This is a genomic window from Bacillus sp. z33 (assembly GCF_058313615.1).
This window is the reverse complement of sequence record NZ_JBZFQN010000001.1, coordinates 576,713-1,038,085: the sequence shown is the minus strand read 5'-3', so window position 1 is coordinate 1,038,085 and position 461,373 is coordinate 576,713. Positions and strand designations below refer to the sequence as shown.

At 37.4% G+C, this 461,373-nt stretch carries 441 protein-coding genes, 1 other RNA gene, 7 pseudogenes and 5 riboswitches (2 of these 454 only partly in view); of the genes and pseudogenes, 355 read left to right on the top strand and 94 right to left on the bottom strand.

Features of this window, described 5'->3' with window-relative positions:
- Positions 1 to 144 carry the final stretch of a hypothetical protein gene (locus AC4G3L_RS04885; RefSeq protein ID WP_491075845.1) on the top strand. 249 nt of this gene lie to the left of the window's left edge, so 144 of the gene's 393 nt are visible here — the last part of the coding sequence; its start codon lies off the left edge, out of view; it ends in the stop codon at positions 142 to 144.
- 20 nt (positions 145 to 164) lie between these two features.
- On the opposite strand, the gene AC4G3L_RS04880 is transcribed toward AC4G3L_RS04885, so the two are convergent.
- Together AC4G3L_RS04880 and AC4G3L_RS04875 are read right to left on the bottom strand one after the other, a co-directional pair.
- Entirely contained in the window at positions 165 to 626 is a 462-nt protein-coding gene (locus tag AC4G3L_RS04880; protein ID WP_491075844.1) for an endolytic transglycosylase MltG, read from the bottom strand.
- Positions 623 to 985: a hypothetical protein gene (locus AC4G3L_RS04875; RefSeq protein WP_491075843.1), complete on the bottom strand. Its 363-nt coding sequence runs from the start codon at positions 983 to 985 to the stop codon at positions 623 to 625. The genes AC4G3L_RS04880 and AC4G3L_RS04875 overlap by 4 nt, the downstream gene beginning before the upstream one ends.
- Positions 986 to 1,208: 223 nt before the next feature.
- Here AC4G3L_RS04875 and AC4G3L_RS04870 point away from each other — a divergent pair, with 223 nt between their 5' ends.
- From AC4G3L_RS04870 to AC4G3L_RS04840, 7 genes are all read left to right on the top strand, one after another.
- Entirely contained in the window at positions 1,209 to 1,781 is a 573-nt protein-coding gene (locus tag AC4G3L_RS04870) for a hypothetical protein (protein WP_491075842.1), read from the top strand.
- Positions 1,782 to 1,841: 60 nt separating this feature from the next.
- Positions 1,842 to 1,991 (top strand): 50S ribosomal protein L33, encoded by a 150-nt coding sequence (gene rpmG, locus AC4G3L_RS04865; protein ID WP_066105110.1) that lies wholly within the window; start codon positions 1,842 to 1,844, stop codon positions 1,989 to 1,991.
- Positions 1,992 to 2,063: 72 nt separating this feature from the next.
- Entirely contained in the window at positions 2,064 to 2,627 is a 564-nt protein-coding gene (locus AC4G3L_RS04860) for a 5-formyltetrahydrofolate cyclo-ligase (protein ID WP_491075841.1), read from the top strand.
- Positions 2,620 to 3,408: a DUF92 domain-containing protein gene (locus AC4G3L_RS04855; protein ID WP_491075840.1), complete on the top strand. Its 789-nt coding sequence runs from the start codon at positions 2,620 to 2,622 to the stop codon at positions 3,406 to 3,408. The genes AC4G3L_RS04860 and AC4G3L_RS04855 overlap by 8 nt, the downstream gene beginning before the upstream one ends.
- A 47-nt stretch (positions 3,409 to 3,455) precedes the next feature.
- Complete coding sequence (locus tag AC4G3L_RS04850; protein WP_491075839.1) at positions 3,456 to 4,412, top strand: L-lactate dehydrogenase; 957 nt, start codon at positions 3,456 to 3,458, stop codon at positions 4,410 to 4,412.
- A 60-nt stretch (positions 4,413 to 4,472) separates the two neighbouring features.
- Positions 4,473 to 4,637 carry a hypothetical protein gene (locus AC4G3L_RS04845; RefSeq protein WP_491075838.1) on the top strand — a complete coding sequence of 55 codons (165 nt, stop codon included), beginning with the start codon at positions 4,473 to 4,475 and terminating at the stop codon, positions 4,635 to 4,637.
- Between the two features lie 83 nt (positions 4,638 to 4,720).
- On the top strand, positions 4,721 to 6,256 hold the full coding sequence (locus AC4G3L_RS04840; protein ID WP_491075837.1) for a rhomboid family intramembrane serine protease: 1,536 nt from the start codon (positions 4,721 to 4,723) through the stop codon (positions 6,254 to 6,256).
- Positions 6,257 to 6,265: 9 nt separating this feature from the next.
- Here the strand turns inward: AC4G3L_RS04840 and AC4G3L_RS04835 are convergent, their stop codons facing one another.
- Positions 6,266 to 7,141 (bottom strand): hypothetical protein, encoded by an 876-nt coding sequence (locus tag AC4G3L_RS04835; RefSeq protein ID WP_491075836.1) that lies wholly within the window; start codon positions 7,139 to 7,141, stop codon positions 6,266 to 6,268.
- A gap of 221 nt (positions 7,142 to 7,362) precedes the next feature.
- Between AC4G3L_RS04835 and AC4G3L_RS04830 the strand changes: the two genes are divergently transcribed.
- From AC4G3L_RS04830 to AC4G3L_RS04815, 4 genes are all read left to right on the top strand, one after another.
- Entirely contained in the window at positions 7,363 to 7,584 is a 222-nt protein-coding gene (locus AC4G3L_RS04830; RefSeq protein ID WP_491075835.1) for a YqgQ family protein, read from the top strand.
- Between the two features lie 5 nt (positions 7,585 to 7,589).
- Entirely contained in the window at positions 7,590 to 8,564 is a 975-nt protein-coding gene (locus tag AC4G3L_RS04825; RefSeq protein WP_491075834.1) for an ROK family glucokinase, read from the top strand.
- A gap of 336 nt (positions 8,565 to 8,900) precedes the next feature.
- Entirely contained in the window at positions 8,901 to 9,128 is a 228-nt protein-coding gene (locus AC4G3L_RS04820) for a hypothetical protein (protein ID WP_491075833.1), read from the top strand.
- Positions 9,129 to 9,192: 64 nt separating this feature from the next.
- Entirely contained in the window at positions 9,193 to 10,359 is a 1,167-nt protein-coding gene (locus AC4G3L_RS04815) for a M14 family metallopeptidase (protein ID WP_491075832.1), read from the top strand.
- 93 nt (positions 10,360 to 10,452) lie between these two features.
- Here AC4G3L_RS04815 and AC4G3L_RS04810 read toward each other — a convergent pair whose 3' ends face one another.
- Positions 10,453 to 10,626 carry a DUF2759 domain-containing protein gene (locus AC4G3L_RS04810; protein WP_491075831.1) on the bottom strand — a complete coding sequence of 58 codons (174 nt, stop codon included), beginning with the start codon at positions 10,624 to 10,626 and terminating at the stop codon, positions 10,453 to 10,455.
- A 220-nt stretch (positions 10,627 to 10,846) separates the two neighbouring features.
- Between AC4G3L_RS04810 and AC4G3L_RS04805 the strand changes: the two genes are divergently transcribed.
- Positions 10,847 to 11,479 carry an MBL fold metallo-hydrolase gene (locus tag AC4G3L_RS04805; protein WP_491075830.1) on the top strand — a complete coding sequence of 211 codons (633 nt, stop codon included), beginning with the start codon at positions 10,847 to 10,849 and terminating at the stop codon, positions 11,477 to 11,479.
- A 161-nt stretch (positions 11,480 to 11,640) separates the two neighbouring features.
- Positions 11,641 to 12,717: a class I SAM-dependent methyltransferase gene (locus tag AC4G3L_RS04800; RefSeq protein ID WP_491075829.1), complete on the top strand. Its 1,077-nt coding sequence runs from the start codon at positions 11,641 to 11,643 to the stop codon at positions 12,715 to 12,717.
- A 31-nt stretch (positions 12,718 to 12,748) separates the two neighbouring features.
- On the opposite strand, the gene AC4G3L_RS04795 is transcribed toward AC4G3L_RS04800, so the two are convergent.
- Positions 12,749 to 12,991: a DUF2626 domain-containing protein gene (locus AC4G3L_RS04795; RefSeq protein WP_491075828.1), complete on the bottom strand. Its 243-nt coding sequence runs from the start codon at positions 12,989 to 12,991 to the stop codon at positions 12,749 to 12,751.
- 101 nt (positions 12,992 to 13,092) lie between these two features.
- Positions 13,093 to 13,800, bottom strand: coding sequence for a helix-turn-helix transcriptional regulator (locus tag AC4G3L_RS04790; protein WP_491075827.1), 708 nt, complete (start codon positions 13,798 to 13,800; stop codon positions 13,093 to 13,095).
- 296 nt (positions 13,801 to 14,096) lie between these two features.
- Between AC4G3L_RS04790 and comGA the strand changes: the two genes are divergently transcribed.
- The 9 genes from comGA (at position 14,097) to AC4G3L_RS04745 (ending at position 18,875) form a co-directional block, all read left to right on the top strand.
- Positions 14,097 to 15,206, top strand: a complete 1,110-nt coding sequence (gene comGA / locus AC4G3L_RS04785; protein WP_491075826.1) for a competence type IV pilus ATPase ComGA — start codon at positions 14,097 to 14,099, stop codon at positions 15,204 to 15,206.
- On the top strand, positions 15,196 to 16,236 hold the full coding sequence (comGB, locus tag AC4G3L_RS04780) for a competence type IV pilus assembly protein ComGB (protein WP_491075825.1): 1,041 nt from the start codon (positions 15,196 to 15,198) through the stop codon (positions 16,234 to 16,236). The genes comGA and comGB overlap by 11 nt, the downstream gene beginning before the upstream one ends.
- A 13-nt stretch (positions 16,237 to 16,249) precedes the next feature.
- Positions 16,250 to 16,558, top strand: a complete 309-nt coding sequence (gene comGC / locus AC4G3L_RS04775) for a competence type IV pilus major pilin ComGC (protein ID WP_491075824.1) — start codon at positions 16,250 to 16,252, stop codon at positions 16,556 to 16,558.
- Positions 16,559 to 16,563: 5 nt separating this feature from the next.
- Complete coding sequence (comGD, locus tag AC4G3L_RS04770) at positions 16,564 to 17,004, top strand: competence type IV pilus minor pilin ComGD (protein ID WP_491075823.1); 441 nt, start codon at positions 16,564 to 16,566, stop codon at positions 17,002 to 17,004.
- Positions 17,005 to 17,020: 16 nt separating this feature from the next.
- Positions 17,021 to 17,317 carry a hypothetical protein gene (locus tag AC4G3L_RS04765; protein WP_491075822.1) on the top strand — a complete coding sequence of 99 codons (297 nt, stop codon included), beginning with the start codon at positions 17,021 to 17,023 and terminating at the stop codon, positions 17,315 to 17,317.
- On the top strand, positions 17,250 to 17,741 hold the full coding sequence (gene comGF, locus AC4G3L_RS04760; RefSeq protein ID WP_491075821.1) for a competence type IV pilus minor pilin ComGF: 492 nt from the start codon (positions 17,250 to 17,252) through the stop codon (positions 17,739 to 17,741). The genes AC4G3L_RS04765 and comGF overlap by 68 nt, the downstream gene beginning before the upstream one ends.
- Positions 17,698 to 18,111, top strand: a complete 414-nt coding sequence (gene comGG, locus AC4G3L_RS04755; protein WP_491075820.1) for a competence type IV pilus minor pilin ComGG — start codon at positions 17,698 to 17,700, stop codon at positions 18,109 to 18,111. Before comGF ends, comGG begins: the two co-directional genes overlap by 44 nt.
- Positions 18,112 to 18,121: 10 nt before the next feature.
- Positions 18,122 to 18,625, top strand: a complete 504-nt coding sequence (locus AC4G3L_RS04750; RefSeq protein ID WP_491075819.1) for a shikimate kinase — start codon at positions 18,122 to 18,124, stop codon at positions 18,623 to 18,625.
- A 67-nt stretch (positions 18,626 to 18,692) separates the two neighbouring features.
- Positions 18,693 to 18,875 carry a YqzE family protein gene (locus AC4G3L_RS04745; protein WP_491075818.1) on the top strand — a complete coding sequence of 61 codons (183 nt, stop codon included), beginning with the start codon at positions 18,693 to 18,695 and terminating at the stop codon, positions 18,873 to 18,875.
- A 311-nt stretch (positions 18,876 to 19,186) separates the two neighbouring features.
- Here AC4G3L_RS04745 and AC4G3L_RS04740 read toward each other — a convergent pair whose 3' ends face one another.
- Together AC4G3L_RS04740 and AC4G3L_RS04735 are read right to left on the bottom strand one after the other, a co-directional pair.
- Entirely contained in the window at positions 19,187 to 19,981 is a 795-nt protein-coding gene (locus AC4G3L_RS04740) for a YqhG family protein (RefSeq protein WP_491075817.1), read from the bottom strand.
- Entirely contained in the window at positions 19,959 to 21,653 is a 1,695-nt protein-coding gene (locus tag AC4G3L_RS04735; protein WP_491075816.1) for a DEAD/DEAH box helicase, read from the bottom strand. Before AC4G3L_RS04735 ends, AC4G3L_RS04740 begins: the two co-directional genes overlap by 23 nt.
- A 206-nt stretch (positions 21,654 to 21,859) precedes the next feature.
- Positions 21,860 to 21,951: riboswitch (glycine riboswitch) on the top strand.
- A gap of 2 nt (positions 21,952 to 21,953) precedes the next feature.
- A riboswitch (glycine riboswitch) is annotated at positions 21,954 to 22,051 on the top strand.
- Positions 22,052 to 22,226: 175 nt separating this feature from the next.
- On the opposite strand from AC4G3L_RS04735, the gene gcvT reads away from it, so the two are divergent.
- The 12 genes from gcvT (at position 22,227) to AC4G3L_RS04675 (ending at position 38,811) form a co-directional block, all read left to right on the top strand.
- On the top strand, positions 22,227 to 23,345 hold the full coding sequence (gene gcvT / locus AC4G3L_RS04730; RefSeq protein ID WP_491075815.1) for a glycine cleavage system aminomethyltransferase GcvT: 1,119 nt from the start codon (positions 22,227 to 22,229) through the stop codon (positions 23,343 to 23,345).
- Positions 23,342 to 24,688 carry an aminomethyl-transferring glycine dehydrogenase subunit GcvPA gene (gene gcvPA, locus AC4G3L_RS04725; protein WP_491075814.1) on the top strand — a complete coding sequence of 449 codons (1,347 nt, stop codon included), beginning with the start codon at positions 23,342 to 23,344 and terminating at the stop codon, positions 24,686 to 24,688. Before gcvT ends, gcvPA begins: the two co-directional genes overlap by 4 nt.
- Positions 24,681 to 26,138, top strand: a complete 1,458-nt coding sequence (gcvPB, locus tag AC4G3L_RS04720) for an aminomethyl-transferring glycine dehydrogenase subunit GcvPB (RefSeq protein WP_491075813.1) — start codon at positions 24,681 to 24,683, stop codon at positions 26,136 to 26,138. Before gcvPA ends, gcvPB begins: the two co-directional genes overlap by 8 nt.
- Before the next feature lie 129 nt (positions 26,139 to 26,267).
- Positions 26,268 to 26,768, top strand: coding sequence for a GNAT family N-acetyltransferase (locus AC4G3L_RS04715; RefSeq protein WP_491076239.1), 501 nt, complete (start codon positions 26,268 to 26,270; stop codon positions 26,766 to 26,768).
- Positions 26,769 to 26,995: 227 nt separating this feature from the next.
- Entirely contained in the window at positions 26,996 to 28,684 is a 1,689-nt protein-coding gene (locus AC4G3L_RS04710) for a methyl-accepting chemotaxis protein (protein WP_491075812.1), read from the top strand.
- 45 nt (positions 28,685 to 28,729) lie between these two features.
- Positions 28,730 to 30,496, top strand: a complete 1,767-nt coding sequence (locus tag AC4G3L_RS04705; protein ID WP_491075811.1) for a sensor histidine kinase — start codon at positions 28,730 to 28,732, stop codon at positions 30,494 to 30,496.
- The gene (locus tag AC4G3L_RS04700; protein ID WP_491075810.1) at positions 30,471 to 32,012 is read left to right on the top strand and encodes a response regulator transcription factor; all 1,542 of its coding nucleotides are present in this window, start codon (positions 30,471 to 30,473) and stop codon (positions 32,010 to 32,012) included. The genes AC4G3L_RS04705 and AC4G3L_RS04700 overlap by 26 nt, the downstream gene beginning before the upstream one ends.
- A 316-nt stretch (positions 32,013 to 32,328) precedes the next feature.
- Positions 32,329 to 33,333 carry an ABC transporter substrate-binding protein gene (locus tag AC4G3L_RS04695; RefSeq protein ID WP_491075809.1) on the top strand — a complete coding sequence of 335 codons (1,005 nt, stop codon included), beginning with the start codon at positions 32,329 to 32,331 and terminating at the stop codon, positions 33,331 to 33,333.
- 128 nt (positions 33,334 to 33,461) lie between these two features.
- Positions 33,462 to 34,973: a sugar ABC transporter ATP-binding protein gene (locus AC4G3L_RS04690; protein WP_491075808.1), complete on the top strand. Its 1,512-nt coding sequence runs from the start codon at positions 33,462 to 33,464 to the stop codon at positions 34,971 to 34,973.
- A gap of 1 nt (position 34,974) precedes the next feature.
- Positions 34,975 to 36,021, top strand: coding sequence for an ABC transporter permease (locus AC4G3L_RS04685; protein ID WP_491075807.1), 1,047 nt, complete (start codon positions 34,975 to 34,977; stop codon positions 36,019 to 36,021).
- Entirely contained in the window at positions 36,018 to 37,004 is a 987-nt protein-coding gene (gene yjfF / locus AC4G3L_RS04680) for a galactofuranose ABC transporter, permease protein YjfF (protein ID WP_491075806.1), read from the top strand. The genes AC4G3L_RS04685 and yjfF overlap by 4 nt, the downstream gene beginning before the upstream one ends.
- 364 nt (positions 37,005 to 37,368) lie before the next feature.
- Positions 37,369 to 38,811: a DEAD/DEAH box helicase gene (locus AC4G3L_RS04675; protein WP_491075805.1), complete on the top strand. Its 1,443-nt coding sequence runs from the start codon at positions 37,369 to 37,371 to the stop codon at positions 38,809 to 38,811.
- 153 nt (positions 38,812 to 38,964) lie between these two features.
- Here AC4G3L_RS04675 and AC4G3L_RS04670 read toward each other — a convergent pair whose 3' ends face one another.
- The gene (locus AC4G3L_RS04670) at positions 38,965 to 39,567 is read right to left on the bottom strand and encodes a kinase (RefSeq protein ID WP_491075804.1); all 603 of its coding nucleotides are present in this window, start codon (positions 39,565 to 39,567) and stop codon (positions 38,965 to 38,967) included.
- A 434-nt stretch (positions 39,568 to 40,001) separates the two neighbouring features.
- On the opposite strand from AC4G3L_RS04670, the gene AC4G3L_RS04665 reads away from it, so the two are divergent.
- Both AC4G3L_RS04665 and AC4G3L_RS04660 read left to right on the top strand, forming a co-directional pair.
- Positions 40,002 to 42,038 (top strand): Na+/H+ antiporter, encoded by a 2,037-nt coding sequence (locus tag AC4G3L_RS04665; protein WP_491075803.1) that lies wholly within the window; start codon positions 40,002 to 40,004, stop codon positions 42,036 to 42,038.
- A 158-nt stretch (positions 42,039 to 42,196) separates the two neighbouring features.
- Complete coding sequence (locus AC4G3L_RS04660; RefSeq protein ID WP_491075802.1) at positions 42,197 to 43,207, top strand: NAD-dependent epimerase/dehydratase family protein; 1,011 nt, start codon at positions 42,197 to 42,199, stop codon at positions 43,205 to 43,207.
- Positions 43,208 to 43,319: 112 nt separating this feature from the next.
- On the opposite strand, the gene AC4G3L_RS04655 is transcribed toward AC4G3L_RS04660, so the two are convergent.
- Entirely contained in the window at positions 43,320 to 43,799 is a 480-nt protein-coding gene (locus tag AC4G3L_RS04655) for a GNAT family N-acetyltransferase (RefSeq protein ID WP_491075801.1), read from the bottom strand.
- 225 nt (positions 43,800 to 44,024) lie between these two features.
- The gene (locus tag AC4G3L_RS04650) at positions 44,025 to 44,150 is read right to left on the bottom strand and encodes a DUF4023 domain-containing protein (RefSeq protein WP_491075800.1); all 126 of its coding nucleotides are present in this window, start codon (positions 44,148 to 44,150) and stop codon (positions 44,025 to 44,027) included.
- A 115-nt stretch (positions 44,151 to 44,265) separates the two neighbouring features.
- Between AC4G3L_RS04650 and AC4G3L_RS04645 the strand changes: the two genes are divergently transcribed.
- Both AC4G3L_RS04645 and AC4G3L_RS04640 read left to right on the top strand, forming a co-directional pair.
- Positions 44,266 to 44,943 carry an NAD(P)H-binding protein gene (locus AC4G3L_RS04645; RefSeq protein ID WP_491075799.1) on the top strand — a complete coding sequence of 226 codons (678 nt, stop codon included), beginning with the start codon at positions 44,266 to 44,268 and terminating at the stop codon, positions 44,941 to 44,943.
- 82 nt (positions 44,944 to 45,025) lie between these two features.
- Entirely contained in the window at positions 45,026 to 45,628 is a 603-nt protein-coding gene (locus AC4G3L_RS04640; protein WP_491075798.1) for a DUF1836 domain-containing protein, read from the top strand.
- A gap of 50 nt (positions 45,629 to 45,678) precedes the next feature.
- Here the strand turns inward: AC4G3L_RS04640 and AC4G3L_RS04635 are convergent, their stop codons facing one another.
- Positions 45,679 to 46,062, bottom strand: coding sequence for a rhodanese-like domain-containing protein (locus AC4G3L_RS04635; RefSeq protein ID WP_491075797.1), 384 nt, complete (start codon positions 46,060 to 46,062; stop codon positions 45,679 to 45,681).
- Positions 46,063 to 46,663: 601 nt separating this feature from the next.
- Between AC4G3L_RS04635 and AC4G3L_RS04630 the strand changes: the two genes are divergently transcribed.
- The 9 genes from AC4G3L_RS04630 to AC4G3L_RS04590 all read left to right on the top strand — a co-directional run bounded on the left by AC4G3L_RS04630 (position 46,664) and on the right by AC4G3L_RS04590 (position 58,183).
- Entirely contained in the window at positions 46,664 to 49,219 is a 2,556-nt protein-coding gene (locus tag AC4G3L_RS04630; protein WP_491075796.1) for a vitamin B12-dependent ribonucleotide reductase, read from the top strand.
- Between the two features lie 98 nt (positions 49,220 to 49,317).
- The gene (gene splB / locus AC4G3L_RS04625) at positions 49,318 to 50,346 is read left to right on the top strand and encodes a spore photoproduct lyase (RefSeq protein ID WP_491075795.1); all 1,029 of its coding nucleotides are present in this window, start codon (positions 49,318 to 49,320) and stop codon (positions 50,344 to 50,346) included.
- A 69-nt stretch (positions 50,347 to 50,415) separates the two neighbouring features.
- The gene (locus tag AC4G3L_RS04620) at positions 50,416 to 51,312 is read left to right on the top strand and encodes a patatin-like phospholipase family protein (RefSeq protein WP_491075794.1); all 897 of its coding nucleotides are present in this window, start codon (positions 50,416 to 50,418) and stop codon (positions 51,310 to 51,312) included.
- 435 nt (positions 51,313 to 51,747) lie between these two features.
- Positions 51,748 to 53,331 carry an ABC transporter substrate-binding protein gene (locus AC4G3L_RS04615; protein ID WP_491075793.1) on the top strand — a complete coding sequence of 528 codons (1,584 nt, stop codon included), beginning with the start codon at positions 51,748 to 51,750 and terminating at the stop codon, positions 53,329 to 53,331.
- 91 nt (positions 53,332 to 53,422) lie between these two features.
- Positions 53,423 to 54,310 carry an ABC transporter permease gene (locus tag AC4G3L_RS04610; RefSeq protein WP_491075792.1) on the top strand — a complete coding sequence of 296 codons (888 nt, stop codon included), beginning with the start codon at positions 53,423 to 53,425 and terminating at the stop codon, positions 54,308 to 54,310.
- Complete coding sequence (locus AC4G3L_RS04605) at positions 54,294 to 55,784, top strand: ATP-binding cassette domain-containing protein (protein ID WP_491075791.1); 1,491 nt, start codon at positions 54,294 to 54,296, stop codon at positions 55,782 to 55,784. Before AC4G3L_RS04610 ends, AC4G3L_RS04605 begins: the two co-directional genes overlap by 17 nt.
- On the top strand, positions 55,785 to 56,519 hold the full coding sequence (locus AC4G3L_RS04600; RefSeq protein ID WP_491075790.1) for an ABC transporter ATP-binding protein: 735 nt from the start codon (positions 55,785 to 55,787) through the stop codon (positions 56,517 to 56,519).
- A 432-nt stretch (positions 56,520 to 56,951) separates the two neighbouring features.
- Positions 56,952 to 57,572 (top strand): phosphate starvation-inducible protein PhoH, encoded by a 621-nt coding sequence (locus AC4G3L_RS04595; protein ID WP_491075789.1) that lies wholly within the window; start codon positions 56,952 to 56,954, stop codon positions 57,570 to 57,572.
- Positions 57,569 to 58,183: a hypothetical protein gene (locus AC4G3L_RS04590; RefSeq protein ID WP_491075788.1), complete on the top strand. Its 615-nt coding sequence runs from the start codon at positions 57,569 to 57,571 to the stop codon at positions 58,181 to 58,183. The genes AC4G3L_RS04595 and AC4G3L_RS04590 overlap by 4 nt, the downstream gene beginning before the upstream one ends.
- 125 nt (positions 58,184 to 58,308) lie before the next feature.
- Here AC4G3L_RS04590 and AC4G3L_RS04585 read toward each other — a convergent pair whose 3' ends face one another.
- A complete protein-coding gene (locus AC4G3L_RS04585) occupies positions 58,309 to 58,701 on the bottom strand; it encodes an SA1362 family protein (protein WP_491075787.1) in 393 nt (130 codons plus the stop codon).
- An 87-nt stretch (positions 58,702 to 58,788) separates the two neighbouring features.
- Positions 58,789 to 59,736, bottom strand: a complete 948-nt coding sequence (locus AC4G3L_RS04580; protein WP_491075786.1) for a DUF1385 domain-containing protein — start codon at positions 59,734 to 59,736, stop codon at positions 58,789 to 58,791.
- 133 nt (positions 59,737 to 59,869) lie between these two features.
- Between AC4G3L_RS04580 and AC4G3L_RS04575 the strand changes: the two genes are divergently transcribed.
- The 29 genes from AC4G3L_RS04575 (at position 59,870) to AC4G3L_RS04435 (ending at position 85,980) form a co-directional block, all read left to right on the top strand.
- Positions 59,870 to 60,382, top strand: a complete 513-nt coding sequence (locus AC4G3L_RS04575) for a YqhR family membrane protein (protein WP_491075785.1) — start codon at positions 59,870 to 59,872, stop codon at positions 60,380 to 60,382.
- A gap of 69 nt (positions 60,383 to 60,451) precedes the next feature.
- Entirely contained in the window at positions 60,452 to 60,904 is a 453-nt protein-coding gene (aroQ, locus tag AC4G3L_RS04570) for a type II 3-dehydroquinate dehydratase (protein ID WP_491075784.1), read from the top strand.
- Between the two features lie 3 nt (positions 60,905 to 60,907).
- Positions 60,908 to 61,969 carry a M24 family metallopeptidase gene (locus AC4G3L_RS04565; RefSeq protein ID WP_491075783.1) on the top strand — a complete coding sequence of 354 codons (1,062 nt, stop codon included), beginning with the start codon at positions 60,908 to 60,910 and terminating at the stop codon, positions 61,967 to 61,969.
- A 21-nt stretch (positions 61,970 to 61,990) separates the two neighbouring features.
- On the top strand, positions 61,991 to 62,548 hold the full coding sequence (gene efp, locus AC4G3L_RS04560) for an elongation factor P (RefSeq protein ID WP_491075782.1): 558 nt from the start codon (positions 61,991 to 61,993) through the stop codon (positions 62,546 to 62,548).
- A gap of 292 nt (positions 62,549 to 62,840) precedes the next feature.
- Entirely contained in the window at positions 62,841 to 63,764 is a 924-nt protein-coding gene (gene spoIIIAA / locus AC4G3L_RS04555; protein WP_491075781.1) for a stage III sporulation protein AA, read from the top strand.
- Positions 63,761 to 64,276 carry a stage III sporulation protein SpoIIIAB gene (spoIIIAB, locus tag AC4G3L_RS04550; protein ID WP_491075780.1) on the top strand — a complete coding sequence of 172 codons (516 nt, stop codon included), beginning with the start codon at positions 63,761 to 63,763 and terminating at the stop codon, positions 64,274 to 64,276. The genes spoIIIAA and spoIIIAB overlap by 4 nt, the downstream gene beginning before the upstream one ends.
- Positions 64,277 to 64,296: 20 nt before the next feature.
- A complete protein-coding gene (gene spoIIIAC / locus AC4G3L_RS04545) occupies positions 64,297 to 64,500 on the top strand; it encodes a stage III sporulation protein AC (RefSeq protein ID WP_491075779.1) in 204 nt (67 codons plus the stop codon).
- A gap of 26 nt (positions 64,501 to 64,526) precedes the next feature.
- Entirely contained in the window at positions 64,527 to 64,910 is a 384-nt protein-coding gene (gene spoIIIAD, locus AC4G3L_RS04540) for a stage III sporulation protein AD (RefSeq protein WP_491075778.1), read from the top strand.
- A 37-nt stretch (positions 64,911 to 64,947) separates the two neighbouring features.
- The gene (gene spoIIIAE / locus AC4G3L_RS04535) at positions 64,948 to 66,144 is read left to right on the top strand and encodes a stage III sporulation protein AE (RefSeq protein ID WP_491075777.1); all 1,197 of its coding nucleotides are present in this window, start codon (positions 64,948 to 64,950) and stop codon (positions 66,142 to 66,144) included.
- A 14-nt stretch (positions 66,145 to 66,158) separates the two neighbouring features.
- The gene (gene spoIIIAF, locus AC4G3L_RS04530) at positions 66,159 to 66,785 is read left to right on the top strand and encodes a stage III sporulation protein AF (RefSeq protein ID WP_491075776.1); all 627 of its coding nucleotides are present in this window, start codon (positions 66,159 to 66,161) and stop codon (positions 66,783 to 66,785) included.
- On the top strand, positions 66,785 to 67,444 hold the full coding sequence (gene spoIIIAG, locus AC4G3L_RS04525; protein WP_491075775.1) for a stage III sporulation protein AG: 660 nt from the start codon (positions 66,785 to 66,787) through the stop codon (positions 67,442 to 67,444). Before spoIIIAF ends, spoIIIAG begins: the two co-directional genes overlap by 1 nt.
- Before the next feature lie 21 nt (positions 67,445 to 67,465).
- Entirely contained in the window at positions 67,466 to 68,011 is a 546-nt protein-coding gene (locus AC4G3L_RS04520) for a SpoIIIAH-like family protein (protein WP_491075774.1), read from the top strand.
- A gap of 478 nt (positions 68,012 to 68,489) precedes the next feature.
- Positions 68,490 to 68,984: an acetyl-CoA carboxylase biotin carboxyl carrier protein gene (gene accB, locus AC4G3L_RS04515; protein ID WP_491076238.1), complete on the top strand. Its 495-nt coding sequence runs from the start codon at positions 68,490 to 68,492 to the stop codon at positions 68,982 to 68,984.
- A 13-nt stretch (positions 68,985 to 68,997) separates the two neighbouring features.
- Entirely contained in the window at positions 68,998 to 70,350 is a 1,353-nt protein-coding gene (accC, locus tag AC4G3L_RS04510; RefSeq protein ID WP_491075773.1) for an acetyl-CoA carboxylase biotin carboxylase subunit, read from the top strand.
- A 29-nt stretch (positions 70,351 to 70,379) separates the two neighbouring features.
- Entirely contained in the window at positions 70,380 to 70,784 is a 405-nt protein-coding gene (locus tag AC4G3L_RS04505; RefSeq protein ID WP_491075772.1) for an Asp23/Gls24 family envelope stress response protein, read from the top strand.
- Between the two features lie 401 nt (positions 70,785 to 71,185).
- Positions 71,186 to 71,572: a transcription antitermination factor NusB gene (gene nusB, locus AC4G3L_RS04500; protein WP_491075771.1), complete on the top strand. Its 387-nt coding sequence runs from the start codon at positions 71,186 to 71,188 to the stop codon at positions 71,570 to 71,572.
- 42 nt (positions 71,573 to 71,614) lie between these two features.
- Positions 71,615 to 72,481 (top strand): bifunctional methylenetetrahydrofolate dehydrogenase/methenyltetrahydrofolate cyclohydrolase FolD, encoded by an 867-nt coding sequence (gene folD / locus AC4G3L_RS04495; RefSeq protein ID WP_491075770.1) that lies wholly within the window; start codon positions 71,615 to 71,617, stop codon positions 72,479 to 72,481.
- A gap of 91 nt (positions 72,482 to 72,572) precedes the next feature.
- Positions 72,573 to 73,916 carry an exodeoxyribonuclease VII large subunit gene (xseA, locus tag AC4G3L_RS04490; RefSeq protein WP_491075769.1) on the top strand — a complete coding sequence of 448 codons (1,344 nt, stop codon included), beginning with the start codon at positions 72,573 to 72,575 and terminating at the stop codon, positions 73,914 to 73,916.
- A gap of 1 nt (position 73,917) precedes the next feature.
- Positions 73,918 to 74,154, top strand: coding sequence for an exodeoxyribonuclease VII small subunit (gene xseB, locus AC4G3L_RS04485; RefSeq protein ID WP_491075768.1), 237 nt, complete (start codon positions 73,918 to 73,920; stop codon positions 74,152 to 74,154).
- 1 nt (position 74,155) lies between these two features.
- Positions 74,156 to 75,043, top strand: a complete 888-nt coding sequence (locus AC4G3L_RS04480) for a polyprenyl synthetase family protein (protein WP_491075767.1) — start codon at positions 74,156 to 74,158, stop codon at positions 75,041 to 75,043.
- A 711-nt stretch (positions 75,044 to 75,754) separates the two neighbouring features.
- A complete protein-coding gene (locus tag AC4G3L_RS04475; protein WP_491075766.1) occupies positions 75,755 to 76,378 on the top strand; it encodes a hypothetical protein in 624 nt (207 codons plus the stop codon).
- A gap of 5 nt (positions 76,379 to 76,383) precedes the next feature.
- Positions 76,384 to 78,279 carry a 1-deoxy-D-xylulose-5-phosphate synthase gene (gene dxs / locus AC4G3L_RS04470; protein ID WP_491075765.1) on the top strand — a complete coding sequence of 632 codons (1,896 nt, stop codon included), beginning with the start codon at positions 76,384 to 76,386 and terminating at the stop codon, positions 78,277 to 78,279.
- A 2-nt stretch (positions 78,280 to 78,281) separates the two neighbouring features.
- Positions 78,282 to 79,118, top strand: coding sequence for a TlyA family RNA methyltransferase (locus AC4G3L_RS04465; protein ID WP_491075764.1), 837 nt, complete (start codon positions 78,282 to 78,284; stop codon positions 79,116 to 79,118).
- A 135-nt stretch (positions 79,119 to 79,253) separates the two neighbouring features.
- Entirely contained in the window at positions 79,254 to 79,703 is a 450-nt protein-coding gene (gene ahrC / locus AC4G3L_RS04460; protein ID WP_491075763.1) for a transcriptional regulator AhrC/ArgR, read from the top strand.
- Between the two features lie 18 nt (positions 79,704 to 79,721).
- Positions 79,722 to 81,434: a DNA repair protein RecN gene (gene recN / locus AC4G3L_RS04455; protein ID WP_491075762.1), complete on the top strand. Its 1,713-nt coding sequence runs from the start codon at positions 79,722 to 79,724 to the stop codon at positions 81,432 to 81,434.
- Positions 81,435 to 81,614: 180 nt separating this feature from the next.
- A complete protein-coding gene (gene spoIVB / locus AC4G3L_RS04450; RefSeq protein WP_491075761.1) occupies positions 81,615 to 82,901 on the top strand; it encodes a SpoIVB peptidase in 1,287 nt (428 codons plus the stop codon).
- A gap of 253 nt (positions 82,902 to 83,154) precedes the next feature.
- Positions 83,155 to 83,946: a sporulation transcription factor Spo0A gene (gene spo0A / locus AC4G3L_RS04445; protein ID WP_491075760.1), complete on the top strand. Its 792-nt coding sequence runs from the start codon at positions 83,155 to 83,157 to the stop codon at positions 83,944 to 83,946.
- Positions 83,947 to 84,389: 443 nt separating this feature from the next.
- The gene (locus tag AC4G3L_RS04440) at positions 84,390 to 85,115 is read left to right on the top strand and encodes a glycerophosphodiester phosphodiesterase (protein WP_491075759.1); all 726 of its coding nucleotides are present in this window, start codon (positions 84,390 to 84,392) and stop codon (positions 85,113 to 85,115) included.
- A 502-nt stretch (positions 85,116 to 85,617) separates the two neighbouring features.
- Entirely contained in the window at positions 85,618 to 85,980 is a 363-nt protein-coding gene (locus AC4G3L_RS04435) for a DUF4181 domain-containing protein (RefSeq protein ID WP_491075758.1), read from the top strand.
- Between the two features lie 338 nt (positions 85,981 to 86,318).
- Here AC4G3L_RS04435 and AC4G3L_RS04430 read toward each other — a convergent pair whose 3' ends face one another.
- Positions 86,319 to 86,567 carry a DUF2627 family protein gene (locus tag AC4G3L_RS04430; RefSeq protein WP_491075757.1) on the bottom strand — a complete coding sequence of 83 codons (249 nt, stop codon included), beginning with the start codon at positions 86,565 to 86,567 and terminating at the stop codon, positions 86,319 to 86,321.
- 147 nt (positions 86,568 to 86,714) lie between these two features.
- On the opposite strand from AC4G3L_RS04430, the pseudogene AC4G3L_RS04425 reads away from it, so the two are divergent.
- The 15 genes and pseudogenes from AC4G3L_RS04425 to AC4G3L_RS04355 all read left to right on the top strand — a co-directional run bounded on the left by AC4G3L_RS04425 (position 86,715) and on the right by AC4G3L_RS04355 (position 105,582).
- Positions 86,715 to 88,778: pseudogene (locus tag AC4G3L_RS04425) on the top strand (sigma-54 interaction domain-containing protein).
- A gap of 438 nt (positions 88,779 to 89,216) precedes the next feature.
- A complete protein-coding gene (bcd, locus tag AC4G3L_RS04420; RefSeq protein WP_491075756.1) occupies positions 89,217 to 90,314 on the top strand; it encodes a branched-chain amino acid dehydrogenase in 1,098 nt (365 codons plus the stop codon).
- A gap of 241 nt (positions 90,315 to 90,555) precedes the next feature.
- Positions 90,556 to 91,977: a dihydrolipoyl dehydrogenase gene (gene lpdA / locus AC4G3L_RS04415; protein ID WP_491075755.1), complete on the top strand. Its 1,422-nt coding sequence runs from the start codon at positions 90,556 to 90,558 to the stop codon at positions 91,975 to 91,977.
- Between the two features lie 34 nt (positions 91,978 to 92,011).
- Positions 92,012 to 93,016, top strand: coding sequence for a thiamine pyrophosphate-dependent dehydrogenase E1 component subunit alpha (locus AC4G3L_RS04410; RefSeq protein ID WP_491075754.1), 1,005 nt, complete (start codon positions 92,012 to 92,014; stop codon positions 93,014 to 93,016).
- A 3-nt stretch (positions 93,017 to 93,019) separates the two neighbouring features.
- Positions 93,020 to 94,003 (top strand): alpha-ketoacid dehydrogenase subunit beta, encoded by a 984-nt coding sequence (locus AC4G3L_RS04405; RefSeq protein ID WP_491075753.1) that lies wholly within the window; start codon positions 93,020 to 93,022, stop codon positions 94,001 to 94,003.
- Positions 94,004 to 94,031: 28 nt separating this feature from the next.
- Positions 94,032 to 95,330 (top strand): dihydrolipoamide acetyltransferase family protein, encoded by a 1,299-nt coding sequence (locus tag AC4G3L_RS04400; protein ID WP_491075752.1) that lies wholly within the window; start codon positions 94,032 to 94,034, stop codon positions 95,328 to 95,330.
- A 398-nt stretch (positions 95,331 to 95,728) separates the two neighbouring features.
- On the top strand, positions 95,729 to 97,546 hold the full coding sequence (locus tag AC4G3L_RS04395; RefSeq protein WP_491075751.1) for a methylmalonyl-CoA mutase family protein: 1,818 nt from the start codon (positions 95,729 to 95,731) through the stop codon (positions 97,544 to 97,546).
- On the top strand, positions 97,543 to 99,720 hold the full coding sequence (gene scpA, locus AC4G3L_RS04390; protein ID WP_491075750.1) for a methylmalonyl-CoA mutase: 2,178 nt from the start codon (positions 97,543 to 97,545) through the stop codon (positions 99,718 to 99,720). Before AC4G3L_RS04395 ends, scpA begins: the two co-directional genes overlap by 4 nt.
- The gene (meaB, locus tag AC4G3L_RS04385) at positions 99,707 to 100,747 is read left to right on the top strand and encodes a methylmalonyl Co-A mutase-associated GTPase MeaB (protein ID WP_491075749.1); all 1,041 of its coding nucleotides are present in this window, start codon (positions 99,707 to 99,709) and stop codon (positions 100,745 to 100,747) included. Before scpA ends, meaB begins: the two co-directional genes overlap by 14 nt.
- Before the next feature lie 189 nt (positions 100,748 to 100,936).
- A complete protein-coding gene (locus tag AC4G3L_RS04380; RefSeq protein WP_491075748.1) occupies positions 100,937 to 101,374 on the top strand; it encodes a BrxA/BrxB family bacilliredoxin in 438 nt (145 codons plus the stop codon).
- 336 nt (positions 101,375 to 101,710) lie between these two features.
- The gene (locus AC4G3L_RS04375; protein WP_491075747.1) at positions 101,711 to 102,496 is read left to right on the top strand and encodes a transporter substrate-binding domain-containing protein; all 786 of its coding nucleotides are present in this window, start codon (positions 101,711 to 101,713) and stop codon (positions 102,494 to 102,496) included.
- A gap of 69 nt (positions 102,497 to 102,565) precedes the next feature.
- A complete protein-coding gene (locus tag AC4G3L_RS04370; protein WP_491075746.1) occupies positions 102,566 to 103,219 on the top strand; it encodes an amino acid ABC transporter permease in 654 nt (217 codons plus the stop codon).
- Positions 103,219 to 103,941, top strand: a complete 723-nt coding sequence (locus AC4G3L_RS04365) for an amino acid ABC transporter ATP-binding protein (protein ID WP_491076237.1) — start codon at positions 103,219 to 103,221, stop codon at positions 103,939 to 103,941. Before AC4G3L_RS04370 ends, AC4G3L_RS04365 begins: the two co-directional genes overlap by 1 nt.
- Positions 103,942 to 104,024: 83 nt before the next feature.
- Positions 104,025 to 104,996: an aromatic acid exporter family protein gene (locus AC4G3L_RS04360; protein ID WP_491075745.1), complete on the top strand. Its 972-nt coding sequence runs from the start codon at positions 104,025 to 104,027 to the stop codon at positions 104,994 to 104,996.
- A gap of 52 nt (positions 104,997 to 105,048) precedes the next feature.
- Complete coding sequence (locus AC4G3L_RS04355) at positions 105,049 to 105,582, top strand: L,D-transpeptidase (protein WP_491075744.1); 534 nt, start codon at positions 105,049 to 105,051, stop codon at positions 105,580 to 105,582.
- Between the two features lie 27 nt (positions 105,583 to 105,609).
- Here AC4G3L_RS04355 and prli42 read toward each other — a convergent pair whose 3' ends face one another.
- Positions 105,610 to 105,705, bottom strand: coding sequence for a stressosome-associated protein Prli42 (gene prli42, locus AC4G3L_RS04350; RefSeq protein WP_139063836.1), 96 nt, complete (start codon positions 105,703 to 105,705; stop codon positions 105,610 to 105,612).
- A 154-nt stretch (positions 105,706 to 105,859) separates the two neighbouring features.
- Between prli42 and mce the strand changes: the two genes are divergently transcribed.
- The 7 genes from mce to AC4G3L_RS04315 all read left to right on the top strand — a co-directional run bounded on the left by mce (position 105,860) and on the right by AC4G3L_RS04315 (position 115,734).
- Positions 105,860 to 106,276 (top strand): methylmalonyl-CoA epimerase, encoded by a 417-nt coding sequence (gene mce / locus AC4G3L_RS04345; protein WP_491075743.1) that lies wholly within the window; start codon positions 105,860 to 105,862, stop codon positions 106,274 to 106,276.
- Positions 106,277 to 106,282: 6 nt separating this feature from the next.
- Positions 106,283 to 107,824: an acyl-CoA carboxylase subunit beta gene (locus AC4G3L_RS04340; protein WP_491076236.1), complete on the top strand. Its 1,542-nt coding sequence runs from the start codon at positions 106,283 to 106,285 to the stop codon at positions 107,822 to 107,824.
- A gap of 287 nt (positions 107,825 to 108,111) precedes the next feature.
- Positions 108,112 to 109,239: a tripeptidase T gene (locus AC4G3L_RS04335; protein WP_491075742.1), complete on the top strand. Its 1,128-nt coding sequence runs from the start codon at positions 108,112 to 108,114 to the stop codon at positions 109,237 to 109,239.
- A gap of 107 nt (positions 109,240 to 109,346) precedes the next feature.
- On the top strand, positions 109,347 to 110,618 hold the full coding sequence (locus AC4G3L_RS04330; RefSeq protein WP_491075741.1) for a DNA polymerase IV: 1,272 nt from the start codon (positions 109,347 to 109,349) through the stop codon (positions 110,616 to 110,618).
- Positions 110,619 to 110,704: 86 nt separating this feature from the next.
- Complete coding sequence (gnd, locus tag AC4G3L_RS04325; protein WP_491075740.1) at positions 110,705 to 112,117, top strand: NADP-dependent phosphogluconate dehydrogenase; 1,413 nt, start codon at positions 110,705 to 110,707, stop codon at positions 112,115 to 112,117.
- 405 nt (positions 112,118 to 112,522) lie between these two features.
- Entirely contained in the window at positions 112,523 to 114,250 is a 1,728-nt protein-coding gene (abc-f, locus tag AC4G3L_RS04320) for a ribosomal protection-like ABC-F family protein (protein ID WP_491075739.1), read from the top strand.
- A 722-nt stretch (positions 114,251 to 114,972) separates the two neighbouring features.
- A complete protein-coding gene (locus tag AC4G3L_RS04315; RefSeq protein ID WP_491075738.1) occupies positions 114,973 to 115,734 on the top strand; it encodes a glucose 1-dehydrogenase in 762 nt (253 codons plus the stop codon).
- 398 nt (positions 115,735 to 116,132) lie between these two features.
- Here the strand turns inward: AC4G3L_RS04315 and AC4G3L_RS04310 are convergent, their stop codons facing one another.
- Complete coding sequence (locus tag AC4G3L_RS04310) at positions 116,133 to 116,786, bottom strand: potassium channel family protein (RefSeq protein ID WP_491075737.1); 654 nt, start codon at positions 116,784 to 116,786, stop codon at positions 116,133 to 116,135.
- A gap of 16 nt (positions 116,787 to 116,802) precedes the next feature.
- Positions 116,803 to 117,993 carry a potassium transporter TrkG gene (locus AC4G3L_RS04305; RefSeq protein WP_491075736.1) on the bottom strand — a complete coding sequence of 397 codons (1,191 nt, stop codon included), beginning with the start codon at positions 117,991 to 117,993 and terminating at the stop codon, positions 116,803 to 116,805.
- Between the two features lie 434 nt (positions 117,994 to 118,427).
- On the opposite strand from AC4G3L_RS04305, the gene AC4G3L_RS04300 reads away from it, so the two are divergent.
- Positions 118,428 to 118,616, top strand: coding sequence for a hypothetical protein (locus tag AC4G3L_RS04300; RefSeq protein WP_491075735.1), 189 nt, complete (start codon positions 118,428 to 118,430; stop codon positions 118,614 to 118,616).
- Between the two features lie 81 nt (positions 118,617 to 118,697).
- Here the strand turns inward: AC4G3L_RS04300 and AC4G3L_RS04295 are convergent, their stop codons facing one another.
- Together AC4G3L_RS04295 and AC4G3L_RS04290 are read right to left on the bottom strand one after the other, a co-directional pair.
- Complete coding sequence (locus AC4G3L_RS04295; protein ID WP_491075734.1) at positions 118,698 to 119,567, bottom strand: hypothetical protein; 870 nt, start codon at positions 119,565 to 119,567, stop codon at positions 118,698 to 118,700.
- A 97-nt stretch (positions 119,568 to 119,664) separates the two neighbouring features.
- Complete coding sequence (locus tag AC4G3L_RS04290) at positions 119,665 to 121,320, bottom strand: glycosyl hydrolase family 28-related protein (protein WP_491075733.1); 1,656 nt, start codon at positions 121,318 to 121,320, stop codon at positions 119,665 to 119,667.
- A gap of 187 nt (positions 121,321 to 121,507) precedes the next feature.
- Here AC4G3L_RS04290 and lepB point away from each other — a divergent pair, with 187 nt between their 5' ends.
- Positions 121,508 to 122,056 (top strand): signal peptidase I, encoded by a 549-nt coding sequence (gene lepB, locus AC4G3L_RS04285; RefSeq protein WP_491075732.1) that lies wholly within the window; start codon positions 121,508 to 121,510, stop codon positions 122,054 to 122,056.
- A 73-nt stretch (positions 122,057 to 122,129) separates the two neighbouring features.
- Here lepB and AC4G3L_RS04280 read toward each other — a convergent pair whose 3' ends face one another.
- The 5 genes from AC4G3L_RS04280 to AC4G3L_RS04260 all read right to left on the bottom strand — a co-directional run bounded on the left by AC4G3L_RS04280 (position 122,130) and on the right by AC4G3L_RS04260 (position 125,553).
- Positions 122,130 to 122,333 (bottom strand): hypothetical protein, encoded by a 204-nt coding sequence (locus AC4G3L_RS04280; RefSeq protein WP_491075731.1) that lies wholly within the window; start codon positions 122,331 to 122,333, stop codon positions 122,130 to 122,132.
- Positions 122,334 to 122,417: 84 nt separating this feature from the next.
- Positions 122,418 to 123,647 carry a hypothetical protein gene (locus AC4G3L_RS04275; RefSeq protein WP_491075730.1) on the bottom strand — a complete coding sequence of 410 codons (1,230 nt, stop codon included), beginning with the start codon at positions 123,645 to 123,647 and terminating at the stop codon, positions 122,418 to 122,420.
- Positions 123,648 to 123,659: 12 nt separating this feature from the next.
- Positions 123,660 to 124,484, bottom strand: a complete 825-nt coding sequence (locus AC4G3L_RS04270) for a hypothetical protein (RefSeq protein WP_491075729.1) — start codon at positions 124,482 to 124,484, stop codon at positions 123,660 to 123,662.
- Complete coding sequence (locus AC4G3L_RS04265) at positions 124,481 to 125,170, bottom strand: ABC transporter ATP-binding protein (protein WP_491075728.1); 690 nt, start codon at positions 125,168 to 125,170, stop codon at positions 124,481 to 124,483. The genes AC4G3L_RS04270 and AC4G3L_RS04265 overlap by 4 nt, the downstream gene beginning before the upstream one ends.
- Before the next feature lie 11 nt (positions 125,171 to 125,181).
- The gene (locus AC4G3L_RS04260; RefSeq protein WP_491075727.1) at positions 125,182 to 125,553 is read right to left on the bottom strand and encodes a GntR family transcriptional regulator; all 372 of its coding nucleotides are present in this window, start codon (positions 125,551 to 125,553) and stop codon (positions 125,182 to 125,184) included.
- A gap of 203 nt (positions 125,554 to 125,756) precedes the next feature.
- On the opposite strand from AC4G3L_RS04260, the gene AC4G3L_RS04255 reads away from it, so the two are divergent.
- On the top strand, positions 125,757 to 126,599 hold the full coding sequence (locus AC4G3L_RS04255) for a patatin-like phospholipase family protein (protein ID WP_491075726.1): 843 nt from the start codon (positions 125,757 to 125,759) through the stop codon (positions 126,597 to 126,599).
- A gap of 42 nt (positions 126,600 to 126,641) precedes the next feature.
- Here AC4G3L_RS04255 and AC4G3L_RS04250 read toward each other — a convergent pair whose 3' ends face one another.
- Entirely contained in the window at positions 126,642 to 127,691 is a 1,050-nt protein-coding gene (locus tag AC4G3L_RS04250) for a M42 family metallopeptidase (RefSeq protein ID WP_491075725.1), read from the bottom strand.
- A gap of 131 nt (positions 127,692 to 127,822) precedes the next feature.
- Positions 127,823 to 127,931, top strand: a riboswitch (SAM riboswitch).
- A 218-nt stretch (positions 127,932 to 128,149) separates the two neighbouring features.
- Between AC4G3L_RS04250 and AC4G3L_RS04245 the strand changes: the two genes are divergently transcribed.
- The 13 genes from AC4G3L_RS04245 to AC4G3L_RS04185 all read left to right on the top strand — a co-directional run bounded on the left by AC4G3L_RS04245 (position 128,150) and on the right by AC4G3L_RS04185 (position 143,238).
- Entirely contained in the window at positions 128,150 to 129,250 is a 1,101-nt protein-coding gene (locus AC4G3L_RS04245; RefSeq protein ID WP_491076235.1) for a methionine biosynthesis PLP-dependent protein, read from the top strand.
- A 188-nt stretch (positions 129,251 to 129,438) separates the two neighbouring features.
- Positions 129,439 to 130,227 carry an ABC transporter ATP-binding protein gene (locus tag AC4G3L_RS04240; protein WP_491075724.1) on the top strand — a complete coding sequence of 263 codons (789 nt, stop codon included), beginning with the start codon at positions 129,439 to 129,441 and terminating at the stop codon, positions 130,225 to 130,227.
- Positions 130,228 to 131,865 (top strand): ABC-2 family transporter permease, encoded by a 1,638-nt coding sequence (locus tag AC4G3L_RS04235; protein ID WP_491075723.1) that lies wholly within the window; start codon positions 130,228 to 130,230, stop codon positions 131,863 to 131,865.
- Between the two features lie 159 nt (positions 131,866 to 132,024).
- Positions 132,025 to 132,570 carry a cysteine hydrolase family protein gene (locus AC4G3L_RS04230; protein ID WP_491075722.1) on the top strand — a complete coding sequence of 182 codons (546 nt, stop codon included), beginning with the start codon at positions 132,025 to 132,027 and terminating at the stop codon, positions 132,568 to 132,570.
- Between the two features lie 17 nt (positions 132,571 to 132,587).
- Positions 132,588 to 134,069, top strand: coding sequence for a nicotinate phosphoribosyltransferase (locus AC4G3L_RS04225; RefSeq protein WP_491075721.1), 1,482 nt, complete (start codon positions 132,588 to 132,590; stop codon positions 134,067 to 134,069).
- Between the two features lie 332 nt (positions 134,070 to 134,401).
- Entirely contained in the window at positions 134,402 to 135,628 is a 1,227-nt protein-coding gene (locus tag AC4G3L_RS04220; RefSeq protein ID WP_491075720.1) for a helix-turn-helix domain-containing protein, read from the top strand.
- A 470-nt stretch (positions 135,629 to 136,098) separates the two neighbouring features.
- On the top strand, positions 136,099 to 137,346 hold the full coding sequence (locus AC4G3L_RS04215) for a S8 family peptidase (protein ID WP_491075719.1): 1,248 nt from the start codon (positions 136,099 to 136,101) through the stop codon (positions 137,344 to 137,346).
- Positions 137,347 to 137,610: 264 nt separating this feature from the next.
- The gene (locus AC4G3L_RS04210; RefSeq protein ID WP_491075718.1) at positions 137,611 to 138,531 is read left to right on the top strand and encodes a hypothetical protein; all 921 of its coding nucleotides are present in this window, start codon (positions 137,611 to 137,613) and stop codon (positions 138,529 to 138,531) included.
- An 8-nt stretch (positions 138,532 to 138,539) separates the two neighbouring features.
- Positions 138,540 to 138,695, top strand: a complete 156-nt coding sequence (locus tag AC4G3L_RS04205; protein ID WP_491075717.1) for a hypothetical protein — start codon at positions 138,540 to 138,542, stop codon at positions 138,693 to 138,695.
- 421 nt (positions 138,696 to 139,116) lie between these two features.
- Entirely contained in the window at positions 139,117 to 140,406 is a 1,290-nt protein-coding gene (locus tag AC4G3L_RS04200) for an ABC transporter substrate-binding protein (protein ID WP_491075716.1), read from the top strand.
- Positions 140,407 to 140,517: 111 nt separating this feature from the next.
- Positions 140,518 to 141,378: a carbohydrate ABC transporter permease gene (locus AC4G3L_RS04195; protein WP_491075715.1), complete on the top strand. Its 861-nt coding sequence runs from the start codon at positions 140,518 to 140,520 to the stop codon at positions 141,376 to 141,378.
- Positions 141,378 to 142,193 (top strand): carbohydrate ABC transporter permease, encoded by an 816-nt coding sequence (locus tag AC4G3L_RS04190; RefSeq protein ID WP_491075714.1) that lies wholly within the window; start codon positions 141,378 to 141,380, stop codon positions 142,191 to 142,193. The genes AC4G3L_RS04195 and AC4G3L_RS04190 overlap by 1 nt, the downstream gene beginning before the upstream one ends.
- Before the next feature lie 25 nt (positions 142,194 to 142,218).
- Positions 142,219 to 143,238, top strand: coding sequence for a LacI family DNA-binding transcriptional regulator (locus AC4G3L_RS04185; RefSeq protein WP_491075713.1), 1,020 nt, complete (start codon positions 142,219 to 142,221; stop codon positions 143,236 to 143,238).
- 540 nt (positions 143,239 to 143,778) lie between these two features.
- On the opposite strand, the gene AC4G3L_RS04180 is transcribed toward AC4G3L_RS04185, so the two are convergent.
- Together AC4G3L_RS04180 and AC4G3L_RS04175 are read right to left on the bottom strand one after the other, a co-directional pair.
- Entirely contained in the window at positions 143,779 to 144,969 is a 1,191-nt protein-coding gene (locus AC4G3L_RS04180) for an MFS transporter (RefSeq protein ID WP_491075712.1), read from the bottom strand.
- A gap of 15 nt (positions 144,970 to 144,984) precedes the next feature.
- Positions 144,985 to 145,413, bottom strand: coding sequence for a MarR family winged helix-turn-helix transcriptional regulator (locus tag AC4G3L_RS04175; protein WP_491075711.1), 429 nt, complete (start codon positions 145,411 to 145,413; stop codon positions 144,985 to 144,987).
- Positions 145,414 to 145,808: 395 nt separating this feature from the next.
- Between AC4G3L_RS04175 and AC4G3L_RS04170 the strand changes: the two genes are divergently transcribed.
- On the top strand, positions 145,809 to 146,783 hold the full coding sequence (locus AC4G3L_RS04170; RefSeq protein WP_491075710.1) for a cation diffusion facilitator family transporter: 975 nt from the start codon (positions 145,809 to 145,811) through the stop codon (positions 146,781 to 146,783).
- A gap of 43 nt (positions 146,784 to 146,826) precedes the next feature.
- Here AC4G3L_RS04170 and cydC read toward each other — a convergent pair whose 3' ends face one another.
- From cydC to AC4G3L_RS04145, 5 genes are all read right to left on the bottom strand, one after another.
- Positions 146,827 to 148,572: a thiol reductant ABC exporter subunit CydC gene (gene cydC, locus AC4G3L_RS04165; protein ID WP_491076234.1), complete on the bottom strand. Its 1,746-nt coding sequence runs from the start codon at positions 148,570 to 148,572 to the stop codon at positions 146,827 to 146,829.
- Between the two features lie 19 nt (positions 148,573 to 148,591).
- Positions 148,592 to 150,331 (bottom strand): thiol reductant ABC exporter subunit CydD, encoded by a 1,740-nt coding sequence (cydD, locus tag AC4G3L_RS04160; protein WP_491076233.1) that lies wholly within the window; start codon positions 150,329 to 150,331, stop codon positions 148,592 to 148,594.
- Positions 150,332 to 150,333: 2 nt separating this feature from the next.
- Positions 150,334 to 151,344, bottom strand: a complete 1,011-nt coding sequence (gene cydB, locus AC4G3L_RS04155) for a cytochrome d ubiquinol oxidase subunit II (protein ID WP_491075709.1) — start codon at positions 151,342 to 151,344, stop codon at positions 150,334 to 150,336.
- Positions 151,341 to 152,732 carry a cytochrome ubiquinol oxidase subunit I gene (locus AC4G3L_RS04150; RefSeq protein WP_491075708.1) on the bottom strand — a complete coding sequence of 464 codons (1,392 nt, stop codon included), beginning with the start codon at positions 152,730 to 152,732 and terminating at the stop codon, positions 151,341 to 151,343. Before AC4G3L_RS04150 ends, cydB begins: the two co-directional genes overlap by 4 nt.
- A gap of 391 nt (positions 152,733 to 153,123) precedes the next feature.
- Entirely contained in the window at positions 153,124 to 153,900 is a 777-nt protein-coding gene (locus AC4G3L_RS04145; protein ID WP_491075707.1) for an STAS domain-containing protein, read from the bottom strand.
- A 227-nt stretch (positions 153,901 to 154,127) separates the two neighbouring features.
- On the opposite strand from AC4G3L_RS04145, the gene AC4G3L_RS04140 reads away from it, so the two are divergent.
- The 4 genes from AC4G3L_RS04140 to AC4G3L_RS04125 all read left to right on the top strand — a co-directional run bounded on the left by AC4G3L_RS04140 (position 154,128) and on the right by AC4G3L_RS04125 (position 160,184).
- The gene (locus AC4G3L_RS04140; RefSeq protein ID WP_491075706.1) at positions 154,128 to 155,921 is read left to right on the top strand and encodes a M3 family oligoendopeptidase; all 1,794 of its coding nucleotides are present in this window, start codon (positions 154,128 to 154,130) and stop codon (positions 155,919 to 155,921) included.
- A 126-nt stretch (positions 155,922 to 156,047) separates the two neighbouring features.
- On the top strand, positions 156,048 to 156,527 hold the full coding sequence (locus AC4G3L_RS04135) for a GNAT family N-acetyltransferase (protein ID WP_491075705.1): 480 nt from the start codon (positions 156,048 to 156,050) through the stop codon (positions 156,525 to 156,527).
- 568 nt (positions 156,528 to 157,095) lie between these two features.
- Positions 157,096 to 159,816 carry an ATP-binding protein gene (locus AC4G3L_RS04130; protein ID WP_491075704.1) on the top strand — a complete coding sequence of 907 codons (2,721 nt, stop codon included), beginning with the start codon at positions 157,096 to 157,098 and terminating at the stop codon, positions 159,814 to 159,816.
- A 98-nt stretch (positions 159,817 to 159,914) separates the two neighbouring features.
- Positions 159,915 to 160,184, top strand: coding sequence for a hypothetical protein (locus AC4G3L_RS04125; RefSeq protein ID WP_491075703.1), 270 nt, complete (start codon positions 159,915 to 159,917; stop codon positions 160,182 to 160,184).
- A 26-nt stretch (positions 160,185 to 160,210) separates the two neighbouring features.
- Here AC4G3L_RS04125 and AC4G3L_RS04120 read toward each other — a convergent pair whose 3' ends face one another.
- From AC4G3L_RS04120 to AC4G3L_RS04095, 6 genes are all read right to left on the bottom strand, one after another.
- Positions 160,211 to 160,840, bottom strand: coding sequence for a nitroreductase family protein (locus AC4G3L_RS04120; RefSeq protein WP_491075702.1), 630 nt, complete (start codon positions 160,838 to 160,840; stop codon positions 160,211 to 160,213).
- Positions 160,841 to 161,045: 205 nt separating this feature from the next.
- A complete protein-coding gene (locus AC4G3L_RS04115; RefSeq protein WP_491075701.1) occupies positions 161,046 to 162,068 on the bottom strand; it encodes a DUF2804 domain-containing protein in 1,023 nt (340 codons plus the stop codon).
- Positions 162,069 to 162,202: 134 nt separating this feature from the next.
- Positions 162,203 to 163,426 (bottom strand): C40 family peptidase, encoded by a 1,224-nt coding sequence (locus AC4G3L_RS04110; protein WP_491075700.1) that lies wholly within the window; start codon positions 163,424 to 163,426, stop codon positions 162,203 to 162,205.
- A gap of 791 nt (positions 163,427 to 164,217) precedes the next feature.
- A complete protein-coding gene (locus AC4G3L_RS04105; RefSeq protein ID WP_491075699.1) occupies positions 164,218 to 166,137 on the bottom strand; it encodes a PTS fructose transporter subunit IIABC in 1,920 nt (639 codons plus the stop codon).
- A gap of 12 nt (positions 166,138 to 166,149) precedes the next feature.
- On the bottom strand, positions 166,150 to 167,061 hold the full coding sequence (gene pfkB / locus AC4G3L_RS04100) for a 1-phosphofructokinase (protein ID WP_491075698.1): 912 nt from the start codon (positions 167,059 to 167,061) through the stop codon (positions 166,150 to 166,152).
- A complete protein-coding gene (locus AC4G3L_RS04095) occupies positions 167,058 to 167,810 on the bottom strand; it encodes a DeoR/GlpR family DNA-binding transcription regulator (protein ID WP_491075697.1) in 753 nt (250 codons plus the stop codon). The genes pfkB and AC4G3L_RS04095 overlap by 4 nt, the downstream gene beginning before the upstream one ends.
- A gap of 338 nt (positions 167,811 to 168,148) precedes the next feature.
- Here AC4G3L_RS04095 and AC4G3L_RS04090 point away from each other — a divergent pair, with 338 nt between their 5' ends.
- Positions 168,149 to 168,544 carry a thiol-disulfide oxidoreductase DCC family protein gene (locus AC4G3L_RS04090; RefSeq protein WP_491075696.1) on the top strand — a complete coding sequence of 132 codons (396 nt, stop codon included), beginning with the start codon at positions 168,149 to 168,151 and terminating at the stop codon, positions 168,542 to 168,544.
- 65 nt (positions 168,545 to 168,609) lie between these two features.
- Here the strand turns inward: AC4G3L_RS04090 and AC4G3L_RS04085 are convergent, their stop codons facing one another.
- Both AC4G3L_RS04085 and zwf read right to left on the bottom strand, forming a co-directional pair.
- Positions 168,610 to 169,227 carry a cyclase family protein gene (locus tag AC4G3L_RS04085; protein WP_491075695.1) on the bottom strand — a complete coding sequence of 206 codons (618 nt, stop codon included), beginning with the start codon at positions 169,225 to 169,227 and terminating at the stop codon, positions 168,610 to 168,612.
- A 33-nt stretch (positions 169,228 to 169,260) separates the two neighbouring features.
- Complete coding sequence (gene zwf / locus AC4G3L_RS04080) at positions 169,261 to 170,742, bottom strand: glucose-6-phosphate dehydrogenase (RefSeq protein WP_491075694.1); 1,482 nt, start codon at positions 170,740 to 170,742, stop codon at positions 169,261 to 169,263.
- 240 nt (positions 170,743 to 170,982) lie between these two features.
- Between zwf and rnz the strand changes: the two genes are divergently transcribed.
- Positions 170,983 to 171,900, top strand: a complete 918-nt coding sequence (gene rnz, locus AC4G3L_RS04075; RefSeq protein ID WP_491075693.1) for a ribonuclease Z — start codon at positions 170,983 to 170,985, stop codon at positions 171,898 to 171,900.
- Positions 171,901 to 171,969: 69 nt separating this feature from the next.
- On the opposite strand, the gene AC4G3L_RS04070 is transcribed toward rnz, so the two are convergent.
- Positions 171,970 to 172,539 (bottom strand): hypothetical protein, encoded by a 570-nt coding sequence (locus tag AC4G3L_RS04070; RefSeq protein ID WP_491075692.1) that lies wholly within the window; start codon positions 172,537 to 172,539, stop codon positions 171,970 to 171,972.
- Positions 172,540 to 172,804: 265 nt separating this feature from the next.
- Between AC4G3L_RS04070 and AC4G3L_RS04065 the strand changes: the two genes are divergently transcribed.
- Complete coding sequence (locus tag AC4G3L_RS04065; RefSeq protein ID WP_491075691.1) at positions 172,805 to 173,269, top strand: GTP pyrophosphokinase; 465 nt, start codon at positions 172,805 to 172,807, stop codon at positions 173,267 to 173,269.
- Between the two features lie 270 nt (positions 173,270 to 173,539).
- Here the strand turns inward: AC4G3L_RS04065 and AC4G3L_RS04060 are convergent, their stop codons facing one another.
- The gene (locus AC4G3L_RS04060) at positions 173,540 to 175,255 is read right to left on the bottom strand and encodes a methyl-accepting chemotaxis protein (RefSeq protein ID WP_491075690.1); all 1,716 of its coding nucleotides are present in this window, start codon (positions 175,253 to 175,255) and stop codon (positions 173,540 to 173,542) included.
- A 592-nt stretch (positions 175,256 to 175,847) separates the two neighbouring features.
- Positions 175,848 to 176,867 carry an NADPH dehydrogenase NamA gene (gene namA / locus AC4G3L_RS04055; protein WP_491075689.1) on the bottom strand — a complete coding sequence of 340 codons (1,020 nt, stop codon included), beginning with the start codon at positions 176,865 to 176,867 and terminating at the stop codon, positions 175,848 to 175,850.
- Between the two features lie 276 nt (positions 176,868 to 177,143).
- On the opposite strand from namA, the gene AC4G3L_RS04050 reads away from it, so the two are divergent.
- A complete protein-coding gene (locus tag AC4G3L_RS04050; protein ID WP_491075688.1) occupies positions 177,144 to 177,599 on the top strand; it encodes a hypothetical protein in 456 nt (151 codons plus the stop codon).
- Between the two features lie 146 nt (positions 177,600 to 177,745).
- On the opposite strand, the gene AC4G3L_RS04045 is transcribed toward AC4G3L_RS04050, so the two are convergent.
- Entirely contained in the window at positions 177,746 to 177,853 is a 108-nt protein-coding gene (locus AC4G3L_RS04045) for a YjcZ family sporulation protein (protein ID WP_491075687.1), read from the bottom strand.
- A gap of 329 nt (positions 177,854 to 178,182) precedes the next feature.
- Between AC4G3L_RS04045 and AC4G3L_RS04040 the strand changes: the two genes are divergently transcribed.
- Entirely contained in the window at positions 178,183 to 178,587 is a 405-nt protein-coding gene (locus AC4G3L_RS04040) for an NUDIX hydrolase (protein ID WP_491075686.1), read from the top strand.
- 84 nt (positions 178,588 to 178,671) lie between these two features.
- On the opposite strand, the gene proC is transcribed toward AC4G3L_RS04040, so the two are convergent.
- The gene (proC, locus tag AC4G3L_RS04035) at positions 178,672 to 179,520 is read right to left on the bottom strand and encodes a pyrroline-5-carboxylate reductase (protein ID WP_491075685.1); all 849 of its coding nucleotides are present in this window, start codon (positions 179,518 to 179,520) and stop codon (positions 178,672 to 178,674) included.
- A gap of 395 nt (positions 179,521 to 179,915) precedes the next feature.
- Here proC and AC4G3L_RS04030 point away from each other — a divergent pair, with 395 nt between their 5' ends.
- The 5 genes from AC4G3L_RS04030 to AC4G3L_RS04010 all read left to right on the top strand — a co-directional run bounded on the left by AC4G3L_RS04030 (position 179,916) and on the right by AC4G3L_RS04010 (position 186,723).
- A complete protein-coding gene (locus tag AC4G3L_RS04030) occupies positions 179,916 to 180,881 on the top strand; it encodes an MBL fold metallo-hydrolase (protein ID WP_491075684.1) in 966 nt (321 codons plus the stop codon).
- 16 nt (positions 180,882 to 180,897) lie between these two features.
- Positions 180,898 to 181,692, top strand: coding sequence for an SDR family NAD(P)-dependent oxidoreductase (locus tag AC4G3L_RS04025; RefSeq protein ID WP_491075683.1), 795 nt, complete (start codon positions 180,898 to 180,900; stop codon positions 181,690 to 181,692).
- 340 nt (positions 181,693 to 182,032) lie between these two features.
- The gene (locus AC4G3L_RS04020) at positions 182,033 to 182,344 is read left to right on the top strand and encodes a hypothetical protein (RefSeq protein ID WP_491075682.1); all 312 of its coding nucleotides are present in this window, start codon (positions 182,033 to 182,035) and stop codon (positions 182,342 to 182,344) included.
- 585 nt (positions 182,345 to 182,929) lie between these two features.
- Positions 182,930 to 184,681 (top strand): ABC transporter ATP-binding protein, encoded by a 1,752-nt coding sequence (locus tag AC4G3L_RS04015; RefSeq protein WP_491075681.1) that lies wholly within the window; start codon positions 182,930 to 182,932, stop codon positions 184,679 to 184,681.
- On the top strand, positions 184,681 to 186,723 hold the full coding sequence (locus AC4G3L_RS04010; RefSeq protein ID WP_491075680.1) for an ABC transporter ATP-binding protein: 2,043 nt from the start codon (positions 184,681 to 184,683) through the stop codon (positions 186,721 to 186,723). The genes AC4G3L_RS04015 and AC4G3L_RS04010 overlap by 1 nt, the downstream gene beginning before the upstream one ends.
- 186 nt (positions 186,724 to 186,909) lie before the next feature.
- Here the strand turns inward: AC4G3L_RS04010 and AC4G3L_RS04005 are convergent, their stop codons facing one another.
- Positions 186,910 to 188,064 carry an endo-1,4-beta-xylanase gene (locus AC4G3L_RS04005; protein WP_491075679.1) on the bottom strand — a complete coding sequence of 385 codons (1,155 nt, stop codon included), beginning with the start codon at positions 188,062 to 188,064 and terminating at the stop codon, positions 186,910 to 186,912.
- 730 nt (positions 188,065 to 188,794) lie between these two features.
- Between AC4G3L_RS04005 and AC4G3L_RS04000 the strand changes: the two genes are divergently transcribed.
- The 21 genes and pseudogenes from AC4G3L_RS04000 to yiaA all read left to right on the top strand — a co-directional run bounded on the left by AC4G3L_RS04000 (position 188,795) and on the right by yiaA (position 208,040).
- The gene (locus AC4G3L_RS04000) at positions 188,795 to 189,091 is read left to right on the top strand and encodes a WXG100 family type VII secretion target (RefSeq protein WP_491075678.1); all 297 of its coding nucleotides are present in this window, start codon (positions 188,795 to 188,797) and stop codon (positions 189,089 to 189,091) included.
- A 142-nt stretch (positions 189,092 to 189,233) separates the two neighbouring features.
- The gene (gene esaA / locus AC4G3L_RS03995; RefSeq protein WP_491075677.1) at positions 189,234 to 192,779 is read left to right on the top strand and encodes a type VII secretion protein EsaA; all 3,546 of its coding nucleotides are present in this window, start codon (positions 189,234 to 189,236) and stop codon (positions 192,777 to 192,779) included.
- Positions 192,748 to 193,257 (top strand): type VII secretion protein EssA, encoded by a 510-nt coding sequence (essA, locus tag AC4G3L_RS03990; RefSeq protein WP_491075676.1) that lies wholly within the window; start codon positions 192,748 to 192,750, stop codon positions 193,255 to 193,257. Before esaA ends, essA begins: the two co-directional genes overlap by 32 nt.
- 15 nt (positions 193,258 to 193,272) lie before the next feature.
- Positions 193,273 to 193,524 (top strand): EsaB/YukD family protein, encoded by a 252-nt coding sequence (locus AC4G3L_RS03985; RefSeq protein WP_491075675.1) that lies wholly within the window; start codon positions 193,273 to 193,275, stop codon positions 193,522 to 193,524.
- A gap of 29 nt (positions 193,525 to 193,553) precedes the next feature.
- On the top strand, positions 193,554 to 194,939 hold the full coding sequence (essB, locus tag AC4G3L_RS03980) for a type VII secretion protein EssB (protein ID WP_491075674.1): 1,386 nt from the start codon (positions 193,554 to 193,556) through the stop codon (positions 194,937 to 194,939).
- Between the two features lie 74 nt (positions 194,940 to 195,013).
- The gene (essC, locus tag AC4G3L_RS03975; protein WP_491075673.1) at positions 195,014 to 199,552 is read left to right on the top strand and encodes a type VII secretion protein EssC; all 4,539 of its coding nucleotides are present in this window, start codon (positions 195,014 to 195,016) and stop codon (positions 199,550 to 199,552) included.
- On the top strand, positions 199,545 to 199,931 hold the full coding sequence (locus AC4G3L_RS03970) for a hypothetical protein (RefSeq protein ID WP_491075672.1): 387 nt from the start codon (positions 199,545 to 199,547) through the stop codon (positions 199,929 to 199,931). The genes essC and AC4G3L_RS03970 overlap by 8 nt, the downstream gene beginning before the upstream one ends.
- On the top strand, positions 199,919 to 200,218 hold the full coding sequence (locus tag AC4G3L_RS03965) for a WXG100 family type VII secretion target (protein WP_491075671.1): 300 nt from the start codon (positions 199,919 to 199,921) through the stop codon (positions 200,216 to 200,218). The genes AC4G3L_RS03970 and AC4G3L_RS03965 overlap by 13 nt, the downstream gene beginning before the upstream one ends.
- On the top strand, positions 200,215 to 200,925 hold the full coding sequence (locus AC4G3L_RS03960; RefSeq protein ID WP_491075670.1) for a DUF5081 family protein: 711 nt from the start codon (positions 200,215 to 200,217) through the stop codon (positions 200,923 to 200,925). The genes AC4G3L_RS03965 and AC4G3L_RS03960 overlap by 4 nt, the downstream gene beginning before the upstream one ends.
- Positions 200,918 to 201,256 carry a hypothetical protein gene (locus tag AC4G3L_RS03955; RefSeq protein WP_491075669.1) on the top strand — a complete coding sequence of 113 codons (339 nt, stop codon included), beginning with the start codon at positions 200,918 to 200,920 and terminating at the stop codon, positions 201,254 to 201,256. Before AC4G3L_RS03960 ends, AC4G3L_RS03955 begins: the two co-directional genes overlap by 8 nt.
- 3 nt (positions 201,257 to 201,259) lie before the next feature.
- Positions 201,260 to 201,598 carry a hypothetical protein gene (locus tag AC4G3L_RS03950; protein WP_491075668.1) on the top strand — a complete coding sequence of 113 codons (339 nt, stop codon included), beginning with the start codon at positions 201,260 to 201,262 and terminating at the stop codon, positions 201,596 to 201,598.
- Complete coding sequence (locus AC4G3L_RS03945; protein ID WP_491075667.1) at positions 201,564 to 201,989, top strand: hypothetical protein; 426 nt, start codon at positions 201,564 to 201,566, stop codon at positions 201,987 to 201,989. The genes AC4G3L_RS03950 and AC4G3L_RS03945 overlap by 35 nt, the downstream gene beginning before the upstream one ends.
- Positions 201,986 to 202,216 carry a hypothetical protein gene (locus tag AC4G3L_RS03940; protein ID WP_491075666.1) on the top strand — a complete coding sequence of 77 codons (231 nt, stop codon included), beginning with the start codon at positions 201,986 to 201,988 and terminating at the stop codon, positions 202,214 to 202,216. Before AC4G3L_RS03945 ends, AC4G3L_RS03940 begins: the two co-directional genes overlap by 4 nt.
- A 235-nt stretch (positions 202,217 to 202,451) precedes the next feature.
- Complete coding sequence (locus AC4G3L_RS03935; RefSeq protein ID WP_491075665.1) at positions 202,452 to 203,081, top strand: hypothetical protein; 630 nt, start codon at positions 202,452 to 202,454, stop codon at positions 203,079 to 203,081.
- Positions 203,082 to 203,215: 134 nt separating this feature from the next.
- Positions 203,216 to 203,689 (top strand): hypothetical protein, encoded by a 474-nt coding sequence (locus AC4G3L_RS03930; protein ID WP_491075664.1) that lies wholly within the window; start codon positions 203,216 to 203,218, stop codon positions 203,687 to 203,689.
- A gap of 149 nt (positions 203,690 to 203,838) precedes the next feature.
- Entirely contained in the window at positions 203,839 to 204,444 is a 606-nt protein-coding gene (locus AC4G3L_RS03925; protein ID WP_491075663.1) for a hypothetical protein, read from the top strand.
- A 156-nt stretch (positions 204,445 to 204,600) separates the two neighbouring features.
- Positions 204,601 to 204,771 (top strand): hypothetical protein, encoded by a 171-nt coding sequence (locus tag AC4G3L_RS03920; protein WP_491075662.1) that lies wholly within the window; start codon positions 204,601 to 204,603, stop codon positions 204,769 to 204,771.
- 14 nt (positions 204,772 to 204,785) lie between these two features.
- Entirely contained in the window at positions 204,786 to 205,160 is a 375-nt protein-coding gene (locus AC4G3L_RS03915; protein ID WP_491075661.1) for a DUF4234 domain-containing protein, read from the top strand.
- A gap of 493 nt (positions 205,161 to 205,653) precedes the next feature.
- Complete coding sequence (locus AC4G3L_RS03910; RefSeq protein WP_491075660.1) at positions 205,654 to 206,628, top strand: proline dehydrogenase family protein; 975 nt, start codon at positions 205,654 to 205,656, stop codon at positions 206,626 to 206,628.
- A 172-nt stretch (positions 206,629 to 206,800) separates the two neighbouring features.
- A pseudogene (locus AC4G3L_RS03905) lies at positions 206,801 to 207,391 on the top strand (polysaccharide deacetylase family protein); the annotation flags it as partial.
- A 181-nt stretch (positions 207,392 to 207,572) separates the two neighbouring features.
- Positions 207,573 to 208,040 carry an inner membrane protein YiaA gene (gene yiaA, locus AC4G3L_RS03900; RefSeq protein ID WP_491075659.1) on the top strand — a complete coding sequence of 156 codons (468 nt, stop codon included), beginning with the start codon at positions 207,573 to 207,575 and terminating at the stop codon, positions 208,038 to 208,040.
- Between the two features lie 158 nt (positions 208,041 to 208,198).
- Here yiaA and AC4G3L_RS03895 read toward each other — a convergent pair whose 3' ends face one another.
- The 5 genes from AC4G3L_RS03895 to AC4G3L_RS03875 all read right to left on the bottom strand — a co-directional run bounded on the left by AC4G3L_RS03895 (position 208,199) and on the right by AC4G3L_RS03875 (position 212,310).
- Complete coding sequence (locus AC4G3L_RS03895; protein ID WP_491075658.1) at positions 208,199 to 208,639, bottom strand: YybH family protein; 441 nt, start codon at positions 208,637 to 208,639, stop codon at positions 208,199 to 208,201.
- A 236-nt stretch (positions 208,640 to 208,875) separates the two neighbouring features.
- Positions 208,876 to 209,559: an amino acid ABC transporter permease gene (locus tag AC4G3L_RS03890; RefSeq protein ID WP_491075657.1), complete on the bottom strand. Its 684-nt coding sequence runs from the start codon at positions 209,557 to 209,559 to the stop codon at positions 208,876 to 208,878.
- Between the two features lie 20 nt (positions 209,560 to 209,579).
- Positions 209,580 to 210,440 carry a transporter substrate-binding domain-containing protein gene (locus AC4G3L_RS03885; protein WP_491075656.1) on the bottom strand — a complete coding sequence of 287 codons (861 nt, stop codon included), beginning with the start codon at positions 210,438 to 210,440 and terminating at the stop codon, positions 209,580 to 209,582.
- 199 nt (positions 210,441 to 210,639) lie between these two features.
- On the bottom strand, positions 210,640 to 211,065 hold the full coding sequence (locus tag AC4G3L_RS03880; RefSeq protein ID WP_491075655.1) for an HIT family protein: 426 nt from the start codon (positions 211,063 to 211,065) through the stop codon (positions 210,640 to 210,642).
- A gap of 147 nt (positions 211,066 to 211,212) precedes the next feature.
- Entirely contained in the window at positions 211,213 to 212,310 is a 1,098-nt protein-coding gene (locus tag AC4G3L_RS03875) for a YkvI family membrane protein (RefSeq protein WP_491075654.1), read from the bottom strand.
- A gap of 193 nt (positions 212,311 to 212,503) precedes the next feature.
- Here AC4G3L_RS03875 and AC4G3L_RS03870 point away from each other — a divergent pair, with 193 nt between their 5' ends.
- From AC4G3L_RS03870 to AC4G3L_RS03855, 4 genes are all read left to right on the top strand, one after another.
- Entirely contained in the window at positions 212,504 to 213,478 is a 975-nt protein-coding gene (locus AC4G3L_RS03870) for an ADP-ribosylglycohydrolase family protein (protein WP_491075653.1), read from the top strand.
- 265 nt (positions 213,479 to 213,743) lie between these two features.
- On the top strand, positions 213,744 to 215,501 hold the full coding sequence (locus tag AC4G3L_RS03865) for a DNA/RNA non-specific endonuclease (protein WP_491075652.1): 1,758 nt from the start codon (positions 213,744 to 213,746) through the stop codon (positions 215,499 to 215,501).
- A 4-nt stretch (positions 215,502 to 215,505) separates the two neighbouring features.
- A complete protein-coding gene (locus AC4G3L_RS03860; RefSeq protein ID WP_491075651.1) occupies positions 215,506 to 215,988 on the top strand; it encodes an immunity protein YezG family protein in 483 nt (160 codons plus the stop codon).
- A 461-nt stretch (positions 215,989 to 216,449) separates the two neighbouring features.
- Positions 216,450 to 216,959, top strand: coding sequence for an ankyrin repeat domain-containing protein (locus tag AC4G3L_RS03855; RefSeq protein WP_491075650.1), 510 nt, complete (start codon positions 216,450 to 216,452; stop codon positions 216,957 to 216,959).
- A 164-nt stretch (positions 216,960 to 217,123) separates the two neighbouring features.
- On the opposite strand, the pseudogene AC4G3L_RS03850 reads toward AC4G3L_RS03855, so the two are convergent.
- Positions 217,124 to 217,219: pseudogene (locus AC4G3L_RS03850) on the bottom strand (polymorphic toxin type 15 domain-containing protein); the annotation flags it as partial.
- Positions 217,220 to 217,240: 21 nt separating this feature from the next.
- On the opposite strand from AC4G3L_RS03850, the gene AC4G3L_RS03845 reads away from it, so the two are divergent.
- From AC4G3L_RS03845 to AC4G3L_RS03815, 7 genes and pseudogenes are all read left to right on the top strand, one after another.
- On the top strand, positions 217,241 to 217,387 hold the full coding sequence (locus AC4G3L_RS03845) for a polymorphic toxin type 15 domain-containing protein (protein ID WP_491075649.1): 147 nt from the start codon (positions 217,241 to 217,243) through the stop codon (positions 217,385 to 217,387).
- Between the two features lie 12 nt (positions 217,388 to 217,399).
- Positions 217,400 to 217,942 (top strand): T6SS immunity protein Tdi1 domain-containing protein, encoded by a 543-nt coding sequence (locus AC4G3L_RS03840; RefSeq protein WP_491075648.1) that lies wholly within the window; start codon positions 217,400 to 217,402, stop codon positions 217,940 to 217,942.
- A 111-nt stretch (positions 217,943 to 218,053) separates the two neighbouring features.
- Positions 218,054 to 218,317, top strand: a pseudogene (locus AC4G3L_RS03835) (DNA/RNA non-specific endonuclease); the annotation flags it as partial.
- A 17-nt stretch (positions 218,318 to 218,334) separates the two neighbouring features.
- Positions 218,335 to 218,790, top strand: coding sequence for a DUF600 domain-containing protein (locus AC4G3L_RS03830; protein ID WP_491075647.1), 456 nt, complete (start codon positions 218,335 to 218,337; stop codon positions 218,788 to 218,790).
- A gap of 271 nt (positions 218,791 to 219,061) precedes the next feature.
- Positions 219,062 to 219,202, top strand: coding sequence for a DUF6985 domain-containing protein (locus tag AC4G3L_RS03825; RefSeq protein WP_491076232.1), 141 nt, complete (start codon positions 219,062 to 219,064; stop codon positions 219,200 to 219,202).
- 421 nt (positions 219,203 to 219,623) lie between these two features.
- Positions 219,624 to 220,091, top strand: a complete 468-nt coding sequence (locus AC4G3L_RS03820; protein WP_491076231.1) for a DUF600 domain-containing protein — start codon at positions 219,624 to 219,626, stop codon at positions 220,089 to 220,091.
- 400 nt (positions 220,092 to 220,491) lie between these two features.
- Complete coding sequence (locus AC4G3L_RS03815; RefSeq protein WP_491075646.1) at positions 220,492 to 221,751, top strand: cytochrome P450 family protein; 1,260 nt, start codon at positions 220,492 to 220,494, stop codon at positions 221,749 to 221,751.
- Between the two features lie 71 nt (positions 221,752 to 221,822).
- On the opposite strand, the gene AC4G3L_RS03810 is transcribed toward AC4G3L_RS03815, so the two are convergent.
- The 3 genes from AC4G3L_RS03810 to AC4G3L_RS03800 form a co-directional block, all read right to left on the bottom strand.
- A complete protein-coding gene (locus tag AC4G3L_RS03810) occupies positions 221,823 to 222,557 on the bottom strand; it encodes a glucose 1-dehydrogenase (protein WP_491075645.1) in 735 nt (244 codons plus the stop codon).
- Between the two features lie 288 nt (positions 222,558 to 222,845).
- Positions 222,846 to 223,241 carry a SpoIIAA family protein gene (locus tag AC4G3L_RS03805; protein WP_491075644.1) on the bottom strand — a complete coding sequence of 132 codons (396 nt, stop codon included), beginning with the start codon at positions 223,239 to 223,241 and terminating at the stop codon, positions 222,846 to 222,848.
- 355 nt (positions 223,242 to 223,596) lie between these two features.
- Positions 223,597 to 224,178 (bottom strand): TetR/AcrR family transcriptional regulator, encoded by a 582-nt coding sequence (locus tag AC4G3L_RS03800; protein WP_491075643.1) that lies wholly within the window; start codon positions 224,176 to 224,178, stop codon positions 223,597 to 223,599.
- Between the two features lie 350 nt (positions 224,179 to 224,528).
- Between AC4G3L_RS03800 and AC4G3L_RS03795 the strand changes: the two genes are divergently transcribed.
- Together AC4G3L_RS03795 and AC4G3L_RS03790 are read left to right on the top strand one after the other, a co-directional pair.
- Positions 224,529 to 225,116, top strand: a complete 588-nt coding sequence (locus tag AC4G3L_RS03795; protein ID WP_491075642.1) for an NAD(P)H-binding protein — start codon at positions 224,529 to 224,531, stop codon at positions 225,114 to 225,116.
- Positions 225,091 to 225,420: a hypothetical protein gene (locus AC4G3L_RS03790; RefSeq protein WP_491075641.1), complete on the top strand. Its 330-nt coding sequence runs from the start codon at positions 225,091 to 225,093 to the stop codon at positions 225,418 to 225,420. Before AC4G3L_RS03795 ends, AC4G3L_RS03790 begins: the two co-directional genes overlap by 26 nt.
- 319 nt (positions 225,421 to 225,739) lie before the next feature.
- Here the strand turns inward: AC4G3L_RS03790 and AC4G3L_RS03785 are convergent, their stop codons facing one another.
- The 4 genes from AC4G3L_RS03785 to AC4G3L_RS03770 all read right to left on the bottom strand — a co-directional run bounded on the left by AC4G3L_RS03785 (position 225,740) and on the right by AC4G3L_RS03770 (position 229,859).
- A complete protein-coding gene (locus AC4G3L_RS03785) occupies positions 225,740 to 226,189 on the bottom strand; it encodes a DUF3021 domain-containing protein (RefSeq protein WP_491075640.1) in 450 nt (149 codons plus the stop codon).
- A gap of 10 nt (positions 226,190 to 226,199) precedes the next feature.
- The gene (locus AC4G3L_RS03780; protein WP_491075639.1) at positions 226,200 to 226,640 is read right to left on the bottom strand and encodes a LytTR family DNA-binding domain-containing protein; all 441 of its coding nucleotides are present in this window, start codon (positions 226,638 to 226,640) and stop codon (positions 226,200 to 226,202) included.
- Positions 226,641 to 226,963: 323 nt separating this feature from the next.
- Complete coding sequence (locus AC4G3L_RS03775) at positions 226,964 to 228,025, bottom strand: YkvI family membrane protein (RefSeq protein WP_491075638.1); 1,062 nt, start codon at positions 228,023 to 228,025, stop codon at positions 226,964 to 226,966.
- Positions 228,026 to 228,530: 505 nt separating this feature from the next.
- Positions 228,531 to 229,859: a trypsin-like peptidase domain-containing protein gene (locus AC4G3L_RS03770; protein ID WP_491075637.1), complete on the bottom strand. Its 1,329-nt coding sequence runs from the start codon at positions 229,857 to 229,859 to the stop codon at positions 228,531 to 228,533.
- A gap of 261 nt (positions 229,860 to 230,120) precedes the next feature.
- Here AC4G3L_RS03770 and AC4G3L_RS03765 point away from each other — a divergent pair, with 261 nt between their 5' ends.
- The 13 genes and pseudogenes from AC4G3L_RS03765 (at position 230,121) to AC4G3L_RS03705 (ending at position 238,000) form a co-directional block, all read left to right on the top strand.
- Positions 230,121 to 232,055 (top strand): 3'-5' exonuclease, encoded by a 1,935-nt coding sequence (locus tag AC4G3L_RS03765; protein ID WP_491075636.1) that lies wholly within the window; start codon positions 230,121 to 230,123, stop codon positions 232,053 to 232,055.
- A 66-nt stretch (positions 232,056 to 232,121) separates the two neighbouring features.
- Positions 232,122 to 232,601, top strand: coding sequence for a hypothetical protein (locus AC4G3L_RS03760; RefSeq protein ID WP_491075635.1), 480 nt, complete (start codon positions 232,122 to 232,124; stop codon positions 232,599 to 232,601).
- Entirely contained in the window at positions 232,573 to 232,794 is a 222-nt protein-coding gene (locus tag AC4G3L_RS03755) for a hypothetical protein (RefSeq protein ID WP_491075634.1), read from the top strand. The genes AC4G3L_RS03760 and AC4G3L_RS03755 overlap by 29 nt, the downstream gene beginning before the upstream one ends.
- A 328-nt stretch (positions 232,795 to 233,122) precedes the next feature.
- A complete protein-coding gene (locus tag AC4G3L_RS03750; RefSeq protein ID WP_491075633.1) occupies positions 233,123 to 233,359 on the top strand; it encodes a hypothetical protein in 237 nt (78 codons plus the stop codon).
- Positions 233,360 to 233,374: 15 nt separating this feature from the next.
- Complete coding sequence (locus AC4G3L_RS03745; RefSeq protein ID WP_491075632.1) at positions 233,375 to 233,809, top strand: SMI1/KNR4 family protein; 435 nt, start codon at positions 233,375 to 233,377, stop codon at positions 233,807 to 233,809.
- A gap of 480 nt (positions 233,810 to 234,289) precedes the next feature.
- Positions 234,290 to 234,730, top strand: a pseudogene (locus tag AC4G3L_RS03740) (SMI1/KNR4 family protein).
- A 182-nt stretch (positions 234,731 to 234,912) separates the two neighbouring features.
- A pseudogene (locus AC4G3L_RS03735) lies at positions 234,913 to 234,993 on the top strand (HNH/ENDO VII family nuclease); the annotation flags it as partial.
- A 29-nt stretch (positions 234,994 to 235,022) separates the two neighbouring features.
- Positions 235,023 to 235,598: a suppressor of fused domain protein gene (locus AC4G3L_RS03730; protein ID WP_491075631.1), complete on the top strand. Its 576-nt coding sequence runs from the start codon at positions 235,023 to 235,025 to the stop codon at positions 235,596 to 235,598.
- A 333-nt stretch (positions 235,599 to 235,931) separates the two neighbouring features.
- Positions 235,932 to 236,288: a hypothetical protein gene (locus tag AC4G3L_RS03725; RefSeq protein ID WP_491075630.1), complete on the top strand. Its 357-nt coding sequence runs from the start codon at positions 235,932 to 235,934 to the stop codon at positions 236,286 to 236,288.
- 289 nt (positions 236,289 to 236,577) lie between these two features.
- The gene (locus tag AC4G3L_RS03720; RefSeq protein WP_491075629.1) at positions 236,578 to 236,883 is read left to right on the top strand and encodes a sugar-binding protein; all 306 of its coding nucleotides are present in this window, start codon (positions 236,578 to 236,580) and stop codon (positions 236,881 to 236,883) included.
- A 5-nt stretch (positions 236,884 to 236,888) separates the two neighbouring features.
- Positions 236,889 to 237,386: an SMI1/KNR4 family protein gene (locus AC4G3L_RS03715; RefSeq protein ID WP_491075628.1), complete on the top strand. Its 498-nt coding sequence runs from the start codon at positions 236,889 to 236,891 to the stop codon at positions 237,384 to 237,386.
- 131 nt (positions 237,387 to 237,517) lie between these two features.
- A complete protein-coding gene (locus AC4G3L_RS03710; RefSeq protein WP_491075627.1) occupies positions 237,518 to 237,805 on the top strand; it encodes a hypothetical protein in 288 nt (95 codons plus the stop codon).
- 51 nt (positions 237,806 to 237,856) lie between these two features.
- Positions 237,857 to 238,000: a hypothetical protein gene (locus AC4G3L_RS03705; protein WP_491075626.1), complete on the top strand. Its 144-nt coding sequence runs from the start codon at positions 237,857 to 237,859 to the stop codon at positions 237,998 to 238,000.
- Between the two features lie 237 nt (positions 238,001 to 238,237).
- Here AC4G3L_RS03705 and AC4G3L_RS03700 read toward each other — a convergent pair whose 3' ends face one another.
- Positions 238,238 to 238,927 carry an N-acetylmuramoyl-L-alanine amidase gene (locus tag AC4G3L_RS03700; RefSeq protein WP_491075625.1) on the bottom strand — a complete coding sequence of 230 codons (690 nt, stop codon included), beginning with the start codon at positions 238,925 to 238,927 and terminating at the stop codon, positions 238,238 to 238,240.
- Positions 238,928 to 239,337: 410 nt separating this feature from the next.
- Here AC4G3L_RS03700 and AC4G3L_RS03695 point away from each other — a divergent pair, with 410 nt between their 5' ends.
- Positions 239,338 to 240,369: an ADP-ribosylglycohydrolase family protein gene (locus tag AC4G3L_RS03695; RefSeq protein ID WP_491075624.1), complete on the top strand. Its 1,032-nt coding sequence runs from the start codon at positions 239,338 to 239,340 to the stop codon at positions 240,367 to 240,369.
- 276 nt (positions 240,370 to 240,645) lie between these two features.
- Positions 240,646 to 241,170 carry a hypothetical protein gene (locus AC4G3L_RS03690; RefSeq protein ID WP_491075623.1) on the top strand — a complete coding sequence of 175 codons (525 nt, stop codon included), beginning with the start codon at positions 240,646 to 240,648 and terminating at the stop codon, positions 241,168 to 241,170.
- A gap of 194 nt (positions 241,171 to 241,364) precedes the next feature.
- Here the strand turns inward: AC4G3L_RS03690 and glpT are convergent, their stop codons facing one another.
- Positions 241,365 to 242,723 (bottom strand): glycerol-3-phosphate transporter, encoded by a 1,359-nt coding sequence (gene glpT, locus AC4G3L_RS03685; protein ID WP_491075622.1) that lies wholly within the window; start codon positions 242,721 to 242,723, stop codon positions 241,365 to 241,367.
- 314 nt (positions 242,724 to 243,037) lie between these two features.
- Here glpT and AC4G3L_RS03680 point away from each other — a divergent pair, with 314 nt between their 5' ends.
- From AC4G3L_RS03680 to AC4G3L_RS03600, 17 genes are all read left to right on the top strand, one after another.
- Positions 243,038 to 243,214, top strand: coding sequence for a hypothetical protein (locus tag AC4G3L_RS03680; protein WP_491075621.1), 177 nt, complete (start codon positions 243,038 to 243,040; stop codon positions 243,212 to 243,214).
- Between the two features lie 58 nt (positions 243,215 to 243,272).
- Positions 243,273 to 243,881: an immunity protein Imm33 domain-containing protein gene (locus AC4G3L_RS03675; protein ID WP_491075620.1), complete on the top strand. Its 609-nt coding sequence runs from the start codon at positions 243,273 to 243,275 to the stop codon at positions 243,879 to 243,881.
- Between the two features lie 311 nt (positions 243,882 to 244,192).
- The gene (locus AC4G3L_RS03670) at positions 244,193 to 244,651 is read left to right on the top strand and encodes a toxin-antitoxin system YwqK family antitoxin (protein ID WP_491075619.1); all 459 of its coding nucleotides are present in this window, start codon (positions 244,193 to 244,195) and stop codon (positions 244,649 to 244,651) included.
- A gap of 751 nt (positions 244,652 to 245,402) precedes the next feature.
- The gene (locus tag AC4G3L_RS03665) at positions 245,403 to 245,945 is read left to right on the top strand and encodes a hypothetical protein (RefSeq protein WP_491075618.1); all 543 of its coding nucleotides are present in this window, start codon (positions 245,403 to 245,405) and stop codon (positions 245,943 to 245,945) included.
- 345 nt (positions 245,946 to 246,290) lie between these two features.
- Positions 246,291 to 246,989: a YbjQ family protein gene (locus AC4G3L_RS03660; RefSeq protein ID WP_491075617.1), complete on the top strand. Its 699-nt coding sequence runs from the start codon at positions 246,291 to 246,293 to the stop codon at positions 246,987 to 246,989.
- 329 nt (positions 246,990 to 247,318) lie between these two features.
- Positions 247,319 to 247,510 carry a hypothetical protein gene (locus AC4G3L_RS03655; protein ID WP_491075616.1) on the top strand — a complete coding sequence of 64 codons (192 nt, stop codon included), beginning with the start codon at positions 247,319 to 247,321 and terminating at the stop codon, positions 247,508 to 247,510.
- 31 nt (positions 247,511 to 247,541) lie between these two features.
- Positions 247,542 to 248,129: a hypothetical protein gene (locus tag AC4G3L_RS03650; RefSeq protein ID WP_491075615.1), complete on the top strand. Its 588-nt coding sequence runs from the start codon at positions 247,542 to 247,544 to the stop codon at positions 248,127 to 248,129.
- 483 nt (positions 248,130 to 248,612) lie between these two features.
- Positions 248,613 to 251,330, top strand: coding sequence for an AAA family ATPase (locus tag AC4G3L_RS03645; RefSeq protein WP_491075614.1), 2,718 nt, complete (start codon positions 248,613 to 248,615; stop codon positions 251,328 to 251,330).
- 2 nt (positions 251,331 to 251,332) lie between these two features.
- Complete coding sequence (locus tag AC4G3L_RS03640) at positions 251,333 to 252,631, top strand: hypothetical protein (RefSeq protein WP_491075613.1); 1,299 nt, start codon at positions 251,333 to 251,335, stop codon at positions 252,629 to 252,631.
- A gap of 976 nt (positions 252,632 to 253,607) precedes the next feature.
- Positions 253,608 to 254,210 (top strand): DUF1819 family protein, encoded by a 603-nt coding sequence (locus AC4G3L_RS03635; RefSeq protein ID WP_491075612.1) that lies wholly within the window; start codon positions 253,608 to 253,610, stop codon positions 254,208 to 254,210.
- A 2-nt stretch (positions 254,211 to 254,212) separates the two neighbouring features.
- The gene (locus AC4G3L_RS03630) at positions 254,213 to 254,800 is read left to right on the top strand and encodes a DUF1788 domain-containing protein (RefSeq protein ID WP_491075611.1); all 588 of its coding nucleotides are present in this window, start codon (positions 254,213 to 254,215) and stop codon (positions 254,798 to 254,800) included.
- An 18-nt stretch (positions 254,801 to 254,818) separates the two neighbouring features.
- Complete coding sequence (brxC, locus tag AC4G3L_RS03625) at positions 254,819 to 258,403, top strand: BREX system P-loop protein BrxC (RefSeq protein WP_491075610.1); 3,585 nt, start codon at positions 254,819 to 254,821, stop codon at positions 258,401 to 258,403.
- Positions 258,404 to 258,455: 52 nt separating this feature from the next.
- Positions 258,456 to 261,959, top strand: a complete 3,504-nt coding sequence (gene pglX / locus AC4G3L_RS03620) for a BREX-1 system adenine-specific DNA-methyltransferase PglX (RefSeq protein WP_491075609.1) — start codon at positions 258,456 to 258,458, stop codon at positions 261,957 to 261,959.
- A gap of 75 nt (positions 261,960 to 262,034) precedes the next feature.
- Positions 262,035 to 264,596, top strand: coding sequence for a BREX-1 system phosphatase PglZ type A (gene pglZ, locus AC4G3L_RS03615; RefSeq protein ID WP_491075608.1), 2,562 nt, complete (start codon positions 262,035 to 262,037; stop codon positions 264,594 to 264,596).
- Positions 264,597 to 264,617: 21 nt separating this feature from the next.
- On the top strand, positions 264,618 to 266,648 hold the full coding sequence (gene brxL / locus AC4G3L_RS03610) for a protease Lon-related BREX system protein BrxL (protein WP_491075607.1): 2,031 nt from the start codon (positions 264,618 to 264,620) through the stop codon (positions 266,646 to 266,648).
- Between the two features lie 103 nt (positions 266,649 to 266,751).
- Positions 266,752 to 268,836: an McrB family protein gene (locus AC4G3L_RS03605; protein ID WP_491075606.1), complete on the top strand. Its 2,085-nt coding sequence runs from the start codon at positions 266,752 to 266,754 to the stop codon at positions 268,834 to 268,836.
- Positions 268,811 to 271,288, top strand: coding sequence for a DUF2357 domain-containing protein (locus tag AC4G3L_RS03600; RefSeq protein ID WP_491076230.1), 2,478 nt, complete (start codon positions 268,811 to 268,813; stop codon positions 271,286 to 271,288). Before AC4G3L_RS03605 ends, AC4G3L_RS03600 begins: the two co-directional genes overlap by 26 nt.
- A gap of 631 nt (positions 271,289 to 271,919) precedes the next feature.
- On the opposite strand, the gene AC4G3L_RS03595 is transcribed toward AC4G3L_RS03600, so the two are convergent.
- Positions 271,920 to 272,078 carry a hypothetical protein gene (locus tag AC4G3L_RS03595; protein WP_491075605.1) on the bottom strand — a complete coding sequence of 53 codons (159 nt, stop codon included), beginning with the start codon at positions 272,076 to 272,078 and terminating at the stop codon, positions 271,920 to 271,922.
- Positions 272,079 to 272,228: 150 nt separating this feature from the next.
- Between AC4G3L_RS03595 and AC4G3L_RS03590 the strand changes: the two genes are divergently transcribed.
- The 5 genes from AC4G3L_RS03590 to AC4G3L_RS03570 all read left to right on the top strand — a co-directional run bounded on the left by AC4G3L_RS03590 (position 272,229) and on the right by AC4G3L_RS03570 (position 276,437).
- Positions 272,229 to 272,807, top strand: a complete 579-nt coding sequence (locus tag AC4G3L_RS03590; RefSeq protein WP_491075604.1) for a DsbA family oxidoreductase — start codon at positions 272,229 to 272,231, stop codon at positions 272,805 to 272,807.
- 87 nt (positions 272,808 to 272,894) lie between these two features.
- Positions 272,895 to 273,728 (top strand): transporter substrate-binding domain-containing protein, encoded by an 834-nt coding sequence (locus tag AC4G3L_RS03585; protein ID WP_491075603.1) that lies wholly within the window; start codon positions 272,895 to 272,897, stop codon positions 273,726 to 273,728.
- 77 nt (positions 273,729 to 273,805) lie between these two features.
- Entirely contained in the window at positions 273,806 to 274,486 is a 681-nt protein-coding gene (locus AC4G3L_RS03580) for an amino acid ABC transporter permease (protein ID WP_491075602.1), read from the top strand.
- A gap of 10 nt (positions 274,487 to 274,496) precedes the next feature.
- The gene (locus AC4G3L_RS03575) at positions 274,497 to 275,237 is read left to right on the top strand and encodes an amino acid ABC transporter ATP-binding protein (RefSeq protein ID WP_491075601.1); all 741 of its coding nucleotides are present in this window, start codon (positions 274,497 to 274,499) and stop codon (positions 275,235 to 275,237) included.
- Between the two features lie 57 nt (positions 275,238 to 275,294).
- Positions 275,295 to 276,437, top strand: a complete 1,143-nt coding sequence (locus AC4G3L_RS03570; RefSeq protein ID WP_491075600.1) for an amidohydrolase — start codon at positions 275,295 to 275,297, stop codon at positions 276,435 to 276,437.
- A gap of 121 nt (positions 276,438 to 276,558) precedes the next feature.
- Here the strand turns inward: AC4G3L_RS03570 and AC4G3L_RS03565 are convergent, their stop codons facing one another.
- Both AC4G3L_RS03565 and AC4G3L_RS03560 read right to left on the bottom strand, forming a co-directional pair.
- A complete protein-coding gene (locus AC4G3L_RS03565) occupies positions 276,559 to 277,098 on the bottom strand; it encodes a hypothetical protein (protein ID WP_491075599.1) in 540 nt (179 codons plus the stop codon).
- 220 nt (positions 277,099 to 277,318) lie between these two features.
- Complete coding sequence (locus tag AC4G3L_RS03560) at positions 277,319 to 277,765, bottom strand: NUDIX hydrolase (protein WP_491075598.1); 447 nt, start codon at positions 277,763 to 277,765, stop codon at positions 277,319 to 277,321.
- Between the two features lie 667 nt (positions 277,766 to 278,432).
- On the opposite strand from AC4G3L_RS03560, the gene AC4G3L_RS03555 reads away from it, so the two are divergent.
- Positions 278,433 to 279,188 (top strand): aminoglycoside adenylyltransferase domain-containing protein, encoded by a 756-nt coding sequence (locus AC4G3L_RS03555; protein WP_491075597.1) that lies wholly within the window; start codon positions 278,433 to 278,435, stop codon positions 279,186 to 279,188.
- 632 nt (positions 279,189 to 279,820) lie between these two features.
- Positions 279,821 to 283,735 (top strand): isopeptide-forming domain-containing fimbrial protein, encoded by a 3,915-nt coding sequence (locus AC4G3L_RS03550; protein ID WP_491075596.1) that lies wholly within the window; start codon positions 279,821 to 279,823, stop codon positions 283,733 to 283,735.
- 246 nt (positions 283,736 to 283,981) lie between these two features.
- Here the strand turns inward: AC4G3L_RS03550 and AC4G3L_RS03545 are convergent, their stop codons facing one another.
- Complete coding sequence (locus AC4G3L_RS03545) at positions 283,982 to 284,272, bottom strand: hypothetical protein (protein ID WP_491075595.1); 291 nt, start codon at positions 284,270 to 284,272, stop codon at positions 283,982 to 283,984.
- 258 nt (positions 284,273 to 284,530) lie between these two features.
- Between AC4G3L_RS03545 and ypfJ the strand changes: the two genes are divergently transcribed.
- Entirely contained in the window at positions 284,531 to 285,358 is an 828-nt protein-coding gene (gene ypfJ / locus AC4G3L_RS03540) for a KPN_02809 family neutral zinc metallopeptidase (RefSeq protein ID WP_491075594.1), read from the top strand.
- A gap of 228 nt (positions 285,359 to 285,586) precedes the next feature.
- Here the strand turns inward: ypfJ and AC4G3L_RS03535 are convergent, their stop codons facing one another.
- Positions 285,587 to 286,762 (bottom strand): ROK family protein, encoded by a 1,176-nt coding sequence (locus AC4G3L_RS03535; RefSeq protein ID WP_491075593.1) that lies wholly within the window; start codon positions 286,760 to 286,762, stop codon positions 285,587 to 285,589.
- A gap of 191 nt (positions 286,763 to 286,953) precedes the next feature.
- Here AC4G3L_RS03535 and xylB point away from each other — a divergent pair, with 191 nt between their 5' ends.
- Together xylB and AC4G3L_RS03525 are read left to right on the top strand one after the other, a co-directional pair.
- Positions 286,954 to 288,453: a xylulokinase gene (gene xylB, locus AC4G3L_RS03530; RefSeq protein ID WP_491075592.1), complete on the top strand. Its 1,500-nt coding sequence runs from the start codon at positions 286,954 to 286,956 to the stop codon at positions 288,451 to 288,453.
- Positions 288,454 to 288,651: 198 nt separating this feature from the next.
- Complete coding sequence (locus AC4G3L_RS03525) at positions 288,652 to 290,292, top strand: hypothetical protein (RefSeq protein WP_491075591.1); 1,641 nt, start codon at positions 288,652 to 288,654, stop codon at positions 290,290 to 290,292.
- A 53-nt stretch (positions 290,293 to 290,345) separates the two neighbouring features.
- On the opposite strand, the gene rarD is transcribed toward AC4G3L_RS03525, so the two are convergent.
- A complete protein-coding gene (gene rarD / locus AC4G3L_RS03520; RefSeq protein WP_491076229.1) occupies positions 290,346 to 291,254 on the bottom strand; it encodes an EamA family transporter RarD in 909 nt (302 codons plus the stop codon).
- Between the two features lie 610 nt (positions 291,255 to 291,864).
- On the opposite strand from rarD, the gene AC4G3L_RS03515 reads away from it, so the two are divergent.
- Positions 291,865 to 292,584, top strand: coding sequence for an SGNH/GDSL hydrolase family protein (locus tag AC4G3L_RS03515; RefSeq protein WP_491075590.1), 720 nt, complete (start codon positions 291,865 to 291,867; stop codon positions 292,582 to 292,584).
- Positions 292,585 to 292,716: 132 nt separating this feature from the next.
- Here the strand turns inward: AC4G3L_RS03515 and trhO are convergent, their stop codons facing one another.
- Together trhO and AC4G3L_RS03505 are read right to left on the bottom strand one after the other, a co-directional pair.
- On the bottom strand, positions 292,717 to 293,682 hold the full coding sequence (gene trhO / locus AC4G3L_RS03510; protein ID WP_491075589.1) for an oxygen-dependent tRNA uridine(34) hydroxylase TrhO: 966 nt from the start codon (positions 293,680 to 293,682) through the stop codon (positions 292,717 to 292,719).
- A gap of 252 nt (positions 293,683 to 293,934) precedes the next feature.
- On the bottom strand, positions 293,935 to 294,933 hold the full coding sequence (locus tag AC4G3L_RS03505) for an acrylyl-CoA reductase family protein (protein ID WP_491075588.1): 999 nt from the start codon (positions 294,931 to 294,933) through the stop codon (positions 293,935 to 293,937).
- A gap of 327 nt (positions 294,934 to 295,260) precedes the next feature.
- On the opposite strand from AC4G3L_RS03505, the gene AC4G3L_RS03500 reads away from it, so the two are divergent.
- The 3 genes from AC4G3L_RS03500 to AC4G3L_RS03490 all read left to right on the top strand — a co-directional run bounded on the left by AC4G3L_RS03500 (position 295,261) and on the right by AC4G3L_RS03490 (position 299,093).
- A complete protein-coding gene (locus tag AC4G3L_RS03500; protein ID WP_049670461.1) occupies positions 295,261 to 295,461 on the top strand; it encodes a cold-shock protein in 201 nt (66 codons plus the stop codon).
- 329 nt (positions 295,462 to 295,790) lie between these two features.
- Positions 295,791 to 296,342 carry a 2'-5' RNA ligase family protein gene (locus AC4G3L_RS03495; RefSeq protein WP_491075587.1) on the top strand — a complete coding sequence of 184 codons (552 nt, stop codon included), beginning with the start codon at positions 295,791 to 295,793 and terminating at the stop codon, positions 296,340 to 296,342.
- 948 nt (positions 296,343 to 297,290) lie between these two features.
- Positions 297,291 to 299,093: a S9 family peptidase gene (locus AC4G3L_RS03490; RefSeq protein ID WP_491075586.1), complete on the top strand. Its 1,803-nt coding sequence runs from the start codon at positions 297,291 to 297,293 to the stop codon at positions 299,091 to 299,093.
- Between the two features lie 82 nt (positions 299,094 to 299,175).
- On the opposite strand, the gene AC4G3L_RS03485 is transcribed toward AC4G3L_RS03490, so the two are convergent.
- Complete coding sequence (locus AC4G3L_RS03485) at positions 299,176 to 299,514, bottom strand: heme oxygenase (RefSeq protein WP_491075585.1); 339 nt, start codon at positions 299,512 to 299,514, stop codon at positions 299,176 to 299,178.
- Positions 299,515 to 299,800: 286 nt separating this feature from the next.
- On the opposite strand from AC4G3L_RS03485, the gene AC4G3L_RS03480 reads away from it, so the two are divergent.
- From AC4G3L_RS03480 to AC4G3L_RS03460, 5 genes are all read left to right on the top strand, one after another.
- Positions 299,801 to 300,154, top strand: a complete 354-nt coding sequence (locus tag AC4G3L_RS03480) for a YrdB family protein (RefSeq protein WP_491075584.1) — start codon at positions 299,801 to 299,803, stop codon at positions 300,152 to 300,154.
- A 246-nt stretch (positions 300,155 to 300,400) separates the two neighbouring features.
- Positions 300,401 to 301,660 (top strand): Y-family DNA polymerase, encoded by a 1,260-nt coding sequence (locus AC4G3L_RS03475; protein WP_491075583.1) that lies wholly within the window; start codon positions 300,401 to 300,403, stop codon positions 301,658 to 301,660.
- Positions 301,661 to 301,689: 29 nt separating this feature from the next.
- The gene (locus AC4G3L_RS03470) at positions 301,690 to 302,028 is read left to right on the top strand and encodes a YolD-like family protein (RefSeq protein WP_491075582.1); all 339 of its coding nucleotides are present in this window, start codon (positions 301,690 to 301,692) and stop codon (positions 302,026 to 302,028) included.
- A 245-nt stretch (positions 302,029 to 302,273) separates the two neighbouring features.
- Positions 302,274 to 302,486, top strand: a complete 213-nt coding sequence (locus AC4G3L_RS03465; protein ID WP_491075581.1) for a hypothetical protein — start codon at positions 302,274 to 302,276, stop codon at positions 302,484 to 302,486.
- Between the two features lie 126 nt (positions 302,487 to 302,612).
- A complete protein-coding gene (locus tag AC4G3L_RS03460; RefSeq protein WP_491075580.1) occupies positions 302,613 to 302,930 on the top strand; it encodes an iron-sulfur cluster biosynthesis family protein in 318 nt (105 codons plus the stop codon).
- Positions 302,931 to 303,012: 82 nt separating this feature from the next.
- Here the strand turns inward: AC4G3L_RS03460 and AC4G3L_RS03455 are convergent, their stop codons facing one another.
- Positions 303,013 to 304,659 carry a DUF2339 domain-containing protein gene (locus tag AC4G3L_RS03455; protein ID WP_491075579.1) on the bottom strand — a complete coding sequence of 549 codons (1,647 nt, stop codon included), beginning with the start codon at positions 304,657 to 304,659 and terminating at the stop codon, positions 303,013 to 303,015.
- A gap of 287 nt (positions 304,660 to 304,946) precedes the next feature.
- Here AC4G3L_RS03455 and AC4G3L_RS03450 point away from each other — a divergent pair, with 287 nt between their 5' ends.
- Both AC4G3L_RS03450 and AC4G3L_RS03445 read left to right on the top strand, forming a co-directional pair.
- Entirely contained in the window at positions 304,947 to 305,216 is a 270-nt protein-coding gene (locus AC4G3L_RS03450) for a YesK family protein (protein ID WP_491075578.1), read from the top strand.
- A gap of 514 nt (positions 305,217 to 305,730) precedes the next feature.
- On the top strand, positions 305,731 to 306,519 hold the full coding sequence (locus AC4G3L_RS03445) for a hypothetical protein (protein ID WP_491075577.1): 789 nt from the start codon (positions 305,731 to 305,733) through the stop codon (positions 306,517 to 306,519).
- A gap of 181 nt (positions 306,520 to 306,700) precedes the next feature.
- Here the strand turns inward: AC4G3L_RS03445 and AC4G3L_RS03440 are convergent, their stop codons facing one another.
- Complete coding sequence (locus AC4G3L_RS03440) at positions 306,701 to 307,624, bottom strand: alpha/beta hydrolase (protein ID WP_491075576.1); 924 nt, start codon at positions 307,622 to 307,624, stop codon at positions 306,701 to 306,703.
- A gap of 131 nt (positions 307,625 to 307,755) precedes the next feature.
- Positions 307,756 to 308,394 carry a class I SAM-dependent DNA methyltransferase gene (locus AC4G3L_RS03435; protein WP_491075575.1) on the bottom strand — a complete coding sequence of 213 codons (639 nt, stop codon included), beginning with the start codon at positions 308,392 to 308,394 and terminating at the stop codon, positions 307,756 to 307,758.
- A gap of 184 nt (positions 308,395 to 308,578) precedes the next feature.
- On the opposite strand from AC4G3L_RS03435, the gene AC4G3L_RS03430 reads away from it, so the two are divergent.
- From AC4G3L_RS03430 to AC4G3L_RS03420, 3 genes are all read left to right on the top strand, one after another.
- Positions 308,579 to 308,821 (top strand): YqkE family protein, encoded by a 243-nt coding sequence (locus tag AC4G3L_RS03430; RefSeq protein WP_491075574.1) that lies wholly within the window; start codon positions 308,579 to 308,581, stop codon positions 308,819 to 308,821.
- 225 nt (positions 308,822 to 309,046) lie between these two features.
- Positions 309,047 to 310,774: a methyl-accepting chemotaxis protein gene (locus AC4G3L_RS03425; protein ID WP_491075573.1), complete on the top strand. Its 1,728-nt coding sequence runs from the start codon at positions 309,047 to 309,049 to the stop codon at positions 310,772 to 310,774.
- A 156-nt stretch (positions 310,775 to 310,930) separates the two neighbouring features.
- A complete protein-coding gene (locus AC4G3L_RS03420) occupies positions 310,931 to 312,430 on the top strand; it encodes an aminotransferase class V-fold PLP-dependent enzyme (protein ID WP_491075572.1) in 1,500 nt (499 codons plus the stop codon).
- A 72-nt stretch (positions 312,431 to 312,502) separates the two neighbouring features.
- Here the strand turns inward: AC4G3L_RS03420 and AC4G3L_RS03415 are convergent, their stop codons facing one another.
- Positions 312,503 to 313,420 (bottom strand): aldo/keto reductase, encoded by a 918-nt coding sequence (locus AC4G3L_RS03415; RefSeq protein WP_491075571.1) that lies wholly within the window; start codon positions 313,418 to 313,420, stop codon positions 312,503 to 312,505.
- Between the two features lie 65 nt (positions 313,421 to 313,485).
- Entirely contained in the window at positions 313,486 to 313,620 is a 135-nt protein-coding gene (gene mciZ, locus AC4G3L_RS03410) for a Z-ring formation inhibitor MciZ (RefSeq protein WP_491075570.1), read from the bottom strand.
- An 80-nt stretch (positions 313,621 to 313,700) separates the two neighbouring features.
- On the opposite strand from mciZ, the gene AC4G3L_RS03405 reads away from it, so the two are divergent.
- Positions 313,701 to 314,252: an NUDIX domain-containing protein gene (locus AC4G3L_RS03405; protein ID WP_491075569.1), complete on the top strand. Its 552-nt coding sequence runs from the start codon at positions 313,701 to 313,703 to the stop codon at positions 314,250 to 314,252.
- Positions 314,252 to 315,427, top strand: coding sequence for an endonuclease Q family protein (locus AC4G3L_RS03400; protein ID WP_491075568.1), 1,176 nt, complete (start codon positions 314,252 to 314,254; stop codon positions 315,425 to 315,427). The genes AC4G3L_RS03405 and AC4G3L_RS03400 overlap by 1 nt, the downstream gene beginning before the upstream one ends.
- Before the next feature lie 44 nt (positions 315,428 to 315,471).
- Here AC4G3L_RS03400 and AC4G3L_RS03395 read toward each other — a convergent pair whose 3' ends face one another.
- Entirely contained in the window at positions 315,472 to 316,041 is a 570-nt protein-coding gene (locus tag AC4G3L_RS03395) for a GNAT family N-acetyltransferase (protein WP_491075567.1), read from the bottom strand.
- Positions 316,042 to 316,179: 138 nt separating this feature from the next.
- Between AC4G3L_RS03395 and spoIIM the strand changes: the two genes are divergently transcribed.
- The 15 genes from spoIIM to lysA all read left to right on the top strand — a co-directional run bounded on the left by spoIIM (position 316,180) and on the right by lysA (position 328,963).
- The gene (spoIIM, locus tag AC4G3L_RS03390) at positions 316,180 to 316,821 is read left to right on the top strand and encodes a stage II sporulation protein M (RefSeq protein ID WP_491075566.1); all 642 of its coding nucleotides are present in this window, start codon (positions 316,180 to 316,182) and stop codon (positions 316,819 to 316,821) included.
- Positions 316,822 to 317,002: 181 nt separating this feature from the next.
- Complete coding sequence (gene fur, locus AC4G3L_RS03385; protein WP_491075565.1) at positions 317,003 to 317,488, top strand: ferric iron uptake transcriptional regulator; 486 nt, start codon at positions 317,003 to 317,005, stop codon at positions 317,486 to 317,488.
- A 113-nt stretch (positions 317,489 to 317,601) separates the two neighbouring features.
- The gene (locus AC4G3L_RS03380) at positions 317,602 to 317,832 is read left to right on the top strand and encodes a YqzK family protein (protein ID WP_491075564.1); all 231 of its coding nucleotides are present in this window, start codon (positions 317,602 to 317,604) and stop codon (positions 317,830 to 317,832) included.
- A 6-nt stretch (positions 317,833 to 317,838) separates the two neighbouring features.
- The gene (gene xerD / locus AC4G3L_RS03375; RefSeq protein WP_491075563.1) at positions 317,839 to 318,732 is read left to right on the top strand and encodes a site-specific tyrosine recombinase XerD; all 894 of its coding nucleotides are present in this window, start codon (positions 317,839 to 317,841) and stop codon (positions 318,730 to 318,732) included.
- 303 nt (positions 318,733 to 319,035) lie between these two features.
- The gene (gene deoB / locus AC4G3L_RS03370; RefSeq protein WP_491075562.1) at positions 319,036 to 320,211 is read left to right on the top strand and encodes a phosphopentomutase; all 1,176 of its coding nucleotides are present in this window, start codon (positions 319,036 to 319,038) and stop codon (positions 320,209 to 320,211) included.
- Between the two features lie 14 nt (positions 320,212 to 320,225).
- Positions 320,226 to 321,050, top strand: coding sequence for a purine-nucleoside phosphorylase (locus AC4G3L_RS03365; RefSeq protein ID WP_491075561.1), 825 nt, complete (start codon positions 320,226 to 320,228; stop codon positions 321,048 to 321,050).
- 411 nt (positions 321,051 to 321,461) lie between these two features.
- The gene (locus tag AC4G3L_RS03360; RefSeq protein ID WP_491075560.1) at positions 321,462 to 322,640 is read left to right on the top strand and encodes a D-alanyl-D-alanine carboxypeptidase family protein; all 1,179 of its coding nucleotides are present in this window, start codon (positions 321,462 to 321,464) and stop codon (positions 322,638 to 322,640) included.
- Positions 322,641 to 322,761: 121 nt separating this feature from the next.
- Positions 322,762 to 323,112, top strand: a complete 351-nt coding sequence (spoIIAA, locus tag AC4G3L_RS03355; RefSeq protein ID WP_491075559.1) for an anti-sigma F factor antagonist — start codon at positions 322,762 to 322,764, stop codon at positions 323,110 to 323,112.
- A 1-nt stretch (position 323,113) separates the two neighbouring features.
- Positions 323,114 to 323,560 carry an anti-sigma F factor gene (gene spoIIAB, locus AC4G3L_RS03350; RefSeq protein WP_491075558.1) on the top strand — a complete coding sequence of 149 codons (447 nt, stop codon included), beginning with the start codon at positions 323,114 to 323,116 and terminating at the stop codon, positions 323,558 to 323,560.
- A 13-nt stretch (positions 323,561 to 323,573) separates the two neighbouring features.
- Entirely contained in the window at positions 323,574 to 324,329 is a 756-nt protein-coding gene (gene sigF, locus AC4G3L_RS03345) for an RNA polymerase sporulation sigma factor SigF (RefSeq protein ID WP_491075557.1), read from the top strand.
- A 150-nt stretch (positions 324,330 to 324,479) separates the two neighbouring features.
- Positions 324,480 to 325,085 carry a stage V sporulation protein AA gene (locus AC4G3L_RS03340; protein WP_491075556.1) on the top strand — a complete coding sequence of 202 codons (606 nt, stop codon included), beginning with the start codon at positions 324,480 to 324,482 and terminating at the stop codon, positions 325,083 to 325,085.
- The gene (locus AC4G3L_RS03335) at positions 325,078 to 325,491 is read left to right on the top strand and encodes a stage V sporulation protein AB (RefSeq protein WP_491075555.1); all 414 of its coding nucleotides are present in this window, start codon (positions 325,078 to 325,080) and stop codon (positions 325,489 to 325,491) included. The genes AC4G3L_RS03340 and AC4G3L_RS03335 overlap by 8 nt, the downstream gene beginning before the upstream one ends.
- Before the next feature lie 21 nt (positions 325,492 to 325,512).
- Positions 325,513 to 326,085: a stage V sporulation protein SpoVABEA gene (gene spoVAEA / locus AC4G3L_RS03330; RefSeq protein ID WP_491075554.1), complete on the top strand. Its 573-nt coding sequence runs from the start codon at positions 325,513 to 325,515 to the stop codon at positions 326,083 to 326,085.
- Complete coding sequence (locus AC4G3L_RS03325; protein ID WP_491075553.1) at positions 326,075 to 327,550, top strand: spore germination protein; 1,476 nt, start codon at positions 326,075 to 326,077, stop codon at positions 327,548 to 327,550. Before spoVAEA ends, AC4G3L_RS03325 begins: the two co-directional genes overlap by 11 nt.
- Positions 327,551 to 327,655: 105 nt before the next feature.
- The gene (lysA, locus tag AC4G3L_RS03320; RefSeq protein ID WP_491075552.1) at positions 327,656 to 328,963 is read left to right on the top strand and encodes a diaminopimelate decarboxylase; all 1,308 of its coding nucleotides are present in this window, start codon (positions 327,656 to 327,658) and stop codon (positions 328,961 to 328,963) included.
- A 39-nt stretch (positions 328,964 to 329,002) separates the two neighbouring features.
- Here lysA and AC4G3L_RS03315 read toward each other — a convergent pair whose 3' ends face one another.
- Positions 329,003 to 329,875 carry a DUF1002 domain-containing protein gene (locus tag AC4G3L_RS03315; RefSeq protein ID WP_491075551.1) on the bottom strand — a complete coding sequence of 291 codons (873 nt, stop codon included), beginning with the start codon at positions 329,873 to 329,875 and terminating at the stop codon, positions 329,003 to 329,005.
- 383 nt (positions 329,876 to 330,258) lie between these two features.
- Between AC4G3L_RS03315 and AC4G3L_RS03310 the strand changes: the two genes are divergently transcribed.
- Positions 330,259 to 330,624, top strand: coding sequence for a GNAT family N-acetyltransferase (locus AC4G3L_RS03310; RefSeq protein ID WP_491075550.1), 366 nt, complete (start codon positions 330,259 to 330,261; stop codon positions 330,622 to 330,624).
- A 34-nt stretch (positions 330,625 to 330,658) separates the two neighbouring features.
- Here AC4G3L_RS03310 and AC4G3L_RS03305 read toward each other — a convergent pair whose 3' ends face one another.
- Both AC4G3L_RS03305 and AC4G3L_RS03300 read right to left on the bottom strand, forming a co-directional pair.
- The gene (locus AC4G3L_RS03305) at positions 330,659 to 331,183 is read right to left on the bottom strand and encodes a DUF309 domain-containing protein (RefSeq protein WP_491075549.1); all 525 of its coding nucleotides are present in this window, start codon (positions 331,181 to 331,183) and stop codon (positions 330,659 to 330,661) included.
- A gap of 178 nt (positions 331,184 to 331,361) precedes the next feature.
- Entirely contained in the window at positions 331,362 to 331,457 is a 96-nt protein-coding gene (locus AC4G3L_RS03300) for a YjcZ family sporulation protein (RefSeq protein WP_066107625.1), read from the bottom strand.
- A gap of 174 nt (positions 331,458 to 331,631) precedes the next feature.
- On the opposite strand from AC4G3L_RS03300, the gene AC4G3L_RS03295 reads away from it, so the two are divergent.
- The 5 genes from AC4G3L_RS03295 to AC4G3L_RS03275 all read left to right on the top strand — a co-directional run bounded on the left by AC4G3L_RS03295 (position 331,632) and on the right by AC4G3L_RS03275 (position 335,122).
- Positions 331,632 to 332,399 (top strand): segregation/condensation protein A, encoded by a 768-nt coding sequence (locus tag AC4G3L_RS03295; protein WP_491075548.1) that lies wholly within the window; start codon positions 331,632 to 331,634, stop codon positions 332,397 to 332,399.
- Positions 332,386 to 332,964: an SMC-Scp complex subunit ScpB gene (gene scpB / locus AC4G3L_RS03290; RefSeq protein ID WP_491075547.1), complete on the top strand. Its 579-nt coding sequence runs from the start codon at positions 332,386 to 332,388 to the stop codon at positions 332,962 to 332,964. The genes AC4G3L_RS03295 and scpB overlap by 14 nt, the downstream gene beginning before the upstream one ends.
- A gap of 13 nt (positions 332,965 to 332,977) precedes the next feature.
- The gene (locus AC4G3L_RS03285; protein WP_491075546.1) at positions 332,978 to 333,349 is read left to right on the top strand and encodes a hypothetical protein; all 372 of its coding nucleotides are present in this window, start codon (positions 332,978 to 332,980) and stop codon (positions 333,347 to 333,349) included.
- Between the two features lie 238 nt (positions 333,350 to 333,587).
- Entirely contained in the window at positions 333,588 to 334,076 is a 489-nt protein-coding gene (locus AC4G3L_RS03280) for a DUF3907 family protein (protein WP_491075545.1), read from the top strand.
- 176 nt (positions 334,077 to 334,252) lie between these two features.
- Positions 334,253 to 335,122 carry a superoxide dismutase gene (locus tag AC4G3L_RS03275; RefSeq protein ID WP_491075544.1) on the top strand — a complete coding sequence of 290 codons (870 nt, stop codon included), beginning with the start codon at positions 334,253 to 334,255 and terminating at the stop codon, positions 335,120 to 335,122.
- A gap of 347 nt (positions 335,123 to 335,469) precedes the next feature.
- Here AC4G3L_RS03275 and AC4G3L_RS03270 read toward each other — a convergent pair whose 3' ends face one another.
- Complete coding sequence (locus AC4G3L_RS03270) at positions 335,470 to 335,886, bottom strand: GNAT family N-acetyltransferase (protein WP_491076228.1); 417 nt, start codon at positions 335,884 to 335,886, stop codon at positions 335,470 to 335,472.
- 501 nt (positions 335,887 to 336,387) lie between these two features.
- On the opposite strand from AC4G3L_RS03270, the gene AC4G3L_RS03265 reads away from it, so the two are divergent.
- The 11 genes from AC4G3L_RS03265 to xylE all read left to right on the top strand — a co-directional run bounded on the left by AC4G3L_RS03265 (position 336,388) and on the right by xylE (position 349,468).
- Complete coding sequence (locus AC4G3L_RS03265; RefSeq protein WP_491076227.1) at positions 336,388 to 337,515, top strand: D-alanyl-D-alanine carboxypeptidase family protein; 1,128 nt, start codon at positions 336,388 to 336,390, stop codon at positions 337,513 to 337,515.
- Complete coding sequence (locus AC4G3L_RS03260) at positions 337,508 to 338,101, top strand: nucleoside recognition domain-containing protein (RefSeq protein ID WP_491075543.1); 594 nt, start codon at positions 337,508 to 337,510, stop codon at positions 338,099 to 338,101. Before AC4G3L_RS03265 ends, AC4G3L_RS03260 begins: the two co-directional genes overlap by 8 nt.
- Positions 338,101 to 338,631 carry a spore maturation protein gene (locus AC4G3L_RS03255; RefSeq protein WP_491075542.1) on the top strand — a complete coding sequence of 177 codons (531 nt, stop codon included), beginning with the start codon at positions 338,101 to 338,103 and terminating at the stop codon, positions 338,629 to 338,631. Before AC4G3L_RS03260 ends, AC4G3L_RS03255 begins: the two co-directional genes overlap by 1 nt.
- Before the next feature lie 225 nt (positions 338,632 to 338,856).
- Entirely contained in the window at positions 338,857 to 339,582 is a 726-nt protein-coding gene (gene rluB / locus AC4G3L_RS03250; protein WP_491075541.1) for a 23S rRNA pseudouridine(2605) synthase RluB, read from the top strand.
- A 90-nt stretch (positions 339,583 to 339,672) separates the two neighbouring features.
- Positions 339,673 to 340,200 (top strand): thiol-disulfide oxidoreductase ResA, encoded by a 528-nt coding sequence (resA, locus tag AC4G3L_RS03245; protein ID WP_491075540.1) that lies wholly within the window; start codon positions 339,673 to 339,675, stop codon positions 340,198 to 340,200.
- A gap of 16 nt (positions 340,201 to 340,216) precedes the next feature.
- Positions 340,217 to 341,851: a cytochrome c biogenesis protein ResB gene (resB, locus tag AC4G3L_RS03240; RefSeq protein WP_491075539.1), complete on the top strand. Its 1,635-nt coding sequence runs from the start codon at positions 340,217 to 340,219 to the stop codon at positions 341,849 to 341,851.
- A gap of 3 nt (positions 341,852 to 341,854) precedes the next feature.
- Positions 341,855 to 343,033: a c-type cytochrome biogenesis protein CcsB gene (ccsB, locus tag AC4G3L_RS03235; protein WP_491075538.1), complete on the top strand. Its 1,179-nt coding sequence runs from the start codon at positions 341,855 to 341,857 to the stop codon at positions 343,031 to 343,033.
- Positions 343,034 to 343,432: 399 nt separating this feature from the next.
- Positions 343,433 to 344,152, top strand: a complete 720-nt coding sequence (locus tag AC4G3L_RS03230; protein WP_491075537.1) for a response regulator transcription factor — start codon at positions 343,433 to 343,435, stop codon at positions 344,150 to 344,152.
- Complete coding sequence (locus AC4G3L_RS03225; RefSeq protein WP_491075536.1) at positions 344,152 to 345,930, top strand: ATP-binding protein; 1,779 nt, start codon at positions 344,152 to 344,154, stop codon at positions 345,928 to 345,930. Before AC4G3L_RS03230 ends, AC4G3L_RS03225 begins: the two co-directional genes overlap by 1 nt.
- 636 nt (positions 345,931 to 346,566) lie before the next feature.
- Entirely contained in the window at positions 346,567 to 347,889 is a 1,323-nt protein-coding gene (gene xylA, locus AC4G3L_RS03220; RefSeq protein ID WP_491075535.1) for a xylose isomerase, read from the top strand.
- A gap of 133 nt (positions 347,890 to 348,022) precedes the next feature.
- Positions 348,023 to 349,468, top strand: coding sequence for a D-xylose transporter XylE (gene xylE / locus AC4G3L_RS03215; RefSeq protein WP_491075534.1), 1,446 nt, complete (start codon positions 348,023 to 348,025; stop codon positions 349,466 to 349,468).
- 112 nt (positions 349,469 to 349,580) lie between these two features.
- Here the strand turns inward: xylE and serA are convergent, their stop codons facing one another.
- Positions 349,581 to 351,164 carry a phosphoglycerate dehydrogenase gene (serA, locus tag AC4G3L_RS03210; protein ID WP_491075533.1) on the bottom strand — a complete coding sequence of 528 codons (1,584 nt, stop codon included), beginning with the start codon at positions 351,162 to 351,164 and terminating at the stop codon, positions 349,581 to 349,583.
- Between the two features lie 355 nt (positions 351,165 to 351,519).
- Positions 351,520 to 351,650, top strand: a riboswitch (FMN riboswitch).
- On the opposite strand from serA, the gene AC4G3L_RS03205 reads away from it, so the two are divergent.
- Positions 351,645 to 351,794, top strand: coding sequence for a hypothetical protein (locus AC4G3L_RS03205; protein WP_491075532.1), 150 nt, complete (start codon positions 351,645 to 351,647; stop codon positions 351,792 to 351,794). (Overlaps the previous riboswitch by 6 nt.)
- Before the next feature lie 35 nt (positions 351,795 to 351,829).
- Positions 351,830 to 352,414 carry an ECF transporter S component gene (locus tag AC4G3L_RS03200; RefSeq protein ID WP_491075531.1) on the top strand — a complete coding sequence of 195 codons (585 nt, stop codon included), beginning with the start codon at positions 351,830 to 351,832 and terminating at the stop codon, positions 352,412 to 352,414.
- A 49-nt stretch (positions 352,415 to 352,463) separates the two neighbouring features.
- Here the strand turns inward: AC4G3L_RS03200 and AC4G3L_RS03195 are convergent, their stop codons facing one another.
- On the bottom strand, positions 352,464 to 352,712 hold the full coding sequence (locus AC4G3L_RS03195; RefSeq protein ID WP_491075530.1) for a ferredoxin: 249 nt from the start codon (positions 352,710 to 352,712) through the stop codon (positions 352,464 to 352,466).
- A 217-nt stretch (positions 352,713 to 352,929) separates the two neighbouring features.
- Here AC4G3L_RS03195 and AC4G3L_RS03190 point away from each other — a divergent pair, with 217 nt between their 5' ends.
- The 48 genes and pseudogenes from AC4G3L_RS03190 to AC4G3L_RS02955 all read left to right on the top strand — a co-directional run bounded on the left by AC4G3L_RS03190 (position 352,930) and on the right by AC4G3L_RS02955 (position 397,753).
- Positions 352,930 to 353,985 carry a YpbB family protein gene (locus AC4G3L_RS03190; protein ID WP_491075529.1) on the top strand — a complete coding sequence of 352 codons (1,056 nt, stop codon included), beginning with the start codon at positions 352,930 to 352,932 and terminating at the stop codon, positions 353,983 to 353,985.
- 2 nt (positions 353,986 to 353,987) lie between these two features.
- Complete coding sequence (locus AC4G3L_RS03185) at positions 353,988 to 355,475, top strand: RecQ family ATP-dependent DNA helicase (protein ID WP_491075528.1); 1,488 nt, start codon at positions 353,988 to 353,990, stop codon at positions 355,473 to 355,475.
- Positions 355,472 to 356,065 (top strand): CPBP family intramembrane glutamic endopeptidase, encoded by a 594-nt coding sequence (locus AC4G3L_RS03180; RefSeq protein WP_491075527.1) that lies wholly within the window; start codon positions 355,472 to 355,474, stop codon positions 356,063 to 356,065. The genes AC4G3L_RS03185 and AC4G3L_RS03180 overlap by 4 nt, the downstream gene beginning before the upstream one ends.
- 108 nt (positions 356,066 to 356,173) lie before the next feature.
- A complete protein-coding gene (locus AC4G3L_RS03175) occupies positions 356,174 to 356,632 on the top strand; it encodes a DUF2663 family protein (RefSeq protein ID WP_491075526.1) in 459 nt (152 codons plus the stop codon).
- 91 nt (positions 356,633 to 356,723) lie between these two features.
- A complete protein-coding gene (locus AC4G3L_RS03170; RefSeq protein ID WP_491075525.1) occupies positions 356,724 to 357,350 on the top strand; it encodes a CBS domain-containing protein in 627 nt (208 codons plus the stop codon).
- 87 nt (positions 357,351 to 357,437) lie between these two features.
- Positions 357,438 to 358,226 carry a metallophosphoesterase gene (locus tag AC4G3L_RS03165; protein WP_491075524.1) on the top strand — a complete coding sequence of 263 codons (789 nt, stop codon included), beginning with the start codon at positions 357,438 to 357,440 and terminating at the stop codon, positions 358,224 to 358,226.
- Positions 358,227 to 358,299: 73 nt separating this feature from the next.
- A complete protein-coding gene (locus tag AC4G3L_RS03160; protein ID WP_491075523.1) occupies positions 358,300 to 358,881 on the top strand; it encodes an adaptor protein MecA in 582 nt (193 codons plus the stop codon).
- A gap of 270 nt (positions 358,882 to 359,151) precedes the next feature.
- Entirely contained in the window at positions 359,152 to 360,417 is a 1,266-nt protein-coding gene (locus tag AC4G3L_RS03155) for a Glu/Leu/Phe/Val family dehydrogenase (protein ID WP_491075522.1), read from the top strand.
- A 196-nt stretch (positions 360,418 to 360,613) separates the two neighbouring features.
- Positions 360,614 to 361,588: a YpdA family putative bacillithiol disulfide reductase gene (locus AC4G3L_RS03150; protein WP_491075521.1), complete on the top strand. Its 975-nt coding sequence runs from the start codon at positions 360,614 to 360,616 to the stop codon at positions 361,586 to 361,588.
- Between the two features lie 36 nt (positions 361,589 to 361,624).
- Positions 361,625 to 362,590 (top strand): asparaginase, encoded by a 966-nt coding sequence (locus AC4G3L_RS03145; RefSeq protein ID WP_491075520.1) that lies wholly within the window; start codon positions 361,625 to 361,627, stop codon positions 362,588 to 362,590.
- A 115-nt stretch (positions 362,591 to 362,705) separates the two neighbouring features.
- On the top strand, positions 362,706 to 363,386 hold the full coding sequence (gene prsW / locus AC4G3L_RS03140; protein WP_491075519.1) for a glutamic-type intramembrane protease PrsW: 681 nt from the start codon (positions 362,706 to 362,708) through the stop codon (positions 363,384 to 363,386).
- A gap of 447 nt (positions 363,387 to 363,833) precedes the next feature.
- A complete protein-coding gene (gene sleB, locus AC4G3L_RS03135; protein WP_491075518.1) occupies positions 363,834 to 364,679 on the top strand; it encodes a spore cortex-lytic enzyme in 846 nt (281 codons plus the stop codon).
- Positions 364,680 to 364,689: 10 nt separating this feature from the next.
- A complete protein-coding gene (gene ypeB / locus AC4G3L_RS03130; RefSeq protein WP_491075517.1) occupies positions 364,690 to 366,051 on the top strand; it encodes a germination protein YpeB in 1,362 nt (453 codons plus the stop codon).
- A gap of 121 nt (positions 366,052 to 366,172) precedes the next feature.
- Entirely contained in the window at positions 366,173 to 366,832 is a 660-nt protein-coding gene (locus AC4G3L_RS03125) for a flagellar brake protein (RefSeq protein WP_491075516.1), read from the top strand.
- 47 nt (positions 366,833 to 366,879) lie between these two features.
- Complete coding sequence (locus tag AC4G3L_RS03120) at positions 366,880 to 367,059, top strand: DUF5359 family protein (RefSeq protein WP_491075515.1); 180 nt, start codon at positions 366,880 to 366,882, stop codon at positions 367,057 to 367,059.
- Between the two features lie 130 nt (positions 367,060 to 367,189).
- A complete protein-coding gene (gene cmk / locus AC4G3L_RS03115; protein WP_491075514.1) occupies positions 367,190 to 367,870 on the top strand; it encodes a (d)CMP kinase in 681 nt (226 codons plus the stop codon).
- Positions 367,867 to 368,448: a lysophospholipid acyltransferase family protein gene (locus AC4G3L_RS03110; RefSeq protein ID WP_491075513.1), complete on the top strand. Its 582-nt coding sequence runs from the start codon at positions 367,867 to 367,869 to the stop codon at positions 368,446 to 368,448. The genes cmk and AC4G3L_RS03110 overlap by 4 nt, the downstream gene beginning before the upstream one ends.
- A gap of 141 nt (positions 368,449 to 368,589) precedes the next feature.
- The gene (gene rpsA / locus AC4G3L_RS03105; RefSeq protein ID WP_491075512.1) at positions 368,590 to 369,729 is read left to right on the top strand and encodes a 30S ribosomal protein S1; all 1,140 of its coding nucleotides are present in this window, start codon (positions 368,590 to 368,592) and stop codon (positions 369,727 to 369,729) included.
- Positions 369,730 to 370,064: 335 nt separating this feature from the next.
- Positions 370,065 to 370,821: pseudogene (locus AC4G3L_RS03100) on the top strand (transposase).
- Positions 370,822 to 371,627: 806 nt separating this feature from the next.
- Positions 371,628 to 372,254: a YphA family membrane protein gene (locus AC4G3L_RS03095; protein WP_491075511.1), complete on the top strand. Its 627-nt coding sequence runs from the start codon at positions 371,628 to 371,630 to the stop codon at positions 372,252 to 372,254.
- 314 nt (positions 372,255 to 372,568) lie between these two features.
- Entirely contained in the window at positions 372,569 to 373,879 is a 1,311-nt protein-coding gene (gene der / locus AC4G3L_RS03090) for a ribosome biogenesis GTPase Der (protein ID WP_491075510.1), read from the top strand.
- 21 nt (positions 373,880 to 373,900) lie between these two features.
- Positions 373,901 to 374,935, top strand: coding sequence for an NAD(P)H-dependent glycerol-3-phosphate dehydrogenase (locus tag AC4G3L_RS03085; protein WP_491075509.1), 1,035 nt, complete (start codon positions 373,901 to 373,903; stop codon positions 374,933 to 374,935).
- A 261-nt stretch (positions 374,936 to 375,196) separates the two neighbouring features.
- Positions 375,197 to 375,397, top strand: coding sequence for a DUF2768 domain-containing protein (locus AC4G3L_RS03080; protein ID WP_491075508.1), 201 nt, complete (start codon positions 375,197 to 375,199; stop codon positions 375,395 to 375,397).
- Positions 375,398 to 375,401: 4 nt separating this feature from the next.
- Positions 375,402 to 376,133, top strand: a complete 732-nt coding sequence (locus AC4G3L_RS03075) for a YphF family lipoprotein (protein ID WP_491075507.1) — start codon at positions 375,402 to 375,404, stop codon at positions 376,131 to 376,133.
- A 269-nt stretch (positions 376,134 to 376,402) separates the two neighbouring features.
- Positions 376,403 to 377,881, top strand: a complete 1,479-nt coding sequence (spoIVA, locus tag AC4G3L_RS03070; protein WP_491075506.1) for a stage IV sporulation protein A — start codon at positions 376,403 to 376,405, stop codon at positions 377,879 to 377,881.
- Positions 377,882 to 378,290: 409 nt separating this feature from the next.
- Positions 378,291 to 378,563: an HU family DNA-binding protein gene (locus AC4G3L_RS03065; protein WP_491076226.1), complete on the top strand. Its 273-nt coding sequence runs from the start codon at positions 378,291 to 378,293 to the stop codon at positions 378,561 to 378,563.
- Positions 378,564 to 378,738: 175 nt separating this feature from the next.
- Positions 378,739 to 379,305 carry a GTP cyclohydrolase I FolE gene (folE, locus tag AC4G3L_RS03060; protein WP_491075505.1) on the top strand — a complete coding sequence of 189 codons (567 nt, stop codon included), beginning with the start codon at positions 378,739 to 378,741 and terminating at the stop codon, positions 379,303 to 379,305.
- 31 nt (positions 379,306 to 379,336) lie between these two features.
- Positions 379,337 to 379,564 carry a trp RNA-binding attenuation protein MtrB gene (gene mtrB, locus AC4G3L_RS03055; protein ID WP_491075504.1) on the top strand — a complete coding sequence of 76 codons (228 nt, stop codon included), beginning with the start codon at positions 379,337 to 379,339 and terminating at the stop codon, positions 379,562 to 379,564.
- Between the two features lie 128 nt (positions 379,565 to 379,692).
- Positions 379,693 to 380,451 (top strand): heptaprenyl diphosphate synthase component 1, encoded by a 759-nt coding sequence (locus tag AC4G3L_RS03050; protein ID WP_491075503.1) that lies wholly within the window; start codon positions 379,693 to 379,695, stop codon positions 380,449 to 380,451.
- A gap of 42 nt (positions 380,452 to 380,493) precedes the next feature.
- Positions 380,494 to 381,207: a demethylmenaquinone methyltransferase gene (locus AC4G3L_RS03045; RefSeq protein ID WP_491075502.1), complete on the top strand. Its 714-nt coding sequence runs from the start codon at positions 380,494 to 380,496 to the stop codon at positions 381,205 to 381,207.
- A 35-nt stretch (positions 381,208 to 381,242) separates the two neighbouring features.
- Positions 381,243 to 382,205, top strand: a complete 963-nt coding sequence (hepT, locus tag AC4G3L_RS03040; RefSeq protein ID WP_491075501.1) for a heptaprenyl diphosphate synthase component II — start codon at positions 381,243 to 381,245, stop codon at positions 382,203 to 382,205.
- Positions 382,206 to 382,293: 88 nt separating this feature from the next.
- Positions 382,294 to 382,740: a nucleoside-diphosphate kinase gene (ndk, locus tag AC4G3L_RS03035; RefSeq protein ID WP_491075500.1), complete on the top strand. Its 447-nt coding sequence runs from the start codon at positions 382,294 to 382,296 to the stop codon at positions 382,738 to 382,740.
- Between the two features lie 203 nt (positions 382,741 to 382,943).
- A complete protein-coding gene (locus AC4G3L_RS03030) occupies positions 382,944 to 383,744 on the top strand; it encodes a CheR family methyltransferase (protein WP_491075499.1) in 801 nt (266 codons plus the stop codon).
- Between the two features lie 162 nt (positions 383,745 to 383,906).
- Positions 383,907 to 385,079, top strand: a complete 1,173-nt coding sequence (aroC, locus tag AC4G3L_RS03025) for a chorismate synthase (protein ID WP_491075498.1) — start codon at positions 383,907 to 383,909, stop codon at positions 385,077 to 385,079.
- Positions 385,080 to 386,171: a 3-dehydroquinate synthase gene (aroB, locus tag AC4G3L_RS03020; RefSeq protein WP_491075497.1), complete on the top strand. Its 1,092-nt coding sequence runs from the start codon at positions 385,080 to 385,082 to the stop codon at positions 386,169 to 386,171.
- A gap of 20 nt (positions 386,172 to 386,191) precedes the next feature.
- Positions 386,192 to 386,557 (top strand): chorismate mutase, encoded by a 366-nt coding sequence (gene aroH / locus AC4G3L_RS03015; RefSeq protein WP_491076225.1) that lies wholly within the window; start codon positions 386,192 to 386,194, stop codon positions 386,555 to 386,557.
- Positions 386,558 to 386,578: 21 nt separating this feature from the next.
- Positions 386,579 to 387,685: a histidinol-phosphate transaminase gene (gene hisC / locus AC4G3L_RS03010; RefSeq protein ID WP_491075496.1), complete on the top strand. Its 1,107-nt coding sequence runs from the start codon at positions 386,579 to 386,581 to the stop codon at positions 387,683 to 387,685.
- A gap of 20 nt (positions 387,686 to 387,705) precedes the next feature.
- Entirely contained in the window at positions 387,706 to 388,809 is a 1,104-nt protein-coding gene (locus tag AC4G3L_RS03005; RefSeq protein ID WP_491075495.1) for a prephenate dehydrogenase, read from the top strand.
- Positions 388,810 to 388,829: 20 nt separating this feature from the next.
- Complete coding sequence (gene aroA / locus AC4G3L_RS03000) at positions 388,830 to 390,128, top strand: 3-phosphoshikimate 1-carboxyvinyltransferase (RefSeq protein WP_491075494.1); 1,299 nt, start codon at positions 388,830 to 388,832, stop codon at positions 390,126 to 390,128.
- Between the two features lie 397 nt (positions 390,129 to 390,525).
- Positions 390,526 to 391,821: a tetratricopeptide repeat protein gene (locus AC4G3L_RS02995; protein WP_491075493.1), complete on the top strand. Its 1,296-nt coding sequence runs from the start codon at positions 390,526 to 390,528 to the stop codon at positions 391,819 to 391,821.
- Between the two features lie 27 nt (positions 391,822 to 391,848).
- Positions 391,849 to 392,406 (top strand): ReoY family proteolytic degradation factor, encoded by a 558-nt coding sequence (locus AC4G3L_RS02990; protein ID WP_491075492.1) that lies wholly within the window; start codon positions 391,849 to 391,851, stop codon positions 392,404 to 392,406.
- Positions 392,407 to 392,601: 195 nt separating this feature from the next.
- A complete protein-coding gene (locus AC4G3L_RS02985) occupies positions 392,602 to 393,054 on the top strand; it encodes a DUF2487 family protein (RefSeq protein ID WP_491075491.1) in 453 nt (150 codons plus the stop codon).
- Between the two features lie 184 nt (positions 393,055 to 393,238).
- On the top strand, positions 393,239 to 393,742 hold the full coding sequence (locus AC4G3L_RS02980; RefSeq protein ID WP_491075490.1) for a QcrA and Rieske domain-containing protein: 504 nt from the start codon (positions 393,239 to 393,241) through the stop codon (positions 393,740 to 393,742).
- Between the two features lie 13 nt (positions 393,743 to 393,755).
- Positions 393,756 to 394,430: a menaquinol-cytochrome c reductase cytochrome b subunit gene (qcrB, locus tag AC4G3L_RS02975; RefSeq protein ID WP_066107427.1), complete on the top strand. Its 675-nt coding sequence runs from the start codon at positions 393,756 to 393,758 to the stop codon at positions 394,428 to 394,430.
- A gap of 44 nt (positions 394,431 to 394,474) precedes the next feature.
- The gene (locus AC4G3L_RS02970) at positions 394,475 to 395,260 is read left to right on the top strand and encodes a c-type cytochrome (protein WP_491075489.1); all 786 of its coding nucleotides are present in this window, start codon (positions 394,475 to 394,477) and stop codon (positions 395,258 to 395,260) included.
- Positions 395,261 to 395,529: 269 nt separating this feature from the next.
- Entirely contained in the window at positions 395,530 to 396,135 is a 606-nt protein-coding gene (gene lhaT / locus AC4G3L_RS02965) for a lipoprotein heptaprenylglyceryl N-acetyltransferase LhaT (protein ID WP_491075488.1), read from the top strand.
- A 59-nt stretch (positions 396,136 to 396,194) separates the two neighbouring features.
- Entirely contained in the window at positions 396,195 to 396,989 is a 795-nt protein-coding gene (locus tag AC4G3L_RS02960) for a sporulation protein YpjB (RefSeq protein WP_491075487.1), read from the top strand.
- Positions 396,990 to 397,075: 86 nt separating this feature from the next.
- The gene (locus AC4G3L_RS02955; protein WP_491075486.1) at positions 397,076 to 397,753 is read left to right on the top strand and encodes a zinc metallopeptidase; all 678 of its coding nucleotides are present in this window, start codon (positions 397,076 to 397,078) and stop codon (positions 397,751 to 397,753) included.
- 44 nt (positions 397,754 to 397,797) lie between these two features.
- Here the strand turns inward: AC4G3L_RS02955 and AC4G3L_RS02950 are convergent, their stop codons facing one another.
- Positions 397,798 to 398,670: a YitT family protein gene (locus AC4G3L_RS02950; protein ID WP_491075485.1), complete on the bottom strand. Its 873-nt coding sequence runs from the start codon at positions 398,668 to 398,670 to the stop codon at positions 397,798 to 397,800.
- Between the two features lie 154 nt (positions 398,671 to 398,824).
- On the opposite strand from AC4G3L_RS02950, the gene AC4G3L_RS02945 reads away from it, so the two are divergent.
- The 18 genes from AC4G3L_RS02945 to AC4G3L_RS02860 all read left to right on the top strand — a co-directional run bounded on the left by AC4G3L_RS02945 (position 398,825) and on the right by AC4G3L_RS02860 (position 415,347).
- Complete coding sequence (locus AC4G3L_RS02945; protein ID WP_491076224.1) at positions 398,825 to 399,151, top strand: nucleotide pyrophosphohydrolase; 327 nt, start codon at positions 398,825 to 398,827, stop codon at positions 399,149 to 399,151.
- Positions 399,152 to 399,154: 3 nt separating this feature from the next.
- Positions 399,155 to 399,949, top strand: coding sequence for a 4-hydroxy-tetrahydrodipicolinate reductase (dapB, locus tag AC4G3L_RS02940; RefSeq protein WP_491075484.1), 795 nt, complete (start codon positions 399,155 to 399,157; stop codon positions 399,947 to 399,949).
- Positions 399,950 to 399,964: 15 nt separating this feature from the next.
- Complete coding sequence (gene mgsA / locus AC4G3L_RS02935; RefSeq protein ID WP_491075483.1) at positions 399,965 to 400,369, top strand: methylglyoxal synthase; 405 nt, start codon at positions 399,965 to 399,967, stop codon at positions 400,367 to 400,369.
- 10 nt (positions 400,370 to 400,379) lie between these two features.
- Positions 400,380 to 401,087 carry a bacillithiol biosynthesis deacetylase BshB1 gene (bshB1, locus tag AC4G3L_RS02930; protein WP_491075482.1) on the top strand — a complete coding sequence of 236 codons (708 nt, stop codon included), beginning with the start codon at positions 400,380 to 400,382 and terminating at the stop codon, positions 401,085 to 401,087.
- On the top strand, positions 401,084 to 402,235 hold the full coding sequence (gene bshA, locus AC4G3L_RS02925; protein ID WP_491075481.1) for an N-acetyl-alpha-D-glucosaminyl L-malate synthase BshA: 1,152 nt from the start codon (positions 401,084 to 401,086) through the stop codon (positions 402,233 to 402,235). Before bshB1 ends, bshA begins: the two co-directional genes overlap by 4 nt.
- The gene (locus AC4G3L_RS02920) at positions 402,232 to 403,416 is read left to right on the top strand and encodes a CCA tRNA nucleotidyltransferase (RefSeq protein WP_491075480.1); all 1,185 of its coding nucleotides are present in this window, start codon (positions 402,232 to 402,234) and stop codon (positions 403,414 to 403,416) included. The genes bshA and AC4G3L_RS02920 overlap by 4 nt, the downstream gene beginning before the upstream one ends.
- Positions 403,389 to 404,381 (top strand): biotin--[acetyl-CoA-carboxylase] ligase, encoded by a 993-nt coding sequence (locus AC4G3L_RS02915; protein WP_491075479.1) that lies wholly within the window; start codon positions 403,389 to 403,391, stop codon positions 404,379 to 404,381. Before AC4G3L_RS02920 ends, AC4G3L_RS02915 begins: the two co-directional genes overlap by 28 nt.
- 310 nt (positions 404,382 to 404,691) lie before the next feature.
- A complete protein-coding gene (gene panB / locus AC4G3L_RS02910; RefSeq protein ID WP_491075478.1) occupies positions 404,692 to 405,528 on the top strand; it encodes a 3-methyl-2-oxobutanoate hydroxymethyltransferase in 837 nt (278 codons plus the stop codon).
- Entirely contained in the window at positions 405,525 to 406,367 is an 843-nt protein-coding gene (gene panC, locus AC4G3L_RS02905; protein WP_491075477.1) for a pantoate--beta-alanine ligase, read from the top strand. Before panB ends, panC begins: the two co-directional genes overlap by 4 nt.
- 20 nt (positions 406,368 to 406,387) lie before the next feature.
- The gene (panD, locus tag AC4G3L_RS02900; RefSeq protein ID WP_491075476.1) at positions 406,388 to 406,771 is read left to right on the top strand and encodes an aspartate 1-decarboxylase; all 384 of its coding nucleotides are present in this window, start codon (positions 406,388 to 406,390) and stop codon (positions 406,769 to 406,771) included.
- Between the two features lie 293 nt (positions 406,772 to 407,064).
- Positions 407,065 to 409,665, top strand: a complete 2,601-nt coding sequence (locus AC4G3L_RS02895; protein WP_491075475.1) for an exonuclease domain-containing protein — start codon at positions 407,065 to 407,067, stop codon at positions 409,663 to 409,665.
- 115 nt (positions 409,666 to 409,780) lie between these two features.
- A complete protein-coding gene (locus AC4G3L_RS02890) occupies positions 409,781 to 409,951 on the top strand; it encodes a YpmA family protein (protein WP_491075474.1) in 171 nt (56 codons plus the stop codon).
- 17 nt (positions 409,952 to 409,968) lie between these two features.
- Positions 409,969 to 410,445: a cell wall elongation regulator TseB-like domain-containing protein gene (locus AC4G3L_RS02885; protein ID WP_491075473.1), complete on the top strand. Its 477-nt coding sequence runs from the start codon at positions 409,969 to 409,971 to the stop codon at positions 410,443 to 410,445.
- A gap of 18 nt (positions 410,446 to 410,463) precedes the next feature.
- Positions 410,464 to 411,660, top strand: a complete 1,197-nt coding sequence (locus AC4G3L_RS02880; protein WP_491075472.1) for a pyridoxal phosphate-dependent aminotransferase — start codon at positions 410,464 to 410,466, stop codon at positions 411,658 to 411,660.
- Positions 411,661 to 412,020: 360 nt separating this feature from the next.
- Entirely contained in the window at positions 412,021 to 413,313 is a 1,293-nt protein-coding gene (gene asnS / locus AC4G3L_RS02875) for an asparagine--tRNA ligase (RefSeq protein WP_491075471.1), read from the top strand.
- A 100-nt stretch (positions 413,314 to 413,413) separates the two neighbouring features.
- Positions 413,414 to 414,100: a DnaD domain protein gene (locus AC4G3L_RS02870; RefSeq protein WP_491075470.1), complete on the top strand. Its 687-nt coding sequence runs from the start codon at positions 413,414 to 413,416 to the stop codon at positions 414,098 to 414,100.
- 84 nt (positions 414,101 to 414,184) lie between these two features.
- Complete coding sequence (gene nth / locus AC4G3L_RS02865) at positions 414,185 to 414,844, top strand: endonuclease III (protein WP_491075469.1); 660 nt, start codon at positions 414,185 to 414,187, stop codon at positions 414,842 to 414,844.
- Positions 414,841 to 415,347, top strand: a complete 507-nt coding sequence (locus AC4G3L_RS02860; RefSeq protein ID WP_491075468.1) for a YpoC family protein — start codon at positions 414,841 to 414,843, stop codon at positions 415,345 to 415,347. The genes nth and AC4G3L_RS02860 overlap by 4 nt, the downstream gene beginning before the upstream one ends.
- Positions 415,348 to 415,394: 47 nt before the next feature.
- Here the strand turns inward: AC4G3L_RS02860 and AC4G3L_RS02855 are convergent, their stop codons facing one another.
- Together AC4G3L_RS02855 and recU are read right to left on the bottom strand one after the other, a co-directional pair.
- Positions 415,395 to 418,193: a transglycosylase domain-containing protein gene (locus AC4G3L_RS02855; protein WP_491075467.1), complete on the bottom strand. Its 2,799-nt coding sequence runs from the start codon at positions 418,191 to 418,193 to the stop codon at positions 415,395 to 415,397.
- Between the two features lie 36 nt (positions 418,194 to 418,229).
- The gene (gene recU / locus AC4G3L_RS02850) at positions 418,230 to 418,847 is read right to left on the bottom strand and encodes a Holliday junction resolvase RecU (RefSeq protein ID WP_491075466.1); all 618 of its coding nucleotides are present in this window, start codon (positions 418,845 to 418,847) and stop codon (positions 418,230 to 418,232) included.
- Between the two features lie 671 nt (positions 418,848 to 419,518).
- Between recU and AC4G3L_RS02845 the strand changes: the two genes are divergently transcribed.
- The 3 genes from AC4G3L_RS02845 to AC4G3L_RS02835 all read left to right on the top strand — a co-directional run bounded on the left by AC4G3L_RS02845 (position 419,519) and on the right by AC4G3L_RS02835 (position 420,929).
- On the top strand, positions 419,519 to 419,773 hold the full coding sequence (locus AC4G3L_RS02845) for a hypothetical protein (RefSeq protein ID WP_491075465.1): 255 nt from the start codon (positions 419,519 to 419,521) through the stop codon (positions 419,771 to 419,773).
- Positions 419,774 to 419,845: 72 nt separating this feature from the next.
- Complete coding sequence (locus tag AC4G3L_RS02840; protein ID WP_491075464.1) at positions 419,846 to 420,208, top strand: YppE family protein; 363 nt, start codon at positions 419,846 to 419,848, stop codon at positions 420,206 to 420,208.
- Positions 420,209 to 420,272: 64 nt separating this feature from the next.
- Positions 420,273 to 420,929 carry a YppG family protein gene (locus AC4G3L_RS02835; RefSeq protein ID WP_491075463.1) on the top strand — a complete coding sequence of 219 codons (657 nt, stop codon included), beginning with the start codon at positions 420,273 to 420,275 and terminating at the stop codon, positions 420,927 to 420,929.
- Positions 420,930 to 420,961: 32 nt separating this feature from the next.
- Here AC4G3L_RS02835 and AC4G3L_RS02830 read toward each other — a convergent pair whose 3' ends face one another.
- The gene (locus tag AC4G3L_RS02830) at positions 420,962 to 421,402 is read right to left on the bottom strand and encodes an Hsp20/alpha crystallin family protein (protein ID WP_491075462.1); all 441 of its coding nucleotides are present in this window, start codon (positions 421,400 to 421,402) and stop codon (positions 420,962 to 420,964) included.
- Between the two features lie 264 nt (positions 421,403 to 421,666).
- On the opposite strand from AC4G3L_RS02830, the gene AC4G3L_RS02825 reads away from it, so the two are divergent.
- The 7 genes from AC4G3L_RS02825 to rnpB all read left to right on the top strand — a co-directional run bounded on the left by AC4G3L_RS02825 (position 421,667) and on the right by rnpB (position 428,186).
- Positions 421,667 to 422,449: an alpha/beta fold hydrolase gene (locus tag AC4G3L_RS02825; protein ID WP_491075461.1), complete on the top strand. Its 783-nt coding sequence runs from the start codon at positions 421,667 to 421,669 to the stop codon at positions 422,447 to 422,449.
- Between the two features lie 91 nt (positions 422,450 to 422,540).
- Complete coding sequence (locus AC4G3L_RS02820) at positions 422,541 to 424,835, top strand: DEAD/DEAH box helicase (protein WP_491075460.1); 2,295 nt, start codon at positions 422,541 to 422,543, stop codon at positions 424,833 to 424,835.
- Positions 424,813 to 426,117: a ribonuclease H-like domain-containing protein gene (locus tag AC4G3L_RS02815; protein WP_491075459.1), complete on the top strand. Its 1,305-nt coding sequence runs from the start codon at positions 424,813 to 424,815 to the stop codon at positions 426,115 to 426,117. The genes AC4G3L_RS02820 and AC4G3L_RS02815 overlap by 23 nt, the downstream gene beginning before the upstream one ends.
- Before the next feature lie 271 nt (positions 426,118 to 426,388).
- A complete protein-coding gene (locus AC4G3L_RS02810; protein ID WP_491075458.1) occupies positions 426,389 to 426,715 on the top strand; it encodes a CotD family spore coat protein in 327 nt (108 codons plus the stop codon).
- A gap of 77 nt (positions 426,716 to 426,792) precedes the next feature.
- Positions 426,793 to 427,341: an SLOG family protein gene (locus AC4G3L_RS02805; protein ID WP_491075457.1), complete on the top strand. Its 549-nt coding sequence runs from the start codon at positions 426,793 to 426,795 to the stop codon at positions 427,339 to 427,341.
- A 77-nt stretch (positions 427,342 to 427,418) separates the two neighbouring features.
- Positions 427,419 to 427,736, top strand: a complete 318-nt coding sequence (gene gpsB / locus AC4G3L_RS02800) for a cell division regulator GpsB (protein WP_491075456.1) — start codon at positions 427,419 to 427,421, stop codon at positions 427,734 to 427,736.
- A gap of 67 nt (positions 427,737 to 427,803) precedes the next feature.
- Positions 427,804 to 428,186, top strand: an RNA gene (gene rnpB / locus AC4G3L_RS02795) — RNase P RNA component class B.
- A 166-nt stretch (positions 428,187 to 428,352) separates the two neighbouring features.
- On the opposite strand, the gene AC4G3L_RS02790 is transcribed toward rnpB, so the two are convergent.
- Entirely contained in the window at positions 428,353 to 429,603 is a 1,251-nt protein-coding gene (locus AC4G3L_RS02790) for an MDR family MFS transporter (RefSeq protein WP_491075455.1), read from the bottom strand.
- A 104-nt stretch (positions 429,604 to 429,707) separates the two neighbouring features.
- Between AC4G3L_RS02790 and AC4G3L_RS02785 the strand changes: the two genes are divergently transcribed.
- The 8 genes from AC4G3L_RS02785 to AC4G3L_RS02750 all read left to right on the top strand — a co-directional run bounded on the left by AC4G3L_RS02785 (position 429,708) and on the right by AC4G3L_RS02750 (position 442,780).
- On the top strand, positions 429,708 to 431,357 hold the full coding sequence (locus AC4G3L_RS02785; protein ID WP_491075454.1) for an ABC transporter substrate-binding protein: 1,650 nt from the start codon (positions 429,708 to 429,710) through the stop codon (positions 431,355 to 431,357).
- 120 nt (positions 431,358 to 431,477) lie between these two features.
- Positions 431,478 to 432,617 carry a THUMP domain-containing class I SAM-dependent RNA methyltransferase gene (locus AC4G3L_RS02780; RefSeq protein ID WP_491075453.1) on the top strand — a complete coding sequence of 380 codons (1,140 nt, stop codon included), beginning with the start codon at positions 431,478 to 431,480 and terminating at the stop codon, positions 432,615 to 432,617.
- Positions 432,618 to 433,549: 932 nt separating this feature from the next.
- Positions 433,550 to 435,058: a carboxypeptidase M32 gene (locus AC4G3L_RS02775; protein ID WP_491075452.1), complete on the top strand. Its 1,509-nt coding sequence runs from the start codon at positions 433,550 to 433,552 to the stop codon at positions 435,056 to 435,058.
- An 897-nt stretch (positions 435,059 to 435,955) separates the two neighbouring features.
- Positions 435,956 to 436,957 (top strand): LacI family DNA-binding transcriptional regulator, encoded by a 1,002-nt coding sequence (locus AC4G3L_RS02770; RefSeq protein ID WP_491075451.1) that lies wholly within the window; start codon positions 435,956 to 435,958, stop codon positions 436,955 to 436,957.
- A gap of 234 nt (positions 436,958 to 437,191) precedes the next feature.
- Positions 437,192 to 438,466 (top strand): galactooligosaccharide ABC transporter substrate-binding protein GanS, encoded by a 1,275-nt coding sequence (gene ganS, locus AC4G3L_RS02765; RefSeq protein ID WP_491075450.1) that lies wholly within the window; start codon positions 437,192 to 437,194, stop codon positions 438,464 to 438,466.
- Positions 438,467 to 438,576: 110 nt separating this feature from the next.
- Positions 438,577 to 439,833 (top strand): carbohydrate ABC transporter permease, encoded by a 1,257-nt coding sequence (locus AC4G3L_RS02760; RefSeq protein ID WP_491075449.1) that lies wholly within the window; start codon positions 438,577 to 438,579, stop codon positions 439,831 to 439,833.
- Positions 439,834 to 439,836: 3 nt separating this feature from the next.
- Positions 439,837 to 440,688: a galactooligosaccharide ABC transporter permease GanQ gene (gene ganQ / locus AC4G3L_RS02755; RefSeq protein ID WP_491075448.1), complete on the top strand. Its 852-nt coding sequence runs from the start codon at positions 439,837 to 439,839 to the stop codon at positions 440,686 to 440,688.
- 28 nt (positions 440,689 to 440,716) lie between these two features.
- Positions 440,717 to 442,780 (top strand): beta-galactosidase, encoded by a 2,064-nt coding sequence (locus AC4G3L_RS02750; protein ID WP_491075447.1) that lies wholly within the window; start codon positions 440,717 to 440,719, stop codon positions 442,778 to 442,780.
- 27 nt (positions 442,781 to 442,807) lie between these two features.
- Positions 442,808 to 442,922, top strand: a riboswitch (purine riboswitch).
- Positions 442,923 to 443,433: 511 nt separating this feature from the next.
- On the opposite strand, the gene AC4G3L_RS02745 is transcribed toward AC4G3L_RS02750, so the two are convergent.
- The 3 genes from AC4G3L_RS02745 to AC4G3L_RS02735 all read right to left on the bottom strand — a co-directional run bounded on the left by AC4G3L_RS02745 (position 443,434) and on the right by AC4G3L_RS02735 (position 444,679).
- Complete coding sequence (locus AC4G3L_RS02745; protein WP_491075446.1) at positions 443,434 to 443,856, bottom strand: spore coat protein; 423 nt, start codon at positions 443,854 to 443,856, stop codon at positions 443,434 to 443,436.
- A gap of 35 nt (positions 443,857 to 443,891) precedes the next feature.
- On the bottom strand, positions 443,892 to 444,266 hold the full coding sequence (locus AC4G3L_RS02740) for a spore coat protein (RefSeq protein ID WP_491075445.1): 375 nt from the start codon (positions 444,264 to 444,266) through the stop codon (positions 443,892 to 443,894).
- Between the two features lie 194 nt (positions 444,267 to 444,460).
- A complete protein-coding gene (locus AC4G3L_RS02735; protein WP_491075444.1) occupies positions 444,461 to 444,679 on the bottom strand; it encodes a spore coat protein in 219 nt (72 codons plus the stop codon).
- Positions 444,680 to 445,486: 807 nt separating this feature from the next.
- Here AC4G3L_RS02735 and AC4G3L_RS02730 point away from each other — a divergent pair.
- From AC4G3L_RS02730 to AC4G3L_RS02705, 6 genes are all read left to right on the top strand, one after another.
- Positions 445,487 to 445,609, top strand: a complete 123-nt coding sequence (locus AC4G3L_RS02730; protein WP_491075443.1) for a hypothetical protein — start codon at positions 445,487 to 445,489, stop codon at positions 445,607 to 445,609.
- 109 nt (positions 445,610 to 445,718) lie between these two features.
- Complete coding sequence (locus AC4G3L_RS02725; protein ID WP_491075442.1) at positions 445,719 to 449,366, top strand: dynamin family protein; 3,648 nt, start codon at positions 445,719 to 445,721, stop codon at positions 449,364 to 449,366.
- A complete protein-coding gene (locus tag AC4G3L_RS02720; protein WP_491075441.1) occupies positions 449,344 to 450,177 on the top strand; it encodes a sulfurtransferase in 834 nt (277 codons plus the stop codon). Before AC4G3L_RS02725 ends, AC4G3L_RS02720 begins: the two co-directional genes overlap by 23 nt.
- A gap of 89 nt (positions 450,178 to 450,266) precedes the next feature.
- A complete protein-coding gene (locus tag AC4G3L_RS02715; RefSeq protein WP_491075440.1) occupies positions 450,267 to 451,157 on the top strand; it encodes a 5'-3' exonuclease in 891 nt (296 codons plus the stop codon).
- A 158-nt stretch (positions 451,158 to 451,315) separates the two neighbouring features.
- Positions 451,316 to 451,780 (top strand): NUDIX hydrolase, encoded by a 465-nt coding sequence (locus AC4G3L_RS02710; RefSeq protein WP_491075439.1) that lies wholly within the window; start codon positions 451,316 to 451,318, stop codon positions 451,778 to 451,780.
- 139 nt (positions 451,781 to 451,919) lie between these two features.
- Positions 451,920 to 452,189 carry a DUF6123 family protein gene (locus AC4G3L_RS02705; RefSeq protein ID WP_491075438.1) on the top strand — a complete coding sequence of 90 codons (270 nt, stop codon included), beginning with the start codon at positions 451,920 to 451,922 and terminating at the stop codon, positions 452,187 to 452,189.
- 438 nt (positions 452,190 to 452,627) lie between these two features.
- Here the strand turns inward: AC4G3L_RS02705 and AC4G3L_RS02700 are convergent, their stop codons facing one another.
- Positions 452,628 to 453,023, bottom strand: coding sequence for a reverse transcriptase-like protein (locus AC4G3L_RS02700; protein WP_491075437.1), 396 nt, complete (start codon positions 453,021 to 453,023; stop codon positions 452,628 to 452,630).
- Between the two features lie 131 nt (positions 453,024 to 453,154).
- Between AC4G3L_RS02700 and AC4G3L_RS02695 the strand changes: the two genes are divergently transcribed.
- Positions 453,155 to 453,820 (top strand): reverse transcriptase-like protein, encoded by a 666-nt coding sequence (locus AC4G3L_RS02695; protein ID WP_491075436.1) that lies wholly within the window; start codon positions 453,155 to 453,157, stop codon positions 453,818 to 453,820.
- A gap of 7 nt (positions 453,821 to 453,827) precedes the next feature.
- The gene (locus AC4G3L_RS02690) at positions 453,828 to 454,043 is read left to right on the top strand and encodes a zinc-finger domain-containing protein (RefSeq protein WP_491075435.1); all 216 of its coding nucleotides are present in this window, start codon (positions 453,828 to 453,830) and stop codon (positions 454,041 to 454,043) included.
- A 21-nt stretch (positions 454,044 to 454,064) separates the two neighbouring features.
- On the opposite strand, the gene cspD is transcribed toward AC4G3L_RS02690, so the two are convergent.
- Positions 454,065 to 454,268, bottom strand: coding sequence for a cold-shock protein CspD (gene cspD, locus AC4G3L_RS02685; RefSeq protein ID WP_491075434.1), 204 nt, complete (start codon positions 454,266 to 454,268; stop codon positions 454,065 to 454,067).
- A gap of 216 nt (positions 454,269 to 454,484) precedes the next feature.
- Here cspD and AC4G3L_RS02680 point away from each other — a divergent pair, with 216 nt between their 5' ends.
- The gene (locus AC4G3L_RS02680; RefSeq protein ID WP_491075433.1) at positions 454,485 to 455,471 is read left to right on the top strand and encodes an HD-GYP domain-containing protein; all 987 of its coding nucleotides are present in this window, start codon (positions 454,485 to 454,487) and stop codon (positions 455,469 to 455,471) included.
- Between the two features lie 122 nt (positions 455,472 to 455,593).
- Here the strand turns inward: AC4G3L_RS02680 and metA are convergent, their stop codons facing one another.
- Complete coding sequence (gene metA / locus AC4G3L_RS02675) at positions 455,594 to 456,499, bottom strand: homoserine O-acetyltransferase MetA (RefSeq protein WP_491075432.1); 906 nt, start codon at positions 456,497 to 456,499, stop codon at positions 455,594 to 455,596.
- Between the two features lie 157 nt (positions 456,500 to 456,656).
- Here metA and AC4G3L_RS02670 point away from each other — a divergent pair, with 157 nt between their 5' ends.
- From AC4G3L_RS02670 to AC4G3L_RS02645, 6 genes are all read left to right on the top strand, one after another.
- Entirely contained in the window at positions 456,657 to 458,345 is a 1,689-nt protein-coding gene (locus tag AC4G3L_RS02670) for a formate--tetrahydrofolate ligase (protein ID WP_491075431.1), read from the top strand.
- Between the two features lie 35 nt (positions 458,346 to 458,380).
- On the top strand, positions 458,381 to 458,887 hold the full coding sequence (locus AC4G3L_RS02665; RefSeq protein ID WP_491075430.1) for a hypothetical protein: 507 nt from the start codon (positions 458,381 to 458,383) through the stop codon (positions 458,885 to 458,887).
- Between the two features lie 59 nt (positions 458,888 to 458,946).
- Positions 458,947 to 459,423 carry a glutathione peroxidase gene (locus AC4G3L_RS02660; RefSeq protein WP_491076223.1) on the top strand — a complete coding sequence of 159 codons (477 nt, stop codon included), beginning with the start codon at positions 458,947 to 458,949 and terminating at the stop codon, positions 459,421 to 459,423.
- A 122-nt stretch (positions 459,424 to 459,545) separates the two neighbouring features.
- Entirely contained in the window at positions 459,546 to 460,385 is an 840-nt protein-coding gene (locus AC4G3L_RS02655) for a DegV family protein (RefSeq protein WP_491075429.1), read from the top strand.
- Positions 460,370 to 460,996: an HD domain-containing protein gene (locus tag AC4G3L_RS02650; RefSeq protein WP_491075428.1), complete on the top strand. Its 627-nt coding sequence runs from the start codon at positions 460,370 to 460,372 to the stop codon at positions 460,994 to 460,996. The genes AC4G3L_RS02655 and AC4G3L_RS02650 overlap by 16 nt, the downstream gene beginning before the upstream one ends.
- Positions 460,993 to 461,373, top strand: the start of a protein-coding gene (locus AC4G3L_RS02645) for an ABC-F family ATP-binding cassette domain-containing protein (protein ID WP_491075427.1). The gene runs 1,512 nt beyond the window's last position; 381 of the gene's 1,893 nt are visible here — the first part of the coding sequence; it begins with the start codon at positions 460,993 to 460,995; its stop codon lies off the right edge, out of view. Before AC4G3L_RS02650 ends, AC4G3L_RS02645 begins: the two co-directional genes overlap by 4 nt.

Genomic DNA, 461,373 nt, shown 5'->3' with positions numbered 1-461,373 from the left:
ATTAAAACATTACCTTTACCTGACTTTATTGATAAAGCAATGGATGATTTGATTAGTAAAACAGATATCATAGATTCGGGGGAAGAGAGTATCGATCAAAACAGAAAAATCTGGGATGCCATTGCAAAAGTCATCCCAGTCTAAAGACAAGCGCCGCTGAAGTACTATTTTCCTTTGGTTAAAACGGCAGCTAAGGCAGCATAGTCCATATTTTTATAAACCGTATAGGTACCGGTTTGAATCTTTTTTGTAAGGTCCCGATTCTTGAGATAGGTGGAAAATTTATCGGCATCTCCAATTATTTTCTTCTTTTTTAATAGACTGATAATCTCGTTGGAAGACATACCAGGCTGTATAGACAAACTGACTGAAGAGGTTTCCTCTTTGTTGCTATGTTGATTTTCTTCCTCAAACTTATTAAGTGTTTGAAGATCCATTTGATAGTTTTCCCATTCACTTTTGGATAGTATATGATACCCATCCTCTATTAGAATCTTTTGGGCGCCCTCTTTTGTAAGAGGCGTCCTTTTATCTTCTGATTTATCTCCGAAAAAATAATAGGCCGAAAATATGCTTGTTGCTAAAAAAATACCTGCAGCGGTTCCTGATATGTATAAACGATTCAATGAAAATCTCCTCCCCGGCTCTCTAGGATTTGAATGACCTCGTTTATCGGTAAAGCAGATTGCTTGGCGATCTGGTCGATCGATAATCCCTGCCTGGACAAATGGATAACCTGATTTTGTATGACCTCATGTACGGGTAAGGAAGTACTCAGAAAAGATGATTCCGTTAACGTATCTTCGTGCATGATTTCTTCCTCTAAGACACGAAGACGTTTTTTTATTTGATACATTTCCTGTATATAGTCCAGTGAAAGTTGTTCAATCTCTTTTTCAACTTTAACATCTTGCCCTTTATAAAAAAGTGAAATGACAAACAGTAAAGCGGAAAGAAAAAATAAACTAATGATAATGATTAACATGATGTCCCTCCTAATTCAAACTCATCCCCTTATTTTACAACAAATCTCTGGCTGATTTGGTAAAAATTTATGAAAAAGGAAGGAATGCTCACAATTTGGAAGTTGATTGTTGTTCTTCGACAATATGCGTTCATTGTCTTTCGGTCGAGAGGGTGGTAGGATTTAATGGAAGATATTAGTGGTTTAGATGGACGAGTAAGAAGAATGAAAGAGGTGGGACCGCTTGGATCAAATAAACTATTTATTTCAAAATAATCAAAAGACTATGTGTACAAGACTTGCTGAAGATGTCTCGGGATCAATTGTCCCCTATCTGTGGCGTAAGGATCCTGCAGAGCAAAATGAGATTTCTGCTGCAGTTCAATTCAACAATAATGATTATTTTGAAAGAGTAGATGTAATTTGTAAAAATGATAGTGAACGGGAACAAGAAATAAAGATGTTTTTTGTCCATGAAGCCTTCCGGGAAGTTTCAGCAAGTTTTTATAGTCCTGCAGATTCATTAATCTACTTGTACGGTAAACATACGATTAGTTTATTAAATGGAAGTAGCAATGCTTCTATTTCGATTATGGAAAGGAAACACAAAAAAGCGGTATATCAATCAATGGAAAACGGCCAAATTATCCATTCCCCTTTAGCTAGAGGGCTAGTTATTTGCACAACAATGTACAAATTTTCTTTGGAACCAGGAATGAAAATGGGAGTGTCAAATTGGATGATTACGAGCGGCAATAAAGAGGAAGCGATGCTGCTTGATTACTTGGTTAAAAATCAGACTAGCATTTATGATTGAAAGGTGATATTATAGATGAGTCGTATAAAATGAAGTTTTGAATGAACTGGAGGGACTCACATGCGTGTAAACATTACTTTAGCTTGCACAGAGTGCGGTGAGCGTAATTATATCAGCACAAAAAATAAACGTAATAATCCGGATCGTCTTGAGCTTAAAAAATATTGCCCAAGAGAGAAACGTACAACTGCGCACCGCGAAACAAAATAAGACAACAGGAGGTCCTCTCCTGTTGTTTTTTTTGTTTGTGGAATAATTTAGAACTTAAGGGGATTTAATGCAATGTTAAAGGGAGAAATGAGAACAACTTATCGACGTTTATTAATGGAATATCCAGCCTGCGAGCGTAATACATATACAAAAAAAATTGTTGAAACTTTATATCAGCATGACTTATGGAAGAATGCAGATACAATTGGAATTACGATTTCCGGATTTCCCGAACTCGAAACGAAAGGAATTATTGAAAGAGGGTGGAAAGAGAAAAAACATATCGTAATACCAAAATGCAAACCGCACATAAAACAGATGGATTTCTATACATATAATCCAAGTACGGTATTGGAATCAGTTTATTATGGTTTAAAAGAGCCCAGGGAGGATAAAGAACAAAAGGTAGAGCCTGGAAAAATCGATGTCATGGTTGTTCCAGGACTCATTTTTTCAAAAGCAGGATATCGCGTTGGATTTGGAGGGGGCTATTATGACCGTTATTTAGCCTCATTTCATGGAATAAAAATCTCGCTTGCCTTTACGATGCAAGTAAGGGGTGATATCCCAACGGAAGAGTTTGACATTCCTGTTGATTATATATTCACGGAACAAGGGGTATTAAATTGTGGGTAACCTAATCATCTATGTGGTTGTTGCTTTATGTTCATACGGAGCTTATCGACTTAATGCACTGAATAAATCAGGTGCTTTTGCAGCTTTCGTATTGGGTGTCTCTATTGTGGTAGGTTTTAAATGGGAAGGGTTGCTTCTCATTGGCTTGTTTTTTTCCTCATCGAGTTTTTTTTCAAGCTATAAAAAGAGAAGGAAACAGGTGCTTGATAAAAAATTAGCAAATGGAAGCAGGCGTAATTGGGCTCAGGTGGCCGCTAATGGTGGTCCTGCTGGAGTATATTCTCTTCTTTATTTTATATCTGACGGGTCTGAAATTTGGTTAATTGCCTTTATAGCATCAATTGCTGCAGCTACATCTGATACATGGTCATCTGAATTGGGAGTGCTTAGTAAATCAAACCCCATATATTTGATCAGTTTGAAAAGATGTGAGCCCGGTACTTCTGGTGCAGTCTCAGTGCGCGGATCGCTCGCTGGGCTTGTGGGGTCTATATTCATTGCATTAGTAGCCATTATTTTGTTCAATCTGTCACTGTCCACGTTTATCTTTCTGAGTGCATTCGGATTTCTGGGAAGCCTCCTTGATACTGTTTTAGGCGCTTTCTTGCAAGTTGAATATAGATGCCCGGTATGTTCGGTCCATACAGAGAGAACAAACCACTGCAATCATCAAACTGCTAAAATAAAAGGAATTAACTGGATTGATAATGAAAGTGTTAATTTTAGTTCCATAGTGATAAGTAGTATTCTTTGTATAATTACTTGGCATATTACCACATAATACTACTGTGTACAGAGCATATTTGTAGCTGAAAAGGTGGGTTTTATATGAAAAATAATGTAAATCGCGTTGTCTTGGTTGGTACAGGATTTGTTGGAAGCAGCTATGCCTTTGCTATGTTAAACCAAGGAATTACTGAAGAATTTGTATTAATTGATGTTAATAAAGATAAAGCGGAAGGCGATGCTATGGATTTGAATCACGGAACGCCTTTTGCGCCAAACAGAACGAAAATATGGTTTGGAGATTATACTGATTGTAAAGATGCTGATATTGTAGTTCTTACCGCAGGAGCTAATCAAAAGCCTGGGGAAACACGTTTGGATTTAGTTGAAAAAAATATGAAAATCTTTAAATCCATTATAGGAGAAATTATGGCAAACGGATTCAACGGAATCTTTCTTGTTGCTGCGAACCCGGTTGATATTCTTACCTATGCAACATGGAAATTTTCAGGTCTTCCTAAGCACCGTGTTCTAGGTTCCGGTACAATACTGGATACAGCCAGATTTCGATTTATGTTAAGTGATTATTTTGAAGTGGACCCTCGAAATGTTCATGCCTATATCATTGGAGAACATGGCGATACAGAATTGCCTGTATGGAGCCATGCAAATGTAGGCGGAAAGAATATGAGTGAGCTGATAAAAACTAAACCGGATCACTCCATGGATGATTTAGATAATATTTTTATTAATGTGCGTGATGCTGCATATGAGATTATTAATAGAAAAGGTGCAACATTCTATGGGATTGCCATGGGTCTGGTTCGAATTACGAAAGCCATCCTTCAGAATGAAAACAGCATCTTAACAGTGTCTACTTTCCTTGATGGGGAGTATGGAGAAGAAGATGTATACGTTGGTGTTCCTGCAATTGTAAATCGGGAAGGAATTGGAGATATACTGGAGTTGAAGTTATCAACTGATGAACAAGAGAAGTTCTCGCATTCTGTTAAAGTATTGAAAGAAACAATGAATCCGATTCTTAATGAATTATTATAAGCAGAATAAAAATCCCTCCTGACTACCAAACTATATGGTAATACAGGAGGGATTTTTTATATGAAAAAATTATTAATTGTTTTTGCCTCTGGCATAATAGGGTATATGATGTTTCAAAACAGGTCTTCCATTATGAGAAATCAAGTCCTGCGTAATATGATTTTAGCTGTTTTAATGGAACTGCCGATTTTTAAAATGGAGCAAAATCAATCAAATCAATCATAATATGTGGAAATATTTCCGTTCATATGGCGTAATGATAAAATAGACATAGAGAGCTTATAAGAGGAGAGAAAGTAGGGGAATATGTGAGCTTTAAAGATGAATTTATCTATTGGTCATTTATTAATCAATTGATTACGGAGAAAGGCTATCGATTGATATCTGCTTCCACTGACCATCATGAAATATGGCTTGAAAATCAATCCAATCGGACAGACCCGGTTATCCGTATAAAAAGAGAGGATCTGGGTTGGTCCAATAATATGAAAAGGGATCGTAATCTTGTCTTGCATAATGCTGAAAAGATTCGTAAGTTTCTATCCAGAAAGGAACTGACCGTTAAATCTATTTATATTAGTCAATATGCTCCGGTAGATGATTATTCGGATATCGTTGGAAGTCATTCAGATGAAAAACATACAAAAGTTTCGGTTGATACCATGATTTTTCAGACAGATTCTATGGATGAGCATTTAGTGGATATAGAAAGATTTCTGGGGTTTTCACTGGTATTAGCTAATAAGGATTACAGTGCTATTGAAGAGGAAGAGATAGAATACCTCAAACAGGATGCCTTGGCTGCTTCTTATGAAAAGGCGAAGCAGGATGAACAAATTTTCACCTATGGAAAACCCATCTTCACATATATTTTAATGGCCGTTCAAGTCCTCGTATTTATTTTACTGGAAATGCGGGGTGGAAGTACTAATCCTCAAACACTCATTGAGTTTGGTGCAAAATACAATCCACTGATTATGGAAGGAGAATGGTGGAGATTTTTCAGCCCTATTTTTCTTCATATCGGATTTACACACCTGTTGCTGAACACATTGAGCTTGTATTTTGTCGGGATTATTGTGGAACGGATTTTTGGGAGCTATAGATTTTTAATCATTTACTTTTTCGCTGGCTTTATAGGTTCAGTAGCCAGCTTTATCTTGGTGCCCAATCTGTCTGCGGGTGCCAGCGGGGCGATATTTGGGTTGCTCGGTGCCTTATTATTGTTTGGCGTCCTCCATCCCAATCTCTTTTTCAGAACAATGGGATGGAATGTTATCGTTATTCTGATCATCAACCTGATTATCACATTTTCCGCAGATGCCATTGATAGTGCTGGTCATATAGGAGGATTGATTGGTGGTTTTCTTGCGGCGGCTATTGTCAGATTGCCGCGAAACCATAAGTTTTCCTTCCAACTGGGTGCATTGGTGTTAACCGTATTATTAACAATTGGACTTGTGAGATATGGTTATGCCGAAAATTCATTTGGACAAAATTATCAAAATGATGTCACACGTGCCCAGGAATATGTAAATTCAAAGGAATATGACAAAGCCTACAAACTGCTTGATAACTATCTTGGTGAAGAAAATGCTCCAGAAGCCTATTTTTTGGCGGGATATATTAAATATCAGGATCAAGATTTAGAAACGGCTGAGAAGCATTTTCTTAGAGCAATTGACCAAAGAGAAATATTCCCTGAAGCATATTATGATGTTGGACTGATCTATTGGCAGGAGGGACAAATGGATAAAGCGAAAGAGTATATCCAAAAAGCAGTGGATCAGGAACCGGATAATGAAGATTATAAAGCTATGCTGAATACGCTCAAGTCCTTATAAATGTCTTTTTTAAGGAAGAAGCTGATAAAGTTCATGTATATTACCGGATCTGTCCTGAATAAGAATGATTAGTTTATTACTGCCTTGTTTGCGTAAAATCAACGGGATGGTACTGTCGATTGGATTAATGATAGTGCCATCTTGTTTTTTAATTCCTGAAACATAAAGAGAATAGAAGGCTTCCCAAAGCTTTTCCGTAATTTCCAGGCGCTTCTGATCTGAATATCCGGCTAATAGTTTTTTTTCTTCAGTCAGCAGCTTTGTTAGAGGGACAACTTGATACTTTGTTATATCGAACTCTTGGTTACCCGTATAGCGATCGAGTACTTTAGCGAGCCTGGAATTGCTTACTGAAGATAAGGTAAAAGCCCACTCCTTTTGTTGATCGGTTTCCGGGGTCTGAAATGATTTAATTGGTCCATATCGTGAAGCAATGACAAAGAGGTTGCTATCTGTTAATTTAAATGAACTAGATGGAGTATCGTTGTCTGTATGAATTTCCGCATAATGAATGGTAATCGACTGAAATAATGAAGATTCGTGAGCTTTAACCGTCGTTTTTTTAGAAATCCGATCTGTATTCTGCTTCCAATCGTTTGCAAATTCCTTTAAGCGTCCATTCTGAAATAGAAGAGAAAAATCCTGTCTGAGATAACTTTTTTGATTCAGAATCGATTCTGTAGATAGTAAAACATTAAATTGTTCATTCTCTTGACCCTGTTTTTGCAAGGTAAGGGAAGAAGCTGTCTGGTTAAACACAGCCTCTTGATTTAGCGGGAAATATTTTATGACAGCTAAGTCCCTTTGTTCATAAAGATGTTTCCACCACATAAAGGTGAACACCAGCAATAAACCCACAGCTAGATAACCACTATATTTTTTCAAAGGATTCTCTCCTCACTTTATAAAATAGACTCACGTATATATCCTAAAAAGGTAGGCAAAATGATAAATAAGCTGATGCTTTGTCCTAGCAATATATGTACAAGACCAAAAACATATGCTTTCTTTATAAATGTCTAAATAGATAGAATGACACAAAGTATCTTGAGGAGGACAGTCAAATTCAGATATACTTAGAGAGAATCAGGAAGGAATGAGACATAATGAAATCCGTGTATGAAATACAACAATATTTCAAGAGGTTCGGAACTATCATATACATGGGTGATCGTTTAGCTGATCTTGAAATGATGGAAGCTGAATTAAGAGAGCTATTTCACTCTCAATTAATTGAAATCAGAGATTATCAAACGGCCATTTTAATTTTGAAACAAGAAATAGAATATGAAAAGGAAAAACAAAAACTAAAACAATCGAAAAGGTGAAACAAATGTTGGGGAAACAAGATTGGTTACTGGGGATTGATATTGGCGGTACGACGATTAAACTTGCTTTCATAGATAAGGAAGGAGTTATTGTACATAAGTGGGAGATCATGACCAGAACGGAGGAAAGTGGTCATTATATTATTTCTGATATTGGCAAGTCTGTCAGGTCGAAACTGGAAGAATGGCAAGATGGTAATTTAATAGGTGTTGGAATGGGAGCACCAGGACCTGTTAACTTTGAAACGGGTTCAATCTATGTGGCTGTGAATATCGGCTGGAAGGATTATCCTTTAAAAGAGTTGCTTGAAAAGGAATTAGAAATACCTGCCATCGTCGATAACGATGCAAACGTAGCCTCTTTCGGTGAGTTTTGGAAGGGAGCGGGAAAAGGGACAAATGATTTTGTTTGTATCACCCTTGGAACAGGTGTCGGCGGCGGCGTAATTACTAATAAACATTTAATTCATGGGATAAGCGGGGCAGCGGGTGAACTAGGTCACATTACTGTTAAACCAGACGGAGGAGCACCTTGTAATTGTGGAAAAACAGGCTGTGTTGAAACGATTGCCTCAGCTACCGGTATTGTAAGGCTCGCTTTGGAGGAGATAAAGAAAAATCCAGATTCGGCCATTTCGGCTGTATTTAAAGATAAAGGCCGGATCACGTCTAAAGATGTGGTACAGTGTGCCGTAAGTGGAGATCAGGCAAGTCAAGATGTTCTAGATGAGGTTGCTAAATACCTTGGACTTGCGGCAGCCAATGTCGGCAATATAATTAACCCGGACATCATCGTATTCGGCGGAGGTGTTTCAAAGGCGGGTGACATTATATTAAAACCAATTGAAAAATATTTTAAGCAATTTGCCTTTCCTCGTGTAGCGGAATCGACTCAACTTAAAGTAGCTTCTCTTGGAAACGATGCGGGCGTTATCGGCGCAGCCGGATTAATGATGCAGCAATTAGGTGAAGAGATCTAAGTAGAACAACCCTTTTATGGAGTGGGTTAACCCTGATGATTGAATGTTCACATACCATATACGTTTGCAAAGCACTTTACTATTTTGGTGAAGTGCTTTTTTTATTCGGCTCGGATGAATTGATTCTTTGATTAAGAAGGATATTGTGTGGGCAGCTGGCCTTTAAACACGGCAATTGTGATAGACCATATACAGGGCATTGATTCGTAGCGGATTAGGGTCTTCTTTTTTGGGAATCATCCTCTAGCCTTTTATACTAGGCCATATCTATCTATACCATGGCAAAGGTGTGTCAAGGGTGAGTGATAGGTGTATTAAAGGCGGGGGAGTCTGAGTGTGCCTATACTCCACCTATGGAGAGTCTATGGGATGGCTATACCGGGGGAAAGGTGTGTCAAAGGCCGGAGAAGCCTGCGAGAAAGCGCCTATGTCCCAGCAATGGAGCGTCTGCGCAACACCTATGCAGTACCTATACCGAGTTTAATGATACCAAAATGCACCATTCAGTTCGGTAATGGTGACTACGAAAGAAATGAAGCGTGCTATCAACTAATCTATACATAATCTGTATCCGTCTGTATTTTTTGATGGAAGTATTCATAAAATGAGTATAAAAGGGTGTGATTCAATGGAAGTCATCATAAAAAATCCTGACTTATTATCCAGATTGGCTGTTTTATTTAAAGTCCCGATTTCTGTTTTACGAGAATGCAATTTGCATATCAGTGGAAATGAATTGCTTCCGGAAGACAGGGTTCATATACCTGGATATTGGACAAGGGAAGAGAGGGTTTCATCATTGGATTTAACGAATCCCTTTGAAAATCAACGAATTCAGTTGGCCAATCCTATGAGGAGTGAAGGAGAAAATGCAACACAATCTATTCGCCTGCCTGTTCAAATTCAACACAGTATTATTGATCACACATGTCCTTATCCATCAAGTAAATGTATAAATGATATGGAAGTTCTCGGAACGATTTATCCGTTTTTGAGTAGGAAATCAATCGGAAAATCTGAATTGGGCCAGGATATTTGGGAATTGCGTATTGGGATTGGAGCTAAAAAAGTCCATATGAATGCATCTTTGCATGCTAATGAATGGATTACCAGTTTGGTTTTAATGAAATGGCTGAATGAATATTTATTATCTTTGTCGATGGGAAAAAACTTTGGGGAATGTTCGGCACTGGAGCTCTTTCATGAGTGTGATTTGTCTCTTGTGATAATGGCCAATCCTGATGGTGTGGATCTAGTGGTAAACGGGCCACCGGGAAACATGAAAAAAGATTTGAAGATGATGAATGATGGAAAAGAAGAATTTTTAGGATGGAAAGCTAATATAAGAGGCGTAGATTTAAATAATCAATTTCCAGCAAATTGGGAGATAGAAAAAAGACGAAAAAGGCCAACAGGACCGGCAGCAAGGGATTTTCCCGGCCAAGAACCATTGACGGAAAGTGAAGTGAAATCATTGGTTGCCCTTGTACAGGAGGAGCAGTTTGATCGTGTGATTTCTTTGCATACTCAAGGCGAAGAGTTTTACTGGGGATACGAGGGACAGGAACCGGAGATTGCATCTATTATGGCAAGGGAGTTTGTCAATCGATCAGGCTACAAGGCTGTTCGCTATATTGATAGCCATGCAGGTTTTAAAGATTGGTTTATTGATCAGTTCAAGAAGCCTGGTTTTACGTTAGAACTGGGGAAAGGAATCAATCCTCTTCCGTTATCACAATTTGATCAAATCTATCATGATACGAAGCCTATTTTAAATGCATGTCTTTATTTATAGTTCGCAGTGATTATTGGAAAGTTTGCGCTATTAGTTACAAAAGAGGAATCCGGTTAACCGGATTCCTCTTTTGTAACATCTGTGGCGCATTCATTAATGGCCTGCTGGATAGCCATCTTTAAGGAAGGTCATAATGGAGAACCAGCCAAAGACAACGGCAGTACCTAAGGCGAATACTATTCCAAGAAAGTTTTTGTTTTTAAAGGCGCTGATTAATGCGAAGATAGCCAGAATGGCAGCTAAACCAAAAATGATTACCAAGCCCATTTTACTTACCTCCTCTGGAGATACCAGGTAATTAAACCCAATAAATCTTTAAATTGTAAAATAAATGCATTCAGTAATAGTTTAATTCTTTTCAGACAATTTGTCGAGATATTATAAGCTAACTGAAAAGATGAAGACAAAAACAGTGTAAGACCCTTTAAACGAAGGCATCAGTTGTGTAAAATAAAAGAAACTGATTGATGCTAACAGGGGGAAAGACATGAAAAAAACGTGGAAAAGGGTTCCTTTGGGACCGTTGCAAACAAATTGTTATCTATACGCTCAACCGAACGGTGAATGTTTAATCATTGATCCAGGGGAGGAAGCAGAAAAGCTAATTCAAATCATTCGCGAAAAGAAATGGAAACCAATTGCGGTTCTGCTAACACATGCTCATTTTGATCATATCGGGGCAATTGACAGAATAAGAGAAGTCTTTGACATTCCGGCATATGTGCATAAAAAAGAAGCTGAGTGGTTAACAAATCCGGCATTGAACGGCTCTCAATTTTTCCAAATGGGTGAAATTAAAGCTGCTCCGGCAGAGAAGTTCATTTCAGAGGAAGGTATCCTAAAGATTGGTGATTTCAAATTTAATATATTGTTTACACCAGGACATTCACCCGGCAGCATTTCTTATTATGACGAAGATGAAGCACTTGTGTTTTCGGGAGATGCGCTCTTTCAAATGAGTATAGGCCGAACTGATTTACCTGGAGGGAACCATCAACAACTAATGGATAGTATTCGTACTAAATTATGTACGCTCCCAAAAGAAACACTCTGTTTATCTGGTCATGGACCGGAAACAATTATTGAAGATGAACTAAATCACAATCCGTTTTTAAGATAGGGATTTTATAAAAGTGGTAAGGTCCTCCTGAAGCTTGGTAAGGAGGACCAAGGGGTGTTTCCTGTTAAATGGAGATGCCCCTTCAATCTATACCTTATATTCATAAGAGAATAATACAATGATGGAATGATTATTTTAATATTTATAAAATAAGGAGAATTATGAAAGAAATAATCCATACATGTATTCAGGAAACGGAAGATTTATTTTTGCCTTATGACAAATATATAGAGTTGGCATTGTATCATCCCCAAAAAGGTTATTACCAACGCAGAAAAGATAAACTTGGAAGTAAAGGGGATTTTTATACTTCTGTCAGTATGTCACCAATCTTTGGTGAATTCTTAGGTAAGTGGGCGGGTCGGAAATTAAGTGAATTTAATTTACCACCTGTTATATGTGAACTTGGCGGTGGCACTGGGAAAATGGCATGTGATTTTTTGAGAGGTTTGGAACTGGTGAACCCGAAGCTCGCATTAGATACAACTTATTATATTATTGAATCAAGTCCGTATCACCAAGATTTTATTGCGGAGGTTGCTGCAAACGATCAGAGAATAAGATTAGTAGATTCCATTAAAAATATGCCGATGATAGATGGTCTTATTTTCTCAAATGAATTTTTTGATGCTTTCCCTGTTCATATTTTAGTAAGAGAGGAGAATCAGTGGAAAGAAGCGGGCGTTACTGTGATGCAGGGAGAACTGATTGAGACAACCAGAGAGCTCAACCATCAGCTTCTTTCATCCTATATAGAGAAGTGGAATATACCCGATTTTATCAATCGAATAGAAGTACCATACCCGATGGTGACTGCTTATCAGGAAATCATCAAAAAAATGGGAGGGGGATTTCTTATGACGATTGATTATGGAATGGATATCGAGGATCTCTATATACCTGCTCGTAAAAATGGAACATTAAGAGGGTTTAAAAGCCACCAATTAGTAAACTCCATTCTTGAAAATCCGGGAGATGTTGATATAACCAGTACGGTCAACTTTTCTTTGCTTAAAGATGAAGGAAGAAGAGAGGGGCTTAATTTGGAGTACTGGGGAGGGCAACAATCATTTTTACTGGAGGAAGGGATATTAAAAGAACTTGTCCCACATGTGGATACCGATCCATTTTCATCAATCAGCAGACGCAACAGACAAATCAAACAATTAGTGTTGGGAGATTGGATTAGTGAGAGCTTCAGTATTTTAGTTCAATCGAGGAATATAAAAAAACCTTGATTGTTTAGCTCAATCAAGGTTTTACTATGAGTTAATGTCCCGCTCCAGGAGTCATCATGAATGTTGTCCAATAGGTAAACCCGGCAAAGAAAACGGTTAAATACGCACCAAAGACATATAAGTACATTCTCTCAGATAGTTTTAAGTAGCTTAAAATGACAAAGAAACCAGTTTGACCGAAAAAGATGAGTGATGTTGTATGCATATCACCTATAAAGAACATGACTGCCATAATACCAGTCCAGAAACCACAAACTCTGAACATTCTGTCCATTCCCAAACCTCCCTTATCCCCTTATAATTCCATCATTACTATTATAAGGATATTGATGGGGAATGTAAACTATCTCAAAATAGAATAACCGAATTTTATGATTAATTACCAGCCAGGAGCCTATACGAACAAGCATGGCAGTCTGCATAATCAAACATATTTTCTTCTTCAATTAGTTCGATTGAATCAAAAAGTACATCAAACATACCCTGCAAGAATTCTAGATGCATTCCGCACACTGTTTCTTTTTGCTCGAAGGCTATTTCTTTGAAAGGGCAATTATGAATTTTAAAGAAAATAGCTGATTGATCTTCACTAGTTATAAATTCGGGATTGAATCCCGCAGTTATTGATGCTTCTTTTATAATAGCTAGTTTATGATCAAAAGAAAGGCTTTCCTGTTTTCCGCCATGTCCTTTCATATGCTGTTCTGCAAGCTCTTTACCGAATAGTTTTCCTGTATTAAATAATGCTGTTTTCCCAGCCTCTCCCAAAGAGAACATCGTTTCAATGGCTATTTTAGAAAGAAGCTGATAATCACGATATGGGAAGTTAAGTTGTATAACATCTTCTGATAATCTATATAATCTGCTTGGTCGTCCGCCTTTTCCTGTTTTCTTTGTTTCGGAAACAAGCATATTTACATCCTCAAGCTTTGTTAAATGCAAACGAGCAACATTGGGATGAATCTCAAAAATATCCGCGATTTCCTGTACTGTGACCTCGCTATGCCTTTTAGCTATATGCTGATAAATATAGTATCTGGTCGGATCTGATAATACGTTGGTAATTTTTAATGTTTGGTCCACTATGTCCACCTCACGCTCTTAATAATTCCATTATAATACAGTTATATATGCTTTGATATGTCATTTGTGATTAATATCACAATATGGAAGGATATGTTGTAATTTAGCCACAATTTGTTAACTAAATATTCAATCTTTTGTTATTAAGTAATATCTTAATTTTAAAATTAATCTGTAAATATTTAAATAAGCCTAAATAGATGAAATTTTTCATATTTATGAATCGTTTTCCAAAAAAGCTACTAAATGTGACAAATTTTGAAACTTTCAAGATGTATGCAGGGATTAGAAGATTGATGTCTAATACCATAATGCATAAACATATAAAGGAGGTGAAACAGGAATTGCTCACCATCGATAAACTAGCCGATAAAGTTGTAACAGAAGCAGTAAAATTTAAAGCCTCAGACATCCATATTATCCCCCAGCGAAAGCAAACCCAATTACATTACCGTGTTCACAATCGGTTATTCCCTGGAGGCAGTTATCAGAGAGACAGAGCAGAAAGGCTCATTTCCCATTTTAAATTTATGGCCGGGATGGATATAGGAGAAAAGAGACGTCCACAGTCAGGTGCTTTAACGATGTTTATTTCAAATAAATGGATTGGCCTTCGTTTATCAACCTTACCAACTCCATACTCAGAATCACTCGTCATCCGCATTATTCCTAATTTGCAAACTCTCCCAATTGAAGAAATCTCCCTATTTCCAAAAATGTCAACGACTTTAATTTCCATGCTGAAGCATTCTCATGGTTTGTTATTGTTCTGCGGTCCGACTGGAAGTGGAAAGACCACTACTTTATATTCCATGCTTCATCATGCAAAACATACTATTAATCGAAATATCATTACTTTAGAAGATCCCGTTGAACATCAGTCCGATGATGCCATTCAAGTCCAAATTAATGAGAAAGCCGGAATTAGTTATTCCATCGGTTTGAAGGCAGCTTTGCGACATGACCCAGATATTATTATGATTGGAGAAATTAGGGATGCCGAAACAGCAAGGATAGCAGTTCGTGCCGCTTTAACAGGCCATTTAATATTAAGCACAATGCATGCAAGTGATGTATTAGGGGCAGTAAGAAGGCTCATGGAATTTGGTATAGACAGAGAGGAAGCTAAACAGACTCTTTTAGGAGTAACATCCCAAAGATTATTAGAATTGCATTGCCCTTTTTGTGTGGATGAATGCTCACCATATTGCCTCATGGAAAAGCATAGGGGAAGGGTAAGCGTGCATGAAATGATTTATGGCAATGAATTGGCGAAAGTATGGGCGGAGATGGAAGGAGATAAAGTAGACTATCAATATCCGGATTTATCACACCTCATAAGCAAGGCTGTGGCTTATGGGTTTGTAGATCAAAAAGAATATGAGAGGTGGGTGCATGACGACTAATCAAAAGTCCCGATGGTCTGGTAAGGATCAGGCGAGGTTTTTGCAGGAATTGGGCGATTTATTGGAAAACGGCTTTACCTTGTATGAAGGGATTGAATTTTCAATTATTCATGGGAAAAAGAAATACCGTGATGGAATCAGAGAGGCGCTTGATTTATTAAAAGACGGCCATACATTTAGAGATTTTTTAGAGTGGCTGAATTTTGAACAAGAGTTGGTTGGTTTGGTATCCTATGGAGAAAAACATGGACAGCTATCAAAATCTTTAAAGGATGGGGGAAAGATCTGGTTAAAGAAAAGTGAAGATCGTACAAAATTAAAAAATCTATTATATTATCCAATTTTCTTGCTTGTATTTACATTTGCTTTGCTGCAAGCGTTCACCAATTATTTATTGCCCAAATTCTCAGAAATGTATCAGGGAGCAGGACAAGAAACCAATATATTTTTAAAACTATCGGTTTTACTCGCTACCTTGATTAATAATCTTCCTCTTATTATCATTCTGCTATTAACCTTCCTAATGCTCATTTACCACTACTATTTAAAAAAAATATCTAAAATAAAACAGGAATTACTGATGAATAAAGTTCCTTTATTACGTACATTTAGAAGACTGTCGAGCACGTATTATTTCTCTATGCAGCTTGGTTCTTTATTGAAGGGCGGCGTTTCTATAATAGATGCTTTAACTATCATGAGCGCACAGGATCCCAAAAAACTGGTAAGGGAAATTGCCCATCAAATGATGAACCGCCTTCAAGAGGGCGATACACTTGATAGTATTTGCGGTACTATAAAAATCTTTATGACAGACTTTGAAAGAGTAATCAGCCACGGGCAAAAAAATGGTTTACTGGGCGAGGAGCTGCTTTACTACAGTAAAATGCTATTAAGTGAAATGGAAATGAGGACAGAAAGATATATAAAGGTGGTTCAACCGTTAATGTTTGGCATTGTAGCCATACTTGTAATTCTGCTCTATCTGGCCATCTTAATGCCAATGATTTCATTAATGAATACGATCTAGGATGGTGTATGTGATGAAATATATTAAAAATGAACAAGGATTTACATTGATTGAAATGTTGATTGTGATGTTGGTTATATCTGTTTTGTTAATTATTACAGTACCAAATGTAATGAAAAATCAGGAAGCAGTTAATGGCAAGGGATGCGATGCATATGTCAAGATGGTTGAGGGACAAGTGCAAGCGTATAAATTAAAGGAAGGCAGTATGCCGTCCTTGGAAAACCTTACTTCAGAAGGGTTTTTAAAAGAGGATGTTAAATGTCCGGAGGGGAAAACCGCCGTCATCGCGGCTGATGGAACTGTCAGTCTTCAGGATTAACAAGGATGGAAAGGAATGAAGATGGTTTTACTTTAGTAGAGGTGTTAATGGTACTTGGATGTCTAACTTTAATGCTGACTGTCGTAAGTACCATTACATTTAAGATGTTTGAAACATATGAGCAAAAGGTGTTCTTGAATCAACTTCAGAAGGATATTTACTATGCACAAGCCTATGCTTTTGAAAATAAAACATATGTCACACTTAGATTTGCCACCGAACAAAATGAATATTCAGCTTATACGTACACGAACCATAAGATTTTATCGATACAAAAGGCTGAATCAATAAAGTTTAAAAAAGTTGGTAATGTGACGGTCACCTACACTTCATCAGGCAATATCGAAGGGCCGACAACAATCAATCTGACAGATAAAAATGGGAAAACGATTTACAAGCTTGTTTTTCAATTAGGGAGGGGGAGATTTTATATATCAGAGATATAAAGAGAATGGGTATGTTATGTTGGATCTCCTGATTTCATTTGGAATACTGATGGTAAGCTGCTGCTTATTACTGCCTGCATATATGGTCAGCATGGCACAAAAGAATGACTATAGAATGGAGGAAGTTGCATTAAATAGGTTATTTGAACAATTGAATGATCATGAAATAAACGGCCGTCCGTTATATAGCGGACAAGCAGATATTGAAGGGAAGACCTATACTTTTTATCTTGAAGGGGACGTTTATGTTGCGGAGTATAGCAACTCAAAGAATAAGTTACAAAAAGTATATGAAATTCTGCCTAAAAAATGATGGATTTACAATGGTTGAGATGCTGTTTGCGCTAGGGTTATTCTCTTTATTAGCCGTGTTTATGACAGGTGCGCTTGCAAGCGTCACGGACTGGCATAATGAAGATGTGAATACCAACTCCAGAATGGAATGGAATATCTTCATCCGCCAATTGGAGAGGGAAATACAAAAGTCAAGAAACTTGGAAGTCCCAAAAAGCAATGTCCTTTTACTGGATAAAGAAGGAGAAGAGGTAACGTATGAGATTTACTACAATATGGTGAGAAGGAGAGTAAATGGGTCAGGTCATGAAATGGTTCTCCAAAATATTAAAAGCTTCCATTTAAAAAAAGAGGAGAAGTTACTGACGATAACAGTAATGTTTATAAATGGTGATAAATATGAAAAACGGCTATTTAAACGATATAAATATGAACCTTCTTAAAAATGAGCGTGGGATATTTATGCCTGTAGCACTATTATTCTTTTCAGTTATATTTGTTGTGTGTTTTTATTCGATTGGAAAAATGACTCAGGAAGTAACGTACCATAAATTCCAAATGGAATGGCTAAAAACTACCTATCTAGGTGATGTGGGTACAAATGCTGCGATCTCAATGCTTGACGATGGACATATCCCAGAGACAAAAGGGGAATGGGTTTATTATAATGGAAGAATAACCTATCATATAAAGCCACTTGAGAATGGTTTCTATCAAATCTCACTTGTTATTCAGACGGACCACACTGTGAGACGGGAAACCATCACTTATTCAACAGCGGCAGGAAAAGTTGTAAACTGGACAGGTAGTTAGGAGGAATGGTATGACTGTCATTTATTTAATTGGATTTATGGGATCGGGGAAAACGACTACGGGTATGGCACTTGCTGAAAAACTGGACTGCTCCTTTTATGACAGTGATCAGAGGGTGGTTGAATGTACTGGAAAGTCTATCCCGCAACTCTTTGATGAAGTAGGAGAAGAGGGGTTTAGAGAAATAGAACAGCAGGCATTACAATCCTTGCCCACTGAAAATAGTATCATCGCAACAGGCGGTGGAATCATCCTAAGGGAGAGCAACCGAAAATATATGAACGAAAATGGTACAGTCATTTGGCTGGATGCCAGTCCTGCTGAAATTATGAAAAGGCTGGAAACTGATGCATCAAGGCCCTTATTGAACAACAATAAAAATGAGCAGATTGAACGTCTGTATCAAAAGAGGATGAATCTGTATAAGCAAGCTTCTGAATTTCATTTGTTAACAGATGGAAAAACAACATTAGATATAATCGATGAGATTTTAATGAAAATCACTGTAAACTAGCATTTCTTTGGGAAGTCCATGAATAGAGTATAGGAAATGTGGAGATACTGCTGATGGGTGAATAGTGATGAAAACAAATGATTATGTAAAATTTTTAACCATTCAATGGTTAGTGTATATGAAACAGCCAAAGGAACAACGTAAAGAGCAACGCCGCCATCATAAGGATGACAGGCAGCCATTCATGAGCCATTGGTTTGGAATCATTCCGGTATCCATTCGAATGCTCTTTAAACGGAAGACTTTTTAAGTAAAACAGTGGGTTCGAATTCGAATCCACTGTTTTTTATGTACTCCTTTTTCCTAACTATGTTTTATATCGATACAATGAGTTCGCGTTAACAAGCAAAAAACAGGTACACCCTTTAAATATGGCTTTTGGATAATTGAGTTTACTTGCATTCTATAAAACAAGTGTATTCCTATTATTTGGTTCGTTCAGGTATATGAAATTCTTCTAGACCCTATTTTCAACCTGAGATATATAGTTACAAGAATGGTTTTCGTAGAATTAACTATAGCTGGTCTTATTATAGCCGCTTTTTTATACACTTTTCTCCCTTATATAGCTTTACCAGTAAGATAAAAGAGTCCCCCATTTATGATGTTGACACGGATCCGGGGTTCATATTGCATGCGCAATGCCTCTTTTTCGAGTTCATACGTTTTACTTTCCTCTTCTTTTTGATCCTCATAAAAATGGTTCAGCAAATTTAGATCTTTATTCCAACGTACACAGGCATCATCAGCCCACGCGTGGTCATCCTGATTGATTTTATTTTGAATATACGTCTTTAGTCGATTCAACCCGCTTTGATAACGAATGATGGGTGTTAGTGTAAATGTATAGTCAGATATTTTAGGTGTAAGCGTGAGTTTGTCAACCGAATCGATAAAATTTTCTGCAAAAATACCATTAATTAAATTTAATCCGATTGAACAAAATAAGTCCCTTTTTCGATCACATTCATAGGAAATATTTACATTTACAACCAGCCACGGAAACAAGGGCATTTGGCCACTTGTCACTTTAATTTCCTCAAACAAACGAATATGCTTAGATAATTTTTGGGCAGAAGAAAATATTTGATGAAGGCGTGGTGATCCAAAATGAATGAATTCTCCCTTTAAACCAGGAGGGGCAGCCTCCTTATCGAGGATAAGAGTTAAACTCATCGGATTGGGTACCCCACCTATCTTTTCGAGATAATGCCAGTAAAAAGGACGATTCATTAATTCTTTATCCATATCAATCGTCAATTGCACAGTGAGGTGGGCTGGTCCCTGATTGATGATTTCACAATGATTGGTTGTGAAAAATTGAACGAGAAACTCATGAATTTCCTGTTGCTGCATGTGTAGGCATCTCCTTTTTAATATCTTGGGCAAGTTGAATTAAGGAAGTGAGATTATCCATTTTAATTTTCATCTCACCTTCTGTTTTTGATTTGCTGACGATGTCAGTTAGATGTTCATCAAGATTCTTAACCTCCAGTCTGGTTAGAATATCATCAAGTTCTCCAACAACTCGTTCAAATAAATGGATTTTTTCATATAGGATTTTCATAATATGTTCTTCAATGGTATTCTTGGTAGAAAAATTATAAATGCGGACATCTTCTGTTTGTCCAAGCCTGTGTATTCGGCCAATTCTTTGTTCCAGGCGCATCGGATTCCAAGGTAAATCAAAGTTAATAATATGATGGCAAAATTGCAGGTTAATTCCTTCTCCACCTGCTTCTGTAGCAATTAAGACTTGTGCTTGTTTTTCAAATAGTTCTTTCATCCAGTCTTTCTTACTGCGTTTAAACCCACCACGGAATGGAACAGAAGTGATTCCATTTTGCTTAAGAAACCACTGTAAATATAATTGAGTGGCTCTATACTCGGTGAAAATAATGACCTTATCTTTAATGGAATGAATCAATTCAAGTGCTTTTTTTGCTTTTGAATTGCAATCAACCAATTCAACCTGGTTAATCAGGTTATGTATCGCTTGCTTATAACTTGGTCCGGCATCTGGATTTCGATCCAGCATATTTTTCAGCGTAAAATAGACTGCTTCTCTGCTGCTGCATGCTTCTCGTTGCAGGGTTAAGGTAGAAAATGTACTTCCTATTCCATCAGGTAATTCTTTTCTAAATGAAGAAACACCGTCATAAAGAGCTTGTTCTTTTTCAGTGAACTCAATAAATATCGTCTCCACTTTTCTGCTGGTCCATTCAATTCCGGTGTCCTGGCGTTTATTTCGAATCATGACCATATTCACTAATTCTTTTAAATAGGCATCATCTTTTAATGAACGCTTTTTAGCAGAAAAACGTTCGTTAAATTTGGCATAGCTCCCCAGATGACCCGGTTTAAGCAATGAAATAAGATAAAAAATTTCTTCAAGCTTGTTTTGAATAGGAGTCGCCGTTAACAGTAAGCAGAATTTTTTCTGGATTTTTTGTACAAATTCATAGTTTTTGGTTTTATTGTTTTTTAATTTATGAGCTTCATCAATGATGACAATATCATAGGTTTGTTCCAAAATGGCTGAACGATGCGGTTCCCGTTTCGCGGTATCAATTGATGTAATGATACATTCTGAATCCCATCCATATCCTTTTCTATATATGACTGCCGGAATATGGAACTTCTGATTCAGCTCTTTTGCCCATTGGGAAACAAGGGAAGCTGGAACAAGAATCAGGATTTTGCTTACTAACCCGCGAATCATATATTCCTTTAATATAAGTCCAGCCTCGATCGTTTTACCAAGCCCAACTTCATCAGCCAGTATGGCTTTGCCATTCATCCTTTCAATGACTTCTGTAGCTGCTTCTGTTTGATGGGATAGAGGCGTAAATCCAGATAAATGCTTTGGGCTGAGGAGACCATTGAATTCTGGAATTAGATTATGCTTTTCAGCTTCCAATCCGAGTTTGAAAAGAGAATAGTTGCACCATGGACCGTCCCCGTTAATTTTTTCTTCAAGCTCCTTTTCCCACTCTTCATCGAAATAGATCTTTGGTGTTAAACTCAATGCAACCCCCAACTTTCTTGATTTAAGCTTTTTGATAAAATGTATGGTCAAATAAAAAATCTAGTTTCCTATCATTCGTTCCTGTAAGGAAATGGTTGCCACCTGATTATTGAAGATGGTAGGATATAAATGTATAGATTATTTTGAAAATGGTTTACCTCTTGCTTTTTGTTTAGTATGACCAAATTACATAAGAATATGAGCGAATGAAGGCAAGGGGAGAGACCGTGTAATAGCGGCACCGAAGGAGCAAATGGAATTCCATGAATCTCTCAGGTAAACAGACGCTTGCTGGACGCATCTCTGGAGAGCGCTTTCTTATTTGCAAAGCCACCCAAGAGGAAACGCCAACGCACACACAAATGCCGGCGGTAAACTTTCAGGTATCAGGACAGAGACTTCCCATATAAGGGAGGTTTCTGTCCTTTTTCATATGTTTGTCTACTAGTTATCAATACATTCAAATCTGAGTAGCTGAGAGAAGTTGTGCTCTAAAGTAAGAACATATAAACAGTATCATTAAATAAAGATGCAAGAGGATCTATATAATACAAACTTTTTAGGAGGATAAGGATGGGAGAATTAAAGCAGACTCCGCTTATCAGTGTGTACAAAGAATATGGTGGAAAAACAATTGATTTTGGCGGCTGGGAATTGCCTGTTCAATTTTCGGGCATTAAACAGGAGCATGAAGCAGTGCGTACAAAAGCAGGCCTCTTTGACGTATCACATATGGGGGAATTCACTGTTAGGGGAACTGGTTCTTTACCATTTCTGCAGCAGATGATGACAAATGATGTAAGTAAGCTAAAACCAGGGCGTGCGCAGTATACGGCTATGTGTTATGAAGATGGCGGAACAGTGGATGACTTAATTATTTATAAAAAAGATGAAGACGATTATTTATTAGTAGTGAATGCTTCTAATATAGATAAGGATTTTGAATGGCTGCAAAAATATGCTGGTGAAGATGTGGACCTGAGAAATATATCTGAAGAAATGGGGCAATTGGCCTTGCAAGGGCCGCTTGCTGCAGATATTTTACAGGGGCTTACAAAGGATGTTGACCTGGACAGTATCGGATTCTTTTCTTTTCGCGAAGATGTCATGATTAATGATATCCGTGTACTTGTTTCCAGAACAGGCTACACAGGTGAGGATGGTTTTGAATTATATTGTAAGAGCGATGATGTGGTCAATTTATGGAAAAACCTTTTAGCTTTTGGCACGGATAGGGGTCTAATTCCCTGTGGTCTCGGGGCAAGAGATACGCTTCGCTTTGAAGCGAAATTGCCTTTATATGGCCAAGAACTTTCTCCGTCAATTACACCAATTGAAGCAGGGATAGGTTTCGCTGTCAAAACGGATAAAGAACATTTTATTGGGTTGGAAGTATTAAAAGAACAGAAGGAAAATGGCGCGTCTCGGAAGCTTGTTGGCATTGAAATGATTAATCGCGGCATTCCCAGACATGGATATCCGGTTTTTGATAAAGATGAACTAATAGGTGAAGTGACTACGGGAACGCAATCTCCTACATTAAAGAAAAATATTGGCCTTATTTTGATCAAAGCTGAATTTGCAGTCCTTGATGAGGAAGTAGAGATAGAAATCAGAGGAAAAAGAGTGAAGGCGCAAATCGTCAATACCCCATTTTATAAACGTACTCAGGCAGGAGGAGTAAAAAAATGAAGCATCGTTACTTACCAATGACAGCCCAGGATGAGAATGAGATGTTAGACGCGATTGGTGTAGAATCAATTGATGATTTATTTTCTGATATCCCTGAAAAAGTAAGATTTAAAGGTGAATATAAGATAAAAAAGGCAAAGTCCGAAACATCTTTACTGAAGGAATTAACAGAGCTTGCTGAGAAAAATGCCAATCTTAAAACGAACAGTTCTTTTCTTGGTGCTGGAGTATATGACCATTACACGCCTATCATCGTTGATCATGTCATATCAAGATCAGAATTTTATACCGCTTATACACCGTATCAACCAGAGATTTCCCAGGGGGAATTGCAGGCTATTTTTGAATTTCAAACAATGATTTGTGAACTGACTGGAATGGATGTGGCGAACTCTTCCATGTATGATGGCGGTACTGCGTTGGCTGAAGCGGCTATGCTGTCAGCAGGCCATACACGCCGAAAGAAATTGCTCGTTTCAGAAGCGGTACATCCGGAATCACGAGCAGTGTTATCCACTTATGCAAAGGGCCAATATCTTGAACTTGAAGTTGTCCCTTGTAAAGATGGAATTACGGATACAGAACAGTTGGCGAGAATGATGACGGATGATACCGCTGGTTTTATCACACAATATCCAAATTTTTTCGGCCGAATTGAAAATTTATCTGAAATCGAAAATATTGTTCATGAGCACAAGGGAATGTTCATCGTTTCTAGTAATCCACTATCCCTTGGTGTCCTGAAACCACCCGGTGAATTCGGTGCAGATATTGTCGTAGGAGATGCTCAGCCATTCGGAATACCTGCTGCATTTGGCGGCCCGCATTGTGGATATTTTGCCGTCACGACCAAGCTAATGAGAAAGGTACCAGGACGTTTGGTAGGTCAAACACTCGATGAGGAAGGCAAGAGAGGGTTTGTACTAACCTTGCAGGCAAGGGAACAACATATTCGTCGAGACAAAGCAACCTCAAATATTTGCTCTAACCAAGCGTTAAATGCACTTGCGGCTTCTGTTGCAATGACAGCCTTAGGGAAGAGAGGTGTTCAGGAAATGGCGCTTCAAAATCTTCAAAAAGCACATTATGCAAAGGAACAATTGAAAGCAAAGGGACTTGATATAGCCTTTGAAGGACCATCATTTAATGAATTTGTCGTTATATTAAATGGTTCCGTGGCTTTAGCTAATAAAAAGCTCCTTGAGCAAGGGATTATTGGCGGGTATGACCTGGCCAGGGATTATCCTGCACTAACCAATCATATGCTTGTGGCTGTCACAGAAATGCGTACGAAAGAAGAGATTGATAGATTTGTTAGGGAATTGGGGGATTTTCATGAATAAGCACGATCAACCATTAATATTTGAACAGACAAAACAGGGTCGCATCGGCTATTCTTTACCTGAAATGGATGTTCCGAATGTAGCATTGACAGACCTTTTGCCTGGGGACTTTATTCGCACAGAGGAACCAAAGCTTCCAGAAGTATCGGAGTTGGATATTATGCGCCATTATACCGCACTTTCGAGAAGAAACCATGGTGTCGATTCCGGTTTTTATCCGCTTGGTTCCTGTACAATGAAGTACAATCCGAAAATAAATGAAAATGTTGCCAGGCTAAATGGATTTGCTCATGTTCATCCGCTCCAAGAAGAGGAAACAGTGCAGGGATCCTTAGAGTTAATGTTCGATTTGCAGCAAAGTTTGAAGGAAATTACAGGTATGGATGAAGTCACTCTGCAACCGGCAGCTGGTGCGCATGGAGAGTGGACGGGATTAATGCTCATTCGTGCTTACCATGAAGCCAAGGGGGATTTCAATCGTGTAAAAGTAATTGTTCCCGATTCTGCACATGGCACAAATCCTGCATCGGCAACAGTAGCAGGATTACAAACCATTACGGTGAAATCCGGTCCGGATGGATTGGTGGATCTGGAAGATTTGAAGAGGGTAGTAGGTCAGGATACAGCAGCCTTAATGCTTACAAATCCGAACACATTGGGACTTTTTGAAGAGCAAATAGTTGAAATGGCTGAAATTATTCATGGTGCCGGTGGTAAACTATATTATGATGGTGCCAATTTGAATGCTGTATTGTCAAAAGCTCGGCCGGGTGATATGGGCTTTGACGTTGTTCATCTTAATTTGCATAAGACATTTACTGGACCGCATGGCGGTGGCGGACCGGGGTCAGGACCAGTTGGAGTGAAAAAAGAGTTGATTCCGTTTTTACCTAAACCACTTATCGTAAAAGAAGAGAATGGTTACCGACTTGATTATAATCGCCCGCAATCAATCGGCAGGGTAAAACCGTACTATGGTAACTTTGGAATCAATGTCCGTGCCTATACGTATATTCGTTCAATGGGACCAGACGGATTAAAGGCTGTAACAGAGTATGCCGTTTTAAATGCCAACTATATGATGCGAAGATTGGCAGAGTACTATGATCTTCCATATGATAAGCACTGTAAGCATGAATTTGTAATCAGTGGTAAACGTCAGAAGAAGCTGGGTGTTCGAGCCCTTGATATTGCAAAGAGATTATTGGATTTTGGCTACCATCCACCTACCATCTATTTTCCTCTGAATGTGGAAGAATGCATGATGATCGAACCGACTGAAACAGAATCAAAAGAGACATTGGATGGCTTTATTGATGCCATGATCCAAATTGCCAAGGAAGCAGAGGAAAATCCAGAAATTGTCCAGGAAGCACCACATACTACTGTAATCAGTCGCTTAGACGAAGCATTGGCTGCACGTAAGCCTGTATTGAAATATCAAAATTGATAGAACATATTATGGAAGCAGCTATCATGAGATTGGGTAGCTGCTTTTTTGAAAAGAAGGAAAATTTGGTCAGGAATTGGAGGGTTTATAATCGAAAATATAAATTTGAGCCTTTCAACTGAAAGGCTAATGCTAAGAGAACTGATGATCAGTGATTGGGAAGATGTACATAAATACGCTTCGCATGATATCGTTTGCAGATACCAGCCCTGGGGACCGAATACGGAAGAGGAATCAAGAGATTTCGTGAGCCAAGTTATTGAAGATTCAATAAAGGTACCAAGAACAAGATTTGTTTTTGCGATTATATATAAAGAAAAGATGATTGGAGCCGGAGAGTTTAATAGTAGAGATTTTACTAATAAAGCGGGCGAAATCGGCTATATTGTTCATCCGGATTATTGGAGAAAAGGAATTGCTACCGAAGTCGCTACTCTGCTAATTAACTTTGGATTCACAGAACTGAAAATGCATCGAATATTTGCAACCTGCGACCCAAGAAACATAGCTTCATCAAAAGTGTTGGAGAAAGTTGGAATGAGCAGGGAAGGGCAAATTCGCGATGATTTGTTATTGAGAGATGGCTGGCGCGATTCACTGCTTTATAGTGTGTTGGAGCACGAGCGGTAAAAGTTTAAAGAAAAAGAGGCTTCTGGCTTCTGTTAAAACTAAAGACCATCTAAAAGAGTTAGAAGCATTTATCATACTCATTCTTTATCGATGATATATAAGGAACATAGCATTCTATAGGTATATAAGTGTATACTAATCATATATAATAAAATTTCAGAATATTTGTATAATTTCGATCCAGTCAATTTGCTGTGTATATAAAAGGATGCTGAAGGAGGGATAAAATGAAGGTGCTAACAAAATTAGTGCCCGAATCTCTTAGGGCGAAACTTGTTTTGTTTTTTATGACCATCCTTCTTTGGCTTGCTTTCTCTAATAGTATACTAATCTATTTATTTGTTAGCTATGTTCAGGAATACAATATGACTATGGAGACGATTACTTTAACAAATTCAATCAATGGTGGACTCATCCAAGAGCTGGACGGTGAAATTATTGATATCCTTTATGGAAAAGTTAGTTTTAATTCAGGTTCACAATACGAGCTTCTTGCCGATATGAACAAAAACCTGGATCAAATTGAAACAGCGGACAAGGAAGGGATATTTAGTGAAAAAATATTGGATGTTCGTGAGACTCTGACTACTACAAAAGAATATGTCGATAAACTGGGCGAAGATATTAAATATAATCAACCAGCTGAGGCGCGATATATAACCTACGAATATATTACAATTGCATCTGGTCTTGTTGCCGATCAAGTACGGATGTTGTTACAAGAGACACTGAACTACAGCGAGCAATCAAAAAAAGAAATTAAGGAACATATAAAGAGGGATGTTACCATTTTTGGAGTTGTTTTTATCTTTGTAATCTTTTTTTCTTATTTATTTGCCTGGTACATATCTGGAAATATAGTGAAACCTATTCATCTTTTACGAAATACTACCAATGAAATTGCAAAAGGAAACTTTCAAATTGGGAATATAGAAATCAATGCCAAGGGTGAAATAGGTGATATATATCGTTTTTCTAATCAAATCATTCATAATTTAAAAGAAATCATCTTCAATGTTAGAGAAACAGTTGATTCTGTTTCACTGTCCTCACAGGATCTTCTAAAAAGGATTCACCTAAATCGGGCTGCTGCCAAAAAGGTGGCAAATGAAATTCAGTCAGTATCGGGTGCCCTTCATAAACAAAAAAATATGGTTAAACAAACTGCTTTTTATCTAAAGGATATTGTAGCTCAGATTCATTCCATTGTTTATGAGGGTGAAATTGTGCATTCCCTTGCCAATGAATCATTGGATTTTATCAACAAAGGAACCCTTGAAATTTCTATGATTAAAGATTTAATGAATAAAACATTTTCATTAGTGGAAGAAGCAGTAAACGAAGTCCAATCATTATCAAATGCATGTGCCAAAATGGACAGCAATAATAGGACCATACATCAGCTCATCAATCAAACAGATGAAATTATACATCAATTTACTTCAAGTCGAGAATACGATACAGGAACTGATTTAAGTAAGCTAACCCACCACATGAACTCCCTCCTGCAAACCATGCATTTATTTTATAAACAAACAGAAGAAGAATATATATTTGTAAACTATAAAATGAAAACCATTTCAAATCAAATGATGACAATTAAAAATAAAATGGACGATGACTATCAGATCCTGAAGGTTCAAAAATTACTTAATTCCATAAATGCCAATGCATTTGATGTTCAAGTAAAATATTCATCTTTGGTTGAAAATATGCGGGATCTAGCCAGCCGAATGGACACCTCTAAAAAAAGCCTTAATGAAATCGAGCTTTTCTCCGAAAGAATTAATTCGAATATCATGAACGTTGCAACAATGGAACAGTTAATTTCATTGGAGGATGTATCGGAATCGAGTATAAAGCTAGTAGAACAGTTTAAAACACTGGAAAAAATGATTGAAAAGTTTAAAGTGTAACCAGCTATCAAAACTAAATGAAACCCGAAAATGGGTGGTGTCCGTATGAAAGCAAGAAAAAGATTTAATTCAAGTTTTCAGTTTAAATTGCTAGTAGTTTACCTTGTCTTTACAGTAGTAACATTGTTATTTGCAGCTAGCATTATCTATATCGCAACATATAACATGGCTTATAAGAAATCACAAGCTATAGCTTCGCTCCAAGCAAAACAAATCACTGACGATATTGACCGCTTGATTAATGATTTAGACAAGTTTTCTGATCTAAGAGATATGCCCAGTGTCATGACGTTTTTACAAAGTGAGGATGGCTATGAAAAAGAGGCAAACGACATTCTTAATAGATATACATTTTTTCGCGAAACACATCCTTTAGGAACGAGTATTCTAGACTTCAGTATTTACGGTATGGATGGTAAAGTCTTAAATGAATTTAGGGGAATTTATAAATTAAAATCTCCTCCTATTGAAAATTGGTCATTTACGTCAAAAAACAATCATTTCATTTCACCTGTTGTTGAAAATGGGTTCCCAGCTATTTTATTCATTGAGCCCATTCATGATCCGATATCAAACACCGTAAGAGGCTATTTGAAAATAGTTATGGATGCATCTCCCATTCTGACCATTCTTTCAAGAGAGGTGGCCGAGGGGTATGGATCCTTTCATATCGAATCAAGTAAAAGCAATGAAATGCTATTGCCACTTAAATTATTAGCGGAAAAGCCGACAACAATAGATTGGAATAATCATGGAAACGAGAATTCAGGCACTATTCTAAAGAAGGATTCTTTCATCGTCTATGAAACTTCAAAATACAATAACGATTGGAAAGTCGTAGGTGTGGCCCCCGCAAATAAAATTCTTGAAGATGCATATTACAGTAGGAATTTCACTATTGCAGGCTTAATTTTGGTTCATATTTTATCATTCATCCTTTACTTCTTCTACATAAATAAGAGAATTACACCTATTCGTATATTAAAGGAAAAGATGCAACAAGCTTCAGAAGGTAATGTGAATGTTCATATATCGGATACCAAAGGTAACCCGGATGAAATCTCGCAACTCATCGAAGATTCCAATAAATTGATTGGCCGAATCAAAATACTTTCGAATGAAAGGAATCTGGAGAATAGGCTCCTTCGCATGGCAGAATTCCGGACAATGCAGGAACAAATCAATCCGCATTTTTTATACAACACGCTTGAAACAATCATCTGGATGTCTGAAGCAAAGAAACATGAACAGGTCATTGATGTAACCAAGGCAATGGCACAGTTCTTTCGTATTTCGTTAAGCAAAGGAAAAGATTTGATTACGATCCATGAAGAAATGGAACATATTAAAAACTATTTGTTTATTCAAAAGGTCAGATATGAGGATATACTTGATTTTACTTTTCACATCAATAAAGAAATCCTCGATTGTAAAATATTAAAGCTATCTTTGCAGCCACTGGTGGAAAATGCGATCTATCATGGGATAAAAAATAAACGTGGTAAAGGGTTTCTGTTGATAAAAGGAGACATCAATGCGGAAGGCAATATCATTATAGAAATTATTGATAATGGAATTGGAATGAGTGGAGACAGACTTGAAGAGCTTCGGCTGCAAATGGCTAAAGATAAACCAATAAACGGTGCAAATGGGATTGGCTTATTAAATGTTCATCAAAGGATCCGTACTTTCTATGGAGAAGCTTTCGGATTAAGTATGACAAGCTGGCAAGGTTCAGGTACACGTGTTTGTTTAACAATCCCGCAAATGAGAGGAGATTCTGCACATGAAGAAAGTGTTTCTGGTAGATGACGAAAAGATGATCCGGGAAGGGGTTTGTAATAGTATTGATTGGGAGGGAAATGGGTTTTCCTATTCTGGAGATGCCTGTGATGGGGAAATGGCGCTTCCTTTGATTGAAAGAGAAAAACCCGATATTGTCATTACAGACATTCAAATGCCTTTTATGAATGGTCTTGAACTAAGTGGTATCATTAGGAAAAAAATGCCGTGGATTAAGATTATTATTTTAAGCGGATATGATGAATTTGAATACGCAAGACAGGCATTAAGCCTCCAAATTTCTGAATACTGTTTGAAACCAGTTGGGTCGCGAGATCTGCTGGAAATTCTGAAAAAAGTATCTGATCAAATTGATAAGGAAAAAAGCCAAATAAATTCCAAGCAGTATCAATTCATAGACAAGCCAAAATTAAAAGAAGTATTTATGTTTAAGTTATGCAAAGGGGTATACTCTAAAGCTGAGGCAATGGAAAAAGCTGAAGAACTTGGGATCGATATCATTTCAAACTATTACCAAATTCTTGTTGTGGATTCAGACAAGGCAGAAGATTTACAGTTCATTGGTATGGATGGAAAGATTGATTGTTTTGTTATCAAAAAGGATGCAAAAGAAAAAATCTTTTTCTTAAAGGGAGATTCGAGGGAAGAGCTGGAGAAAGAATCAGTCGAGATAAGCTATATACTAAAAAAAGAACCAGATTCTCTTACATTTGGGTTTGGCCTGATAAAAGATCGAATTGAAGATATTTATGACTCATTGAGGGAAGCGTCTAAAGAAAAAGATTTATTAATAAGAATCGGACAAAAATATCAGGTTGAAAACTCGGAGTTGGATTTAAACGGAAATAAAGAAGTCCATCATTTTAATCGTAAAGAATTAATCGATTTTATCAAAAATGGGGAAGAGGAAAAAATGACCGAGTTTTGTGAATGTTACTCTGGTTACCTTAAAAGAGAAGAATATCAGCGTAGGCCATTCTATACCTACTATTTTCTGATGGACTTTACCATCACGATTACACATTATATGAAAGAACTCGAAGGTGACACATTGAGTACACTTCAGGAAATGAGACAATTAGAGTTAAAAACAAGTTTGATCACTGATCACTATGAAATCCTGGCATACATGGTCGATATGCTGAACATTGTGTTCCAGTTCCGCAACGAGTCAAAAAATAATTCCAGTCAATTAATCCATAATGTAAAGAACTATATCAATCAGAACTATCATAATACCGATTTATCATTAACATCAATTGCCCGTGCAGTAAGCATAAGCCCGGCCTATCTAAGCCATTTGTTTAGTAAAGCAAATGGGCATACAATCATTGAATATATAACAACCACCCGTATTGAGCGGGCGAAAGAATTACTCAGGACAACAATTCAAAAGACATACGAAATTGCTTACTTGGTAGGATACAATGATTCTCAATATTTCTGCCATACTTTTAAAAAGGCAACAGGTATGACGACCAGAGAATATAGGCAGAGAAATAAACGACAGAAACAAGCTTTATGATTACTAGGCTACTAAATAAAGAACATTTAATACTAGGCTTATAAACCAGTACTAAATGTCCTTTTTTTGTTGGTTGTAGGCTGTATTTTATTTTGTGTTGAAGGAGTGGGTTCGACAAGGGTTAGCCTCTTCATGCGTAAATCATGTTCTAATAGTGAAGCAATCATGAAAGATTAATAGAAATGATGCAGGATTAGAAATATTCTAAAAAATCTCCAATGTTTTCGAAAGATTCTCCATTTTCATATTTGTGAAAGCGCTTTATAATTTGATTGAATCAATAATTATATGAATTACAGAAGGGGGTTTATAGGGAATGTCCAATTCTTACAAGTCTAAGCTGGTATTGGTTATGATGCTGATATTCACGCTTGTATTGTCAGCATGTGGGGGAAAAGAAGAAGGTGCAGGTGGAGGAGCTTCTGGAGGAAAAGATGATAAGCTGGTTATCGGTTTTTCACAAGTTGGTGCAGAAAGTGAATGGAGGACCGCAAATACAGAGTCGATGAAAACAGCGATCACGGATGCCGGCCATCAGCTGAAATTCTCTGACGCTCAGCAAAAACAAGAAAACCAAATTAAAGCAATCCGTTCCTTCATTACCCAGAAAGTGGATGCAATCGTATTCTCTCCGGTTGTGGAAACAGGTTTTGAAACTGTTTTAAAAGAGGCAAAAGAAGCAGGAATTCCAGTATTCCTTGCTGACCGTTCCGTTGATATTGAAGATGATTCACTTTGGGCAACTTTCCTTGGTTCAGACTTTATAGAGGAAGGAAGGAAAGCAGGTAACTGGTTAGTTGAAGAATATACTGACGAAAAAGGGCCGGTCAATATCGTTGAGTTACAGGGTACTGTAGGGTCAGCGCCAGCAAATGACCGTAAAAAAGGATTTGAAGAAGTAATATCCAAGCATCCGGATAAATTTAAAATCATTAAATCACAAACAGGTGACTTTACCAGGGCTAAAGGTAAAGAGGTCATGGAAGCATTTTTGAAGTCAGATGGAAAGAATATCGACCTTCTATACTCCCATAACGATGACATGGCAATTGGTGCCATTCAGGCAATTGAAGAGTATGGACTAAAGCCGGGAGAAGATATCAAGATTATTGGTGTCGACGCAGTTAAAGGTGCTTTTGAAGCGATGTCTGATGGGAAAATGAACGTTACAATCGAATGTAACCCACTATTTGGACCGCAAATGGTTGAACTTATTGAAAAACACCTTGCTGGTGAAGAAATACCGAAACGAGTAGCAGTTGAAGAAAGCATGTACACAATGGATCAAGCAGAAGAGCTTCTGCCATCTCGGAAATATTAAATGGATATTTGAAAATGAGCCACTCTAAGTTGACCACTGTAAAGCCGAGCAGGAGCAAGCTTTGTAACAGAAAGTACGAAACTAGAGTGGCTTTACCACTATTAGGAAGAGTTGAGGGAGGGAACATTATGGCCAGTCAAACTCCAAGACTCATTATGGAAGGGATAGATAAAGAGTTTCCTGGTGTAAAAGCCTTATCCAATGTTCATTTGCGGCTTTTCCCTGGAGAAGTACATGCGCTTATGGGAGAAAATGGTGCGGGAAAGTCTACCCTGATTAAGGTTTTAACAGGAGTTTATTCTATCGATCGTGGAACAGTCACATATGAAGGTAAGAAAATCCATATTACGAGCACAATCGAAGCACAGGAAAAAGGTATCAGTACGGTTTATCAGGAAGTGAATCTTTGTACCAACCTGTCAGTGACAGAGAATATTTTTATTGGCAGGGAATTGAAAAAAAGAGGCATGATTGACTGGAAGGATATGCATAACCGTGCAAAAGATTTGCTATCGGGTTTTGGTATCAACATTGATGTAAAGAGACTATTAGGTTCGTACTCAATCGCCATTCAGCAAATGGTTGCGATTGCCCGTGCAATTAATGTATCTGCGAAGATTTTAATTCTTGATGAACCAACATCCAGTCTGGATAGGGATGAAGTAAAGCAATTATTTGCAGTCATACGTAAGTTGAAGTCTGAAGGAATGTCCATCGTTTTTGTAAGCCACTTCTTGGATCAAATCTATGAAATTACCGACAGGCTGACTGTTCTTAGAAATGGTAGGTGGATTGGTGAGTACATGACCAAGGAACTTCCCCGATTTGAGCTTGTCTCCAAAATGCTGGGTAAAGAAATAAATGAAATGGAATTGATTGAAAAAGACAAAGACAAGAACCAGGAAAAAGGAGAACTATTACTCAAGGCGGAAGATGTATACAAAAAGGGGAGTATTGAACCATTCAACCTTGATATCCATAAAGGAGAAATCGTTGGACTTGCAGGGCTTCTCGGTTCTGGAAGAACTGAGATGGCCAGACTTCTTTTTGGGGCGGATAAGGCAGACAAAGGAACAATCAATATACGGGGTAAAAAAGTATCACTTAACAGCCCTAAGCATGCCATCTTGCAAAAAATTGCATTCTGTTCGGAAAATCGAAAAGCGGAAGGCGTCATTCCTGAGCTGACAATCCGGGAGAACATGATTTTGGCCATCCAAGGTGTTTACGGCTGGTTCAAGTTTATATCCAAAAAGAAACAAGTTGAGATTGCCGATGAGTATATTAAGTTGTTAAATATTAATCCGGCTAACCCTGAGCAATTAATCAAATATTTAAGCGGTGGCAACCAGCAAAAAGTTATGCTTGCAAGGTGGCTGATTACCCAGCCCGACTTGTTGATTTTGGATGAACCAACCCGTGGAATCGATATCGGGGCAAAGGCGGAAATCATGAAATTGATGAACAACCTAAGCAAAGATGGCATGTCCATACTCTTTGTCTCTACAGAACTTGAAGAAATCTTGCGAACTTGTAATAGAATCGCTGTTTTGAGAGACCGGCAAAAGGTGAATGAATTGGATAATAGCAGTGATATTACCCAACAAGACATCATGAGACAAATGGCCGGGGGGGTATAACATGTTACAAACAATGATGAAATCCAAACTTTTCTGGCCATTTTTTATGTTGTTGGTCATTTTATTGATAAACTTGTTTTTTGATCAGAGTTTTTTTCAAATTGAGATGAAAAATGGAAAGCTGACTGGCAGTTTGGTCGATATCCTAAATCGTGGTGCACCACTCATTCTTGTATCAATAGGAATGACGCTCGTCATTGCAACGAAAGGCATCGATCTTGGTGTCGGTTCTGTTATCGCAATGGCTGGAGCTATTGGAGCGATGACTGTTGCAGATGCTGATAGCGGAAATCTTACTCCACTATTTTCGGCTATTATTCTAGCAATTTTTGTAGGCATGCTGGCTGGTGTTTGGAATGGAATATTGGTTTCCAGAATTGGTGTGCAGCCTATAGTTGCAACACTCATCCTGATGGTTGCGGGGCGAGGGGTTGCTCAAATGATTACAGAAGGGCAGATTACGACCGTATACTATGATCCATATAAATTTATCGGCGGAGGATACGTTTTTGCCATTCCATTTTCAATTATCATTGTTGCAGTGATTCTCTTTATTGCTATCTTCCTTACTAGAAAAACGGCCATTGGGTTGTTTATTGAATCGGTGGGTTCAAATCCCAATGCCAGTCGTCTTGCAGGAATCAATTCAAAGAATATTATTTTGATGGTTTATATGTTCTCCGGGCTATGTGCTGGGATCGGCGGCCTTATCCTCAGTTCCAACGTGGCGAGTGCTGATGGAAACAATGCTGGGTTGTGGTTAGAGTTAGATGCGATTCTGGCCGTTGTCATTGGAGGTACCTCATTGATGGGCGGCAGATTTTATTTTATTGGTACAATCATTGGAGCATTGATTATCCAAAGTTTAACAACAACGATTTATTCAATTGGAATTCCGCCAGAAACCAACTTGATTGTAAAAGCTATCGTTGTACTCATTGTCTGCTTGCTTCAATCACCTGAGTTCAGGCAAAAGGTATTTGGTAGAGCAAAGAGAAAGAAAATTGATGTAAGCGACAAACAAAGTAAGGGAGTGACCATTCAATGAAGATGTTATCGATGGATTATAAACAGCTCCCACTCGTAGCAACGATAGCACTGTTCATTGGCATGCTAGCATTTGGAGCAATGAGATATACAGGTTTTCTTTCTCTCCAAGTATTTTACAATTTATTAATTGACAATTCTTTTTTAATAATCGTCGCAGTGGGTATGACCTTCGTCATACTGTCGGGTGGTATTGACCTTTCCATAGGATCTGTCATTGCCTTGACCAGTATGGTAGCAGCAAGCTTAACAATGAATGCCAATATATCCCCTTGGTTGGTTGTTCTGGTCAGTTTACTAATAGGGACAGTCTTTGGTTTTGTCCAAGGTTGTTTAATTCATTACTACAACTTGCAGCCATTTATTGTAACGCTCGCAGGGATGTTCATAGCAAGGGGGGCCAGCTATTTAATCAGTGTTGAGTCGATTTCAGTTAGTAGCCCGTTCTTTAATTATATGGCCACAACCCAAATTCCTATGGGGGGAGGCAATTTCATTTCCCTCAGTGTAGTCATTGCCTTCGTTGTTGTACTGGCAGCAATTTATATCAGTCTATTTACAAAGTTCGGCCGGAATATATACGCATTGGGAGGCAGTGAACAATCGGCGTTGCTAATGGGGCTTCCTGTGGCAAAAACAAAAATTCTGATTTATACATTGAGCGGCTTTTGCGCCTCCTTATCGGGTTTAGTATTTACCTTTTATATGCTTTCTGGTTATGCACTCCATGCAAATGGTTTAGAGTTGGATGCGATTGCAGCTGTTGTGATTGGAGGTACCTTATTAACGGGTGGAGTAGGATATGTAGCGGGGAGTGTCGTCGGTGTGTTGATTTTAGGAACAATCCAAACGCTGATTGTTTTTGAAGGAACATTAAGCTCTTGGTGGACAAGGATTGCGATAGGTGTATTGCTATTCTTTTTCATTGTATTGCAGCGTTTAATCGTTATACGCAGTAAAACAAATCAGCAATCAATTTCTTGACCCTTGCTGAAAAGAGGTGGTGTGCCCCCCTGGTAACCCTCCAACACAGGGCAGGGACATGCTAGATAGATCCCCGAAAACGACAAGAAAAATCATAGATGCACCGTTCTTGATGTTCGAAGCTTCAATGATAACTAAGATAAAGAAAGTTAGCGATATACAAAATATCTTCTTTATATTTAAAGGAGAAGATGAAGAGGTGAAAATAAAGGCCCTTTTAAACTAATCGGGGGGCCTCTTTTTGCTGACATCGAAAAATGAATACCAATCAAATTTCAATTATTTCATGCCAATCAGGTATAATGGATAATAGAATCTCTCAAAGATAGAGAATGAACTAAGTAACCGAAAAAGAGGAACATACATGACTGAACAAAGCTTCAAGAATTTTAACATAAGTCCCGAGATTGTACGGGCATTAACTGGAATGAATTATCAACAACCGACAGAGGTACAGCAGAAAGTAATTCCAAGTGCGCTGGAAAATCGGGATCTTATCGTTAAGGCACAAACAGGCAGTGGAAAAACAGCTGCGTATGGAATACCAATTTGCCATCATGTAGAGTGGATTGAAAATAAACCCCAGGCACTTATATTAACACCGACCAGAGAATTAGCTGCACAGGTGAAGGAAGACTTGACGAATATTGGCCGGTTTAAGCGTATAAAAGCAACTGCTGTTTATGGAAAGCAACCATTTTCCAAGCAGAAGCTGGAACTTAAGCAAAAAAACCATATTGTCGTAGGAACGCCTGGAAGAGTGTTGGACCATATCCAAAAAGGCACGTTAAAGATAGATGAGCTACGTTATTTGGTGATTGATGAAGCAGATGAGATGTTAAATATGGGTTTTATTGATCAGGTTGAAGCGATAATAAATGAATTGCCAAAAAAACGCACCAGCATGCTTTTTTCGGCAACATTACCAGAGGATATTCAAAATCTATCCCATAAATATATGAATGAACCATCTATTATTGAAATTAATAAAAAAGAATTAACAACGGATTTAATTGATCACTTTTATTATAAGGTGAATCATGAAAATAAAATGCAACTGCTGAAGAAAGTGACAACTATAGCAAATGCGGATAGCTGTATCATCTTTTGCCGTACCCACGAGCAGGTGGATCAACTGTTTGATCAATTGGTTAAATGGGATTATTCTTGCGGTAAGATTCATGGCGGAATGGATCAGGATGACCGTTTCGATGTAATGAACGATTTTAAAAGAGGCGAGTTCCGCTATTTGATAGCAACCGACGTGGCTGCCCGTGGAATTGATATTGACAATATTACGCATGTGATTAATTATGATTTTCCAGTAGAAAAGGAAGCCTATGTCCATAGGACGGGAAGAACGGGCCGTGCCGGTCATAAAGGGGTGGCCATTTCTTTAGTAAGCTCAAGAGATGAAGAGTTGCTGAGGGAGACAGAAGAGTATATTGGTTTTCCTTTACAGCCAAAAGAGACACCAACGGATGCAGATGCAGACAAGTGTAAGCGGGCTTTCGAATTAAAAATGTTTGCAACAGCGATTAAAAAAGATAAAACGGCCGCATTAAATAATGAAATTATGAAGCTGTTCTTTAATGGGGGCAAGAAAAAGAAATTGAGAGCAGTAGATTTTGTTGGAACGATCGCTAAAATTGATGATGTTTCAGCTGCAGACATTGGGATTATCACGATTCAAGACCAGGCTACATTTGTTGAAATTCTGAATGGAAAAGGGCCCGTGGTGTTACAGGCCATGAAGGATAAAACGATTAAAGGGAAGAAATTAAAAGTATATGAGGCATTTGAATAATAACTGATATGACTCGACTATATAGATAATGTAATCGTTTGAAATCCTTCTATATTAAAAGAACTATAAAATCACTTATACAGGTGCATATAGATCTGCCCTTCCGAAGCTTTCGGAAGGGCTTCTTACATTCATTAACTAACACTTTCTGGGTTATTCTTTGCTATCTATAACTAAATCCGCATAGGCCAAGGGGTTAACTGTCTTCATATAATACTCTTCGGCTTTCCAGTATCGATTTTGGAATTTATCGATATTCTTCTGTGTCGTCACGGTTTCACGGCTGAATCTCTTTTCTCTCGAACAATCGAGGTAAATCAGGTAATCATAGAATGTTCTCCATTCTTTTCTTTGGAGGAATACTCCTTCAATGAAAATCAGGCAAGTAGGAGGGATTTTGGTCAACTGCCATTTTTTTGTGTCTGTGACAGCATCATAAGTAGGAAGGATTAACTCGTCAAACTCCTTAATCTTTGCAAAAAAATGGTCCCTTAACCATTTTGCATCCCATTGTAAATAGTAATATTCATACCACTCTTCATGACCTGTGTTATAACGTTCTTCTTTTTCTGCAATAAAATCATCTATATGAAAAAGACAAAATGAAACACTCGTTTTTTGTAAGTACTGTTCAACTTGTTTCATAAAAGTAGTTTTCCCAGAACGACTTAACCCGTCAATCCCAAGAATATATATTTGACCCTGTTTTAGTTCAGGTATTTGGTTAAATAGACTCTGTAAAAGATCTCTTACCATAATTTCACATCCTGTGAATCATTCTTTAGATTTTCCAATTCATTAAGTTATATAGGTATTCTTTAAGAGATGATTAAACTCCTTTTATCCTCCAATTTAAAATGGAGATTGATACGAAGGCTTGCCTTTGTCAGAGATGCATAAATTCTTGGGATAATTCAAAGTTATAAAGCGGTGAGGGAATTATATTGACTGAGTTAAGGAAGCGTGGATTCAATATGGAAGCAAATCGATTAGAGTGCAGTAATAAAAATGATTCACCTTCATATGTTTTATTAAGCAGTACTCATACAGTTACCTTTCATAAATTTGACTAAACACGATTGGAGTCATCAGAAAAGTTTTCTACTTGGCCAATAGGGTATGGTAATATGTAGCGTCTGTTTGTGGCAGACTATAAAAATTATTATTTCTACGGTGTTAGAGGGAGAAAAATGGATTTACTTTTATCAATATTATTACTTTTAGTCATGCTTTTAATATCCAATATTATTAGTCACTATATTCCTTCCATCCCCACCGCTTTAACTCAGATATCTATGGGGATTTTATTTGCCTTATTTGTAAAGGATTTATCATTTGAATTAAAAACAGAATGGTTTTTACTTTTATTCATAGCCCCTCTTTTGTACAATGATGGCCGCCGATTTCCAAGAGAGGATTTATGGAAAATGCGCTGGCCTATATTAGCAAATGCATTTATCCTTGTATTTTTAACGACTATCATTGGCGGTTATTTTATTCACTGGTTAATTCCCAGTATTCCATTGGCAGCTGCATTTGCTTTGGCAGCTATCCTTTCTCCAACGGATCCAGTAGCTGTTAATGGAATTGCAGAGAGAATTTATTTACCAACCATTATTTTACGCCTCGTTCGGGGAGAATCTTTAATTAATGATGCGTCTGGATTAATTGCTTTTAATTATGCGGTAGCTGCGGTTGTAACAGGCTATTTTTCACTCAGGGAGGCAACAGCAGATTTTATTTATGTGGTCATTGTTGGCGCTATTGCTGGGATTATACTTGGATTATTAGCCATCCTTATTCGGTACGCGCTAAGAAGACAAGGAATCCAGGATGTCACATTTTATTCTTTGCTTCAGTTTGTAACACCATTTATTGTTTATATAGTTTCAGAAGAAGTCCTGCACGCTTCAGGTGTGATTGCAGTAGTAGCTGCAGGTATTATTCATTCCAGTTTAAGTGAGAGGACAGGGATGAAAAGTGCTGAGGAACAGGTAGTTACCGAAAATATGTGGTCCATTATCTTATTTGTACTTAATGGTGTGGTTTTCTTATTATTGGGTTTAAGTTTACCATCCTCCATGAGGGCAACGGTAGAAAATCCTTTAATCAGCAATTGGCTAGTCCTTGGTTATGTACTGGCAATAGGATTGTTCATCATGGTCATCAGAATTGTATGGTCATATTGCTTTTTAAGTATAGGTTATTACATAACTAAGCGAAAAGATCAAGCTAAGCCCAGTTGGAAAGTAGCTCTTCTAACTGGTTTAACCGGCGTACGCGGTGCCATTACGATGGCAGGGGTTTTGTCTATGCCATACTTTGTAGCATCGGGAGACTTATTTCCTGAGCGTTCTTTGATGGTATTTATAGCAGGAGGGGTTATCTTATTTACCCTGTTGGCAGCAACTTTTGTACTGCCGCTGATTAGTAAAAAATCAATTGAGCCAGAAAATGATGAGGAAAAAGAATTTTTAGATGCACAAATGAAATTGAAAATATTGCGGACTGCGATAAAGCGTATTGAAGAAGAAATGGAGCCGGAGAATCAATCGGCTGGGTATGAATTAATTGGTGAATATAAAAAAATGATTGAACAAATTCGGTATGAAAATAAAGACCTCGAATTTATTAAAGAATCGCAAAAACAGAGGATTGAAGCTCGTTTGGTTGGTTTAAGAGCTGAGAGACGATACATTCAAGAGGCTGCGCTAGATGGACCTGGCAGTGTAGAGATCGTAAAAAGACTAGAAAAATCTTTGGATATAAGAGAAAATTTGCTCACTGAGAATTTACTGTCTAAAATAACAACTCTATTTGGCCAATTATTCAGGAAGTATAAACAATATAAGCGCAGATTATCGAAGGATAGCGAAAAGGCTACTATACTGTTAAATGATATGCGTGATATACAAATTGAGGCAACGAAAGCGGCGATTCAGAAACTGGAAATATATGCGGAGGAAACAAATAATCCTCATGTTTCATCTATCATTTATGAGTACCACAGAATAATTGAAAAATTAAAGCAACCGGTTGTTGCTCGGTTTAATAATGTAATGAGGGATCAACAAAAAGAGGAACTGCGTTTTAAAGCAATCGAAGCAGAAAGAGCTGACATCCAGCGTATGTATGAAGAGGGACAAATTAATCGGGAGCTGGCTCAGGATTTACGCCGTTTTGTAAATTATGTAGAGAGTGTTATGCTTCAGGAAATCGAGGAATAAGCTTGCAGGTGTCCTACCTGTGAGCTTTTTTGTTTACCTGTGTAGGCATAAGGGAAAATAATATTGTATATATTTCACATAAAATACAACTTCAGGTAAATTGTTCGCTCTCTGGGAATGATATGATTTAAGAGAGTGAAACGGAGGAGATAAGCAGTATGAAAGTATTTATGATTGGCGGCACAGGTTTATTGGGAGCAGAAGGAGCAAGGGAGTTAATTGAACGAGGGCATGAAGTGACAACTTTGTCATTACCTCCTATTCCCGCAGGAAGTAATCTGCCTGAAAAAATGGATATAACATTAGGGAATTATTTAACGTTAACGGACGAAGAAATTCGTGACCATTTAATAGGTTGTGAAGGATTTGTATTTGCAGCAGGAGTGGACGAACGAGTAGAGGCTCCATCCCCAATCTATTCTTTTTTTGAAAAATATAATATTACGCCATTAGAACGACTGTTGAGAATAGCAAAGGAATGTGGTGTTAAACATTCTGTTATATTAGGATCCTATTTCGCTTATTTTAATAGGGAATTGCCTGATTATGAACTAACAAAGCATCATCCATATATTAGAAGCCGTGTAGATCAGGCCAATATGGCTCTCTCCTTCGCCGATGATAATATGAGTGTGGCAGTATTGGAAGTACCTTATGTCTTTGGAAGCCAGCAGGGACGTAAACCGGTTTGGGTATTCCTCGTTGAACAAATCCGAAACATGAAAGAAGTAACCATATATCCTGAAGGCGGAACAACTATGGTAACAGCAAAGCAAATCGGGGAGTGTATAGCAGGTGCCCTATTAAATAGGAAGACCGGTAATTACCCGGTTGGCTATTATAATATGGAATGGAAAGAAATGCTGACTATCTTTCATAAATACATGGGGGATCCGGACAAAAAAATCATGACAATTACTGCCTCCGATTATATTGAAGCGATGCAGAAGAAAGCAGAAAATCAAAAGAGTGCTGGAATAGAGCTGGGTTTGGATACGGCTGAATTTGCTAAAATCTTTACTAAGGATCTCTTCATTGATAAAAAGACAATTGTTGATCATTTTGATGTACAGCCGGATGATATTGACAAAGCCATCGGTGAGTCGGTTCAATTGAGTCTGGATATCCTGGAAGGAAAAACACATGCAGTTGATATGAAGGCGGAATAGAGTGAGCTTTTGCTACTTTAGAGAAAAAAGAGACAGGTGAATAGAGGGGGGGCGATATTAATTTTCTCCCTCTTTTTTTGTAATTATATTAATTAATCATTGTTCTAGGTGTTTATAGTAATTTTTTTATATACCAAGAATCCATTGCACTATGATCGGAGCCATCTAGCGGTTTTTCAAGCTGCCGGAAACCTAATTTGGTGTAAAGGAGATTAGCAGTCTTAAGTTTCTTTACTGTTTCTAAGTAACAGTATGTATAATTTTCCTTAGCGAATATAAGTGCTTTTTCCATCAGTTTTTTTGAGAGACCCAAACCTTGAGCTTCGGGTTTAATATAGAGTTTTTGCAACTCGCAAATATCCGAATTTAGCCCAAAGGGTGCAATACCGACACCGCCTACTACCTCATCTTGTTCATTTACCACTACCCAATACTTTGCATTGGATTGTTGCTTGTAAAATTGGGCTAGATTTCCCAGTTGGGGATCAAAATAGGCTGTTCCTGGGATATTTAATTCAAAGGATTCCAATGAGCGCTTGATTATTTGTTCCATTGTTCTATTGTCTGTTTCTTTAATTTCACGAATTTGCATATTGAATCCCCCAATTTCCAATCATATATGTATTAGGTTCAAATCATTACCGCTAAAATGATCCTATTATAAACATTCTACTAATCAAATACTTATACTCTGATTCTAGTAAATTCTTATGACAGTTGTAAATTAAAAAAATCTCTGACTAAATAAAACGGGATAGAAATAACGACGCTCTAGTAAAAGCCATGAGAAAACAACTCATGGCTTCGGTTCATGGACTTAATGCTGTTTATTTGGAAGCTTCTTGCTTGGACGTCCATAACCTTGCTTAGCTTGATTCTTTTTTGCTTTTTGTTGTTTTTCATGCAGATGTTCTACATATTCATGGGTTGTTTCTTCTTTCATATATATCCTCCTCTTTTATAGTTCTATCGTTATTTTCTCAACCTTAATGGAATTCATGCATGCCAAAATAGATTATACTAGTGGAAATGGAAATAAGGTTATGGAGGAATATAAATTGGCTGATAAAGTAGGTTTAGTAATCGGAGCAACTGGATTAGTAGGGAAGGAGCTAGTTACTACGCTTTTAAATTCTCCTGAATATACAAAGGTGATCGTGTGGGTAAGGACAAGTATGGGAATCCAACATTCAAAGCTAACGGAGAGTTTTCCAGACTTTGAACAGTTAGATCATGAGCCTATACCAGACGGAGTTGATTGTATCTTTTGTTGCTTGGGAACAACCATAAAGAAAGCGAAGACAAAAGAGGCATTTAGGAAAGTTGATTATATATACCCGTTAAAGCTTGCGGAGAATGCGAAACAGCATCAGGTTCGTCAATTCCTGATTGTTTCTGCCATGGGAGCAGATGATTCATCCCATATACTTTACAGCAAAACAAAAGGACAATTGGAGACTGCACTAAAACAGCTTCACTTAAACAGTCTAACCATTTTTAGGCCATCCCTTTTATTGGGAAAAAGACAGGAATTTAGGCTGGGGGAGGAAATGGCGGCCTTCGCAAGCAAAGCATTTCCGCTTTTATTTAAAGGGCCTCTCAAGAAATATAAGCCTATAAAAGGAAAAACAGTAGCAGAAGCAATGTATATGTACGCGATTCAGGAAAAAGAAGGGATAACTATCGTTGATTCCCATGAAATGGAAGATATTGTAAAGGGCTCCCATAAGTTTTAAAATGGCTAAAAACTCACTTTCCTTACAGATTTTGATTAGGTGAGGTATAATAGAATAACTATTAGTAAACAGAGGTTACAAAATGAAAAATAATGAAGAACTTATCAATCAACTGGGATTGCAAGATAAAATCACATTAGAGGACATACCAAACATTGATTTATATATGGATCAAGTGATTCAATTATTTGAGAGTAAATTCAAAATGTCTAAGCGAAATGATGATGAGAAAGTTTTAACGAAAACGATGATAAATAATTATGCTAAGGGTAAAGTGTTTTTCCCTATTAAAAATAAAAAATATTCCAAGCGGCATTTAATAGTAATCAGCTTAATTTATCAATTGAAAGGGACTTTGTCTATAAGTGACATCAAAACGGTTCTTGGACCTCTGAACACTAAGATTGTAGAAGAAGACTTACAGCTTGATGAGTTGTATTCCAGCTTTCTGCGATTGACTGATCACAATGCTTATAAATTTAAAGAAGACATACTGAAGAGTATTGCTGAGGCAAAAGAAGAAGGTGTCCATTTAGGCGGCAATCTGGTTGAGTCCGACGCTGATGTTGAGTATTTTGAAAAATTTCTAATGATTGCTTCGCTTTCTCATATGAGCCAGCTGTACAAAAAGGCAGCAGAGAATTTGGTGGATGAATTTATTGAAGGTAATAAAAAGAAGTCATAAATACCCCGAGTAATAAAGAGCCAATGCACACCTGCATTGGCTCTTAGGTTTTATTTGGTTTTAATTTTACCCTTCCATTGTTTAAAGCCGCCATCGAGTTGATAAAGTTCACGGTAGCCCTTTTTATACAGCATCTGAGCAGCTCGTGTGCTTCTCATGCCACTTTGGCAATACAAATAGACCGGCTTGTCTTTACGAAGTTCCTTCATTCGCATTTTCAATTGTGTAGAAGGTATATTGCGGGCTCCCAGAATGTGTCCGCCTTCAAATTCTTTTTGCTCACGAACATCTATTAACTGTGCTTTTCGATAGCCAGCTTTAAATTCCTCTTGGGACAATGTCGTAACCATTTTTTTACTGGAGAACCAACTGTATACAGAATATCCGATGATTAATACAGCCAGAACAATTAAAACGATTAATGATGTTGGCAAAAAAATCCCCACTTTCTCTTTCAATTCACTTTTCTATTATACAGTTCGTATATTTTTCTGGCAAAATTTTTTTCTGGTAAAAGATAACGGAAAAGTAAATGATCATTTTATTTTGTATCATGGAAGACATCTGAAACGCTCTTGGGCTGAGAGCAGGTCAGGGGTAGTGGAATGACGTTACATTGTCATGCTTCCTTTAGCTAGGGAGAGATTGTCCATTTACAAAGGGGACTTAAATATTTTAATGTCCTCTTTGGATAAAAAAATCTTAATGTCGAAAATATAAAAACGCTGTTATATGAGGCGTAATTAACCTTTATAATATGCAAGCTGAGATTTTGTTTAATTATGTTCAAAAATAGGTAAAAAGAAGATTTTATCGTATGTTTTCTTTGATTTTTATAAGATCTTATTGATTGACATTTTAAAAATAAAATGCTCAAACACCATATGTGGTATGTTTTATAAAATTAGAAACACTATATGTTGAATTAAAATGTTGCCTATGATAACGTAGAGATATTCATTCAAGAACTTAACAAGAACGTAATAAGAACGCTAGAAATACTAGATTAAATTATTGGTTGAAGGAGAGATCGAATTGTCAATAGTTACAAATCGCAAGTTGTCTATAAATGTCGAAAGATTAAATAAAGATATAGCCCAATTTCCACAAGTTTTTCCAATTACTCCAGACATGAATAAGACGTATAAGGGTGTTTCAAGGCTTGTGATGATAGATCGTTATTCCTTCAAAGACACTGAAAAGATTACACTTACTGATGGAGATTTTGTTGTACTAACGATTAAAGAAGACCCTAAATTTCCTGCACGTGGACTTGGATACATCCAACATATTGATTGGGAAGCGAAGAAAGCTCACGTTCTGATCGAAGAAGAATTTCGCTCCTCTTTAGATAAGCATGATGAAATTAAAACCGGCTTAATTTGTAAATCTCTGGACGTAATAGAGAAGCCGCTTGAAATTTATTATGAGCAAATTGCTAAACGTAATGCACGCGGGTTGGCGCAAGTTGAGAAAACAGAAGAAAAACGCAAGGAATGGTTTGACAAATTCTATAATGAACTGGTTCAAACAAATTTCATTCCGGCAGGCCGGGTTCTTTATGGTGCTGGCTCTGAAACAGAAGTAACCTACTTTAACTGCTATGTTATGCCATTTATTAATGATAGCCGAGAAGGGATTTCTGAGCATCGTAAACAAGTGATGGAAATCATGAGTCGCGGAGGCGGTGTTGGAACAAATGGATCTACTCTGCGTCCTAGAAATACGCTGGCACGCGGTGTAAATGGCAAATCCTCCGGTGCAGTTTCGTGGCTGGATGATATCGCGAAATTAACTCACTTGGTAGAACAAGGCGGATCCCGTCGTGGAGCTCAAATGATTATGCTGTCTGATTGGCATCCGGACATCGTTGAATTTATTATTTCGAAAATGCAAAATCCAAAAATTTTGCGTTTCTTAATGCAGGTCAGCGAGGATGAAGAAATCCGTAAGCATGCATCTGATAAATTGAAGTTTACACCATTAACGAAGCAAGAAGAAGCCATGTACCAAGGCATTTTAAATTATAAAACCATCCAGGGATACGGTGGTTTCAATGAGGCAATAATCAAGGAAGCAGAAGAAAAACTTGCAGCTGGCGGAATAGACAACGTTCATAATCCCGACTTTTTAACAGGTGCGAATATTTCAGTGTGTTTAACAAAAGAATTTATGGAAGCCGTTGAAAATGATACGGAATATGAACTTCGTTTCCCGGATGTTGAATCTTATAATAAAGAAGCAATGAAAGACTATAACGAAAAATGGGCAGATTGCGGCGATGTGCGCGAATGGGAAAGACTCGGGTATGCTGTTCGTGTATATCGTAAAATTAAAGCGCGTGAGTTATGGAATTTAATCAATATATGTGCGACTTATTCTGCTGAGCCGGGCATTTTCTTTATCGATAATGCAAATGATATGACAAATGCCAAAGCATACGGACAAAAAGTGGTTGCAACCAACCCATGTGGAGAACAGCCGTTAGCACCATATTCTGTATGTAACTTAGCTGCTGTTAATCTGGCTGAAATGACAGATAAAAATCGCAAACAAGTGGATATGGAGAAACTGAAACAAACGGTTAAAGTCGGCGTGCGCATGCAGGATAATGTAATTAATGCGACTCCATACTTCCTTGAAGACAATAAAAAGCAGGCATTGGGAGAAAGACGTGTAGGTCTTGGCGTAATGGGTCTTCATGATATGCTTATTTATTGTGAAAAAGAATATGGATCTGAAGAAGGAAATAAGCTGGTAGATTCTGTATTTGAAGCAATAGCGACAGCTGCATATGAGGAATCCATTGAGATTGCGAAAGAAAAGGGCAGCTTCCCATTCTTAATTGGCAGCTCTGAAGAAGAAACAAAAGAATTACGCACTCGATTTATTCATACTGGTTATATGAAGAAAATGCCTGAACATATTCGTGATGGTATTATGAAATATGGTATCCGCAACTCACACTTATTAACCGTTGCTCCTACTGGAAGTACCGGTACAATGGTTGGCGTTTCTACAGGACTGGAGCCATACTTCTCATTCACTTATTTCAGAAGCGGACGTCTTGGTAAATTTATCGAAGTGAAAGCAGATATCGTAGAAGAATATCTACATCGCAATCCTGATGCAGACAGCGAGAATCTACCGTCATGGTTTATTTCTGCGATGGATTTAACACCTGAGAAACATGCTGATGTACAATGCATCATCCAACGCTGGATTGATAGTTCTATCAGTAAGACAGTAAATGCTCCTAAAGGATATACTGTTGAGCAGGTAGAAAGAGTCTATGAACGTCTCTATAAAGGTGGAGCCAAAGGCGGTACGGTATATGTCGATGGAAGCCGTGATACGCAAGTGTTAACATTGAAAGGTGCTGAATCTGATACGGATCATTCAGCACAGCCACATCATACGAAGCAGCATGTTGTACTTGTTGATACAATCGATGCCCTGGAATCAACAAGCGTAACAATTGGAAGTGAAGTAGGAAATACATGTCCGGTTTGCCGTCAAGGGAAAGTGGAGGAGCTCGGTGGATGCAACACTTGTACAAGCTGTGGAGCTCAGCTTAAATGCGGTTTATAATATAACTTTATAGAAAATTATAGGAAAAAGGATGGCAATGATTGACGCCATCCTTTTTTGTGTTTCTGTACATACTATCTTTAAAGTAGGTGAAAAAAATGAAACCATTTATTCCTCAATTAGTTTATTTTGAACCAAAAGCCCTGGAGTATCCTTTGGGAAAGGCACTATATGAAAAATTTCAGAGCCTGCCTGTTGAGATTAGGCAAACGACTTCCCATAATCAGATTCGAGATCTACCGGGTGATAATGAGTTGCAAAAATATCGAGTCGCCAAATCTACTATGGTGGTTGGAATACGAAAAACATTAAAGTTTGATACGTCAAAGCCATCTGCTGAGTATGCAATTCCCCTTGCTACAGGATGTATGGGGCACTGTCATTACTGTTATTTACAAACGACTCTCGGCAGTAAGCCTTATATTAGAGTCTATGTGAATCTTGAAGAAATATTTGACCAGGCGAGTAAATATATGGAACAAAGAGCGCCTGAAATCACCCGGTTTGAAGCAGCATGTACATCGGATATTGTAGGGATTGACCATCTCACACATTCCTTAAAAGAAACAATTAATTTCATTGGCAGTACAGAATACGGAAGACTACGTTTTGTGACGAAATTTCATCATGTCGACCATTTACTTGATGCTAGGCATAATGGAAAAACAAGTTTTCGGTTTTCCATCAACTCGCGTTATGTGATAAAGAATTTTGAACCTGGAACTTCCTCGTTTGATGAGCGTCTGGAGGCTGCGCGAAAAGTCGCAGCTGCCGGGTACCAGCTGGGGTTTATTGTGGCTCCGATTTATATGCATGAAGGCTGGGAAGATGGATATTACGAATTATTTGAACGATTAAAGCATTCATTGGGTGCAGAGTTGTCAATGATGAATATCAGTTTTGAACTCATCCAACATCGCTTTACGAAACCGGCAAAAAAAGTCATACAGGCTAGATATCCTAAGACTAAGCTTGAAATGGATGAAACAAAGCGGAAATATAAGTGGGGGAAATATGGCATAGGAAAGTATGTATATCCTGATGATGAAGCAAATGCTTTAAAAACCCACATCCAAAATTCAATCCATGAATTTTTCCCAAATGCAGAAATTCAGTACTTTACCTGATGTGTTCTAAAATCCTCTCCCTCTGCTTAGTAATGTGTAAAGACGATAAATCCAGAGGGAGGGGTTTATTTGTTTATAGATGGAGTGTTTTCTGGGGGAGGTATTAAGGGGTTTGCGCTAATAGGTGCAGTGATGGAATTGGAAGAACGGGGATACAAGTTTAAAAGGATGGCGGGAACAAGCGCAGGAGCCATCATTGCAGGATTTATTGCCGCAGGGTATTCTGGACGGGAAGTATACGAACTTATGCAAACAGTTAAATTAACGAAGTTGTTGGAATCAAAGAAAAGAATCCGATTTCCGCTTGCCAGATGGCTTAAATTATATTGGAGTATGGGGATCTATAAAGGAGATGCACTCGAATTGTGGATTGAGGAAGTGTTAGCGAAAAAGAACATCAGGACATTCGCAGATCTTCCAGATAAGCAATTGAGAATAATTGCCTCCGACCTTACAAATGCAAGCTTGATGGTCTTGCCGGATGATTTGATTAAATACAATATAGACCCCCTACAGTTTTCAGTGGCAAGAGCAATCCGTATGAGCTGCTCTGTTCCTTTTTTCTTTCAACCGATTATATTACGTACGGTTGGACAGAAAAAAATTGTAGTAGATGGAGGCGTTTTAAGTAATTTTCCGATGTGGTTGTTCGATCGGGAAAATGTCATTCCGGAAAGGCCTGTATTAGGATTAAGGATTGTTCCTGAAAACCAGCAAACATTAGTTCAGGAACGCAAGATTGATAATGCGATTGAACTTTTTACATCCTTATTTGAAACGATGAGAAATGCGCATGATTCCAGATATATATCAAGAAAATTTGTCAGTAATATTTTGTTTATTCCAGTAAAGGAGACTGGATTTTTAGAATTTTCCATGTCGGATGAACGCAGAATCAGATTAATCGAACAAGGGAGTGAAGCAGCAATTCAGTTCTTAAAGGGCTGGGTTTATCGAATTAAATGATATTAATAAAATTATTTACAGCACATGCGAAATGGCAGGGTGCTTTTTTTTTTGCTTTGTTCTTCGCTTCCCGCGGGCAGGTGGTCCGGGAGCCTCCTCGGCATTTACGCCTGTGAGTCTGCCATGGTCTCATTTTTCTAAGCAAGGAGTCTCAGACAATCACAATTATCAACCAGCTTATAGATCAACAATTAACAAAGCCTTTTCTTAAAAGTGTGATAGGTAAACAATATAGTAATGCATTGATAGTTTATAAGATTACCCCTCTCATTTGTTAAACTTTACCATTTTTTAGGGAGAAATAGGGCGGTTTGTTTAGTAGGACGTTTTTCGCATTTTTAATAATAGTATAATTTTTCACAATAATGATATTGATAATCATTATCAACTAATATATGATAATAATCAACTAATAGTTGAAAGGAAGTTGCATGAATGAATAGGATTTCATTTTTACTGGCATCAGTAATCATCCTGCTTGCTGGATGTTCTAGTGGTAACATTTCATCAAATGAAAATGCAGATTCAAAGGCGGAAGATAATAATAAAGTCGTAAAGATTGCGTGGGGAGATAGCGGGTTTCCTTCTCCGTTTACGTTTACTTCAAATGGGCCTGGAGGTTATTTGCGTAGTAGCTTTACTTTTGACTCTCTTACATGGAAAAATGAGGCAGGAGTGATTCCTTGGTTGGCTTCTTCATGGGAAGTATCTGAGGACAAGCTAACCTATACTTTCAATTTGGAAAAAAATGTGCATTTTCACGATGGTGAAACATTAACCGCGGATGATGTTGTTTTTTCATATAACTACTTTAAAAAGCACGCTTTCCAATGGAACGCTGATATGTCAAAAGTAGCTTCGCTAAGGAAAATCTCAGACTATAAAGTTGCGATTACATTAACAGAGGAATATTCTCCGTTTATCACTGAAATCGCTGGTATTCTGCCAATTATTCCGGAACACATCTGGAAGGAAATCGACAATCCGCTCGAATATACGGAAAAAGATGCATTAATTGGGACAGGTCCATATATTCTCGACAATTATAATAATTCCACTGGCAATTATCGTTACTTGGCTTATGAGGATTATTTTAAAGGTGATGTGACAGTTGAAGAAGTTCAATACCTAAATGTAGAGAATAATATGCTTTCTCTGCAAAAGGGTGAAATATCCGGTGGCATGACCTATAACTATACAGAAGTGAAGCAGATGGAAGATCAAGGGTATAAGGCACTTCAAAGTAATCCGACAGGAAGTGCTGTACGTATTGTGTTTAATTTAGAGGATGAACAATTACGCGATAAAAGACTCCGTCAAGCTCTTGCCTATGCACTGAATCGTGGGGAGATAGCTGAAAAAGTATTGGGGAATTCTAATACCTTGATTGGCAGTGGAGGGGTGATTCCTCCGGATTCCGAATGGTTTAATGAAGAGGTAAAACAATATGGCTATGATGTGGATCAAGCAAATGAGATGTTAGATTCTCTTGGCTACGAAAAAAATAAAAAAGGAATACGGGAAGATTTAGGTTTAAGAGTTTTAGTTTCCTCTACTTCACAGGAAGCGGAATTAATGAAATCGATGCTCGCGGATGTTGGGGTTAGTTTGGAAATCAAAACGGTGGACACAGCTACCTTTACAACTGCTTTAAGTGAGGGCAAATATGATATGGCTCTTACAGGTCATATTGGATTAAGCGGAGACCCTGACTTCCTCCGTTTATGGTTCTCAGGTCAGGCAAGTAATGCTTATGCCGGCAATGCAGTATTTAATCATAAAGAATTTAGCAATCTTGCCACCTTGCAATTATCTCAAAATGGAAAAGTACGCAAAGAAACCATTGATTCTATACAGGATATTTTATCCGAAGAGTTGCCAACATTAGTCCTTTACCATCGCCCATTCTATTTTGTATATGATGCCAAAGTATTTGATGGCTGGTTTAACACCTACGGAGGTATCGCAGATGGCATTCCATTGACAGATAACAAGGCAGCGTTTATTGACTATGAGTAAAGTTTTTAAGCTGTACGGTTCAATTCTGCTTATCTTGATCCTATTAAATTTTTGTCTCCCCAGACTTATGCCAGGGGGACCTCTCGAATATTTGGAGGGGCAGGAAAGTGGAGCGACCTTAACAGAGCAGCAAAAAAATTCCATGATTGACTATTATGGGCTAAATGACTCAATGGCTGAACAGTTTCTTGATTATTTAATCGGCCTTGTTCAGCTTGATTTTGGGTTTTCTTATACATATAAATTACCTGTTACAGATATCATAATGGGCCACATCTCGTATACGCTGTGGATTGTTGGGATTTCTTCTATTCTATCAATCGTGATCGGAATTGTTCTAGGATTGTTATCCGGGTGGGTGAATCATCGGAAAGGTGATAAAACATTAATGTCGACAATGCTGGCTATTGGTGCTTTACCTGAATTTTTATTCGGAATGCTATTGCTGATCGTATTTGCTGTAATGCTTAATATTCTTCCAATGAGCGGAGCCCATACGCCATTTATGGACGGTGAATCGGGGTGGGCAAAGGTTAAAGATACTGCAAAGCATGCCATTTTACCGATAGTTACACTTACCACTGTGAACCTGACAAGAATCTACTTGCTTGTTCGAAATGAAACGATTCAGGTAGCTTCCTCGCCTTTTATAGAATTTGCCAAGATGAAAGGCGTAAGGGAATTTCGTTTAATTTACCGACATACCTTTAAAAATGTTTTAATACCTATTTTTACACTGATCATGATAAGAATTGGCTTCACCTTTACAGGTGCAATCTTTGTAGAAACATTATTCTCTTATCCGGGAATTGGGCAATTATTAAAAGAGTCTATTCTTTCCCGTGATTATCCATTGATGCATGGACTGTTTTTATTATTTTCGGTTATGATTTTGAACTGCAATGCACTGGCCGATTCTTTATACCCGAGGTTAGATCCGCGAGTTAAAGGGGGCGAGTATATTGAAAAAGCTTTATAAGCTCCCTTTATTATGTATAGTTTTTGTGGGTTTGCTTGCATTCTTGGGTCCAATATTATCACCTTATTCCGCAATGGATTATAGCGGTGGTTTGTTTGAAACTCCATCATCTCAGCACTTGCTGGGAACAAATCGATTGGGACAGGATATATTCAGCCAATTATTATACGGCACGCGAACGAGTGTCTTAATCGGGCTCTGTATAGCTTTGTGCTCAACAGTTTTGAGTGTATTACTGGGCCTGGCAGCGGGTTATTTGCCGAGATTCGATAAGTTTATTAATGGATTGGCCAATATTTTATTAGTCCTTCCCAACCTGCTCTTAATTTTATTGGTTGTTGCGTTTACAGGAGCCGGCGTTGTTCAGCTTGTTGTCATTTTAAGTCTGTTATCGTGGCCGGGATATATGAGAATTATTCGATCCTCTGTTTTAGCGTTAAAAGAAAGAGAGTTTGTAAAGGCTTCCGCCCTATTTGGAGGCAGTTCTTTTTATGTATTGAAATCTCATATTCTACCGCAATTACGGCCTATTATAAAAACAAAATTTGTAATGACCTTTCAATCTGCTGTTTTGACAGAAGCAGGTTTAGCGTTCTTGGGTTTAGGTGATCCAAATGTAATATCGTGGGGAAGCATGTTGAATTCAGCTTTCTCCCAGACATCTATTTTTCTAACCGGTCAATGGATTTGGATTGTTTTACCGCCAGTGGTTATGCTGCTCATCACAACGATTTCACTAGCCTTTTTATTGGAGAAGAAGCAGGAAAAGCCACAAAAGGCGAAAAAACAACTAATACCCTTAGCTACTGTTGAGAAGTCTCAAGGTTTATGCTGTCATTTGGAATCTGTCTCATACGATGAGAAAACAATTGTTGAGAATATCGACTTTACCATTAAAAGAGGAGAGATTGTCAGTTTAATCGGTCCATCCGGCAGTGGAAAAACAACGATAGCCCGGGCCCTATATGGCTTATTGCCGGTGCAGAACTGGATAGGTGATGTTACGTATGACGGTGAGTCAGTTAGGAGTGAATCCTTTAAGAAAAAGCACTATTGGAAAACATGTTCATTTATCTACCAGGATGCCCGAGTGGCATTTAATCCCGTACTAAATTTGAGAGAACAGTTTTTAGAAACAGGTATAAGCCTTGAACAAGCTGAAAAAAGTGTAGAAGAAGTCGCTTTAAGTAAGGATATTCTGAATAAATATCCGCATGAATGTTCTGGAGGCATGTTAAGCCGGGCGCTAATCGCACTATCTTTGGTACATAAACCCGCGTTTGTGATAGCGGATGAATGTACAAGTGCATTGGATCCGATCTTGAAAAAAGAAATAGTGGAACTCCTTGAAAATAGAGTTCGATCACATGGTATCAGTCTCTTATTTATCACGCATGATTTGGATGTGGCCTATGCAATCTCAGACCGGATTTTTAGTTTAGCTGATAAAAAACTCATGAAGGAAGTGCAATAAATGTTAAGGGTTCATGATGTAAATAAAAGCTACCATAATCAAACAGTACTTAAGGAAATCAATTTTGAGATTTTGTGCAATGAGTTTGTTTGTTTAATTGGAGAATCAGGATCCGGCAAATCCACAACCGCCGAAATCATTATGGGGATTCAATCACCGACAAGTGGAATTATCGAAACAGAACCTTGTTGTACAATACAATATATTTATCAAAATCCTGAGCGTTCTTTTAATCCGTTTTGGACGATGGAAAAAAGTTTGATGGAACCGCTTGTACTTAAAAAAGAAAAGTTAGAATCTATTAAGAAGAAAATTAAAGAATTAATGGATATAGCAGATTTACCAATGGATTTATTGGGAAAAAAACCAAGCCAATGTTCCGGCGGGCAAAAACAACGATTGGCTATTATCAGAGCTTTATTAATGAATCCTAAACTATTAATAGCCGATGAAATCACTTCTGCTCTGGATCCGCAAACAGAAAAATTAATTATAAATCTTTTAAAGAAATTTCAGGTTGAATTTCATATGTCTGTTTTATACATTACTCACCGAATTCAGTCGATCAGTAATGTAGCGGATCGAATGATGGTACTTGAGGAAGGAACCATTGTCGAAAGCGGGCCTCCCTCTCAAATTCTTTACCATTGCACACATCCATATACAAAAAAATTGGTAGACGCATGCTTTTACTTTGAAAATAGATCACAGAAAAAGCGGAGACGACTGAATTAAGGAACAAAGACTAAATACGCCACGTCGTGTGGCAACGTCTTTGTGACCAACATCCTGTTGGCCTCCGACAAGCATAAGAGGAGGCACGTAGGGAGGCGTTCTATCCTCCTGCAGAGGCTATGCTTATGACTCGAGGGACTAGGAGTTGAAGCTAGATTAAACAAAAAGCTAAAGGGCCTTGGTCAGCCGCGACAAGCATAAGAGGAGATGCGTAGAGAGTGTGTTTTTCTCTCTCGCAGCATCTACATTTATGACTCGAGCGGTTAGGCCCTGAAGCTAGATTAACTAAAAAGCTAAAGGGCCTTGTTCAGCCGCGACAAGCATAAGAGGAGGTGCGTAGGGAGAGCACTTTTTCTCTCCCGCAGCAGCTCCCTTATGACTCGAGCGGTTAGGTCCTGAAGCTAGATTACAAAACACAAGGAGGAGAAAACAATGGAACTTAATATACTGGAACTGTGTCCTAATCATGCGTTTAATTATAAAACAGACTTATCTTCCGGCTCACATACTAAGATAGAAGAGTACGAGTTGGCTACTATTAAATTAGACTCATACGATGTCTTGGTTGTTACGGATTTTGCAGATCAGGAATATCTGTATTCACATAAAGAAAAAATTGAACAATTTCTAAATAAAGGAAAGATTGTTGTCTTTTGTGGGCACTTATTTAGAGCGTGGCTGCCGGGGTGTATGCCAATGATGCCTAAAAAGATTCGCGGCTATCAGGATTACCTAGTAGAAGTACCTGAAAATTCATCCATCTTTAGAGGTGTGGAAGTAGAGGATATGGTTTATACGAAGGGAGTTGCAGGTTTCTTTGCAAGAGGTTATTACCTTCCACCAAAAAATGCAGAAGTTTGCCTAACATTTACAGATGGAAAGGTAATTACATATATTGATCGTGAAACAACGAAAGGGACAGTTATTGTCCATGCTGGACGAAATCTATTTGGGTATGAAAATCGAAAAAATACATCAAACCGAATCACTCCTCAATTCATCGAGGTTCTTAAAAAGGAAGCAGACCGTACAAAAGGAGTTCAGGTATCATGAGAAAAATAGCAGTGATTTACGGCGGACATGCCCCACATTATAGAACATTTCATGAACCAAAATATGCACAGTTTATAGATTCTCTTATTTATCAGCTTGAATTGAAAGATTTCGATTTAACAGGGTTCGATGTGTTGATAATCCCTTCTCAATTAAATGGCCAAATACTGCTTGATAATAAAGATAAATTTTATAAATTTGCCAATCAAGGTGGTATTATTGTGGCTATGGGTCCACAACCATGGGAATGGCTTCCTAATCAAAAGTGGGAAGAACGCCCAACCAATTTCTGGTGGTGGCTTGAGGAAAATGCAAGCAGTGGCTTAGTTGCTAAAAATGATCAACATGAATTTTTCAATTATATTTCGTTGGAGGATTCAACATGGCATCAACATGGAGTATTTTGGCCACCTGAGCATGCAACCACTCTTATTGCAACAGAAGATGGTGGTTCCGTGCTGTACATTGATGAAGAATCAACGAAAGGTACCTGGATTATCACAACACTAGATCCAGACTATCATTATGGGTCCTATTTTATGCCGGCAACCGAACGATTTTTAGATGGTCTTTTTCCATGGTTATACTGTGGAGATTTTAAAAGAGCGTAATATCCTTTTGGGATGATTTGTGAGCTGGGTCGTCTTATTATGGTAAATTCGAGCTATGCAAGAGTTGAATCTTCATAATGTGGGACGTCTTTTGCGGATATAGCAAAAATAAAAAACCGTGCTCTTTAAAAAAGGGCGCGGTTTTTTTTTCTTGCTTTCTTTCCTTCTATGACAGTCAGTTTGACGTCTGACTTTTTCTTAGGTCTGTTAATCCTTTGTTCTTTAGAAATAACAGTTAATCCATGTGAATTATTTCTGCTTCTTTTTGTTTTCATTATTTGATATTTACGTTTCTTCTTAGTTGTTTTTCGGGCCGCCTTGCTGTATGCCTGATACTCTTTACCCGAGTTACCTTTCCTGAATCGTGTAAAAATAAAATACATTAAACCAACAACGACGACTCCAACGAGCACATTTTTAATCAGTTGGAACGGATCATTTCTTAAGGTGGATATAAGTCCCAAAGCTGCGAAACCAAGAAGGATATAAACAAAAATCATCGAATTCTTACGATTCACAGAAAGCACCTCCTTTAAGAGTATCATTGGCATATTTAGGAAAAGATAAACAGTCGGCAAGGAATTTATTTTTTCTTTTAATATTCTTTACACTATTTTTTCTTCCATTAAACCTTGTTTATAGCTATTTTCTGTTTCGAGCATTTTGTTAAAGGAAACGATTGCTACCTCAATTTGTTCATCATTGGGTTCTTTGGTTGTTAATAATTGCAGCCACAGACCCGGATATCCTAAAAACCGTAAAACAGGAAGATCACGAACTTTATTCGTTAACTGCAAAACTTCAAACGATAGACCCAGTACGACTGGAATTAAAGCAATTCGGTTTAAAATACGGATATAAAGTACATCTGAAGGAACAAACATATATATACATACACCAACAATCACGGTGAACAATATAAAGCTGCTTCCGCATCGATAATGCAGTCTCGAGGCGTTACGAACATTTTCCACCGTTAACTCTTTATTGCTTTCAAATGCATTGATAACTTTATGTTCAGCTCCATGATATTGAAAAACTCTCTTTACGAGCGGTGTCAACGATACAATATAGATATATAGGAGCAATAATATGAGTTTAAAAAACCCCTCCAATAATACTTGTACTGTTTCTCCAGGGGCAATGCCTTTAAAGATAACAGCCAAAAAGATGGGTACCACAGTAAAAAGTAATTTACTCAGTATAAAGGATAAAATTCCCACGCCTGCTACACCCAGAATCATACCCAGTTTGGATGTTTCTTCTTCTTGAATTTTATGATCATCCGCAGGGTCAACATCATATCGATCTGTTGAAAATGATAAGTGTTTGGAGCCGATAGCACTGGATTCCAATAAGGCCACAATCCCACGCAGAAACGGGATTTTTTTTAATTTGATCAGCAGGGGATGGCTGGTTTTTGGTAGTGCATAGGATTCAAATGAACCATCTTTTCGTTTAATAGTAGTTACGGTGCAATGTTTGCCGCCAAACATAACACCTTCCACTACAGCCTGTCCGCCGTAGATTGGCTTATTATCCAATTTTTTCATCACTCCATAATAGTTAAGTTATATATACTATCTATTCTACAGAATTTTTCTCATTTTCACTAGTGATTGTTTCCATTTTTCTTATGAACTTTGCCTATTTCGCACATACTAGCAGTTGTGAGGTGATTGGAAAATGGAAACAGCGAAAGAAAAGCTGAAAAAGCCGATGGGCTATTATGCTGTGGTTAATTCTGTTGGATTTTTTGGAGGACTGCTTTGGGGAGGGATATTTCAAATCTGTAACTATTTTCATTTTACAGAAATAGGTCCAACATTCCTGCTTCGTACATGGGTGAAAGCAGATTTTGTGAAAGGATGGATGGGAGTGGCGCTCTCAATAGTATGCCTGTGCATTATTTCTATCATTTTTGCCTATATCTACTCTTATATCTTTCGTAAACTAACATCTTATTGGGTGGGTATCGGCTATGGGGTTGTAATTTGGGGAATAGCTTTCCTGGTTTTAAGACCTTTATTTCCAGGAATGAAAACGGTGTGGGAATTATCCAAAGATACAATTGTGACGACATTATGTATTTTTATTTTATATGGACTATTTGTGGGATACTCCATCAGTTATGAATACCATGAAAGGGAATTGGAAGCGAAGGAAGGAAAGAAAGAAAAAGTCGAACCTGTTCAGTAATTCTATAGAGGTATTTTTCACTCTTGTGTTAAAATTGTTAATATCACTTTAAAACACGGGAGCCTGGTTATGGATAAAAAAATTTATTTAATCAACGGACCAAATTTAAATTATCTTGGCAAGCGAGAGCCCGATATTTATGGAAGTACGACTCTTGCAGATCTTGAAGAGTGGTTAACGAATCATTCAGTAAAACTCGGCGCTCAATTGGTGTGTTTTCAATCTAATTACGAAGGGGCAATTATTGATACGCTATATGAAGCGGATGCACACTCGGCTGCGGGGATTATTTTAAATCCGGGAGCATACACCCATTATAGTTATGCAATAAGAGATGCAATTGCCTCTATTTCAGTTCCAGTAATCGAAGTACATATTTCAAATGTCCATGCCAGAGAACCTTTTCGTCATCAATCAGTTACCGCTCCTGTAACAAAGGGTCAAATTGTAGGCCTGGGGCTGAATGGCTATGAATTGGCGCTGCGTGCTTTATTGACTACTAAAGAAAAGGGAGAGGTCTAATCAATGGAAAAAATTCAGAGATTACGTGAAAGATTAAATCAGGAAAATATTGATGCCATCATCATTACAAACCCATATAACCGCAGATATATCTCTAATTTCACTGGTACTGCAGGGGTAGTTATTATCTCCCAAAAGACAGCAAAATTTATTACTGATTTTAGATACGTGGAGCAAGCAGGCAAACAGGCAGTAGGATTTGAGATTATCAAACACAGCGGACCGATTCAAAATGAAGTGGCGTCCCAGTTAAAGGAAATAGGTGTCAAAAGAATCGGGTTTGAACAGGATGATCTTACTTTCTCTACCTATAAATCTTATGAATCAGTTGTAGAAGGTGAACTCATCCCTCTCTCCAATATTGTTGAAAAATTGCGCTTGATTAAGACACCGCAAGAGATTAAGATATTAAAGGAAGCAGCAGACATAGCAGATGCTGCATTTAAACACATTATTGAGTATATTCGTCCAGGTTTAACTGAAATAGAAGTATCAAATGAATTGGAGTTCTTTATGCGCAAGGCAGGGGCAACTTCCTCCTCATTTGATATCATTGTCGCTTCTGGTGCCCGTTCTGCTTTGCCGCACGGTGTTGCCACAGAAAAAGTAATAGAAAATGGCGATTTTGTCACAATGGATTATGGTGCCCTTTATAATGGGTATATATCTGATATTACACGTACAGTAGCGGTCGGTGAACCTTCTAGTGAATTAAAGAAAATATATGACGTTACCCTGGAAGCTCAGTTATATGCAATGGAGCATATTAAACCGGGTATGACAGGTCGACAAGCTGATGCTCTTGCAAGAGATATCATAGCTGCCAAAGGATATGGCGAATATTTCGGTCATTCTCTTGGACATGGGATTGGACTTGAAGTGCACGAGGGTCCTGGACTTTCTGCTAAATCAGATGTTATTTTGGAACAAGGCATGACTGTCACTTGTGAACCTGGTATTTATTTACCTGGAGTTGGAGGAGTAAGAATCGAGGATGATCTCCTCATAACGGAGGATTCCAACGAAACCTTCACTCATTCAACAAAAGATTTACTTATTTTATAAGGCTGTAGGAGGCTATATTGTATGATTTCTGTTAATGATTTTAAAACTGGACTAACGATTGAAGTAGATGGCGGTATCTGGCAAGTAATCGAATTCCAACACGTAAAACCCGGTAAAGGAGCTGCGTTCGTACGTTCTAAATTACGTAACCTTCGTACGGGTGCGATCCAGGAGAAAACTTTCCGTGCTGGTGAAAAAGTTGCAAAAGCACATATTGAAAACCGTAAAATGCAATACTTATATGCAAGCGGCGATAATCATGTGTTTATGGATAACGAAACATATGATCAAATCGAATTGCCATCCAAGCAAATTGAATATGAATTGAAATTCTTGAAAGAAAACATGGAAGTATCTATCATGATGTTCCAAGCCGAAACACTTGGTGTGCAACTTCCGACAACTGTTACTTTAGAGGTAACTGAAACAGAACCGGGTATCAAAGGAGATACAGCATCAGGTGGAACGAAGCCAGCTACTGTTGAAACCGGTCTTACTGTTCAAGTTCCTTTCTTTGTAAATGAAGGTGACAAATTAATCATCAATACTTCTGATGCGTCTTATGTATCAAGAGGTTAATAAGTAGATTTCAAACTCCCGGAGAATTATCCGGGAGTTTTTTCATTTCATTTGGGTCCTTTAAAACTGCCTTCCTAATTCAACCTCTTATCCATCACTCCTTCTTTCACTCCTATTTTAAAATACCGGTTATTTATCTCTCTTCTCTCGATTCAATTCTTTATTATTCATCTATTTTAAGAGATTCACTTGCTCTTTATTTATAAATGCCCCTCTTTTTGTTTGGAAGAAGTCATAAACGGCCTGTCCATGAATACATTTTAAATAATGACAGACCAGGCGAGGGAGAGAAATGGATTCTATTATTGAATTGTTACCTCCGGCTATAGGTGCTCAGTTAAAAAATTTAACCAATAAGCTGGAGGATATAGAAGAAATTAGAATAAGAGTTGGTAGACCGCTTGAAGTGATGTCAGGTAAAGATATCATGTATGGACACAAGCCAGTATTAAGGGAAGATGCAGATTTATTTCTTAATAAAGTCAGTCAGTATTCCTTTTATATGTTAGAGGAAGAACTGAAACGCGGCTATATTACAGTTGAGGGGGGACATCGGGTTGGTTTGGCCGGGAGAGTCATCCTCGAAAATGGGAGAGTCAAGGGGTTGCGGGATATTACGTTTTTCAATATTCGGATTGCCAGACAAAAGAAGGGGATGGTTAATGATTGGGTTCAATATTTATATCATAATCGCTGGCTATCGACTTTGATCATTGGACCGCCGCAGACAGGGAAAACAACATTCTTGAGAGATTTAGCCCGCTATGCCACTTTTGGAAATCCATCTAGCCGTATTCCTGCAATGAAAGTTGGAATTGTTGATGAACGATCTGAAATTGCCGGATGTGTTCAAGGAGTTCCACAAATGGAGTTCGGTATCAGAGTAGATGTTCTCGATGGCTGCCCAAAGGCTGAAGGAATGATGATGATGATCCGCTCCATGAGCCCTGAAATTATTGTAGCTGATGAAATTGGAAGAATAGAAGACTCGGAAGCCATGATGGAAGCGGTTAATGCCGGCATAACCCTATTTATAACGGCACACGGACATTCGCTTAATGATATATTAGCCAGGCCAATTATGAAAAACATCGTAAAGGAAGCTAATTTTGAAAGAATCGTGGAACTAAGGCGAACAGATAAGCCAGGGAGTATATCTAAAATAAAAGATCGTACAGGCAGGGTTTTATATGATGGGGAAAGAGTGAGAGTATGATTAAAATTTTGGGTGCAGTATTGATCATTTTGGCTACGTCCCTTATTGGGTTTGAGGTTTCTAAAAAATTAATCGCCCGACCTAAACATATCCGTGATTTACGCTCAGCACTTCAAATTTTGGAAGCAGAAATCATGTATGGACATTCTCCTCTAAAGGAAGCTGTTTTAACACTGGCAAAACAAATTCCTGCCCCCATTTCGATTCTTTTTACAGACTTTGCAAGTAGGTTGGGTTCAGCTAATCAGTCGGTATCGTCAGCTTGGAAGGAAAGTCTAGAAGTTGTAAGAAAGCAGTCAGAATTGCAGCAAAAAGAAATAGATATCCTTCTTCAATTTGGAGAAACTTTGGGAAAACATGATCGAGAGAGCCAGCAAAAGCAAATTCAACTGGCATTGGTTCATCTTGAGAGGGAAGAAGCAGATGCGGCTGATAAACAGTTGAAATACGACAAGATGGCGAGAAGTCTGGGTTTCTTTGCAGGCCTGCTAATAGCCATTTTATTGATGTAGCAGGAGGGAGATAGCCGGTAATGGGGATTGATATCGATATTATTTTTAAAATTGCAGGTGTTGGGCTGATTGTCGCGTTTATTATTACGATTCTCGATCAGGTGGGAAAGAAAGAATATTCCCAGTGGGTCATATTGGTAAGCTTTATCTATATTTTATTTAATGTGGCACAGGTGGTAGGTCAATTAATTGATCGAATTAAATCCGTGTTTTTATTTCAATAGAAATTTTGGGGTGATGAGCCATTGAAATGTTGCAGATAACGGGTGTTGCGCTGGTTGGAGCATTTCTGGCAATGATCATCAAGGAACAAAAGCCAAATCTAGCTTTCTTACTTGTTGTATTTGTCGGAAGCTCTATATTCCTATTCCTGATAGAAAAAATCTACGAAATAATTCAAATGATTCAGCAATTGGCCGTTAATGCAAATGTGAATATGGTCTACTTATCAACTGTTTTGAAAATTATTGGAATTGCCTATATAGCTGAATTCACCTCGCAAATTACGAAAGATGCCGGGCAGGGAGCGATTGCTTCAAAAATTGAATTGGCAGGAAAAATTATGATTCTTACAATGGCTATTCCAATCTTAACGGTCATTATTGAGAGTGTTATTCAGATGATTCCTAATTAATCATTGTGGTGAAAGGTTTAAAGGGGCTGAAGGATAAATGAAGCAATTTAAGTGGACAAGTATCATCGTTCTGTATCTGATTCTTAGCTTAAGCAATGGTCAAACAAGTCAAGCCTCCCCTAACTCTACTGAATTGCCGGAAGAAACACAGGCTGTTGAAACGTTTAATGTGGATGATATTCCACTTAACGATCTTAAACATTTTTGGGATTCCGTTTACGAGCAATATGGTGGGTTTTTACCTGAGTCCCAAAAAGGAAGTTTTGTAGATTTCGTAAGCGGTGAAAAAAAATTCTCCATAAAAGAATGGCTTAGCGGAATCCTCCAATTCATTTTCCATGAAATCATTGCGAATGGAAAATTATTAGGTACGCTCATTTTATTGACGGTTTTCAGTGTATTTCTTCAAACTTTGCAAAGCACATTTGAAAAAACATCTGTCAGTAAAGTAGCGAACGCCATTGTGTTTATGGTTCTGATGATAATAGCATTAAATAGCTTCCATGTAGCAGTTGATTATGTAAAAGATACAATTTCTACTATCACTGATTTTATGATAGCCTTAATACCTTTACTGCTGGCTCTTATTGCTAGCTCAGGCGGTGTACTGTCATCTGCTTTCTTTCATCCGATGCTCTTGTTTCTAATGAATACAAGTGGAGCATTAATTGAGTATATTGTTTTACCTCTGTTATTTTTATCAACCATGCTCAGTATAGTAAGCATGCTGTCAGAACAATACAAGGTCACTCAGCTTGCTGGTTTATTAAGAACTTGGAGTGTAGGGTTGCTTGGTATTTTCATGACGGTATTTCTTGGAGTGATCTCCGTACAGGGGGTTTCCACTGCTGTAGCAGACGGAATTGGGATACGAACAGCAAAATTTGTGACAGGGAATTTCATTCCTGTAGTTGGAAGGATGTTTACAGATGCAGCGGACACGGTGATAGGAGCTTCACTTATATTAAAAAATACTGTTGGGATTGCAGGTGTGGTGATTTTGCTGATTATGACTGCCTTTCCAGCCATGAAAATATTATTAATCGCATTGGTCTATAAGGTGGCTGCGGCAATTCTGCAACCGCTAGGAGCTGGTCCGATGATTAAGTGTCTCGATATTATCAGTAAGAATATTATATATGTTTTTGCGGCATTAGCGATTGTCAGCCTTATGTTTTTTCTGACCATTACCGTGATCGTGGCAGCAGGAAATATCACGATGATGGTTCGATAGGGGGGAGAAATTCGATGAGTATATTAACAGAGTGGGTTACCAATATAATCGTTTTTATTTTATTCGCAGTCATATTGGATATGCTCCTCCCTAGCTCAACCATGCAAAAATATACGAAACTGGTTGTGGGTTTGCTCTTAATTGCTGTTTTTATCACTCCCATTCTATCGATATTTAATAAAAACTTTACTAGTGAGATTCAGGAGAAAATTGTGCAGAGCAGTACATGGAGTAATCCAAAAGTAGAAAATTCACTTGAAAGTAAGAAAAGAGAAATAGAAGAGACCCAACAGACATATATATTGGAACATATGGCTGTCCAACTAAAAAACGAAGCAGAAAAGGAGCTGATGGACCAGAGTAATTATGCCATTCAAGATATTAAAATCACACTTATGGATAAGAATGGAGAAATGAATGCAGAAAACATTGATACCATACAGGTATTTGTGGCAGAAAGCCAGGAGTCCAGCTCAGAGGATGTGCAGCCAGTAGAAACAATAGACATTACCATTGATGAGAAGCAAGCGGAAATAGAGAATATACCGTCATCCGAACTAACAACAATACTATCCACTATATGGGGAATCGATCCAAGCAAAATTGTAATCGGATTAATTGAAGGGGGTGATGGACTTTGATGAAAAAGGATTGGATCCAAAGGATGAAGGACTTGTTCTTTAAAGGAGAGGATGGAAGCAAAGAAAATAAAAAGTACCGGTATATCGCAATCATCTTGTTAGCCGGTATATTATTGATGGCAGCCAGCATGTTTACGAATAAACCAACTTCAACTACAGATCAAACAAATACCGTTTTTCAAACTAGTTCAGCTCAAGATAAACAAAACGAGGAAACAGTCACTACATGGAAATCGACTTCTTCAAAAAAGTCTGGATCTATTGGAGATATTGAAAAAATGTACGAAAGTGAATTGAAGGATACTTTGGAAACGATGCAAGGGGTCTCTAATGTATCTGTAATCGTTAATATTGATGCAACTGAAAGTAAAGTATATGAAAAAAATTCAGTTGCACAGCGCCAAACGACAGAAGAAACAGACCGTGATGGGGGGGAGAGAAAGGTTGAAGACTTTTCTACGGATGAAAAGATCGTCATTATCCGTGATGGTGATAAAGAAGTACCGCTTGTGAAAGAAACGAAAAAACCGGCAATCCGTGGAGTGTTGATCGTAGCAAAAGGAGCCGATGATGTTCGAATTAAAAAAGAAATCATTGAAGCAGTGACAAGAGTACTGGATGTACCGAGTCATCGTGTAGCTGTATCGGCGAAAAAATAAGATTTTTAAGGAGGAAAAAAAGTGTTATTAAGAAAACAAACGGTTTGGTTATTAACGATGTTAAGTTTGGTGGCGGTGCTAAGTGTATATTATATTACAACTCCTCAGGATACAGCAGTAAATCAGGAAACTCCGAAAGAAAAAACGAATACAAATTCTTCTAAAGAGTCAACCGAAAGTGAAGAATCTTCCACGATTGTGACAAATGAATCAAGTGATTCTGTTTTTGAAGCCATGCGCATTGACTTGAACGATGAAAGAAGCAGGCAGAAAGAGGAACTGACTAATAAGGTAGCTTCAAGTGATTTATCAGAAGAAGAAAGAGTGGAAGCACATGAGCAGATAGAAGCATTGGCTGAAATGTCAACCAAAGAGGATATGTTAGAGACTATGATTATTGCTCTTGGTTATAAAGATGCATTGGTACGGGCAGAGGGAGATCAAATCCAGATTACCGTAAAGGCCGATAAAAAGGATGCAGGTGCAGCGAACGAAATTATTCAGATGGTCACAAAAGAAATTGGTAAAACAAATGCAGTTGCGGTTGAATTCCAGCCGGAAAAATAAGTTCCACCACCCAAGGCAATATCGGTGAGCAGCCGATATTGTTTTTATATGCTGAAAAATATGTAAACCGTTTGTTTATGCTTACTTAATAAATCATCCAGTAGTTTTTAAGGCGGTTCCTTCTGTATAATTTTTTTACTTTCATTAGGGCTGTTTTTTGATAGGATATGAACTCCTGCCAAGCAGGTATGCTCGGTTTTGTTAACGAAGTATAATTTTATATACATAAAAAAAAGGAAAGTAAGGTTCTTTTATCGAATTTATAAATAATCCATTAGTGTATATAGACAAATATAAATGTTTTAAATCCTGGTACAAAACGAGTTGGAGGAATGTCTGAAGTGAAATTTTTTGATAGTACCTGTTCCACTGACAAACTAGAAATATACGTAAGGTGATAGGTAATTATGAAAATTGTATTTCTACCTGATATTATAGTATCATATTAGTATCTGGTCATAAATAGGAGGGGTGGTTCCTGATGAAAGTACAGGAAATTAGAGAAATTATAAAATTAATTAACCAAACAGGTATAAAAGAGTTTGAGTTTGAACAAGAGGGTACTAAAATAAAAATAATTAAAGGTACTGGATCAGAAAGTACTATACATACGACTGAGGTACCGGTACTTGCTGAGCCAGCAGTACACTCAATACCACAACAGGAAAGTCAACCATTGTTAAAAGAAGAGAAACGGCCAGTAGTGGAACAAAATGCAGAACAAACATCAAATCTTCATAAAATCACTTCACCGATGGTTGGTACATTTTATGTGTCCTCATCTCCTGAGGACGACGCTTATATAAAATTGGGTGATAAAGTTAAGAAAGATACAATTGTTTGCATAGTGGAAGCAATGAAATTATTTAATGAAATTGAAGCGGAAGTTACCGGAGAGATTGTAGAAATATTAGTAGAAAATGGTCAATTGGTTGAATACGGTCAACCTCTGTTTTTAGTAAAAGGCGAATAGGAGGAACCGGATTATGATAAAGAAAGTGTTGATTGCAAACCGTGGTGAAATTGCTGTACGGATTATCAGGGCTTGCAAGGAATTAGATATTGAAACAGTTGCTGTCTATTCAGAGGCCGATAAAACGGCTCTGCATGTACAAATTGCGGATGAAGCCTATTGTATAGGGCCTAAAGCTTCCAAGGACAGTTATTTGAATATAGCCAATATCATTAGCTTAGCAAAATTAACTGGTTGTGATGCGATTCATCCGGGTTATGGTTTTTTAGCCGAAAATGCTGATTTTGCTGAGATGTGTAAAGAGTGTCATTTAATTTTTATCGGTCCATCAGCAGAAGCTATTTCAAAAATGGGTACAAAGGATGTTGCCAGGGAGACGATGCGTGCTGCCGGTGTGCCGGTAGTGCCGGGCTCGAGGGGTATTGTGGATGATGAAGAGGCAGCCATTCAAGTTGCTACTGAGATCGGATATCCAGTCATAATTAAAGCAACAGCCGGTGGTGGCGGAAAAGGGATTCGAATAGCCAGCGATGAAACTGAGCTGCTAAAAGGTCTCCGAATAACCCGTCAAGAAGCCCTGACGGCTTTTGGAAATCCGGGAGTATATATCGAGAAATTTATTGAAGATTTCCGTCATGTAGAAATTCAGGTTTTGGGTGATAGCCATGGCCATGTTATTCACCTGGGTGAAAGAGATTGTTCCATTCAAAGAAGGCTCCAAAAACTTGTGGAAGAAACACCATCGCCTGCGATTGATAGTGAAATGAGAAAAGAAATGGGTGAAGCGGCAGTCACTGCAGCAAAGGCTGTCGATTATACCGGAGCAGGAACGGTTGAGTTTATATACGATCACCGCAATCGTAAGTTTTATTTCATGGAGATGAATACAAGAATTCAGGTTGAACATCCTGTGACTGAAATGGTAACTGGAATTGATCTAATTAAAGAACAAATTAGGGTAGCTTCCGGTGAAAAATTATTGGTTGAACAAAGAGATGTTCAATTCAATGGCTGGGCGATTGAATGCCGAATCAATGCTGAAAATCCGAATAAAAACTTTATGCCATCAGCGGGTAAGGTAGAAATGTATCTTCCGCCTGGTGGGTTTGGCGTAAGGATTGACTCGGCAGCCTATACAGGCTATTTTATCCCGCCTTATTATGATTCTATGGTAGCGAAATTGATTGTCCATGCTCCAACACGGGATGAAGCTGTACGAAAAATGAAACGTGCACTTTCAGAATTTGTAATCGAAGGTATTGAAACTACCATACCCTTTCATTTAAAGTTAATGAACCATGATGTTTTTGTTTCTGGAGATTTTAACACAAAATTTCTTGAAACTTATGACGTTATGAATCCATAATAGAGATAGAAGATTTGGAGGTGTATGACATGGAAGAAAATCAAACAGTAGATTTAGAAAACTATGATGGTTTAGGGAAAGTAGAAATTGCCCCTGAAGTCATTGAGGTGATTACTGGTATAGCAGCAAGTGAAGTAGAAGGAATTGCCCAAATGAGAGGGAATTTCGCCTCAGGTGTTGTAGAAAAGCTTGGTAAAAAAAATCATGGTAAAGGCGTAAAAGTTGAACTTAATGAAGACAGCATTAAGATTGATGTATACTGTCTCGTGAAATTCGGTGTATCTATTCCAAAGGTTGCGCAGGAAGCACAAGAAAATATTCGCCAAACATTATTGAACATGACTGCTCTTGAAGCAACTGAAGTAAATGTTCATATTGTTGGTATACAATTTGAAACGGCTAAAATCGAATCAGATTACCTGGATACACTGTAATATGGTTAAATAACAGTGCCTAAGTATTATTTAATTTTTGGGCACTGGCAATAAAAGCACTCAGCTCATAAATGAACGTCCCCTGCAAAGTTAGTCACAATCTAACAGGGGGGACGTTTCAACTGCTGAGTGCTTTTGTTATCTGTCTGTTAAAAGGAATTTAAGCAGGAACACTAAAAGACAGTCGGTTTTTTTGTATATAGCTCATTAACAGGGAGATAATGGGTGATTGAGATGTTATGCACACCTTTGGGTAGTTGACAGTAGAATCAGTAATTGAACAATCTTTAAATGATGCTACTATACTACCTTTACTTGTAAGGATGTGTTATGATTTCATATATGATACGAAGGGCACAATGTTTAGTGCACTTTTCGAAGTAAAGGAGTAAGAATTATTCATGAAACGCAGAGAGGCAAGAGAAAAAGCTCTTCAAGCTCTTTTTCAAATAGATGTTGGGAAAGTGGAAAGAGAAATAGCAATAGAGCATGTGGTGGATGAAACTGAAGCAGATCCATATTTAATTAAACTGGTATATGGAACGACAGATCAATTGGAAAAAATTGATGCGCTTATTGAATCTAATTTAGAGAATTGGAAATTGAGCCGTCTTTCAAATATTGATCGTAATATTATAAGACTGACTTCGTACGAATTATTATTCAACGAAGAGGTTCCGCAGAACGCAGCCATTAATGAAGCAATTGAATTGGCTAAGCTGTTCGGAGATGACCAATCACCAAAATTTGTTAATGCGGTGTTATCTAAAATTAAAGAATCATTATAAAAAATAGAGATAAAGAAAAGATTTTAAGGAGGAGCTACTCTCATGCCGGCACAGATACTTAACGGAAAATTGATATCAGCAACTATCCGCGAAGAGATTGCCAGGGACGTTGCATTATTAAAGGAAGAAGGCATTACACCAGGTCTTGCCGTTATCCTGGTTGGAGATGACCAAGCATCTCAAACCTATGTGCGAAATAAAGAAAAAGCATGTGAACAGTTGGCGATGAAATCGGAGATAAACGTCTATCCGGCATCTATTTCCGAGAGTAAACTCCTTAATAAGCTTGTAGAACTGAATCATCGTCCGGATATACATGGGATTTTAGTTCAGTTACCCCTGCCCGATCACATTGACGAAAAACGTGTGATTGAAACGATTGACCCGGCCAAGGATGTAGATGGCTTCCATCCAATCAATATTGGCAGAATGATGACAAAGCAGGAGGCATTGTTGCCGTGCACACCGTTTGGGATATTAAAAATGGTTCAAAAAACAGGGATTGATATTTCCGGTAAACATGTGGTAGTTGTCGGACGAAGCAATATTGTCGGCAAACCTGTTGGACAACTGTTTTTAAACGAAAATGCAACGGTAACTTATTGTCATTCTAAAACAGTGAATCTGAGACACTTTACAAAACAAGCGGATATCCTGATTGCGGCGGTTGGAATCGCTAAAATGATTAAGGCTGATGATGTGAAAGAAGGCGCCATAGTAATTGACGTTGGCATGAACAGAGATGAATCGTATAAATTATGCGGTGATGTTGATTTTGATGATGTCATGCATAAAACTTCTTATATCACACCTGTTCCCGGTGGCGTTGGCCCTATGACGATCACTATGCTCATGCATAATACTCTCCAAGCCGCAAAAAAATCTTTGTTAAAAGGTAAAGAAGGATAATTATATTAAGCTGCCGAAAATTGCTATAATAACATTTACGGCAGTTTTTTTATGTGTAAAAAAATAATGTGAAGAGGGAGGCCATATCTGAATGGAGAAAAATCAATATTTAACTGTGGCCGCCTTAACCAAGTATATAAAACGCAAATTTGATGCAGACCCTAATCTGGCAGATATTTATGTGAAGGGTGAAATATCTAATTTCAAAAAGCATTCCAGCGGTCATATGTACTTGACGTTAAAGGATGATAAAACAAGAATTAATGCAGTCATGTTTGCTAAATCAGCCCAATCGCTCGCGTTTGCTCCTGAAAATGGAATGAAGGTTCTGTTGCGGGGCGAAATACGTGTCTATGAACCAACCGGCGGGTATCAAATGTACATAAGAGAGATGATGCCTGATGGAATCGGAGAATTGTTTATTGCATTTGAACAGCTAAAGAAAAAGCTTGAGCGTGAAGGTCTATTCGAGAGAATGCATAAACAGCCAATTCCTCTGTTTCCAGCTAAAATTGGTGTCATTACGTCTCCTACGGGAGCGGCAATTCGTGATATTATTACAACTTTAAAAAGGCGATATCCAATCGGTGAAATTTTAATTTTTCCGGCTTTGGTTCAAGGGAAACAGGCAGCACCCTCTATTGTAAAAGCAATTGAAGAAGCCAATGAGCATCCCATTGATGTCTTGATTGTCGGCAGAGGCGGTGGATCGATAGAGGAGCTATGGGCGTTTAATGAAGAAATCGTCGCAAGGGCGATATTTGCTTCCAAGATACCGATCATTTCAGCGGTTGGACATGAAACAGATACAACCATCAGTGATTTTGTTGCTGACTTAAGAGCGCCTACACCTACTGGGGCAGCTGAAATGGCAGCGCCAAAAGTAAGCGATATAGCAGAACGGATTTCCATAATGGAAACAAAGTTAATTCGCTATTCCCATCAGCGCATTGAGTCGGAAAAAAATCGGTTGTTATCTATTCATAAATCGTATGCTTTTAAATATCCACACTTGTTATATCAGCAGAAATTAGAGCAGCTTGATCGAGTGGCTGAGCGTATTTCACGGAACAGTAAACTTTATTTTCAGCGTAAACAAGATCAAGTGCTGGCACTTTCTAAATCGGTAGAGCGTAATATTCCGTTAAACACAATCGTAAGAAAAATGCGCGAAATCGAACAAATAGAGACTCGCATGAATCGAGCAACTGCCAATACAGTAAAAAGTAAGCAGCGCGAATACCTTAATATGGTGACACTTCTCGAGGCGGTCAGTCCTTTAAAGATCATGGAAAAAGGATTTGGACTTGTTTATAATGACGAAGAAAATCTGATAAAATCAACTAAATCTGTAAAAGTAGGCGATCAATTGAAAGTAGTCGTGCAAGATGGTGAAATCGATTGTACGGTTAATGATATTAGGGAGAGTGATTGATATGAGCAAAAAGGAAGAGATTGCTGTTACGTTTGAAGAAGCAATGACTAAACTGGAAGGAATTGTGGAACGCCTGGAAGATGGTGAAGTACCTTTGGAAGAGTCCATAAATCTATACAAAGAAGGAATGGAACTTTCAAAATGGTGCCATGATAAGCTTAAAACAGCTGAAGAGCAATTAACACTTATCATGAAAGAAGATGCTTTTAAACCGTTTGCCATTGATGAGGAGGAGTAATATGACAGAGTTTACTTCCTTCTTAAACGAAAATAAACATAAAATTGAGTCGAGAATGGAAGAGATTGTATCCAATTTAAACACACCGGCAACTCTTCAAAAGGCGATGGCGTATTCCTTGGATGCAGGGGGAAAAAGGCTTAGACCTTTATTGGTGATGGCCGTTTTGCAGGCTTTTGGCAAAAAAGCAGAGATTGGGCTTAATACGGCATGCGCCATTGAAATGATTCATACGTATTCTTTAATCCATGATGATCTGCCATGTATGGATGATGATGACTTAAGAAGAGGGAAGCCAACGAACCATAAAATATTTGGTGAAGGGATGGCAGTCCTTGCAGGGGATGCGCTTCTAACCCTCGCCTTTGAAGTCATTGCCAATCAATCCAAAGCTGATATAGAACCTTCCGTCCTTTTAGAACTGGTCTTGGAATTGGCAAAGGCAGCTGGGGCTGAAGGGATGGTTGGTGGCCAAGTGGCAGATATAGAAGGAGAAAAAAATGGCGTAGACTTACAAGGTCTTGAGTATATTCATGAAAATAAGACCGGTAAATTGCTGGGTTACAGTATTTTGGCTGGTGCTATACTTGCAGGGGCAAGCTCAGTACAGAAAGAAAAATTAAGGGAATTTTCCCGTCATCTTGGTTTAGCTTTCCAAATTCGCGATGATATCCTGGATGTCGAAGGATCAGAAAGTGTGATAGGAAAACCGGTTGGGAGCGATGTTTCCAACCATAAGAGTACATACCCATCCCTTTTAACGATGGAGAAAGCTAAATTAATGCTGGTCCAACATATTGATTCAGCAAGAACATTACTCTCCGAAATTGAGTGTGATGAGTCCTTGTTAGTAAAATTTGTTGAATTGGTAGGGAAGCGTGACCATTGATCTGGTTGTTTTTCCATCCAAATCCACTTACTTAAGATAGATGATGTATGCTATACTTTCTGATATCCAAGAGTGGTGCAGTATTCTAGTCGGTCTACCGTTCTGGAGAGTGAGCCTAAAAATTCACTAAAGGGCACATCGATGATGGTTCTTGGATTGGCCCGGGGCGCCCAGCCTTGGGTCGATTCAGGAAGTAAGGAATTAGGGCGATCCACAATGGCATGTGGGCGTTGACCCTGGTTCCGCGGAGGCTTTATTCTAATTTAGATTAGAATATTGGAAAACCTGCATAAACAGGAAACTGTGTGCAGCGTAGCCTGCCTTGAGTGAAATTTGAGGGGATTGTGATAAGGGCGTCTATACATCAGTTGGCCATTGATATATCTACTGCCATCGCATGAAATCGGTTTTGCAAAAGAGGCTAAGGAATCGGTTAAGGGCTGTCGGGGAAATCCCCTAGACTGTTCAATGACATATAGGAAGGATTAAGGTACGGACTAAGTGGCAATCCAGTCCAATTGACGGAAACGCAATTGAGTCAGGTTTAAAGGGAAACCGCCGATATGGCGACATTCGGTAACTGGCTGGGAAATCCTACTGGACCTAAGCCGTAAAATTAACTTCATATATGACCACTCATATACAATTCTTTGAAAAAGCTTGCTGCTGGCAGGCTTTATTTTGCATATAGGATGGGTTGACATACATTATATGAAAAAAATATTGAAACAATCAGCGAGATGGACGATGATCATAACTGTTATTACGTTTCTCCTTGCGGCTATTTTTACTGTCATTTCTACTATTGCTTTAAATGGAGTTGGATGGGTAAGTGGCATAGCGATTGTTCTTAGCATTGTACTTATTGGTATCTTCTTTGATATGATTGGTATTGCAGCTACTGCTGCTGATGAAGTCCCATTTCATGCAATGGCTTCCAATCGAATTCAAGGTGCGAAACATTCCATAAGCATTATTCGAAATGCCGATCGATTTGCAAGCTTCTGTAATGATGTCATTGGGGATATTTCGGGAATCGTGAGTGGGACAGCGACTGCGATCGTGATTGTGCAATTATCAATTAGCTTTAACTGGGAAGAAGCCTCCTTAACTGAAAACGTTGGCTCGATTATTCTTACTAGTTTAATCGCTGCTTTAACAGTAGGCGGTAAAGCAATGGGGAAAACCCTTGCAATCCGCTATTCAAAGGATATTATATTTGCAGTGGGCAAATTATTGTACTTCCTTGAGAAACATTTCCAAATTGTTATAATAAAAGAAAATAAGGGAAAGCGACCCAAGCGTCCCAAAAGAAAACGAAATGAAAGTGAGTGATCCTGATGGATTTATTATCCATAAAAGACCCCTCTTTTCTTAAAAAGATGTCCAATACGGAATTGGAGTCTTTGTCACAGGATATAAGAGAATTCTTAATAAAAAAACTATCTGTTACTGGCGGACACATTGGCCCCAACTTGGGTGTAGTGGAATTAACACTCGCTTTACATAAGGAGTTTAATAGTCCCCAGGATAAATTTTTATGGGATGTAGGACATCAGTCTTATGTTCATAAAATATTGACGGGTCGAGCATGCCAGTTTGAAACTCTCCGTCAATATAAAGGACTTTGCGGGTTTCCAAAGATGAATGAAAGTGAGCATGATGTTTGGGAAACCGGGCACAGTTCAACATCATTATCAGCTGCAATGGGCATGGCAATCGCCCGTGATCTCAAAAAAGAAAAAAGCTTTATCGTCCCTATTATAGGTGATGGTGCTTTAACAGGTGGTATGGCCCTAGAAGCATTAAACCATATAGGACATGAGAAAAAGGATATGATTGTTGTCCTTAACGATAACGAAATGTCCATTGCTCCCAACGTAGGTGCCCTTCATTCTATTCTAGGAAGAATGAGAACAGGAGGAAAATACAACTACGTTAAAGACGAGCTTGAACAACTGCTTAAAAAAATTCCGGCTGTGGGTGGCAAACTTGCCAATACAGCTGAACGTATAAAAGACAGTTTGAAGTATCTGGTTGTTTCCGGGATGTTTTTTGAGGAACTGGGCTTTACATATTTAGGTCCGGTTGATGGACACGACTTTGAAGAACTGTCTGAAAATCTTAAATATGCTAAAAAAACAAAAGGTCCTGTTCTTTTGCACGTGATAACGAAAAAAGGAAAAGGCTATAATCCTGCTGAAACAGATGCGGTTGGTACGTGGCATGGTACGGGTCCGTATAAAATCGAGACAGGTGATTTAATCAAGGAATTGAATGCACCACCAGCATGGAGTGCACTTGTCAGTGAAACAGTTAGGAGATTAGCCCGTGAGGACGAGCGTATTGTAGCGATTACTCCAGCAATGCCTGTCGGTTCGAAGTTGCTCGGTTTTGCTTCTGAATTCCCTGATCGAATGTTTGATGTGGGAATTGCGGAACAGCATGCAACTACTGTTGCTGCAGGACTTGCAACACAGGGAATGAAACCATTCTTAGCGATTTATTCTACATTCTTGCAACGTGCATATGACCAAGTACTTCATGATATATGCCGACAAAAATTAAATGTCTTTATTGGAATTGATCGGGCAGGATTGGTGGGGGCTGATGGAGAAACACATCAAGGTGTGTTTGATATCACCTTCCTGCGTCCAATGCCCAATATGGTTATCATGATGCCTAAGGATGAAAATGAAGGGCAGCATATGGTCAATACAGCTATTCAATATAATGATGGTCCAATTGCCATGCGTTTTCCAAGAGGCAATGGATTGGGAGTACCAATGGATGAAGAACTGAAAACGATCCCGATTGGTTCATGGGAAGTTTTACGCGAGGGAAATGATGCTGTTATATTAACATTTGGTACAACTATTCCAATGGCAATGGAGGCGGCTGAAAGACTTCATAAGGATAATATTCATGTGAAGGTTGTGAATGCCCGTTTTATAAAGCCTTTAGATGAAGTGATGCTTTCCGAATTAATGTCTTCTAATTTGCCAATTCTAACAGTAGAAGAAGCTGTTCTGCAGGGAGGATTCGGCAGCGCAGTACTCGAGTTTGCAGAGGAAAATGGTTTCCATAAAGCATATATCGAAAGAATTGGAATCCCAGATGAATTTATAGAACACGGAAGTGTCGGTAAATTGCTTGATGATATTGATCTAACTGCAGATGGTATTGTAGAAAAACTATCTAAGATGACCTATAAAGTAACGAAAAAGGCGTATTAAATATGAAAAAAGAACGTGTTGATGTATTGTTGGTTGAACGTGGATTAGCAGAAACAAGAGAAAAGGCAAAACGGGCTGTGATGGCTGGAATTGTTTATTCAAATGATTTGCGGATGGACAAAGCTGGGGAAAAAATTGCAATAGACGCACCGCTGATGATAAAAGGTGAGATAATGCCATATGTATCAAGAGGCGGGTATAAGCTAGAAAAGGCAATGGAGACATTTAATATTTCCGTTAAGGACAAACTGATGATTGATATTGGATCATCTACAGGGGGCTTTACAGATTGTGCCCTTCAAAATGGTGCAAGAAAATCGTATGCTGTAGATGTCGGATATAATCAATTAGCTTGGAAACTGCGACAGGATCCTCGGGTAGTCGTAATGGAAAGAACAAATTTCCGCCACTCCGTACCTGAAGATTTTACAGAGGGGTTACCTGAATTCGCCACTATTGATGTTTCCTTCATATCTTTGAAGCTGATCTTACCGGCTTTAAAACGCATACTGGTAGCTGGCAGTGATGTTGTCAGTCTTGTTAAACCGCAATTTGAAGCTGGACGCGATCAGGTCGGTAAAAAAGGGATCATACGCGATAAAAAGGTCCATCTTCAAGTGGTCGAAAAAATTAGGGATTTTGCTGTTCAGGAAGGCTTTATTCTGAAGGAAGCCACTTTTAGCCCCATAACAGGCGGGGATGGCAATATTGAGTTTTTATTCCATTTATACTGGCCCGGAGAAAATTCCAGTGCAAAACAGGATGTTGATGTGAATCTTGAACAAGTTGTGGAAGAGGCACATAAAGCATTAAAAACCAATAAAGGTGAAGAGAATTAAAATAATTAATCCCTCGGTAGCTTTTGCTTCGGGGGATTATTTCTTATGCAATCTTTGCATAAAAATACATGTACATTTACGACAAAATCCGCTAACATTAGGAATGGAAGGCATTATATTGAGGAGTGTCAGTCAATGAATAAAGGACAAAGACATATAAAAATACGTGAAATAATTACAAATAATAATATTGAAACACAAGATGACTTAGTGGACATTTTAAGAGCGGAAGGGGTAAATGTTACGCAGGCCACTGTGTCAAGAGACATAAAAGAACTGCACCTGGCAAAAGTTCCAATGCAGGATGGCCGCTATAAATACAGTTTGCCGGCAGATCAGCGTTTCAACCCTTTGCAAAAACTTAAACGAGCTTTAGTTGATGCGTTTGTGCGCATTGACTCAGCCAATAACTTATTAGTCATGAAAACTTTACCTGGTAATGCCCAGGCAATTGGTGTTTTAATGGACAATCTCGATTGGGAAGAGATACTTGGAACGATTTGTGGAGATGATACTTGCTTAATTATTTGCAAAGATGCAAAAGATGCTGAAATCATATCAAAACGTTTTCTGGATATGCTTTAAGAAAGTTGGGATGAACAGATGTTATTGGAACTCTCCATACGTAATTTCGCCATCATAGAATCACAGGTACTTTCATTGGATAAAGGACTGACTGTACTTACCGGTGAAACAGGTGCCGGTAAGTCCATTATTATCGATGCAGTGCAACTATTGGCCGGAGGTCGCGGATCGTCTGAATTTATTAGACATGGTGAAGAGAAAGCAGAACTGGAAGGCTTGTTTCAACTCCCGAACGACTTGCATCCAGCCATACAGAAAGCGAAGGAATTTGGCATCGAGACGGAAGAAAATACAATCATTATAAGAAGGGATATGTATACTTCAGGGAAAAGTGTATGCCGGATTAATGGGAAAATGGTCACAATCTCCACCTTAAGAGAGGTAGGGAGAAAATTAATTGATATCCATGGACAGCATGAACATCAAGAGTTAATGGATCCAGATTTTCATCTTCCGTTATTAGATCAATTTGGCGAAAGAGATATTAAACAATCCCTGACAGAATATCGTAAGCTTTATAAACAATATAATGAGACAAGGCAACAAATGAAGAAATTAAGTGAAAATGAGCAGCAAATGGCTCATAGACTTGATTTAATCCAATTTCAATTTGAGGAAATTCAAAAGGCTGAACTCGAGTTGGATGAGGAAGAGAGATTAGTTGAAGAAAAGCAAAAACTCAGTAACTTTGAAAAGGTTCATCAAAGTTTACATAATTCTTATATGTCCTTAAATAATGAAAATGGGGGACTGGATTGGGTTGGAAATGCGATGACTGACCTGGAAGGAATCGAAAATCTTGATGAACAATATAAAGAGTTATCTGAATCCGTTAAAAATGCATTCTATATTCTCGAGGATGCAAAAACTTTAATCCGCTCACAACTGGATTTGCTGGAATTTGATCCAGAAAGACTTCATGATATTGATGCCAGGCTTAATGAAATACATCATTTAAAACGTAAATATGGTAAGTCGATACGGGATATACTAGAGTACAGTGCCGCAATTGAAGAGGAAATTGACACGATTTTAAATCGGGAGACTCATCTCGAAAAATTAAAGAGCCAGCTTTCCGCTTTAGAGAAAGAAGTTATTCTGGAAGGTGAAAATCTTTCAGAGTTGAGACATAAGTATGCATGTCTTTTAACAGATGCAATCCATCGTGAACTGAAAGAACTTTATATGGATAAAGCTGTATTTGAAGTGTATTTTCATCACTCCGGGCAAAATCATTCCGAAACAATAGGAGAGAATGGGTTGGATCAAGTGGAATTTTATATTTCTGCCAATCCTGGTGAGCCTGTTAAGCCGCTTTCCAAAACTGCCTCAGGTGGAGAATTGTCACGGATTATGCTGGCAATCAAGAATATTTTCTCTCAACATCAGGGAATCACTTCCATTATTTTCGATGAAGTAGATACAGGAGTCAGCGGCCGTGTTGCACAGTCGATAGCTGAAAAGATTTATCGAGTTTCGGAAGGTTCACAGGTTTTATGTATCAGTCATTTGCCACAAGTGGCAGCAATGGCAGACATCCATTTGTTTATTTCTAAGGAGATTGCAGGAGGACGAACAAAAACAAATGTAAAACCGCTCAAAAAAGAGGAACGTGTAAAAGAAATAGGTCGTATGATTTCGGGTAAAGAATTAACAGCTTTAACAGAAGAACATGTTAAAGAAATGCTGGATTCGGCTGATCAAATTAAATACACTATTGGAGCAAACTGAGGATTAATCTCCTCAGTTTTTTCATTTTATTGTAGCCTTATTAAAGTTATCTTAGGTAAATATTTTACCATTGTTATTACTATCCATTATGGGTAGCTTTTTATTTTGTTCTTTTGTTATAAAGTCAATCGCTCTCGGCAAAATTATAAGGGTAGCCATAGAAACGAGGAGAGTGAATGGATGAAATCGATCTCAACAAGAAAATATTTCGGTGTATTTCTCCTTGTTTCGCTGTTAGCCATTATTTTTAGCCACCCAATGCAAAAATATTTTGAAATTCCCACCAAACTAACCTTATTTGAAGGTCAAAATAAATCATTTGAAAAAAGTCAGTTTTTAAAAGCAGAAGTGGTCTCTGCAAACTCTGGGGTTTTAATTGAAAATCGTTCCACAGCTCTAAGGATTAAGGGCTCCAAAAGTGGTAATAATCAAGTTGTTTTTAATATTGCGGGGATCCCTGTTAAAAAAGTTGATATTGAAGTATTACAGGATTTTAAAGTGATACCGGGAGGACAATCAATTGGTGTTAAATTAAATACTTTAGGTGTCCTTGTAGTTGGCCATCATCAAATAGCAACGGAGAAAGGTAATCTTTCACCTGGTGAAATTTCCGGTGTGCAAGTTGGTGATATTATTACAGCCATCAATGGGAAATCGATTACTAAGATGCAGGATGTTTCCCCTTTTGTTCAAGAATTTGAGAAGAATAATAAACCATTAATTGTGGATATATTTCGCGATAATGTGAAGCTGACTAAACAATTATCTCCCTTAAAGGATAGGAATGAGAAGGTTTTTAAATTGGGTCTTTATATTCGGGACTCAGCAGCAGGTATTGGTACGATGACCTTTTACCATCCTCAAACAAGAAAATATGGAGCTTTAGGTCATGTTATTTCAGATATGGATACAAAAAAGCCAATTGTAGTGAAGGATGGTCAGATTGTAAAATCAACTGTTACTTCAATTGAAAAAGGCAGCAATGGGAATCCTGGTGAAAAGTTAGCTCGTTTTGCAGCTGACCGGGAAATTATCGGGAACATTAACCGAAACTCTCCATTTGGCATATTTGGACGGCTAAATCGGCAAGTGGACAATGGAATAAATAATTCACCAATGCCAATTGCTTTATCAAATGAAGTGGAGGAAGGGCCAGCCGAAATCTATACAGTAGTGGATGGAAATAAGGTAGAGAAATTTGATATTGAAATAATCAGTACGATACCACAAAAGTTTCCAGCTACTAAAGGCATGGTCCTTAAAGTCACGGATAAAGAATTATTAAGCAAGACTGGCGGCATTGTCCAAGGAATGAGCGGAAGCCCGATTATTCAAAATGGAAAGGTTATTGGTGCTGTTACACACGTTTTTGTCAATGATCCAACAAGCGGGTATGGTGTTCATATTGAATGGATGCTTAATGAAGCTGGAATTGATATCTATCAACAGGAACAAGAAGCAGGTTAATTCAGCCTGCTTTTCCTTATTTAGTGTAATAAAAATAAAATACAGAAGTCTCGACAATTTGCGGGAAAAACCCGCAGCATAAGATGAAAACAGTCGAAAAAAAGAGGAATCAGGAGCAAAACTTGTAATAATAAATAATTTTAAGCATTTTTTAATTTTTCACTGCTTTTTATATTGCAATGTCGAATTTCTCAGTTAGAATTAATAATAGTAATGTTAGAAAATAAAGGAAATGTCTGAGGAGGATATCTGGTTGAAAAAAATAAAAGTATGTATCGTTGATGACAATCGTGAACTTGTCGCTTTATTGGAAGAGTATATATCAGAACAGCCGGATATGGAAATTATAGGAGTTGCACATAATGGACAGGATTGTTTAAGTATGCTGGAACAACAAACTCCAGATGTTCTAGTACTTGATATCATTATGCCGCATTTGGATGGTCTGGCCGTTTTGGAGCGAATTAAGGATTCTCAAAAAGGAACGAGTGTTCCAAATGTCATCATGTTAACTGCTTTTGGCCAGGAAGATGTTACAAAAAAAGCGGTTGAACTGGGAGCATCCTATTTTATTCTTAAACCATTTGATATGGATCATCTTGTCAATCATATCAGACAAACAGGTGAAAAGGGTGCGGGTATAGCAAGATCAAGCACATATACACCACGTCAGCCTTCTGAATCAAAGCCTATTAACCTGGATGCAAGTATCACCAGTATCATTCACGAGATTGGTGTACCAGCGCATATTAAAGGTTATATGTATTTACGTGAAGCTATTTCTATGGTTTATAACGACATTGAACTGCTTGGTTCGATTACAAAAGTCCTTTATCCGGATATCGCCAAAAAATTTAACACAACTGCTAGCCGTGTGGAACGTGCCATCCGCCATGCGATTGAGGTGGCTTGGAGCAGAGGCAATATTGAATCCATATCCTCATTATTCGGTTATACAGTCAGCATGACAAAAGCGAAACCTACAAATAGTGAGTTCATCGCAATGGTCGCAGATAAACTTCGCCTTGAGCATAAAGCTTCTTAATGGCTTTCATGCCTCTATATTTTTAATATGAGAGAGGCAGGATTTTGTAAGGTATGATTATTTTATAATATAATATACGATTATCCAGTTCATAATAATGAAAGAGGTATCTGTGAAATGACATCCTCATGGATACTTCTTATCTTCCTATCATCAGCCCCGAATTACTGAATTATTACTTGCATATGTCAACCGCAAAGTTTTTGCCTTAGTCTCTTAGCCGAATGCCCCCCTAATTATATTGTGCCATCAAACAGTGTTATTGGTCTGATACAAATATTAATTAATACAGCCGATTAACTTCATAACTAATGAACAACAACCTTCCCTATTTCTTAATATTTGGAACGTAAGCTTGCCGAATATTGTCTTAGAAGATGAATGCTTTAAATAGACTATTATAGGGAATAGGTATCTATATGTATGAAGCGGAGGTATGAATCTTGACATTAATTTTTGGACACAGAGGGTATGCTGCCGTATATCCTGAAAACACCATGATTTCTTTTATAGAAGCCTACAATACAGGCGCAGATGGAATTGAATTAGATGTACAATTAACAGCCGATGGAGAGCTTGTTGTGATCCATGATGCAACGGTTGACCGTACGACGGACTCAAAAGGATATGTCCGTGATTTTCCTCTTCAAGAGATTAAAAAGTTCAATGCAGCCAACAACTCCAAAACAGTGGAATTTGCGAGTATACCAACCCTTCGTGAAGTAATGGATTGGTTAGCTACGAATGAATTGCTATTGAACATAGAATTAAAAAATGGGGTAATTCCTTATCAGGGAATGGAAGAGAAAGTAATCGAAATGATTCGGGAATATGGTATGGAAAAAAGAACGATTTTATCTTCGTTTGATCATTACAGTATGGTGTATTGCCATCGTTTAGCTCCTGAGATTGAAACAGCACCATTATACTCGGATGGGCTATTTATGCCCTGGATTTATGCAAGTTCGATAAAAGCAAAAGGAATTCATCCTAAATATAGGGCCGCTCCGAATGAAATCATTGAGGAATCCATGAAAGCAGGAATAGCTGTCAGGCCTTATACAGTCAATCGCAAGGGCGATATGAAGCGATTGTTTAAGGTGGGCTGCACTGCATTTATTACGGATGATCCGGACACGGCCATTCAGATTAGAAAACAATATCAATAATTTCATCTACCTCATTTTAAAAGTTGGGATAATTATCCAATATTAATAAAAAGAGATGATGAAATTGAAATGATACAGCACCGACTGGGGTTATACCCAGTCTTTTTTTATTTTATTCCAAAACAAGGAAAGACGGCTATTACTCATTGTTCTAATAAGTTTAGATAATACGCGGACTCGGACTCCCCTTTTTCACGTATTAGATTTAAAGAAATATGCCCTCTTTAAGAATCTTTTATTTTATTAAAAGATTGCAGATCGTAAATGTTAATGAGGAATAGGCCAAGGAATACAGAAAGTGTATAGGAATAGTATTATTTTTAATACCATTTATTGAATGGTAATTTTTTATTAAAAAGGACAAAGATTTAGTAGATAAGAATGCCATTTCTTACATTCGTAAAATCTCAAAAAGTTGTGGGAAGATTGTGAAGGATTAGTGGTTGTACACACCGAATAAAAGATTAAAGTACTTATAATCTGATGAATGAGAGGGATAATTGTGAAGTGGTTGGGAATTTTAGTTGTTCTCATTGTAATAATATTTTTAGTAGAAAAAAGCGCCCAAAAATTCCTCGGTATAAAGAAACAAGACATTTCTGAAACGCCTGGTAAAAACATTGATAATTGGGGAAGAACGATCCTACTTATTCTTTTTTTTGTCGCCTATCTCATTGCGCTTGCAGTGGAGTCAGAATCATTACTGAAATGGCTTTGGTTTGTATTTATGATAGTGTTAACATGGTTTCAGGCTATACTGGAATGGAAGTATTTAAAAGAATCAAACCAGTACATTTTGACACTTATAAGTTCGACGATAATAGCTATTATTATTTTTTTCTATATTATTATTTTTTATAGTTAAAAGGAGATTTGGCTTTGTCAAGCACGTTATATCAGTCGATTCAGCAGTTTTAATAACTATAAGCAATTTTTTGGTTTACATATGGGGGCATAATTGCAATTGTTAGTTAAGTGAAATGTTTGGTTAGAGGGTTATATCTTATAAGCAGGATACAGAATCACCTATCTACACTTATGCTTAAAAGGTAAAGTTGCAGAGGCTTACAGAAGGTACGTAGAAGAGGGCCAATAAAAAGACAGCACTTCATGGGTAGTGACCCCTAAAAGTTAGTTTTTTTTACTCTAACTCTTGGGGTACGGCACCCATTATGTGCTGTCTTTTTTACGTATCTCCATTCTTCACTTACGTACAGATTTTTCATTAAATCGTTTCTGGACTTTATTGCGTTTTCGATCACGGTAAAAAACGAATCCGGCAATAAAAGAAAGTCCGCCAATAAATAATAGCAATCCCAGTAAAAATTGAAGCCAGAGGGCAGGAAGCATAGGAGAGAGTCTGCCAAAAATCATATCTCTCATCCATTTGATTCCAAGTGCTGTAAGAAGACCTGGTATTAACAATAGCGCAAAGGCGAATATCCGTTGCAATTCATCACGTCCTGATTAGGTATTTTCTACCTTCAACTTTATAAAATATAGAAAATTTGTCAAGTTTATTCAAATCACTTATGATAATAGAAACCGTGAAAACATTTTCATGATTCTGAACTCTCTCTTCGGAAGGAGGAAATCGCCTTGCAAACAGTCGTGATCATTGGTGCTGGTATGGGTGGGTTATCTATATTAAAAATTTTGCTGGATTCAAAAGATTATCAGGTAATTGGGGTCGTTGACCGTTATCAGGATGCCGCTGGCCTACAATTGGCTAAGAAAAGACAAATAAAAACAGGCAGTGACTGGATCGGTTTTTTAGATAGTAACCCTGATATTGTTATTGAAGTGACAGGGAATGAGCAGGTTTATCAAGAAATAGCCCGATACAAAAGGAATAATACTCTTTTGGTTCACGGACAAATTGCCTTCCTGTTAGCTAACCTTATTCAGGAAAAAGAAATTCTGATTAAGAAATCGAAAGAAGAGGCTTATTTGCATGAATTAGTTTTGAATGCAACTGATAATGGCATGGTACTTATTAATCCGGAAGAGAGAGTTATTTTTTATAATCAGGCTGCTGCAACAATCACTGGTGTAGCTAGGGAAAGAGCAATTGGGCAGCACATACATAAAGTGATCCCTGCTTCTGGTCTTCCTAATATCCTCATATCAGGAAAAACAGAAAGCAATCAACGGGCTCACCTGGAGAAAGATTTAGATATCATTACAACAAGAATGCCTATATTTAATGAAAAAGGCGATTTACTTGGTGCTCTGGCTGTATTTAAAGGTATTACTGAATTTACAAGTTTGGCAGAGGAAATTACAAATTTAAAACATATTCAAAACATGCTTGAGGCGATTATTCACTCGAGTGAGGATGCGATAACTGTAGTAGATGAGGATGGAAAAGGAATCTTAATTAATCCTGCCTATACCCGAATCACTGGATTAACAAAAGAAGATGTCCTCGGTAAACCTGCAACGGCAGACATTGCAGAGGGGAAAAGTATGCATATGCAGGTATTAAGGACGAAAAAACCAGTTCGTGGCGTACGAATGAAGGTTGGGTCTTCAAATCGGGATGTTGTGGTCAATGTGGCACCAATCATGGTAAATGGGGATTTAAGGGGGAGTGTTGGTGTCATCCACGACCTTTCTGAAATACAAAGCTTAACACAGGAATTGAAAAGAGCAAGACAAATCATAAGAAATCTGGAAGCAAAATATACGTTTGATGATATTATTGGCCAATCAAAAGAAATGAGATGGGCTATGGAACAGGCGCGCTTATGCGCCCGTACGCCTGTTACTGTATTGCTGAGAGGTGAATCGGGTACTGGGAAGGAACTGTTTGCTCATGCAATCCATAACGCAAGTGATCGAAAATATAATACATTCATTCGTGTAAATTGTGCTGCAATATCGGAATCTCTTTTGGAAAGTGAGTTATTTGGTTATGAAGAAGGAGCCTTTTCAGGTGCTAAGAGAGGCGGAAAACGCGGGTTATTTGAGGAAGCGAATAATGGCAGCATATTTCTTGATGAGATTGGCGAGCTATCTCAAAATATGCAGGCAAAACTGCTTCGTGTATTATAGGAGAATGAAATAGTCCGTGTAGGAGGGACAAAGCCTGTATCAATAAATGTCCGTGTCATAACAGCGACCAATGTGAATCTTGAGAAGGCAATTGCGAACGGAACTTTTAGGGAGGATTTATATTACCGCATTAACAGAATGCCTATTTTTATTGAACCATTAAAGGAACGGAAGGAAGACATTCCGCCATTATGCGCTCACTTAATCAAAAAATTAAATTTGGAGTATGGTCGTAATATTGAGGACATAAGTGGTGAAGCACTGATTATGCTACAGGAATATGATTGGACCGGTAATGTAAGGGAATTGGAAAATATATTGGGCCGGGCTATTATTTTTATGGAAGTTCATGAGAAAATTATACAAAAGAGACATTTTCCAGAAAAATCATTGAAAACGAATGAAGTATCCTCAACCAATATAATGGAAAATAGAGTACCCCTGAATGAGAAACAAAGTTTGGCAGAACAATTGCAGGAAGTGGAAAAAAGGATTATTAGGAGCACATTAGAAAAGCATAATGGAAATAAAACAGCCGCCAGCCGTGATCTGGGTTTATCGATTCGTAATTTTTATTATAAATTACAAAAGTTTGATCTTGTATAAATTTGCATGCTGAACTTTGCGTATATGCAATTTTTTGCATGGATTTATTGCGATAAATAATTTGAATGATTAGATAATCAAGAAAAGTTAGTTTGGCACGATTCTTGCATTAATAGTTAATGGACAGACCAGCCACTGGATAGAGGAGAAAATATCTCGAATGGGTTTAAATGAATCCTAGTTGTTTGTAGCAATTAAACATCATGATCTGTAAAAGCCAATAAAAGTGGATAGATATCTTTACATATTTTACGATGATGTAAGGAGTCGTCCATATAATTCCTTGGTGTGCAGTAAATCTTTAATCGGTCTGGTCCCTCTAGTTGAACCTGTGTGTTTAATCAGTCCAGCTAATCAGCTTCATTCTTTTTCCATAATAGGTTAAAGAAACTAGTGAAATATAACTTTGGATAGATAATAGAGAGGGGAAAAGAAAAAATGGAAATTTTTAAATATATGGAGCAGTATGATTATGAACAATTGCTTTTTGTACAGGATAAACAATCTGGATTGAAAGCTATTATTGCCATACATGATACCACCCTTGGCCCTGCACTTGGCGGTACAAGAATGTGGACTTACGACACGGAGGAAGCTGCGATAGAAGATGCTCTTCGATTGGCGAAGGGGATGACGTACAAAAATGCCGCTGCAGGCCTGAACCTTGGCGGAGGTAAAACAGTCATTATCGGGGATCCGCGTAAAGATAAGAATGAAGAAATGTTCAGGGCTTTTGGACGTTATATTCAGGGATTGAATGGAAGATACATTACGGCAGAAGATGTTGGGACAACAGTAGCTGATATGGATATTATTCATGAGGAAACAGATTATGTAACGGGAATCTCCCCTGCGTTTGGTTCATCAGGGAACCCGTCTCCTGTAACCGCTTACGGTGTATACAGGGGGATGAAGGCAGCGGCGAAAGAGGCTTTTGGATCCGATTCACTGGAAGGAAAAGTGATAGCTATTCAAGGTGTGGGAAATGTAGCCTACAATCTTTGCAAGCATCTTCATGAAGAGGGTGCACAATTGATAGTGACAGATATTAATAGAGAATCAGTGAATCGAGCCGTGGAGGATTTTGGTGCAAAAGCAGTGGACCCTGCTGATATTTACAGTGTTGATTGTGATATTTATGCCCCATGTGCGCTCGGTGCGACAATTAATGATGAAACCATTTCGCAAATTAAGGCACGAGTAATTGCTGGTGCAGCCAATAATCAATTAAAAGAAACGCGTCACGGAGATGCTATTCATGAGATGGGTATTGTCTATGCTCCTGATTACGTCATTAATGCAGGTGGTGTTATTAATGTCGCGGATGAATTATATGGGTATAACCAGGAACGGGCAATGAAAAAGGTAGAAGGCATCTACAACAATATTGAAAAAGTGATTGAGATTGCTAAGAGAGACGGGATTCCAACTTATGTTGCTGCTGACCGTATGGCTGAGGAAAGAATAGAAAAAATGAAACAATCCAGAAGCCAATTTTTATTAAACGGCCGTCATATTTTAAATCGTCGCCGTTAAGCAAACAAGGAAGGAGAGTCCGTATTTTTATATATTTACGGACTCTTGTTTTCTTTTGGGGAAATTCATGAGATAGATTTGGTTCCAGCCGGGTCTTCTATGTAATTTTTCTTAGGTAATTCTACCTATGTGGTAGGACAAGCAGTAGATACGTATAAGAGTTTAAAAGAAAGCGCTTCTCTTTTAGAGAAAATAAAAGATAAACGTATTGAATATAAAAAGTTAGGATGTGGATTTAAAAGTGGCAACGGAATATGATTTAGTCATTTTGGGCGGCGGAACCGGCGGCTATGTAGCGGCTATTCGAGCTTCACAGCTCGGTTTAAAAACAGCGATTGTCGAAAAAGGGAAATTAGGCGGAACATGTCTGCATGCCGGATGCATTCCATCAAAAGCACTATTACGCAGTGCTGAGGTCTATCAAACGGTTAAACATGCAGCTGAGTTTGGAGTGGAGGCATCAGAGCCCCGCTTAAATTTCCTTAAAGCACAGGAGAGAAAAGAAAGAATCGTGGCACAACTGCATAAAGGCGTGCACCATCTAATTAAACAAGGAAAAATCGATATATATGAAGGGTATGGGCGTATTTTAGGACCCTCTATTTTTTCACCGATGCCGGGGACCATTTCTGTAGAGATGAATAATGGAACGGAAAATGAAATGTTAATACCGAAAAATGTCATAATTGCTACAGGATCAAGGCCGAAATCCTTGCCAGGTTTAAAAGTTGACGGTGACTTTGTTATGTCTTCAGATGAAGCTTTACAGTTAACCGAACTACCGTCTTCCTTACTTGTTATTGGAGGTGGGGTCATAGGCGTCGAGTGGGCATCTATGATGGCGGATTTTGGAGTGGATGTAACAATTCTTGAGTATGCTGAGCGCATTATACCAACAGAAGATAGAGATATTTCAAAAGAGATGCAACGGCTCTTGAAGAAAAAAGGGATTAAGATTCTAACCCATGCAAAAGTGAAGCCTGAAACACTGCGAACTGAACAGGGGGTATCCATCTCTGCCGAACGGAATGGGAAAATGGAAGAATATCAGGCAGAAAAAATCCTTGTTTCTGTAGGCAGACAGGCAAATGTAGAGGGTATTGGCTTACAAAATACAGATATTAAGGTCGAAAAGGGTGTAATAGCGGTTAATGAGTTTTATCAAACAGAGGAATCGCATATTTATGCCATTGGTGATGTTATTGGAGGTTTGCAATTGGCACATGTGGCAAGCCACGAGGGAATCACGGCGGTAGAGCATATCGCAAATGAAAATCCGCACCCCCTCCAATATGATTTAATCACAAGATGTATATACAGCAGTCCCGAAGCAGCAAGTGTGGGGATTACAGAAGAAGAGGCTATTCAGCGCGGCCATAAGGTAAAGGTGGGGAAATTCCCATTCAAGGCGATTGGCAAGGCATTGGTCTTCGGAGAATCGGACGGCTTTGTGAAAATGATATCCGATAAAGAAACGGATGATCTGCTTGGTGTACATATGATTGGTCCACATGTTACAGATATGATTTCTGAGGCCGGCTTGGCCTTGGTTTTAAATGCAACGGCTTGGGAGGTAGCAGAAGCTATTCATCCACATCCTTCATTAACAGAAGCGATTGGGGAAGCAGCTTTGGCTGTTGATGGTAAAGCACTTCATTCTTGAAAAATATAGAACGAACAAAGAGGAGGTTTAATTAATGACAAAAAGTAAGCATGAGGCCCTTGGTTTAACAGATGAAACGGTAGTGAAAATATATGAAACAATGCTGTTGGCACGGCGCATAGATGAAAGAATGTGGCTATTAAACCGTTCAGGTAACATTCCGTTTGTTATTTCATGCCAGGGTCAGGAAGCAGCTCAGGTGGGAGCGGCGTTTGCCCTGGACAAGAATAAGGATTATGTGCTGCCATATTACCGCGATATGGGGGTCGTTCTAACTTTTGGAATGACACCTACTGAACTGATGCTGTCAGGGTTTGCTAAGCAAGAAGATCCAAATTCAGGGGGCAGGCAGATGCCTGGCCATTTTGGACAGAAGAAAAATCGGATCGTAACCGGATCATCACCGGTAACCACTCAAGTTCCGCATGCAGTCGGAATTGCATTGGCTGGAAAGATGGAAAAGAAAGATTTAGTGACATTTGTAACCTTTGGTGAGGGGTCATCAAATCAGGGAGATTTTCACGAAGGAGCCAATTTTGCCGGTGTACATAAACTTCCGGTTATTTTCATGGTTGAAAATAATAAATATGCCATATCAGTTCCGATTGAAAAACAATTAGCTTGTGAAAAGGTTTCTGATCGAGCAATTGGATATGGAATGCCGGGTGTTACCGTAGACGGAAATGATCCGCTTGAAGTATATAAAGTCGTCAAAGAAGCTGCAGACCGTGCTCGGCGCGGGGAAGGCCCTACTTTAATTGAGGCCATCTCCTACCGTCTTACTCCACATTCAAGTGATGATGATGATCGCAGCTACCGTGCTCCAGATGAAGTGGCTAAAGCAAAAACGAACGATCCAATTATCACATTTGGGGCTTATTTAAAGGAAATCGGCCTTATGGATGATGGGAAAGAAACGGAAATCAATGATCGAATCATGAAGATAGTGAATGAAGCAACAGATTACGCTGAAAATGCTCCATATGCAAAAGCGGAAGACGCTTTGAAATTTGTGTATGCTGAGTCGAAAGGAGAGTAAACGATGCCTGTCATTTCATATATCGATGCGATAACTATGGCGATGAGAGAAGAAATGGAACGTGATGAAAAAGTTTTTATTCTTGGTGAGGATGTAGGAAGAAAAGGAGGAGTTTTTAAGGCGACAAACGGGCTGTACGAACAATTTGGAGAAGAGCGTGTGATTGACACTCCTTTGGCAGAATCGGCTATCGCAGGTGTGGGAATCGGAGCAGCCATGTATGGTATGAGGCCGATTGCAGAAATGCAATTTGCGGATTTTATTATGCCGGCAGTAAACCAAATCATTTCTGAGGCAGCAAAAATCAGATATCGTTCCAATAATGACTGGCATTGTCCAATTGTCATTCGTGCTCCATACGGCGGCGGAGTACATGGCGCCTTGTATCATTCTCAATCAGTAGAGGCTATCTTTGCCAATCAGCCTGGATTAAAAATTGTTATGCCATCCACCCCCTATGATGCAAAAGGACTTTTAAAAGCAGCGATTCGTGATGAAGATCCTGTTCTTTTCTTTGAACATAAACGAGCCTACCGTCTGATTAAAGGACAGGTTCCAAATGATGACTATGTATTGCCGATTGGCAAAGCAGATGTGAAAAGAGAAGGCGATGACATTACAGTTATTACCTATGGATTATGTATTCACTTTGCCCTTCAGGCAGCCGAAAAATTGGCTAAGGATGGAATCTCCGTTCATGTTCTTGATTTAAGAACGGTCTATCCACTCGATAAGGATGCGGTTATTGAGGCTGCTTCTAAAACTGGTAAAGTTCTTTTAATTACAGAAGATACGAAGGAAGGGAGCATTATCAGCGAGGTTGCAGCCATTATTGCAGAGAACTGCCTTTTTGATTTAGACGCCCCTATTAAACGTTTGGCTGCGCCTGATGTACCGGCCATGCCTTATGCACCGACTATGGAAAAATATTTTATGGTCAATCCTGAAAAGGTAGAAAAAGCAATGAGAGAATTAGCAGAATTTTAAACTAAAACGGGGAAGGAGACACACACGAATGCCAATCGAACAGATGAAAATGCCTCAACTTGGGGAAAGCGTAACAGAAGGGACAATCTCTACTTGGCTCGTAAAACCAGGTGATCGGGTAAATAAATATGATCCGATTGCTGAAGTAATGACGGATAAAGTGAATGCTGAAGTTCCGTCTTCCTTTACAGGATTGATTGAAGAACTGATTGCAGCAGAGGGGCAAACAATTCCAGTTGGAGAAGTGATGTGCAGTATTCAAATCGAAGGATCGGGAAGTGGAGCAAAAGAGACAGCCAGGGAAGCGAAGACAGACTTTGTGGAGAAAGACAAAACATCCATCCAGACTGATCAATCCAATAAAGGACGATATTCACCGGCAGTATTAAAATTATCCCAGGAACATGGGATTGACCTTGGAAACGTGATCGGAAGCGGTACTGGCGGTCGGATCACCCGTAAAGATATTTTAAACGTGGTTGAGGCTGGTACGGATGTTCAAAATGCAAGTACAACAGAAAAAGACGAACCGGAGACCCGTGCTGAGCAGTCATTGAAATCTAAAATCTCCTCTGAAACAGTCGGAAAGCAGGAAGCAAGCATAAATGATTCGGTGGTAGAGAAAGGGGATTTGGCTATTCCGGTAACAGGGATCAGGAAAGCAATCGCACAAAACATGCTGCGTTCCAAGCAGGAGATTCCACATGCGTGGACAATGGTCGAAACAGATGTAACCAATATGGTTCAATACCGGGATTCTTTAAAGAATGAATTCAAGAAAAGAGAAGGTTATAACCTCACTTATTTTGCCTTTTTTATAAAGGCAGTTGCCCAAGCATTAAAGGAATTTCCTGAAATCAATTCCATGTGGGCCGGGGATAAAATTATCCGTAAAAAAGATATTAATATTTCAATAGCCGTGGCGACAGACGAGGCCTTGTTTGTCCCAGTTATTAAGAATGCGGATGAAAAAACGATAAAAGGAATAGCGCGTGAAATTAATGAATTGGCAGAAAAGGTCCGTACCGGTAAATTGAGATCTGAGGATATGAAGGGTGGTACCTTTACTGTTAACAATACCGGCTCATTCGGTTCCATTCAATCAATGGGGATTATCAATCACCCACAGGCTGCAATTCTTCAAGTAGAATCGATTGTAAAAAAACCAGTTGTCATGGAGGGAAACATGATTGCCATCCGTGATCGAGTAAATCTATGTCTTTCATTAGATCACCGTGTTCTTGATGGATGGGTTTGCGGAAGATTCTTAGCCAGAGTGAAAGAAATTCTTGAAAACATTACAAGTGATCATACACCGATATATTAATTGGAAGAAAGAAGGCCCACAGTTATGTGGCTCTTCTTTTTTCATTGAATCATTTCCCGAGAAATAAATGACTGAATGAATCGGAACTGCCGAAAAAAGCCTCATTAATTGGAAAGGATGCAGACTGGGAATTGATCTATCTCTATTATTTACAGGAAATAAACTAATAGATGAACAAATGATTGTTTAAGAGGAGAGAGCTTGGACAAATTCATTAATGGAAAAGGATTAGTAAATGGTCTTATTTAGAGTGGGGATAAATGGAAGTGTGGCACTTGTTAATAGATTAATTCTTCCTTTTATTGGATAAATCTTCCGTTCTCGTGCTAAGATGAATTTACATACTATTTCGTTAATTGGTGAAGGGAGGGAGCTTTCTTTTTTTTAGAAAGCAAGCTATGAATATAAAGGATGCAAGAATTAATAGATTTAAACAAGGAACAGAAGAAGAGTGGGTAAAAGCAGTTTCAACATCTTTAAAGGGGAAAGGAGTAGATACGTTACATACCCCAACATTTGAAAATATTATTTTGAAACCGCTTTATAATAAAGGCCCTGATAAAGATGAAGAACCCGGAAAACCACCTTATACGAGGGGAATCTATAAATATGGCTATCTTCACCAACCGTTAAAAATTTGCCAAGTAGCACGAGGAGAAAATCTCAAAGAAACAATAATCAAGTCTCTAGCAAATGGACAAAATACAATCTCTTTTGATGTTAATAGCATGCCTGATGAAGACCTAATTAATCTATTGGATAGTCTGCCGATTCAGAACTATCCTTTATTTCTATTGTCCGGTGATCGGCAAGAAATCCTTATGGAAAAACTAGTCCAAGTTCCGGGCCTATTTGGTCAACAGGTAACAGTGGCGCGAGATCCTATTACGGAATGGGCTGAAAAGGGGTCTATCCCAACTAAAGAAAACAATGTCTTATCTAGTTGGTTTCACCAGATAAAACTTTGGAATCAATCATCCCCAACTATTAAAACTATCCTAATTAATAGTAAGCCTTATCATGAATCAGGTGCAGACGCCGCCAAAGAGATTGCGTATGCATTATCTCTCGGTGCGCACTATGTATATGAAGGTATACAGGCAGGACTATCTCCAAAAGAAACGGCAGAAAAAATGGTTTTTTCATTTTCGATTGATTCTGTATTTTTTATGCAAATTTCCAAACTCCGTGCGGCACGAAAGCTCTGGTATGCGATCGGTAAAGCTTATGGGCAGGAAAATTCCTTTAAAATGGACATTCATGCACAGACCTCACAAAGAAACAAAACGAGTTTTGACCGTTATGTAAATCTCCTGCGTGCAACAAACGAAGCAATGGCAGCAGTGATTGGCAATTGTCAGTATCTTACAATAACTGCGTTTGATGAGATGTTAACCAAACATAGCTCGCTTGGGGAACGCCTGGCAAGGAATATTCCCCATATAATCAAGGAGGAGTCTATGTTAATGAAAACGGCTGATCCAGGCGGAGGCTCTTATTATTTAGAATCGTTGACAGATGATTTATGTCAGCAGGCATGGGATCAATTTCTTAAACTTGAGAAAAAGGGTGGTATTCTCTCGGAGTTAAAGAGAGAGCGTGTGCAGAGAGATCTGGCGGAGCAGGCTAAAAGCAGATTAACAGCTCTCGCCATCAAGAAAGAAAAAATAGTTGGTGTAAATATATACGCAAATCCAAAAGAAGAGCGCCCGGATATAGTACAGAATTTTAAAACGGTACCCATTATTCAAAAAGGAGAAAAAGAGATATATCCTCTTGAGCAAATCCGTTTAGCTTCTGAATTTGAAGCCATCCGTTCGATGAACCTTGCATGGGGTAGTAAAAGCCAGCAAGCGCCAAGAATTATGATAATTGGGCTGGGCAGTGTTTCTCAAGCTAAGCCGTATATGGATTTTTCAAAAGAACTATTGGCAGCCGGGGGGCTGAGCTACACAGAAAAGACTGAAATCATGGATAAAGAAATGTTGGAAGAAGCAATAAAAAACAGCCAGGCTCATTATATCATTATTTGTGGGGATGAAAATCATTTAGATGGTCCATTAATGCCTCTCAAAGAAGTCAACGGTATGCATATTTATGCAGCTGGGAATTTTAATTCAGTAAGTACAGGATTAAACTGGAAAATTATTGACCGCCATACAAATATGATCGACTTATTAACGATTCTTTCATCGATGCGGGAGGTAAAAGCATGAAGAAACCAGATTTTTCACAAATAGATTGGCAGGCCGCTCATGAATCTACGCCGAAAGTTACAAAAGAAAATTCGGACAGTCCTGTATTTGAAACAAATGAACAAATATCCTTAAAACCACTCTATAGCAGGGATGACATCAATCAGGTGGAACATGTTCCATCTTTCCCAGGAATTGCTCCCTTTACCCGTGGACCGTATGCAGCGATGTATGTAAACCGTCCATGGACTGTTCGTCAATATGCAGGTTTTTCTACGGCTGAAGAATCGAATGCTTTTTACAGAAGAAATCTGGAAATGGGTCAAAAAGGGTTGTCTGTTGCATTTGATTTAGCGACTCATCGAGGATATGATTCGGACCACCCGCGTGTGGTTGGGGATGTAGGAAAAGCAGGCGTCGCGATTGATTCAATTGAAGATATGAAAATCCTGTTTTCCGGTATTCCGCTGGAGAAGATGTCCGTTTCCATGACAATGAACGGAGCTGTATTACCTGTGATGGCGTTTTACATTGCTGCGGCAATTGAACAGGGTGTAAAACAAGCTCAGCTCACAGGAACCATCCAAAATGATATTTTAAAAGAATACATGGTACGGAATACGTATATTTATCCACCGGACATGTCGATGAAGATTATTGCGGATATTTTTGAATACACTTCCGCACATATGCCGAAATTCAACAGTATTTCCATCTCCGGTTATCATATGCAGGAGGCGGGAGCACCTGCAGACTTGGAGCTTGCCTACACATTGGCTGATGGATTGGAGTACGTGAAAACAGGTTTGAAAGCGGGCATTGCAATTGATACATTTGCCCCTCGCTTATCGTTTTTCTGGGGAATCGGCATGAACTATTTTATGGAAGTGGCCAAGCTTAGAGCAGCTCGGTTTTTATGGGCAAAACTTATGAAGCAGTTTGATCCGCAAAATGAGAAATCATTGGCACTTAGAACACATTCTCAAACATCAGGTTGGAGCCTTGCGGAGCAGGATCCTTTTAATAATATCGCCAGAACCTTGATAGAGGCGCATGCGGCTGCTCTTGGGCATACCCAGTCTTTACATACGAATGCATTTGATGAAGCAATTGCGTTGCCTACAGAGTTCTCAGCAAGTATCGCTAGAAATACCCAATTGTTTTTGCAAGAGGAACCTGGAATTACCAATGTCATAGATCCGTGGGGCGGATCTTATTATGTAGAATCTCTAACGAACAGTTTAATTGAGAAAGCATGGGCTCATTTAGAAGAGATCGAACAACTTGGCGGTATGGCAAAGGCAATAGAATCAGGCATCCCAAAAATGAGGATTGAGGAAGCCGCCGCACGTCGACAAGCAAAAATTGACTCGGGAGAAGAAGTGATTATCGGAATCAATCAATACACGACAGAAGAGAAAGAACAATTTGATATTCTTGAAATTGATAATTCAAAGGTCCGGGAACAGCAAATTAAGAGGCTCGAGATGATCAAAGGTAAGCGTAATCAGGATCAAGTAACAAAAACGCTGGTTGCAATAACTGAAGCAGCCCATACTGGAGAAGGAAATCTGTTGGAATTAGCTATAGAGGCAGCCATTGCGAGGGCGACTCTAGGTGAAATATCCGATGCGATTGAAGCTGTTTCTGGGCGTCATCGAGCTACGATTCGAACAATCAGTGGAGTCTATCGGTCCCATTATCGGGGGTCGGATAAAATAAATGAAGTCAGAGAATTAACGGAAGAATTTTTACTTAATGAGGGGCGCCGTCCTCGGATTCTAATCGCGAAGATGGGTCAGGATGGCCACGACCGTGGTGCAAAGATAGTTGCCTCGGCTTATGCAGACCTTGGATTTGATGTGGATATGGGTCCATTGTTCCAAACGCCGGAGGAATCTGCTAAACAGGCTGTCGAAAATGATGTGCATGTCATAGGGATGAGCTCCTTAGCGGGAGGACATAAAACACTCCTGCCTCAGTTGGCCAGTGAATTAAAAAAACTTGGCCGGGACGATATCGTAATCATTGCCGGAGGTGTCATTCCGGAACAGGATTATGAATATTTATTCGAAAATGGCGCTTCAGCCATATTCGGACCGGGGACCATCATACCGGAAGCGGCTATTAGGATTGTAAAAGAGATTTATAAAAGGCTAGGGTATGAGGAAGTGTCTGAAAATGACAGATTATAATCAACATATGAAAAGAGTATATAAGCGAGTCCATGATAAGCCGATTGATACTGATGCGCTTGTCCGGAACTTAAAAAGCGGTCAGTTACAAGCGTTATCAAAAGCTATTACATTAGTTGAAAGCAAAGGAGACGCTTATCGTACACAGGCTGAAGATGTTTTGCAGGCCCTTCTGCCCTGTACAGGAGATTCAATCAGAATAGGTATCAGCGGGGTGCCGGGAGCAGGGAAAAGCACCTTTATTGAGAATATGGGATTATACTTATGTGAGCTTGGATATAAAGTAGCTGTACTAGCCATTGACCCCAGCTCTTCTATTAGTGGAGGCAGTATCCTTGGAGATAAAACACGCATGGAAGAACTTTCAAAGCATCCCAATGCCTTTATTCGACCAACTCCATCAGGAGGAAAATTAGGCGGTGTCCATCGTAAAACACGGGAGAGTATGATGATGTGCGAAGCTGCCGGATATTCAGTTATCCTTGTGGAGACAGTTGGAGTAGGCCAAAGTGAGGCTGAAGTCAGGGATATGGTGGATTTTTTCTTGCTGCTGACTCTAACGGGTGCCGGAGATGAACTGCAAGGAATGAAAAAAGGGATTTTGGAGTTAGTAGACGGGGTTGCTGTGAATAAAGCAGACGGGGATAATGAAAGATTGGCTAGTCGGGCTAAAGAAGAGTACCGTCAGATCCTCCATGACCATATACCAGCCACAAAGGATTGGACAGTAAAAACATTTACTTGCTCCGCTTTACATAAAAAAGGACTAAATGAAATATGGGAATCGATCCTTGAATTTTGCGGATTTACAAAGGAAACGGGTGAATTCACGAATAGGAGAAAGCGGCAGGTAACAAAGTGGTTTGAGAAAGAATTGGAACACCAAATCATGGAGCACTTTTATGCAAATAAAGCGGTGCAGGAACTCTTGCCAATCGTAGGAGAGAAGGTTAGGAATGGAGATGAAATCGTTTCAAAGGCAGCCACGGAATTATTTCAACTGTATTTTCTCTCTAAAGATAAGTAAAATGAATAGTGATATATAAAAATTGGATAGCCGGTTGGCTATCCTCAAATTTAGGAGTATAGGGGGGTCTTCTTAATTAAAGATACTATTCCCCTGTACAAGGATACTAAACTTGCAAATGGAATATTTTATAAAATACAGCTGCTCTGATACTATATAGATAGCTCTGTTAGAAAGGAAGATGTAAAAGTGAGCATGAATTTTAATTTATTCATGAATGATGTGGTTCGCCAGGCGCGTGAGGAAATACAAAATGCAGGTTATACACAATTAACAACAATAGAAGAAGTAGATGAGGCATTAAATAATAAGGGAACGACGTTGGTAATGGTTAACTCTGTTTGTGGGTGTGCTGGAGGTATTGCTCGTCCTGCTGCTTATCATGCAGTGAATTATGATAAAAGGCCGGATCATTTGGTAACCGTCTTTGCTGGTCAGGATAAAGAAGCTACTGCCAGAGCGAGAGAATATTTTACGGGTTATCCGCCTTCCTCTCCGTCATTCGCTTTATTGAAGGATGGTAAAATCCTTAAGATGGTCGAGCGTCACGAGATTGAGGGGCATGAACCAGTAGAAGTAATTGAAAACCTGCAAAAAGCTTTTGATGAATATTGTGAAGAAGTTTAAAAGTAAACGATATAAACTAAGTCGATGTAGGGAACTATATTTAAAATAAGTGAATAAAAATAATTTTTATAAATAATTTAAATATAACTTTTATTAAAGAAGTGTCTATTCATGGCACTTCTTTTTTATGGATTATTTAAGAATTATACTCTTTATAGTAAATAAATAGATTATTCTAATATAATATTAAATATTTTGCAAAACAGTATTTATGTGTTAAAATACAATTTGTTGTATATATAATCAGTAAAAATCTTAAAAATAGTTTGGTAGTTTATTCGTGTACAGCCATAATACTATCAGCATGAAAACATAATATAGTGGGGGTAAAGGATAATGAAAAAGTGGTTACTTAGTTTATTGACAGTAGTATTGAGTGTTTCAGTATTAACGGCCTGTGGCAGTAAGGAAGAATCAAATAGTGGTTCTGGGAATGAAAAAGTTTTAAAAATGGCGACATCAGCTGATTATAAGCCATTCGAATATATCGATACAGCGAAAAGTGACGAAATTATTGGTTTTGACGTAGATTTGGCAAAAGCGATTGCTGGTAAACTTGGTTATGAAGTGCAGGTTGTCGATATGGATTTTGGCGGTTTGGTAACGGCCGTAAAAAATGGACAAGCTGATTTTGTTATGGCGGGGATGACTCCAACTGAGGAGCGTGAAAAGAATGTGGATTTCTCTGATATTTATTACACAGCGAACCATATGATTGTCACTTCAAAAGCTAACAAGATCGAATCTGTTAAAGACCTGGAAAATAAAACTGTCGGGGTACAAATGGGTTCTATTCAAGAAGAAAAAGCTCAGGAATTATCTAAAACAACAAAAATGACAGTTGAAAACCGTGACAAAATTCCTGAATTGGTACAGGAAATAAAATCTGAACGTTTTGATGCTGCCATTATTGAAGATTTGGTGGCACAAGGATATCTTGAAAAGAATGAGGATTTAACTGGTTTCCTTCTTGAAGGAGATGCAGAAGAAGTTGGATCTGCTATTGCTTTCAAAAAAGGCAGTGAATTGCGCGATCAATTTAATGCAGAGCTGAAAAAGATGAAAGAAAATGGAGAACTGGAAGAGTTAGTTCTAAAATGGTTTGGCGGAAATGCTGAATAAGAAAATTTCAGAAAGGGAGAGATCCCTTTCTGGAATTTTTCTTTTTATTAAATAGATAGGAGAAAATTTATGAATCTTGATTTTACAGATATTATTCCTTCCATGCCTTATATACTGGAAGGTGTTTATACGACCTTACAAATAGCAGCGCTGGCTGCTCTGTTTGGCTTCTTATTTGGAACGATTATAGCTTTGTGCAAAATAACGACTATTAAACCTCTTATTTGGATATCTGATTTTTATACATCCATATTCAGAGGTACTCCGTTAGTTCTACAATTGATGATCATTTATTTTGCTTCACCGCAATTATTTGGTTTTCAGATTGAAGGGTATTGGGCAGCAGTTCTGGCATTCTCTTTAAACTCAGCTGCATATATTTCCGAAATTATTCGTGGGGGAGTTCTTGCAGTCGATAAGGGCCAAAGGGAAGCGGCAATGGCGCTTGGTGTTCCATATAGCAGCATGATGGCCAATATCATCCTGCCGCAGGCATATAAAAATATTTTACCTGCCTTAATGAATGAATTCATTACGCTTACAAAGGAATCAGCGATTGTTACAACTATTGGCGTAATGGATATCATGAGACGTGCCTATCAAGTTGGGGGTCAAACCTTCCAATATTTAGAGCCGCTTCTTTTTGCAGGTTTAATTTACTACGTACTGGTTATGATTTTAACGCTGATCGGAAAAATGCTTGAAAAGAGGTTGCAGCATTGATGATAAAAGTAAATGAGCTATATAAAAGATATGGAAAGCTGGAAGTCCTTAAAGGAATTTCAACAGAGATAAAAGAGGGGGAAGTAATTGCTATTATTGGGCCATCCGGTTCCGGTAAATCAACCTTTCTCCGTTGTTTGAACTTAATGGAAAAACCAACTTCCGGCCAAGTTTGGATAAAGGATCAGGAGATTACGGCACCAAAAACAGATGTTTTGGCCATGCGCCAGAATGTAGGGATGGTTTTCCAGCACTTTTATCTATTTCCTCACAAAACGGTCTTGGAAAATATTATTTATGCTCCAATAAAGGTTCGCAAAGTAAAAAAAGAGCAAGCGAAAAAGGAAGCAATGGAATTACTCGCGAAAGTCGGAATGCAAGATAAGGCGGATGTGTATCCTGAGCGTCTCTCCGGCGGTCAAAAACAAAGGGTAGCTATTGCAAGAGCACTGGCCATGAAGCCTGAAATTATGCTGTTCGATGAACCGACTTCAGCACTTGATCCTGAAATGGTAAAAGAAGTTCTTGAAGTTATGAAGTCGCTGGTGACTTCTGGTATGACGATGGCAATTGTGACGCATGAAATGGGATTTGCCAAGGAAGTGGCCGATCGAGTATTGTTTTTGGATGGGGGCGTAATAGTCGAGGATGCTCCTCCAGCAGAGTTTTTCTCTCAACCCAAATCCGTCCGTGCCAAAGACTTCTTGCAAAAGGTACTTTAAAAAGTTTATGCTATGTTTAAAAAGATGGTCTGATGTCAGGGCGTCTTTTTTGCATTCAAATTGCCGGAAAGGTTGCTTCTATTATGTTTAAAATCGGTTATCGAACCATTAAAACGGCGATAGGAACGCCCATTGCTATTTATGTAGCCCAACTTATAGGGCTCCAAAGCTTCGCCTCCGCTGGAATTATAACAATTTTATGTATCCAGAGAACAAAGAAACGATCATTTAGGGCTGCTGGTGAACGTTTCTTTGCTTGTTCATTAGCGATGGTTTATTCCTATGCATTTTTTGAACTTCTCGGTTATACACCTCCTGCCATCGGATTAATGCTGTTGTTTTTTATTCCAACTACAGTTGCTTTAAACATATCTGGCGGTATTGTAACGAGCAGTGTTATTATTTTACATTTATACGCTTCAAAGTCGATCACATTAGCAAGTCTGCTTAATGAATTTTTACTTGTAGTAATCGGGATTACAGTTGCTTTTTTGGTTAACTTTTATATGCCAAACATGGAGCGGGAACTGGAAAAATACCGAGAAGAAATTGAAAAGCTCTATAGCATTATACTGAAGGAACTAAGTGAATACTTGGATACTGGGAAGAGTGTCTGGAGCGGCAAAGAAATCATAGAAGCAGAAGATTTAGTTCGGAAAGCTGTCTATTATGCGGCACTGGAAGAAGAAAATCATAAAATAGTAGATGATGCCTCGTATTATCACTATTTTAAACTCCGTGAAAAACAGTTAAGTATCCTAAAGAGAATACTTCCTTTAGCGGCTAAGATGGACCTATCAGGGGATGAAGTCAGTCATGATTTAGGAGAATACATTGGTTTTTTAAGTGATAATGTCCATCATCATAATACAGCTCATGAATACATAGATATGCTTGAGGAATTAGTGGGAAAATTGAAGAAAAAAGAAATCCCGACCTCCTTCGAGAATTTCGAGAAACGGGCAGCCCTTTTTCAGCTCATTAAAGAATTAAAGGACTATCTAATTATCAAAAGCACAGTAAAGCCGCTGCCAAATTCCAAATCAAAGAGATGAATGAAAAATAGGCTTAGAACCCATCCTAAACAATAAAAGGATGGGTTTTATTATGAGATGGATGTCGCTTTGGTTATTGATGCATATAATGTCGCCGATATGGCCTTTAGGTCCCAATCCCATACCCGGGGATCCATTTATTGTGATTAATAAAAAGACTAATCAGCTTGTGTTTTTTGTTGAAAATCAGGAAAAATATCAATTTTCAATCGCAACTGGCAAGAACAATGAGGACACACCCGAGGGATTATTTACGATTATCACAAAATTTAAAGATCCGGAATATTCCAGGAAGAGGATCCCGGGAAAGGATTCGAGAAATCCACTGGGCTCAAGATGGATGGGGATGGACGCTCATGAAACGAATGGAAGAATTTACGGGATTCATGGAACGAACCGAGAGGAATCGATTGGAAAAAATGTATCTGCAGGCTGTATCAGAATGAAAAATAAAGAGGTCGAATCTCTTTTTGAATCAGTCCCGCTTGGAACGAAGGTGTATATCTATAACAATTCTGAATCACCTTCATTCTATGCCAAATTATTTCATGCCATGTACGAAAAAACCTCATCTGACTCTCCGTAAAGAGAATTAGATGAGGTTTATTTAATTTTATAAGAAGGCTGAAAGACCAGATAATAAAGTGACTGCTACCATCGTAAAGATCATAATATATACAATAATTTTTTGTGTACGCTTCTTGGACATAGAGTTACACTCCCTTTATATTCTTCTATTTGATACTACTATGTTTAGCAAAACTCCTCAAGTATAAAAATTTCATTTACTATTTAGGTAAAATTTCTTTAAAGAATATTAAGAATGTTCTATTATTTAAATAGGAAGATAAAGGGGGATTTGTATGCAAAAGGGAATTGATCATATTGGGATTGCTGTTCACTCTATTTCGAAAGCGCTTCCTTTGTATGAAGGAATTTTTGGTATGGTGAAGGAAGGAGAGGAGATTATTGAAAGCCAAGGAGTGAAGGTCGCATTTCTATCCACTGGCAATACGCGGGTAGAATTATTGGAACCTTTGAATGAAACATGTAATGTTGCAAAATTTATCACAAAAAGAGGGGAAGGCATTCATCATATTGCACTTGAAGTAAATGATATCAAAGAAAGAATAAAAGAACTTAAAAATAACGGCCTGCAAATGATTGATGAAGAACCCAGACTCGGTGCACATCATACTCAAATAGCTTTTATACATCCTAAGTCGGTACAAGGGGTTTTAGTAGAATTACTAGAGAGCCCGAATGGGAGGAATAAATAAGTGGATATGTATGAAAAAATAACCGAACTGTATGACAGAAAAACTGACATCGAGCTTGGCGGTGGATTTGATAAAATTGAAAAGCAACATGAAAAAGGGAAGCTGACAGCCAGAGAAAGAATTGAAATTTTGGTAGATGAAAATAGCTTTGTCGAATTGTATACATTTGTAGAACATCGAAATAAAGACTTTGGTTTGGATCAGATAAAGGGACCGGGCGATGGAGTTGTAACTGGTTATGGCAAAATCGATGGCAGACCGGTCTATATTTTCTCACAGGATTTTACTGTATTTGGGGGTGCGCTAGGTGAGATGCATGCCAAAAAAATATCGTCCATTATGGATTTGGCGGCTAAGAATGGAGCACCTATCATTGGACTGAATGATTCAGGCGGAGCAAGGATTCAGGAAGGTGTCACTTCACTGGATGGGTATGGGCAGGTATTTTATCGTAATGTTATATACTCTGGAGTTGTCCCGCAAATATCTGTTATTATGGGGCCGTGTGCAGGAGGGGCAGTTTATTCTCCGGCCATTACTGATTTTGTCTTTATGGTCGATCAAACGAGCCAGATGTTCATTACAGGTCCAAAGGTCATTGAAACAGTAACAGGGGAAAAAATCAGTTCTGAAGATTTGGGCGGTGCGAAAGTCCATAATTCCATTAGTGGTAATGCACATTTTGAAGGAAAAACAGAGGAAGAAACATTACATATGGTGAGGAAAATTCTCTCTTATCTGCCTTTAAATAATAAAGAACTTCCCCCTGTCAGTGAATGGAATGATGAAAATGATTATTGTCCTGATATTGCTGATTTGGTACCCTATGATGGAATTCGCCCTTATGATGTAAGGAAGGTAGTAAAGGAAGTAGTAGATTCAGATTCATTCTTTGAAATACAAGAGAGTTTTGCGCGGAATCTGGTGATTGGTTTAGCGAGAATAAAAGGTGAGACCGTCGGACTGGTATGTAATCAGCCGAAATATATGGCGGGCGGGCTCGATATCAACTCATCCGATAAAGCGGCAAGATTTATTCGGTTCTGTGATTCGTTTAATATTCCGCTCATTACATTTGAGGATGTAACGGGATTTTTTCCGGGTATTAAACAGGAGCACGGAGGAATTATTCGACATGGCGCCAAAATTTTATATGCATACTCGGAAGCTACTGTCCCCAAATTAACAGTGATTCTCAGAAAAGCATATGGGGGTGCTTATGTTGCCTTAAATAGCAAATCAATTGGAGCGGATTTGGTCTATGCCTGGCCGAATGCTGAAATCGCGGTGATGGGACCTCAGGGAGCAGCCAATATCATTTTCGCTAAAGAAATTAATAATAGTGATAATCCTGAAGCCGTACGCCAACAAAAAATTGATGAATATCGCCAAAAGTTTGCCAATCCTTATGTCGCGGCCAGTCAAGGGATGGTGGATGATGTCATCGATCCAAGGGAAACCCGAATCAAACTGGCGCAGGCTTTGGAGATGCTTCGGACAAAGAAAGAGTCAAGGCCGCAAAAAAAACATGGAAATATTCCGCTTTGATCCATTTGAGAGTCCAGTTCTGGGCTCTTTTTTTTTGGAAGAGAGGAAATTAGCTTTCAGGGCACATGCTTATCACCATATCTAATAGGTTAAGCTGAATAAAGAGTCTTAAAGACTCAAAAAATGTAACGAATAGATCGGTTCTGAAAAATAGAAAGAATAAATTCGAATTATTCATTCATAAAGGGAAAAACTGTCTACCCCATGTCGGGGCGCCAACTCTTTTCTTATGGAAGAAACATCGGTATACTTATAAAGTAACTTATTCCTGGTTAGGAGGAAGACAATTGATTAATGAAGAGAGATTATTACAAGAATTTTTAGAATTGGTGCAAATTGATTCTGAGACAAAAAATGAAGGTCAAATAGCTAAAATCTTAAAAGATAAGTTCAGCCTTCTTGGACTCGATGTATATGAAGACAATGCAAAGGAACTTACAGGTTTTGGAGCAGGCAATTTAATTTGTACGTTACCAGGCACCAAAGAAGGTGTTGACACGATTTATTTTACCTCCCATATGGATACTGTGGTTCCTGGCAAGGGCGTCACACCTTCCATTAAAGATGGTTATATAGTATCTGATGGTACGACTATTCTTGGAGCGGATGACAAAACTGGCCTAGCCGTTATGCTTGAAGTCATTCGTGTATTAAAAGAAAATAACATTGAACATGGACCAATCCAATTCATCATCACGGTAGGAGAAGAATCCGGTTTAGTTGGTGCAAAGGTATTGGATCGTTCTCTTATTAAAGCTACATATGGTTTTGCATTAGACAGTGATGAAGCGGTTGGTAACATTATTGTTGCTGCCCCTACACAAGCAAAAGTTCAAGCTATTATTAAAGGAAAAACTGCTCATGCAGGCGTTGCGCCGGAAAAAGGTGTTTCTGCGATTACGATGGCGGCGAAAGCAATTGCCAAAATGCCGCTTGGACGAATTGATGAAGAAACAACTGCAAATATCGGCCGCTTTGCAGGCGGTACACAAACAAATATCGTTTGTGATCATGTAGAGATTCTTGCGGAAGCACGCTCTTTGATTCCTGAAAAAATGGAAGCTCAAGTTGCTAAAATGAAGGATGCTTTTGAATCCGTTGCTGCTGAAATGGGCGGTTCTGCTGAAGTGGAAGTCACAGTTATGTACCCTGGATTCAAATATGACCATGGTGATCATGTGGTTGAAGTCGCTAAAAAAGCAGCTGAGAAAATTGGCCGTGAACCAAGACTTCTTCACAGCGGTGGAGGCAGTGATGCAAACGTAATCGCTGGACATGGCATTCCTACAGTAAACCTTGCAGTCGGTTATGAAGATATCCATACAACAAGTGAGAAAATGCCAATTTCTGAGCTGAATAAACTTGGCGAAATGGTATTGGCGATTATCGAAGAAGTAACAAATCCATCTAAATAATGCTAGTATGCATGATGCCACTGGATTGTACCGGTGGCAATTTTACATAAACAATGTGTTTAGCTCCAGTTAAACAGTGAATATAAGGGATAAGAGGGTTTAAAGAGATGGAACAACGTCAAGTTAAAAAAGGCGGAAGAGTCATTTTACATGTGGATATGAATAGCTTCTATGCTTCTGTGGAAATGGCCCATAATCCTGAATTAAAAGGAAAACCTTTGGCAATAGCCGGGAATGCTAAGGAAAGAAGAGGGATTATTGTCACATGCAGTTATGAAGCTCGTAAATTTGGTGTCAAGACAACTATGCCTATTTGGCAGGCACAGAAGCTCTGTCCCGGCCTTATCCTGATGGAACCTAATTTTGACCGTTATCGCACGGCATCACAGGCGATTTTTGATCTGTTGCGAATGTATACACCGCTTGTGGAACCAGTGTCCATTGACGAAGGCTATCTTGATATTACTGATTATTGTGAGAACCAATCACCCGTAGAAGTAGCTCATACGATTCAAAAAAGGATTTTGGAAACGATGGATTTGCCATGCAGTATAGGGATAGCTCCAAATAAGTTTCTGGCCAAAACCGCTTCTGATATGAAAAAACCAATGGGAATTACGATTCTGAGAAAGCGTGAAGTACAGGCTAAACTTTGGCAGCTGCCAGTTGGTGAGATGCATGGTGTTGGTCAAAAAACGTCCGAAAAGCTGGCTACATTAAATATTCATACGATTGGTGATTTGGCTATTGCCTATGAAGTCTCTCTAAAAAAGCTGCTTGGTATAAATGGCATACGCTTAAAAGAAAGAGCAAATGGAATTGATAGACGCGAAGTAGACCCTGAATCGATTTATGATTTTAAAAGTGTAGGCAATTCTACGACTCTGCCAAGAGATGTAACAAATCAGCAGGAATTATTCACTGTTTTGGAGCGTTTAAGTGAAAAAGTTTCCGCCCGATTAAAGAAGAAGGAACTGCTGACCATGAAAGTCCAAATTATGATTCGCTATAAGGACCGAAGAACCATAACGCGAGGCAAAACCTTGCAAAATCCAATTAATAAAGCCGAAGATTTATATGGTCATGCAAGAGATCTTTTTACAAAGCATTGGAATGGAAATCCTGTAAGGCTATTGGGCGTAACAGCAAATGAAGTTGTGGAGCAACAAGAAGCAATCAAACAATTGGACATTTTTTCGTTTGTTCAGGACGAAAAAGAAGTCAAATTGGATACGGCTATGGAAAAGTTGACTAAGAAGTTTGGGGATAAAATTATTCAAAAAGGGATAGAAATAAATAGCAATCAAGTAGACGCCAACACAAGTTTTAGCAAGGATTTCTTAAAACGCCCCAAACCCCGGAATGACAAGGAAAACTAATTCATCGTACTTGCGCAAATAGTGTAAAATTGCTAAAGTTAATACGGTTTAGTATAGCGAAAAAACAATGAAAGGAATGTTTACAGATGGAAAAACAACAAATCGGTGTAATCGGTCTTGCCGTAATGGGCAAGAATTTAGCTTTTAATATTGAAAGCCGTGGATATTCCGTTTCAGTATATAATCGTTCATCTGAAAAAACAGATGCTATGATGAAAGAGGCGGAAGGCAGAAATGTCCATCCTACCTACTCAATTGAAGAATTTGTAAATTCTTTGGAAACACCGCGTAAAATCTTGATTATGGTGAAAGCCGGCGCAGCTACTGATGCAACCATTGCGCAATTAACTCCTTATCTTGATAAAGGTGATATTCTAATTGACGGCGGGAACACATTCTTCAAAGATACACAGCGCCGTAATGAAGAACTAAGCAAGCAAGGTTTCCATTTTATTGGAACAGGTGTATCCGGCGGTGAAGAGGGTGCATTAAAAGGACCTTCTATTATGCCTGGAGGCCAAAAGGAAGCGTACGAGCTTGTAGCTCCGATTTTAAAAGCAATCTCCGCTAAAGTAGGCGATGATGCTTGCTGTACATATATTGGACCGGATGGAGCGGGCCATTATGTAAAAATGGTCCATAATGGAATTGAGTACGGAGATATGCAATTGATTTCTGAATCTTATTCATTATTACGCCATATTCTTGGATTGAACGCTGAAGAACTTCATGAAGTGTTCTCTGAATGGAACAAAGGCGAACTGGACAGCTATCTAATCGAGATTACCGCTGATATCTTTACGAAAAAAGATGAAGAAACAGGCAAACCTATGGTTGATGTAATCCTTGATAAAGCAGGCCAAAAAGGAACGGGAAAATGGACAAGCCAAAGTGCTCTTGACCTTGGTGTACCGCTTCCTATCATTACTGAATCGGTATTTGCACGTTTCTTATCTGCGTTAAAAGAAGAACGTGTGGAGGCCTCTAAAATATTAACAGGTCCTGAAGTGAAGGCATTTACTGGGGATAAAGCAGCCTTTATCGAATCGATTCGAAAAGCATTATACTTAAGTAAAATATGTTCATATGCACAAGGATTTGCCCAAATGAAAGCTGCGTCTGACGAATTTAACTGGGATCTTCAATATGGTGATATCGCGATGATCTTCCGCGGCGGATGTATCATTCGTGCACAATTCTTACAGAAGATTAAAGATGCGTATGACCGCAACCCTAGCCTTAATAATCTACTTCTTGACGACTATTTCAAAGAAATCGCAATCAGCTATCAGGAAGCATTGCGTGAAGTCATTGTAGCGGCTGTTCAAGCTGGTATTCCTGTTCCATGCTTTACTGCTGCATTATCTTATTATGACAGCTACCGTGCTGAAACATTGCCTGCGAATCTTTTACAGGCGCAACGTGACTACTTCGGCGCTCATACATACGAGCGTGTAGATAAAGAAGGTATCTTCCATACTGAATGGATGGAATCTTAAGTAACAACAAAAGAAGCAGTTTAAAGATCAGAGAATCTTTAGGCTGCTTTTTTTTTGGTATAACGAAAGACTTTTGTCATTCATCATCAGATTGATAAAGACCCATTTGACATAACTTAATCAACTGACATATACTGTAAATAATAAATGGTGAAGGACTGATATTGGGACGATGAAATTCTAATTTGATTTTCCGCGATGTTTTTTGAATAAAAAACAGAAGCCTGAAAATTGGATTAGTGTGCCCATACCACGTTCTTTCATTGAAAAGAGTATAAAAGAATTCGACTGCCCCTCGTGCAGGCCTATTTATTATACCTCTGACGATAAACAACGTTGTTCATACACCCTCCAGCAGGCTTCTGTTGGAGGGTTTTTTATTGCCAAATTTAAGAGGTGGTTGGAATGAATATACTCAGTCTGAAAGAAATAAAGAAAATCTATGGTGAAAGAACTATTTTAAAGAATATAAATATGAAGATAAAATCTGCAGATAGAATCGGGTTGATTGGTTATAACGGCACGGGGAAAACAACGCTGGCTAATATCATGACAGGATTGATCCAAGCGGACAAAGGCAATATAAAGTTTGGCAAAGAGACTGTCAGTATAGGGTATTTACGGCAATCGATTGAGTATACTGCCGATATCTTTCAATCCATGATGGAGTCCGGTGCTGAGGCAGGGATGTTTGAGCTGACGAGTCAGCTTGGATTGGGAGGGGCGCAAGACTGGGATCCAGAACGTTTGGATCATTTAAGCGGGGGTGAACGTTTAAAGCTTGCGCTCGCATCTATTTGGTCAACCGAACCAGATTTATTGATTCTTGATGAACCAACGAATCATTTGGACCTGGAAGGGATTAATTGGTTGGTAGACGAATTAGCATTGTACAACGGTGCCGTCATTATGATCTCTCATGACCGTTATTTTCTGGACCAGGCAGTCAGCCGTATAGTTGAAATTGAGGAAGGAATTGTGCACGAGTACACAGGGAATTACAGTGCCTATAAAAAACAAAAAGAAGAAAATAGAAGAATTCAACAGCATCAATATGTTCATCAACAAAAAGAAGTCAAACGGATAGAAAAGCAAATGAATCAATTAAAAAATTGGTCAGAAAAAGCTCATCGTGACTCCACAAAGCAAGGCACTGCTTCTGAAAGAAAGCTGATGGGCAAAAAGGAATATTATCGTGTTAAGGTTAAAAAAATGGATATACAGGTTAAATCCAAGCAAAAAAGGCTGGAAGCAGAGCTTGCAAAACATAGAATAGAAAAGCCAACTGATGATGTGAAGATTGAATTTGAATTTCAGGTGGTTGACAAGCGTGGCAAACGAATCTTGGAAGCAAAAAATTTAAAAAAGAAATATAAAGATCATACCATTTTCCATAGTAGTCATTTTTACATGAAGCATGGAGAATCTATTGGAATGATTGGTCCAAATGGAGCGGGGAAAACTACATTAATACGGATGATTTTAGATGAAGAGCCAGTTAGCGGGGGAGAGTTATGGAAAAGTCCTACTTTAAAAATCGGTTACTTAAGTCAGGATGTGGGAGATCTTCCTGTCCATAAGAAACCACTCGAAGCGCTTGGTCTATATGACAGGGATTCTATTTACAAGGCAAAAACTCTGTTTGCGAACCTGGGGTTTACAGCAAGGCAAATAGAAGATCCCATCTCCTCCTTATCGATGGGGCAGCGTACGAAAATTAAGCTAATTCAATTGCTGTTGGAGGGGTACAATTTACTGATTCTCGATGAACCGACCAATCATCTCGATTTGCCTAGCAGAGAGCAATTAGAGGAGACCCTTTCTACATTTGCCGGCACCTTATTAATTGTTTCGCATGATCAATATTTGATTGAACGTCTCTGTAATAAGCTATTGGTTATTGATGAAAAGATCATTCGGCGTGTTGAGACCAGCAAACCGAAAACGAACGAACAGATACCTGCATCAAATAAGCAGATTGAAGAAGAACTTATGATCGTTGAAACGAATTTAGCTGCGGTCTTAAGTACATTGAGTATGTTAATACCAGGTGATTCCCAATTTGAAGCATTGGATAAAGAATTTAAACGATTGGTTGATCAGAAGGCTCTGTTGAATAGAAGCAGAAATTAGGCATTTAACCAGAATTTTAAGAAGTGGGCGGCTTTATCTGTATAGTCACTTAGGATAGAGGTACAATGAGATCGATTGTTAAGTTATTAGTTGGTATGCCTTCTAGGTAGGTGTAACAATCTATATTGGGGTGAGTGCGTGATATGATTGTATTTAAATTTGCACATAATAAAATTTTACCTTATTGTATCCTTTTCGCAATAAGGTCTTTTCTATGAAATATAACAGTTCAAAAGGATGTGTTTGTTACTAGTCAATGGGCAGCATTCTGTCCTGCTTTAAAAACGATTAGTGACATACTATATACAAGGTTTATAAAACAATTAGTATATTATCTATCCAAAATGTATTAAATTCTATTGCAACTGTTCATTTCATTAGGCAAAAATAATTATTATAAAATAACATGAATGTTTTGAAATTTAAAAATCTATCATGTATAGTTTAATTGTAATAGAGAAATACATAATTCAAAAGAAAAGCAGATCAGTGATCTTTAGTAAGCCCGATTTGTGGTTTGGATTTGAGCGATGAATCTCTAAAATGAATCCTGAAATTTAATATATGAGGATACTAATACTACATGTATCTAATGTTTATTAAAGTTACCAAATGAATAAATCATCCATAGAAGGAAACTGTAGAATACATCGCTCGGATTAGTAGTTTAACATGCAAACAGCTAATTAAAAAATTATTAAAAATGCTTAGGAGGATGAACAATGGGAAGATTACAAAATCAAGTAGCTATTATTACAGGCGGGGCAAACGGTATCGGAAAGTCAATTGCATCGCGTTATGCAGAGGAAGGAGCAAAGCTGGTAATTGCTGACTTCAATGGAGAAGCATTGCAGGCGACTGTCAATGAATTTAAATCGCAAGGTGTCGAGATAATAGGTGTAAAAGTTAATGTTGCAGTTGAAGAAGATGTTCAAAAAATGGTAGAAGAAACAGTAGCTGCATTTGATCGCGTTGATATTTTAGTCAACTGTGCCGGTGTATTAGATAGAATGCAGGCTGCTCATAATGTAGAAGATGCAGTTTGGAGCAGGGTTATGGACATCAATGTTGGCGGTGTCATGCGCAGTACCCGTAAAGTGTTACCTTACTTCCAGGCACAGGGAAGCGGCGTGATTGTGAATCTTTCCTCTATTACAGGTTTAACAGGCGGACGTGGAGGATTTACTTATACTGCGGCTAAACATGCTGTCACAGGCATGACAAAGAATATCGCTTCACATTATGGGCCACAAGGTATTCGTTGCAATGGAATCGCACCGGCTCAAGTTGAAACTGGGTTAACTAGCTCAACGGATGGCATGGATATGGAAGGATTGCAATATGCTACACGTGGTGTAAATTTAATGCCGCGTGCCGCTAAACCAGAAGAAATTGCAGACATTGCTCTGTTCCTGGCAAGTAAAGAATCTTCCTATATTAATGGTGTCGTAATCGCTGCTGATGCAGGTTGGTCTGCTTACTAATCATTTCCTATTACAGTAATGAAAGTTAAATAAATATTTATGTGAAATGCTCCCCTTAGGCAAACAGACAAATAACTGTTTATCTAAGGGGAGCTTTTTTATTTTGCTAATTTCATAGGTTGTATTTTTAAAAGTGATTAAACTAGTACGTTCATTTGGAGGATGTATGGAATTAAAAGTAAGTAAATGGTGAATGAGATAGGGGATCAGATAGAAGCATGAAATAAAAAGAATGGAATCCATCGAATCATTATAGAATTCAATGTGATTCCGGTCATATGGTGCTTGTTTAACATGTTACAGAAAACTATTCTATTTTCACCGGTAGAACGTGTACTATCTAGGGGATAACAGGGAACATAATCTGTTTCACATGCGTGATTAACAGGCAAACTGTCTTATTTATATTTCTTTTTAAATTTTTCAATACTGGCATTGGAACCGATTAGTAAGAAGTCATCTCCCTCTTGCAATTTGAGATCAGCAAAATGAGATAATATAGGCAAGCCATTACGAAGGACCAAGGATACGGTTATGTCGAATTTCCGTGAAAAATTAAGCTCGTTCAAGGACTTTCCATGCATCATTTCAGGTACTTCCATTTCAATTGCAGAAATATCTTTAGTGATTTCAATATATTCTATAACACCTGTTAATAATTCCTGGCGTGCGACTTTTCGTCCTGCTTCTTCCTCTGGCAAGATAATGCGATCCGCACCAAGGCTTTTTAGAATCTCCCCAATTTCTCGGTTATTGGCTTTAGCGATAATCTTTTTTGCTTTTCTTTCTTTCAATTTCTTCGTAATTAAAATAGCTGAAAAGGCATCAGAACCTATCGCGACAAAAACTGCATTGAACTGATCGATTTTTAATTCATCGAGCACGAGTGGATCACGGAAGTCGCCGACGATTGCATGAGTCGAATATTCATCTAAGCTTTCTAGATTTTTTTCATCCCGATCAGAAACAATGACTTCACAATGTTGACTGTATAACTCTTTTACGATGCCTGTACCAAATCTTCCTGCTCCAATGACTAGGTATGATTTCATAAATAATGTCCCCTTTTTAGCCTACAGCTAAGTCTTCTTTTAAGTATCTTGATTTAACTTTATCCACTTTAAAAATGGTATAGATAAAACTGAACACACCTATGCGTCCGATAATCATCAATGTGATTAAAACCGTTTTTGAAACAGGTGTCAATTCTGTAGTAATACCGAAGGATAATCCTGTATTTGTCAGTGCAGATAATACTTCAAACATTAATGGCTCCAATGGCTGTGGTTGCAGCATGGTTAATAAAATGGTAGAACCAAAAAACAATGCAATAAAAGTGAAGAATACCATAAAGGATTTATCGACTGCTTCCTGAGCAATCGTTTTTTTATAGATGACAACCTCTTTTTGGGATTTGGCTACCGCCAATACCTTAGAGAGCAATACAGCAAAGGTAGTTAATCGTATACCGCCTCCTGTACTCGAGGATGCTCCCCCTATAAACATAAATAAGGTAAGCAATAAAAAGGTAGTGATCGTTACCTGTGACACATCAATAGTTGTAAGCCCGCCATTTCTGGCTGTTGCTGAAAAAAACAATGAATTTGATAGTTTTTCCAAAATTGATAGTCCTTCAAATGTATTATTTGATTCCAATATAAAGAATATAGTCATACCGATGAAAAGGAGGAGCGAGTGAAGACGAATGTTTATTTTTGTAAACAAACTTTTCTTCCGTCTAAAGGATAAAAAGTATTCCACCAATGTTGGGTAGCCAAGACTTCCTAAAAAGATCGTTATAGAAGTCGTAAACAGGAAAAGATGATTTTGTTTAAATGAGATCAGGCTATCACCGAACAAATCAAACCCGGAATTTGTAAAGCTGGCTACTGCATGAAAAGCAGAAACAAACACTGCATCCCAAAAATTATCATATCGGGGTCGTATTTCCCCTAATAAAATAAGGAAACAGACTGTTTCTACTAATAACGCAATGATTAAAACCGAAACTCCAAGCGATGTAATGGAACTGAGTTTTGATTGGTTTTGATCCTTAGATAAAAGAAGCATACTTGATACCGTAATCTTCTTATCCATCACGACAAATAGGTAACTGATTAATACAACAATCCCAATACCGCCAAGCTGCATTTCCACCATTAAGATGGACTGCCCGACCCTGTTTAATTCTGTTCCTACATCTATTGGAGTCAGCCCCGTTACGCTTAATGCGCTGGTTGACAGAAATAAAGAATCCATTATCGATAATCCGCCGAAATTGGACTGTGGTATCCATAATAAAAATGCAAATAACATGATACAACCTATGTATAGGAAGAATATTTGCCGGAATGAGTGGATTGAAGATTTGCTTTGCTGCATTTTTATTTAATCTCCATTTCTTCTTTGTTAAATTGGTTTATTTAACTATAATATAACCTTTAGTAACAGTTACATCGTACTATATCTCATAATAAAACACCAAATAACATTTTTTTAAAGGGTTTACTAAACAATTTTTTACTCTATCACAATTTATCGAAATTTAAAACAGAAATATAAATTTTTATTTATGTTCATCTTGGCAGATTATTACTAATTAAAAAAATACTAGTTAACTAGTCAAATAGATGGCGATTTTTCTAGAGAACTGAATATAAATAAGTGAGGACTATGATGGGAGGGGAACCATTATGGACAATATTCAAAATTTATATGAGCGGTATAAAAAGGGAGAGAAGTTTGCTAAACCCTTTAGTCAAAAGCAAATGAGGCAACTAAGTGCAAAAGATCCAACCGAACTCGCATCCAACAACAAGGTGGTTCAAGACATGTTAAAGAAATATTCTCAGCAATTTCAAAAAAACAGGCATTATATTTAAGTCATTCGTCAATGAATAGGAGGAATTATGACCTTATTACATGTGAATAAGGGTCTTTTTGAGTAAACAAATTAAAACCCCTTAGGTAGGGGTTTTAACAAAGGGCCATTCTTCTTTTTCAATCATGAGAGCATATTCAATATTTTCTGCTTGATACATAAGGGCATAATGTAAAAATAAGATATTTTGTTTATCTATCACATCAAATTGAGAGGAGTAGCTGGACAATATGGTTACTTTTTCACTTCCCCGATAGTTGAAATGGAAAACAAGCCTGTTTTTCTTCAATTTAGCAAGAGGAGCATCCCAGTTTAACACTTCTGGATCGCCTGTTTCTTTTGAGAGTTCGGCATAATTTAGCTCCGTTCCAGTAAGGCGATTAAAGTCTTTGGTTACACATTCAAAGGTAATATTATATCTTTGCTTATAGCTGATTTTAAAGTCCTCCAAAAAGTAAGCAAGAGCCGAAACATAATTGACTTTCATCGTTTCTTCATCGAGAAATGTAAACAATTTTCCGATACTGGCATCTGAATACATCCTTGACAGGAGGGTTGCTTTTGAGCTTTGCAGTTCAATAAAGGCCACAGCTGCTGTTTCTTTATCTTCCACTTCAAATTCCATTTGAAATAGCTTAAAGCGTTTGAGCTGTCTTGTTGTGCTGGGGATAATTAAAAATAAAATAACCCAGACTGATAACAAGAAAATCCCCTTCATGATCGTGAGCAGAAAGGTGGAGGATATCAAAGGTTTTATCACATACTCTGTCCACCATGTGGCGGGTACAGCCGTTGATAAAGGAATAGGCTTCACATCTCCCCATATCAATTGATAAAGGGTCCAACCCATGATGAAAATCAGTCCACCATAATAGATAAATGTCAGTACGTCGTTTATTACTTCTTTAATCGATAAAAGGAATTGTTTGAGGAAACTTAGAATCCGATTCACAAATAGTCACCTCTTTGCATTTTGCAGACAAGAGTTAAATTAATCATAAATATATATGCAAAGAGGGGGAGGATTATTCTTGAAAATTAGATTTTAATTATTTTTTATTGGCAACGGCAATGGGAGTGTGATATCCACTCGTTTGAATACCGTCCAGGTCAGCTGTATGATTGGCTGTTTTAATCGCAATTCCCCCAATTTTTGTTTCTGCCCAAACTTTAGAGATTGCTGCTTGCGTCACACCTTTCCCAATATCTATGGCAATCGGGGCGGAATTTTTAATAGTGATATTGTTTAAACGGATGTGATCGGTATGCTGGTTGCCGCCAACTACTTTTATATCTGTACCGGCAGTTTGAAAATTTTCGATGGTCAGATTTTTAAGCGTAATATGGCGGGACTTATATTGAATAGCAACCATAGGATTCTGTTGATAGTCATAATTTGGGTCACCAAGCAGAGTGAAGTGATTAATAACTACATTCTGATAGGCTGATATAACAAGGCAACGTGGTGTAGATCCTACATACAGATCAGTGAAAATAGGTGAGATCGCCACTATATTCGTTGCTGTTATATTATAGGCTGATTTTGATTGTGGTTCTGACTTAAGATGATGTCCGATATGCCTAAAGTTATAAGAACGATTATCATGGATTGAAATATGCCCGATAATATGGACATTGGAAGCAGCTGATGCTGTTTCATGTGCTTTGATTTCAACTCCTCCAAAGCATCTGGTTGAAGAATTATTAATCAGCCAAACGTCATCAGAACCGTCATCTACTTCAAACCCATTGGAATTGGAAAATCCCTTTTTATGGGCTCTCCCGCTAGGATCGCACATATGACTGTTCGTAATTAAGATATGGCTGCTGTGATGTGTAGTTATCCCATCATCTCCAAAACCATATCCATTAAGATGATCCAGCCATATATATTTACTCGACCATCGTGAGCGAGTACCGTCTCCAAAATACGTATAGTAGGCAGCTGAAACATCAAAACAATGCAAGCCGGCATTTCGAGCTGTAACATCCTTCACCCAGCCATAGGTAACATGAGCATACGTTAAACAGCTGGAATTGTTGTTGCCAGCACTTGTATGAGTATCCTCTGGAAATCTTTCCACATTCCAGTCAAGTGTCATTCCCTGCACGAGAATATGATGATTGCCGCGAATCGGGTTTGCGTTCGTAATAAGAATAGCTTTTTTAGGAGATTCATTGGCTAATTTAAGAATCGTTTTATCTTTGCCCTCACCGACCAGACATGTATAGGAGGGGAGTTTAAGGCCCTTTGTGATAAAAACACCTTCCGGGATATAAACCATTCTGTTCCCGCTGCCAAGAGCGCTTTCAAATGCTTTCGTATTGTCTGTTATCCCGTCCCCAACAGCACCATAATCAGTAATGTTAACTTGCTCCTTAATTCTTTGATTTAGATGCTGATATTCTTTATCCAATTTCTTTTTCCACTCAGGAAAAGGATGGCCATCCATAATGGTACAGCCAGGAGGCTTTTTAAGGTGGGATTGTTTTCTCGTTGTCAGTAAGAGGCGAGGCAAAACATATTTAACATTTCTTTCAGGCTTTATGCGGCCTTCAGAAAGGGGGGTAAACGTAGTTAATGTTTCTTCTAGTAATTTATGGGTCTCTTTAGCCAGACTTGCTGCGGTATGATTTAACGGGATCCATTTGGATAAGAGAATGGCATTTTTATTGGGATCATGATTTTTTGATAAATACAGCATAATGAGTTTTACACCTCACGATAAGTATAAAGAATAGATATTAGTGTATTCCCTTTGCCCAAGTATATTAATCGTAATCAAAATGTAATGTCATTTGTAGGTATCTTACCATATTATATGGGTATAAATTATAATGTTTATATGTACTGCAACAACCGGGAAATTTGCTGAAAGAAGGAGACTCCAATTGCGAAAGATATTTAAGACTGAAATAGGAAGTTGGATCATCTCTATCACATTTGCCATTGCGTTGGCTTATGTTGTCAAAACATTTTTCGTCTCTTTTTTTATTGTAGAAGGAGCCTCCATGGAACCAACGCTTTATAACAACGAAAAAGTATTAGTCAATAAGTTCGCGGCATATAACGGTTCAGTTGACCATCAGGATATCGTGGTGATTCAAGATGATAAGAAGGATAAATATTATGTGAAGCGGATTATCGGGTTACCTGGTGAAAAGGTTGAACTAGAGAATGATACGCTCTATATCAATGGGAAGAAAAAAGAAGAACCGTATCTGCCGGAGGAACAAGAGGAAATCGATCTACTGAAGATTAATAGGACAGGTGACTTTGATGCAGTGAATGTCCCGGAGGATCATTATTTTGTGATGGGGGATAATCGCTGGGATAGCAGAGACAGTCGCAATGGGCTTGGCTACATAGATAAGGATGATATCGTCGGTACATGTGAATATGTAATCGTACCGCTTAAATATGCGCGAAAAACAGATTAATAAGGTAGGGGGAAGAACATCCCCATAAAGCTGAAAAAGATGAATCGCTCAAGGTCGATTCACCTTTTCTAGCTTAAATATTCCGTTTATAGGTTTCTTTTGTCAGCACTGGGAATTGATCCACCGGGGCATCCAGTTTTTTTACATTGAAGACCTCGCCGTATTTTTCGAGATCACTGGCAATCTCGTCCTGCAGCTCTCTGGTCGGAACCTCCACGTTGTACTTAGTACCTTCATGCAGAAGTCTTGGCTCCGTTTCAAAATAAACATAATACATGGAAAATACCTCCAAATTATCGTTTGGTTGTTGTATTCCCTTTTTAAGATACTCAAAACAAATGAATGATAAAATTTAGTTGATTCATAGACCGTTTACTTGATAAATATGGATATCCTTGTAGTTCACTTTTGAATCTTTGTTTTTCATCTCAATCTTGCCATCGAATATGGATTTATCGTCTTCGAAATTATATATTTTTATAGATGGCTGCTTTAGTTCGCCTCTATAAGTAATAATCATCTTGTTTTGATATAATTCCATATTGTGTTCATAAGTGTTTGGTTCCAATGGAAAAGTATATTTATTCGTGATTTTTTGATTCTCCAAATCATACTTAAGCATGTTAACTGCTTTGTTCTCATTCTCTTCTTTAATAGTGGAAGTATATAAAGAACGAAAGTCATAAGCTAGATAATGGGCGTCATCTTGTAAAAGTTGTTTCGCCAAATCTTCCGGAAGTTTTACTTGTTCTGATCTTCCAGTTTTGTAGTTGTAAGCATATAATTCACGATTGACCATTTGAACGTTCTCCCCATCCTCATCAAGAATCGTTTTTTCTAATTGGTATAAAAAATAAGGATTAGATTGAGTTGGATTAATGTCTGTTAATCCAGTTATATAAAAGATTTTTTGAGGTGTTTGTTTTTCTGTAATTAAGATCGAATTGTCGTCGACTAACTTCTGCTTTTTGAGGTCAATCGTATATTCATGAAGCTGGATTCTTCCGTCTTCATCCATACTGTCACTAAGAGTCATTACACGTAATTCATTCATGATGATTTGGATATCAAGGATTTCAATATAGTTTGAACTTCCTTGATTTGGTATTTTCACTTCGAAAGTACTTGTATCCTCTGTTTTCTCGTTTAGCTGATCAATTTTGAATCTGAAATTATACATTCCTTGATCGGAGGAAAATTCATAGTTGGAGTCGACATAAATCATTTGTTTCGTATCATTATAGAGCTGAGTATTAGTAGTTTTCCCCCTCATAAAAGAAGAATATCGATCAGTTAAATCTCTCATCTCAGATGTATCTTTTCTCTTTTCCCAATAATCTAATTGCTCAAAAAAGGATAAATCAGACCGATAATGAGAACCTTCTTTAGTAACCTCAACATCTTCTGTAAATGTAAGATCTTCATAACTGGCTTCTAGGGTTATTGTATCCAATAGTTTGGCGTCTCCATTAGTTTGTTTAATGTAAAGATCAGGAAGGTCAGAAGAGGAAAAAGCCTGATTTACATAAAAAACAGAAAGAGATAGCACGGCAACAAGCAGAATCACGATTGAATTACGATATTTTTTCATTGTTTCCTCTCCTTATACAGTGATTTTCTTATTTAATAAATAACGGCTGAGTAAGATGGAGAACACTCCAATAATAATGCCAACTGCACTTTCAATCATAACAACTTCTGAATTATAGAAATAATTCGTTTTACCTAACATTAGACTAATAGGTAATATAAATGCACCCACAACGACAACGCCGTACACAATGGCTAGAAGAATGCCTTTCCATTTAAAGCTGCGTTCAAGCAGTATAGCAGAAAAGAGGATGGTTAAAGTGATAAAACCTGCACCGTAGTACAAGATAAATTGTGTTAAAGTCTGCGGAAGAAGAATTCTTAAGAAAGATTTATTTACTAAACTAACAATTGAAATTTCATTCAAATAATCAGCGGATATAAACCATTCCAGAATTTTTGACTCGATTGGAAGGAAAATTAACTGAACGGATACTAATAAGAGAACGAGTAGCATTAAAGCTGTTAATTTTGAAAAATAGATGGTCATTCTGGAAGTAGGAATCATCAATAAACGATAGATAAATGAACCTTTACCGGCCCAGTCACGGTACCAAATCAGAAAAATATATAAGAAAATGGCGCCGGCACATAAAGCGATTGGGGCATTAAATAGCATAGAACCTACATAGTTAGCCATTCCAAATAGTCCATTTTCTTCGATAAAGGTTTCTTTAGGGATTCCAGTCATTAAGGAATCATTTGCCCTGTCCATGTAGCCTTTAGCCTGAATGATTAAACCAGCAATCTGTATAATAAAGACACCCATAATCATCCCATATAATATTTTGGAGAACCGATTTAATTCCATATTCACAAGCTTAAAAAAGCGACTCATCGTATATACACCTCTCTCATCACATCTACGACAGACTTACCTTCGTTCATGCGAACCTCTTCTGCATTAAATTCTTTATAAACCACGCCATCATTTAACAAAACAACTTTATCAATGAGGTGCTCAATATCGTTGATTTCATGTGTCGTAATAATAACACCGCGATCTTCAATCAGGTGGCTTGTAAAAACATCTGCGATTTGTTCACGGCTGAAAATATCAATCCCGGAAAAGGGTTCATCCATTAGGACATAATCTACGTCCTGTGCTAATCCCAACAAAAGATTCACCTTTGCGGTATTTCCTTTTGATAAAGTTGAAATCCGTACATTTTCATCCAGTTTAAAAAAGATCAGTAATTCGTCAGCGCGTTCCTGGTTCCAGCTTTCATAAAAATCGTTCATAAAATCCATCGCCTCTACAATGGTGAAATGTGAAAGCATCGTTAATGAATCAGGAATGAATGTAATCTTCTCGTATGATTCCTTCGTTCGTTTGGCTCCATTTATTAGAATTTCTCCTCCATTAATGGGGGTAAGACCCATGATCGATTTCATAACCGTGGTTTTACCAACACCGTTTATACCAATCAAACAAGTAATCTCCCCTTTGTTTGCTGTAAAACTAACGTCATCCAATACTTTTTTCCTGCCGAATTTTTTTATTAAATTTTTTACCTCTAACATGGTGTCCCTCCTCAGTCTTGTTCCGATTTGTATTTTTCTTTGACAATACTCAATAGTTCATCTACGGGTAGTTGAATCGGTTTAATTGCCTGGACAAAGGTGTCAACTGCTTCATGAATCAGCTCTTGGCGGACGCTACTCAATATGTCCTTATCTGTTGTAATCCGGCTTGGGAAATTTCTTTCAGTGTAAATCAATCCCTGTTCCTCCATTTCCTTATACGCTTTTTGAGCGGTATTAGGGTTTATTTTTAGAAGACCCGCAAGCTCACGTCGAGAAGGAATCTCTTCTCCGCTTGCAAGCCGGCCGGTCGCTATTTGTTCTTTGAAGTAACGGACAACTTGTAAATAAACGGGATCCCGGTTATTAAAGATGATGTTCATCGTTTCATCTCCTATGTCTGGTTAACCAATATTTGGTGTGTGTACTATGTGGTTCATACACCTGATATGTGTACTATACATGTAATACACCAGAACCGTCAATGAAAAGTAAAAAAATTCCTTAAAAGGTTTTGAAATTTGTAATTATTTATAAAGGTAAAGGCAAAATAAGAAGGATTCTCTAGGGAAGGAGGTTACTTGTCATGCAGAATACAGGCCTGGTTTTAGAGGGCGGCGGAATGAGAGGATTATATACAGCCGGAGTTTTGAGGTATTTGATGGAACAGGATATTTATTTGCCATATACAATCGGTGTTTCAGCCGGTGCATGCAATGGTTCTTCTTATATTGCCCGGCAAATAGACCGTAATTATACGGCAAATATCGACTATGTCTCACATCCGGAATATCTTTCCTATAAACGTTTTCTGAAGAAACGCGAATTATTTGGAATGGATTTTATTTTTGATAAAATTCCAAATGAACTGGTTCCATTTGATTTGAAGGCTTTTTGTGAAGCCAAGGAACAGTTTGTCGTCGGTGTTACAGATTGCGTTACAGGCGAACCCGTATACTATAGCAAAGAGCACTTAAAAAAAGATATTACAACGATTCTGCGCGCATCCAGTTCCATTCCATTTTTTGCGCCGGTAATCTCTTATGATGGCAGAATGCTGCTTGACGGGGGAGTTGCCGATCCGATACCGATTCAAAAATCTCAAGCAGACGGGAATACGAAAAATATTGTCGTGCTTACCGGAAACAAGGGATATATGAAAGGCTCATCGTTTGATTGGTTTGGAAAAAGATTATATAAGAATTATCAAGGACTATTAAAGGCCCTTCGCAATCGGCATATCCTATACAATGACACGATACGTTATCTGGAGGAACAGGAAGAAAAGGGACATGTCGTCATTATTCGTCCAATAGAGAAATCAGATGTCAGCCGAATTGAGCGTAATCCTAAAAAGCTGAAAAAGCTGTACAATCAAGGATATGCAGAAGCCAAGGCTGCTCATGGAAAAATAAAAAAGCTATTATAACAACAACCCACCACTATTTTTCGTGATGGGTTGTTGATTCTTTTATTGCTGTCTTAATTCTGATTGTAAATAATGCCAAATTAAATTCGCAGTATGTTCGATGGAACTAATATGGGTGCGTTCAAAAGCATGGGAAGCATCGATGCCGGGGCCAATCAATCCATGAATAATATCATAGCCGGCACGAATGGCAGCAGAGGCATCAGAACCATAAAAAGGGTAAATATCCACGCGATAATCCACCTGATGCTGCTTTGATAACTCGACGAGATGCTGGCGCAGACCATAATGATAAGGTCCGCTTGAGTCTTTGGCGCAAATGGATACACTGTATTCATCCGTTGCCTGTCCTTCTCCGATTGCTCCCATATCAACAGCCAAATATTCAACTGTTTCGGACGGTATATTGGAATTGCCGCCATAGCCGATTTCTTCATTGTTAGAGATTAAGAAATGGGTCGTATAAGGAAGAATGATACCTTCTTTATTTATCTGTTTAATAATATACATCAGAATACCGACACTTGCTTTATCGTCCAAATGACGGGATTTAATAAATCCGTTGTCTGTCAGTTCAACACGCGGTTCGAAGGAAACAAAATCGCCGACTGAAATGCCAAGCTTTTCTGTATCTGCCTTGCTTTTTGTGACAGCATCAATTCGTACTTCCATTGTCGCATCCTCGCGTTTGACATCGCCCATTTTCTGATAAACATGAACGGAGGTTTGATTTAGAAGAATGGTTCCTGTATAGATCCTTCCATCAGCTGTATGGATTTTACAGTATTCACCCTCAACAGAATTCCAGCGAAATCCACCTACCATCGATAATTTTAAACGCCCGCCTGGTTTGATTTCTTTAACCATGGCACCTAACGTATCAACATGGGCGGTAAGAAAACGATGTTTAGAATCATCTTGCCCCTTGATTGTTGCCAATAATGCTCCTTTATTTGTTTTTACTGCTGTAATACCTTCAGATTGTAAAAATCGTGCCACATGTTCAATCACTTCTGTGGTATAGCCGCTCGGACTTGGGATGGATACCAGTTCTTTTATATATTGAAAAATTTCCTGACCATTGGCTTTCATCGCTACGAATCACTCCTTTTATGTATAGATTTATTATATACCTTTGTTAAAAAGTTGAACAATGAAGGTAAAAACAACTTGCTTTTCTTTCCATGAGGATGTAAATTTATTTTAAGTGAATATTCTGACAAAACTTATCAAGAGAGATGGAGGGACTGGCCCAGTGAAATCTCAGCAACCGCCAATGATGGAAAGGTGCTAAATCCTGCAAGACATACTAGCTGTCTTGAATGATAAGAAGGGGCCCATTTCTGATGAAAAGTCTTCTTCTGGAGACTTTTTTGTTTTTTTATAACTGTTAATAACTGGGGAAATGAATGTTATTTGACAAAAGTAAAAGAAATACAGCCGTATCATATATGCGGAAAATAGTAGCACATGGATATAGTGCAAGTATGGTGGACCGTGATGGTGAAGAGCAATGTGTAGGGATAAATGAAGAGAGAGGAGTCATACACATGACAAAAGTTAAAATCGAAACACTCTTAGCTCAAATAGGCAATCGAAGTGAAACACAAACAGGTACTGTTAATCCGCCAGTCTATTTTTCAACAGCCTATCGCCATGATGGTATAGGAGAATCCACCGGGTTTGATTACATAAGGACGGGTAACCCAACCAGAAAATTACTCGAGGAGGGCATCGCAGAGCTTGAGGGAGGAAAACAGGGCTTTGCTTATAGTTCAGGTATGGCTGCCATTCACTCATTGCTTTGTTTATTTGCTCCTGGAGATGAGATTGCCGTCACCGCTGACCTTTATGGAGGGACATACCGGTTATTCGAACAAATATGGAAGACATATGGCATCAAATTTAAACCATGTCATAACGATTCGGATTTTAAGGAATCCATTAGCGATAGAACCAAGGCATTCTTTATCGAAACTCCGACTAATCCGCTTATGCAGGAATTGGATATAAAGGAGATCTCCAAATTCACGCGTGAAAATGATTTGTTGCTGATTGTAGATAATACCTTTTATACACCTATTCTGCAGCGGCCGCTTGAACAGGGAGCAGATATTGTTGTCCATAGTGCCACTAAATACTTGGCTGGACATAATGATGTGTTAGCTGGATTAATTGTAGCAAAAAATGCTGATATTGGTGCAAGACTTGAGGAATATCAAAATGCTACAGGAGCTGTGCTTTCACCTTTTGATTCCTGGCTTGTCATGAGGGGAATGAAAACATTGAGCTTGCGGATGAAACAACATGAGGAAAACGCCCAGAAAATCAGTCGGTTTTTAAGAGAAAGAGAAGAAGTGACGGATGTCCTTTATCCTGGTAAAGGAGGGATGATATCATTCCGGCTGAAATCAGCTGAATGGATCAATCCTTTCTTACAAAGTCTTCATATCATATCTTTTGCGGAAAGTTTGGGTGGAGTAGAGAGCTTAATGACGTATCCCGCTACACAAACACACGCAGATATCCCAGAGGAGGTGCGCATACAGATTGGGGTTTGTAATTGCTTGCTGCGTTATTCTGTCGGGATTGAACATGCTGATGATTTGATTGAAGATCTTACACAGGCATTTGATTCGTTACTGGTTTAAAGGTAGAACTCGTTTGAAATTAGTGATACATCTTGGGGAGGAGCGAGTATTACTGGAATTTTTATGAACGAACTAAATATGCGAAGGTATTAGAAATTTAATAAAATCATATACGGTAAAATAGAAATATATGTAAAATATTTAACGATTTTGATATACTGTAAAAAAATTAGTCTCAATTAGGGAGAATGAAGATGGCTGATCCGGTTATTTCTATTAACAATCTTCAGGTGAGTTATGGCTCGAAAGAAGTGCTTCGTGGCATTAATCTTGATGTAGACAAAGGGCAAGTTATTGGCTATATAGGTCCTAATGGTGCTGGGAAAACAACCACTGTAAAGATATTGCTTGGTCTTCTAACAGATTATACAGGTTCAGTTAAGATATTTGGAACAGAGCTTTCCGATGATAGGATTGACTATAAAAACAGAATTGGTTATGTGCCTGAATTAGCAGATCTATATGATGTATTGACTGCACGTGAATACTTAACCTTTATTGGGGAGCTTTATGGCTTACCTTATGATCAAGTTGACCAAAAGGCTTTTAAACTAATGAAGCTATTAAACATTGAAGCAATGTATGATTCACGAATAAATAGTTATTCAAAAGGAATGAAGCAAAAGGTTCTGTTAATATCAAGTCTTCTTCATAACCCGGATATATTATTTTTAGATGAGCCTTTAAGCGGTCTCGACGCGAATAGCGTTATGATCGTCAAAGAATTGCTGGGAATGCTGGCAAGTGAGGGAAAAACGATTTTTTATTCTTCACACATTATGGATGTTGTTGAGAAAATCAGTAATCGGATTATTTTACTGCATGAAGGCAGGATTATCGCAGATGGAAGTTTTGAAGAATTACAGAATACGGGTAAGGAAGGAACACTAGAAGAAATTTTTAATCAATTAACCGGTTTTACGGAACATCGAACGATTGCCGAAGATATTGTCTCTGTTGTCCAAGGGGATAAATAGATGAGAGAATTTATGAGTTTGCGTGTATTGGATAAAGGAAAAAAGCTATTTCAATGGATGGGAATTGACTACCCGGCTATGAGAAGAATTCTTCAGGTTAAGCTTACGATGGATTCCAGAAGAGTTCCCGCTCTAATGAATAATGGGGCGAGAAAGAATGATACGGATAAAGATTCAAATGAATTTTTGAAATCCCTATGGGTGTATGCACTTATGGGCTTGATATTGATCCCTTTTATTATTATGGGTGAAAATTATTTGTTCCAAATGAGTTTGCTGTTTGCTGTTTTTATGTTTTTTATAATGACATCTTTAATTTCTGATTTTTCTCATGTGATGCTGGATATTCGTGACCAATCTATTTTATTATCAAGACCGGTAGATGAACGAACGATCTCGACGGCAAAGCTGATTCATATTGTCATTTATCTAGGGGCATTAACGCTCCTATTTATAGCTCCCGCGCTCATTGCTTCTATTGTTACTAAAGGATTAGGCTTTAGTCTGTTATTTGTGCTGATCATCATCCTGGTTGATATATGGATCGTCTTGCTTACTGCCTTAATTTATCTGGTGATTTTAAAGTATTTCGATGGTGAGAAATTAAAGGATTTTATTAGCTATGTCCAAATTGCCTTATCTATTTTAATGATTGTGGGGTACCAACTGACTGGTAGATTATTTGACATCATCGATAGCCAAGTAGAATTTAGCCCAACCTGGTGGAGCTATTTTATTGCACCAATCTGGTATGCTGCTCCCTTTGAAGCAATCATAAAAGGGGATTTTACGTTAGAGTACATGGCTTTAAGCAGTCTGGCTATCATCGTACCAATTATTTCTTTAATTATTTATATAAAAAATGTTCATAACTTTGAGAAGTACTTGCAAAAAATGAATAATCATACAGGTTCTATATTGAAAAGGAAACGAAGAAACATCCCGCTGTTTTTATTTGGTAATAAAGAAGAACGAGTTTTTTTTCACTTTGCAACGAATATCATGAAAAATGAACAGGCCTTTAAATTGAAAGTATATCCTTCTATTGGATTGATCATCATTTTTCCGTTTATTACCCTGTTAAATCTTTTCGAGGAAAGCGGATTAAAAGGTATGCAGTCTGGCAGCGGCTATTATTCTATCTATTTTTGTGCCTTTATTATTCCGGTAGTTGCAACTGCTTTACGATATACAAATTCATATAAAGGAGCCTGGATATATAGAGTTTCTACTTTGCAGAAAACAGAGCCTATCTTTAAAGGGACATGGAAAGCAGTCATGGCTAGGTATGTGCTGCCCATTTATTTGGCCTATAGTGTTCTCTTTTTTCTTATATATGGCAGTTCAATAGTATGGGATCTGTTGATTGGTTTATTTACGCTATTTATTATGGTTGTCCTATCATTTAGGAGCTTTAAAATCATATTGCCCTTTTCTAAACCTGCTTCTGTAGCCCAGGATCATGAGGGTGTTAAGGCATTTTTCCTGCTTGCTATCCTTGCTATATTCGCTGGTATTCATTTTCTCATAAGCAAGCTTGAGTATGGTTTATACGGATATAGTGGACTCTTGCTGATAGTAGTCATTTTTTTGTGGCGTTATGGATTTAAGATTGATTTTACGTATTTAGAGGATTGATTCAGGTGTAGCAGCACCTAAGATTCACTTTGCTAAGTGCAGTCTTGTTTTCCTATTTTTAGATTTGGCCGAATATTCATGTAGGCAATATAGAGTACAATTTGATATTCTATACGTATAATGTGCGGAATTCATTAAAAAGGATAGGGGAATGGTGAAATGAAGGCTTTAATAAATATTGATTATACAAATGACTTTGTAGCGGATGCTGGCAAATTGACTTGCGGTAAACCCGGACAGGAAATCGAAGAATACATTGTTTCGTTAACCGAAAAATTTATGAACGATAGAGAGTTTGTCGTATTTGCTATTGATGTACATGATGAAAATGATCCCTATCATCCTGAAAGCAAATTATTCCCTCCGCATAATATAAGAGGTACCGAAGGACGTTTATTATTTGGAAATCTTCAAAATGTGTATAATACTTATAATGGCCAAGAAAATCTGTTATGGATTGATAAAACAAGATACTCTGCTTTTGCCGGAACTGATTTAGAAATCAAATTGCGTGAACGGGGCATTACAGAGTTGCATTTAGTTGGAGTTTGTACAGATATTTGCGTTTTACATACAGCGGTGGATGCCTATAATAAAGGGTTTAAAATCGTTATACATAAAGATGGAGTGGCGAGCTTCAATGAAGCCGGCCATAAGTGGGCATTGTCCCATTTTGAACAGACACTGGGAGCCATGGTTTTGTAATTGAAGGAGGAAGTTTGATGACACATTATCCCGATGACAGTTTTGCTTTACATACAGACTTATACCAAATTAATATGATGGAAACATATTTTAAGGATGGAATCCATAATAAAAAGGCGGTTTTCGATGTGTATTTCAGGCGTAATCCATTTAATAATGGATACGCCATATTTGCAGGTCTTGAACGAGTAATTACATATATTAAAGAATTAAAATTCACAGAAAGCGATATTCAATATTTAAGGGATGAGTTAAAGTACGATGAAGTTTTCCTTAATTATTTAAAAGAACTTCGTTTTACAGGAAAAATCAAGAGCATGAAAGAAGGGGAGCTTGTATTCGAAAATGAACCATTAATGCGAATTGAGGCACCGCTTGCCGAAGCTCAACTAGTTGAAACAGCTATTCTTAATATCATTAATTATCAAACGCTTATTGCCACAAAGGCGTCCCGTCTGAGTGTCGTAACAGAAGGTGAATTACTGTTTGAATTCGGCACTAGGAGAGCCCAGGAAACAGAGGCTGCCATTTGGGGGACAAGAGCGGCATATATTGGTGGATTTCAGGCAACCAGTAACGTTAGAGCCGGTAAGAAATTTGGCATTCCGGTAGTGGGAACCCATGCGCATGCACTTGTTCAGGCTTACCGGGATGAGTACACAGCTTTCCGTAAATATGCTGAATCACATTATGATTGCACCTTCCTTGTTGATACATTTGATACGTTAAAGTCAGGTGTACCGACAGCCATACAAGTTGCGAAGGAAATGGGCGATAAAATTAATTTTAAAGCTATACGTTTGGATAGCGGTGACTTGGCTTACTTATCCAAGAAGGCTCGAATTATGCTGGATGAAGCCGGTTTTACTGATACGTTAATTACAGCCTCCAATGATCTGGATGAAGCTACCATCCTGAACCTGAAGGCTCAAGGGGCTAAAATTGATATGTGGGGAGTCGGAACTAAGCTGATAACTGCCTATGATCAGCCTGCATTAGGAGCCGTATATAAAATGGTCAGCATTGAAGAAGAGAATGGCACAATGGCAGATACAATCAAAATTAGTGCAAACCCTGAAAAAGTGACGACTCCTGGCATGAAGAATGTATATCGAATTATTAATAGAGAAACAAAGAAATCAGAAGGAGATTATATTACTCTTGAACATGAAAATCCTGCTGATGAGAAAACATTAACGATGTTCCATCCAGTTCATACATTCATCTGCAAAGAAGTAACAAATTTTGATGCAGTGCCATTGCATGAAAATATCTTTGTGAACGGACAATTAGTATATGAAACGCCAGCCTTAAAGGATATTCAGCAATTTGCGAAGGATAACCTCGACTTGTTATGGGATGAATATAAACGATTCCTTAATCCGGAAAAGTATCCAGTTGATTTAAGTCCAAAATGTTGGGAAAATAAAAGGGTTCGTATACAGGAAGTTATGGAACAAGTGAGAAACACAGAAAAGAAAGTGAAAACCTGGAAATAATGATCAATCCACCTTGCTGAGACAAGGTGGATTTTTTATTTAGCCATGGATTTCTTATGCCAGCATATTCATAAAAGGTCATCTTCTTAAATGTATTTTATAAATCACTCACACAGATTTCTTAACGCAGGATACAATTAGCCCTGGTATTAGCAGGGCTTTTATTCTTGCTCATTTAGACATAAATTGGTTTTATAATGGATCTCTTAGCGAATAAGTGTCGTAAAATGATGAAAAAACAAGAACGAAAATATTAGAAATAGGTTATAGGTATATGTTAGAATTGCACAATATTTTGTATAATATTGGAAAAGAATAAAAGAGGTGGGTACATGAAAGTAGGTTCGTTGATTAAATATTATCGAACTAAGCAGGGATTGACTCAGAGTGAGCTGGTCGAAGGCATATGTTCTGTACCTCATCTAAGTAAAATTGAACATAATGAAAAGGAAGCAAATGATCAAACTATAAATTTGTTGTTACAGCGTTTAGGAGCAGACTTAACGAATGTATATGAACAAAATAATACAGTAAAAAGATTATTGGATGAATGGATTGAATGTATAAATTATTTTCAAACAGAAGAGGCAAAAGAAATTGAACAGCAGCTAAATGAATTCGTAGATTTTATTGTTTATACACCTCATCTCTTTTTATTTGAACTGTATAAATTAAGATACTTATTATTTATTCATGAAACAGAAAAAGCCATCCATCAATATAAATGGCTTGATAAGAATAAGAAGAATTTAAACTATCAAGAAATGTATTTATTGCATTATTATCATGCAATCTGCTTACTTATACAAAATAAATATAAGCAGGCTAATGAAATATTAGAAGAGTTAGTATCCATAAGCAGAGATGGTATGAGTGTTTCAGCGGATGTCTATTATCATCTGGCACTTGCTAAATGTTATATGGAACAGCACGGGCATGCGATCTTCTATGCTAAAGAAGCCTTGAATGCATTTACTGTTCAATATAATTTGAAACGAATTATGCATACACTCGTCATTCTTGGGATCAGTTATACAGATACAGGTATTTATGAGGTAGCGGCAGAATGTTATAAACATTTGAAAAGAACTGCTGAAATCCTCAATGAATCTACCACTTTATCCATTGCCTATCATAATATTGGGTATTTAAAGCAAAAGATAGGTGATATGCGTGAAGCCAGGGATTACTATTATAAAGCTGTAAACTGTGATGCAGGTAATCCACATTCTTATATGGTTAGCCTTTGTGCTTTGGCAGAGACCTCTTATTATTTGGAGGAATGGGAAGAAGCTAAAGAGTATTTACTTATTTTAAAGAAAAAAGCTCATGAAACGGGATCCAAAATATATCAAATGCTACCCAACTATTATTTATATATGATTCAGGGGGAAGAAGAGAGAGCTATCAACTATTTAGAAGAATATACCCTGCCCTACTTATATAATGGGGAATCACATTATAATGACATACGCAGTGTCAGTAAAATTTTGGCTGATTATTATAAGAAATTAGGAAAGTTCCAGAAAGCTTTGCAATATATTTATACAGACTACTAGTCAAGGAGGGAGAAGTTATGAAAAAAAAAGCCCCTATATTGCCGCCAATCGTGTAAAGAGTATTGCCTATAGTGGACTAAGAGAACTGATTGTCTAATCAATCGGTTCTTTTTAATTACTTTTAAGATAAAAAATTTAATAGGATTAATAAAATATCATTTTTGTGCAAAAATTTTTGTTGGGAAAATATAATAGTGATGAGTCCAAACACCTGTTTGTACTAGGAGGCATATAGGTCTCTATAATTATAAATAAATCCTATTTTATAATAAATAGGACGGAAAATGTAACAAAATGTCATTAATATTGACCAAATAACTTGGGAAAGTTTTTAAATCCGACAAAACAAAGAATGAAAATTCAGAATTTATAGTTAATTTGTTCCATATTCAAAGAAAAAAAAAGCTTCTATAATAACGATACACCAAGAAATGTTCACAAAAATTTAAAAAATGAGAGGAGACTGAAGGATGAAAAAAAGAAAGATTGTTGCTGGAGTTGTTTTAAGTGTATCAATGGCTTTATCATTTAGCACCGGAACAAACGCTGATGCTAGATTGAGTGCCAAGGATGTCAGCTCAGACAAAACCTATCGTGTTTTGATTCAAGGATCTCAAGCGGAAAAAACGAAAGTGAAGAAAAGTATGGGAGCACACCGAGACTTTAGCAGCCAAGGTTTTACAACAGATGTCTCCGAAAAAGAATATCAGAAACTACTGGAAAATAAAAATATTAAAGTTGAAAAAGTACCGGAATTTAAAATAGCTGCTACAAGTATGGAGAAAGCTACATCTGCACCATCAACACGTGTGCCATGGGGAATCAAAGCAATTTATAATAATAGTTCTCTTACATCTACTAGTGGTGGCAGCGGGATAAAAGTGGCGGTGTTAGATACGGGAGTTTTAAAAACACATGCTAGTCTCTCCGCCAATATTGAACAATGTAAAGATTTTACCCAAACAAGCAGCACTGTTATCAATGGATCTTGTACTGATGGGAATGGCCATGGTACACATGTAGCCGGTACAGTAGCTGGTAATGGATCTGGCGTATATGGTGTTGCACCTCAATCTAAAGTATGGGCATACAAAGTATTGGATGCCAGCGGATCCGGTTACTCAGATGATATTGCGGCAGCTATCAGACATGCAGCAGACCAAGCTTCCTCAACAGGTTCAAAAGTAATCATATCTATGTCACTGGGATCAAGTTCTAATAACTCTCTTATAAGCAGTGCTGTAACGTACGCTTATGGAAAAGGTGTATTGATTATTGCAGCAGCTGGTAATAGCGGTTCATCTGCTAATACAATCGGGTATCCGGGTGCGTTGGCAAATGTAGTAGCTGTAGCAGCCCTTGAAAATGTTCAGGAAAATGGAACCTATCGTGTGGCTAATTATTCATCCAGAGGAAACCCATCCACTGATGGCGATTATGTCATTGGCTTAAAAGATGTGGAAATATCAGCTCCAGGTTCTGCTGTAGAATCAACTTGGCATACAGGCGGATATAATACAATCAGTGGAACTTCAATGGCTACTCCTCATGTGTCCGGACTTGCGGCGAAGATATGGGCTTCCAATACGGGATACTCTCATACACAGCTGCGTGCAGAATTACAAAGACGTGCAAAACTATATGACATTAAAGGTGGAATTGGATCTGCTGCAGGTGATGATTACGCCTCCGGATTTGGTTTTGCAAGAGTACAATAATAGTAGAAATGAACTGGCCTCCCGAATTTAAGGGAGGCTGATTTATAAAAAAGAACTGGAGAATTTTAATCGGGATTGAGCTAGAATTATCAAACTCCTACCTTTGAGTATGGGTTTAAGCCAAAGTAGAGGAGAATCCAGCCGATACAGGAGAAAAACCAGCTAAAGTTGAGGGGAATTAAGCGGAATGTGCAATACAACACAGCGAATCAGATCACATTTATTAAGCTCATTAATAAAATCCTTATAAAGGAATGGGTGAATATGAAAAAATGGTTTCGAATGGAAGAATGCGGACAGTTATTTCGCTCGATAGCCAAGAAAGGAATGTTGTATTTTTATCAATTTGGGCTAGTTAGTATTGCAGGTTGGACATTGGCAAGTTTAATAATGGCATATCGGGAGGTCTTAATGAATCCTATACAGATTTTAACAGTTACTGAATTGTCCAATCTTGATAAAGGTTGGTTTGTAGCCCTAATGACCAATATGGTGACATCGGATGCAAATCGGATTGTGGGGAGAGGGCTTTTTCTGCTAATTATATGGATTTTAGTGTTCTTGCTAGTGCCTTTGGCAACAAGGAGTTTAAAGAGGTTTAGGTTATTTCAATTTGAGATAGAGATGGATAATGAAGAACCGTCAGAGGAACAGATTCCTGTAGAAATCTTCCAGTATGCACGATTAAAGATAATATCTAATATATATACCAAAAACAATAAAATGAGCCTATATCGTTTTTATGATCAACATAGTGGTTTAGCAGATTACAAAGAGGCACTGGCCTTCTATTTGGAAAGAATGACGGAAGAATATTGGGAGCAAGTGAAGATTGGAATCAATTGGGGATTATATGAATGGCAGTCACTACCGGAAGAATGGAGGCATCAGGCATATATTTCAGCAGATAAAACCAAGCCTTGTATAAAAAACAACAAGATAAATTCAGGGCATGGAGCGATTAAAAACTCTATGATTTATACGTATCAACATTTAGATGTTGTCCTCGTAACGGTACTGTGGAGCTATACTCATGAGTTTGATGCCATCGACCAGCAATGTATGTATATCCTCCACCATGCCTTATCAGATCGTTTAGAAAATATTGAATATGCCGTATGGGTTGAAAAAAATGCAACCTATGAAAATTTTCATGAAACTGCATGTGAAATAATGGAGAGGTGAATACTGGGTTGAATGATTATATTATGAACAGAGCCAAGTATCGTGCTGAAAAATATAAACAATCGTTAAAAATGTGGAGTGCCTCCAAGGAGGGTAATATGATTAAAATAAAACCAACTACCATGTATGGCTTTACACTGGAGAAAAAAGAGTATAAAGAATAGCCCGATCTGATCAATGAACCTGTTGACTGGACGGTCTATTTTTTTGAATTAAATGGTGGAATATCTGGTCTATTAGAACAGATGAACTAAATAACTAAAATATAGCGAGCATTTATTGGCTTTTAAAGAAGATAGCGGACTTTTCATGACTTCAAGAAAGTATGATAAGGAACCGTTTGCATAAGAATGGATATTTTTTTTGACTATCAAACTAAATTTCATGGTTAAAAATTGGGATATATATAAAATAATGTTTGAGATACATATATTTGTATGTTAAATTGAAAACATAAGGTTTGTGAAAACGTTTTCGTAAAATGAACGTGGATTAATAGTTTGTAAGAATAAAAGTAGCAGCCTATACATATTTTAGAAAACGTTTACTTAAACCAAACACAAAGAGAGAAGAGAGGGTAAAAGTATGAAACGTAAAAAATGGTATGCAGGTGCTTTATCAGCTTCACTTTTAGCAGCGGCTGTTTTAACGGGATGCTCATCAGAGAGCTCTTCATCTGATAATAAAGACAAAGTGACAATTGATGTATTTCAGTTCAAAGTGGAATTCAAGGATCAGTTTGAAGATGTTGCCGAACAATATGAAAAAGAAAATCCAGATGTAGAAATTAATATTACTACAGTTGGCGGCGGAGAAGATTATGGTGCAGCTTTGAAATCTAAATTTGCTTCAGGCAATGAACCAGCTATTTATAATGTCGGCGGACCGCAGGATGTTGAAGATTGGAAAGATAAATTAGCTGATTTATCCGATACAAAAGCATCTAAAGAAGCGCTAGATGGAACTCTTGATGGAGTAACTACAGATGGTACAGTCCTTGGTCTTCCATATAACCAAGAAGGATACGGCTTGCTTTATAACAAAGAAATCTTTGAAAAAGCTGGTATTAAAGCAGAAGAAATCAAAACAATGAAAGCGCTTGAAGAAGCGGTTGAAACAATTGATAGCAAAAAAGACGATCTTGGTATTAAAGCAGTATTTGCTTTACCAGGAAAAGAAAAATGGGTTACCGGGTTGCATGCTTCCAATGTCTTTATCTCTCCAGAATTTGATGAAAATATTATGAATGCTTATAAATCTGACAAAATTGATTTTAAATATGGCGATCAATTTAAAACATACATTGATCTATCCAATAAATATTCTATTCAGCCAACTGTTAGCCTTGACTACTCACAGCAAGTTGAAGAGAACTTCTCTCTTGGTAAAGTAGCAATGATTCAACAAGGGAACTGGGTATATGGTTCCATCGCAGGTATTGATGAAGAATTTGCACAAGAAAAAGTTGGAATTCTACCAATTCCTGTAGAAAGTTATAAAGAAGATTCCCTGCCAGTTGGCATTCCAATGTATTGGGGAGTAAACGGCAATAATGATGAGAAAGTTATTAAGGCTTCCAAAGAATTCCTGGATTGGTTATATACATCTGAAGAGGGCAAAAAGACAGTTCTTGAAGATTTCAGCTTTATTCCTGCATACAAAGGATTTGATTCCAGTAAAATTGCAGACCCAATCTCTAAAGAAGTATATGAATATGCGACTGAAGGAAAAACAATTGGATGGGTATTCATGGGTTATCCAACTGGTTGGGGCGAAGATAAATTAGGTGTAAACATCCAAAAATATTTAAGTGATAAAATGTCTTGGGATGAGCTGATCAAAGAATCTCAAAAATCTTGGACAGAATCACGATAATATTCTTTTAGCGTAATAGAACGCAAAACAAAGTAGTGTTGGGCTACTTTGTTTTGCTATATAGAAAATGGATAAGGTCATAAATTTTGTCACAATATTGGAGGGGTAATAATGCGTACTCGCAGTTTTTCCTATTGGTTATTCCTTACACCGGTTCTAATATCGCTATTTCTTGTAGTCCTTGTGCCACTGGGACTCGGTATATTTTACTCATTTACGGACTGGAATGGCATTCAAACAACCGCTTTTGTTGGCTTTCAAAACTATACTGGTATATTCCAGGAAAAAGAATTTATGGACGCTTTGTGGTTCACAGTTAAATTTTCTATAGTATCCATTATTTTAATTAATGTGATTGGTTTAGTATTAGCTTTAATTGTAACTTCAAAAATTAAATCAAATAATATCTTACGTACGATCTTCTTTATGCCAAACTTGATTGGTGGACTGATTTTAGGGTTCATTTGGCAGTTTATTTTCACGAAAGCATTTGACGCAGTTGGTGTGGCCCTTGGCTATGAAGGTTTACAAGGCTGGCTGTCTACCACATCCACTGGATTCTGGGGATTAGTCATCCTAATGAGCTGGCAAATGGCAGGTTATATCATGATTATCTATATTTCGTATCTTGAGGGTGTTCCAGAAGAATTAACTGAAGCTGCCGAGATTGATGGAGCGAGCTACTTCCAAAAACTGCGTACAATCATATTACCGCTCGTAGCACCGGCATTTACAGTTAGTATGTTCTTGACGCTGTCCAGCGCGTTTAAATTATATGATCAGAACTTAAGCTTAACGGCGGGAGGCCCTTATAATTCTACACAAATGGTGGCTATGGAAATATTCCAGACAGCGTTTAAGGAAAGTGAAATGGCCTATGCCTCTGCAAAAGCAGTTATCTTTTTCTTGATTGTCGCGTCAATCAGCTTGACACAAGTATATATCAACAAGAAAAGGGAGGTTGAATTATAATGCGCAGAAAGCATAACTGGCCCTTAGAAATAATCGGGATTGTTTTGGCCTTAATTTGGCTATCCCCTTTTTATATCATGATTGTTAATTCGCTTAAAACGAAAAAGGAAATGTTTACTGATGTATTGAGCCTACCGGATGCATTTAACTTAGACAACTATGTGGAAGCGTTCGAACAACTGGACTTCCTGAGGACTTTATTTAATTCTGTTTTAATAACAGTCGTAAGTGTGGGTCTGATTATTATTTTTTCTTCAATGGCAGCGTATGCCCTGTCACGAAATAAAAGTAAAACCAGTACGTTTCTATTCTTTATTTTCGTAGCAGCTATGCTGATTCCTTTCCAATCCGTCATGATTCCATTAATTACGGTTTTTGGGAAATTTGAAATGCTGAATCGTACTGGATTAATCTTTATGTATATTGGGTTTGGATGCAGCTTGTCGATCTTCCTGTACCATGGAACATTAAACAGTATATCCAAAACGCTTGATGAAGCAGCAACCCTGGACGGTGCCAACAAATGGCAAATCTTCTGGTATATCATCTTTCCAATGTTAAAACCTATTTCTGTTACAGTCGGTATTTTAAATACAATCTGGATTTGGAATGACTATCTGTTGCCATCTCTTGTAATCAATCAGGATGGAATGCAGACACTTCCTTTGAAAATGTTCTTCTTCTTCGGGGAATATACAAAACAATGGCATCTTGCACTTGCCGGATTAACTTTAGCCATTATTCCAGTCATCATTGGTTATTTCATTGCACAAAAACAAATTATTAAAGGAGTAGCTGAGGGTGCCGTGAAATAACGGTTTACGAACGGGGGTGGCTGAGTTGGATGTAACGATAAAAGATGTGGCACGAGAGGCGAATGTAGCACCATCAACTGTATCAAGGGTACTTAAGGATAGCCCTCAAATCAGTGTTCAAACAAAACGAAAAGTTCGAAAAATTATGGATCGGATGGGATATACACCAAATTTCCAAGCTCAAAGTTTAGCGGCGAAAAGTACACAAGCCATTGGTGTGATTATACCGGAGACTGCCTATCAAGCATTTAAAAATCCTTTCCTCTCAGTTGTTCTGCGAGGTATTAGCCGAAGAGCCAATCAGCAAAAATATGGGTTATATTTATCTACAAGTTATACTCAAGAGGGAATTTATGAAGAAGTTGTTTCCATGGTTCAAGGAAAAAGGGTAGACGGTTTAATACTGTTATATTCTCGCAAAAGTGATGAAGTGATTGAATTTTTGCAGCAGGTTCATTTTCCATTTACTGTAATCGGGAGACCATTAATGCATGAAAAAAGTATAACTTATGTAGATAATGATAATGTATCCGTCGCAAAAGAAATTACCAATTATCTGATAAGAATGGGGCATAAAAACATTGCCTTTCTTGGTGGGAATGAGAATTTTGCTGTTACAATCGATCGCTTGAAAGGATACATGGAAGCGCTGGAAGAGAGTGGACTTCCGTTCCGCAGGGAATATCTTATTGATGAACACCAATTTAATGATAAGGGATTCGAATCACTTAAGAATCTGATTAACTACAATCCTATGCCGACAGCCATTATTGCCCAGGATGATTTAATCGGATATGAAATATTAAGTTATTTGGAAAAACTCAATATCCATGTTCCAAGAGACCTTTCCATTATCGGTTTTAATAACCAGCTACTATCTCAGCATTCAAGACCGCCACTGACATCTGTAGAAATACATATTTCACGCCTTGGTGCTGAAGCAACTGATTGTTTAATTGAACAAATTAAAGAACCAAATACTTTTCCAAAAAGAGTTACCATCCCAACAAAGTTTATAAAACGGGAATCGGTCAGAAAAATTTAATTAGCAACATCTTACCACTTTTCAAGAAAAGTGGTTTTTCCGTGAGCTTTCATTTTGCTATCATAATGAATCGAGGAAGAAAACATATTCTAAATGGGATGATCCATAGCCCACCTGCTATTCAAATGAAAAAGTAAATCTGATATTTTTATATAACGATACTCTAGATTTTAAGAGCGGGCTAGTATGTAAAAATATCCGAATGGCCGATTTCAAAAGTGACTTAGTGAATGAAGTATGAATGAAGTAAGAAGGTAGAGAAAAGAAATCGTATGGAAAAGAAGGAAGAATAAGTGCTTAAATCAAAAAGGTTTAAAGGAATAGAAAATAAAAGCTAGTTGGTTTTGGAGTATGTTTGAAAGTAAGATTCCAGCTTGTCTCTTTTTATCGATTAACCCTCGCATTGCAGTGAGAGGGTTATAGCTAATATGTAAATCAAGTAGAAGTCTTCATTTAATATATATATATATATATGAATAAATGAAATGAAGGATAGATCAGCAGTAAGTCTGTCAGCTGAATCTATCCTTTTCATTACTATTATTGAGCAACTCTGGAGTGATGGATGGCTTTTTTACCATGGGCTGCATAATAAAGGCCTATGCATATAAAAGCGATGACTGCCATCGTTATATAAAGTCCTCTATAACCGGATACAGGAAGGTAGAATCCCTGAACAAACGGTCCAATCCCAATACCGATGTCATACATGACAAAGAAAGTAGAGGTGGCGAGCCCAATCCGGTGAGGAGAAGCCATTTTAATTGCAATGGTCTGTGCACTTGATTGGAAAGTACCCAACCCAATCCCGATAAAAGCACCTGCCAAAAGCAGAGTAATAGAGTGGCTGGTCTGACTAAGAGTTACTAAACCGATTGTGTATAAAATAAGAGATGGATAGATAATGGAATTTTCCCCGTATAGATCGAACCATTTACCTGTAAAAGGACGAGTCAATAATAAACAAATAGAATACATGACAAAAAAGAAGCCTGCTGTAGAGACTAAATTAAGTTCCTGAGAATAGGAAGTTAAATACGAAAGAATACTGGAATAGGTGAATCCAATGACTCCAGCTGTAATAGAAATAGGCAAAGCAGCCAACTCGAAGTAGTCGCCTATTTTACGACCCTTCAATGATTCCAGTTGTTCAGCTGAAAGTTCTATCTTCGGAACCTTTAAAAACAGGGTAGCGAGGAAGCTAAAAGCAGCAAAAACAACAGCTGCTGAAAAAACAATAGAATAAGAAAAAGAATTACTGATCATTAAACCTAAAAATGGTCCAATCGCCATGGCTAAGTTGGTGCTCATGGCGAAATACCCCATCCCTTCTCCTCTCCTCGAAGCAGGTAAAGTTTCGGCGACGATTGTTCCTGTAGCGGTAGATGCAAAACCAAAAGAAACACCATGGATGAATCGAATGATTAACAATAGCGTAAGGCTGCTTGCTGTGAAATAGAGAATCGTTGCTACCAAAAAGACAGCAAGACTTATTGTTAGCATTTTTTTAGCTCCGATCATTCCAATCCTTTTACCGGCAATCGGTCTTACCAGCAGAGCCCCTATAACAAATATGCTTGATGCAAGCCCGGCAATACTTTGGCTTGTACCGAAAGTGGTGATTGTATAAAGTGTCAATGTAACCATTAAGCTATAAAACGTTAGAAATATAAATAAATTCGTTGAAGATATTAAAAGGAAATCTTTTGTCCAAAGTTTTGGTTTTTCCATATGTAAGCCACATCCCTATTCCTGTTGTAATTGATTCTGCATGCTGCCAAGTACCCTCATCATCATTTCCATTTCAGCTTCTGATACACTAGACATTACTTTATCTTCAAATTCACTGACCTTTTGTATGCAAAGGGTATAGATCTCTTCTCCTGCTTCTGTTAATTGGATTCTTTTTTCGCGTTTATTTACACTCGGAATTTGCACTATTAATCCGCGCTCCTGCAATCGAGTGACCGTTCTGGTTATAGTGGGCTTTTCTACATTCAAATAATTACTTATATCCACAAGTGTGGAGGAACCATAATTTTTTAAATAATAAATAATGGCCCATTGTGAATGGTAAAGATTATACTGTGCCAAATGATCATTCAATCGTTTTGTAAACAATCTCGCTGTCTGTAAATATTGGTGAAAAAAATATTGGTGACCTGAAAGCGACAACTATAACACCACCCCGAAAATAGTTACCTAGGTAACTATACGCTCCTTTTTTATAGAAATCCAATAAAATGCTTTCATAAATTCAAACAGATTATTCTTTAATAGGTTAGTGTAAAAACAAACTAAATGGGGAATAGATGTAGAGATTTAAAAGGTGCTTGCTGAAAAATAGACAAGGAAGCAAGTAAAAACTGGGTATAAGGAGCATAAAAATGTAGAATGATAATATAATGTTGATTTATAGCAAAGCTTTAGCAATCATATTCACTAGATTCAGATAATGATAGAAAGTAGTTCAGAATGTATGAACAGCTATTCCTTTGATAAAATGAAGGTATAACAATCTACATAACCAGTTTTCACTTGGTACAATTTAAAATGGAGGAGTATGGTCAATGGGAGAATTATTTCAGTTATTAAAGAAAGGAAACACAAGTGCAATTACTGCAGCTATTGTAAACCTGGTAATATCAATCCTTAAAGGTTCTGCGTATTTGTTTACGGGAAATGTGGCTTTATTTGCGGAGACGCTTCATAGTTTAGGAGATGCCGCAAACCAATTCTTCGTATTTATCGGGTCAGCGCTAAGTAAGAAGGCACCGACCAATCGCTTTCCAAATGGATTTGGCCGCTTGGTAAATCTAGTACTTTTAGGAGCGGTTTTAATTGTTGGAATAATGTCTTATGAAACGATAAAAGAAGGATACATGCATATAATGCATCCTGGTGAATCCAGTTATTTTTGGGTGAGTATCGGTGTTTTAGTTATCAGTGTTATTCTTGAAACATTTGTTTTAGTGAAAGCAATGAAGGAAATTATGCATGAAGTCGGAGTGGAAGCAAAAGGCTTATCTTTCATATATAAAAGCTTTTCCTATTTTGGCAAAGCAAAGCCTGCAACACGGTTAGTGTTTATGGAAGATTTAGTGGCAACTGGCGGTGGAGTTTTAGCCATTATGGCAATCGTCATCTCCCATTTAACGGACTTCCACGCTGCTGAAGGGATTGCATCCATTCTTATCGGAATTATGATGTTGTTTGTAGTCGGTAAAGTATTCCTGGACAATGCCGCTGGAGCACTTGGGGAAGCGGATGAATTAATGGAGCAATATATTGGTGATCTCGTCATTCTTGATAAAGATGTAAAAGATGTACAGAATGTTATCGTAATTAAAGAAGGGGAAGATTTCCATGTGGAAGTCTGTGTAGAGATAGATTCAACCTTAACTGTTGCGAACATGGATGATATTAAAGATCGTCTAAAAAAACAAATTTTGGCAGAAAAAGGCGTTGTAGATGTCATGATTGAATTTGACGAAGACGATGGTATAGAAAAGTGGAACCAAAAAGAGAATGCAGCGATAGAATAAAAATAAGCGCTTGATGACAAGTATATGTCTCAAGCGCTTTGTTTTAGTTAAGTAGTCGTGGCATATCCAATTTATATAGTTTAGAATAGTGAGGCTCTGTTTGAAGAAGTTCTTCATGTGAGCCGTCCATACTGATCTCTCCGTCTTGAAGGAAGAGTACTCTATTCGTTTTCTCTACACCCATTAAATGATGGGTAATCCAAATAATTGTTTTCCCGTTTAATGTATCAAAAATGGTTTTCAGAAGACTGCGTTCTGTTTGAGAATCCAGACCTACAGTAGGCTCATCCAAAATAACAATAGGAGTTTTTTGCAAAAGAATCCGGGCAAGCGCGATACGCTGACGTTCGCCGCCTGAAAAACGTCCCCCTAACTCCTGCATGCGAGTTTGGTATCCATTCGGCAGTGATTCAATATAATCATGCATCTTAACTAATTTAGCTGCCTCGTATACTTCCTCATCACTAGCCTTTGGATTGCCAAGACGTATATTATTCATAACAGTTGTATCAAATAAATGAGGTTTCTGATGCAGTACAGAAACGAAACTTGTAATTTGGGAATCCAAATGAGCAATATCTTCACTTGCTATACGGATAGTGCCCTGGTTAGGTTTATAGGCACCTAATATAAGTTTTACAATCGTACTTTTTCCTGCCCCGCTTTTGCCAAGAATCGCGATTTTTTCACCAGGATGGATGGTAAAGGCTAAATCTTTCAGAACATTAGTCTCCGTGGAAGGGTAAGAAAAATAAACCTGATTAAAGCTAATGGGCAAGGCTTCCTGCGACTTCAAATTATCTAGATTTCTTGCAGATTCAGGGTGGGTTGATCCCTTTACTTCCTGCAATCCATTCATTCGATCCAATGAACTCTTGTAGCTTGAGATTTGGCTTACTGCATCCGATAGGGGTGCAAATGCGTCAATTAACGGGAAAACAACCAAGATAAAAGCTGCAATCCAAATAGGAGAAAATTGTCCGGACTCTACCTGTAAAGTGACCCAGCATGCAAGTGCCAAGATAATGGCCAATATAACCATTTGAAAGAGAAAATTACGCTTACGTTGAAATTGATTAATCCCTGCTTCGAGTTGATCAACATTTTTTTCATCTTTTTCATAGCGTTCGATGAAATCGGCTTGCCTGCCACTGATCATCCAGTCACCAATTCCCATGATTGCGTCTGTCAGAGATTGATACAGTCCATTTCTAGCATTTTTCATCCGTGTATTTCTTGCCCTTGTTACTAATAAAGAAACAAGGGGGAACAAGACAATCAGGACGAATAACAATAAAAACATGATTAAGGCAAAGGGGATTGAAAAGAATCCTAGAGCTAAGACAATGATCATATACAAAATAATACTGATGATAGATGGAAAAATCGTTTTAATATAGAGATCCTGAAGATGTTCAATATCATCAGCAAGTACACCAAGCAAATCGCCTGTTTTATAACGGGATTTGAAATCCAAAGCATTTGGTTCCAGGGCCTGATACAAACGGACGCGCATACCTGAAAGTATTTTTAAAACCAGGCTGTGGCCACTTAAGCGTTCTGCGTAACGGAATACAGGCCTTGAAACTCCAAACAGTCTTACCAAAACAATAGGTACATAGACAAGAAGTATATTTTCAGGTAAAGTGGCTGACTTGGATATTAAAAAGCCAGATGTAAACATCAAAGCACCGGCACTGAAGAACGTGCCGACACCAAGCACAATCACAATGGTTAAGAGCCATTTGTTTTGGGATAAATAAGGGCCGATCCAAGAATTTTTAAGAATAGATTCAGAGCCTTTTTTCTTAATCATGCTGCACCTCATTTCTCCCTAAATGTTCTTGTATTAAATGATAATAATGCTCTTCTTTTTTCAAAAGCTCCTCATGACTTCCAACTTCAACGATTTGTCCCTGATCCAAAACGATAATCTGGTCCATATCTGTCATCCAGTGAAGTCGATGGGTTGCAAAAAATACTAGATGATCTTCAAATAACGGAACAATATTGTTCTTTAATTCATATTCCGTTTCAATATCTAGATGTGCGGTTGGCTCGTCAAATAAGAGGATTTTTCGATTTTTGTCTAGAAATGCCCTCGCTAAAGCAACCCGCTGTTCCTGACCGCCGCTCAGCATACGTCCGCTTTCCCCAATACGTTCATCCAACCCATTGGGAAGGGCATTCAAAACATCTCTTAAACCGGCTTTATCAATAGCTAATTGAATGTCTTCTTCACTAGCATCAGGAGTATAAAACATAATATTATTTCGAACAGTATCATTAAATAGATAAGGATGCTGTGGAATATAAAGCAATTGATCCTGCCAACCCATTTCTTTAAAAGAGGAATAGGTCTGATTATTAATGGTAACAGAGCAAGCGGTCGGATTCAAAAAACCGCCAAGTACGTCAATTAAGGTTGATTTCCCGGCTCCACTTGCACCAATAATGCCAATTTTACCGTATCCCTTCCATGAAAATGATAGGTCATTCAGTGCCGATTGATTGGATTCCGCGTGTTGCACTGTTAGATTTCGAATCGTTAAGGAATCTTCATTGGTCCAGGTAAACGCTGATTCATTCCGTTTCCGTTTTAATGAAACGGGCCAATTAATAATCCGTTTGATAGCAGTCATGCTGTTTTTTCCATCTAAAGTAGCATGGTAATCCGTTCCGAAATCACGAATTGGTAAGAAGTATTCCGGGGCGAGGATTAAAACAGTCAGTGCAGGTCCCAATAAGATCGTACCTTCCATAAGTCCAAGACCGAGGAATAAGGCGACAATGGCGACTGAGAGTGAAGTGAAGAAATCCAATGCAAATGTGGAAAGAAAAGCAATGCGAAGTGTTCCCATCGTTGCTTTTCGGTATCGTTCACTCACACTTTGGATATTCCGATCATACTTTTTACTTAATCCCAGTAATCGCAGTGTTTCCAAACCTCGTAATGAATCAACGAAATGATTGGAAAGGACCTGATAAGATTCATACTGTTTATCAGCCTTTCTTTTTGCTGCAATCCCAAGCATGGCCATAAAGAATAATAGGATAGGGAGTACAATGACCACAATTACAGCAGATTGAAAATCAAGTGTCAGTATATAAAGGAAAATTAAAAGGGGGATCAAGAACATATTTATCATCTTCGGTAAGAATAATTTTAAATAGGTTTCAACCTGTGATACTCCCTCCAAAGCCATTGTGACTAAGCTGCCTGTTCCTTCAGATTGGGTGAATCTCGGCCCCAGTTCAAATAATTTCTCCAGTAATTCTTTTCGTAAGGCTGTACCTGATTCGGAGGCGAATCGGTCCATCCATTTATCGCGAATAAAAGTCAAGAAGTGTCGTCCCATAAAAGCTAGTACAAATAAAAGGAAGGGGATAAGCTGTTCAGACAGCCTCTCCCCATTAAATAAATTCGTGACTCCATCCGCAAGATAAATGGCTTGCATGATAATCGCTATTCCTTGTAATAAGGAAATCACGAGTAGGAAGATCATGGTACCCTTTATTCCTTTTATAGTTAAAATCTCTTTATTTATCATTAATGACTCACCGGTTCCTTATCAGAAATACGCTTTCTGAATACGTAATAACTCCATATTTGATAGCCAAGAACAAAGGGAAGTAATATGCATGCTACGATGGTCATCACTTTAAGTGTGTATGGACCACTGGAAGCGTTCATAATAGTTAAGTTGTATTCGGAACTAATTGAACTGACCATGACTCTTGGGAAGAGACCGACAAATAACATCGTAACTGTGAATAGCATAGTCAAAGCCGTCATTACAAAGGCAAGAGTTTCCTTTTTCTTTGCAGAAAATAAATATCCTAACCCACTTGTTACTACTGCACCAAGCAGGAATAATGGTGTTGCGACTGGCCTTACTGTAAACAAGTCCGTCATCATATAGGTCATTACTGCGAATACAATCAGCCCTACCAAAAGAATCAAATACATTTTGGCTACCAGGGATTGTGCTCGTTCCCGGATGGGGCCTTCTGTCCGAATACCGATGAATGTTAAGCCATGCACAAGGCATAAGACAATCATAGCGATTCCGCCAACAAGCGAGTAGGGATCAAAATAATCGCCAAAGCTTGCATACATATTTTTAGAAGCATCTATTGGCATACCGCGTACAAGACTGGAAAATAGAACTCCCAGTACAAATGCAGGAATTATACTCCCAACAAATATCATCCAGTCCCAAAAGCTAATCCACTTTTCATGAACTTTATGTCTGAATTCAAAGGCAACTCCGCGTACAATTAAAGCCAACAGGAATAAAACAAAAGGTAGATAATACCCACTGAACATTGTTGCGTACCATTCTGGGAATGCAGCGAAGATTGCACCGCCGGCTGTTATAAGCCAAACTTCGTTCGCATCCCAGAAAGGACCGATGGTAGAAACCAGCTGATCACGCTCTTTTTGGTTGCGTGCGAGAAAACGGGTTGACATTCCAACACCAAAGTCAAATCCTTCTAATATAAAGAAGCCGATAAATAAAACAGCTACAAGGATAAACCATAACTCATTTAAACTCATTGTTCGAAGGCCTCCTTGTCAAATAAATCTATATCTGGTTTTGTATCGTTTGTATGATATGGTCCTTTTTTGACTTCTTTCACAATCAAAGTGATTAATACGAAAGCAAGAACAGTATAGGCTCCTAAAAATACAATGATTGATGTTAATAGCTCGCCTGCTGTTACATTTGGAGAAACGGATTGTGCTGTCGTATATAAACCAAAGACTGTCCAAGGTTGACGTCCAATTTCAGTCATTATCCAGCCTGCTGTATTAGCCATGAATGGAAGGGCAATCGCTCCAACCATTGCTTTTAAATAGAGTGATTGATTTACTAGATTATTTTTCTTGATAAACAACAGACCCAATGCAGCTAATCCCATTATCATAACACCAGCAATTACCATGATGCGGAAACTCCAATATACAGCATTAACAGGAGGGATATAATTTCCTTCTCCATAAAGCTCAGTATATTTCTCTTGGAGTGTATTCATTCCTTCTACTGATCCCTCAAAGCTGTTATAAGCAAGGATACTTAAAGCATAAGGGATTTCAAGAGACCACTTGTTTTCACGGTTCTCTGTATCAATATTGGCAATCGCTGACCAGCTTGCTGGGTCAGCGCTGTCTTCCCACAGTGCTTCACTTGCTGCCATTTTCATAGGCTGCGATGACATCAAGTGCTGTGCCTGCCAGTGACCAGTAAAGGCGATTCCAAGGCCAGAGATCATCGCCACAATCATAGCAATCGTAAAGGATTTCTTAAATATCTCTAAATTTTGTTTTTTCAGTATTTTAAAAGCGCTGATACCGCCGACTACGAATGCCCCGGTTGCAAAAGCCCCAAGTACGGTATGAGGAAATTCAACAAGCAGCTGAGGGTTTGTGATAAAAGCCCCGAAATCATTTAGTACAGCTTTTCCATTTTCCACCGTAATCCCAACAGGTTCCTGCATAAACGAATTTGCAGCAAGAATAAACAATGCAGATAGAATTGTACCTATAGATACAAGCCATATGGATAATAAGTGAACCCATCTTGGCAAGCGGTCACGTCCAAACATCCATACACCAATAAATGTGGACTCCAAAAAGAAAGCCAATAAGGCTTCAATCGCTAACGGAACACCAAATACATCTCCGACAAAGCGGGAGTATTCGGACCAGTTCATCCCGAATTGAAACTCTTGAATAATACCTGTGACTACGCCAACAGCAAATGAGATGAGAAAAATATGTCCCCAAAACTTTGCCATTTTCAAATACATTTCCTTCTTCTTGAAAAAGTATAATGTTTCCATTATTGCAACTAAAAATACCAATCCGATAGAGAGCGGTACAAAGAAGAAGTGGTAGATTGTGGTTGCTGCATACTGAAACCGAGCGAGATCCAATACCTCCATTAAACTGTTCACACCTTTCAATTAACTACATATTGTTCACCCATTCACAAACTTAACGAAAAAAAACATTTATAAAATGCTGTCATCTTTATTATACAAGCAACTAATTATTTCTGTGTGAATGAAGTGATGGTTATAATAACTTTAATTGCATAGTAAGGTTTATCCTATGTATGTGTTATTAATTAGTTGTTTTTATAATGACTATTTATAATAGTTATATTAGTACTATGGTTCGTAAATATCTATAACTAAACTAAAATTATTATAATTAATTCAAATTTATGAAACAATATTGTCACAAAAGCTAGGTAGTTAGATGGGTATCATTTAGCATATAGATTGACAAAGATAAAAGCTTGATTTATGAAAATCAAGCTCGTAAGTAGGATTAAGATTTTATTAATTGGTAGCCTTTTAATTTACAGATATGACGCATAGCCTGATTAAACGTAGCAAATGTTTCATTTTTTATTTTGGTTCCTTGGCTTACGATTTGGCGGACAAGAGTAGTCGAGAGACCCGTATAAATAACTTCTGTACCTAATAGAGCAAGGGATTGAGAGATGGTTTCCAAATCTCTTACAATATATCCTTCATCCAGCGAGGTCATACCAGTGAAATCTATAACCATATATGAAGCTTGTTTGTCCGAACTTTCATATAGGGCTTTTTCTTTGATTTTTTGAAGACGGTCCTCAGATAAAGATCCTGTAATGGTCATTAAAAGCACATCTTCGAGGATTGTTTTGATGATTGGTGCATACATCTCTTCCATCATCGATTGCCCTTTGTTTAATTCTTCCTCATAATCCGTTACATCTTTCCAAGTGAGCATATATCCTGTTGCACCGTCGCTGAAGAGAAAGGTATTTATAACGATACTGGCAGTATATGTATGAAATAATATAATTCTGCTTGTATAAGGGAAAGGGCCATTTTCGAGTATTTTGCGTTGGCGGCTTCCATTTGATCTATGAAATTCGGAAATGTTTCTTCCGATAAAGTCTTCTTTACTTAATAGGCCGGTAAAAGGGCTCAGGCGTCGTATTAAATGTTCAGCATATTGGTTAATAAATATTATTGTAAACGTATTGTCACAGATAAATATATTTTCTCCAACTGCATTTAATAAGTGGCCAGTTTCCTCCGATTGGAAATATTCCATATTTATGCTCCTAACTTTAATCAATGATGTCTTTATTATTATACGAGACATTTAATCTTTTATAAAATGATTACCTTTAATATTTAGAGGAAATGCCAAATGATGATAGAATTGTAATAGCGAGAAATAAAGACCTATTCAAATAGATGTATGAATCATCAAAAAATATATCCATCTGGTTATAAAAGTTGTATACTGAAATTTGTGAAAATATAGGAGGTTTTTGAATGAATTATTCTTTAACGTGGAATTTAGATAGCATATTTCCCAATGGCTCAGAATCACCTGAACTGGTTTCAAAATTAATCGAAATCAAAGAGTTGTTAATTACATACAAAGAGGCAGTAAAAAGTTGGCAGGCTCCTGCAGATGTTAGCGGAACAGAAGAAATGGTGAATATTTTAAAGAAAACAGAAGTACTTCAAAAAGCAATCTATCAGGTATCAGCTTTCCTTGAGTGTGCAACTGCACAAAATGTCCACGATACGAAAGCGGATCAATTAAATGGTGAATTGTACACATTAATCAGTGAATTTGAAACAGTCTTTACAGGTTTTACAATTAGGCTTGTCCAAATCGATGAATCCGTTTGGCAGGAAATCATTAATCAGCCGCAAATTAGTGAAATCGCTTTCTATATTAATGAACAAAGAGAACGAGGCAAAGAACAATTATCCGAAGCCGAAGAAGCGCTCATTAATGCATTGCGCGTAGATGGATATGTCGGTTGGAGCACTCATTATGATTCACTTGTAAAAACGGTTGAAATACCCTTTATAAAAGAAAATGGCGAGACTGTACTTTTATCAGCAGGCCAAGCTTTCAATAAGATGCATGACGATCCAGATCCTGAAGTCCGTGCTGATTTATTTGAGAAATGGGAAAAGATATGGGGAGAAAAAGCACCATTATTTGCTGATACGATTAACCATTTAGGCGGCTTCCGTTTGGCAGAATATAAGGCACATGGTGTTGAAGATTTTATGAAAGAACCCTTGCAGTACAACCGTATGAGGAAAGAAACATTGGATGTGATGTGGGATGTCATAGCTAAAAATAAACAACCATTCGTAGATTTTCTTAATCGTAAAGCAAAACTATTAGGGAAAGAAAAATTAAGCTGGGTAGATGTTGATGCACCGATTGTAACAACGGAGCCGATGAATTATACATTTGATGAAGGAGCGAAATTTATCATCGAGAATTTCGCGAAATTCGGTGATGAGCTTCCTAAATTCGCCCAGGATGCATTTGAAAATTCATGGATTGAAGCGGAGGACCGTCCTGGTAAGCGTCCGGGGGGATTCTGCACAAGCTTTCCTGAAACTAATGAATCACGTATATTTATGACCTATTCAGGGTCACCAAGCGGTGTAGCCACGCTTGCGCATGAACTTGGACATGCTTTCCACAGTCATGTTTTAAATGAAAAACCATTCTTTAATACCGACTATGCGATGAATGTAGCTGAAACAGCGTCTACGTTTGCAGAACAAATTTGTTCGGATGCGAGCGTGCGGGCTGCGGAGTCAGATGAAGAAAAAATTACATTGCTTGATAACAAAATTTTAAATGCGATTGCCATGTTTATGAATATTCATGCCCGGTTTATTTTTGAAACCAATTTCTATACAGAACGCAAAAATGGATTAGTTTCTGCTGAACGTTTAAATGAACTGATGGAGGCTGCTCAAAAAGAAGCATATCAGGATTCACTAAATGAATATCATCCGACTTTCTGGGCAAGTAAACTGCATTTTTACATTGCGGAAGTGCCATTTTATAATTTCCCGTACACGTTTGGCTATTTGTTTAGCTTAGGGATTTATCACTTATCTTTAAAAGAAGGTAAGTCATTTGAGAAAAAATACATTGCCTTATTGCAAGATACTGCTGCAATGACAACAGAGGAGTTGGCAATGAAACATTTGGGTGTAGACCTGACGAAACCGGATTTCTGGCAGGCTGGCGTAGATCTTGCAATAGCTGATGTGAATGAGTTCCTTGAGTTAACGAAATAAGAAAACCTGTTTCATCGCATTGCCATCTATAGAGAGATGGCAATGTTTTTTTGATATTTATTTATCAATTAAACAGATAAAGAGTAATATATGGTATAGATTGTTAAAAAGGGGATTGAACAACAGATGGTTATACGTGCATCTAGAATAGAGGATTACGAACAATTAATAGAACTGGAAAACTTAATTTGGGACTATACAAACACGCCGATGCCGATGGTTTGGGATTCAGTCGCCGATTATGCTGGACATTTTCCACCGGGAAGCCAATTTGTTTTGATTGAAAATGGAAAGCTGGCAGGCAATATGTCTGTTAAATATCCTACACCACTGGATTGTAATCGCCATGTCTGGGAAATTGCGATTGGTGTTCATCCTGACTTTCAGGGAAAAGGAATTGGGAGCAAATTACTGCAGTTTTTGGATGGTGAGGGTAGGAAGCATGGAATCCGAAAAATTTGTTTAAGAGTATTGTCCACGAATACCCCGGCTATTTCTTTTTATAAAAAGAATGGATATATAGAGCAAGGTGTATTAAAGGGAGAATTTTATCTGAATGGTCAGTATGTGGATGATATCTTAATGTATAAAAAATTGGTTGATTAAGAAGGGGAAGAGTGAGGTACTCTTTATCATAGATACATTCGAGCTTTCAAGCACCAGATTTCTATATTAAAAATGGGTTCTCCATTTTTGGTATGATTTTGAAATTTACCCTACTGGACATTATTAATATTTTCTAAAAAAGAGAATTGGAAATGCCCAGATTCAATAGGTATCAAAGTGATGGAATAATCGTATATTTATTAACTTACAGTGGATACAGTCAAATCCGCTGTTTTTATATGGGCTATATCAGAAAGGGGTCAATCAGCAGAATACTTCGAATAGAAATATGAATCATAATAACCCGTATAATATGCCACGATTTTATCACCTTCCTCAAACGTATTATCCATAACCCATGAGCGATTAACAATAGAGGTACAAATTCAAGATAACCATTTACTTTTCACCTAGGTTGGTGAGTTCTTTTCCTTTATATATGGCTTGATGATTGGCATTCAATCAGTCATACACGTTTCGGATGAACTGGGAAATAATACCGGTATGAATGGAAAACCGAGGGTATTAAAATAGTTAGGTTGAATATTAAGGGTAGAGGGTGAGGTTGTTGATTAGCAGTAAATTGGGTTTTGGAAGAAAATTCCAAATTGGAATAGTCCTAATTATGGTGATCATCATACTCGTTTCGGTACTTACCGTTCAGAGTTTAAATAGCTCGCGCGAGGAATTATTAGAAATTGTAGAAAATCGATATAAAAAAGTGAATTATACTTATGAAATAGAAAAGAACGTTATTTCATCAAAAATGTTAGTTGGAATGGTTATGAATGATTTATCAGGAGTAACATCAGCTACCATACAAGATAAACTTGCTGAAAATCATGTCAAGATTGAAGAACATTTTGCAAAAATCCATGGTATGACATTGAATAAGGAAGCTAGGGAAATATTAATGGATTGCGCAGCTCTATATCGAATATACAAAGAAAACGAACGAATAATCATAATGGAACTAATACAAGACACTGAGTATGTCAGTGACAATTGGATAAAAATGGAGGAATCAAGTTCTAAGCTTAGAGAGTCAATAGAAGAATTTATTAGCTATCAAGAGGAAAGGATGGAAGATGCATTTAACAGGGCAAATGAAAAGTACGATCAAATGTATCGAGTTGTTATCCTCTTAACGACGACTTCCTGTGGATCTATTGCGTTAATTGGCTACTGGGTTATTCGTTCAACGACAAAGGATTTAAAACAAATAACGAATGTATTGGAAGAGATTGATTTAAACGATCCTTCGACCATACACAGGCTTGAAGTAAAAACAAATGATGAAATAGGTTTGATTGCTGAAGCCTTTAACAATATGTCCATGTCTTTAGAAACCTACAGTAAAAATGAGAAAGCGTATTTGAACGATATCAAGATACAGAACTGGGTACTATCAAAAATTAATGAAGTAGCCAGCTTGACGCAAAGTACCTTAAATATAAATGAATTTGCAGAACGTCTTCAAAGTAAGTTGTCTCCATTAGTAGGTGCTTCCGTTGGAGCTTTCTATTTAAGACATCAGGATGATGATACTATTTTTTATCGTGCAGCATCCTATGGTGGCGGTGGAAAAGATCAATTTAAAGTAGGTGAGGGGATTATTGGGCAGGCGGTTGTTGATCAACAAATAGTCCTGTTAGAAGATATTCCAGAAAATTACCAACTACTTTCGACAGGTTTGGGTGACGTAACACCAAAATCGATTTTGATTGCCCCGATTATTTATGAAAATAACACGATTGGTGTCTTTGAATTCGCAAGTATAACAGGTTTTACAGATGTACAGTATCAAGCCATTAAGCAGGTAAATGAATCACTTGGGCTGGCCGTACACAGCGTTTTATCTAGAATGGAAATTGAATGCTTGCTAAATGAGTCAAAAGCAATGACAGAAGAATTGCAGGTTCAGACGGAAGAGCTGCATTCACAATCTGAAGAATTAATGACGATTAATGAACTTTTGAAAGAACGTGAGCAAGAAGCTTTGCAAAAGACGAAGGAACTTGAACACTCCAGGGAAGAATTAAGAATAAAAAATGAACAATTGCTGCAAAGTTCAAATTACAAATCTGAATTTCTTGCAAATATTAGCCATGAACTTCGTACGCCTTTAAATAGTATTTTAATTCTTTCAGAGCTGTTAATTGATATGGATAGTGATCATTTTTCAGAAGAGGAAAAAGAGTATATTGAATATATTTATTCAGCTGCGAACAGTTTAACATCCTTAATTAACGATATACTTGACCTGTCAAAAATCGAGGCTGGAAAGTTGGATATCAACTATAACAAAATGAACATTAGTGAAATAGTTGATGCCTTAAATATATTTTCACCCCAAGCTGAAAGAAAACAACTTGGTTTCATCATAGAAATAGATGAGGATTTGCCAACTTATTTTTACACGGATGTGCAAAAAGTCCAGCAAATCATTAAAAATTTACTATCAAATGCCATAAAGTTCACAGAACAAGGATCCGTGACTGTTAAGTTGGAAAACATAATCCATACATGTTATGAAAAAGACGGTCATGATACGATCCGACCTGATGAATGGATAAAAATTATTGTAAAAGATACTGGTATTGGAATCTCTAAAAAACAGCAACAAACTATTTTTGAAGCCTTTCAACAGGGGGACGGGGCTACAGTACAAAAATACGGCGGTACAGGATTAGGTTTATCAATCTGCAAAAAATTAACCGATTTGCTAAACGGCTATATATTTGTTGAAAGTGAAGTGGGGAAAGGTAGTATATTTACTGTTTATTTACCCAATCTACAGGCACAGGATAATAATCATGTGGTTGAAGTGTCTCCGTATAGTGAAACGATAAGACAAGTGGCTACAACCGTAGAACGAATCGAGACTGAAGAAACAAAAAATGTTGAAATGGATATACTACGAGGTAAAAAGGTGCTTATTACCGATGACGATCAGCGTAATATTTACACATTAAAAACAGCACTTGAAAAAAAGGGAATTGAAATTTTAGTAGCAAATAACGGAAATGAATGTCTGGAAATTGTGAAAGAGAATCGTCATATTGATATGATCCTGATGGATATTATGATGCCTGAACTGAATGGATACGAGACAATGAAACGCATACGTATGGATACGAAATTAAGCTCGCTTCCAATTATTGCTTTAACAGCGAAAGCAATGAAAGGTGATCGTGAAAAATGCCTGGCAGCTGGTGCATCGGATTATATCAGTAAACCAATTAACCTGGAGCAATTAATCTCTGTGATGAGAGTCTGGCTGACTTAAAAGGGAGAATTCCTGCCAATGTACCAGGTAAAAAAAGAGTATAGATCATGGGTAAAGCCGCTCAATTGACGTTCAATTGAGCGGCTTTTATATATCTGATGATAAAAAAGTATAGGGCCACTGATACTAAAAATGAGAAATTTCCTTTTGTAGTTTTTGAGTCACATCATGGATTGGTAAAGCAGCCGTTCGCTGCCATGATGACTAAACATCAGGAGTATTATTGGAAAGAGAAGAGTGATGACGAAATGAAAAAAGTCATAGATTTATTGATTGAAAATGCAACTGATCCATACCAGCTCGATCTATCGTCTCACTTGCTATATATAGGGAAGAAAAAACGAAAAAAGATAGAGCTGTCAACATAAACGGACAGCTCTACCAGTACTATTATTTAGATGAATGTAGCGATATCTTCTACAGGAAGGCGTACGGTTTTAAAGTATTGATCTCCCTGAGCCTTACCAATCGCAATTAGGACAATTGGCATGTATCTCTCATCCACATTGAAGTTTTTAGCAAAAGCAGCTTTATCAAAACCGCCCATTGTAATCGTATCAAGCCCGCGATTCTTTGCAATCAGCATCAATTGCATGGAGACCAGGCCAGCATCAAAGCTTGCAATATTTGCGCGTGTTTCTTTAGGAGCACCAGGATACACTCGTTTTACATCTTGTACGAGTCTTTGTTTGTTTTCCTCATCAACAAAACCTGCTTCAAACATCATGTCGTAAATTTTATCGACTTTTTTGTGCATTTCAGTATCTCCGAGTACTGCAATGACAGCAGAGGCATTTTCAGCAACCTTTGCATTGTTACCAAACAAACCCAGGTCTTTCTTTCTTTCCTCATCTTGAACGACGATGAAGTTCCAAGCCTGCATATTGCTGGATGATGGAGCTAAGGTAGCCTCTTCAAGGATGCTCCTTAGTTCTTCTTTGGACAATTTAAATGAAGAGTCATATTGCCTGATAGAATGACGTTCTTTTATAATGGTTGATAAATCTTTATGTAGATTTGACATATAAATTCCTCCGTAGATTCAACATTTTTAGTTATTATTGTATGTTAGCTTATTTTTAGTAAGTAATAAATAAATTGTAGAGTTATAGACTGAATTTGTCAAATAAATCATTATATTGGAATGGTGAATCTTATCTGATGTTCAATAAGGTTAAGGGATTTTTTCATTGATACCTACAGATAGATTTTTTAAAATGAATCCCAATTTACCATTTTGCTATATGTTCTTCAATACAGCCTGGCATTTGCTGAATCCTTAGTATGGTGTCATCTTGTAAGCATATTTCTCCATCATAGAAACCTACCATTTGATGTACTTCAGATTTAACTATAATCGCATCTGTTTTGGCGATACGTTCAAATAGGGGAGTGAAGGTAAGTCTCACACAATCAGTCGCCAAAGAGTGAATCTTCCAAGGCTGCATGAAATCATGTTTATTATAGTGAAACTTCATATCCTCACTGATTTTTGTCAAATGTCCATTTAATAATATGGCATTTTCATTTAAGCCTGTCCCATCTGTCCATTGTCCGCCGAAATTTAAACCAATTAGATCATTTCCTTGTTTGCCTGAAGCCATTCCCCAATTCCAGGTACAATTCCTTGGCCATACACCCCGACCGTAATCCAAGCTGGCATAACTTTCATCCGGCTTAAAGTGATAGGTTTTAGATCCAATTCTTAGGGTTCCTTGAGAAGGGAGACAATGCATCTTGGTTGTTAATTGATATGTTTGATTACTCCAAGGAATGACAACACTCAACGAATCCGTCTCAGGATAGCTGATTTCAAGATTTGCTTGCAACGGTTTTTGATCAAAATTTGGAATCTCCACGTACAGTTTGAACCGATTATGATCCCATAAGATATCGATGTTCATTTGTTTGGAGGAGATTCTTGTACTGGCCAGGACATCATCCGGGAGTGTTTTGTTACTCTTAAAAGGAAACAAGGCTGTTTTCTCGTAAAATGATTTGGTATGTAAGTCCAGATAATAAACAAAGCAAACCATCGCATAATCTAAATGACTGATTGTAACGGAAAAAAGAACATCTTTATTCGTTATACACCAATAATTCCATTTCTTTTTCCGAAGAAAGTGTCCGCTGACATTACCGCTGATAAGAGGCTTTCTTGACCAGCCTATGCTTTCTGCTTTTAAATGGCCTTTCTCATCGCATAGAGCAACGGGATCTGTTATTTCTCTTTCATGATATGTATGATTCATTCTGAACAAACAACCTTTCCAATAGATTTAATAGTTGAAAGTTATGATATTTATCATTAATGTACCATTCGAGGGCAGGGACGTCTATTGGAGAAAAAAACAGTGAGCGGATGTTTATACCGCTCACTGAATAGTTAATTCGCATATAATCGCTTATAGCTGTCAAAGTGTTTTTTATAATAGCTGTTATTTGTACTTGTGATGCGTACACCACTATTATCTGCATGAATAAATTCATTATTACCCAGATAGATGCCTAAATGGGAGATTCCTTGCTTGTATGTACCGGAGAAGAAGATAATATCCCCAGGCTGAGGTGAACTCACAAAATAGGAACGGTTATAGAATCCTTCAGCTGTGTATCTTGGCATAGAGTGTCCTGCTTTATTAAAGACATAATAAAGAAAGCCGCTGCAATCGAAACCAGCGGGAGTCGTTCCTCCCCATACATATTTTGTACCGATGAAACTTTTACTGATTGAAATCAGTTTAGATGTAAAAGCCGGATTGCCTATCGTTTCCTGAGCAGAAGAAGATCCGCTTGAAGGAGTAGAAACAGAAGGTAAATCACTTGACGATTTTGAGATTTTTAACTTTTGTCCCACATAAATCACGTCAGATTTCAAACCATTTATTGATTTTATTTGAGAAACGGTCATGGAATAACTTTTGGCAATTTTACTTAGTGTATCTCCCGACTTAACTGTATAGGTTGTTGATGAAGTTGTGCTGCCGGAAGAGCTTGAACTGCTTGATCCAGAAGCAGTTGAAGGTTTTGAAACCTTTAATACTTGGGCTGGATAAATAATTGTACTGGATAGATTGTTCCAGCTCATAAGTTGATTGACAGTAATAGAATAGTTGCTGGCAATTTTACTTAAGGTATCGCCTGATTTCACAGTATAGGTCTTGTTGGCAGAAGAACTCCCAGTTACTGGTGAAGATCCAGATGTATCAGCAGATACTTTGATTACTTGTCCCGGATAAATAAGATCGTTCTTTAAGCTGTTCCAGCTTTTCAATTTACTAACGGTTGTAGAGTATTTGGCAGCTATAGCTGATAGTGTATCGCCTGATTTAATGGTGTATGTATTAGCATTGCTTGTACTCCCAGAATTGCTGGATGAAGATGAATCATGCTTCGTTACTTTGATGACTTGTTTAGGATAGATAATATCCGATGACAAATTATTTAAGTTTTTTAAGTTTGATACTGTTGTTTTAAATTTTGAGGCAATAAAAGAAAGTGTATCTCCCTTTTTAACTGTATAAGTCGTCGAAGCTGCTGATGCTTCTTGGGCAAAAGCAGACGACATTATAGCAGCAGCCGTGAAGGTTACAACTTTTAAATGCTTCATTTAAATCAACTCCTTTAGTGTTATTTTATACTAATCTATAATACCCATATTATATTAACATAGTAAAAATTCTGATTAAAGTTATATGTATTAAGTCATTGAATAATAGAATAATGGGTGAAGAGTAGAGAGGATGGTAAATCTTCATATGGATATAAAATTTTGTGGGATAATTAAGAGTGAGAGAAGGTGAAATTTTACATATCCGTCATCATGAGCTGAAAATTTAACAAAATATAAAAAAGGATACTGAAAAAACACTGTAAGTTGAGATGAAGCGATAGAGTGGATCTCAAAAGGAAATAAGTTCACATGCACTTGTAGTAAACGTATGTATTGCAACGAATGAAATAATTAAAGAGAGGATGATTCTATTATTTGATTGGAGGCTTATTGAACGAGAATCTGAACATAAAACTGAGTTTGGTCAGCAAAATTGCTAAAATGCTCTCGGTTGATCCTTTACAACTAAGCTTCTAGTTGATTTTGCGGTTTATTATTATTTTATTTCGCAAACAAAGGGATATGGTTTTGAATAATAAGAGAAAGAAAACAAGGGGCTATCAATAGCGACAAAATTATAAAGAAGTAAACTATCAGTTGGCCTAGATCCAAATTAGAGTATGGCCTTTTTGAGTTAAATTTCTTATGCAAGTATAGGGGCAGGGCAGCATTCATGTATGAAGCGAAAAGAGGAGGATACTTTTGTCATTAAAAAGACCCTGTGCAGTAGACTCTTTTCAAGTGTCTGCTGCATAGGGTACAGTTTAGTTCAAGATCATTCTTCTTTATTACGCAACATCTTTAATGTTGGAATTCTTTTTCCAGAAACCTAATAGAACAGCTGTGACAAGTGAACCAATTAGTATGGCTAACAGGTACATCAAAGGATTTTCTATTAATCCGACAACGAAAATACCGCCGTGTGGGGCAGGAGTCGAACAGCCAAATGCTGCAGATAAGGCTCCAGCTGTGGCAGCGCCGATTATAGAACTGACAATTACTCGAATTGGATCGGCTGCTGCAAATGGAATCGCACCTTCTGTAATGAAGGAAGCGCCCATGATATAGTTTGTAAGACCAGACTTACGTTCCGAGTCCGTGTATTTATGTTTAAAGAACGTAGTGGATAGTGCGATACCAAGCGGTGGTACCATTCCTCCAGCCATAACAGCCGCATGAGGAACACCGTTGCCGGCAGCAATCGCCGCAATACCAAACGTGAAAGCAGCCTTATTGATAGGACCTCCCATATCGACAGCCATCATACCGCCGACGATTAAACCTAGGAACACCGCATTCGTACCGCTTAAGTTCTCAAGCCAGTTAGTCAACCCTTTATTCATGGCCACAACCGGGTCATTAATGATGAATATCATAATGAGACCGGTGATTAATAGACCAAATAATGGATATAACAATACTGGTTTTATACCCTCCAAAGAAGCAGGCAACCAGTTGAAGGCTTTTTTAACACCAAGAGTTACATATCCTGCAAGGAAACCGGCAATTAATCCACCAAGGAATCCTGCACCTGCAGAAGCAGCTAACAATCCTCCGACCATACCAGGCATGAAACCAGGACGGTCAGCAATGGAGCTGGCAATGAAACCGGCTAGTACCGGTACCAATAGGAAGAAAGCTCCCTTGTCTCCGCCACCGATCGTATTGAGTGCTGCAGCAAATGGATTGTAATCAGGTGATGCTGTATCAGTAGGGTTAATTCCGCCAAACAAGAAGGAAAGGGCAATTAAAAGACCGCCGCCGACAACGAATGGAAGCATATTGCTTACACCGCTCATGAGATGTTTGTATATTTGGGTGCCAATTCCTTTTTTCTCCTGTGTTCCGCTTTCTTGATTAGCGGAACCGCCTTTTGCTTCATAAATAGGAGCATCCTGTTTTAAGGCACGGTTAATTAATTCTTCCGGTTTCCGGATACCTTGTGCAACAGGAACTTGAATCACATGCTTGCCATTAAAACGGTTCATTTCAACGTTTTTGTCTGCAGCAACAATGATTGCACTCGCTTTTTGAATATCTTCATCAGTAAGAGGATTTTTAATCCCTGTGGAACCATTTGTTTCGACTTTAATATTAACGTTCATTTCTTTCGCTTTTGCTTTTAATGCATCGGCAGCCATATATGTATGTGCGATTCCTGTAGGGCATGCCGTAACGGCTAATACATAACCTTCATTTTTAGCTTCTTCAGCATCCGGGGCAGGTTGATCGTTAGAATCCTCATTTTCAAGTTCTCTCTGTTTAGCATCAATAATGGAAAGAATTTGATCCTTAGAATTTGCTTGTAAAATGGCTTTGCGGAAATCGTCATACATTAACATGGAAGAAAGCCGTGATAATGTTTCAAGATGGGTATCATTTGCCCCGGATGGTGCAGCAATCATAAAGAACAGGTGGGCCGGCTGGCTATCCAAAGATTCATAATCAACTCCGTCAATAGAACGTCCGAAACATAATGCCGCATCCTTAACAGCTTCTGATTTAGCATGAGGAATCGCAATTCCCTCGCCAATTCCGGTTGTACTTTGCTCTTCACGTTTCAGGATGGCTTCTTTATAACCTGCAGGGTCTTTTAATTTTCCTGCTTGATCCAGTTGGTTAACAAGTTCATTAATAACGCCTTGTTTGCTAGTAGATGAAAGGTTCAGGATCATCGTATCTTTCTTTAACAAATCAGTGATTTTCATGATTTCACTCCCTTAATATTTTTGAATGTTTACTTGCGGGAGAAGCGCATCGATATCCTCTTTTTCAGCAAGGTCGTAGTTGAATGCCGTTGCACTTCCGGAGGCAACTCCATATTGAAAAGCTCTTTGCATATCCTTCGTTTGGTCCCACATCCCGATAAATCCAGCTACCAATGAATCCCCAGCACCAGTGGAATTCTTCACATTACCTTTTGGAATAGTAGCTGTATAGACACCTTCGCGATTAATAAGGATAGCTCCTTCGCCTGCCATAGAAACAATCACATTTTGAGCACCTTGCTCGACTAGCATAGATCCGTAATGGATAGCATCCTCTATCGTTTCTACTTTTGTATCAAATAGTTCCCCAAGTTCATGATGATTTGGTTTCACAAGAAAAGGGCGTTCTTTTACAACGTCCAGTAAGGTTTTTCCGCTGGCATCTACGACAACCTGTATTCCTTTTGCTGCATATTCTTTTGTTAGTTCCATATACAAATCAGATGAAAGGGAAGGGGGAATACTGCCTGATAAAACGAGAATATCATCGGCAGTCATTTTTGAAAGCTTATGATGAAGTTCTTCCATTTTTTCAGCGCTTATATGTGGACCCAATCCATTAATTTCAGTTTCTTCTCCGGTTTTTAACTTAATGTTGATTCGGGAATCCTCTTCCACCGGTATAAAATCTTCAGGTACGTTCTCTTTTCTTAAAGCATCGAGAATGAATCCTCCAGGAAATCCACCGCTAAAACCAAGAGCGGTTGTTCTTGAACCGATCCGTTTGAGGATACGTGAAACATTTATCCCTTTCCCGCCTGGATATTTGGCTTCTTTATTCATCCTGTTTAAACCGCCAAGTTCAAAATGCTCGACTTCTACAATGAAATCTACTGATGGATTCAATGTCACGGTGTAGATCATGGTTTCACTACCTTTATTGTTGTATTCTTTTTATATTTTGCCAATTTGTCCGAATCTATCCCATCCGTTATGATGGAGGCTTGATTTAATTCTGTCACTCTGGCAAAGGAAGTCTCATCAAATTTGCTGAAATCAGCTAGAACAAAAGCTTCTTTTGATAAATCAATAGCTGATCTTTTTAAGATAGCTTCCTCCGGGTCGGGAGTACTGAACCCCCAATCAGGGTGAATGCCGTTGATCCCCAGAAAACATTTATCAAATCTATAATTGGTTATATTGTTGATTGCCTGGCTCCCAATTAATGCATTTGTCGCCTTTTTGATTCGACCACCGATTAAATAGGTAATAATGTTGCTATCCTGAAGAGCGGTTGCTTGCAAAATTCCATTTGTTACAACCGTAATGGGTTTGTTTTGAATGAATGGGATCATAGCAAGGGTTGTCGTCCCAGCATCGAGATAAATACAATCACCATCGTCAATTAGAGTCGCTGCCAGCTTGGCTATCGCTTCTTTTTCCTTAAGTCTGGAAGTTGATTTCTCCAAAATGGTTGGTTCAATACTGCAATTTTTCACAAGTTCTGCTCCGCCATGCACTCTTTTTAAAATAGACATATCTTCGAGTTGGCTTAAATCACGTCGTATCGTAGATTCGGAAGTATGTAGTTCTTTGACGAGTTCCTGAATTTTAATAAATCCATTTTGGTTAATTTTCTCGATGATATATTGCTGTCTTTCGGGTGTCAGCAATTCACCACCTCCCTACCGTTAAATATAATTTGTTTGTTTTTAGAAATCAATCAATATCAATCAAATCCAATCAAAATATTTCATAATGTTATCAAAATCTATCATGGATTGTATTTAATGGAGCAATTAGAGTAATTAGTTGAATACAACATACGGATTGAATGTATGTCATAGAGACGGGTATTTGTTTAATCAATAGGGAAGAAGGGTTGTATTAAAAATTAATAAATAAAATGATGGGTTTAGTATAATCAGTTAGAAGGTAAAAGATTTACTTATTTCAAATTTAAAGAGAAATTTCTATTTTATAAATAAAAAGTAGGTGAAAGGAGAGTAGTATGAAGAAAATTGTATTGTTTGACGGGGAATGCAATTTTTGTGATGCCAGTGTTCAATTCATCATTAAAAGAGATCCAAAAGGTATCTTTTCATTTGCAGCTCTGCAGAGTGACGTAGGTCAGCAATTGGTAAAGGAATATCATGTTCCTGAAAAGATTGATAGTTTAGTTTTAATTGATGCAGAACATCACACATTCTATATCAAGTCTTCAGCAGCCTTACATATATGTAAAAACCTATCCGGTTTGTGGAAAACTTTTTATATATTTAAAGGTGTACCGAGATCGATAAGGGATCAGGTTTATGATTTCATTGCGAGAAACAGAATTAAATGGTTTGGGAAGAAAGATCAATGTGCATTGCCTTCACTGGAAATCAGGAAAAGGTTTTTGTAGAAGGCATGCTTAAATCTAAAAGAAAAAATCCACTTTCATGGCGAAAGTGGATTTTATTTGTTTACTTATAGAATACCTTCTAACAATAATACGCGAGATGGAGCAGCATCAATTCCTACCAATTTAAGCGGTGCTGCGACCATGAAGTATTCACCAGCAGGTACATCTTTTAAGCGTAAACCTTCAATAACGATCACATCATTTGAAAAGAGGGTTCGGTGCGTAGGATGTCCGGGTTGGGCACGTTCCACACCAAGTCCATCAATGCCAACGCCATTAATGCCAATTTCAGAAACATACTTTGCACCAGATTCACCTAAAGCAATAAATTCAAAATTAAATTCTTCATCGAAGGAGTTTTTTGTTTTTAAAAGAATGAAGTCACCTTTTTCAATTGGCAGAGACTCAAGATCTTCTTTTTCAATTAGTCCTGTTACATGAGTTAAATCAAGTACTTTACACTTACCAACCAGACGCTCTAGTCCAATTGTTTCAATTGTAGCACCCTCATTTATCATATGGAGCGGAGCATCTGTATGTGTTCCCACATGGGCATCAAGGGTAATGCGGGATTCAGTGACATGTCCGTTTGTGATTGTATTAAAGACCGGTTGTTTGTCCTCAATATTTTTATAAACAGGCATTCCAGTGTAAATAGGCATAGATACATCAAAGATTTTCATCGGAACAATCTCTCCTTCTCACTTTATTTATCTTTACTCGTCTTCTTCAATAGCCCACCAATGGAATCCATCTTTTGCTAACAGTTCATCAGCACTTTCAGGACCCATTGAACCGGATGAATAATTAGGGAAACATCCAGCAGGCTTATTTTCCCATTCGTTAGAAATTACATCTGTAAACTTCCAGGACAAGGCCACTTCATCCCAATGAGAGAAGTTAGTCGCATCTCCGCGCATAGCATCGAAAAGCAGGCGTTCATATGCTTCCGGCGTATTGAAACGGTCATATTTTGAAGTCCTGAAACTTAATTTAACTGGTGTTTTTCCACCTTTTTTAGCATTAAGATGCAGAGTGATTCCTTCTTCAGGCTGGATGTTAATAACCAGTAAATTAGGGTTTAGTTGTTCTTCTGTACGATAGAACAAATTCATCGGCACATCCTTAAATTGAACAACAATTTGTGTTGATTTTGCCGCAAGCCGCTTACCGGTACGGATATAAAATGGGACGCCAGCCCATCTGAAATTATCAAACATCATTTTACCAGCCACATATGTTTCTGTATTGGACTCTCCGTCAACCATATTTTCAGAACGGTATGCAGGCAGGTGTTTGCCGTCGACTTGACCTTCTCCGTATTGACCGCGGACAAAATAGTTATTTACTTCATCTTCTTTAATAGGACGAAGAGCGCGTAGAACCTTTACTTTCTCACTGCGAATCTCCTCCGTCGTTAATTTTATTGGAGGCTCCATCGCTAATAAAGAAACAATCTGCATAATATGGTTTTGTACCATATCTCTAAGTGCACCGCTGTTCTCATAATATCTTCCTCTGTCTTCTACTCCAAGTGTCTCTGTAGAGGTGATTTGGACATTGGCTATGTAGTGATTATTCCATAGTGGTTCAAAGAAGGCATTTGCAAAGCGAATCACTTCGATATTCTGAACCATTTCTTTGCCTAAATAATGATCTATACGGTAAATTTCATCTTCAGAGAAGGAACAACGAAGCTGATTATTAAGTTCTTCAGCTGATTTATAATCATGGCCAAATGGCTTTTCAATCACTAAGCGTTTATATCCGGCTGTGTTGGTTAAACCATCTTCTTTTAATCTTGTGGCGATTGTTCCAAAATACTCTGGCGCCATCGCAAGGTAAAAGAGACGATTTCCATTCAGCTGATATTCTTCATCTAATTTGTCTGCTAGAATGCGCAGTTCATCATAGGATATACTGGTTTGGCTAACATCAAGTGCTTGATAATAGAAATGGCCTGCAAATTCAAGCTTTTCTGATTCGGTGCCATGCTCACTGGAAATCGCTTCATGAATATGTTGTTTGAGACGGTCTGTCGTCCATTCCCGTCTACCTATACCAATACAGGCAAAGTTTGATGATAGTCTGCCTTTTGTGTATAGACGATATATGGAAGGGAAAAGTTTCCGTTGTGCTAAATCTCCAGTAGCCCCAAATATCATTATTAATCCTGATTGCTTGTCAATAGTGGGCATGTCAGAACCTCTCCTTATGTCTTTTCTCGGTAAATACGATATTCTATTTTATCTCGTATTGAACTGTTTATCAATGTTATGAATCAATATTTGATTCATAACTTAGTTTACAGGTAACGATGAAGAAAATACAATATTTTGCCGAACGATAAAAAATAGAAAGTATGAATTTCTCAATTGCTGAAAAAAGAAGAAGAGTGCTGTAAAATAGATGTATCCAAATAGGTTGGAGGAATTAGATTGGAATTAATATTTTTAGGAACAGGAGCCGGCATACCGGCTAAACAGCGGAACGTATCTTCACTTGTTTTGCAGATGAATGAAGAGAGAGGGTCCAGCTGGATGTTTGATTGCGGTGAAGCGACTCAGCATCAAATATTGCGTACACCTGTGAAAACGAGAAAAATCGAAAAAATCTTTATCACTCATTTACATGGGGATCATATATATGGGCTTCCCGGATTACTTGGCAGCCGTTCATTCCAGGGGGGAGTGGAGCCGCTGACGATTTATGGACCGGTGGGAATAAAGGAGTATGTTGAAACTTCCTTGCGTTTAAGTCAAACTCATCTGAAGTATAAACTTTCTTTTTTTGAAATCCAGGAAGATGGCCTTATATTTGAAGACGAAACATTTAGGGTAGAGGCATTGCCCTTAGACCATGCTATTTTAAGTTACGGATACCGAATCATCGAGAAGGATAAACCAGGTGAATTAAGGGCGGATCTACTGAAAGAAGCAGGGATACCACCAGGGCCCATATACAGCAAACTCAAAAAAGGTGAGACTGTACAATTGGAAGATGGTCGGATGATTAACGGAAAGGAATACATAGGCTCACCTAAAGCAGGCCGCATAGTCGCGATATTAGGAGACACACGCCCGTGTGGAAATGCAGTGAACCTGGCATTGCAGGCAGACTGTATGGTTCATGAAGCCACTTTTAAACAAGGGCAGGAAGAGATGGCTATTGACTATTTTCATTCCACTACCGTTCAGGCTGCAGAATGTGCCGTAAAAGCGGATGCCAAACGTCTAATCCTCACCCACATCAGTTCCAGATTCACGATGGATGATGAGATTGAACTGCTTAATGAGGCAAAAGCTGTTTTTCAAAGTACGGAATTAGCCAAAGACTTTTCGGTCTTTAAGCTCTAATAAATTTATACTAAAAGTAAAGATAGCAGGGGTCCTGCTATCTTTTTTATCAGGTTATTTTCGTTTTAATCAAAAAGTTTGCTCATCATTTACAACGTCTTCATTGAGGGCATCATATAGGATAACGCCATTTTCTGCCATGAGAATATAATTCTTTGGGTTTGCTGGGTTGAGCAGGAACACACTATATTCTCCTCCCAGTTCACCACTGACCTTAGCCAATGAATCGGCAAGTGCATTCCAATTGTCCTTTGGCAAATCCCCGGAGAGAATCTTTGTCATTTCTACGGCAAAGTTTGGGTCAGTCGGCAGGATTGTGAAGGCCTTCAGTTTTTCATTGTACTCCACTGTAGCAATACCTGTGTAAGCTTCCTGAAGGATTGACAGAGCAACTTGTGGGTCAATGGACTTCTCTGCCGATGGTGGGGTAGCAGGAGCCTCCTCTTTAGGCTCTTCTATGGCAGGAGCCTCTTCCTTAGGTTCTTCTACTGCAGGTGGAGCCTCCTCTTTAGGCTGTTCTACTGCAGGAACTTCTTCCTTTGCTTCAACCTTTGGCTCTTCCTTCGGTTGAACGGCATCTTCCTTACCACAAGCAACCAATAGACCAGCAAGACCGGCAACAAGAATCAATTTTTTCAATCTACATTCCTCCTTCTGAAATTACGTTATTCAGAGAGAGGCTGTTTGGCGATTTACATTCAACTTTTTTCCAGTGCTTATTCCAAATTCAAGAACAAATAAAAACATAAGAGTATATTTATATGCGGAAACATACTATATGTACCTAATTAATTAATCCGTGTGAGTGACTCATTTCATTTTTCATTCGAATGAATTTATAATTTTAATATAGTTATTAAATAATACAAAGATTAAAAAAAGATTGAGAGAGGTGATCAATTTGTTGGAAAAATTATTAGAAGTAGCCATAAACTTAGCGGAAAAATATCATAATGGTCAATTTGATAAAGGAGGAAACCCCTATATTAATCATCCATTGGCTGTAATGAATAGGTTAAATACGTTAGAAGAGAAAATAGTCGGGATCTTGCACGATATTGTTGAAGATACAGAAGTTGCACTGGAAGATTTAAGGGATTATGGTTTTCCGGAAAAAATTATATCTGGGGTGAATTCAGTGACAAAAAGGGAAGGGGAATCGAGAGCAGCATTCATATACCGCGTCAAACTAAATGAGCTTGGTCGCTCAGTTAAAATCGCAGATCTAATAGAGAATAGTGATTTATCTAGAATAACTAACCCGCAGGAAAAAGATTATAAACGTGTAGATATGTATCAACGAGAAATTAGAATTTTAACGGAAGATAATTGGATCTATAAAGATGGTGTATGGAATAAAGAGAATTGACTTGAGAACGGAAGGAAAAGGAGAATGGAAATTTAAAGACTTCGATATTCCGTTTTTTATAGATGTGCCACATGTTAGATTGGCAATCTATAAAAATAACTCATGAACCATACCAGGACTAACTAGTTTGTTTTAAGCCTCGTGAAAAAGTAAGAAAACAAAAAGAAAGACCGCTTTCACTAAGAAAAAGAGTAATCACCCATATTCTATGAAAGACGGTCTTTTTATACAAGAAAATGTCCAGGCTAAAGGGATGAAAACATCCTTTTTTTATAATTTGAATTTTGCCACTTGTTCCTGCAGCCCTGATGAAAGCTGGGAAAGAGAATTTGAAGATAGGCTGATTTCTTCAGTAGCAGCGAGCTGCTCTTCTGTCGTGGCTGCTATATTATTTGTGTGTAAGGATACACTTGATATATCTTCTGCTACTTGATTAATGGCATCTGATACGAGGTTGGAACTGGCTGATATTTGTTGGACAGAAGCGGCCATGCTGTTCACTTCTTTTTCCATTTGAATCATATAAGATACGATTTCTTTAAAAGCTTCCTCCGTATTATTGATGACGGTAATTCCTTCCTCAACTTCGACCTTTACCTCATACATGGATGAAATTGAACCTACCATATTTAATTGAATCTCTTTAATAAGCTCGACTATTTGGCTGGATGAAGCTTGTGATTGTTCGGCAAGTTTACGAACTTCATCGGCAACAACGGCAAAGCCTTTCCCGTGTTCACCTGCTCGGGCTGCTTCAATGGCAGCGTTTAATGCCAGTAAGTTTGTTTGATTGGCAATGGCCGAGATGGTCCCGGAGATTTGACCGATTTCTCTTGAGTTTGAATCCAGTATTTTTAAGATATTTTCGCTTTCATTTGCTTTCGTATAAATAAATTCAATTTGCTGAATGGTTTTAGAAAGCAATTCATTTCCCTGATTCGCCTTTGTGACTACCTTGCTGCCTGTTTCAGATATTTCGTTTGATACATTAGCTAAGCGGTGGATAGAGGTTGTCACTTCTTCGAGAGCGTTTACACTTTCCTGCAGGCGAGTATTGGCAGAATCAGAAACATCGGCCACATGGCTTATTGAATGGGAGACTTCTTCTGTACTATGAGTTGTTTCTTCTGTGCTGGCAGTCAGTTCCTCGGCTGCTTTTGCAACTTGTTCAGTAGAATGGTTAACTTGCGTAATCAGTGATTTCGTATTATCTACCATTGTATTGAAATCATTGACGAGCTGTCCCAATTCATCCGTGCGTTTAGGTTTTAATGGAGGAATTGAAAAATCGCCTGTAGCAATACGATTTAATCCATAACTGACCTGTGAGATAGGTTTAGCAATTCTGCCGGAAAAGAAATAAGCAGAGCAGCCGGCAATGATGACGGAGCCAAGAGAAATAGCGGCGACTACCCAGGCGAGAAAGGAAGATTTAGCTGTCATTTCTGTTACTGGTATACTAGAGATAATGGTCCATTCCCAATAGGGTTCTTTTTTTACATAGGCTATTTTTTCAATTTCACCACTCTCTGAATAATACGATATGAATGCCCCATCTGCACCTTTCTCTAGGATTGATTCCTCAGCTGTTTTGCCATCTATCGTTTTAAGTTTTTCATAATCGAGTTGGTCATCTTTGGTATATAACGTAAGAGTTCCATCACGATCGATTGCTGAAATCTCCCCATCCTGACCAAAATCATAGCCTTTAAAAACTTGCTCTTCCTCTCCGGAAATTTCATCCCTTAGTTGTTGCTGGGCATCTTCTGCAGTGATATATCCGGCGTTAAATTGCTCGTGTAATAGGCCTATCATCCCGATTGTCATTTCCGTGCTTGTTTGGAGATTCTCTTTTTCGGTTTCAATTAGTTGATCCTTTGATATAAAAAATATGCTGATGCCGATAACAATAACAGGGATTATTAAGGTAATTAAAGTTAGCGTTAATAATTTTATCTTGATGGATTGGGATTTTTTCTTTTTCAATATATTTTCCTCCGATCAATTAGAGTCATAAAAATGCTCTACAATTAGGTATCGGCATTCATTAGAACGTTTTAATAATAAAATGTATTATTATTGTGAAAAATAAAATTATTATCATGCTAATTAATAGACAATGAAGGTATTTATTCTAAATGGGGGGAGGACCTGTATTTTAAGCTTAATTATTGGAATGTGAGATTAAAGGAGGAAGAGGAAATGATAATCTGTTACTAAACTAATAGGATAGGGAGAATTAAAACGACCAGGGCAGAATCCTTTATACAGTTTCTTTGGCATTAACTCTGCGTATGCAATATATATACCAGTTGATAAGAAGGCTCGCATGGAAGACAGATTAAATATATCGTTCTATAATATCCTCCATTTAACCATTATTTGTATACCTATTATAGATACAAAAAAGAAAAAGCATCGTTATTTGGACGGTCCCTTAAATGTTAGATTGGTTTCTAACTTTCTTGGGACCGAACAGTATAAAACGATGCTTTTTCTGATAGTATTTATACTTTTAGAATGGGATCGTGGGAGAGAACCCTAGAGAATTTGTTTAGTCAATTCTACCAGTAGAATATTACCAACCACGTCCGTATTGCTCAGGTGCTTCAACAGAAGTTCGCAGTTCCTTTGCAATATTTTTTGGCCAATATGGATCACGTAGCAGCTCTCTGCCAATAAAAACAAGGTCTGCACGGTTGTTTTGTAATATTTCCTCAGCCTGAACACCAGATGTAATTAATCCAACAGCACCTGTTGCAATACCTGCTCCATGTTTAATAGTCTCACTCATTGGAACCTGGTAGCCTGGAAAGCTTGGCACTGGAACTGACATCACACCACCGGAGCTTACATCGATTAAATCAATTCCGTCATCTTTCATCCAACGAGCATATTGGATATAATCTTCCGGCTCATATCCGTTCTCATGATAATCTTTGGCGGAAATTCGCACGAAAAGCGGGCCATCAAAAACAGATTTAACAGCGTGAATAATTTCTTTCAGGAAGCGATAACGATTTTCTGCTGTACCGCCATATTCATCCGTACGAGTATTGATAGCAGGAGTCAGGAATTCATTAATTAAGTATCCATGGGCTCCATGAATCTCCATAACTTCAAAACCTGCTTTTTGGGCACGAATGGCTGCTTGTCTAAAGGCTTCAACTGTTTCGGCAATATCCTCTTTTGTCATTTCTTTAGGAGTTTTCATTTCCTCATTAAAAGGTACAGCAACCGGTGCGATGATTTCTCCTTCGAGTTCGGCTTTTCGACCTGCATGAGCGAGCTGAATGCCTGGAACCGTACCATGTTCTTTCATCATAGCGGTTAGGGTATGTAAGCCGTCGATGTGTTCGTCGCTCCAAATACCTAAATCACGATCTGAAATTCGTCCCTCGGGAGTAACAGCGGTTGCTTCTACAATAATTAAGCCAACCTGGCCGACCGCACGGCTTGTATAATGAGTTGTATGCCAATTTTGTACTTTACCATCTCGTTCATGGCTGGAATACATGCACATAGGTGACATGACAATCCGATTTTTTAGAGTCGTATTTTTAATTGTATATGGTTCAAATAATAAAGATTTAGTCATAGAAGACAACTCCTTTCAAAACCCAGTATAACAGTTGGAATTATGGGAAGACCACTCAAATGCTTATAAATAAAGAAGGCAGTTTTCGCATAGATATCGGAAAATACTAATACATTGCCAGAGCCCAAGACTTTAGAGGAATTGAGTTTGGATGACCTAGTAATTTGAATATACAAAAAAGAGATTTTAATAATTTTTCAGATTCAGAAGATGCGTTAGGTCATTATCGGATGGTTTATCTCAGCTCATATTCTGAAGGGAAAAGGCATTAAGTTTGTGGCAGTTAATCCATGGGGAGGGGGAGAATGTATTTTAAAATCAAATTACACAGACTTAGGTTACGCAGAAAAAATGGGACCTAACTTAAGAATGGAAGTAGAAAAACAGCTATGCGATGACTTGAAAATGTATGGAATAACGGCAAATGAATTTAAATTTGACTGGTCTGACAGTTGTATAGAAGGAGACGATGCAAATTATTTAGATGGGATAGTAGAAAACTTCTCAGGCATTAATGTGTTCAATGAAAAAGATAAACATATTGCGGAAGGTTGGATGGAGTTTATTTACGAACCAACGTATAACTTTTTTATTTGTTATTGGGAATTCCTAAGATTTTTTGGTTTAGGAAAAGTAATAAATATTAAAGATAAAGTTGGAATTCCTCTTCATATTTTTAATAAAATTCCCGAGAAGGTATGCTTTAGGTATGAGTCAGAGGTATTAAAATAACAAGTACAGTCACTTCCTGTCTGGAGTTGGCGCTTTTCATACCTCAGATTAAAATTGAACAATCACAACATTCCATGTAAAAACAGCCATAGAGAAAGAGAGCATGCAGCACGGGAATATCCGCAGAACATGCTCTCGGGTCTTACTTAGTAGCTACCTCCAACATAAGAAGCACCGACAATAACTAACAAGATGAAAAGTACAACAATGAAAGCAAAGCTTCCTACACCTTTACCGCCAAAAGAATCACTCAATACAGACACCTCCTGTCCAAAGTTGCCATAATGGAAAAGTATCCCCCATTACACATACAGCATATGGTTTTATCTGATATATGGATTGGACAAAAATTGAAGTTGGGATAGTCTAATTTTTTGCAGGAATTTATACGATAAGAAACTGGCGGACTTATGAGGAGGGGATGAAAACTCCACTGATAGGATTTGGTCGTTAGAAAAGTTGGTTCAATTGATTTAGGTCATGGTTGTCCACGTAAAAATGAATTTTCGTTTATTTGGCACATCAATTTGTTTTATTAGGGATGCGTTAGTAGCTGCGAACAACAATTGAGGTGAGAGAGGCTATGAGAGATAGAAGCTCGGTGGTAATTATCGAAAATAATAAGATTGCACTCATTCAAAGAAATTGGAATAGCTCAATTTATTATGTTTTCCCTGGCGGCGGTATAGAAGACGGTGAAACACCAAAATCTGCAGCTAAAAGAGAAGCCTTGGAGGAACTCGGTGTAGAAGTAAACGTTAATGATTGTGTGGCAGAGGTGGAATTTGATGGGAATGTTCAATTCTTCTTCCTTTCAGAGATTGTAGCTGGAGTCTTATCAAAGGGAAAAGGTGAAGAGTATACAGATGAAACAAGGGGCAGAGGAACATACTTGCCAATGTGGATGGATATAGAAAAGTTATCATCTATTGACGTAAGACCAATCGAAGTTGCGATAAAAATTCAATCCTTGTATCATACAAGATGACCTTAATAGAAGAAGGGAAACCCATAGAAATATGTGCTCCCTTCTTATAAGTATATTCACGAGCAGTCTAAAAAGAATAGTCTTCTATTCGAACAGTATTTTTTCCCTAATCTTGCTTTCAATTTCTATTCCCATGCGCTCTGATTGAAGTGTGGCCTCTGTGATACATTCAATGAAAGCCTCCTTGACGCCATGGTGTTCAAGGATTCGTATGCCAGCTTCAGTTGTTCCTCCAGGACTCGTCACCTCGTACCTCAGCGTTTGCGGTGATTTATCAGAGGAGTGCACCATTTCAGCAGCTCCCATTAGCGTTTGGATAATCAGATTTTGAGCCTCTTTATGTTCAAGACCAATTTGTTTGGCAGATTGTTGCATCGCTTCTATTAGATAATAGATATAAGCAGGACCGCTTCCTGAAAGGCCTGTAACGGCATCCATTTTCTTTTCCTCTGTATAAACAACCATTCCAACCGTTTTGAAAATTTCCTTCGCCAGTACTAGATCCTCTTGTTTTATATAGTTATTTCCTGAGAGAGCTGTCGCTGATTTTCCGACTGCAGCAGACGTATTTGGCATGGCTCGTATAATAGGCATAGAGTTCTCCGTGATAGCTTCAAGGCTTTCTGTTGATACACCTGCGGCAACAGATATAAGCAACATCGTATTTTTTAAAAAAGATTTGGCTTGCTGTAAGACTGTATACACATCTTTCGGTTTAACGGCTATCAGGACGATGTCAGCATCAGCAAGAAGGGAATGCATGTCGCGGCAGGGTATGATGCCATATTGCTCTTTCAAGTGTATCAATTGGGTATCATTGCTCCGATTGCTGACCCACAGATCTCCGGGTGTGGTTGCCCCTTTTTTTACAATGCCTGCAATCAATGCTTCGGCCATAGAACCGGCTCCAAGAAATGCGATTTTTTTACTCATACTCCTGCCTCCTTTATAAAAATAAAAAGCCCTTCATCCTGTAAAGGACGAAAGGCTATTCTTCCGTGGTACCACCTTAATTTGCAGCATACTATAGCATGCTTGCATCTCTAAACCGGATAACGCTCAGGTAGCGGCCAGGTTTGCCTGACAGCTCAAAAGGCAGGTTCAATCATGCATTGGACGATGAAACCTTCCAGTCTGTGGGTTCCACTCCCTTGCGACATACATGATTTACTATTCTTTATCATCGCTCGTATTGGTATGTTTATAGATATTAATAAAAATTATGCTAAAAATTAGCTTATGTGTCAAGAATATTCAAACTTTATGATGGAATTTTCATACAAATTATGTAAAAATAATTATTAAAATACATAACGGGGAGTAATGACATGAGTTCGATTAAAAGGGTAGCCGAAAAATTTATTATACCGACTCCATTTGCTGTTGGAGATGTAAATATCTATCTTCTTAAAGGAGATGCCTTAACTCTGGTTGATGCCGGAATTAAAACACAGGAAGCAAAAGAGGCACTTGAAAGACAGTTAAAGGAACTGGGATACAAGCTATCTGATATTGAACAGGTTATATTAACTCATCATCATTCGGATCATTGTGGGTTAATTGATTTATTTGAGGACGGCTCATTGTACGGGCATGAAGATAATCAGCGGCATCTTATAAGGAATGCAGATTTTTTGAAGAATCAAAAAGAGTTCTTTACGAGGATGGCGAATAAATTTGGTGTACCGCCGCAATTTATGAAACATGCTAATGATGTAGAATCTTTGTATACATATTCCGGTTCAAAACCTTTAACGCATTATCTGAAAGAAGGAGAAAAGCTTCCTGGTCATCCAGATTGGATTGCGATGGAGACTTTTGGCCATTCACAGGGCCATCTATCATTCTACCATGAAAAGTCAGGCGTACTGATTGGCGGAGATTTATTGCTGGGTAAAATTTCACCCAACCCTATACTCGAAGCTCCAAAAAAAGAAGGACAAGAGAGAGTAAAGCCGCAGCTGCAGCTGAATGCCAGTTTGAGTCGGTTGTTAAATGAAGAACTAACAGTCGTGTATCCGGGGCATGGAAATGATATTATGGAACCTTACCAGTTAATCGAGAAACGTTTGAAAAATCAGCATGAGCGTGCCTTTCATGTTAAAAAGCTTATTGGAGAAGATCGCCGCAATGTACTCGAGTTAGCCGTACAATTATTTCCCAAGGCTATTAAGAGAGATCCGGCACTAGCTCTGTTTGAAACATTGGGGCAGCTTGATTATCTAGAAAATCTTCATGAAATCGAAAGTGAAGAGGTTGACGGTGTGGTATTATATCAAGTAATGAAGCATTAATGAGGAAGTGAAGTTGATGAATGAGCGTATTCGCGGAAAAATTGTAACAATAACGGGAGCCTCAGGCGGATTAGGCGAGCAAATTGCCAGGCAAGCGGCTAAAAGTGGTGCTAGGTTGATCTTAATAGCAAGAAGTCTGGATAAATTACAAAAAATACGTGAAGAGTTAATTGCTGATTTTCATTGCGATGTCTATGTATATACAATGGATGTATCCGACCGGAATGCAGTTGAACACACATTCGCCCGCATAAAAAACGAAGTGGGAAATACAGATGTGTTGGTGAATAATGCTGGGTTTGGGATTTTTGAGAATGTACTGGAAGCAAATTTAGATGATACAGAATCCATGATCAATACAAATGTCGTCGGACTCATAGCCTGTACAAAAATGGTGCTGCCTGCTATGGTGCAAAATAAATCGGGACATATTATAAATATTGCCTCCCAGGCTGGAAAAATGGCGACTCCAAAATCAAGTGTTTACTCAGCAACAAAGCATGCAGTTATTGGGTTTACGAATGCTTTGCGTATGGAAATGCATAGTGAGAATGTATTTGTTACGTCTGTTAATCCAGGACCGATTAAAACAAATTTCTTTAATATCGCTGATAAAGAAGGTACATATATCAAAAATATTGAGCGCTTCATGATTGATCCCGTCAGGCTGGCAGAAAGAATAACAAACATCATGCTTAAAAATAAGCGGGAGATTAATGCACCAGGCTGGATGAATGCAGGAAGCAAGATTTACAGCCTTATCCCGAGGACAGTTGAAACGCTCGGGCGAAGCCAATTCAATAAAAAATGAATAATAAAAATTCCACCTATTATAGAGAGAGGGTGGAATTTTTTTTTATTTTATAATCATCTGAAATTTTGGGTAACCCGTGTTAGGCAAGAATGAACATGATGAGGATTTAAATATAGCAGAGGTAATAAAAGTCTTCTGGTTGAATATACCTTAAAGCAGCTACCCGAATTAATGGAGAGTTAAGCCATTTGCAGAACATTAGTGGAATACACAAGAAAAAATATTATAGATGAATAGTATTTTCTTAAGCTATACTACATTATTATTAAATTTTTCGGGTATATATTGGATATGTAATATTTTAATATAATAAATTAATAGAGAGAGGGTGCTGTTTGTGAATCGTCAAATGATTAATATCTTAAAATGGGTATCAGGTGGTATTGAAGCATTATTAGGTATACCAATTCTTGGAGGGTCAATTATACTAAGTATGGCATGGGCTCCTTTATTTATCATGATTGCCTTTCATATCGTCATTGTAATCTTTTCATCAAAAGCTGGAATTAAATCTTACGGAAATGTGTTAGGGATTGTAACAAACGTTGTGGGCTTTATTCCTGGTGTTGGAATGATTATGCATTTACTATCTGCAGTATTCATTTTGATAGATGCAGCTCAAAATCAAGCTAAAACTACAGTTCTATAAAAATTTAGAAATAAACCCGATTAGCCAATAGGTGGGCTGATCGGGTATTTTTTAATCATTTACAGTAATATTAACTCTCACGGTTAATAGTGAAGGCAAAAAGCGAGGATCGTGAATTTTCCGAATAATATAAATTTATAATTGACTAATAATTTAAATAGTAGTAATCTTGTAAATACTTACCAATTTAGTTACCAATGAAAGGAGGGCTGTACGATGAAAAGAGTAATAATTGATGTAGCATATGATCGAGTCATTCATAGATTCGTGCAGTTCTTCCCGTTTAAATAGGAATACACTCTTTTTAAGCGAAAAGGCTGCACGTTGCCGTGATAAGTGCTTATTCTCATTCTTAAGTTTGATTGGACGTTCTTTAACGTTTGAATCTTTACTTTTGAATAGTTAAAGTACTCCACGAATAGCGTTGCAGCCTTTTTTTTGTTGGTGAATTTCAAGGTTATATTCAGATGGAGGAGGAAGAAAGATGTTAACCAATTATATCAATGTGAAAATTTCAAGGAAGATCCGTTCAAACAGTACATAGCAGGAAAAGTGTTCTTCGGTTAAGACAAAGGAGGAGATGGAATGTTTTCGGTTTTAAAGAAATTAAGATGGTTTTTTAAAGAGCACTGGATTCGCTATACAGTAGCAATAGGGTTATTAAATATCGTGAATGTGCTGGAAGTTTTGCCGCCAATGATTGTTGGGATGGCAATAGATGACATGAGTATAGGCGTGATGACGCAAGAGATACTCATGAAATATATTTGGTGGCTGATTGGGTTGATGGTTACCCTTTATCTATTGACATATGTTTGGAATTATCAGTTATTCAGTGGGGCGTATGTTTTGGAGAGGAAGTTACGCTCAGGGTTTATGGGGCATTTATTAAAAATGACGCCAACCTTTTATGAAAAAAATCGGACTGGCGATTTAATGGCCAGAGCAACGAATGACCTCAAATCTATATCCGTTACAGCGGGATTCGGAATTTTAACATTAATGGATTCCACTTTGTACATGATTGCCATTTTATTAACGATGGCCATTACAATCAGTTGGCAGTTAACTCTTGCAGCCATTTTGCCTTTGCCTATTATGGCATGGGCTGTAAAAAAGGGCGGAGAGCGAATTCATGAATACTTCACTGTAGCACAGGATGCTTTTGGTGAAATGAATGATAAAGTCCTGGAATCAGTGGCGGGAGTTCGTGTTATCCGGGCGTATGTACAAGAACGGGCTGATGAAAAGCGGTTTGAAGAAATGACAGAGGATGTATATGAGAAAAATATGAAGGTGGCGAAGATTGATTCCATCTTTGATCCGGTTATCACCTTCGTTATCGGCATCAGCTATTTAATCAGTCTTGGATACGGAGCCAATCTGGTGTTCGCTCAGCAAATTTCAATCGGTCAGCTTGTCACCTTCAATGTGTATTTATCGATGCTGATCTGGCCGATGATAGCAATTGGTGAATTAATTAATGTGATGCAAAGAGGAAATGCATCACTGGATCGGATGAATGAAACATTATCCTACCAGGAGGATGTCAAAAATGATCCGAGTTCTGTAGATGTGCCAGCTCTTGAAAACGTCGTTTTTGATCAGGTTAAGTTCCGTTATCCTTCATCCAAAGTAGATAATTTAGCTGATATTAATGTCAAAATTGAAAGTGGTGAAACAATTGGGATTGTTGGGAAAACGGGTAGTGGAAAAACGACCTTAGTCAAACAATTGCTACGAGAGTACCCGACAGGAAACGGAGTTCTTTCCATTTCCGATGTACCAATTGAGAAACAAAATCTGGAGGATATAAGGGAATGGATTGGGTATGTGCCTCAGGACCATGTATTATTTTCTAAAACGGTTCGGGAAAATATCTTATTCGGAAAAATGGAAGCGACTGAAGAAGAGTTTATGAAAGCGATCCGCCTGGCGGATTTTGAAAAAGATATAGAGAGGCTTCCAAACAAGCTGGAAACGCTGGTTGGAGAAAAAGGAATTGCTTTATCAGGTGGTCAAAAGCAAAGGATCTCAATTGCAAGGGCGTTAATAAAAGATCCGGAGATTCTGATTCTGGATGATTCGTTATCAGCGGTAGATGCTAAAACGGAAACAACGATTATTGAAAACATTCGTAAAGAACGAAAAGGAAAAACAACGATGATTACCACTCATAGATTATCGGCTGTACAGCATGCAGACTGGATTATTGTGCTCGATGACGGAGTAGTAATTGAAGAAGGCACACATGAAATGTTACTCCAAATAGGTGGCTGGTACAAAGAACAATTTGATCGCCAGCAAGTCGAAGTGAATACGGAGGTGAGTGCCTAATGAATGAACATTTGGAACAAACGGAATCCGGTTGGAAAACAGGAAAGCGTTTATATCAATATGCAAAAAGGTTTAAGGGAACTATTATCCTTGCACTAATGATGCTGTCTATTTCGGTAGGAGCTGATTTAATGGGGCCTTATATCGGTAAAACCATGATAGACAACCATATAACGGGGATTGAATCTCCGTGGGTTGAAACGAAAGAAACAGAGGATGCAGTTAACTATCAAGGTGCTTGGTATAAGCGTGAGGCATATGTAGAAAAGGGAGAATGGACCGGAAAAAAGGTTGCCATACAGCAGGTTGGAATGACCTTTTTCTTTCTAAATCAACCGGTAGAGTTTGATGGGGAAAGAAAGTATAAAGATGGACAGCTGATCATTACAAGTGGAGAGAAAAAAGCGATTTATGAAGCTGAGAAATTATCAGGGAAGCAAATCATGGCTTTCTATCAGCCGGAGATAAGCCGCATTATTCGATTGATCACTCTTTATTTTGGAATTATGGTTGTGGCGTTTTTCTTTCAATATGGACAAAGCTATTATTTACAAAAAGCAGCCAATCGGATTATTCAAACGATGCGCAAGGAGGTATTTGCGAAACTTCAACGACTGCCGATTGGTTACTTTGACAATTTGCCGGCAGGGAAGGTAGTTGCCCGGATTACGAATGATACAGAGGCAATTCGTGAGTTATATGTACGAGTATTGGCTAATTTTTTTTCAAGCATGATTAATATTATCGGAATCATCATTGCCTTATTTCTGCTTAACGTAAAACTTGGGATGGCGACACTCATTATCTTGCCTTTGCTTGTCGTGTGGACGTTGGTATTCCGTAAATTTGCTGCAAAATATAACAGGATCATTCGGGCACGTATAAGCGATATCAATGGAATGATTAATGAATCGATAAATGGAATGAATATTATTCAGGCATTCAAGCGTGAGAAAGAAACGACTGATGAATTTGAAAAATTGAACAAAGAACATTATGTGTACCAAAGTAAAATGCAAAAATTAAATTCATTATTAAACGGAAACCTAGTAGGCTTTATCCGTGTTCTTACATTAACCTTATTCATCTGGTATTTTGGAGGTATGGCAGCATCCGGTGAATCCATTGTCAGCCTCGGTGTTTTATATGCAATGGTTAACTACTTAAACCGCTTGTTTCATCCCATTTCAGGAATCGTAAATCAGTTTGCGAATTTTGAACAGGCGATGGTAGCTGGTGAACGGGTGTTTGCCTTGCTTGATGAGAAGGGAACCCATGTGGTGGATGATTGTATCCCTCGTTTCAAAGGAGATGTTCAATTTAACCATGTTTCCTTCAGCTATAAGGAAGGGGAAAATGTGTTAAATGATATTCATTTTGAAGCAAAACAGGGAGAAACGATTGCCTTAGTAGGACATACAGGGTCAGGGAAAAGTTCAATTATGAATCTTTTATTCCGATTTTATGACTATCAGGAGGGGTCTATCCGAATTGATGGACAGGAATTAAAAGATATTCCCCATCAAGCCTTACGTGAGCATATGGGAATCGTGTTGCAGGATCCTTATCTATTTACAGGGACGATCTTATCGAATATTACACTGAATGATCCAAAGATTACGAGAGAAGTGGCGGAAAAAGCCTTACGGGATGTGGGTGCGGATCGAGTATTGACCCATCTTGAACATGGCTTTGATGAACCGGTAGTAGAAAAAGGAAGTACTCTATCATCGGGCCAGCGGCAATTGATCTCATTTGCTCGTGCACTGGCTTTTAACCCGGCCATTCTCATTCTGGATGAGGCTACCTCCAGTATCGATACAGAAACAGAAACATTGATTCAAGAGGCCATGGATGTGCTAAAGAAAGGGCGAACCACCTTTATCATTGCACATCGTCTTTCTACTATAAAAAATGCAGATCATATCCTCGTGCTTGATAAAGGAACAATAGTGGAGAGAGGCAATCATGATCAACTCATGGAATTAAAGGGGAAATATTATCAAATGTACGAACTGCAGATTGGCAAACTGGCAGGTTAATCGTTTTGCGGTGATCGTTTTACAGCCACGGTATAGCAAGATTTATAAAGGTTGGAAGTATAAATAAGAGGAAGCACTTGCTGCTTCCTCTTTTACTTAATATTTGCGATTGCACGAAGGTATCTGGAATTTCAGAAGATTTCTTTGCCTAATCCTTTTACTTCTAATAATAGTACTGTTAACTTCCTAGTCCATAATAGCCCAATATGCAGGCTTTATATTATAATCCGGGTCAAAGACAAAGGGGGCATCTTTTCCGACACCATTATTATATTCCTTTGCACGATCGTCTAGCCATGTGTGATTATCTGCAATTCCCCAGAACGTCACACTACTTATTTTATCTTCTAACCTCTCATACATTTCAAATAAATCATTGTATCTATCAGCTTGACGCTGGAGCACTTCATCTGGAATATCCTCGTATGATGGATAAGCTGGTCTTGGAGGCCAACCATATAAGCTCACATCCAATTCAGTAATTTGATTATCTAAACCAAGACTGGCAAAACGATTGATCGATTCCTCTGTTTCGGCAAGAGAGGGCCAACCCAATTGAATATGGGCTTGATGTCCGACACCGTCAATAGGAACTCCTTGGTCCAGCAAATCAACAACGAGGTTATATAAATAGGTTTTTTTTGGTTCTACCTCTGTGTTGTAATCATTAATGTACAGTTTTGCATCCTTCTTTGCATATTTTTCAACTGTTTTAAATGCCACCTTAATATAATCTGTACCAGTTATTTGATACCATGGAGATTCACGCAGCTTCTGTTCATTTGATGCGTATTCGTCAATTACTTCGTTTACGACATCCCAAGAATCCACATCATATTTATACCGTTTGACGATCGTTTTTATATGTTTTTCTAAACGCTGTAATAGTAGCTTTTTATTTTTCTCCCGCTGTTTTGGATTGGTTTCTTCTGCCATTTTATTCCCTTTCTTATCAATAAAGAACCATTCAGGAACCTGGCTATGCCATACAAGGGTATGAAAACGGACATCCATATCGTTTTTCTTGGCGAATTTTACAATTTTATCAGCTTCTTTGAAATTGAATTTCCCCTCTTTGGGCTGGATGGAAATAGGCTTCATTACATTCTCTGCAACAATGCTGTTATAGTGGCGTTTTAAAACTTGACTGCTTTTGCCCTCCAATTGATTTGGTTCAACGGCAGCCCCAATCGAAAAAGAATCTTCGTACCTTTCATATAAAGGGGCAGCTTTTAATGCACTTAGTGGCTGAGCACTGACAACATCTGTGGAAACTAAGGGGGTGGCAAGGGCGATAGCTAATCCGAGACTGAGGAACTTACGAGTTAAATTGTGTGACATGGCCTAATCTCCTTTTTTGTTTATTTAGAAAGCGGTTACATTATTATGTTTGAAGATTATTATAGAAGCAATCAACATAGGAAGTCTATATAACAAACAGAGTTATAAGAAAAACAGGTAATAATTCATGGTCTAAAAACCTTCTTACCCATTAATTCGGGACTAAATACATAAAAGAAATAGATTAAAGTACATAGATTAAAAATAATAATCAAAAATGCAGTTTTATTCCTCTTCTACATAATGTTAAAGACACAATCACTATATTTAACCTATTTATTATAATAATCTACCAGGTGAATAATAGAATGTAAGATTAAAGTCTATATTGAGAAGAATCGGGAGCTGTTTTTACTATAATTTACTCTATGAATTGTGACTAAATTAATAGATTATAAACGTTAATTTCCTCAATAATTCGTATGCTAAATATAAAAAATCACTTATTTTAAAGAAAATTGTCCTGAGTTGTAATCTAACATGTGAATAAATATTACTATTTTTAAACCTGAAATTCCAATTCTCTGAAAAATATTCTAGTTCTTTAGACTTATTTTTTAATTTTTTTGTAAAAAATAATCCTTTTGAGGTTAAAATTGTAAATAGTATGGGTATATTTGTAAATACTAGGAACGACTGTAATATTTTGATTTTTCCATACCAAAGTATCAGTGTAGCGTAGTCTCAGTATCCATACTTAGAACAAAAAGAAAAAAAGGAGTGTTTGTAAATGTCAGGACAAATTCGTATGACCCCTGAGCAACTGAAACAAAGAGCAAAAATGTACGGGAACAGTTCACAACAAATTGAGCAAATTTTAAGCGAATTAAAAAATGTACAAAGAGACTTAGCAGCTGAATGGGAAGGTCAAGCCTTCGGTAAATTTGATGAACAATTTAATCAGCTTGCTCCGAAAGTCCAAAATTTCGCGACCCTTCTACAAGATATCAACACTCAATTGGATAATACTGCAGAAGCGGTTAGACAACATGACGAGCAATTGGCTAAAAACTTTGGTCTTCAATAAGCCATATCCAGCGTTACGATGATTCGTGTAAGCAAAGGCCACGCTTTTTTGTGTGGCTTTTGCTTATCATAGGAGAATTCTATTTTAATAGAATAAGGAATAGCAGGAAGTATACATAAAAGAGAAAATCAGGGGTGTTGGCATGAATAAGATCGAAAAGGGATTTTTGCTTTTTCTTGCATTAATCATAGCGTTAACGGGAGCTATCTCATACCTTGGCTTGGATCAGACCTCACAAATAGATAAAAATAAAGCTGAGGAAAAAATGACGATTGCTCTTGTAAATGAAGATAAGGGTTCGGTTTTAAATGCAAAAAAATATGATTTCGGCAGTGAATTTGTTAAGAGTATAGAGAGTGAGGACACGCATAATTGGTATGTTGTCAGCCGTGGTGTGGCTGAAAGTGGGATTAAGCGAAATGCGTATAATATGATGATTGTCATTCCGAACGATTTTACGGAAAAAGCACTTGATATTGATTCTAATTCTCCCGAAAAAGTAACGTTAAATTATAAAATTAATACTTCAGGAAATGCAATCATTAAAGAAAAGGCTGAGAAAACAGCCAGTTCTATTTTAAATAATTTTAATAAACAAATCATAGATGTCTATTTTGCAAGTGTTATTGGCAACCTTCAGGAAGCTCAGGACAATGTAAAAAAAGTGGTGGACCAGGAGGAACATTATACAGGTATTTTTAATCGCTCTATTCATAACCCTCTCAGCAATTATACCTCACAATTTGATCAGATTCAGAGTGGAGCCGGTGCCTCGAAAACAAGTTTCAAAGGGCTTGAAGGAATCCTTGCATCATTTGAAGACAACCTTGGAACTGGCATGCAGGCCAACCAAACATACTATGATCGATACAAACAATTTACAGATATGCATCAAACGAATGGGGCGCTGGCAGCTGATTTTGGAAGTCAATTAAGTCAACTGGACCAAACAATGAACAGTGAGGATGTTACTGCTCAATTTACAAATTTAATGTCAGCCAACCAAACAATTAATGATCAGTTCAAGCAAGATGAGATGGCTTCATCTGCCAATATCTTGACTGAGTCAACAGCCATTCAGAACCATTTGACTGATACACAGGAGAAAATGGGGACATTTAACACAGAATTAACAACTACATTATTAACAGAGGATGAAGAACTAAAACAGCTGGTTAGAGAAGATTTGAGTAAAACACTGAAAGGAAACTCCGGTGAAACAGGAACAGTGAGTATGTCCACTTTCTTTGGTGTGCCAGATTCAAATATGAAAACAGCTATTGCCAACCAAATTCTTAAATTACCGACATTAGATGCCAATCAAATTGACGAATTAACATTAGAGGATGGGGCAACAAGGCAATTAAAAAATGTTGTTAATATAACAAATAAATATATTTCTGAATTTAATACTACCCCCAATCCATCAAGTGAAAACCTTCCATTAATTGATAAGGTCAATTCAATTAAAGATGATTTAAGGGTAAATGGTATTACTTTAACAGATGAGGTCGAGTTACCTGCCAATAGAAAAAAAGACCAGAAATTCACTTTCACCTTGCCGGATGGGTTCTCATTGGAGAATTTAACACTCAAGTTACCGGGCAGATTTGAACAACAATATACACCGGGCGAAGATGGTAGTATTACTCTTCCAAGATCTATAAAAGGCACTTTTAAAGTAAATATGGTTGTTAAATTAAGAGAAGATGCAGATAAGATTGATGTTTTCCAGCCGATTAAATGGAAATGGCAAATTGCCCAAGAGGATGCGAATGGCAGTGAAGACAAGCCTGAAACGGAAACACCGGAGGATACTGAGCCAGCACCAGATATGGAAATTCCGGAAAGTTCACCAACTGATCGACCTGCTGAATCTGTCTCTATGAATATCATTCAAACGACAGCTGTCGAGAGTAATGAAAAACAAGAAGAAAACGGTACTAATGAAACAGTAATTGAACCTGGTACGAATGAAGATGACAAGACTGCACCGCCTGCAGGCGATGAGGATACAGATCTTGGTGAACCGGAAACAGGCAATGAACAGAAACCGGGTGATGATCAACCAACTACTAATCCCAATCCCGCTGAGCCGCCAACCGCTGAGCCTGGTCCAGCTAACCCGGTAGAGCCGCCGGCCACCGAGCCTGGTGCAGCTAATCCGGAAGAGCCACCGACCACTGAGCCTGAACCAGCACCAGAGCCGGTTTTAATTGAAAATAATACAATTTCCCATGAAATATTGTCACCTATAAAGACAATTACTACTAGTAGCTTAATCAAAAGCGTCAATGAATCCATAAAAGAGTATTATCGTTTAGCTATGCTTTATGACATTTATTTCGGTATAGATATGAACGAAGCAAAAGTATTGTCAACTGATGAGAATCTTAAAGATCATGCAACATCAAATTCACTTTACTACATGTTCAACAAACAGGATTTAGTTGATGTATTAGCCGGCTATATGTCAGATCAGTTTTTATCAGAAGTGAAAAGAGAAACGGCAGAACTGAAGGCAAAAATCGACTCGTATCTTGCAATTGTTGACAAAGCCAGCGGAAATTCTAAAGAACTTGCCGACTCAATCGCAAGGACAATGGCTGAGGCAGAAGTGTTAAATGAATCACTTGCAAATACAATAAGTGATGTAGGGACATGGAGAGAGCAAAGTTTGAATTTGCTTGACAATCAATCCACCATTTTATCCAAACAGGGTGATGAACAGAATATGGTCCTTACGCTGGATGATTCCTTAAGATCATTACTCGACATGAGTGAGAATCTTGTGACGCAATCAAGAGGAAATAAGGAATCCGCAGACGGTGTTTATCAGACCTTTGATGAATTGGAAGAAGATGCGAAAACCATTCAAATAAGTGGTGTAACCCTAGTCAAAAATGCGGACAATTTGCTTGGAGACATGACTGAAAAAGTATCGGGTGATAAAAACTTCGCTTCAAACTTTGCGGGAGTACTAGCCAATTCCCGGATTGGAGAACGTCAAAACGAGGATTTATTCAAATTCCTTTCCAATCCTGTTCAAACGAAAAATGGCGAGATTATTGCTGTAGAAGAGACGTTCCATCCTTATTTCATGGTTTTAATATGTTTCATAGTGGCCCTGTTCTCAGCATATGTCCTTTCAAACAATGAGAAAAAACGACTCTCCCGAGATTCATTTGAGACAGAACGAGCTTTGTGGAGCAGTAATTTACCAATCACCCTTTTAACTCTTGGAGTAGGCTTGGTTGAAGGGCTCCTGATTAGTTTGCTTTCCGGTTATTTCTTAAATATGTCACAGAGTTACTTTATTCCATGGATTGGTTTGGTCATGCTCATTATGCTTTCAATGACCGTAGTTGCTACCTATCTGTTAAGGCAGCTGAAAATGGCAGGGATGTTTATTCTGCTCACTCTGTTCAGTATGTATCTCTTCTTTGCAGATGCACTTGGATTGCATTTTGATAAGTTATCAGTAGGAGCCAAAGTAAAGGGTTTTTCTCCGTTACAGCATATGGAACAATTACTTACTGCTTTTTCTAAAGGGTCGGATTTAAATATATGGGTCATCATTAGTTTAATAGGAGGATTAGCCTTAGGAATTGCTTTGAATTTGTTTGTAGTAAACAAATTCTCATGGAGCAGGGAGGTTGAGGGTCCTGAAACAACTAAAGCAAGTTAATCATTGTCTGCTCTTGATTGCAACCAGCTTGTTTTTAGTTGGTGGTATCCCTGTACAAGCTGAAGGTGATTTGGAACATGATGGGAATATCAATATACAGCAGGACAGAATCAGTCAGGAAGAAGAAGAGAAGAAGCAGAAGGATTCGAAGCAATATAGAGAAAATGAATTAGAAAAAAGAATTCCGGGTTTGTTCAAAGAACAAACCCGGAAAACGATAGAAGAGAATCAAAAGAAGCTGGAAAAAGAAAAGGAAGACCTGAAGGATTCTTTATTTATTTCAGAAGTGGAAGCAAATAAAACACTTAATGAAACAAAAGTCTCTTTGTTTAATGAAAGTTATGAAGTACCTGTCGTAGCAACTGAAGAGAAAGAAGAGGATAAAAAGATTGGATCAACGATTCTGGCTGCCCTTTCAGTTGTTGTCTTAGTCATCTGTGGAGGCATTTACATGGCGGCCAAAAATATGATGAGTTGAGAGGAGATGCAAGTGTTGCCTGGTGTAACTCATATTAACGTAACAGTAGATTTTACTAAAAAACAGTTTGGACGATACGATTTGAGAATTCCTGTTCATCAGCCGGTAAAACAATTACTGGTCAATTTAACAGAAACTTTACAAATTAATGTAGATAAAGAATTTCTATATACAGTAAAAGTACCGGGAAAATCGTTATTGTTAACGGATGATGACCGATTAGCTGATTATCCGGTTACAGATGGAGATATACTGGTAGTTTTATAAAAAACGGGTGGTCAAAGGAGTTAAAGGACATGCAAGAAAAAGAAATTCACATGGAGTCCCATACATTCCATTTTACTATGCTTGAAGATAGATGGGCATTAAAAATGCCGAAGTCACAAACACGCGTGAAAGATATAAGGCATCTTTCACTGCTAACAGAAAAAACGGACTATTTCGTACCTGCTCAGGTAGAAGAAGAGGAGGATACGTATACCTTTCTTTATAATATCACCCGAAGAGATAAGCTCTGGACAGATGTCTTATCTTTAAATCGTGCAGATAAATTACGCTTGTTATGTAATGTAGCACGTTTACAAAAACTTTTAACTACGAGAATTACATTTTTCCTGCACCCCGATAATCTCATTTGGGATGATAATCTGATACCCTCTGTTATCCATCGGGGAATCAGGGATGCAGTACCACCGTTTACTGTGGATGAAGGGGTATTCTTACATCAATACAAATGTTTGGCAATCGCTATATTTTCAAAAAAATTCAACTTTAATGAGCTCTATTCGGGCTCCATACATAATGCAAAAGATACCGAATTCGAAAAACAAATAGCCGAAACGGCTCATCTGGATTCACTGATAGAACTAATCGAAACAAATTATATAAAAGAAAAAGCAGAATCTGAAAAAAATCTGCAAATGGTTCCGAAGAAAAAGTTCAGACTTTTTAAGCAATTAACTTATTCCCTGATTGCAGTAGCCATTATTTTAGCCATCCCACTTGTTTATATGCTTTTTAGTAGAGTGCCAGAACAAAATCACCTATTGCAGGCACATAGTTATTTTTTAAGGAATGAATATGGAAACGTCATATCAGAACTGGAGAACAATGAGCCGGAAGAATTGCCATACTCGGCAAAATATATATTGGCCTATTCCTATATTCGTGCAGAAAATTTAGGTCCCTCACAAAAAGAAGCCATCATGAAAAACATCAGCATGAAAAGTGATGAGAACTATTTATTATATTGGGTTTATAACGGACGTGGAAATTTCACGGAATCTATGGATTTAGCCATGTATGTGGATGATCCAACATTGATTATATATGGACTGCTTCAGCAAATTACAGAAGCTAAAAACGACCCTGACCTTAGTGGAACCGAGCGTGAAGATAAGGTGCAAAAATACGAAGAAAAATTAAAGGAATATGAAGAGAAATCCGGGCTTAAATCTCAGGGTGTTACAAATGAAGTTCCTGCAGAAGAGACTGCACCTGTCGACGGAGCAGTACCTGTTGAGGAAGCAACACCTGTAGAAGAGACGGTGCCTGACAAGGTGGAGAAACCGGCAAGTGAAGTGGATAATAAAGAAAAAGCACCAGATAAGGAAGCAAGTAAACCGGATCAAAAGGGTGCAGAAAACTCTAAAGCGAAGGAAGACACTAATGCAAAAGAATAATTGGGTAATGGCACTTGGACTTTCCCCAGAGAGTGTCCAATTTATTTTTAGTTGTAACAGAGAGGGAGAGATAGATGGCACAACGATTATTACTGCTGGCCTATAAAGAACAATTGCATAAATGCCACTTATCGGAAGATGTGCCTCAAAAGGTCACATTGGGTATTGACGAAGGTCACACGATTACTTGTGCAGGAATGATGGAATCGATATGTATAGAGTGGGATGGTCATTCCTGCTGGTTAGATGGACGGCAGTTACAGCTAAATGACCAGCTAGTCCTGCCGGATCATGGTGAAGGAACAATTTCCTTAAGGTTAATCAATATATCAAAACCAATTTTCTATGATACATCCAGTCAAACCAGTTTTTCGATCGGATCCAATGAGTATGATGATATTCAAATCAAAGGGTCAGCGAGCGATATGATTCTTTATCGTGATGAGGTTACGATGGCCTTTAGATTAAGTGTCATTCAAGGTACTGTGTATCATAACTTTATCCGTGCAGATGGTGAGCTCATTCTTGAGGATGGAGATCAGCTTTATATGGAAGGAATGCTAATCACATTTGGAAAGCATTCCATTGAAATTGTAGGTAATGAATTAATAGAAGCTGCAAAATTAATCCGCTTATATGAACAGCCTTTAAGTTACTCATCAGAATATCCGGATTATCATCGTTCTCCAAGAATTATTTATAGAGAACCGGAGGAAAAGCGGCAAATAGCGAGACCTTCACCTAAACCGAGAAAGCCTAGTGAACAAATTGCCCGGATCATTGTACCGCCGATTGTCATGATTGCTGCATGTGTAGTGGTATCCCTGTTTAACGGAAGCGGTATTTATTTAATTGTAATGCTTTCCATGACGATTGTGACCGTTATTTTTGCCATTACATCGTATATTAAGAGTTTAAAAGAATATCGAACAGATACAAAAGAACGGGATGTTAGTTACCGTGAATATATAAAGAATAAAACAAAGGAATTATATGAGGCAAGTAATGATCAGCGTCATGCCCTCCACTATCATTATCCAACGATCGAACAAATTAGAAAAATGGCCGTGGATATCGATTCCAGAATTTACGAGAAAACCATGTTTCATCATGATTTTTTAATGTACCGTGTTGGAATCGGAAATGTAAAAACGAGTTTTGAGATTGATTTGAGCGTGGAGGAATTCACGCAGGAAAAGGATGAATTGATGGACGAAGCACGCAAGCTGCGTTCACAGTATGAAGAAATCAAACAAGTTCCATTGATTACCTCCCTGATGAATGGACCGGTGGGATACATCGGACAGCGTCATCTCGTTGTCGAACAACTGCAATTGCTTGTGATGCAAACAGCGCTTTTTCAGAGTTATCATGATGTGCAGTTTATCAACATTTTCCCAGAAGAAGAAAAAGAGCAATGGGATTGGATGCGCTGGCTCCCGCATGCCAGCATTCAGGGGATCAATGTGAGAGGATTTGTCTATCATGAACGCTCCCGTGATCAGGTTTTAAATTCACTTTATCAAATTATCAAGGACCGAAAATTACAAGTAGATGAGAAGAACAATAATGAGAAAATCTATTTCTCCCCGCAATTTGTTGTCCTGATAACAGATGAAAAAATGGTTCTCGATCATTCCGTGATGGAGTATTTAAATGAGGATCCAAGTGATTTAGGGGTTTCTATTATCTTTGTCCAGGACGTCATGCAATCATTGCCTGAACATGTGACGACAGTTATTGATATAAGAGATTCCTTAACCGGTAATATCATCCTTGAAAAAGGTGAGCTCGTAAACAGGCGTTTTCAACCGGATCATTTCCCTAAAGGTTTTGATAAAGAAGAAATGTCCCGGGCTCTTGCTCCCCTTAACCATCTGCAAAATTTAAAGAATTCAATTCCCGAAGCTGTTACATTCCTTGAAATGTATGGAGTGGAGAGAGTCGAAGATTTACAAATCAAAGAGCGCTGGACACAAAATGAAACCTATAAAAGTTTAGCTGTACCATTGGGATTACGTGGGAAAGAGGATATTGTCAATCTGAATTTGCATGAAAAAGCACATGGCCCACATGGTCTCGTAGCAGGAACAACAGGTTCCGGTAAATCAGAAATCATTCAATCCTACATTATTTCACTGGCTGTTAACTTTCATCCATATGAAGTCGGGTTCCTGCTGATTGACTATAAAGGCGGTGGAATGGCGAATTTATTCAAAGATCTTCCGCATCTTATGGGTACCATTACGAATCTGGATGGGGCGCAATCCATGCGGGCATTGGCTTCTATTAAAGCGGAATTGCAAAAAAGACAGAGACTATTTGGTCTGCATGATGTCAATCATATTAACCAATATCAGAAATTGTTTAAATTAGGGGAAGTTCAGGAGCCAATGCCGCATTTATTTTTAATTTCGGATGAGTTTGCGGAATTAAAATCAGAACAGCCGGAATTTATGAAAGAGCTTGTATCCACCGCGCGTATCGGACGTTCACTGGGAATTCATTTAATATTGGCGACACAGAAACCAAGCGGGGTTGTAGATGATCAAATATGGTCCAACTCCAAATTTAAATTGGCGCTTAAAGTTCAAAATACCACTGATTCCAATGAAATTCTTAAAACGCCGGATGCAGCTGAAATTACATTGCCAGGACGTGCCTATTTACAAGTCGGCAATAATGAAATCTATGAATTATTCCAGAGTGCATGGAGTGGCGCAAACTATATCCCTGAAAAAACAGATGAGGATTGGATGGATACGACCATCTATGCCATTAATGACCTTGGACAGTACGATATTATTTCTCAGGATTTAAGTGGATTGTCCAAGAAGACAGAAATTACTTCTGTTCCAACTGAATTGGATGCTGTCGTAGATCATGTCAGGAATTATGCAATCGAACAAGATATTAAAGAATTACCGAAGCCATGGCTCCCTCCTTTAGAGGAGACCATTTTCTTATCGGATCTGCATCCTGTCGACTATCGTCAAGCATGGATGGAAGAAAAGAAACCGCTTGAGGTGACCATAGGGTTCCTTGATATTCCGGAAATGCAATCTCAGGATCGATTGAAGCTGAATCTATCAAAAGATGGACATGTAGCGGTGTTCTCCAGTCCGGGTTATGGAAAATCAACATTTTTACAAACTGTAGCCATGGATTTGGCAAGGCAGCATAATCCTGAGAGACTTCATATCTATTTGATTGATCTTGGAACAAACGGGTTACTTCCTTTAAAGGACTTACCTCATGCAGCTGATACTTTTATGGTAGATGAAGAGATTAAGATTGGAAAACTTTTGAGACGACTTGAAAAAGTCCTTAAAGAGAGAAAGCAGAAACTTAGCCAGTATGGAGTGGCGAATATCTCGATGTATGAGAGAGCGAGCGGAGAAGAAGTTCCAATCGTACTGTTGCTCCTTGATACATTTGATTCCATCGTCGATGTACCTTACCGGGAAGAAATGGAGAGAATAATTGCACAGATTGGCAGGGAAGGTGTCAGTGTAGGAATTCATATGGTTATTAGTGCGGGGAGACAAAATGTGTTACGTGCGCAAATATTGGCAAATATAAAGCATCAAATACCACTCTATCTAATAGATGATACAGAAACGAGAAGTATTGTTGGGAAAACAGACTTAAAGATTGAGGAGATTCCAGGCCGCGGATTAGTCAAATTGGAACAACCTGCATCTTTTCAAACGGCTCTTCCGGTACACGGCGAAGAAGCTTTGGCCATTATTGAAGGAATACAGCGTGAATGTGATGAGATGGCGAATTCCTGGACAGGAAGATTGCCAAACCCAATCCCAATGGTTCCAGAAGTTATGGACTATGCTTCACTCATCCAATTGAAAAAATCAAGTGAGATCATACAAAGAGGTGGCATCCCGTTTGCTGTTGATTTTGAAAATGTGGAACCGATTGAAATCAATGTCACTAAAGATCCGAATACACTAATTCTTGGAGATATGATGGATTCAGTTGAAAACACGTTCCATACATTGTTATCAGTCATCTCTAAGAACAGTCTGATTGATGTCGCTATGGTTGATAATGCCTCAAGCAGCTTTAGGAAATATCGCGAAGATGTAGACATGTATGCAGATCATACAGGAGAAATGGATTCCATGACTGAAAGATTGCAGGAATTATTTGAGATGAGAGAAGATGCGTTCCGACAGGCTCAGGCAACTGCAGACGGTAATCTGACAAGAAATAAATTTTTGAAAGAGCTTCGCCCAATGGTCATTTTGATTACGGATGCAGTCTACGTCGTCGACTCTATGTCGATGATGAATCAAACAACGTTAGCCAAGTTAATAGAAAACGGGGGAAGAGCTGGTATTTACTTTATCCTCGGTGCGGTCTTCGGAGCCATTGAAAGAAAGTACGATGACATTATCAGCATTATGAAAAAGCAAAAAGTAGGCGTATTGATTGGACGGATTTCAGACCAAAACATTCTCGAAGTAATCAATCGTCCATATCGGGAACAAAATTTACTTCCTTACGAAGCCTATTCAATCAAACAGGGTAAAGCTGAAAAAATTAAAATTGCTGCTCCTTATCAAAAAAGAGAGGAAGTGACTGTAAGTGTTTAATTTTTTTATCCGTACGCCCTCTGAAGGGAAAAGGGACGACTATGAGAAATTATATAACAAATTACAGGAGTCCATTTCAGACTTTGACAGACATGTTTCTGATGCAGATGCATCCTATGATTCTTATAGCGGATCTGTACCCAATCTCTCGGTATCAAAAATACCATCTAATGATTTTGAAACAAAAAGAGAGGAGCTAAATGGAAAGGTACTGAAATACTTCAATACGGATAAGGAAAAACGAGACTCATTAGTCCGTGCCAAAGAGAAGGCTTATGATAAATACCTCTATTATAAACAGAAGGCAGATGAAGAAGCGGCAGAACAACTCAGGAAAGAAAAAGAATATTTGGAGGGGATGTTTGATTGGATAAAGTAATCATTCATGAAGATAAGCTTAATGAAGCCAAGACGGCAGCAAAAGTATTAGAGAAATCAGTCGATCAAACCTATGAAACCTGTAAGCTGCTGCTAGAGTATGTGAATAAGGCTGAATGGAGTGGGAACGCGCGAGACTCCTTTCTAACCTATCTCGAAATTATCGAAAAATATCATAAAGATATGAAGGAGGCCGTCAAGAAGCAAACAAGTGCTTTAAATAATTTAGATGGCTATATGGATGACTTTCTGAAAGATGCTTCTGTGAAGGAAGTGAAGAATTTATGAGTGGAGAAACAACAAATACATTTACAGCACCAGAGTTGTATCTGTTAGCAGCAGCCTTTGGGGGGAAAGTACTTTTTGGGTTGCCAGAGAAAGAAATTTATCAGTTAAAGGGTGACGGAGTATTTCAGGAGGCATACCAGCGATTAATAGAAAAAGAAATTTTAACGTCAGAAGGGAAAATCACGCGCGGTGGAGCATTTATTATCCAAGCAGTGGAAATGTATCATCAAAGCAAAAAATATGTACGCATCAATAATATCATGTTTGCTTTTCAGGAGAAAAATCAGGACGAATTAATTTTATTGATTGAAAAGGAAGAAAGTGAGCATTATCAACTCCGGGTTCTATCAAAGGCAATTGTGTTGAAAATGTTAAGTGATGAAATACCGCTTATTTTGAGAGAACCAAAAGAAGAGGAAAAGAGTTTTCTCAAGCAAGAATTACTTCATCAGGAGCGTCGTGAGATTGAAGAATATGAACCGGAAAAAATGTTTATGAATCTGGAACTCTTTCATTTAGATGAGGAGCCGAAAAACAAATTCAATTCAAAATACTATCAACAATGGTTGATCTTTACGAAGGATGAAAAGTTAATCATGCTTGATATCATCAATAAGAAATATTATCATGCGAGCCAATATTGGTTTTTAAAAGTATTGTTTGATGAAATGAACTTCCCATATAAGAGGAGTGAAGAATTTGCCTAATGTCCAATTGAGTGATGGCGGCGGGGGATCCGGTAAAATGGTTCTCATGAATCCGGATGAATTGATGCAAGTATTAACATATTTAAACGAAATTTTTACGGAAATTGAAAACAATGCGATGCCTAGTATTGAGAAATTAGGAAGCCTTAAGTTTTATACAGATGGGAAAGCCAAAGAGACAATGGAAGTATACGCTGAGGCAAATTTAAAAGTACAGGATTTATTTGATCAGTATTTCCGGGCATCCTCCTTAGTAAACGATATTTGCCAAACGATGATAAAGACTGATTCAGCTTTGGCTGAACAAATCTGGGCTAAATTTGGAGGATAATTAATGGATGTTAACTATATATCTTCCGACTGGGAAAAGATGCGGAGCGGTGTTAAATCTCTGATCGGTTATGGTCTCTATGGCAAAGGAATGTTTGAAGATCTTAAAAAGCTTAATGAGGTACTAGAGGATGCGGAAAAGGATATTGCTAAGTATGATGTGGATGGAGCAATTTCTATTTCGCATACGAGCCAAAAAAGTACCTATCAAACGATGTTTGAGAAGTTTGAAATTTTGAATCAATTTACGGGAAAAGTGGGCGACTTAGTAGATAGAACGATTGATCAACCCTTTTATGAGGATATGGATGCTTTTGTTTCGGCCTGTCACTATGAAGATTAAGGATGCGGCTGAACTATTAAACACAGAAGGAATAAAGGTTTCTTATAATAATACTTTCATAAAAGAAGAATTACCGCCCTATACAAATTACTACCAATTAGAGAAAAAGGATAATTGGGAGTACGGCATGTTTATTTGCGAACGGGAAAATAATCCTTATGTAAAAGTTATTTATAATTTTGATAGTGAAGATGAGAGTGGTAAATATTTTTATCTAGATAGATTATCATCTTATTATTTTAAAAATAGAATCCAACCTTTTATAGCTCAGCATAATGAATTTGATATAGGAGGTACCAATTTTTCTGAAGATAAATTAGTTGAAGCATTACATATACTGAGTATTCCATCTTCGTATTTAATAAAAAGAATAAGAACAGTACAACGATGAGTATATTAGTAGAGCAAACATCAGATACGCTTTATAAATTATCGCTTATAGGAAAAAATGGTGCTTTTTTGCAATCTATACCACCAATGAGCCGTCAAAGAGCGTTATTTCTAGCTTTTAAAAAAGTATATTTATTATATATATACGATACCAAGGTTACTGAAACTCTTCGGAAATTTGGCTTGCTGAATGAATTTAAGGAAGAAGATGTCCGTTATTTTCTATAAATCTATGAGCATTGGCTTTAAACTTTAAGATTTGTTTGGATTTAATATAGAATTGGTTGAAAAAGGTGTTTATCAAAATGGGTAGATAAAAAGGAACTCAATGTAAGAGAACAAAAGCTTGGATTAAAGTTTTATTTGGAAGTATGTGAGAAAATGCTGTGATACCTCAGCAAACTGGGAAAGTGGTACGTTAAGATAATGGCTTTAATAGGAAACCTAAAAGGAAGAGTCGAAAATGATTGAATTTTTAGTGAGTCATCTAGGAGATAACTTTACCCTGTTAAATAAAACATCTAAAAATCTGTGTATACAAGTTTATAGAAAATATGAATTTGGTATTAATCCTGAAACATTTGTTGAATTGAACGAGAGCGATAATAAGTATCGACTTTATATGGTACAGCGGGATAAAAAGTTTAAAAAGGCTATATTTAATAAAGAAAAAGATGCATTATTTGCATTAGGTATTTATGCATTTAGTATATTAGGAAACCAGATACAAAATGTAAAAGTACGAGATAGAATTTTGGATTTAAAATCAGATGATTTTTCATTATTAGATAATATTTTAGTCCAAGAAGTTGGAGCTGAGTATTTTTCGATTAAACAAGAAAAAACCCAAGTGATTAATTTGGAGGAAGATAAAGATTCCGGTTTATTTAATATATATTATTTATCAGATTTAAACTCAGAGAAGGACTACTTTGTTAAAAATCGGAAGGCTCCAAATGCCTTTCTTGTTCTTTATAATTTTGCGATGAAGTTAAAAATAGGCCAATCATTGATTGACAGCTGGAATTTAGATTTTAAGCTTGACCAGAAACAAATTGAGCAGACTAAAAAAATATTTCTTGGCTTAAGATGATTGTGCGTGTTATTAGCAAATAGAGTATAAATTGCGTTTCCTTAGAACGGAGTATCAACGGTATGGAAATCACACATTTTTGTTGGAACTAATATTCATTGAGTTGGATATATAAAGATGTTAAAAGGAAGTACGTGGCTGAAAATATACTATATGCGAGTGTGGATGAACAGCAAAACTTGATACACCTGGTGTGTGGTATAGAATTTATTGAAAACCGATTTCTATATTTGTCTTTTGAAGGGGAAGAATGGTTGGTGTTTGATAAGATATCAGATTCTATTACATGGGGACCTAACAATCACAAAGTGACTATTCAAGTAAACTATATCATAGATGTAAAACCATATATGGAAGAGAAGCTTATTATCATACTTTATCATGAGGTTGATGGAAAAAATAAAATGGCTGCTTATCAAATAAGCGGAGAAAAAAGGTTTATTTCAGAGATTCCTTCAACTTATAAAAGTCTTTACTTGTCATCGGTCAATCAAGTACCAACTGTAGTTTGTGAAATACCGGCGACAGATATTTTTGAAAGGAGCCTTTGGCATTTTAAGATTGATAGAATGACAGGGAAGCTGACTAAGAGCAATCTGGCGTATTAATAGAATCCAATATCAAACTTTTGAAATAATAACTAATCCAGCCAATCTCCAAAGAAATAGAGCCAAATTCATAAATAATCCAGCCCGTTCAGAGAGATGGATAATAGTATCCGAAAACATCTACTAATCAAATAAAGGAGGTACTTTTAATGAACATGGAACAAGCCTATCGAATCCTTACATCCGTGGGTTTGTCAGTGCATTATGAAAAGAATTTTTTAAAAGAGAAGCTGCCTCTGATTAATAATTATTACCAATTATTAAAAAAGGATGACTGCTGGGAGTATTCAGGAGTCGATTATGATGTGGACACAGGACCAAGGATTGTTGACCATAAGGAATTTGCAACAGAGGAGGAAGGGACTAAATACTTTGTGCTGAAAAGACTGCAATCTTTTTATTTTGACAAGTATTGTACTATTTCTCCAATCGTACATGAGGTTACATCTTTTGCCGATTTTGAAGAGAAGATGAAAAAATTAGGGATTGAAAAGAATCACTATAGCTTTACCAGCATGAAACCACAATCTTTTTTGGGCATGGTGGAAGACGATCAGATAACGATTAGATATATAAATAAGAATAACAATGTAAGCTTCTCGTCTTTACCATTAGATTTAGACAGAGGAAGCCATGTGTGGTTTAACTATGTTTATTTGCTGCATTTACTTAAAAATTTAGAAAGTAATTTAATGAGTGAACAAGTCCTTGATAGGCCATTTACCGACGAATATATTGAAACCTTTATAAGATAACGTAAACTTAAAAAACAACAATCCACCCCTGCAATTACTACTTAAGAGTATCTCCAATGAATGACCTCAAAGTGCGTATCTTCACGTTATCTTTAACTCTTTACATAACTTAATTTCACCTATGATTAAAAACTTGAAAAGAAAGGAATGGAAAAATTGACAACAGTTAACAAAATAGCAAAATGTCCAGTTTGCGGAAGTGAAAATCTAACGAAAAAGAAAAAAGGCTACACTATTACAACAGGTATTTTTGGGATGAATAAGATGCAATATACCTGTCATGATTGCGGAAAGAAATTTATGGAAAATAAAGCGGTCTTTAGTTAATAGGAGGAATAGGAATGGATATAAAAGAACGGAATATCTTTCAACTTGTACTCTTATCATTAGTCACGCTTAGCATTTATTATTTTTATTGGATTTTTTCAACTTCCGAATCTATTTTGAAAGAGGAGAGAAAAGTACCGCCTGTCATTGAAGTCCTATTATGTATCGTTACAATCAAGATCTACGCCATTTACTGGCATTATAAAACAGCCAAAGTGATTTATTTATATGCTCAGGAACAAGGATACAGAGGAATTCCCGACCAGTCTATAATTTGTGGTTTACTAGCCATCTTGCCAATGGGCGGATTGATGTCTATGGGATTAATTCAAACTCAAGAAAACACTATTCATTTCTTACAAAATAAAGCTCAAAAAATGCCAGTATAAAAGAATTGCCAAACAGTTTTATTTATTTTGTATCCTATAAAGGATTAGGAATTCTTTTAGCTTTCCATTCATATACCAATCCAGTACAGGATGATAAAAGAAATCCATGATGTTATGTGGTACCTTCCAAAAAGTAAGATGTATGCTTACATTTTTGGTTCACATAGCTTGATGGATTTTCTTCTTGTTAGGAGCGGAGGACCTGTTGAAATGATTTAGATGAGCGGCATTTCTTCCTATTCAGAAGGTGTATAGCATAAATCTACTACACTAAAAAAGTGATTATACGATTGATTTATGGAATAATCAGTGAAAATATGTAAAATATTGAGTATTCTTATAGAGATATTTCAGAATATATTATATTATGAATATATTGGAATATGTAAGCGCTTTATAAAGATTATATGAAAATATGAGTTTAATCGAAGGTGAGTATTTATCATGTTCTCAAGTAATATATGGTATCTAACTAGTACAAGGGGTGTTCATAATGATGGTTAAAGATTTCTTTATTGCTCTTTCTGAAAACCAGTTTTTAAATCGTGCAGCTCAAAAATATGGTTTGAAAATGGGTGCACAGAGTGTAGTTGCCGGTACAAATATAGCCGAAACAATGGAGAGTATAAAAGAATTAAATAAATATGGGATTTCTTGTACAGTAGATAACCTAGGGGAATTTGTCAGTAAGAAAGAAGAAGCTTTAAAGGCAAAGGATCAAATAGTAGAAGTTATTGAGGCTATTCATAAAAATGATGTTGATGCCCATATTTCATTAAAGCCATCTCAATTGGGATTAGATATTGATTATGGTTTCTGTCAAGCCAATCTATTGGAAATTGTGGAAGCGGCTTCAAAATATGATATTTTTATAAATATTGACATGGAGAATCACTCCCGGCTTCAGCCTTCCTTTGACTTATTAGATGATTTATCTGAAAACTATCAAAATGTTGGAACAGTTATTCAAGCATACTTTCGCCGAGCGGAAAATGATATACAACAATATAAAAATTATAGACTCCGTATTGTGAAAGGCGCCTATAAGGAAACGGCAGATCTAGCTTACCAAGCCAAATCTGAAATTGATGAAAACTATATCAAATTGATCGAGTATCATTTGTTAAATGGAAAGTTCACCTCGATTGCTACACATGACCATCATGTCATTAATCATGTTAAGCAATTTGTAAAAGAGCATCATATTCCTAATGAAAAATTTGAATTCCAAATGCTCTATGGTTTCCGTCAGGATATGCAAATGGCATTGGCTGAGGAGGGCTATCAGTTTTGCACGTATGTTCCCTTTGGAACTGACTGGTATGGTTATTTTATGAGACGCTTAGCTGAAAGGCCTCAAAATATTAATCTTGTCACAAAACAAGTATTCACTAAAAAAACAAATACCATATTGGGCATAGCTGCGGGTGCTTTTTTACTTGGCAGATTATCCAAAAAGAATAAATAGAAGTTATTAGCCACTGCTCGAAATACGAGGACAGTGGCTTTTGTATAAAATTCATGTGTTATACAAATTGATATATCATTCAGAAATTTTTTATTTTTAGAATTAGAAATGGTTACATACGAAAGGACCTTAAAAAAGTGCCTAAAAAATTTAATGAAAAAGAAAAGTAGTATATTTAACGGTTGATGATGGCCCAAGTCTTTATACAATGAAGTTAATTGAGGTACTGGATCGATATGATATTCCTGCTACTCATTTTCTAATAGGAAATAATATGAAGAAATACCCGGATATGACGAAGGAGTACGTAAACCGGGGAGATTATATCGGTATGCATTCAATGAGTCATAGTTTCAATAGATTGTACAAAAAGGGAAGAATCGTAGAAGAAATACTCGAAACACAAAAATTGATTGAAAAGCAAGTCGGGATTCTACCAACCCTATTTCGTTGTCCATATGGTTCTTCTCCTGGACTAAATGAGCAATTTCGCGATCAGGCTGTCCACGCTGGATTAAAGATATGGGATTGGACGATCGATTCAAACGATTGGCAGCCACAAAACAATCCAGCAAATATAAAAAAAGAAATTCTGGATCAATTGAACGGCCCTGAAGAAATCATATTAATTCATGAAAATAAAGATACGATCGAAGCCCTGCCAGGCATTATCGAAAGTATTAAGGAAGCAGGCTATGAATTCGAAAGGTATGACGAATCCAATCATTTTTCTCTAAACTTTCATAAAGATAATCGATTATAAGATAGAGGAGTACATTTAATGATGAGGTAAATAAATCATCATCTGAGTCCCTTATACAGAAAAGAAAACGACAAACAGGATAATATGTACTAATTTGTAAGAATATTCTATATAATAGATATGGAGGCGGAATTCCGCTTTACATCGTGCATATTTATATAGAGAAGAGGTGGAAGGTTTAGTGTCTAATGAGAATGAGTATTTAGTAGATAACGAACAAAGTGTTGCTAAAAAGAAAGTCGAACGACATCCGGGGGAACCGACGGGAGCTTTTAAAGGTGCTACGTGGGCGGCTTTATTAGTAGGAGTTGCTGCTTATCTCATAGGTTTATTTAATGCTTCGATGGAATTAAATGAAAAAGGGTATTATTTTGCAATATTAGTATTTGGACTTTATTCAGCTGTATCCTTACAAAAAGCGGTTAGAGATAGAGATGAGGATATACCTGTGACAGCCATTTATTATGGTATCAGTTGGTTTGCTCTTATTGTAGCGATTGCCTTGATGGGCATTGGGCTGTACAATGCAGGAAGTATTGATTTGAGTGAAAAAGGATTTTATGGCATGTCATTTGTATTAAGTGTATTCGCTGCCATAACCGTTCAAAAAAATATTCGAGATACACAGAAAGCCAAAGAACGAGACTAGTCTTATCCATTCTGTATAACTCGTGATTTATTCAATCTAAGGGGCTGACCATCAGCCTCTATTTGTTTTCAACAGTAATAGCCTTTTCACTAAACAAGGATTATATCTTGGACTGGAATCATAGTAGTTGATTATATGGTATTAAAAGAGTTTGTTTTTTACTTCAAGTTAAAAATGCCCTTGCCAGTTTCTTTATTTATAGGCAATGATGAATGTTCATGAGCTATGACCCAAGATTCATTCACTTTTTTTAAACCATATGTGAACCGATTTGTAATTTGACGAAGTTTTTCACCAGATTCTTCTTGGTGAGCAGCAAAGGTTACAGCACAATGTACATATGCGAGATGAGAATTTTCTTCAATTACTAGGTCATTAAAATCAACTTTAAGTAAAACACCATCCTCACTCAATCCATTAAACCACTCCACAACACCTTTCTCCCATGCAGAAATACCCTTACTCTCCCAGTTCACCCAGCAATCATAAATATGTATTTCGGAAGCATACATGGATAAGAATTTTTCAACATCTTTTTCGTAAACGGCTGTTTTGTAATTATTAAGTACGTCTTGAACTTTGAAAAAACTTTCTTTCAATATGTGCATCTCCTTCACTAAATTCATAAATGTAAGAATGTTACTTTAGATACATTCTATACTCAAACGTATCTTCCTTCTTTACTTACTCCCAGCCTTTGCTTTATTTAGTATTTTAAGTGTATGATAGGCCGCTGGAGCATTTTTGGATTGTACGAAAAAAATGCCTGGAGCATCTCCAGGCATTTTCGGTATTGCATTTACTCTTGTGTGCAAAACAGTCGTACTAATCTATTCTATTTTTGTAAATATACTTCTGCTCTTTTCTCCAAATAGCGCTGCAAAAAAGATACCGCCGCACATATGCACCAATAGATGATGGCAACAAGTATGTACATCGTCATATAATCAAATTCCCGTCCTCCAACAATTTTGGCATGCTGAAAAATTTCAGGTACCGTAATCATTGCCGCTAATGAAGAGGCTTTAATTAAATCCAGCAATACATTAGAAAGAGGGGGAAGTGCAATCCGTACAGCTTGTGGAAGAATGATGCCACCCATGGTTTTCCAGTAGGATAAACCTAATGATTGAGAAGCCTCCCATTGTCCTTTATCGACAGATCCAATTGCAGAACGATTGATTTCAGCAATATAAGCTGCACTGTTGATACTGAAACCAATGATAGCTGCTTGCATGGCGGTGAATTCAATGCCGATAATCGGAAAGCCAAAATAAAGAATAAAGATGATAACAAGAATAGGTACGCCGCGCATAAAAGAGATATACATGCTGGCTGGCCAGCGCAATAATTTACTTTTCGAGCTCCGCCCAAGTGCTAAAAAGAAACCTATTACTAATCCAAAATCCATACTGATAAATGAAATCAAGAGGGTATTCGATAATCCTTCAAGAACATATGGCAATGAATCAAGCGCTAATTCTGGATTAAATAGGTATTGCCATTGAATATCTGCCATGTTGATTCCCTTTCAACCACTTATTTAGCTGAGTCGAATTGAACTTCCTTTGTGACATCTGCTCCATCATAGAATTTTTTTGAAAGCTCCGACATCGTCCCATCAGACTTCATTTCTTCCAATACTTGATTTATTTCTTTTAGTAATTCACTATTATCCTTTTTCATCAAAATGGCTTGATTACTAGGATTATATCTTATATCCGGATGAACCGTAATATCGAATTCAGGGAATGCAGCAACTGCTAAACGCTGAGTATAATAATCATTAAGAATAATATCTGTTCTCCCAGTGGATACATCTCGCAAATACTGATCATTTGTCGCATTGTCGTAGATGACTTCTTCTGCATCGTGTTCCCGAGCTACTTCCATATAGGTAGTGGTTGCTTCACCAGCAGCTTTTTTACCTTTTAAGCTATCAAGATCTTTGATGCCGGATAAATCAGATTTCCTCACAATGGCTGCACCGTAGGAATGTTTGTAGGGATCAGTGAAAGCAAATTTCTCTTTTCTCTCATCTGTAGCCGTAATATCATTCACAGCAATGTCTGCTTGTCCGTTGTTGATGGAGGACAGCATTCCATCAAAAGCCATTTCGACAAATTCTACTTCCAGGTTCAATCGCTTGGCTATTTCTCGTGTCACTTCCACGTCATAACCGGTTAATTCATTAGATTTTGAATCATGATAGGAAGCAGGATATAAAGTACCGGAAGTCGCAACTTTTAATTTGCCGGCTTCTTTAATGGTATCCCAACCGCTCGTTTCTTCTTTTTTACTTTCTTCGTTTTTGTCACTGCTGCATGCGGCAGCAACCAAAGCCAAGATTGCAATTGTCAGAATGGATAGAAGACGTTTAAATCTATTTTTATTTGCCATTTTTTCACCTCGACTACCATTATATCCCGAAAAAAATGTATATGTCATCTGAGATTAAAAAGGATCATACATAATAAACTCTAGAGTGGTGTTTTTGGGTAATTTCTTTTTGTCATAAATCGTTGATATGTAATCCAACATAAAAGAACAAATGCCGGAATTAAAAAAATGTATTGGGGGACAAAAAAAGCTGTGGAAACTAATCCAAAGCCTTTATCATTTCAATCATTTTCCTTTTCGTCTCTTCTAGATCATGTTCCTGATCGACGAGTGTTTTTCCATCTTCAGAATAAAAATCCGCAAAGTTTTGACCTTTATATCTAGGAACAACATGCATATGAAAATGGGTTAATTCATCAAAAACTCCACCGTTTTGACAGATAGTAATTCCATCAGAATTGAACAAATTCTTTATCGCTTTTGATATCATCTTTGCTGCCATCATGACCGAGTTTGCGGTATTTTCGTCCAACTCATCAAAATATCGAATATGTTTTTTAGGCAAAATTAAAATATGTCCTTCATTATAAGGATCATGATCCAAAATACAGCAAATATAATCATCCTCAAATACCGCATGAACATTTTCTTCTTTATTTGCTAATTTACAGCCAAAGCAGTTCATTTCAGAGCCCCCCATTTACATTAAATTATATACATAATTCAAAAAAGTGAGGAGGAAAATTTTATAAAACTAACTACTTCATTCCATAGAAAATAAGATTAAAAAACCCCCGTACCTATAAGCGGAACGGGGGGTCACTTCAATGATTTAAACTACTTTCTTTTCTTTTTCATCCATAGAGTTTATCCGTTTAATTTCAGGAGCATGATGCTTAGATTTAATCCAGGACCAGCCAATGGCTGCGAGTAGAATAAATCCGACATAGCCCATGATTGGGTATACTGTATTGACCAATGTACTGAAACCTGCAAAGCTAAGGCCAAAACCGATTACTCCGAAGATAACGACTGAAGGGTGAAAGAAGCGTCCTTGTGGAATAAGCCGTACTGTAAACGCATAAAACATTCCCACACATGTATTGTAAATCATCGCCAGCAGAATAATAGATAATAGGTTCCCAATGAATGGCGAGATATTATTCGCTAAAAATAGAGTAGGCATCTCTACAATTTGCATATTGGGCATATCAGTCATCATGCCTATATTGATCAGCAGCAAGAGTACACCAAGCAGGATACCGCCGATGATACCGCCAATAGCTGCCTGCTTTTTATTTTTTAACGTTCCGCTAATAACAGATAGCATGGAGAATCCGACTGCAACATTAAAGGATACATAAAGCAATGCAGACATGAACCAATTTGAAGCAGCTGCTTTGTCCAAATCAACGTTCCGCTCTATTTCCATAGGGTTAATACCATTGGTAAATAGCGCATGTCCTGCAATGAAAATCATAATGACTAATAAAAATGGTGTGATTGAGCCGATAATTCCAATGATTTTTTCTACTTTTAACAGCATAGTCAAAACAGTGATAACAGTCATAAACATCGAACCCCAAAAGGCAGGAATGCCAAACTGTTGTTCAACAATCGATCCAGAGCCTGCGATCATGATTACACCAACACCGAATAAAAAGAAAGATAGAATAATATCCACTGCCTGACCAAGAAAACGTCCGCAAAGAACTTCAATTATTTCTTTATGTGAGGTGGCTTGCATATGGCTGCCCAACTGTGAAAGCTGCATAGCAATAAGAGAGAATAATACGGTCGCCAGCAAAATGGCCGGTATGCTATAAAAGCCAAAATTCGTAAAAAACTGCATGATTTCTTGACCAGAGCCAAATCCAGCTCCAACAATAACGCCGACAAATGCACCGGCAAGATATAAACTTTGTTTCATTTTATCAGTCCTTTGTATAGGGATTTTAAAGAGATATCTGTTAATTAAGTATTTTGATATATTAACATATTATCTGTTTTATCACAAATATCAGAAAATATTATTCGATTTTTAGATGGGATAATAATTACCGTTTTAGAAAAAACAATTCATTTGATAAAATGAATGAAAAGGCGGTATCGGAGGAGAAAATATGACCCCAAAAAGTAATTTGATTCCAGCAGAGAGAATAAAAGAAACGTTATATTCTACTATTTTAGGTGGCATTATCGGGGATGCTCTTGGTGTGCCGGTGGAGTTTAAAGCGAGAAATGCGGGCGTTACAGATATGATTGGGTATGGAACTTATAATATGCCTCCAGGAACATGGTCCGATGATACATCATTGACAATGTGTCTGATTGAAAATCTAATAGAAGAAAAAGATGAAACGGATTTGATGAACCGTTTTGTTGCCTACCGTGATCAAGGGTATTGGACACCATATGGGGAGATGTTTGACATTGGCATTGCAACCGTGACGGCTATTGACCGTTTTAAGAAAGGTATACCGGCTGTCCAATGTGGAGGAAAATCGGAATACGATAATGGAAATGGTGCGCTCATGCGTATAGCTCCTCTTGTCTTTACATTATGGCAAGAGACTGATTTTCAGATGAGGAAAAAGGAAATAGAGCGCATTGCACACGTGACCCATGGCCATCCAAGATCTACACTTGGTACGATGATCTACGTCGAATTCTTATTAAATTTATTCCATAAACATTCTCCCGCGGATTCATTGGAAATGGCTATCAACATATGCCAGAAAGAACTCGCCTTAGAGGATGTGTATACACGTGAGTTTGATGCATATGAACGAATCTTTAATCGAAGCTTACTGGAAGCTCAACGTGATGATATTCGCTCAGATGGCTATGTCGTTCATTCGCTTGAAGCAGCATTCTGGTGTTTCTTTAAACATCCTACGTATGAAGATGCTGTACTTGAAGCAGTTAATCTGGGCAGTGATACGGATACGATTGCTTTTATAACTGGTACAATGGCTGGTATGTATTACGGAATGGACAATATACCAAAAAAATGGGTGAATACACTGGTCAGTAAAGATAAAATCGTTAACCTTTGTGATCGTTTTTATGCCTATTGCGTGGAGAAGGCGAACTAATCTTAGAAAAGAATATATGATGAATATTTAGCAAGGACCAGTACAAAAGTCATTTTTCATAGACTTTTGTACTGGTCCTTTTTTGTTGTATTTTATGCTATTTGTCCTATTAATTTTACTGATCCGTTGGGTGAAAAGATTCATTTTATAAATGATTAAAAGGGATTAATTACCACGTGGAGAATAAAAGATAGAAGACTGTCTAATGAGAACGAATCATCCTAGAGAAGCAACATGGACCTATAGATCAGGAAAGGGGTCTTCTATGGATGTGAAATATATTCCTGCCGATTGGGAAAAAATGCGAGCGGGACTTGGTGACTTATTAGGTCATGGATTTGGGGCTGGATTTTTTGATCATTTAAAGGATGTTAATGAAGTATTAGAAGATGCAGAAAGAGACATTGCAAAATATGACGTCGACGGTGTGATTTCTTTCCATCACACAAGCCAAAAAAGTCACTATAATAGCTTATCTGATGATTTCTCTGTTTTACACCGCTTTACGGGGAAAGTTGGGGATATTGTAGATCGGACGATTGATGAGCCGTTCTATAAGGACATGGATGATTTTGTCCAATCCGTGCGAGACCTTTCTATTTCGACTTATACAACTGACAATCGAATAGGCGCCAAAGAGATGGTGCAATATGGTTACGGGGCGGGCACAACTAGAATGGAAGTGCCGAAAACGGAAGTAGGCATCGATGATTTATTGAGCGGTGGCAATTTTTATGCGGATCAGATGAAACAACAATTTGAAGAATGGAAGGTCAACAATCCAGATCAAGAGATATCCGAAAAGGAATATCGAATGGCTGCAGTCAACTCGCGAGCCTTTGAGTATGAATCGATCCGGGATCAACAGGAAAACAAGGAATTTTGGGTAGGAATTGCAGCCCTTGTTGTGATAGTGGGGGTATCTCTAGTATGCCCCCCAGCTGGAATCGCATTAGGGGCAGCTTATGGAGCAATGGAAATCACTTCCGCTATATCTGGGAAGGATATAGTTTCCGGCAGGGAATTAAGCACATCAGAGCGTTGGACAAGGGGATTGTTAGCGCCGCTTGATATTATCCCTGCTGCAGGAGCTGTCTCCAAATTTGCCAAGGGAGTCAAATTTGCTCATCTTGGGAAGCGTATGGGACAATTAGGAGCAGGAATACGAACAGCTGGCGCCACTATCGCCGCTGGTACTCAGCGAGTCAGGCACCTGGCCAATTCTGCCTCCGATTTTGCCACTACTAGGCTAAGAAGTGCGACAAATGCCATAAATGATGCCAAAAATGTAGCTGTCCATAAAGTGGCACGGGATTTCGTCGATGTCGGAAGAGCAGTCGATACCGGGATAACCTGGTCTAAGAACTTAAACCTCGGAAGACAAGTTGCAACCCCTGAAGGTTTCGGATTCAAAGAAACATTTGAAAACACGCATACGTATGAAAATAATCTAAAAGATTTTTTGAGTCGGTTTGAAGGGATTAATTTAAAGCCTGCGGGTACCGGTAATAGTGTTAATGAAGTTAGAGAAATTGACTTTGGTAAGCACATAATAAAAGGAGAAAATGGTAAAAAACAACTTATTCCTAACACTAGGTATATAACTAATGATCATTACACATATGCTACTGATGAACTTGGACGTATTATAAATGTAGAAGCTCCTGAGCTCATATTAAAAAAGGCTGATAGAAATAAATATGCCCAGGCTAATGTAGGAGGAAAAGATAGATTATCAGATGATGATGGTGGTCACTTAATTGGAGCACAGTTTAATGGACCTGGCGATATCGACAATCTTGTCCCGCAAAATAGCCAGATTAATAGAAGGGGTGGAGTCTGGTATGAAATGGAGACTGAGTGGGCTAAGGCTTTAAAAGATGTGCCTCCAAAGAAAGTCACTGTTAATATTAGACCAATTTATTCAAATAACTCAATGAGGCCTGATTCATTTATAGTAAGATATAATATTGAAGGAAAGCGTCAGGTTAGATTAGAAATATTAAATAAAAAAGGAGGTTAAGTATATGAATTTTGAGATGGAATTAAATAATCTATATAAACAAATTGCGGAACAAGTAAACGATATGATTCCAATTGAATGGAACGAATTTTATTTTAATGGTGAAGTGAAAGATAAAGAAGGTGGAGTTTTCTTCTTTTTTACATCGAATGAGAATAAAGATGAACCAGTGTATTCGCATGATATACCAAATTTATATCAATTAAATGAGAATGCTTATGATGATGCACTTCATAAATTGTTTAAATTAACTGTTAAACTTCAAGAGGTATTTATTGATAATGATCAAGAGCCGTGGTTCTCAGTCACATTACTAGTTAATAATAAAGGCAAATTAAATGTTCACTTTGATTATACTAATTGGCATAATAGTGATTTTGGACCAACGGATAGAATTGACTATTTTGAGTATAAATATGTGAATAAAAATAAAGAACCGCAAGACTTAGACTTAATAGAAAAGATGAAGGAATTTGAAGAAAAGTAAGCCTAAAAGCACTTGATTGTCTATGGTTTAGATAACAAGTGCTTTTATGTATGCTAGTTTCCAAACTATTAAGGAATATGGTTATGATAGTTTTTGCCACTGTTGGGTACGAAGTGCGACAAATGCCATAATTGATGCTAAAAATGTAGCCGTCAATAAAGTGGCACGGGACATCATATTTTATTTAAATTAGGTCTTGGTCAGAAGCAACAAGAACTTGTTCGAGAAGGTTAAGATATATTAGAAAAGTTTGGAATAGAACCGATCATTGGTAAAGAAAATCTTGTTTGAGCACCAAATAGAATTGCTGGACAACATAACATAGAACGTCTTCAACATCTTGTTGATAAGTTGAAAGAAGTAGATAGTTTTGGTGGAACTCGTGAAAAAATGGTTGAAATGCTTGAACTTCTTGGTGAAGAAGGAGCGTCAATGAAATAGTAATGTTTTAGGAGGACTTTATGGATGATAAGGAGAAAGCAATAAAAATCTATGATTTAATTAAGAATGGCAATATAGAACAAGCGAAAGAGATAATTATTACTAATAAAAGTTTGCTTGATTTTATAACACCTTTTGGAACTTGGCTACATGTTGCGAGTAGAGCTGGTAAACTTGATATGATAAAATTTCTAGTTCAAACTGGCATGGATATTAACATAAACGAAGGTGTACCAAAGTCCGCGCCTATTGCACATGCAGCTAGTGAAGGTCAAATTAGTATTGTAGAGTACTTATTTGATAATGGTGCAGTATTAGATGTTAGTGACCCAAATAGAAACCCTCTATTCTCAGCGATTTACGGTGGTCACCTTGATATTGTGAAGTATCTTGTTCAGAATGGTATTGATATTACAGTTAAGTATACAGGAGATACTATGAAAGATATGGATGCTTATGCATTCGCCATTGAAAGAGGGCAAACAGAAATTGCTGTATATTTGAAGCAAAAGATGGAGGAAAAAGAATAGAGTAAAAGTGATCTAAGCCATAAAATAGTCACGAATTAAAAATGAAGCACTTGATTGCCTTTTGAACTGCTCCTTAAAAGTTAGATACCATTCTAACTTTTAAGGGGCGTTTTTTAGAATAAACTGCAAGTTATATTGCTAGACTTTGAAAAATAGAGAAAGATTTATTGCTGAGAGAGAGCAATAGAAGGTAATGCTGTGCAATTTCCACCTGCTATCTGGTCTGGATTATGAAGTGCAGCTTGGGTATTTAGCCATTCTTTAGCTTAATAATAGGAGGATTGGAGGATAAAGGTATAAATTATTCGATTGGTTCCCAATGGAGATATAGAATTAATGTCGTTGATGAACAAATAACGGAAATGGCTAAAAATATGACACCTGAGGGAATAAAAAAAACCCATCTGAATGTGAAATTAACACACTAAGGAGATTATTTAATGGAAAATATTTTAAGAGATTTTAAATTAAATAGTAAGGTATCTAACGAAATTGTCGAGAAATATAAAAATCTAGTCCCAAAAGAAATAATCGATTTGTGGGAGGATTATGGATTTGGAACCTTTATGCAGGGATATTTTAAAAGTGTAAATCCAGAGGAATTTAAAGAGATTGTAGAGGAAAGTAGTCAAAGATATAAGGATTCAATCGTGCTGTTTGCTACGGCCATGGGAGATTTAATTATCTGGTCAGATGGGTATGTTAGACTTCTTAATTACAGACATGGTTTAGTAAAGACAATTATGTTTACATTTGAATTTTTCTTTCAAAATATTTCTGACCCTGAATTTAGAGATGAAGAATTGTCTTGGCAACCTTATCCCCAAGCACTTAAACAAAATGGTGATTTGGAGTATGATGAATGCTTCGGTTATACACCTCTCTTAGGTCTAGGTGGACCAGAAAAAGTTGAGAACCTAAAGAAAGTCAAATTGAAGGAACATATTCTTATTATTACTGAATTTATGGGATCTGTTCAGTAATATTTTGATAAGCTCTAGATTTCATTACAGACAACCTGTGCTTTTTTAATACACATGCACATCTATTTAAAAAAGGATTTGGCATAGACTGGCACACAGCAAAAATATACCGACCATGCAGGACATTTAGCAGGCGAGAGATTTGGAGGATTACGAGAACTTGATAATCTAGTTTTACAATTATCAGATGTTAATTTAAAGCAATATAAGAAAATTAAAGATGAATGGGCTGCAGCTTTAAAAGAAATACCTCCCAAAAAGGTTACGGTTGATGTGGGAATAGTTTACACTGGGAATGGCATGCGTCCAGAGAAATTTATAGTAAATTATACTATTGATGGTGAATGGAACAAAGAAGTTCTTCTAAATATCTAGGGAGTGATTATAGGATTATGAAAGAATTTGAAGATAAATTTAGTGAATTGCAAGCAGATATGATTTCTATTTGTATGGAATTTGTTGAAGATCGAGCGGATAGAGTATATGTTTATGCATCATGTGAAGAAAGTGTTATTTCCAGTAGATACTTTTATTTGATTAACAATAAGTACGTAAAGAGTCATAAAGTAAATGATGCGTTGGAAGATGGAGATGAAAAATATGATGTATCTCCAGAACGAGGATTTATGGTTTTAGATATCATAAATGAGGATATTGAAAAAATAAAATTATTGTGTAAGGAATATAAAAGAGATATGCCAACGGAGATGAAATTAATATATGATGTTAAGAGTGGCCGCTTTAAAGCTGAATACAAGTATGAATTAATTTATACTAATCATGATACTAAAACAGCCCGTCAGATTGCTGAGGAGTGGTTTGAGGAGATAAAAAGTAACAACCTTTAAAAGTTTATACGTGCCATGAATTTGTCCTGATAAAAGGCTATTAATGTGAGTTAAATCAGATTAATAGATGTTTTTTATAAAAAGTATTTGATTATGAATTGCCCCTTAAAGGTTAGGAAGGTTTCTAATTTTTAATGGCGTTTTTTAGAATAAACTGCAAGTTATATTGCTAAATTGTGAAAAATAGTGAAAGATTTTTTGCTGAGGGGAAGAGCAATAGAAGGCATGTCTGTGCAAAAAGTGCTAGAGAAGAAGCTTATACAAAAAGTAAATTGTAAGAAGAGTAAGGAAGAATGGAAAAAGAAGATTAGGTTTACTTTGTGATGTGTCTTGGGATATTGCAAATGGATTAGGAATAAAAATTGAAGATGAAATTGTAGAAGAAGTAGGTTATCAAGATATTGTACTATAATTCATCTGTTTTTAATGAACTAAGATTGACATTGAATGGCTAATAGACCGTTCGGTTTTTTTATGGGAGTAATAAATAAATCTTTAAATGGGATAGTAGGTGCCACAAAGATGGGTACGCTTAAAGATGATATTCAAAATAATATTTTTATTGTGATAAGCTTTCTGAGGTTGGTAAAAAATGCATTATTTGGGTGTTGATACAATTTAAGGCTGTGGAATATGAAGGTGGAGACTTTGAAGATATTGTGGAAGTACTTGAAGGGATCCACAAGGTGGGGCACCTATCAGTCCCTTAGATACTTAGCAAAATCAATTTTTAAATACGGTGGAGATAGTTCAAGACCATCGGAATTTATCGTAAATTACGAGATAGATGGAGATTATTATGAAATAAATATATTAAATTAGGAGTGGACATACTGAGTAAAGAATTTGAAGATCATTTTAGTGGGTTACAGGCAGATATAGTTTCGATTTGTTTAGAGTATGTTTTTGAAAGAGCTAATAAAATATATATATATTGTTCACATGAGGAAGGTCTTATCGCAAATAACTTTTTTTATAATATTAATGGAAATATTGTCGAGAAACATAAGCTCAATGATGCATTAGACAAAGATGATGCCGGTTTTTCTTATGATGTATCAGTGGAGCGACAAAAAGGAGTTGTTAGAATTATAAATGAAAATATTAAGGAAATGATTAAATTATGTAAAGAATATAATTATGAGATGCCGACAGAAATTAAGATGGTTTATGATGTGAAAGCAAATAAACTAACTGCAGATTATAATTATGAGCTTGTATATACACATGATGATACTAATAAAACGGCAAGTTCTATTGCTAGATTGTGGTTTGAAAAAATTAAAAAGGAAAATAATTAGCATAATGATAAATGCCACAATCTCATGTACTAAATAATACGGAACTACTAATCAGAAAGACCTCTTACAAAAGTCTGTTCAATATGACTTTTGTAAGAGGTTCTTTTTTTATTGGATAAGGTATTATTTATCCTATCCACCTTATAGCTAACCAGAAATAGATATAGTTTAAAGGACATCTATTTGCATGTGGCATGACGGAACTTTTCATGCTGCCCCTTCTTTATACCTACACGAAAAAAGTACTTTACTCGCATTTACTCTGTGGTAAAGGAGTAGTACTCTAAAAATAGAATGCACAAATTAAAGTACTATAAACAGAGTATTTTAGTTTTCTTGAATGAATAATGAGAATGAAAATAAAAAATTTGAGAAACTATTTCGGAAGGTAGGTAGACTAATGAATAAGACAGATGAAATGGTATCCAATCAGGTTCTGGGTGTATTAAGTGGAAAAAGCAATGAAGACCCGTTTTCTATATTTGCAAAAATGCGCGAGATAGGACCAGTCGTTTCTATTCCCAACCCTTTAGGAGAAACAGATCGTCAAGCTTGGATGGTTGTACATATGAATGAAGCGATTCAAATTCTTAAAAACCATAAACAATTCACTGTAGATCCAGCCTCTATTGAAGGAGAAAAAGGTTTTAGAGATAAGATTAAGAGTGAGGAAGATTCCTCAGCACCAGATACCTTCTTTACCGGCAAATCTATGCTTTTTGTAGATGGAATAGACCATAGAAGATTACGTATGTTGGTCTCAAAAGCATTTACACCGAGATATATGGAAGGATTACGACCACGTATTCAAGAAATCGCGGATGAATTATTGGATAAAGTTCAATCTAAAGGTGAAATGGATCTTGTAAAAGACTATGCTTACCCATTACCAATCAATGTGATTTCAGAAATGTTGGGTGTGCCACATGCCGATCGTGAAAATCTCAATATATGGTCCTCTGCGATTGCGAAGGGGATGGGATGGGGAAGACAAGACCCTACTGTAGTAGCGCATTTACAGGAATTTGGAGAATACACGAAAAGCTTGGTTGCGAAAAAGAGAGAAAATCCTTCTGATGATTTAATTAGTCAGCTAATTGCCATTGAAGAAGAGGGAGAACGTCTAGATGAATCAGAATTAATTTCAATGATTACTTTATTAATTTTTGCTGGGCATGAAACAACATCCAACTTAATCGCAACGGGGTCGATGCTACTATTTGAACACCCAGAACAACTTGAAACATTAAAAAATGACCTGAGTTTAGTACCATCAGCTGTGGAAGAATTATTACGTTTCAACGGTCCATCTACCAGTGTTGGTCCACGCTTTGCAAAGGAAGACGTAGAAATAAGTGGCCAGAAAATCAAAAAAGGAGATATGGTTCTTGTGATGGTAAAAGCCGCTAATCGTGATGAAGAGGTATTTACTGATTCAGAAGGTTTAGATATTAAGAGGAAAATTGATCAGCATCTTGCCTTTGGATATGGCCTGCACTCATGTCTGGGATCTCCGCTTGCGCGCGTAGAAGGAGATATTGCATTCACTACACTTTTAAAACGTTTCCCTAACTTAAGACTGAATGTACCACAGGATAAAATTGAATGGCAATTTGCTCTTTCCTCACAGGGGCTTGATTCACTTCCTGTTGCTTTTTAGTTTAAAGTAGGTTGATAGTACGTAAAAAAGCCACAACCTTTAATTAAAGGTTGTGGCTTTTAGTGTTAAGTTTATTGTGCTGTTAAACCGCCATCAATGATGAATTCACTACCAGTTGAGTAGCTGGACTCATCAGATGCTAAGTAAAGAACTAAGTTTGAAACTTCTTCAGGTTGAGCTACACGTTTAAGAGGGATGTGTTTAGCAAATTCCTCGACTGCAGCTTTTGTATCTTCTTGTACAACCATTGGTGTAGCAATAACGCCTGGGTGTACAGAGTTTACGCGAATTCCATAATTTGCACATTCGATTGCAGCTGCTTTTGTCATACCGCGAACAGCAAATTTAGTATCTGTATAACCGATGGCACCAGCTACCATTCCGTTCATGGATGAGATATTAACAATGGATCCGCCACCAGCTTTTTGCATAGCCGGAACTACTGTTTTTATTCCTAAGAATACAGAAACTTGGTTAATATCAACGATACGACGATACTCTTCTTCAGTCACTTGTAAAAGAGATTTAGCCATTGTAATACCAGCGTTATTGACCAACACGTCCACTTTACCGAATGCTTTTTCTGCTGCTTCTACAACCTTAGCCCAATCTTCAGCACTGGTTACATTTTGTTTTACAAATAAAGCGTTTTCTCCAAGTTCTTCTGCCAATGCTTTACCTTTTTCTTCATTAAGATCAGTTAAAACTACTTTCGCGCCTTCTTCCAATAATTTACGGGCATGTGCTGCACCCATTCCTTGAGCTGCCCCAGTGATAATAGCAACTTTACCTTCTAGACGTGCCATAATGGCATTCCTCCTTGTAGCCTAATTTCTAATATTAGGCATATTATCCTACACTTATAAATTATCAAATAAACGGTCTATTTGTCTAATAATTATGATTATATCATTATATTTCCATAATATGTAGCTTAATGGATTATTATTGTCTAAAGTAACCAGTACTAGTGGTTTACTTATGCTTCAAGCTTTACAGAATCTATATTACTCTGTTGTAAGGATAGCAGTAGAATCATGAAGAAAGGGCATAACAGAAAAAATCCCCATTAATAATGGGGAATCAACTGTGTACTAAAGAATTATGTTTGTTGGATCATCATGTTTCTTGTTATTATCGAGAATCCAATTCCATGCCTTGTTCAGCTGACCAGTTTCAAAATGCTTTGTTTTAATGCCTGGTACAAAATTACTGAGAGTTGCAATCATAACGGACCAGCTATTATCTGCTACAATCGCTATTTTTTTAAATTGATTTATACGTTTCGTATCAAATTTTATCCCCTGTGCCAAACCCTTTAGGCTGGCTCCATCTACATTATCAATGACAGCCAGTATATTGAATTCCTTGCCATCAACAATATGTTCTTTTACAAATTGATCTAGTTTACGGGCATCTTCTTTGGTCGATTTACCGGACATCTCTACCGCAATAGTGGAAGGGTCCTTACTTGGTAAGAATGTAAGCATCTTCTATTCCTCCTTATAAATCGTTCTCTTACACAATTCCCCAGTAGAATGATCTCAAACCAATAATTGTATATTACATTTATCCATTCAGCGTTTACATTGTTTAATCTACTATACCTATTTAGTAAATATGTTGTGTTTCTTTAAATATGCAAACTTCATCGGATGGTTAGTTGGTTCAAGGAGATTGACTACACCATGAGCCACGTTTAAAAGAGTTATTAAGATATACAAATAATTTTGTAAAGTTTAAAATAAGCGTAATTCTATATATAACATCTTCTCATCTCGATTTTAGATGTCCAATCTATTGACAAGGTCCAAAGTCTATCCGAGCTGATATCCATCAGATGGGTTATACCATTACGGGTTCCAAACCCGCCGCTACAACCACCAACACATCTCGCACCATCGCTTCCGCCGTGCGATTTTGAGGACTTCGACTCCACTGCATTGCTGACCCAAATATGCCCCAACTTATGACGAGGGCCGTGGTTTCCACAATCTCTTGCGAGACAGAAGTATTCGACTCTTCACTCAACCATTTAAACAGGAGTTGATGAAGTTCTTTTTGCATCGCGATTTCAAACAGCGGTTCAAACTGACTGTCCGCTGGAGTCATGTACTGTCGAGTACGGGCAAGAAAATCGAAAACGGTTAGAATGAGGGTTCGCAAGCTATTAATATCCGATAATGAAAGATTTGGTAATTGGTTCTTCAACTTCCTCTGAAATTTTTCCCTCATCCAACACTCAAGAAATGCAAATTTATCTTCGAAGTGTGCATAAAATGTGGAGCGATTTACAGTCGCTCGCTCTGCAATGTCTTGTACTGATATGGAGTGAATATTCTTCTTTTGTTCAAGCAGTTCCATAAAGGACTGCATTAACAACTGATGCGTGCGTTTCACGCGGGGATCGTTTGCATTTACTGGCATGTTCCATATCACTCCTCCATTTAGGAATACTCAGGGAATCCACTATAGATACTAAACAAAGACAACAAAAACGCAGAGATGTAGTCTATACAACAATAACGACCATTTGCTGATTGCCCGGATCGCTCAAACGGCCTATCATTATATATACATGAAATTGATACTAAACAACAGGGTAATATACAAGAAATTGATATCTAAACAACAGTGTCGTAAGAAAGGATGATTTGTGTGGAAGCAAAGATAACGCGATTTAGAGGACCTAATGTCATTGAAGAAAAGGAACTACCAGTCCCTCGACCGCAACAAGCCAACGAGTTACTGGTCACTCTCTCTTGGAGGTGGTTTTCATGATCGTCGTCACCACTCCCACCGGCCAGATCGGCCAGCAGGTTCTCGACCACGTCCTTGACAGCGCAGAGGCGATCCGCGTGATCGCGCGTGATCCCTCACGTCTTTCCCCGCGTGTGCGCGAGCGCGTTGAGGTCGTGCAGGGGTCGCACGACGACATTGATGTCGTCACGGAGGCGTTCGCAGGCGCTGACTGCGTGCTCTGGCTGGTGCCCCCGAACCCAAGTGCCGAGAGCCCCAAAGGCCACTACCTGAATTTCTCCCGGCCGGCGTGCGAGGCGATAAAGAGCCAGGGCGTCAAGCGCGTGATCGGCGTCTCCAGCTTGGGTCGCGAGTTCGGCAAGAACGCCGGGCTGCTGTCGCCTGCGTTCGCGATGGACGATCTTATCGAAGCCACGGGCGTGAGCTACCGAGCGCTGCGCATGCCGTTCTTCATGGAGAACTTGCTCAACCAGGTCGAGGCGATCAAGAGCCAGGGGATGTACTTTCTTGCGAACTCCGGAGATCGCAAGCTCGCGACCTGCGCCACCCGCGACCTGCGCCACCCGCGATATCGCCGCGGTGGCTGCCAAGCTTCTGCTCGATAACTCCTGGAGCGGCCAGGACAGCGTCCCGGTGGTCGGTCCCGACGATCTGTCCCCCAACAACATGGCGCAGATTATGTCCCAGGTGCTGGAGCGGCCGGTCCGCTTTCAGCAGGTCACCGGCACGGACTATAAGGCGACAATGATGCGGTACGGGATGACCGAGGCATGGGCGCAGGGCCTGGTCGACATGGCGGTGGCCCAGGATCAGGGCATCTACAACAACGAGTTGCGCACCGCGCAGCCTACTGCCACCAGCTTTTTCCAGTGGTGTGAGGAAGTGCTCAAGCCATCCGTTCTAGCTTGAGCACCACCGTGACAAGTTTGTCTTTACAACAGTAACGGTAAATCGATAAGAATCTCATTTTAATAGAATAATTCAAGCTATATTCTTTTACAAACAGGTGCCCCTATTAGGTAATAGGGGCACCTGTTTGCTTGTTGTAGTAATTAACTTAATGAGTGAATCATTATCGCATACCGGGTATCGATCCTTTAACAGCTTACATCCGTATTCCAGTGTTTTAAAGATGAGAGTTTAACAAAGATAGTTAACTTAAGGAAAAAGTGAAAGATGCCTGCACCTTTTCCTTTTTTCTATATTTAAGAGCAGGGGAGTGGGAGATTTAGGATTTGTTTAATGAATCGTTTAAACGAGTGATTTTTCGTTTCCAAAATAAATATTGGCTGATCCAGATGATTAAGTAGATGAACCCGAAGATAAGAAAGTAGAGAAAGAATCCTTTAAAGGTATGTTCCATCCAATGGGAGTAATAGGCGATGGGAAACATGGCGATGGTAACTAAGCAAAAGTGTAAGGTTGTTTGTTTGGTAAGGCTCCAATGATCCTGTTCAAAAATGATAGAGCCGGCGGCAAAGGCGATTCCTAATAGTCCGCTTAAAATAAATTGAAGCAGATAGGCATCTAATTCTGTACCCACGGTCTCAATTAAGCTTGGTACCACAGCGTAAAACGTCCCATCACCAATGCCAAATGAAATGCAAAGGGTTATGAAGGTTGAGATAAATACGCCTAGTGGAAATCCCAATGCACCTCTTATGATAATTGTTTTCATCTTCATCACCTCATATTCCTAAATATTTTTTTATCTTATGGATATAACGCCGCGAGACATAGGATTGTTCGCCTGAATCGAATTTCAGAGTGATTGTTCCGCTGATACTCATATCCAAGCTTTTGACTTTTTCAAAATTAACAATCTCAGAGTTTGAAATTCTAATAAATTGTTTGTGAGGGATCATTTCTTCTAATTGGTATAATCTTTGGCGCAAGCGCAATTTTTCATTTGGTACTTGTGCGTAAACATATTGACCCTCTGTATAGATTCGGAGGATATCTTCCTGGCGTATTAAAACAATTTCATCTTCTTTATAACCCATCAATGATTGGTTTTCAGTACCTGACAATTTTTCAAGTAAACTCGAAATTTCTTCTGTCATCTCCTTTGCATATATGACGATTTTGGGTTCTTCACACTCCCTGTCTAACTGGATTTCAATCTTCAAATTTTCACCCCCAATGTGTCGTTTCGATCTATCCTCATTATAGGTAGCTATTGGTCATGATTCTACCTCATTTATCTAACTGGTTACTTTCTTATTATAAATGGAAGAAATGGGTAAATAGCTTTGTAAACTAATAATCGTTAAGAGATACTTTTCCTCTGATGAGTAGTCTTTAATATTCCTGTACCCTATATGTAGAGCGAAGGAAGGGGGTGTGTAGATTTGTATCATAAGGTAGAGCTTATGCTCAAAAAGATATCGACTGTAGCAAAAAGGGATTCATCAAATTTGACGAATCCCTTTTCTTTTACAGTGGATTTCTATTAATCCTTATGATCTTTTATCGTCTTCATTCTAATGGAGGCGATAATGAGTACGACAATTAAAATCATTCCCAAGTATCCAAACAGTGGGTAGAAAAAGGAAACTAACTGCTTGAACCCCATGAAGCTTGCGGCAAAGGCAACAAGTACGGAGACGATTACGAACCAGTTGTATTTTTTCGTTTTTGGGGCAAAGAAGCGTGTCCCAAACGAAAAGAACATACTGACAGCTGAATTAAAAATCATGCCGAACAGAATGAGGGAATAAAGAATTCCAAAAAGCGGCGATATTAGATTGGCCAATCCCAAGGAAGGCATATCCAAGTGTCCTACCACATCAACTTTTGCAAAGATAGCCAGATGATGCAAAACGATTAATATTCCAACACCTAATCCTCCTACCAGTCCTCCAATTGAAGCGATTTTCTCATTGGGTTCATCTCCACCCATGACCAATGTCATGGATGCGCCCATTGCGATCGCAAGTGAAACATAATTAATGAGAGAAGTCAGCCAATGATTGGTAGCGGAAGGCTGTTCGTTCGCTAGGGAATCCAATTCCATGAAAGAATAATCCATGGTCATCATACTATGTATAAATAATACGACTACTCCAATTATGAGAAAAGGAGTGATCATCGCGATCACCTTTACAACCCGGTCTACGTCGGAAAGGATTGTGATTAAAATGAGAACCGTCATGAGGATGATACCAACGTAACTTGGCAATCCAAACTGCTGGCTGAAAATTGACCCTGAACCGGAAATCATGACAACTCCAATTCCAAAAAGGATAAATACGAGGATATAATCGATGAGAACGCCGAGGTAACGTCCGCTGATTTTATAGATAACTTCCTTATGTGAGTCTGTCTGAAGCCGGCTGCCCAGCTTCGTCAAAACCATTCCCAAATATCCAAACAATAGGATTGAAATGATGGAACCAATCGTTCCTTTCATACCGAAACTAGTAAAATACTGTAGAATTTCTTGTCCTGATGCAAAACCGGCACCTATAATAATTCCCATAAATGCACTGGCTATTTTAAAAATATTCTTCATGTTTCCTCCATTCATAGATGTGTGTTAAGAATTTGAGGAAATTTTCAACCAAAGTATATGAAGTAAAAAAAGTCCTCAATTAAACCATTTTCCCTACATAAACAGTGTTAAACATAAAACATCTAATTTAGTAGGATTTTCTTGTGAATCCATAAATGATAAATATAGGTAAAGGGGGTAGGAAAATTTTATATTTTACTATCATAGTCTAGGGAAGCGCTGATTTTAGAAATCAGCAGAAGTGAAGGGTCCGGGTTATTGTTCACATGTTTAAGATTCGAGGCATAGCTGAGAGTTTAAGGGGATTATTGTATTTTATTATAATAAAATGCCCCAAAAGATAAAGCATAACTTTTGGGGCATACACACACCATTATAGGCTTATTCATTGCTTCCTTAGTGAAAATTAATAGAAGGAAGAATATATCCTAAATCTTCTAACATACTGTCATTATAGTTGATTCATTAAATACCATACTGTTTTTTTCAGTCTGTTATCGTAAACTTATTCATTTACATCGCTCTCAAGATCTGTTTCATCCGCCATGTCAGATGAATCTGTTTCGCTTTCCGGTTCTTCCTCCATTATTTCGTCATCGGTAGAGGGTTCCGTATCTTCTATGGGTTCTTCATAAATATCCTCTGTATTCTCCTCTATGATTTCAGTGTCTTCTTCTATTTCTTCATAGTTATCTGATTCCTCATATTCTTCATTGTCAGTGTATTCATCATCATAATAAGATTCATCATATTCGCTTTCCGTTTCATCGTACTCGCTTTCATATTCATCCTCATATTCGGTGTCTTCGTATTCATCCACATAAGAATCGTCGTATTCTTCATAATTGTCATCGTAGTCCTCATTGTATGAACCGCCATCAAAGTATCCTTCGCTGTCATAGAGGTCTTGGTAAAAATAGAGACCTTCTCCATTATAGAAGAGTTGATGAATCTCTTCTTCGCTCATTGGAGAGGATGACCATTGGTTGATCGTATCCATGACTTTAAAAAGTGGGATGCTGAAACCAATGCTGTCTTCGCCATTCATTTTGGCGGAATTAATAGCAATGACTTTTTCGGTTTTCTTGTCTAGTAAGGGACCTCCGCTGCTACCCGGTGCAAGTGGAGCTGAAATTTGGTAAATGCCATCATATAAATGGGGCTCGATGACGAACGTTCTATCCACGCCACTGATATTTCCCAATGTCGCCGTATTTTCTAATCCTATAGGACTTCCCAGCGCAATTATTTCATCACCCAATTGAGATTCACTGGTGGTTTCAAGAGAGAGCGGCGTTTGATCAGCCAATTCTGGCACTCGGATTAAAGCTATATCGACCTCGTTACTGTAACCGATGACGGTTCCTTGGTATTCTTTACCGTCATAATCTTGGATGGTGGCCATTGTGCTCCCTTCAATAACATGAGCATTTGTTAAAATGTCACCTTTTTTATTAATGAGGAATCCAGATCCCTGTGAGAAGTCATTCGTAATCGTAAATACTTTAGATAGAGATTCTTCAATAATCTGTGAGACTTCCTTAGGAGCTGCGTTGGTTTTCTTGGCTACAGCCTTTGGCTCTGTCTGTTTGACTTCTTTTGTTACAGTTTCTGTTTTGATTGGTTCCTGTTTCGTTTGGACGGGTTGTTCAGCTTGTTTTGGAGGATTTAACATCAAGTATCCCAAGTAGGAAAATACACCTATGCATATAGCGGTAAGGAAAGCTGCTCCCCAAAGTAAGAATCTATTGGTTTTTGATCTTGTTTTGTGACCACAGGCAGGACAATAACTGGAACTTTGCGGGATGGACTCTCCGCATTTTGAGCAAAACATTTTACACACTCCTTATAGGGTCTAATGTACTAATATAAGTTTAATAGATAAAGGTGGTTTTTACAATAAAAGGAAAAAATAAATAGGTTCAGTTGAAAAAAGTGGCATATTATTTTATTAAATATGAAGCCGTTATGGATAACACATAGATCTTTAGTCCTTATTTAAAAGTAACAAACTAGTATATATACAGTCTATTTTACATATATTATCCATTTTTGTAGTATAATGGTGAAAAAAGGGTGCGAGGATGGATAGAGAATGGCCTATACAATACCTGAGACAATTCGGAGTACAGCTACTGTTGGAGAACGAGTGCTGTTCCGTACACTAAAAAATTATTTGCCGGATGATTATATTGTTTATTATGAACCCGAAATTCATGGAAGAAGACCTGATTTTGTTATTATTGGTCCGGATTTAGGGGTTGTTGTATTGGAAGTAAAGGATTATACGAAAAATACATTATATCAATTAAATCACGATGAATGGATGATCGTCACGTCATCCGGGGAACAAACTACGGTGAAAAGTCCGCTCAAACAAGCAAGAGATAATGTGTTTCATTTAGTCGACTCACTAAAAAAAGATAAAAGTCTCATTCATTTGGATGGAAAACGTAAATTACAGCTTAAATTTCCGTATGGTTTTGGAGCTGTCTTTTCCCGTTTACATCAAAAGGATTTTATAGAGAACGGATTATATTCTATTATGGATCCACAGTTCTGTTTAACACGTGATGAGATTGATCCTGATAAAGAAGGATTTTCTGAAGAAAACTTATTTGAAAAAATTTCGAATATGTTTGTCGTTCCCTATCGTTTGCGAGAGCCATTGCAGAAAGAAGATATGGATAGAATCCGGTATCATCTATTCCCAGAGGTCCGAATTGGAGCTGAATTTGTAAAGCCTGTACCCTATGAGGATCAACTGCTGCTTTCTCTGCATGATTTGAAAACAATGGATTTACATCAAGAGAATTTAGCCAGGCAAATTGGAGATAAAAATCGGTTGATACGAGGTGTAGCAGGCAGCGGAAAGACAATCATATTAGCGAGCAGAGCTAAAATGTTAACGAAAGACCATCCAGATTGGAAGGTTTTGATACTCTGTTATAATATTTCGCTGGCCTGGAATATTGAACAGATGATAGATACGATGATGGAGGAGCCTGATAACCTCTTTGACTTTGATTTCTCTGACCATAGTAGCGTGGTTCTTCCCAAATCGCATCAAATTTTGGTGCGCAATTTCCACGCTTGGTTAAAAAATGATTTAAAAATCTCGGAAAATAAGATTCCTTTACTGATAGAGAAACTAAAAAAAGGGGAAGCCATTCTCCCTACATACGATGCTATTTTAATAGATGAAGGTCAGGATTTTGAATCAGAATGGCTGAGCTTAGTCAGTTGTTTACTAAATCCGGAAACAAAATCATTACTTCTTGTAGAAGATCGCGCCCAAACCATCTATAAACGAAAAAGGACCTATATCGAGGATACAGGGCTGAGCTTTCAGGGACGTTCTAAATTATTGAGTATTAATTATCGGAATACGGCACAAATTGTTAAATTCGCCTGGGATTTTTATCAAAAGAATTCCATATTACAAAATAAAGTGGTCTCTAAAGAATATGAAGGAGAAATCATTTCTCCGCAAAGTACACGCAGGAAAGGTCCGGAACCTGTCTATATAAAGATGGACAGCTTTGTCAAAGAAGCAAAAATCGTTGCCAAGCAAATTAAAAAATTACATATCCAAAAGAAAATCCCGTTATCTGAGATGCTCATCCTTTATCGTGTAAAACGAACGCATCAACAAAATTATATAGAAATCTTGATACGAGCATTGGAATCTGAAGAGCTCAGCTACTACTGGATCACTGAAAACAGTGAGTCCAAAAGGAACTTCAATAAGAATGATAACTCGGTCAAAATCAGCACCATTGACAGCAGTAAAGGACTTGATTTCCAGGCAGTATTCATTGTCAATGTGGATAATATGCCGTTTGTGTTGGAAAAAGATAAAGAAAGAGAAGTGGCCCTTCTGTACATCGGGATGACTCGTGCCAAAGACTATCTCTTCCTATCAAGCAGCGGTGCATCCGAATTCACTCACTATTTTGAAGACCTAATGAACAAAAGACAGGAAGAGAATCCATTCGTTAATAAAAGAATAGTAAACGATCTGAGATGAAGCAGTTGTAAGTGAGATGTTAATTTATGATAAACCATTTATATAGGATCCGGTGAGGTGAAGGATTTGAAACAAGACTTGAAGCAAATCGGTATTTTTAGCTTGGTCATAATAGGTGCTATTCTACTAGTTTTATATTTTTACCAAAAAGATCATATAGATGCTCAATTGTTTAAAACCTCAGACATTGGCTCAACCGATATCACTAAAAGTTGGGAATCATTTAAAAAAGAATTAGCTATTCAGAGTGATAGCTTAAAGATTGATCATTTCAAGCTGATTCTTGAGAAAGACCAGATATACTCAGTAGAATTTGATTTGATTGTTAAAAGTAATGGCCAAATGACCTTGTATCGTTATATGGAATGTATATTATGTGAAGAAGAGGGAGAAAGAGAAAGAGAAATATCTACAATAACTCTAGAAAATTGGTCAGATTATCGTGATTTGATGGATGCAGATCAATTCTTTTCTACCCTTGATTCTCTTAAACAAGAAGAAATGATACAAACCATGGATGATCAATATAAAAATGATTGCGGCTGATGGACGCAACGAGCAGATAGGCGTAGAAGGCGATTATTACTTGCTTAAAACTGACGGTATGCACAAGGTGAAGAAATTGAGCGAAGGCACGTATTCTGGATATTCCTTACATGTAATGGGTAATGAACGACCTAAGGAATTTGGGACATCCGATGATTCTATCACTGTCTTCTTTGATGGTCTATCAATGTGAATACTGTACCTAAAAAGCCATCCTGGATAGAGAAGCCTAGGAAGTAATAAGGAGTGTCTTAAATACAGAACTACTTTTAAAGAGAGTACTTCAATCGGTCGTAATTTGTCGCTCGCTGATGATCATAGTTTGATAAATACACTAGAAAAAGACAGCTTTTGTTCATAAGGAAGCTGTCTTTTTCTATATAATCAAAAGGAAAAATTCCCCTTATTGTCGAATGGTATATAGGTGTATTTCAATTTTAAAGCATATATTTCACCTAAATAATCATGTTTCAAATGAATATATTGTAGGTCCATTACGAGTTGGATTAGGAGGTGGAAGGGTGAGTGTTAAAATGACGCATGGGAATAAAAATATAGAAGCACACCATAGACAACAAGTCCCTGTTAAAGATGGTGGAACATTAGATGAATTAGAACAAAGAGCGCATAGAGGAGAAGGGAATCATACACGTCATGATAAACCTTCCCAGTTAACTCCATCTCAAAGAGCCAAGGAAATAAGGGAACACTATAAAGAAAGAGGGAAGGAATATATACTACCAGGAGAAGGGATTTAAAAGGAGGAAAAATAAGTGACAAGAGATGAAATTGCTAATTTATTAGATGGTATATTAGATAAAGAATCAGGGAATTTAGATAGTTTTTTGACAAGTGATTGGGAAAAGATTGAAAAAAAGTTTGGGTGTCAATTTCCATCGGAATTTAAAGATTTTATTGAATTGATGGCTGAATATTCGTTCCCAGGAGATATTTTAAATGTTTCTACTGGGAAAACAAATGGTAATGATACTATTGAATTTACCTATGATTATGAAATGAAACAGGGAGGATGGAAGGAAGAATTAATTCCCTTTTATAGTATAGGTAATGGTGACTACTTTTGCCTACTTTCCAATGAATGTCCAAACACAGGAGTTTACTATTATTCACATGAAGAAACTGATATAGCTAAAGAAGCAAATAACTTTGAAGGATGGTTAAAACAGTTGCCGACTTTTTTGAGCTAATAAACAACAAATATGCTGTATTTAAATTAGGAGATAGACAGGAGATTCCTATTTTTGTTTCGGAAATATTTAAGACCCGAATAGAAAAAATAAATTAACAGGCATGGAACTTATAGAAATAAAAGTTGTATAAATTATAATATCAAAAATCTTTATAGAGAAAGGTAAGATGTATGGTCCAAAATTAATAATTATTACTAAGAAAACAAGCGTGGATTTCTATTTGGTAGGTAATTTTAAAAAGGAGAAATCTATATGAGAGTGTGTGATTTAGCGTATAGTGAGGTGGAAAATAGGATAAAACAGATACTCAACGTTTTTATACTTTAGGTGTCGATAAACCAGTAAAAAATAGTTATATGTGTTTGATAAACATGAATGTTGGAATGTGCAGCCTTTAAAATTTTTAAATGAGCATCAAGCTAATATTCTGGGAAGAGGCTCACCAGCAAAGATACTGTTTAAAGGAGGTGCGAAATAATGAGCTTTAAATTTATTAAGATAAACCAAGAAAATAGCTTTTATCCAGTGTATGATACTGAAATAGAAGAGGTTGAGAAGGAACTTGATTAAATATTTCCTAAGGAGTTAGTTAATTTTTATATAGAAGTTGGCTACGGGTTTATTAAAGGCTCAGAGTTTAATATATATCGTATTATGGATCCTTATTCAATAAGAGATTTCCGATTAAGAGTTAATGATTTTGAGTTCTATCCCGACATAGAAATCTATGATGAATTTGAGAATAACAAACTAATATTTTTTGAAGGCAGTGAATCAGCTTTAATATCTATAGAATTGAATGGAAAAAATAGAAGTCCGGTTTACTATTATGATATTCAAATTGCGACTTCTCTCGAAGAATTTCTAAGAGAGATTGAAGATAATGATAAATATTATTTGGATCTACTAACTGATTGAAGACTGATAATAAAACGCATACCTTGATTGGTTTACGCCTTTCAAGGTTTTTTTGTTTAATATGGTGAAGATGTGTTGGAGATGGGAGGTGTTAGAATTCCCTATAAAGATAAAAAGTTTGAAGAATATGTTGATGACATACAGGAGAAATTACAAACTTCTCTCTAACTTTAAATAACTAAGATCATTATCGACCAGAATTACCTTCCTCAAATAGGAGCCATAAGGGTGAAGATTTAACAGATGAATATTTTGGAGATTAATAATTAGTAATGATTTTAGGAGGTTTAGTATGACAGTTACCAAAGATAATAAAATTATCGCAAGGACTGCTTTAGAAGCATTCGGTGGAAGACCTAGCGTATCAAAGTATTGGGATGAAAATAATGCTAGCAATGTTGATATACTATCAACTACAGGTAGACCTTATGAGGGTGTTACATCTTATTCTACTATTGGTTTATCTGACTATTCAATTGGATATTCAATAGATGAAAAGCCTTTGAGAATAGAAATTGTTGGAGCTAGTGAAACTAAATTTAAATTTTTCCCAAACATATTATCTACATGTGCCTTCAATATAATTAATACAAAGTTACCTATTACCCATGGTGAAATATTTAAAGGGATAATAAGTATGTACTATCCGGATAGTGAGATGAAACATATTTTATTTACATCACCTTTTTTATGGGAAAAACTTAATGCCATAGACTTCCTAGATAAAAAAGTTACATGGTTACTTGCAGTACCAATATCAACAAAAGAGTTACTGTTTGCTGAGAAAGAAGGAATAGAATCCTTAGAAGATTTGTTTGAAATAAACGATATAGATATATTTGATATAAGAAGAAACTCTGTTATTTAACCTCTATTAGTTAATGCATAGAAAAAAGTGAAGTTACATACTCCATATTTATTAGAAAATTATTGAGAACAATATGCAATTTACATTTGACCGTCATGAATTCTCTAGTTCTGAATGTTACTTCAAGTTGGTTTATCTTAGAATATTCAGACAAATATAATATATATAGAAGCTTGGAGAAATAAATCTAAAGTGCAAATTAAGTCAAGACCACCCGTGAAAATGGGTGGTTTTGACTTATGAGGAATTAATCTAGCGATATCGTTGATTTTGTTGAAAAAAATAAAAATATAAAGCGTCAAGTACAATGTGTATGAAAATGGCTTGATTGTCATGGAATACAGGAAGATTGCCTCTGATGGGCAGACATATTATGAAGTTGTCAGCGAGGTCTCCGAAGAAAACGAAGATGGTGTTACCGAGATTTACATTAACCCCACAGTCGATAAAGAATTCACAGGGGTTTATAAAGGTTCTGGTAAAGCAGTAGAGGATACAATTGCTGGAGTTAAAAATTTCTTTGATTCTGAAGCAAGAATGGATGCCACTGTGAAGATGGACTTCTTGGCCACTCGTTTAATTCTCGATTCAGAAACCTCCATTCTGGATGTAGGCAAGTACTTGGGTCGGGCCGTAAAGGATGGATTTGAGAAAAAGGTGATCCATGGTGATGCCGAAAGCCGAGCTTAATACATCACTTATATCTTTGGCACCTTTGGTGTCAGTGTAATTGGGGATAAAGGGATTAGCAAGAATGGCCAGGTAGGAAAGATCGGGAAAATCGGTTATTTAGATAAATTAAATCCCACTCTAAATAATCCTTCACCCGCCCTCAGCACAGCAGGAGCAGGTCAGATTCCCTGTAATGTGATATTATGTCCAGCAGATTACGAAGGAAGCTTTTGGGGATGGTGGTAAGGGTACGACTAAAACTGTTGAACCTAATGATGTAGTACCATATAGACCAAGCAATTCACCCTTGGAAAATCATCATGGCGTCATGGAAGTCTGGGCTAAGCATAACGTTCCAAACTATGTTAGCAGAGGGGGTAATACCCCAACCTTAGCTTTGACTAAAGAACAACATAATGCTACAAAAGTTGTTTATAGACAATGGTTATATGAAAAAACAGGCAAAAAGGTTGGAGGGAGAATTGATTGGGATTCAGTGACACCAAGGGAAATGCACGAACTTACTGAGTGGATGTTTGATGCAGCAAAAGTTCCTAAATCAGCTAGACAAGAATATTATAATGCTTTTAATAAATATAATTATAAGGAGTAAAACAAATGCACAAGATAAAACATTTACTTACTCAAATAAAAGAATTACCATATAGTCGTGTTTTTGAACCTATAGGATTACCTATTATAGATGAATCAAAGCATACATTACCTAATGATTTGAAAGAGTTTTATAGTCTTAGCGGTGGCTTGGTCTTATTTGAGAACGAGGAATATCCCATCTATATTGTTTCTCCTGATAAAGTAGTGTTGGCAAACCCAATAATTGTTGGTGATTTATGTGAAGAAGATATTTCGTCAGATTGGTATATCATTTGTAATGATGGTAAGGACGAATACTTAACGATTGATCTAAATGAAAATAGACTGGGTAGATGCTATGATAGTTTTTTTGATCGCCATGGACTTATCGGTGAGTCTCAAATAATCGCCAATTCGTTTACTGATTTGCTTGAAAACCTTATAAATAATAAGGGCCAATATTGGTATTGGTTAAGGAGTGATTTTAAATCTTTAGGTGATGCATATGATAATGTTGAATAGAACCTTGATGGGCTTTATGCCTTACAAGGTTTTTATTAATTTAACACTAAAATAAAAATATTACTCATAGCGATTTGGAAAGCCGAGTCGAATATCTTATATACATCTTTGCAACATTGGTCCAAGTATAATTGGCGATAAGGAACAGCAAGGCAGGTCAGATAGGAAAGATCGGTAAAATTGGTCATTTAGGCAATTTAAATCTCACACTAAATAATCATTCACCCGCCCTTAGTATGGCAGGAGTGGGCCTGATTCCCTATAATGTGATGGATGACCTTTTGAATCAGATCCAGCAAGCAACGAAGGATGCTTTTAGGGATGGTGGTAAGGCTGGTATAGGTAATGTAATTATTGGGTTAAAACAATTGAATTCAAAAATATTAAAGTTTACCAAAGGGATGACATTATCAACCTAAAAATGAAAGATGCATGGGGAAGAACTAATCTTGAGAGAATGAAAAAGAGATTTGGATTTTAATCAACTTGATATTAAAGGAGAACCTAAAGTTGTTTCTTTTGCACCTGGAATTGAGTTAGAGAGTTTAACATATGAAATAATTGCTAGTGACTTTGGTGATTTCTTATTATATTTAGTCGAACAAGAAATATAATATTCACGATAAAACCTTAATTGACTAGAAATCCTTCAAGGTTTTTGTGGGATTACCCATGTTTAGTTTGTTTTTCATAATTAAAATACCTAATCATAATTCGGATCAGGCGCTAAAGTATAGATAACATTAAGAATAGTTATTTATAAATTTAATCTAGATTTAGATGAACGATTTGATGAAGATTTAGTACCTGGACAGAAAATAACCTGCCGAATCGGCAGGTCTATTTTGAATTTATTTTACCCTCAAGGATTGACAGACGAAGATTGTGTAATCGCTGTCCAATTCATTCCAGTTTTTAATTTGTTGTACGGTGCTTCCGAATATTCGGCTTAATGAATACACTGTATCATCGTTTACGACTGTATGATAAACCGCAGTGCTTTTCTTTGTAAGTTTGAAACTTTTTGCAATTCCATTCACATGACCTCTGGCTAAGGCTTCTATAAAGGATGGTGATTTTAATTTATTTGAATCTGCAGCACTATCAATAAACCCGTTTTCAGATAAAAGCGCCGGCATGTTTGATTCACGTAGTACATGGAAGTCTGCAGTTTTCTTTCCGCGATCCTTAAAATCTACTAATTTAATGATTTCCGCATGAATAGTAGATTGGTAAGATTTTGTTGTACTACTTGCACCTGGATAAACAAAGTCCTCATAGCCTGTCCCACCGCCGGCATTAATATGAACAGAAAGATAAAAGTCTGCTCCCCATGAATTGGCCTCATTGGTCCGTTGGGTTAATGAACGAGTAGAGTCTACTGTACGGCTCATTTGGATTGTTACGTTATTGTATTCTGAAATAAGGATATTTTTAATCCGAGTAGCAAGCTGCAAAGTTAGATTTTTTTCCCTCAAACCATACCCATCTGCACCTGTGTCTGTACCGCCATGACCTGGATCAATATATATTTTTACCATTATTTTATCACCTCACACTAATATATTGTTTTATTTAAAAATGGATAGGTACAAGCTGGCAATTATTCAATCACTACTTTTAATGGGAATTACTAATTGAAAAGTACAGTCTATTTTTGTATTTTCATAAATAAATGGTGCTAAATTATCAAATTATGTCGTTAAAGAGGAATTTTCTGTTTTTTATCGAATATAAAAGGAATCGTAAAATTATGGGTACATACACCTGGTATAGTCAGCTCAGACCCTAACCGGGAGGAAGATATGGACGTCAAATATATTCAGTCTGATTGGGAAAAGATGCGGGATGGTAGCGGTAATTTGATAGGACTCGGACGTTGGTATTTATAGATAATAACGGCAAAATTCGTGTAATTATAGATGTATTACTAAACAAGTAGGTGGAGAAATTGATGGGTAGAAGTATGGTAGATCGTTGGGAAGATGACAATAAAATGTATCTAGGGCTAAACATAAAACAAAGGTTATTACCTACGCTATATGGCGGCATTATCGGTGATTTAATGGGAGTACCAGTTGAATTTAAACAAAGAGGCACCTTTCAAGTAGAAGATATAATCGGATATGGAACGTACAATCAGCCGCCTGGTACTTGGTCAGATGATACTTCTTTAACATTATGCTTGGCTGAAAATATCATGGAAGAAGGAAATCTTGAAGATTTAATGCATAAATTTGTGCAATATCAAGAAAAGGGTTACTGGACCCCTCATGGAAAGATGTTTGATATTGGACGAACCACTGTGGATGCAATCAGTAGATTTAAAACAGGAGAATTACCGGATAAATGTGGAGGGAAAACTGAGTATGATAATGGAAACGGGGCTATCATGAGAATAGCGCCGTTAGCATTTTTGTTTTATAATGAGTTTGATTTTAGTAAGAAAGCTTGGATTATTAAACAATATACAGAAATAACCCATGCCCATCCACGGGCGATCGTTGGCTCGATTATTTATGTGGAATTATTACTGAGACTGTATCATAATAATTCTCTTGAAAAGTCTATCTATCAAGTTAAGAAGCTTTTTAATGAAAATCTTGATAAAAATCACATCTATAGTAAAGAGTTAACAAACTATGCCAGGATTTTCAGTAAGGATTTTTTCAGCACTCCGGAAGATGAGATTCATTCAGATGGATATGTGGTTCACAGCTTAGAAGCGGCAATATGGTGTTTAGGAACTACATCTTCCTTTAAAGAGGCTGTATTAAAAGCAGTGAACTTAGGTGGAGATACAGATACAATAGCATCCATTACCGGTTCATTGGGCGGAATATATTATAAAATGGAAGGCATTCCTGATGAGTGGTTGAAAAAAATAGCCAGAAAGCAAGAAGTTGATCAGTTGATCACGGAGTTTTTTAAATATTGTTCTAATAAAGCCATTGTAAATGAGTATGGTAGCCCTTTACTGTAATAAGGGATAAAAACCTTTTAAGAAGAGAGTTTGATGGGAATAGCTAATCAGAATTAAATAATCAAATTATATAGTGTATGGACTACTTGGTGAAAATCAAAATGGCAACAGGTCGTTTAACTAATGGACTAAATCAAGACAGTTTCTAATTAAAAGAAGCTGTCTTTTTCTATCTATAAAATGAATTTAAGAATCAAAGTCTGCTTATAATTTGTTCGGTTTTTCCAAATTAATTATAATTAGCTTGCTGGTACAACATAGAATAGGAGACTGAATATGCGAACAATTAAAATTTATGATCGAAGTGATTTAATCGAAATCTCTTTTGAAGATATTAAAAAGTATCATGGCTATGCAGCTTATATGGCGTTAGGAGTTGGGTTCCGTGTAGTAGAAGCAGCTTTCCAAGAATTGTTCGGAAACGAAATTCCGAATCGTGAAGATCTTTCCGTTCAATCGGGTCACGGAGGACCTGGATTCCGCGATGTATTCGAATTTGTAACGCGTTGTAAAACGAGAGGGGTATATACAGTTGATGTGAACTACCCGGTAGCACAATACGATCCCTATCGCCCGACCAGCTATGCCTATATTTTCACAAGACAAAATGGAGAATCTGTGGAAGTGTCTTTAAAAGAAGACTTTTTACCTCCGATTTTCTATGACTATTTGAAAAAAGGCCGCGAAGATTCCTTTACATCGGAAGAATATGATGCCAATGAAGCACTAAAGAAAGAACTGGGAAATCGTGCTTACGAAATGCCGATGGAAGAATTATTGAATGTAAATCGATTAAAATAATGATCCAATCCCTAAAAGACCATAATGGAGGCTGAGGACAAGCAGTTGCAGTTCCGCAATCATAAATCATTTTAAGATATACATGTGGAAATACTATAGACTAATAAAAAGTGTTAATCCCTGTTATTAAGGATTAACACTTTTTTAATAGAAAAGTAGAAGAAGGATAGAAAGAAACTTCTTCTAATTCATAATCAATGATTCTTCACAACTTCCTGCCCACGCACATTCCAAGTAAAAGCAAAGATAATGATAGCCAGTACACAGGAGATAATTAATAGAATGAATCCTGCATCCCATCCTGCCTGATCAACAACGACTCCCATGAGCGCATTGGCTGTTACTGTACCACCCAGGTAACCGAATAGCCCTGTTAATCCAGCTGCAGTACCCGCTGCTTTCTTTGGAACAAAGTCTAAAGCCTGAAGACCAATCAGCATAACAGGTCCGTAAATTAAGAAACCTATCGCTATCAGACAAACGATATCAATCATTGAGTTACCCGGTGGGTTGAGCCAGTAGATAACAACCGCTATCAGCACGCCGATCATAAAGAAAAATCCGGCAGGACCGCGTCGTCCCTTAAATACTTTATCAGATATCCATCCGCATAGAAGGGTTCCAGGTATTCCTGCCCATTCATATAAGAAGTAAGCCACGCTGGATTGGCTCATATCGAATTTTTTCTCTTCACTTAAATAGGTTGGTGCCCAGTCCAATACACCATAGCGGACAAAATAGACAAAGATATTAGCAATCGCAATCGCCCATACCCATTTATTATTTAATACATATTTAAAAAGTATTTCTTTGACAGTTAATTCTTCCTCAAACGTTTTCTTTTTCTTACTTGGATAATCATCTCGATATACTTCAATCGGTGGAAGACCAACAGATTGAGGGGTATCGCGTATTAGGAAATAGGATACAACAGCAACAAAAATGGCTACAATCGCTGGTAAAATAAAGACACCTTCATAGGTCGCATTACTGTTAAATGCCGTATAGAGAGACACGCCGGCAACCGCTAAAGGAGCCATCAGCCCACCGCCGACATTATGAGCGACATTCCATAAGGCCGTTTTATTACCCCGTTCACTGACACTGAACCAGTGAACTAGTATTCTTCCGGAAGGCGGCCATCCCATCCCTTGGAACCAGCCATTCAAAAATAACATCACAAACATAATGGTTACAGTAGAAGTGAAAGCTGGTACTAATCCCATTAATAAACTAATAATAGCTGAAAGAATTAATCCGAGAGGTAAAAATATTCGTGCATTACTTCGATCCGATATGGTGGCCATCACAAATTTACTGATTCCATAGGAAATGGAGATCGCAGATAAAGCAAAGCCTAATTCCGTTTTGCTGAATCCTTCTTCTGTTAAATAAGGCATCGCAATCGAGAAATTCTTACGTAACAAATAGTACGCCGCATATCCAAGAAAGATTCCCAGAAAAACCTGTAAACGAAGCTTCTTATATTCAGGATCAATTCGGTTTTCTGGCAATGGTTCTATCGCTGGAGCCGGCCTCAAGAATTTAAACATGTTCATCCTCCTTTTTTTGTTTTAATTTGTATAAAAATGTAAAATATTGCGCCATACCCACTATAATATGTATGCGCTTCCAAAATCAAGTGATTTGCTAGAGTGCTATAATGGTAGTCATTGTATTAACGAATAGGGTCATTGGGTCACCTTCGATTGCAGTCCAACCTTCATATTACATATGTGTATATTCATCGAGCTTGGATTGTATATTACCAACCACACCATATTTCAGCACGTTCTTCCATTGCACATGATATGAAGTCGATAAGTTTGAAGCAGACCATATTGTTTCCATGAAGGAGATTACTGACATGGATGGATTCAACAAGTTAACTAAAGAGAAACAGATAGAAGTATTAAACCTCAAAGAAAATTTTATTGGTCTTGGAAAATCTATCAATGCATCTAAGGGAGCTCATAGCTGGGCTGATTGGAAAGGACATCTAAGATGGGAGAGGTACCTGATAATATTAGAATGCAGATGCTAGAACTAGAGAAACAAGCTAGAATAGCACTAAAAGTAGCTGTTGAAGAGAGGTTAAAGTAATGGAGAAATTTAAAAAAAATATTATGGCTAAAACTATTATAGTAACTGCTGAAAAAGAATTAGCACCCCAAGTAGAAAATTTGTTTGCTCTATTAGAAGAGATAGAATTTGATAAATTAATTGATGGATTCTCTATTCAAGTTGGTTGGTCTATCTACTATTTACAAGAGAAGGAACGTGGGAATTTTATAATTACTGCTCCAGATTACACTAAAAATCCATTTGAAGATATAACGGAAGATTTAACGTTATCTTTGTGGGTACAGCTAGAACAAGGTCATTTTCTAAGAATGTTAAATGTCGATGGGTTATCTATAAAGTTTAGTGATAAAATTATACTTACTAAAGGTGTACTAGAACTTGAAAAAATATATTTACAAAGAACTGGGGATGTTGAAAAAGGAGATTCAGGATGGTATATAGGGCCTGTAGAGGATAATGATACCACAGAGTTAATTGCTTTATATGCTTATCAGCTCCTTAAAATTAAACCAGAAATCATTCAAGTTCTTGCTTTACCAAATGACTTTATGGTTGTTCTTGAAGGCAAAGAAATAAAAGCAGTATTAAACGAACACGATGTTAATATATTTAAGGGCGTTATATAGTTAGTGGAATTTCTATAAAATTTACACAACTAAAAATATAGGAATTAAATTTTATAAATAACACTTGATTGTCAAACAGGCACCAAGTGTTTTTTTATAAGAAACAATGCTTTGAGCGTGTATATAATTGCTTTTGATTGGTTTTGACTTTAGTTCAAGTGGTAGGGAAGTATCTAAATTTCCCAAGGGATCCGGAATTTCCCGACTTGGGTGAGATATGGGATAATTAGGGATAAGAACAAAGGTGGAGACTAAAATTAATTGCATATATCTTACGGACGGATTTGAAATAATCACGGAGGTTGCAGAAAATGTTAAATGATATATTGACGAAGGAATATATAATACAGAACGGTATAGAGTTTGAAGAATACTTAGGATATGGCGGTCCTTATGATCAGGGGATAGTAGAATACACTAATTATGGTAAAGATAAATTGTTTACTGGATTGGCATATGATATTTATGAAAATGGAAATATAGAAAGTTATTTCTACGTAGAAAATGGTGTTAAACAAGGAAAGTATGTGGAGTTTTATCCGAATGGTAACATAAAAAGAATAGGAAATATGAATAAAAACTCAGCGGAGGGATATCAGGTAGAATTCTTCGAGAATGAAGTGAAAAAGTATGAGTCTGAATGTATTGCCGGACGAGAGATGACTTTTAAAAAGTATGATGAACAAGGCAATATAGTAGAACAAAAAAATGAACCAAGTGAATCGGATTTATTATATGCCAAAAGATTTAATGGCGAACCAAAAGTATAATTAAGTTCATAGTCTAAAGTAGATAGATATTAAAGGTAAGTTAATGAATTTGAACAAATTTGGGTATGTATGCGGGAAAGAAATATATGAAGAGCATTATAAAACAGTAACAGATATACTGTATGCAGAGAATTGTTATGAATTGCATAAACCGTGAAAGCCGAATACCTATTCGAGTAAGGCTAGCAGATATCGGTAGGAAATAAAATGAATCGATAATTGTGTATAGCTAATTGATATATATACAATAGTCATAAAAGATTTAATTCTAGATAAAACTACAGTATGATGTGAAGTAAAATAGTTAAAAGCAAACTATAGATATGACTTAGTATATACAAATGATGATGAATTATCACCTGATGATATATTTGATTATTGGTTCGAAGAAGTGAAAAAAGTAATATGTAACTTATACCTTGATAGGCTAAAGCCCTTCAAGGTTTTTTAATTAGAGGAAAGATTTGATATAGTCTATGGCTAATAACCCTGATAAAAAAGAGTTGAAGTAGGAAGCTGAACGAAGGCTTAATTACGTTATCAAAAACTTCTAGTTTACATCACAACACCAAAAATAACATTTGTCATGTAGGTAAAAAGTGGTGCGAATTCTAATGATGTAGAGTGGTATATAAGTAATAAAGTGTTAAAAAACATACACCAACATGGATTGTAAACAACCTTATTCGTAAGGCTAGCCTTTGGCCATATAAAGAAAATTAATAAACTTTCTTGAAAGGAATTGATTGCAGTGTCAAAAAGCAAATGTTTGAAAGCGATTGCGCTAAGTGTGGCCTTGATAGTGATCATCAGTGGTTGTAGCAGACAGGAAGCCAAATCAGTTAAAGGGGAGGTTCATAATGAATACGTTGATCTAACAGAAATGGAGGATACTACATTGGTAGGTCAGCGTACTTTAAAAGTTGAAGGCTTGAAAGCGCAATTCGAAAAAGAATGGAAAGTAGAGCAAGAACGAATAGCTAAAGAAAAAGCCGAAGCTGAACGTAAAGCTAAAGAAGAAACTGAAGCCAAGGAAAAGGCTGAAGCTGAGGAAGAAGCAAAAGCAAACCCGGCAAATATGGGTGCGGTAGAAAAAGCGCAGTGGGAAAATAACAATTTTTCAGATGTGCATGAGCGTGCTAACTATTTAGTCGCGAATCCTAATCATTTAAATAACGTAGTTGGTGATGATACGGTTACAATGACATATTTAAATACATTAAACGATGATTTGCAATCTTCCGGTGAATTGCAAACAGAAGCAATCTTGAATGGTGAAATGGGGGCATTGTAATAGTAATTCTCAGCTTTAATAAGAGTAAATAAAGGCGTTTTATCAAAATCCAGCATCTTAATAAGGAATTTGAGGATGGTGGATAGGTTGGTTTATTATCCCCTCCTTCTCAGAAGTAGTTACGAAAAGAGATAGCTTGATGAGGGTATATTAATTTGAGGGATTACTAGAAAATGAAAGTTAAAAGGCAGCCTATTGTTTTGATAGGCTGCCACTATTTTATCCAGAATTAGAAGAGTGATTATTGTCCTGCAAAAAGGGTATTAAAAAGATACATATATATTATTCTAATATATCTTTTAGTTGGATGAAGGTATAAAGAAGCATGAAAGTGAGGGAGTGAATATGGCGAAGTATTGCACGAACTGTAATCAAATGTTAAAGGGATTTGACTTTACATTTACCTATGATCCCAATTATTTTGTCTTTTGCCGGGCCTGTTATGATCGTTTTAAAGAACCGATATTTTCCTTAAAAAAAATCGAGACAGGATATGAGATGGAGAAAGAATTAAAAAAGCAAAAACCTCTCTTATTAAAAGCTGGGATGACGGAAGGTGCATTTGCTCGAGTAGAAAAATATTTTAGGTCATTATGGATGGAGGATTTACCTCCTTTGGAAGATTGCAATAAGCCAAAGAATCCAGAAATCTATATTACTCCAGATATGATAGAAGCACATCTTGTTACCACCGGGCCATCATTTGAAGGGTTTCATATTACAGAATACCATGGAGTTATTAGTGGTAATACAGTCATCGGAACAGGTTTATTCTCTGAATTTTCGGGAATTGTGAACGACTTTTTGGGAGAGGAATCAGCGGCACTTGGGGATAAAATGCTTCGTGCTAAGCAAGTAGCAATGAATAGATTAATCATCCAATCAATCCAAGCCGGAGGCAATGCGATTATTGGAGTAGACTTTGATTATATTAACATATTTAATAATCTAATTGGTGTAGGTGCTAATGGCACATCTGTCACTATTGAAAAAAGCAAAGGTTATTCTATGGAAGAAACGTCTTTGATTGATAATCATTCATAAGTGAAGAATATAAATTGCTCTCTTGAATGCTCTGACGGATAAGTTTATCAAAAAAATTGAAATTAGATACCTTATCTAGTAAGAAAAATTAAATCAATGAAAATGGCTTCTTCTATTGCTACCTTAGCATTTAAAAAAAACGTTATAACTCTTTTTTGGAGTAGACGACCGGATGTATTAATTGAAGTGTATAGCGGGGCAACAGGAAAGCTGACTAAATTAAGTCAAGCACACAAGAAATGTAGAATATGCGATGTCAGGTTTAGAAGAACTGCTTGATGATATGGATAGCTGCATAGGTGTTTTGTTCTATGGAGGTGAGATTAGATATGAAACAGAAATTAATATTAATGGTTATTATTGTAGTCTTGTTCAGTTTAATCAGTGCTTGTATGGGCGGAGGAGATGGTGACTGCGGAATGTGTGGAGGTTCTGGATATTATGACCGTAAAACTTGTTCTGCTTGTAGTGGAAGTGGCAGTTCTGGCTATGACCCTTATGAAGAAATGTACGGGGACTGATTAAATATTTAGGCTAAGAAGGTGTACGGCAATGAAAAGGAAAACATATTTATTAGTGATTATGGTGATTTTCACAATATCTTTATGCGGTTGTGAAGAAAATGAGACAACACTAGAAAAAATAGATGAAACTGTTGAAACATCTGTATCTGAATATAATAAAGCATTTGAAAAGTACACAAAGTATATTGGTAAGACTTATACAGAGTTACCGTCAGACTATAAGAATTTGGCAACAGATGGTGATTTGCTTTTTTTCTATAGCAATGGCGAAGTAGCATTTGATGATGCTGATGAAGACATAGAGTTCATAGCTGTAAATGAAACTGTCACGGAAATATCTCGTGAGCCATACGCCGGGGAAATTATTTTGATGCATTGGTATGTGGGGTGTGAAAGTAATTCGGAATTACAAACACGAGCAAATGAAATGCTAAATAAGTTAATAGGAACCTATGGGAATTATGATTTATCAGAAAATGAAGGTGATGATACTGTTGTCTATACTTGGGAAAATACAAACGGATTAAAGATAGAATTTAAGACATATGAAAATGATGAGTTTAGCTATTATAACATTGAATGGATGGAACATGACTTAGAAGTTGGATTGTTTTAAGTTTGTGTATTTAAAATAGGTGTTTTGGACAATTTTTAAGGTTTTCAGAACTTCCTTGTCTGAGATATTGTCTTCAAAATCTCTAGCCATTATTGAATCTAATTTCATTTCCTTGGAATTTTTGGTTTCAATTTTGACGCCTGTTTTTCTGCCGATTTGCTTAACATTGAGTTTTAAAAATAGAACCTTTATCCGGAGGTTCTATTTTTTATTGTTTAATCCTAATTAACAGGCATCATGACTTGGAAAGTGTGTTATATGGTTTTTGGGGTATTTAAATATAAGATATACAAATAATATTTACTACAATAAGAAATACTTTGAAGAAATATCTTACTTATTTTTTATAATAGAAGTGGATAGAACAGCAAAAAAATGACTAAATTTAATCTGTTGAAGAGAAACCATCACTAGTTCTCTAATTTAACAGTTAGTATATGCATAATGAAAAAAACAACATAGATCAGTGAGGGTGGTTAACAATTGGAACGAGAAAAACTACAATATCTTATACTTAATGATCCGTATATCGACATAGCTATTAAACGTTATCTTACTTTCAGGAATAATGATGAATATGATGAGAAATATAAATTCGATATTTTACAAGAATTGAAAGAAAGTATTGAGAATATGGATTTTAGCGAAGGGCAAATGGATGATTATATAACCCTGATAAAAACAAAGAATCCTACTAAAGGAACTTTTGCACATTGGAGTGCTGTCGATAATTTGAGTGGATTTTATGAAGAAGCTCCGTCACTTTGTGCGGGTGAAATCCAAAAATTATATTCAGGCACAAGCGGTGTTGGTGAGCGTGTAGATCGATTTCATCTTACGGCTAAGGAGTATGAGAAAAATATGGGGGCGCCCCTCCTTGCCTATATGCTTGCTGCCTATGATTATGAAAAATACCCGATTTACAAGGAAGAAATTTTGCAAAAAGTGAAAAAAACCTTTCAGATAGAAGAAAAACTGGGTTCCCCAGGGAAGAACTATCAACTTTTCAATGATATATGTTCCATAATTCTTGAGTATGCTATTGATCTAGGATTGGAATGGACGATGTTAGATGTTCAGGATTTACTGTACTGTTTGAATAAATATCCGTCTCTTATAACGGAAGTGGCAGTGGAATATGTTCAGGGATACGCAAAGAAATTATATGATTTTTCGCAGAACGATGAAGAATTCCTTACTTTTATAAAAAGTGAATTGCCGAAAAAGCAATTAGAAGAGCGACACTCTTTTTATAAGAATAGAGATAAGGTCAATAAGATTCGCTATCTTTTATTGGAGCAAATCTTACAAGAGGGTAATCCAGATATTGAGGAACTAGAAAGGTTGAAAATAGAAATCAATAATGAATATGAAACAAACATTATCCATTCGTGGAATAATTTTCGCATTTTGTTTCAAATTTATTTTCCTTCTATTAAATCAAGAATTAATGACCAGTTGAGAAAGATACACACCTCCATTAGGGAAATAGAAGAATTTCAGGGGATGAGTTTTAGTGATGAGACCTTAAATGATTTTAGTTGGAATCAAAATTTTGGTACGACTGAATGTTGGCTTGCTGTATATCCTGACAATAAATTAAACCATAAGGATGCGGCACAGTTATTTCTGTCAATAAAGGAATCAACCATAAGGTATGGACTGGTTTATGGATCAAATCATGAAAATGTAGGAATAAGAGTTCTTGATTCTGTTGACGATGCTGAACTTTTCACCTTCCAAAAAATGAAAGATAAATTTTTAGATGTTAAGGATGCATTTTTAAAGGGGAATGTCGAAGAGAAAAAGGAAGACATTCAGTACTTCTGGCTGACAGCAAATCCTTCCATTTGGTCTGTAAATGAGATAAAAGATGGCGAAGAAATTTATTATGCCACAATTAACGAAAACGGTAATAAGCGCAGAATATATGACGCGTTTATGAAAGCACAACCGGGTGATAAAGTTCTGTTTTACGAATCCACCCCAATTAAAAGTGTAGTAGCAGAAGGAAAAGTTACTCAAGGCTTGCATGTAGAAATTGAAGATGAAGAGGAAGTACAGGCAGTTAGTTTCCGTTACGAAAAGGATATCAAGCCCATACCATGGGAACAAATCGTAAATAAGGAATCCCTAAAAGATAGTTCGCCAGTGGCAAATAGAGCACAGGGAAGCTTGTTTGAGATAACTAAAGAGGAGTTTGAAGATATTCTTTTGATGGAAAACAAAGCTGAATTAACTCTACTTACAGTGGATATCCCGGTTATAGATTTTAATAAAACAATTTCTATTGATGGGTTGTATTTCGAGGAATTAGAGTTGATGAAGAAGCAAATCCATACAGCTTTATCTACGGGAAAAAATATTCTGTTAACTGGCCCTCCTGGAACAGGTAAATCCAAGCTTGCGAAGGAAATATGCAGAAGTTTTGCTGCTGACTATACGATGGTGACTGCTACATCCGACTGGTCTACTTATGAGACCATCGGGGGATATAAACCCAATAGTGATGGCACGCTTACTTTTCAACCAGGGTTTTTCCTGAATAGTTTTAAAGAACCGGTTATTAATAAACCGTTAAATAAATGGGTGATAGTCGATGAAATGAATCGCGCTGATATTGATAAAGCATTTGGTGCTTTATTCTCAGCCTTAACAGGAGATCCGGTTACGTTAAATTTTCAAACGGATGAAGGAAAACAGATCGTCATACGTCCGCAGAAAGAAGTAGAAAATGTTATACCCAGTGACCAAGAATATATTATCCCGAATGACTGGCGCTTAATAGGTACTTTAAACACGTATGATAAAGCTTCACTCTATGAAATGAGCTATGCTTTTATGAGGCGTTTTGCATTCATTCCTGTTCCAGTCCCGAAACAAATCAACCAAGAGTTAGTTGAATATTATTTGCCACTATGGGAGATCCATGACTACAAATATGCACATATATTAGCTGAATTATGGAAGGAAATTAATCAATATCGTCAAATAGGGCCAGCTATCATTGAAGATATTGCCAAATTCACAGTGAATGATGCTGATTTTACCTCTGCCATAATCTTGTATGTACTTCCGCAATTGGAAGGCTTGTTTGAACATGAGATTAAATCGTTTATTGAAAGAATGGAACTCATCCCAGAAATAGATAAGGTTCGAATGAAAGATTTCGCCTGTGATTTCTTTCATATTAAGGAATAGCCATGAAAGTAGATAAACAACAACTGATTGAAGAAATAAGCGATTTTTTAATCGTTTATTTAAAATCTGGAAAAGTGGGACTGAATTCCTTTATTCAAAAAACAGACCTTAATATTGCTAATTTAGAACAGTTGCTTAAAGTACATTTTTTGTTAAAAGAAGAAGTAAAGTCTTTTGTAAGAAATTTACCAACCACTATACGTCGGTTTAAAACATCTACAAATGTAGAAAATGAAGTATACATTGGGCAAATTCGAGGACAAATCAACTGGGGGAAGACCTTTCAGGAAAGGGCAAAAGAGAGTACCAAGCTTATCTATTCATGCAATGAGAAATCTCGCTTTTATAATATTAAGGAAAACCTTGTATTAAAAGAGCTGTTACAATCTATATATATATTGCTATTTAAAACTTTTAAGATGGATAAGCTTGAAAAATATGAATGGTTTAATGAGTGGGCGGAATTAAAATTAATAGTTGAGCAAATATACGGAAAGAATATTTATTTATCTAAGGTTGATCTCTCCAGACCAGTCACGAATCGAATGATACTTGAGACGACAAAACATCGTAATCCATTATATCGAGATGCGGCGAATCTATTATTGCTATACCGACGAATTCTTTCAAACGATATGAATGAGGATGAGTTAATCCATTTATTCCAACAAACATTTATATTACCGGATAAAGAAGAGGTTCTATATGAATTGTACTGGGTCATTCAAATTATTAAACAGAACAGTCAACATGCTAAACTTCAGCTAATTGATGGAAGGCAAAACCTTGTAACCAGCTGGCAGGATAGTGAATATACCTATCAAATCTATCATGATTCAGAAGGATCAAAGAATATAAAGTTTCAAATTCCAACAGCAGAGATTGCTGAAGTGGATCATCCATATCTTGTGAGGAAAATTAAGTCGATGAAAAAAGCTTCTTCTGTTGCTTCCTTAGCATTTGAAAGAAAAATCGATACCACTCTTTTTTGGAGTGGACGTCCGGATATATTGATTGAAGTATATAGCCTGGCAACAGGAAAGCTGGCTAAATTGATTATTGGTGAAGTCAAACACACAAGAAATGTAGACTATGCATTGTCGGGATTAAAGGAACTCCTTGATTATATGGCATTTGCCAAATATAATCATCACTATCTTGATGGCCAACATGTTGAAGTTCAAGGAATGCTGTTATCCGATTTAGAAGAAATAAAACAAAGTATTATTGACGATGTGAAAGTTATTCAAACAGGTAATGTTTCCGAATTAGTAGTTTGGCCTAGTAATACGTTGGATTAATTAATTCCCGGTATAAATTTGAGTTAGGGAAGTATGTGGTCGGAATAATTTAATCTATATCTTAGATTACAGATATTACATAACAATCCTATAAGCATTTAATTGGAATGGTTGGGAAAGACAGTTTTCTATTAAAGGAAGCTGTCTTTTTCGATATATTTAAAAGTGAAATTTCACCATATTATCGAAGAGGATAAAGATGATTAAAAGCAGGTATTCATAGAAGAGATACATGTAGTCAAGTTATCTACTTGCAACGACCAAATTTCCAAAATAAGTGGAAGAATCAGCATTCCTTGCATGTTGAGCGAGACTTAAACGCTAACACAAAATGATATTAAGAGGCTGTTTAGTTGTAATAGGAATTTAAAGAAAAGGCAGCAGGAATTCTGTTCTGTGATGACCCGATGTATTGTTATTGGTAAGGAAGAATCAGATGTAATGAGTAACAATGTCTTGGGATTAATAAATCAACAATCAGAACTATAAAGTGGTATTCAAGATATGTTCTTATGAAGGATAATCCCTGTATAACTTTTTTGTGCTTTTTTATTGTTCTCTTTTCACCATAAGAGAAATCTTGTTGAAATTTTCCGAGGTTAGGTCCCATTCTCTGATATTGACGATCAGCTTACTGCCGACATTGTTAGAGGCATTATATAATGCTTTTTTATTGTCCTGTTCACTGAAACTGAAATAGTGAATAAGTATCCGTCCATATGGCAGACATCACAAACTTACTGATTCCGTAGGGAAATGGAGATTACAGATAAAGCAAACCTTAATTTAGTTTTATTGAGACTTCCTCTGTTAAATACTGCATAGCAATCGAGTGAATAATCATTATAATTTAGTTGTGTATTTTATATTTTTATAAAATTTTTAATCATTACATTTTTAGTGGAGATTTATATTATTATTCAGTTAATGTTACAATAGAATAAATCTTAAAAGTGGACCAAAGGATTGGGTGTATATGGTAAAAACTCAAGGATATAAATCAACAATTAAATCCAGACCTTTCTTTTATTTAGAAACAAAAAAGATTGCGGAGCTGTTATATCAAGGGTGGAAGGTGTTTGAAATTAAAGATAAAGCAATTCATGAAAATATATTCCAGGTAAAAACTGAAGCTCGAAAAAAGGAAATTGCATCAATAATTTTAACCCGATTAAAAGATTTGGATCATTATTTGCTGAAGAAAATTGCATTTGGTGATTCAGAAACAAGTAAAATGCTAGTTCTTTATTCAATCATGAAAACAGACAGATTGTTTTTTGAGTTTATGTATGAAGTGTTTCGAGAAAAATCAATTCTTAAAGAACAGTATTTAACGGATAAAGACTTTAATATTTTCTTTGATTCAAAAAAGCAACAAAGTGACAAGGTTGCTTCTTGGGAAGACTATACATTCTATAAATTAAAACAAGTTTACATCCGAATACTTCATGAAGCTGGGTTATTAAAAAATCAGAAAGGTGATCGAGAAATAAACAGAACATATCTGGATTATGATGTTAAACAGTACTTAAAAGATTTAGGTGACCAACTATATATTGAAATATTAGCAGGTGAGTAAAAATGAAAACGAGAAGTATTAACGAGAGGTTAGATGAGATTTTACCAAGGATTACTGAACCCTCATTTAGGCAAAGTATGGGCTTGGGAAATGAGATTGGCTATCATGTTTTTGATTATGATCCTAAGTATGAAATGTTGGTAAGGGAGCACGTTGCTTATATAAAGGAAAGAGTTAATACCAATAATTCTGATATATATATTAGAGAATTTGATTTATATGAAGTTGTGCTTGAAATTCTACAAGAAAAGGGATTTCTTGAAAAGAATTTCGAGATGGAAAATAAAAAGGGTAGTGATTTTGTTTTAAATGCGACAAAAAAAGCACTACGCTTAACATTAAATAATGATTTAGTTGTTCAATTCATTTCTGAACGAGTTAAGGAAAATGATATTGTATTCCTGACGGGGATTGGCAAAGCGTTTCCGATCATTCGTTCGCATACCGTGCTAAATACATTGCAAAAAAAAGTTGATCAGGTACCTGTAGTAATGTTTTTTCCTGGAAACTACAATGGTCAGGAATTAGTCCTTTTTGGGGAAATTAAAGATGACAATTACTATCGTGCTTTTCAGCTAATAGATAAGTAATTATATGGGGGGATTATTGTGCAAATACAAAAAATGTTTGACAAACCAATACACCGCGATATTAAAGGTGTTGTAAAAGTTGGTCAAGATGATGAAAAAAATATTTATCAGGAATTAGAAGAATATGTTGTAACGAATGAGCTTCATAAACATATCGGAGATTTCTTCCAATCTTATAAAAAAGGAGTTAGGGAAAATACAGATAAAGTAGGTGTGTGGATCTCTGGTTTCTTCGGAAGTGGTAAATCGCATTTTTTAAAAATCCTTTCTTATCTTATTGAAAATAAAGTAGTTAATGGTAAAGAGGCAATAAGCTTTTTTGACAAAAAAATTCAAGATCCGATGATTTTGGCTGATTTAAAATTGGCTGGTGACATTACAACAGACGTAATCCTCTTTGATATTGATGCAAAGAGTGAATCGGACTCTAAGGCTGATAAAGATTCAATTGTAAAGGTTTTAAATAAAGTGTTTAACGAGATGCAAGGTTTTTGTGGCTCTATACCATGGATTGCTGATATTGAACGAAAAATGGCTAAAGATGGGCTCTACGAACAATTCAAGGAAACATTTAAAGAAATCTCAGGGAACAGTTGGGAAGACTCAAGAGAAGATTTTTATTATGAAGAAGATTCAATCATTGATGCTTTATGTAAAACCACTAAAATGAGTGAAGATGCAGCAAAACATTGGTTTGAACTTGCAGAACAGGAATATTCCATCAGCATTGAGAAATTTGCAAAAAGAGTAAATGAGTACATTGAAGACAAAAGAAAACAACCTAATACAAAAGATCACCACGTCGTCTTTCTAGTAGATGAAGTAGGGCAATATATAGGCGATAACTCACAATCAATGTTAAATTTACAGACTATTGTTCATCAATTTGGCATTCATTGCAGTGGGAAAGCATGGATTGTTGTAACGAGCCAAGAAGATATTGATTCCGTATTAAGTGTAAAAGGAAACGACTTCTCCAAAATCCAAGGGCGTTTTGATACAAAACTTAGCTTGTCTAGTGCTTATGTGGATGAAGTTATTAAAAAACGTATTCTAATAAAGAATGAAGAAGGTAAAGCCACCTTAAAAGAAGTTTACCGACAAAAAAGTTCAATACTAAAAAACCTATTTGTGTTTTCACAAGATACAGCAGAAATGAAAACATTCTCTTCCGAAGAAGATTTTGTAGATATTTATCCGTTTATACCTTATCAATTTAATCTTCTTCAAAAAGTTTTTACAGGAGTTAGAATTCATGGAGCATCGGGAAAAAGCTTATCTGAAGGGGAACGTTCTCTTTTAAGTGCGTTTCAAGAGTCTGCCATACGATTTGCCGAGCAAGAAGAAGGTTCATTGGTCCCATTTTCAGTGTTTTATGAAACAATAGAGGCTTTCCTTGATTCATCAATTCGAACCGTAATAATTCACGCAAAGAAAAATTCACGTCTAAAAGAACAAGATGTTGAAATCTTAAAGCTGTTGTTCCTTATCAAATATGTTAAAGAGATGCCATCCAATTTAGAAAACCTATCTACCTTAATGATTAATCATATTGATGTTGATAAGATAGACTTGAAAAAGGAAATGGAAGCATCGCTTTTTAGATTATCAAAAGAAACTTTAATCCAAAAAAATGGCGATGAATATATTTTCTTAACCAATGATGAACAAGATGTAAACCGTGAAATTAATAATATGTATGTTGATACAGCTGAAGTAATCCAAAAAATCGGAGAAGAAATATTTGGTGGGATTTATTCTGACAAAAAATATCGCTATTCATCAAGATATCACTTTAGTTTTAATACTATCATAGATGATCGGCCAATAGGAATACAGACTCATGATATAGGACTAAAAATCATTACACCCTTTTATGAAGCGGCAGCTGACTTAAACCAATCAGAACTCAAGATGTTATCCATGCGCGAGAATAATGTCATATTAAAACTACCAGCTGACACCTCCTATCTGGATGAAATGGAAAATGTATTAAAAATTCAAGCATATCTAAAAGTGAAAAGTGGTTCTTCTGTTTCTCAAGCAATAGAGGACATTAAGATCAGAAAAGCAAGGGAAGTGACCGAAAGAAAAGATCGGGTTATAACACACTTAACTGAAGCGTTAAGAGTAGCAGAAGTATATGTGAATTCACAGCAACTTGAAGTAAAAGAAAAAAATCCAATTGAAAGAATTAATGATGCATTCACTTCCTTAATTGAGAACTTATTTAGTAAGTTGAATTATGTCAAAGAGTATGTAGATACAACAAAACAGCTTCAAGATTTACTACAAGAAAATACAACACAATTAACTTTGACCGGTGATGATGAGCCAAATAAACTAGCTCTTCAAGAAGTAAATAGTTATATTGACAGACTAACTTCTCGTAAACAGCAAATTACAATCAAAGGAATAACCACATACTTTTCAAAACAGCCATATGGGTGGAATGAACTAGATACAACAGCAATAGTAATCAAACTTTTTAAGGGTCAGGAAATAAAGTTAGAATTAAACCAGTCAATCTTAAGCACATCAGATCGTGACATTCTGAATTATTTAACTAAACGTGATTATGTTGATAAAGTAGTCATAAAAAAGAGGGAGAGAATTCCTCAGAATTTAATTAAATTAACTAAAGATATTATTAAAGATATGTTCGGGATTACAGCTGTGCCAAGTGATGAAGATGGACTAATAGTTCGTTGTAAGGAACTATTACAAAAAGAACTGAATGAAATTAACTTATTGTTAGTAAATTACAGAAATAAAGTATATCCAGGACAGGATATTATAATCCGAGGGAAGGAACCAATTGAGAAATTATTGCCTATTTTAGACACAGGAAGTTTTTATAAGCAAATAAAAGAGTTTGAAGACGATTTACTTGATTACGCAGAAAAAGTCGGTGATGTGAAGGACTTCTTTGAAAACCAAAAAGAAATTTACGATAATGCTGTTAGACGCTTAGACATCTTTGAGAATAATCGTTCTTATGTTACGGATAAAAAGGTTCGAGATATAATTGATTCAATTGAAAAAATCGTCAAAAATAGAAAACCATATGATAATATTCAAAAATTACCTGGATTGTATAAGGACTTTGACGATCTCTTCGTTGTTTTGTTAGAAAAAGAATGTGAACCAATTAGTAAAGCAATTGATCAAGATCTCGCAGTCGTGATGGATGAGTTATCTAAAGATCTAAGTCTAAAAGAAAAGTTCAGTGAAACATTTAGAATTCGTTTTGTAGAGTTAAAAAACCGTCTAGAACGTGTAAATAACTTTTACGAAGCAATTGCTATGCAAACGGAAAGTGACAGATTGAAGGTACGTTGTATTGATGAGGTCAATAATGAAATCTCAAAACGTACACCACCAAATGTCACTCCTCCAATTCATCCACCGGTTGGGACAGGTGGTACAACAATTATTGAACCACCGACTGGATATAAAGAAACAAAAACAATTAGTAAATCCACTGTTCTTCGTGGTACTAAAACAATTGAAAATGATGATGATATTGAAAAGTTATTGAATGAATTACGTATAGAATTAAAACGAGAATTAAAAGAAAATACTATTATTAAGCTTGTATAGGATATAGGGGGAAGTTGTATTCTCCCTTCCTTAGAATGAGGGAGGTTTATGAATGAATAAATCAGCAATTAAAAACTTTGCTGTTACGGCACGTATCAAATTAATGGAAGCCATTGAACAAAAATCCTATGAACTCGGGATCACAAAGAAAGAAATAAAAGTACCGGAAGTATACAAAGAAGGTTTTCGCGTTAATGATAAATTTTTTAAAAATTACCAGATGAAACAGCGAGATAAGCTTTTACAAAAAATCAAAGAGCAGGGATTCGAACAAGTAATTGAGGAAGTAGCATATACATGGTTTAACCGGTTTATTGCAATTAGGTTTATGGAAGTGAATGAATACCTCCCAACAGGAGTAAGAGTCCTTTCATCCATAGATAGTGAAAAAGTAGAACCTGATGCTGTGTCAGACGTATTGACCATTGCTGATGAACTAGAACTCGATTCAGAGGTTGTTTACCGTTTGCAAGATGAAAATAATTCAGAGGAATTATTTAAATACATATTAGTAAAACAATGTAACAAACTTGGTGAAATTATGCCAATGATGTTTGAGCAGATTGAAGATTATACAGAGTTACTATTGCCGGACAAGTTATTGTCTGAGGGGTCAGTGGTTCGTGATTTAGTATCGATGATTAATGAGGAAGATTGGAAAGAGGAAGTTGAGATCATTGGGTGGTTATATCAATATTATATTTCTGAAAAAAAAGACCAAGTATTTACGGACCTAAAGAAAAACAAAAAGATTACAAAGGAAAATATACCTGCTGCAACTCAATTGTTTACACCTAAATGGATAGTCCAATACATGGTTGAAAATTCATTAGGTCGATTATGGCTAGAATCACGTTGGGACGAAGAGCTTGAAAAAGACTTAAAGTACTTTTTAAATGAAGGCGAACAATCTTCAGATGTCAAGGATCAATTAAATAGAATTATTAAAAAGGAAATCTCCCCAGAAGAGATAAAGGTGTTAGATCCGTGTATGGGTTCAGGACATATTTTGGTTTATGCATTTGATCTTCTATATAAAATATACCTTAGTGCTGGGTATTCTGAAAAAGAGATTCCTTATCTTATTTTAGAGAAAAATCTTTTTGGGTTAGACATAGATAATCGAGCAGCTCAACTTGCTTATTTTGCTTTAGTCATGAAGGGAAGAAGCTATAACAGAAGATTTTTTAGAAAAAATTATAAGTTGAATATTTGTTCAATTCAAGATAGTAACGAAATTAATGAGGCAGCTGTAGAATATTTCACTTGTGATTTTGTCAAAAAGAGTGATATAGAAACTCTCCTTGAAGTTTTTAAAGATGCAAAAGAATTTGGTTCAATAATTGATGTACCAGAAATAAAGTTTGAAGCGATTGAAAAAAGATTAAACGAATTGATACAAGAAGAATATGTTACTGATGTATTTTCTATGGGGTATAGGGATTCAATTATCAATAATCTACCCAATATATTAAAACAAGCAAAAATAATGTCCTTGAAGTATGATGTTGTTGTAACAAACCCACCTTATATGGGTAATAGAGGTATGAACAGCACCTTGTCTGATTACCTTAAAGAAAAATTTCCTGAAACAAAAAATGATATGAGTACTGTATTCATGGATAAATGTCTAGATCTATGTAAATTGAACGGTTTTATGACGATGATTAATATACCTTCATGGATGTTTTTATCGACATATGAACCACTTAGAACAAGAATTATTAATAGTCAAACAATTGTGAATATGTTGCATCTTGGAAGAGGGATTTTTGGTTCTGATTTTGGTAGTACAACCTTTGTACTTAGGAAAAGTATGCTAAGTAATTATAAGGGAACTTATCGGAGACTTTTCACACAACAAGGCTTAGTTGACAGTGTTGATAAAAAAGAGCAATGGTTTTTAGAGGGATTTGGAAAACATGAATTTTTGCAATCAAATTATAAGATTATTCCTGGGAAACCAATTGCTTATTGGGCAAGTGATGATGTACTTAAAACTTTTCAAAAAGGGAAATCAATTGAAGAATATAGTACTTTTACAGGTTCAGGTAACAAAACTGCTGATAACTCTAAGTATTTAAGACTTTGGTGGGAAATATCAAATGTTGAGATTGGACCGAATAGAAAATGGGTTTTTTACTCTAAAGGAGGAAATTATAGAAAACATTATGGAAATCTTGAATATGTTGTTGATTGGTCCGAGGAAGCAATTAACTTTTATAAAAACAATAAAACATCTAATTTGTTGGATAAAAATTATTGGTTTCAGGAGGGAATAACATATAATCTAATCTCTATAAAAGGGACATCTTTTAGATATTTACCGCCTGATTGTGTTTTTGATATGGGAGGACCTACTATTAATTATTTGGACCATCTATTATATATCCTTGCTTTGTTTAATAGTAAGGTTGTGGCGTTGTATTTAGGCTTATTAAATCCAACAATTAATGTTCAGGTTAAGGACATCAAGAACATTCCAATTATTATTGACAACGAAAAGAAGGCAAAGATTGAACATTTAGAACAAGAAAATATTAATATTACAAAATGGGATTGGGACTCTTATGAAACTTCAAGAGATTTTATATGCCATCCATTTATGAAATACCGGGAAAATGTAAAAATAAGTGATTCCTTTAACTCCTGGAATGCTGAAACAAATAGAAACTTCATTCAGTTAAAACAAAATGAGGAAGAAATTAATAAGCTATTTATAGATATATATGGTTTACAACAAGATTTAACACCTGAGATAAGTGAAAAGGATATAACTATTAATGTTTCTAACCTAGAAAATGATATAAAATCATTTTTGTCATATATAGTTGGTTGTATGTTTGGAAGATATTCTTTAGAAGCTGAAGGAATTTTGTTTGCTTCGACAGATACTGAAATTAGTAAGGAATCTTCTTATACTATAGATAAAGATAATATCATTCCGATTACTGATGATGAGTATTTTGAAGACGACATTGTTAGTCGTTTTATAAACTATGTACGGATTGCATATGGTCAATCCACTTTGGAAGAAAATCTTGATTTCATTGCAGATGCTTTAACAAAAAAAGCAAATGAAACATCAAGGCAACGCATAAGACGTTATTTCGTAAAAGAGTTTTATAAAGATCATCTTCAAACATATCAAAAACATCCAATTTATTGGTTGTTTGACAGTGGTAAAAATGATGGGTTTAAAGCTCTAATTTACATCCACCGTTACGAAATTGGTACAGTTTCAAAAATAAGAACTGACTATTTACACACGATGCAACGGAAATATGAAGCAGAAATTTCTCGATTAGATTTACTCCAAGAATCCGATATTTCTACACAAGAAAAGACAAAAGCTAAGAAGCAAAAGGAAAAATTACAAAAACAGTTATTAGAATGTCAACAATATGATCAAGTGATTGCCCATGTTGCTAATCAAAAAATTGAAATAGATTTAGACAAAGGTGTAAAGGTGAACTATGATATATTTCAAAATATTGAAGTACCTCAAGGCGATGGGAAGAAAGTATTAAAAGCAAATTTATTAGCAAAAATTTAAGTAATCTATAGAACTATTATAGCTTCGGCAAGGTTTCTTGCTGGAGCTATAATAAATGTTAGGTTGGTGTTATAAATGAATCTCAAGGAAGTTACCAGGGTATTAAAAAATACTTTTAATAAGGAATTAACAGAAGGAAAGAAGCGTCATATTGTATTTTGGTATGATGAAGAGGGCGAATTTATTGACGATATTGACAGTCTGAATCTTGAGAATATAAGGATTTGGAAGTTAACCCTTAATAATTTATTTGCTACAAAATTTGAACTTGAGAAAATAGATCCTAATTCACATTTCTTAATCTATGCAAATATGGGTAAACCTAATCCAAGAGAAGACTGGCTACTTGATGTCTATAAATATAGTTTCGAATTTGCAACAGATAAAATCACAGTAATTATGAGGGACTTAGGTGTAACAAACGATTCACTTCGTCCTGTATTTAAGAAGTACACGAAGTTTTTCAATAATAAAGATCGTTATACAACATTCCAATCATATGATATTCAAGAATATACCGAGGAAAAGATCGATATAGCTGTCCTTTCAACTCTCTGTAAGAATCACATTAATAATCTTGATGAAGTAGTTAAGACCTTATTTAAAGAACTGAATCATTACGAGAAAAAGGTGTGGGAGAGCATTCGAAAGTTTGGTGATGAGGATAGTTTTTGGAATTTGATGGAGAAGCATTATTACTATTCATTAAATGAGCGCTCCATTAAAGTCTTGTTTATTTTCTTTACCCTTACAAATATTTCTGCCTCTTTGAATTTTTCACTTCCTAATACATGGACAAAGTATATTTCTAGTCGCCCTACAAATTGTATTGTCCTGATGAATCAGTTTATGAATAACAAGACAGATCGGTTGGAATACAACAAGCTGGCCATAGAGATTGAAAAGATGGTTAAGGTTAGTGACTACATTGATGAATGGGAAATAAAAGATTATATAAAAACTGATGTATTTCAAATCTTTGATGAGAAAATCATAAACTACATCTCTACCCAGCTAAAAAATGATATTCATCAGTATGATTCATATATTGATTTGATTTCTGAACGACGTACACTACACTGGTACCCTGAGTTTAAATATGAGTATGAATCATTAATTCAGGCAATTCATTTACTTAAAAAGGCATATGATCTAGACTTTTTTATTCGTCAACAAAGCCCATATGAAATGTTTAAAGAATATAGCGAAGATTATTATAAAATAGATACAGCATATCGTAAGTTTTATGTGGCGTTTGATAAGCTTGAAAATAAGGAACGATTATCACCAATTAAAGAAAAAATTGAAAATGCATATACGAATTGGTATGCAGATGAGCTTTCTATTAAATGGTGTAATGCAGTTGAGGGCGAGTTAAAGGATCACTGGACAATTACTGGAATGGAACAACAATATGAGTTTTATAAATCAACTATTCAACCATATATAAATAAAGGTGAAAGGGTTTTTGTCATAATTTCTGATGCTCTCCGATTTGAAGCAGCAAAGGAATTAAGTGAGCTTTTAAATAATGAAAGAAAAGGTTCGACGGAAATCGTAACAATGCAGGGCGTATTACCATCCTACACCGACCTCGGAATGGCCGTACTTTTACCTCATAAACAAATTACATATCTAGATGGTCGAGTAGAAGTAGATGGTATAAGGGCATCTGGTACAGAAAATCGAAATAATATCTTACAGAAGTATGTAAATGATTCAATAGCTCTGCAGTATAGAAACATTATTGATATGAACCGCCAAGAACTTCGTGAGACCATATCTGGCAAAAGGCTTGTTTATATTTATCATAATTCAATTGATGCTAGAGGAGACAATGCCGCAACAGAACGGGAAGTTTTTGAAGCTGTGGAGGATACTTTTGTAGAGATCCGATCATTAGTAAATCATCTAGTAAATAGTGTTAGTGCATCCAATATTGTCATTACTGCTGATCATGGTTTTATCTATAATAGAAATCCATTGCATGCTAGTGATAAGGTAATAAAAAACATTGATAATGCAATAATTGAGAAAAGGCGATTTGTGTTATTAAATTCGGATGCGAATGCATCGCTTGAAGGCACTATGAAGTTTTCCATGAACTACATTTTAAAAGATGAAAAAAAAAATATAATCGTCCCAAGAGGATCTAATCGCTTTTCAGTTCAAGGAGCAGGATCTAATTACGTTCATGGTGGGGCTATGCTGCAAGAAATCGTTATACCTGTCATTAAGTTCAAAAATGACCGCGGGAAATCAGGAAAAAATGATGTTAGTAAAGTTGAGGTAAAGCTAACAAGCATTTCTAGAAAAATCACAAGTATGATTACATATTTGGACTTCTTCCAAACAGTAAAAGTCGAAGATAAAAAGAAGCCACTTAGACTTAAGATTTATTTTGCTGATGAAGAAGGAAATCGTCTGTCAAATGAAAATATTATCATTGCAGATAGTAAATCATCAAAGCCAGAAGAAAGAACTTTTAAAGAAAAATTTGTGTTTAAAAATATGACTTATGACAAAGTGAAAAAGTATTATCTAATTTTAGAGGATGAAGAAGAGTCAGTTGAGAATGTTTATGACAAAATACCATTTACAATTGATATCGCCATATCAAATGATTTCGGTTTTTAGGAGAAATGCGGGGTTGAGATAATGGAGGATTTAAACAAAAAGTTAAATGAATACTTTGCAGGAAAAGTTGTACGTAAAGACCTGACCAAGAAAATCAAAGAGGGAGCGAATGTTCCTGTTTATGTTTTAGAATATTTGTTAGGGATGTATTGTGCCACTAATGATGAAAATAGCATTCAAGACGGCGTTGAAATCGTCAAGAAAATCCTTTCAGACAATTTTGTTCGTCCTGATGAAGCTGAAAAGGTTAAATCAAAGATAAAAGAGCTTGGTCGATACACTGTCATTGATAAAATCACAGTAAAATTAAATGAAAAAAAGGATGTGTACGAAGCTGAATTTTCAAATTTAGGCTTAAAAGGTGTCGCTATTTCATCTCATTTTGTTAAAGAATTTGATAAACTACTTGCTGGTGGTATTTGGTGCATTTTGAAAATGGAATACTTTTTCGATGAAGAACAGAAGGGAGCAAGTCCATTTAGTATCGAAAATATTACCCCTATTCAAATGCCAACCATGGATCTTCAAGAATTATTTGACCAGCGAAAATATTTCACAAAAGAGGAATGGATTGATGTTCTAATTCGTTCGATTGGAATGGAACCTACTCAGCTTCAGGAAAATGTGAAATGGCATATGCTATTACGTCTTGTTCCTCTTGTTGAGAATAATTATAACATGTGTGAATTGGGGCCAAGAGGTACGGGGAAATCCCATGTTTACAAAGAGATTTCTCCAAACTCTATTCTTGTCTCGGGGGGGCAAACAACAGTTGCAAACCTATTTTACAACATGTCCTCTCGTCAAATTGGACTTGTTGGGATGTGGGATTGTGTTGCTTTTGATGAAGTAGCAGGAATCACGTTTAAAGACAAAGATGGGATTCAAATTATGAAGGATTATATGGCTTCTGGTTCATTCGCAAGAGGTCGTGAGGAAAAGAATGCGAATGCATCAATGGTCTTTGTTGGAAACATCAATCAAAGTGTTGATGTTCTATTAAAAACCTCACATCTCTTCGATCCATTTCCTGAATCAATGGCTTATGATTCGGCATTTTTTGATCGTATGCATTACTATCTTCCGGGTTGGGAGATTCCGAAGATGCGACCGGAATTTTTAACAAATGAATACGGTTTTATTGTTGATTATTTAGCAGAATTCTTCCGGGAAATGCGAAAGAGATCTTTTTCAGATGTTATAGAAAGATATTTTCGTTTTGGTAACAATTTAAATCAACGTGATGTAATTGCAGTGAGAAAAACGGTATCAGGTATGATTAAACTTTTATACCCCAATGGAGAATTCACTGTTGAAGAAGTGGAAGAAATTCTTCGTTACGCTCTAGTTGGAAGAAGACGTGTAAAAGAGCAGCTTAAGAAAATTGGTGGCATGGAATTCTATGATGTTAACTTCTCTTATATTAATAATGAAACCATGGTAGAAGAGTTTGTGTCTGTACCAGAACAAGGTGGCGGCAAAATTATCCCTGAAGGTTTAGGCAAGCCAGGACATGTATACACTATTGCACGTGGGAAATCTGGCATGATTGGTACTTTTAAAATTGAAACTGAAGTTGTTAGTGGCAGTGGAAAGTTTGAAAGAACTGGACTTGGAACTGACCGTGAAGCTAAAGAAAGTATTGATACAGCTTTTCGATTCTTCAAGGCAAATAGTAAAAATATTAGTGGTTCGATAAGTACTACTTTGAAAGATTATTTGATGCACATACAGGATATACATGGTATTGGATTAACAAGTGAATTGTCACTTGCAGCCTTTCTTGCATTGTGTTCGGGGGCCATGCAAAAGCCAGTACAAAGTCAATTGGCTGTTCTTGGAGCAATTAGTATTAGTGGTACTATTAACAAGGTAGAAGAGCTAGCTAACGTCTTACAAGTGTGTTTTGATTCAGGTGCCAAGAAGGTTCTATTACCAATGGCATCTGCAGTTGATATAGGGACGGTACCACCAGAACTTTTTGCTAAGTTTCAAATTAGTTTTTATCAAAGTCCAGAGGATGCTGTATTTAAGGCTTTGGGTGTTGAATAGTTTTTACTCTTTTTAAGCTATACAGTTTATTATAAATGTATAGCTTTTTTTTATTCTCGATATGATTATGATACTAATAAATAGAATCTGGATGGTGAGACAGTTGGAGAAGCAGGTACGCAGTTGGTCAAAGCCAAAGGATAGAAAAGATCTAATTGGGCGAAAAAAGATAGATTGGTCTATGTTTGTTAATGGAACACATATACCCAAGGAATTTCATGAGGATTTTTTTGAGGCGAATCAAGAAATATTAGCTCCTGGCGAAAAGAGAGAGGTTAAGTTATTAATTAATGATCAATCTTATGAAGTTGTTTTAGTAAATATACCTAGGAAGGATGAAAATTATAAGCCTGCTTTGCAACTACGGTTCGATCAAAATAAAGAACTGAAGGAATTAATGAAACAATTATACAAAAAATCGTATGAATATATCGTTTCAAATAAACACCCTGATAAGAAGAATCCAGTGATAACTCCACAGGAGATAGAAGAATTTATCGAATTTTATAAAACAGAAAAAACGTATGTTTATAAAGTTAACATTTTAAATAGAGTAGAAAGTAGAGGTATTAACTTTTGGTGGGTTAACCAAGGAAAAACGTATAATCATGAAAGAGACGGAGGATATTTGTGGGCTCCACAGAAGTCCAAACAAGGTATACCTTTAGCTCATCACGTGGACCTTGCTAAGGCACAACCTGGTGACTTGGTATTTTGTTACTCAGATTCTGAAATAAGGGCTATTGGTTTGGTAGAACAGAAAGCTATTAAAGCACCAAAACCAGCTGAGATTGCGAGTCATGGGTGGCAAGTAGACGGCTATCTATTAAAGTTAGTCTATCATTCATTAACATCAAATTTACTTAAAAGTGAATTGCCTGTAGAGTGGAGAATTAATGAAAAGGGTCCATTTGATGTTAATGGGAATGTTAAACAGGGATATTTCTTTTCTGTATCAGAAAATTTTGTTGGACTGCTATTCAATAAATTTCAAGATCGTTTTCCAGATGAGATTAAGAATAAGTTAATTCAATACAAATTACCTGTTGATGATAGCCATGATAGAGAAGGGGGAAGCTCCTATATGTCTGTTAAAGAATTGACAACCTACATCCATACCTACATCCAAAATAAAGGCTTTCTTTACAGTCCGGAGGAAGTAAAGAATCTATTCCTATCTTTGAAATCCAAACCATTTGTTATTCTATCCGGAATATCCGGTACGGGTAAAACAAAGATGGTGCAATGGTTTGCTGAGAGCCTGGGAGCGAATGAGGTCAATGGACAATTGGCGATTATCCCAGTCCGACCAGACTGGAATGATGGTTCAGACTTATTGGGATATGTGGATATTAAAGGTGAATTTAAAGAAGGGCCACTTACAAAGGTAATTCGACAAGCTACAGATCATCCGAATGATCCTTATTTTGTCCTGCTGGATGAAATGAACTTGGCAAGGGTGGAACACTATTTTAGTGATATTCTCAGTATTATGGAAAGCAGGAAGTGGAAAGATGGTAAGTTAATTACCTCTCCTTTGTTATCAAAAGATGCTACAGGCTATGAAGAAGACTTGTATCTACCTTCTAATTTATATGTAATCGGGACAGTAAATATGGATGAAACGACTCATCCCTTCAGTAAAAAGGTGCTTGATCGGGCGAATACGCTTGAGTTTAACAGAGTAGATCTTTCTAATTTTTCCTTCCTCGAAGATTTGGGAGAGACAGAGCCCATGCCTATTTCTAATCAAATGCTTGAATCTAAATATCTACATTTAAAAGATGTTTTTAAGGAATATGAAGATCTAGTCAGAAAAACAACAATGGTTTTGGAAGAAATCAACAAGGAGCTGCAAATTGCCAACGCTCACGTTGGGTATCGGGTCAGAGATGAGATTTGTTTTTACCTTGCCTATAATGAAACTGGAGATTTAATGGAGTATGAGCAGGCTCTGGATTATTGTATTCTGCAAAAAATACTTCCGCGGATTTCAGGAAGTGATAGCCGGCTTGAGACGTTATTAAAAGGACTATATCGTATATTCACCCAAAGAGAACTGAATGATAATCAGGAGAATCTAAGCCTGATAGATACAGAAAATGCCCTATATCCTCAAAGCACAAGAAAAGTAATCGAGATGCTTGGGAGGTTAAGAGATGATGGCTTTACCTCATTCTGGGTCTGATGAAATAGAATTAGTGAAGATCGAGCATTGTGACTTTTCGTTGGTCATCAAAGGCAAACCTTTTCACGAACGGTATGAAGGGCTAAAGCAATATCGGAGTATGGACTATCATGATTTGATGCATTTTTCGGCATTGGGTGAGGGCTTGGAGAGTGTAGAAGTATTCGATATCGAAACGATGCAGCTATCTAAAAATAGCACTTTAAGACCAATCTTTTTTGAAAATGGGACATACCTTGTGATGATTGTTCCAAAGAATAATCAAGAGGTAACGTTTTATCATGAGCATCCATTACTACGGAATGCTGTTACAAAAACGGAATTACCAATGGGTTCCTTCCTTATGGGAAATCTCAGTTTTCAAAATGAGGTGGGACTCACCAATTTTGAAATCCGTTCTTATGATAAAACGTTACTGAGAGTAACTCTTGAAATTTTCCCTACAAAGCTGGATTACCGGAAAGATTATGAACGTTTACTGGAAGAGGTTAACGAAGAAATCTATAATTTAGCTTTTCATTTTATTAAAAAGACGTATCTGCAGGCCGGGATTAAACTAGATGGGAAACCAAGTCAAACAGAGTTTTATCAATTAGTCAGAAAGCATTTTAACCAATTTGTCCAGGCTATTATTCGAATTGAGCAACAGCCACATCACAAATTAGAGCAAAGATACCATCGTGTCCGTGGAGACCAATTGAGGAAAACCGATTCTACGACGAGAAAGTATCTTCAAAAAAGGGCTCATTTGTGGGTGGAAGTTCAATCTGGAATACCCATTCATAATCGACAGCTTATGCCAACAGAAGGATTAGTAGGTAAGAAAGAATTACGCTATGATACGTTTGAAAATCGGTATATCAAATGGTTAATGGGAAGGCTTATTGATAAATTGGAAGACTTGATACAGGCGATATATAAACTGGAGAAGAACTGGAATAAAGAGCCTGATGCTGATTTATTGAATCGTCTCAATGACATGAAATTAACGTTGGATAAGAGAATGAAAAACCCTTTTTGGCGTTCGATTCAACGATTGGATCGCAATATGAATGTGAGTTTGGTTCTTCAAATGGCACCAGGTTACCGGGATGCTTTTCAATTATATCTTATGATTTCCAAGGGCCTTATTCTCCGCGGGAACTATTATCAAATGTCTGTTAAAGATGTGGCTCTTCTCTATGAGTACTGGACCTTTATAAAATTAGGACAATTACTTGGAAAAAAATATGAACAAATTGATCAGGATATTGTGAAAGTAAATCGCAATGGGCTATTCGTCAATTTGGATACAAATAAGACTGCAAAGCGAACCTTCCGTCATCCTGTTACTGGTGAGCAGATTGAACTTGTTTATCAAAGCTATACGGGAAAACTGCCCACACTCTCGCAAAAGCCTGATACTATGCTAAGTATTCAGAAGAAGGGCAAGGAGTTTGATTACCAATATATATTCGATGCCAAATATAGGGTGGAGTATGCGCAGGCTGGCAGTTATTATGGAAGCAAATATCAAACACCTGGACCTATGGAAGAAGATATTAATACGATGCACAGGTACCGTGATTCCATCGTAGCCATGAATAAAGGTCCTTATGAACGAACTGCTTTTGGAGCTTATGTCTTGTTCCCATGGCATGATGAAGAATCTTATAAAGATCATGCTTTTTATAAAAGTATTGGCTTGGTAAATATCGGAGGGCTACCATTCTTGCCGAACACAACTGATATGGTTGAACAATTTGTGGAACGGTTAATTGAAAAAAGCCCAGAAGAATTACAAAATGAAGGAATCCTACCAAGAGGTACTAAAGAAGAATGGAAATCTTCGTTGGTGGAGAAGGTTTTGGTTGGTTTAGTACCTGATCAATTATCCTATACAGATTTTATACGTTCCAGATCATATAGAATACCGATTTCTTCTCTGAAAAAAGGATGGCAGGAAGCAAAATATATTGCTTTGTATTTAAAAGAAGGAATTACTAGCCAAAAAGGGATTAAAGAGTATGGACACATTCAGGATATAGAGATTCAAGATGACTATATAGTCTACTTTATTAATGCTTGGAAGGAATTAAGATATCCTATTAGACCGGTTCGATATGGAATTGGCACAAGTATGATAACCAGTTTCACACAATTGATGGAAGCAAATGAATTACCGGAACTTTATTTGAAATCAAGAGAAGAAATGATTTTGTGGAAGATGCTAAGGAGAGTTTCGGACCGAATTCAAATTAGTTTGGATCATGAAGAACTTGATAAAGCTACGGCTGTGAGTGATTTTACATTTAAGGATATACAAGCTGTTTTAAATCAGGAAAATCAAGAGATAACTTTTAATAAAGGTGAGTACCATGAAACTGTTTCATGGTCAGAATTAAAAACTCACCCTACATCGGTATTTAAATTAATACTTTCATTATTAGATGAGAGATTGACTAAGTTCTGAGTCAGTCTCTTTTTCGTTAAGTTGATGCACTTTTCTAATAGGCTGTTTTCGTAAAGATTATTGCTTTCTGAATTGATGTATGAAACAGAATATCTTTACATATACCAGCATAATTAAGTGTTGATAACTCTTGAAGTAATATTTTCAGTATTATAATATGTTAAAATAATAAAAAGTTATAAAAGTGAGGACTAAAATATGTTTAAAAATCCATCTATATGGACAATTATTACAGCCATTATAACTGCTATGGTTTATATTGATGTTTTTTTCTTGAATTATATTTATTCACTATTCCTGTAGCAGTTGTAGTTGCTATTATTTCCATAATTATATCAGTTGTGCAAAAAAGATATATTTATATATTTTTCAATTTACCATTAGCTATCATTGCATGTATGTGTTATGTCTTATTTCCTTGGTAAAATTTGCTCTTTAAAGGATGCCTATTATGGGTGTCCATTTTTAGTTGGCTTTATTGTTGTTTTTAAATAGGTTCAGTGAATATGAGCAGTATTAAATGCTGAAGGAAGCTTTTGAAGCAAGGCTCCTGCTGGGATAGATGAGACCCCACAGGCACTATACGTCGAGGAGGATCAGCACCCGCCACTCAGAAAGTAAGGAATGTAACTCAATTTTGTTCATAAGCAACAAAGTTTACGAAAACAGCCTTTCTAATCACATATTGATTTTCTTCTAATTCACCATAGCTAAAGTTATCGAGGACGATAGTTTTGTATCTTTCTAAATCCATCATTTCTACGTGTATGAAATCTTCTATAAAATCCATTCAACCTTTCTCCTTTTTTATCCATTTATTCACATTTTAATCCATCATTTTGTAAATGATCCTATCATAAGTGAATGCTCTATTTCTTTTAACTTTCAAAATATTTTGCTAAAATATTGTTTTATAACCAAAATAAAGGAAGCGAAACCTATGAAGAAAGAACTTACCGTGTTTTTTGATTACAATTGTCCATTTTGTTATGTGGAGTCGATTCGACTTCAGGATTTGGTGGAGGAAGGGGTCGACATAAATTGGCGTTCTTATCAAAGACCTGAAAATGCGAATCCGCCAGAAAAGCCTGCTGATTATGGAGAACAGGTGCAAGCCTTTTTGAAAATGCTGCGGGAAGAGAAGGGGATGAAGATTCAATCTCCGCCAGAAAAAGCCTCAACACTTTTAGCCCATATTGGCGGAAAGTATGCATTGGAGAAAGGAAGATTTCCTGAGTATCAGAGTCATATTTTTAAAGCGATTTGGCAGGATGGTCAAACAGTGGATTCAATGGATGTGCTGATGTCGATTGCCCGTACATTGGAGTTTAATGAAGCAGAATTTAGGGTTGCTTTGGAAAATACCTATTATCGTCAGTTTGTGGAGAAGGATTTACAAGAGGTGGAGGAGCGCAAAATCTGGACAATTCCGTATTATATAGGTGTGACATCTAAAATAGAAGTCTTCCATTTTAATGAAATACCTTCTTTGGACCAAATTGGAATATTAGTGGATTAAAATTAGTGTATTTTCAAATTATTGATTAAATTTACAATAAATGATATATTCTAAACCTAGTATTTTAATGGGAAAAGAGGGGTACGAGTGAAAGCATCCAGAAAAGCTGTATTTATACTGCTATTATTAGTGACTGTGGTACTTGCTGCGTGTGGTCAGGACCAAAAGGGTGAAAAGGCCAGCCAATGGGGAGAGATTAAAGAGAAGGGTACATTGGTGATTGGTACGACTGGTACATATTATCCGATGGATTATAAAGATCCGAAAACGAATGAATTGACTGGATTCGAAGTGGAGATTGCGAAGGAATTTGCTAAACGATTGGGATTAAAAGTAGAGTTCAAAACGATGGAGTTTGATGGAATTTTGCCAGCGCTCCGCAATGGGCAAATTGATTTAGCTTCCAATAACTTTACGATTAATGAAGAGCGGAAAAAGAAATTTGACTTTACTGCTCCATACAAGCATTCCTATGGAACAATCGTTGTACGAGCGGAGGATCATTCAGGCATTGAGTCAGTTGAGGACTTCAAAGGAAAGAAATTCGGCGATTCACCAACGAGTAACTTCGCTGATTTTGCCAATAAGAACGGAGCGGAAGTGATCTCTTATACGCAGGGGATTGATACGATTCTTCGGGATATCGGTGTGGGACGAATTGATGGCGTTCTCAATGACCGATTAATGCTTGAGATTGCGATGGAGAAAATGAAGGATGATAAGCTTACTATCCTTGAAGATATTAAATTCCAGCCGAATGTTGGGGTTATGGTCATGAAGAAGGATTCGCCGGAATTGAAAGAAAAGATTGATGGTGAAATTAAGAAGATGCTAGAAGATGGGACGATTAAAGAACTATCGATGAAATATTTCGGTATGGACGTGACTCAGAAAGTGGATGACAAAGATATCATCCAATAATGTGAACGTTATATTTTGGTGAAAAAAGGAGTCGATAGATTCCTTTTTTCATAGTCTAAGGTGGAGGAAGAGAGAGTTTGAGTGATTTTAAGTGGGAGTATGTATTTAACTGGGATTTGGTGGTCGAATCCTTTCCGTTTATTATAGAAGGGCTGCGTTACACTTTATGGATTGCGCTTGCCAGCATGGTGATTGGTGTCATACTCGGACTTATCGTGTGTATGGCAAGAATGTCTAAATATAGAGCCATCCGGTGGCCGGGGAGATTTTATATTTCTTTTATGCGCGGAACGCCACTGCTTGTATGGTTGTTCATCTTGTTCTATGGCATGCCAATGGCCGGGGTGGAATTTACTCCTGTCCAGGCGGGAATCTTGGGCGTCAGTACCCATTTTGCGGGGTATATTGCGGAGGTAATCCGTTCGGCGGTCCTATCGATTCCAAAAGGGCAATGGGAAGCAGCAGCTGTTTTACGTTTAAATTACTGGCAGACGATGAGAAGGGTTATTTTTCCGCAGGCGACAAGGGTTGCCCTGCCGCCGTTATTCAGTTTATTTATTGATATTATTAAGGGTACTTCAATGACGGCTGTCATTACAGTACCGGAGATTCTATACAATGCCAAGGTCGTTGCCGGCAGAACCTATGAAACTTTGACCATGTATATACTGGTAGCACTAATCTATTGGGCGATTTGTACGATTGGCTCCATGTTGCAAAATTATCTTGAAAAACGATACAGCAGGCATATCGGGTAGGTGAAATCATATGATAACCATTAAAAATATACAGAAGAAATTTGGTAACCAAGAAGTATTAAAATCAATTGATTTTCAGGTGAATAAGGGTGATGTGGTTTGTTTAATCGGACCATCCGGCTCTGGAAAAACAACCTTACTGCGCTGTTTGAACTTGCTTGAGGTACCCGAAGGAGGCAGCATCATGATTGGGGATACAACCATTGGTTTCAATGGAAAACAGCCGAGCCGTAAGCAAATTGCCAAGATACGTGAGTATTCGGGAATGGTTTTTCAAGACTTCAATTTGTTCCCTCATAAAACTGTGATTGAAAACCTGATCGAAGCCCCTGTTTTGGTTCAAAAGCGAAATAAACAAGAGGTGCTGGCGGAAGCGGAACAATTGCTGGCCAAGGTTGGACTGACCGAACATAAGGATAAATTTCCGGCTCAGCTCTCTGGTGGACAAAGCCAGCGCGCGGCGATTGCAAGAGCTTTGGCAATGAAGCCCGAGGTTCTGTTATTTGATGAACCAACTTCGGCGCTTGATCCGGAACTGGTTGGAGAGGTTTTGAATGTCATGAAGGATCTAGCTAAGGAAGGACAAACCATGCTTGTTGTCACCCATGAAATGGGATTTGCAGAGGAAGTAGCCGATTATGTTGTCTTTATGGCAGATGGTCATGTGGTCGAAGCAAATCTTCCGGAAGCCTTGTTTAATCATCCGACTAAAGATCGCACGAAGCAATTCTTGAAAAAGCTCGCTAATTAAAACAGCATGAATAGGATGTATTAATTTGTCAGTATCATTCATAGAAAGAAGGAATCCATGATGAAGGAAGAGCTGAAATCAAAGCTAGTTGCTTATCGGCACGAATTACATACCTATCCAGAACTCTCTTTTCAGGAATTCGAAACAACAAAGCGGATTCGAAAATGGTTGGGCGAAGCAGGGGTTACGATTCTTGAGTATCCAATTGAAACTGGCGTGATTGCCGAGATCAAAGGAGAGCTGCCTGGTCCGACTATTGCTTTACGAGCGGATATTGATGCTTTACCAATCCAGGAAGCAACCGGATTACTGTTTGCATCTGAACGGGATGGTGTGATGCATGCTTGTGGCCATGATTTTCATACAGCGTCTATGATTGGTGCTGCCATCCTTCTGCAGGAAAGAAAGAAGGAAATCAAAGGAACTGTTCGAATGATTTTTCAACCAGCTGAGGAAGTTGCTCAAGGAGCCGTCTATTTAGAACAAGCAGGTGTTCTGGATGGAGTAACGGCGATTTTTGGTATGCATAATAAGCCAGATTTACCAGTTGGTACAATCGGAATCAGGGAAGGTTCTCTGATGGCAAGTGTGGATCGCTTTGAGATTGATGTGATGGGAGTTGGAGGGCATGCCGGAATTCCAAACAACAGTATTGATCCCATCCTGATAGCGGGACAAATTCTGACGGCTCTGCAATCGATTGTGAGCCGTAATATCAGCTCCTTCCATAACGCAGTGATCAGCGTGACACAAATCCATGGCGGCAATACATGGAATGTGATTTCGGATAAAGTGAGGATGGAGGGAACCGTACGCTCTTTCCAGAATGAAGCAAGAGAGAAAATTCAAGCATTGATGGATCGAACGGTGACAGGTATCGCTGAAAGCATGGGGGCAAAGGCTGAATTCAGATGGTATTCCTATATGCCTGTTGTAGACAATCATCCTGGATTGAAAGAAGTGGCGGAGGAAACTGCAAAAGACTTGGGGTATTCTGTAGTTGAGGCTGAGCAAAGCCCTGCTGGTGAGGATTTTGCTTTTTATCAAACAAAGATTCCGGGATTCTTTGTGTGGATGGGCGTAGATGGGCAGGAAGAATGGCACCATCCGGCTTTTACGTTAAAAGACGAAGCCTTACAGATTGCCGCGAACTATTTTTCGAGTTTGGCTATAAAAGCAATGGAGCAGTTGAATTCTTGATTATGAAGGAGCACTTCCCTATACAGTTACTAGTGGGGGAGTGTTTTTTTGTTGTCTCCGTTATTCAGCTAAAGGCCTTGGTCGTTTAAGTGCATTTCTTTGCAAATGGAGTTTGCCTATTTCATAAATCTTTCATTTTTAAATTTGAGTCAAGTATATTTTTATACTCCGATTCTTCATCAAATACTAATCCACTATCACAAAAAACAACAAAGTCTTTGAAAGAAGTTTTAATTTCTTCTATTAATTCATCTGCAGGGATAGATAGTATTGAAGGGCTATGCTGTTCTTCTGAATGAACGGAATCTAAAATGAGTGTATAATTTGCTCCATCTTTTAATATTTTAAGCGTTGATCCATTATCTAATAAAGTGATTTCATACTCATTTTCTTTTTCAGGCTTAATAACTATTCGAGCAAAATCATCCCATATAAAAAGTAAGTCATCAGTTCCCACTATGTCATTGAGGAATATTTTATTCTCATAGACAATTTCTATATAACCATTAAGATAAATTCTATCTTCATAATCAAGGTACTTTTGAGCAGCTTCTTTAGCTTTTGGATGATTAATTGGTAAATACTCTCTAATCTCTTGAGTAGAGTAATCAAACTCTGGGATAAAGTTACTAATATAAGTGTTTATTTTTAATTTTGACATTGAGTTACCTCCGATTACCTACTTTTACTTTGCAGGATATGTGCTACTAACGATTTTATCTTTTGAATCATGGGTACCTCGCTTGTCTAATAAGAACTTCAATCAAAAAGAGCATTAATCTTTTTGGATCAACACCCCAGTTTATTTGAATACACTCCTTCACAAACTAATTGTAAATGAGTCAACCGTGCTTAAAAATGTAACCATTGGATGAGGTACCCTAGATAAAAAGTTTTTCAATAATGATCTTCGCTCTTTCATCTAATTTGGAAGGTAATTCAGTGATAGGAAAATAGGCTAAGTCCAAACTTTCGCCGTCGTTCATGGCTAGTTCGCCACTTATCCCCTCTGCTTGGTAAACACTTATTACGTTATATACTTCATCACCATTAGGATACTTATAATAAAGTTCCTTACCAGATAGAATATCAATAAAATGAAAATTCTTTGCTTTTAACCCTGTTTCTTCAAACAGTTCACGTTCAGCAGTTTGCTCTAAAGTTTCACCGATTTCCATCACTCCACCGGGTAAGCCCCATTCTTTTGTATCGGAACGGTGTTGAAATAATATCTCTTTTTCATCATTCACCACTATAATTGTTGAACCAACTAAAATAACTGGTCTATTGCCAATAAGCGCTCGTATTTCTTTTACGTATCCTGTCATATTCCATACACCTCTATATTTTATTCTTAGATTAGTAAACTTACTCCTTTACTCTGACTATAAGAAGTTCAACATAATAGGAGTATAATCCTTCTTTCTCTAATTTTGTCCTTTAGCTGCATAGGAAAAAGACGCAATCGTTTATCAATATAAATGTATTGAGTCTATGAAAATAATATTTAATCCTTGTCTTCGTTTAATGATTTGCGTAATTTTCGTATTTCTTCTGGTTGATCAATGATAGTGTTGTTCAAAACTCTTAAGGCATTATATATCGCATAAATCCCAGCGAACAATAAACAAAACGACTATAAATCCAAAATTTACTCTTCTTAAATCTATGATCGTTCAAAGGTAATATAAGCGGTTAAATAGAGGGTGGGTATATAAACTAATCTACCCGTTTTTTGAAGAAGCTATCTTTACTAGTTAAATAATGAAATGGTTTGACGCTTTTGTGTCCGTACTAGACTATTTGAGTATCATTGGTAGCCCTTTCATTAAATCTCTAATAGCTATTTGTATGTTTTTGTAATACTGTTTAATTATGGTAACTAAAAGTTATTTTACAGATGCTGATGAACTCGCTTGCTGATAGTGGAAAGATGAGGCAGTGGAAGCAGCATTTCGTGAAAAAGTAAGCAATCATTCATAGAGGAGTGTTAGTATGATTTATTCATGGGAAACAAGCACAACTGAAATAAAAGATTATGTGTTTAAGATTATGGAGCAAATAAAGGAAAGTTTAGGAGATAATTTTAAGGGAATCTATCTTCATGGTTCATTAGCTATGGATGGATTTAATCCACAATCCAGTGACATTGATTTGATCGTTGTGACTGAAGAATCACTAGCCTTTGAGATTAAAAAAGAGTTCGTCGAATATTTCCTATCCATTTCCGGAAACCCATTTCCAGTTGAAGTTAGTTTTTTAACCAAAGAACAAATTAAGAATTGGCAGCATCCTTGTCCGTATGATTTCCATTACAGTGAAAAGTGGAGAGATCGATATGAAGAGAAGGCAGACGACTATCTAAATAAAGCAGACTTAAAAAATCCGGATTTGGCCGCCCATATTACGATTCTGCATAGACGTGGGATTTGTCTTGAGGGAGCGCCGATTGAAGAAGTATTCCCGGAAGTTCCCCAAAATGACTACCGTTCATCTTTACTGGCAGATTATCAGGAGTGCCTTGTTAACATAGAGAATGATCCAAAATATTGTGTGTTAAATATGCTTAAGGTGTATTGGTATTTAAAAGCGGGAATCATTACTTCCAAGCAGGAAGCCGGTGAATGGGCTATTAACACACTGCCTAAGAACATAGCTGAAATGGTTCAAAAAGTGATGGAAGGCAGGAATCCAGAGAAAAAGGAACTGCTGGAATTCACAGAGTATGTAGATACAAAGTTGAATCAGTAAATTGGTCACCTGTTCATTATTTGTTTAGTGCCTATCCGTCTGAACAGACGATACAGGTATTCATCTATGATTACATCAACACCATTTGCAGAAAGATTTAGTTGAATTTGAAGAGTTCTGCGATGAATAACTAAATGAGCGGTAGTTGACTCAATTCCGTACAGTACCCTTTCATAAACTACAAGAATAAAAGTATAAATAATGATGAAGCCATACCTGTCTATAGAGGCAGCTATGGCTTTTTTTTATGCAAAATAATAGTTTTTGATTGTTCATTAGATTTATAAAAGTGTTTAATGCTTTGATTTAATCTCGTTCAATTTATAGAGCGAGGATTTCATAGAAGGATGAGCTTTTATTTAAAGGGTTGGGTTCTTTTTAAGTATTCGAACCAGCACTAAAAAACATTTATTTAAACTGTGATATTTGTATATTAATATAATTGTTTCCAATAATTACAGTAGTAAAAATAGTTAGAAAATTAATAGAATTAAGTTATTATAGAATATATTAGAATATTTATTTTTTTAAAATAGTATTCTAATAGAAAATATAAGGAAAGGAGATAGTCAGTTAAATTAGTCCGGGCAACTTTTAGTTGCTACAAAAACTTCATAAAGGGTGTGTGATACATGAGATCGACTCGGAGTAAGTCTTACAAAAAGATGCGCTTGAGAAAAAGAATGTTTTCGGTTCTGACATTGCTTTTTCTTCTTGTGCAAACCATTTTAACTCCGGTAACTCAGTATGTTAGTGCAAACAGTACTTCTGTTGAATTGAGCTTTGACAAACAGTCTGCTCTCGAAGGAGAAGTACTGACAGCCACAATTGCGGATAGTGGAGAAGATTCTGGTGCATTAACATTCTCTGTGCCGACTGGAATGAGTATTAAACAGATAACTGAAGGTGAAGACAATATCGCCATCAGTGAACAAGATGCCCAATCCTTAAGTTTCACTTGGAAGGAGGAAAGTGAAAAAGTTGCGAAAGTAGAGGTATCAGCAGATACTGCTGGTAACTACATACCGCAGCTCATTTCTCAAAATGGAGGTGTTAAATCTGTTGCGATTCAGGTCACAGCCCAAGAACCAGAAGTGACAACTGAAGAAACAACAGAAAGTACAATTGGGGAAGAAGAAGCAACAGCTGAGGAAAGTACGCAAGATTCACCTGAGGGCGAAGAAGCAACAACTGAAGACAAAGTGGTGGTGGAAGATCCTAACAATAATGAATCATTAACTTCTCCAGAGGAAAATATTGAAGAAGATCCTGTTACTTTATTAGAGGAAGACGCTGATAAAGAATCAGTAGATGTAAAAGATAACAAAGCATCCTCTAATGATGAAAAAGAAGTTATTAATGAAGTAAATCGAGCGGTAGATATACCGTTGGAACCTGGAGAAACCACGCCATCTGATGCTAACCTGGATATTAATGGTGATATAAACTTACCAATAACAATTCGTGATTTTAATGCGGATGGCATTTTATTTGAATCAAACCTTCCTGCTGAGGAAGACGCAGGAGTAGCGACGGGATTTGTGGAAGGGAATATAGGTTCAGGGAAAAAGCCTGAACCCACCAGTACGATGGTTTCCTATACACAAAAGTTAATGTTAGATCAAACCTTTCCTGAAGAAGAAATAATGCCGAAACTCAAAGAATTATTTACCGTTTCAGATCCAGATAGGATACTTAATACATCTTTACCACTAAAATTAAATAGTGATGGGCAGACGTATTCTTATAACAGTGACGCATTCTACCCAATTGATGGTCAACTACTGGAGAATGAAGGAAGGAACCATAACTATCATTTCACGTTGGAGATGCATACATCTTTTACTTATCGAGGTGGAGAGGTATTTTATTTTAACGGTGATGATGATGTTTGGGTATTTATCAATGGTAAGCTTGCTATGGATTTAGGTGGTATTCACAATCAAGAAGAAGGGTCCATTACCTTAGATGAGCAAAAGGCTCAGGAACTTGGATTAACAGTAGGTGGAACATATGACTTTGACTTTTTCTATATGGAACGCCATACTACAGAATCACACTTGAAAATTACGACATCTATTAAGTTTCAACCGGATGTTTACGCAACTAAAGCAGTAGATAAGGCAACAGCATCCAATGGTGATGAGCTTGAGTATACATTTACTGTGAAAAATAAAGGAAATGCAGATGCAGTAAATGTTAAATTGGTGGATGTTCTTGATACTGGAATGGTATTTGTCAATGGTTCAGCAACTATTGGCGGGGTAGCTGTCGATGATGCAGATATTTACAATCAAGATACAAGAACTCTAACTTTTCCGATTGATAAAATCGAGCATGGAGAAACTGAGTCTATCGTTATTAAATTTAGAGCTAAAGTGGATGTAGATGAAGAAAAATTCAATAATGAAAATATTTATATTATTAAGAATGTAGGATACATCTATGTCGAGGGTAAACAGGATTCAGATCCAACGAATACTGTCGAAACAAAAATTACCGGACCAGCTCTTAATATTTCTAAACTTGTAGAGGTTGATGGATCAAACAATGAACCATCTGCAAGTGTAGATGCCAAGGAAGACGACACAGTGAAGTACACGATTAAGGTGACTAATAATGGTGGAAGCAAAACAGAGGCTTTCACAATTAGTGACAAAATTCCTGATGGAGTAACCTATATAGAAGGTTCAGTTTCAGCAAGTTCTACTGATACCCTGGCAAATCCAAATCCTTCCTATAACGAGGGAACCATAAATGTAGTTGCTGAAGGATTATCAGAAGGTAAGACAATCACTATTACCTTTGAAGCAAAAGTAGATAAGTTGAAAGATGATGCTGGATATAGTAAAGAGATTGAGAATATTGCGAAGATAGATGATTCAATAGAATCCGAACCTGCTATAGTTCAAGTTAAAGAAGCGCATTTAACTTCTGAAAAAATCGTAGAAGAAAAAACTGCACAACCGGGCGATACGCTTCATTACACCATCAAGGTGACAAATGACGGTAAAGCTAAGCAGGAAGATGTGAAAGTGACGGATACATTGCCAACTGGCTTAACCTTGAATCCGGAATCAGTCCAAGTGGATGGAACGGAAGCGAACCACAGCTACAAAGAGGGAGTGCTAACTGTCACAGCGGACGAATTAGCGGCAGGAACAACCATGACGATCACCTTTGAAGCCGAAGTTAATGATAAGGCATTAACAGAAGGTACGTATAGTGCGGTGATTGAAAACGTGGCTATGGTCAACGATGTGCCGACAAAACCGGCAAAAACAGATATCCTGGTGCCACATTTAACTTCTGAAAAAATCGTAGAAGAAAAAACTGCACAACCAGGCGATACGCTTCACTACACCATCAAGGTGACAAATGACGGTAAAGCTAAGCAGGAAGATGTGAAAGTGACGGATACATTGCCAACTGGCTTAACCTTGAATCCGGAATCAGTCCATGTGGAAGGAACGGAAGCGAACCACAGCTACAAAGAGGGAGTGCTAACTGTCACAGCGGACGAATTGGCGGCAGGAACAACCATGACGATCACCTTTGAAGCGGAAGTCAATGATAAGGCATTAACAGAAGGTACGTATAGTGCGGTGATTGAAAACGTGGCTGTGATCAATGATGTGCCGACAAAACCGGCAAAAACAGATATCCTAGTGCCGCATTTAACGTCTACTAAAAAAGTAGATAAAGCAACTGCGAAACCAGGCGACACACTTGGCTATACCATTACGGTTACCAATGATGGAGAAGCTGATCAAGAGAATATTGTAATCACGGATAAGCTTGCCTCTGGCCTTACTTTCCTAGAGGGTTCTGTGAAAGTAACAGTTAATAATGAGAGTGTAGAGGCCGATGTAGATTATAAAGATGGTGTTCTAACTTACTCATTAGATAAAATGGCCGTAGGAGATACCGTGACAATTGATTTTGACACGATTGTAAATCCATTAGATGATGGTGTATTCAACAGTGAAATTAGTAATATTGCAGTTGTCAACGATGAGGAAACAAATGAAGTTATTACAGAGATTACCGTTGATCCTAATTACAATTTCACAATTAACAAAACCGCTGATAAGAAAGAAGCGCAAGTCGGCGAAACTATCACCTATACAATTGACGTAACGAACACAGGCAATAAAGCCTTGACTGATGTGAATGTGGTTGATGAAATGGTTGGTCTTGATGAAGTCATCAACAAGCTTGATGTAGGTGAAACCAAAACATTTACAGTCAAATATAAGACTACTGCGGAAGATGTTGGTAAATTAACGAACGTTGCCGTGGCGAAGGTAGTTGTAGATGGTAAGGAAATGGTTAAGGAAGGTTCTGTAACCGTGAAAGTATCTAAACAAGATGCACCGGTTGTTACACCAAAAGAGGAACCAACTATTTTTGGACCAGTAGTGCAAACAGTGAATAAATTCATTGATAACCCTAAAACTGGTCAAACTACCTTAAATATTCTTTTAGTTTTAGGTATATTCTTGATTGCTGGAAGCGGATTGTATGTTTGGAAAAGAAAACAGTAAGCTTTCAGAGTGAGTGAATAGTAGTTTAACAGAAAACCAGCTTGAGTTTGACTCAGGCTGGTTTTCTTATTTATAGAATAAGCTGTCTGCATGCGTACGAAGTCATTTTAATCGTCTTGAGCCTGGTATTTCTCTCTTTTCTGGTTGGAAATGTCTAAAAGGCAGAGGGTCATATAGGCCCTCTTTTTGATAGGGACTTGTTTTTAGAAGAATACGTTTTTAGATGTGAGAGGGGTATTACGAGGTTTAATGTGTATACAGATTTCTTAAGTCAGACTTGAATTCATTGTAAAGCAGCGCTTGTCCCAAAGATTTTGCCAGATTCATAAGATCTAGATAGTCGTCTGATGTAAGGGCGGCTTCGTCTAAACTATGCAGATAATCATAACGGAATGTTCTTTTTCTTAAATGATAAATAGGTTCTTTAAAATAGACAGTGGCTGTTTGTTTGGTGTTGTCGACTTGGGCAATAACTCCTTCTCTCTTTTCACCTTTTTCAATAATAAAAACCGGTTTACCCACTTTGAATGCTTCCATTTTTAAACATCCTTTATTATTGATTTTTTATACTTCTTTGTATCTTATATATATACCCTTTGGTCTAAATTAGTACTCTATTCAATGGCTGTAAGCAAAAATAATAGAATATGACTAGGAAGTATAAACAAAATGAGATATTCAGCTCAACTTTATTACATTTGGAAATAAGTTAATCTCTCAGGCGTAACGAATTATTTCCAATCATTTAGGGGTATAAGCTATACAGAGGATTACAGTAGATTAGGAGGAAGTTGTATGAAATGGAAGGGCAGAAGAGCCAGTACAAACGTGGAAGACCGCAGAGGAATGAGCAGTAAAGGAATCATCGGCGGCGGTATTGGCGGAATTATACTATTACTAGTGGTGACTTTATTGGGTGGAAATCCTACCGAACTATTAAATCAGTTGGGAGGAGGAACCTCTACCAATACGACCAATACAGAGTACGTTGGAACACAGGAAGAGGAAGAATTGGCAGAGTTTGTATCCATTGTATTAGCTGATACAGAGGAGGTTTGGACGAAGCTTTTTAAAGAAGAGGGGTTGGTATATGAAGAGCCTACTCTTGTTATTTATAATGATAGTGTCCAGTCAGCCTGTGGGACAGCCGGGTCATCCGTTGGACCATTCTATTGTCCGGGCGACCATAAGCTCTATATAGATTTAAGTTTTTATGATGAGCTGAAAAGAGAGTTTCAAGCACCGGGTGATTTTGCAATGGCCTATGTCGTTGCCCACGAAGTCGGTCACCATGTACAAACCTTGCTGGAAACCGATAAAAATCAGCAGCGTGCCAACTCCAAGGACTATTCGATTCGCTTTGAATTGCAAGCCGATTATTTAGCTGGTGTTTGGGCTCACCATGCAAAGAGTATGGATTTGCTGGAAGAGGGTGACCTGGAAGAGGCGATCACAGCAGCGAGTGCCGTTGGTGATGATACGATTCAAAAAAGGGCTCAAGGCTATGTGGTCCCGGAAAGTTTTACCCACGGTACATCAGAGCAACGAATGCGCTGGTTTAAAAAAGGATATAAATCCGGAAATTTAGAGGATGGAGATACGTTTAATATAAAGAATCCATAAGGAAGAGCAGCCTTGAGGATTGCCAGTTGTACTTAAGAGATTGAAATTAGAAATGGCAATAGATTCTTTTGTCAAAAAGTAGATGAATGAATAGCTAGATAATTCTTAAAAACACATTATAAACGAGCTATGAATTCTCTCATAGCTCGTTTTATTTAACTTTCATATTCTTTTTATTATAAGCCTGAATTACCTTTTGGTGAATTCTTCATTTAAAAGGCCAACTTACTACTGGTTAACCTTTGATTGCTTACAAATCATTTCGATGAAATTTTCAATGGCAAAGGCTGATACACCAAGGGCGGCTGAATAGATGGAAAGATTGGAAAATTGTATTTCCAAGTGTGATTTGCTGACATCTAATGCACATTCTTTCACAACTTCTTCCACTTGATCCTTGATCCATTCTTTTGCCATGGCGAGACGGTTTCCGATGATGATTTGCTCGGGATTCAAGGTGTTGACGATGTTGGCTATGCCGATTCCAAGGAATTTTGCTGTTTCTGCAAAAATTGCTTGAACCTGTTTATCATTGACTGCTTGTTCAATTAATTTTTCCAGTGTCCATTCTTCATTTGTTGCGAGGATGGAAGTGGCCTTTTTAATCAGTGCTTTTTCAGATGCGTATAATTCCCAACAGCCTTTGCTTCCGCAGGAACAGGGCAACCCATCGTATTGAATCATCATATGGCCCATTTCACCGGCAAATCCGTTTGACCCAGGGTAAAGCTCACCGTTTAGGATCATTCCAACGCCTATTCCAATTCCGGCACTTATATAGACCATGTGATCTGATGAGTGGGAGGACCTCATCTTTCTTTCCGCAAAAGCCCCGGCATTTGCTTCATTTTCAATCAGGACGGGCAGATTGAATTCATCCTGAATTTGTTCTTTTAATTTCTTATGTTCCCAATTTAAATTGGGAGCTAGTAAGAGTTCGCCTTCTTTATTAACTGTTCCGGGAACAGCCAAGCCAATCCCTACTACTCCATATGTACTCTTAGGAGCGGAAGAGAGGAGGGAGCGAATCATATCTGTTATGATTTGGACTGCTTCGTCATAGTTTGGATTCATAGCAGGTTGTTTGAGCTCTTTGACGATAGATCCACTTAAATCGGTGAGAACACCAAGTATGTAATTAACCCCGATATCGATTCCAATCACATGGGCTGTTGAATGTTGAAAGAGAAGCATGACCGGACGTCTGCCGCCGCTCGATTCTCCTGGCCCGGTTTCATGACAGATATCAGCTTCCAAAAGCTCGTTGACGAGGGAAGAAACGGTTCCTTTTGTCAGGCCGAGTTTTTGCGCTACATCTGATCTTGAAATGGGTGCATCCTCGCGAATGGTCTCCAATATTTTTTGTTTATTATTGATTTTAATGGTTTGCTGATTCCACTTCATATTTATACTCCTTCTTTTTATCCCTATTGTTAGTTATACCATATTCTAAAAAAATAAAAAACTTAGTTCATCCGTTAGACAAACTAAGTTTTCGGTGCTAAAATTAAAGGTATAAATAATGTAAGCGATATCAAAAAAGTGTGCGGGTTGCCATACCTGTGTATTTATCATAGAGAATGGGAGTGGCGTAGATGAGATATGTGATTGGGATTGATCTTGGGACGAGTTCGGTGAAAACATTGCTAATGAATCAAGAGGGTGAAATATGCGGGGAAGTGTCCAAAACGTATCCGCTGATTCATGAAAAGTCCGGTTATAGTGAGCAGGATCCGGAGCAATGGGTGTTACGAACAAAGGAAGCTTTAAAGGAATTAGTGGAACCGTTAAATGGGGACCTTACATCCATTGAGGGAATCAGTTTTTCAGGACAAATGCATGGGTTGGTAATGGTGGATGCTGATCTAGACATATTGCGCCCAGCCATTCTTTGGAATGATACAAGGACAACGGCTCAGTGTCAAACCATCTATGATAGGGTCGGGAAAGAGAAGCTGATCGCTATTACAAAAAATCCGGCATTGGAGGGCTTTACATTGCCCAAGCTTTTATGGGTAAAGGAACATGAACCAGCTATCTATGAAAAAATGGCCTACTTCATGTTGCCTAAAGACTACCTCCGTTATCGAATGACTGGTGTTATTCACAGCGAATATTCGGATGCAGCTGGAACACTCTTGCTTGATGTCGGCAATAAATGCTGGAGCGAGGAGATTTGCAGGATTATGGACATTAAAGAAGAGATATGCCCTCCGTTGGTTGAATCACACGCTTGTGTGGGGACCCTTGTTCCTGAGTTTGCAGAAGAGGCAGGCTTGCTTCCGGAAACGAACGTTTTTGCCGGTGGAGCTGATAATGCTTGCGGAGCCATTGGGTCGGGAATCTTACATGATGGGCAAACTTTATGCAGTATTGGAACTTCGGGTGTCATCCTTTCTTATGAAGAATCAGGAAAGCGTGATTTCAGCGGTAAAGTCCATTATTTTAATCATGGAGAAGAGGACGCCTACTATACGATGGGGGTAACCTTGTCAGCAGGTCAAAGCTTAGCTTGGTTTAAGGAACAATTTGCACGTGAGGAATCCATGGACGAATTGTTGAATGGCCTCCAATCGATTCCGCCTGGCGCAAGTGGGCTTCTCTTTACCCCGTATCTTTCCGGGGAAAGGACGCCTCATCCAGATGCAAAGATTCGCGGAAGTTTTATTGGAGTGGATGCCATGCATACGCGCCTTCATTTTGCCCGGTCTATTATTGAAGGAATTACGTTTTCCTTGCATGAATCAATTGAAATTTTCCGTGAAAACGGGAAAACCATTAATCGCGTGGTCTCCATTGGCGGAGGAGCTAAAAATGAGACATGGCTCCAAATTCAGGCCGATATTTTCAATGCGACAGTCGTTAAATTGAAGAGTGAGCAGGGGCCGGCCGTCGGAGCAGCCATGCTTGCGGCGTATGGCTGTAATTGGTTCTCTTCCTTAAAGGAATGTGCTGAAGTTTTCACGGTTACTGGTAAAGAATACGAACCAATCGCGGAAAATGTAGAAATCTATCAAGCTTTGTTCCGCTTATATAAACAAATCTATCATCAAACGAAAGAACTGAATGATGGATTAATGGAATTCCGTTCATAAAACAGAAGATTCTCAGAGAAGGTCGTCTGAAAGTCCGTGAAAGTGACTTGCAGACGGCCATTTTTTATGAATTACGCCAAGGACTCTTGCTTCCTTACGATATTGTAATCTTGTAATTATTCATACTATTAAGTATCTTTTTATTATTATGATATAATTTATACAATAACAGTATATTTGAAAGTGGGGGAGAGTTCTTTGGCTATCAGAATATCATCCATCTTGTTTTCTATATGCGTATTGTGTGTTCTGACGAGTTGTTCGGACAATGGCGGTACATCATCTTATCGGGAACACGACGTGAATGATGATGCGTATGTCATGCTGAAGGAAACGGATTTGTATATTAAAGAAGTGGACCGTGATATCGAAAAGGTAGATTCAGATGTTAGGGAGGATACGCTCCATTATCGGGATAATCATCACGGACTCATCTATATAAATGGAGACAATGATTTATACAGCTATAAAGAAGGGCAGAAAGAAAGAATTGCTGAAAAAATATCTACCAGTAGACTGCCGTATCAAATCTCTTTTGACGAGAGCTCTCTTGCTTATATGACAGAGAAGGAAGATCAATTATACGTCATGTTTGATGAGGCTGATGCTGAGAAGATTCGTTCTAATATTGTTCAATATAGACTGTCAACAGACGGTGATCGCTTGTTTTATATAAATGAAAACAAAGAGCTATATGTATTTACAAAAGAGCATGGGGAAGAAAAACTGGCTTCAAAGGTGGCAAATTTCCAAGAATCAGAGGATGGTACAAAGATACTGATTTGCACGGATGATGGGGAATTATATAGCAGGGACTTAGAAAAGAAAAAGAATGTTAAGATTCATGCGGATAGCCATGATTATGGCGGATTTCAGGTCGGAGACGAAGGAGAATATTCCTATCTAGCAGACTATCAGGGGGATATAGGGGAACTTTACTGTGTATCCAATGAAAATGAAGTGACTAAAATCGCTTCGGATGTTCTAGATTATGAAAGAAAGAAAGATTCTTATATTTATTTGAACGGAAATCAACAATTGCTTATGAAGGAGATTGGAGATAAAAAATCTGAAACGATTGCAGAGCGCGTTGTGGATTTCTTTTTATTAGATGAAGATATCTATTATTTTGATGAAACGTATAAGATGTACAGGGTGAACTATTCGGGAAATTCCACAGAAATAGCAGCCGAGGTCATGAGGGATTCTGTTGGTCAGCTTTGCTGGTCAATTGTAGATGATAAAATTATCTATTTATCAGCGGATCATACGTTAATTTTGGATGGGAAGAAAATCGCGGATGATGTGACCAGTTTTGTATCCTATGTAGATCATGTTGTATACACAACCGAAGATGAACAAGTAAAATCCTTTAGTGTTCAAGATACGGATGATCAGCAAATTTTTGATTTTGCGGATACCTACACGAAAATTTATTACGGAAATCAATTGGTCTACAACAATACATTATCGCTGTCAGATATAGATGGAATTTGGGGAGTTGAGGGTACGGAAGAGGAAATTCTTGATGGTTATGGAGTGGAATATGGCCCTTACTTTTTCGAAATTGTTATGGGTACTGACAGTCATATGGGGCATCTGATTATGTATGATGAAGAGGAAGAGCTTGTGATGGACCTGAACATAGAAGACTCTGATTCTGAATATATCAAAGTGACGACGGATGTAGAGGATGTTTCATTCATGTTCAAAAAAGTAAGTGATCAGAATTTAGATTTCATTTTTGGTGAAGATGAATTGGATTCAATTCCTCTTTATAAGTCCTCCGTTGAAGAACTTGAGTTGTATTATGAAAAATATGAGATGGCGTATTTCTAATCCTCTTCACACAAAAAAGAGATGACTGTTTTAGTCATCTCTTTTCCTATGTTTTAGCTTGCGCCTTTTTTGTGCTTTCTTGCTCTGTAGAGATTAGATGCGGTGTAGATGATTAAAGCAATCCAGATAAACAGGAATGAAATCCCTTGAATAAGAGTGAAGGTTTCATCATAGACCGTTACCGCCATCACTAACATAAGGGTAGGGGCTAAATATTGTAAGAATCCAATCATCGTATAGCTGATTCGTTTGGTTCCTTCCGCAAAAAGCAATAATGGAATGGCGGTTATAACTCCTGCTCCCACAAGAACCAAATTAACTTGCGTGCTGTACGATAAAAACGGATGCTCTGCAAAGAATAACAGATAGATCAGTGCAACCGGGGCAATGATCATGGTTTCGAGTGTTAAACCTGTCCATGGATTAACGGATACCATTTTCTTGATCAGACCGTATAACCCAAAGGTAAGTGCCATGCATATGGCAGGCCAGGGGATAGAGCCTTGGCTCCATGTCAGAATAACCACACCAATCACTGCAGATAAAACAGCAATCTTTTCACCATTGCTTAGTCTTTCCTTTAAGAAAATCATCGCCAGTATGACATTGACGATTGGATTGATATAATAGCCCATGCTGGCGGATAGAATATTATTGCTATTAACTGAAAAGATAAAGATAAACCAGTTAGCTGAGATTAATAGAGTGGCGAGGGTAATCGCCAAGGTTAATTTAGGCTGTTTGAGTATGCTGCTGATTTCCCCAAAAACGCTTTTTGTTTTTCCGAAACAAAAGACAAGGAGCACCATAAACACAAAAGACCATAAAATCCGATGTGCCAATATTTCTAAATCAGATACACCACCGGCTAATTTCCAATAGACCGGGAGGCATCCCCATAAAAAATAAGCTCCGCCACCAGCTAAAATGCCAAGCTTTTTCTCTTTTGCTTGATTCTCCATGCTTACACTTCTTTCTGCTATAACTTTCATTTGTACCAAACTATTATACTCCTGATAATTAGATTAGGAAATACGTACGAGTTATATATATCTTCGGTTATAAACGGGGTGATAGATCCTATTCTTCTAAATGAGAGATGAATGTGTTGGTTGCAGATAATCCCATATAAACTATCTTACAATCTTAGTTTTACAGAATCTATTCTACGGGTGAGAGTGGCAACCAGACAGTTATATACCTCTCCACTACAAATCAGTGAATACCTTCGACATAAAGGAAATCCACATAATTCTATATGGAATCTCCCACGTGCTGGGAAACGAATGGATGGAGATTCGGACTGTATAAACGGGAAGCCAATCCAAGAAAAACACATAGGAGAACAGCAGTTAAATAAATAGTCTATTGATTGTGGCAGTATTCATCCTAAACTCACTCATTTTCTATTGGTTTATTAGTAGTATATGAGAGATGAACGGCAAAATTTTCAGTAACTTAACATGAGCATTCCTTGAACCGTTTTAGAAATATTCTTGATATAATGAAAGTGATAAAGAATTATCATGATTTGCAACTTAGAATCTACTAAATGATTTGAGGGGATTGCCTATGAAATTAATATGTTTTGGTGATAGTTTAACGCGGGGAGTATCGTTTGTTAAAGGGCGATTGAGAATTTTAAAAAATAATTACCCGGCCTATTTACAGAAATTATTATCGGAAAATCAAGTCCATCAAGAGATTGGTCATGTTGAAGTGGTAAATAAGGGAGTATTCAATGATAACTCCGACTTGCTTTTAGATCGACTTGAAAAAGATATAATTCGTGAAAAACCGAACTATGTGATTATTGGAATTGGCGGAAATGATTGTGATTTCCCATGGAAAGAAGTAGCTGAAAAACCAAATGAAGAACACGAGCCAAGTGTACCTCTTGTACGGTATGCCAGTAATTTAAAAGAGCTCATATCCAGATTAAATTCATGCGGAATTACACCGGTCTTAACAACCCTGCCTCCATTGGATCCGGCTCGCTATTATCAGACAATCTCCAAACGTTTCGGCACAGAAGTCAGCCAATGGATATGCAAAGTGGGGGGGATATCCAGCTGGCACGCTACGTATAACAGTACCGTAAAAAATATCGCTGAAGAAATGGATGTATTCTTGATAGACGTGAGAAATGCGATTAAAAGCAGAGGTCAGTTAAAGGATTTAATCAGTGATGATGGAATTCATCTGACTGAAAAAGGCTATGAAATCATGGCGGCTGAAATCTATGAAAAATTGGGTAAGCTATCTCCGCAAAGAGTGTTACAGAATCAATAATGTGCTATTAGGAATGTGCGTAAACATTTGAAATGGAATATCCTTTATTTCTTTTCGAAAAGGGAACAGATTATAAGAATATATGAACTATAAATAAAAGGAGACCTTTTAATCGAAAGGTCTCCTTTACTATTATTCAGCTGAAATTAATTCTAGTTTACGCAGTCTTTCTGCAACCTCTTCCTCTGTTAAGTTATGCTCTACAACATAACGATTGCGAGGATGTACACGGCATTCATCTGTGCAGCTGCGCATATATTTATACTCATTTTCTTCACTGCAAAGAATCTGTTCGTTACATTCAGGGTTTGCACAATTAACGTAGCGTTCACACGGTTCACCGTCGAAGTGATCTCTTCCAACGATTACGTGCTCTACTTGGTTAATTGGAACAGCAATTCTTTCATCAAATACATACATTTGTCCATCCCATAATTGGCCCTGTACTTCGGGATCTTTTCCGTATGTGGCAATTCCGCCATGCAGCTGACCGACATCTTTAAATCCTTCTCGTACTAACCAGCCGGAAAATTTCTCACAACGGATTCCGCCTGTACAATAGGTTAGGACGCGTTTTCCTTCAAACATTTCTTTATTATCACGAACCCATTGAGGAAGCTCACGGAATGTTTCAATGTCCGGCTTGATAGCACCGCGGAAATGTCCAAGTTCATATTCATAGTTATTACGTGCATCTAAAACAATGGTATTTTCATCCTGCAAGCCCTCGAAAAATTCTTTTGGGCTTAAGTATTGTCCAGTTAGTTCGTTCGGATTAATATCATCCTCTAAAGATAAATGAACAAGCTCAGGGCGTGGTCGCACATGCATTTTTTTAAACGCATGACCGTCAGCTTCATCTATTTTAAAGACAATCCCTTCGAATTGAGGATCATTCTTCATCTTCTCCATATAAGCATTTGTTTGTTCTACTGTACCGGAAACTGTACCATTAATTCCTTCTTTGGCTACAAGTATACGGCCTTTTAGTTCAATTCCCTTACAAAAGGCAAGATGTTCCGCCGCAAATGCTGCAGGGTCTTCAATTGGAGTATAAAAATAATAAAGCAATACTCTGTATGGTTTGTTTTCTGTCATAATTCTTACCACCTAGTTTTTAATATTTGCAAGATACGTATTTAAAAGGTGATTTCAGATACTGTTCTTACACATCCAATTATTATAGCAAGTGTTAGTAAATTGTGCTAATTAAACAACTTATTTCCTTGAAAAAATAATCAGGACCTTTTGTATTAAATGGAAATGAGAAGATTGACATAGATGCTCCTTTTCTGTATGTAAAAAACACCAATTCTTCTATTTAAAGAGAATTGGTGTTTTGCGTAGAAGTTAATCCTGGATTACGACGATTGTTCTGCCTCTTGCTTCACCTTTTAATAAGAGAGGGAATATGGATGGCAGTTCATCAAGTGTCACTGCTTGCTGGATATGCTGCTCATACTGATTAAGTTTTAGATCAGTTGCTAAACGTTCCCATATATGTCGACGTGTATTCATCGGGCATTGTACAGAATCAATTCCTAATAAATTAATTCCTCTTAAGATAAATGGGAAGACGTTGGTTGGAACCTTGGTGCCGGCTGTTAGTCCGCTGGCTGCAACAGATCCGCCATATTTAATTTGACTTAAAAGAGAAGCCAAAGGTTCACCGCCGACGGGATCCACACCAGCTGCCCATCGCTGTTTACCCAAAGCACGAACTTTACCGTTGTAGACTTCATCCCTTGAAATCACATTTGTAGCACCGATTGATTTTAAGTACTCAGATTCATGTAATTTTCCTGTGCTGGCTTCAACCGTAAATCCGAGTTTTGATAAAAAGGAAACAGCAAAACTGCCGACACCGCCTGTAGCTCCTGTGACAACAACAGGCCCTTGATCAGGAGTCACTTGATTTTCTTGCAAACGCTGAACAGATAAAGCAGCGGTAAATCCAGCGGTTCCAATGATCATGGCTTCTTTTAAAGTAAGCCCTTTTGGAAGGGAGACGACCCAATCGGCAGGAATATAAGCATACTCTGCATATCCACCATCACGAGATACACCGATTTCGTAGCTGGTTGCGATTACTTCATCGCCTTCTTTAAAGCGCTTATCAGTCGATGAAACGATGATACCTGCAAGATCAATACCCGGTACCATTGGATAGGTTGTCACAATATTTCCATTCGGGATTGTTGCGAGGCTATCTTTATAATTCACGCCTGAATACTTTACTTTTATAAGTACTTCGCCATTTTGCGGTGTATGTAACGGTTTTTGGATAAATTTAATAGCTGTTTGTTCCTCATGCTTCTCTACAATTAATGCTTTATAGTTTTGATTCATCGTTTTATCAGCTCCTTTCTTTCACTATATACCATTCTATAATGGACATGGAACATTCTTTGTAAAAGTAATCTACAGTTATTTGTTTTATTCCTATTCAAATAAGAAGGTAAACCCTTACAAAAGAATTTCCTAAAAGTCATGATTTAAAGAAAAATTTAAAAATAAATGAGGGAATCATTTGCTAATTCGTCAATAACCTGTTATTATAAGGAAGAATTATTTTTGTTTGATGTGATTGAAAGTTGAACAATTATTGTCGTCTTACGATCGAAAAGCAAGGATAGTAATACAATTGTGTGTTAGCACACTAGGAGGCAACAAAACATGGAACAAGGTAAAGTAAAATGGTTTAACGCAGAAAAAGGTTTTGGATTTATCGAGCGCGAAGGTGGAGACGATGTATTCGTACATTTTTCAGCTATCCAAGGTGAAGGTTTCAAAACACTTGACGAAGGTCAAGAAGTTACATTTGAAGTAGAACAAGGTCAACGTGGACCTCAAGCTACTAACGTTCAAAAAAACTAATCTGAATCACACATAAATAAAACAGATCCTGGTTTCAGGGTCTGTTTTTCTTTGTTTAGAGTAAAGAGGGTGATCCTCCTTTTTTCTCTAACATTCTTCATTACCCTTTCCAAGGCTACCTTCAGTAAAATATAACACATTATGTTCTTTCCCTTTATTTTTTGAATTTCTTGATTGCAAGTCCATAGTAGAATAGCTGATTGGCTCAATTCGTATCTTCTAAAAGGCTGTTTTCTCAAAAAAATTGTTTTTTGCATAAGAGTATCTTTAAACTAATATGAATTTTCAGTTAGAATTATAAAACTCATCAATAATTGGGGTGGATAAGAATGGAAGTGGAGTATTTTATAGGAATTGTTCCGCCAGAAGAATATTTAGAAAGAATTGAGCAATTTCAAAGTAAATGGATTCATCATTCAGGAGTTGAACCACACATAACTTTGAAAGCACAAGGAGGATTAACTCCAGATAAAAAATGGATAGACAAAGTACAAAAAGTGTGTGATGCTTTCAAGACTTTTCAAGTGTCATTAGATAAGCCCAATTATTTTGGAGATAGTATTTTATATTTGAGTGTTCACTCTAATCGTTTATACAAATTGCACAGAGAAATAGTACAAGAGATTTCACCATCAGAAGATGTGATAAAACAGTATTTTGAACTTGAAGCCTTTGTACCTCACTTAACTTTGGGAAAAGAAGAATACGGTGGAAACATATCTACTGGACTCTCTAAAAAAGAATTAAAAGAAATGGAGAGACTAGCAGATGAAGAATTAGCACCATACCCTAATTTTGAAGTGAATTTTATTAGAGTATATGAACTAAACATGGAAAAGCAAAGATATGATAGATATTTGGATATTTATTTAAACAATTAACCTGACTGTAACAAGGTCTTTTTTATCCGCTTTCTAATATTTCCCTTCCCAGTAAGCAATAATCTATCCGAAAACCATCTTTCAAGCTTGGATAGATCCGAGCAATAATTAATAGGTTACTTTCTACCATTGATAAGTCGTTCATTCCATTATTTTATGGATGAAGCTGTTTTGTTGTTATAGCGAAAATGCTTACAATGTATAGTACAGTTTCGAATAATGAGTATACCTATTTCTAATGGAAGTATGACAGAAGCAAATAAATAGGAGAAAACAAGAAAACAAAAAACACCCTGCTCCAGGCGAATAGAGCAGGGTAATTGAAACAGTAAAGCATATAATAGTGTAACAGTTTTAAAGGTCGAATAGATTATAACATATAATTATAGGTGTAGCTAATAATAATTTGTTTAGTCATAAAGGTTCTATATCGTATAAAGTACATTGATTAAAGAGAGCGAGTTTTCTATAATTAAATGGATATATATGGAGGTGATATCCTGTTAGACCTGAGCTTACAAATAGTATAAGTGTTCGAGATTTTAAAGATTACTATTGATTAAAAGAAGAAGCTATTTCAGGTTCAAAGTTAGAGATTGCTAAACATATTGAAATGTATCTTAAAACAGGAGAAAAGAAAAAGCCGTCTAGAAAAGAAAAGTCCCATGCGAAACCAATAACCTCAGAAGAAGTTCTAAGCCTCGATACCACCATCAGAGAAAATCACCGTTGCAGACAAGAAGTAAGAGAGTTTTTTAAAACGGTGATCACTATCCTTAATTTTTATCTCATCTAACCTTTTTTAATTTTGAACTTATGATTATCACGAATCAATAATTTTGTATAGCTCGTTTACGTTTCTTTGAAACTCGAAAGAAATAGGTTTTACATCATGTTTATTAGTTCGATTGTGTTATCTCAAAAAATATGAATATAAGGAGCTTGTACATGATTTCCTTTCCTAAGCCAGATGTAGAACTATTACTGCGAACTGTTTCAATTAATGATTTTACTGTCAGCCCCAATGAGAAACAGATTATCATCAGCACCAATATAAGTGGAAAATATAATCTTTGGGCCATGAATATGCCTAATGCTTTTCCCTATCGTCTGACATTTAATGATCAACCATCTGAGTATTTGCTTTATGATAAAAAAGGAAGATTTGTACTAGCTGGTTTTGATCACGACGGCGACGAAAATACTCAATTTTATGCTATGCCAACGTATGGCGGTACCCTGAAGAAAATAGTTTATCAAGAGAATACACGTAATTTTCATCCTTTCTTATCGAAGGATGGTGAGAAATTATACTATACATCTTCCAAAGATAATATATCTTTCCTCAATAGTTATTGCTTACAGTTGAATACAGGAGAAGAGACCATGGTATTGGAAGGGAGTGAAAGTACTACAATATTGGCGGAAGTAAGTGAAGATGAATTCGCTATTCTCTATACGAAGCAATTTTCTAATACCAATATGCTTTATTATGTAAAAAAAGCCGATGAACATATTTTACTGACTCCGCCAACAGAAAATGAGCATACTGTTAGTGATGCCGTTATTGTTTCGGAAACTGAGGTCTATTTAGTCACGGATTATGATGCAGATTTTTCTTATTTAGCAAGCTTTAATTTAGAAACGAGGGAGTTTATTAAACTTAAAGAATTGCCGCAGGAGAGCTTTACAAAACTTATATATGATCAGAAAAACAAAATCTTATACATAACCTCTGAAAAAGGAGTAAAGGATTATTTATACGCCTATCATCTACAGAATCAAAGATGGCTAAAATTGAACCCTCCATGTGACCTTATAACGAAAAAGATGGTTGCAAATTCAGGTTCCCTCTACTTGCTTGGTAAAATTTCTATCAAGCCTGCGAATTTATATAAGCTAAGAGGGGATGATGAATGGAACTCAATTACTGAAAATACCATAGTGGGCTTACAAGCAGAGGAATTAGTTGAACCGGACATAATAACGTATCCATCTTTTGATGGTCTCCCAATTGAAGCTTTATTCTATAAAGCAAAACCGGAATACGATAAAGGAGAAATGATACTGTGGCCGCATGGGGGTCCGCAGCATGCAGTACGAAAGTCTTGCAACCCATTATTCCAGTATCTATTAAATAATGGCTATAGTATTTTTGCACCGAACTTCCGGGGTTCTACAGGATATGGATTGGCTTTTACTAAAATGGTGGAGCGTGCCTGGGGAGCAGGAGCCCGTTTAGATAATATTGCTGGTCTGGATTGGTTAATTGAACAAGGGCATGCAAAGAAAGGTAATATTTTCTTAATGGGAGGCAGTTATGGCGGCTATATGTCCTTGCTTTTACATGGACGCCATGCTGAATATTTTAAAGCAGTAGTAGATATTTTCGGTCCATCTAATTTATTTTCCTTTGTCGATTCAGTTCCGGAGGATTGGAAACCAATCATGGATGCTTGGGTTGGCCATCCGGAAAAAGATCGAGATAAATTGGTTGAATACTCTCCTGTAACCTATCTTGAACAAATGACAAAACCAATGCTTGTTATTCAGGGTGCCAATGATCCGAGGGTAGTAAAGGCGGAATCCGATCAAATTGTACAGTCTCTTAAGGACAAGGGGAGGGATATTTTCTATATGGTGATGGAAGATGAAGGACACGGGTTTGCTAAGAAAGAAAACGAAATCGCTGTGTATCGCAGGATTTTAGCTTTTTTTGAAGAGCATCGGCATAGTGTGGTGAAGGCTTAGTTATTTACATTATCAGTACTCAGGAAACATAAAGGGCTGGGCAAAATCATTAAAATGATTTTAGCCCAGCCCTTTTTACGTATTAGTTTATTGGTGCTGCTTCTTTTACGGAAGCGATGGTAAATGTAGTCTGTTGGCTTCCCAACATAGGAGAGTCTTGTTTAGCTGCATCGGGTTTGCCTTCTGGACGTTGGTGTGCTTTTTTGAAGGCATCACTGTTTTTCCAGGCAAGGAAGCTTTCTTCATCTTCCCAGTACATATTAACGCTCATCTCATCGTATTCTGTTAACCCTTGTGTCAGTAATACTTCTACTTTAACAAATCCTTTGAATTTATCTAATTCGTTTCCGGAAGTAAAACGGCCAGCCATTTTTTCTGCGAAACCTGGTTTTGTTTTAATTTTGTTTTGAACGATAATCATAGAATCATTCTCCTTTTTATTTGTTTCTGGGAATATCTCAGATTACTTCTTTAAATCATTCTTGCACTCTTATTATATACCCTTTCCGAAAATTTCAAATTTATTATGCTTTGTGGTTTGTCAATTTTTTATCCCCGATGCTTAAAATAATGGCCTATTCCAAGTTTGTTGATTTTTGAAGGAAGGGGAGAAGGTGGGGTTGTACCTTATCATATTTACGAATCAGTAAAATTGGAATATTCTATACATAAGTGAATGTACAAAAAGGGAGTGGGAAGAAAATTAGATGATCTTATCCATTAATCTGGCTATTCGTTTTTTAATTGAACTGGCTGTTCTTATATCTGTCGGTTATTGGGGATTCACAATTGACGAACATTGGCTAATGAAAGGTCTCGCCGGCATTGGAACTCCATTTTTGCTTGCTGTTTTGTGGGGATTATTTGTTGCTCCTAAAGCGAATTTTTCAATTTCTTCCCCGGGGAAAATAGGGATAGAAGTAGTTATCTTTTTGTTCGGTGTAGGGGCTGTATATTCCCGCTTTGGTAAAATAGCTGCTACTGTATTTGCTATCATGATGCTGCTCAATTCTTTCTATGTTCATTTCAATAGTAATTCTTCACAAAAGAATCATCTATAGCAATCTAAAACAGTTTACCGAGAAAAAATCCTGATGGGATTTTCGAACGGAAAGCTGTTTTTTTCTTTTTTCGGTTGATGTGTGTAGTTTTCTCTTAATTCATTCACAGAATCTAAGTATTTGCACTCTTACGCAGCTCTATACATAAATTGTAAATAATTTTCCGTTGAACACGAACGTATATTCGCGTATCATTAAGGATATAATAAACACGAACATACATTCTTATTTGGGGAAGGTTTTAATATGATTGATTACAGTACTTTGCCGCACCATTATGTCATGTGTGTGGATATGAAAAGTTTTTTTGCCAGTTGTTCAGCAGTGATGATGGGGTTGGATCCACTTGAATGTTATTTGGCTGTGGTCAGTGACACGGAACGGAGCGGCAGTGTCGTGTTGGCTTCATCGCCCAAAATGAAGAAAGAGTTTGGCATTAAGACGGGGTCGAGGTTATTTGAGATTCCGGATGATCCGCGCATTATAAAAGTTAATCCCAAAATGGCTACGTATTTGCGTATCTCTACTGAAATCAGCCGTTTATTTAATCGGTATGTACCTAAAAGTGCCATTCATACGTACAGTGTCGATGAAAGCTTCTTAAAAGTGGACGGTACCACCCGCCTATGGGGTGATATTGTTGAAATAGCTGAAAAAATTAAGGATGAAATCGATCGGGAGTTTCAGCTCCCCTGCGCGATTGGTATTGGCCCGAATATGCTGCTTGCCAAGCTGTGTCTTGATTTGGAAGCCAAGAAAAAGGGAATCGCCCAGTGGACCTATGAGGATGTACCTGAAAAATTATGGCCTTTATCCCCTTTGAGCGAAATGTGGGGAATTGGCAAGCCATTGGAAAAAAAGTTGAATGGAATGGGGATTTTTTCGATTGGTCAATTGGCGCGCTATGACTTGGCGGCACTTGAAAAAAAGTTTGGTGTGATGGGCAACCAATTGTATCATCATGCCTGGGGTGTTGATTTATCTGATATTGGAGCGCCCATTATGGAAGGGCAAATCAGCTTTGGAAAAGGGCAGGTTTTACTTCGGGATTATAAAAAGCCTGAGGAAATAAAACACGTCATTCTGGAAATGTGTGAGGAAGTAGCCAGAAGAACACGTGCAAGCAGGATGGCTGGACGAACGGTCAGTTTAGGGATTTATTACAGTCAGGATGAATTTGGAGGAGGATTTCATCGTTCTATTACAAGAGAGACACCGACCAATATTACGATGGATATTTATGAAATGTGCTTAACATTGTTTGAACGATTTTACACTGGTAAGACTGTCAGAAAGATTTCTATTACACTTTCGAATGTTATTCCGGACCAGGAGATGCAAATCAGTCTATTTGATCAGGATGGCTGGCGCAGGCGAGAACTTGGCTTTGTGATGGATCGAATGCGCAAAAAATATGGATCCAATGCGATTTTGCGCGCCGTATCGTATACAGAGGCGGGCACGGCTAAGCATCGAAGTACATTGGTTGGAGGACATAGAGCATAACAGTCAAGTGAAACGGAGGGTGCCTGGAAATGATTCGAGATCGCGGGAAAATAAAATGGACATCCATGATGCTGCCGGAGCATGTGACGATGCTCAGGGAATGGGCACATGAGGATAGCTATGAAACAAGAAATGAGCTGGATGAACAGCAAATGGAAGCAATCAATGGGGTTATTATGGAGGCTATGGAATATGGGAAGCCTGTTAGGGTTCGGTATTACCGTACAGCCAGTCGCCGGTATCAGACAGTGGAGGGTCATATTCATTATTGCAATGAACAAGCTCGAAAGCTCCATATTATTGATGAGAATGGAGCTGTTTGCTTTGTTTTTTATCAGGAGCTTATGGATGTACAACTAAAAAATTGATGGTCAAGCAATTCCTTGTCAGCTTATTCATATGTTGATTATGATTATATTTAAATTAGTCCAAAACAAATTATATTACCCCATTTAGGAAGAATGAAAACAAATATTAGACAAATTACCATAAAAAGTTTAGTATATGTATAGACAGAGACATAGAAAAAGAAAAAAAGCAGATAATGAGTTTTAGCATTGCTTGCCGTTCTGATAACTTGCCATGGATATCAAAACAAAAGGGGTAAAAGAAAATGGAAAAAGAAAAATACAGCACAATTTATCAAGCACCTTATGGAATGGTTATAGGTGAGCTAAAAAAAGAGATGACTAAAGAAGACGCTGTAGCGTTAGGGCAAAAATATTGTGCTGAGAATGGCTTTAATTATAAAGGTACGTATTGTGGCGATGAAGCGGTAGCGGCCTTACAAAATTTAATACAAAAACATACAAAAGCAGTTCATTAAGCTGAACTTTGAGGCAGTATTCCCTGAATACTGTCTTTCTTTATTCGGATGTACCTTGTTAGGTTTACCATTTGTACAAAATCGGGAACTTAGGGGATATATAGAAAGAAAGCATGGTGAGCAATAATGGATATTAAATGGACAGACGCAGCTTTAGAAAAGGTAAAAGACAAACTGCCAAATAAAGAAGGCGTTTTTTGTTTAAAGTATGAAACAGAAGGTTGCGGCTGCGTAGTGAGCGGTGTAACCAATTTATACTTTGTTACAGAGACGGATTCACAAGAAGTAAAATGGGAAACCAATGCCTATCCGGTATATTTAAATAAATATCATGAAATCTTTTTAGATGAAAAGCTCATTATTGATTTTTCAAGCAGTACAAATAGCTTTCAGCTGAAAAGTCCCAATCAGTATTTAAACCCAATGATGAACGTGATTATTTAATAGGCTCGATAAGGAGCATAAAAGGTTCAGTCAGAAATTTTGACTGAACCTTTTTTTAAACGAAAGCAAAGGGAAATCCCACTCATTTTTTTGTATAAAACACCTTAGAAATTAGCAGTCCAATTATGCCAAGTATGATGAATAATATTGCTTTCCAAACTACATCTATACCTGATAGGTCGTAGAAAGTAACTTTTAATAGCGTAATAAACAGAAATAGTAAGCCGATGTTTTTCCAAACTTTTTCTTTAAAGTAACTAAATAATCCGTATGTTACTCCAACGATAATGATCCAAGATAATGACAAACTGATATTCATAATCATTAAAGAGGAACCATCTGTGAAATAGTATGCCATTTTGCTTATAAAGACGATCAGCAATACTTCTATTATATAGGGTAAGGTGGATTTTATTATATTTCTGTTGATGATTTTTGTCATTGCTTCTTTTATGTAGAGAACAAAGAAGAAGCTGATTATGATTATCCATACGACAACAGTTTCTAGTGATAGCATAGATCCCGGCTTGTCGAATAATTGTACTAATACGGATAATAGCAGTATTATGCTACCTATTGTCCCTAAAATACTCTTCCTTATTTGAGCAAAATAGTAAACTAGTATGGCTTGCATGGTAAAGAGGATTAATTTTGATGATGGATTAATCACTATATCGTTTAGCAGTATAAATATGTAGAACATCGAAATAACAAAGAAAATGTTTTTTAGTTCAGTATGATTTTTATTTTTCGCGTAACTAAGCAAAGAATATACGATGGCCATAATGGAATAGAAAGTGTATTGGCTTGGTGTTCGATCAAACACATCAACGCCGATTAAGAGCATGAATAACGAACCGATCGTGATAGCTGGAATATACATATTTTTATCAAATATGTTGGTTGTTCTAAATGTCAAATAAATAATAAAGAAATGCTGAATAGCGATCGTTAGGAACGTTAAGATTGAAATTTCCCCACTGCCTACTATTCCAAAAAATAATACAGTGAACATAAATGCATAGTTTGCCACATTCCAAGTGATTTTATATTGTCCTCTAAGAGATTCTAGTATTAATCCTATAAATACGGCAGTTTCGTATGCATAAAATACATATTCATTCCCTTTGTCTCCTGCAAATAGGAAGGGGTAAAAATAAGCACCTACTCCAATAATGGTAAGCAAGGATTGAGATTTGTATTTTCTTGATAGATAAACTCCTATATATATTCCGAGCGCTAATAAACATACAGTCACATAGAATGGGATAATGTGGTACAAAACATTACCGGAGAAGACAGATATAAGATAAACAATTATACTTCCGCCTAACAATACTATTCCTAACGTATTCTTCGCCTTTTTATATTGTTTTTCTCCAATTATATATAAAAATCCAGCCAATAAGAAACCAACTATTACACGAACCACGGGATTGATCCATCCGTTTTCAGATGCTGCCATAAAAGCCCAAATAACACCTAAAATAAAAACGAATATAAATATTCTAGGTAACCAAGTTGAAATCATCGCTTCAAAGCTGATTAATTCTTTTTCTGGTTTTATTTCAGGTTTTTTGTAATTTCTTTTTATCTCAGCCTTTTCACTTTTGTTTTCCACATTAAGATTAACTTCATTATGTATGGTCCTTAACTCTTTTTTTAACTCCACTAACTCTTCTTCCATATATCTTATTCGTTTGGATAAATCATAAATTTTATCGTCCAACTGTTCCATCTCTTCTCTGTTTAATCATTTATACACCTCAAAATTCTGATTTATCAATATTCTTCCTTCCTTATTATACCAATATTCTTACCGTAAACATATGCTAAAAGATGGCGGGTATTATCATTCAATCTTAATGTTATTTACGTTTCGCATCCTAATGTACTTATTTTAATCTTCTCTTTTTCACTATATAGGTCTAACGGTATGGAAAAAGTACCTTTAAATGTTCAGATTATTGTGTTAATATTAATCATCTTTAAATGGAATTTTATGGGAGGTTTGGTATGTTAGTCTTTGTCCCGGTTGGTTTAGGTGTAATTAGTGGTCTGATCCTTATTGCTATAACTTATTTTCTTAAGAAATATCAAAGCTCTTATGTAAAAATCCCACCTTTTTTATCCCTAATAACTTCTATTGTTATTTTGATCATTAGCTTTCAAGTAAGAGGTTTTGAAGGTGCTACATACGGAATACTTGCAATTACTCTTCTATTTTTCACACCATTTATCTTTGCTATGTCTTCTATAGGCAAAAAAAAGGATGCATTCTTGTAAACAATGATTAACAATTTTTTTAATAAATTGTTAGACGTTGAGGGTAAATGTATTTAAACAAACAGGGCGTTAATCTATGGAGGATTAGTGCCTTTTTGTGTTGAATTTCTAATGGAAGTAGGGGCAGGTTAGCACTAAAGGAACTACAATAAAAAAATGTATATAAAAACCGATAAATGGTTTAATCCGAGGAGATTTTTTAATACTCACTGCGGTGGAACGATGAAAGATCAAATTCAAATAAACAGTCCACCTCCGTCTTTCACAGGATTTTCTATACATCCACGTATAAAGAGATGTTTCTCGTCACAAATCATCATTCATCTTTTTATAATGGGCTTATAATTGGCTTGGTAAAGATCAATGAAGTATCAAACCAACAGGGCTTTATAAAAGTACTCATAAGATAGGATATAAAAGGAGATTCTAAATAATAGAATTGCTTTTTCGATAAGGACAATTTTCAGTGCGGGTATGTACCAAAATGGTAATTATATTTGAGGAGATGTGATAAATGTTTGGTATTTTACTTTTGATTTTGGGCTTGGCGGCGTATCTATATTTTAAGCGTCAAAAAGAAAGCCCGGTAAATCGAAATCAACAAACGACGCGTGAGGCTGAACCAATAAAACAACAAACTATACAGACCGTTATGCCGCTAAAAAATGAGACTGCACAGGACGCTGAAATCTTAAAACAAGAGCAATCGCCCATTGAACCTATTGAATCTGTTGAACAATCAAGTCCGATTGAAAAGTTGGAAAAAGAAACTGTCACTATTACATTTTCAGATGGAACAACCAAGGAATATAACCTTAACTTAACACTTAATAATGACGCCCATATTTGCTTGTTATCAGACGGCGGGAAAACGTATCATACACACGTTAATTGTTTTAAAAACTGGCCTGCTGAATACCAAGAAAATTTTAAAGGATGGAAAGCAATAACAACAGATGAAGCAGAAAAAATGGGCTATAGAAAATGCAACTATTGTAATAAAGCTGATAGAACAGAATGGGACTATTACAAGGACAGTAAACCCCTTAAAACTTTCACTGTCACTCATAGGGATGAATTTGCTATCACAGAGATTTATAACGTAGGTAATGAAGTAAATACGGGCTATGATTTTGAAAAGGACAAAGACACGTTAGAAATAGACTATGAAGAAATTTGTTATATGCCAAAAAGCGCACGAGATTTCTTTGATGAGAATTACGGCGATTATAAGATGTTTGTGTTAGATGTGTATGAAAATGACACTGGAAAAGTGAAGCTTAAGATTGGAATATTTGAGTAATTAGTATAATTGATGAAAAAGCATTAAACCGCCTAATCTATAGGCGGTTTTTTTAATTGGTATTGTTGTTACCAATGTCAAATTAAAATAGAACATATCCTTGGTCAACCTTATTTAGTTGAATAACGAGTTAAATGAAAAATTAATCCTTACGAAAACAACCATCAAAAAAGTGCCCCCATTAGAAGAAAGGGGGCACATGTGCTTTGAGAAATGAATCGATTACTTTTTCATAAGCTTCGGGATTGGTATTGTAGGACTGAGCATGCTGGCCTTTTTCGGCAAGATACAGTTGTTTCGGTCCTTTTTTGGCTTGATATAATTCCTCGCTCATAGATGGAGGGATATAAACATCCTCTAGACTGTGGATAAACAGGACTGGACTTTCTATATTCTCCACTGCTTTTAAGGGAGAAACTTCTTTGAATGAATAACCATCTCTCCGTTTAAGCCACCAATCACCAAAGGGGAGGACCATCCATTTTGGAAGATGAAAATCTTCTTTTAGTCGGTAAGCAATTTGTTCCGAGAATTCGGAGAATGGGCAATCCGCTATATAAAAATCAGCTCCATCCTCAACGGTGCCGGCATAAAGCAGAAGCGTGACCGCACCCATCGATTCACCGTGGATACCAAGCAAAATATCATGACCCTTTTGAGCCTTTAATTCATTTACGATAGCGGCAAGATCATCTTTTTCATAATACCCATAGCTGCTTGTTTTTCCTTCCGAATCACCATGGCGGCGATGGTCATAAATAACGGTGTTAAATCCTTTTTTGGCAAATAAATTGACATAGCGAATGGAATTCCACTTATTTTCAGTGATTCCGTGCGCAATGATCATCCATTTTTTTGATTCTTTATGTGGTTCTGTAAATATGGCATGAATTCGGTATCCGTGTTTGGACTGAATCCATTTCTCCTCCTGAGGCAGTTTTTGAAAGGAAGCAATGTCAAAACGGCCTGCCTCGATTTCACGTTTCCGAACGACCTCGACATCTTTTCGTTTCATATACATCAGCATGTTAGAGAAGAATACGCCAATTCCAATTATGTATGCAGTCATGACACCGAAGATAAAATACCATCTTTTCTTTTTCAAATGAGACCCTCCAAAAACACATTATCATCTTTTAGTTTACCATTCTGAAAAGAAAACAAACAAAGAAATTATAGGCAGATTCACAAACGAAAAAACCCTATATTGCTATAGGGATAGGTACTATTGTTTAATTATTGTTTAACAGCATGTATCAGCCAGACAAATGTATTAAGCTGTTCAAAGGTTACGTGAAATTGATGCTTTTCCAGTATTGATTTCATGTAAGGAATTGTGGTGTAATATTCGGTTTGTAAATCCTCTGCTAAGCGATCAAACTTGTTGTTCACCGCTTGATCAATGACGGTTTGTTTATCCTCGTTTGTTAAAAAAATTGTATCCGCAAATACGATCTTTCCACCTGATTGAAGGATGGTGGAGTACAGGGCAAAAGCTTTCTCCTTTTCCTCATCGGTTAGATGGTGGAATGCATATGTGCTAACGAATGTGTCCACACCATCTTTTTCTACCGGAAAGTGAAAGAAATCACCATCTACAATAGATAAGGACCCCAACTTTCTCTGTGCCTTTTTCCTCATTTCAGTAGAAGGCTCGATTCCAAGAACTTGGTTACCTTTTTCGAGTATGCGTGAGGTCAAATTACCTGTTCCTACTCCGAATTCGATTACAGACCCTTCCGCATGGGAAGCAACTGTATCAAGAATATGATCATAATTCAAAAAAACATCGGCATATTGATCGTCAGAACCGGATACCGTTTCATCATAATTAGCTGCCCATTCATCAAATAGCTGGTCAAACTCTCTGCCCATCATATCCCTCCTCTATATTCGCATTAATCTTATCATATTAATATGAATAATATGATTGCAAAGTTACATATTTTACCTAATTTTAATGAAAGTTAACAAAGTTTAACAGTGAATAATAAGTCAAACATTCCTGACTTCCTCTGGCTGAACGATTATAATAAAAAGAAAAAAGGAGCTATAATCCATGATGAAACATAAACCATCCAAGAAAAAAGATGACAGCTCAATTAGCTTGGGAGATCTACTTAATCAAGATATTTTGAGCCAGTTGCAGAACAAAAAAGGTGAATTAAAGGAAGAAGAACAGCGTCGAATACAGCAAATGGAAAAACAAAAGCGCGAGGAACGAAAACGCCGCGAGAAAAATAAGAGCTTTGAAGAGCTTCTAAATGAAAGTAACCTGAATTGGAAACAATTTAAAGATTGAAAGTCTGAATGAGAACCACCTGAAAAAAATGGCGGTTCTTTTTTATTTTCAAGGAAACTTCTGTATACAATTGGTTAGTTTTATGGAGGGTAATCAGTCGCGAACCGGCGAAGGGGCATTCCTTGATTTTCCTCCTGTCATTTTATGTACGAAAAATTTCATAAGTTTCCTCCATGATTCAACTTTAGAAAAATTTGATATAGCCGATATACATAATGGTAAGATATGTTAGTTGTTCGTAGGGGGATTAGAGAGATGAATATCAGGAAAAAAATCGTATCAACCTTTATCAGTGTTACTGTTTTAAGTTTAATAGTTGCCGCTTTTCTTGCTTATAATATGTATTCAAATGAAAGACGCGTTCAGAATATAAACAAAGTTTCATTAGAAATCGTTTTACTTACAGATCAAATGAAAGTTAATGTTGTTCAGGTGCAGCAGGTATTTAAAGGAATCAGTGCTACTAGAGGGGCGGATACCATCGATACCTATTCATTGGCCGAAACGTATGCAAAAGAATTTAATGGTCATGCGGAGGAATTAAAAGAAATGGGTGTAACTCCTAAGCAATTGGATACCCTAACGGATTCCTTTGCTGACTTTTATCAATCCGGACAGTTCATGGCTGAGAATTTTATTGATAAAGGGGCAGAGGCTGGGAATGAAGCCAAAGGAGATTTTACTCAATTTGAACACGCTATGGAAAAGCAAATAGGTGACCTGCAGAAACAGGCTGTTGACGAAATCCATGAAGAGATGGATCAAGTAACAGAACAGACAAAGACGGCATTATGGACGGCGTTAACGGTGTTTATTATAAACTTAACGATTGGCTATACACTGGTGTATAGAGTGACACGCCCGGTTACTCGGGGTATTGAAAATTTATCAAAACAAGTTATGTGGATTACTAAAGGCGATTTGACAGTACCTATTGTATCTGAAACAAAGGATGAAGTGGGAACGCTTGCTTCAGGAATGGAGAAGATGCGAACAGAGCTAGTGCATTTAATCGATGCCATAAAAGAATCCTCTAAGAAAATTCATACCAATACCGTTAAAATGGCGGAGGGGACCCGGCAAACAGGCATAGCTGCCAATCAGATTGCCACCACTGTTTCGTACATCGCTAATGGGATTGATACTCAATCATATAAAACAAACCATATCTTTGAGACTATGGTAAATATCACGAAACAGGTGGAAACAGGAACCTACTTTACAAAAGAAACATTGGGCAATGCCGAAGAATCAGCTGTGATAGCAAAGGATGGGCAAGTAATGATTCTAGAAGGCATTCAGGTATTGGTAGCACTTGGTGATGATATTGCTCACGCAAATGACCAAGTTAAGCATTTAGGTGAACGAGCTAACGAAATCGAAAACATCATTCGATTTATAACCGATATTTCGGCACAAACGAATCTGTTAGCTCTTAATGCCGCCATTGAAGCTGCAAGAGCAGGAGAGCAGGGGAAAGGCTTTGCTGTGGTGGCAGAGGAAGTTCGTAAGCTGGCTGAACAGACAAATAAAGCCACTAAAGAGATCAGGCAGTTAATTAATAAAATTCAACAAGACACCTTTGATACCATGAACGTTATGGATAACAATTTAAATCAGTTCCGTACTCAAGTCGATACAGTAATCAAAGGCAGCAGTACACTCACCATCATAAATGATAAGGTTGGGGATACAAAGAATCACTTAGAGAAGTTAACAGCATCTTTTCAAATGATTAATGAAGATGTTAAGAGAGTCGAAGGAATGATTGAAGAGACCTCTACAACCATTCAGGAATCGGCAGCCTCTGCAGAAGAAGTTTCTGCATCCGCTGAGGAACAGAATGGCATGGTAAAAGAGACCGTAGTCTATGCGAATGGATTAGCTGAAATTACAAATGAGCTGGTTGCTCTGACAGGGAAATTTAAGACGGAGAAATCACTCGAAAATTAATAGGAGGCCTCATCACTAAAATAAGGTGATGGGGCTTTTTATATAGGTTACTGAAAAACGTTAGATGATGAAAGATTATTTCCTCCTATACTACTAACCATTAGGCCGTTGATTCATATACTGTTACTGACTTATGCAGATAGAAGGTGAACCGGATTGCTGACGGCAAAGATTGGAGATCATCGCTGGGAATGGTTTGGAGAGTTGGAGCGATATTTCAACCGTTTTCGTACAAACATTATTGGAATTGACAAAACCTTTTTAACCCCCTATGGAGAAAAGCCGATCATCTATGCGGATTGGACAGCGAGTGGAAGGCTGTATAAACCGATTGAGGATAAAATCACCACAGAATTCGGTCCATTTATGGCCAATACGCATACAGAATCCAACCAAACAGGTTCATTCATGACGAATGCCTATCTTCATGCAAAAAGAATCATAAAAAAGCATGTAAACGCTGGTCCGGATGATGTTATTCTCCTTGATGGCTTTGGGATGACTTCAGTCATTAACAAATTCCAACGGATACTTGGCTTGCGCATTTCAGAAAAATGGGAATCCAGAATCGGTCTAAGACCAGAGGATAGGCCGGTGGTCTTTATCACACATCGCGAACATCATTCCAACCATACCTCTTGGCTAGAGACGATTTCAGATGTGGTTATACTGGAACCTGATGCGGATGGAGATATCTGTCCAGAACAATTGGATAAACAGTTAAAAATGTATTCAAACAGACCCATGAAAATTGGCGCATTTACGGCATGCTCCAATGTAACGGGACTAATTACCCCTTATTATGAGCTGGCAAGTGTGATGCATAAACATGGGGGCATCTGCATGGTTGACTTTGCTGCATGTGCTCCATATGTAAGGATGGATATGCATCCCGAAAATCCTGACAAACAGCTGGATGTTATTTATTTTTCGCCGCATAAATTTCTGGGGGGACCAGGTACGAGTGGCATTCTTATTTTTAATAAACATCTTTATCACAATCATATCCCTGATCATCCGGGGGGAGGTACCGTCAAATGGACGAATCCCTGGGGGGAACATCTTTATTATGAGGAGATTGAGAAGCGGGAAGATGGAGGAACTCCCGGTATATTACAAGGTATTCGAACAGCCTTATGCATCAGGCTCAAGGAGGAAATGGGGGCAGAAAAAATGTTGGCAAGAGAGAAAGAATTGCTGTCCATTATTCTTCCGGGATTGTTATCTATACCTAAAGTGAATGTGCTTGAACCTGAGAAAGAAGAAAGGCTCGGCATTATTTCGTTTATGGTCCCGGGAGTTCATTATAATTTGATTGTCAAATTATTAAATGATCGTTTTGGAATACAGGTACGAGGCGGGTGTTCCTGTGCCGGTACGTATGGACATTACTTATTAAATATCTCCAAAGAGAGCTCTCACCAGATCATAGATTTGGTTAATCAAGGAGATTTAGCAGCCAAACCCGGATGGATCCGTTTTTCCATTCATCCAACGATGACGAATGCGGAAGCCTATCAATTTATTACGGCGATGAAATGGATTGTTGAAAATCTGGAAGAGTGGCAACAAGAATACGTGTATGATTCTAAAACGAATGATTATTTTTATTGTGACTATCACCGGGAAGATTTCGACTGGTTATTTTATGTATAGGGTGAACCTAAATCATTCCTGTAAAATAGGAGTCTGGCTATTCAGATAGAAAATAGCCAGACTCCAGTTTATTTAACGATGATTCTCATATTTATTTGCCTTAGTCAATGAACGTAATAATTCCAGTTCCTGGGTTGTTAGCGGACTGCTGTTTACAGCTTTTATATTTTCAAGTAATTGTTCGGCACTGCTTGCCCCCGGAATAACAGCGGCAACCGCCGGGGAAGCGAGTATATATTGGAAGGCCAGTTCATTCATGGAGCGATCCTTTACTTTTTCTTTAATCGATGGAAGTAAATTCTCAAGATCCGCATACGTGTAGTCCAAATAGCCATTTTCACGAATCGTATCGGAAGCCTTGTTCAACATTTCCTCAGATAAAAGGCCTTTTGCGACAGGACCTCTGGCGATTAAGCTGATTTGATTTTCCTGGAGGAGTGGCATCCATTCTTCCGGTCTTCGGTCGAGCAGGCTATATTGCATCATGACAGAAATAATGCCGGAGCGGTTTGCAAATTCCTTAATTACATTGGGACGGATGGATGAAATGCCGTACTCCCGTATATAGCCTTCCTTTTTCAATTCTTCGAAAGCAAATATGGTTTCATCAATCGGGTCATCCAGTGTACCGCCATGAAGCTGATATAAATCGATATAATCAGTCTGCAGGCGTTTCAGACTGTCCTTTACCGCTTGTTTAATGTGATTTGGAGAAGGGTCCCAGGACCATGATGTTTGCTCGCTGTTCCATCTGTTTCCTGCTTTTGTAGCGATGATCAATTGATCTCGATAGGGTTTAAGAACGTTTCCAACGATTTCTTCATTAAGGCCAAAATCATACAAATCAGCTGTATCAAAATAATTGATTCCATGCTCGATGGCTGTCTCCAATATAGTCCGGGCGTGTTGTTCATCTTTACCGAGAGACATGCACCCGAGCCCCATCTCTGTGACATAAAGATCTGATTTTCCAATTTGTCTCTTTTTCACAAGAAAAGCTCCTTCCGCTAGTTACAGTTTATTTAACTTTATTGTAATGGAAGGAAATGAATCCGTCATTTAATTTGGCGGACCGCCTGAAGCCAATCCTTTACATAAATATATTGATTCGCATATTCCTTTAATTTCGCCCTGACTTCCCAAGCTTTTCCGCTTAATATGATTTGATTGTCACTGATCCATACTTTCATAAGTCACCCCTTTGGACATGCTATATGGTAAAATGTATGAACAGAAGAATGCTTTTTAGAACAAAAGGAGAGATAGAAAGATGTACAAATACGAAGAAAAAACGATTAAATCAGAACCTATTTTTAAAGGAAGAATTCTGGATGTACGTGTAGACGAAGTACTTCTGCCAAATGGAAAGACTTCGACAAGAGAATTAATTAAACACCCAGGAGCTGTAGCAGTTATTGCTGTAACGAATGAAAATAAGCTGGTACTTGTTGAGCAATACCGCAAACCGATGGAAAAAGCGTTAGTGGAAATTCCGGCTGGTAAACTGGATGCTGGTGAAGATCCAAGAGATTGTGTCGTTCGTGAAATGGAAGAGGAAACAGGGTATGCCTGTGAATCCATCGAACATATCATATCTCTTTATACATCTCCTGGGTTTGCGGATGAGATTGTACATATTTATCTGGCTAAGGGCCTTTCTAAGAAAGAAAATGCGCGAGGCCTGGATGAGGACGAATTTGTGGATCTGATGGAAGTGACGTTGGAAGAGGCATTGCAACTGATTAAAGAAGAAAGAATTCAGGATGCCAAAACAGCCTACGCGGTTCAATATTTACAGCTCCAAGAGGCTTTATCTAAATAATGAAAACCTATTATGGGGATTTTCATATTCATGTAGGGAGAACAAAATCCGGTAAACCTGTCAAAATCACAGGAGCTAAGAGCCTGACGATCTCCAACATTCTTGAATATGCAGCAACGAGAAAAGGGTTGAATATGGTGGGCGTCATTGACTGCCATGTTCCTGAGGTGATTGAGGAATTAGAGGACTTAATCACAAAAGGGGATATGATAGAACTTGATGGGGGTGGTCTTCAACATAGGGATGGCACCGTTTTGATACCGGGCAGCGAAATCGAAATCAATGATGAAAACTGTCATGGGCCTATTCATGTGCTGGCTTATTTTCCCACTCTCGAAAAAATGAAGCTGTTTTCGGAATGGATTGGGTCAAGAGTGACCAATCATACACTCAGCTCACAGCGCATCTATGAACAGGCCACTGTTCTGCAAGAAAAAGTGAAGGAATTAAGTGGATTGTTTATCCCAGCTCACATTTTTACTCCCCATAAAAGCTTATATGGAAGAGGAGTCTTAAAAAGCTTAAGTGAAGTTTTGAATCCCGAGTGGATTGATGCTGTTGAACTGGGGCTGAGTGCAGATACCAGTATGGCCTCAAAGTTAAGTGAATTGAATCGCTATCCCTTTTTAACCAATAGCGATGCACATTCCTTACCGAAGCTGGCGCGTGAATATCAAAAACTTTCCCTTCTGGAACCTACCTTTACTGAATGGCATAAAGCTCTTCAACAAAAAGATGGGCGCACCATACTGGCTAACTACGGACTGAATCCGTATCTTGGTAAATATCATGAAACGGTTTGTGAGAATTGCAGTGAAACGCTTGCTGTTTATTCGGAGCGCTGTCCCTACTGTGGCTCTACTCATGTTACCCGGGGAGTAGCTGAGCGAATAGATGATCTTTCAGATGTATTGCTGGAAGATATTTTACAAGCTAGGCCTCTTTATATCCACCATATCCCGCTTGAGTTTATTCCGGGTCTCGGTCCGAAAACGTTAGAAAAGCTCGTTGCAGGATTTGGATCTGAAATGGCCGTGATTCATGAAGCGAGTTTGGACGACCTAAAGAAGGTGGTTCCCGAGAAAATAGCCTTACTCATTTATCAGGCACGATCCGGCACTCTTTCTTTACAAAAAGGCGGAGGCGGTACTTATGGCAAGGTCATTATGGATTAATTTAGAAAACGGCTGTGAATGCACAATTCACAGCCGTTTTCTATTTAGATATCATTTCTGGTTTTAGCGTAAATACATGTATTACGAAGAAAGGTACCTGTAGAATCATAGTTGTCGTGCCTTAATGTCCCCTCCAGTGTATAGCCTAATCCTTCCGGAATGCGTCTGGAGTTTATATTTTTTGGATCACACCGAATTTCCACCCGGTTAGCCATTAATTCATTGAATGTGAATGTTGTTAATACTTGAACTGCCTCCGTCATATACCCTTTTTTGGTATAGCGAGTATCCATCCAATATCCAATCTCAAACTTTCTTGTTTCCCAATTCATTCTATGTAAACCCGTTGAACCTAGGAAGACATCATCTTTTTTTCTCATCACATAAAGCCGGATATCTTCTCTTAAAATAAACTTTGCCTGTGCTCTTCGTAAATTTTCCTCAGTCTCCTCAATAGTTTGATCCTGCTGCGCCCAAGGCATCCAAAGTTTAAGCTCTTCTTTTGAAGCCAGTATGGCCTCATGGACCATTGGCCCGTCTCCCGCCTTGCATGTACGGAGATAAATTTGTTCTCCATCTATTCTTTCGGGGATGTTCAGTAAGATTGGATTCATTTCCAATTTCCTCCTATTGTGTAAATTACAGAGATTATATCACACTATTTGGACTAGTGAGAATTTTATTTTTACTAGAATACAATCTCTAGTAAATACATAGAATCTAGTAATTGAACCGGAGAGGAGTAAAGTCTTGTGAAAAAATCCTATAATAATAAAGCTTTGCTTTTTCATATTAAAAACCATTTATCCATTTTCATTTTTATTATGGTGCTATTTCTTATGGGGATTATTTTTGGAGCGATTATTGTTAATAGTCTGTCCTTAACGCAAAAGGAAGATTTGTTTTATTATCTATCTCAATTCTTTGGCGAGTTAAAGCAGGGGAAGGTCAGTGCTAGCAGTGAAATGTTCATTTATAGCTTTAAAGAGAATGCAAAGTTCATTATTTTAATGTGGATTTTGGGGATTTCGATTATTGGATTGCCGTTGATTTTAATTCTTCTTTTTATAAAAGGAATCGTAATTGGCTTTACTGTCGGTTTCCTAGTCAGCCAAACGGGGTGGCAGGGGTTTATGCTTGCTTGCGTTTCTGTTTTGCCTCAGAATATTATTCTTGTCCCTGTAACGATTTTTATGGCATCGTGCGCAGTCATTATTTCCATTAAAATGATTAAACGTCAATTTCTTAAATCAAGCCGTGAAAAGTTAAGGCCTTATTTCATGCAATATTCTATGTTGCTCGGAATGGCTTTATTATCCTTTATTGTTGCTGCCTTAGTTGAAACCTTTTTATCACCAGGGCTGATGAGAGCGGTTATTGATCATATGGGTTGAGAGTGATTATTAAATAATAATAACTATAGATAGTTGTTTATAATTATTATATTTTACATGGCCATTTTTTTTGCTATACTATAAATGGAGATGGAAGGCCGGACGGATAATCCCTTTTTTGCCTTCTCCCCATAATGTAAAGTGATATCTGGATAGATTTAGCGGCGAGGAGGAAAAAGGGTTGGAATCTAGAATCGATCGAATTAAAAAGCAATTGCATTCTTCAAGTTACAAGCTGACGCCGCAGCGAGAAGCCACGGTTAGAGTACTGCTCGAGAACGAAGAAGACCATTTAAGTGCAGAAGATGTTTATTTGCTTGTTAAAGAAAAAGCACCGGAAATCGGTTTAGCAACAGTATACAGAACACTTGAATTGCTTACTGAACTTAAAATTGTAGATAAAATAAATTTTGGTGATGGAGTTTCCCGTTATGATTTGCGACAAGAGGGAGCGGCACATTTTCATCATCATTTAGTCTGTATAGAATGTGGAGCAGTAGATGAAATCCTCGAGGATTTATTAGGAGACGTAGAACCGATAGTTGAACAGAAATTCAGATTCAAAATTAAGGATCATCGTCTGACATTCCACGGAATATGTCATCGCTGCCAAGATAAAAAAGAAGAGCCAGAGACAGCGGGTTCTGGAAATAATCATGCAAAATAAGCCTTTCCCTAATGGAAAGGTTTTATCTTTTGCTTCTAAAACTAAAGATGATATGTATAAAACATGTCCAATCAGGCATAAATTGATAAAAAAGCCTGGAGGATTAGAAAAACATGAGAAAGCTGATTAGATTATTTTGGCAAACAGGCAAAGTATTTATTATGTTTGTTGGCTTTACGATATTGTTTTATTTTGCTATTGTTTGGTTTAATGAGGAATATGAAAATCTTCATCGCTATGACGAGCCTAAAGGATCGGCAGTAAAGGTTTTTCAATCCATCAATGATGAAGGAGAGCCTGGATGGAGAGAAAGACTCTTTCTATTTTATTTAGATGGGGAGTAAATGAAAATGAAAGATTCATTGCAGGATTTTATCCATTACTTAACAATTGAAAAAGGGTTGGCTAAAAACACCCTTCTATCGTATAAACGAGATTTGGATTCCTATTATAAATTTTTAAAAAACCAACAACAAATAGAGGATTGGAAAGAAATTTCCCGTGTCCATATTGTCCAGTTCCTGTCTAAATTAAAGGATGAGGGCAAATCATCAAAAACGCTGGCACGTCATACCGCTTCTATTCGATCCTTTCATCAATTTTTATTAAGGGAACGCATTTCTGAGTCAGATCCATCTGTTCTCATTGAAAGCCCACAAACTCAAAAGTCATTGCCAAAAGTATTGAGCCAGGAAGAAACGGAAGCCTTGCTGAATGCACCTGATCCAACTGACACTTTCGGAATACGGGATAAGGCTATTTTAGAGTTGCTCTATGCCACTGGCATGCGGGTTAGTGAATTAATAGAATTAAATATTGATAATGTACATATTGAGATGGGATTTGTCCGTTGCATTGGGAAAGGGAATAAGGAACGAATCATACCGGTAGGAAAAATGGCTCTTGATTCGATCACCACATACCTGACATCGGGAAGACCTAAATTAGTCAACCAAAAGAATAGATCAGATGCTTTATTTTTAAATCATCACGGCGGACGCCTCAGTAGACAAGGGTTATGGAAGATAATAAAGAAACTATCCTTGAAAGCCGATATTCAAAAGTCCTTAACACCTCATACTCTTCGTCACTCATTTGCTACCCATTTACTGATGAATGGAGCAGATTTACGGGCTGTCCAAGAAATGCTCGGGCATGCTGATATATCGACTACTCAAATTTATACACATGTTACGAATGTCAGATTAAAGGATGTATACGGTAAATTTCATCCCCGCGCTTAAACGGGTGATTTGCGACCTGAATAAGGTGATTATGGCGGCTTCCTGTAGGAGAAGCTGTCTTTGTGATGAAGATCAGTCGGTGCTGATATAATCAGGAAGATCACTTGGATTTTTGAATATTAGGTGAATAACGAAAAATAAAACTATTAAATCTTGGTAAACTTAAATTGGCAACGTTTCCCGAGTGATGTAAAATAAAGAAGTCAGACCTCTGACGCCTGTAAATGATAGCTCTGGAATAAAGAACGATTATAGGCGTTTAGAAAGGGTAACCTACATATAAAAGAAGTTGGAGGTTTCAGTATGAGATTTAAACGAGTGTTTTTAACTGTAATGGATTCTGTTGGTATTGGTGAAGCGCCAGATGCAGAGAAATTTGGCGATAAGGGTTCAGATACACTTGGACATATAGCCGAAAGAATGAACGGATTGGACATGCCGGTCATGGGTAAATTAGGCTTGTCTAATATTAGAGAAATTAAAGGGATTCAAAAGGCCGATAAGCCAATGGCTTACTATACAAAAATGCAAGAAGCTTCCAATGGAAAAGATACAATGACAGGCCACTGGGAGATCATGGGTCTGCGTATTGATACACCATTCCGTGTATTCCCTGAAGGTTTCCCACCTGAATTAATTCAGGAACTGGAAGAAAAGAGCGGCAGAAAAATTATTGGGAATAAACCGGCAAGCGGTACAGAAATCCTCGTGGAATTGGGAGAAGAACATGTGAAAACGGGAGCATTAATCGTTTATACATCAGCTGATTCCGTTCTGCAAATCGCAGCTCATGAAGATGTAGTTCCTCTTGAAGAACTATATCGTATTTGTGAAATTGCCAGAGAAATGACTCTTCGTGAAGAATATATGGTAGGAAGAATTATTGCGCGTCCATTTGTTGGCGAGCCAGGTGATTTCAAACGTACGCCAAATCGCCACGATTATGCATTAAAACCATTTGGCCGCACGGTTATGAATGAGTTGAAAGATAGCAATCTTGATGTGATTTCAATCGGAAAAATTGCTGATATTTACGATGGTGAAGGAGTAACAAAAGCGCTTCGTACAACAAGCAATATGGACGGTATGGATAAGCAAGTTCAAACATTGGATATGGACTTTACGGGTTTAAGTTTCCTTAACCTAGTAGATTTTGATGCTTTATTTGGTCACAGACGCGATCCAATTGGATACGGTAAAGCATTGGAAGAGTATGATGGAAGATTGCAGGAAGTACTTGATAAAATGAAGGAAGATGATCTTCTTATCATTACAGCCGACCATGGTAATGACCCTGTTCATCCTGGAACAGACCATACAAGAGAATATGTTCCTTTACTCGTTTACTCCAAACAATTTACAGAAGGTAAAGAACTGCCAATTCGCACAACATTTGCTGACATTGGTGCAACAATAGCGGATAACTTCGGTGTGAAAATGCCTGAACATGGAGTAAGTTTCTTAAAGGAACTTAACTAAAAGGAGAGAACAGAATGTTTGAAAAAGTAAATGAAGCAGCAAAGCATATTTTAGAGGTATCTGGACAAAAGCCGGAACTGGGTTTAATTCTTGGTTCAGGACTTGGTGTATTAGCAGAAGAAATTGAAAATGCGACTGTGATCCCATACAGTGAAATTCCTCATTTCCCAGTATCTACAGTGGAAGGCCACGCTGGCCAACTTGTTGTTGGAACGCTGGGCGGCAAAACAGTGGCGGCAATGCAAGGGCGTTTCCATTACTATGAAGGATATTCCATGCAGGAAGTTACGTTCCCAGTACGTGTAATGAAGGCAATGGGAATGACACATATCCTTGTGACTAATGCTGCCGGCGGAGTCAATGAAAGCTTCACGCCTGGTGATTTAATGATTATCACTGATCATATTAATTATATGGGTGCACACCCGCTAATCGGACCAAATTACAAGGAATTTGGGCCAAGATTCCCGGATATGTCAAGTGCCTATACACGAGAACTTGTGCAGTTAGCAGAACAAGTGGCTTCCGAGCAAAATATTGCTATTCAAAAAGGTGTTTATGTTGGGTTTACAGGCCCTACTTATGAAACACCCGCAGAAGTCAGAATGGCTCGTATTTTAGGTGGGGATGCGGTTGGAATGTCTACAGTACCTGAAGTAATCGTGGCTGCTCACGGTGGTATGAAAGTGCTTGGCATCTCATGCATTACGAACATGGCTGCCGGAATCCTGGATCAGCCGTTGGCACACGATGAAGTCATTGAAACAACTGAAAAAGTAAAATCAACATTCTTGGCGTTGGTGAAAGCAATCGTTTCTGAAATGAAAATTGAAGCGTAAATAAATCATTTTTTATGATAGGGTTGCCGGGTGAGTCTTTTATAGACTTATCCGGCAATCCTTTTTTTGTGCCGTCTTTATTACAGACTATCGGGTTATCCTCCCTATCTGGTTTTTGTGAGAAGTCACGTTAAATAATGAAAAAATCATCGTTTAAAAGGGTTGCTATCATGGTGGCCTATTGCAATGGGCTTAATAAAAGCGGCCGGTATCTTCGCATATCACTTAAGAATAATACATAAAGAACTACACTGGTGGAGACCTGGTTGTCTTCATCTTTTCGCTATTTTAGATTCTTTTAAATTACTCTTAATGGTGAATGTTCGAGTGGATAGACATTTTAATTTACTTTTTGTATAAAAGTGTTCTTGTTGGTAAAACTGGAATTTATCATGAGTAGGAGGTCTGTCCATGAAACGGTATGTTTCAGCTTTATTAGTAATAGTGTTTACTTTAAGTATGTCCATTCCAACATTTGCAGCCGAAAAAATAAAAAAGGCAGAATTAGATTTAGCACCTAAAACGAAGTCAGCAATACTGATAGAAAAGGATACGGGTTCTGTTATATATGATAAAAATAAAGATGAGCGATTATCTCCGGCCAGTATGACGAAAGTCATGACTATGCTGTTAATCATGGAGGCTCTGGATCAAAAGCGAATAAGCATGAAAGATAAAGTTCGGACAAGCGAGTATGCTGCCTCAATGGGGGGTTCGCAAATATTCCTTGAACCGGGTGAGGAAATGACAGTTGAACAAATGTTAAGGGGAATTGCTATTGGTTCTGGGAATGATGCATCCGTTGCCATGGCTGAAAAGATTGCCGGGAGCGAAGAGGAATTCGTTAAGCGAATGAATGCAAAAGTGAATGACTTAGGCTTAAAGAACACTAAATTTCAAAACTGCACGGGGCTGCCGACAACAGACCATTACAGTTCAGCATTTGATATGGCGATGATAGCGAAAGAATTATTAAAGCATGAAGAAATTACGAATTTTACAAGTTTATATGAATCTTATTTACGTGAAGATACAGATAAAAAATTCTGGCTTGTGAATACAAACAAACTGGTGAAATTTTACCCTGGTGTGGATGGATTAAAAACAGGTTTTACACATCAAGCTAAATACTGCTTAACAGCAACGGCTAAAAAGGATAATTTGCGTGTCGTCGCGGTTGTATTTGGAGCAGAGAATCCAAAAGAGCGGAATTCTCAAGTGACTAAGATGCTTGATTACGCTTTTGCCAATTATCAATCAAGACCGGTTTATAAGAAGAATCAGCCGCTGGCTCTTTTGAAAATTGAAAAAGGCCAAATGAAAAAGGTGAGCCTGGTCACAGACGAAACTGTCTCTCTTTTAAATAAAAAAGGGGAAGAGAAGGTTAATATCCGTCCAAACATTGTTTTGAAAAAAGATGTACAGGCGCCGATTAAGAAAGGTCAGCAGCTTGGAACCTTAAAAATGATACAAGATGACAAAGTGATTTCAGAAACCTCCCTCATTGCATCACAAGATGTAAAACGGGCAAGTTGGTTAGACTTATATAAACGGTCATTCGGCATGTTTACCCATACCGGAGATGAATAACCATACATTTGCGAAAATAAACGAATTGAACGAGAATAGCACTAGTTTTGTCTTTAAGAAGGAATTGAAGTGGGCAAAAGCGAATTCACCACTATAAGACTTTGAAGGGGGCAATGACAAAGTGAGTTTAGAGATTGATATGAGAACAATTGAGGATATATTATGTATCCGCCTGCAGGGAGAACTCGATCATCATACGGCAGAAGATCTTAAGAATAAAGCATCTCAATTAATTGAAACAGGTGGCATCCGCCATATCATTTTAAATTTGGGTGAGTTAAGTTTCATGGATAGTTCAGGACTGGGCGTGATACTGGGAAGATACAAACAAATTCAGCAATTCGAAGGGGAAATGATTGTTTGTGCGATTTCACCGTCTGTCCAGAGGTTATTTGAAATGTCCGGAATGTTTAAAATACTTCGTCAAGAACCTTCAGAGGAAGCGGCTATACATGGATTGGGGGTAGCATGAAATGAAAAATGAAATGGCTATAGAATTTTCAGCATTAAGCCAGAATGAATCTTTTGCCCGAATTACAGTAGCAGCTTTTATTGCTCAATTAGACCCAACCCTTGATGAATTAACCGAAATTAAAACAGTAGTATCAGAAGCGGTTACCAACTCTATTATCCATGGATATGAAGGTGATTCTCTTGGGAAGATCTATATCACTGTCACCTTGGACCTAGAGGAAGAAACAGTAGAACTGACGGTTAGGGATGAAGGAATTGGTATCAGAGATATCGAAGAGGCCAGACAGCCGTTGTATACGACGAAGCCAGAATTGGAAAGGTCCGGAATGGGCTTTACCATTATGGAAAACTTTATGGATGAGATTTTTATTGAATCATCCAGAGGTGAAGGAACTGAGGTAAGGCTCATGAAAAATCTTTCTAAAAGCAAAGCTTTATGTAATTAAGGAGACTAATACAATGGATGTGGAAGTCAAAAAGGGTAAAAAGACCGCCCAGCTTAAGGACGAAGAGGTAAAGAAACTCATACTTCAAAGCCAGCAAGGTGACCAATTAGCTAGAGACGAAATCATCCAGAAAAACATGAGGCTTGTATGGTCAGTTGTACAAAGATTTCTTAACAGAGGATATGAACCGGATGACTTATTTCAAATCGGGTGTATTGGTTTAATGAAATCTGTAGATAAATTTGATTTATCCTATAATGTAAAATTTTCAACCTATGCAGTGCCAATGATTATTGGAGAGATTCAACGTTTCATTCGTGACGATGGCACGGTAAAAGTCAGCCGGTCATTAAAGGAAATGTCCAATAAAATCAGAAGAGCGAAGGATGAATTATCCAAGCAGTTTGGGCGAACGCCAACTATATCTGAAATCAGTGAGTATTTGGATCTAACGCCTGAGGAAGTTATTATGGCACAGGAGGCCAGCAGAACACCTTCTTCTATCCATGAAACAGTTTATGAAAACGATGGGGATCCCATTACATTGCTCGACCAAATCGCGGATAGTTCTGAGGCAAAATGGTTCGAAAAAATTGCTTTGAAAGAAGCAATTGCCTTATTGGATGAACGGGAAAAATTGATTGTCTATTTGCGTTATTATAAAGATCAAACCCAGACAGAGGTTGCAGAGCGGCTGGGCATCTCACAGGTACAGGTGTCCAGATTAGAAAAGAAGATCTTAAATCAAATGAAAGACCGTATGGACTAGAGTGCTGGTTCGTACGGTTTTTTTATTTTTAAAGACTTTCTATCTCTTTAAACTAATTTACGATTTTTGGTATGGTTCCTAATTATTCTAACCATACTATATATACATGTAAATCAGGAAATGGGGATGAACGTATTCATGGAGGAATGTGTGTATATCCGTTTAAAATATCGGGCTAAAATCTTACCCAATCATCCGATAAGACTTTCTGATATTGCCAATATCATTGGGACGGATCATGTTAAAGAAAAGGTTGGAAACCTAATCTTAGGTGAATTTTCAAAGAATAAAAATGTTTTTATTCTCGACGTAACGGATGTTCTCCAAGCGATTTTTCAGCATTTTCCCGAAATGAAAATGGACACCTTTGGTCCAACACAAACCATTGTAGAGGTAGAACGTACAAAGAAAAAAGTATCGAATCTTTTGTTTATTCTTGTGTGGATCGTTCTTTTTTTAGGGGCGGGTTTTGCGATTATGAATTTCCATGAGGATGTCAGCATGAGACTGCTGCATGAACGCCTCTATTATATGATTACGGGAAAACATTCGGCAAACCCTCTTGTGTTTCAGATACCCTATTCATTTGGACTGGGTATTGGAATGATTCTGTTCTTCAATCATATTTTCACGAAGAGATTAAATGATGAACCCAGTCCAATGGAAGTAGAGATGTTTAACTATCAGCAGGATTTAGATCAATACATTATTATGAATGAAAACAAACAAGCAATCACTCCTGTAAAAGATGACTGAGTTTGTTTTTGTACTGATAGTTGGATTCTCAGCTGGGGTTTCGGTTGGAGCCGGATATGTTGCTTTCCTGACTGTGCTTAATATTATCCCGAGACTTACACAGCTTACGAAGGTTCGTTCTGTCCATTATTTTGAAAGCGCCGTTATTCTCGGAGCAATTGGAGGAACCATATCCAGCTTATGGGATTTCTCATTTGGGGTAAGTCCTTTCATCCTTGCTGTCATGGGAGCATTTAGCGGTGTTTTTAATGGGATGCTGGCTGCAGCTCTGACGGAAGTATTAAACGTCTTTCCGATTTTGGCAAAAAGGATTGGGATGCAGGATCGAATCCTATATATCCTGATGGCACTTGTCCTCGGAAAAATAACCGGATCGCTATTTCAATGGATTATTTATAATCAATAAGCGTTAGAAGGCGGTGAAGAGTTGAAAGGGAAGAGAGATATTATCATCATCACAGATGGTGATGAATATGCAAAAAAAACAATTGAACATGTTGCAAAGGAAATCGGTGGCCGTTGCATTTCGGCCTCTTATGGAAATCCGTCAACCGTAGATGGACCTCGACTGATTAAACTCATTCAATCTGCTGCCTACGATCCGGTTTTGGTTATGTTTGATGACAGTGGTTTGGTCGGAGAAGGGACGGGTGAGAAGGTCATGAAATATGTGGCTGAACATCCGGCTGTCAATCTCCTTGGTATTATAGCGGTTGCTGCCAAGACGAAACAGGCTGAATGGACAAAAGTAGATGTTTGTATTGATCGTGAGGGTAATCTTACAGAATTTGGCGTTGATAAATTTGGAGTACCGGAAATGGATGTTAAACGAATCAATGGAGATACAGTCTATTCGATTGATTCCATTGATGCACCTATCGTGGTCGGAATTGGCGATATAGGCAAAATGTCAAAATACGATGACATAAAGATAGGAAGCCCTATTACATTAAGTGCCGTAAACCTTATTCTCGAAAGGAGTGGATACCATGCAGGCTAATCAGAAGCAGAAAACACCCATATCTACTGACTTACAGGCTGTAAAGCAATACATGGAGAAAAATGTAGGTCTCGGAGTAAGTTTTGATTTAGGAGTAAGGGAAATCCTCATTCGTGATACTATGATTCAAATTTATTATGTTAATGGACTATGTGATACAAGCTATATCATAGAGATTATGCAGACATTAACTGACATGAATGAACAAGAAGCGACTGACAAGGATGACCCCTCCATTTATGAACTGGTTAAAAACCGTATAGTAGACCAATCCGTTGTGGTCGTTCAAACGATGGATGAAATGGTGGATCAGGTTCTATCTGGGTTAATATCCGTTATTGTAGCAGGCAGCGGGAAAGCTCTTATTGTAGATGTAAGAAGTTATCCAGGAAGACAGCCCCAGGAACCGGACACAGAAAGAATCACACGTGGAGCAAGAGATGGATATGTAGAAAATATAATTATCAACACTGCACTGACACGCAGAAGGATACGCGATGAACGATTGCGGTTTGAAATTATGCGTGTTGGGGAACGCTCCAAAACAGATATTGCTATAGGATATATTGATGGGATTGCTAATCCAAAGCTCGTTAATATAATCCGGGATGAATTGAAATCTATCAAGATTGATGGATTGACCATGGCCGAAAAAACGGTTGAAGAATATCTGGTCAATCAAGGGTATAATCCTTATCCAATGGTTCGCTATACGGAGCGGGCTGATGTTGGAGCCAATCATTTACTTGAAGGGCATGTCCTTATTTATGTGGATACATCGCCAAGCATCATGATTACACCGACGACCTTTTTTCATCATGTACAGCATGCAGAGGAATACAGGCAGGCAGCTTCAGTGGGCACCATTCTTAGATGGTTCCGTTTTCTCGGTGTTTTTGCTTCTCTTTTTATATTGCCATTATGGTTATTATTTGTATTGGAACCCCATTTGCTTCCAGAAAGTATGAAGTTTATTGGGCCGCAAGAGGATGCTCATGTTCATATTCTATTACAGATTGCAGTAGCGGAAGTTGGAATCGAACTGCTTAGAATTGCGTCGATACATACACCTGCTCCTTTATCATCGGCTATGGGACTTATTGCTGCCGTCCTAATCGGTCAAATAGCCATTGATGTTGGCTGGATGGTGCCTGAGGTATTACTTTATGTAGCTATTGCATCGATTGGCAGTTTTGCCACTCCAAGTTTGGAACTTGGCTTGGCCAATAAATATATGCGCTACCTGATTTTAATTTTTACTGCTTTGTTCCATGTACCAGGGTATATGATTGCGAATACCCTTTTGATTTTTTTCCTAACCAGATTAAACACGTTATCTACACCTTATTTATGGCCATTTATTCCATTTGCACCCAAAGCCCTTTCGAATATTATTATAAGAAAACCGGTGCCTGGCAGGCATTTAAGACCGCGTTTCCTACATCCGGTCGATCGTACAAAATAATTCATTTTGAAGTTAAGACATTAGTGTGATAAAGTAGTTATACTATTCAAAAAACAGACAGCTTAAAAGCTGTCTTTCTTTTTTAACCTTCAAGGGGGAGATTTCATGCATTTTTACGGAACAGGGAAAATGAATGACCGGGGACATTTGGAAATTGGGGGAGTAGATACGGTTTCTCTGGCGGAGGAATATGGGACACCGCTGTACATATATGATGTAGCGTTAATTAGAGAACGGGCAAGAATGTTCAGGAATACTTTTCGTCAATTGGGAATTGGCGCCCAAGTGGCATACGCAAGTAAGGCCTTTTCTTCGATTGCGATGTTTCAGCTTGCTATAGAAGAGGGTTTATCATTAGATGTGGTATCTGCCGGTGAATTGTATACAGCCCTCCAGGCAGATTTTCCGGTTGAGCGAATTCATTTGCATGGAAATAATAAAAGTGTAGAAGAATTAAAAATGGCACTTGAAGTAGGGGTAGGGTGTATTGTCGTCGATAATTTTCATGAAATCGCTATTTTAGAAGATTTATGTAAAATGGAAAATAAAACATGTTCGATTCTTTTACGGGTAACTCCCGGAATTGAAGCCCATACTCATGATTATATTTTAACAGGGCAGGAGGATTCTAAATTCGGCTTTGATCTATGGAATGGCCAGGCTGAAAAAGCACTTCAAATGGTACTCGCAAGTAAGTGTTTTGAGGTATTGGGTATTCACTGCCATATAGGATCGCAAATCTTTGAGACCACTGGTTTTATTTTGGCTGCTAAAAAGATCAGTGAACAAATCGCAAATTGGAACCAAACATATGGATACTCTCCAAAGGTATTAAATTTAGGTGGTGGTTTTGGCATCCGTTATACGGAAGAGGACGAACCCATTCCGGTCGCTCGTTATGTAGAGGAAATTGTAAGAGAAGTAAAATCTGATTTTGAAGAAGCTGGACTGTCTATGCCAGAAATTTGGATTGAGCCTGGCCGGTCGTTAGTTGGGGATGCGGGAACAACCATTTATGAAATCGGTTCAAGTAAACAAGTTCCCGGAACACGTAAATATTGGGCAGTTGACGGAGGGATGAGTGACAATATTCGTCCTGCTCTCTATCAGGCTAATTATGAAGCTGTACTTGCAAATCGCCTGAATGATGAAGTATATGAAGAAGTGGCCATAGCAGGGAAGTGCTGTGAAAGCGGAGATATGTTAATTTGGGATCTTCCGTTGCCAAAGGTTGAGCATGGTGATTTGTTGGCGGTATTTTGCACTGGGGCTTATGGATATTCCATGTCTAATAATTACAACCGGATTCGTCGTCCCGCCGTTGTATTTGTAGAAAATGGAACGTCACGTCTGGTTGTAAGGAGAGAAAGCCTTGAAGATTTGATAAAAAATGATATCCCATTATATACATAAAAACAGGCTGCCAAACGTTTGGCAGCCTGTTTTATTATATTAGGAGAATAACGACTTAATAGCATCGATTAGACTTACAAAAAATGCTTTTAATTTATCAAGGAAGGATTGTCCTTCTTCTGATTTAAGATAATCTGTCACTTTATCTTTTGCTGCATTTAATTGATCTCCAACTTTATTCCAGTCAATTCCTAAGTCCTGCAGCTTGTTAAATAAATCTAGTAAGCTCTGAATCTGTTGCTCAGTTAACGTAATACCAAGCTTTTCTGCGGCTTTTTCAATGATGGCGCGCAGTTCTGCATCATTTTGAGGTGGATTTACAGCCATCTCTTCTTTAATCGTTTCAACCAGTGATGTCGCTTCATCCGTACCGATTTGGTCGCCTAATTTAGCGGTTTCAACCATTTCCTCATTGGCCGCTTGTTTTTGTTCCTCGGTGATTTTTGTGTCCGTTGTGACTTCGTATGCTTTGATTAATCCTGTTAAGGCAGCCGTACCGGATACTTCAAATGGAGCGGTAACGTAAATCTCTGCATCTTTTATACCGGCAGTGGCCAGAGCGTTTTTGTACATATCTTCTGTTACCCAGTTGATATTCTTCGTTTTGACCGTAATTCCGGAATCTTTGGCAGCAATCGTAATCGATGAAGAGGAGAGCGCTTTTGTACCGATAAGTCTGCTTGAAATTTTTCCATCTAAATAATTATGCTCTTCTGAATTAGAGACCGTCACAATCTCCACATTTTTAGGAGCATCCATTTCAGCTAATAGTAACTTTTTTTGTTCCTCAGTCAAGTTTTCGCCAAGTGTTACGACCATATCTCCTCTTTGCATATCGGCCGAAACGATGCTGGGAATTAGAAAGCTAACTGCCAGTAAAACTGACATGAATTTGAAAAGCTGTTTTTTCATTATGATAACCTCCCGTACTAGTTAGACGTAAAAAAATGAAGAATGTTTCATTTTTTTATGTATTTTTAGGTTTTCAGGCAAACAGATTGCCAATTGTGTTAACTCTGTCATATTATAATGGAATTGGTAGAATGTCTATCCTTTCTTGCATTCTTTTACAGTTCCTCTCATCCATTTTGATTGTGTTTATACCGGAAATAGGCATAACACGATACGTATTTTAGCTATTTCAATATAAAATTAGTTCTGCTGACATGAAAAAAAGATTTTATTTTTAGCTGACAGAAGTGGAATTGTGCCAGTTGAATTCATAGGTAAAAACAAGTATGATAAAAAAGATTATTAAATACCATTCTATTATTCTCATTTAATGAGGGATCAAAATGCTAATTAAGTACAAGAAGAGCTTTGAAAAAATCGCTATGGGCTTATTATCTTTTATGCCTGATGAAAAAGATTTAAAGAAGCTCCAGAATACTGTAAAATCATATGAAACAGAAGCAGACAGGCAATTATACCTTTGGAAACAAGAGGAAGATTTTATTGGATTAATAGGGATCGATCTTGATGGACATACTGTCACGGTAACAGATTTATCTGTTAATCCTTCCCATAGAGGCCAGGGAGTCGGTCATGAGATGGTACACTGCCTGACGGAACTATATGCTGGATACGAAATTAATTCCAGGGATATCACTGCAGATTTCATGGCTAAATGTTTGGATTGTGAAGCTGATAGTGAAGCATAAAAAATAGAGAAACCCATTTTACCAGTGGGTTTCTCTATTTGTTTTTACTTCGTTTCTTAAGTTGATTGAATCTTTCCTGTATAACATCTGTACGATCGCGTGTGGAGTGTCGGTTCACTAATGAGGAGTCGGAAAGATTACTGGTGCTATGCCATGTATACCCATATTCTTCGCACATCGTTTGGCAGGCCATTAGTAAATCTGGATCATTAATCGGCAGGACCGGGCTTTTGTATGGTACGTTATTTTGTACATTATGTATGGACCGATCCAGCAAATGGAGTAAGTCAACTGAATCCAAGCCTAATCGGTTTACTTTCTCAGGCTGTTTTTGCAGAATTTGCTTTGCTTTTTGTAAGGTGCGAAGTGCTCCTGAATGATTTGTTCTTCGGTAATGGTACATACCTACAGCTAGCTGGATAAATCCGACCCACACAGAATTACGGTCCAACGGGACATGTTTTTTCCAGTACTCTTCAAGTATTTCGTGACATTCAAAATAATCCCGGCTGCCTTGAAATTCTACTGCGTATTGAATGAACTCTTTTGGAACGTTCATATTTCTATTGTCACCTCATTGTCTCTCTACTATTATAGATAAATATACATGAAAAAATGCTTATGAGGAAAGGATAAGGATTCCAAATGGAGAGAGAAGTGCGGCTGGAAGCAGCATTTAAATAGAGACAGACCATCAGTATAGTCGACAGTCTGCTCCATAGACGTTCATAGATTGATTAACACCAAGCTACTCCGACAATCACGAGTAGAATAAATAAAACTACGATTAGCGCAAATCCGCTACCGTAACCTCCAACTGCGCCATCTCCCATATGTGAATCCTCCTCTTTGGATCTTTTCTTTACATTGTCATACTATGTGATCCATACTGGGATGTATGGGCTTTTGCCCACCTTTTTTAGAAAATCAAATTGTTCATTCTATTGGAAAGAACGCGGAGTTAAACTATACTTAGAATAGTTTAAAAAGTAGGAGCCTATAAAGAGATGAGTTATAAAATAAAAATAGATGCATTTGAAGGACCGCTCGATTTATTATTACATTTAATAAATCGATTAGAAATAGATATTTATGATATCCCGGTAGCAGAAATTACTGAACAGTATGTTGCTTATATCCACACTATGAAAGAATTGGAATTAGACATAGCCAGTGAATTTTTAGTCATGGCGGCAACTCTCTTAGCCATAAAGAGTAAAATGCTGTTACCTAAGCATGAAGAGGAATGGGATGAGGAAGAGGATGAATTCCTGATGGGGGAAGACCCTCGTGATGAATTGGTGACACAGCTCTTAGAGTATAAAAAATATAAAGAAGCAGCTGATGAATTTAAAAATTTAGAAGCTGAAAGAGCGTTATTGTTTACCAAACCACCGATTGATCTGTCGCCCTATACGGATGATGTAAAAACAGAGCGCCAGGATTTAGATGTCAGTTTATATGATATGCTGAGTGCGTTTCAAAAATTAATGAGACGTAAAAAACTGAAAAAACCATTACAAACCCGTATAACGCGTCAGGAAGTTACGATAGATAAACGGATTCAGGAATTAAAGGATTATCTTAAAGGTAAAAGAAAAAAGGTCCTATTCACTTCCCTGTTTGACACAGAGGAAAAGGCGCATTTGGTTGTTACTTTTCTTGCTGTTCTGGAATTGATGAAGCAAAATCAAGTACAGGTGGAACAAACAAATAACTTCGAAGATATTTTCATAGAATGGAAGCAGGAGGATTTTACAGTTGGATACCGTTAATTGGAAATCACTATTGGAAGCACTACTTTTTGCAGCAGGTGATGAAGGGTTATCTCTTGAGCAAATATCATCTGTGTTGGAAGTGACAGTTGAAGAAGCAAACGAAGCAATCAATGACCTTAAAGAGCTGTATGAAAATGAAGATCGAGGAATCTGTGTTGTTGAATTGGCCGGTGTATTTCAATTGGCAACGAAAAAAGTTCACGCTCCTTATTTAAAAAAGCTTGTTGAAACTCCTTCCGCACACACACTTTCACAGGCTTCATTGGAAACATTGGCAATCATCGCCTATAAACAGCCTATTACAAGAATTGAGATTGAGGCTATTCGCGGTGTCAAAACAGAACGTCCTTTGCAAACCTTAATGGCCAAGGTTTTAATACAGGAAGCTGGCCGCGCGGAAGGAGCAGGAAGACCTTATTTATATGGAACAACCAAAGAATTTTTGGATTACTTCGGCCTGAAATCTCTGGACGAACTGCCAGCATTGCAGGATGACATAGAGGATGGATTTAACGACGAGGAAGCAGATTTATTTTTCCATAAATTTCAGGAAATAGAATAAAGGGGGACGGAACTTGGAAGTCTTGTCATGTATAGGATTTGAGTTAGAGAAGGAAAAGCCCAATTCACCCGAGGATTTTTTCAATCGTTCAACCGTGACATACAGGCAAAATGGTAAATTAAAAGAGTTCCAAGTCATTTATATTCGCTATTTTGAAGAAGTTTTGTTCAAACAAGAGAATTTATCTTCAGTTAAGGAATTGCTGACTGATTATACAATAAAAGATATCTTTGCCCTCATCTGTCTATTAAAAAATTCACACTTTCAAGAAAGAAAAAGGGTTTATATTAACTCAGAGTCGCTCTTTTTGAACATGTTTAACAACTTACCATATAACCAGATTAGAGAAATTTTAATTAAAATGAATAATAATCCAAAAGTTTGAACCGGGATTGTCGTATAATAATGTAATTTAATCATCGCTATGCGTTATTCAACAATAAATACTGGTTAGATATGGTAAACTATTAGTAATTGAATGCACTGAATACCGTAAGCAGGGATTGTTAAAAGTTGTTTTTTTAGAGCGTATTTATGCTTGTGGTTCTGGGAAGTCAATGGACATGTGTGATATAGGTTACTTACTTTATTAAAGGGTTTGAATTTTTAAGGGAGGGTTCCGGTTGGGTAATACACTAGTAAAGAGCCAGTTGGAAGATGTAACATCATTTTTGGAGCAAACAGTATTATCTCTCGAGGTTTATATGAATACGACGACAATAGATCGTCTAATGGATGAAAAAAGCGGAGACGAGCTTTATTATAAGGGGTTGCTTTCAACTATACGCAAGCTGTTGGTTTATTGTGAAGAAGGCTTGGAGGCATGCAGAATCGTTCTAAAAAATGAACCATTTAATAAAGGGGCAGCTGAGCGTGTTCTTTACCGCATCTATCATCAATGTATCGAAGAATATTTTGCGCCAAAAAGTGATTTATGGTTTGAGGATAGCCGTTCAGCGTATACAGGGCACAACTGCATAAAATTCCGTGAAGACGCCCCTGAAAGCCTGAAAATCCTCATTACGAAACTGGAATTTGATATTCAAAAAATAAGAGAAGAACTTGAATACTATGAAACGGATTATCGGACAAAGATGGTTCAATCAAAGTAACAGGATAAGCAGTGCGATTACTTTATGTGTAATCGCATTTTTATTTGGAATTTTTATTGGTATTCATTGTTTGGTTATACACAGATAATGAAAATTCCACCCATTTTCAATTTAAAAAGCGAGAACTGAACCAACCTTCGTTTGAATATAGTAATACGACGGGGAGGTTGATGAGCATGAATCCTTTTAAAAAGTATTGGGAAGAGCTGGATAAATGGAAGGAATCGATTGTAGAATGGGCGATGGATCGAGATGAATCAATCCGAAATGTGATAGTAGAAAGGGTGAATCATCTAAATGTCTATTTAAACAGTATTAAAAACAAAATTCCATCCCAAAATGAGCTATTACAGCTTCAGAATATGGTGGAGGACATGGATGATTCTGTTCAAAAAGTGATTATTGGCGACTCTTATGTTCCGCCTGGAAGACATGCTTTGCCACCTTTACCATATTCCTATGATGCATTAGAGCCTTTCATAGACCGAGAGATTATGAAATTGCATCATACGATTCACCATCAGACTTATGTGGATGGTCTGAATAAAGCAGAAACCAAAATGAAAGAGGCTCGCGATAAGGATGAGTATGATCTTTTGAAGCATTGGGAAAGAGAAGCTGCTTTCCATGGTTCAGGCCATTATTTACACACTATTTTTTGGTACAATATGAAGCCTGACGGCGGAGGAGAGCCAAAAGGTGAATTAATGAACTTTATTAAAAGGGACTTTGGCAGCTTCGCAAAGTTTAAGAAAGAATTTACAGAAGCTGCTAAAAAAGTGGAAGGCGTTGGATGGGCTCTTTTAGTATGGTCCAACCGAGCACATCGCCTGGAAATTTTACAATCTGAACGACATATGATTCTTACGCAATGGGATACGATCCCTCTATTGGTACTAGATGTTTGGGAACATGCTTATTATTTGCAATACAAAACAGATCGTGCATCCTATATAAATAATTGGTGGAATTTGGTAAACTGGGACGATGTGAGTCAAAGATTCGAACAGGCACGGAAAATCGGCTGGAAGATTTATAAGAAATAAATGCATGGTGCACAGATTATTTTAAAAGACTGTTTTCTTAAAACTTTGCTTATGCACAATAATTGATTCATATTCTGCTGCAGGTTACTCACTTTCTGAGGGGCGAAAGCAGCCTTTTTAAATGGCAATTATTTATGATTTTTATTGTTGGTTGAAATCACGCTGTAGATTGTCTGCTTACCGTATGTATAGCCCTTCGCGATTAGTAACCACCTATATAAAAAAACAGAAAGAAGGCCATTTATTCTTGAATACAAGAATAAATGGCCTTCTTTGAGTGATTGGAAAAGAAAAAAGAATTTCCAAAGGGAGGAGGTATATAATAGAAGAACTTATAACTTACCCTTTTACCTCAGTAAACTTTTTTCAAGTACAATTTTATGCAATCCATTTGGATCCACATACGTTTCGATAATATCAAATCCACTTTTTATATTTAAAACTAACATACTGCGCCATTTATTCATTGTTTTTGTTTGAACAATACTATATCCATTAGCCTTAAGATAAAGATGTTGATTTTCCATCAACTTAGTAGCAATACCGGATTTTCTATAGTTTATATCTACTCCACCTAACCAACTATAAAATTTATCTTTATTTAATTCATATCCAATCTTATAGCCAATCACTTTCTTGTCATCCATAGCAGTAATCACTAACAATTTGGGTTTGCTTACCATTTTGTTAATCAAATCTTCAGAAGTATTGAAATTACTTTTATGTAGTTCTAGGATTCCTATTAATATATCAGTATCTGGCATTGAATTAAAAACCATAAAATTATGATTCAAATAATTTCTCCTTTCTGCCAATTCTACATACTATAAATTCTCTATTTATAAGAAATCCCTCATCTGCTAAACTGCTCTGTTTGTTAAAGAAGCTATCTTAAATAAATTTTACCATAAAATGGAAATGAAAATCCTCTTTTATAATGTTAAAGAAACAATAATCTTTACGTAAATGCCCTAAAAGAAAAACCGATAAATGACTTACCAGACGTCAGAAACAATGGTTCTTTCTCCATTTTCTATAAGCATTCCTTCCTTGCACACTCCTCATAATTGACTGTCTCTATATAAATTGATTCTGTTTAAGAATCTCTATGCATAGACTTGTACAAAAACATGGAGGGGACGAGTATGGTGAAAGGGTACTCTTTCAAATATAAACGGTACATAGATAGATTAAATCGAAATCCTGCTAAAAGGACTCATCCATTCAGCTTAGTGCAGTGGAAAGTGACAGGTATAGTCCTCATCATGATTCTGTTTTTGGCAAATTTTCTTACGCCGGTAAGTCCAGTTTCAGCTCAATCCCAATCAATTGAGAAAATCCAAACAGGTGCCAAAAGTGCGATTATGATTGAACAGAGTACTGGCAGAATATTATATGAAAAAGATGCCCATACAAAGCGAAGGATCGCGAGCATTACCAAAATTATGACTGCGGTTCTTGCGATTGAATCTGGAAAGATGGATGAGAACGTAACGATAACAGACTCGATTTTAAAAGCTGAAGGGTCAGCCATCTATTTGCAGGTAGGTGAAAAAATTAAATTGAGTGATCTTGTCTATGGGCTTATGCTGCGGTCAGGAAATGATGCGGCCGTTGCAATTGCTGAGTATGTGGGAGGAAGTGTAGAAGGATTCTCTGCTTTAATGAATCAAAAAGCAGAGTGGATTGGCATGGAGAATAGCCATTTCAGTAATCCGCATGGACTGGATGATTCAGATAACCATTATTCAACGGCCTATGATATGGCCATCTTAACCAAGTATGCGATGGGTAATAAAACGTATCAAAAAATTGCCGGAACCAAAATCCATCGAGCACCAAACCCAAATGAAGTGTGGGACCGAGTTTGGAAAAACAAAAATAAACTTCTGACCGAGAAATATAAATATTGTACGGGCGGTAAAACAGGTTACACAAAAAAAGCACGCCGTACATTAGTGACAACTGCAACTAAAGATGGATTGGATTTGATCACGGTTACGATAGATGATTCATCGGATTGGGCAGATCATATAGCCCTTTATGAAGCGGGATTTACTAATTATGCCATGACTGAAGTAGTCCCAAGCGGAACGATAAAGACCATAAAAAGAGGGTTTTATAAAAACAAAGCTTATTTAAAATCATCACTTACCTATCCGCTTACGAAAGAGGAAATGGAGCAGATTGAAGTTAAGTATGAGTTAAAAAAGCCCAAAAAGCAGTGGAAAAAAGGGAAGAAGCTCCCATCAAAAATAGGGACAGCTAACGTTATTCTGGATGGCCGTACGGTAATCTCTAAACCCATTTATCTACATAAGAAAGATCAAACCGTCTTTGGCATATGGAAAGAAGTCTTCTATACTTTTTCGGGTGTGAAAGTAAATGGTTAATCATATTTGGGTTGGTATCAGTATAATCGGTATCCTGTATGCCATGGTAACCGGAACAATGGCAGAAGTGAATGAAGCCATCTTTAAGAGCGCAAAAGAATCGGTTACCTTATGCTTTGGTTTAATGAGTGTACTTGTTTTCTGGCTGGGCATCATGAAGATTGCAGAAGAGGCTGGTCTGTTGGATAGTTTGACCCGATTGGTGAAACCAATAGTCTCGAGGTTATTCCCAGAGGTACCACCGGGTCATCCAGCGATGGGGTATATCGTATCCAATATTATGGCGAACACATTTGGATTAGGAAATGCGGCAACCCCCCTGGGAATTAAGGCAATGGAACAATTAAAGGAGTTAAATGGCGACAAGGATACAGCAAGTCGTTCCATGATTACGTTTCTTGCATTGAATACCTCCGGGCTGACACTAATTCCTACGACGGTCATAGGAATCCGTATTCATTACAATTCAGCTAATCCAACAGAAATCGTAGGCCCTACATTTCTGGCGACTGTCATTGCGACGATTGCTGCGATTATCTTAGATCGCTACTTTTACTTGAAGAGAGCGAGAAAGGGGATTGACTAATGCACTGGATTTCGATTATATCCTTATGGATGATACCTACCGTTATTCTGCTCATTCTTGGAATGGCTGCTATAAAGAAGGTACCAACTTATGAGACCTTTGTAGAAGGCGGGAAGGAAGGAATCAAGATCACCTTTTCAATTATCCCCTATCTTATTGGCATGATGGTGGCTATTTCTATTTTTCGCGCTTCGGGAGCCATGGATTTGTTAATTGGTTGGATGAAGCCAGTATTGAATTTTTTGGGAGTACCTTCAGAGGTCGTGCCATTAGCGCTGATTAGACCAATCTCAGGGAATGCTTCACTCGGAATGGTCAGTGATCTCATTGCTACGTATGGACCTGATTCTTTTATAGGAAAGGTTGCTTCTACGATTCAGGGAAGCACAGATACAACGTTCTATGTTTTAACGGTCTATTTTGGTGCGGTGGGGATAAAGAAAATGGGCGATGCTTTAAAAGTAGGACTTTTGGCTGATTTTGTTGGGATTGGTGCAGCAATCTTACTGGCTGGAATTATGTTTCAATAGACACGGAATTGTCACAAAATGGACAAGTTGGTCGAAAAAATAGTAAAATTTAGAAAAAATCGGTATAAAAAGCCGATTTTTTTGTGTTTCTTTGCAAGTAATGAAATAATATGCGTGAAAGTACATATCACTTTCACCAAAAACAAAGTATAATGAACAACTAGGTAGAATGCCTATTATTTGAGTAAAGAATACAGAAAAAGTAAAATTAGACAGGTGATTAATATGGAAAGATTACAAAAAGTGATAGCACAGGCTGGAATCGCCTCCCGAAGAAAAGCAGAACAATTAATCTTAGAAGGCAAAGTGACCGTAAACGGTAAGGTTGTCAAAGAACTTGGCGTTAAAGTTGGCCCGAATGAGCAGATAGAGGTAAGCGGTGTACCTGTGGAAAAGGAAGAACCGGTATATTTCTTGCTGTATAAGCCAAGAGGTGTCATTTCAGCTGCCAATGATGATAAAGGAAGAAAAACGGTGGTAGACTTAATCCCGCTTATTGAACAGCGTATTTACCCTGTGGGCAGACTGGATTATGATACATCAGGGTTAATCCTGCTTACCAATGATGGAGAGTTTGCTAATGCCCTTATGCACCCAAAACACGAAATTGAAAAAACGTACGTGGCAAAAATTCAAGGGATTCCTTCTCGTGAATTATTAAAGAGATTAGAACGCGGTGTCGAATTGGAAGACGGAAAAACTGCTCCCGCCAAGGTAAAATTGATTTCAATGGACAGGAGAAAACAATCTTCTATAGTAGAGCTGACTATTCACGAGGGAAGAAATCGACAAGTTCGTCGTATGTTTGAAGCAATTGGAATGCCAGTAATCAAACTGAAACGTGAACGATATGGGTTTTTAACACTCCACGGTGTAAACACTGGGGATTATAGAGAGTTAACACCCCATGAAGTTAAGCAGTTGCGTTATATGGCACTTCATAAAGATTAATTAAATCTAATCATAGCGCTGTTCTAAACAAATGCCTGTTTGGCAGCGCTATGATTTATGTATGTTTAGAACAGGGTGGAGGGATTTTTTTTGGCCAAACAAAGGCGTAAATGGATGAGAATGTTGGTACTGGCCCTTTTGGCTGGTGCAGTCGTTTATGTACTTTTTTCGAGCCTGACACTGGGCAAGGAAAAAACGCTGGAAATAAATGAAACCGCTCCAAACTTTGCTTTAACAGATCTCGAAGGGGTAAAGCATGTTTTGGAGGAATATAAGGGGCAAGGGGTATTTCTTAATTTCTGGGGTACATGGTGCAAACCGTGCGAATATGAAATGCCTTATATGCAAAGTCAATATGAAGTTTTTATAGATAAAGGGGTTCAGGTGTTAGCAGTAAACGTCAATGAAGCGGATTTAGTTGTTCAAAAGTTTGTTGAACGGCATGGCCTTACTTTCCCGGTTGTGATCGATAAAGATAATCAGGTACAGCAGCAATATTTAATTGGCAGCTTGCCGGCTACATTTTTAATCGATAAGAATGGGAAGGTAGTAGATTCAACAACTGGAAGTTTAACAGAAGAGAAGATACAAAAGATGATGGAGAAAATCCAGCCATAACAAGGGGTAAATAGGGATGAAAGAAATAACTTGTGAATGTGGTCATGTTAATCCATATGGAACCATATTTTGTGAAGCTTGCGGGAAGGTTCTCAATCAGATAGAAGAAGATAAAAAATTATTGGATATGAAATATGAAGGCAGTGCCAGAAGATCCCAGACCTATAATAAATCGATGGTCGACAAAGTTTGGAATTTCTTCTCCTCTGTAAAGGTAGGCGTTACCTTAATTATCCTTCCGCTGATTGCGGCTTCTATTGGTACGATATTTCCACAAGAGATGTATATACCGAATGGAGAATCAGCTGAAACCTTTTATGAAAATCAATACGGCTGGTTCGGTAAACTGTATTATGCGTTAGGATTACATAATTTATATAGTTCATGGTGGTTTTTATTGTTAGTGTCCCTTTTGGGAGTGTCACTCGTAATTGCCAGTCTTGATCGTTTTATTCCGTTATACAGAGCGTTGAAGAATCAGAGAGTCATAAGAAATGAAGGCTTTTTGCGCAGACAGCGCATTTTTGGTGAAGGTGCGGTTGAAGAAGACAAAGAAACCTATGAATTAATTAAAACGAGATTAAAAGCGAAGCGTTATAATATAAGGGAAGATAATGGCAGTATTTTAGCCGAGAAGAATCGTTTTTCCAGGTGGGGTCCTTATGTTAATCATATAGGTCTTATCATTTTTTTAATTGGCGGAATGTTGCGTTTTATTCCTGGAATGTATGTAAATGATTACTTGAGAATTCCTGAAGGGGAAAAAAGGGCTGTACCTGGCACAAATGGGGAATATTTTGTTGAAAATCATGACTTTACCGTAGAAGTCTATGATAAAGATAAGGAAAAAGAAGAGTTTGAAGCAACATTGGACCGGGTTGGTACGGTCGTGAAAAATTATCAAACAGATGCCACTCTCTATCAGGCAGTAGGAGAGACTTTACCGGGTGAAGAAGTAAAGCTTAAAAAAATTAAGGATTATCCGATACGTGTAAATGAACCTTTAAAGTTTGACTCATTTGCTCTGTATCAAACATCCTATGAAGAAAGCATGACTAATATGTCATTCACCTTAATTAATAAAGCAACCGAAAAGGAGTTTGGCAACTTAACAGTTGATTTGAATAATCCAAAGGAACGCTATGATCTTGGCAATGGCTATTCAGTACATTTGGAGAGTTATTTTCCGGATTTCGAATTCAATGAAAATGACCAGCCGACAACAAAAAGTCGGTTTCCCAATAACCCAGCCTTTATCTTTAAACTCATATCACCAGAGCATCCTGATGGCGAAGTTAGTTTTGTTGCGATTAAACAAACCCTTGAACCATTGGGTGAAACCGAATATAAGCTGAAGTTTGTGAATGTAGAAACAGGGTTTGCAACTGTTTTGACTGTGCGTAAGGATCTAACCTTATGGGTGTTGGGTCTTGGAGGACTCATCTTTATGATCGGGGTTATTCAGGGAGCTTACTGGAATCATAGAAGAATTTGGATACAGAAAAAAGGAAATAAAATTTTTGTGGCAGCTCATACGAACAAAAACTGGTTTGGCATCAAGCGGGAGATTAATGAAATAGTAGAGGGGACTTCTATTCCGTTACCGTATGATCAAACCGTAGGAGAAGAGAGCAAGAAAGAGGGGGAATAAAGAGTGGCAACATTGAGCAGTAATCTATTATATATTGCTTTTATTTTGTACTTAATTGCTACATTTGTATTTGCAGGAACAATAAAAGGTAAGAATGATAAGCGTAGTTATGATAATTGGGCTAAAGCTGGTATTATCATAACGATGATCGGGTTTGTTTCACAGCTGGGTTATTTTATCACTCGATGGATTGCTGGAGGACATGCTCCAGTCAGTAATTTGTTTGAGTTTACGACATTTTTTGGAATGATGCTTGTTGGTGCTTTTATTATCATTTATTTTATCTATAAAACTGCTATTCTGGGAGTGTTCGCTCTACCCATCTCGCTATTAATTATAGCGTATGCCAGCATGTTTCCAAGGGATATCTCCCCTTTAATTCCGGCATTAAAAAGTGACTGGCTGTATATCCATGTTACAACTGCAGCTGCAGGAGAAGCTATTTTGGCCATTAGCTTTGCTGTCGGGCTGATTTATCTGATACGGTCTGTTAATCAATCAAAAGCTACAAAAAGTACATTTTGGCTTGAAGCAGTTTTATTTGGATTGCTTTGTACGGTAGGATTTGTTGCCTCAACCACTGTTTTTTCGTTAACTGATTATGAAGCTAGCTATAGTTGGACGAATAAGGATGGAGTGGAAGAAACAGCGGATTATACTATGCCAGCGTTTTTTGTCCCGAATGAAGCGAAGTTGGTTTCTGATTCAGGCATGGATCCATTAGTAGAATTGCCATTAATTATTAATGCGAAAAAACTGAATACAGTAGTTTGGTCTCTTCTTATTGGCACAGTACTGTATGGATTGATTCGTTTAATTGTACGTAAACGAATAGGAGAAGCTTTGAAACCTTTAGTTAAATCAGTCAATTTAGATCTTCTGGATGAAATTGGGTATAGATCTGTTCTGATCGGATTCCCTGTATTTACGTTGGGAGCCCTAATCTTTGCCATGATTTGGGCGCAGATGGCTTGGTCCAGATTCTGGGGATGGGATCCTAAGGAAGTGTGGGCTTTAATAACCTGGCTATTCTACGCAGCTTTTTTACATCTGCGAATATCGAAAGGCTGGCATGGTGAAAAGTCTGCATGGCTTGCCGTAATAGGCTTTGTTATCATTATGTTTAATCTGGTAGCTGTTAATCTGGTTATAGCTGGATTGCATTCATATGCAAGTATGTAAGAAAAAAAGGGCTTCCTGATGAGGAAGCCTTTTATTGTTGCAGAATGATAAAGTTTAGGTATCATAATCTCATGCCAGTTTAGTTGCAGACCTGACAGAAACCTGAGTGTGAATGTTCCATATGAGGTGATTTCCTGTTATTTTTATATGGAGCTTTCTTATGGTGAAAAAATAGGATTTCCCCGAGATAACCACACACTACCATGCTAAAAAACTGCTTCCGAGCGGGTATCTGTTAGAGGTAATATGATTATTAGATAAATTTATCTTTTTAAAAAGCTGTATTTATGTAAATATTCACTTTTCTATTCCTAAATTTTTGGTATCCATGTATAATAAAACAAGTATCGTGGATATATTTGTATAGTTTTTAGTTTATACATAGAGGAGGTCCGGTTGATGGAAGAAAACAACATACGATTGCTTATAGTAGATGATGAGGACCGCATTAGAAGACTATTAAAAATGTATTTAGAGCGTGAAGAATATATAATTGATGAGGCAGATAATGGGGAAGACGCATTGGAACTTGCGTTGACGAATGATTATGATTTGATCCTTCTGGATTTGATGATGCCTGGTAAAGATGGGATTGAGGTTTGCAAAGAGTTACGTGAAAAAAAGGCAACGCCTGTTATTATACTGACTGCAAAAGGGGAAGAAGTTAACCGAGTGCAGGGATTTGAAGCAGGAACAGATGATTATATCGTAAAGCCGTTCAGCCCAAGGGAAGTCGTTTTACGGGTTAAAGCTTTGCTAAGAAGATCATCTAAAAGCTCTTATATTCAATCAGAGACATCGTCTAAAGATCTGGTGGTCTTTAAACATTTGACGATTGATAATGATGCTCACAGAGTTCTGGCTGATGGTGTTGAAGTTGCGTTAACTCCTAAAGAATATGAACTATTATACTTTTTGGCAAAAACGCCGGATAAAGTCTATGACAGAGAACAATTGTTAAAAGAAGTTTGGCATTACGAATTCTTTGGTGATTTACGTACAGTTGATACCCATATAAAGAGATTAAGAGAAAAATTAAACAAGGTATCTGAGGCTGCAGCTAGTATGATTGTTACAGTATGGGGCGTTGGATATAAATTCGAGGTAGTCAACGACTAATGTTCTGGAAAAGTGTTGTCGGAAAACTATGGCTCACTATTATCTTGCTATTCACTTTCGTTCTATTCATCTTAACTGTATTGCTCCTTGAATTTTTTCATAACCAAAGTATGGAGGAAGCTAAATCTTCTTTATATCAAACAGCAAAACAAGTGGAAGCCGTTTTAGAGGAAGATTCAGACATAGGCAAATCAACACAAATTATATGGCAAGTCATTGATGCGAATAAAGATATTGTGATAGTTTTGGATAAAAACGCCATATACAGTAGTTTGAATAATGTGAATAAGAATGAAGTCTATCAACTTTTCTCTCAGGATGAGACCTTAAAAAAAGCATTATTGGATGATAAGCAAGTTTCAGAAACTACCTATCTTTCATCTGTTCTGGGTGGAGATGATGTTACCCAAGGGACTATTGTTGGAATTCCTCTCGTTGCCCAGGGAATGGATGGAGCTATCTATGCCTTTCAATCAGTCGATTCCAGCGAGAGTACAAGCGCACAAACGACCATCTTTATTTTGATTGCTGTTGGAGTTGGTATTGTTTTAACAACCATCTTTGCTTTTTTCTTGTTATCGAGAATAACGGCTCCGCTAAGGAAAATGCGGGAAGCAGCCTTCGAATTAGCCAGAGGAAAATTTGATATGAAAGTCCCCATTTTAACAAATGACGAAATTGGTGAATTGGCGACTGCTTTCAATCAAATGGCACGGCAGCTGAAATATAATATGACGGCATTACAACAGCAGAAAGAAAATTTATCGAATATTTTAATTAGTATGGCCGATGGAGTGATCACTTTCAACCGAGAAGGAGAGATCTTGGTAACAAATCCTCCGGCTGAGGACTTTTTAAGGTATAGCTATTTTGATGAAGCCAATCAAGAAAAACAGCATGGGCAAGAAGTTCCTGTTACTTTGAGGGATTTATTCCTTGAAGTTAAAGAAACAGAAAAAGGCAAAGTAGCTGAGATATCCACACAGGGACATGACTGGGTTATACTCATGAATCCGCTCTACCGTCATAATGATGTCCGTGGAGCAGTTGCAGTTTTGCGGGATATGACGGAGGAACGTCGGCTTGATAAAATGCGTAAAGACTTTATAGCAAATGTATCACATGAGCTCCGGACACCGATTGCCATGCTCCAGGGATACAGTGAAGCAATCATAGATGATATAGCGGAAACGGCAGAAGAGAAAAAAGAAATGGCACAGGTCATATATGATGAATCTTTGAGAATGGGCCGGTTGGTCAATGAACTCTTGGACTTGGCAAGGATGGAAGCAGGACATCAAACTTTAACCATTGAAGAAGTAGAAGTTGGCAGTTTCCTCACAAGAATTTCAAAGAAGTTCCAAAGGACAGCTCAGGATAAACATGTAGCAGTCTTTACTACACTTGACCAGCCAGAAGCATTTATTCGAATAGATCCTGATCGGATTGAACAGGTATTTACCAACTTAATTGATAACGCATTGCGCCATACACCAGAGGGAGGCGAAGTACAAATAATCCAAAGAACGATGGATAATGGTACTTTGTTTGACGTGAAGGATTCCGGTGTAGGGATATCTGAGGAAGAATTACCATTTGTTTTCGAAAGATTTTTTAAGGTTGATAAAGCAAGGACAAGAGGAAGATCAGGCACAGGCCTTGGTCTGGCAATAGCCAAGAATATTATTAAAGGCCATGGCGGTAAAATCGATGTGTATAGCAAGGTTGGACAGGGTACGACATTTACGTTTTTCCTGCCAACGAAAAAGAAGAATTAAGCAGATAAATCTTGTTACACAAGGAACGGTTAGATCAAAGCATATCACATGAGTGATGTGCTTTTTTGCATTTTGACGATGGGTTTTCTTATAAGCGATCTGAAAAAAGGTTGTTGGTATTTACGGCCCATTCTATCAAATAAAAGAATATTTGGAGTAGATTTATATGAAGTAGGTTTGGGAAATAGTATTGAAGTTTTTTTCAAGCAACTGATTCTGAGACCTGGTGCAGTTAGAAAGACATTACATGAGCAAATCCAAAAAAATGATAGTAAAGTGACTCATTAACCTGCATCTAAGGATGGCGGATATCTTAATAAAAAGTGATAGATATTTTTATGGGAGTCTGTCGCTTTTTTAATTTTAGGTTCCTTTCCGAATAGGCAATTTCTTTCTATGTTCTTCTTTAAATAGGGAAAAGTAATCTTTTCTGCAGTAGATGAGGAGAAAAGGATCTGTTTTGGATACTATTAAGCTGTTAAAAGTTAGGCAGAAAGTATCATATCTGACCATTATGATAGAACTATAGTTTTAAATAGATAAAAACTTAGTTTATCCATTAGACAAACTAAGTTTTTCCTGTTATAATTTGAATGTAAACATATGAAAACGATTTCAAAACAGGAGGAATAATCAATGAATTATTTTGACTTTTGTAAACAAGTAAACTATGAAGGACCCGGTTCATCCAATCCATATGCATTTAAATATTATAATCCTGAAGAAGTAATTAATGGAAAGAAAATGGAGGATCTTATGCGTTTTGCTGTTTCTTATTGGCATACATTTACTGCTGATGGGACAGATCCATTCGGACAAGCTACCATGATTCGTCCGTATAATAATTATTCTGGTATGGATTTAGCAAAAGCAAGGGTAGAGGCTTCTTTTGAATTTTTTGAAAAAATGAATGTGCCATTCTTTTGTTTCCACGATGTTGATATTGCTCCAGAAGGGGCAACTTTAAGTGAAACAAACAAAAATCTTGATAGTATCGTAGCGATGATGAAGGATTACTTAAAAGATAGCAAAACAAAATTACTTTGGAATACGGCCAATATGTTCTCCCATCCACGCTGGATGCACGGTGCAGCAACAGCTCCTAATGCAGATGTATTTGCTTATGCAGCTGCCAAGGTGAAAAAGGGACTTGAAGTCGGAAAAGAATTAGGTTCAGAAAATTATGTATTCTGGGGTGGACGTGAAGGATATGAAACTTTACTGAATACAGACATGAAATTGGAACAGGATAATTTGGCCCGTTTCTTCCATATGGCTGTGGATTATGCGAAAGAGATCGGCTTCGATGCCCAATTCTTAATTGAACCAAAACCTAAGGAACCTACCAAACATCAATACGATTTTGATGTAGCTACTTCTTTATCATTCTTACAAGCTTATGATTTAAAGGATCACTTTAAATTTAATATTGAAGCCAACCATGCTACTCTTGCTGGACATACATTTGAACATGAATTACGTTTAGCACGTATAAACGGTATGCTTGGTTCTGTAGATGCGAACCAAGGTGACCCTTTACTTGGCTGGGATACAGATGAATTCCCGACAGACATGTACTCTACAACGTTAGCCATGTATGAAATTCTTAAAAATGATGGGCTTGGTTCAGGTGGTTTAAACTTTGATGCCAAGGTTAGACGAGGTTCATTTGAACCGGAAGATCTGTTCTTCGCTCATATTGCTGGAATGGATAGCTTTGCTGTCGGAGCAAAAGTCGCTCAAAAATTAATCGATGACAAGGTATTGGATCAATTTGTTGCAGACCGTTATAGCAGCTTCACAGACGGAATTGGTCTAGATATTGTGAAGGGTAATACGGATTTGAAGCAATTGGGTAAATACGCTCTTGGACTTGGTGAAATTAAAAATAAATCCGGCAGACAGGAACAATTAAAAGCGATATTAAATCAATATATATTGGATGCCTACCGCGGATAAAAAATTCTATACGATATAGAAATTTATAAGAATTATGAGGATATTAGCTGCTTTATATGCTAATATCCTTTATAAAATGTAAAGGTTTACAAAATTGCAGTAAGATAAACATACTTAAAAGGGGAAGGCATCTATGAGTAAATCGGGAAGAAATTCATTTTACATTGTATTTTTAACGCTAATTGCCGCCATCGGAGGTCTGCTTTTTGGCTATGATACAGCCGTGATCTCTGGAGCGGAAAAATCACTGGAAGTCTATTTTATCGATAGCCTTGGCTTAAGTTCCTTTGTGCATGGGGCAACTATCTCAAGCGCATTGATTGGCTGTATTATTGGTGGGATTATATCAGGATATTTTGCTTCAAAATTCGGGCGGAAAAATTCGTTGATTATTGCATCTGTATTGTTTACTCTTTCAGCCTTAGGTTCAGCTTATCCAGAATTTTTATTTTTCACTATGGGAGAACCAACGATCGCTTTGTTGCTTACATTTAATCTTTATCGAATCATTGGAGGCATTGGTGTAGGTTTAGCTTCTGCAGTTGTACCTATATACATAGGGGAGATTGCACCGGCTGATATTCGAGGTAAGCTTGTATCCTTTAATCAGTTTGCCATCATTTTTGGTATGCTGGTTGTCTACTTTGTCAATTGGAAAATTGCAGATGGACAGTCAATCTCCTGGATTAATGATATTGGGTGGCGATATATGTTTGCTTCAGGTGCAATTCCTGCAGTGCTCTTTGGGCTATTATTATTGTTAGTCCCAGAGACACCCAGATATTTGGCCTTGAAAAATCAAAATAAAAAAGCATTGGAAGTACTTACAAAGATAAATGGCCAACAAATGGCACAAAAAATTATGCGAGATATTAAGTCGAATATCCATACAACAGCCTCTTCCGGTAAATTGTTTGAATATGGCAAATTAGTTATTGTTGTTGGAATTCTGCTCTCGATGTTCCAACAGTTTGTCGGTATCAATGTCGCGCTCTATTATGCACCGCGTATATTTGAAAGTATGGGGGCAGCTAAGGATGCGTCCATGTTGCAGACGATTGTGATGGGCTTAGTTAATGTCGTTTTTACAATAGTCGCAATTATGACTGTTGATAAATGGGGACGTAAGCCTTTACTAATTATTGGTTCTATCGGGATGGCTGTCGGAATGATCGGGGTATCCGGATTAGCCTATGCAAATATCATTGGCATATGGACCTTGGTTTTCATTATTATTTATACAGCATCCTTTATGATGTCCTGGGGGCCAATTTGTTGGGTTCTGATATCTGAAATATTTCCTAATAAAATTCGCGGACAGGCTGTTGCAATTGCGGTAGCTGCTCAATGGGCAGCCAACTATTTCATCTCTTCCACTTATCCAATGATGATGGAATTTAGCGGAGGTTTTACGTATGGATTCTACGGATTAATGAGTATTCTGTCTGCCATCTTTGTGTGGAAATTCGTACCGGAAACAAAGGGGAAAACGCTTGAACAAATGGAAGAAACTTGGATAAAACAAGAACCGGAAATACAAACATCCTATACAAAAGTAGCTAAACAAAAACATAGCTAAGATAATCTTAAGCTATAAGAGAGGGATCCATCACATTGATGGATCCCTCAGGTTGCAGACAAAAAGAATTCAGAATGCTCTAAAGAGGGCAATTCTGAATTCTTTTTTTATTTTATGCCTCGTACAAATTGATTGCTTTGACCACAGATATTTCAGCATTGACGGCCAGTTCAGTTATAACGGATTGAGGAATTTTTTCATCAAATGTAAGAACCATGATGGCTTCGCCGCCGGCTTCTTTACGTCCGACCTGCATGGTGGCGATATTAAGGTTAAGATCGCCAAGTTTTTTACCGACAATACCAATCACACCTGGTCTGTCGTAGTGCTGAATATAGAGGATATGGCCATCTGGATAAAAGTCGATTTTAAAGTCATTGATGGCAACGATTCTAGGTCCATATTCCTTTATATAAGTAGCCTTTAGTTCAATTTGTTTGGTTTCGCCTTTGATTCTTACTGTAATACTATTGGAATAACCATGTGTTTCATTTGAAATTTTCTCGCCAATTGTGACAGAACGTTCTTTTGCATATATAAGTGCATTTACTTCATTGATTGTAACGTCAGCACGTTCTTTAAAAAAGCCTGAAACAAGTGATTTTGTTAGAAGGGAAGAATCAAAATCAAACGTATCACCGCCGTATGTGATAGAAAGTTCGTTGATACCTTCATTTATATACTGTGATAAGAAGGAACCCAGTTTTTTAACCAATTGATAATAGGGCTGTATTTTATTAAACAATTCAGCAGGTATGGCTGGTAAATTGATGGAGTTTGAAACGGGAATTCCATCCACATAGGATACGACTTCTTTTGCAACCTGTTTAGCCACATTTAATTGGGCTTCCCTTGTCGAAGCACCTAAATGGGGAGTTACAATAATTTGATCCAAGGATAGCAATTTATTATTTAGCGGAGGTTCTTCGACAAATACATCCAAGGCTGCTCCAGCCACTTTCCCTTCAATAACGGCTTCATATAAAGCATCTTCATCAATAATACCGCCTCTGGCACAATTAATTAGATAAACGCCATCTTTACACTTATGTATCGTTTCATTATTAAATAAGCCTTTGGTATCCTTGTTTAATGGAGTATGAACAGTAATAAAATCAGATACCTCAATCAAATTCTCCAGTGAACCAACAGTTACACCCAATTCTTTAGCGCGGTCAGAGGTAATAAAAGGATCGTATGCAAATATGTTCATTTGAAAGGCCTTCGCTCGTTTAGATATTTCAGTACCGATTCTCCCCATTCCGACAATACCTAAAGTTTTACCCTTTAATTCCGTGCCTGCATAACGGTTTCGTTCCCAGGCGCGATTTTTTAATGATTGGTGAGCTTGGGGGATATTTCGAGCAAGAGATGCCATCATGGCAAACGTGTGCTCAGCGGTCGAGATGGTATTGCCATCAGGTGCATTGACCACAATGATTCCGCGATTTGTACAGGAAGGTACATCTATGTTGTCGATTCCTACGCCAGCGCGCGCTATGATTTTTAGATTTGTCATTTTCTGAAGCAAATCTTCTGTTACTTTTGTAGAGCTTCTGACTAAAAGTGCATCAAACAGATGCAATTCTCCGCTTACTTCATCTATCTTCTTTTGGACAACCTCTATGTCATCCCTGCCAACGAATGGCGTTAAACCATCGGGCTTGATTGAATCCGCTATGAGCACTTTAAACAATCTTGTCACCTTCCTGCAGAAGTATTTATTATGTCTCACTCTACAAGACTTATAATCTGTGTGTCAATCAAGATTAATAATGTAAACGCTTACTATTTTGATATTTCTAAATACTTATCGGTTACATAACCATAATGACTCTTTTTACTTCGGCACATGTTTTAAATATATAGAAACTTATTGGCTAATCAACTAAAAAATAGAATAATATATATTCATACTGAGATAGTCTGAATACAATCTCTTGTTTTATTTGATTTATTGAGATAAAATCAAATTAGAGATGGTCTGCGTAAATTTACTGGCGAACGATTAAGCCTACTCATTTTACAAAGCCATTTACTAATTAAATACGGTCTATCTTCGGGGCAGGGTGCGATTCCCTACCGGCGGTGATGATGTACAATCTAAGCCCGCGAGCCTGTAAAGGCAGGATTTGGTGAGATTCCAAAGCCGACAGTATAGTCTGGATGGGAGAAGATGGAGGTCTCTGTTAACGTTCAAAAAACGAGTATTCGTGAACGTTTGTTTCAGATTGCCTTATTCTCCCTTTATCTAGTAACAGATAAGGGGATTTTTTATGGCATGGTTTCACGATATACGTTACTGCAGGCAGAGCCTTTCTTCTAGAAGAGGTAGAACCACACCTAAAGGAGAGAGGAATCATGAAAAACAGTGTAAGTAAGATTCAAAAAATGGTTACGATTGGGATGTTGGGTGCAATCGGATATGTTCTGATGATTATGAACTTCCCGTTTCCGGGTTTTCCAACATTTCTGCAAATCGATTTTAGTGATATTCCGGCTTTGATTGCAGCCATCATTTTAGGACCGGTTGCAGGGATCCTGGTAGAATTATTAAAAAATATTTTAGATTATATCATGACAGGAAGCGATACAGGGATTCCAGTGGGGCATTTTGCTAACTTTATCGGAGGCGTTGCTTTTATCATGCCTGTCTACTACTTTTACAAAAAACTGGGTACAAAAAGAGGGATGGTATACGGACTTGTCGGCGGTACAATCGTGTTAGCTTTATTTATGAGTCTTGTCAACTACTTCGTTTTGCTCCCAACTTATAGTGTATTAATGAATTGGAACATGTCTGGTACAGAGATTCGGGCAATGATTACAACAGCAATCATACCTTTTAATATAATAAAAGGTACTATAATCGCCATTGTATTTATGCTTTTATTTACTAAAATGCAAGGATGGTTCTCGAAACAATCTGTATTACGAAATGTATAAATAGAATGCAAAAAGCCTCTGCAAACGCAGAGGCTTTATTAATGCGATACTATTCAAATTTCAAAGCGTCTCCATCAAATGACTCATCAGCAACTTTTATAGAATCTGTCGGGCATCCTTCAAAAGCGTCCATCATGTCATCAAGAAGAACATCTGGAATTTCGACAATACCTTGGTTCTCATCTAAAGTAACAAATGCAATACCTTCATCATCATAATCATAAATATCTGGAGCAGCTGCCCCGCAAGCACCACAAGCAATGCAAGTTTCTTTGTCAACAATAGTAAATTTAGCCATGCTAAATACCTCCCGTAAAGATATATATATTTTGATACCGTACTGGATATCAAACCCCTCACCCTATTGTAAAACTGATGGTATAACTTTTCAATAGCCAATATTTCGCGTGTTTTTAGAAAATGGGTACAACATAGAATATTGAAATGTAAGCATGAGTGTCCATCTATTTGGTAAGATATAAGTGTCAAACTCGTTCGGGTAAAGGAGTTAAAACATGATTATATCATATATTGACGGATTAATACTGTATTTGATAGATGCACTAAAGGGGCAGAGGACTGTTTATTCACCTTTACATATATTGAATGGAAAAAAATCCTCACAACCCATACAAGATGCCAGGTTATTTCATATATCTGAATTCTTTGGTGTTCTTCCGAAGTTACAAAGAGATTATTGGGATCAAAAGATTTCAGAACTAGCCAGGCAAGGATATATAAAAAATATAGGCACCAATATCTACAGCTGTACTGTGCATGGAGAAGATGCACTTAGATATTGGAAAGGAAATTATCCTCCCTTTCCTCATTTAAATGGACGTACCTATCAAGATGCAGCTCATGCTTTTTGGATGAGGTTGCAATTATTGGTTCAAACATCCTCTTGTTTACTTAATGGCAATCATTCGTTTATCCCGGTAACCCGTAACCAAGAGGATCAAATTGTCGTAAAAAAACTATTTAAACAGATTGCTCTCTCTCCAAAAGAACTGGGCAAGTTGTTATATAAAGAGCTTGAAGAATTGCTAAGTAACGTAAACGAAGTACGTGCAGAGTTAATTGTATGTTTATTCTCGGGTCACCAGCGTGCTGGACTGACGATTGAACAGGCTGCTCGAAAGCTAAACATAGACGTATTTTATGCAAGACTTCTCTTTTGGGATACTATACATTATATGCTTGAAGTCTGTAATCAGCCGCCTTATATAGTATTGAGAGAATTAGTTATACTGGGAAAATCAGCACGAGTTATCTTAACCGATTCCACTCAGACAACATTGAAGATGCTTCAATCAGGTATGTCCAAGGAAGAAGTGGCAACCGTAAGAAATTTAAAAGTTAATACGATTGAGGATCATATTGTTGAAATTGTCTCCAATATACCTGATTATCCGATTGATGTATATGTGAGTGAATCGGAAAAAGAACAAATCGAACAGGCGATAGCTGCCAATAAAACAAAACAATTAAGAAACTTAAAAATGATACTTCCAGCTGAGATAACTTATTTTAAAATCAGGCTGGTTATGGCCAATAGGAAGGAAGTGTAAGTATGCAGCCACTTGAAGTTCAATTGCAAAAAATGTTTGGATTCCAAACGTTCAGGACCGGACAGAAGGAAGTTATTGAATCCATTATGGGAGGCAGGCATACACTTGCCATGCTGCCAACCGGGACAGGGAAAACCTTGAGTTTTCAAATGCCTGGGTACCTGATGAATGGATTAGTTATTATCATTTCACCATTATTGGCTCTTATGCAAGATCAGGTTGAGCAAATGAAGGCAAAAGGTGAAAAGAGAGTTGCATCATTAAATTCATTTCTTACAAAGCCGGAACGAGATAGGGTACTTAGGTCTTTCCCATTACTCAAATTTTTATATATTTCACCTGAAATGCTGCAATCACGATTCATCCTGGATAAGTTGAAAAAGCTTAAGATTGCCTTATTCGTTGTAGATGAAGCCCATTGCATATCGCAATGGGGCTATGATTTTAGGCCAAGCTATTTACAGCTCGGTCAAATCAGAAGAGAGTTGAATAATCCGTTAACATTAGCTTTAACGGCTACTGCTACTCCTGAAGTTCAAGAGGATATATTGAGAAATTTATCTATTCAGGATGCGACGAGGATTATTCATAATGTGAATAGGGAGAATATCAGTATTTTGGTAGAAGAAACAACCGATTATCAGCAAAAGCTTCAGTTGTTGATTGATTCGTTAAAAAGAATAAAAGGTGCAGGAATTATATATGTATCCAGCCGGAAGCTGGCTGAGCAATTGAGCGATTACTTAATAGAAAAAGGGTTTGAGGGTGTTGCCTATTACCACGGTGGTATGGAAACAAGTGATCGAATCCTGATCCAGCAGCAATTTTTATCAGGCCAGTTACGAATCATTGTTGCTACAAATGCTTTTGGAATGGGGATTAACAAAAATGATATACGGTTTATTTTTCATGTAAACATGCCGTTAAGTGTAGAAGCATATGTTCAGGAAATTGGCAGGGCAGGAAGAGATGGATTGCCATCTGTAGCCATTCTATTATACGCAGTGGGGGATGAGCGGCAAGCTGCTCATCTTGTTGAAAAAGATTTTCCAACGCGTTCTGAAATCGAATGGGTCATTAATCAAGGTGAGGTGTCTGGTCGTGAAACGGAAGACTGGATTGGTGACGATCATTTTGAACGGATAAAGGAACTGAATCGTGCACTGCTAATGGAAAATATACATGATCCACGAGACCGCCTTGACCGTATTGATGCCGATCTTGAAAAAAGAAGAAAAGAAAAGCTTGTGAAACTTTATCAACTAAAAAATTGGATGACCTCTACTGAGTGCCGAAAGCAGATGATTGCTGCCTATTTTAATCAGGAGCTTCAGAAAAACACGGAATTTTGCTGTGATCGGTGTGGAACTACACTGGATGAACTCGTTAAGGTCCTCCCAAAACATTCGAATGATTATCAGAAGAATGATCAAAATTGGCGTATGGAACTGAAACAATTATTTATAGAAGGGAAAGAACTAAAATCATGAAAAATAAGCAGGCAGAACAGTTGGCTCAGCTTAAGGACGTAGAGCTATACAGGGCCTTGATTCTAACACAAGTGCTTCTGCTTTTGATTTCGTCGGTTTTGGGTCTATTTATATTTGATGATCTAAAGGATTTCTTTCTGCTGTTTGAATATCGAGATTGGTCTATTCTCCTAATAGGGGTTCCTGCTGGACTGCTAGTGGTTGGCTACGACTTACTGTCTATGAAGTATCTTCCTGACAGATATTTTGATGACGGCGGTATTAACCAACGCATTTTCCGTTCTTTGAATGGCCGGCAAATTTTTTTTGTTACCTTATTTGTAGCCATATGTGAAGAACTATTATTCAGAGGTATCATTCAAACGACATTTGGTTTAGGGGCTGCCAGCCTAATTTTTGCACTGATTCATATTAGGTATTTATATAATGTATACCTGTTTTTCAATATCCTGTTGTTAAGTTTCTTGATTGGGTTGATCTATGAATGGACAGATAATTTGTTTGTGACCATAGCTATGCATTTCACCATTGATTTAATTCTCGGATTTGTCATAAATAAGAAAGCCAGCAAGTCCAAAACGAATCATTAATAAGGGTGAAATTATGTGAATCTTTTTAGGGGAAAGAAATTGTGGACAAGAACTACATAAATGATCCATCTCTTTCATAAACATTAGTATGTAAAGGAGAGGTGATTTATGGAAGCGCAAATTCATGATTTGGACGAACATACAGATGAAGCTACAAAAATAATGCTTGGGAATGTGGTAAAAAGAAAACAGAAATTTGATCATTATAAATCCCGTCATTTTTTATTTATTTACTTAACATTAGGTTTAATAGCTACTTTAGGTGTTTATATATATAAAAAGATTATTCCCCTCTATGCGTATTCTTTCACAGCCATGTATGTTCAATTTTTTGAAAACAAATTTATCGTTTTATGTATTCTATTACTGGCTTTTTTATATGGTGGGATGCTTTATTATAAAAAGAAAATGGAAAAGGCTGAGAAGGAATTCCATGCATTAAGATGTGAGATTATTGACCGGAGTAAGGATCTTTGGAAAAATGAAATAGCATGGAAGAATAGACATATCTTATTTAATAAATTCAAAGATCTGTATGATATTAATCTTTTTCACGAAAATAAATAATCCTTCACAATAAGGCAGGAGAAGTTAAAGATTTGTCGAAAAGTAGTATAAGGAGTGTTTGTACACTTATATTGCAGTCGGAGGTGCTTTAATGTTTGTAAAGAATATAATGATTTCAAAATATCATTGTCATACGGTTTCTTACAATGATACTCTTCAAGAGGTTTTTGCAGTATTGGATAAACATCGCATTGAGGGAGTGCCGGTATTAAAAGGAGATCAGTATGTAGGTACAATTACAAGGTATCGAATCTATAAGGCGGCATTTTTGTCTGAACTGCCTAGAGATATTTTTTTGAAAGAAACAAAAGCAGAGTCGATTGCGGAGATAAATAAAACATTAAAAGGACATGAAATATACGAGAATATATTTATTGATTTAAAAGAAACTCCCTTATTAGCGGTAGTAGATGATCAAAATCATTTCCTTGGTATAGTTACGCGTTACGATATCATCGAACAGTTCCAAAGTACATTTGGTGTTCATGTACCTGGTGTCAGGATTGCATTGACAACAGTGGAAACGAAGGGGCGAATTGCCAAATTAACTGAGATTACAGGGCAGTATCAGCAACAAATCATTTCGCTTGTTACGTTTGATGAAACAGATAAACTTTTAAGGCGTATTGTCATTAAAGTAGCGAAGGCGCCAAATATAGATAAATTTTTAAGCAAATTAGAGGAATCAGGCTTTAGAATTTTACATATTGAAGAATAAGGAAATGAATAGATTGGAGCTGGTCATATATATAAGGCTGGCTTCTTTTATTTTAAGAAAGAGGACTAATTGGAAGGAGATACTTGTATGGCAGTACTACTCATTTTAATGTTAATCATTGTCATAGGATTATGCATGTTCATGGTTTATATGTACAGGCTTGCAAATCTAAATCAAGTAATTGAACACACATTAGACTTTAAAAATTTCCCGAGCAGCGAACCCCTAACCATCTTTTTTATATCGGATATACACAGACGGACGATCAGTGAGGAGATTATCCGTAAGGTGAAAGGAAAGGCCGATTTGGTTTTAATTGGTGGGGATCTTGCGGAGAAACGAGTTTCAATGGAAAGGATTAAAGAAAATTTAACAAGACTAAAAAGTGTGGGACCTGTCTATTTTATATGGGGGAATAACGATTATGAAGTGGATAGACATGAATTGGATGCCTTATTTTTGGAGGTGGGAGTACATGAATTATTGGATACAAGTGTACTTTTTGAAACGAATGATGGCGGTAAAATACGACTTCTTGGAATTGACTTTTATGATGAAAAAGAACAAACGGGCAGGCTTGATTTAGCAATGGAAGAGGTCGAAGAGGACAGTTTTAAAATATTGGCTAGTCACACACCTGAAATTGAAAAGGCTATGGAGAGTTCGTATGGGATTGATTTGGTATTGAGCGGCCATACTCATGGCGGGCAAATTAGGATTTTTGGAATGGGCAAATATAAATTGGGCGGAATCAGTAAGAAGGAGGATACGACCATTTTCACTAGTAATGGATATGGAACCAGTTTACTTCCGTTTCGTCTAAAAGCAAAACCCGAAACCCATCTAATTCGAGTGGCTAAGAGGCTAACTTCTTAATTTTAATACAAGGTACCGACTGTAGCCCGATTCATACAATGCAATGAAGAGTTAGCTACAGGAGGATTTTGTCATGAAGCTTAAACAGATCAGCCCGACTTTGTTCAAACTATTTATTACCTGTGATGAGTTGGAAGAAACAGGTGTCAGATGGCAAACGTTAACCATGCACTCACTGGATACACACTTCTTTTTTTATAAAATTGTTCATGAAGCACTTTTGGTGAATGGAAATTCTGTTAACGGTACTTTTAGAATAGATGTATATACGTATCCAAACGATGGTATATATTTAATTTTAAAAATAGAGGAATGCAATTCAAATGAAAATGTGGAGGTAGACATAGAAAATTCCCTATCAATAAATATACAAGAGCGTGCTCAAATGATTTATGAATTTGCTGAATTTGATGATGTTGTACAAGCTTGTAAAATAATTCAGGAGAAATGGAACCTGGAAGGAACACTTTATTATTGGCAATCAAACTATTATTTAGAGATTAAGGGAGATTCAGTCTTCAATCAGACAACCATAATGGCCATACTACTAGAGTTTGGGGAGTTCTCGACTTTAAGCAAAGATTATCTGAATGAATACGGAAATAGGATTTGTAAGGATAATCTAATTACTATTATAAAAAAATATTTTTCATAAAGAATCGCATCTAAGTGATGTGGTTTTTTTGGTAATCTACAGGTATTCGCGGGTTTTGAACAGCTTTCTTGCACTACATGATCTTTATTAAGTATACTGAATTTATAAAAATGAATAATAAATGAGAAAATTTAGTACCAAGCACTCATATTGAATCATCTTTCTATTATTATACTTGTTTCACTTTCCAGACTATTTCCAAAGTTGTATACTTATGCTGGAAGGAAATTATTAGTTATTAATTATTATACATCAGTAGGAGGTACTATAATGACAGCCGACCATCAATCCACTGAGGATAAATTAGATGTTTTAAAATCTACTCAGACTGTCATCCATAAGGCTTTAAATAAGCTTGGATATCCAGAAGAGGTTTATGAATTATTGAAGGAGCCGCTTCGTATGTTAACAGTGAAAATACCAGTTAAATTAGACGATGGTTCTGTAAAAATCTTTACTGGTTATCGTGCTCAGCATAATGACGCGATTGGACCGACAAAGGGTGGTATTCGTTTTCATCCTAATGTTACGGAGAGAGAGATGAAAGCTTTATCCATATGGATGAGCTTGAAATGCGGCATTGTTGATTTACCATACGGAGGTGCGAAAGGCGGTATTATTTGTGATCCGCGCACGATGTCTTTTCGGGAATTGGAGAGACTTAGCCGTGGATATGTAAGGGCAATCAGCCAAGTGGTTGGTCCAACAAAAGATATACCGGCTCCGGATGTCTTCACAAATTCACAGATTATGGCCTGGATGATGGATGAATACAGCCGTATTGATGAATTTAACTCTCCGGGATTTATTACCGGAAAACCACTTGTTCTTGGTGGTTCACACGGCAGGGAATCAGCTACAGCCAAAGGGGTAACCATTTGTATTTATGAGGCCGTTAAAAAATGCGGCATAGAGTTAAAGGGAGCCAGAGTTGTTGTACAGGGCTTCGGAAATGCTGGAAGTTTCCTGGCTAAATTCATGCATGATGCCGGTGCCAAGGTCATTGGTATATCAGATGCAAATGGCGCTTTACATGATCCGGATGGTTTGGATATTGATTATTTATTGGATCGCCGCGATAGTTTTGGTACAGTAACTAACCTTTTTACCAATACAATCTCGAACCAAGAATTACTAGAGCTTGATTGTGATGTTTTGGTGCCTGCTGCAATTGAAAATCAAATTACGGATGAAAACGCCCACAAAATTCGTGCTAAAATAGTTGTTGAAGCTGCAAACGGTCCAACCACTTTGGAAGGTACACAAATATTGACAGATCGTGGTATTCTATTGGTGCCGGATGTATTAGCATCTGCCGGTGGTGTAACAGTATCCTATTTTGAGTGGGTACAGAATAATCAGGGATACTATTGGTCTGAAGAAGAAGTGGAAGAAAAATTAAAAAAAGTGATGGTTAAATCATTTAATACAATCTATGATACAGCTCAATCCCGTCGAGTTGATATGAGGTTGGCTGCATACATGGTTGGAGTAAGAAAAATGGCAGAAGCATCAAGATTCAGAGGCTGGATTTAATTAATAGAGCAAGCGCAAAAATAAAAGTTTTCTGTCCTGGAGAGATAGAGAACTTTTTTGCATGGGATTGATGAGTTAATTTTTTAAAAGTGGTATAGTAAAAGGATATTTTACACATAGGTTGAGAAGAAAAAGCGTATAAAAACCACGAATATATACGCATATTAGAGTTTACGGTTATTTGGAGGAAACAAATATGCATTATGAAGAAGCAATTGTGATTGGTGGGGGACCATGCGGAATGGCTGCTTCCATTAGTTTAAAGGAAATCGGTAAAAACCCATTAATTATTGAAAAAGGGAATATTGTTAATTCAATCTATCATTACCCGACACATCAAACTTTTTTTTCAACAAGCGAGAAGTTGGAAATTGGAGATGTAGCATTTATCACAGAAAATCGTAAGCCTGTTCGACTTCAGGCCTTAACGTATTATAGAGAAGTAGCCAAAAGGAAGAACCTAAGAGTCCATACATACGAGTGTGTGTTATCAATTGAAAAGCAGGAGAACGGATTATTTAGAATAAAAACAAGCAAGGATGAATATGAAACGCCTTATTGTATTATTGCGACCGGTTATTACGATCAACCTAATATGATGAATATACCAGGAGAAAATTTGGAGAAGGTATATCACTACTTTAAAGAAGGGCATCCTTTTTATGATATGGATGTGGCCGTAATCGGTGGGAAAAATTCAAGCGTGGACGCAGCACTTGAACTTGTTAAAGCGGGAGCAAGAGTGACAGTGATTTACCGAGGAGATGCTTATTCCAAAAGTATCAAGCCTTGGATACTGCCGGAGTTTGAATCCTATGTTCGTAATGGAACAATAAAAATGGAGTTTCAATCAGTGCTAAAAGAGATTCATGAACAAACCGTGATTTACGAAAAAGAGGGTCAAAGTATAGAAATTCAAAATGATTATGTATTTGCCATGACAGGTTACCATCCGGATTATAGTCTCTTAACGAATGTTGGAGTTGAGCTTGATTGTGACACCGGCAAACCATGTATTAACGAAGAAACAATGGAAACGAACGTCGAAAACTTATTTGTGGCCGGTGTGATCGTGGCCGGTAATAATGCCAATGAAATATTTATAGAAAATGGAAGATTTCATGGTGGGCAAATAGCAAATGCAGTAAAGGAAAAAGAAGGTTTAGAATAGCATAAAGTGTGCTTGATACTTGTCGCGAGGTGTAATATGAAGAAAATTTCCCTGATTACAACTGGTGGTACGATTGCCAGTAAAGAGATATCAAAAGGACTATTGAATTCAGGTGCTATGAGTGGCGAAGAATTGGCGGCACTCTGTCAGCTGCCGGAGGGATTCGATATAAAAATTATTAATCTTATGCAAAAACCGTCCATGCATATTGATTTTAACGAAATGGTATTAATTAAAAAAGCGATTGAAAAAGAATTGGAAGATGATGAAGTTTGTGGGGTGGTTGTAACCCATGGAACGGATTCATTAGAGGAAACTGCCTATTTTCTTGATTTGACAACTAAAGACCCGAGGCCTATTGTTGTAACGGGTTCCCAGCGCTCTCCTCAGGATGTAGGAACGGATGTCTATTCTAATTTACGGAATTCAATCTATGTAGCTGCCAATCAACACTTAAAGCATAGCGGTGTTTTAGTTGTATTTAATGAGCGTATTTACTCAGCTAGATACGTGAAGAAAGTTCATGCTTCCAATCTTCAGGGTTTTGAATCATTCGGTTATGGATATTTAGGAATCATTGATAATGATGTAGTCAGTGTCTATCAAAAACCCATTTATAATGAATCCTATCAGATTGGGCCGGAAATCCCGCGTGTGGATATTATAAAGTGTTATTCAGGGGCAGATGGGGTGATGATCGATGCTGCTGTAAACGCCGGGGCGCGTGGTATCGTATTGGAAGGTGTCGGACGAGGACAAGTAACACCATTTATGGTCGATTCTATTCAGTCAGCTTTGGATAAAGGAATCACAATCGTGATTAGTACAAGTGCTGAGGAAGGAAAAGTCTATCCAGCCTATGGCTATAATGGCAGTGCGCATGATTTGCAAAACAGAGGTGTTATTCTTGGTGAGGATTATGACAGTAAAAAAGCAAGGTTGAAATTGGCTATTTTACTTTCCAATGGTACGGTCAGTGTAGAGGATGCATTTAAACTTTAGGAATCGGTTAACTTTCTTACAAGAACCTCTTAAAATGACGAGAATTCTTGATTTTCTTTTTTTTTCGTCCATGTTACGATTGAAGGAAGAAAGAGTAAAAAAGAGAGGGTAATCCATGTTAAATATATTAACGGCAGGTGTCGCACCGGGTTTAGCCCTGCTAATTTATTTTTACTTGAAAGATCAATATAATACTGAACCTGTATCTGTTGTATTAAAAGCCTTTATCTACGGTGCCTTATTCGTCATCCCTGTTATGTTTATTCAATATGTTATTCAGGCAGAAGGAGTGTTTCTTTCTGTGTGGGCGGATGCATTTTTTGAAAAGGGTATGGTCGAGGAACTGATAAAATGGGCCTTGTTTATGTTCTTGATTTATGGTCATATTGATTTTGATGAACCATATGATGGAATTGTTTATGGGGTTTCCATTTCACTGGGTTTTGCAACATTGGAAAATATCCTCTACTTATTTTCGAACGGGCTTGAATATGCATGGGGAAGAGCAATGTTTCCTGTTTCAAGCCATGGATTGTTTGGTGTCATCATGGGCTTCTATTTTGGGAAAGCCAAATTCCAAACACATCCCCGTCTAAAAATTACTTATATACTGACAGCGTTATTCATTCCAATCGCCTTACATGGTTCCTTTAACTATATTTTGATGGAGCAGGAAAAATGGTATATCTATTTAATTCCATTTATGTTTGGTCTTTGGGGGCTCGGCCTATGGAAAGTGAAAAAGGCCAGAATATTAACAGAGAAAGCTTTTAAACAATCCTTTGAATCAGTTTGATATCGTTAATCAAGAAAACAAACTCAGAGAAACTAAATCTACCTGCCTTTTGAAAGGTCAGCTGATTTTATCCGGGTTTGTTTTTTTTATTTTGTCCATATAAATAAAGTTCTTGAAATTACTCACGATTGTTCCCATTCTTTTGATATGATTCCTGAAAGAAATGATTTTAACACCTCCGTTTTATGTTATGCCATCTACCGATTCTCTTGCTTTCGTCTCCCTAGTTCAAAGATGAAGGTTAATTCCTCGGCGTTCAATATGTATATCCAACCTACTGCTATTTATTAAAATGCCTGATTCCTTTTGTTTTCAGATTGACCTTAAAAATAGATGGAACAATTATTGTCTGAATCCTATGATAGCTAGTTTTAAGGTGAACTGAATATTTTGCAGGTGTTTGCAAAAACTACCCTTACTGTCATTAATTCTACAGGAGGGCATGAAATGAAGGGATTAGCAAGAAAGTTAGTATCCTTTTTAGTAATTGGCTGTTTTTTAGTCTTCTCACCAATGTTTACTATAAAGACTGAAGCATTTACCAACCAGGTGATTCAAAGGGGAGCCATTGGGGATGATGTCATTGAATTACAAGCTCGTCTTCAAAATATTGGCTATTATCATGGGAAAATTGATGGAGTTTTTGGGTGGGGAACTTACTGGGCATTACGTAATTTCCAGGAGAAATTTGGACTCCCTGTTGATGGTTTAGGAGGGGCAAAAACAAAAAGTAAACTCGTCAGTGCATCGAATTACAATGCTTCCTGGGTCAAGCAGCAAATTAATTCAGGAAAAGAGTTTACCTACTATCAGGGTACGCCTATTGAAAACCAAGTTAAACAATCAACATCTAGTAAAAAATCAACTGGTACAGCGAATGAAAAAAATACGGCGACAAATAAGACAAGTGGGACAGCCACCAATATACCGGCGGGATTTTCAGAAAGTGATATCAAGTTAATGGCGAACGCGGTTTATGGAGAGGCAAGAGGTGAACCATATGAGGGCCAGGTAGCGGTTGCAGCCGTTATCTTAAATAGAGTTCAAAGTTCGTCGTTCCCAAATACGGTTTCTGGGGTAATATTTCAGGCGGGGGCTTTTACGGCGGTTGCTGATGGACAAATCTGGCTTGAGCCTAATGATAAAGCAAGAAACGCTGTTATAGATGCGATGAATGGATGGGATCCGACTGGAGAAGCTGAATATTATTTTAACCCGGAAACAGCTACGAGTTCATGGATTTGGGGACGTCCACAAATAAAAAAAATCGGCAAGCATATATTCTGCAACTGAGGTGAACGTAATGTTAAAAAATATCGTGATTGCTGTATTGGTAATCGGTTTAGCCGGAACAGCATACTGGGCATACCAGGATCATCAAGAGAAAATAGCTATCATGAATCAACACGAAAATAATTATCAACGTGCCTTTAATGACCTAAACTATCAAATAGATGTTTTAAATGATAAAATCGGGACCACATTGGCTATGGATACAAAAGATTCTTTGTCACCTGCATTGGCTGAGGTTTGGAGATTAACAAATGAAGCGCATAATAATGTGGGCCAATTGCCCTTAACTTTAATGCCATTTCATGAAACTGAAAAATTTTTAACAAATATCGGTGATTTTGCCTATAAGACAGCTGTGCGGGATTTGGATAAAAGCCCTTTATCTGATGAGGAATATAATACGCTAAAATCTTTATATAGCGATGCAACAACTATAAGAGATGAACTAAGAGGTGTACAAAGCAAAATCATTAATAATGATTTACGGTGGATGGACGTGGAAACAGCTTTGGCGGATACTAACGATGACAGTCAAAAGGATAACCAAGTCATTGATGGGCTTAAAACCATGGAGAAAAATGTTAAGTCCTTTGGACAAAAGAGTGAATATGGCCCCACATTCACATCTCTACAAGAAAAAGATATCAATTATAAAAATTTACCTGGAAAAGAAATAACCCGTAAGGAAGCGATTGAACGGGCAAAGAAATATACGGGTGTTTCCAATGTGAAAACGGCAAATGTAACTGAAAACAAGGATGGTTCAAAATATGATTTTTACCATGTTAATCTTAAAGAAGCGTCTTCGGGTGATACGATTGGAATTGATCTTACCAAGAAAGGTGGTTATCCAATCTATATTATTAATGACCGCCAGGTATCTGATGCTAAACTAAGCTTAAACGATGGTTATAAGAAAGCCCTTCAATATTTGAATAAGATGGGTTTTGAGAATATGGAATTATTTGAGAGCACGCAATACAGTGATGTTGGTGTTTATACATTTGTGACAGTTAAAAATCAAGTGAGAATTTATCCTGAAGCGGTCCGTATTAAAGTAGCACTGGATAATGGGGATATTATCGGTTTGGGATCTGAGGATTATCTTCAAAATCTTAATAAAGAAAGAAAAGTGAGCAAACCAACTATAACAGAAAAAGAAGCTGAGGAGAAACTCAGTGGAAAAGTAAAAATCATGGAGAAAAGGCTTGCTGTTATCACAAATAATTTATATGAAGATGTCTTGTGCTATGAGTTTATGGGAACGGTTGGAAATGATACGTTCCGAATCTTTATTAACGCAGAGAACGGTCATGAAGAAAAAGTCGAAAAAATGCATGAAGCCAGTAAAGTATACGATAAGGTATCCTAATAAAAATAATATGGGAAAAGGCAGAAAACAGCCTTTTCCTTTTTTGTATTCTCTGTCATAATGGTACATAAGTCCTTGTTTGGAATATTCTTACACACGGCGGAGGGGAAACATTTTTATTATGCTTACAATCGGAATGACCATAATTCTTGAAAAAAGCGAATCTGATCAACCGGAAACATATAGATGCAGATTGATGGATATAAGAGAAGGGGTTCTTTATATTGACTACCCTGTTAATATACATACGAATAGAATAGATTATTTAATAAATGGAACGCATCTAAAAGGAACATTCGTAGGAAAAGATCAAAATACCTATATGTTTACTACTAAAATTGAGGGGAGAGTCAGGGAAAATATCCCACTGCTCCTTTTAAATTATCCGGGCGATGAATCTTTACAGAAAATCCAGCGCAGAGAATACGTGCGCGTTAGTTTATCTGCAAATGTAAATGTCGAACCTATAAATGATGAATTTGAGCCATTTACGGCACTTACCACGGATATAAGTGCGGGCGGAGCGGCAATCACAGTTCCTCAGAATATCAAGATAAATACTCAAACAAACTTATTATTGCATTTTATTTTTGAAATGAAAAATAGAGACGTACATGAATTGCCGATCCAGGTAAAAGTGAAAAGAATAGTCGATGTCTATAATAATAGAAAAAAAGTATCTGTTGAATTCGTAGATGTTACAGAAACAGATAGACAAATTTTGCTGCGTTATTGTTTTGAGAGACAGTTGGAGAAAAGAAACCGGGTTATGGTGGATTAAAAATATATTACAGGGGCAAACTCTTATGTAAGAGGAGGTTGTTCCAGGTGAAGACGATTGAACGATTTATTAAGAAAATGGTCCTCATACAACTTTTATTTTTATTATTTTTTCAGCTTGTTTTTCACCGTGAACATACCTTTACGCAATGGAAATCACTCGTGAGATATGAAGGAGTTCTCGAAAATAATTATACTGAGATAGTGGAAACTATTTCAAATAAATAAATAGGCAGTATTCTTAAGACAAAGTCATGACTGCTTTGTCTCGTTTTTTTTACGTTTATTAATTCTTTATATAAAGGAAAGCTGTGTTAAAATAGTCATGAAAACTTTTGTATACAACAAGGAGGAACCAATGAATAAAAAATTATCTATTGCTATTGATGGCCCTGCTGCTGCAGGTAAAAGCACAGTAGCGAAAATCATTGCAAGAAGGTTAACATACATATATATAGATACCGGTGCAATGTACAGAGCTCTTACCTATAAGGCATTAAAAAATGAAATAGACCCCAATGATGGGTCAGCTCTTTTTGATTTATTAATGTCGACTGATATCCAACTACAGAATAATGAACATGGCCAGGATGTATTGGTCGATGGAGTGATCGTAACTGATGATATCAGAACACCGAATGTGACTAGAAATGTTTCTGCTGTTTCTCAACATAAATTGGTTCGAGAAGAAATGGTTCGACGCCAGCAGGACCTGTCTGAACAAGGCGGCGTTGTCATGGATGGACGTGACATTGGTACTCAGGTTATGCCAAATGCCGAGGTCAAAATATTTTTGCTTGCAAGCGTGGATGAGCGGGCTAAGAGAAGACATGATGAAAATCTATCAAAAGGGTTTGAATCTGATATAGAGCAATTAAAACTTGATATTGCAGCCAGAGATAAATTTGATTCCGAAAGAGAAGTATCTCCTTTGAAAAAGGCAGCAGATGCAATTGAACTTGATACAACAAGCCTTTCAATTGATGATGTTGTAGATGCTATTATGAAAATAGCGGAAGAGAAAGGAGTATATGAATGACATTTTATAGATTCGCCAGGGGCGTTGTTAAGGTCGCTCTAACTCCATTGTACCGTGTTACAGTATCAGGGAAAGAACATATACCTGAAACAGGTGGTGTTTTATTATGCTCTAATCATATAAGTGAATTAGATCCCCCTGTTGTAGGGATGTCTTGCCCACGGGATGTACATTTTATTGCAAAAGAAGAGCTGTTTAATTTGCCTGTTCTTAATAAAATTTTGCCGCATGTTCATGCAATACCGATTAAAAGAGGTATGAGTGATCGTAATGCATTGCGAAAGGGGTTGGGTACCCTAAAAGATGGACATGTGCTGGGTTTATTCCCGGAAGGTACTCGCAGCAGAACAGGAGAATTAGGCGAGGGTCTGGCAGGTGCTGGTTTTTTTGCGTTGAGAACGGATGCCCAAGTGATCCCATGTGCAGTAATTGGTACTTATAAGCCATTTTCTAAAACAAGAGTGGTTTTTGGACCGCCGATAGCAATGGAGGGATTTCGCAGTAAGAAAGCCTCCCCTGAAGAAGTGACAAAAGTCATAATGGCAAAGATAAAAGAGCTAATTGATCAAAACCGATAAATTTCCCGCTTGACAAATAGTGGAAAGTATAAGAAGTTAGAAAAAAGGAATTATTTTGAATATTGTTTAATAATCGTTCAAAAGTGGTATTGAATATAAATTGAAAACTATTTGAAGCCGTGATTGTTAGGAGGAGTACATATGACAGAGGATATGAAAAATATTGATGTTACTGAATTTAATGTTGGCCAACGAGTGCAAGGGGTTGTATCTAAGGTTGAAGAAAAACAAGTTGTCATTGAAGTTAAAGATAGCAAACATGACGGTATTGTCCCAATCAGTGAACTCTCCAGTTTACACGTCGAAAAGGCATCAGATGTAGTGAAAGAAGGAGATGAGCTTGAGTTTGAGATTATTAAAGTCGAAGATGAAGCTCTGATTCTATCAAAAAGAAAAGTGGATGCGGAAAAAGCTTGGGGAGATTTGATTATTTCATTTGAAAAAGGTGAAATTATTGAAACCGAGGTTAAAGACGTCGTTAAAGGCGGACTTGTGGTTGACTTGGGAGTGCGCGGATTTGTGCCAGCTTCACTTGTCGAAGATTATTTCGTAGAGGATTTTTCTGATTATAAAGGCAAAACGTTAGCGTTTAAGATTGTAGAACTCGAACAGGAGAAAAATCGGTTAATCCTTTCACACAGAGATGTTGTTCGTGATGAAAAAGAAAAGAAAAAAATGGGAGTGCTCGAAACTTTACAAGCTGGTCAAGTTCTGGAAGGAACAGTTCAACGACTTACAGATTTCGGTGCATTTGTAGATATTGGCGGTATTGACGGCTTGGTCCATGTTTCCCAACTTTCTCATGAACATGTGGACAAGCCATCTGATGTCATCTCAGAAGGAGATACTGTCAAAGTGAAGATTTTATCCATTGACCGTGACAGTGAAAGAGTATCCTTATCGATTAAAGAAACATTGCCTGGACCATGGTCAGATATTACTGACAAAGCTAAAAAAGGCAGTGTTCTTGAAGGAACAGTTAAACGGCTCGTATCTTATGGTGCGTTTGTAGAGGTGTATCCAGGTGTAGAAGGTTTGGTGCATATCTCTCAAATTTCCCATAAACACATCGGCACTCCGCATGAGGTTTTATCCGAAGGGGATGTTATTAATGTTAAAGTACTTGATGTGAATGAGGATGAACACAGATTATCTCTCAGCATCAAGGAACTGGAGGAAAACGCGGCTGCCGAAATGGAAAACTACGTAATGCCTGAAGAATCGAAGGGTTTCCAATTGGGTGAAATGATTGGTGAACAATTAAAGAATTTGAAAAAATAATGTTGCGGCGGACCAATAAGGTCCGCCTCAGACTGTAGACAAATCCCTTAATTTTTTAGGGGCCTTGTCTACAGTTTTTTTGTCTTGGATATTCTTTCCTATTCGGTTAACGCTATTTTCTACAGAATGGGCTCGCTTTCCGCGGGCAAGCATCAAGCCTCCTCGCGCTCTGCGCTGCGGGGTCTCGATATGCTTGTTTTTCCCGCAGGAGTCTCTCCCATTCTGCAGAAAATAGGATACTGCTTCATATATGAGTTTCCACGGTATAAGACAGAAATTCTCTGTGTTTTTTTGTATACTATAGGTAACTATTATTTACCAGGGTGATGATGAGAATGTTAACCAAACATACGCAAATGAATCGTGAACAGGTAGAGATGATCACGTTAGAACACCTTGTTCCGGAAAACCACTTGGTTCGTAAAGTGGAAGCCGCCATCGATTTTTCGTTCATCTATCCACTTGTCGAGGATAAATATTCTGCGGAACGTGGTCGCCCAAGTATCGATCCGGTCGTATTAATTAAAATGACGTTCATTCAATATATGTTCGGCATTCGGTCTATGCGTAAAACCATTGAGGAGATTGAAACCAACCTGGCCTATCGTTAGTTTCTTAGATTTGGATTCCATAATAAGGTTCCTCACTTCTCTACCTTCGGTAAAAACTATGAACGCCGATTTTAGGATACGGATTTATTTGAACAGATTTTCTATCAGATTTTAAAACAGACAGCTGACAAGAAATTAATCAGTAGTGAACATGTATTTGTTGATTCGACTCATGTAAAAGTCAGTGCGAGGGCAGTCCACTTCTTTCTCAGTGTACACAAAGTCAAAATCATTAGAAATTCATTCACCGTCATGTGTGGGGAGACTATATGGAAGAGGCCGAACATCCTCGTCACACTGATGAGAATAAAATGATATATGCCAACAAACGCAAAAAACGATTGAACGTGTCTTTGCGGATGCGAAAGAAAAGCATGGAATGCGATCGACGACTTTAAGGGGACTTAAAAAATTGTCCATGCAGGCGATGCTTACTTTCGCCGCCATGAACTTGAAGAAGAAGGCCAATTGGACGTGGTAAAGTACAAAAATGGAATAGAGAAGGATCGGTCTATCCCTTCGTGAAAAAGTAAAAAAAATAAAGAAGGAATTCAGAACTGGGCTCCTATAGAGCCATTCTGAATTCCTTTTGTCTACAATCTGCGAGGCTAGGACATAAGTATTTCAGTCAATGATAAATCCGAACTATTAGGTGATATTTTAATAAATATTTCGCCTAATAGCTCGGATTTTATTTGTTTTCAATAGGTTGGTTACTACTGTATACCATTATTAAGCTTAGTGGAATTTCGCTGCAGCCACCGACTCCTGCGGGAAGTAGAGGAAAGGCTGAGACCTGAGCAAGGCGTAGCCGAGGAGGTTAAAGCCCTCCTCCCCGCGGAAAGCAAGTAGAGTAAGCGCGCAATGGAACGAACTTTTCTTCCAACTTCACTCTTTAATAAGTAACAAAGCCGATAAATTAGATATCATTCGTCTTTTCAGGGTCGTTTATAAGTTATGTGCCAGCCTCTTTTGTTTTTACATAAATTGATTGAAAAATCAACCTTTGAGATTATCTTGTATTCATGGAAGGGATTAGGCAACCTATGTAAATGACTGATTATGTAGTAAATAAATCGATCTACACCCTGAATTAGCTCTTTCTGTAGTTTACATACTATCGTTTGAATTTCTCTCCTTGTCATGGCTACCCTCCCTCAAGGTAATTATCCACCCATTCTTTCTGACCTCAATAAGGCTTCAGAGCAGTCGTACGAGTAAAAATTTCCCGAAATTAGATTTGTTTAAAAAAATAGAAAGTTGGCATACTGGCTAAGGGAGGTTTTTATGCATGAAGGTTATTTATTTTTTGGATTGATGTGGCTTGGTTGTTGGTACTTTGTTTTTATTTCAGATGAAACGATTGAAGTAAGACGCAGAGGGTTGATTAGGCAATTAGGGGGTATTTGCTTTGCCGGACTTTCAATCCATGTGTTTTTAATGGATGTTAATTTATTTATCTTTGCAGGTCTCCTTTGGTCTGTCTATCAATGGAGTAATTGGACTAATAAAGAACTACTCAAAGGTGCTGCAGCGAGTATTTGTATAACGATCGCTCTTATTTGTATAAGAATTTTTGCGATTCTCTATCCGGTATGGTTTATAGTAAACTGGATTTTTGTTGCTGCTCCATTGTTGGTTAGCCTCAGTATAAGCTTAATTCACGCCACCAAACGAGTCAGTATTTTAAATAGTGGGATTATTTTTGGAGAAGCGATGTTTTCAGTTATTATATATATGCAAGGATTCCCTATCAAGGATATCGTATCCTTTGAATCACTCGACCTTTTGTTGCTTACGCTTACGATTACTTTCTTTTTTGATAGAGCTCAATTACATTATGCAGGGAGAATGTCAAAGAGGAAGATTTTTCATCAGCAACAGATAGGGTTAAAAGGAAAGGGAATCAGGTAATAAAGGTAATAATTTTTTTTATTAAGCTGATTTTATGAAGAAAAGGTATTAGAATTAATCTTCTAATACAAGTAATGAAAACGGCAAAAAAGAGAAATATCCCATTTATGTTCAAATTTTAAGCTAATATTGGAGATAAATATTACGGAAGAGTTGTTACTTTGCCAAACGTTTGCTATCATAATATAGTTAGACCCTTCTTTATGATTAAGAAGGGTTCTTTTTTCATAGTATATAAATACATTAAACATGCTAACAATTCAGTGAAACATAAAACAGGAATGTAGCTAGGATAGATGAAAGGGTGAACGACCATGCCAAAACCAGTTGTAGCCATAGTGGGCAGGCCGAACGTAGGTAAATCTACAATTTTCAATCGAATTGTAGGGGAAAGAATATCGATCGTAGAAGATGTAGCCGGAGTAACCAGAGATAGAATTTATAGTTCCGGTGATTGGTTAAATCATGAATTTAATATTATTGATACAGGTGGTATTGATATAGGGGACGAACCTTTTCTGGAACAAATTCGTCAACAGGCAGAGATTGCGATTGATGAAGCAGATGTCATTATCTTTATGACGAGTGGCAGAGAAGGATTAACTTCAGCTGATGAGGAAGTAGCAAAAATCCTCTATCGCTCAAAAAAACCGGTGGTAGTAGCTGTAAATAAAGTGGATAACTTTGAAATGCGTAATCTAATTTATGATTTTTATGCATTGGGATTTGGGGAACCCATTCCTATTTCAGGTTCTCATGGAATAGGAATCGGAGATTTGTTAGATGCCGTTGTACAGAGTTTCCCTGATCATCAAGCACCTGATTATGATGAAGATGTTATTAAATTCAGCTTGATTGGTAGACCAAATGTAGGGAAGTCTTCACTAGTTAATGCTATTTTAGGTGAAGAGCGCGTTATTGTAAGTAATATAGCAGGTACCACTAGGGACGCTGTCGATTCCCCTTATAAATATAATGGCGACGATTATGTCATTATTGATACCGCAGGAATGCGGAAAAAAGGAAAGGTGTACGAGAGCACAGAGAAATACAGTGTATTACGTGCTTTACGGGCTATTGAACGCTCGGATGTTGTCCTCGTCGTTCTCGATGGTGAAGAAGGAATTATTGAGCAGGATAAAAAAATTGCCGGATATGCCCATCAGGCAGGACGAGCTATTGTCATTGTTGTGAACAAATGGGATGCAGTTGAGAAAGATGATAAAACTATGAAGAAATTTGAAGAGAAAATCAGAGCTGAATTCCAGTTCCTAGACTATGCTCCGATTGTCTTCTTATCTGCGAAAACGAAGCAACGTATTCATACCTTGCTCCCAATGATTAATATGACCAGCGAAAACCACGCACAGCGTGTTCAAACGAATGTGCTGAATGATGTTATAATGGATGCAATAGCGATGAATCCAACGCCGACCCATAATGGTAAAAGGCTAAAAGTATACTATGCTACACAAGTAGCAGTCAAACCGCCATCCTTTGTTGTCTTTGTTAATGATCCGGAATTAATGCATTTCTCGTATGAGCGTTTCTTAGAAAATAAAATTAGAGATGCATTTGGATTTGAAGGAACACCTATAAAAATATTTTCCAGATTACGTAAATAATTTTTTTAGGGAGTGGAGTTTATGCAACAAACAGTCACCATTTTAGGAGCAGGTTCATGGGGAACGGCACTTGGAATTGTCCTTGCGGATAACGGACACACCGTGAAAATATGGGGACATGAGGTAGCTCATGTCAATGAAATCAATCGTGAACAGGCGAATATTCGATATTTACCTGATGTGAAACTGCCTTCTGCTATTAAGGCTTATCATGATTTGGAAGAGGCCCTGTCTGGCTCGGAAGTTATTGTTTTTGCTATACCGACTAAAGCAATTCGTGAAGTAGCCCGCAAGGTTAAGGCTATTGTCAATGATAAAGTGACAATGGTGCATGTTAGTAAAGGAATAGAACCAGATAGCCTAATGCGTATTTCCGAGATGCTTGAAGAAGAAATCTCTGATATCACAAGAGATATTATTGTTCTTTCCGGACCTAGCCATGCTGAAGAAGTTAGCAGAAGGATTCCTACGACTGTAACGGTAGCTTCTAAAAATATGGAGGCAGCAGTGCGTATACAGGATTTATTTATGAACCAAAATTTCCGTGTTTATACAAACCAGGATTTAGTTGGTGTAGAGATTGGTGGGGCTTTGAAAAATATTATTGCCTTGGCGGCTGGGATTACGGATGGCCTTGGTTATGGAGATAATGCCAAGGCAGCTTTAATGACTCGCGGCCTTGCAGAAATTACGCGACTTGGTGTAAAGATGGGTGCAAATCCATTAACGTTCCTGGGATTAACAGGTATTGGCGATCTCATTGTTACATGTACAAGCGTCCATTCAAGAAACTGGCGTGCTGGTAACTTGCTTGGGAAAGGCAAAAATCTGGATGAGGTTCTTGAAAGTATGGGAATGGTTGTTGAAGGCGTTAGAACGACGAAGGCGGCATATCAATTATCAGAAAAATACCAAGTTAAGATGCCAATCGCATCTGCTTTGTACGGTGTCCTGTTTAATGGCAAGGATATTAAAACCGAGGTAGATGAACTAATGACAAGAAGCAAGAAACACGAAATGGAAGACTTAACGGATATGATGGTTAACAATCAATAATCCGTTAAATTGTTATAAAAATAGGCATTTGTTACTTGCTGAGATGTACAGTTAAACATAGTATATTAAATGACTGAACCAGCAAATAACCAGTCTTAAGTCCATATATTTAGTCCAAGATGGAAGTTTGGGTACAGGATACCTAAGCTTCCGTTTTTGTTTTCTTTCCGGTATATTATGGGTTATAATAGCAAAGGTTGAAAAAATACCATTATTTATAAAAAGATGGTATCATAATTGTCGGAAGAGGGGGGCCAAATTTTGAGTTTAGCAATGCAAAAAATGTGGGTTTCGATTGCGGGAATGGGGTTAATGGCAATCGCGGTATTTGCCATCTATTTAAGCAGGTATAAATTTAAGGGAATATTGAAATATCTGTTGGCCACTGTTGCCTATGTATCTATGTTTATTGCTGCCCTTATTATGATTATTATTGTTGTGAGTGGTCCTACAAATGGGTAACAGGATGAGGAAGAAAATACAAAAGATGTCCGGCCTTTTATTGATACTTTGTACGGTTATCCTTCTATCCGGATGTTTATATCCGGAGGAAAATAAACAACAAAACCAAGTCCCTTATGAAGAACAGGTCGAATCTGTCCAAAAAGCAGTATTAGAATATCGGGAAGATAACAGTGGCCGTCTGTTGCCGATTAAGACCAAAGATCAGGATACGCCTTATTATATGAAATACATAATTGATTTTAAAAAATTAGTCCCTAAGTATATGGCTGAAATACCTGGGAATGCGTATGAAAATGGCGGGATTTTTCAATATACCCTAATTAATGAAGAAACCAATCCGACTGTCAGGCTAATTGATTTAAGATTGGCGGAGACTTTGCGAGAAACAAAATTACAAATACAATCTCAGGGATATCCAGCTTTTGATGAAAAAATCGGTCCGAATGTCTATACTCTAAATTATGAAAATATGGGATTTGAAAAGGAACCTACCGTCAAAAGTCCGTTCACGGGAAATGCCTTACATTTTGTTTTAGGTGAAGATGGAGAATTATATATTGATTATACTCCGGATTTATATGATTTACTTATTGATCGTTCGGCGGATTTAACAGAGGGTGAAGATATAAGGGATGAGTTAGTGAAAAATAATCTCTTTGTGCCTGCCTATTCACAGCCTTATACATGGGATCAAAAAGCAAATAAACCTGTCTTTATGGCAATTGAGGAATAACCTTGCTTATACAAAATATATTTGTATAAGTAAGGTTTTTTTTAATCCCAGTAATTAATCTTAATTCAAGCTTTTTTGTGGACATCCGTATTGGTGATTATCGTTTGATGGAGATAAATGAGCTGTCGGGCTTTTACATAAATGGAGAGGAGAGAAAAAATTAGTCATAAATCTAATAGAACATCGCATAAATATATAGTGTCCAAGTTTATAAGAATATCCATAATTGCGTATATGTACTCATATATGAGGAAGCGGGAGGGGATCTCTTGGAAAGGGTCGATATATTTAAGGATATAGCCGAGAGAACCGGCGGCGATATATATTTGGGAGTTGTCGGAGCCGTTCGGACGGGTAAATCTACATTTATAAAGAAATTTATGGAGTTGGTCGTGCTTCCTGGAATGCAAAGTGAGGCTGAAAAAGCACGTACGATTGATGAATTGCCTCAAAGTGCAGCAGGAAGGACAATTATGACAACTGAACCTAAATTTGTACCGAATCAGGCAGCTCAGGTACAAGTAGATGAAGGGTTAGAAGTCAATATTCGGATGGTTGACTGTGTAGGGTACACCGTTCCTGGGGCAAAAGGATATGAGGATGAGAATGGTCCCAGGATGATTCATACGCCTTGGTATGAAGAGCCCATACCATTCCATGAAGCTGCTGAAATTGGCACGCGTAAGGTCATACAGGACCATTCTACAATTGGTGTAGTGGTTACGACAGATGGGTCGATTGGTGAGATACCGCGTTTTGACTATGTAGAAGCCGAGGAAAGGGTGGTTGAAGAGCTTAAAGAAGTTGGGAAACCGTTTATTATGGTTATAAATACGGTGAATCCAAATCATCCAGATACAGAGGTTTTACGCTCCAAACTTCAGGAAAAATATGACATACCTGTGCTGGCGATAAGCGTTGAGAGCATGCGGGAGGGGGATGTATTAAATGTCCTTCGTGAAGCATTGTTCGAATTCCCGGTTTTAGAAGTGAATGTAAATTTACCAAGATGGGTAATGGTTCTTAATGAAACTCATTGGCTCAGAGCCTCCTATCAGGATGCAATCAGAGAAACAGTCCAGGATATTAAGAGGCTCAGAGATGTTGATCGCCTCGTTCATCTGTTTGAAGAGTATGAGTTTGTCGCTCATGCCTCACTGGCTGGGATTGAAATGGGTCAGGGGGTAGCAGAAATTGATTTATCAGCTCCTGATGAATTATATGACCAGGTTCTGAAAGAAATTGTGGGTGTAGAAATTCGAGGAAAGGATCATTTGCTGGAATTAATGCAGGATTTTGCCTACGCTAAAGCAGAATATGACCAGGTATCCGATGCCCTTAAAATGGTTAAGCAAACTGGTTATGGAGTAGCTGCACCATCTCTTGCAGATATGAGTCTGGATGAACCGGAAATTATTCGTCAGGGATCCAGGTTTGGAGTCAGGCTGAAAGCAGTGGCGCCATCCATTCATATGATTAAGGTAGATGTTGAATCTGAGTTTGCCCCGATTATTGGAACAGAAAAACAAAGTGAAGAATTGGTGCGTTATTTAATGCAGGATTTTGAGGAGAATCCATTGAGCATTTGGAATTCAGAAATTTTTGGGCGCAGCTTATCTTCGTTGGTTCGTGAGGGAATTCAGGCAAAATTAACTTTGATGCCGGAAAATGCTCGATATAAATTAAAGGAAACACTTGAAAGGATCATTAATGAAGGATCCGGCGGTTTGATCGCCATTATTCTTTAAACGGTGCAGCAGAGGTTTACGGTCCATTATGGATAAGTAATCCTCTGTTTTTTTTGTTAAAATATCGACAAATGAGCTATATTTTATGTTGTCTTAACTTTCAAAAAACACCTCAATTATGAAGATATGGCAATAAAAACAGGAAAATAACCTACATTATTCGAATAAATGCCTGTAAATTCGCTAATTTACTTGATATGGTCTAGGGATTATGATAATCTTTTATCAGAAATCAAGTTCAAAGCAAAAACCCTTATATATCAATGTTTATCAAAGGTTTTTTATGTTAAATATGATTAATGACAAAATATTGCAAGTTTTTGTTTTGACTGATGGAAACATATTTCATTACGACTTATAAAAGTAAATGAAGTAGAATGGAAGCATACTTTGGGAGGAGGTGAATGGCATGAACAAAACAGAATTAATCAACGCTGTTGCTGAAGCTAGCGAACTTTCCAAAAAGGACGCAACTAAAGCAGTTGACGCAGTGTTCGAATCCATTTTAGAAGCTCTTAAAAATGGTGATAAAGTACAATTAATTGGTTTCGGTAACTTTGAAGTTCGTGAACGTGCAGCCCGTAAAGGACGCAACCCACAAACTGGTGAGGAAATTGAAATCGCTGCTAGCAAAGTACCTGCATTCAAACCAGGGAAAGCACTTAAAGACGCTGTTAAGTAATCCGTACATACGCTTATTACTTAAATGAGCGCTATACGCACATAGAGAGTCATTACCATCAACAGTGGTAATGACTCTTTTTCTATTATAAAGTCCATAATACATGGCTCAGCGATTAAAATGTGCTACTATGGATATAGTTGAATTTAGGTATAGCAATGGGAGGAAGACAGAAATGAGTGAAATCAACCGCGGTAAAATAGAGGAAGCAGTTACGATGATTTTGGAAGCTCTTGGAGAAGATCCGACAAGGGAAGGACTCCTGGACACGCCAAAACGGGTAGCTAAAATGTATGAAGAAGTATTCTCCGGATTGAATCAGGACCCTAAAGAGTATTTTGAAACGGTCTTTGGAGAAGATCATGAAGAATTAGTACTTGTAAAGGATATTCCTTTTTATTCTATGTGTGAGCACCATCTCGTACCCTTCTTTGGTGTGGCCCATGTAGCATATATTCCTAAAGGTGGACGGGTTACAGGTTTAAGTAAATTAGCCAGAGCGGTCGAGGCTGTGAGCAGAAGACCTCAATTACAAGAGAGAATCACATCAACTGTTGCCGAGTCCATTATGGAAACACTCAAGCCACACGGCGTTATGGTGGTTGTCGAAGCTGAACATATGTGTATGACCATGAGAGGCGTCAAAAAACCTGGTTCTAAAACAATCACATCTGCAGTAAGAGGCACTTTGGCAACAGACTCACGCTCCCGCCAGGAAGTTTTAAGCTTAATTAATAAATAAATGAAATAGATAATGGGAAAGGAGTGAGAGAATGGAGAACCTCCAATCGACTGATTTTGTAGTCATAAAAGCGTTAGAAGATGGGGTAAATGTCATTGGATTAACCAGAGGTGAAGATACCAAATTCCATCATTCAGAAAAGCTTGATAAAGGTGAAGTGCTATTTGTACAGTTTACCGAACATACATCAGCCATCAAAATCAGAGGAAAAGCGGTTATGCACACACCCTATGGTGAAATAGAAAGTGAGAAAGAATAACCGTTTATCTGTTCTCTCCTTTTAAACCATTCGACAGCATTTTAAAAGGATAGTAAGATAAAAATAATGAATGTTAGAGTATGCCGGTACCGGCATTGAATTAGAAGCGGAAGCATGGGTGATTACGATTGGAAAGCATCAGTAACGAAGTCATACAACTAAATAGTGAAATAAAGAATATCATCAATCATTCTTTTGTAAGGAAGTATATAAATCAGCCAACCATTAATGACGATATGATAGCTGTTATGGTTAAAATTATGCAAGATGCCAATGTGGACCCAAAATCAATGCCCTTTTACATAGTATCAGTCATGCTCATGCAAATTGCCCTGGATACCCATGAAAAAGTTTCAAACACAGAGGAAGGCGAAAGCCAGACTAAATTGAGACAACGCCAATTATCGATCTTAGCCGGTGATTATTACAGCAGCATGTACTATCACATGTTGGCTAAGACAGAAGATATTGAGTTTATTTATCTAATGTCTCAGGGAATACAGGAAGTAAACGAAGCAAAGGTTAGACTATATATGGACAAAGACGCTGATATGGATAAGCTGGTAACGTACCTTTGTAAAATTGAAACCATTTTAGTTGAAAAAACAGCTGAGTATTTTAATGATACTGAACAAAAGGATTTGTATATCGATTTTCTGTTATTGAACAGATTGATGGCTGAATTGGATGGATATAAAAATAATCACAATTCCAATTTTGTAAGAGCTTTACAATCCATACATAGTGTAAATGATGAAACGGATGATAAAATATCATATTTGCTTAACCAGGAAATTAAAAAAGTGAAAGAAAGATTATCGTATACCTTGTTGAAATATAATAGCAGCGATGATTTGGCTATAAGGGTTAAGGAAATTTTGAGATAATCACAATATATAAATATGTTGGTATGAAAAAGGGGATTCATAATGAAACAACAAACGAAAGAAGAACGTGTCCATCATGTTTTTGAGAATATCTCTGAAAATTATGATTCAATGAATTCAGTAATCAGTTTTCAATTACACAAACGTTGGCGTGCCGATACGATGAAAAAAATGAATGTTAAACAGGGGAACCAGGCGCTCGATGTATGTTGTGGAACTGCTGATTGGACGATTGCATTAGCGCATCAGGTTGGTGATTCTGGCAAGGTAATTGGTTTGGACTTCAGTCAAAATATGCTGAAAATCGGGGAACAAAAGGTTAAAAAGGAAAAATTGAAGAATGTAGAGCTGCTACATGGGAATGCCATGGAGCTTCCATTTGAAGATGACACATTTGACTATGTAACTATAGGATTTGGTCTGCGAAACGTTCCTGATTACTTAGCTGTATTGAAAGAAATGAACCGTGTTCTTAAGCCTGGAGGTATGGCAGTTTGTTTGGATACGTCTCAGCCAACATTACCGGGTTATAGACAGCTGTATTATTTTTATTTTAAGCATATCATGCCAATGATGGGTAAATTATTGGCTAAAAGTTATAAGGAGTATTCCTGGCTGCAGGAATCTGCAGAAGATTTTCCAGGCGGACCAGAATTGAAAAAGCTTTTTGAGGAAGCCGGTTTTGATAAGGTGAAATATAAACCTTATTCCGGTGGGGCAGCTGCGTCTCATTTTGGATACAAACAATCTAAATGAAGGGACGCGTATTAGTTTAAGCGGGAAGTGGAACTATGAAATTACCAAAATTATATTCAATCTTCAGACAAGATATCCAATTAATCGAAAAAGAGCTGCGTTCATCCATTCATCCAGATAGTGGACAACTCCACGACGCATCAGTACATACTCTGAAAGCAGGAGGGAAACGGATACGCCCTGTGTTTGTCCTGCTTACAGCGAAATTTGGAGATTATGATATCAATAAAATTAAGCATGCAGCTATTGCTCTTGAACTTATTCATTCTGCTTCACTGGTACACGATGATATTATTGATGAAGCTCGATTGCGAAGGGGATCTTTAACGGTTCGTTCCAAATGGGATAATAAAATGGCCACCTATACCGGAGATTATATATTTGCACGAGCTCAGGAACTTATGACCCATATTAAAGAACCTCTGGCACATCAGGTTCTGGCCAAAACAATTATGGAAGTCAGCATTGGTGAGATAGAACAAATACGAGATAAATATAATTTTGATCAAAATTTGCGTGATTATTTAAAGCGAATTAAAAGAAAAACGGCAGTATTAATTGCAGCAAGCTGTCAACTGGGAGCAATCAGTGCAGGAGTTTCAGAAGACATTCACAAAAAATTATTCCTATATGGTTACTATGTAGGTATGTCTTATCAAATTATGGATGACATTCTTGATTTTACGGCAACTGAAAAAGACCTGGGCAAACCTGCGGGAAGCGATTTATGGCAAGGAAATATCACCCTGCCTGTTTTATTTGCGATGCAAGATCCCAAGTTAGCTGAAACCATTCGAACAGTTAATGAAAGAATGAGTTTAGAAGAATTGAGTCCTATCCTGGAATCAATCAAAAAATCCGGGGCAATTGATCAATCAATCGAATTCAGTAATGCTTATTTAGATAAAGCATTCGCTATTCTTGAATCGATGCCTAATTCTAAGAACAAAGATTATTTAGTTGAAATAGCAAAATTTATCGGAAAAAGGAAATATTGAGACTATTTCCTTTTTTTGTTTGCTTTATGCATGTAAATAATGGTATTATTCTTTCTGAAAACCCATACATACGAGCAGAGGTGTAAAAATGGAAAAAACATTTTTAATGGTTAAACCAGATGGTGTACAGAGAAATTTAATCGGGGAAATTGTATCACGTTTAGAAAGAAAGGGCTTTCAACTTGTTGGGGCAAAATTAATGCTCATTCCTGCCGAAATGGCAGAAAAACATTATGAGGAACATAAAGAACGCCCATTTTTTGGTGAATTAGTTGATTTTATTACGTCCGGGCCGGTTTTTGCAATGGCATGGCAAGGAGAAAATGTGATTGCGACGGCGCGTCAAATGATGGGATCTACTAATCCTAAAGATGCATCTCCTGGTACTATTCGAGGTGATTACGGTGTGACAGTAGGTAAAAATATTATCCATGGATCTGATTCACCGGCAAGCGCTGAGAGAGAACTTGGTATTTTCTTTAAAGAAGATGAATTAAATGAATATACAAAATTGGCAAATCAGTGGATTTATTGAATGGATATGATTTTTTAACACTATAGTGAATGATGGCTGTCAACAGGGTTGGCAGCCTTTTTTATTAAACTTGACAAAGAATAGGTAGGAAGATGATTTCATTAGTTAGTCTTTAACGTTGGGGAAATGACTGGTTATATCTTTAAATCTTCATATTTTGTATACTAATAGTAAAAGAAAATCGGGTGGGGACAAAGCGGATTATGATCACAATAAACGATGATTATCAAGGGTTTATCAAAGGAATCAATTATCTAACGAATATCGATCTATCCTTATATAAGGAAGTTCAAATGAAAAGGCGCATCACATCCTTATATGAAAAAAAGGGTTTTAATGGGTTCCGGGACTATTATAGTCATCTTAGTAAAGATAAATATCTATTAAATGAATTTTTGGATCGTATGACGATTAATGTAACGAATTTCTTTCGGAATTATAAAAGGTGGGAGGTTTTAGAACGGGAGATCCTGCCTAGATTATTATCTGAAAAACAGACTATAAAAGTTTGGAGTGCAGCTTGTTCAACTGGCGATGAACCTTATTCACTGGCCATAGTACTATCGCGCTTAAATGCCTTAAACCGTGCCGTCATCCTGGCTACAGATATAGACCAGAATGTTCTGGAAATTTGTAAGAGAGGCATCTATTCGGAAAAATCCTTGGAAGAGGTACCAGAGGAATTAAAAAATACATATTTCAAATTGGCGGATGGGTATTATCATCTGAATCAAAAAATTAAGAAGGCGATAACATTCGATAAACATAATCTGCTTGGTGATCCATTTGGTCAATCCTATGATTTAATTATTTGTCGTAATGTACTGATTTATTTTACGGATGTAGCGAAGGATTCTTTATATAAGAAATTTTCCCAATCACTTCGGCCTGGTGGAGTTCTGTTTGTTGGGAGCACTGAGCAAATCTTCCACCCAAATGCATATGAATTTGTCAGTACAAATACGTTTTTCTATAAAAAGAAAGATACTGTGTCATTGCCATAACTCTGTCCGAGAAGATAGATAAAAATCATGGACAATAAAAGCAGTATAGGCAATGGATCTATAGAGTTTCTGATGTACAATGAAAAGCAAAATTATTACCAAAGATATAACGGTATATGATATTATTACACAAATGCTTTAAAGTGATGAAGGAGGATGCTTATGAGATACATAACTGCGGGGGAATCACATGGTCCCCAATTAACAACGATAATAGAAGGACTGCCAGCAGGAATGCCGTTGTCTGAGGAAGATATCAACAAGCATCTTGCCAGGAGACAAAAGGGCTATGGCCGCGGTAGAAGAATGCAAATTGAAAAAGATACAGTAGAAATCACTGCTGGCATCCGTCATGGCCGGACATTGGGTTCACCTGTATCCTTACAAGTAAAAAATCGTGATTGGACACACTGGACTCATGTGATGGGAATTGAACCGATTGATGAAAAGGCTGAAGAAGAAATTAAACGTAAAATAACAAGACCACGCCCGGGGCATGCTGACTTGAATGGCGGAATGAAATATGGACATAGAGATTTGCGTAATGTATTGGAACGTTCGTCTGCAAGGGAAACAACTGTCCGAGTAGCAGCCGGGGCTATTGCTGTGAAACTGCTTAGTCTGCTTGGCGTAGAAATTGTTTCGCATGTCGTGGAAATCGGCGGCATTAAAGCTGCTGAAACAGAGATGAAGGATATAAAAAAGATTCAACAGCTGGCAGAGGATTCTCCAGTTCGCTGCCTTGATGAAAAGGCAGCTGTTCAAATGATGGAAGCCATTGATGTAGCTAAAAAGAATGGGGATACGCTAGGTGGCGTCGTAGAAGTGGTGGCAACCGGAATGCCTGCAGGTGTAGGAAGTTATGTTCATTATGATCGGAAATTAGATGCGAAAATTGCGGGAGCCATTCTAAGTATAAACGCATTTAAGGGTGTCGAGTTTGGCATCGGTTTTGAAGCAGCGAGAATCCCAGGCAGTCAAGTTCATGACGAAATTGTTTGGGAGAGTGGTCAGGGTTACAGTCGTAAGACGAATCGTTTAGGGGGATTTGAAGGTGGAATGACTACCGGAATGCCTGTGGTGGTACGTGGAGTGATGAAACCAATCCCAACGTTATACAAGCCGCTCAAAAGTGTGGATATTGACACGAAAGAATCATTTACTGCTTCGATTGAACGATCTGACGCATGTGCTGTCCCTGCAGCAGCGGTCGTTGCCGAGCATGCGGTAGCATGGGAACTTGCCAACGCCATCATAGAACAATTTTATTCAGATCGAATGGATTCATTGTTGGAATCCGTCAATCAGCAAAGAGCATATGCGAGGGAATTTTAAATGGAATCTATACAAATTAAGACTTCTTCAAAGGAGTATCCAATTTTTATAGGTGATGGGATTATTGAGCAACTTCCATTATTTATAGAGAAGAATTTTAAGAGGAAGCCAAAAGTTTATATTATAACGGATGAAGTGGTTTCCTCTCTTTATTCCGAGGTGATTCAATCATCCTTGACTGATCTTGGGTTCGCCGTAATAGTCCACGCCGTACCGACCGGAGAAAAGGCAAAATCATTTCCTGTTTATGAAGAATGCCTGACCGTTGGATTAGAAAATAAGCTTGATCGCGATAGTCTTATATTAGCGCTCGGTGGGGGAGTTGTCGGTGATTTAGCCGGATTTGTGGCTGCCACTTATATGAGGGGGATTCCCTATATCCAGCTGCCAACGACTTTACTTGCCCATGATAGTGCTGTCGGAGGAAAGGTGGCCATTAATCATCCATTAGGAAAGAATTTAGTTGGCTGCTTTTATCAGCCGGAAGCCGTATTCTATGACAGTTCCTTTTTATCGACTTTACCGGAAAAGGAGTGGCGGTCAGGCTTTGCAGAGTTAATTAAGCATGCTTTCCTTTACAGTAAATCTTTTTATGATGAATTACGGGACCGTTATACTGTTATTTCTGATTTACGGAATAAATCATTAGCTCCGTATATAAAAAGAGGGATTTCTGTTAAAGCTGATATTGTGTCAGAGGATGAGAAAGAAAAAGGTTCACGCGCTTTTCTTAATTTAGGGCACACATTGGCACATGCCATTGAAGGAGCAGCAGGCTATGGTGTGGTTACCCATGGTGAGGCTGTAGCTTTTGGCATGTTATTTGATTTGTATTTGAGCATAAAGTATACGAATTTTCAATTTGATCTGCAAACATTTGAGAATTGGTTAAGGAATTTGGGATACCTTCAAATACCAAGAGAGATTCTCTCAACAGAATTATTGCTCCCGTTTATGAAACTTGATAAGAAAAATAAACAAGGTTCAATCACGATGGTCCTATTAAACGATTTTGGCAATCCAACTTTAAAGTCCTATACTGATAGGGAAATACAGACCGAATTAAACATATTTCTTAAACAAATTAGGTGAAAAGGAGTAGGAAATTCATGATGATAAGAGGCATCAGAGGGGCCATTACCATAGAAGAAAATCATAAAGATCATATTGAAAGCAGAACGGAGATTCTTCTTCGAGAGATGATTCACCAGAATAATCTGCTGGCTGAGTCCATTGCTTCCATCTTTATCTCGGTAACGGATGACATAGATGCAGGATTTCCGGCTGCCGCAGTAAGGAAATTGGCTGGATTTACATATGTTCCTGTGATGTGTATGCGTGAAATTCCTGTTTCGGGTTCTTTGCCTATGGCAATTCGAGTTATGATTCACGCCAATGTGGATACCGCTCAAAAGGATATCAAACATATTTATCTGGAGGGAGCCACGATCCTTAGACCTGATTTAACAGATAAATAAGCAAAAAAGGGGGAGCACATCTTGAAATGGAAGAATCATTTATATACATTGGAACCCTATCAACCAGGCAGACCGATTGAGGACGTAAAAAGGGAGTTTGGTTTGGGGGAAATCATCAAACTGGCATCGAATGAAAACCCGTATGGTTATTCATCCGCAGTTTCAAAAATTTTGAAAGAAACGGATTGGACCCTTCCCATGTATCCGGATGGCGGTGCAGTTCAATTGCGTGAAGTCTTAGCCACATATTTAGGGGTTAAAGAAAATCAGTTGATATTTGGAAATGGCTCGGATAATTTAATACAGATGATTGCTAAAGCGATTCTTAGTCCCGGGGTTAACACGGTAATGGCAACGGGTACCTTCAGTCAATACAGTCATAATGCAATACTCGAACAGGCAGAAGTCAGGGAAGTACCACATGTGAATGGCAGACACGACCTGGAGGGCATGCTTAAAGTGATTGATGCTGATACCGGCATCGTATGGATATGTTCCCCTAATAATCCTACAGGAGAATATATTCCTGAGGATGAGCTACTTTCTTTTCTTAATCAGGTACCTGCAGATGTATTAGTTGTGTTTGATGCTGCTTATTATGAATACGTGACGGCTGAGGATTATCCGGACATACTGCAGTTAATTGACCGGTTTGATAATTTGATTGTTTTGCATACTTTCTCAAAAATTTATGGAATGGCGGCTTTGCGTATTGGTTATGGAGTGGCTAATCCCCATATTATTCGTATGCTTGAACCTGTCAGAGAACCATTTAACGTGAATTCAATAGCCCAAAAGGCAGCTATCGCCGCCATTGGAGATCAGGACTTCATTCAGGAATGCAGGCAAAAAAATAGAGAAGGTCTTGAACAGTATTATGAATTTTGTAAGATACATAGGCTGGACTATTATCCATCTCAAGCTAATTTTATTTTAATCGATACGGGATATGATGGTAACGAGGTCTTTCATTACTTAATGAGAAAAGGGTATATTGTTCGTTCCGGTCAGGCTTTGGGTTTCCCAACATCCATACGGATCACAGTTGGTTCACATGCACAGAATAAAGCAGTTTTGAAGGAATTGGAGTATTTTATTTTGGAAAAGAAGGCTAAAGAAACTAAATAGATGTCAGGTGAGGTGCCTCCATGCGTGGGAATGTATTGATGATAGGTCTTGGGCTAATTGGAGGATCCATTGCTCTATCTATTAAAAAGGAACATCCTGAAGCCGTTATACAAGGGTATGATTTGGACTGGAAACAGGTGCAATTAGCAAAAGTTTTAAAAGTGATAGATGAAGAGATTACAGATTATAAAGAGGCTGCTCGAATAGCAGATGTCATCATTATAGGTGTTCCTGTGCAAGTCACATCAGCAGTAATGAAGAACCTGTCCTCTTGTTCGCTTAAAAAGAGAGTTCTAATCACGGATGTCGGAAGTACGAAAGCAAAGATTATGGAAGAGGCAGACAGATACTTTGGCTCAAGATATACCTTTATAGGCGGTCATCCCATGGCTGGTTCCCATAAAAGTGGAGTCGCAGCAGCAAAAGTGCATCTTTTTGAAAATGCATTTTATATGCTGACGCCAGCTTCTCATACTGATTTGAAAGAAGTGGCTGAGTTAAAAATGTGGCTGAAAGGCACAAAAGCCAAATTTATAGAAGTGGACGCCAATGAACATGATTTAATGACTGGTGTCATCAGTCACCTGCCGCATATTATGGCTGCTTCCATCGTTAAGCAAGCTGAACATGCAGAAGAGAAACATGCATTAATTGCAAGGCTTGCTGCCGGGGGATTCAGAGATATCACTCGGATTGCTTCATCCAATCCCCAAATGTGGAAAGATATTCTGATTCAAAATGATCAAGTGTTAATCAACCTCTTGAACACTTGGATAGATGAAATAATGGAGATCAGAGACTGGATAGTCAAAAAAGATGAGGAAAAACTATATTCCTTTTTCTTAAGTGCAAAAGCTTTCCGCGATGAGTTGCCAGCTCATAAAAAAGGAGCTATTCCTTCCTTTTACGATTTATATGTGGATGTCCCGGATTACCCAGGCATCATTTCTGAGATAACCGGTTATCTGGCTAATTCAACCATTAGTATTACTAATATTCGAATCATTGAGACACGAGAAGAACTTTATGGTGTATTAGTGATTTCTTTTCAAACGGATGAGGATCGTTCTCTTGCCGTTGAATGTTTAAGAGAAGCAACAAATTATGATACTTATTATGACTGACATAAAAGGAGGAGAGGCACTTGGATAAAATCCTTTCATACAAACCAAATGGGTTGATAGGAACGATAACGGTCCCGGGAGATAAATCAATATCACATAGAGCGGTCATGTTCGGGGCAGTAGCGGAAGGAAGAACTACTATTCACCATTTTTTGGAAGGGCAGGATTGTTTGAGTACCATTGATTGTTTTCAGAAAATGGGGGTGGATATCAAAAGAGATGGTGATACTGTCACCATTCATGGAAATGGATGGGCTGGTTTAAAGGAGCCGGTTGAATTACTGGATGTCGGCAATTCGGGGACAAGCATTAGGCTTCTTTTAGGATTGCTCGCCAGTCAGCCATTTTCTGTTACGTTCACAGGCGATGAGTCTATCGCAAAGCGGCCCATGAGAAGAGTGGTAGATCCTCTTCGGAAAATGGGAGCAACTATAGTTGGTAAGGATGATGGCAATTATATTCCGCTTGAAATGAAAGGAAGTGAGCTGTCAGGAATTGAATATGAGCTTCCGGTAGCGAGCGCACAAGTGAAATCAGCCATTCTTTTAGCAGGGTTAAATGCAAAAGGTAGTACAACGGTCATTGAAAAAGCATCTACTCGGGATCATACCGAACGAATGATTGAATCATTCGGAGGGAGAATTTATGTTGATGGAAGAAAAAGGATGGTTGAAGGCGGGCAAGTATTAAAGGGTAGGGATATCCATGTACCTGGAGACATATCCTCTGCAGCGTTTTGGATGGTGGCCAGTGCGATTGTGCCAAACAGTCAGGTTACGTTGAGGAATGTTGGCTTAAATCAAACAAGAACTGGTATTATAGATGTCTTAAAAGAAATGGGTGCTAATATAGAGATTCAGCCTGATTCTCAAGGCGAATTGGCGGAAGAAACAGGGACTGTTACGGTTATGACGTCTTCTTTGAAGGGGATGACCATTGCCGGAGACATCATTCCAAGATTGATTGATGAACTTCCTGTGATTGCCTTGTTAGCCTCACAGGCCGAGGGTAAAACAGTTATTAAAGACGCTGCTGAGCTAAAAGTTAAGGAAACAAATCGAATTGATGCCATTGCCACCCAACTGGGGGCTCTTGGAGTAGCTATTACGCCAACAGATGACGGATTAATTATAGAGGGTGGACAAACACTGCACGGCGGTGTTGTGGACAGCCTTGGAGACCACCGAATCGGTATGACATTGGTGATTGCGTCATTGCTATCCAATGAACCTGTAGAATTACATAATGCAGAAGCCATTTCCGTATCCTATCCTGGCTTTTTTGAAGATTTAAATAAACTTATATCGGTTCAGGAATAAAGAGAGGGTTATGCCTCTCTTTATTTGGTACTAAATTTAGTGATGGTTTCATAGCTTGTCTTAAAGAAAGTTATTTTAGTCTGGGCCAATACTCCACTATAAATAGTAGATTGGTGGTGAACGATCTATACCGGTATTTAAAGATGGAAGAAAACGAAAAAAGCTGATTCGGTCGCTTTTTGCTTAATGATACAGTATACTTATCTAACCTTACATGTTAAGGACTCCAAGCTCTACTACCTCAAAAAGTCTATTTTACAGATATGTAAAACTTCAATTTGAAAAATTATTTTCTGCCTACTCCACAGAGCGCTTTATATAGATTACAAAAAGTGAGTATAATAGAGGTAATAATGAAAATCCGGAATACTGGATTAAACAAACATGGTTCTGCAGAATGAACAGCAGAGTTGTTAAAGATTTATGGAAATGGAAAGGACTGCCACGCATGAATATTGATTCAATTATAAAAAAACTGATGCAAGGTGAATTTGAAGAAGCTAAAAAACATATAAATCAGATTAAGCAATCAAATAACGATGACGATGTATATACCCTGGCAGAAGAAATTGCATCCCTGGGATTTATGGAAGAGGCAAAGGAGCTTTTTGAAGAATTGCTGAAGCGTTATCCTGATGAAGGAGAAATTTTATTTTCCTTGGCTGAAGTTTCAACAGAATTAGGGCAGGAAGAAGAAGCATTGCTGTATTTGGAAAAAATTGATGAGGAAGATCCTATGTACCCAGGTGCCCTGTTATTATTAGGTGATTTATATCAAGGCACGGGTATGGAGGAAGTCAGTGTCCAAAAACTAAAAGAAGCCAATCGCATTCTACCGGATGAACCCATTGTAAAATTTGCTCTTGCAGAACTTTATTATCAACAAGGACATTTCCGTTCGGCTGTAGAATTATATACCTGTATCTTAAAGAATGAGACAGTTATAAATGGTATCTCGATAAATAAGAGATTGGCCTTGTCACTGGTCTCATTGGGCGAATTTGAAGAATCGCTTCAATATTTCCAAAAAGCTGGCAAAGATGATGACGTAAATTTATTGTTTGAGCATGGCTTTGCTGCTTATCACGCAGGCGAATACACAATAGCTATAGCCAAATTCACTGAGCTGAAAGAAATAGATCCAGCTTACCATTCGCTCTATATGTATTTAGCAATGGCTTATGAAGAAAACCACAATCTGGAGAAGGCGTTAGAAATTGCTGAAGAAGGTATTAAGGAAGATCCGTTCAATAAGGAAATATTCCTTTATGGAGCTGAACTCGCAAGTAAGCTAGGTAACACTGACAAAGCCATTAAATGGCTCTCAGAAGCTATTGCGATAGATCCAGGTTACCTCGAAGCCATCCTTACTTTAGGCAAGCTTTACTTACACGAAGAAATGTTCGACAATGTCATTGATCTCGTATCTTCTGTCCGATCAATGGGAGAAGATGATCCTCAATTCAATTGGCTCCTGGCAACGGCTTACTCTGAACTTGAACAGTATTCTGAGGCGCTTGCATGCTACAAAGAGGCGCATGAATCTTTTGCAGAGAATAAAGACTTTTTACATGAATACGGCTATTTCTTGCTGGAAGATAGTAAATTTGAAGAGGCTAAGTCGATATTTAAAAAATTGCTTGCAGAAGACCCGAGTAATGATGAGTATATCGATATATTAGAAAGAATTTAACTAATTTGTACAGAGGAGGGCTCCACCTTGAAAACCCCTGTTTCTGTCGATGAGAAGAAGGAATTTATACGCTGGTTTTTAAACCATTATCAATTAAAACGCAGAGAATGTGTATGGATATTAAATTACTTGATGAGCCATGATCAACTGATGACGAATGTTCATTTCGTGGAAGGGGCTAAATATTGTCCAAAAGGGATGGTTATGTCTACTCATTGTGTTGAAGATGTCCCTTTTAGATTTTATAAGAGTAATATCATGACAACGGATGCTGAGAAATCCTTTCATGATATCAGGCTTAATAAGGAAGAAGATATCTTCATACAATTGAATTTCAGGACAGCCTACTCTTCCTATCAATATGCAGCAGTACTTGAGGAAAATTCTTTTCTGCCAAAAAATCTACCTGGTAATGAACAGGATCAATATGTTGCAGAGAATATATTGAAATTTAGTTTATCTAGATTTGAAGAGGAACGATTGACACAGTTAATTGATGAGGCTATTGATAATCGTGATATAGAACTATTTAATAAATTGAGCAGTCAGCTTAATAAAATCCGATCTCAAAAATCCTATAATTAAAAAAATGACCACACCTATTTTTCTTAAAGCCCAAGAGAATAGGTGTGGCCTTTTTTTGTATCGTCTCTTTAAGTGTCCATATGTTCTGGATTTTTCGAGAATGAAGCACTATAGATTTTGTCTGAATCACAAGCTTATTTGTATATATTTTACTTATTTTGTTTTACAATGGAAAAGAAGTTAAGGAGGAAAATTATGAAATATCAGTCAATTGATGTAGAAAAGTTTATCGATTCCAGAGAATATATAGATACTGTCGTCATTCCTTTAAATCCGGTAGCCTTTGGTGATTCATTTAGTCAAACAGTCTCTTCCTATGAATTTATGACGTTGCTGACATACGAACTAGAAAAAGAATTAAAAGGCCGCTTATTCTTATCCCAGCCTCTCTCCTATATTAAAAACAGTACAGCAGAGGATAAAATAAATCTCTTGTCAGCCTGGGTGGAATACTATAAAGGTGAGGGATTTAAATATATACAGTTTCTCACGACAGATAGTAAATGGACGAGCCTGGATGAGGGTGGAAATGTTGTATGGATTCCAGCTATTCCTATAGAAAAAATGCCTCTCGAAGCTATTAAATCAGTCATAAGCGAACAAACAAAACAGCTTGCAGGCAAACTGGCCGAATTCTGGGTTAAATAAGTTTAAAGTATGTTAATATTATAAAATGGTATAAAAAAGAAAAATAAAACATCTATTTCCTTAAATGGGAGTTTATTGACCTATTAAAAATATTAGGATATTATTGTAATGTCCTAGTTTTATGGAAGTTTGTGCAATCTTCTATTTTGTATGACTTTTTCGATATAAGGGGGGGAGAAATTTTATGAGCAGCCAAAAAGTGTCAAGACGCCAATTCCTGAATTATACGCTTACCGGCGTTGGGGGATTCATGGGTGCGGCAATGCTTATGCCTATGCTGCGTTTTGCAGTCGATCCAGCTTTAAAAGCAAATGCATCTGGGGAGTTCATTAATACTGGATTAAAAATATCCGAGATTACTGAAAAACCAACTCGTGTCGATTATAAAACTGAGGTTAAAGATGGATGGTACGAAGCTGAAGAGACAAGAACAGCATGGGTTTACAAGGATGAGAACGGCAAGATAATTGCCCTTTCTCCGGAGTGTAAACATCTGGGATGTACGGTGAACTGGGAAGGGTCAGAGGATCATAAAAATGAGTTTTATTGCCCATGTCACGGGGGTCGATACGAAAAGAGTGGGAAAAATATTCCGAAAACACCTCCAATCAAACCGCTCGATGTTTACGACAAGCAGGAAAAAGATGGGGTATTATACCTAGGCAGTGCAAAAGAAAATGAAGTGTAGGGAGGCATAATCAATGCTTAATAAAATGTACGATTGGATTGATGAGCGATTAGATATCACGCCCTTATGGCGCGACATCGCTGATCATGAAGTCCCTGAGCATGTAAACCCTGCCCATCATTTTTCGGCATTTGTTTATTGTTTTGGGGGATTAACGTTTTTCATTGTAGTCATTCAAATTTTATCCGGAATGTTTTTAACCATGTATTATGTGCCGGATATTAAAAATGCATGGGAATCTGTTTATTATTTACAAAATGAAGTTGCTTTTGGTCAAATAGTTCGGGGAATGCATCACTGGGGAGCAAGTGTCGTCATTGTTATGATGTTTTTACATACTCTTCGTGTTTTCTTCCAGGGTGCCTATAAAAAGCCTCGTGAATTAAACTGGATTGTCGGAGTTTTAATATTCTTTATCATGCTGGCATTAGGATTAACTGGATATCTGCTTCCTTGGGATATGAAAGCGTTATTTGCCACAAAAGTAACCTTAACGATTATCGATTCGGTACCATTTATCGGTCCGTATCTAAAAACGTTACTTGCGGGTGATCCTACTATTGTTGGAGCGCAAACCTTAACGCGTTTCTTTGCGATTCATGTATTCTTCCTTCCGGCGGCGCTTATTGGACTAATTGCAGCTCACTTCTTAATGATACGCAAACAGGGAATTTCTGGACCGCTATAAGATTCAGTTGAAAATGGAAATGTTACGAAGGAGGGGATATCCTTATGCATCGTGGTAAAGGAATGAGATTTGTAGGGGATTCAAGGATTAGTGCGGATAGAAAACCGAATATTCCAAAAGATTATTCAGAGTACCCAGGAAAAACGGAAGCCTTTTGGCCCAATTTCTTGCTGAAAGAATGGATGGTAGGTGCTGTATTTTTAGTCGGCTTTTTATGTCTTACAGTAGCCCATCCATCACCGCTCGAGAGGATTGCTGACCCAACAGATACGGGATATGCACCTTTACCTGACTGGTACTTTATGTTTTTATATCAATTGCTTAAATATTCATATGCTTCCGGGCCTTATAATTTAATCGGGGCTCTGGTTATTCCAGGGTTGGCCTTTGGAGCATTGATGCTTGCACCGTTTCTGGATCGCGGACCGGAACGCAAACCAACTAAACGGATTTTTTCTGTAAGTTTTATGTTGCTTGCAATTGCAGCTGTATTTTACCTGACTTGGGAAACTGTTTCTCAACATGACTGGGCAGCTGCGAAACTGCAAGGACAAATTGTAGAAGATGTAGCAATCGATAAAGAATCAGAAGGATATAAATTATATCAAGGCCAAGGCTGTGTAAGTTGTCATGGCGACTCCTTGCAGGGTGGTAATGGACCTAAATTACTTGATACAAAACTAGAGGTTGATGAAATTGGTCATATCGCTGTAAATGGTTCCGAAAATAAAAAAATGCCTCCAGTTTTTAAAGGATCTGAAAAAGAATTAAAAACACTGGCAGAATTTATTAAGGGAGCAAGTGGAGACGGGGATTCAAAAGGGGAATAATGTTTTTAAATAAAGGGGGTACTCAGTTGAGTACTCTTTTTTATCTTTTTAAATAGGTCATTCAAATCCCTCTCCCTGAGCTTGTACCCAAGTTGACAAATGAGGTGCAGTTGTTTGTATTATAAAGAGTGGAATGAGCGGAAGTTAATCCTGCAGATATGATTTTACCTTTGTCATAATGGCAGTAAAAATCAGGGGGAAATCCTGTTTTGACGTAAACCAGGTTATTTGAGTGACTAATATGTAAAAGAATTCGAATGGAGGAAATAATGAAAAGCTGGCTGTATGTTTTATTAGGAAATCGGACTTTTTTATGGATTTTATTGATTGTTAATATGTTTGGGACCATATACGGATATTATTGGTATGAAGGGCAACTTGAAATTACACCTATTGCCTTTATTCCATTTGTTCCTGACAGCCCAACAGCAAGTTTGTTTTTTTGTCTTGCTATAATTGGATGGCTTATAGGGCGTAACTATGGTTTATTTGAGGCCTTGGCAATTGTATCTTTATTCAAGTATGGAATTTGGGCAGTTGTGATGAATATTCTGACCTTTTTTGTGGAGGGATCTATTTCCATAATGGCGGTTATGCTAATTCTGTCCCATGCAGCCATGGCGATTGAAGGAATACTCTATGCTCCTTTTTATCGAGTTAAACCGTGGCATTTAATTGTGGCGGCTATTGTAGCTTTACATAATGAAATCATTGATTATGTATATGGGATGATGCCGATCTACAGTGTTCTTCATCATTATATCCCTCAAATAGCCTATTTTACCTTTTGGCTGAGTGTCCTTTCAATTGGTGTGGGATACTGGTTTACTCTACGTAAAGGCAGGGAGGTATTCTCCTTCCAATCCAGGCAATAATTAGTTCTAGCCTTGTCCCCTCCTACATACGATTAAGTAGTATGAGGAGGGGTATTTTTATGAAGATTAAATCTTTATTTTTTTCTATATTAATTATTATTTCATCAGGCTTGATCACAACTTATGCTAATGGATCATATAAAAGTGAATCATTAGAGACACTTGCTGATCAATCCCTTCAATTTGCAAAAGTGGATAGGCGTGAGGAATCGGAGCAATTATTACAGGCATTTTCTGATAAATTTTATGATTTGGCAGTTGATGGGGCAAACTATTCAATGGATGAGATCAATATTATCACAATTGCTTATGAGGAAGCGTTACAAACCTTGCAAGATAAAGAAAAAACGAATGAAGAGGTTATTGATGAAATAACAAAATTTCGCTTAGCGCTCGATGCAGTCAACAGTGAAGGAGCACCGTTATGGACAAGTTTAAAGGATAGTATTATCTCGGCTGCAAGTGATACGAAGGTATCTATCCAAAAGCAGGACTCTGTTGAATTTCAGGAAAAATTAAATCATTTATTATCCATCTACCATATTTTATATCCATCGTTAAAAATAGATGTTACACCTGAGCGCTTTCAGCAAGTAGATTCTCATATAAAATTCATTGATCAATATCGTCCGCAAGTCTTTTCAGATCAATCGCAAAGCGACTTGATTTCTCTGGAGGAGCAGTTACGTGTTATGTTCGAGGAGGCAGAAAAAGATGATGCAGATCCTTCTTTGTGGTGGGTAATCATCTCGACAGGAAGCATTATTATTATGACTTTATCTTATGTCGGATGGAAAAAATATAATGCTACAGATGATGAGTTTCATACCAAGGAGAAGAAACAGAATTTTTGATAAATTTTAGAATATTATCTATCCATTGACAGAATGGTAAGGACATTATTACAATTATGATAACAGAAATGAAATGGAGGATATAAATGAGCTTTCTAATTTATTTTATATTGCTATTAATCATCCCGATTTATGCACAAATGAAAGTACAAAGGGCTTACAAAAAATATTCTCAAGTCCATGCATCGAATGGGTATACTGGTGCCGAAGTTGCCCGTAAGATATTGGATGAAAATGGACTGTACAATGTACGTATAGAAGAAACACATGGGGTTTTAAGTGACCATTATGATCCAACAAGTAAAGTGGTAAGATTATCTTCAAGTAACTATCATGGACATTCTTTGGCTGGTACGGCTGTTGCCGCACACGAAGTCGGGCATGCCATTCAGGATAAAGAAGGCTATACCTTTATGAGAATCCGTCATAAGTTAGTACCGGTTGCTAATATTGGCTCAAACTTTTCCTGGATTTTAATTATAGCCGGTATGTTGCTTGGGATTTATAATTTGGCTTGGCTTGGAATTTTGTTTATGGGAGCAGCCGTGTTATTCCAATTTGTCACACTGCCAGTTGAATTCAACGCTTCGAACCGTGCGATGAAACAAGTCGTGGCATTGGGTGTAATTGATGCTGATGAAGAAAAAGAAACGAAAAAAGTTTTAGATGCAGCAGCGCTAACCTATGTAGCAGCTGCAGCAGTTGCTGTACTTGAATTGTTACGATTTGTATTTATGCTAACGGGTATGAATAGTGAAGATTAATAAAAGAACCCCCTTCGTATTTGAAGGGGGTTTCTCTATGTCCTTTAATGATCAAGTGGATTCTTGTTTTCATCTAACGTAAATCCTTCTCCAAGGACATCATGGACAATAGATACAGAAACAAACGCATGTGGATCAATGGATGTGATAATACCCTTTAGACGTACAATTTCGTTACTGCCAACAACGCAATAAATCACATCGCGTTCCTGCTTTGTATACGAACCGACACCTTTGAGCAATGTTACACCGCGTTCCATTTGCTGATTGATTTTTTCCGCAATTTCAGAATTGGAATTGCTTATGATCATAACACCGCGGGCTGCATAAGCACCCTCTTGGATAAAGTCAATCACTCGGCTGCCAACATAGACCAGGACCAGCGTGTACATGGCTTCTTTATATTCCAGGTATGCTACGAGCGATAACACAATAACACAGAAGTCAAACATAAACATGGTTTTCCCCATGCTCCAGCCCTTATATTTAAACATGAGCCGTGCAATGATATCGACTCCGCCAGTCGTTCCTCCATAACGGAAGATAATACCCAAACCGGCACCGATACACACACCTGCAAATAAGGCGGCGAGCATAAGGTCATCTTTTAAAGGAATATCGATTTGATATTTTTCAAAAATCGCGATAAATACAGATACCGCAATCGTACCGATAACAGTGTATAAAAAAGTTTTTTTGCCTAACAGTTTATAGCCTATAAAAAAGAGCGGTAAATTTAATACGATATTGGATATCGATGGGCTCAAGCCTGTTAAGTTATAAATTAAAAGCGTAATACCGGTAAATCCGCCTTCACCCAGTCCATTTTGCATATTAAAATGAACAAGACCGAAAGACATAATCGCAGCTCCTATCAATATTAATAGGATATTTTTGAGCTTTAAGTTAAAAATCATGTTAATAATACCACTTCCTTGCTAACTCAATTATTATTAGGGTGTACAATTGTGTAAAATTAATGAATGACATCCTTTTGCATTCTATCATATTATTGTTCGAAACCTAAGAAATACGCTAACATGAAGATAAGAAGGTGATTCTTTTATGGAAATGAAGAAATCAATGGCTGATTTACAACAGGAAGTAGATCAGTACATAGGGCAATTTAAAGAAGGATATTTCAGTCCACTTGCCATGACAGCGAGACTTACAGAAGAACTGGGAGAACTGGCAAGAGAGATTAATCATTATTATGGCGAAAAACCAAAAAAAGCGTCAGAAAAAGAAAAAGCCATTGAAGAAGAAATGGGAGATGTATTATTTGTGCTCATTTGTATGGCTAATTCCCTCAATATCGATCTTCAAGAGGCACATGACATGGTTATGGAAAAATTCAATTCAAGAGATAAAAACCGCTGGACAAGAAAGGAAGAGTAACTAATGATAAATGTTATTATTGCAGGGCCACGAGGGAAAATGGGAAGAGCGGCAGTTAATTTAGTGTTGAATACAGATCATTTCCATTTGGTGGCCGTTTTGGATCATAAGAATGAAGGAATGATGTTAAGCCAGATTGATGGATACAGCGACATAGATGTGCCGATTTACACCGATCACGAATTGTGTTTTTCTGAAACAAAGGCTGATGTGCTCATCGATTTAACAACGCCTGAGGCAGGAAGAGTTCATACATTGTCTGCCCTAAAGCATCGTATACGCCCTGTAGTAGGTACGACCGGTTTTTCAGATGTCGATTTGGCTGAAATCAAAAGAATATCGAAAGAATATGAAATTGGCTGTATTATAGCGCCGAATTTTGCCGTTGGTGCTGTTTTAATGATGAAATTTGCCAAACAGGCAGCAAAATATTTTCCGGATGTAGAAATAATTGAATTGCATCATGATCAAAAGCTTGATGCTCCGTCAGGAACAGCCATTAAGACAGCGCAATTAATAGCTGAAGAAAGACAAGTAAAAAAACAGGGACATCTGAACGAAAAAGAAACGTTAGTAGGAGCACGCGGTGCCGATTATGACGGAATGAGAATACATAGTGTACGATTACCAGGACTTGTTGCTCATCAACAGGTTATGTTTGGTGGAGAAGGCCAGACATTTACGCTTCGACATGATTCGTATGATCGAAACTCTTTTATGAGCGGAGTTAAATTGTCGGTGGATACGGTTATGAACATTGATGAATTAGTGTATGGTCTTGAAAATATTATCGATTAAGGGGGCGGTTGATCTATGAAGATTGCATTGATTGCACATGATAAGAAGAAAGACGACATGATTCGATTTGCGATTGCCTATAAGAACACACTGGCAGAACATCAACTTTTTGCGACCGGTACTACAGGTAAACGAATACAGGATGAGACAGGTCTGTCTGTGCATCGTTATCAATCAGGACCATTGGGGGGAGACCAACAAATTGGGGCGATGGTTGCACAGAATGATATTGATATAATCATCTTTTTCAGAGATCCATTGACAGCGCAGCCACATGAACCTGATGTTTCCGCATTGATGCGATTGGCAGATGTGTATTCAATCCCGTTGGCAACTAATATGGGTACGGCTGAAATATTAATTCACGGGTTAGAACGCGGTGACCTTAAATGGAGAAATATCGTTAGGGAAAAGGAGTAATTCATTCAGAATGAAAACAGATATACTATGTTTTGGCGCTCATTCCGATGATGTTGAAATCGGAATGGGCGGCACAATCGCTAAATATACAGAATTAGGTCATACTGTTGTGATTTGTGATTTGACGGAAGCTGAACTCTCGTCAAATGGTACCCCTGCAAATAGAATGAAAGAGGCGAATCAAGCAGCTGCTATCTTGGGAGTAAAGGAACGAATCAATCTGAAGATGGGGGATCGACAATTATATCCCACACCTAAAAACATCTCAAAAATTGTTTCAACCATAAGAATGTACAAGCCTGAAATTATCTTTATCCCTGCCGTTCCCGATCGCCATCCGGATCATGGACATTGCGCATCTCTGGTAGAAGAGGCTGTCTTCTCCGCCGGTATTCGGAAATATGAGGATGAATGTAAGCTTGAGGCGCATAAACCAAAACACGTCTTTTATTACATGATTAATAGCTTCCATCCACCAGATTTTTGTGTGGATATCAGTAGCTATTTTCAATGTAAATTATCCAGTTTAAAATGTTATTCTTCACAATTTATTAAGTCTGATGATGGGGTAATGACGCCTTTGACAGAAGGCTACCTCGAAGCAATTGAAGGCAGAGAACGGGCATATGGAAGAGAGGTAGGCGTGTTATTTGCAGAAGGCTTTAAGACGAAACATACACTCTTACTAGATCAAGATTTGTTAGGTGGAAAGATATGAAACAGTTAAAGATTGGAATTGTTTGTTATCCGACGGTAGGCGGGTCAGGAATTGTTGCGACAGAATTAGGTATCAAGCTTGCGGAGAGAGGTCATGAGATTCATTTTATTACATCCAGTGTACCGTTCCGCTTAAAAAAGCGATACTCAAATATTTACTTTCACCAGGTTGAAGTTAATCAATATGCCGTTTTTCAATACCCTCCTTATACACTGTCCTTAGCCAGTAAGATTGCAGAGGTTGTCAAAATGGAGGGGCTGGACATCATCCATGCCCATTATGCCATGCCACATGCGGTCTGTGGAATTTTGGCCAAACAAATGACAGCTCTGGGCTTAAAAGTAGTTACGACTCTCCATGGAACGGATATCACTATTCTGGGGTATGATGCTTCCCTGCAGGACATGATTAAGTTTGCTATTGAAAAATCAGATGCTGTTACAGCAGTCTCTCATGCGCTAGTTCAAGAAACCTATGAGTTAATTCAACCAGATAAAGAAATCCAAACGATCTATAATTTTATTGATTATCCAGCGCCTGAACAGGATGCTGATAATATGGATAATTTGAAAGCGGAACTTGGAATAAGTGGGAATGAAAAGGTCGTTATTCATGTATCAAATTTCCGGAAGGTAAAACGTGTGCCAGATATCATTGATACATTTGCCGCTGTAGCAGACAAAATTCCATGTAAACTTTTACTGGTTGGTGATGGGCCTGAGATGTCGTTTATCAGTAAAAAAGTTAAAAAAATGGGACTGCAGAAAAAAATCATTCTGTTAGGAAAACAGGAAAATTTACAGGAGCTTTATGCCATCAGTGATGTTTGTGTGCTTATGTCAGAAAAAGAAAGCTTTGGACTGGTTCTTCTTGAGGCAATGATTTATGGCGTACCTTGTCTTGGAACAATGGTTGGCGGAATTCCTGAAGTGATTCAAGATGGGATGAACGGACATATCATTGAATTGGGAGATATAAAGGCAGCTTCCAATCGGTTATTAGAATTACTTGAAAATGATTCAATGAGAGAACAAATGGGCAAACAGGCAGTTCATATGATAAAGGATCATTTTCAAACTGAATATATCGTAAATCAATATGAAGATTTATACTATTCATTATTGGAAAATGGGGAGAAAGAGGAATGAATGATGAATTTAGAAGGGCGCTCCCTGTCCTGGAAGAGTTGGCCTCAGGGGGCTATGAAGCCTATTTCGTTGGAGGCGCGGTTAGAGACACATTAATGGGCAAAGCGATTGATGATGTGGATATCGCGACCTCTGCGACCCCGGAACAAGTAAAGGAGATCTTTACCTATACAGTGGACGTTGGTATTGATCATGGAACCGTTTTGGTGCTTTATAAAGGGGAGTCATTTGAGGTAACAACATTTAGAACGGAAGCTGCCTATAAAGACCATAGACGGCCTGATTCAGTAACTTTTGTAACCTCTTTATATGAAGATTTAAAAAGAAGAGATTTTACCATGAATGCCATTGCGATGGACCAAGACGGTAAATTGTATGACCCGTTTAATGGGGAAGAAGCCATACGTACAAAAATGATCCAAACAGTTGGTCAAGCTGATGAACGATTCAGCGAGGATGCGCTAAGAATCCTTCGGGCAGTTCGATTTGTCAGCCAGTTAGGTTTTACCCTGCATGAAGATACAAGGCTGGCATTACGGAAGAATGCTCATTTACTTTTCCATATCGCACAGGAACGGAAAACAGCCGAATTCCAAAAACTAATACGTGGTCAATATTCACATAATGGCTTGGAAATAGCTGCTGCTGAAGGGTTGATGATGTATTTTCCGGAATTAGGCCGATTTGCTGATCAAATGGAGCAGTTTCTTACGCTCCCCTTTCAACGATGTGAATCATTTGAAGAATGCCTGGCCCTAATTGCGCTTTTTAGTAATCAGGATCAATCCATGTATAAACAGTGGAAACTATCATCCAGTCAGCTGAAAAAAATAGGACTGCTTATTAGTGAAACAAAGAAAAGAGAAATCGCCCCATTCACATCCTACGCGATTTATCAGCTTGGCCTTGAAAATACACGGAGTGTAGAACGTGTTTGGTCTATATTCCATAATGTCCCACCTAATTTCGAAGCCATTACAACTATACATAATCATATGCCAATCCATAAAGATTCTGTTTTAGAGGTTACGGGCAATGATCTCATGAGGTGGGCTGACAAAGCGGGAGGACCATGGATTAAGGAGCTCATGATTGAAGTGATTAATGGAATCCTGGATCATAAGGTTCTGAATAAAAAGGAGTTAATTAAACAATGGCTCATTCAAAGGAACAGATTATAAAGAATGAAATTGCCAAAGCATTTGCGAAGGCTGGAGATGAGTATATATCGGGCCAGGTTCTGGCAGATTTAGTGGGTTGTTCACGAGTAGCCATTTGGAAGCATATCGATCAACTGCGCCAGGATGGCTATAAAATCGAGGCGGTTAAGAAAAAGGGATACCGATTACTGAATAAATTGGATTCGTTAACAGCTACTGATATCTTAATGGGCCTCCAGACTGAATTTGTAGGGCAATCCATCTATTCATACAAGACCGTCACATCCACTCAAACCATTGCCAGAGAACTTGCGGATAGTGGCGTTGCAGATGGCACGGTTGTGATAAGTAACGAACAAACCGAAGGCACGGGAAGATTAAAAAGAAAGTGGCATTCTCCTTCTAATGGAGGTATTTGGCTGAGTTTAATTTTGAAGCCTGATATTCCTCCTCACCATGCTCCTCAGCTTACCTTGTTAACGGCTGTAGCTGTTGTTCAAGCGTTAAAAAAAATTGGAGTCGAAGCTGGTATTAAATGGCCCAATGATGTATTGATTCAGGGCAGGAAGATTGCGGGCATATTGACCGAGCTTCATGCAGAATCTGATCAAATTCATCATGTGATTATCGGAATTGGTATTAACATCAATCAGACCTATGAATCATTTCCTAATGAGTTAAAAGAGATCGCCACCTCGGTAAAAATCGAGAAAAATCAAAGAATAGATCAATCTGAATTTTTACAGGATTTATTTGTGATTTTGGAAGATTTATATATGATTTTTCTAGAAAAAGGTTTCGAACCAATTAAACAAATTTGGGAAAAGCATTCTATTACAATCGGAAGAAAAGTAACCGTTCATAATCCGCGTGGGACCTTGACCGGCATTGCAACAGGAATCAATCAGGATGGTGTTTTAAAAGTAGAGGATGATGACCAGAAAAGCCATTTGGTATACTCCGGAGATATAACCGTGCATCAGTAAATTTCAAAATTGGAATAGTAATAATTGTGAAGTTGACTAATCAGAAAAGAAAGCGTTTAATAATGAGTTAATATATGGCAAATAAAAATGACTGAATGTTATAATTCATAGAAGGGCGGGAGCGGAAACGACCTGCACCTTTGCATTAAAGTCATTTAAATAGATTTATAATTCTGCCTGTATCCATGTAAGGACCGGGACAGAGGGATAAAAGCTATTATGCCATTCATCCTTCTGAAATAGGAAGGATTTTTTATTTGGGAAAATAGGTTTTTCTCTCCTCGGAAGGGAAAAGGAGGAAAGAAAAAGGATGAAATTTGCTGCAGATTTTTTGAAACTAAAAGTGAAGCAAGAAAAAATTTCAATGCTGACTGCGTATGATTATCCATCTGCCAAATTAGCAGAGCAAGCAGGGGTCGATATGATTCTCGTAGGTGACTCCCTTGGGATGGTTGTGTTGGGATATGATTCTACGGTTCCCGTCACCATGGAAGATATGATTCATCATACGAAAGCTGTAAAAAGAGGTGCCCCTAACACATTTATCGTAACGGATCTGCCATTTTTAACGTATCACACAACGATTGATGAAGCTTTAAAGAATGCTGCCAGTCTGTTGCAGATTGCAGGAGCGGATGCGGTCAAAATGGAGGGAGCCGGTAATGTTATTACTAAAATGAAAGCGATGACAGAAGCAGGTATACCGGTAGTGGCGCATTTAGGCTTAACTCCGCAATCAGTTGGCATACTTGGAGGATACAAAGTCCAGGGGAAAACGGGTGTGTCGGCGAATAAGTTACTGGATGATGCACGAAAATGCGAAGAAGCCGGAGCCATAGCTGTTGTGCTCGAATGTGTACCTTATCAGGTCGCTGAATATATATCTAATCAATTGACGATTCCTACTATTGGGATTGGCGCAGGTAACGGAACAGATGGCCAGGTTCTTGTTTATCATGATGTTCTGTTATATGGCGTTGGCAGAGTGGCGAAATTTGTTAAATCATATGCAGATTTAAATGATGTGATTGGCCATGCTTTATCTGAGCATATAAAAGAAGTAAAGTCCGGAGTTTTCCCTGATCGTGACCATTCATTTACGATGAATGAAGAAGAACTTGCCTCGCTGTATGGAGGGGAAAAATGAAAATTTTCAGCCGGATAATAGAATTGCGTGAAGTACTAAATTTAGAGAGGGAACAGAAACATTCGATTGGGTTCGTTCCAACAATGGGTTATTTACATGATGGCCATGTATCTCTAATAAAAAAGGCCAGAGAGAGTAATGATGTAGTAGTTATCAGTATTTTTGTAAATCCATTGCAATTTGGACCTGGTGAAGATTTTGATAAATATCCACGTGATATGGAGAGGGATGAAGAGCTGGCACGAAAAGCCGGCGTGGATTATCTATTTTACCCGACTGTACAAGAAATGTATGGGGATAAGCAAACGGTGACAGTAAACGTCCATGAACGCACCGATGTCTTGTGCGGTAAATCTAGACCGGGGCATTTTGATGGAGTGGCAACCGTTTTAACAAAATTATTCACGATCGTCCAACCGAACCATGCTTATTTTGGATTAAAAGACGCGCAACAGGTTGCTGTAGTAGAAGGGCTTATTCATGACTTTAATTTTCCGATTGAACTGGTAGGTGTAGAGATTAAGCGTGAAGAAGATGGTCTTGCTCTCAGCTCCAGAAATATTAATCTAACTGAACAAGAAAGAAAAGAAGCTCCATTTATTTATCAAAGTCTTTGTAAAATAAGAGAAGAATTGCAAAATGGTGCAAGTCCACTGGCTGCTCTTGAAGAGGGGAAACACTATTTACAAAGCTACATCAGTGGAAAAGTCGATTATTTTGAAGGTTTGTCCTACCCTGAGTTAAGCGAGATTACAGCGCATGATCAAAAAATAATCTTTGCAGTAGCTGTTCAATACACGTCCGTCCGTTTAATTGACAACATTATCATAAATCTTTAATCATACTAGGGGGTGAAATCATGTTTCGCAACATGATGAAGGCAAAACTTCACAGAGCAACAGTTACAGAGGCTAATTTAAATTATATTGGCAGTATTACGATTGATGAAGACTTATTGGATGCAGTAGATATGCTTCCAAATGAAAAAGTACAGATTGTAAATAATAACAACGGAGCCCGTTTTGAAACCTATATCATTCCTGGAAAACGAGGGAGTGGTGTGATTTGCCTGAATGGAGCCGCTGCTCGTTTAGTTCAGGAAGGGGATAAAGTGATTATTATTTCCTACGGATTAATAGGAGAGGCCCATGTGAGAAGTCACCAGCCAAAAGTTGCCTTTTTAGATGAAACGAATAAGATTGTTGAAATGCTTGGAGTCGAATCTGAAGCAACCATCATTTAAATGTAGTTGATTTTCAACAAACTCTGATTCCATTTTTGTTATAGGAATCAGAGTTTGTTTTTTATTTTTATTCAATACGTATCAATCTTCTTTGATAAATAAGATTGATTTTGATATAACAGTAGGTAATGGGTTACGCTAAAAGAAATAATCCATGTACTTTCCATCAGTGGTCTAACCATTAGATAAATAGTATGATTAAAAATAACAGATACAGTACCATTTACTATGAATTAACGATAATCGGCTGTAAAAAAAGGCAAGTTAGAGAAGAAGTAAGCAGGTGTGTAAAGATGAAAAGTAAATATGTAGTGATTGATTTGGAGACAACAGGTAATAATCCTAAAAATGGTGATCGAATTATTCAAATTGCTGCTATTGTCATAGAACAAGGAAAAATAGTAAACCAATACTCCTCTTATATAAATCCAGGGAGATCCATACCTTTATTCATACAGGAATTAACAGGTATCTCTGAAGAAGATGTGGAGAATGCTCCTACCTTTAAAGAGTTGGCACCTTACATTATTGGTGTGTTGGATGAGGCTGTCTTTGTTGCTCATAACGTTTTATTTGATTTGACATTTCTACAGGCTGAATTGAAACGGGTAGGATATGAAGGGTTCCTGGGAGATACAATTGATACAGTAGAATTAGCGAAAATCGTCAATCCTGAAATGTCGAGTTTTAGACTGGAGGAGTTAGGTAAGGCCTATGGTTTTCTTCATGATCGTCCACATCAGGCTGACAGTGATGCATATGTAACGGCCCTTCTATTTTTAGAGTTTTACAGTCAATTGAAGAGATTGCCGAAACCAACTATAAAATCACTATATAGATTATCCTTTTTATTAAAGAGTGAGCTGAAAGAATTACTGGCTGAGATTATAGAAGAGTATTCAACGGTAAGTGAGCCTTGGAGACCAGATTTAGATATTTATCGTGGAATCGCAATCACAAAACAGAAATCAAATTCGAATCCCTTACATCCACAGAATGAGGAGAGCCATTATTCTCTAGATGAGCAAGGTATCCAGACTATCCTTAAAAATACCCTTAAAAGTCATAACATCAGTTTAGTAGAAGATGGTACGAAAAACTTTGCCGATCATATGAATGCCATATTTGCGTTTGCCTGTGAAAATAAAGTTCAAGTAACAATCGCTGCTCATTCAAGATTCACGATAAAACAATTAATGGATTCTGCGCATAGGGTACAGTCATTAAATCCAATCCATAATCAAATGAGTATTTTACATTCAAAAGAGCAGTATTTAAGTTTGCCGAAATTTGAGCAATCATTGCGAGAAAAGCAACAAAATTATGAGAGTACTATCACAAAAATGCAATTATTAGTCTGGCTCACGATGACAAATACAGGCTGTGTGGAAGAACTGAATTTATCATCCGGGGGAAAAGAGTTTTGGAAGGAAGTATCCCACCATGCCACTCTGCACCCACGCTTGCTTAAACCCTGGACAGAACGGGATTTTTATACTAGACAAATGACGAATGCAAAGCAATCAAAGATTATTCTCACTACTCATAATAGCCTTGTTTCAGATATACAGACAGGTGATTTATTAAGCAGCAATCAATATTTTATAATCGAAGAAGCTAATTATTTTCCATCATCTGTTCAAAGAGCATTAACAAAAGAGATGAGTTACGTAGAGCTGAGAAATCTCATAAATAAAATTGGTACTTTGGATAATCGGCAGCTATTGCGTGCAGTTATGAGGCTTTTAAAAGAAAAAATGACTGATCATTTTGATGATAGACAAGTTGTAGTTATTTTAGAAGAGGTCGGGTTGAATATTGAACGTTTTTTTCAATCCCTTTTTATCTATGGAATAGAAAACAACACGGATATGGATGGACCAAGAGCTCAGTGCAAACTCGATTTTACCAGTCTCGACCACATACATATCGTGCATAATTTAAGAGAAGAAGCTGGTGAATTGTCTGCGTCGCTGAGTGATTTATTTGGACAATTCCAGCAAATCCTTGCAGAGTTAAACCAAATACCAATCGAGAAATTGAAGCGAAGCCAGCTCAACATTATCGATGAATTAGCTAAATTAACTGGGGAAATGTATGAAATCCTCTCTAATATAAAAAGATTTTTTGAAAATCAAGAATCAAATGACGAGGTGTGGATGAGCTGGAATGTAAAAGGACATAAAAATTCATTGCAATTTTATGCAAAGCCCTTATCGGTATCAGAATGGATTCAGTGCAACCTCCTACAGCAGAACAATACTTTATTTATTTCAGATGTCCTGACAGTGGGAGAATCTTTTCAACACATTTCACGTAAATTAGGTGTTTCGGAAAACAGTATTTTTAAAAAAGTGATTCCGCCTGTAAAACAACATTATTTAACGATAATGGCTACACCAAAAGAAAAATCGGTTGATTCTGTTACAGATTTGATACGAAAGCAACAAAATCATTTGATTCTTTTATTTCATTCACAAGAATCGATGAAAAAAATATATAATGATATAAAGGAATTGGCTGATCTTAAACACATACAATTGCAGGCACAGGGACTATCTTCCGGCTCTTCTATTAAAATGCTGAGAAATCATCTGGCTGTTAACCATTCCATTTTATTTATGACATACTCAGGCTGGGACGAGGTTCGGTATGCTTATGATGGACGTTCCAGAATCATAATGGTTGAGGCGCCAGTCCAAATGAACAGGAATGAGGCAGATGAGGCCCTATTATCAGAGTTAATCATCAATCTAAGAAGCCAGTTAAACGCTTTTCCTGATTATGATAATAGCGGTATTTGGACCTTACTTGATAATAGATTGATTAGGCGGGAGAAGGAACAGTTTAATCATGGTTTAAATTATATTAAGGTAATATACAAGAATAAGTAGTGTGTATGAGGTGAAGAGTTCGCTTTCTGACTAAAATAAGACTCCGGTTATTTTATTTTGATATAATTGAACGATATTCGAATAAATAGAAGGTTACATTTCGGGAGGTTTTAAAGTGGAAAGTAAAGTAGAACTGCTATCAAGTGTAAAATTGAGTTACACAAGTGATTTATATAAAATCGTTGATTCTCTGAATAGAACGCTGAAAAAAGAGGATTTAATGTTTGGTTTAGCATTGGATAAAGAAGACCACCAAACAGCCGTTTTTTCAATATATCGTACATAACTTGAAAGGATGCAGAAATGAAAAAAATAATTTGGAGCTTAGTGGCTATTATCCTGATTGGCAGTGCATTGTTTATACAGGCTATTTATGCCGGTGACAGTCCGAAAAATGCTGCTAAAAAGAATGCTGAAGAAATTGCCAGGGAAACAGCCAAAATGACAGAAGTGGATGATTTTTATTTATATAATGGAAATGAGACGTGGAGTGTCATAACTGGCAAAACAGCAGATGGTAAAAAGATTGGCGTTTGGGTGCCGGATGATAAAAAGAAAAAAAGCCAGGTTATAATTCTTTCAGAAGGCATCAGTAAAAATGAAGCCGTAGCAATAGTGAAAGAGAAAAAGAAAGTAAGTGAAATTGTATCCGTCCAATTGGGAATGGAACATAATCAAGCCTTATGGGAAGTCACCTATAAAAATGATAAAGGACTCTATGGTTATTACTACCTGAATTTTAAAACAGGGGATTTAATACGCAATTATGATAATTTGTAGGATGGAGATGGAACGAAGATGAAATTAGCAAGCAGAGTATCAGCATTAACACCATCAACAACACTTGCAATAACAGCAAAAGCAAAAGAGCTTAAAGCAGAGGGGCTCGATATTATTGGTCTGGGAGCCGGAGAGCCGGACTTTAATACTCCTGCCAACATACTCGAAGCGGCACAAAAGTCAATGCAGGATGGACAAACAAAATATACTCCATCAGCCGGCTTGCAATCATTACGACAAGTGATAGCTGATAAACTTTTAAAGGATCAGGGGTTAACATACACTACTGACCAAATTTTTGTTGCTTCCGGTGCTAAACATGCCTTGTATACTCTTTTTCAAGCAATTTTGGATGAAGAAGACGAAGTGCTCATCCCAACTCCATACTGGGTAAGTTATCCGGAACAAGTTAAATTGGCAGATGGGGTGCCTGTTTACATTGAGGGTAAGGAAGAGAATCAATTTAAAGTGACACCTTTACAAATTGAAAAGGCCATTACTGAAAAAACGAGAGCACTTATTATCAATTCACCAAGCAATCCAACCGGGATGATCTATACGGCCGAAGAATTAAAAGCGATTGGTGAAGTATGTTTAAAACATGATATAGTAATAGTTTCGGATGAAATTTACGAAAAATTGGTGTATCACAACCATCAGCATGTATCCATAGCCGAGCTTTCAGAGGAGCTTAAACGACAAACTATCGTGATTAACGGGGTTTCTAAATCTCATTCCATGACAGGGTGGAGAATTGGATATGCGGCTGGTGATCAAGCGCTTATTAAAGCGATGACGAACCTGGCCAGCCATAGTACATCCAACCCGACAACAACAGCTCAATTTGCAGCCATAGAAGCATACACAGGGCCTCAGGATCAAGTTGAAGTCATGCGAAGCGCATTTGAGCAAAGACTGGATGCCATTTACGGGCAATTGCTGGAGATACCAGGTTTAACTTGTCTCAAACCTCAGGGCGCATTCTACCTATTCCCAAATGTTTCAAAAACAGCAGAAATGTGTGGTTTCCAGAATGTTGATGAGTTTGTAAAAGATTTATTGGAAAATGCTCTTGTAGCGGTTGTTCCTGGCTCTGGTTTTGGCGCACCTGATAATATTCGTCTATCCTATGCAACATCTTTAGAAGCGCTTATTGAAGCTGTTAAACGTATGAAAGAGTATGTTATAAATAAAGCAGCCACTAAAGCTGAATAAATAGAGATTGATTGGTAACCAGTGATGTAACGGCCCCTTAAGGAAGATGCCTAATCTGCCTTTAAGGGGTGTTTTTATGAATAATTGGAATAGATGTATAAAATTGAAAAATGCTATATAATTAAATTGGTTTGACATTCCAAGTAAAGATAAAATAGAATTACGAGTCTAAACAGAGCGATGTAAAACGAAAATATTGATAAATTTTAAATAAGCAGAGAATGATGGATAAAAGATAAAACACAGGAATTATTGATTTCATTTACAGGTGAAATTTTGTATTTGCTTGTCTATTTTTGTACTTGTATAATGAATAGGGGTACATAACCTGGTTTTGTTTAAGCTTTGGAGGGAAAAAATGTGAAGTGTACAATTAATGAAGTGTATAAATATGTGAATGAAGAAGTTAAAATAGGTGCCTGGATTGCCAACAAACGTTCTTCCGGTAAAATTGCTTTCTTGCAATTGCGTGATGGAACTGGCTTTATTCAGGGTGTAGTGGTAAAAGCAGAGGTAGATGAAGAACTATTTAATATGGCTAAAAAGATTACACAGGAAACTTCCGTGTGGGTAACAGGTGTTGTTCAGGAAGATGAGCGTTCACCATTTGGTTACGAACTCCTTGTAACAGGACTTGAAGTCATTGCAGAATCGGTTGATTATCCGATTACACCAAAACAGCATGGTACGGAGTTCCTAATGGATCACAGACATTTATGGCTTCGTTCAAAACGCCAGCATGCCGTGATGAAAATCCGGAATGAAATTATTCGTGCTACCTATGAATTCTTTAATAAAGAGGGCTTTGTAAAAGTAGATCCGCCGATTCTTACAGGAAGTGCTCCGGAAGGAACTTCAGAATTGTTTGCAACAAAATACTTTGATGAAGATGCATACCTTTCACAAAGTGGTCAATTATACATGGAAGCGGCAGCGATGGCTCTGGGCAAAGTATTCTCCTTCGGTCCTACATTCCGCGCAGAGAAATCCAAAACCAGACGTCATTTAATTGAATTCTGGATGATTGAGCCTGAGATGGCATTTGTTGAATTCAATGAGAATCTTGAAGTTCAAGAGCAATATGTCTCTTATATTGTACAAGCTGTACTGGAAAACTGCGTAATTGAACTGAAAACTTTAGGTAGAGATACTTCTAAATTAGAGAAGATTAAAGCACCATTCCCTAGAATTACGTATGATGATGCGATTAAATTCTTACATGAAAAAGGCTTTGATGATATTGAGTGGGGAGATGATTTCGGTGCTCCTCATGAAACAGCGATTGCTGAAAGCTTTGATAAGCCTGTATTCATCACGCATTATCCTACAGCAATTAAGCCGTTCTATATGCAACCTGCTCCTGATCGTGATGATGTTGTGTTATGCGCGGACTTAATTGCTCCTGAAGGCTATGGAGAAATCATTGGAGGATCTGAACGTGTTCATGATATGGATCTGTTGAAAGCCCGACTTGATGAACATAATTTAAGTATGGATGCTTACCAATGGTATTATGAATTAAGACAATATGGTTCTGTTCCTCATTCTGGCTTTGGGCTTGGACTCGAAAGAACAGTTGCCTGGATAAGCGGCGTGGAACATGTTCGTGAAACTATTCCATTCCCTCGTTTGTTAAACCGTCTGTATCCTTAATAGTCAATTGAAACCTGGCAATTTATTTTATTGTCAGGTTTTACTTTTCCGTACTTCAAAATCAGCATACATGGTATACTAAAATGTGAGGTGTCGAATTATGACTATAAAAAATCTGTCGAATTGGATTAAGCAGGCGAATGTTGTCATACCTTCTTATTTGTTAACCAATTACAAAGAGATGGGAATCACTGAGCAAGAAATGATGCTTTTACTGCATGTTCAAAACTTTTCGATGAACGGAAATTATTTTCCAACACCTGCTGAAATCTCATCTGTCATGAATCTGACAGAAATGGAATGTTCCAACACCCTCAGAAAACTGGTTCAGCATGGGTTCTTAGATATTACAGAGGAAGAAAAACCAGGTTTTGAAAGCTATTCAATAAAGCCATTATTTGAAAAATTAGCCTATCATTATTTAAAAGATGCTAAGCAAACTGATTTTGAAGAGAAAGTCATCAAGAGTGAATCTTTATATACCATCTTTGAAAAAGAATTTGGTCGCCCATTATCGCCCTTTGAAGGTGAAACATTGGCAATGTGGTTAGATGAGGATCAACATTCAACTGATTTAGTAAAAGCTGCTCTTAAAGAAGCGGTCATCTCAGGGAAGCTTAGCTTTAGATATATTGATCGAATTTTGTTTGATTGGAAGAAGAACGGCATCAAGAATTTGGAACAAGCAAAAGTACACAGTGAGCGGTTCAGAAGCTTTACGAAGAAAAGTCCTGCTAAAACCGTACCGGTAGCCAAAGAGTTACCCTTATATAATTGGCTCGAATAAACAGTAATTGATAGACCTGGATAGAACCATTTATCCGGTCTTTTTATTCGTTAAAAAAGGTGTAAAAAGGGAGGGGATAGATAGATGCTTACAAATACACAAATTCGATATTGTCTTGATGAAATGGGAAAAATGTTTCCTGATGCCCATTGCGAATTAAATCACTCCAATCCATTTGAATTAGTAGTGGCAGTTGTTTTATCAGCGCAATGTACGGATGTATTGGTTAATAAAGTAACAAAAAATCTTTTTCAAAAATATAAAAAACCAGAGGATTTCCTTTCTGTACCACTTAGTGAATTGGAGAATGATATTCGTTCAATCGGATTATATAGAAACAAAGCAAAAAATATCCAGAAACTATCTCAAATTATTTTGGAGAAATACAATGGGGTTGTTCCTGATAATAGAGATTTATTAATTGAGCTGCCAGGGGTAGGAAGAAAGACAGCTAATGTAGTTGTTTCAGTCGCGTATGGTACACCTGCGATTGCCGTGGATACCCATGTGGAGAGAGTGAGTAAAAGGCTTGGCATATGCCGGTGGAAGGATTCTGTTATAGAGGTTGAAAAAACGTTAATGAGAAGAATACCTGAAGAGGAATGGTCCCTTACACACCATCGGATGATATTCTTTGGTCGGTACCATTGCAAAGCTCAATCACCAAAATGTGAGCAATGTCCAATGCTCTTATTATGCCGTGAAGGAAAAAAAAGAATGAAAGCAGCGGGAAAAAGCAAATGAATATTCCAGAACTGACTCATGAACTTTTTAACTTTGAATTTGATCAACTTGATGAACTTGATTTGACAAAGTGGAATCATCTTGTCTTTAATTTTGGTTTCCCATATGAATATTTTTATTATAAAAATGCAGAATGCTACAGACCCTGGGATGATTTTTTGAATGTCAGAGAACAAATAACGAAGGAATGGGCGGAAGTCGTTCAGCGCTTAGAAGTGCTGTTTTCTAATAGAGAAAAAAATGAAATTAAACCGTATATGTTAAAAGGGATTGTGCTGTATATATCTTTAATGTATTGGTCAAATCAGGTGCCTGTTAATTTACGCGAGTTCCCAGAATGTTTGAAGGAATTAAAGGGTAAACCTGTGAATGTGGAAGAGCGTTTACCATTCATTATGACAAGGCCGCACTTTTTCCCTAGCTTTATGCAGTTAAAGAGTTTAATGGAGGAACAAATTAAGATTACGGCCAAAATGGCTGCCTTAAATAAGTATTCAAAATGAAAAGCAAAAAAAGAGATCGGACATTTTGTCCGATCTCTTTTTTTGCATTAGGCGGTTTTACGTAAATTTCTTGGTAACTCTTGAATAGCCGGGGGTAGCAGAAGGGATGTTTCTGATGGCTCAGAATCCTCCGTACTGCTCGGTACGCTTCTATTACCGTTATCACCGTTCCGACTGTTATTGGAATTAGTGTTGCTCTCCTCGTTACCGTTATCATTACCATTACCGTCGTTATTGCGGCTATCATTACCATTTTCCAGATTGTTACCTTCTTCGGTACCAGTTCCAGTTCCTTCATCTGCCCCTGGGTCTGTACCTTCTTCTGGTTTAGTTTCCTCAGGATTTTCAGTTTGACCATCTTCATTGCCTGCTCCGCTATCTGGGGCAGGTGTAGTCGGATCATCTGCTGGCTCTCCTGGTTTTGGCTCTTCCGGTTCAGGCTTCTCTGGTTCTGGTTGTTCTTCTGGTTGTGGCTCCACTTCCTCAACAGGTGCTTCAGGAATTGACACAGAAGCAGAAGCTGCATCACTTTCCTGGCTACCTACAGATGCCGTTACATAGAAGACATACTTACTGCCAGCTTTAGGAGCATCAAGACTGAATGATGTTTCTTTTGTAGTGGTTAATGTTTGCTTGTTTCCACCATCCACGGCAACCTGAACATTAAATTCAGCGTCATTAGAAGAACCATAATTCCAGCTGACATTTATTCGATTGGATGCTTCATCATAAGCAGCGTTAAGTCCAGAAGGGGCATCCGGTTTTGTATATTTTTGCGATGTTTTTGAAGGCTCATGTCCTTTTACATAATATTCATATACGATTTGATCGCTCGGTGTATATTCACTTGCTTTAGCGTTTGTTCCTTTTTCAATGGCAACTTTCACAACCGAACTAGGCTGTTTGAAATTATCAGTTGTCACATTCTCGGACATTTTGCCCATCATTGTTTTAAAGATTTTTGCGGCAATTTTTGTTTCCTGCTTGCTCATCGGATTTTTTAATTGTTGGTCATATCCCGTCCAAACAGACATGGTGTAATTCGTAGTATATCCGATAAACCATGCATCCGGTGAACTGCTCTTACTAATATTATATTTTGCCCGGTCTTCTGCAGAGTAGTTTGTTGTTCCGGTTTTTGCAGCAATATGAAGACCTGGAATATTGGCTGCAGTTCCTGTACCCTTCGTCACCACATCCTGCAAAATGTTTGTAATCATAAAGGCTGTATAATCCTTCATGGCTACTTGTGATTCAGGAGCCGTTTCAATAACAGTATCATTGTCTCTAAGAACGACTTTCTTCACGACATGCGGTTTATTATAAATACCCTCATTACCGAAAGCTGCATAGGCGCCTGCCATTTGCAGAGGGGACGCTGCTTTGTCTACACCGCCGATTGCCGATGCTTCATATATATCTCCAAAGTCAACACCTAATTTTTTGGCGAATTCACCAGCTCGCTCTGGACCAACCTCTTGGAGTGTTTTCACGGCAGGGACGTTAAGGGATTTATAAAGGGCCTCACGTATGGTGACATCTCCTTTATAGGTACCTGTCGCGCTTCCGATCGATTGTCCGGAACTATATTTATATGGTTCATCTTTTATAATTTGAGCGGTCGACCATTTTAAATGTTCAATCGCTGGACCATAATCAAGGATTGGTTTAATGGTAGAACCCGGCTGTCTTGTTTTTAAATCTGTTGCATAGTTAAAGCCACGGGCAACTTCCTGATTTCTTCCGCCGCCCATTGCCATGATTTCTCCTGTCTTCGTATCCATAAAGACAGTACCCGCTTGGAATTTATCGTTTGGATACGCGATATATTTATCACTGTCCAGTATTTCCTGCATTAGGTCCTGTGCGTCAGGATCAATAGATGTATAAATTTGAAGGCCATCAGTATATATGTTGTAATCCCCGATATCTTCAACTTCGTCAATCACCTGGTCAATAATGGCATTATATTTTGTGTTTGCTGTATTCTCACGTTTATCTTCTGAAACCAAGCTTTTTTCTACACTTTCAGCTTTCGCTTTCGTGCTATCCTCGGCAGAAATAAATCCTGCCTTTTCCATAAGCCCAAGTACAATATTTCTGCGTTTTTCTGCTTTTTCAGGATTCGTAAAAGGGTTATAGTTATTTGGACTTTGCGGCATACCTGCGAGGGTGGCAGCTTCTGACAAGTTAAGCTCGTTCAATTCTTTTCCAAAGTATAGCTTGGATGCTGTTGAAAACCCATGAACACCGGAAGACATATATACTTTGTTAACATACATTTCAAATATTTGCTCTTTCGAGTATTTTTGCTCGAGTTGATAAGCAAGGTACATTTCCTGTACTTTACGTTTAATCGTTTTTTCTGATTTAAGGAATGAGTTCTTCACGACCTGCTGGGTAATGGTACTTCCTCCCTGAGATCCGAAGCCGCCTGTTATGTTACCGATTAAAGCTCCGCCCACACGAATAATATCAATTCCATGATGTTTATAAAACCGCACATCTTCTGTTGCCAGGATGGCATTTTCCATTAATTTAGGGACGTCCTTATAGTCGACGTAATCTCTTGTCTCAGAGCCTACTTCTGTATATATATCTCCGTTTTTATCGTAAATTTTTGAAGATATAGGATCAATCAGCAAGTTATCATCTATTTCAGGTGCCGTAACAGCCCAATAAGCAAAGACTCCGCCTACTGAAATGCCCGCTATGATAAATAGCATTGCCAAAACAATTAATATCCTTTTTATTAATGATTTAGATTGTTGCTTTTGTTTTCGATTATTCTTTTTGGAATTCGCAAGATTCCTTTTTTCTGTCCTCGTTTTATATTGATCAGACATTGTATTACATACCTTCCTTTCAGGATAAAGGACCAATTAAAATAGTTGGGTACCATATTTTTTGTCAATTATCTTAATATAGTCAATTCTTGGCGAAAATCCAAGCGGAATCACTTCACCTACATTTTCAATATCCTTTTTTGGTATTGATTTTCTGCCGCCAGAGAGCATCTCTTCCCAATAATAAAGCAGTGTTTCAGCCGGCAAAAAATAAATTTCCTCCGTGACACTAAAACGCATAATAATAAAGGCTATTCCATCATGTTTGATGATATTACGCATGTGAATAATCTGATGTTCATGGAAATTCTTTAAAGGGAAGGAGGTTGTTTGCTTGGTTTCTTTCGCTTCAAAATCAATATACCGTCCTTTATAAACACCATTATAATCGGTTGTGGAGGCTTGCTTAAAATAGGCTTCCTTAATAACAGCAGCGCTCCTTTTTGGGTAAGATACATTCACGATCTGAACAGGTGTAGGTTTTTTGTGGATAATTGCAATGTTATTCTGTATATAATATTGATTTGTTTCGTTTAAGTCATCCTCCAATGTCATTCCTCGATTAGAATAATCCACTTTTTTCTGTTTAATTACTTTACTGGTGGTATTCTTAATCGGATTGTATTGTTTACCATTAGGATATTTTATAGACATAGTATCCCTCCAAACCCATCCTTATCATAACAAAAATAGCATCAAATTTGTAAAATTCCTTACCGCTTCTAGAGAAAGTTTATTATAGCAGACAAATCTTCGCGTTTATGTAATTTTATAGTAAAAAAAGCGGCTTTCTCTTATTAAAAATACTAAATTGATAGAATTTAAACGAAACTAAGGCACTTCGAAGTTTATAATAATAGACCGTATTCGTCAAAGGAACTTTTTAGCTAAAAATCGTTTGGTGGAATTCTTTTTGGAGGAGAATACGAAGAATACTTACCGATTACACATTTTAAAATCAAAATGGCGGTGAGGAATCAGTATATAGAAGCCGGAGTTTAGTACTCCGGCTTTGGAAGATGAGTAAAATTCTTTAAGTAGACGGTTTATTTGGTCCATCCACTTTTGGGTTGCCCGTATGTTTTCTGGATTCGTTGTTATTTTTCTTTTTTTGTTCCTGTGCTGCTGATGTATTTTTCTTCATAACTACACCTCCTGTCATTAGGTTGTCTATGTTTTGTTAGTTTATACAGGTTGTCGAAGGAAGGATATCTATGCAATTCTCTATTTTCTTTGCCGATACCCTTCTAGTTTTGTCGTCTATGAAGGGATTAGGTTAGATAAATCGAAACTTACATATAAAGAATGAGGGAAGGGTGAAGATTATGAATTCCAAAGAAAATATCATCACATTGCTGAAGGAACTGGAGCAGGAAATACTGGCGCTGGAAGAAGAAATGATAAAAAAAACAGAAACTGAAGTGAAAGATACAATAGCGGAATATACGTATACCATTAAAAAAGAATCAAGAAAGATGGAGATGGATATGGCGGCTATCCATCATAAAGTAAATAACACGAAGGGGGATTACTTAAAAGATGTACCATTCACCAGAATGAGCCTGGTTCATATAACATAATCAAAAACAAGATAGTTTCTTTTTCTCTAAAATTCTGTTTAGATAAGGTAAAAAGAGCAAGGATGGAACCTAATGAAAGCGAACTTCTATCAAAAAAATAGTGAATTAATAGAGATGGTAAAAGAGGCAGAAAGAATTTATAGAAACGCGCGCGAAAATGATTCGCATGCTGATTTCCACACTGTGGTTAAGCCGTTTGCCGACCGTGTCAAGTTTTCCGTTGATGAATGGTTGGTGGATGCCGAACAATGGGTGGCGGAAAACCGCCCTAAATATATATCACTTATGCAAATAAAGAATACTCATAATAATGTATTACAAGTATCGGTCCATTGTTATTTTCCTGAATCAAGTAAGTCGAGATTTATTAAACACTGTAATGCAGCTTTGTTTGTACTTGAACAGATTCAAATGGAGAGCCCAGAGCATAAGTGACTGTCTGTGGCACCCAATCCCTGCTGCTGCATACTGTATATTATAGTAAGAGCGGAGGGAGAGTATGCTTAAAAAACTTCATGATAAGAAATCCAGAAAGCGTAAAAGTGATCTTCGTACCTATTATGGAATGCCGGGTGGAACTTACACGTCCCCCTATGAATATAGAACCGTATATCCTGGGCCAGGGATAGCTGTTTCACCCCAGCTTCATCCACATGGCATTTGGGCAAACGAGGGAGTTCAGAGACAAATGCATCCGTTTGAAGACACCCTTTCTTATCAACCCTATTATCATAACCAACTATATCAGCAGCCTTCACATAATCCCTATTTTATGGAACAGAATCTAGGAACGATGCCTGTGATTGGCGGTATGCCGGATGTTCAAGGTTATTATGGGGCCCCGCAACAGGAAATGCTAAATCATTACCCAAAGCAGCATGTGAATCCATTCCAAAACCCATTATATTCGCAGGAAGAAGATTTTTATCCGTCTCAGCAAGCGAATCCCGCTATTACACATCCATACCCGAAGCAAAACTTTATGCAGAAAAATCAGGGGAATAATTTTTCATCAGTTCTTAATCAATTTAAGACACAAGAAGGCAGTATAGATTTTAATAAAATGATTGATACTGCGGGAATGATGTTAAATTCAGTGAATCAGGTATCCAATATAGTAAAGGGTGTAGGTTCAATCTTTAAAGTGACCACATAAAAACTGCCGGTTAAGAATCGGCAGTTTGTTTATTATTGAATAGATATCCGTTTCTTTCTTGATTTGGGAACTCTAATTGATAATAATCCATTCTCGTGTTTTGCTTCAATTTGTTCCTCGTCAATCGGATATTGGAATGTGAAGCTTCTTGATTTTTTTTGCTTTTCTGTAGCAATGGTTTGATCATCCTTATTCACTTTTCGCATACTTTCATATGATATAGTTAATTTGTTTCCTGATATATCAATTTCAATGTATTTCTTATCTACACCTGCAATATGTGCTTGTATAATATAGTGTGTATCTGTTTCTTCCCATTCAACAGGAAAACTAGCAAAAAGCTTTTGGTTTTGAAAAAAACCATCCATCGACTGTAATATTCCGCTCCTAGAGTTCTCAGTTAATAAATCATCCATTTGTGAGATAAAGTTACGGAGTGGTTCCAGCGGACCATTTTTATTATTTTGAGCCATACAATCTCCCCCTCTGATGATCTATCTTTAGCATATGCGTAATATTTTTAAATGTTAATAAGTGGAGATAGGAAAGAGGAAATAGTGGGATATTAGGGGATAGAAATCGAGCAATAAAACATGCATGTAAGGGAATTCCATATATTTTTTGAGGAATGTGCTTATTTGTAGAAAAGCAGCTTTTTAGAAAAAAGTGAAGATGAAGTTATTGGACGTATAAAAGTAAATAATACGATAATATGTATGTATAAAGGAGTAGCGGCCATGGAAAGTACCCGTGTGAAATTAGCATATAAGGAAGAGGGGGCAGGCGAACCAATAGTATTGATTCATGGTTTTTGCGGTAGTAAGGAATATTGGCAAAAAGTCATTCCTTATTTAAAAGAAACCTATCGTGTGTTAGCAATTGATGTAAGAGGGCATGGAGAAACGGAAACGACAAAGATTGGATATAGTATTCATGATATGGCGGAGGATTTATATGAATTCTTTAGGGAGCATGATTTAAATGATGCCTATGTATTTGGCCATTCTATGGGTGGCTATATTACACTTGACTTCGTTGAACATCATCCCGAGCTTGTCAGAGGATATGGGCTTATTCACTCCACTGCATTGCCAGATTCTCCGGAAGCGAAGAAAAATAGATCGGCAGGAGTCTCTACAGTGGAAGAACAGGGTGTATCCCTTTTCATCCATGATCTGATTCCAAAGCTGCTGTCAAAAGAAACGCGTAAAAATGAAGAAGAGATGCTTAAGTCATTAATAAATATTGGAGTAGAAACCAGACCGGCAGGCCTCATTGGTGCTTTAATAGCTATGAAAAATCGCGAAGATAAAAATTATGTTCTGAAGAAGATGGATATTCCCGCTCTTCTCGTAGCCGGTGCTAAAGATGAGGTAGTGCCGGTTGAAAAAGTATTTACAGTAAGTGGGGATCATATTACACAGGCGGTGATTAAAAAAGCCGGTCATATGGGCCTTTTTGAGACCCCGGAAGAAGTGTCGAAAGTGATTGCCTCATTTTTAGAGAAAAGTAAACAATAATTGGAAGGTCGTATCTCTCGGAAGATACGACTTTTTCCTTTTCAAGGGAACGTTCATTCGGTACAATGATGACAGAAATGAGGTGTGCATGATGTTTGGAAAGAAAAATTTAATGGAGTTCATGAATGATTTTATTCAAGATGAACAATACAAGGATAATATTGCTTTTTGGCATACCATCGATGAAAAAAAAGCTACTTATTCCCCCTTCCCAGCTGAATTAAATGAAAAGTTGAAGTCTGCCCTTGAAAAAAGAGGGATAGAGGCTCTGTACAGCCACCAGGCGGAAGCTTATAAATATATTAGAAACAACAAAAACATTGTAGCGGTCACCCCTACAGCATCAGGCAAAACGCTGTGCTATAACCTTCCCATTCTCCAATCTATCCTGGAGAACTCAGATACAAGAGCTCTATATTTGTTTCCGACAAAAGCACTGAGCTATGACCAAAAATCCGAATTAGAGGAACTGATCCATGCTGCTGAGGCTGACATAAACAGCTATACGTATGATGGAGATACCCCGACAAGTATTAGGCAAAAAATACGGAAAGCGGGTCATATAGTGATTACAAATCCGGACATGCTCCATTCAGGGATATTGCCTCACCATACAAAATGGGTTAGTTTATTTGAAAATCTGAAATATATTGTTGTAGATGAGTTGCATACGTATAAAGGTGTATTTGGCAGTCATACGGCTAATGTAATCAGAAGGTTAAAGAGGATATGCCGTTTTTATGGGAGTGATCCCATTTTCATTTGTACCTCGGCTACCATTGCCAATCCCAAAGAACTTGCCGAACAATTAACAGAGTCCAAAATGGTCTTGATTGAACGAAATGGTGCGCCATCAGGGAAAAAGCACTTTGTGTTTTACAATCCTCCCATTGTCAATAAACCTCTAAATATACGCAGAAGCTCGATCTTAGAGGTCAGGAAGATTGCCAGCACCTTGCTTCGAAATAAAATCCAAACGATTGTGTTTGCCCGCAGCCGTGTACGTGTTGAAATATTAGTTACGTATTTACAGGAGCTAATCTCGAAACAATTGGGACCAAAAGCAATCAGTGGGTATCGGGGTGGATATTTACCAACGCAAAGACGGCAAATTGAGAAGGGACTGCGTGATGGTACTATTTATGGCGTTGTCAGCACAAACGCTCTTGAATTAGGAGTGGACATTGGGCAACTGCAGGCATGTATTATGACTGGGTATCCGGGGTCCATAGCCAGCGCCTGGCAACAAGCAGGCAGGGCCGGAAGAAGGCATGGTGAGGCGCTTATCATTATGGTTGCCAGCTCCAGTCCATTAGATCAATTTGTCATCCAGCATCCTGATTATTTTTTCAATAAAAGTCCGGAAACAGCGAGGATTAATCCTGATAATCTTGTCATCCTCGTAGACCATCTTAAATGTGCGGCTTATGAAATCCCGTTTAAAGAAGGGGAACAATTTGGAGCTATTGAGATTACGGAGATTTTGGACTATTTAGCTGAGGAACATGTATTGCACAAAAATAAAAATACATGGCATTGGATGAACGATGCTTTTCCGGCACATGAAATCAGTTTGAGATCTGCCTCCCAGGAGAATGTGGTTATTATTGATCGAACCAAGCCTAAAGTTCAGGTAATTGGAGAAACAGATCGTTTCTCAGCCATGACTCTTTTGCATGATGAAGCTATTTATTTGCATCAGGGAGTTCAGTACCAGGTGGAACATTTAGATTGGGAGGAGAAGAAGGCATACGTACGCGAGGTCAATGTTGATTATTATACGGATGCCAATCTTGCAGTCCAGGTCGATGTACTGGAAATTGACCGGACTAATGTCAATCCCAAAAGTGAAATGACGTTTGGAGATGTTTCTGTGCGGGCTATGGCTACCATCTTTAAGAAGATCCGTTTCGATTCTCACGAAAACATTGGATCGGGACCTATCCACTTACCAGAAGAAGAAATTCATACAAATGCCTGTATGCTTTCCTTAAAGGATGGGAGCGTTGATTGGAAGGAAGAGCGGCTTGAAGAAGGCCTGATGGGAGCCTCACATGCCTTACGCGGCATTATTCCTGTTTATGTATTGTGTGACCCAGGCGATATTCATGTTTATCCCCAAGTGAAAGCAACTCATAATGAGCTCCCGACCATCTTTGTTTATGATCATTATCCGGGCGGAATTGGTCTAAGTAAGCATATGTATGAAAACAGTGAACAAATAATACAGGAAACGATTCAGGCGATAAGAGTCTGCCCATGTGAAAATGGCTGCCCGTCTTGTGTGGGAATGGAAGGCACTGGTTCGTCTTTGAAGGAGGATTCCATTAAAGTGTTGTCTATTCTTGGAGACCAAATGGCCGGTGACTATTCAAATGTCCATTAAAAATAAACTAAACAGGATGAAAAAACACCTAAATACAAATGTTGGCGAAGGAGAGGCAAAAAAGAAAAGTATCGATGTGCGTAAAGACATAGTTTCGCACGTTGACATTCCTTTCTTAGAGCAATGGAGTGAATTTGGAGCCTCTGCCGTATTTTACGAAAAAGAATATTGCCTGATCAGGGAGGTTAGCTATCCCCTGCAGTATCAGCATGGAAAATATACATTTGATATGTTGCCGCAAATTGTAAACCTATGGAATGAGAGTAACCTCCAGCATCCACTCTCATCATCTGGTTTTGAAGCGAATCAAATGTTTTTCTTTGATACAGAAACAACAGGTTTGGGCGGAGGTGCAGGGACTTCCATCTTTTTACTTGGTTATGCCTTTTTGGAGGATGGATATATTAAAGTCAGACAGCATTTCCTGCCGAGACCAGGCTTTGAAATTCCATTTTATAAGACCTTTTTAGAAAAAGTGAATTATGAGACATTGGTAACCTATAATGGAAAAGCCTTTGACTGGCCGCAAGTAGTTACGCAGCATACTCTTTTGCGTCAGCATTTGCCGAAATTACCGGATTTCGGCCATTTCGATTTATACCATGCTTCAAGAAGATTGTGGAAAAATAAATTGGATCGTGTAAAGCTTTCTATCGTTGAAAATGAAGTACTTGGTTTTGAAAGAAAGGATGACGTGCCGGGGTACTTGGCACCGATGATTTATTTTGATTATGTGGAAAGGCAGGATCCAGAAGCTGTCTTTAAGATTATGAAGCATAATGAATGGGATATCTTATCATTAATCACGCTGTATATTCATCTTTCTGCCCTATTATTAAATAATGATGCAGTGGAGCATGAAGATTCATTTGAATTAGCGAGATGGTTTTCTTCCTTAAAAGATCGAGAGCGCGCCATTGATTCTTTTGAAAAAGGAATTACCCAATCTAAACAGAATGAAGAGCGTATGACGGTTCTCTTTCATTTAGCGAACGAACATAAAAAGAATAAAAATCTAGAAGCCGCAGTGAAGATATGGGAAGAAGTAGCTGACTCAAAAACACCAGAATACGTCTGCTGCTCCTTAATTGAACTGGCTAAATTCTATGAACATAAGAAAAAGGATCCTGCTACTGCATTGGAGTATTCGCGTAAAGCTTTGGATTTAATAAGAGACTATTCGTTTAATAAACACGGCATTCATGAGGAATCAACCCATCACCGCATACACCGTTTGGAGCGTAAATTAAATATGAATAAATTGGAAAGAAAGAAAATCTAAATAATGGTTGTTATGTTTTCTCATCCCATGTAAATTTATGTTATACACCAATAATGAATTGCAGAAGGAAGTGGATCAAATACGGATGTATAAGGTGGTCTTTTATTTATTCTTTGTCGTGATCGGATTATCGATGCTAATTTTTAATTTTATTTAATTTTAATGTAACAGTTTTTATCCTGAAACATTTTTTATAAACGGAAAATAGGTGACTGCCTCAGTACGGTCTTATCCAACATTTCATAGTCTATTAATGTAATCTATATAGAAAATGAAAGGAGAGACGCGTATGTTCGGTCGTCGTCATCATCAACATTGTGGGCCAATACAAATCCCTGGTTGTCATAAAGTGCAGTGTTGCCCGCCGGTTTGTCACCAACCTATCCAGTTCGTTAAGGAAAATTGCATTACACATGTAGTTCCGCATGTGCATCCGGTGCAAACTCTTGAAGTGAATAATCATGTATATCAACATCAACATCACTTCCCACACTCTTTCCAAACGGCAAATAATGTTCAGAATCAATCCCAGCAATTTGGAACTCCAAACCCACCAAGACCTGGTTGTTCAGGAAGTGGTAGTGGATTTGGCTTTTAAAAGTAAGAGGCGTAAAGCCTCTTCTTTTATTATTTAATGTATAATAAGAAGAGATCGTAAATGGATGTGAACGCATAATGGGAAAAGTGGTATTTGTGACAGGATATAAGGCGCATGAGCTTGGTATTTTTGATCAAAATCACGAAGGTATTAAATACATAAAAAAAGCATTGCAGGGCCGCTTGTTAACGCTTCTTGATGAAGGAATGGAATGGGTGCTTATTACAGGGCAGCCAGGAGTGGAGCTTTGGGCTGCGCAGGTCGTTTTTGATTTACAGGAAGAGTATCCCAATCTTAAACTCGGGGTATTATTACCCTACTTAAATCAGGAAGAAAAATGGAAAGATTCAGTCAAAGAGCTCTATGAAGAGATACTTCTTCAGGCTGACTATGTTGAGGCTATTTCTAAGAAAGCTTATGAAGGGCCATGGCAATTAAAGCTGAAGAACCAATTTATTGTGAGTAAGAGCGATGAAATGCTGATTCTGTATGATGATGAAAAGGATGGAAGCCCGAAATACAGTTGGTTTGAAGGGAAAAAGAAACAGGGTAAACAAGATTATCCTATTATTCAAATAACATTTTGGGACCTGCAAAGTTTAATTGATGAGGCACAGTGGGAATAATATAAAGAGGAAATTGACAAATAGCACTTTTTTTGAAAAAATATTAAGTAATAGTCGTATGAATTTGAGGTGAAAAAATGCTCTCAGATAAAACAAAGTTGACAGCAAAGGATATCTTAGAGAAAGAATTTAAAACTGGTGTCAGAGGATACAAACAAGAAGAAGTTGACCAGTTCCTGGATTTGGTTATAAAAGATTATGAAGTTTTTCATCAGGAAATTGAATCACTTCAGCAAGAAAATATGAAACTGAAAAAGCAATTGGAGGAACAGCCGAAAAGGGTAGTTCAACCAGTACAACCAGTACAACAAGCTACAGGAACCACTAATTTCGATATCCTAAAACGCCTTTCCAATCTGGAAAAGCATGTATTTGGAAGTAAACTTTACGAATAAAAACCTTCCAAATAATTGTAGTTGTATTATTTTTAAAATCAGGGTATAATGTATTTTGCATGTGATAACGTCTGGGTAATCGCTGCAATGTAAATTGTAGAGGAAAGTCCATGCTCGCACAGGCTGAGATGCCTGTAGTGTTCGTGCCTAGACCAATAAGCTAGGGCAGCCTATTTTTAGGCTGACGGCCGGGAAAGTGCCTAAGTTCTTTTGGAATATGGCACCGGTACCTATAAAAGTGCCACAGTGACGGAGCCTTTTTGGAAACAAAAAGGGTGGAACGAGGTAAACCCCGCGAGCGAGAAACCCAAATTTGGTAGGGGCGCCTTTCCTAAGGAAATGAACGAGGGGAAAGGGCAGACTTATAAGTCTGAAGATAGATGATTACCACCGGAGTACGAGACCTTCCAGTCGATTGCAGTACGAAGGAACAGAACATGGCTTACAGGACGTTATCTTGGAAATGTATAAATAAACCTGAATGAACTTCTTCCGTAAAGGAAGGATAAGAGGCTGTCGACTATGTCGGCAGCCTTATTTATTTCTCCTTAAAATTAAAATAATAACAAATAACGAACCATATCATAGTAGACATAGGATAGGCAAAGTCATATATCTATCGTTGAATACTGGTCTGTATCCTCTTTTTATAGGTTTCTTTATAAAATATACTTAAATAAACCAAGGCAGTTCCTGCAGCTATAATAAGTCCGACATAAACGGACATCATCATGGGGACTGCGAAAGCCCCTATAATGATTGCTGATCTTGCGATTAATTCGGCACCGTTATAGGATACACTACTAAAGGCCGAATAAGACCCTCTTTTATCCTCAGGTATCATATTTGCCTGTTCAGCATTGAATATAGGTGAATACATTAATTCTCCAATTGTAGCAATAAATCCGAATAATAGAAGCGTATACCAGCTGTTTGCTGAAGTAAGGAAAATATAGCCGATTCCATAGATGATCAATCCCGTGATTAATACATTTTTATTTAAAAAACGGTCGGTGATCTTTGAAACAGTAAACGTTAGGAGGACTACTAATAACATATTCTCTATATTCATCAAACTCAACATTTGAACACCCTCAATTTGATATCCGAATATATGTATAGTTTCAAAGGATTCTGAAAGTCGCACCCCTATATAACTATTTAATGATAGCTCAGCAGAAAGGATAAACATAAACCCAAGCACTAGTTTTACATAGCGAGTATCCTGAAGGGCAATTTTATAATTCTGAAGTAAATCAATGAAAAAATTTTCGTGTTTTGCCTTTAATTGGCGGACCTTACTGTCAATCAGCCAAATTTTATAAGCAAAAGAAATCATGGTGGACGTGCACGTTAAGATGATAAATAATTCGAGTTGATGATGGCTATATAAAAGTCCGCCCATAGCCGCACCAATCGCCATAGATAAATTAACCAGCCAATAATCTAGTGCATATACAGATTTTCTAGTCTCTTTTGTTGTGGAATCCATAATGATGGCGCTCATACTTGGCCTTCCCAGACTGCTCGAAATCATAAATCCAATATAGCAAATAGCGAACAGCCAAACCCAGTCATCTTGAGGGATTAACGTGATGGTCATGATGAAAAACATGGAGGCGCTTGTAGTCGAGGTGATTAATAAGATTTTCTTCCTTTTAAATCGATCGGAGAGGTAACCTCCCAGCAGATTAGCAGCGAATGTAATGAGTACGGTAAATATTAAGAAGACGCCGGCCCAAATTTTGTTCAGTTCATGAGCAAAATATAAAGCCATAAAAGGCATCACAGAACTGGATGCCATTCGGTTGAAAAAGGATGTTCCTAAGCGAACTTTTATATTTTGTGGCAAATTCTTTACTTTCATATTGTGTCACCCCTTAGTATCATATATATTAAACAAGCCTGATGATTCTGAAAATGGACAATATAAAAATAAATGTCTACTTTATTGGTGAAACGGGGTATACAATGGAACCTAAATTACTGACTTTATGGCAACATGTACAATCTGGATCTGTGAAACAAACGGAGTTAGCTGATTTACTTGACCTCAGTCCAAAGCAAACATCCAGGTATTTAAAAAAATGGCATGAGGAAGGCTGGTTTTGTTTACAACCGGGGAAAGGACGGGGGCACTCGACTAAAATTGAGTGGAGTAAAAACGTAGAAGAAATCTATGAAAAAGAAATGGAATCCATCATTCATCAGGAATTGATTGAAAAAAGCGCAAAATGGCTAACCTGCAACTGGTCAACTGAATGCAAGCTTCGTATTATTAAGCTTTTTCAAACGAAGCTTGGATTTAATGAGGAGGTCAGGGATAAGTTAATCATTCCCAGAAAGCATCCTTTTTTATCTTTTCATCCACTTGAAGCTCTTGATACTCATAGTGCCAACTTAGTTTCCAATATATACAATCGTCTTATATACCTTACAGAAGAGAATGAAATAATGCCTGAACTTGCTCATAGTTGGGAACATTCCAATCACCTGTTAAGACTTTATATAAGAAAGGGTGTCAAATTCCATGATGGCTCCTACCTTGCCGCAGAGGATGTCGTGGAATCATTACAATCCTTGTGTAAACATCCCAATCACAAGGATATTTGGTCACCTGTTCAAAGGATTCATTCACCTGGATCGTATGTAGTTGAGATAGAGCTCAATCAGGACTGCAGCTATATATTACATCTCCTAAGCACGATACACTCAAGCATCTTTAAAGAAATCAATGGGAAGTTAATCGGAACGGGCAGCTTTTATCTTGAAAAGAATAATGAAACAAAAACGGTTCTGCGTGCTTTTGAAGACTATTATAAGGAAAGGGCTCTGTTGGATGTTATAGAATTCTTACAGATGCCAAGCGGATTTGAGACGATTTACCGTTCCTCATTAAAAGAAGAAGATATTGAAACATTTAAGGTGGAAAGCGATTCAGGATTTGGGCTTGTGATAATGAATGCTTATCGTAATTCAGCCATTAAAAGGAAGGATGTTAGAGATTACATTCATTACGTAATCAGTCTAAATAGGAATGATATCAAACATCTTGATCCAAAAATAATATCGAACAATAGTAGTATTTTACACCCTCCCTCAGACCCTTACATAGTAAATGAAGTCCCAATACCTAAGATATCCAATCCACTTGTTCTTCAGGCTACGCGATATACAGAAAAGCTGGCTAACTGGCTAAAGGGAATATTGGAAGCGGCAGGGATACCGGTTGTTTTAAAAGAGCTTACATTTAAAGAAAGTTTACAAAATGGGTATACAGATCATGATTCAGATTTGTTTATTCATGGAGAAGTATTTGAGATGAACCAAAGCTTGTCTTTTTTTCATTTTCTTTTGATGAACTCTTCGCCTCTTGCCCGGGTAATAGAAGAGACATGCGATAGAGCTGGTTTTTTAAGCCAGTATGCCCAAACCCCTTTTGAACAGTGGGGGGAGCTTAATAAACAAATGGAACTTACTTTACTAAATTCCGCCTTGATCATTCCGCTATATTATTCGAAACGAAGTGTGTTGTTCTCGGATGATATTATGAATATTACTATCAAAAATTTTGGCTATGCAGATTTTTCAAAGCTATGGATGAAACCATCTGCTATCTGATTCGTTTATATGTGGCTGGAACGCTTATTTGGTTTGCATTCATCATGCATGAGTTGTATGATAATAGACGCGAACGACTTAATTTAATGGAAAAGTAATACGATTAGATAGGGTGAAACAATGAAGATTACATTAATAGCTACAGCAGCAATGGGTCTTGAAGCAATTGTCGCTCAAGAAGTACGTGACCTTGGATATGAGTGTACCGTAGAGAATGGACGAGTACTGTTTCAGGGAGACGAGCTTGCCATTGCCAGAGCCAATATGTGGCTTAGAACAGCAGATCGGGTAAAAATTCTAGTGGGTGAATTTAAGGCCTATACATTCGATGAATTATTTGAAGGGACAAAAAAGCTTCCATGGGAGAATTATTTGGATGTCACGGCTGAATTTCCTGTATCAGGAAAATCGGTTAAATCTAAATTATTCAGTGTTCCAGATTGCCAGGCGATTGCCAAGAAGGCCATAGTGGAACGTTTGAAAAAAGCGTACAAAAAAGATGGATGGTTAGATGAGAATGGACCATTGTATCGTGTAGAAGTATCGCTTTTAAAAGATAAAGCCACATTAACGATTGATACAACCGGCCCTCAGGCTCTGCATAAACGTGGATACAGAACAGGGCAAGGTGAAGCGCCATTAAAAGAAACTCTTGCAGCTGCATTGGTGAAGCTGACGAATTGGACTCCGGATCGTCCATTTGTCGATCCATTCTGCGGATCGGGTACGATTGCGATAGAAGCAGCGTTAATCGGCCAAAATATTGCACCAGGATTTAATCGTGATTTTGTTTCGGAAGACTGGCCTATAATTGATTCGTCTATTTGGGATAAGGTCAGAGAGGAAGCGGAAGAACAGGCCAATTATGATCAGGAATTAGATATCTCAGGGTTTGATATTGACCATAAAATGATTGAAATTGCGAAAGAGAATGCCATGGAAGCTGGGCTTGGTGATTTAATTAACTTTAAACAAATGCAAGTCCGTGATTTCACAACGAACAAGGAATATGGTGTGATTGTTGGAAATCCGCCTTATGGTGAACGACTTAGTGATCGTCCAACCGTTGAAAAAATGTATAAAGAGATGGGAGAAGCACTCCGTCCATTTGATACTTGGTCAGTGTACATGCTGACTTCTGATGAAAACTTTGAACAGTTTTACGGCAAACCAGCCACCAAAAAACGAAAACTGTTTAATGGTTTCATCCGTACTGATTATTATCAGTACTGGGGAAAGAGACCGCCAAGAAACGATTGATATGACATGGTTTCTTTAGTTAGCTTATTTTGGAACTAAATTATACCGAGACGATTCTTTATTGAATCGTCTTTTTTAGTGCTCTGGTCCACGTCTATCCAGGAGATGATCAATATGTAATTAAAAATTATTATCGGTGCAATTCTAAGTGGTCTATTTTGGTGCATCTTGTTATACAAATAAATCATAGTCACTACTTCTCTTCTATTTGAAAGGAGTTGATTCTAATGCTTTGGACTATCGCTGTAGTATTAATCATCATAGCCTGTTTGATTTACATTTTCTAATCCCTTTTCTTCTATTGTCAATAATCCAAATATAAGGACTACTTCTTACCCGTTAAAACAAGGCCCTAGAGAGATGCAATCAGTGACTTCATAAATAGAACCAATAAAGGAGGCAAAGGTAATTGAGCTCGTCTTAAGGGCAGGAATAAGCCACCCTAAAGAGGGGGGATTATTTTGTGTATACTGCTTATGCTATAGCTTTATGCACCCATCACTTTTTTTCAGCCTGTTTATTGTAATCTATATGCAAAAAAGTAATCAGGTATACATGTCCGGAACAATAATCGAAAGTGGTCTAGAAAGAACTCCTTATGTTACAGCAAACCATCCACTAAAGTACGAAAGCTGGTTAATTGTTTCATCCATACGGATCATGATCAGTACTGAGGAAAGAGGCCACCAAGAAAGATGCAAAGTGATTCCGAAGTTAATGATTAATAGAAATCATAGACGCTAACCTGAGGGTTGGTGTTTTTTTTTCTTTGGAAATACTATAATCAGGTAATTTGAAGGTATACAGAAAAATAAAAGCAGTCATGACTAGTTTTCTAAAATGAACGGTCAGTGAATTTAAATAAAACCACCTTAAAAGTATACTGAATATGGTAAAATATTCAGTATACTTTTAAGGTGGAGGGGCTCTATATGACAAATAAATTAGAAACTGAGTTTTTAGACTATATACATACTATGGATGCATTCAGAGAGGCTTCGGCATTGATTGGATGGGACATGCGGACAGGCGCACCAAAGAAAACGATTGATAAGAGAAGCCAGGTGTTGTCCATTTTATCAAAAGAACATTTCGAAATGGCAACCGGGGAACAAATGGAACAATACATAAATGAGTTATCAAAACCTGAATTGTTGGAGCAGTTGGCTGCAAATACAATTGCCATCGTGCAGGAATGTAAAAAAGAGTACGAGAAGATGAGTAAAATCCCGGCAAATGAGTATAAAGAATATGTTGAATTGCAGTCTAAAGCTGAAAGTATATGGGAAACGGCTAAGGAAGCATCTGATTTTTCTTTATTTAAGCCTTATTTGGAGCAATTAATTGAAGTGAATAAGAAATTTGTATCCTATTGGGGTAAATCAGATCAGCCATACAATGCATTACTTGATTTATATGAACCTGGTATGACAGTAGAAATATTGGATGATGTGTTCGCCAAGCTAAGAAAAGAAATTGTTCCGCTTGTGAAAAAGATTGGGGATTCGAATAAGAACCTGGTAACGAATTTTATTTATAAACCATTTAGTGAAGAAGCCCAGAAGAATTTCTGCTTGGAGTTGATTCAGGAACTTGGTTATGACCTGGAAGCCGGTCGCTTGGATCAAACAGTCCATCCGTTTGCGACTGCTTTAAACGCAAATGATGTGAGGATAACTACGAAATATGTAGAGGAAGATTTCCGTGTTGCTGTATTTGGTACGATACACGAATGCGGACATGCCGTTTACGAACAGAATATCAATAAAGAATTAGAAGGCACGCCTTTATGTACGGGAACTTCAATGGGTATTCATGAATCACAGTCCTTGTTCTTTGAAAATTTTATCAGTCGGAATCTTAGCTTTTGGAAACGAAATTATGATAAATTGAAAATCGCCTCGCCTGAACAATTTAATCAGATTGATCTCAATACATTCTATAAGGCTATTAATGAATCGAAGCCATCCCTGATTCGGATTGAGGCAGACGAACTCACTTATGTTTTACATATTATGATTCGATATGAATTAGAAAAGGGAATATTTAACGGGGATTTGAAAGTAGGGGATTTGCCAAAGCACTGGAATGATAAGTATGAGGAATACTTGGGGATCAGACCGGAAAATGATGGTGAAGGGGTTCTGCAGGATGTTCATTGGGCAGGTGGCATGTTTGGGTATTTCCCATCCTACGCCCTTGGATATATGTATGCAGCCCAATTAAAAGCTGCTATGCTAAAAGATCTTCCAAATTTTGATGAAATCATTGAAAATGGAGAATTCGCAAAAATTACTGGGTGGTTAACCGAGCATGTTCATCAGTATGGCAAGACGAAACTCCCTTTAGAGATTATAAAGGATGCAACTGGTGAGGGATTAAATCCAGATTATCTTGTTAATTATTTAAAAGAGAAGTATCAAAGTATTTATAATATATAATGAAGTAATCTGCAACATTGTAGGGCATCTAAAAGTTAGAGTAAAATCACTTTGTGTCTCGGTTCGTATGTGTTTATTTTCTTTTACTCATGATTATCATTGAAGCCTATTTTATCGGTATTAAAATTAGAGATGAACACATCATTAGAGTAAAAAGAATAAATAATAGTGATTGTCTAATTCTAAGAGATATTGAAAATGGGGGAATTGAAAAATTCCCTTTCATTCATGTATTAAATTACTTCAAAAATAGTCATATTATTAACGAAAGCAATAACTAATCACACTTAATATTCGCAAGGGATATGGCGTGGTATTTTCTACACTGTATAGGAGTGTTTATAGCAAAATGCTCTGAATTCGAATTGTGACTAAATTCATATAGAGAATGCATACCAAGATCTAAGAATTGTTGTATCACTTTAAGGTATATACAGTAATTTACAGATCTTTTTTTATTTTTTCTTACTAAATATTTTATGGGCATTAAAAGGAGAAAAAGGGACAATTATGCTGCACTTTTCTATCATTCACTGCTTGCTGTTCATAGTAACTTTACATACTTTATGAGACACTTTTATTACCATAATCTAAGGCATGGAGGATTGCTTTCTTTACAGGATGATCTCAATAGAGTGTTAAAATATAAAGGAAAAATAACCGGATTAAAGTTCTACATAGTATTTTAATTGTAAGTAGATTGTTGAATTACAATGGGTACATGTTTAAAAGTTGTTAATTGATACTGTATTTATAATATTGTATTCCTTATAGGTGAAATGATAGTTATTGTATTATATTATTGTTATTTTTGTAAAAAATTTTAGTGAATATATGTAATATAATGCCAAAATATAATGATTGCTTTTACAATGAGTAGGGATGTGTACTTTTAAAATGGCAACTATACGAGATATCGCAAATAAAGTTGGAGTCTCACCTGCAACAGTATCGGGTGTCTTAAATAATAATTCAAAATTATCTGTATCAGATGAAACACGCAGTAAAATCATTTATACAGCTAAGCAAATGAACTACAAAAAAAGAATAGAAGCACCACTGATTACAAAAATCGTTTTTTTATATTGGATAAGCGAAATGACTGAACTTGAAGATGTGTACTTTAAAAAGACAAGAAAGGCTGTTGAGCAGCAAATAGAGCGTCGCCAAATAGAACTCGTGGAAATTACAAAAGAGAAAGGAATTGAAGCGGTACCGCATGATATTGAGGGAATTGTTGCAATTGGAGCTTTTACTTCAAAAGAATTAAAAACTCTTCAATCGATTACTTCTAATGTTGTATTTATAGATAGTTCTCCAAATGATGAAATTTTTGATTCTGTAACTCCAGATTTAAGAAAGATCACAATGAACATTGTTCGTTTTTTTATCCATGAAGGCCATACCCAAATAGGAATGTTAGGGATGCATGAGGTTGATTTGGATGAGAAAACATATAAAAAAGATCCACGGGAAGAAGCATTTCGATATGAATTAGACAAGCAATCTTTATTATGTGAGGAATTTATTTTTATTCGTGAAAAAGCTTCCTTTAAAGAAGGATACAATGGAATGATGAGTGCGATAAATACGCTTGGAGATCGTTTGCCTACTGCTTTTTTTGTTGCTACAGATGCTTTAGCGGTTGGTGCTCTTCAGGCTCTAAATGAGAAGAATATAAAAGTTCCTAATAGGGTTAGTATATTTAGTATTAATAATATTTCAGTGGCAAGCTATGTATCCCCGCCATTGACAACCTATGAGATCGATAGTAAAACATTAGTTAATACTGCCTTTGAATTACTAAATAGTAGAGTCAGTGATAAAAGGGAAGTGCCATTGAAAGTACTCATGTCATGTAAACCGGTATTTAGAAAGAGCACAATATTGGTAAAGTAATTAAAAATGAACATGTTTACTAATAATGTTCTATATATAAATACATAGTTTTATTAATACAAAAGGATTTGCAGAGTAATGATCGTCTTCGAAAAGAGATGGTTATTACTCTTTTTTTATTAAGTTTTGTGAAAATTGAGAAAAAATTACTAAAACTGTTTACTAAATATTCCTTATATGTTAATTTATTTATAGAAAGCGTTTTCATTATTTTCCAAATCGGGGGGTTACTCTATGCTATCGAAAAAAGTTAAAGGGATTTCAGCTACCTTAATAGGCCTTTCAGTTATTTTGTCAGCTTGCGGTCCAGAGTCAAGTAAGGAAACAGGTAAAGAAACAAAAGAAGAGGCTAAAGAATTGCTTGTTTGGGAAGATGAAAGTAAAGGTATTGGGATTGAAGATGCTGTGAAAAAGTTTGAAAAAGAATATGATGTAGATGTGACAGTCAAAGAGATGACTTATGCTGATCAAATTGAGGCGTTGCGCCTGGATGGTGCAGCTGGTACAGGAGCAGACGTTATTACAATCCCAGGTGATCAAATTGGCACTGCAGTAACAGAAGGGCTTTTGAAAGAAATAAATATGACAGAAGAAGAAAAATCTATATATACAGATTCAGCCATGCAATCTCAAATGATAGATGGGAAGACATACGGTTTGCCGAAAGCAGTAGAAACAACAGTTCTTTATTATAATAAAGAGATTGTTTCAGAGAAAGACTTACCGAAAACAATTGACGAATGGTATGAATTTTCTAAGGGCGTTACGAAGGATGGAAACTACGGATTATTAGCTTTATGGGATCAAATTTATTATGCTCAAAGTTTGATTAAACCATATGGAGGATACATATTTGCACAAGAATCTAATGGAAACTATGATCCTGCCGATATTGGCTTAAATAATGAAGGTGCGATAGAGGCCGTTAGCTATATGCAAAAATTTTACAATGATGGATTGTTTCCTGCGGGTATTATCGGCGAACAAGGCATTAATGTCTTAGATTCGTTATTTACAGAAGGCAAAGCAGCTGCAGTTATTTCTGGTCCTTGGAATCTGGAGCCATATAAAAGTGCAGGTATTAATTATGGGGTAGTAGAATTGCCTATACTTCCAAACGGTGAACATATGAGCGCTTTCTTAGGAGTGAAATCTTATAATGTTTCTTCTTATTCTGATAGCCCTGAGTTAGCTGAAAAATTCGCGAAATTTATTTCCAATGAAGAGAACTCAAAGGTGAGATATGAAAAAACCGCAGAAATTCCAGCTATTAAAGCATTATCAGAGGATCCTGCAATTGTCGAAAATGAGGCTGCAAAAGCTGTATCCGAACAATCTAAGTATTCCGAAGTAACTCCGAATATCGCAGAGATGGCAGAGGTATGGACTCCGATTGATTCAGCATTACAAACGGTAGCAACCGGAAAAGCAAAACCAAAAGAGGCTCTAAATAATGCTGTTGATACAATTAAAGGACAAATAGAGGCTAATCATTCAGCGAATAAATAAGATTATTAGAGGGAAATGGAATATCCGCTTTCGGACATTTCATTTCCTTTCCTATATAGCAAGGGGAGTTATCTATGGAAAATGACTATCGTAATGGTAGGAGGACGGCAGTGAAATACAGGAAAAGAGCAGCATTTTTCTCCATCATCCCTGGAGTGGGTCAGGTGTATAATCGTCAAATTATGAAGGGATTGCTCTTTTTCATTGTTTCAATATCCTTTCTAATTGCATTTAAAGATCTATTTAATATGGGGTTTTGGGGGATTTGGACACTTGGTACTGAAGTGCCGAGAGATAACTCTGTATTTTTACTTGCGGAAGGTATTATTTCTATAATTATTGCTTTATTTGCTTTAGCAATTTATTTTTTCAATATTCGTGATGCCTATATAAATGGGAAGAAAAGGGACGAGAATATTCCACTAGATTCATTGAGAGATAATTACCGTAACTTAGTGGAACAGGGATATCCATACTTAGTAAGTGGTCCTGCTTTATTCATTTTAATATTTACTGTTGTATTTCCAATATTGTTCAGTTTTGCGTTGGCATTTACAAATTATAACTTGTATCATTCGCCACCAGCAAACTTATTTGACTGGGTGGGACTTGAAACCTTTAAACAAATTTTCAGTGTAGACATATGGCGTTCTACTTTCTTTGATGTTTTAGGCTGGACCATTGTGTGGACCATTGTCGCATCCACCTTACAAGTATCCATTGGTATATTTTTAGCTGTCGTAGTTAATCAAAAAAAACTTAAGTTTAAAGGATTTTTTCGTACAATATTCATATTACCTTGGGCTGTGCCTGGTTTTGTAACCATATTAATATTTGCAGGGTTATTTAACGACAGCTTTGGAGCAATTAACAATACGATTCTTGATTTTCTGGGTGTTTCTCCCATTCCTTGGTTGACGGATGCTATGTGGTCTAAGGTTGCTTTATTGTTAATGCAAGGATGGCTTGGCTTCCCCTATATATTTATAGTCACAACAGGAGTACTACAATCAATTCCTGAGGACTTATATGAAGCGGCAACAATTGATGGAGCATCTACTATACAGAAATTTAGGAAAATTACATTACCGTTACTATTATTCTCAATTTCTCCGATTATTATAACGCAATATACTTTTAATTTTAATAACTTTAACATTATTTATCTATTTAATGGTGGAGGGCCGGCTTTACCGAGTTCTACTGCTGGAGGAACAGATATTTTAGTTTCCTGGATATATAAATTGACCATGCAATCTAGTCAATATGGATTGGCTGCTGCTTTGACGATTCTTTTGTCCATATTCGTGATATTGATTGCTTTGTGGCAATTCAGACGAAGCAGTTCTTTTAAAGAGGAGGGTTAAACGATGCGTTTACAAAAATCCTTATGGAAAAATAAAGGGCTGATTTTTTCCTATATTTTGTGTATTATTGTCACTATTATCATTATATATCCATTAATCTGGACAATTGGAGCAAGTTTTAATCCGGGAAACAGCTTAATTAGTACAAGTATTTTCCCGGATAATCCGACTTTAGCTCATTATAGGGATTTATTCGACCCAGATAGCGGGATAGAATATGGACAGTGGTTCTTTAATTCTATGAAAATAAGTATTATTACCATGCTAATTTCAGTTTTAAGTGTTAGTTATACAGCGTATGCATTTTCTAGATTTCGTTTTAAAGGACGTAAAAATGGGTTGACATTATTCTTGTTGCTACAAATGATTCCCCAGTTTTCTGCATTGATTGCAATCTTTGTATTAGCACAAATGTTAGGTTTAGTGAACAGCCATTGGTTTTTGGTCTTTATTTATGTCGGTGGATTAATTCCTATGAATACCTATCTGATGAAAGGATACATGGATACGATTCCATATGATCTTGATGAAAGTGCCAGAATAGATGGAGCCACGAATACGAGAATATTTTGGCAAATCATTATGCCTCTATCTAAACCGATGCTATCGGTTGTAGCCATTAATGGATTTACCGGGCCTCTTGGAGATTTTATTATATCAAGTACGGTTTTACGCTCTTCTGAATATTACACACTCCCAATTGGATTATATCGATTGGTTAGTGACAAAATGGGAGCTAGCTATACAACGTTTGCGGCGGGAGCAATCCTTATTTCAATCCCGGTAGCTATCGTTTTTATCTTGCTTCAAAAACAATTTGTATCCGGATTGACTTCGGGTGGTACAAAGGGTTAAAGATATAGAAAAGAAAAGGATGGATAAAATGGATTTCATGAAAAAAACCTATATACATTCCTATCATCAAATGCTGCACGGTGGCGATTATAATCCGGACCAGTGGCTTGATTATCCTGATATCATCTCAGAAGACTTCCGATTAATGAAGCTTGCGAATACAAACACCTTTTCACTAGGTATATTTGCCTGGGCTGTACTTGAGCCTGAAGAGGGGAATTATCAGTTTGAGTGGCTTGATGAGATCTTTGATAGAATTGAAGGTCTTAATGGAAAAGTTATATTGGCTACTCCCAGCGGAGCAAGGCCTGCCTGGCTTTCTGAACGTTATCCTGAAGTTCTGCGGGTATCTGAAGATAGGGTGAAACAGCTGCATGGAGGACGCCATAATCATTGTTTTACCTCCCCAAAATACCGTGAGAAAGTACAGCGGATGAATCGAATGCTGGCTGAAAGGTATCAAGAACGACCTAGCCTCCTTATGTGGCATATATCAAATGAATATGGAGGGGAGTGTCATTGCGATTTATGTCAGGAGGCATTCCGCAATTGGCTGAAGCAGAAGTATCAGAATAATTTAAAATCGTTAAACCTTGCCTGGTGGGGTCCGTTTTGGAGTCATACCTATTCAGATTGGTCACAAATTGTATCACCATCTTCCATTGGAGAACGTGCAGTTCATGGATTGAATTTGGATTGGAAACGATTTATTACAGATCAAACAATCGATTTTTATAATAATGAGATTCGACCATTACGGGAGATTACACCGAATATCCCTGTAACAACTAATTATATGGCCGATACATTTGATTTAATTCCTTTTCAAAGTCTAGATTATAGTAAGTTCTCAGAGCATATTGATCTTATAAGCTTTGACTGCTATCCAGCATGGCATAATGAGTGGGAATCGACGGATGAGCTGGCGATGAAGGTTGGTTTTATAAATGACTTATATAGAAGCCTAAAACAGCAGCCATTCCTGATCATGGAATGCACACCAAGTCTTGTGAACTGGCATCCTGTAAATAAAGCAAAAAGACCAGGAATGCACCGGCTTTCATCCATGCAATTTATATCGCATGGAGCAGATTCGGTCTTATATTTTCAATGGAGAAAATCACGTGGATCGTCTGAAAAGTTTCATGGAGCAGTCGTGGATCATGATGGTCATGAAAATAACCGTGTCTTTAAGGAAGTATCAAAAGTAGGTGAAATGTTAAAGAATTTTGAACCGGTTGTTGGGACAAATAGAAGGTCAGATGTCGCTATTATTTATGACTGGGAGAACAATTGGGCATTGAATGATTCGCAAGGATTTTCTAGTGAGACAAAACTATATCCCCAGACCCTTCAGCAACATTATCGTTTTTTCTGGGAAAGGGATATTCCGGTTGATGTTTGTACCCCACGCCAGGATTTGTCGGATTATAAGCTTATTATTGCACCCATGATGTATCTTGTGCAGCCTGGATTCGTGGATAAAGTGTCTGCTTTTATAAAGGCTGGAGGCACCTTTGTAACGACCTATCTAACAGGTTTCGTAAATGAGTACGATTTAACATTTTTAGGTGGATTTCCAGGTCCCTTCAAAGAGATTCTAGGTCTTGAAGTAACTGAAACTGATACGCTTTATCCTTCGGAAGTCCGGCATATACGGTATTTAGATAACATATATGAAGCGAAAAACTATTGCTCTTTGTTGAAGTTGAAAACAGCTAAGGAAATAGGGGCTTATAGTGATGATTTTTACGAGGGTACACCGGCTGTAACCGTTAATAGTTACGGAAAAGGAAAAGCATTTTATATAGCATCCAGAAATGAATATAATTTTCATGCGGATTTTTACGGTAAACTTGTTGATGAATTGGAAATTACTCCTGTTCTTGAAATAGTTCATCAAAAGGGTGTTTCTATTCAGCAGCGTGTTTCAGAAACAGAAACATTTTATTTTATTATGAACTTTACAGAGGAACAGCAGTCTATTGAGTTTGTACAAAAAGAAGAGGAATATATCAATCTGGAAACAGGGGAAAAAATAAAGAATTCCCTTTTATTAAACCAATATGAGTGTGTAGCTTTAAGAAAATAAATAAAGAACAGGGTCGGATAAAATAAATCCGGCCTTTTTGCAAGAACTCATATAATGGCAGGGATTGCTTGTGAGTTTATACCAGATTACCAGTGTGGCTGACCACCGAAATAATCTGATTATGAGTGGGGAACAAGCATTTGCATAATAATGCACTGTTCATATTTTTCCAATATCAAGGACCTGTGAATTGTTGCACCCACTTTTAGGTAAGGAACAATTCGTAGGTTCTTTTAATTTTTCCTTTTATGAGTATGAGAATGGTTGAGTAAGGTTTAAAATTATTAAAAGATAAGATTACGGAGGAATGGCAAGTCCTTTCAAGCGAAGTTCAAAAGGTAGATACCTAGGATGGGTATTTCGAAAAGTACAAGCGTTAACATTCGACCTCATAGAATACTACCCATTAAAAGATGTTCTACATACGTGAGACCTATCTGAATTCACCTATCATTATCCTATAAAAATGATAGAGAGAAAAATACGAATCATGAGAAGAATATATTAAAGAAAATTAGCTAGCATGAGGCCCGTTGGATACAGTCTTCACACCAGCCAATTAGCGGCTTAATAGAAACTTTAACTTTTGAGTGTCACTTCATAATTACATGTTTTTTCTCAGGTTGCTCACTTATAGTCTCTTAATCACACGTTTATGCAATATCAAGTCTAGCAACTATAGCCACAAGAATTTGGACTAATACTTGAATATTTAAAGCTACTTGAGTATCCGTAGTTGTAACGTTTACACACTTTGAACCTATGATAATGGTTTTCTGTGTATTTCGTTGTTTAGATTTGAAAAGTTGTTTTAGATCCTGAACTACCCCTTTTCCTACTTCATTGTCACCAACTGATATACTAATAACAACTGCGATTGCAACTTGAATAGCTGCTTGCAAAGATAATGCTATTTGAGTATCTGTTGTATGCACTTCTACATTCTCTGAATCTTTGACGACGATCCACTCGAAGGATTGCTGTGTGATTGATGTGATTTGATCCGCTTCTTGCGTGACTTCTGCATCATCTTTACAATGGAAATTGTCTAATGCTCTCCAATTATTTTCACTCATTTTTTCTTCTCACCTCTTATTTTATTTTATTGAATTTACGCGATATCTAATTTAACAACAATAGCTAGAAGAGCTTCCAGCATTACTTGAAGGCTTGCAGCGATATCTGTGTCAGTAGTTGTAATCCTAACATCCTTTGAATTTTCGATATGAATTTTTTGTATATTCTTTTGCTCAGAATCAAAGTGTTGAAGAAGGTCTTGAACAACACTATCGCTGTCATCTGAATCTGCAATTGTAATTTTGAGTACCAATGCGATTGCGAGCTGTAAAGCTAATTGCAGGGAAACAGCTGCTTGAGATTCGGTAGTATGAACAAAAATGTTACCTGAATCTTTAATAAAGATTACTTCATCTGATTCTTGGATTTGAGCAGTGAACTGATCAGCGTCCTGGACTATCTCTGCCATGCGCCGCTTATCCTCTTCCCTTTTAACATCATGTTTATGGCTAAAATATTTTGACATTTTTCTACCACTCCTTTGTGATTTAGTCCTTATAAAATATGAGCTTCTTCACTTTTTGATTGGACAAAAAGCTCAAATGTAACGTGTCTTCCTGAAATAAAAAACGCCTGATAATCAGGCGCTCAAAATAATCATTTTTAAGTGTTTTTGTTATCTCCAGTTGATGATTTTACAAATGATTCTACTTGGTTGGTCAAATCACTAACTAATTCTTTTATCATTAGCTTTTGTTCATCGGATAAATTTTCTTTGGCCTTCTCGACGTTAATTCCATTTTTCCGAAAAAGATCACTTACCAGTAAATTAATAATCTGCTGAGGGATCAACTGTGGGGATTGATTTTGGTCATCACTCACAAATTTCACTCCTTTAATTGAAATATAATCTGGATTATGATATGTAAGTCCCCATTGTTATTCCTGTACAATTTACATACAAAATAAAAAAATAGAACGTTTAAAAGTAAAGAGGCACACTGCAGTTGATAGAATGTGCCTTTTCGACCAGCGTTTCACTTAAACCCTCTGAGTGGGACTAGCCCACATATCGTAATTAAATCGAACATATAAGAAATCCTGCTGAGGTTTCTATAAAATTTTAGCTTCAATACAATTAATTAAAGAATAGTAATTAACTATTTTATAGATGGTAACTTAAAAGTTGATATGAGAACTCAAAATTATAATTTACGAATAATAAATCCAAAATATCTTTATTCAATTTTCGATTGGTGTAAAGTGTGGTAATAGATTTTAAATTAAGAACCTGCCAAACCATCTTTACATATACTGTATGTAAAAAAAGGCGGATTCACATATGAAAAAATATTATTGTGGGCATTGTCATTCTATCCAAGAAACGCTGAAAGTCTGTCATGTTTGTGGACAGGATCAGATGAAAGAAATTTTTATTACGATTCAGCATAATGAGAAGAAGGGTGACAATTAACCGAATATAATTGATAAAGAATCTGCCTTGATCAGTTAGGGTGGATTTTTTGTATCTGAGTGATGATAAGGATCATTTACATAGAGGAGCGGGGAGGGAGAGGTAATATTTGTATGAAATCAGATTTTGATTGAAAATGATTATCATTGATGATACACTGAATTTATAATGAGAGACGTTATCAATTAACTTCGTGACAGGGAAGGTGAATGTTGATGGTTTGGTTATTTGTTGGAACAACGGTAACAGCCTTAAGCGGAGTCATGATTTATGTACTAAATAATGTAGCGAATCCAAAAGTTTTAGAAGCTCATTCACAATCGAATCCAAATATATAAGCTTGGACGATAGGTCCAGGCTTATTTTTTTTACTTTAATACAAAATTATGGGCAATTATCTCAATTTTCGCTAAAATAAAAAAGATAATGAATTCAAGTAAGGGGATAATGATGACAGCGCATACAAGGGGAGCAACACTAAGTCAGCTTTACGCAATTTATAAGTACTTTGAACAAGATGGAGATCAGGTTCGAGCACAAAAAATCACTGATATTATGAATAAAGTAAATGAAAATGAATATAGTTTAGCATTTTGCGGACATTTTTCAGCCGGAAAATCTACTCTCATTAATTATATTTTGAAACAGGCAATTTTACCTTCCAGTCCAATTCCTACGAGTGCCAATATTGTTAAAATACGAAGCGGAGATGGCGAAGCAAGAGTCTTCTTAAATAATGAAAAATGTTTAGTCTTTCAGCCGCCAATCGATTTTAACAGGATTAAGGAATTTGCGAGAAACGGTGAATCTATACAAAAAATTGAGCTAAGGATTCAGAATTTTCCATACAGTGACCAGTTAGTGTTATTGGATACTCCAGGAATTGACTCAACAGATGAAGCTCATGAACTATCGGCTGCCTCTTCATTCCATTTGGCTGATGCGGTTTTTTATGTGACCGATTACAATCATATACAATCTGAAATAAATTTTCAGTTCACACGGGATCTTGCGCGAATGGGGAAACGTATATTTGTCATCATTAATCAAATTGACAAACATAATGAAGATGAACTTTCATTTATTTCACTCAAACAAAGTGTAAAGCAAGCTTTTAAGGAATGGGATATCTCCGTTGAAGAATTCTATTTTACCACTATGAAGGAAGAGAAACATCCATATAATCAAGTAGATCAAGTAATTGAAAAAATATCTGAATTGGCTAGTCTTCCACCGGCTTACGATGTGAAGGTACTTCTTGATCAATTGATGACCGAGCATTTAAATTGGAAAGAAACAGATTCCAATCGAGCAAGAAATCACCTGGAACATCAGTTGCAGGACAATCAGAACCAACACCTTATAGAATTAATTGATTCTGCTGAAGTGTTCAGTAAAAGTATAATTGATTTTCGTGATCAAGAAGAAAGTGTATTTGACGAACAAATTGGCCATATTATCGAGAATAGCAATATTACTCCTTATGAAACAAGAGAATTGGCAAAAGCCTATCTAGAATCTAATGTTTCGTCCTTTAAAGTTGGGAGATTATTCGGAAAAAGTAAAACAGAACAGGAAAAAGGAAAGCGTAAGCTGGATTTGATTCAAACGATTAAACAGCAGACAGAATCTACGATTTTATGGAATCTTAATGACTATTTTCAAAGAATGATGAATGACTATCCGGGGCAAAAACAAGAAGGTTTAGATATCATCCAATCTTATGACTACACGATTCCATACGAGGATTTTATCCAGATGGAATCGCTTGCTTCTGTTACTGGGGATTTGGTGCTGAACTTTTCAAAAGACTTGGCAGGCTCCATAAAAAAAGAAGCAGGTAAAAAAGCGTTAACTCTCTTTGAAACCTTGGGGAACCTTTGGGAAGAGGAAAGGGAGCAACGTATGAATCAGATTGAAGAGGAATTAAAGTCCGAACAGTCTAATCTTCAAAAAATCTGGCAGGAATGGCAAGTAGAATTGTCTAATCAACGGAAATATAAGGATAAAATAAAAGCTGAATTAACGAAACGTTCCAAGTATCCGATGACAGAAGTAATGACCTTCCTCCAGGGCCAACAGATAGCTGAGACTATAGTGGAGATGAATCATAAAGAGCTTCTGAGCAAAGAACCCGAACCAAATGAGAATATGGTTTCGACGGATATTGAGCAGACGAAATCTGTCTATACTCCGGAGCAAATGGCTCTAAAGCTGCAAAACGCATCCCAGGCGATTATCCAGCTGCCGGGTATGGAAAAGCTCGCGCAGGAACTGAAAAATCGTGCAGATTCTTTGCTGAATCAAACCTATACTCTAGCGCTATTTGGTGCTTTCAGCGCTGGAAAATCATCATTCGCCAATGCGCTCCTCGGAGCAAATGTTTTACCAGTATCGCCGAATCCTACGACCGCGGTGATTAATCGAATTTTGCCGCCAACCGATATTTATAAGCACGGTACAGCGATCATTCATGCTAAAACAGAGGCAATGCTGCTGGATGATTTAAATGAGCTGATGTCTGAGAGTGGTTTGAAAGTACAAGATATAGCAATGGCAAAAAAACAGGCGAAAATCATGCTGAAGAAACAAAGTTATGCACTTGGCCTGAAGGTTTCTTTCCTAGAGGCCTTTATCGAGGGGATCGATTCATTTGAAGAAAACCTTGGTAAAAATTTTACAGTGTCAATTGAAGAGTTTCCTGAATTTGCAACGGACGAGTCAAAATCATGCTTTATTGAACGCATAGATTTATATTATGATTGCGACCTAACTCGTAAAGGGATTATTTTAGTAGACACACCTGGAGCGGACTCTGTTAATGCTAGACATACAGGTACGTCATTCAATTATATAAAACATTCGGATGCCATTTGTTTTATTACGTATTATAATCACCCATTTTCCCGAGCAGACCGTAATTTTCTTGATCAACTTGGACGGGTAAAGGATTCATTCAGTATGGACAAGATGTTCTTTCTTTTAAATGCGGCAGATTTAGCTGAGAATTTGGATGAGAGGAAGTTGGTTGAGGGTTACTTACGGAGTGAATTACAGACATCTGGCATCCATAATCCGCGTATATATCCGATTTCAAGCCGGGCAGAACTTCAACGAAGGACCGGCGTATTCAATCAAGAGAATGAGGAATATACCAAGCTGTTTACTTTTTTTGAATCATCTTTTTATACATTCATTCAACACGAACTAAAAGGGATATTAATTCATGCAGGCGAGAAGGATTTGAAAAAAACGCTACAGCTTACGAGCCGTCTGGTTGAACTGTCGAGTGAAAGTCAGGAGCAAAAGGTAAAAAGGCGTGCCGAATTGCATGAAGACTGGGAACAAGTCCTAGATAAATTAAATGAAAAAACATTTAATCATCAAGTAGCCCAAATGAAACAGGAAACAGAAGAGCTGATTCATTTTAGTAAGCAACGGATCAACCTGAACTTCTCGAATTATTTCAGAGAAATTTTTAACCCAGGTACGTTAAAGGATAATCGTCAATCCCTTATAATGTGTACGAACCGACTGCTTGATCAAATACGAATCGAATTAGAGAATGAAATACAGGCTACATCGTTACGGTTAGAAGTCATGATGAGAAAAAGCATACAGGATGCCTATATCGAGTTGGTTAAAGATATTCAATCTATCCACAAAGATTGGTCATTCAGTGAACCGAATATAGCAATTGAATCTGAATATAGAACGGAAAGAGTGCTCCCCAATCTAACGGCAGACCATTTTAAAGAAGAATTGAAAATTTTTAAAGGAACACAACAATTTTTTGAAAGGAATGGCAGGAAATTATTATCGGATGCCTTTTTGAGTAGATTAAATGAACAACTCAACGTTTACTATTCTGAACAGCAGATTAAGTTAATAAGCCACTTTGAAAAAGCCATTCATTATTTGAGCCTTTCTTTGATTGACGAAATGAAAATGGAAGGAATGGAACGATTGAAGGGTATGGAAATGACTTTGAATAAGCAAGCGAATACGGAAATGTACTTGGAGTCAGAGAGGAAAATTAAGCTGATTTTGGAATCAGGAAAGGAGAATGAGCTTGCAGCTGGTAAAAGAACCTGAGTGGCTCTTTGATCATTTGAATCATAATCATGTGCGTGTGATTGATTGCCAATTCAGTTTGTCAAATGTAAAGTTGGGAAGAGAAAAGTACAGGGAGCTCCATATACCTGGTGCGTTTTTTATGGATGTCGCTCAGGATTTATCCGGGCCTGTTTCAAAACATGGCGGCAGACATCCTATCCCTGGCAGAAAAGAGTTTATCGAAAAAATGAAAGTTGCCGGAATAGAGGAGCATTCCATCGTAATTGCCTATGATGGAGGGGAAGGAGCTTTTGCAGGACGTTTCCTTTGGTTAGCTCAGTATTACGGCTATGATCATGTATATGTCCTGAATGGAGGATTAAAAGCTTGGCTCAAGAAAGGGTATCCAGTAACACCAAATATCCCCAAACCCACTCCGTCCGATTATATGCCATCTGCAAACAAGAATCTCTTAGCCACTTATCTTGAGGTAAAGGAGTGGACAGAAAGTAATCGGCATGGCTATTTGATTGATTCAAGAGAATCCGAACGGTATAAAGGCAAGCATGAGCCGATTGATCATAAAGCCGGGCATATACCAGACGCAATTAATATGGTTTGGACCGAAAATTTTAGGGATGGCAAGTATTTGTCTGAAGCAGAGATGGAAAAACGTTTTGAACATTTACAGAAGGATGAACCAATCATTGTGTATTGCGGTTCCGGCATTACAGCCACTCCAAATTTTATTGCACTTAAGGAAGCTGGTTTTATGAATGTAAAACTATATGCCGGCAGTTTTAGTGATTGGATATCCTATCCTGAAAGTGAAATAAAAACTGACCAATAAATTGGTTTGATGGGAATTTTTTTAGAGGAGAATGAAACCAGGATGTGTTACAATCTGATAACATGGAGTCAGATTGCAGGGGGATTAGGATGAGTGAAAATAACAATTCATTATTATTAATAGATGGTTTCAACTTACTTAGCAGAGGTTATTTTGCGACTGCTTACGGAAAAACGGAAGATCAACTATATAGAAATAAAAACGGGGTCTATACGAATGCGTTACGGGTATTTTTTCAAAAAATGTTCAGCCTCATTAAAACACATCAAGTCACTCATTTAGGGGTAGCATGGGATGTGAAGCGTGAGGAATCATCCCGCAGACAGAAATTTGATTTTTATAAAGCAACACGCGGAGAATTGCCTGCACCGTTAATCATGCAATATGAGACACTGCGTTCGAGTCTGGAACGGATTGGTGTTCCGCAACTGTCTGTACCATCCTATGAAGCAGATGATGTGATAGGCACGATCTCTACTATGTGGAGCGCAAGTAACATGGGAAAATGCTTCATATACAGTAATGATCGCGATCTCTTTCAATTGCTGAATGAGAATACGAGCCAAATAATCGCAAGTAAGACGGGTGACAAGGTTTATACAATTGATCATTTCCGCGAGGATTTTGGAATCGAATCTGCGCAATGGGTGGATGTTAAAGCGTTACTGGGGGATACAAGTGATAATATTCCTGGTTGTCCGGGTATCGGTGAAAAGACAGCTCTGCCACTTATTCAGCATTATCAAACACTTGAAGGTGTCTATGAACAGCTGGAATTATTAGATCCAAAATTCAATCGATGTAAAAAGAAACTGGCTGCCGGACAGGAGTCGGCCTTTATCAGTAAAGAATTAGCCCAAATTATTTGCCAAATAGATGTATTTGAGGATTGGACTCATGATCATCTAATGTTTGATATCGATTATGACATATTGGCAAGTGAGCTGGATGACTTGGAACTTAAAATTCGTGTCAGTTAAAAGATGACTGTATCCGTAAACAATCGAGCTTTATACCTAAGGGTTTAAAGCTCGTATTTTTTTATCCTTTTGATTCATTCAAACATACAAAATAAACGGTATAACATTTACTATATTTGATAGCAAGCAGCATAGAATGACAAAGGAGGAGATGTGAAGTGGGGTATATTGAAGACCTGAGAGCGATTGTTGGCCATCGACCATTGATTTTAGTCGGTTCGGTTGCGGTTATTATAGATGAAAAGGGCAGATTATTATTGCAACAAAGGAAATTTCCCATGGAATCATGGGGGCTGGCTGTCGGATTAATGGAATTGGGAGAAACGACTGAGGAAGTGGCCAGACGAGAAGTCGAGGAAGAGACTGGCCTTAAGGTAGGCAAGCTTCATTTTATAAATGTTTATTCAGGATCGGATTATTTTGTTAAGGTTGAAAACGGTGATGAATTTTATTGCGTAACGGTAGCGTATTATACAGATGAATATACAGGTGAACTAAATGTAGATGATCGTGAATCGATAAAATTTGAATACTTCTATCCTGATGAGCTACCGCAAAAAATCGTCAAAAGTCACAAAAAAATTATAGATGAATATCTATCTAAACATGTCGCGCATAAATAAAACAGATTCTCTTTAGATTTATGAAAAGAGAAGAGAGGGATCATCACTTTCAGATAATTCGACAAAAAGCTATATCCAACTTATGAAAAATGTTTTACAATGATAGAGTACTTTAAACAAGGAGTGTGTTTGGGGATACATGGAAAAATTAGAAGATTATATATGTATGTTATCTTCAAAAGGCTTTAAACTTGGAGAAGAGGCAATAGGATTTATCTATTTTGGAAAACAGTTAACTTCAGCACCAGACTGGATCGTAAGTATAGCGTTAGAATATACATTAAAGGCTCAAAAGAGATTTGATGGCGGGTTTTATATATCCTTACTAGAAACATTAGTTAATAGTAAAATCACTAACAGAAAAGAAGCGGATCATATAATGGAAAAACTTGGATTACAAGTATCGTAGTTACCTTATTATATCAGGGTAAGGTTCTTTTAAGTGATTCTGATTATAATAACTTAAAGTCCCATTGGTTAATTCATCACAATGGATGTCATTCTTGCACTAAACTTTTTTAAAGGTATCCCATTAATAAGAAAATGGGGACTGGTTATAATGGTTTTAACAGTAGATGGATGAGTATAGGGTAGAGAAAAGACATTTAAAAAGATGTCTTTTTTATTTTAGATATAGCTCCACTAATTTAAAGATGATCATATATATGATTGGCGAACGGTTATAGGGTAAGTCAGAGTGAATAATAACGTTATAAAGATTTGCCACAAATGCTTGAGGTTCGGGAAGTCTGCTAATGTTTTACAATTGCAAAATAAAAGACCTCACAATAAAGAGGTCAGGGTACATTCATTTTGTCTGGATTTTCAAAATCATTGATCAAGTGCTTTACTCAGCCTCATTCATTTGCACTGCTTTACGAGATAACTGGTCAGCTGATTTATTCTGGGACTCAGGTATCCATTTGATGAAGAATAAACTGAATTGTGACGAAAGCTCCAGAGCCTGATTAAGTAATTGTCTATATGGCTCTTTTTTAACATACTCTTTTTCCATTGCATCAGCGACATGCTTTGAATCTGTACGAACAGAAATCACTTCATACTTTCTATCCAGGCATATTTTCAAAGCATGAATGAGAGCCAGATATTCAGCTTCATGGTTATTTTTGATGCCAAGGGGTATGGAATACCGATAGACTTCTCCATCTGCTTTTATAAAAATACCAGCACCGCTTGGACCTGGATTTCCTTTTGCTGCGCCGTCCACATATACTTCTATCATACAAAAACATCCTTTCAAAATAAAAGGTACATCAGTTTTTATCAATTGTCTACAGTAATAGTTTTTATGTCATCAGGATAATTTATATATAGGTATGTAATTAGGATTTCGGACCGGAAAGGAAGAAAGAAATGAAAGTAATATTGAAGTGGGTGTACCATAAATCGAAAATGCCTTCGGTAACGTTTACATCAGAAGAATTGGATAGCCAGTTTGCTTTAAAAATTGCCAATGATTTAGAAAGTACCGGAAGATTGCGTGAACTCATTATTATTGATGAACTTGGTCAGGAATGGACCAGGAAACAATTTCAGAAGTTAACGGAAGATATTGATGGGTCACCTCAAAATGTCACCATCTATTTTGATGGAAGCCATAAACCGGGTGAAACGATTGCAGGGGCGGGTATTGCAATCTATTACACTCAAAACAATAAAAAATACCGTTTGCGTAACAATGAGCGTTTTGATTATATCGAAAACAATAATGAGGCAGAATATTGTGCGTTGCTGGCAGCTGTCCAAAAGTTGGAGCAATTGGGTGTGAAGCATCAAAAAATTATGATTAAAGGTGATTCTCAAGTTGTTTTGAAACAATTAACAGGAGAATGGCCCTGTTATGAGGAAAATTTGAATAAGTGGTTGGATCGGATTGAACAAAAACTTAAAGATCTTGGATTACATGTCGAGGTCATGGCGATTCCAAGAAAAGAAAATGAAGAAACGCATCGGTTGGCAACTCAGGCACTTGAAGACATCAAGATAGACAGCCAAATTGAATTACCAAACATGGGGTGACAGGTCTATGAAAAAGAAAAAAAGGAAAAAGGCCATGCTAAAACAAGTCGATTCATTATTGAACATGTATTGTGAGGGTTGCTTTTTACACAAACAAAATGTCCTTGATAATGGTCGCACTTATGCACACCGCTTCTGTATTAATCAGTGCACGGTTGGTGAATCATTGAAACAAATTGGAGCAAATTTAAATCAAAATACAGAACAGCCGCCTATTCAGTAGACGGCTGTTAATTTTGGTTCCTTATTGAACTTTTTGAACGTTAGTTGCTTGTGGTCCTCTTTCTCCATCAACGATTTCGAAAGTAACTTCTTCGCCTTCTTCTAAAGATTTGTATCCTTCACCTTGAATTGCTGTAAAATGAACAAATACATCTTCTCCGCCTTCAACTTCGATAAAACCAAAACCTTTTTCATTGTTAAACCATTTCACTTTACCGTTTTGCATAAAACTATTCCTCCTAAAACTGTGGCCACTTTGTGCCAATTACTATTTATCATAACTTTTAGATAAGCCATGATAATCTCAATATACAACATTCAAATATCCGGTGTCAAAATGGATTTTAAAAAATTTTTGAAAATTTTATGAATTTGGAGAATGGGTAGATAAGTATGGTATAATTTGTTAAAAACAAGCGGATTATATTTTCGGGGGGACCTGATGGATACACGTCAAAAAGGTTTATCTAATTATCTTTTGGAAACGGTCTATACGGACCAATTGCTAAAAGATTTAAGGGGAAATATAGAGGGAAAATTATCTGCTAAGAAAAGGGATGAGCAAGTGCGATCAATGCCGATAGCAGAGGTATCTTTAAGTATGGATCAAGCATGCAGTGACTTTCGCAATATTTTTAATGATATAAATAGGAATGGAATAGAATCTGTTAGGCGAATCAGGCAGGAGATTATCCCAGTTATAAAGAATGCTTCATCCAGTCCCAGAATTTTTGAGTTACTTCATCAAAATAAAAGTAAAGAGGAGTATACTTACTGGCATTCCATATGTGTTGGAATTCTGTCCGGCATTATTGGGAATTGGCTGAGACTGACTTCAGGAGAGCTTGAAGAATTGATGGTTGGCGCAGTATTGCATGATATCGGAAAAACCATGATTCCTGAAGAAATTATAAATAAAACAGGTAAGCTAACATCTAAGGAATACACTATAATGATGAAGCATACTGTCTATGGCCATGAATTATTAAGTGGATTGAATACGATTCCAGATTCAGCCGGCATTGTTGCTCTCCAGCATCATGAAAGAGAGGATGGGATGGGATATCCTTCTGGCTTGAGAGGAGATCAAATTCATTATTTCTCTAAAATTGTAGCCATTGCCGATATCTATCATGCTATGTCTTCAGAAAGAGTTTATCATGAAGCAACTCCGTTTTATTTAATCATCGAACAAATGCAAAATGATATATATGGAAGATTAGACGCCCATATTTTATTGGTTTTCATGGAGGGATTGCTCCAGGCTCTTGTGGGGAAAAAAGTAAAATTGAGCAATGGTGAATGCGGGTGGATCCTTCTCCTAAATCGTTATAATCCACTCAAGTCTCTAGTGAAGACAGAGAGAGGGATCATTGACTTAATGGCATTCCCGGAAATAGAAATTGTTAAAATCATCAATGAAGTTTAATAATCATATATCGAAAAAAGACAGCACACATGGTGCCGCACCCCAAAAGTTAGAATAAAAAAAACTAACTTTTAGGGGTCACTACCCATCGCTGTCTTTTTTACATTAACCATTTTAAATAATTACCACTGATATGGGGTTGTCTGGTAAACATAATAGTTCAGCCAATTTGAAAATAGAAGGCTGGCGTGGCTTTTCCAAGTGTGAAAAGGCAGCGAATCGGGGTCATTATCAGGAAAATAATTTTCAGGTATGGGGGCAAGTGGTCCCTTCGCTAAGTCCCGTCTATATTCCTGAGCAAGTGTTGTAACCTCATATTCCGGATGACCGGTTACCATGATTAACCGTTTGTCCCTAGAGGCGATCAAAAATAAACCAGCCTCATCAGATTCTGCCAGGACAATCAAATCTTCATGATTTTTTATTTTTTGTTCTTCAACATCTGTATATCTTGAATGTGGAGCGAAAAAAACATCATCAAACCCTCTCACAAGGCTTTCATATGGCTGCAGGACTTTATGCTTGTAAATACCAGTGCATTTCTTGTTTAATACTTGCTTTGATACTCCAAAATGATGATATAGAGCAGCTTGAGCTCCCCAGCATATATGGAGAGAGGATGTTACATGTTTTTTTGACCAATCCATAATTTCCACTAGTTCACTCCAATAATTCACTCTCTCGAACTCCATTTTCTCAACGGGAGCGCCTGTGATGATTAAGCCATCAAAACGCTTGTCCGATATTTCATGAAAGGTTGAGTAAAATCGCTCTAAATGTGAATGGGATGTATTTTTACTTTCATGTGTTTTCATCCTTAAAAAGGTAATATTAACTTGCAAAGGAGTATTTCCGAGTAACCGCAATAGTTGTATTTCAGTTTTCTCTTTTTCTGGCATTAAATTTAAAATAAGAATTGTTAAAGGTCGTATATCCTGATGGTGTGCACGTTTATCATCCATTACAAAAATATTTTCTTCTTCCAAAATGTGTCTGGCTGGTAATTTATTTGGAATAGTAATTGGCAAGATATGGACCTCCCTGTTTATAATTGTTTAAAATATTTGGAATAATAGAATAATACTACCTATTGTATTCATATTTTCATGAGGTTGTAAATAATAATGTGCGTTTGATATATATTTTTTGTTAAACTAATTATGACTATTGTTTAGGGGGGACAACATGAATTTAAACACAGTTATAAAAAGTGATATTGAGATTGCATTAAATGCAAAAATGAAACCCATTAAAGAAATTGCTAAAACCATTGGCTTAAATGAGGACGATTGGGAAGCATACGGTAAATATAAAGGGAAGATTTCTCTGGACGTTTTAAAAACTAGAAGTACAAAAAAGGACGGAAAATTAATTCTTGTCACTTCTATTAACCCTACTAAAGCAGGGGAAGGAAAATCAACAGTAACCGTTGGTTTAGGAGATGCTTTTTCGCTTCTTGGCAAGAAATCAATGATTGCGATGAGAGAACCTTCCCTCGGTCCTGTTATGGGAGTTAAGGGGGGAGCAACTGGCGGCGGTTATTCGCAGGTGCTGCCGATGGATGAAATAAATCTGCACTTTACTGGAGATCTTCATGCTATTACGACAGCAAATAATGCACTGGCTGCTCTGATAGATAATCATATTCACCAGGGAAATGAACTACAAATTGACCCACGTAAAATCATTTGGAAAAGGGTTCTTGATATGAATGACCGCTCCCTTCGCCATATTGTCATCGGTCTTGGCGGGGACAAGCACGGGATACCGCGTGAAGATGGCTTTGATATCACCGTTGCTTCTGAAATAATGGCCATTTTGTGCCTTGCGATAGACTTAGACGATTTAAAAAATAAATTAGGTAAAATTATGATTGGATATAACTATCATGATAAGCCTGTTTATGTATCTGATTTAGGGGTGGAAGGAGCATTGACTTTATTGCTGAAAGAAGCATTAAAGCCTAATTTAGTTCAGACCATTGAACATACCCCGGCCCTTATTCATGGCGGTCCATTTGCGAATATAGCACATGGATGCAATAGCGTGCTTGCCACAAAAACAGCCCTTAAACTGGCAGATTATTGTGTGACAGAAGCGGGATTTGGAGCTGATTTGGGTGGGGAGAAATTCCTGAATATTAAGACAAAAGCGGCGGATATTAGACCGGATGCCGTTGTCATTGTAGCTACGTTAAGAGCCTTAAAAATGCATGGTGGAGTAAACTCGGATAAACTTAAAGAAGAAAATCTAAAGGCATTAGAAAAAGGTTTTCAGAATTTAATAAAGCATAGTGAAACCATTCAGGCTTTCGGTTTGCCATATATTGTAGCTTTAAATAAATTTTCTGCTGATACTGAAGCAGAAGTGGAGTTATTTAACTCTTTATGTGAGAAGTATAGTTTACCTTATTCATTAACAGAAGTATGGGAAAAAGGTGGACAGGGTGGTATAGATCTCGCTACTAAATTGGAAGAACTTATGATGAAAAAAGCCAATACATTCAAACGTTTGTATGAACCATCGGATTCCCTTCAGCAAAAGATTGAAAAAGTAGCTAAAATTGTATATGGAGCCCAAAAAATCGAATATTCTCCTGATGCTCTGAAACAAATGGAAAAATACGAAGCAGAGGGATGGGGAGAACTCCCTGTTTGTATGGCCAAAACTCAATACTCTTTATCTGACAATCCTCAATTGCTAGGAAGGCCTGAGGGATTTACATTGTATATTAAAAAACTAAAACCTTCTATTGGAGCTGGATTTATTGTGGTACTTACCGGGGATATTATGACTATGCCCGGATTGCCAAAAAGCCCGGCAGCCTTAAAGATGGATGTTGATGAAAGTGGCAATGCAGCAGGACTTTTTTAATCGGATGACTAAATCTATTAATCGGGGGTGATCTAATGTTTGATCCATCTGTTTTTGAAAACCTGAAAGTAGTCGTAGAAGGTGCTTTTTATGACTTGGACTTGGAGGGCGAGCTTGCCATTATTGACAGGCATGACTATGTCGATTTGGCTTATATGTCGCGAATATTTGAGATTAGCACCAGACTTGAAACGTCAAAAGAAAAAGCGGTGGAATGCACGTTATCCTTAAGTGCAGGTTTACAATCTTTTTCATCAGAAAAACTTACTTCTATAACAAAACGCGAGCCGGGATGCGATCTTAAAATTAAATTCAGGTATATTGATCCTGAACACCCTCTCCGCAATATTCATGTTTTAAAACAAATATGGGATAAAGGCTACACCTATAGGGTTTTTAAACATACACCAATTGGATTTAAGCATGAAGATCCTTTCGTAACAATTGAAATCAAACAGGATAAACCGTTATACGAGGATGAAATTGATCAGCTGCATTCCTATGTAAAACAAGTCCTGCATATACTAAAAACAGATGCCTAGTTCTTCAAGTATAAAAACAATAATGAATCGGTGATGTAATTTCAGCGGGAGTGAAGATGATGAATATATATGATTTTAAGGCAAACTTAATTAATGGAGATGAAATCTCCTTTGAACAATATACGGATAAAGTCTTGCTAATTGTTAATACAGCCAGTAAATGTGGATTTACACCGCAATACAAAGAGTTGGAAGATTTATATCAAAAGTACAAGAGTCAGGGCTTGGTTGTCCTGGGATTTCCGTGCAACCAATTTATGAATCAGGAGCCAGGCGATGACATGGAGATCCATTCGTTCTGTCGAACAAATTATGGCATCACTTTCCCCATGTTTTCTAAAGTGGATGTCAGAGGAGACCAAGCACACCCCTTATTTACCTACTTAACCGAACAGGCACCTGGTATGATGGGTTCGAAAGCAATCAAATGGAATTTCACAAAATTTCTCATTGATCGCAAGGGTACGATTGTGAAACGATTCGCCCCGTCCACAAAACTGTCTGAAGTAGAGAAAAGCATTAATGATTTATTATAGGACGGACCTCTCCATTCGGGTGGAGGGGTTTTATATTTGTATCTTTTTGAAAAAACTTTTGGTTATAATAGGGTAAACATCATTTATCTGTGTTCTATATTCCTGAATGGTGGGGGAGTACTATGAAAAGAGTAGCCTGGGTAACAGACAGTTCAGCTGTTTTAGACGATGAACTTAAAGCCAATAAGGATGTGTATATTCTACCGGTTCACATTGTAGTTGATGGTCATTCATATTTGGATGGTGTGGATATAACAACGGATGAGTTGGTGCAGCAAATGGATAAAGGGTCCGCGCTTACCTCATCACAGCCATCTGTCGGTGATTTTAAAAATCTATATAATCAGCTTGCTGAAACGTATGATTTCATATTTTCCTTTCATATTTCTGCTAAATTGAGCGGTACATATTCTGCAAGTATTCAGGCGGCAGAAATGGTTAATATTCCTGTCTATAATGTAGATACTCATTTCCTTTCCTATCCAATGACATTTTTAATAAAGAAAGCTATTAAAATATGGGAAAATTTTTATGAACCCAAGGCAGTAGTTGAAGCTATACATGACATGAAATCAAAATTAAAAGTATTTGTATGGATTGGTTCACTTCAGCAGCTGCATAATAGCGGCAGACTGAACACATCTAATTATTATTTGGGAAGCCTTCTTCATATAAAACCAATTGTGACCTTCCAGGACGGAAGCATGCACATTAAGACCAAGGTTCGTACGTGGAAAAAGGCAACTGAAAGGATTCAATCCTATTTAAAAGAATCACTTGAGTTGTGCCAAATTGATGAAGTATTTATGCTGTATGGGAAACATATCAGCCAAACAAATGATTGGTCCCAAATGGTTGATAGGCTGAATAAGGAAATAGCAGTTACGATCCATCCGCTTGGAACTGCGCTATGTCTTCATGCAGGCGTGGAAACGGTTGGAATTGGATGGATGGAAAAGTAAAGGAGTTTGCTATGCAAAAAGTGATTGAAGCAGCTGAAGGATTCGTGAAAAAAAGATTCTTAACCGATACGACCGGGCATGATTGGCATCATATGAATCGCGTCAGGAAGCTGTCATTACTCATCTGCCAGACAGAACAAACGGGTGACCCAGAACTAATCGAATTGATTGCCCTCCTGCATGATATCTCTGATTCCAAACTGAATGGGACAAAAAAAGCGGGAGATGAGATTCTGAGTGATTGGCTTGAATCAAATGTGAAGAATAAAGCCATTATTGATAAGATAAAAAAAGATGTTGCCAGTATATCATTCAGGGAGGGCTTGAAAGAGGAATTATCTCCTGAAGCAGCAATTGTACAGGACGCAGATCGATTAGATGCACTTGGAGCGATTGGGATAGCGCGCGCTTTTACATATGGCGGCTATAAAGGGCAACCTATTTATATACCAAACGATGATTCTGCCTCTAGTACTTACACGCATTTTTATGATAAATTACTACTATTAAAGAACTTGATGAATACAGGTACCGCACAAAAGATGGCAGAGGATCGTCATCAATTTATCCTGTTATTCTTAGAACAGTTTAAAAAGGAATTGATTGAATGAAAGTTTTAAAAGGAATAGACGTAAAAAAAGAATATGGAGAGAAAACCCTCTTTAAGAATATTGAGTTCACCATCAGTGAAAATGAAAAGATTGGTTTAATCGGTTTAAATGGGACTGGGAAATCATCTTTGTTAAAAATAATCGCCGGTATTGAAGAATTGGACGCCGGGATGGTGGATAAACCAAAGGATTATCGAATTTCCTACCTTGGACAAAATGTTGAAGTAAATGAAGAAGAGAAGGTATTAGCCTTTATTTATAGAAATGATTCACCTGTTTTTCAGACTGTCCGAAAATACGAGGAATTATTGGAACGTATTAAGGAGTCGCCAAATGATTCGGCACTTCTTGATAACATGTTTCATTTGCAGGCTGAA

Bases quoted from the DNA above. Each gene is read 5' to 3' on its own strand.
- pfkB (WP_491075698.1), bottom strand. From the start codon at position 167,061: ATGATCTACACCGTGACATTGAATCCATCAGTAGATTTCATTGTAGAA.
- AC4G3L_RS04480 (WP_491075767.1), top strand. From the start codon at position 74,156: ATGACAGAGTTTACTTCCTTCTTAAACGAAAATAAACATAAAATTGAG.
- AC4G3L_RS04705 (WP_491075811.1), top strand. From the start codon at position 28,730: ATGAAAGCAAGAAAAAGATTTAATTCAAGTTTTCAGTTTAAATTGCTA.
- AC4G3L_RS02700 (WP_491075437.1), bottom strand. From the start codon at position 453,023: ATGATAGAAGTATATGTGGACGGCGCAGCAAAAGGAAATCCAGGTCCA.
- AC4G3L_RS04395 (WP_491075751.1), top strand. From the start codon at position 95,729: ATGAATATAAAGGATGCAAGAATTAATAGATTTAAACAAGGAACAGAA.
- AC4G3L_RS02885 (WP_491075473.1), top strand. From the start codon at position 409,969: ATGAAAAAAATAATTTGGAGCTTAGTGGCTATTATCCTGATTGGCAGT.
- AC4G3L_RS04140 (WP_491075706.1), top strand. From the start codon at position 154,128: ATGAATTATTCTTTAACGTGGAATTTAGATAGCATATTTCCCAATGGC.
- spoIIIAD (WP_491075778.1), top strand. From the start codon at position 64,527: ATGTTGCAGATAACGGGTGTTGCGCTGGTTGGAGCATTTCTGGCAATG.
- AC4G3L_RS03065 (WP_491076226.1), top strand. From the start codon at position 378,291: ATGAACAAAACAGAATTAATCAACGCTGTTGCTGAAGCTAGCGAACTT.
- AC4G3L_RS03655 (WP_491075616.1), top strand. From the start codon at position 247,319: ATGAAACAGAAATTAATATTAATGGTTATTATTGTAGTCTTGTTCAGT.
- AC4G3L_RS02770 (WP_491075451.1), top strand. From the start codon at position 435,956: ATGGCAACTATACGAGATATCGCAAATAAAGTTGGAGTCTCACCTGCA.
- AC4G3L_RS04220 (WP_491075720.1), top strand. From the start codon at position 134,402: ATGAAAGTAGGTTCGTTGATTAAATATTATCGAACTAAGCAGGGATTG.
- comGA (WP_491075826.1), top strand. From the start codon at position 14,097: ATGTCTAATACCATAATGCATAAACATATAAAGGAGGTGAAACAGGAA.
- AC4G3L_RS03700 (WP_491075625.1), bottom strand. From the start codon at position 238,927: ATGGTAAAAATATATATTGATCCAGGTCATGGCGGTACAGACACAGGT.
- xylB (WP_491075592.1), top strand. From the start codon at position 286,954: ATGAGATATGTGATTGGGATTGATCTTGGGACGAGTTCGGTGAAAACA.
- AC4G3L_RS02920 (WP_491075480.1), top strand. From the start codon at position 402,232: ATGAATGATGAATTTAGAAGGGCGCTCCCTGTCCTGGAAGAGTTGGCC.
- essC (WP_491075673.1), top strand. From the start codon at position 195,014: ATGGCACAACGATTATTACTGCTGGCCTATAAAGAACAATTGCATAAA.
- AC4G3L_RS03945 (WP_491075667.1), top strand. From the start codon at position 201,564: ATGCTTTTGTTTCGGCCTGTCACTATGAAGATTAAGGATGCGGCTGAA.
- spoIVB (WP_491075761.1), top strand. From the start codon at position 81,615: ATGAAATCGATCTCAACAAGAAAATATTTCGGTGTATTTCTCCTTGTT.
- ganQ (WP_491075448.1), top strand. From the start codon at position 439,837: ATGCGTTTACAAAAATCCTTATGGAAAAATAAAGGGCTGATTTTTTCC.
- AC4G3L_RS02660 (WP_491076223.1), top strand. From the start codon at position 458,947: ATGAATATATATGATTTTAAGGCAAACTTAATTAATGGAGATGAAATC.
- AC4G3L_RS03270 (WP_491076228.1), bottom strand. From the start codon at position 335,886: ATGCCAGATACTGATATATTAATAGGAATCCTAGAACTACATAAAAGT.
- AC4G3L_RS03360 (WP_491075560.1), top strand. From the start codon at position 321,462: ATGAAACGGTATGTTTCAGCTTTATTAGTAATAGTGTTTACTTTAAGT.
- esaA (WP_491075677.1), top strand. From the start codon at position 189,234: ATGAATAAGATCGAAAAGGGATTTTTGCTTTTTCTTGCATTAATCATA.
- AC4G3L_RS04195 (WP_491075715.1), top strand. From the start codon at position 140,518: ATGCGTACTCGCAGTTTTTCCTATTGGTTATTCCTTACACCGGTTCTA.
- comGB (WP_491075825.1), top strand. From the start codon at position 15,196: ATGACGACTAATCAAAAGTCCCGATGGTCTGGTAAGGATCAGGCGAGG.
- AC4G3L_RS04655 (WP_491075801.1), bottom strand. From the start codon at position 43,799: ATGCAAATTCGTGAAATTAAAGAAACAGACAATAGAACAATGGAACAA.
- AC4G3L_RS03755 (WP_491075634.1), top strand. From the start codon at position 232,573: ATGATCAATATAAAAATGATTGCGGCTGATGGACGCAACGAGCAGATA.
- AC4G3L_RS03550 (WP_491075596.1), top strand. From the start codon at position 279,821: ATGAGATCGACTCGGAGTAAGTCTTACAAAAAGATGCGCTTGAGAAAA.
- AC4G3L_RS02680 (WP_491075433.1), top strand. From the start codon at position 454,485: ATGGATACACGTCAAAAAGGTTTATCTAATTATCTTTTGGAAACGGTC.
- AC4G3L_RS03565 (WP_491075599.1), bottom strand. From the start codon at position 277,098: ATGTCAAAATTAAAAATAAACACTTATATTAGTAACTTTATCCCAGAG.
- AC4G3L_RS03690 (WP_491075623.1), top strand. From the start codon at position 240,646: ATGCGAACAATTAAAATTTATGATCGAAGTGATTTAATCGAAATCTCT.
- AC4G3L_RS03190 (WP_491075529.1), top strand. From the start codon at position 352,930: ATGATTATATCATATATTGACGGATTAATACTGTATTTGATAGATGCA.
- AC4G3L_RS04665 (WP_491075803.1), top strand. From the start codon at position 40,002: ATGGATTTACTTTTATCAATATTATTACTTTTAGTCATGCTTTTAATA.
- AC4G3L_RS04690 (WP_491075808.1), top strand. From the start codon at position 33,462: ATGGCCAGTCAAACTCCAAGACTCATTATGGAAGGGATAGATAAAGAG.
- resB (WP_491075539.1), top strand. From the start codon at position 340,217: ATGAAAGAAATAACTTGTGAATGTGGTCATGTTAATCCATATGGAACC.
- AC4G3L_RS04310 (WP_491075737.1), bottom strand. From the start codon at position 116,786: ATGAAATCATACCTAGTCATTGGAGCAGGAAGATTTGGTACAGGCATC.
- AC4G3L_RS03855 (WP_491075650.1), top strand. From the start codon at position 216,450: ATGGATGATAAGGAGAAAGCAATAAAAATCTATGATTTAATTAAGAAT.
- mtrB (WP_491075504.1), top strand. From the start codon at position 379,337: ATGGAGAACCTCCAATCGACTGATTTTGTAGTCATAAAAGCGTTAGAA.
- ganS (WP_491075450.1), top strand. From the start codon at position 437,192: ATGCTATCGAAAAAAGTTAAAGGGATTTCAGCTACCTTAATAGGCCTT.
- AC4G3L_RS02895 (WP_491075475.1), top strand. From the start codon at position 407,065: ATGAAAAGTAAATATGTAGTGATTGATTTGGAGACAACAGGTAATAAT.
- mce (WP_491075743.1), top strand. From the start codon at position 105,860: ATGCAAAAGGGAATTGATCATATTGGGATTGCTGTTCACTCTATTTCG.
- AC4G3L_RS03925 (WP_491075663.1), top strand. From the start codon at position 203,839: ATGAACATGGAACAAGCCTATCGAATCCTTACATCCGTGGGTTTGTCA.
- AC4G3L_RS04595 (WP_491075789.1), top strand. From the start codon at position 56,952: ATGGAACTTAATATACTGGAACTGTGTCCTAATCATGCGTTTAATTAT.
- AC4G3L_RS02665 (WP_491075430.1), top strand. From the start codon at position 458,381: ATGTTTGATCCATCTGTTTTTGAAAACCTGAAAGTAGTCGTAGAAGGT.
- AC4G3L_RS03595 (WP_491075605.1), bottom strand. From the start codon at position 272,078: ATGGATTTTATAGAAGATTTCATACACGTAGAAATGATGGATTTAGAA.
- sleB (WP_491075518.1), top strand. From the start codon at position 363,834: ATGAAGGGATTAGCAAGAAAGTTAGTATCCTTTTTAGTAATTGGCTGT.
- AC4G3L_RS03230 (WP_491075537.1), top strand. From the start codon at position 343,433: ATGGAAGAAAACAACATACGATTGCTTATAGTAGATGATGAGGACCGC.
- AC4G3L_RS04105 (WP_491075699.1), bottom strand. From the start codon at position 166,137: ATGAAAATCACTGATTTGTTAAAGAAAGATACGATGATCCTGAACCTT.
- gpsB (WP_491075456.1), top strand. From the start codon at position 427,419: ATGCTCTCAGATAAAACAAAGTTGACAGCAAAGGATATCTTAGAGAAA.
- AC4G3L_RS02715 (WP_491075440.1), top strand. From the start codon at position 450,267: ATGAGTGAAAATAACAATTCATTATTATTAATAGATGGTTTCAACTTA.
- lhaT (WP_491075488.1), top strand. From the start codon at position 395,530: ATGAAAAGCTGGCTGTATGTTTTATTAGGAAATCGGACTTTTTTATGG.
- AC4G3L_RS03600 (WP_491076230.1), top strand. From the start codon at position 268,811: ATGGCTTTACCTCATTCTGGGTCTGATGAAATAGAATTAGTGAAGATC.
- xseA (WP_491075769.1), top strand. From the start codon at position 72,573: ATGGAGAAAAATCAATATTTAACTGTGGCCGCCTTAACCAAGTATATA.
- xerD (WP_491075563.1), top strand. From the start codon at position 317,839: ATGAAAGATTCATTGCAGGATTTTATCCATTACTTAACAATTGAAAAA.
- AC4G3L_RS03840 (WP_491075648.1), top strand. From the start codon at position 217,400: ATGGAAAATATTTTAAGAGATTTTAAATTAAATAGTAAGGTATCTAAC.
- AC4G3L_RS04370 (WP_491075746.1), top strand. From the start codon at position 102,566: ATGAATCTTGATTTTACAGATATTATTCCTTCCATGCCTTATATACTG.
- AC4G3L_RS03650 (WP_491075615.1), top strand. From the start codon at position 247,542: ATGAAAAGGAAAACATATTTATTAGTGATTATGGTGATTTTCACAATA.
- AC4G3L_RS03885 (WP_491075656.1), bottom strand. From the start codon at position 210,440: ATGGCAAATAAAAATAGATTTAAACGTCTTCTATCCATTCTGACAATT.
- AC4G3L_RS02775 (WP_491075452.1), top strand. From the start codon at position 433,550: ATGACAAATAAATTAGAAACTGAGTTTTTAGACTATATACATACTATG.
- AC4G3L_RS03110 (WP_491075513.1), top strand. From the start codon at position 367,867: ATGACATTTTATAGATTCGCCAGGGGCGTTGTTAAGGTCGCTCTAACT.
- AC4G3L_RS02650 (WP_491075428.1), top strand. From the start codon at position 460,370: ATGGATGGAAAAGTAAAGGAGTTTGCTATGCAAAAAGTGATTGAAGCA.
- comGD (WP_491075823.1), top strand. From the start codon at position 16,564: ATGGAAAGGAATGAAGATGGTTTTACTTTAGTAGAGGTGTTAATGGTA.
- AC4G3L_RS04190 (WP_491075714.1), top strand. From the start codon at position 141,378: ATGCGCAGAAAGCATAACTGGCCCTTAGAAATAATCGGGATTGTTTTG.
- AC4G3L_RS04465 (WP_491075764.1), top strand. From the start codon at position 78,282: ATGAAAAAAGAACGTGTTGATGTATTGTTGGTTGAACGTGGATTAGCA.
- AC4G3L_RS03465 (WP_491075581.1), top strand. From the start codon at position 302,274: ATGGAAAAAGAAAAATACAGCACAATTTATCAAGCACCTTATGGAATG.
- AC4G3L_RS04575 (WP_491075785.1), top strand. From the start codon at position 59,870: ATGGAAACAGCGAAAGAAAAGCTGAAAAAGCCGATGGGCTATTATGCT.
- AC4G3L_RS03880 (WP_491075655.1), bottom strand. From the start codon at position 211,065: ATGAACTGCTTTGGCTGTAAATTAGCAAATAAAGAAGAAAATGTTCAT.
- AC4G3L_RS04110 (WP_491075700.1), bottom strand. From the start codon at position 163,426: ATGAAGCATTTAAAAGTTGTAACCTTCACGGCTGCTGCTATAATGTCG.
- aroH (WP_491076225.1), top strand. From the start codon at position 386,192: ATGATAAGAGGCATCAGAGGGGCCATTACCATAGAAGAAAATCATAAA.
- AC4G3L_RS04825 (WP_491075834.1), top strand. From the start codon at position 7,590: ATGTTGGGGAAACAAGATTGGTTACTGGGGATTGATATTGGCGGTACG.
- AC4G3L_RS03715 (WP_491075628.1), top strand. From the start codon at position 236,889: ATGCACAAGATAAAACATTTACTTACTCAAATAAAAGAATTACCATAT.
- AC4G3L_RS03890 (WP_491075657.1), bottom strand. From the start codon at position 209,559: ATGGCAGATATTCAATGGCAATACCTATTTAATCCAGAATTAGCGCTT.
- spoIIIAE (WP_491075777.1), top strand. From the start codon at position 64,948: ATGAAGCAATTTAAGTGGACAAGTATCATCGTTCTGTATCTGATTCTT.
- panB (WP_491075478.1), top strand. From the start codon at position 404,692: ATGAAATTTGCTGCAGATTTTTTGAAACTAAAAGTGAAGCAAGAAAAA.
- AC4G3L_RS03470 (WP_491075582.1), top strand. From the start codon at position 301,690: ATGATTCGAGATCGCGGGAAAATAAAATGGACATCCATGATGCTGCCG.
- AC4G3L_RS03005 (WP_491075495.1), top strand. From the start codon at position 387,706: ATGCGTGGGAATGTATTGATGATAGGTCTTGGGCTAATTGGAGGATCC.
- AC4G3L_RS03575 (WP_491075601.1), top strand. From the start codon at position 274,497: ATGATAACCATTAAAAATATACAGAAGAAATTTGGTAACCAAGAAGTA.
- AC4G3L_RS03155 (WP_491075522.1), top strand. From the start codon at position 359,152: ATGACAGCCGACCATCAATCCACTGAGGATAAATTAGATGTTTTAAAA.
- AC4G3L_RS04125 (WP_491075703.1), top strand. From the start codon at position 159,915: ATGATAAAAAAGTATAGGGCCACTGATACTAAAAATGAGAAATTTCCT.
- AC4G3L_RS03400 (WP_491075568.1), top strand. From the start codon at position 314,252: ATGAAAACCTATTATGGGGATTTTCATATTCATGTAGGGAGAACAAAA.
- AC4G3L_RS02985 (WP_491075491.1), top strand. From the start codon at position 392,602: ATGAAATATCAGTCAATTGATGTAGAAAAGTTTATCGATTCCAGAGAA.
- AC4G3L_RS03935 (WP_491075665.1), top strand. From the start codon at position 202,452: ATGATTGAATTTTTAGTGAGTCATCTAGGAGATAACTTTACCCTGTTA.
- aroC (WP_491075498.1), top strand. From the start codon at position 383,907: ATGAGATACATAACTGCGGGGGAATCACATGGTCCCCAATTAACAACG.
- AC4G3L_RS03830 (WP_491075647.1), top strand. From the start codon at position 218,335: ATGAAAGAATTTGAAGATAAATTTAGTGAATTGCAAGCAGATATGATT.
- AC4G3L_RS03225 (WP_491075536.1), top strand. From the start codon at position 344,152: ATGTTCTGGAAAAGTGTTGTCGGAAAACTATGGCTCACTATTATCTTG.
- AC4G3L_RS03185 (WP_491075528.1), top strand. From the start codon at position 353,988: ATGCAGCCACTTGAAGTTCAATTGCAAAAAATGTTTGGATTCCAAACG.
- AC4G3L_RS03535 (WP_491075593.1), bottom strand. From the start codon at position 286,762: ATGAAGTGGAATCAGCAAACCATTAAAATCAATAATAAACAAAAAATA.
- AC4G3L_RS03915 (WP_491075661.1), top strand. From the start codon at position 204,786: ATGGATATAAAAGAACGGAATATCTTTCAACTTGTACTCTTATCATTA.
- comGF (WP_491075821.1), top strand. From the start codon at position 17,250: ATGTTGCGGAGTATAGCAACTCAAAGAATAAGTTACAAAAAGTATATG.
- AC4G3L_RS04090 (WP_491075696.1), top strand. From the start codon at position 168,149: ATGAAGAAAATTGTATTGTTTGACGGGGAATGCAATTTTTGTGATGCC.
- hepT (WP_491075501.1), top strand. From the start codon at position 381,243: ATGAAATTACCAAAATTATATTCAATCTTCAGACAAGATATCCAATTA.
- AC4G3L_RS04215 (WP_491075719.1), top strand. From the start codon at position 136,099: ATGAAAAAAAGAAAGATTGTTGCTGGAGTTGTTTTAAGTGTATCAATG.
- AC4G3L_RS02960 (WP_491075487.1), top strand. From the start codon at position 396,195: ATGAAGATTAAATCTTTATTTTTTTCTATATTAATTATTATTTCATCA.
- AC4G3L_RS03435 (WP_491075575.1), bottom strand. From the start codon at position 308,394: ATGGGCAGAGAGTTTGACCAGCTATTTGATGAATGGGCAGCTAATTAT.
- AC4G3L_RS03675 (WP_491075620.1), top strand. From the start codon at position 243,273: ATGGAGAAATTTAAAAAAAATATTATGGCTAAAACTATTATAGTAACT.
- gnd (WP_491075740.1), top strand. From the start codon at position 110,705: ATGGAAAAACAACAAATCGGTGTAATCGGTCTTGCCGTAATGGGCAAG.
- AC4G3L_RS03265 (WP_491076227.1), top strand. From the start codon at position 336,388: ATGATTCTGTTTTTGGCAAATTTTCTTACGCCGGTAAGTCCAGTTTCA.
- recU (WP_491075466.1), bottom strand. From the start codon at position 418,847: ATGTCTATAAAATATCCTAATGGTAAACAATACAATCCGATTAAGAAT.
- AC4G3L_RS02870 (WP_491075470.1), top strand. From the start codon at position 413,414: ATGACTATAAAAAATCTGTCGAATTGGATTAAGCAGGCGAATGTTGTC.
- AC4G3L_RS04675 (WP_491075805.1), top strand. From the start codon at position 37,369: ATGACTGAACAAAGCTTCAAGAATTTTAACATAAGTCCCGAGATTGTA.
- AC4G3L_RS03775 (WP_491075638.1), bottom strand. From the start codon at position 228,025: ATGAAGAATATTTTTAAAATAGCCAGTGCATTTATGGGAATTATTATA.
- AC4G3L_RS03180 (WP_491075527.1), top strand. From the start codon at position 355,472: ATGAAAAATAAGCAGGCAGAACAGTTGGCTCAGCTTAAGGACGTAGAG.
- scpA (WP_491075750.1), top strand. From the start codon at position 97,543: ATGAAGAAACCAGATTTTTCACAAATAGATTGGCAGGCCGCTCATGAA.
- AC4G3L_RS03960 (WP_491075670.1), top strand. From the start codon at position 200,215: ATGAGTGGAGAAACAACAAATACATTTACAGCACCAGAGTTGTATCTG.
- AC4G3L_RS02810 (WP_491075458.1), top strand. From the start codon at position 426,389: ATGAAAGGAGAGACGCGTATGTTCGGTCGTCGTCATCATCAACATTGT.
- AC4G3L_RS02840 (WP_491075464.1), top strand. From the start codon at position 419,846: ATGAAAGCGAACTTCTATCAAAAAAATAGTGAATTAATAGAGATGGTA.
- yjfF (WP_491075806.1), top strand. From the start codon at position 36,018: ATGAAGATGTTATCGATGGATTATAAACAGCTCCCACTCGTAGCAACG.
- AC4G3L_RS04830 (WP_491075835.1), top strand. From the start codon at position 7,363: ATGAAATCCGTGTATGAAATACAACAATATTTCAAGAGGTTCGGAACT.
- pglX (WP_491075609.1), top strand. From the start codon at position 258,456: ATGAATAAATCAGCAATTAAAAACTTTGCTGTTACGGCACGTATCAAA.
- AC4G3L_RS04650 (WP_491075800.1), bottom strand. From the start codon at position 44,150: ATGAAAGAAGAAACAACCCATGAATATGTAGAACATCTGCATGAAAAA.
- AC4G3L_RS03460 (WP_491075580.1), top strand. From the start codon at position 302,613: ATGGATATTAAATGGACAGACGCAGCTTTAGAAAAGGTAAAAGACAAA.
- deoB (WP_491075562.1), top strand. From the start codon at position 319,036: ATGAGATTTAAACGAGTGTTTTTAACTGTAATGGATTCTGTTGGTATT.
- mciZ (WP_491075570.1), bottom strand. From the start codon at position 313,620: ATGAAAGTATGGATCAGTGACAATCAAATCATATTAAGCGGAAAAGCT.
- AC4G3L_RS02780 (WP_491075453.1), top strand. From the start codon at position 431,478: ATGAAGATTACATTAATAGCTACAGCAGCAATGGGTCTTGAAGCAATT.
- AC4G3L_RS03150 (WP_491075521.1), top strand. From the start codon at position 360,614: ATGCATTATGAAGAAGCAATTGTGATTGGTGGGGGACCATGCGGAATG.
- ypeB (WP_491075517.1), top strand. From the start codon at position 364,690: ATGTTAAAAAATATCGTGATTGCTGTATTGGTAATCGGTTTAGCCGGA.
- AC4G3L_RS03800 (WP_491075643.1), bottom strand. From the start codon at position 224,178: ATGCCAGTAAATGCAAACGATCCCCGCGTGAAACGCACGCATCAGTTG.
- bcd (WP_491075756.1), top strand. From the start codon at position 89,217: ATGGAAATTTTTAAATATATGGAGCAGTATGATTATGAACAATTGCTT.
- AC4G3L_RS04085 (WP_491075695.1), bottom strand. From the start codon at position 169,227: ATGAAAATCTTTGATGTATCTATGCCTATTTACACTGGAATGCCTGTT.
- cspD (WP_491075434.1), bottom strand. From the start codon at position 454,268: ATGCAAAACGGTAAAGTGAAATGGTTTAACAATGAAAAAGGTTTTGGT.
- AC4G3L_RS03870 (WP_491075653.1), top strand. From the start codon at position 212,504: ATGACCCCAAAAAGTAATTTGATTCCAGCAGAGAGAATAAAAGAAACG.
- AC4G3L_RS04745 (WP_491075818.1), top strand. From the start codon at position 18,693: ATGAAAACAAATGATTATGTAAAATTTTTAACCATTCAATGGTTAGTG.
- nth (WP_491075469.1), top strand. From the start codon at position 414,185: ATGCTTACAAATACACAAATTCGATATTGTCTTGATGAAATGGGAAAA.
- AC4G3L_RS03030 (WP_491075499.1), top strand. From the start codon at position 382,944: ATGATCACAATAAACGATGATTATCAAGGGTTTATCAAAGGAATCAAT.
- AC4G3L_RS04275 (WP_491075730.1), bottom strand. From the start codon at position 123,647: ATGAAAAAATATCGTAATTCAATCGTGATTCTGCTTGTTGCCGTGCTA.
- gcvPB (WP_491075813.1), top strand. From the start codon at position 24,681: ATGAATAAGCACGATCAACCATTAATATTTGAACAGACAAAACAGGGT.
- AC4G3L_RS03485 (WP_491075585.1), bottom strand. From the start codon at position 299,514: ATGATTATCGTTCAAAACAAAATTAAAACAAAACCAGGTTTCGCAGAA.
- AC4G3L_RS02835 (WP_491075463.1), top strand. From the start codon at position 420,273: ATGCTTAAAAAACTTCATGATAAGAAATCCAGAAAGCGTAAAAGTGAT.
- AC4G3L_RS04290 (WP_491075733.1), bottom strand. From the start codon at position 121,320: ATGCTGTATTTATCAAAAAATCATGATCCCAATAAAAATGCCATTCTC.
- comGC (WP_491075824.1), top strand. From the start codon at position 16,250: ATGAAATATATTAAAAATGAACAAGGATTTACATTGATTGAAATGTTG.
- meaB (WP_491075749.1), top strand. From the start codon at position 99,707: ATGACAGATTATAATCAACATATGAAAAGAGTATATAAGCGAGTCCAT.
- AC4G3L_RS04860 (WP_491075841.1), top strand. From the start codon at position 2,064: ATGTTAAAGGGAGAAATGAGAACAACTTATCGACGTTTATTAATGGAA.
- AC4G3L_RS03295 (WP_491075548.1), top strand. From the start codon at position 331,632: ATGAGTTATAAAATAAAAATAGATGCATTTGAAGGACCGCTCGATTTA.
- AC4G3L_RS04640 (WP_491075798.1), top strand. From the start codon at position 45,026: ATGAAAAATAATGAAGAACTTATCAATCAACTGGGATTGCAAGATAAA.
- folD (WP_491075770.1), top strand. From the start codon at position 71,615: ATGCCGGCACAGATACTTAACGGAAAATTGATATCAGCAACTATCCGC.
- AC4G3L_RS04210 (WP_491075718.1), top strand. From the start codon at position 137,611: ATGAAAAAATGGTTTCGAATGGAAGAATGCGGACAGTTATTTCGCTCG.
- AC4G3L_RS04715 (WP_491076239.1), top strand. From the start codon at position 26,268: ATGCTAAGAGAACTGATGATCAGTGATTGGGAAGATGTACATAAATAC.
- AC4G3L_RS04410 (WP_491075754.1), top strand. From the start codon at position 92,012: ATGACAAAAAGTAAGCATGAGGCCCTTGGTTTAACAGATGAAACGGTA.
- AC4G3L_RS02785 (WP_491075454.1), top strand. From the start codon at position 429,708: ATGGAACCTAAATTACTGACTTTATGGCAACATGTACAATCTGGATCT.
- spoIIIAC (WP_491075779.1), top strand. From the start codon at position 64,297: ATGGGGATTGATATCGATATTATTTTTAAAATTGCAGGTGTTGGGCTG.
- AC4G3L_RS03495 (WP_491075587.1), top strand. From the start codon at position 295,791: ATGGAAGTGGAGTATTTTATAGGAATTGTTCCGCCAGAAGAATATTTA.
- AC4G3L_RS04245 (WP_491076235.1), top strand. From the start codon at position 128,150: ATGACAAAAGTTAAAATCGAAACACTCTTAGCTCAAATAGGCAATCGA.
- spoIIAB (WP_491075558.1), top strand. From the start codon at position 323,114: ATGAAAAATGAAATGGCTATAGAATTTTCAGCATTAAGCCAGAATGAA.
- AC4G3L_RS03125 (WP_491075516.1), top strand. From the start codon at position 366,173: ATGCTTACAATCGGAATGACCATAATTCTTGAAAAAAGCGAATCTGAT.
- rpsA (WP_491075512.1), top strand. From the start codon at position 368,590: ATGACAGAGGATATGAAAAATATTGATGTTACTGAATTTAATGTTGGC.
- AC4G3L_RS04375 (WP_491075747.1), top strand. From the start codon at position 101,711: ATGAAAAAGTGGTTACTTAGTTTATTGACAGTAGTATTGAGTGTTTCA.
- AC4G3L_RS04040 (WP_491075686.1), top strand. From the start codon at position 178,183: ATGAGAGATAGAAGCTCGGTGGTAATTATCGAAAATAATAAGATTGCA.
- AC4G3L_RS03315 (WP_491075551.1), bottom strand. From the start codon at position 329,875: ATGAAAAAACAGCTTTTCAAATTCATGTCAGTTTTACTGGCAGTTAGC.
- rarD (WP_491076229.1), bottom strand. From the start codon at position 291,254: ATGGAGAATCAAGCAAAAGAGAAAAAGCTTGGCATTTTAGCTGGTGGC.
- AC4G3L_RS03045 (WP_491075502.1), top strand. From the start codon at position 380,494: ATGAAACAACAAACGAAAGAAGAACGTGTCCATCATGTTTTTGAGAAT.
- AC4G3L_RS04255 (WP_491075726.1), top strand. From the start codon at position 125,757: ATGCAGAATACAGGCCTGGTTTTAGAGGGCGGCGGAATGAGAGGATTA.
- spoIIIAB (WP_491075780.1), top strand. From the start codon at position 63,761: ATGATTAAAATTTTGGGTGCAGTATTGATCATTTTGGCTACGTCCCTT.
- AC4G3L_RS04265 (WP_491075728.1), bottom strand. From the start codon at position 125,170: ATGTTAGAGGTAAAAAATTTAATAAAAAAATTCGGCAGGAAAAAAGTA.
- AC4G3L_RS03480 (WP_491075584.1), top strand. From the start codon at position 299,801: ATGATCTTATCCATTAATCTGGCTATTCGTTTTTTAATTGAACTGGCT.
- AC4G3L_RS03910 (WP_491075660.1), top strand. From the start codon at position 205,654: ATGATGGTTAAAGATTTCTTTATTGCTCTTTCTGAAAACCAGTTTTTA.
- AC4G3L_RS04000 (WP_491075678.1), top strand. From the start codon at position 188,795: ATGTCAGGACAAATTCGTATGACCCCTGAGCAACTGAAACAAAGAGCA.
- comGG (WP_491075820.1), top strand. From the start codon at position 17,698: ATGAAAAACGGCTATTTAAACGATATAAATATGAACCTTCTTAAAAAT.
- AC4G3L_RS03795 (WP_491075642.1), top strand. From the start codon at position 224,529: ATGATCGTCGTCACCACTCCCACCGGCCAGATCGGCCAGCAGGTTCTC.
- xseB (WP_491075768.1), top strand. From the start codon at position 73,918: ATGAGCAAAAAGGAAGAGATTGCTGTTACGTTTGAAGAAGCAATGACT.
- trhO (WP_491075589.1), bottom strand. From the start codon at position 293,682: ATGACAGAAAACAAACCATACAGAGTATTGCTTTATTATTTTTATACT.
- zwf (WP_491075694.1), bottom strand. From the start codon at position 170,742: ATGCCCACTATTGACAAGCAATCAGGATTAATAATGATATTTGGGGCT.
- AC4G3L_RS04875 (WP_491075843.1), bottom strand. From the start codon at position 985: ATGTTAATCATTATCATTAGTTTATTTTTTCTTTCCGCTTTACTGTTT.
- AC4G3L_RS03325 (WP_491075553.1), top strand. From the start codon at position 326,075: ATGCAGGCTAATCAGAAGCAGAAAACACCCATATCTACTGACTTACAG.
- AC4G3L_RS04015 (WP_491075681.1), top strand. From the start codon at position 182,930: ATGTTTTCGGTTTTAAAGAAATTAAGATGGTTTTTTAAAGAGCACTGG.
- AC4G3L_RS03075 (WP_491075507.1), top strand. From the start codon at position 375,402: ATGAGGAAGAAAATACAAAAGATGTCCGGCCTTTTATTGATACTTTGT.
- AC4G3L_RS03770 (WP_491075637.1), bottom strand. From the start codon at position 229,859: ATGTTTTGCTCAAAATGCGGAGAGTCCATCCCGCAAAGTTCCAGTTAT.
- qcrB (WP_066107427.1), top strand. From the start codon at position 393,756: ATGCTTAATAAAATGTACGATTGGATTGATGAGCGATTAGATATCACG.
- AC4G3L_RS04670 (WP_491075804.1), bottom strand. From the start codon at position 39,567: ATGGTAAGAGATCTTTTACAGAGTCTATTTAACCAAATACCTGAACTA.
- AC4G3L_RS03205 (WP_491075532.1), top strand. From the start codon at position 351,645: ATGGAGGTCTCTGTTAACGTTCAAAAAACGAGTATTCGTGAACGTTTG.
- AC4G3L_RS02970 (WP_491075489.1), top strand. From the start codon at position 394,475: ATGCATCGTGGTAAAGGAATGAGATTTGTAGGGGATTCAAGGATTAGT.
- spoIIIAF (WP_491075776.1), top strand. From the start codon at position 66,159: ATGAGTATATTAACAGAGTGGGTTACCAATATAATCGTTTTTATTTTA.
- namA (WP_491075689.1), bottom strand. From the start codon at position 176,867: ATGACTAAATCTTTATTATTTGAACCATATACAATTAAAAATACGACT.
- AC4G3L_RS03730 (WP_491075631.1), top strand. From the start codon at position 235,023: ATGACAGTTACCAAAGATAATAAAATTATCGCAAGGACTGCTTTAGAA.
- AC4G3L_RS04765 (WP_491075822.1), top strand. From the start codon at position 17,021: ATGTTGGATCTCCTGATTTCATTTGGAATACTGATGGTAAGCTGCTGC.
- efp (WP_491075782.1), top strand. From the start codon at position 61,991: ATGATTTCTGTTAATGATTTTAAAACTGGACTAACGATTGAAGTAGAT.
- AC4G3L_RS03555 (WP_491075597.1), top strand. From the start codon at position 278,433: ATGATTTATTCATGGGAAACAAGCACAACTGAAATAAAAGATTATGTG.
- AC4G3L_RS03810 (WP_491075645.1), bottom strand. From the start codon at position 222,557: ATGGCACGTCTAGAAGGTAAAGTTGCTATTATCACTGGGGCAGCTCAA.
- AC4G3L_RS04115 (WP_491075701.1), bottom strand. From the start codon at position 162,068: ATGAATCATACATATCATGAAAGAGAAATAACAGATCCCGTTGCTCTA.
- AC4G3L_RS02825 (WP_491075461.1), top strand. From the start codon at position 421,667: ATGGAAAGTACCCGTGTGAAATTAGCATATAAGGAAGAGGGGGCAGGC.
- accC (WP_491075773.1), top strand. From the start codon at position 68,998: ATGATAAAGAAAGTGTTGATTGCAAACCGTGGTGAAATTGCTGTACGG.
- AC4G3L_RS04505 (WP_491075772.1), top strand. From the start codon at position 70,380: ATGGAAGAAAATCAAACAGTAGATTTAGAAAACTATGATGGTTTAGGG.
- cydB (WP_491075709.1), bottom strand. From the start codon at position 151,344: ATGAGTTTAAATGAGTTATGGTTTATCCTTGTAGCTGTTTTATTTATC.
- AC4G3L_RS02855 (WP_491075467.1), bottom strand. From the start codon at position 418,193: ATGTCTGATCAATATAAAACGAGGACAGAAAAAAGGAATCTTGCGAAT.
- AC4G3L_RS03305 (WP_491075549.1), bottom strand. From the start codon at position 331,183: ATGAACGTTCCAAAAGAGTTCATTCAATACGCAGTAGAATTTCAAGGC.
- AC4G3L_RS02915 (WP_491075479.1), top strand. From the start codon at position 403,389: ATGGCTCATTCAAAGGAACAGATTATAAAGAATGAAATTGCCAAAGCA.
- AC4G3L_RS02745 (WP_491075446.1), bottom strand. From the start codon at position 443,856: ATGAGTGAAAATAATTGGAGAGCATTAGACAATTTCCATTGTAAAGAT.
- AC4G3L_RS03450 (WP_491075578.1), top strand. From the start codon at position 304,947: ATGTTAGTCTTTGTCCCGGTTGGTTTAGGTGTAATTAGTGGTCTGATC.
- AC4G3L_RS04315 (WP_491075738.1), top strand. From the start codon at position 114,973: ATGGGAAGATTACAAAATCAAGTAGCTATTATTACAGGCGGGGCAAAC.
- AC4G3L_RS04710 (WP_491075812.1), top strand. From the start codon at position 26,996: ATGAAGGTGCTAACAAAATTAGTGCCCGAATCTCTTAGGGCGAAACTT.
- AC4G3L_RS03860 (WP_491075651.1), top strand. From the start codon at position 215,506: ATGAATTTTGAGATGGAATTAAATAATCTATATAAACAAATTGCGGAA.
- AC4G3L_RS03500 (WP_049670461.1), top strand. From the start codon at position 295,261: ATGGAACAAGGTAAAGTAAAATGGTTTAACGCAGAAAAAGGTTTTGGA.
- AC4G3L_RS03680 (WP_491075621.1), top strand. From the start codon at position 243,038: ATGGATGGATTCAACAAGTTAACTAAAGAGAAACAGATAGAAGTATTA.
- AC4G3L_RS03165 (WP_491075524.1), top strand. From the start codon at position 357,438: ATGGCAGTACTACTCATTTTAATGTTAATCATTGTCATAGGATTATGC.
- AC4G3L_RS04240 (WP_491075724.1), top strand. From the start codon at position 129,439: ATGAAGATGGCTGATCCGGTTATTTCTATTAACAATCTTCAGGTGAGT.
- AC4G3L_RS03475 (WP_491075583.1), top strand. From the start codon at position 300,401: ATGATTGATTACAGTACTTTGCCGCACCATTATGTCATGTGTGTGGAT.
- spoIIIAA (WP_491075781.1), top strand. From the start codon at position 62,841: ATGGATTCTATTATTGAATTGTTACCTCCGGCTATAGGTGCTCAGTTA.
- AC4G3L_RS03175 (WP_491075526.1), top strand. From the start codon at position 356,174: ATGGAAGCGCAAATTCATGATTTGGACGAACATACAGATGAAGCTACA.
- AC4G3L_RS03425 (WP_491075573.1), top strand. From the start codon at position 309,047: ATGTTAGTTGTTCGTAGGGGGATTAGAGAGATGAATATCAGGAAAAAA.
- AC4G3L_RS04230 (WP_491075722.1), top strand. From the start codon at position 132,025: ATGAAGGCTTTAATAAATATTGATTATACAAATGACTTTGTAGCGGAT.
- AC4G3L_RS02690 (WP_491075435.1), top strand. From the start codon at position 453,828: ATGAAAAAGAAAAAAAGGAAAAAGGCCATGCTAAAACAAGTCGATTCA.
- AC4G3L_RS03950 (WP_491075668.1), top strand. From the start codon at position 201,260: ATGGATGTTAACTATATATCTTCCGACTGGGAAAAGATGCGGAGCGGT.
- glpT (WP_491075622.1), bottom strand. From the start codon at position 242,723: ATGTTTAAATTCTTGAGGCCGGCTCCAGCGATAGAACCATTGCCAGAA.
- gcvT (WP_491075815.1), top strand. From the start codon at position 22,227: ATGGGAGAATTAAAGCAGACTCCGCTTATCAGTGTGTACAAAGAATAT.
- AC4G3L_RS04235 (WP_491075723.1), top strand. From the start codon at position 130,228: ATGAGAGAATTTATGAGTTTGCGTGTATTGGATAAAGGAAAAAAGCTA.
- panD (WP_491075476.1), top strand. From the start codon at position 406,388: ATGTTTCGCAACATGATGAAGGCAAAACTTCACAGAGCAACAGTTACA.
- AC4G3L_RS03430 (WP_491075574.1), top strand. From the start codon at position 308,579: ATGATGAAACATAAACCATCCAAGAAAAAAGATGACAGCTCAATTAGC.
- AC4G3L_RS04170 (WP_491075710.1), top strand. From the start codon at position 145,809: ATGGGAGAATTATTTCAGTTATTAAAGAAAGGAAACACAAGTGCAATT.
- AC4G3L_RS04475 (WP_491075766.1), top strand. From the start codon at position 75,755: ATGAAAAAAATATTGAAACAATCAGCGAGATGGACGATGATCATAACT.
- AC4G3L_RS03490 (WP_491075586.1), top strand. From the start codon at position 297,291: ATGATTTCCTTTCCTAAGCCAGATGTAGAACTATTACTGCGAACTGTT.
- prli42 (WP_139063836.1), bottom strand. From the start codon at position 105,705: ATGTCCAAGAAGCGTACACAAAAAATTATTGTATATATTATGATCTTT.
- AC4G3L_RS03515 (WP_491075590.1), top strand. From the start codon at position 291,865: ATGAAATTAATATGTTTTGGTGATAGTTTAACGCGGGGAGTATCGTTT.
- AC4G3L_RS03725 (WP_491075630.1), top strand. From the start codon at position 235,932: ATGGAATACAGGAAGATTGCCTCTGATGGGCAGACATATTATGAAGTT.
- AC4G3L_RS03255 (WP_491075542.1), top strand. From the start codon at position 338,101: ATGCACTGGATTTCGATTATATCCTTATGGATGATACCTACCGTTATT.
- AC4G3L_RS02980 (WP_491075490.1), top strand. From the start codon at position 393,239: ATGAGCAGCCAAAAAGTGTCAAGACGCCAATTCCTGAATTATACGCTT.
- AC4G3L_RS04805 (WP_491075830.1), top strand. From the start codon at position 10,847: ATGAAAAAAACGTGGAAAAGGGTTCCTTTGGGACCGTTGCAAACAAAT.
- AC4G3L_RS03875 (WP_491075654.1), bottom strand. From the start codon at position 212,310: ATGAAACAAAGTTTATATCTTGCCGGTGCATTTGTCGGCGTTATTGTT.
- AC4G3L_RS02805 (WP_491075457.1), top strand. From the start codon at position 426,793: ATGGGAAAAGTGGTATTTGTGACAGGATATAAGGCGCATGAGCTTGGT.
- AC4G3L_RS04400 (WP_491075752.1), top strand. From the start codon at position 94,032: ATGCCAATCGAACAGATGAAAATGCCTCAACTTGGGGAAAGCGTAACA.
- AC4G3L_RS04005 (WP_491075679.1), bottom strand. From the start codon at position 188,064: ATGTCACACAATTTAACTCGTAAGTTCCTCAGTCTCGGATTAGCTATC.
- aroQ (WP_491075784.1), top strand. From the start codon at position 60,452: ATGGATAAAAAAATTTATTTAATCAACGGACCAAATTTAAATTATCTT.
- AC4G3L_RS04365 (WP_491076237.1), top strand. From the start codon at position 103,219: ATGATAAAAGTAAATGAGCTATATAAAAGATATGGAAAGCTGGAAGTC.
- der (WP_491075510.1), top strand. From the start codon at position 372,569: ATGCCAAAACCAGTTGTAGCCATAGTGGGCAGGCCGAACGTAGGTAAA.
- AC4G3L_RS04225 (WP_491075721.1), top strand. From the start codon at position 132,588: ATGACACATTATCCCGATGACAGTTTTGCTTTACATACAGACTTATAC.
- AC4G3L_RS04280 (WP_491075731.1), bottom strand. From the start codon at position 122,333: ATGTATTATGTTTATTTTGAAACGGAGCCAAGACTTCTGCATGAAGGT.
- AC4G3L_RS03300 (WP_066107625.1), bottom strand. From the start codon at position 331,457: ATGGGAGATGGCGCAGTTGGAGGTTACGGTAGCGGATTTGCGCTAATC.
- AC4G3L_RS03505 (WP_491075588.1), bottom strand. From the start codon at position 294,933: ATGAATCAAAACTATAAAGCATTAATTGTAGAGAAGCATGAGGAACAA.
- AC4G3L_RS03335 (WP_491075555.1), top strand. From the start codon at position 325,078: ATGACTGAGTTTGTTTTTGTACTGATAGTTGGATTCTCAGCTGGGGTT.
- AC4G3L_RS02790 (WP_491075455.1), bottom strand. From the start codon at position 429,603: ATGAAAGTAAAGAATTTGCCACAAAATATAAAAGTTCGCTTAGGAACA.
- AC4G3L_RS02880 (WP_491075472.1), top strand. From the start codon at position 410,464: ATGAAATTAGCAAGCAGAGTATCAGCATTAACACCATCAACAACACTT.
- AC4G3L_RS03640 (WP_491075613.1), top strand. From the start codon at position 251,333: ATGAAAGTAGATAAACAACAACTGATTGAAGAAATAAGCGATTTTTTA.
- bshA (WP_491075481.1), top strand. From the start codon at position 401,084: ATGAAACAGTTAAAGATTGGAATTGTTTGTTATCCGACGGTAGGCGGG.
- AC4G3L_RS02740 (WP_491075445.1), bottom strand. From the start codon at position 444,266: ATGGCAGAGATAGTCCAGGACGCTGATCAGTTCACTGCTCAAATCCAA.
- rluB (WP_491075541.1), top strand. From the start codon at position 338,857: ATGGAAAGATTACAAAAAGTGATAGCACAGGCTGGAATCGCCTCCCGA.
- AC4G3L_RS03365 (WP_491075561.1), top strand. From the start codon at position 320,226: ATGTTTGAAAAAGTAAATGAAGCAGCAAAGCATATTTTAGAGGTATCT.
- ndk (WP_491075500.1), top strand. From the start codon at position 382,294: ATGGAAAAAACATTTTTAATGGTTAAACCAGATGGTGTACAGAGAAAT.
- AC4G3L_RS04695 (WP_491075809.1), top strand. From the start codon at position 32,329: ATGTCCAATTCTTACAAGTCTAAGCTGGTATTGGTTATGATGCTGATA.
- AC4G3L_RS02860 (WP_491075468.1), top strand. From the start codon at position 414,841: ATGAATATTCCAGAACTGACTCATGAACTTTTTAACTTTGAATTTGAT.
- AC4G3L_RS03635 (WP_491075612.1), top strand. From the start codon at position 253,608: ATGGTAAAAACTCAAGGATATAAATCAACAATTAAATCCAGACCTTTC.
- AC4G3L_RS02730 (WP_491075443.1), top strand. From the start codon at position 445,487: ATGGTTTGGTTATTTGTTGGAACAACGGTAACAGCCTTAAGCGGAGTC.
- AC4G3L_RS02845 (WP_491075465.1), top strand. From the start codon at position 419,519: ATGAATTCCAAAGAAAATATCATCACATTGCTGAAGGAACTGGAGCAG.
- AC4G3L_RS03805 (WP_491075644.1), bottom strand. From the start codon at position 223,241: ATGCTTACATTCTTACCAAGTAAGGACCCTTCCACTATTGCGGTAGAG.
- AC4G3L_RS02830 (WP_491075462.1), bottom strand. From the start codon at position 421,402: ATGGCTCAAAATAATAAAAATGGTCCGCTGGAACCACTCCGTAACTTT.
- dxs (WP_491075765.1), top strand. From the start codon at position 76,384: ATGGATTTATTATCCATAAAAGACCCCTCTTTTCTTAAAAAGATGTCC.
- AC4G3L_RS04845 (WP_491075838.1), top strand. From the start codon at position 4,473: ATGAAAAAATTATTAATTGTTTTTGCCTCTGGCATAATAGGGTATATG.
- AC4G3L_RS03670 (WP_491075619.1), top strand. From the start codon at position 244,193: ATGTTAAATGATATATTGACGAAGGAATATATAATACAGAACGGTATA.
- AC4G3L_RS04750 (WP_491075819.1), top strand. From the start codon at position 18,122: ATGACTGTCATTTATTTAATTGGATTTATGGGATCGGGGAAAACGACT.
- AC4G3L_RS03815 (WP_491075646.1), top strand. From the start codon at position 220,492: ATGAATAAGACAGATGAAATGGTATCCAATCAGGTTCTGGGTGTATTA.
- AC4G3L_RS04660 (WP_491075802.1), top strand. From the start codon at position 42,197: ATGAAAGTATTTATGATTGGCGGCACAGGTTTATTGGGAGCAGAAGGA.
- panC (WP_491075477.1), top strand. From the start codon at position 405,525: ATGAAAATTTTCAGCCGGATAATAGAATTGCGTGAAGTACTAAATTTA.
- AC4G3L_RS04180 (WP_491075712.1), bottom strand. From the start codon at position 144,969: ATGGAAAAACCAAAACTTTGGACAAAAGATTTCCTTTTAATATCTTCA.
- ahrC (WP_491075763.1), top strand. From the start codon at position 79,254: ATGAATAAAGGACAAAGACATATAAAAATACGTGAAATAATTACAAAT.
- AC4G3L_RS03630 (WP_491075611.1), top strand. From the start codon at position 254,213: ATGAAAACGAGAAGTATTAACGAGAGGTTAGATGAGATTTTACCAAGG.
- AC4G3L_RS03260 (WP_491075543.1), top strand. From the start codon at position 337,508: ATGGTTAATCATATTTGGGTTGGTATCAGTATAATCGGTATCCTGTAT.
- AC4G3L_RS02950 (WP_491075485.1), bottom strand. From the start codon at position 398,670: ATGATTTTTAACTTAAAGCTCAAAAATATCCTATTAATATTGATAGGA.
- AC4G3L_RS03660 (WP_491075617.1), top strand. From the start codon at position 246,291: ATGGCGAAGTATTGCACGAACTGTAATCAAATGTTAAAGGGATTTGAC.
- AC4G3L_RS02695 (WP_491075436.1), top strand. From the start codon at position 453,155: ATGAAAGTAATATTGAAGTGGGTGTACCATAAATCGAAAATGCCTTCG.
- AC4G3L_RS04145 (WP_491075707.1), bottom strand. From the start codon at position 153,900: ATGGAATATTTCCAATCGGAGGAAACTGGCCACTTATTAAATGCAGTT.
- AC4G3L_RS03195 (WP_491075530.1), bottom strand. From the start codon at position 352,712: ATGGCTAAATTTACTATTGTTGACAAAGAAACTTGCATTGCTTGTGGT.
- AC4G3L_RS04330 (WP_491075741.1), top strand. From the start codon at position 109,347: ATGGAACAACGTCAAGTTAAAAAAGGCGGAAGAGTCATTTTACATGTG.
- AC4G3L_RS03560 (WP_491075598.1), bottom strand. From the start codon at position 277,765: ATGACAGGATACGTAAAAGAAATACGAGCGCTTATTGGCAATAGACCA.
- AC4G3L_RS04305 (WP_491075736.1), bottom strand. From the start codon at position 117,993: ATGGATTCTTTATTTCTGTCAACCAGCGCATTAAGCGTAACGGGGCTG.
- AC4G3L_RS03085 (WP_491075509.1), top strand. From the start codon at position 373,901: ATGCAACAAACAGTCACCATTTTAGGAGCAGGTTCATGGGGAACGGCA.
- AC4G3L_RS02725 (WP_491075442.1), top strand. From the start codon at position 445,719: ATGATGACAGCGCATACAAGGGGAGCAACACTAAGTCAGCTTTACGCA.
- essB (WP_491075674.1), top strand. From the start codon at position 193,554: ATGCAAGAAAAAGAAATTCACATGGAGTCCCATACATTCCATTTTACT.
- rpmG (WP_066105110.1), top strand. From the start codon at position 1,842: ATGCGTGTAAACATTACTTTAGCTTGCACAGAGTGCGGTGAGCGTAAT.
- AC4G3L_RS04815 (WP_491075832.1), top strand. From the start codon at position 9,193: ATGGAAGTCATCATAAAAAATCCTGACTTATTATCCAGATTGGCTGTT.
- cmk (WP_491075514.1), top strand. From the start codon at position 367,190: ATGAATAAAAAATTATCTATTGCTATTGATGGCCCTGCTGCTGCAGGT.
- AC4G3L_RS03275 (WP_491075544.1), top strand. From the start codon at position 334,253: ATGAATCCTTTTAAAAAGTATTGGGAAGAGCTGGATAAATGGAAGGAA.
- AC4G3L_RS03765 (WP_491075636.1), top strand. From the start codon at position 230,121: ATGGCCTATACAATACCTGAGACAATTCGGAGTACAGCTACTGTTGGA.
- AC4G3L_RS02955 (WP_491075486.1), top strand. From the start codon at position 397,076: ATGAGCTTTCTAATTTATTTTATATTGCTATTAATCATCCCGATTTAT.
- recN (WP_491075762.1), top strand. From the start codon at position 79,722: ATGTTATTGGAACTCTCCATACGTAATTTCGCCATCATAGAATCACAG.
- bshB1 (WP_491075482.1), top strand. From the start codon at position 400,380: ATGAAAACAGATATACTATGTTTTGGCGCTCATTCCGATGATGTTGAA.
- AC4G3L_RS04010 (WP_491075680.1), top strand. From the start codon at position 184,681: ATGAATGAACATTTGGAACAAACGGAATCCGGTTGGAAAACAGGAAAG.
- pglZ (WP_491075608.1), top strand. From the start codon at position 262,035: ATGAATCTCAAGGAAGTTACCAGGGTATTAAAAAATACTTTTAATAAG.
- AC4G3L_RS02995 (WP_491075493.1), top strand. From the start codon at position 390,526: ATGAACAGCAGAGTTGTTAAAGATTTATGGAAATGGAAAGGACTGCCA.
- folE (WP_491075505.1), top strand. From the start codon at position 378,739: ATGAGTGAAATCAACCGCGGTAAAATAGAGGAAGCAGTTACGATGATT.
- AC4G3L_RS04030 (WP_491075684.1), top strand. From the start codon at position 179,916: ATGAGTTCGATTAAAAGGGTAGCCGAAAAATTTATTATACCGACTCCA.
- AC4G3L_RS03940 (WP_491075666.1), top strand. From the start codon at position 201,986: ATGAGTATATTAGTAGAGCAAACATCAGATACGCTTTATAAATTATCG.
- AC4G3L_RS04850 (WP_491075839.1), top strand. From the start codon at position 3,456: ATGAAAAATAATGTAAATCGCGTTGTCTTGGTTGGTACAGGATTTGTT.
- AC4G3L_RS03095 (WP_491075511.1), top strand. From the start codon at position 371,628: ATGCATGAAGGTTATTTATTTTTTGGATTGATGTGGCTTGGTTGTTGG.
- prsW (WP_491075519.1), top strand. From the start codon at position 362,706: ATGTTAAATATATTAACGGCAGGTGTCGCACCGGGTTTAGCCCTGCTA.
- AC4G3L_RS04405 (WP_491075753.1), top strand. From the start codon at position 93,020: ATGCCTGTCATTTCATATATCGATGCGATAACTATGGCGATGAGAGAA.
- AC4G3L_RS02705 (WP_491075438.1), top strand. From the start codon at position 451,920: ATGGAAAAATTAGAAGATTATATATGTATGTTATCTTCAAAAGGCTTT.
- AC4G3L_RS03200 (WP_491075531.1), top strand. From the start codon at position 351,830: ATGAAAAACAGTGTAAGTAAGATTCAAAAAATGGTTACGATTGGGATG.
- AC4G3L_RS03445 (WP_491075577.1), top strand. From the start codon at position 305,731: ATGTTTGGTATTTTACTTTTGATTTTGGGCTTGGCGGCGTATCTATAT.
- abc-f (WP_491075739.1), top strand. From the start codon at position 112,523: ATGAATATACTCAGTCTGAAAGAAATAAAGAAAATCTATGGTGAAAGA.
- lysA (WP_491075552.1), top strand. From the start codon at position 327,656: ATGCATTTTTACGGAACAGGGAAAATGAATGACCGGGGACATTTGGAA.
- AC4G3L_RS03170 (WP_491075525.1), top strand. From the start codon at position 356,724: ATGTTTGTAAAGAATATAATGATTTCAAAATATCATTGTCATACGGTT.
- AC4G3L_RS04700 (WP_491075810.1), top strand. From the start codon at position 30,471: ATGAAGAAAGTGTTTCTGGTAGATGACGAAAAGATGATCCGGGAAGGG.
- xylE (WP_491075534.1), top strand. From the start codon at position 348,023: ATGAGTAAATCGGGAAGAAATTCATTTTACATTGTATTTTTAACGCTA.
- ypfJ (WP_491075594.1), top strand. From the start codon at position 284,531: ATGAAATGGAAGGGCAGAAGAGCCAGTACAAACGTGGAAGACCGCAGA.
- AC4G3L_RS04120 (WP_491075702.1), bottom strand. From the start codon at position 160,840: ATGTCAAATCTACATAAAGATTTATCAACCATTATAAAAGAACGTCAT.
- AC4G3L_RS04360 (WP_491075745.1), top strand. From the start codon at position 104,025: ATGTTTAAAATCGGTTATCGAACCATTAAAACGGCGATAGGAACGCCC.
- AC4G3L_RS04200 (WP_491075716.1), top strand. From the start codon at position 139,117: ATGAAACGTAAAAAATGGTATGCAGGTGCTTTATCAGCTTCACTTTTA.
- sigF (WP_491075557.1), top strand. From the start codon at position 323,574: ATGGATGTGGAAGTCAAAAAGGGTAAAAAGACCGCCCAGCTTAAGGAC.
- nusB (WP_491075771.1), top strand. From the start codon at position 71,186: ATGAAACGCAGAGAGGCAAGAGAAAAAGCTCTTCAAGCTCTTTTTCAA.
- splB (WP_491075795.1), top strand. From the start codon at position 49,318: ATGAAACCATTTATTCCTCAATTAGTTTATTTTGAACCAAAAGCCCTG.
- AC4G3L_RS03310 (WP_491075550.1), top strand. From the start codon at position 330,259: ATGCTAATTAAGTACAAGAAGAGCTTTGAAAAAATCGCTATGGGCTTA.
- spoIIIAG (WP_491075775.1), top strand. From the start codon at position 66,785: ATGAAAAAGGATTGGATCCAAAGGATGAAGGACTTGTTCTTTAAAGGA.
- AC4G3L_RS03395 (WP_491075567.1), bottom strand. From the start codon at position 316,041: ATGAATCCAATCTTACTGAACATCCCCGAAAGAATAGATGGAGAACAA.
- AC4G3L_RS03590 (WP_491075604.1), top strand. From the start codon at position 272,229: ATGAAGAAAGAACTTACCGTGTTTTTTGATTACAATTGTCCATTTTGT.
- AC4G3L_RS04025 (WP_491075683.1), top strand. From the start codon at position 180,898: ATGAATGAGCGTATTCGCGGAAAAATTGTAACAATAACGGGAGCCTCA.
- AC4G3L_RS03405 (WP_491075569.1), top strand. From the start codon at position 313,701: ATGTACAAATACGAAGAAAAAACGATTAAATCAGAACCTATTTTTAAA.
- xylA (WP_491075535.1), top strand. From the start codon at position 346,567: ATGAATTATTTTGACTTTTGTAAACAAGTAAACTATGAAGGACCCGGT.
- AC4G3L_RS04685 (WP_491075807.1), top strand. From the start codon at position 34,975: ATGTTACAAACAATGATGAAATCCAAACTTTTCTGGCCATTTTTTATG.
- dapB (WP_491075484.1), top strand. From the start codon at position 399,155: ATGATAAATGTTATTATTGCAGGGCCACGAGGGAAAATGGGAAGAGCG.
- AC4G3L_RS04800 (WP_491075829.1), top strand. From the start codon at position 11,641: ATGAAAGAAATAATCCATACATGTATTCAGGAAACGGAAGATTTATTT.
- AC4G3L_RS04135 (WP_491075705.1), top strand. From the start codon at position 156,048: ATGGTTATACGTGCATCTAGAATAGAGGATTACGAACAATTAATAGAA.
- AC4G3L_RS03785 (WP_491075640.1), bottom strand. From the start codon at position 226,189: ATGAAAACAATTATCATAAGAGGTGCATTGGGATTTCCACTAGGCGTA.
- AC4G3L_RS04150 (WP_491075708.1), bottom strand. From the start codon at position 152,732: ATGGAGGTATTGGATCTCGCTCGGTTTCAGTATGCAGCAACCACAATC.
- brxL (WP_491075607.1), top strand. From the start codon at position 264,618: ATGGAGGATTTAAACAAAAAGTTAAATGAATACTTTGCAGGAAAAGTT.
- AC4G3L_RS04260 (WP_491075727.1), bottom strand. From the start codon at position 125,553: ATGAACATCATCTTTAATAACCGGGATCCCGTTTATTTACAAGTTGTC.
- AC4G3L_RS02750 (WP_491075447.1), top strand. From the start codon at position 440,717: ATGGATTTCATGAAAAAAACCTATATACATTCCTATCATCAAATGCTG.
- aroB (WP_491075497.1), top strand. From the start codon at position 385,080: ATGGAATCTATACAAATTAAGACTTCTTCAAAGGAGTATCCAATTTTT.
- AC4G3L_RS03570 (WP_491075600.1), top strand. From the start codon at position 275,295: ATGATGAAGGAAGAGCTGAAATCAAAGCTAGTTGCTTATCGGCACGAA.
- AC4G3L_RS04355 (WP_491075744.1), top strand. From the start codon at position 105,049: ATGAGATGGATGTCGCTTTGGTTATTGATGCATATAATGTCGCCGATA.
- AC4G3L_RS03160 (WP_491075523.1), top strand. From the start codon at position 358,300: ATGAAGCTTAAACAGATCAGCCCGACTTTGTTCAAACTATTTATTACC.
- AC4G3L_RS04250 (WP_491075725.1), bottom strand. From the start codon at position 127,691: ATGAAAGCCAATGGTCAGGAAATTTTTCAATATATAAAAGAACTGGTA.
- AC4G3L_RS03865 (WP_491075652.1), top strand. From the start codon at position 213,744: ATGGATGTGAAATATATTCCTGCCGATTGGGAAAAAATGCGAGCGGGA.
- AC4G3L_RS03380 (WP_491075564.1), top strand. From the start codon at position 317,602: ATGAGAAAGCTGATTAGATTATTTTGGCAAACAGGCAAAGTATTTATT.
- AC4G3L_RS04580 (WP_491075786.1), bottom strand. From the start codon at position 59,736: ATGAAAAAATTGGATAATAAGCCAATCTACGGCGGACAGGCTGTAGTG.
- AC4G3L_RS04270 (WP_491075729.1), bottom strand. From the start codon at position 124,484: ATGAGTCGCTTTTTTAAGCTTGTGAATATGGAATTAAATCGGTTCTCC.
- AC4G3L_RS02945 (WP_491076224.1), top strand. From the start codon at position 398,825: ATGAAGAAATCAATGGCTGATTTACAACAGGAAGTAGATCAGTACATA.
- AC4G3L_RS04810 (WP_491075831.1), bottom strand. From the start codon at position 10,626: ATGGGCTTGGTAATCATTTTTGGTTTAGCTGCCATTCTGGCTATCTTC.
- mgsA (WP_491075483.1), top strand. From the start codon at position 399,965: ATGAAGATTGCATTGATTGCACATGATAAGAAGAAAGACGACATGATT.
- proC (WP_491075685.1), bottom strand. From the start codon at position 179,520: ATGAGTAAAAAAATCGCATTTCTTGGAGCCGGTTCTATGGCCGAAGCA.
- AC4G3L_RS04300 (WP_491075735.1), top strand. From the start codon at position 118,428: ATGGACAATATTCAAAATTTATATGAGCGGTATAAAAAGGGAGAGAAG.
- AC4G3L_RS04600 (WP_491075790.1), top strand. From the start codon at position 55,785: ATGTTAAGGGTTCATGATGTAAATAAAAGCTACCATAATCAAACAGTA.
- AC4G3L_RS04340 (WP_491076236.1), top strand. From the start codon at position 106,283: ATGTATGAAAAAATAACCGAACTGTATGACAGAAAAACTGACATCGAG.
- AC4G3L_RS04590 (WP_491075788.1), top strand. From the start codon at position 57,569: ATGAGAAAAATAGCAGTGATTTACGGCGGACATGCCCCACATTATAGA.
- AC4G3L_RS03545 (WP_491075595.1), bottom strand. From the start codon at position 284,272: ATGGAAGCATTCAAAGTGGGTAAACCGGTTTTTATTATTGAAAAAGGT.
- AC4G3L_RS04740 (WP_491075817.1), bottom strand. From the start codon at position 19,981: ATGCAGCAACAGGAAATTCATGAGTTTCTCGTTCAATTTTTCACAACC.
- AC4G3L_RS02670 (WP_491075431.1), top strand. From the start codon at position 456,657: ATGAATTTAAACACAGTTATAAAAAGTGATATTGAGATTGCATTAAAT.
- AC4G3L_RS03145 (WP_491075520.1), top strand. From the start codon at position 361,625: ATGAAGAAAATTTCCCTGATTACAACTGGTGGTACGATTGCCAGTAAA.
- AC4G3L_RS04615 (WP_491075793.1), top strand. From the start codon at position 51,748: ATGAATAGGATTTCATTTTTACTGGCATCAGTAATCATCCTGCTTGCT.
- AC4G3L_RS04565 (WP_491075783.1), top strand. From the start codon at position 60,908: ATGGAAAAAATTCAGAGATTACGTGAAAGATTAAATCAGGAAAATATT.
- AC4G3L_RS02820 (WP_491075460.1), top strand. From the start codon at position 422,541: ATGTTTGGAAAGAAAAATTTAATGGAGTTCATGAATGATTTTATTCAA.
- gcvPA (WP_491075814.1), top strand. From the start codon at position 23,342: ATGAAGCATCGTTACTTACCAATGACAGCCCAGGATGAGAATGAGATG.
- AC4G3L_RS02655 (WP_491075429.1), top strand. From the start codon at position 459,546: ATGAAAAGAGTAGCCTGGGTAACAGACAGTTCAGCTGTTTTAGACGAT.
- AC4G3L_RS04795 (WP_491075828.1), bottom strand. From the start codon at position 12,991: ATGGACAGAATGTTCAGAGTTTGTGGTTTCTGGACTGGTATTATGGCA.